Annotated in this window: 408 protein-coding genes, 8 tRNA genes, 3 rRNA genes, 1 other RNA gene, 3 pseudogenes and 4 riboswitches (2 of these 427 only partly in view); of the genes and pseudogenes, 193 read left to right on the top strand and 230 right to left on the bottom strand. The window is 65.6% G+C overall.

The features are described from left to right. The 6 genes from ACSQ12_RS04515 to ACSQ12_RS04490 form a co-directional block, all read right to left on the bottom strand. Positions 1–950 carry the 5' portion of an MFS transporter gene (locus ACSQ12_RS04515; protein ID WP_436066931.1) on the bottom strand. 1,090 nt of this gene lie to the left of the window's left edge, so the window shows 950 of its 2,040 coding nt (coding positions 1–950); the start codon lies at positions 948–950; the stop codon falls past the left edge of the window. Positions 951–1,055: 105 nt separating this feature from the next. Then, positions 1,056–1,535: a MarR family winged helix-turn-helix transcriptional regulator gene (locus tag ACSQ12_RS04510; RefSeq protein ID WP_209747097.1), complete on the bottom strand. Its 480-nt coding sequence runs from the start codon at positions 1,533–1,535 to the stop codon at positions 1,056–1,058. Positions 1,536–1,731: 196 nt separating this feature from the next. Next, positions 1,732–3,390, bottom strand: a complete 1,659-nt coding sequence (locus ACSQ12_RS04505) for a thiamine pyrophosphate-binding protein (protein ID WP_436064489.1) — start codon at positions 3,388–3,390, stop codon at positions 1,732–1,734. Then, positions 3,387–4,475: an agmatinase gene (gene speB / locus ACSQ12_RS04500; RefSeq protein WP_436064488.1), complete on the bottom strand. Its 1,089-nt coding sequence runs from the start codon at positions 4,473–4,475 to the stop codon at positions 3,387–3,389. The genes ACSQ12_RS04505 and speB overlap by 4 nt, the downstream gene beginning before the upstream one ends. A gap of 111 nt (positions 4,476–4,586) precedes the next feature. Further along, positions 4,587–4,928 (bottom strand): P-II family nitrogen regulator, encoded by a 342-nt coding sequence (locus ACSQ12_RS04495; RefSeq protein ID WP_209747104.1) that lies wholly within the window; start codon positions 4,926–4,928, stop codon positions 4,587–4,589. After that, positions 4,925–6,349 carry an ammonium transporter gene (locus tag ACSQ12_RS04490; protein WP_436064487.1) on the bottom strand — a complete coding sequence of 475 codons (1,425 nt, stop codon included), beginning with the start codon at positions 6,347–6,349 and terminating at the stop codon, positions 4,925–4,927. The genes ACSQ12_RS04495 and ACSQ12_RS04490 overlap by 4 nt, the downstream gene beginning before the upstream one ends. Before the next feature lie 352 nt (positions 6,350–6,701). Here ACSQ12_RS04490 and ACSQ12_RS04485 point away from each other — a divergent pair, with 352 nt between their 5' ends. Beyond that, entirely contained in the window at positions 6,702–8,678 is a 1,977-nt protein-coding gene (locus ACSQ12_RS04485; RefSeq protein WP_436064486.1) for an amino acid transporter, read from the top strand. A gap of 22 nt (positions 8,679–8,700) precedes the next feature. Here ACSQ12_RS04485 and ACSQ12_RS04480 read toward each other — a convergent pair whose 3' ends face one another. Further along, a complete protein-coding gene (locus ACSQ12_RS04480; protein WP_390248406.1) occupies positions 8,701–9,276 on the bottom strand; it encodes a helix-turn-helix domain-containing protein in 576 nt (191 codons plus the stop codon). A gap of 296 nt (positions 9,277–9,572) precedes the next feature. Between ACSQ12_RS04480 and ACSQ12_RS04475 the strand changes: the two genes are divergently transcribed. Continuing rightward, positions 9,573–11,096: a sodium:solute symporter gene (locus tag ACSQ12_RS04475; protein ID WP_209747109.1), complete on the top strand. Its 1,524-nt coding sequence runs from the start codon at positions 9,573–9,575 to the stop codon at positions 11,094–11,096. A gap of 111 nt (positions 11,097–11,207) precedes the next feature. Here the strand turns inward: ACSQ12_RS04475 and ACSQ12_RS04470 are convergent, their stop codons facing one another. Continuing rightward, positions 11,208–11,444, bottom strand: a complete 237-nt coding sequence (locus ACSQ12_RS04470) for a hypothetical protein (protein WP_436064485.1) — start codon at positions 11,442–11,444, stop codon at positions 11,208–11,210. 259 nt (positions 11,445–11,703) lie between these two features. Here ACSQ12_RS04470 and ACSQ12_RS04465 point away from each other — a divergent pair, with 259 nt between their 5' ends. Both ACSQ12_RS04465 and ACSQ12_RS04460 read left to right on the top strand, forming a co-directional pair. Next, positions 11,704–12,867 carry a VIT1/CCC1 transporter family protein gene (locus tag ACSQ12_RS04465; RefSeq protein WP_436064484.1) on the top strand — a complete coding sequence of 388 codons (1,164 nt, stop codon included), beginning with the start codon at positions 11,704–11,706 and terminating at the stop codon, positions 12,865–12,867. Further along, on the top strand, positions 12,867–13,775 hold the full coding sequence (locus tag ACSQ12_RS04460) for a matrixin family metalloprotease (protein ID WP_436064483.1): 909 nt from the start codon (positions 12,867–12,869) through the stop codon (positions 13,773–13,775). The genes ACSQ12_RS04465 and ACSQ12_RS04460 overlap by 1 nt, the downstream gene beginning before the upstream one ends. 8 nt (positions 13,776–13,783) lie before the next feature. Here ACSQ12_RS04460 and ACSQ12_RS04455 read toward each other — a convergent pair whose 3' ends face one another. The 5 genes from ACSQ12_RS04455 to ACSQ12_RS04435 all read right to left on the bottom strand — a co-directional run bounded on the left by ACSQ12_RS04455 (position 13,784) and on the right by ACSQ12_RS04435 (position 18,599). After that, entirely contained in the window at positions 13,784–14,917 is a 1,134-nt protein-coding gene (locus ACSQ12_RS04455) for an LOG family protein (RefSeq protein ID WP_436064482.1), read from the bottom strand. Positions 14,918–14,933: 16 nt separating this feature from the next. Then, complete coding sequence (locus ACSQ12_RS04450) at positions 14,934–15,707, bottom strand: SDR family NAD(P)-dependent oxidoreductase (protein ID WP_436064481.1); 774 nt, start codon at positions 15,705–15,707, stop codon at positions 14,934–14,936. A 38-nt stretch (positions 15,708–15,745) separates the two neighbouring features. Then, complete coding sequence (locus tag ACSQ12_RS04445) at positions 15,746–17,128, bottom strand: MFS transporter (protein WP_374100863.1); 1,383 nt, start codon at positions 17,126–17,128, stop codon at positions 15,746–15,748. Between the two features lie 226 nt (positions 17,129–17,354). Continuing rightward, complete coding sequence (locus tag ACSQ12_RS04440; RefSeq protein ID WP_209747121.1) at positions 17,355–18,062, bottom strand: FadR/GntR family transcriptional regulator; 708 nt, start codon at positions 18,060–18,062, stop codon at positions 17,355–17,357. Between the two features lie 48 nt (positions 18,063–18,110). After that, positions 18,111–18,599 (bottom strand): polyketide cyclase / dehydrase and lipid transport, encoded by a 489-nt coding sequence (locus ACSQ12_RS04435; protein WP_436064480.1) that lies wholly within the window; start codon positions 18,597–18,599, stop codon positions 18,111–18,113. A gap of 40 nt (positions 18,600–18,639) precedes the next feature. Here ACSQ12_RS04435 and ACSQ12_RS04430 point away from each other — a divergent pair, with 40 nt between their 5' ends. The 3 genes from ACSQ12_RS04430 (at position 18,640) to iolB (ending at position 21,373) form a co-directional block, all read left to right on the top strand. Continuing rightward, a complete protein-coding gene (locus ACSQ12_RS04430) occupies positions 18,640–19,473 on the top strand; it encodes a gamma-glutamyl-gamma-aminobutyrate hydrolase family protein (protein ID WP_436064479.1) in 834 nt (277 codons plus the stop codon). A gap of 159 nt (positions 19,474–19,632) precedes the next feature. Beyond that, the gene (locus ACSQ12_RS04425; RefSeq protein WP_209747127.1) at positions 19,633–20,373 is read left to right on the top strand and encodes a GntR family transcriptional regulator; all 741 of its coding nucleotides are present in this window, start codon (positions 19,633–19,635) and stop codon (positions 20,371–20,373) included. Positions 20,374–20,470: 97 nt separating this feature from the next. Then, positions 20,471–21,373: a 5-deoxy-glucuronate isomerase gene (iolB, locus tag ACSQ12_RS04420; RefSeq protein ID WP_209747129.1), complete on the top strand. Its 903-nt coding sequence runs from the start codon at positions 20,471–20,473 to the stop codon at positions 21,371–21,373. A 91-nt stretch (positions 21,374–21,464) separates the two neighbouring features. Here the strand turns inward: iolB and ACSQ12_RS04415 are convergent, their stop codons facing one another. The 6 genes from ACSQ12_RS04415 to ACSQ12_RS04390 form a co-directional block, all read right to left on the bottom strand. Continuing rightward, positions 21,465–22,499, bottom strand: coding sequence for a Gfo/Idh/MocA family oxidoreductase (locus tag ACSQ12_RS04415; protein WP_436064478.1), 1,035 nt, complete (start codon positions 22,497–22,499; stop codon positions 21,465–21,467). Continuing rightward, entirely contained in the window at positions 22,496–23,602 is a 1,107-nt protein-coding gene (locus ACSQ12_RS04410) for a Gfo/Idh/MocA family oxidoreductase (RefSeq protein ID WP_436064477.1), read from the bottom strand. The genes ACSQ12_RS04415 and ACSQ12_RS04410 overlap by 4 nt, the downstream gene beginning before the upstream one ends. Positions 23,603–23,721: 119 nt before the next feature. After that, positions 23,722–24,645 (bottom strand): ATP-binding cassette domain-containing protein, encoded by a 924-nt coding sequence (locus ACSQ12_RS04405; RefSeq protein WP_436064476.1) that lies wholly within the window; start codon positions 24,643–24,645, stop codon positions 23,722–23,724. Positions 24,646–24,658: 13 nt separating this feature from the next. After that, positions 24,659–25,708, bottom strand: a complete 1,050-nt coding sequence (locus ACSQ12_RS04400) for an ABC transporter permease (RefSeq protein WP_436064475.1) — start codon at positions 25,706–25,708, stop codon at positions 24,659–24,661. A gap of 52 nt (positions 25,709–25,760) precedes the next feature. Further along, positions 25,761–26,756, bottom strand: coding sequence for a substrate-binding domain-containing protein (locus tag ACSQ12_RS04395; protein ID WP_436064474.1), 996 nt, complete (start codon positions 26,754–26,756; stop codon positions 25,761–25,763). 248 nt (positions 26,757–27,004) lie between these two features. Then, positions 27,005–28,228, bottom strand: coding sequence for an MFS transporter (locus ACSQ12_RS04390; RefSeq protein ID WP_436064473.1), 1,224 nt, complete (start codon positions 28,226–28,228; stop codon positions 27,005–27,007). A 164-nt stretch (positions 28,229–28,392) separates the two neighbouring features. Between ACSQ12_RS04390 and ACSQ12_RS04385 the strand changes: the two genes are divergently transcribed. Then, the gene (locus ACSQ12_RS04385) at positions 28,393–28,842 is read left to right on the top strand and encodes a MarR family winged helix-turn-helix transcriptional regulator (protein ID WP_209747142.1); all 450 of its coding nucleotides are present in this window, start codon (positions 28,393–28,395) and stop codon (positions 28,840–28,842) included. Between the two features lie 98 nt (positions 28,843–28,940). Here the strand turns inward: ACSQ12_RS04385 and ACSQ12_RS04380 are convergent, their stop codons facing one another. The 9 genes from ACSQ12_RS04380 to ACSQ12_RS04340 all read right to left on the bottom strand — a co-directional run bounded on the left by ACSQ12_RS04380 (position 28,941) and on the right by ACSQ12_RS04340 (position 39,560). Beyond that, positions 28,941–30,407, bottom strand: coding sequence for a sugar porter family MFS transporter (locus ACSQ12_RS04380; RefSeq protein ID WP_436064472.1), 1,467 nt, complete (start codon positions 30,405–30,407; stop codon positions 28,941–28,943). Positions 30,408–30,417: 10 nt separating this feature from the next. After that, a complete protein-coding gene (locus tag ACSQ12_RS04375) occupies positions 30,418–31,290 on the bottom strand; it encodes a sugar phosphate isomerase/epimerase family protein (RefSeq protein WP_436064471.1) in 873 nt (290 codons plus the stop codon). 116 nt (positions 31,291–31,406) lie between these two features. Continuing rightward, complete coding sequence (locus ACSQ12_RS04370) at positions 31,407–32,420, bottom strand: Gfo/Idh/MocA family protein (protein WP_436064470.1); 1,014 nt, start codon at positions 32,418–32,420, stop codon at positions 31,407–31,409. A gap of 36 nt (positions 32,421–32,456) precedes the next feature. Then, on the bottom strand, positions 32,457–33,368 hold the full coding sequence (locus tag ACSQ12_RS04365; RefSeq protein WP_209747150.1) for a sugar phosphate isomerase/epimerase family protein: 912 nt from the start codon (positions 33,366–33,368) through the stop codon (positions 32,457–32,459). Positions 33,369–33,446: 78 nt separating this feature from the next. Then, positions 33,447–34,958, bottom strand: a complete 1,512-nt coding sequence (locus ACSQ12_RS04360; RefSeq protein WP_436064469.1) for a CoA-acylating methylmalonate-semialdehyde dehydrogenase — start codon at positions 34,956–34,958, stop codon at positions 33,447–33,449. Positions 34,959–35,006: 48 nt separating this feature from the next. Continuing rightward, positions 35,007–36,935: a 3D-(3,5/4)-trihydroxycyclohexane-1,2-dione acylhydrolase (decyclizing) gene (iolD, locus tag ACSQ12_RS04355; RefSeq protein WP_436066930.1), complete on the bottom strand. Its 1,929-nt coding sequence runs from the start codon at positions 36,933–36,935 to the stop codon at positions 35,007–35,009. 44 nt (positions 36,936–36,979) lie between these two features. Continuing rightward, on the bottom strand, positions 36,980–37,951 hold the full coding sequence (locus ACSQ12_RS04350) for a Cgl0159 family (beta/alpha)8-fold protein (RefSeq protein WP_436064468.1): 972 nt from the start codon (positions 37,949–37,951) through the stop codon (positions 36,980–36,982). Beyond that, positions 37,948–38,949: a 5-dehydro-2-deoxygluconokinase gene (gene iolC, locus ACSQ12_RS04345; protein ID WP_436064467.1), complete on the bottom strand. Its 1,002-nt coding sequence runs from the start codon at positions 38,947–38,949 to the stop codon at positions 37,948–37,950. The genes ACSQ12_RS04350 and iolC overlap by 4 nt, the downstream gene beginning before the upstream one ends. 206 nt (positions 38,950–39,155) lie before the next feature. Beyond that, a complete protein-coding gene (locus ACSQ12_RS04340; protein WP_436064466.1) occupies positions 39,156–39,560 on the bottom strand; it encodes a tautomerase family protein in 405 nt (134 codons plus the stop codon). Between the two features lie 179 nt (positions 39,561–39,739). Between ACSQ12_RS04340 and ACSQ12_RS04335 the strand changes: the two genes are divergently transcribed. Both ACSQ12_RS04335 and ACSQ12_RS04330 read left to right on the top strand, forming a co-directional pair. Then, complete coding sequence (locus tag ACSQ12_RS04335) at positions 39,740–40,102, top strand: ArsR/SmtB family transcription factor (RefSeq protein ID WP_209748612.1); 363 nt, start codon at positions 39,740–39,742, stop codon at positions 40,100–40,102. After that, entirely contained in the window at positions 40,099–40,581 is a 483-nt protein-coding gene (locus ACSQ12_RS04330) for an SRPBCC family protein (RefSeq protein WP_436064465.1), read from the top strand. The genes ACSQ12_RS04335 and ACSQ12_RS04330 overlap by 4 nt, the downstream gene beginning before the upstream one ends. 142 nt (positions 40,582–40,723) lie before the next feature. On the opposite strand, the gene sucD is transcribed toward ACSQ12_RS04330, so the two are convergent. The 6 genes from sucD to ACSQ12_RS04300 all read right to left on the bottom strand — a co-directional run bounded on the left by sucD (position 40,724) and on the right by ACSQ12_RS04300 (position 48,576). Then, positions 40,724–41,626 carry a succinate--CoA ligase subunit alpha gene (gene sucD / locus ACSQ12_RS04325; RefSeq protein WP_043478543.1) on the bottom strand — a complete coding sequence of 301 codons (903 nt, stop codon included), beginning with the start codon at positions 41,624–41,626 and terminating at the stop codon, positions 40,724–40,726. A gap of 11 nt (positions 41,627–41,637) precedes the next feature. Further along, entirely contained in the window at positions 41,638–42,807 is a 1,170-nt protein-coding gene (gene sucC, locus ACSQ12_RS04320) for an ADP-forming succinate--CoA ligase subunit beta (protein WP_209747160.1), read from the bottom strand. A 224-nt stretch (positions 42,808–43,031) separates the two neighbouring features. Then, positions 43,032–43,739: a hypothetical protein gene (locus ACSQ12_RS04315; RefSeq protein ID WP_436064464.1), complete on the bottom strand. Its 708-nt coding sequence runs from the start codon at positions 43,737–43,739 to the stop codon at positions 43,032–43,034. Between the two features lie 18 nt (positions 43,740–43,757). Further along, on the bottom strand, positions 43,758–45,056 hold the full coding sequence (locus ACSQ12_RS04310) for a glycosyltransferase (RefSeq protein WP_436064463.1): 1,299 nt from the start codon (positions 45,054–45,056) through the stop codon (positions 43,758–43,760). A gap of 134 nt (positions 45,057–45,190) precedes the next feature. Continuing rightward, positions 45,191–47,683, bottom strand: a complete 2,493-nt coding sequence (gene pcrA / locus ACSQ12_RS04305) for a DNA helicase PcrA (RefSeq protein ID WP_436064462.1) — start codon at positions 47,681–47,683, stop codon at positions 45,191–45,193. A 44-nt stretch (positions 47,684–47,727) separates the two neighbouring features. Further along, positions 47,728–48,576: an inositol monophosphatase family protein gene (locus tag ACSQ12_RS04300; protein ID WP_436064461.1), complete on the bottom strand. Its 849-nt coding sequence runs from the start codon at positions 48,574–48,576 to the stop codon at positions 47,728–47,730. A gap of 106 nt (positions 48,577–48,682) precedes the next feature. Here ACSQ12_RS04300 and ACSQ12_RS04295 point away from each other — a divergent pair, with 106 nt between their 5' ends. Beyond that, a complete protein-coding gene (locus ACSQ12_RS04295) occupies positions 48,683–49,306 on the top strand; it encodes a hypothetical protein (protein WP_436064460.1) in 624 nt (207 codons plus the stop codon). On the opposite strand, the gene ACSQ12_RS04290 is transcribed toward ACSQ12_RS04295, so the two are convergent. Further along, positions 49,278–50,078, bottom strand: coding sequence for a DUF998 domain-containing protein (locus tag ACSQ12_RS04290; protein WP_436064459.1), 801 nt, complete (start codon positions 50,076–50,078; stop codon positions 49,278–49,280). The two genes, ACSQ12_RS04295 and ACSQ12_RS04290, sit on opposite strands and share 29 nt — an antisense overlap. Before the next feature lie 85 nt (positions 50,079–50,163). On the opposite strand from ACSQ12_RS04290, the gene ACSQ12_RS04285 reads away from it, so the two are divergent. The 3 genes from ACSQ12_RS04285 to ACSQ12_RS04275 all read left to right on the top strand — a co-directional run bounded on the left by ACSQ12_RS04285 (position 50,164) and on the right by ACSQ12_RS04275 (position 51,232). Further along, positions 50,164–50,236: transfer RNA gene (locus ACSQ12_RS04285), tRNA-Arg, on the top strand. 1 nt (position 50,237) lies between these two features. Next, positions 50,238–50,795: a DUF6314 family protein gene (locus ACSQ12_RS04280; RefSeq protein ID WP_436064458.1), complete on the top strand. Its 558-nt coding sequence runs from the start codon at positions 50,238–50,240 to the stop codon at positions 50,793–50,795. Then, on the top strand, positions 50,792–51,232 hold the full coding sequence (locus ACSQ12_RS04275) for an NUDIX hydrolase (protein ID WP_436064457.1): 441 nt from the start codon (positions 50,792–50,794) through the stop codon (positions 51,230–51,232). Before ACSQ12_RS04280 ends, ACSQ12_RS04275 begins: the two co-directional genes overlap by 4 nt. On the opposite strand, the gene ACSQ12_RS04270 is transcribed toward ACSQ12_RS04275, so the two are convergent. Both ACSQ12_RS04270 and ACSQ12_RS04265 read right to left on the bottom strand, forming a co-directional pair. Next, on the bottom strand, positions 51,229–53,142 hold the full coding sequence (locus ACSQ12_RS04270) for an ABC transporter ATP-binding protein (RefSeq protein WP_436064456.1): 1,914 nt from the start codon (positions 53,140–53,142) through the stop codon (positions 51,229–51,231). The two genes, ACSQ12_RS04275 and ACSQ12_RS04270, sit on opposite strands and share 4 nt — an antisense overlap. After that, positions 53,139–54,848: an ABC-F family ATP-binding cassette domain-containing protein gene (locus tag ACSQ12_RS04265; protein ID WP_436064455.1), complete on the bottom strand. Its 1,710-nt coding sequence runs from the start codon at positions 54,846–54,848 to the stop codon at positions 53,139–53,141. Before ACSQ12_RS04265 ends, ACSQ12_RS04270 begins: the two co-directional genes overlap by 4 nt. A 182-nt stretch (positions 54,849–55,030) precedes the next feature. Between ACSQ12_RS04265 and ACSQ12_RS04260 the strand changes: the two genes are divergently transcribed. Both ACSQ12_RS04260 and ACSQ12_RS04255 read left to right on the top strand, forming a co-directional pair. Next, the gene (locus ACSQ12_RS04260; protein ID WP_209747181.1) at positions 55,031–55,774 is read left to right on the top strand and encodes a hypothetical protein; all 744 of its coding nucleotides are present in this window, start codon (positions 55,031–55,033) and stop codon (positions 55,772–55,774) included. Beyond that, a complete protein-coding gene (locus tag ACSQ12_RS04255) occupies positions 55,771–56,505 on the top strand; it encodes a hypothetical protein (RefSeq protein ID WP_436064454.1) in 735 nt (244 codons plus the stop codon). The genes ACSQ12_RS04260 and ACSQ12_RS04255 overlap by 4 nt, the downstream gene beginning before the upstream one ends. 202 nt (positions 56,506–56,707) lie before the next feature. On the opposite strand, the gene ACSQ12_RS04250 is transcribed toward ACSQ12_RS04255, so the two are convergent. The 10 genes from ACSQ12_RS04250 to ACSQ12_RS04205 all read right to left on the bottom strand — a co-directional run bounded on the left by ACSQ12_RS04250 (position 56,708) and on the right by ACSQ12_RS04205 (position 68,023). Then, positions 56,708–59,734, bottom strand: a complete 3,027-nt coding sequence (locus ACSQ12_RS04250) for an alpha-mannosidase (RefSeq protein WP_436064453.1) — start codon at positions 59,732–59,734, stop codon at positions 56,708–56,710. A gap of 175 nt (positions 59,735–59,909) precedes the next feature. Next, a complete protein-coding gene (fdhD, locus tag ACSQ12_RS04245; RefSeq protein WP_436064452.1) occupies positions 59,910–60,782 on the bottom strand; it encodes a formate dehydrogenase accessory sulfurtransferase FdhD in 873 nt (290 codons plus the stop codon). 71 nt (positions 60,783–60,853) lie between these two features. Further along, positions 60,854–62,374 carry a molybdopterin molybdotransferase MoeA gene (locus ACSQ12_RS04240; RefSeq protein WP_436064451.1) on the bottom strand — a complete coding sequence of 507 codons (1,521 nt, stop codon included), beginning with the start codon at positions 62,372–62,374 and terminating at the stop codon, positions 60,854–60,856. After that, positions 62,371–62,742 (bottom strand): DUF6457 domain-containing protein, encoded by a 372-nt coding sequence (locus ACSQ12_RS04235; RefSeq protein ID WP_436064450.1) that lies wholly within the window; start codon positions 62,740–62,742, stop codon positions 62,371–62,373. The genes ACSQ12_RS04240 and ACSQ12_RS04235 overlap by 4 nt, the downstream gene beginning before the upstream one ends. A gap of 60 nt (positions 62,743–62,802) precedes the next feature. Then, positions 62,803–63,420, bottom strand: coding sequence for a molybdenum cofactor guanylyltransferase (mobA, locus tag ACSQ12_RS04230; protein WP_436064449.1), 618 nt, complete (start codon positions 63,418–63,420; stop codon positions 62,803–62,805). Positions 63,421–63,466: 46 nt separating this feature from the next. Next, a complete protein-coding gene (locus ACSQ12_RS04225; protein WP_011690663.1) occupies positions 63,467–63,967 on the bottom strand; it encodes an HNH endonuclease in 501 nt (166 codons plus the stop codon). A gap of 225 nt (positions 63,968–64,192) precedes the next feature. After that, positions 64,193–64,957, bottom strand: coding sequence for an NlpC/P60 family protein (locus ACSQ12_RS04220; RefSeq protein ID WP_011690662.1), 765 nt, complete (start codon positions 64,955–64,957; stop codon positions 64,193–64,195). Between the two features lie 139 nt (positions 64,958–65,096). Continuing rightward, on the bottom strand, positions 65,097–65,681 hold the full coding sequence (locus ACSQ12_RS04215; RefSeq protein WP_245199264.1) for a C40 family peptidase: 585 nt from the start codon (positions 65,679–65,681) through the stop codon (positions 65,097–65,099). Between the two features lie 160 nt (positions 65,682–65,841). Beyond that, positions 65,842–66,019: riboswitch (cyclic di-AMP (ydaO/yuaA leader) on the bottom strand. Between the two features lie 129 nt (positions 66,020–66,148). Then, entirely contained in the window at positions 66,149–66,970 is an 822-nt protein-coding gene (locus ACSQ12_RS04210; protein ID WP_436064448.1) for a M23 family metallopeptidase, read from the bottom strand. Between the two features lie 3 nt (positions 66,971–66,973). Then, a riboswitch (cyclic di-AMP (ydaO/yuaA leader) is annotated at positions 66,974–67,187 on the bottom strand. A gap of 140 nt (positions 67,188–67,327) precedes the next feature. Beyond that, positions 67,328–68,023, bottom strand: coding sequence for a metal-dependent transcriptional regulator (locus tag ACSQ12_RS04205; RefSeq protein ID WP_436064447.1), 696 nt, complete (start codon positions 68,021–68,023; stop codon positions 67,328–67,330). Positions 68,024–68,403: 380 nt separating this feature from the next. Between ACSQ12_RS04205 and serC the strand changes: the two genes are divergently transcribed. Next, complete coding sequence (gene serC / locus ACSQ12_RS04200; protein ID WP_436064446.1) at positions 68,404–69,534, top strand: phosphoserine transaminase; 1,131 nt, start codon at positions 68,404–68,406, stop codon at positions 69,532–69,534. Positions 69,535–69,556: 22 nt separating this feature from the next. On the opposite strand, the gene ACSQ12_RS04195 is transcribed toward serC, so the two are convergent. From ACSQ12_RS04195 to ACSQ12_RS04185, 3 genes are read right to left on the bottom strand one after another with little or no spacing between them, the layout of a single operon-like run. Next, complete coding sequence (locus tag ACSQ12_RS04195) at positions 69,557–70,906, bottom strand: MFS transporter (protein WP_436066929.1); 1,350 nt, start codon at positions 70,904–70,906, stop codon at positions 69,557–69,559. Positions 70,907–70,951: 45 nt separating this feature from the next. Beyond that, positions 70,952–71,512, bottom strand: a complete 561-nt coding sequence (locus ACSQ12_RS04190) for a DUF3027 domain-containing protein (protein ID WP_436064445.1) — start codon at positions 71,510–71,512, stop codon at positions 70,952–70,954. 8 nt (positions 71,513–71,520) lie between these two features. Then, positions 71,521–71,904: a cold-shock protein gene (locus tag ACSQ12_RS04185; RefSeq protein WP_011690655.1), complete on the bottom strand. Its 384-nt coding sequence runs from the start codon at positions 71,902–71,904 to the stop codon at positions 71,521–71,523. Between the two features lie 184 nt (positions 71,905–72,088). Here ACSQ12_RS04185 and ACSQ12_RS04180 point away from each other — a divergent pair, with 184 nt between their 5' ends. From ACSQ12_RS04180 to ACSQ12_RS04170, 3 genes are read left to right on the top strand one after another with little or no spacing between them, the layout of a single operon-like run. Next, positions 72,089–72,322 carry a hypothetical protein gene (locus ACSQ12_RS04180; RefSeq protein WP_209747200.1) on the top strand — a complete coding sequence of 78 codons (234 nt, stop codon included), beginning with the start codon at positions 72,089–72,091 and terminating at the stop codon, positions 72,320–72,322. A 10-nt stretch (positions 72,323–72,332) separates the two neighbouring features. Further along, on the top strand, positions 72,333–74,837 hold the full coding sequence (locus ACSQ12_RS04175) for a helicase-associated domain-containing protein (protein ID WP_436064444.1): 2,505 nt from the start codon (positions 72,333–72,335) through the stop codon (positions 74,835–74,837). Positions 74,838–74,877: 40 nt separating this feature from the next. Further along, positions 74,878–76,533 carry a DNA repair helicase XPB gene (locus ACSQ12_RS04170; RefSeq protein WP_436064443.1) on the top strand — a complete coding sequence of 552 codons (1,656 nt, stop codon included), beginning with the start codon at positions 74,878–74,880 and terminating at the stop codon, positions 76,531–76,533. Positions 76,534–76,588: 55 nt separating this feature from the next. On the opposite strand, the gene ACSQ12_RS04165 is transcribed toward ACSQ12_RS04170, so the two are convergent. Both ACSQ12_RS04165 and ACSQ12_RS04160 read right to left on the bottom strand, forming a co-directional pair. Further along, positions 76,589–77,458: an FHA domain-containing protein gene (locus ACSQ12_RS04165; RefSeq protein WP_436064442.1), complete on the bottom strand. Its 870-nt coding sequence runs from the start codon at positions 77,456–77,458 to the stop codon at positions 76,589–76,591. Between the two features lie 7 nt (positions 77,459–77,465). Continuing rightward, positions 77,466–77,723, bottom strand: a complete 258-nt coding sequence (locus tag ACSQ12_RS04160; protein ID WP_209747208.1) for a hypothetical protein — start codon at positions 77,721–77,723, stop codon at positions 77,466–77,468. Positions 77,724–77,983: 260 nt separating this feature from the next. Between ACSQ12_RS04160 and ACSQ12_RS04155 the strand changes: the two genes are divergently transcribed. From ACSQ12_RS04155 to ACSQ12_RS04145, 3 genes are all read left to right on the top strand, one after another. Continuing rightward, positions 77,984–78,694: a response regulator transcription factor gene (locus tag ACSQ12_RS04155; RefSeq protein WP_028271318.1), complete on the top strand. Its 711-nt coding sequence runs from the start codon at positions 77,984–77,986 to the stop codon at positions 78,692–78,694. A gap of 2 nt (positions 78,695–78,696) precedes the next feature. After that, on the top strand, positions 78,697–80,187 hold the full coding sequence (locus ACSQ12_RS04150; protein ID WP_436064441.1) for a sensor histidine kinase: 1,491 nt from the start codon (positions 78,697–78,699) through the stop codon (positions 80,185–80,187). A 115-nt stretch (positions 80,188–80,302) separates the two neighbouring features. Next, positions 80,303–80,590 (top strand): WXG100 family type VII secretion target, encoded by a 288-nt coding sequence (locus ACSQ12_RS04145; protein ID WP_011690647.1) that lies wholly within the window; start codon positions 80,303–80,305, stop codon positions 80,588–80,590. Between the two features lie 6 nt (positions 80,591–80,596). On the opposite strand, the gene ACSQ12_RS04140 is transcribed toward ACSQ12_RS04145, so the two are convergent. After that, on the bottom strand, positions 80,597–81,556 hold the full coding sequence (locus tag ACSQ12_RS04140; RefSeq protein ID WP_436064440.1) for an RNase H family protein: 960 nt from the start codon (positions 81,554–81,556) through the stop codon (positions 80,597–80,599). A gap of 224 nt (positions 81,557–81,780) precedes the next feature. On the opposite strand from ACSQ12_RS04140, the gene ACSQ12_RS04135 reads away from it, so the two are divergent. Then, positions 81,781–83,091 carry an ABC transporter substrate-binding protein gene (locus ACSQ12_RS04135; protein ID WP_436064439.1) on the top strand — a complete coding sequence of 437 codons (1,311 nt, stop codon included), beginning with the start codon at positions 81,781–81,783 and terminating at the stop codon, positions 83,089–83,091. A gap of 98 nt (positions 83,092–83,189) precedes the next feature. Here the strand turns inward: ACSQ12_RS04135 and groL are convergent, their stop codons facing one another. The 5 genes from groL to ACSQ12_RS04110 all read right to left on the bottom strand — a co-directional run bounded on the left by groL (position 83,190) and on the right by ACSQ12_RS04110 (position 87,784). Then, complete coding sequence (gene groL / locus ACSQ12_RS04130; protein ID WP_011690644.1) at positions 83,190–84,827, bottom strand: chaperonin GroEL; 1,638 nt, start codon at positions 84,825–84,827, stop codon at positions 83,190–83,192. Positions 84,828–85,122: 295 nt separating this feature from the next. After that, positions 85,123–86,421, bottom strand: coding sequence for an ABC transporter substrate-binding protein (locus ACSQ12_RS04125; RefSeq protein WP_436064438.1), 1,299 nt, complete (start codon positions 86,419–86,421; stop codon positions 85,123–85,125). Next, a complete protein-coding gene (locus tag ACSQ12_RS04120) occupies positions 86,421–86,624 on the bottom strand; it encodes a cold-shock protein (protein WP_209747217.1) in 204 nt (67 codons plus the stop codon). The genes ACSQ12_RS04125 and ACSQ12_RS04120 overlap by 1 nt, the downstream gene beginning before the upstream one ends. Before the next feature lie 169 nt (positions 86,625–86,793). Next, on the bottom strand, positions 86,794–87,444 hold the full coding sequence (locus ACSQ12_RS04115) for a LytR C-terminal domain-containing protein (RefSeq protein ID WP_436064437.1): 651 nt from the start codon (positions 87,442–87,444) through the stop codon (positions 86,794–86,796). 49 nt (positions 87,445–87,493) lie between these two features. Then, positions 87,494–87,784: a DUF3263 domain-containing protein gene (locus ACSQ12_RS04110; protein ID WP_307864474.1), complete on the bottom strand. Its 291-nt coding sequence runs from the start codon at positions 87,782–87,784 to the stop codon at positions 87,494–87,496. Between the two features lie 240 nt (positions 87,785–88,024). On the opposite strand from ACSQ12_RS04110, the gene ACSQ12_RS04105 reads away from it, so the two are divergent. Both ACSQ12_RS04105 and ACSQ12_RS04100 read left to right on the top strand, forming a co-directional pair. Beyond that, positions 88,025–88,792, top strand: a complete 768-nt coding sequence (locus ACSQ12_RS04105) for a uracil-DNA glycosylase (RefSeq protein ID WP_436064436.1) — start codon at positions 88,025–88,027, stop codon at positions 88,790–88,792. Between the two features lie 15 nt (positions 88,793–88,807). After that, positions 88,808–89,647, top strand: coding sequence for a siderophore-interacting protein (locus ACSQ12_RS04100; RefSeq protein ID WP_436064435.1), 840 nt, complete (start codon positions 88,808–88,810; stop codon positions 89,645–89,647). 45 nt (positions 89,648–89,692) lie between these two features. On the opposite strand, the gene ACSQ12_RS04095 is transcribed toward ACSQ12_RS04100, so the two are convergent. The 3 genes from ACSQ12_RS04095 to ACSQ12_RS04085 form a co-directional block, all read right to left on the bottom strand. Next, entirely contained in the window at positions 89,693–91,189 is a 1,497-nt protein-coding gene (locus ACSQ12_RS04095) for a threonine/serine ThrE exporter family protein (protein ID WP_209747226.1), read from the bottom strand. A 31-nt stretch (positions 91,190–91,220) separates the two neighbouring features. Then, complete coding sequence (locus ACSQ12_RS04090; RefSeq protein ID WP_436064434.1) at positions 91,221–92,294, bottom strand: lipid II:glycine glycyltransferase FemX; 1,074 nt, start codon at positions 92,292–92,294, stop codon at positions 91,221–91,223. A gap of 120 nt (positions 92,295–92,414) precedes the next feature. Further along, positions 92,415–93,236 carry a DNA/RNA non-specific endonuclease gene (locus ACSQ12_RS04085; RefSeq protein WP_436064433.1) on the bottom strand — a complete coding sequence of 274 codons (822 nt, stop codon included), beginning with the start codon at positions 93,234–93,236 and terminating at the stop codon, positions 92,415–92,417. Positions 93,237–93,387: 151 nt separating this feature from the next. Between ACSQ12_RS04085 and ACSQ12_RS04080 the strand changes: the two genes are divergently transcribed. After that, on the top strand, positions 93,388–93,939 hold the full coding sequence (locus tag ACSQ12_RS04080) for a TspO/MBR family protein (protein WP_436064432.1): 552 nt from the start codon (positions 93,388–93,390) through the stop codon (positions 93,937–93,939). 32 nt (positions 93,940–93,971) lie between these two features. Here the strand turns inward: ACSQ12_RS04080 and ACSQ12_RS04075 are convergent, their stop codons facing one another. The 6 genes from ACSQ12_RS04075 to ACSQ12_RS04050 all read right to left on the bottom strand — a co-directional run bounded on the left by ACSQ12_RS04075 (position 93,972) and on the right by ACSQ12_RS04050 (position 102,482). Beyond that, positions 93,972–95,384 carry an L-serine ammonia-lyase gene (locus ACSQ12_RS04075; protein ID WP_436064431.1) on the bottom strand — a complete coding sequence of 471 codons (1,413 nt, stop codon included), beginning with the start codon at positions 95,382–95,384 and terminating at the stop codon, positions 93,972–93,974. A 158-nt stretch (positions 95,385–95,542) separates the two neighbouring features. After that, positions 95,543–96,880, bottom strand: a complete 1,338-nt coding sequence (gene glyA / locus ACSQ12_RS04070) for a serine hydroxymethyltransferase (protein ID WP_436064430.1) — start codon at positions 96,878–96,880, stop codon at positions 95,543–95,545. Beyond that, complete coding sequence (gene gcvH, locus ACSQ12_RS04065) at positions 96,877–97,260, bottom strand: glycine cleavage system protein GcvH (protein ID WP_011690632.1); 384 nt, start codon at positions 97,258–97,260, stop codon at positions 96,877–96,879. The genes glyA and gcvH overlap by 4 nt, the downstream gene beginning before the upstream one ends. Positions 97,261–97,469: 209 nt before the next feature. Further along, positions 97,470–98,627 (bottom strand): glycine cleavage system aminomethyltransferase GcvT, encoded by a 1,158-nt coding sequence (gcvT, locus tag ACSQ12_RS04060; RefSeq protein ID WP_436064429.1) that lies wholly within the window; start codon positions 98,625–98,627, stop codon positions 97,470–97,472. A gap of 11 nt (positions 98,628–98,638) precedes the next feature. Further along, positions 98,639–101,491, bottom strand: a complete 2,853-nt coding sequence (gene gcvP / locus ACSQ12_RS04055) for an aminomethyl-transferring glycine dehydrogenase (RefSeq protein WP_436064428.1) — start codon at positions 101,489–101,491, stop codon at positions 98,639–98,641. A gap of 204 nt (positions 101,492–101,695) precedes the next feature. Beyond that, positions 101,696–101,794, bottom strand: a riboswitch (glycine riboswitch). Positions 101,795–101,942: 148 nt separating this feature from the next. Then, the gene (locus ACSQ12_RS04050) at positions 101,943–102,482 is read right to left on the bottom strand and encodes a TetR/AcrR family transcriptional regulator (protein ID WP_209747240.1); all 540 of its coding nucleotides are present in this window, start codon (positions 102,480–102,482) and stop codon (positions 101,943–101,945) included. A gap of 69 nt (positions 102,483–102,551) precedes the next feature. Here ACSQ12_RS04050 and ACSQ12_RS04045 point away from each other — a divergent pair, with 69 nt between their 5' ends. Continuing rightward, on the top strand, positions 102,552–104,153 hold the full coding sequence (locus tag ACSQ12_RS04045) for an MFS transporter (RefSeq protein ID WP_436064427.1): 1,602 nt from the start codon (positions 102,552–102,554) through the stop codon (positions 104,151–104,153). Between the two features lie 91 nt (positions 104,154–104,244). Here ACSQ12_RS04045 and ACSQ12_RS04040 read toward each other — a convergent pair whose 3' ends face one another. After that, the gene (locus ACSQ12_RS04040) at positions 104,245–104,724 is read right to left on the bottom strand and encodes a Dps family protein (RefSeq protein WP_011690627.1); all 480 of its coding nucleotides are present in this window, start codon (positions 104,722–104,724) and stop codon (positions 104,245–104,247) included. A gap of 191 nt (positions 104,725–104,915) precedes the next feature. On the opposite strand from ACSQ12_RS04040, the gene ACSQ12_RS04035 reads away from it, so the two are divergent. From ACSQ12_RS04035 to ACSQ12_RS04025, 3 genes are read left to right on the top strand one after another with little or no spacing between them, the layout of a single operon-like run. Then, entirely contained in the window at positions 104,916–105,950 is a 1,035-nt protein-coding gene (locus ACSQ12_RS04035) for a nitrilase-related carbon-nitrogen hydrolase (protein ID WP_436064426.1), read from the top strand. Further along, entirely contained in the window at positions 105,947–106,972 is a 1,026-nt protein-coding gene (locus tag ACSQ12_RS04030) for an agmatine deiminase family protein (RefSeq protein ID WP_436064425.1), read from the top strand. Before ACSQ12_RS04035 ends, ACSQ12_RS04030 begins: the two co-directional genes overlap by 4 nt. Before the next feature lie 30 nt (positions 106,973–107,002). After that, positions 107,003–108,577, top strand: coding sequence for an APC family permease (locus ACSQ12_RS04025; protein WP_245199266.1), 1,575 nt, complete (start codon positions 107,003–107,005; stop codon positions 108,575–108,577). Between the two features lie 24 nt (positions 108,578–108,601). Here the strand turns inward: ACSQ12_RS04025 and ACSQ12_RS04020 are convergent, their stop codons facing one another. The 3 genes from ACSQ12_RS04020 to ACSQ12_RS04010 all read right to left on the bottom strand — a co-directional run bounded on the left by ACSQ12_RS04020 (position 108,602) and on the right by ACSQ12_RS04010 (position 110,033). After that, entirely contained in the window at positions 108,602–109,144 is a 543-nt protein-coding gene (locus ACSQ12_RS04020; protein WP_436064424.1) for an AMIN-like domain-containing (lipo)protein, read from the bottom strand. Positions 109,145–109,352: 208 nt separating this feature from the next. After that, entirely contained in the window at positions 109,353–109,655 is a 303-nt protein-coding gene (locus ACSQ12_RS04015; RefSeq protein ID WP_011690622.1) for a DUF4193 domain-containing protein, read from the bottom strand. A 156-nt stretch (positions 109,656–109,811) separates the two neighbouring features. Next, a complete protein-coding gene (locus ACSQ12_RS04010; RefSeq protein WP_436064423.1) occupies positions 109,812–110,033 on the bottom strand; it encodes a hypothetical protein in 222 nt (73 codons plus the stop codon). A gap of 148 nt (positions 110,034–110,181) precedes the next feature. Here ACSQ12_RS04010 and ACSQ12_RS04005 point away from each other — a divergent pair, with 148 nt between their 5' ends. Then, on the top strand, positions 110,182–110,532 hold the full coding sequence (locus tag ACSQ12_RS04005; RefSeq protein WP_436064422.1) for a hypothetical protein: 351 nt from the start codon (positions 110,182–110,184) through the stop codon (positions 110,530–110,532). Positions 110,533–110,541: 9 nt separating this feature from the next. On the opposite strand, the gene ACSQ12_RS04000 is transcribed toward ACSQ12_RS04005, so the two are convergent. The 3 genes from ACSQ12_RS04000 to ACSQ12_RS03990 all read right to left on the bottom strand — a co-directional run bounded on the left by ACSQ12_RS04000 (position 110,542) and on the right by ACSQ12_RS03990 (position 112,227). Next, positions 110,542–111,012 (bottom strand): GyrI-like domain-containing protein, encoded by a 471-nt coding sequence (locus tag ACSQ12_RS04000; protein WP_436064421.1) that lies wholly within the window; start codon positions 111,010–111,012, stop codon positions 110,542–110,544. A 94-nt stretch (positions 111,013–111,106) separates the two neighbouring features. Next, positions 111,107–111,183: transfer RNA gene (locus tag ACSQ12_RS03995), tRNA-Thr, on the bottom strand. Between the two features lie 153 nt (positions 111,184–111,336). Then, a complete protein-coding gene (locus tag ACSQ12_RS03990; protein ID WP_209747258.1) occupies positions 111,337–112,227 on the bottom strand; it encodes a DsbA family protein in 891 nt (296 codons plus the stop codon). Positions 112,228–112,407: 180 nt separating this feature from the next. Between ACSQ12_RS03990 and ACSQ12_RS03985 the strand changes: the two genes are divergently transcribed. The 4 genes from ACSQ12_RS03985 to ACSQ12_RS03970 all read left to right on the top strand — a co-directional run bounded on the left by ACSQ12_RS03985 (position 112,408) and on the right by ACSQ12_RS03970 (position 117,647). Further along, a complete protein-coding gene (locus ACSQ12_RS03985) occupies positions 112,408–113,910 on the top strand; it encodes an alpha,alpha-trehalose-phosphate synthase (UDP-forming) (protein ID WP_436064420.1) in 1,503 nt (500 codons plus the stop codon). Beyond that, positions 113,900–114,718: a trehalose-phosphatase gene (gene otsB / locus ACSQ12_RS03980; protein ID WP_436064419.1), complete on the top strand. Its 819-nt coding sequence runs from the start codon at positions 113,900–113,902 to the stop codon at positions 114,716–114,718. The genes ACSQ12_RS03985 and otsB overlap by 11 nt, the downstream gene beginning before the upstream one ends. Positions 114,719–114,974: 256 nt before the next feature. Next, positions 114,975–116,057: an ABC transporter ATP-binding protein gene (locus tag ACSQ12_RS03975; RefSeq protein WP_209747263.1), complete on the top strand. Its 1,083-nt coding sequence runs from the start codon at positions 114,975–114,977 to the stop codon at positions 116,055–116,057. 174 nt (positions 116,058–116,231) lie between these two features. Further along, complete coding sequence (locus ACSQ12_RS03970) at positions 116,232–117,647, top strand: DUF4032 domain-containing protein (protein ID WP_436064418.1); 1,416 nt, start codon at positions 116,232–116,234, stop codon at positions 117,645–117,647. Here the strand turns inward: ACSQ12_RS03970 and ACSQ12_RS03965 are convergent, their stop codons facing one another. The 5 genes from ACSQ12_RS03965 to ACSQ12_RS03945 all read right to left on the bottom strand — a co-directional run bounded on the left by ACSQ12_RS03965 (position 117,648) and on the right by ACSQ12_RS03945 (position 125,207). After that, positions 117,648–119,018, bottom strand: a complete 1,371-nt coding sequence (locus tag ACSQ12_RS03965) for an FAD-binding oxidoreductase (RefSeq protein WP_436064417.1) — start codon at positions 119,016–119,018, stop codon at positions 117,648–117,650. Between the two features lie 85 nt (positions 119,019–119,103). Then, positions 119,104–121,044 (bottom strand): glycoside hydrolase family 13 protein, encoded by a 1,941-nt coding sequence (locus ACSQ12_RS03960; protein WP_436064416.1) that lies wholly within the window; start codon positions 121,042–121,044, stop codon positions 119,104–119,106. Between the two features lie 2 nt (positions 121,045–121,046). Further along, a complete protein-coding gene (locus ACSQ12_RS03955) occupies positions 121,047–122,024 on the bottom strand; it encodes a sugar ABC transporter permease (protein ID WP_436064415.1) in 978 nt (325 codons plus the stop codon). Next, positions 122,021–123,712: an ABC transporter permease subunit gene (locus tag ACSQ12_RS03950; protein ID WP_436064414.1), complete on the bottom strand. Its 1,692-nt coding sequence runs from the start codon at positions 123,710–123,712 to the stop codon at positions 122,021–122,023. Before ACSQ12_RS03950 ends, ACSQ12_RS03955 begins: the two co-directional genes overlap by 4 nt. A gap of 196 nt (positions 123,713–123,908) precedes the next feature. Further along, a complete protein-coding gene (locus ACSQ12_RS03945; RefSeq protein ID WP_436066928.1) occupies positions 123,909–125,207 on the bottom strand; it encodes a sugar ABC transporter substrate-binding protein in 1,299 nt (432 codons plus the stop codon). Between the two features lie 305 nt (positions 125,208–125,512). Between ACSQ12_RS03945 and ACSQ12_RS03940 the strand changes: the two genes are divergently transcribed. Both ACSQ12_RS03940 and ACSQ12_RS03935 read left to right on the top strand, forming a co-directional pair. Beyond that, on the top strand, positions 125,513–127,249 hold the full coding sequence (locus tag ACSQ12_RS03940; protein WP_436064413.1) for a glycoside hydrolase family 13 protein: 1,737 nt from the start codon (positions 125,513–125,515) through the stop codon (positions 127,247–127,249). 46 nt (positions 127,250–127,295) lie between these two features. Continuing rightward, complete coding sequence (locus ACSQ12_RS03935) at positions 127,296–128,324, top strand: LacI family DNA-binding transcriptional regulator (protein ID WP_436064412.1); 1,029 nt, start codon at positions 127,296–127,298, stop codon at positions 128,322–128,324. A gap of 18 nt (positions 128,325–128,342) precedes the next feature. On the opposite strand, the gene ACSQ12_RS03930 is transcribed toward ACSQ12_RS03935, so the two are convergent. From ACSQ12_RS03930 to ACSQ12_RS03895, 8 genes are all read right to left on the bottom strand, one after another. Beyond that, complete coding sequence (locus tag ACSQ12_RS03930) at positions 128,343–128,864, bottom strand: N-acetyltransferase family protein (RefSeq protein WP_436064411.1); 522 nt, start codon at positions 128,862–128,864, stop codon at positions 128,343–128,345. 10 nt (positions 128,865–128,874) lie between these two features. Next, complete coding sequence (locus ACSQ12_RS03925; protein WP_436064410.1) at positions 128,875–129,366, bottom strand: SRPBCC domain-containing protein; 492 nt, start codon at positions 129,364–129,366, stop codon at positions 128,875–128,877. 583 nt (positions 129,367–129,949) lie between these two features. Continuing rightward, a 5S ribosomal RNA gene (gene rrf / locus ACSQ12_RS03920) occupies positions 129,950–130,066 on the bottom strand. A gap of 211 nt (positions 130,067–130,277) precedes the next feature. Next, a 23S ribosomal RNA gene (locus ACSQ12_RS03915) occupies positions 130,278–133,415 on the bottom strand. A gap of 480 nt (positions 133,416–133,895) precedes the next feature. After that, positions 133,896–135,419: ribosomal RNA gene (locus ACSQ12_RS03910) — 16S ribosomal RNA — on the bottom strand. Together the 16S, 23S and 5S rRNA genes form the textbook arrangement of a ribosomal RNA operon. A gap of 482 nt (positions 135,420–135,901) precedes the next feature. Then, complete coding sequence (locus tag ACSQ12_RS03905; RefSeq protein WP_436064409.1) at positions 135,902–139,576, bottom strand: 1,4-alpha-glucan branching enzyme; 3,675 nt, start codon at positions 139,574–139,576, stop codon at positions 135,902–135,904. A gap of 1 nt (position 139,577) precedes the next feature. Further along, positions 139,578–141,374: a maltose alpha-D-glucosyltransferase gene (treS, locus tag ACSQ12_RS03900; RefSeq protein ID WP_209747281.1), complete on the bottom strand. Its 1,797-nt coding sequence runs from the start codon at positions 141,372–141,374 to the stop codon at positions 139,578–139,580. A 5-nt stretch (positions 141,375–141,379) separates the two neighbouring features. Then, a complete protein-coding gene (locus ACSQ12_RS03895) occupies positions 141,380–143,452 on the bottom strand; it encodes an alpha-1,4-glucan--maltose-1-phosphate maltosyltransferase (protein WP_436064408.1) in 2,073 nt (690 codons plus the stop codon). Positions 143,453–143,583: 131 nt separating this feature from the next. Between ACSQ12_RS03895 and glgP the strand changes: the two genes are divergently transcribed. Next, on the top strand, positions 143,584–146,202 hold the full coding sequence (gene glgP, locus ACSQ12_RS03890; protein ID WP_436064407.1) for an alpha-glucan family phosphorylase: 2,619 nt from the start codon (positions 143,584–143,586) through the stop codon (positions 146,200–146,202). 107 nt (positions 146,203–146,309) lie between these two features. On the opposite strand, the gene ACSQ12_RS03885 is transcribed toward glgP, so the two are convergent. Genes ACSQ12_RS03885 through glgX form a run of 3 tightly spaced genes read right to left on the bottom strand, consistent with a single transcriptional unit; the run spans position 146,310 to position 149,280 of the window. Continuing rightward, on the bottom strand, positions 146,310–146,666 hold the full coding sequence (locus ACSQ12_RS03885) for a barstar family protein (protein ID WP_209747285.1): 357 nt from the start codon (positions 146,664–146,666) through the stop codon (positions 146,310–146,312). An 8-nt stretch (positions 146,667–146,674) separates the two neighbouring features. Beyond that, on the bottom strand, positions 146,675–147,145 hold the full coding sequence (locus ACSQ12_RS03880; protein ID WP_436064406.1) for a ribonuclease domain-containing protein: 471 nt from the start codon (positions 147,143–147,145) through the stop codon (positions 146,675–146,677). 20 nt (positions 147,146–147,165) lie between these two features. Beyond that, positions 147,166–149,280 carry a glycogen debranching protein GlgX gene (glgX, locus tag ACSQ12_RS03875; RefSeq protein ID WP_436064405.1) on the bottom strand — a complete coding sequence of 705 codons (2,115 nt, stop codon included), beginning with the start codon at positions 149,278–149,280 and terminating at the stop codon, positions 147,166–147,168. A gap of 117 nt (positions 149,281–149,397) precedes the next feature. Between glgX and ACSQ12_RS03870 the strand changes: the two genes are divergently transcribed. Beyond that, entirely contained in the window at positions 149,398–150,192 is a 795-nt protein-coding gene (locus tag ACSQ12_RS03870; protein ID WP_436064404.1) for a carbon-nitrogen hydrolase family protein, read from the top strand. Positions 150,193–150,296: 104 nt separating this feature from the next. Here ACSQ12_RS03870 and rlmB read toward each other — a convergent pair whose 3' ends face one another. The 6 genes from rlmB to ACSQ12_RS03840 form a co-directional block, all read right to left on the bottom strand. Then, positions 150,297–151,283, bottom strand: coding sequence for a 23S rRNA (guanosine(2251)-2'-O)-methyltransferase RlmB (gene rlmB, locus ACSQ12_RS03865; protein ID WP_436064403.1), 987 nt, complete (start codon positions 151,281–151,283; stop codon positions 150,297–150,299). A 101-nt stretch (positions 151,284–151,384) separates the two neighbouring features. Beyond that, positions 151,385–152,854: a cysteine--tRNA ligase gene (gene cysS, locus ACSQ12_RS03860; protein WP_436064402.1), complete on the bottom strand. Its 1,470-nt coding sequence runs from the start codon at positions 152,852–152,854 to the stop codon at positions 151,385–151,387. 63 nt (positions 152,855–152,917) lie between these two features. After that, positions 152,918–153,244: a hypothetical protein gene (locus ACSQ12_RS03855; RefSeq protein WP_209747295.1), complete on the bottom strand. Its 327-nt coding sequence runs from the start codon at positions 153,242–153,244 to the stop codon at positions 152,918–152,920. 68 nt (positions 153,245–153,312) lie between these two features. Then, positions 153,313–153,807, bottom strand: coding sequence for a 2-C-methyl-D-erythritol 2,4-cyclodiphosphate synthase (ispF, locus tag ACSQ12_RS03850; RefSeq protein ID WP_436064401.1), 495 nt, complete (start codon positions 153,805–153,807; stop codon positions 153,313–153,315). A 2-nt stretch (positions 153,808–153,809) separates the two neighbouring features. Next, positions 153,810–154,631, bottom strand: coding sequence for a 2-C-methyl-D-erythritol 4-phosphate cytidylyltransferase (ispD, locus tag ACSQ12_RS03845; RefSeq protein ID WP_436064400.1), 822 nt, complete (start codon positions 154,629–154,631; stop codon positions 153,810–153,812). A gap of 112 nt (positions 154,632–154,743) precedes the next feature. Continuing rightward, entirely contained in the window at positions 154,744–155,226 is a 483-nt protein-coding gene (locus ACSQ12_RS03840; protein WP_011690592.1) for a CarD family transcriptional regulator, read from the bottom strand. Positions 155,227–155,577: 351 nt separating this feature from the next. Here ACSQ12_RS03840 and ACSQ12_RS03835 point away from each other — a divergent pair, with 351 nt between their 5' ends. Beyond that, positions 155,578–156,114, top strand: a complete 537-nt coding sequence (locus ACSQ12_RS03835) for a hypothetical protein (protein ID WP_436066927.1) — start codon at positions 155,578–155,580, stop codon at positions 156,112–156,114. Positions 156,115–156,220: 106 nt separating this feature from the next. On the opposite strand, the gene ACSQ12_RS03830 is transcribed toward ACSQ12_RS03835, so the two are convergent. Together ACSQ12_RS03830 and ACSQ12_RS03825 are read right to left on the bottom strand one after the other, a co-directional pair. Next, positions 156,221–156,901 carry a response regulator transcription factor gene (locus ACSQ12_RS03830; protein WP_011690590.1) on the bottom strand — a complete coding sequence of 227 codons (681 nt, stop codon included), beginning with the start codon at positions 156,899–156,901 and terminating at the stop codon, positions 156,221–156,223. Then, positions 156,898–158,118, bottom strand: coding sequence for a sensor histidine kinase (locus ACSQ12_RS03825; RefSeq protein WP_436066926.1), 1,221 nt, complete (start codon positions 158,116–158,118; stop codon positions 156,898–156,900). The genes ACSQ12_RS03830 and ACSQ12_RS03825 overlap by 4 nt, the downstream gene beginning before the upstream one ends. Positions 158,119–158,324: 206 nt before the next feature. Between ACSQ12_RS03825 and phoU the strand changes: the two genes are divergently transcribed. Continuing rightward, a complete protein-coding gene (phoU, locus tag ACSQ12_RS03820) occupies positions 158,325–158,987 on the top strand; it encodes a phosphate signaling complex protein PhoU (protein ID WP_209747299.1) in 663 nt (220 codons plus the stop codon). A 75-nt stretch (positions 158,988–159,062) separates the two neighbouring features. On the opposite strand, the gene ACSQ12_RS03815 is transcribed toward phoU, so the two are convergent. Next, the gene (locus tag ACSQ12_RS03815; RefSeq protein ID WP_209752775.1) at positions 159,063–159,809 is read right to left on the bottom strand and encodes a phosphoglyceromutase; all 747 of its coding nucleotides are present in this window, start codon (positions 159,807–159,809) and stop codon (positions 159,063–159,065) included. Positions 159,810–159,910: 101 nt separating this feature from the next. Here ACSQ12_RS03815 and ACSQ12_RS03810 point away from each other — a divergent pair, with 101 nt between their 5' ends. Continuing rightward, a complete protein-coding gene (locus tag ACSQ12_RS03810) occupies positions 159,911–160,780 on the top strand; it encodes a class I SAM-dependent methyltransferase (RefSeq protein ID WP_436064399.1) in 870 nt (289 codons plus the stop codon). Positions 160,781–160,805: 25 nt separating this feature from the next. Here the strand turns inward: ACSQ12_RS03810 and ACSQ12_RS03805 are convergent, their stop codons facing one another. Both ACSQ12_RS03805 and ACSQ12_RS03800 read right to left on the bottom strand, forming a co-directional pair. Beyond that, positions 160,806–161,159, bottom strand: coding sequence for a DUF2516 family protein (locus ACSQ12_RS03805; protein ID WP_436064398.1), 354 nt, complete (start codon positions 161,157–161,159; stop codon positions 160,806–160,808). A 9-nt stretch (positions 161,160–161,168) separates the two neighbouring features. Next, positions 161,169–162,353, bottom strand: a complete 1,185-nt coding sequence (locus ACSQ12_RS03800) for a trans-sulfuration enzyme family protein (protein WP_436064397.1) — start codon at positions 162,351–162,353, stop codon at positions 161,169–161,171. An 89-nt stretch (positions 162,354–162,442) separates the two neighbouring features. Between ACSQ12_RS03800 and tmk the strand changes: the two genes are divergently transcribed. The 3 genes from tmk to ACSQ12_RS03785 are packed head-to-tail and all read left to right on the top strand — an operon-like array spanning position 162,443 to position 165,887. Next, on the top strand, positions 162,443–163,123 hold the full coding sequence (tmk, locus tag ACSQ12_RS03795) for a dTMP kinase (RefSeq protein WP_436064396.1): 681 nt from the start codon (positions 162,443–162,445) through the stop codon (positions 163,121–163,123). After that, positions 163,120–164,262 (top strand): DNA polymerase III subunit delta', encoded by a 1,143-nt coding sequence (locus ACSQ12_RS03790; protein WP_209747308.1) that lies wholly within the window; start codon positions 163,120–163,122, stop codon positions 164,260–164,262. Before tmk ends, ACSQ12_RS03790 begins: the two co-directional genes overlap by 4 nt. A 50-nt stretch (positions 164,263–164,312) precedes the next feature. Continuing rightward, positions 164,313–165,887 (top strand): alpha/beta hydrolase, encoded by a 1,575-nt coding sequence (locus tag ACSQ12_RS03785; RefSeq protein ID WP_436064395.1) that lies wholly within the window; start codon positions 164,313–164,315, stop codon positions 165,885–165,887. Between the two features lie 30 nt (positions 165,888–165,917). Here ACSQ12_RS03785 and ACSQ12_RS03780 read toward each other — a convergent pair whose 3' ends face one another. Continuing rightward, complete coding sequence (locus tag ACSQ12_RS03780) at positions 165,918–166,685, bottom strand: HAD family hydrolase (protein ID WP_436064394.1); 768 nt, start codon at positions 166,683–166,685, stop codon at positions 165,918–165,920. Between the two features lie 237 nt (positions 166,686–166,922). On the opposite strand from ACSQ12_RS03780, the gene ACSQ12_RS03775 reads away from it, so the two are divergent. The 3 genes and pseudogenes from ACSQ12_RS03775 to ACSQ12_RS03765 all read left to right on the top strand — a co-directional run bounded on the left by ACSQ12_RS03775 (position 166,923) and on the right by ACSQ12_RS03765 (position 168,260). Next, a tRNA-Thr gene (locus ACSQ12_RS03775) sits at positions 166,923–166,995 on the top strand. A 305-nt stretch (positions 166,996–167,300) separates the two neighbouring features. Beyond that, a pseudogene (locus ACSQ12_RS03770) lies at positions 167,301–167,531 on the top strand (helix-turn-helix domain-containing protein); the annotation flags it as partial. A gap of 261 nt (positions 167,532–167,792) precedes the next feature. After that, positions 167,793–168,260 (top strand): peptidase inhibitor family I36 protein, encoded by a 468-nt coding sequence (locus ACSQ12_RS03765; RefSeq protein WP_436064393.1) that lies wholly within the window; start codon positions 167,793–167,795, stop codon positions 168,258–168,260. Between the two features lie 222 nt (positions 168,261–168,482). On the opposite strand, the gene ACSQ12_RS03760 is transcribed toward ACSQ12_RS03765, so the two are convergent. The 9 genes from ACSQ12_RS03760 to ACSQ12_RS03720 all read right to left on the bottom strand — a co-directional run bounded on the left by ACSQ12_RS03760 (position 168,483) and on the right by ACSQ12_RS03720 (position 174,623). Further along, a complete protein-coding gene (locus tag ACSQ12_RS03760) occupies positions 168,483–168,674 on the bottom strand; it encodes a helix-turn-helix domain-containing protein (RefSeq protein ID WP_436064392.1) in 192 nt (63 codons plus the stop codon). A gap of 32 nt (positions 168,675–168,706) precedes the next feature. Further along, on the bottom strand, positions 168,707–169,435 hold the full coding sequence (locus ACSQ12_RS03755; protein ID WP_436064391.1) for a PspA/IM30 family protein: 729 nt from the start codon (positions 169,433–169,435) through the stop codon (positions 168,707–168,709). Between the two features lie 105 nt (positions 169,436–169,540). Further along, positions 169,541–170,176 carry a hypothetical protein gene (locus ACSQ12_RS03750; protein WP_011690565.1) on the bottom strand — a complete coding sequence of 212 codons (636 nt, stop codon included), beginning with the start codon at positions 170,174–170,176 and terminating at the stop codon, positions 169,541–169,543. Continuing rightward, positions 170,176–170,766 (bottom strand): hypothetical protein, encoded by a 591-nt coding sequence (locus ACSQ12_RS03745; RefSeq protein ID WP_436064390.1) that lies wholly within the window; start codon positions 170,764–170,766, stop codon positions 170,176–170,178. Before ACSQ12_RS03745 ends, ACSQ12_RS03750 begins: the two co-directional genes overlap by 1 nt. A gap of 261 nt (positions 170,767–171,027) precedes the next feature. Continuing rightward, positions 171,028–171,774 carry an NUDIX hydrolase gene (locus ACSQ12_RS03740; protein WP_011690562.1) on the bottom strand — a complete coding sequence of 249 codons (747 nt, stop codon included), beginning with the start codon at positions 171,772–171,774 and terminating at the stop codon, positions 171,028–171,030. Then, positions 171,771–172,880, bottom strand: coding sequence for an AAA family ATPase (locus ACSQ12_RS03735; RefSeq protein ID WP_436064389.1), 1,110 nt, complete (start codon positions 172,878–172,880; stop codon positions 171,771–171,773). The genes ACSQ12_RS03740 and ACSQ12_RS03735 overlap by 4 nt, the downstream gene beginning before the upstream one ends. A gap of 1 nt (position 172,881) precedes the next feature. After that, complete coding sequence (gene pnuC / locus ACSQ12_RS03730) at positions 172,882–173,550, bottom strand: nicotinamide riboside transporter PnuC (RefSeq protein ID WP_436064388.1); 669 nt, start codon at positions 173,548–173,550, stop codon at positions 172,882–172,884. An 87-nt stretch (positions 173,551–173,637) separates the two neighbouring features. Further along, entirely contained in the window at positions 173,638–174,111 is a 474-nt protein-coding gene (locus ACSQ12_RS03725; RefSeq protein ID WP_436064387.1) for a hypothetical protein, read from the bottom strand. Between the two features lie 104 nt (positions 174,112–174,215). Continuing rightward, the gene (locus ACSQ12_RS03720; RefSeq protein WP_436064386.1) at positions 174,216–174,623 is read right to left on the bottom strand and encodes a hypothetical protein; all 408 of its coding nucleotides are present in this window, start codon (positions 174,621–174,623) and stop codon (positions 174,216–174,218) included. 168 nt (positions 174,624–174,791) lie between these two features. Here ACSQ12_RS03720 and ACSQ12_RS03715 point away from each other — a divergent pair, with 168 nt between their 5' ends. Further along, a complete protein-coding gene (locus ACSQ12_RS03715; protein WP_436064385.1) occupies positions 174,792–176,027 on the top strand; it encodes an MFS transporter in 1,236 nt (411 codons plus the stop codon). On the opposite strand, the gene ACSQ12_RS03710 is transcribed toward ACSQ12_RS03715, so the two are convergent. Both ACSQ12_RS03710 and ACSQ12_RS03705 read right to left on the bottom strand, forming a co-directional pair. Next, on the bottom strand, positions 175,965–178,820 hold the full coding sequence (locus tag ACSQ12_RS03710) for a cation-translocating P-type ATPase (protein ID WP_436064384.1): 2,856 nt from the start codon (positions 178,818–178,820) through the stop codon (positions 175,965–175,967). The two genes, ACSQ12_RS03715 and ACSQ12_RS03710, sit on opposite strands and share 63 nt — an antisense overlap. 81 nt (positions 178,821–178,901) lie before the next feature. Continuing rightward, entirely contained in the window at positions 178,902–179,396 is a 495-nt protein-coding gene (locus ACSQ12_RS03705) for a hypothetical protein (protein WP_436064383.1), read from the bottom strand. Between the two features lie 85 nt (positions 179,397–179,481). Between ACSQ12_RS03705 and ACSQ12_RS03700 the strand changes: the two genes are divergently transcribed. Both ACSQ12_RS03700 and ACSQ12_RS03695 read left to right on the top strand, forming a co-directional pair. Further along, entirely contained in the window at positions 179,482–180,444 is a 963-nt protein-coding gene (locus ACSQ12_RS03700) for a hypothetical protein (protein ID WP_436064382.1), read from the top strand. 39 nt (positions 180,445–180,483) lie between these two features. Further along, positions 180,484–180,720, top strand: a complete 237-nt coding sequence (locus tag ACSQ12_RS03695; RefSeq protein ID WP_209748708.1) for a hypothetical protein — start codon at positions 180,484–180,486, stop codon at positions 180,718–180,720. Positions 180,721–180,839: 119 nt separating this feature from the next. On the opposite strand, the gene ACSQ12_RS03690 is transcribed toward ACSQ12_RS03695, so the two are convergent. From ACSQ12_RS03690 to ACSQ12_RS03660, 7 genes are all read right to left on the bottom strand, one after another. Next, positions 180,840–181,685 carry an aldo/keto reductase gene (locus tag ACSQ12_RS03690; protein WP_436064381.1) on the bottom strand — a complete coding sequence of 282 codons (846 nt, stop codon included), beginning with the start codon at positions 181,683–181,685 and terminating at the stop codon, positions 180,840–180,842. A gap of 118 nt (positions 181,686–181,803) precedes the next feature. Then, entirely contained in the window at positions 181,804–182,259 is a 456-nt protein-coding gene (locus ACSQ12_RS03685) for a hypothetical protein (RefSeq protein ID WP_436064380.1), read from the bottom strand. Between the two features lie 7 nt (positions 182,260–182,266). Beyond that, positions 182,267–182,890 carry a bacterial proteasome activator family protein gene (locus tag ACSQ12_RS03680; RefSeq protein ID WP_436064379.1) on the bottom strand — a complete coding sequence of 208 codons (624 nt, stop codon included), beginning with the start codon at positions 182,888–182,890 and terminating at the stop codon, positions 182,267–182,269. A 151-nt stretch (positions 182,891–183,041) separates the two neighbouring features. After that, on the bottom strand, positions 183,042–183,233 hold the full coding sequence (locus ACSQ12_RS03675; RefSeq protein WP_436064378.1) for a YbdD/YjiX family protein: 192 nt from the start codon (positions 183,231–183,233) through the stop codon (positions 183,042–183,044). Between the two features lie 13 nt (positions 183,234–183,246). Next, positions 183,247–185,547 carry a carbon starvation CstA family protein gene (locus tag ACSQ12_RS03670; RefSeq protein WP_436064377.1) on the bottom strand — a complete coding sequence of 767 codons (2,301 nt, stop codon included), beginning with the start codon at positions 185,545–185,547 and terminating at the stop codon, positions 183,247–183,249. A gap of 151 nt (positions 185,548–185,698) precedes the next feature. Further along, a complete protein-coding gene (locus ACSQ12_RS03665) occupies positions 185,699–186,238 on the bottom strand; it encodes a PadR family transcriptional regulator (protein ID WP_436064376.1) in 540 nt (179 codons plus the stop codon). Positions 186,239–186,373: 135 nt separating this feature from the next. Further along, complete coding sequence (locus ACSQ12_RS03660; RefSeq protein ID WP_436064375.1) at positions 186,374–187,357, bottom strand: NAD(P)H-quinone oxidoreductase; 984 nt, start codon at positions 187,355–187,357, stop codon at positions 186,374–186,376. Positions 187,358–187,480: 123 nt separating this feature from the next. On the opposite strand from ACSQ12_RS03660, the gene ACSQ12_RS03655 reads away from it, so the two are divergent. The 3 genes from ACSQ12_RS03655 to ACSQ12_RS03645 all read left to right on the top strand — a co-directional run bounded on the left by ACSQ12_RS03655 (position 187,481) and on the right by ACSQ12_RS03645 (position 193,502). Further along, positions 187,481–187,568, top strand: a tRNA-Ser gene (locus tag ACSQ12_RS03655). 171 nt (positions 187,569–187,739) lie between these two features. Further along, positions 187,740–188,561 carry a VOC family protein gene (locus ACSQ12_RS03650; RefSeq protein ID WP_436064374.1) on the top strand — a complete coding sequence of 274 codons (822 nt, stop codon included), beginning with the start codon at positions 187,740–187,742 and terminating at the stop codon, positions 188,559–188,561. Positions 188,562–188,924: 363 nt separating this feature from the next. Next, a complete protein-coding gene (locus ACSQ12_RS03645) occupies positions 188,925–193,502 on the top strand; it encodes an ExeM/NucH family extracellular endonuclease (protein ID WP_436064373.1) in 4,578 nt (1,525 codons plus the stop codon). A gap of 159 nt (positions 193,503–193,661) precedes the next feature. Here ACSQ12_RS03645 and ACSQ12_RS03640 read toward each other — a convergent pair whose 3' ends face one another. Next, complete coding sequence (locus ACSQ12_RS03640) at positions 193,662–194,858, bottom strand: IS30 family transposase (RefSeq protein WP_436064372.1); 1,197 nt, start codon at positions 194,856–194,858, stop codon at positions 193,662–193,664. Positions 194,859–195,029: 171 nt separating this feature from the next. Continuing rightward, positions 195,030–197,012 carry an FAD/NAD(P)-binding protein gene (locus ACSQ12_RS03635; RefSeq protein ID WP_436064371.1) on the bottom strand — a complete coding sequence of 661 codons (1,983 nt, stop codon included), beginning with the start codon at positions 197,010–197,012 and terminating at the stop codon, positions 195,030–195,032. Between the two features lie 61 nt (positions 197,013–197,073). Here ACSQ12_RS03635 and ACSQ12_RS03630 point away from each other — a divergent pair, with 61 nt between their 5' ends. The 3 genes from ACSQ12_RS03630 (at position 197,074) to ACSQ12_RS03620 (ending at position 201,258) form a co-directional block, all read left to right on the top strand. Further along, positions 197,074–199,383, top strand: coding sequence for a prolyl oligopeptidase family serine peptidase (locus tag ACSQ12_RS03630; RefSeq protein WP_436064370.1), 2,310 nt, complete (start codon positions 197,074–197,076; stop codon positions 199,381–199,383). 126 nt (positions 199,384–199,509) lie between these two features. Further along, a tRNA-Ser gene (locus tag ACSQ12_RS03625) sits at positions 199,510–199,597 on the top strand. A gap of 71 nt (positions 199,598–199,668) precedes the next feature. Further along, the gene (locus tag ACSQ12_RS03620; RefSeq protein WP_436064369.1) at positions 199,669–201,258 is read left to right on the top strand and encodes a phytoene desaturase family protein; all 1,590 of its coding nucleotides are present in this window, start codon (positions 199,669–199,671) and stop codon (positions 201,256–201,258) included. 64 nt (positions 201,259–201,322) lie between these two features. Here the strand turns inward: ACSQ12_RS03620 and ACSQ12_RS03615 are convergent, their stop codons facing one another. After that, a complete protein-coding gene (locus ACSQ12_RS03615) occupies positions 201,323–202,768 on the bottom strand; it encodes an MFS transporter (protein ID WP_436064368.1) in 1,446 nt (481 codons plus the stop codon). A 93-nt stretch (positions 202,769–202,861) separates the two neighbouring features. Next, on the bottom strand, positions 202,862–205,051 hold the full coding sequence (locus ACSQ12_RS03610; protein ID WP_436064367.1) for a RecQ family ATP-dependent DNA helicase: 2,190 nt from the start codon (positions 205,049–205,051) through the stop codon (positions 202,862–202,864). Positions 205,052–205,223: 172 nt separating this feature from the next. Between ACSQ12_RS03610 and ACSQ12_RS03605 the strand changes: the two genes are divergently transcribed. From ACSQ12_RS03605 to ACSQ12_RS03590, 4 genes are all read left to right on the top strand, one after another. Beyond that, on the top strand, positions 205,224–206,642 hold the full coding sequence (locus ACSQ12_RS03605) for a phosphomannomutase/phosphoglucomutase (protein ID WP_436064366.1): 1,419 nt from the start codon (positions 205,224–205,226) through the stop codon (positions 206,640–206,642). A gap of 9 nt (positions 206,643–206,651) precedes the next feature. Then, a complete protein-coding gene (locus tag ACSQ12_RS03600; RefSeq protein WP_436064365.1) occupies positions 206,652–207,122 on the top strand; it encodes a hypothetical protein in 471 nt (156 codons plus the stop codon). 20 nt (positions 207,123–207,142) lie between these two features. Further along, on the top strand, positions 207,143–207,592 hold the full coding sequence (locus ACSQ12_RS03595; RefSeq protein WP_436064364.1) for an RrF2 family transcriptional regulator: 450 nt from the start codon (positions 207,143–207,145) through the stop codon (positions 207,590–207,592). A 126-nt stretch (positions 207,593–207,718) separates the two neighbouring features. Then, positions 207,719–208,879, top strand: coding sequence for a globin domain-containing protein (locus ACSQ12_RS03590; protein WP_436064363.1), 1,161 nt, complete (start codon positions 207,719–207,721; stop codon positions 208,877–208,879). A gap of 168 nt (positions 208,880–209,047) precedes the next feature. Here the strand turns inward: ACSQ12_RS03590 and ACSQ12_RS03585 are convergent, their stop codons facing one another. After that, positions 209,048–210,883 carry a phosphoenolpyruvate carboxykinase (GTP) gene (locus ACSQ12_RS03585; protein WP_436064362.1) on the bottom strand — a complete coding sequence of 612 codons (1,836 nt, stop codon included), beginning with the start codon at positions 210,881–210,883 and terminating at the stop codon, positions 209,048–209,050. Between the two features lie 278 nt (positions 210,884–211,161). On the opposite strand from ACSQ12_RS03585, the gene ACSQ12_RS03580 reads away from it, so the two are divergent. Further along, positions 211,162–211,235 (top strand) — tRNA-Arg (locus tag ACSQ12_RS03580). 190 nt (positions 211,236–211,425) lie between these two features. Here the strand turns inward: ACSQ12_RS03580 and ACSQ12_RS03575 are convergent. Beyond that, entirely contained in the window at positions 211,426–212,154 is a 729-nt protein-coding gene (locus ACSQ12_RS03575; protein WP_436064361.1) for a FadR/GntR family transcriptional regulator, read from the bottom strand. A gap of 172 nt (positions 212,155–212,326) precedes the next feature. On the opposite strand from ACSQ12_RS03575, the gene ACSQ12_RS03570 reads away from it, so the two are divergent. From ACSQ12_RS03570 to ACSQ12_RS03555, 4 genes are all read left to right on the top strand, one after another. Then, positions 212,327–213,793, top strand: a complete 1,467-nt coding sequence (locus ACSQ12_RS03570; RefSeq protein ID WP_436064360.1) for a dihydrolipoyl dehydrogenase family protein — start codon at positions 212,327–212,329, stop codon at positions 213,791–213,793. Between the two features lie 86 nt (positions 213,794–213,879). Then, entirely contained in the window at positions 213,880–214,617 is a 738-nt protein-coding gene (locus ACSQ12_RS03565) for an ABC transporter ATP-binding protein (protein ID WP_436064359.1), read from the top strand. Continuing rightward, complete coding sequence (locus tag ACSQ12_RS03560; protein WP_436064358.1) at positions 214,614–216,650, top strand: YhgE/Pip family protein; 2,037 nt, start codon at positions 214,614–214,616, stop codon at positions 216,648–216,650. Before ACSQ12_RS03565 ends, ACSQ12_RS03560 begins: the two co-directional genes overlap by 4 nt. Continuing rightward, a complete protein-coding gene (locus ACSQ12_RS03555; RefSeq protein ID WP_209747396.1) occupies positions 216,647–217,264 on the top strand; it encodes a TetR/AcrR family transcriptional regulator in 618 nt (205 codons plus the stop codon). Before ACSQ12_RS03560 ends, ACSQ12_RS03555 begins: the two co-directional genes overlap by 4 nt. Positions 217,265–217,419: 155 nt before the next feature. On the opposite strand, the gene ACSQ12_RS03550 is transcribed toward ACSQ12_RS03555, so the two are convergent. From ACSQ12_RS03550 to ACSQ12_RS03520, 7 genes are all read right to left on the bottom strand, one after another. Further along, the gene (locus ACSQ12_RS03550; RefSeq protein WP_436064357.1) at positions 217,420–217,599 is read right to left on the bottom strand and encodes a hypothetical protein; all 180 of its coding nucleotides are present in this window, start codon (positions 217,597–217,599) and stop codon (positions 217,420–217,422) included. Between the two features lie 207 nt (positions 217,600–217,806). Then, complete coding sequence (locus ACSQ12_RS03545; protein WP_436064356.1) at positions 217,807–218,904, bottom strand: EamA family transporter; 1,098 nt, start codon at positions 218,902–218,904, stop codon at positions 217,807–217,809. Between the two features lie 45 nt (positions 218,905–218,949). Then, positions 218,950–219,606, bottom strand: a complete 657-nt coding sequence (locus tag ACSQ12_RS03540) for a hypothetical protein (protein WP_436064355.1) — start codon at positions 219,604–219,606, stop codon at positions 218,950–218,952. 133 nt (positions 219,607–219,739) lie between these two features. Next, complete coding sequence (locus ACSQ12_RS03535) at positions 219,740–220,267, bottom strand: SixA phosphatase family protein (RefSeq protein WP_209747399.1); 528 nt, start codon at positions 220,265–220,267, stop codon at positions 219,740–219,742. A gap of 57 nt (positions 220,268–220,324) precedes the next feature. Next, on the bottom strand, positions 220,325–220,528 hold the full coding sequence (locus ACSQ12_RS03530) for a dodecin family protein (RefSeq protein WP_011690525.1): 204 nt from the start codon (positions 220,526–220,528) through the stop codon (positions 220,325–220,327). Positions 220,529–220,806: 278 nt separating this feature from the next. Further along, positions 220,807–221,679, bottom strand: a complete 873-nt coding sequence (locus ACSQ12_RS03525; protein ID WP_011690524.1) for a winged helix-turn-helix domain-containing protein — start codon at positions 221,677–221,679, stop codon at positions 220,807–220,809. Between the two features lie 541 nt (positions 221,680–222,220). Further along, positions 222,221–223,087 carry a hypothetical protein gene (locus tag ACSQ12_RS03520; protein WP_436064354.1) on the bottom strand — a complete coding sequence of 289 codons (867 nt, stop codon included), beginning with the start codon at positions 223,085–223,087 and terminating at the stop codon, positions 222,221–222,223. Positions 223,088–223,333: 246 nt separating this feature from the next. Here ACSQ12_RS03520 and ACSQ12_RS03515 point away from each other — a divergent pair, with 246 nt between their 5' ends. From ACSQ12_RS03515 to ACSQ12_RS03495, 5 genes are all read left to right on the top strand, one after another. Then, the gene (locus ACSQ12_RS03515) at positions 223,334–224,074 is read left to right on the top strand and encodes a response regulator transcription factor (protein ID WP_436064353.1); all 741 of its coding nucleotides are present in this window, start codon (positions 223,334–223,336) and stop codon (positions 224,072–224,074) included. A 3-nt stretch (positions 224,075–224,077) separates the two neighbouring features. Continuing rightward, positions 224,078–225,610 (top strand): HAMP domain-containing sensor histidine kinase, encoded by a 1,533-nt coding sequence (locus ACSQ12_RS03510; protein WP_436064352.1) that lies wholly within the window; start codon positions 224,078–224,080, stop codon positions 225,608–225,610. A gap of 149 nt (positions 225,611–225,759) precedes the next feature. Further along, positions 225,760–225,934: riboswitch (cyclic di-AMP (ydaO/yuaA leader) on the top strand. Continuing rightward, positions 225,934–226,710, top strand: a complete 777-nt coding sequence (locus tag ACSQ12_RS03505) for a hypothetical protein (protein ID WP_209747407.1) — start codon at positions 225,934–225,936, stop codon at positions 226,708–226,710. Its footprint overlaps the riboswitch before it by 1 nt. Positions 226,711–226,944: 234 nt before the next feature. Continuing rightward, a complete protein-coding gene (locus ACSQ12_RS03500; protein ID WP_436064351.1) occupies positions 226,945–227,415 on the top strand; it encodes a hypothetical protein in 471 nt (156 codons plus the stop codon). A gap of 139 nt (positions 227,416–227,554) precedes the next feature. Continuing rightward, a complete protein-coding gene (locus ACSQ12_RS03495; RefSeq protein WP_436064350.1) occupies positions 227,555–228,481 on the top strand; it encodes a dolichyl-phosphate beta-glucosyltransferase in 927 nt (308 codons plus the stop codon). A gap of 16 nt (positions 228,482–228,497) precedes the next feature. Here ACSQ12_RS03495 and ACSQ12_RS03490 read toward each other — a convergent pair whose 3' ends face one another. The 5 genes from ACSQ12_RS03490 to ACSQ12_RS03470 form a co-directional block, all read right to left on the bottom strand. Continuing rightward, entirely contained in the window at positions 228,498–228,866 is a 369-nt protein-coding gene (locus ACSQ12_RS03490; protein WP_436064349.1) for a DUF7793 family protein, read from the bottom strand. Between the two features lie 66 nt (positions 228,867–228,932). After that, positions 228,933–229,637, bottom strand: coding sequence for an HAD-IA family hydrolase (locus tag ACSQ12_RS03485; protein ID WP_436064348.1), 705 nt, complete (start codon positions 229,635–229,637; stop codon positions 228,933–228,935). A 44-nt stretch (positions 229,638–229,681) separates the two neighbouring features. Beyond that, positions 229,682–230,059, bottom strand: coding sequence for a glyoxalase superfamily protein (locus ACSQ12_RS03480; protein WP_390251235.1), 378 nt, complete (start codon positions 230,057–230,059; stop codon positions 229,682–229,684). A 136-nt stretch (positions 230,060–230,195) separates the two neighbouring features. Then, entirely contained in the window at positions 230,196–230,831 is a 636-nt protein-coding gene (gene upp / locus ACSQ12_RS03475) for a uracil phosphoribosyltransferase (RefSeq protein ID WP_043478170.1), read from the bottom strand. A 12-nt stretch (positions 230,832–230,843) separates the two neighbouring features. After that, entirely contained in the window at positions 230,844–231,722 is an 879-nt protein-coding gene (locus ACSQ12_RS03470; RefSeq protein WP_436064347.1) for a phosphatase PAP2 family protein, read from the bottom strand. Positions 231,723–231,765: 43 nt separating this feature from the next. Here ACSQ12_RS03470 and tadA point away from each other — a divergent pair, with 43 nt between their 5' ends. After that, positions 231,766–232,284, top strand: coding sequence for a tRNA adenosine(34) deaminase TadA (gene tadA, locus ACSQ12_RS03465; RefSeq protein WP_436064346.1), 519 nt, complete (start codon positions 231,766–231,768; stop codon positions 232,282–232,284). Here tadA and ACSQ12_RS03460 read toward each other — a convergent pair. Genes ACSQ12_RS03460 through ACSQ12_RS03450 form a run of 3 tightly spaced genes read right to left on the bottom strand, consistent with a single transcriptional unit; the run spans position 232,265 to position 234,850 of the window. After that, complete coding sequence (locus ACSQ12_RS03460; RefSeq protein ID WP_436064345.1) at positions 232,265–233,410, bottom strand: glycosyltransferase; 1,146 nt, start codon at positions 233,408–233,410, stop codon at positions 232,265–232,267. The genes tadA and ACSQ12_RS03460 overlap by 20 nt on opposite strands. Positions 233,411–233,419: 9 nt before the next feature. Further along, positions 233,420–233,818, bottom strand: coding sequence for a 6-pyruvoyl trahydropterin synthase family protein (locus ACSQ12_RS03455; RefSeq protein WP_436064344.1), 399 nt, complete (start codon positions 233,816–233,818; stop codon positions 233,420–233,422). A gap of 3 nt (positions 233,819–233,821) precedes the next feature. Then, complete coding sequence (locus ACSQ12_RS03450) at positions 233,822–234,850, bottom strand: dehydrogenase (RefSeq protein ID WP_436064343.1); 1,029 nt, start codon at positions 234,848–234,850, stop codon at positions 233,822–233,824. A 105-nt stretch (positions 234,851–234,955) separates the two neighbouring features. Between ACSQ12_RS03450 and ACSQ12_RS03445 the strand changes: the two genes are divergently transcribed. Beyond that, positions 234,956–235,045: transfer RNA gene (locus ACSQ12_RS03445), tRNA-Ser, on the top strand. Positions 235,046–235,351: 306 nt separating this feature from the next. Further along, positions 235,352–235,897, top strand: a complete 546-nt coding sequence (locus ACSQ12_RS03440) for a hypothetical protein (protein WP_436064342.1) — start codon at positions 235,352–235,354, stop codon at positions 235,895–235,897. A 152-nt stretch (positions 235,898–236,049) separates the two neighbouring features. On the opposite strand, the gene ACSQ12_RS03435 is transcribed toward ACSQ12_RS03440, so the two are convergent. After that, positions 236,050–236,574 carry a hypothetical protein gene (locus ACSQ12_RS03435; RefSeq protein WP_436064341.1) on the bottom strand — a complete coding sequence of 175 codons (525 nt, stop codon included), beginning with the start codon at positions 236,572–236,574 and terminating at the stop codon, positions 236,050–236,052. Positions 236,575–236,702: 128 nt separating this feature from the next. Continuing rightward, on the bottom strand, positions 236,703–237,488 hold the full coding sequence (locus tag ACSQ12_RS03430; RefSeq protein ID WP_436064340.1) for an alpha/beta fold hydrolase: 786 nt from the start codon (positions 237,486–237,488) through the stop codon (positions 236,703–236,705). Between the two features lie 99 nt (positions 237,489–237,587). Between ACSQ12_RS03430 and ACSQ12_RS03425 the strand changes: the two genes are divergently transcribed. Then, entirely contained in the window at positions 237,588–238,193 is a 606-nt protein-coding gene (locus ACSQ12_RS03425; protein ID WP_436064339.1) for a dihydrofolate reductase family protein, read from the top strand. A gap of 21 nt (positions 238,194–238,214) precedes the next feature. Next, a complete protein-coding gene (locus tag ACSQ12_RS03420) occupies positions 238,215–238,700 on the top strand; it encodes a hypothetical protein (protein WP_436064338.1) in 486 nt (161 codons plus the stop codon). Positions 238,701–239,110: 410 nt separating this feature from the next. Here ACSQ12_RS03420 and ACSQ12_RS03415 read toward each other — a convergent pair whose 3' ends face one another. Beyond that, positions 239,111–239,887, bottom strand: coding sequence for a type 1 glutamine amidotransferase domain-containing protein (locus ACSQ12_RS03415; protein WP_436064337.1), 777 nt, complete (start codon positions 239,885–239,887; stop codon positions 239,111–239,113). A gap of 157 nt (positions 239,888–240,044) precedes the next feature. Here ACSQ12_RS03415 and ACSQ12_RS03410 point away from each other — a divergent pair, with 157 nt between their 5' ends. Together ACSQ12_RS03410 and ACSQ12_RS03405 are read left to right on the top strand one after the other, a co-directional pair. Continuing rightward, the gene (locus tag ACSQ12_RS03410) at positions 240,045–240,491 is read left to right on the top strand and encodes a hypothetical protein (protein ID WP_436064336.1); all 447 of its coding nucleotides are present in this window, start codon (positions 240,045–240,047) and stop codon (positions 240,489–240,491) included. A gap of 106 nt (positions 240,492–240,597) precedes the next feature. After that, complete coding sequence (locus ACSQ12_RS03405) at positions 240,598–241,185, top strand: adenylate kinase (RefSeq protein ID WP_436064335.1); 588 nt, start codon at positions 240,598–240,600, stop codon at positions 241,183–241,185. Positions 241,186–241,238: 53 nt separating this feature from the next. Here ACSQ12_RS03405 and ACSQ12_RS03400 read toward each other — a convergent pair whose 3' ends face one another. Next, positions 241,239–241,583: a hypothetical protein gene (locus ACSQ12_RS03400; RefSeq protein WP_209747437.1), complete on the bottom strand. Its 345-nt coding sequence runs from the start codon at positions 241,581–241,583 to the stop codon at positions 241,239–241,241. A gap of 227 nt (positions 241,584–241,810) precedes the next feature. Here ACSQ12_RS03400 and ACSQ12_RS03395 point away from each other — a divergent pair, with 227 nt between their 5' ends. The 4 genes from ACSQ12_RS03395 (at position 241,811) to ACSQ12_RS03380 (ending at position 244,538) form a co-directional block, all read left to right on the top strand. Beyond that, complete coding sequence (locus ACSQ12_RS03395) at positions 241,811–242,029, top strand: hypothetical protein (protein ID WP_436064334.1); 219 nt, start codon at positions 241,811–241,813, stop codon at positions 242,027–242,029. 212 nt (positions 242,030–242,241) lie between these two features. Further along, positions 242,242–242,877, top strand: a complete 636-nt coding sequence (locus tag ACSQ12_RS03390) for a hypothetical protein (RefSeq protein WP_436064333.1) — start codon at positions 242,242–242,244, stop codon at positions 242,875–242,877. Positions 242,878–243,001: 124 nt separating this feature from the next. Further along, on the top strand, positions 243,002–243,793 hold the full coding sequence (locus ACSQ12_RS03385) for a YcnI family copper-binding membrane protein (RefSeq protein WP_436064332.1): 792 nt from the start codon (positions 243,002–243,004) through the stop codon (positions 243,791–243,793). Between the two features lie 100 nt (positions 243,794–243,893). After that, positions 243,894–244,538 carry a DUF4232 domain-containing protein gene (locus ACSQ12_RS03380; protein WP_436064331.1) on the top strand — a complete coding sequence of 215 codons (645 nt, stop codon included), beginning with the start codon at positions 243,894–243,896 and terminating at the stop codon, positions 244,536–244,538. A 38-nt stretch (positions 244,539–244,576) separates the two neighbouring features. Here the strand turns inward: ACSQ12_RS03380 and ACSQ12_RS03375 are convergent, their stop codons facing one another. Continuing rightward, positions 244,577–245,047: a DUF4383 domain-containing protein gene (locus ACSQ12_RS03375; RefSeq protein ID WP_436064330.1), complete on the bottom strand. Its 471-nt coding sequence runs from the start codon at positions 245,045–245,047 to the stop codon at positions 244,577–244,579. A gap of 126 nt (positions 245,048–245,173) precedes the next feature. Between ACSQ12_RS03375 and ACSQ12_RS03370 the strand changes: the two genes are divergently transcribed. From ACSQ12_RS03370 to ACSQ12_RS03360, 3 genes are all read left to right on the top strand, one after another. Next, complete coding sequence (locus tag ACSQ12_RS03370; protein WP_436064329.1) at positions 245,174–246,685, top strand: FAD-dependent oxidoreductase; 1,512 nt, start codon at positions 245,174–245,176, stop codon at positions 246,683–246,685. A 184-nt stretch (positions 246,686–246,869) separates the two neighbouring features. Continuing rightward, positions 246,870–251,870 (top strand): DNA glycosylase AlkZ-like family protein, encoded by a 5,001-nt coding sequence (locus ACSQ12_RS03365; RefSeq protein WP_436066925.1) that lies wholly within the window; start codon positions 246,870–246,872, stop codon positions 251,868–251,870. Beyond that, positions 251,863–252,702, top strand: a complete 840-nt coding sequence (locus tag ACSQ12_RS03360) for a DNA-formamidopyrimidine glycosylase family protein (RefSeq protein ID WP_436064328.1) — start codon at positions 251,863–251,865, stop codon at positions 252,700–252,702. The genes ACSQ12_RS03365 and ACSQ12_RS03360 overlap by 8 nt, the downstream gene beginning before the upstream one ends. Here ACSQ12_RS03360 and ACSQ12_RS03355 read toward each other — a convergent pair. Continuing rightward, positions 252,657–253,319 (bottom strand): YczE/YyaS/YitT family protein, encoded by a 663-nt coding sequence (locus ACSQ12_RS03355; RefSeq protein ID WP_436064327.1) that lies wholly within the window; start codon positions 253,317–253,319, stop codon positions 252,657–252,659. The two genes, ACSQ12_RS03360 and ACSQ12_RS03355, sit on opposite strands and share 46 nt — an antisense overlap. 61 nt (positions 253,320–253,380) lie before the next feature. Here ACSQ12_RS03355 and ACSQ12_RS03350 point away from each other — a divergent pair, with 61 nt between their 5' ends. Further along, entirely contained in the window at positions 253,381–254,871 is a 1,491-nt protein-coding gene (locus ACSQ12_RS03350; RefSeq protein ID WP_436064326.1) for a PLP-dependent aminotransferase family protein, read from the top strand. A 198-nt stretch (positions 254,872–255,069) separates the two neighbouring features. On the opposite strand, the gene ACSQ12_RS03345 is transcribed toward ACSQ12_RS03350, so the two are convergent. Next, on the bottom strand, positions 255,070–255,762 hold the full coding sequence (locus ACSQ12_RS03345) for an SRPBCC family protein (RefSeq protein WP_436064325.1): 693 nt from the start codon (positions 255,760–255,762) through the stop codon (positions 255,070–255,072). Further along, positions 255,755–256,411: a helix-turn-helix domain-containing protein gene (locus tag ACSQ12_RS03340; RefSeq protein WP_436064324.1), complete on the bottom strand. Its 657-nt coding sequence runs from the start codon at positions 256,409–256,411 to the stop codon at positions 255,755–255,757. Before ACSQ12_RS03340 ends, ACSQ12_RS03345 begins: the two co-directional genes overlap by 8 nt. Positions 256,412–256,539: 128 nt before the next feature. On the opposite strand from ACSQ12_RS03340, the gene ACSQ12_RS03335 reads away from it, so the two are divergent. Then, positions 256,540–257,484 (top strand): RluA family pseudouridine synthase, encoded by a 945-nt coding sequence (locus ACSQ12_RS03335; RefSeq protein WP_436066924.1) that lies wholly within the window; start codon positions 256,540–256,542, stop codon positions 257,482–257,484. Between the two features lie 63 nt (positions 257,485–257,547). Further along, the gene (locus ACSQ12_RS03330; RefSeq protein ID WP_436064323.1) at positions 257,548–258,165 is read left to right on the top strand and encodes a DedA family protein; all 618 of its coding nucleotides are present in this window, start codon (positions 257,548–257,550) and stop codon (positions 258,163–258,165) included. On the opposite strand, the gene ACSQ12_RS03325 is transcribed toward ACSQ12_RS03330, so the two are convergent. The 3 genes from ACSQ12_RS03325 to ACSQ12_RS03315 all read right to left on the bottom strand — a co-directional run bounded on the left by ACSQ12_RS03325 (position 258,162) and on the right by ACSQ12_RS03315 (position 262,360). Further along, a complete protein-coding gene (locus ACSQ12_RS03325; RefSeq protein ID WP_011690482.1) occupies positions 258,162–258,467 on the bottom strand; it encodes a hypothetical protein in 306 nt (101 codons plus the stop codon). The two genes, ACSQ12_RS03330 and ACSQ12_RS03325, sit on opposite strands and share 4 nt — an antisense overlap. A gap of 146 nt (positions 258,468–258,613) precedes the next feature. Next, positions 258,614–261,478, bottom strand: a complete 2,865-nt coding sequence (gene ppc, locus ACSQ12_RS03320; protein WP_436064322.1) for a phosphoenolpyruvate carboxylase — start codon at positions 261,476–261,478, stop codon at positions 258,614–258,616. Positions 261,479–261,679: 201 nt separating this feature from the next. Continuing rightward, entirely contained in the window at positions 261,680–262,360 is a 681-nt protein-coding gene (locus ACSQ12_RS03315; protein ID WP_436064321.1) for an NADPH-dependent F420 reductase, read from the bottom strand. 215 nt (positions 262,361–262,575) lie between these two features. Here ACSQ12_RS03315 and ACSQ12_RS03310 point away from each other — a divergent pair, with 215 nt between their 5' ends. Together ACSQ12_RS03310 and ACSQ12_RS03305 are read left to right on the top strand one after the other, a co-directional pair. Next, entirely contained in the window at positions 262,576–263,202 is a 627-nt protein-coding gene (locus ACSQ12_RS03310; protein WP_436064320.1) for a TetR/AcrR family transcriptional regulator, read from the top strand. 29 nt (positions 263,203–263,231) lie between these two features. Further along, on the top strand, positions 263,232–264,056 hold the full coding sequence (locus ACSQ12_RS03305) for a DUF1684 domain-containing protein (protein WP_436064319.1): 825 nt from the start codon (positions 263,232–263,234) through the stop codon (positions 264,054–264,056). Between the two features lie 24 nt (positions 264,057–264,080). On the opposite strand, the gene ACSQ12_RS03300 is transcribed toward ACSQ12_RS03305, so the two are convergent. Together ACSQ12_RS03300 and ACSQ12_RS03295 are read right to left on the bottom strand one after the other, a co-directional pair. Further along, the gene (locus ACSQ12_RS03300) at positions 264,081–265,310 is read right to left on the bottom strand and encodes an acyl-CoA dehydrogenase family protein (RefSeq protein ID WP_436064318.1); all 1,230 of its coding nucleotides are present in this window, start codon (positions 265,308–265,310) and stop codon (positions 264,081–264,083) included. Next, positions 265,307–266,137, bottom strand: coding sequence for an SDR family NAD(P)-dependent oxidoreductase (locus tag ACSQ12_RS03295; protein WP_436064317.1), 831 nt, complete (start codon positions 266,135–266,137; stop codon positions 265,307–265,309). Before ACSQ12_RS03295 ends, ACSQ12_RS03300 begins: the two co-directional genes overlap by 4 nt. Positions 266,138–266,268: 131 nt before the next feature. Between ACSQ12_RS03295 and ACSQ12_RS03290 the strand changes: the two genes are divergently transcribed. The 4 genes from ACSQ12_RS03290 (at position 266,269) to ACSQ12_RS03275 (ending at position 271,531) form a co-directional block, all read left to right on the top strand. Then, positions 266,269–267,471, top strand: coding sequence for a glycoside hydrolase family 76 protein (locus ACSQ12_RS03290; RefSeq protein ID WP_436064316.1), 1,203 nt, complete (start codon positions 266,269–266,271; stop codon positions 267,469–267,471). Between the two features lie 202 nt (positions 267,472–267,673). Then, positions 267,674–268,729 carry an iron ABC transporter substrate-binding protein gene (locus tag ACSQ12_RS03285; RefSeq protein WP_436064315.1) on the top strand — a complete coding sequence of 352 codons (1,056 nt, stop codon included), beginning with the start codon at positions 267,674–267,676 and terminating at the stop codon, positions 268,727–268,729. Positions 268,730–268,751: 22 nt separating this feature from the next. Next, positions 268,752–270,344 carry an ABC transporter permease gene (locus ACSQ12_RS03280; protein WP_436064314.1) on the top strand — a complete coding sequence of 531 codons (1,593 nt, stop codon included), beginning with the start codon at positions 268,752–268,754 and terminating at the stop codon, positions 270,342–270,344. Beyond that, on the top strand, positions 270,341–271,531 hold the full coding sequence (locus ACSQ12_RS03275) for an ABC transporter ATP-binding protein (protein WP_436064313.1): 1,191 nt from the start codon (positions 270,341–270,343) through the stop codon (positions 271,529–271,531). The genes ACSQ12_RS03280 and ACSQ12_RS03275 overlap by 4 nt, the downstream gene beginning before the upstream one ends. A gap of 18 nt (positions 271,532–271,549) precedes the next feature. On the opposite strand, the gene ACSQ12_RS03270 is transcribed toward ACSQ12_RS03275, so the two are convergent. Next, on the bottom strand, positions 271,550–272,161 hold the full coding sequence (locus tag ACSQ12_RS03270) for a YdeI/OmpD-associated family protein (protein WP_436064312.1): 612 nt from the start codon (positions 272,159–272,161) through the stop codon (positions 271,550–271,552). Between the two features lie 83 nt (positions 272,162–272,244). Between ACSQ12_RS03270 and ACSQ12_RS03265 the strand changes: the two genes are divergently transcribed. The 6 genes from ACSQ12_RS03265 to ACSQ12_RS03240 all read left to right on the top strand — a co-directional run bounded on the left by ACSQ12_RS03265 (position 272,245) and on the right by ACSQ12_RS03240 (position 277,732). After that, the gene (locus tag ACSQ12_RS03265) at positions 272,245–272,961 is read left to right on the top strand and encodes a VOC family protein (RefSeq protein ID WP_436064311.1); all 717 of its coding nucleotides are present in this window, start codon (positions 272,245–272,247) and stop codon (positions 272,959–272,961) included. A 48-nt stretch (positions 272,962–273,009) separates the two neighbouring features. Then, positions 273,010–273,549, top strand: a complete 540-nt coding sequence (locus ACSQ12_RS03260) for an NUDIX hydrolase family protein (protein ID WP_364126480.1) — start codon at positions 273,010–273,012, stop codon at positions 273,547–273,549. Between the two features lie 108 nt (positions 273,550–273,657). Then, positions 273,658–274,719 (top strand): DUF6707 family protein, encoded by a 1,062-nt coding sequence (locus ACSQ12_RS03255; RefSeq protein WP_436064310.1) that lies wholly within the window; start codon positions 273,658–273,660, stop codon positions 274,717–274,719. Between the two features lie 112 nt (positions 274,720–274,831). Continuing rightward, positions 274,832–275,557: an SRPBCC domain-containing protein gene (locus tag ACSQ12_RS03250; protein ID WP_436064309.1), complete on the top strand. Its 726-nt coding sequence runs from the start codon at positions 274,832–274,834 to the stop codon at positions 275,555–275,557. A gap of 43 nt (positions 275,558–275,600) precedes the next feature. Continuing rightward, entirely contained in the window at positions 275,601–276,908 is a 1,308-nt protein-coding gene (gene tgt, locus ACSQ12_RS03245) for a tRNA guanosine(34) transglycosylase Tgt (protein ID WP_436064308.1), read from the top strand. A gap of 74 nt (positions 276,909–276,982) precedes the next feature. Further along, positions 276,983–277,732 (top strand): dienelactone hydrolase family protein, encoded by a 750-nt coding sequence (locus tag ACSQ12_RS03240; protein ID WP_436064307.1) that lies wholly within the window; start codon positions 276,983–276,985, stop codon positions 277,730–277,732. A 50-nt stretch (positions 277,733–277,782) separates the two neighbouring features. Here ACSQ12_RS03240 and ACSQ12_RS03235 read toward each other — a convergent pair whose 3' ends face one another. Next, positions 277,783–278,478 (bottom strand): queuosine precursor transporter, encoded by a 696-nt coding sequence (locus ACSQ12_RS03235; protein ID WP_436064306.1) that lies wholly within the window; start codon positions 278,476–278,478, stop codon positions 277,783–277,785. A gap of 246 nt (positions 278,479–278,724) precedes the next feature. On the opposite strand from ACSQ12_RS03235, the gene ACSQ12_RS03230 reads away from it, so the two are divergent. From ACSQ12_RS03230 to ACSQ12_RS03215, 4 genes are all read left to right on the top strand, one after another. After that, on the top strand, positions 278,725–279,381 hold the full coding sequence (locus ACSQ12_RS03230) for a TetR/AcrR family transcriptional regulator (RefSeq protein WP_436064305.1): 657 nt from the start codon (positions 278,725–278,727) through the stop codon (positions 279,379–279,381). Positions 279,382–279,435: 54 nt separating this feature from the next. After that, positions 279,436–280,341 carry a TIGR01777 family oxidoreductase gene (locus ACSQ12_RS03225; protein WP_436064304.1) on the top strand — a complete coding sequence of 302 codons (906 nt, stop codon included), beginning with the start codon at positions 279,436–279,438 and terminating at the stop codon, positions 280,339–280,341. Further along, the gene (locus ACSQ12_RS03220) at positions 280,338–280,769 is read left to right on the top strand and encodes a hypothetical protein (RefSeq protein ID WP_436064303.1); all 432 of its coding nucleotides are present in this window, start codon (positions 280,338–280,340) and stop codon (positions 280,767–280,769) included. The genes ACSQ12_RS03225 and ACSQ12_RS03220 overlap by 4 nt, the downstream gene beginning before the upstream one ends. A 68-nt stretch (positions 280,770–280,837) precedes the next feature. Continuing rightward, positions 280,838–281,680, top strand: coding sequence for a hydroxymethylpyrimidine/phosphomethylpyrimidine kinase (locus ACSQ12_RS03215; RefSeq protein WP_436064302.1), 843 nt, complete (start codon positions 280,838–280,840; stop codon positions 281,678–281,680). A gap of 154 nt (positions 281,681–281,834) precedes the next feature. Here the strand turns inward: ACSQ12_RS03215 and ACSQ12_RS03210 are convergent, their stop codons facing one another. Then, complete coding sequence (locus ACSQ12_RS03210; protein WP_436064301.1) at positions 281,835–283,106, bottom strand: serpin family protein; 1,272 nt, start codon at positions 283,104–283,106, stop codon at positions 281,835–281,837. A gap of 245 nt (positions 283,107–283,351) precedes the next feature. Here ACSQ12_RS03210 and ACSQ12_RS03205 point away from each other — a divergent pair, with 245 nt between their 5' ends. Beyond that, complete coding sequence (locus ACSQ12_RS03205) at positions 283,352–283,741, top strand: iron chaperone (RefSeq protein WP_436064300.1); 390 nt, start codon at positions 283,352–283,354, stop codon at positions 283,739–283,741. A gap of 53 nt (positions 283,742–283,794) precedes the next feature. Here the strand turns inward: ACSQ12_RS03205 and ACSQ12_RS03200 are convergent, their stop codons facing one another. After that, on the bottom strand, positions 283,795–285,543 hold the full coding sequence (locus ACSQ12_RS03200) for a pyruvate dehydrogenase (RefSeq protein ID WP_436064299.1): 1,749 nt from the start codon (positions 285,541–285,543) through the stop codon (positions 283,795–283,797). Positions 285,544–285,838: 295 nt separating this feature from the next. Continuing rightward, positions 285,839–287,233: an MFS transporter gene (locus tag ACSQ12_RS03195; RefSeq protein ID WP_436064298.1), complete on the bottom strand. Its 1,395-nt coding sequence runs from the start codon at positions 287,231–287,233 to the stop codon at positions 285,839–285,841. A 257-nt stretch (positions 287,234–287,490) separates the two neighbouring features. Between ACSQ12_RS03195 and ACSQ12_RS03190 the strand changes: the two genes are divergently transcribed. The 3 genes from ACSQ12_RS03190 to ACSQ12_RS03180 are packed head-to-tail and all read left to right on the top strand — an operon-like array spanning position 287,491 to position 290,611. Next, on the top strand, positions 287,491–288,159 hold the full coding sequence (locus tag ACSQ12_RS03190; protein WP_436064297.1) for a response regulator transcription factor: 669 nt from the start codon (positions 287,491–287,493) through the stop codon (positions 288,157–288,159). Then, positions 288,156–289,589 (top strand): sensor histidine kinase, encoded by a 1,434-nt coding sequence (locus ACSQ12_RS03185; RefSeq protein ID WP_436064296.1) that lies wholly within the window; start codon positions 288,156–288,158, stop codon positions 289,587–289,589. Before ACSQ12_RS03190 ends, ACSQ12_RS03185 begins: the two co-directional genes overlap by 4 nt. After that, positions 289,586–290,611, top strand: a complete 1,026-nt coding sequence (locus ACSQ12_RS03180) for a TAXI family TRAP transporter solute-binding subunit (RefSeq protein WP_436064295.1) — start codon at positions 289,586–289,588, stop codon at positions 290,609–290,611. Before ACSQ12_RS03185 ends, ACSQ12_RS03180 begins: the two co-directional genes overlap by 4 nt. A gap of 139 nt (positions 290,612–290,750) precedes the next feature. Here ACSQ12_RS03180 and ACSQ12_RS03175 read toward each other — a convergent pair whose 3' ends face one another. Continuing rightward, positions 290,751–292,238 carry a helix-turn-helix domain-containing protein gene (locus tag ACSQ12_RS03175; RefSeq protein ID WP_436064294.1) on the bottom strand — a complete coding sequence of 496 codons (1,488 nt, stop codon included), beginning with the start codon at positions 292,236–292,238 and terminating at the stop codon, positions 290,751–290,753. Between the two features lie 180 nt (positions 292,239–292,418). On the opposite strand from ACSQ12_RS03175, the gene aceA reads away from it, so the two are divergent. Both aceA and aceB read left to right on the top strand, forming a co-directional pair. Next, a complete protein-coding gene (gene aceA / locus ACSQ12_RS03170; protein WP_209747512.1) occupies positions 292,419–293,750 on the top strand; it encodes an isocitrate lyase in 1,332 nt (443 codons plus the stop codon). 254 nt (positions 293,751–294,004) lie between these two features. Continuing rightward, positions 294,005–295,669, top strand: a complete 1,665-nt coding sequence (gene aceB, locus ACSQ12_RS03165; protein WP_436064293.1) for a malate synthase A — start codon at positions 294,005–294,007, stop codon at positions 295,667–295,669. Positions 295,670–295,889: 220 nt separating this feature from the next. Here the strand turns inward: aceB and ACSQ12_RS03160 are convergent, their stop codons facing one another. Then, a complete protein-coding gene (locus ACSQ12_RS03160) occupies positions 295,890–297,083 on the bottom strand; it encodes an MFS transporter (RefSeq protein WP_436064292.1) in 1,194 nt (397 codons plus the stop codon). An 83-nt stretch (positions 297,084–297,166) separates the two neighbouring features. Next, complete coding sequence (locus ACSQ12_RS03155) at positions 297,167–298,399, bottom strand: ROK family protein (protein WP_436064291.1); 1,233 nt, start codon at positions 298,397–298,399, stop codon at positions 297,167–297,169. A gap of 182 nt (positions 298,400–298,581) precedes the next feature. Between ACSQ12_RS03155 and ACSQ12_RS03150 the strand changes: the two genes are divergently transcribed. The 13 genes from ACSQ12_RS03150 to ACSQ12_RS03090 all read left to right on the top strand — a co-directional run bounded on the left by ACSQ12_RS03150 (position 298,582) and on the right by ACSQ12_RS03090 (position 311,037). After that, on the top strand, positions 298,582–299,637 hold the full coding sequence (locus ACSQ12_RS03150; RefSeq protein ID WP_436064290.1) for a Gfo/Idh/MocA family protein: 1,056 nt from the start codon (positions 298,582–298,584) through the stop codon (positions 299,635–299,637). Then, positions 299,634–300,443, top strand: coding sequence for a hypothetical protein (locus ACSQ12_RS03145; RefSeq protein WP_436064289.1), 810 nt, complete (start codon positions 299,634–299,636; stop codon positions 300,441–300,443). The genes ACSQ12_RS03150 and ACSQ12_RS03145 overlap by 4 nt, the downstream gene beginning before the upstream one ends. 107 nt (positions 300,444–300,550) lie before the next feature. Then, on the top strand, positions 300,551–301,873 hold the full coding sequence (locus ACSQ12_RS03140) for an ABC transporter substrate-binding protein (RefSeq protein ID WP_209747523.1): 1,323 nt from the start codon (positions 300,551–300,553) through the stop codon (positions 301,871–301,873). 12 nt (positions 301,874–301,885) lie between these two features. After that, complete coding sequence (locus tag ACSQ12_RS03135) at positions 301,886–302,845, top strand: carbohydrate ABC transporter permease (RefSeq protein ID WP_436064288.1); 960 nt, start codon at positions 301,886–301,888, stop codon at positions 302,843–302,845. Then, the gene (locus ACSQ12_RS03130) at positions 302,845–303,738 is read left to right on the top strand and encodes a carbohydrate ABC transporter permease (protein ID WP_209747526.1); all 894 of its coding nucleotides are present in this window, start codon (positions 302,845–302,847) and stop codon (positions 303,736–303,738) included. Before ACSQ12_RS03135 ends, ACSQ12_RS03130 begins: the two co-directional genes overlap by 1 nt. 43 nt (positions 303,739–303,781) lie before the next feature. Further along, entirely contained in the window at positions 303,782–304,531 is a 750-nt protein-coding gene (locus ACSQ12_RS03125) for a sugar phosphate isomerase/epimerase family protein (protein WP_436064287.1), read from the top strand. Then, the gene (locus tag ACSQ12_RS03120; RefSeq protein ID WP_436064286.1) at positions 304,528–305,643 is read left to right on the top strand and encodes a Gfo/Idh/MocA family protein; all 1,116 of its coding nucleotides are present in this window, start codon (positions 304,528–304,530) and stop codon (positions 305,641–305,643) included. Before ACSQ12_RS03125 ends, ACSQ12_RS03120 begins: the two co-directional genes overlap by 4 nt. Before the next feature lie 10 nt (positions 305,644–305,653). Then, positions 305,654–306,850, top strand: coding sequence for a Gfo/Idh/MocA family protein (locus ACSQ12_RS03115; protein WP_436064285.1), 1,197 nt, complete (start codon positions 305,654–305,656; stop codon positions 306,848–306,850). A 1-nt stretch (position 306,851) separates the two neighbouring features. Beyond that, positions 306,852–307,853 (top strand): sugar phosphate isomerase/epimerase family protein, encoded by a 1,002-nt coding sequence (locus ACSQ12_RS03110; protein ID WP_436064284.1) that lies wholly within the window; start codon positions 306,852–306,854, stop codon positions 307,851–307,853. Positions 307,854–308,035: 182 nt separating this feature from the next. Continuing rightward, complete coding sequence (locus ACSQ12_RS03105) at positions 308,036–308,905, top strand: TolB family protein (protein WP_436064283.1); 870 nt, start codon at positions 308,036–308,038, stop codon at positions 308,903–308,905. A 28-nt stretch (positions 308,906–308,933) separates the two neighbouring features. Continuing rightward, positions 308,934–309,491 carry an N-acetyltransferase family protein gene (locus ACSQ12_RS03100; protein ID WP_436064282.1) on the top strand — a complete coding sequence of 186 codons (558 nt, stop codon included), beginning with the start codon at positions 308,934–308,936 and terminating at the stop codon, positions 309,489–309,491. Positions 309,492–309,569: 78 nt separating this feature from the next. After that, positions 309,570–310,295 carry a DsbA family oxidoreductase gene (locus ACSQ12_RS03095; protein WP_436064281.1) on the top strand — a complete coding sequence of 242 codons (726 nt, stop codon included), beginning with the start codon at positions 309,570–309,572 and terminating at the stop codon, positions 310,293–310,295. Positions 310,296–310,413: 118 nt separating this feature from the next. After that, on the top strand, positions 310,414–311,037 hold the full coding sequence (locus ACSQ12_RS03090) for a TetR/AcrR family transcriptional regulator (RefSeq protein WP_209747542.1): 624 nt from the start codon (positions 310,414–310,416) through the stop codon (positions 311,035–311,037). Between the two features lie 39 nt (positions 311,038–311,076). Here the strand turns inward: ACSQ12_RS03090 and ACSQ12_RS03085 are convergent, their stop codons facing one another. Continuing rightward, complete coding sequence (locus ACSQ12_RS03085) at positions 311,077–311,742, bottom strand: LytR C-terminal domain-containing protein (protein WP_436064280.1); 666 nt, start codon at positions 311,740–311,742, stop codon at positions 311,077–311,079. Then, on the bottom strand, positions 311,735–312,034 hold the full coding sequence (locus tag ACSQ12_RS03080) for a type II toxin-antitoxin system VapB family antitoxin (RefSeq protein WP_028272925.1): 300 nt from the start codon (positions 312,032–312,034) through the stop codon (positions 311,735–311,737). The genes ACSQ12_RS03085 and ACSQ12_RS03080 overlap by 8 nt, the downstream gene beginning before the upstream one ends. Positions 312,035–312,180: 146 nt before the next feature. Between ACSQ12_RS03080 and ACSQ12_RS03075 the strand changes: the two genes are divergently transcribed. After that, on the top strand, positions 312,181–313,095 hold the full coding sequence (locus ACSQ12_RS03075; RefSeq protein WP_436064279.1) for a hypothetical protein: 915 nt from the start codon (positions 312,181–312,183) through the stop codon (positions 313,093–313,095). 197 nt (positions 313,096–313,292) lie between these two features. After that, the gene (locus ACSQ12_RS03070) at positions 313,293–314,768 is read left to right on the top strand and encodes a stealth family protein (protein WP_436064278.1); all 1,476 of its coding nucleotides are present in this window, start codon (positions 313,293–313,295) and stop codon (positions 314,766–314,768) included. Positions 314,769–314,831: 63 nt separating this feature from the next. On the opposite strand, the gene ACSQ12_RS03065 is transcribed toward ACSQ12_RS03070, so the two are convergent. From ACSQ12_RS03065 to ACSQ12_RS03050, 4 genes are all read right to left on the bottom strand, one after another. Next, positions 314,832–315,773 (bottom strand): phosphodiesterase, encoded by a 942-nt coding sequence (locus ACSQ12_RS03065; RefSeq protein WP_209747548.1) that lies wholly within the window; start codon positions 315,771–315,773, stop codon positions 314,832–314,834. A gap of 195 nt (positions 315,774–315,968) precedes the next feature. Then, positions 315,969–317,180 (bottom strand): formaldehyde dehydrogenase, glutathione-independent, encoded by a 1,212-nt coding sequence (gene fdhA, locus ACSQ12_RS03060; RefSeq protein ID WP_209747550.1) that lies wholly within the window; start codon positions 317,178–317,180, stop codon positions 315,969–315,971. Between the two features lie 236 nt (positions 317,181–317,416). After that, positions 317,417–317,902, bottom strand: coding sequence for a glutathione peroxidase (locus ACSQ12_RS03055; protein ID WP_307864455.1), 486 nt, complete (start codon positions 317,900–317,902; stop codon positions 317,417–317,419). Between the two features lie 97 nt (positions 317,903–317,999). Continuing rightward, entirely contained in the window at positions 318,000–319,241 is a 1,242-nt protein-coding gene (locus ACSQ12_RS03050; protein ID WP_436064277.1) for a peptidoglycan DD-metalloendopeptidase family protein, read from the bottom strand. A gap of 343 nt (positions 319,242–319,584) precedes the next feature. Here ACSQ12_RS03050 and ACSQ12_RS03045 point away from each other — a divergent pair, with 343 nt between their 5' ends. Further along, positions 319,585–320,514: an oxygenase MpaB family protein gene (locus tag ACSQ12_RS03045; protein ID WP_436064276.1), complete on the top strand. Its 930-nt coding sequence runs from the start codon at positions 319,585–319,587 to the stop codon at positions 320,512–320,514. 47 nt (positions 320,515–320,561) lie between these two features. On the opposite strand, the gene ACSQ12_RS03040 is transcribed toward ACSQ12_RS03045, so the two are convergent. Further along, a tRNA-Ser gene (locus tag ACSQ12_RS03040) sits at positions 320,562–320,646 on the bottom strand. A 404-nt stretch (positions 320,647–321,050) separates the two neighbouring features. Between ACSQ12_RS03040 and ACSQ12_RS03035 the strand changes: the two genes are divergently transcribed. The 6 genes from ACSQ12_RS03035 to ACSQ12_RS03010 all read left to right on the top strand — a co-directional run bounded on the left by ACSQ12_RS03035 (position 321,051) and on the right by ACSQ12_RS03010 (position 327,731). Further along, a complete protein-coding gene (locus tag ACSQ12_RS03035; protein ID WP_436064275.1) occupies positions 321,051–321,407 on the top strand; it encodes a hypothetical protein in 357 nt (118 codons plus the stop codon). A 68-nt stretch (positions 321,408–321,475) separates the two neighbouring features. After that, an RNA gene (ffs, locus tag ACSQ12_RS03030) (signal recognition particle sRNA small type) lies at positions 321,476–321,572 on the top strand. Positions 321,573–321,623: 51 nt separating this feature from the next. Further along, a complete protein-coding gene (locus ACSQ12_RS03025; protein WP_436064274.1) occupies positions 321,624–324,857 on the top strand; it encodes a DNA polymerase III subunit gamma and tau in 3,234 nt (1,077 codons plus the stop codon). 160 nt (positions 324,858–325,017) lie between these two features. Continuing rightward, a complete protein-coding gene (gene recR, locus ACSQ12_RS03020) occupies positions 325,018–325,617 on the top strand; it encodes a recombination mediator RecR (RefSeq protein ID WP_028272227.1) in 600 nt (199 codons plus the stop codon). Positions 325,618–325,637: 20 nt separating this feature from the next. Then, a complete protein-coding gene (locus ACSQ12_RS03015) occupies positions 325,638–326,225 on the top strand; it encodes a GNAT family N-acetyltransferase (RefSeq protein WP_436064273.1) in 588 nt (195 codons plus the stop codon). Between the two features lie 147 nt (positions 326,226–326,372). Further along, positions 326,373–327,731, top strand: a complete 1,359-nt coding sequence (locus ACSQ12_RS03010) for an aspartate kinase (protein WP_436064272.1) — start codon at positions 326,373–326,375, stop codon at positions 327,729–327,731. 112 nt (positions 327,732–327,843) lie between these two features. Here the strand turns inward: ACSQ12_RS03010 and ACSQ12_RS03005 are convergent, their stop codons facing one another. Both ACSQ12_RS03005 and ACSQ12_RS03000 read right to left on the bottom strand, forming a co-directional pair. Further along, the gene (locus tag ACSQ12_RS03005; RefSeq protein ID WP_209747562.1) at positions 327,844–328,026 is read right to left on the bottom strand and encodes a hypothetical protein; all 183 of its coding nucleotides are present in this window, start codon (positions 328,024–328,026) and stop codon (positions 327,844–327,846) included. 145 nt (positions 328,027–328,171) lie between these two features. Further along, on the bottom strand, positions 328,172–328,399 hold the full coding sequence (locus ACSQ12_RS03000; RefSeq protein WP_209747564.1) for a hypothetical protein: 228 nt from the start codon (positions 328,397–328,399) through the stop codon (positions 328,172–328,174). A 78-nt stretch (positions 328,400–328,477) separates the two neighbouring features. Between ACSQ12_RS03000 and ACSQ12_RS02995 the strand changes: the two genes are divergently transcribed. After that, on the top strand, positions 328,478–328,981 hold the full coding sequence (locus ACSQ12_RS02995; protein ID WP_209747566.1) for a MarR family winged helix-turn-helix transcriptional regulator: 504 nt from the start codon (positions 328,478–328,480) through the stop codon (positions 328,979–328,981). Positions 328,982–329,012: 31 nt separating this feature from the next. On the opposite strand, the gene ACSQ12_RS02990 is transcribed toward ACSQ12_RS02995, so the two are convergent. Further along, a complete protein-coding gene (locus ACSQ12_RS02990) occupies positions 329,013–332,033 on the bottom strand; it encodes a S8 family serine peptidase (protein ID WP_436064271.1) in 3,021 nt (1,006 codons plus the stop codon). Between the two features lie 283 nt (positions 332,034–332,316). Here ACSQ12_RS02990 and ACSQ12_RS02985 point away from each other — a divergent pair, with 283 nt between their 5' ends. The 3 genes from ACSQ12_RS02985 to ACSQ12_RS02975 are packed head-to-tail and all read left to right on the top strand — an operon-like array spanning position 332,317 to position 334,188. Further along, positions 332,317–332,871, top strand: coding sequence for a serine protease inhibitor (locus tag ACSQ12_RS02985; protein ID WP_436064270.1), 555 nt, complete (start codon positions 332,317–332,319; stop codon positions 332,869–332,871). Between the two features lie 4 nt (positions 332,872–332,875). Beyond that, the gene (locus ACSQ12_RS02980; RefSeq protein WP_436064269.1) at positions 332,876–333,817 is read left to right on the top strand and encodes a 3-methyladenine DNA glycosylase; all 942 of its coding nucleotides are present in this window, start codon (positions 332,876–332,878) and stop codon (positions 333,815–333,817) included. Continuing rightward, on the top strand, positions 333,817–334,188 hold the full coding sequence (locus ACSQ12_RS02975; protein ID WP_209747573.1) for a serine protease inhibitor: 372 nt from the start codon (positions 333,817–333,819) through the stop codon (positions 334,186–334,188). The genes ACSQ12_RS02980 and ACSQ12_RS02975 overlap by 1 nt, the downstream gene beginning before the upstream one ends. Before the next feature lie 71 nt (positions 334,189–334,259). On the opposite strand, the gene ACSQ12_RS02970 is transcribed toward ACSQ12_RS02975, so the two are convergent. The 3 genes from ACSQ12_RS02970 to ACSQ12_RS02960 form a co-directional block, all read right to left on the bottom strand. Further along, the gene (locus tag ACSQ12_RS02970) at positions 334,260–337,394 is read right to left on the bottom strand and encodes a S8 family serine peptidase (RefSeq protein WP_436064268.1); all 3,135 of its coding nucleotides are present in this window, start codon (positions 337,392–337,394) and stop codon (positions 334,260–334,262) included. Between the two features lie 295 nt (positions 337,395–337,689). Next, entirely contained in the window at positions 337,690–340,587 is a 2,898-nt protein-coding gene (locus ACSQ12_RS02965; RefSeq protein ID WP_436066923.1) for an exo-alpha-sialidase, read from the bottom strand. A gap of 247 nt (positions 340,588–340,834) precedes the next feature. Continuing rightward, positions 340,835–341,020 (bottom strand): hypothetical protein, encoded by a 186-nt coding sequence (locus ACSQ12_RS02960; protein ID WP_209747577.1) that lies wholly within the window; start codon positions 341,018–341,020, stop codon positions 340,835–340,837. 264 nt (positions 341,021–341,284) lie between these two features. Here ACSQ12_RS02960 and purS point away from each other — a divergent pair, with 264 nt between their 5' ends. Genes purS through purL form a run of 3 tightly spaced genes read left to right on the top strand, consistent with a single transcriptional unit; the run spans position 341,285 to position 344,626 of the window. Beyond that, on the top strand, positions 341,285–341,536 hold the full coding sequence (gene purS / locus ACSQ12_RS02955; RefSeq protein ID WP_011690410.1) for a phosphoribosylformylglycinamidine synthase subunit PurS: 252 nt from the start codon (positions 341,285–341,287) through the stop codon (positions 341,534–341,536). Between the two features lies 1 nt (position 341,537). Next, positions 341,538–342,311: a phosphoribosylformylglycinamidine synthase subunit PurQ gene (purQ, locus tag ACSQ12_RS02950; RefSeq protein ID WP_436064267.1), complete on the top strand. Its 774-nt coding sequence runs from the start codon at positions 341,538–341,540 to the stop codon at positions 342,309–342,311. After that, on the top strand, positions 342,308–344,626 hold the full coding sequence (gene purL, locus ACSQ12_RS02945; protein WP_436064266.1) for a phosphoribosylformylglycinamidine synthase subunit PurL: 2,319 nt from the start codon (positions 342,308–342,310) through the stop codon (positions 344,624–344,626). Before purQ ends, purL begins: the two co-directional genes overlap by 4 nt. Positions 344,627–344,696: 70 nt before the next feature. Here the strand turns inward: purL and ACSQ12_RS02940 are convergent, their stop codons facing one another. From ACSQ12_RS02940 to ACSQ12_RS02910, 7 genes are all read right to left on the bottom strand, one after another. Continuing rightward, a complete protein-coding gene (locus ACSQ12_RS02940) occupies positions 344,697–345,638 on the bottom strand; it encodes a hypothetical protein (RefSeq protein WP_436064265.1) in 942 nt (313 codons plus the stop codon). Between the two features lie 116 nt (positions 345,639–345,754). Further along, complete coding sequence (locus ACSQ12_RS02935; RefSeq protein ID WP_011690407.1) at positions 345,755–346,048, bottom strand: DUF503 domain-containing protein; 294 nt, start codon at positions 346,046–346,048, stop codon at positions 345,755–345,757. Positions 346,049–346,069: 21 nt separating this feature from the next. After that, a complete protein-coding gene (locus tag ACSQ12_RS02930) occupies positions 346,070–346,390 on the bottom strand; it encodes a putative quinol monooxygenase (RefSeq protein WP_436064264.1) in 321 nt (106 codons plus the stop codon). Positions 346,391–346,432: 42 nt separating this feature from the next. Then, the gene (locus ACSQ12_RS02925; protein WP_209747585.1) at positions 346,433–347,062 is read right to left on the bottom strand and encodes a hypothetical protein; all 630 of its coding nucleotides are present in this window, start codon (positions 347,060–347,062) and stop codon (positions 346,433–346,435) included. 14 nt (positions 347,063–347,076) lie between these two features. Further along, entirely contained in the window at positions 347,077–347,646 is a 570-nt protein-coding gene (locus ACSQ12_RS02920) for a DUF1990 family protein (protein ID WP_436064263.1), read from the bottom strand. Beyond that, complete coding sequence (locus ACSQ12_RS02915; protein ID WP_436064262.1) at positions 347,643–348,053, bottom strand: MmcQ/YjbR family DNA-binding protein; 411 nt, start codon at positions 348,051–348,053, stop codon at positions 347,643–347,645. Before ACSQ12_RS02915 ends, ACSQ12_RS02920 begins: the two co-directional genes overlap by 4 nt. Positions 348,054–348,092: 39 nt before the next feature. Then, on the bottom strand, positions 348,093–348,518 hold the full coding sequence (locus ACSQ12_RS02910) for a CoA-binding protein (RefSeq protein WP_436064261.1): 426 nt from the start codon (positions 348,516–348,518) through the stop codon (positions 348,093–348,095). Positions 348,519–348,815: 297 nt separating this feature from the next. Between ACSQ12_RS02910 and acs the strand changes: the two genes are divergently transcribed. The 4 genes from acs to ACSQ12_RS02890 are packed head-to-tail and all read left to right on the top strand — an operon-like array spanning position 348,816 to position 354,082. Further along, entirely contained in the window at positions 348,816–350,996 is a 2,181-nt protein-coding gene (gene acs / locus ACSQ12_RS02905) for an acetate--CoA ligase (protein ID WP_436064260.1), read from the top strand. Positions 350,997–351,006: 10 nt separating this feature from the next. Next, a complete protein-coding gene (gene sfnG, locus ACSQ12_RS02900; RefSeq protein ID WP_436064259.1) occupies positions 351,007–352,242 on the top strand; it encodes a dimethylsulfone monooxygenase SfnG in 1,236 nt (411 codons plus the stop codon). Continuing rightward, complete coding sequence (locus tag ACSQ12_RS02895; protein ID WP_436064258.1) at positions 352,242–353,588, top strand: O-acetylhomoserine aminocarboxypropyltransferase/cysteine synthase family protein; 1,347 nt, start codon at positions 352,242–352,244, stop codon at positions 353,586–353,588. Before sfnG ends, ACSQ12_RS02895 begins: the two co-directional genes overlap by 1 nt. Beyond that, positions 353,585–354,082 carry a CoA-binding protein gene (locus tag ACSQ12_RS02890; RefSeq protein WP_436064257.1) on the top strand — a complete coding sequence of 166 codons (498 nt, stop codon included), beginning with the start codon at positions 353,585–353,587 and terminating at the stop codon, positions 354,080–354,082. The genes ACSQ12_RS02895 and ACSQ12_RS02890 overlap by 4 nt, the downstream gene beginning before the upstream one ends. A gap of 83 nt (positions 354,083–354,165) precedes the next feature. Here ACSQ12_RS02890 and ACSQ12_RS02885 read toward each other — a convergent pair whose 3' ends face one another. Both ACSQ12_RS02885 and ACSQ12_RS02880 read right to left on the bottom strand, forming a co-directional pair. Then, positions 354,166–355,008 (bottom strand): hypothetical protein, encoded by an 843-nt coding sequence (locus ACSQ12_RS02885; protein ID WP_436064256.1) that lies wholly within the window; start codon positions 355,006–355,008, stop codon positions 354,166–354,168. Beyond that, positions 355,005–355,559, bottom strand: a complete 555-nt coding sequence (locus ACSQ12_RS02880; protein ID WP_436066922.1) for an RNA polymerase sigma factor — start codon at positions 355,557–355,559, stop codon at positions 355,005–355,007. The genes ACSQ12_RS02885 and ACSQ12_RS02880 overlap by 4 nt, the downstream gene beginning before the upstream one ends. Before the next feature lie 441 nt (positions 355,560–356,000). Here ACSQ12_RS02880 and ACSQ12_RS02875 point away from each other — a divergent pair, with 441 nt between their 5' ends. The 3 genes from ACSQ12_RS02875 to ACSQ12_RS02865 are packed head-to-tail and all read left to right on the top strand — an operon-like array spanning position 356,001 to position 359,472. After that, the gene (locus tag ACSQ12_RS02875; protein ID WP_436064255.1) at positions 356,001–356,528 is read left to right on the top strand and encodes a PadR family transcriptional regulator; all 528 of its coding nucleotides are present in this window, start codon (positions 356,001–356,003) and stop codon (positions 356,526–356,528) included. Beyond that, on the top strand, positions 356,525–357,241 hold the full coding sequence (locus ACSQ12_RS02870) for an ABC transporter ATP-binding protein (RefSeq protein WP_436064254.1): 717 nt from the start codon (positions 356,525–356,527) through the stop codon (positions 357,239–357,241). The genes ACSQ12_RS02875 and ACSQ12_RS02870 overlap by 4 nt, the downstream gene beginning before the upstream one ends. 8 nt (positions 357,242–357,249) lie before the next feature. Further along, on the top strand, positions 357,250–359,472 hold the full coding sequence (locus ACSQ12_RS02865; protein WP_436064253.1) for an FtsX-like permease family protein: 2,223 nt from the start codon (positions 357,250–357,252) through the stop codon (positions 359,470–359,472). Positions 359,473–359,489: 17 nt separating this feature from the next. Here the strand turns inward: ACSQ12_RS02865 and ACSQ12_RS02860 are convergent, their stop codons facing one another. Next, entirely contained in the window at positions 359,490–359,939 is a 450-nt protein-coding gene (locus ACSQ12_RS02860; protein ID WP_436064252.1) for an Hpt domain-containing protein, read from the bottom strand. Positions 359,940–360,205: 266 nt separating this feature from the next. On the opposite strand from ACSQ12_RS02860, the gene ACSQ12_RS02855 reads away from it, so the two are divergent. Continuing rightward, on the top strand, positions 360,206–360,397 hold the full coding sequence (locus tag ACSQ12_RS02855) for a hypothetical protein (RefSeq protein ID WP_436064251.1): 192 nt from the start codon (positions 360,206–360,208) through the stop codon (positions 360,395–360,397). Between the two features lie 84 nt (positions 360,398–360,481). Here ACSQ12_RS02855 and ACSQ12_RS02850 read toward each other — a convergent pair whose 3' ends face one another. Continuing rightward, positions 360,482–361,771: an adenylosuccinate synthase gene (locus tag ACSQ12_RS02850; protein ID WP_436064250.1), complete on the bottom strand. Its 1,290-nt coding sequence runs from the start codon at positions 361,769–361,771 to the stop codon at positions 360,482–360,484. Between the two features lie 457 nt (positions 361,772–362,228). Between ACSQ12_RS02850 and ACSQ12_RS02845 the strand changes: the two genes are divergently transcribed. Then, positions 362,229–362,861: a uracil-DNA glycosylase gene (locus tag ACSQ12_RS02845; protein WP_011690388.1), complete on the top strand. Its 633-nt coding sequence runs from the start codon at positions 362,229–362,231 to the stop codon at positions 362,859–362,861. A 66-nt stretch (positions 362,862–362,927) separates the two neighbouring features. Here ACSQ12_RS02845 and ACSQ12_RS02840 read toward each other — a convergent pair whose 3' ends face one another. From ACSQ12_RS02840 to ACSQ12_RS02825, 4 genes are all read right to left on the bottom strand, one after another. Next, positions 362,928–363,350 (bottom strand): DUF3151 domain-containing protein, encoded by a 423-nt coding sequence (locus ACSQ12_RS02840; RefSeq protein ID WP_209747612.1) that lies wholly within the window; start codon positions 363,348–363,350, stop codon positions 362,928–362,930. Further along, positions 363,350–364,369, bottom strand: coding sequence for a class II fructose-bisphosphate aldolase (fbaA, locus tag ACSQ12_RS02835; protein WP_436064249.1), 1,020 nt, complete (start codon positions 364,367–364,369; stop codon positions 363,350–363,352). Before fbaA ends, ACSQ12_RS02840 begins: the two co-directional genes overlap by 1 nt. 163 nt (positions 364,370–364,532) lie before the next feature. Beyond that, positions 364,533–365,216, bottom strand: coding sequence for a TrmH family RNA methyltransferase (locus ACSQ12_RS02830; RefSeq protein WP_436064248.1), 684 nt, complete (start codon positions 365,214–365,216; stop codon positions 364,533–364,535). A gap of 20 nt (positions 365,217–365,236) precedes the next feature. After that, entirely contained in the window at positions 365,237–366,268 is a 1,032-nt protein-coding gene (locus ACSQ12_RS02825) for a hypothetical protein (protein ID WP_436064247.1), read from the bottom strand. A gap of 279 nt (positions 366,269–366,547) precedes the next feature. Here ACSQ12_RS02825 and ACSQ12_RS02820 point away from each other — a divergent pair, with 279 nt between their 5' ends. Next, complete coding sequence (locus ACSQ12_RS02820) at positions 366,548–367,378, top strand: HAD-IIA family hydrolase (RefSeq protein WP_209747618.1); 831 nt, start codon at positions 366,548–366,550, stop codon at positions 367,376–367,378. 21 nt (positions 367,379–367,399) lie between these two features. Here ACSQ12_RS02820 and ACSQ12_RS02815 read toward each other — a convergent pair whose 3' ends face one another. From ACSQ12_RS02815 to pyrE, 4 genes are all read right to left on the bottom strand, one after another. Further along, positions 367,400–368,443, bottom strand: coding sequence for a thioesterase domain-containing protein (locus ACSQ12_RS02815; protein ID WP_436064246.1), 1,044 nt, complete (start codon positions 368,441–368,443; stop codon positions 367,400–367,402). 50 nt (positions 368,444–368,493) lie between these two features. Continuing rightward, positions 368,494–369,087 (bottom strand): hypothetical protein, encoded by a 594-nt coding sequence (locus tag ACSQ12_RS02810; protein WP_209747622.1) that lies wholly within the window; start codon positions 369,085–369,087, stop codon positions 368,494–368,496. 139 nt (positions 369,088–369,226) lie between these two features. Then, positions 369,227–370,045, bottom strand: coding sequence for a GAF and ANTAR domain-containing protein (locus tag ACSQ12_RS02805; RefSeq protein WP_436064245.1), 819 nt, complete (start codon positions 370,043–370,045; stop codon positions 369,227–369,229). 123 nt (positions 370,046–370,168) lie between these two features. Then, a complete protein-coding gene (gene pyrE, locus ACSQ12_RS02800; protein ID WP_209747626.1) occupies positions 370,169–370,753 on the bottom strand; it encodes an orotate phosphoribosyltransferase in 585 nt (194 codons plus the stop codon). A 149-nt stretch (positions 370,754–370,902) separates the two neighbouring features. Here pyrE and acsA point away from each other — a divergent pair, with 149 nt between their 5' ends. The 5 genes from acsA to ACSQ12_RS02775 are packed head-to-tail and all read left to right on the top strand — an operon-like array spanning position 370,903 to position 376,402. After that, entirely contained in the window at positions 370,903–372,726 is a 1,824-nt protein-coding gene (gene acsA / locus ACSQ12_RS02795) for an acetate--CoA ligase (protein ID WP_436064244.1), read from the top strand. 20 nt (positions 372,727–372,746) lie between these two features. Next, positions 372,747–373,724: a pyruvate dehydrogenase (acetyl-transferring) E1 component subunit alpha gene (gene pdhA / locus ACSQ12_RS02790; RefSeq protein ID WP_436066921.1), complete on the top strand. Its 978-nt coding sequence runs from the start codon at positions 372,747–372,749 to the stop codon at positions 373,722–373,724. Beyond that, positions 373,721–374,701 (top strand): alpha-ketoacid dehydrogenase subunit beta, encoded by a 981-nt coding sequence (locus ACSQ12_RS02785; protein WP_209747630.1) that lies wholly within the window; start codon positions 373,721–373,723, stop codon positions 374,699–374,701. The genes pdhA and ACSQ12_RS02785 overlap by 4 nt, the downstream gene beginning before the upstream one ends. Then, complete coding sequence (locus ACSQ12_RS02780) at positions 374,694–376,163, top strand: 2-oxo acid dehydrogenase subunit E2 (protein ID WP_436064243.1); 1,470 nt, start codon at positions 374,694–374,696, stop codon at positions 376,161–376,163. Before ACSQ12_RS02785 ends, ACSQ12_RS02780 begins: the two co-directional genes overlap by 8 nt. Continuing rightward, positions 376,160–376,402 carry an acyl carrier protein gene (locus ACSQ12_RS02775; RefSeq protein ID WP_436064242.1) on the top strand — a complete coding sequence of 81 codons (243 nt, stop codon included), beginning with the start codon at positions 376,160–376,162 and terminating at the stop codon, positions 376,400–376,402. Before ACSQ12_RS02780 ends, ACSQ12_RS02775 begins: the two co-directional genes overlap by 4 nt. Here the strand turns inward: ACSQ12_RS02775 and ACSQ12_RS02770 are convergent. The 11 genes from ACSQ12_RS02770 to ACSQ12_RS02720 all read right to left on the bottom strand — a co-directional run bounded on the left by ACSQ12_RS02770 (position 376,381) and on the right by ACSQ12_RS02720 (position 390,355). Beyond that, a complete protein-coding gene (locus ACSQ12_RS02770; protein ID WP_436064241.1) occupies positions 376,381–377,643 on the bottom strand; it encodes an FAD-dependent oxidoreductase in 1,263 nt (420 codons plus the stop codon). The two genes, ACSQ12_RS02775 and ACSQ12_RS02770, sit on opposite strands and share 22 nt — an antisense overlap. An 81-nt stretch (positions 377,644–377,724) precedes the next feature. Continuing rightward, positions 377,725–380,052, bottom strand: a complete 2,328-nt coding sequence (locus ACSQ12_RS02765) for a gluconokinase, GntK/IdnK-type (RefSeq protein WP_436064240.1) — start codon at positions 380,050–380,052, stop codon at positions 377,725–377,727. Continuing rightward, positions 380,042–381,271 carry a D-mannonate dehydratase ManD gene (gene manD / locus ACSQ12_RS02760; RefSeq protein ID WP_436064239.1) on the bottom strand — a complete coding sequence of 410 codons (1,230 nt, stop codon included), beginning with the start codon at positions 381,269–381,271 and terminating at the stop codon, positions 380,042–380,044. The genes ACSQ12_RS02765 and manD overlap by 11 nt, the downstream gene beginning before the upstream one ends. A gap of 5 nt (positions 381,272–381,276) precedes the next feature. Then, positions 381,277–382,677 carry a mannitol dehydrogenase family protein gene (locus ACSQ12_RS02755; protein ID WP_436066920.1) on the bottom strand — a complete coding sequence of 467 codons (1,401 nt, stop codon included), beginning with the start codon at positions 382,675–382,677 and terminating at the stop codon, positions 381,277–381,279. Between the two features lie 35 nt (positions 382,678–382,712). Next, positions 382,713–384,116, bottom strand: a complete 1,404-nt coding sequence (uxaC, locus tag ACSQ12_RS02750) for a glucuronate isomerase (protein ID WP_209747640.1) — start codon at positions 384,114–384,116, stop codon at positions 382,713–382,715. A 4-nt stretch (positions 384,117–384,120) separates the two neighbouring features. Continuing rightward, entirely contained in the window at positions 384,121–385,026 is a 906-nt protein-coding gene (locus tag ACSQ12_RS02745; RefSeq protein ID WP_436064238.1) for a sugar phosphate isomerase/epimerase family protein, read from the bottom strand. A 4-nt stretch (positions 385,027–385,030) separates the two neighbouring features. Next, positions 385,031–386,197 carry a Gfo/Idh/MocA family protein gene (locus ACSQ12_RS02740; protein ID WP_436064237.1) on the bottom strand — a complete coding sequence of 389 codons (1,167 nt, stop codon included), beginning with the start codon at positions 386,195–386,197 and terminating at the stop codon, positions 385,031–385,033. Then, positions 386,194–387,042, bottom strand: a complete 849-nt coding sequence (locus ACSQ12_RS02735; RefSeq protein ID WP_436064236.1) for a sugar phosphate isomerase/epimerase family protein — start codon at positions 387,040–387,042, stop codon at positions 386,194–386,196. Before ACSQ12_RS02735 ends, ACSQ12_RS02740 begins: the two co-directional genes overlap by 4 nt. Positions 387,043–387,044: 2 nt before the next feature. After that, the gene (locus ACSQ12_RS02730) at positions 387,045–387,977 is read right to left on the bottom strand and encodes a carbohydrate ABC transporter permease (protein ID WP_436064235.1); all 933 of its coding nucleotides are present in this window, start codon (positions 387,975–387,977) and stop codon (positions 387,045–387,047) included. Next, on the bottom strand, positions 387,974–388,987 hold the full coding sequence (locus ACSQ12_RS02725) for a carbohydrate ABC transporter permease (protein ID WP_436064234.1): 1,014 nt from the start codon (positions 388,985–388,987) through the stop codon (positions 387,974–387,976). Before ACSQ12_RS02725 ends, ACSQ12_RS02730 begins: the two co-directional genes overlap by 4 nt. Before the next feature lie 6 nt (positions 388,988–388,993). After that, positions 388,994–390,355: an ABC transporter substrate-binding protein gene (locus ACSQ12_RS02720; protein ID WP_436064233.1), complete on the bottom strand. Its 1,362-nt coding sequence runs from the start codon at positions 390,353–390,355 to the stop codon at positions 388,994–388,996. Between the two features lie 214 nt (positions 390,356–390,569). On the opposite strand from ACSQ12_RS02720, the gene ACSQ12_RS02715 reads away from it, so the two are divergent. Together ACSQ12_RS02715 and nadE are read left to right on the top strand one after the other, a co-directional pair. After that, a complete protein-coding gene (locus ACSQ12_RS02715) occupies positions 390,570–391,634 on the top strand; it encodes a LacI family DNA-binding transcriptional regulator (RefSeq protein WP_209747653.1) in 1,065 nt (354 codons plus the stop codon). Between the two features lie 64 nt (positions 391,635–391,698). Further along, a complete protein-coding gene (gene nadE / locus ACSQ12_RS02710; RefSeq protein WP_436064232.1) occupies positions 391,699–392,520 on the top strand; it encodes an ammonia-dependent NAD(+) synthetase in 822 nt (273 codons plus the stop codon). A 179-nt stretch (positions 392,521–392,699) separates the two neighbouring features. On the opposite strand, the gene ACSQ12_RS02705 is transcribed toward nadE, so the two are convergent. Continuing rightward, positions 392,700–393,656: a plastocyanin/azurin family copper-binding protein gene (locus ACSQ12_RS02705; RefSeq protein ID WP_436064231.1), complete on the bottom strand. Its 957-nt coding sequence runs from the start codon at positions 393,654–393,656 to the stop codon at positions 392,700–392,702. A 317-nt stretch (positions 393,657–393,973) separates the two neighbouring features. Beyond that, positions 393,974–394,759: an IclR family transcriptional regulator gene (locus ACSQ12_RS02700; protein ID WP_436064230.1), complete on the bottom strand. Its 786-nt coding sequence runs from the start codon at positions 394,757–394,759 to the stop codon at positions 393,974–393,976. 217 nt (positions 394,760–394,976) lie between these two features. Between ACSQ12_RS02700 and ACSQ12_RS02695 the strand changes: the two genes are divergently transcribed. The 3 genes from ACSQ12_RS02695 to ACSQ12_RS02685 all read left to right on the top strand — a co-directional run bounded on the left by ACSQ12_RS02695 (position 394,977) and on the right by ACSQ12_RS02685 (position 397,677). After that, complete coding sequence (locus ACSQ12_RS02695) at positions 394,977–395,696, top strand: CoA transferase subunit A (protein WP_436064229.1); 720 nt, start codon at positions 394,977–394,979, stop codon at positions 395,694–395,696. A 71-nt stretch (positions 395,697–395,767) separates the two neighbouring features. Further along, on the top strand, positions 395,768–396,484 hold the full coding sequence (locus ACSQ12_RS02690; protein WP_436064228.1) for a CoA transferase subunit B: 717 nt from the start codon (positions 395,768–395,770) through the stop codon (positions 396,482–396,484). Then, positions 396,481–397,677, top strand: a complete 1,197-nt coding sequence (locus ACSQ12_RS02685; protein ID WP_436064227.1) for an acetyl-CoA acetyltransferase — start codon at positions 396,481–396,483, stop codon at positions 397,675–397,677. The genes ACSQ12_RS02690 and ACSQ12_RS02685 overlap by 4 nt, the downstream gene beginning before the upstream one ends. 138 nt (positions 397,678–397,815) lie before the next feature. On the opposite strand, the gene ACSQ12_RS02680 is transcribed toward ACSQ12_RS02685, so the two are convergent. Together ACSQ12_RS02680 and ACSQ12_RS02675 are read right to left on the bottom strand one after the other, a co-directional pair. Further along, positions 397,816–398,505: an ankyrin repeat domain-containing protein gene (locus ACSQ12_RS02680; protein ID WP_436064226.1), complete on the bottom strand. Its 690-nt coding sequence runs from the start codon at positions 398,503–398,505 to the stop codon at positions 397,816–397,818. Between the two features lie 10 nt (positions 398,506–398,515). Then, complete coding sequence (locus tag ACSQ12_RS02675; RefSeq protein ID WP_436064225.1) at positions 398,516–399,100, bottom strand: GlcG/HbpS family heme-binding protein; 585 nt, start codon at positions 399,098–399,100, stop codon at positions 398,516–398,518. A gap of 214 nt (positions 399,101–399,314) precedes the next feature. Between ACSQ12_RS02675 and ACSQ12_RS02670 the strand changes: the two genes are divergently transcribed. Both ACSQ12_RS02670 and ACSQ12_RS02665 read left to right on the top strand, forming a co-directional pair. Beyond that, positions 399,315–400,475 carry a sensor histidine kinase gene (locus ACSQ12_RS02670; protein ID WP_436064224.1) on the top strand — a complete coding sequence of 387 codons (1,161 nt, stop codon included), beginning with the start codon at positions 399,315–399,317 and terminating at the stop codon, positions 400,473–400,475. Then, positions 400,472–401,098, top strand: coding sequence for a response regulator (locus ACSQ12_RS02665; RefSeq protein WP_436064223.1), 627 nt, complete (start codon positions 400,472–400,474; stop codon positions 401,096–401,098). Before ACSQ12_RS02670 ends, ACSQ12_RS02665 begins: the two co-directional genes overlap by 4 nt. Here ACSQ12_RS02665 and ACSQ12_RS02660 read toward each other — a convergent pair. Together ACSQ12_RS02660 and ACSQ12_RS02655 are read right to left on the bottom strand one after the other, a co-directional pair. After that, the gene (locus ACSQ12_RS02660) at positions 401,095–401,907 is read right to left on the bottom strand and encodes an IclR family transcriptional regulator (protein ID WP_436066919.1); all 813 of its coding nucleotides are present in this window, start codon (positions 401,905–401,907) and stop codon (positions 401,095–401,097) included. The two genes, ACSQ12_RS02665 and ACSQ12_RS02660, sit on opposite strands and share 4 nt — an antisense overlap. 27 nt (positions 401,908–401,934) lie before the next feature. Continuing rightward, positions 401,935–402,771 carry an NAD-dependent epimerase/dehydratase family protein gene (locus tag ACSQ12_RS02655; protein WP_436064222.1) on the bottom strand — a complete coding sequence of 279 codons (837 nt, stop codon included), beginning with the start codon at positions 402,769–402,771 and terminating at the stop codon, positions 401,935–401,937. Between the two features lie 102 nt (positions 402,772–402,873). Here ACSQ12_RS02655 and ACSQ12_RS02650 point away from each other — a divergent pair, with 102 nt between their 5' ends. The 11 genes from ACSQ12_RS02650 (at position 402,874) to ACSQ12_RS02600 (ending at position 415,367) form a co-directional block, all read left to right on the top strand. Beyond that, positions 402,874–404,205, top strand: coding sequence for a sugar ABC transporter substrate-binding protein (locus tag ACSQ12_RS02650; RefSeq protein WP_436064221.1), 1,332 nt, complete (start codon positions 402,874–402,876; stop codon positions 404,203–404,205). Further along, positions 404,202–405,152, top strand: coding sequence for a carbohydrate ABC transporter permease (locus tag ACSQ12_RS02645; protein ID WP_436064220.1), 951 nt, complete (start codon positions 404,202–404,204; stop codon positions 405,150–405,152). Before ACSQ12_RS02650 ends, ACSQ12_RS02645 begins: the two co-directional genes overlap by 4 nt. Then, positions 405,149–406,057 (top strand): carbohydrate ABC transporter permease, encoded by a 909-nt coding sequence (locus ACSQ12_RS02640; protein ID WP_436064219.1) that lies wholly within the window; start codon positions 405,149–405,151, stop codon positions 406,055–406,057. The genes ACSQ12_RS02645 and ACSQ12_RS02640 overlap by 4 nt, the downstream gene beginning before the upstream one ends. A 50-nt stretch (positions 406,058–406,107) precedes the next feature. Next, positions 406,108–407,397 carry a glucarate dehydratase family protein gene (locus tag ACSQ12_RS02635; protein ID WP_436064218.1) on the top strand — a complete coding sequence of 430 codons (1,290 nt, stop codon included), beginning with the start codon at positions 406,108–406,110 and terminating at the stop codon, positions 407,395–407,397. Then, positions 407,394–408,620, top strand: coding sequence for a hypothetical protein (locus tag ACSQ12_RS02630; RefSeq protein WP_436064217.1), 1,227 nt, complete (start codon positions 407,394–407,396; stop codon positions 408,618–408,620). Before ACSQ12_RS02635 ends, ACSQ12_RS02630 begins: the two co-directional genes overlap by 4 nt. Positions 408,621–408,687: 67 nt before the next feature. Continuing rightward, complete coding sequence (locus tag ACSQ12_RS02625; protein ID WP_209747687.1) at positions 408,688–409,743, top strand: zinc-dependent alcohol dehydrogenase family protein; 1,056 nt, start codon at positions 408,688–408,690, stop codon at positions 409,741–409,743. A 93-nt stretch (positions 409,744–409,836) separates the two neighbouring features. Further along, on the top strand, positions 409,837–410,988 hold the full coding sequence (locus ACSQ12_RS02620) for a diguanylate cyclase domain-containing protein (protein WP_436064216.1): 1,152 nt from the start codon (positions 409,837–409,839) through the stop codon (positions 410,986–410,988). A 108-nt stretch (positions 410,989–411,096) separates the two neighbouring features. After that, positions 411,097–411,414: a hypothetical protein gene (locus ACSQ12_RS02615; protein ID WP_436064215.1), complete on the top strand. Its 318-nt coding sequence runs from the start codon at positions 411,097–411,099 to the stop codon at positions 411,412–411,414. A 9-nt stretch (positions 411,415–411,423) separates the two neighbouring features. Continuing rightward, positions 411,424–414,141 (top strand): PEP/pyruvate-binding domain-containing protein, encoded by a 2,718-nt coding sequence (locus ACSQ12_RS02610; RefSeq protein WP_436064214.1) that lies wholly within the window; start codon positions 411,424–411,426, stop codon positions 414,139–414,141. Further along, on the top strand, positions 414,141–415,019 hold the full coding sequence (locus ACSQ12_RS02605) for an alpha/beta fold hydrolase (protein WP_436066918.1): 879 nt from the start codon (positions 414,141–414,143) through the stop codon (positions 415,017–415,019). Before ACSQ12_RS02610 ends, ACSQ12_RS02605 begins: the two co-directional genes overlap by 1 nt. A gap of 144 nt (positions 415,020–415,163) precedes the next feature. After that, complete coding sequence (locus tag ACSQ12_RS02600) at positions 415,164–415,367, top strand: cold-shock protein (protein WP_013599688.1); 204 nt, start codon at positions 415,164–415,166, stop codon at positions 415,365–415,367. A 112-nt stretch (positions 415,368–415,479) separates the two neighbouring features. Here ACSQ12_RS02600 and ACSQ12_RS02595 read toward each other — a convergent pair whose 3' ends face one another. Next, positions 415,480–416,073: a recombinase family protein gene (locus ACSQ12_RS02595; RefSeq protein ID WP_436064213.1), complete on the bottom strand. Its 594-nt coding sequence runs from the start codon at positions 416,071–416,073 to the stop codon at positions 415,480–415,482. A gap of 328 nt (positions 416,074–416,401) precedes the next feature. On the opposite strand from ACSQ12_RS02595, the gene ACSQ12_RS02590 reads away from it, so the two are divergent. Further along, the gene (locus ACSQ12_RS02590; protein ID WP_436064212.1) at positions 416,402–418,966 is read left to right on the top strand and encodes an AAA family ATPase; all 2,565 of its coding nucleotides are present in this window, start codon (positions 416,402–416,404) and stop codon (positions 418,964–418,966) included. A 117-nt stretch (positions 418,967–419,083) separates the two neighbouring features. On the opposite strand, the gene ACSQ12_RS02585 is transcribed toward ACSQ12_RS02590, so the two are convergent. The 6 genes and pseudogenes from ACSQ12_RS02585 to ACSQ12_RS02560 all read right to left on the bottom strand — a co-directional run bounded on the left by ACSQ12_RS02585 (position 419,084) and on the right by ACSQ12_RS02560 (position 423,480). Beyond that, the gene (locus tag ACSQ12_RS02585; protein WP_436064211.1) at positions 419,084–419,335 is read right to left on the bottom strand and encodes a hypothetical protein; all 252 of its coding nucleotides are present in this window, start codon (positions 419,333–419,335) and stop codon (positions 419,084–419,086) included. A gap of 93 nt (positions 419,336–419,428) precedes the next feature. After that, positions 419,429–420,091, bottom strand: coding sequence for a hypothetical protein (locus tag ACSQ12_RS02580; RefSeq protein ID WP_436064210.1), 663 nt, complete (start codon positions 420,089–420,091; stop codon positions 419,429–419,431). 111 nt (positions 420,092–420,202) lie between these two features. Beyond that, a complete protein-coding gene (locus ACSQ12_RS02575; protein WP_436064209.1) occupies positions 420,203–420,535 on the bottom strand; it encodes a hypothetical protein in 333 nt (110 codons plus the stop codon). A 149-nt stretch (positions 420,536–420,684) separates the two neighbouring features. Beyond that, positions 420,685–421,492 (bottom strand): annotated as a pseudogene (locus ACSQ12_RS02570) (AAA family ATPase). 2 nt (positions 421,493–421,494) lie between these two features. Next, complete coding sequence (locus ACSQ12_RS02565; RefSeq protein WP_436066917.1) at positions 421,495–422,877, bottom strand: Mu transposase C-terminal domain-containing protein; 1,383 nt, start codon at positions 422,875–422,877, stop codon at positions 421,495–421,497. 6 nt (positions 422,878–422,883) lie between these two features. Beyond that, positions 422,884–423,480, bottom strand: a complete 597-nt coding sequence (locus tag ACSQ12_RS02560) for a recombinase family protein (protein ID WP_436064208.1) — start codon at positions 423,478–423,480, stop codon at positions 422,884–422,886. A 247-nt stretch (positions 423,481–423,727) separates the two neighbouring features. Between ACSQ12_RS02560 and ACSQ12_RS02555 the strand changes: the two genes are divergently transcribed. The 5 genes from ACSQ12_RS02555 to ACSQ12_RS02535 all read left to right on the top strand — a co-directional run bounded on the left by ACSQ12_RS02555 (position 423,728) and on the right by ACSQ12_RS02535 (position 430,003). Continuing rightward, positions 423,728–424,957: a hypothetical protein gene (locus tag ACSQ12_RS02555; RefSeq protein ID WP_436064207.1), complete on the top strand. Its 1,230-nt coding sequence runs from the start codon at positions 423,728–423,730 to the stop codon at positions 424,955–424,957. A gap of 67 nt (positions 424,958–425,024) precedes the next feature. Further along, positions 425,025–426,230 carry a hypothetical protein gene (locus ACSQ12_RS02550; protein ID WP_436064206.1) on the top strand — a complete coding sequence of 402 codons (1,206 nt, stop codon included), beginning with the start codon at positions 425,025–425,027 and terminating at the stop codon, positions 426,228–426,230. Positions 426,231–428,259: 2,029 nt separating this feature from the next. Further along, a complete protein-coding gene (locus ACSQ12_RS02545) occupies positions 428,260–428,982 on the top strand; it encodes an AAA family ATPase (protein WP_436064205.1) in 723 nt (240 codons plus the stop codon). A gap of 467 nt (positions 428,983–429,449) precedes the next feature. Further along, a complete protein-coding gene (locus tag ACSQ12_RS02540) occupies positions 429,450–429,662 on the top strand; it encodes a hypothetical protein (RefSeq protein ID WP_436064204.1) in 213 nt (70 codons plus the stop codon). A gap of 107 nt (positions 429,663–429,769) precedes the next feature. Further along, the gene (locus tag ACSQ12_RS02535; protein WP_436064203.1) at positions 429,770–430,003 is read left to right on the top strand and encodes a hypothetical protein; all 234 of its coding nucleotides are present in this window, start codon (positions 429,770–429,772) and stop codon (positions 430,001–430,003) included. 97 nt (positions 430,004–430,100) lie between these two features. Here ACSQ12_RS02535 and ACSQ12_RS02530 read toward each other — a convergent pair whose 3' ends face one another. Then, positions 430,101–430,349 (bottom strand): hypothetical protein, encoded by a 249-nt coding sequence (locus tag ACSQ12_RS02530; protein ID WP_436064202.1) that lies wholly within the window; start codon positions 430,347–430,349, stop codon positions 430,101–430,103. A 911-nt stretch (positions 430,350–431,260) separates the two neighbouring features. On the opposite strand from ACSQ12_RS02530, the gene ACSQ12_RS02525 reads away from it, so the two are divergent. From ACSQ12_RS02525 to ACSQ12_RS02515, 3 genes are read left to right on the top strand one after another with little or no spacing between them, the layout of a single operon-like run. Next, on the top strand, positions 431,261–431,602 hold the full coding sequence (locus ACSQ12_RS02525) for a hypothetical protein (protein ID WP_436064201.1): 342 nt from the start codon (positions 431,261–431,263) through the stop codon (positions 431,600–431,602). Positions 431,603–431,632: 30 nt separating this feature from the next. Further along, positions 431,633–432,034, top strand: a complete 402-nt coding sequence (locus ACSQ12_RS02520; protein ID WP_436064200.1) for a hypothetical protein — start codon at positions 431,633–431,635, stop codon at positions 432,032–432,034. Then, the gene (locus ACSQ12_RS02515; RefSeq protein WP_436064199.1) at positions 432,015–432,488 is read left to right on the top strand and encodes a DUF1990 family protein; all 474 of its coding nucleotides are present in this window, start codon (positions 432,015–432,017) and stop codon (positions 432,486–432,488) included. The genes ACSQ12_RS02520 and ACSQ12_RS02515 overlap by 20 nt, the downstream gene beginning before the upstream one ends. A gap of 254 nt (positions 432,489–432,742) precedes the next feature. Here the strand turns inward: ACSQ12_RS02515 and ACSQ12_RS02510 are convergent, their stop codons facing one another. Next, positions 432,743–433,222 carry a hypothetical protein gene (locus tag ACSQ12_RS02510; protein WP_436064198.1) on the bottom strand — a complete coding sequence of 160 codons (480 nt, stop codon included), beginning with the start codon at positions 433,220–433,222 and terminating at the stop codon, positions 432,743–432,745. A 331-nt stretch (positions 433,223–433,553) separates the two neighbouring features. Between ACSQ12_RS02510 and ACSQ12_RS02505 the strand changes: the two genes are divergently transcribed. The 3 genes from ACSQ12_RS02505 (at position 433,554) to ACSQ12_RS02495 (ending at position 435,041) form a co-directional block, all read left to right on the top strand. Further along, positions 433,554–433,991 carry a VOC family protein gene (locus ACSQ12_RS02505; RefSeq protein ID WP_436064197.1) on the top strand — a complete coding sequence of 146 codons (438 nt, stop codon included), beginning with the start codon at positions 433,554–433,556 and terminating at the stop codon, positions 433,989–433,991. Between the two features lie 125 nt (positions 433,992–434,116). After that, positions 434,117–434,455, top strand: a complete 339-nt coding sequence (locus tag ACSQ12_RS02500) for a YciI family protein (protein ID WP_436064196.1) — start codon at positions 434,117–434,119, stop codon at positions 434,453–434,455. A 196-nt stretch (positions 434,456–434,651) separates the two neighbouring features. Then, the gene (locus ACSQ12_RS02495) at positions 434,652–435,041 is read left to right on the top strand and encodes a hypothetical protein (protein WP_436064195.1); all 390 of its coding nucleotides are present in this window, start codon (positions 434,652–434,654) and stop codon (positions 435,039–435,041) included. A gap of 13 nt (positions 435,042–435,054) precedes the next feature. On the opposite strand, the gene ACSQ12_RS02490 is transcribed toward ACSQ12_RS02495, so the two are convergent. Further along, the gene (locus ACSQ12_RS02490) at positions 435,055–435,414 is read right to left on the bottom strand and encodes a hypothetical protein (RefSeq protein WP_436064194.1); all 360 of its coding nucleotides are present in this window, start codon (positions 435,412–435,414) and stop codon (positions 435,055–435,057) included. Between the two features lie 194 nt (positions 435,415–435,608). Here ACSQ12_RS02490 and ACSQ12_RS02485 point away from each other — a divergent pair. Further along, a pseudogene (locus tag ACSQ12_RS02485) lies at positions 435,609–435,824 on the top strand (MmyB family transcriptional regulator); the annotation flags it as partial. Between the two features lie 143 nt (positions 435,825–435,967). Here the strand turns inward: ACSQ12_RS02485 and ACSQ12_RS02480 are convergent. The 4 genes from ACSQ12_RS02480 to ACSQ12_RS02465 all read right to left on the bottom strand — a co-directional run bounded on the left by ACSQ12_RS02480 (position 435,968) and on the right by ACSQ12_RS02465 (position 441,551). Further along, on the bottom strand, positions 435,968–436,552 hold the full coding sequence (locus ACSQ12_RS02480) for a hypothetical protein (protein WP_436064193.1): 585 nt from the start codon (positions 436,550–436,552) through the stop codon (positions 435,968–435,970). Between the two features lie 120 nt (positions 436,553–436,672). After that, a complete protein-coding gene (helR, locus tag ACSQ12_RS02475) occupies positions 436,673–438,868 on the bottom strand; it encodes an RNA polymerase recycling motor ATPase HelR (RefSeq protein ID WP_436064192.1) in 2,196 nt (731 codons plus the stop codon). 292 nt (positions 438,869–439,160) lie between these two features. Continuing rightward, positions 439,161–440,933 (bottom strand): alpha/beta fold hydrolase, encoded by a 1,773-nt coding sequence (locus ACSQ12_RS02470; RefSeq protein WP_436064191.1) that lies wholly within the window; start codon positions 440,931–440,933, stop codon positions 439,161–439,163. Between the two features lie 219 nt (positions 440,934–441,152). Continuing rightward, positions 441,153–441,551: a DUF1304 domain-containing protein gene (locus ACSQ12_RS02465; protein ID WP_209747747.1), complete on the bottom strand. Its 399-nt coding sequence runs from the start codon at positions 441,549–441,551 to the stop codon at positions 441,153–441,155. A gap of 122 nt (positions 441,552–441,673) precedes the next feature. On the opposite strand from ACSQ12_RS02465, the gene ACSQ12_RS02460 reads away from it, so the two are divergent. Next, on the top strand, positions 441,674–442,711 hold the full coding sequence (locus ACSQ12_RS02460; protein ID WP_436064190.1) for a helix-turn-helix transcriptional regulator: 1,038 nt from the start codon (positions 441,674–441,676) through the stop codon (positions 442,709–442,711). Between the two features lie 27 nt (positions 442,712–442,738). Here ACSQ12_RS02460 and ACSQ12_RS02455 read toward each other — a convergent pair whose 3' ends face one another. From ACSQ12_RS02455 to ACSQ12_RS02440, 4 genes are all read right to left on the bottom strand, one after another. After that, positions 442,739–443,005, bottom strand: a complete 267-nt coding sequence (locus tag ACSQ12_RS02455; RefSeq protein ID WP_436064189.1) for a hypothetical protein — start codon at positions 443,003–443,005, stop codon at positions 442,739–442,741. A 226-nt stretch (positions 443,006–443,231) separates the two neighbouring features. Further along, positions 443,232–444,167, bottom strand: coding sequence for a hypothetical protein (locus tag ACSQ12_RS02450; RefSeq protein WP_436064188.1), 936 nt, complete (start codon positions 444,165–444,167; stop codon positions 443,232–443,234). Positions 444,168–444,191: 24 nt separating this feature from the next. Continuing rightward, entirely contained in the window at positions 444,192–444,911 is a 720-nt protein-coding gene (locus ACSQ12_RS02445; RefSeq protein ID WP_436064187.1) for a TetR/AcrR family transcriptional regulator, read from the bottom strand. A 76-nt stretch (positions 444,912–444,987) separates the two neighbouring features. Beyond that, positions 444,988–445,389 (bottom strand): cytochrome c oxidase subunit 4, encoded by a 402-nt coding sequence (locus ACSQ12_RS02440; RefSeq protein ID WP_436064186.1) that lies wholly within the window; start codon positions 445,387–445,389, stop codon positions 444,988–444,990. Positions 445,390–445,543: 154 nt separating this feature from the next. On the opposite strand from ACSQ12_RS02440, the gene ACSQ12_RS02435 reads away from it, so the two are divergent. Together ACSQ12_RS02435 and ACSQ12_RS02430 are read left to right on the top strand one after the other, a co-directional pair. Then, positions 445,544–446,086: a GNAT family N-acetyltransferase gene (locus ACSQ12_RS02435; protein WP_436064185.1), complete on the top strand. Its 543-nt coding sequence runs from the start codon at positions 445,544–445,546 to the stop codon at positions 446,084–446,086. Between the two features lie 61 nt (positions 446,087–446,147). Then, positions 446,148–446,720 carry a dihydrofolate reductase family protein gene (locus tag ACSQ12_RS02430; RefSeq protein WP_436064184.1) on the top strand — a complete coding sequence of 191 codons (573 nt, stop codon included), beginning with the start codon at positions 446,148–446,150 and terminating at the stop codon, positions 446,718–446,720. Positions 446,721–446,729: 9 nt separating this feature from the next. On the opposite strand, the gene ACSQ12_RS02425 is transcribed toward ACSQ12_RS02430, so the two are convergent. Further along, positions 446,730–447,863 carry an acyl-CoA dehydrogenase family protein gene (locus tag ACSQ12_RS02425; RefSeq protein ID WP_436066916.1) on the bottom strand — a complete coding sequence of 378 codons (1,134 nt, stop codon included), beginning with the start codon at positions 447,861–447,863 and terminating at the stop codon, positions 446,730–446,732. 161 nt (positions 447,864–448,024) lie between these two features. Between ACSQ12_RS02425 and ACSQ12_RS02420 the strand changes: the two genes are divergently transcribed. The 4 genes from ACSQ12_RS02420 to ACSQ12_RS02405 form a co-directional block, all read left to right on the top strand. Then, complete coding sequence (locus ACSQ12_RS02420) at positions 448,025–449,767, top strand: AMP-binding protein (protein WP_436064183.1); 1,743 nt, start codon at positions 448,025–448,027, stop codon at positions 449,765–449,767. Positions 449,768–449,797: 30 nt separating this feature from the next. After that, a complete protein-coding gene (locus tag ACSQ12_RS02415; protein WP_209747764.1) occupies positions 449,798–450,304 on the top strand; it encodes a MarR family winged helix-turn-helix transcriptional regulator in 507 nt (168 codons plus the stop codon). Positions 450,305–450,314: 10 nt separating this feature from the next. Beyond that, entirely contained in the window at positions 450,315–450,743 is a 429-nt protein-coding gene (locus ACSQ12_RS02410) for a DUF1761 domain-containing protein (protein ID WP_436064182.1), read from the top strand. Between the two features lie 143 nt (positions 450,744–450,886). Further along, a protein-coding gene (locus tag ACSQ12_RS02405; RefSeq protein WP_436064181.1) for a class I SAM-dependent methyltransferase crosses the window boundary here: on the top strand, positions 450,887–451,411 show its 5' portion. The gene runs 108 nt beyond the window's last position; only the first 525 of its 633 coding nucleotides appear in the window; the start codon lies at positions 450,887–450,889; the stop codon falls past the right edge of the window.

The following is a 451,411-nucleotide window of genomic DNA, read 5'->3' as shown; positions in this document are numbered from 1 at the left end:
GACCCGATGAGGTTGCCGGCGATCATGGGCAGCGTCAGCAGGCCTGCTTCGGTGGGTGTGGCCCCGCGGGCCACCTGGAAGTACTGGCCCAGGAAGGCGGAGGACCCGAACATGCCGACGCCTACTGCGACGGAAGCGAGGATGGCCAGGGCGGTAGTGCGTTCGCTGATGATCTTGAGCGGGATGATGGGCTGCTCCACCCTGGATTCCACGACGACGAGGAGGGCCAGGAGCAGCACGCCGCCGCCCACCATGGCGGCCGTCTGCCAGGACCACCAGTCGTAGTACTCCGGGTTGCCGGCGAAGGACACCCAGATCAGCAGCAGGCTGACGCCTGAAGTGAGCAGGATGGAACCGAGCCAGTCGATCTTCGCGTGGCGCTTGACGTGGGGAAGCTTCAGGGTGATCTGCAGCAGGATGAGTGCGATGACCGCCAGCGGAACACAGACAAAGAAGGTCCAGCGCCAGCCGAGCGGGCTGTCCACGATGAAGCCGCCCAGCAGCGGGCCGCCGGCGGTGCCCACGGCCATCACGCCGCCCATGTAGCCGGAGTACTTGCCGCGGTCCCGGGGCGGGATGATGGAACCGATGATGGCCTGCGCCAGCGCCGTGAGTCCGCCCATGGCGACACCCTGGATGACGCGGGCGGTCAGCAGCAGCGGGATCGTTTCGGACAGGCCCGCCATGACGGAGCCGGCCACGAAGATCACAATGCTCAGCTGGACGAGAAGCTTCTTATCGAAGAGGTCGGCGAGCTTGCCCCAGATCGGCGTGGTGGCGGCGTTGGCCAGGAGGGCAGCCGTGATGACCCATGCGAAGTCCGTCTGGGTGCCCTTGAGCTCGGACATGATGGTCGGCAGTGCGTTGGCCACGATGGTGCTGCTGATGATCGCGGTGAAGAAGGCGGCCAGCAGGCCGGTGAGGGCCTCCATGATCTGGCGGTGGCTCATCGCTGCCTGGGGCGCCGGTGCGTGCGGCTGCGGGGATGGCGGTGGTGTCGTAGACAAGGCCCGGGACGGACCGGTGGCTGTAGCGTGGCTGGCCATGTGCAGCTCCTAAACGATTGGAATGATTTCGGTGGATCCGGCCGTCTTTGCCCGGGCTGAGTCCCTGAGGGATTCAGCAAGTTTTTTCAGGGTTTTCGCGGTTTCTTCGGCGTCGATCTCGCTCCAGTCCTGCAGGTAGCCCTGGAGTGTTGCCGTGCGCTGCTGTTCGATTTCGCGCAGCTTGGCCGCCCCGGCCTCCGACAACGCCACCAGCTGCGCACGCCCGTCCTCCGGATCGGGCCGGCGGACAACGAGGCCGTGCTCTTCAAGATCGGCGATGTGCCGGCTCAGTACGGGAGCGCTGACCCCGAGCCTCGCGGCGAGGTGCGTGGCCCTGGACTCGCCCTCCCCCACGAAGCGGAGGACGCCCTGGAGCGCCACCCCGGTTTCCTGCCCGCGCATGTTTGAGACGGCGACGCAGCGGACCGCCCGTTGGAGGTCGAAAATCTGGTAGACGAGATCGGCCGCGGTTTCTGGTGCAACTGCCATGCTGAATAACCCCTTTGCTTGCCTTAGGCAACCATATCTCAAAATGGTTGCTTTGGGAAACTAAGGAAGAGGCTCGCAGGGTGGTCCGGCCCTTAAACACCAAGCGCGAACGGACACTTGAGGCCCCAATTCCGGGTGGAAATGGGGCCTCAAATGCCCGTTCGCGCTGTGCGGCGGGGGTGTGCTGACGGAACTGCTAGACGTCCAGGTGGGTGGGACCGAACATCTTGAGCAGGGTTTCGACGACGACGACGTTCGGTCCGTCCGCGGCGAAGCCCGCCTTCAGCGCATCCCCCACGTTCTCCGGGGCAACCCGGACGGCCGGGACGCCGAAGGCCTCGGCGAGCTTGACGAAGTCGGGCCGGGCCAGTTCGGTGGCGGTGGCCTTGCCGAACGCGCCCACCATGTACTCGCGCAGGATGCCATAGCCGCCGTCGTCCACGATCAGCCAGGTGACCGGCACGTTGTGCTGCCTGGCGGTGGCCAGTTCGGAGATGGAATACATGGCCGAACCGTCACCGGACACTGCGAGAACACGTCCCGGCTTGCCCGTCGTTTCCAGCCCCACGGCCCCGCCGATGGCGGCGGGGAAGCCGAAGCCGAGGCCGCCGGCGCCCTGGGCGGAGTGGAACTGGCCCTCGCGGGCGTCCCAGCAGCTCCAGCCCCAGTATGCGGAAATGGTCATGTCCCAGAAGGTCTGCATGTCCGCGGGTACGGCCTCGCGGATGTCTGCCATGAACTTCAGTTCCTTGCCGAGATCCTGGGACTCCAGCCGGGCTTTGACCTTGGCCAGGGATTCCTTGACGAGCTCTTCCGGTGATGCACCGTGCCAGTCGGGGCTGGTTTCGACAGGCTCGACCACCAGGGCAGCGTCCAGCGCAGCGAGCGCCTGGCCGGCGTCGGCGCGGATGCCAAGGCCGGGCCGGTTGGATTCCAGGACCCGGGGTTCGGCGTCGATCTGGATGATCCGGCCTCGCGGTTCGAAGGTGAAGTAGTTGGACGTGACCTCCCCGAGCGAGGATCCCACGACGATCAGCACGTCCGCGTCCTCGAGAAGGTCCGTCATGTACCGGTCCTCGATCCAGGACTGAAGCGAGAGTTCATGGTTCCACGGGAACGCGCCGTTGCCGCCGGGAGTGCAGATCACCGGAGCCCTGAGCTTTTCCGCGATCGAGAGAAGCGATTTCTCGGCCCGGCCGCGGCGCGTGCCGCCGCCTGCGATGATGGCCGGACGTTCCGCCGTCGACAGCCATTTCACTGCCTCGCGGACAAGCTCCACCCGTGGCGGGTTGTCCGCCGCATCGGCGAGGGCATCCTCCACCGGCGGGACCATGATGGGATCCAGCAGCACATTCTGCGGGATCTCCAGCCAGACGGGGCCCTGCGGCGAGGAAATCGCTTCGGTCCAGGCGTCCTGGATGGCCGAGGGGATCCCGGAGGCGTGCTGGATCAGCCGCTGGCTCTTGGTGACATTCGCGGCCGAGGCCTTCTGGTCATCAAGCTGGTGCAGCATGCCCTTGCGGCGGGCACCGAGTCCGTCCAGCGGAATCTGGCTGGCCACCACCACCATGGGCACACCCGTGGCGTAGGCTTCCTGCAGCCCGGCCAGGGACGTCAGCGCGCCCGGGCCGGTGGACAGGAACAGCACGCCCACCTCACCGGTGGCACGGGAGTAGCCGTCCGCGGCGAAGGCCGAGTTGTTTTCCACCCGCGAGGACACGAAGTGCAGGTTTCCCCGGCCCATCGCATCGAACAGGCCCAGCGCGTGCTGGCCCGGAATGCCGAAGACGGTCTTCGCCCCCAGCGCTTCAAGGGTTTCGACGACGAGGTCCCCGCCGTTGCGGACGCCGGTCACGGGGAGACGCCGGTTTCGACGCGCTGGGGAGTGCTCGCTGCGAAGCCTGCCTGGCGCCGTTCTTCCTGCCCGAGGGCCTGCGCGGCGTAGCCGTTAGGGGCGCCGAACCTGTTGCCCTCGACGGCGGAGTCCGCCATCAGGGTGACGAGTTCGTAGGCTACGTGGCTGGCCGCGACACCGGTGATTTCCGCGTGGTCATAGGCCGGTGCGACCTCAACGATGTCCGCACCCACGAGGTTCATGCCGCGGAAGCCGCGGATGATCTCCAGCAGTTCACGGCTGGTGATGCCGCCGGCTTCCGGTGTGCCGGTACCCGGCGCGTGCGCCGGGTCCAGGACGTCGATGTCAACGGAGATGTACAGCGGCCTGTTGCCGATGCGGTCGCGGACCTTGGCCACGGTTTCCAGGACGCCCTGGTAGTAAACATCCGCGGAGGTGACGATGCCGAAGCCGAAGCGGTGGTCGTCGTCGAGATCCTTCTTGCCGTACAGCGGGCCGCGGGTGCCGATGTGGCTGATGGCCTCGGTGTCCAGGATGCCTTCCTCGACGGCGCGGCGGAACGGCGTGCCGTGGGTATATTCGGCGCCGAAATAGGTGTCCCAGGTGTCCAGGTGGGCATCGAAGTGCAGCATGGCCACCGGTTCGCCGGCGCGCTCGGCGGCGGCCCGCAGCAGCGGCAGCGCAATGGTGTGGTCCCCGCCGAGGGTGACCAGCTTGCTGCCGCCCGCCGTCAGGTCGAGGGCATTCTGCTGGATGGTTTCGATGGCCTCGTTGATGTTGAACGGGTTGACGGCCATGTCTCCGGCGTCCGCGACCTGGACGTTTTCGAAGGGGCTGACGTCCCACGCGGGGTTGTAGGGGCGCAGCAGCCGGCTGGCCTCGCGCACATGGTTGGCGCCGAAGCGGGCACCCGGGCGGTAGGAGACGCCGGAGTCGAAGGGGACTCCCACCACCGTGATGTCCGCCTTGGCCACCTGGTCCAGCCGGGGCAGGCGGGCGTAGGTTGCGGCCCCTGCATAGCGGGGAATACGGGATGAATCGATGGGGCCAAGGTTGCCGTTGGCCTCGATGCGCAGCTCTTCCAAAGGAACGCCTCTCCTTCGAGGATGGATCGGTTGTGTGACACCCATCATACACTCTAGTTTCCTGTTGTGCATCAAGTGTTTACCAAACCCACCCGCTGCTTACCCGCTGCTTTAGTCGATGGCGGAGGAGCCCCTCTCCCCCGTCCGCACCCGCACGGCGTCGGAAACGGAAATGGTCCAGATTTTTCCGTCACCGAAGCGGCCGGTGCTGGCTCCGGCTTCGATGGCCGCCATCACGCCGTCCATGGCCTCCTCCGTCACCAGCACCTCCACCCGGACCTTCGGCAGGAGGTCCGAGCTGTATTCGGTTCCGCGGTAGACCTCCACATGGCCGCGCTGCTGGCCATAGCCGCTTGCCGGACTCACCGTCATGCCGTTGACCCCGAACCCCTCAAGGGCGGCTCTGACCGTCTCAATCTTTTCCGGCCGGACGATGGCCGTGATGAGTTTCATGTCCGCACCCTGCCCCGTTCATGCTGGCTCTGCTCGGTGCCGGCCGCGACAGTATCCGCGCCAGGATCGGCCGCTTCTGCCGCAACGGACTTGCCGTGCTGTTCGCCGGGATGAAAGGCCCCGCCCACCATGAGCAGCTCGTAGGCGGTTTCGGCATGCTCGGTGACGTCGATGCCGGAGCGTTCGTTGGCTTCGGACACCCGCATGCCCATCGTCTTGTGGATGGCGTATCCGATCAGGGTGGTCATAATGGCGCTCCAGGCTGTGACGATCAGCGCCGTGAGGACCTGCGGCCAGAACTGCGTCAGGCCCCCGCCGTAGAAGAGCCCGCCCTCGGTCTTGGTGGACGGCACGGCGAAGAATCCCAGCGAGAGGGTGCCCCACAGTCCGCCAACGAAGTGCACTGCCACCACGTCAAGGGAGTCGTCGAGGCCGATCCGGAACTTGAGGCCCACTGCGAGGGCGCAAACCGCACCGGCCACGGCCCCGATCAGGATGGCACCGACAGGATCGACGAAGCCGCAGGCCGGAGTGACCGCAACCAGGCCCGCCACGGCCCCCGAGGCGGCACCGAGCGATGTGGCGTGACCGTCCCGGAGACGCTCGATGAGCAGCCAGCCCAGCAGGGCCGCGCTGGTGGCCAGCAGGGTGTTGGTCCAGGCCAGCCCTGCAATGGCATCGGCGGCGAGCTCAGAGCCGGCATTGAAGCCGAACCAGCCGAACCACAGAAGCCCTGCGCCGAGCATCACGAACGGCAGGTTGTGCGGGCGGATATTGGGGTCCTTCATGAAGCCCAGGCGTTTCCCGAGCACGACGGCGAGCATCAACCCCGCGATGCCCGCGTTCATGTGCACTACGGTTCCGCCGGCGAAGTCGAGTGCGGAGATCTTGCTGCCCACGATGCCCGTGGCGCCGAAGAGTCCGCCACCCCACACCCAGTGCGCGATCGGGGCGTAGACGAGGGTCACCCACAAAGCGGCGAAAAGCAGCCACGGTCCGAACCTGACCCGCTCAGCCACGGCACCGCTGATCAGCGCGACAGTGATGATGGCGAACGTGGCCTGGAACCCGATGAAGACCATGTCCGGGAGCCCGGGCGCCTTGCCGCCGATGCTGCTGGTCAGTCCGCTCAGCCCGGGGTTGGCGAACGGATCCCCGACGAGCCCGGCCATGGTGTCGGGTCCGAAGGCCAGCCCGTAGCCCCACAGCGCCCAGACGACGGCAACAACACCCATGGCGCCGAAGCTCATCATCATGATGTTCAGGACGGATTTCATCCGCACGAGGCCCCCGTAGAAGAATGCCAGGCCGGGCGTCATCAGCAGGACCAGGGCGGAAGCCGCCAGCATCCAGGCCGTGGCGCCGGGATCGAGCGCCGTGGGATCCACTGCCATTCCCACATTGAGTAAAGAGATGTTCATTTTGGGAGCCTTCCTTAAGAAGAAGTGGCGCTCCTGGGCGCCGACTAAGGCGAGACCATTCAAAACAATGAGACAAGCGGATCGTTCCCCGAATCCGACGCTACAACGGCAGTGTTTCCGCCATGGCCGAGATGTTTTTCGGGGAGGTTAAACAGCGGCTCCGGGCATGAATCCTGCGTTTCCGGCAGGTTTCCGTTATGTGACGTACATCTCACCACGGCGTGACCGCAATCACAGGGGCCGTAAAGGTTTCGTTAAAGCCGGCATCCCCCGCGCTTTCCCGGGCCTACGCTCCAATCAGGAGCAGCGCCCCTGACCGCCGACGGCCGAAGGCGCTGCGTGAAAGGATACCGTGACCACGCTCACCAGGCCGCCGGCCGACCCCTCGGACAGGTTCACCCGCAAGCCCCACCGCCTCCGGAGATGGCTGCTGGAGGGCATGCCCGAAGGATCCGGCAAACGCCAGGGGCCGCACGGCCAGCCGCAGGCGAACCACACGCCCCAGCCCTGGTGGAAAGTCATGTGCCTGACCGGCGTCGACTACTTCTCCACCCTCGGCTATCAGCCGGCCATCGCCGCCCTCGCCGCTGGAATGGTCTCCCCGCTGGCCACCGTGGTCCTGGTGGCAGTGACGCTCCTGGGCGCCCTCCCGGTGTACCGCAGGGTGGCCTCGGAAAGTCCGCGCGGCGAAGGCTCCATCGCCATGCTGGAACGGCTCCTGCCACGATGGGGCGGCAAGCTGTTCGTCCTGGCGCTGCTGGGTTTCGCCGCCACGGACTTCATGATCACCATCACCCTCTCGGCCGCGGATGCCAGCGCCCACGCCATCGAAAACCCGTTCGCCCCGGACTTCCTGCACGGTCAGGAAGTGGCCATCACGCTGGCATTGATTGCCGGGCTGGGCATCGTGTTCCTCCGCGGTTTCAAGGAAGCAATCAACGTGGCCGTCGTCCTGGTGGCAGTATTCCTGCTGCTCAATGCGGTCGTGGTGCTGGTGGGCATCGCCCATGTGTTCAGCGAAGCCCACGTGGTCACCGACTGGTGGGCTGCCCTCAACCAGCAGCACGGCAACCCGCTGGTGATGGTCGGCATCGCCCTGCTGGTCTTCCCCAAACTCGCACTGGGCCTGTCCGGCTTCGAAACAGGTGTTGCCGTCATGCCCCAGATCCAGGGCAGCCCGGACGACACCGAAGCAAGGCCCGAGGGCCGTATCCGTGGCGCGCACAAGCTCCTGACCACTGCCGCAGTGATCATGAGCGCGTTCCTCATCGCGTCCAGCTTCATCACCACGTTCCTGATCCCGGCAGCCGAGTTCCAGCCGGGAGGCAAGGCCAACGGCCGCGCCCTTGCTTTCCTGGCCCACCAGTACCTGGGCGACGGTTTCGGGACCGTGTACGACCTCAGCACCATTGCCATCCTCTGGTTCGCCGGGGCGTCTGCGATGGCGGGGCTCCTCAACCTGGTGCCGCGCTACCTTCCGCGCTTTGGCATGGCGCCGGCCTGGACCCGGGCCGTGCGGCCGCTGGTACTGGTGTTCACCGCCGTCGCCTTCCTCATCACGGTGGTGTTCGAGGCCGACGTCGAAGCACAGGGCGGCGCGTACGCCACCGGCGTGCTGGTGCTGATGACTTCCGCGTCCATCGCCGTCACATTGTCCGCCCGGCGCCGGCACCAACGCGGCCAGACGGTCGCCTTCGGCGCGATCGCCGTCGTCTTCCTCTACACGACAGTGGCGAACGTGGTGGAGCGCCCCGACGGCCTGAAGATCGCGGCGATGTTCATCCTCGGCATTGTGGTGGTCAGCTTCGCTTCCCGCGTCCGGCGGTCATTCGAACTTCGCGCCACCCACATCCGGCTGGACGAACGGGCCCTGGAGTTCATGGCGGCCAGCGAAGAGGGGCCCATCCGGCTCATTGCGCACGAACCCAAACACCTCAGCGCAGCAAGGTACCGGGCCAAGCTGGAGCATGCCCAGCTGGCCAACCACCTGCCCGTGGACAGCGATGCCATCTTCATCGAGATCCTGGTGGACGACAGTTCAGACTTCGAACAGGAGCTCGTGGTCACCGGTAAGGTCCGGCACGGCTTCCGCATCCTTGAGATCCACAGCAACAACGTGCCCAACACGCTGGCGGCCGTCCTGCTCCACCTTCGTGACGTCACGGGCCTGATGCCGCACATCTACTTCCGCTGGACCGAGGGCAATCCCCTGACCAACCTGACCCGGTTCCTCTTGTTCGGCGAAGGTGAGATCGCCCCTGTGACCCGGGAAGTGCTGCGCGAGGCCGAGCCGGACGTCACGCGCCGACCCTGGGTCCACGTGGGCTAGCTGACGGAACAGCCTTGGCGGATCAGCGGCTGGCTGCGGGGACCAGCACCCAGAGAACCTCGACGGCGTCGTCCGTAGGGTTGACCCAGGTGTGGGGCTCCCGGCCGGGGAACGTCACGGTGTCGCCGGTGCTGAGCTCGTATTCCTCGTTGGTCAGGATCAGCCGGATGCGGCCCCTGACCACGTGCAGGACATCGACATCGCAGTCCACTGCGTAGAGCTCGGATTCACCGCGGCCGCGCGGTTCGATCACGGCCTGGATGATCTGGACGCGCCGTTCGGAGCGGGCGGTGAGGAGTCGCTCGATGATGCCCTCGCCGCCCAGCGAAATCCGGGGGCCCTCGTCCTTCTTGGTCAGGTGCGTTTCCGGTGCCGCGAAGAGGTCGCCGATGGAGATCGAGAGCACCTGGCAGAGGGTCACGAGGGAAGCCACCGACGGCGAGGTCAGGTCGCGTTCCACCCGGCTAAGGAATCCCTTGGTGAGGCCCGTGGCGTCTGCCACCTGCTCGATCGTGAGCCGCTGGGACTGGCGGGCAGCGCGGATGCGCGAACCGATGGCAACTGGAATGTTGCTCGGTTCAACTGGTAGAGCCTTCATTTACGAACCTTTCGCAGCCGGCCGCACGGCCCCATCGCTGGAGCCATACTAGCGGGATACCTACCTTGTGACGCCGGAACGGGACATGGTGTCAATCCGCCTTGACTGTTGCGCGGATCACAACATACCCTTTGGGCAACAAGAGTTGCCTCCTAGGCAATAATCACGAACCCCGGCATCACCAACAGGGATTACCCCCTGCATCCCCGTCTCTCCAGCAGGCGCATCCGGCCCGGCCCAGGCGCCGCCCGCGGATTCCTGCCCTGCTGCCACTACGCTCCAAGGAGCCCATCAACATGGACGCAAACTTCGTCAACATCGCCATAGTGGTGGTGTACCTGATCGCCATGCTGGCCTTCGGCTGGTGGGGCAAGTCCCGCACCAAGAACAACAGCGACTTCCTGGTGGCCGGCCGCAGGCTTGGCCCCTTCCTCTATACCGGGACCATGGCGGCCGTCGTCCTCGGCGGCGCCTCAACCGTGGGCGGTGTGGGCCTCGGCTACAAGTTCGGCATCTCCGGCATGTGGCTCGTGGTGGCCATCGGCGCCGGCGTGCTCCTGCTGAGCCTGCTCTTCGCCGGCACCATCCAGAAGCTGAAGATCTACACGGTGTCCCAGATGCTGACGCTCCGCTACGGCAGCCGCGCCACCCAGACTTCAGGAATCGTCATGCTGGCCTACACGCTGATGCTGTGCGCCACCTCCACCGGGGCCTACGCCACCATCTTTGTGGTGCTGTTCGGCTGGGACCGCGCCCTGGCCATCGCCATCGGCGGGGCAATCGTCCTGGTGTACTCCACCATTGGCGGCATGTGGTCCATCACCCTTGCGGACCAGGTCCAGTTCGTGATCAAGACAGTGGGAATCTTCCTCCTGATGCTGCCCTTCACGCTTAATGCGGCGGGCGGCCTGGACGGCATCCGCAGCCGCGTCGAGGACAGCTTCTTCCAGATCGACGGCATCGGGATCCAGACCATCATCACCTACTTCGTGGTCTACACCCTCGGCCTCCTGATCGGCCAGGACATCTGGCAGCGCGTCTTCACCGCCAAGACGCCCACCGTGGCACGCTGGGGCGGCGCAACAGCCGGCATCTACTGCATCCTCTACGGTGCGGCCGGCGCCCTGATCGGCCTGGGCGCGCGAGTGGCCCTCCCGGAGATCGACGTGGCAAACCTTGGCAAGGATGTCGTCTACGCCGAGGTGGCCCAGAACCTGCTGCCCGTCGGCATCGGCGGCCTGGTGCTCGCAGCAGCCGTAGCGGCCATGATGTCCACCGCCTCCGGCGCCCTGATCGCGGCGGCAACCGTGGCCCGCGCCGACGTCCTCCCATTCGTAGCCAGCTGGTTCGGCAAGGACATCAACACCGATGACACCGACAACCCCGAGCACGACGTCAAGGCGAACCGCATGTGGGTCCTTGGCCTGGGCATCGTGGCCATCCTCATCGCCATCATCACCAAGGACGTCGTGGCGGCCCTGACCATCGCCTACGACATCCTGGTGGGCGGACTCCTGGTCGCGATCCTTGGCGGACTCGTCTGGAAACGAGGCACCGGCGTGGCCGCGGCGACATCCATGGCGGTGGGCACGGTGGTCACGCTCGGCACCATGATCTACCTGGAGATCAACGCCGCGGCACCGCTGGACGGCATCTACGCCAATGAGCCGATCTATTACGGCCTGCTGGCGTCAGGCATCGTCTACGTGGTGGTGTCCCTGGCAACCAAGCCGACCGACCCCAGGGTCATGCGGAACTGGCAGGAGCGCGTGGCCGGCAACGTCGGCGAAGAAGAGCCGGCTCCGGCCCTGGTCAACTAACACCGGTCAACTAATACCTGCCAAACAATGCACGACGCCGGCGCCTCCCCTTCGCGGGGAGGCACCGGCGTCGTTCGTTTAAAGGGCCGTTCGTTTAAAGGATGGCAGCGCTCACTCGTTTTCCTCAGGCTCAAGGAATTCTTCCCCGCCCAGGGGCACCACGGGTTTTTCATCGCCGAGGAAATCCTCCTCGCCCAGCGGAACAGGACGGCCGGCCTCTTCGAGCAGCTCCTCTTCCTCCGTCTCTGCTGCGTCGTCAATGGGAGCGTCATCGGCAAAATCGTAGGCGGGATCGGATTCGAGGGTGTCCCGTTCAGGCTGGGTGGGGTGTGATCCGTTCGTGTCCATGGTGCTAACCTCCGTGTCTGGTTATGCGGCCAGGGGTGGGGCTGCGGAAGCGCCTGCCCTGGCAATCATCACAGCACCGGCATCCGGCCCGGTCAATAGCCGGCCAAAACACCTTCGCCGAAGCCATCCGTTCGAGGCCGCATTTGAGGGCTGCCTAAACTTCCGGGTGAGGAATACCGGCCGAAAATCCGCGTAAATCCGGGGTACGCTGGATCTGCAATGGGGCCGAAACCATGCCCCATCTAGCCCAGGAGTGTTCGTGTCTCAGCACGCTAAATCTGACCATCATCATGCCCTTCCCGCCCACCGTACGGCAGCAGGCGCACCCGAAACACCCGCAGGCAGCGCAAGCCCGACCGACATTAAGCGGTGGCGCCAATACCTCGCCGATGAACGGGCCGAGGCCCGCGTTTACCGCGAACTGGCCCAGAACCGCAGCGGCGAGGAGCGGGACATCCTCCTGGCCCTGGCCGAGGCCGAGGGCCGCCACGAAGCCCACTGGCTCCGGCTCCTCGGGGATCACGCAGGGAAGCCGCGTCAAGCGTCCCTCCGCAGCCAGCTGCTGGGATTCCTGGCCCGCCATTTCGGTTCCGTGTTCGTCCTGGCCCTGGCACAGCGCGCCGAGGGCCGCTCCCCCTACGGTTCAGATCCCTCAGCCACACCCGCCATGGTGGCCGACGAACAGATCCACGAGGAAGTAGTCCGCGGACTGGCCACCCGTGGCCGGAACCGGCTGGCGGGCTCCTTCAGGGCCGCCGTTTTCGGCGCGAATGACGGCCTGGTCAGCAACCTCTCCCTTGTCATGGGAATGGCCGCGTCCGGAGTCGGCAGCCAGGTGGTGCTCCTGAGCGGCGTGGCCGGTCTCCTTGCCGGAGCACTGTCGATGGGCGCCGGCGAGTTCATCTCAGTCCGTTCCCAGCGGGAGCTGCTTGCCGCAACCCGTCCCACCCAGATCACCCTCTCCGCGGCCCCGCGGCTGGACCTCGAACACAATGAGCTGCTGCTGGTGTACCTGGCCCGCGGCATGTCCCGGGAAGCCGCCGAACACCGCGTGGCGGAACGGACGGGCCTGCTGGATTGCGACTGCGACCCCAGCCTGTCGCTCCAACCTGAACTCCCCGACGCCGAGGACCAGCACGAAGCCGTAGGCACCGCGTGGAGTGCGGCGGCATCGAGCTTCTGCTTCTTCGCCTCCGGCGCCATCATTCCGATCATCCCCTTCGTCCTTGGCATGACGGGCGTGGCAGCGCTTGCCGTTTCCGCCGTTCTGGTGGGGATGGCCCTCCTGCTGACCGGCGGCGTCGTCGGCCTGCTGTCCGGGACCTCCCCGACCAGCCGCGGTTTCCGGCAGCTGGCCATCGGCATGGGCGCGGCCGCCGTCACCTACCTCCTCGGAACGGCGTTCGGCGCGGTGGTGGCCTAGTGGAAGGTCCGCAACCGCGGCAACGCCGGCCGCGGCATGCGGGCCGGCTGGGCACGCCGCTCCGGATCCTGCGCACAGCGGCACTCACCGCCTTGATCGCAGCGGCAGCTTTCACGGCGGCCGGCCTGTTTTACGGAGACCCCCGTTTCGTGGGGCTCTTCCAGTTCCGCAACAGCACCGCCCCCGACGGACAGGCCGCCGAGCAGCAGCCGGGCGTCGTCGCGGAGAGTGTCAACGCGGACGCCCCTCCCCCGGGACTCGAGGAAGCGGACTCACCGCTGGGAACGGCGGAGGAACCGCCCTCAGCCAGTGATTCCTTCAAGTTCCTGGCCACGAACGACGACGGGACGCCCGTGGGCTATTCTCCCTGCCGTCCGCTGCACTACGTCGTCAATGCCGGGCTGGCGCCCGCGGGGGCGGAAGACCTGGTGGAAAACGCCATTGGCACGATTTCGCGTGCCACGGGTATCCGGTTCATCAACGACGGACCCTCCACCGAAGCGCCTGCCGAGGAACGCGACCCCTATCAGCCTGAAACGTACGGCGAGCGCTGGGCACCGCTCCTCATCGCGTGGACCACCCCGGAGGCCGCGCCGAAGCTGAAGGGGCAGGTGATCGGCACCGGCGGCAGCACCCACTACAGCTTCGACGGCGGCCCGAAGACCTTCGTGACCGGCAGCCTGGACCTCGACGCCCCGCAGATCGCCGGCGAACTCGAGCGGCCGCAAGGCTCCGCCTACGCCACCGCCGTGATCCTGCACGAGCTCTCCCATGTGATGGGGCTGGAGCACGTTGATGACCCCCTGCAGCTGATGTACCCGGAAATCGGTACTCCGGACGGCCTTGCCGCCGGCGACCTCAACGGCCTCTACCAGCTGGGCAGGACCGCCTGCCGCAAGGACCTCTAAGCCCGCTGCTAACCCGCCACAATGCCGAGGGCTTCCTCCACTGTGTCCACCAGGAAGATCCTGTCCGCCATCGCGCTGCCCGAGGCCAGGCTCTGCAGCAACGGCCAGGCGGGATAGCGGCGCTGCCAGTGTTCGCGGCCCACGAGGACCATGGGCGTGACGGTTTCAGAGGCACCATAGTAGTTCTCGCAGGCGTCCTGGAAGATTTCCTGCAGGGTGCCGGCGGACCCTGGGAGGAAGATCACTCCGCCGTCGCACAGCTCCAGCAGGATCGCCTCCCGGATCGCGTTGGCGAAATACTTTGCGATGTGGGTGGCGAAATAGTTGGGCGGCTCATGGCCGTAGAACCAGGTGGGAACGCCCAGCGACGGGCTGCCGTCCGGATAGCGTTCGACGACGGCGGCAGCCGACCGCGCCCACGCGGACACTGAGGGCCGGAACCCCGGCACGGCTTCCAGCTGCGCCAACGCTGCATGGAAGTCCGCGTCCGGCAGTTCGCTGAGGTAGGCGCCCATGTTGGCGGCCTCCATGGCGCCGGGTCCGCCGCCGGTGGCCACCACCCGTCCGCTCCTGGCGAGAAGCCGCCCGGCGAGGGCGGCTTCCTCGAAGACCGGCGTTCCGCGCCCCGCCGTGTGGCCGCCCATCACCCCCACCATCGGACGGCCCCGGCACACTTCGGAGCGTGTCAGCTCGTCAAGGGCGTCACCGATCGAGTGGTCATGCAGTGCCGCGGCGAGCGTGGCGTCCAGCCGTTGCCGCTGGCCCGGCCGGATGCTCCACTGGTAGATCCGGGCGTCCAACGTTGACTCGTAGCGGCCGCCCGGCGGACCGAAGTAGAGCTCCTGCGGTGAGTAGAGCTGCCCGCGGTAGGGATTGAAGGGAACGGTTTCCAACTTGGGGAAGATGAGCGCACCCCGGCTCCGGAGCGAATCCTCTACGCCGTCCTCGAAAGTGCAGCCAAGGAAGATGGCGCCTTGCGCGTCCATGGCTTCCAGCGGAGCGGTGCGGCCGCGGAGGTCCAGGGACTGGGCATGCCAGCCCCGCATGCTGCGGACCCCCGCGTTCACCAGCCGGTCGAAGTTTTCCAGGCTTTCGACCTCAAGGGTTCTGGGGCTGGGTCTCAGGCTGCGGGCAGCGTTCATGGAGCCAGCCTAGTTGTCAGCTGACCTGCAGTCCTCCGTTGATGTCATACGTGGCGGCGGTGATGTAGCCCGAATCCTGCCCAAGCAGGAAGGAGATCAGTGCGGCCACTTCCTCACGGGTTCCCACCCGTCCCATCATGATGCCCTCTGACATCTGGGCCTTGCGCTCGTCGGTCAGGGTGCCGCCCATGATGTCGGTGTCAATGGGGCCCGGTGCGATCGCGTTGACGGTGACGCCGAACTCGCCAACCTCCCGGGCAAGGGCACGGGTGAAGCCGATGATTCCGGCCTTTGAAGCGCTGTAGGCAACCTTGGAGTAGGTGCCGCCGCCGCGCTGGGCGGAAATCGAGGAAATGCTCACAATGCGGCCAAGCTTGCGCTCGATCATTCCCTTGAGCACCCGCTGCGACACGATGAAGGTGCCGCGCATGTTGATGGCGAAAACCTTGTCCCATTCCTCCACGGTGGTTTCCATGAAGGTGGTCGGCGAGCTGATGCCCGCCAGGTTTGCGAGTGCGACGATGGGCGGAAGCGATTCTTCGATTTCGCTGATCGCGCGGTCCACCGAGGCGGCATCGGAAACGTCGGCGCCCACTCCGACGGCTTTCACGGCGCGGTTGGATCCGATCTCGGCAGCCGCGGCCTTGGCGTCCTCGGCATTGATGTCCAGGATGGCGATTGACCAGCCCTCGCTGGCCATCCGGTCCGCAGCTGCGCGGCCGATACCGCGGGCGGAAGCTGCCCCGGTCAGGACAACGGTGCGTTCGGCGGGAAATGAGGTGGTTGTCATGGTGTGTCTTTCGTCGGGATTCGTTGGTGTTCGGTCGATCAGGAGCGGGTTTTGGCCGGGTTTACATTCACGGCTGCTGCGGCGGCAACTGCGGGATCCAGGGCGGCATCGCCTTCCGGCCGCTTCCGGGCGTAGAGGTAGGTGGCCACTGCGGTGACGCACAGGCAGAAGGACAGGAAGAGCAGGCCGCTCTGGTTGTTGCCTGTGGCGTCCTTGAGCATGCCGACGGCGTACGGTGCCACGAAGCCGCCAAGGTTTCCCAGGGAGTTGACCAGGGCCAGCCCGGACGCGGCGGCTGCACCGGTGAGCGCCGCGGACGGCATGGACAGGAACGGCGCGATGGCTCCGTAGATCCCCATGGCGGAGACTGTGAGGGCAATCAGGGCCAGGATGGGGTTGACCGGGAGCAGGTACCCGGCCGCAAGGAGGCCCATGCCGGCGAGAACCATGCTGACGGCAGTGTGCCAGGCGCGCTTTCCGGTCCGGTCCGCCCGCTTGCTCCAGAAGTACACAAAGACTGCGGCGACGGCATAGGGAACGAACACGATGAATCCCACTTCGGCGGTGGAGAACTTGCCCAGTGCGGCAACAATGGTGGGCATCCAGAGACCAAGGCCGTAGATGCCGCAGACCAGGCCGAAGTACAGGGCCGAGTAGACCAGCGTGCGCTTGTCCTTCAGGCCGGCGAGGAAGTTGTGCTTTCCGCCCTTGGACTTGGCGGCCAGTTCGGCCTCCATGGTGGTGGCCAGCCATTCGCGCTCGTCAGTGTTGAGCCACTTGGCGTCCCGCGGACGGTCCGTCATCAGGATCGGGGTCAGCAGGCCCAGGAGGATGGCAGGGATGCCTTCGATGATGTACAGCCACTGCCAGCCCTGGAGGCCCAGGATGCCGTCCATCTGGAGCAGCAGCCCGGACACGGGGGCACCGAGTGCATTGGAAACGGGCTGGGCCAGGATGAAGATGCCCAGCACGGTGACACGCTGCGCGGCCGGGAACCACAGTGTCAGGTAGAAGAGGATCGCGGGGAAGAATCCTGCCTCTGCAGCACCCAGCAGGAAGCGGATGATGTAGTAGGTGCTTTCCCCGTTGACCAGGGCCATGGCGGTGGCGAAGATGCCCCAGGTGATGAGGATCCGGGCTAGCCACTTGCGTGCGCCGAAGCGGTACATGCCGGCGTTGCTCGGCACTTCCAGCAGGGCGTAGCCGAGGAAGAAGATGCCGGCACCAAGGCCGTAGGCAGCAGCGCTGAGGCCGATGTCCTCGCTCATGGTGAGTTTGGCGAAGCCCACGTTGTTGCGGTCAAGGTAGGCGACGAAGTAGAGCAGGACGATCAGCGGCATAACGCGGCGGCGGACCTTGCGGAGTGTGCGGTCACCGAGCTCGCCGAGCCCAGCGGACCGCATGGAAAGTGAAGTCATCATCGACCTTCTGTCTGACGGAGGCGGCACTTGGACAGTGGCGCGATCCGAGGGAGATGTGGGGGATTTCCGTCGGGTGACTAGCTAAGTCTGATGTCTGACATCTGACGGAAGAACATGAGAAAGATCATAGAAGCGTGATCTGGGTTACGTCAAGCCCGGGCGGGTGAGCCTGCGGTGGCGGGGGTTGCCCGGAGGAGGGATGCCGTCGTCCAGGGGATAAGCAGTGTCAGGGCTCGGAACGGTGGACGTAGCGTTCGTAATCGCGGTAGGTCTGGTCCATATGTTCGTCCATGGTTCGCCGGGACAGCTCGGCGTCGCCGCTGAGGATGCTGTCCATGACCTTCTGGTGGTACTCGATGGCATGAACCTGGATTTCGGGCACCGCCGAGGTCTCCCGCCTGGTCATGTAGAGCAGCTGGCCCAGCTGAGCGAACAGGGCCCGGACAAACGGATTGCCCGAGGCCTTCAGCACTGCATCATGGAATGCGATGTCCGCCGCGACAAAGCGGTCCAGGTCACCGGACTCATGGAAGCGCTTCATGTCCGTGATGCACTCCCGCATCTGTTCGGCGTGCTCGGAGGTGTGCCGCTTGGCAGCCAGGGAGGCCGCACCCGTTTCCACCATGCGCCGCATCTCGATCAGCCCCACGGACACCTGGTCAGCACCGTTTCCGTGCGAGGCAGCCTTGAAGATCGCATCCAGTCCGGTCCAGTTGTCCGAGGGGTTGACGAACGTTCCCCGGCCGGCCTTGACGTAGAGGATATTCTGCGCCCGCAGCGCCTTGAGCGCCTCGCGTACGGTGAGCCTGCTGACATCGTAGGCCTTCGCGATGTCCGCCTCGGGAGGGATGGCATCGTGCGGCTTCAGCTTGCCGTCTAGGATGTCGTCGAGCAGGCCGTCGACGAGATCGTCAACGAGTGTCCTGCGGCCCATCCTGGCTCCTGCCTTCAGTCGTGCCCGCCGCTGCGGGTGCCTTCAACATTACTGTCGAACGCGGCCGGGATCAGCATCATGGCCCGAACCCGCGACATACTGGTCCAGCTTCGCCAGGGTGGCGTCCAGGTTGGCGGGGTGGCGGCGCAGGTAGCCGGCCAGCCGAAGGAAGAACTTCCCCCGGACCTGCCGGGCATCCCATTGCTCGGTAACCAGCGTGCCCGGGACTCCGCGGGCGTCCGTGGAGGGCTCCAGCACGTAGCGCCACACGTGGCCAAAGAAGTGCCGCCAGGCGATGCGCCGGCCTTCTTCGAACTCACAGACCGTGTTGAGGATCTTATAGTCCACCAGCATGTTCATTTCCATGCCGAACCTGGCGCCGGCCGACAACCGCTCCGGACCGTGCGGCTGCGCTGCTTTTACGGTCTCAGACCCGTCGATCACGCTGTGCAGGGCGGGCGTGGCCAGGACCTCGAAAATGGCCTCGGGCCCGGCCTGGATGAAGCGGTGGCGGGACACAAGGTATCTGTTGCTCATCCGGCAAGCCTAACCGTTTCGGCCTGTTGCAGAATGAGTCATGCGCACTCCTCCCCTGCACCCGCCCGCCCGGCCGCGGATCGGAATCCCGGTCCGGCTCAGCAGCTCCCGGGACCCCGACCCTCGGGTCGGGGAAGCCAATGAGCTGTTTGAGTACATCGTGGAGCTGGTCCGCGGCGGCGGCGGGGAGCCGGTGCTGCTGACCGCACATTGCGACGGCGGCGGGCTGGCCGAAACACTCAAGGGGCTTGACGGCGTCGTACTCCCCGGCGGCGGAGACCTCGACCCGCGGCACTACGGAGAAGAGCAGACCGCCGAGTGTTACGACGTGAACCCCGCACAGGATGAACTGGACCTGGCGGTCGCGCGCGGGAGCATGGACGAAGGCCTGCCGCTGCTGGGAATCTGCCGCGGACACCAGGTCCTCAATGTCCTCTATGGCGGAACACTGGTGCAGGACATGGCGGACGGCCCCCTGACGCACCACGAACCCGCGGCGGGTGGCGCTGAGCCGGCCGGCGTCGAGGGAACGGCACCGGGACCTTGGGCCTGGCACGACGTGGACATTCTCCCCGGCTCCAAGGTAGGACAGCTTTACGGCAGGGACGGCGCGGCGGACTGCCTGACAGTGAAGATCGCTTCGGGACACCACCAGGCGGTGGCCCGCGTCGCGGACGGGCTGATAGTAACGGCCGTCGCCGGCGACGGCACCGTGGAGGCGCTGGAGGATCCCGCTCGCTGGGTTGCCTCCGTTCAATGGCACCCTGAAGTCGTGGAGCTCCCGGCCGAGGAACGCATCGCACCCTTCCGGGCGTTCGTGGAAGTGTGCCGCAACCGGCCGCGGCCCGGACAGGCAGCGGAGCCTGACGACTAGCCCCCAACCTCAGGCGGCACCCCACCGGCGGTCCTTGGCCCCCGGAAAACGGCCTGCTATTATCGTCAAAAAGGCAGTATGTCCTATCAAGAGAACATATGCTGACATGCGCGGGCCCTCCGGCACCCTCGGAGCTCGCGGAGCACAAGGGAGCGCTCAGTGGCGAATCAACTTAATCTCAGCATCGACCGCTCTTCACCGGTGCCCCTCTACCACCAGGTGGTCCAAGGCATCGAGTCCGCCATCCACACCGGGCTGCTTCCCCCGGGCAGCCGGCTGGACAACGAGATTGACCTTGCTGCGCAGCTCAACCTGTCCCGGCCAACCATGCGCAAAGCCATGGACGAGCTGGTGCGTTCCGGGCTCCTGGTGCGCAAGCGCGGTGTGGGGACACAGGTTGTGTCCAGCCAGGTCCGGAGGCCGCTGGAACTTTCGAGCCTCTACGATGACCTCACCAATAACGGGAGCAAGCCCACCACCGAGGTGCTCAGTTTCTCCCATATCGAAGCCGACGCTCCCACGCGTGAGGCCCTCCAGCTTCCGGCCGGTGCCAAGGTCTACCACTTCACCAGGTTGCGCAAGGTGGGCGGCAAACCGCTTGCCCTGATGGAAAACTGGGTCCGCGACGACATCACCCCCATCGACGAAGCCCAGCTGGAAGCCCAGGGCCTGTACGCGATCCTGCGCAATGGCGGTGTGAACTTCCGGCTGGCCTCGCAGCGCATCGGTGCCATGGTGGCCAATGACTACCAGGCGCCGCTGCTGGATACGGAGCCCGGCCTGGCACTGGTGACCATGGAACGCACTGCGGTGGATGACACGGGTCGCATGGTGGAGACCGGCCACCACGTCTACCGCGGCGACTCCTACAGCTTCGAAATGACCCTTGTCCAGCGCTAGGCGCCTGCCCCAGCGCTAGGCGCCTGCCCCAGCGCTAGGCACCAGCTTCCTGCCCCAGCGCCGGGCTGGACTCCCCCACTAACGAAAGTGCACATCTATGGCCAACTGGGTATATCCGCTGGGTTCCGCCGCCGACGGCAGCTGGGACATTTCGCTGGGAACGTCCGATTCCGTCCTTGACGTGGACGGCTGGGCCCACACCGGGCTCAAAGTCGCGACACTGCCGGCGGGCGCCGCCGTCGAACTCCCTGCTGCAGGCGAGGAACGCATCGTGGTTCCGCTCAGCGGTTCCTTCACCGCCACGGTGGACGGCGAAGACTTCCGGCTGGCCGGCAGGGCCAGTGTTTTCCACGGGCCCAGCGATGTGCTGTACACAGGCACAGAGAAGGCTGTCACCATCAGTTCTGCCGATGGCGGCCGGGTGGCGGTCGCAACGGCTCCCGCGAAGGCGTCCTATCCGACCCGGCTCGTGACCGCCGCCGAGACACCCGTGGAACTGCGGGGTGCCGGCAACTGCTCACGGCAGGTTCACAACTTCGGCACTCCGGCCGCGCTGGAGGCCGATCGCTTCATCGTGTGCGAAGTCATCACCCCGGCCGGCAACTGGTCCTCGTATCCCCCGCACAAGCATGACGAAGAAAAAGACGGCGAAACCAGCCTCGAGGAAATCTACTACTTCGAGACCCGCGTCGCGCCGGACGGTCCCGCCGCCGGCTCAGGCGTGAAAGGCGACGCCATCGGCTACCAGCGCGTCTATGCCTCCGACGATCGGCCCATCGACGTGTCGGCTGAGGTCCGCACCGGCGACGTCGTCCTGGTTCCGTACGGATGGCACGGTCCCGCGATGGCTGCCCCGGGGTACGACCTGTACTACCTGAACGTGATGGCCGGCCCCGGCCCCGTCCGTGACTGGCTCATCAGCGACGACCCCCACCACGGCTGGATCCGCCAGACCTGGGAGGGCAAGGACGTGGACCCGCGGCTGCCTTTCACCGCGTAGACCTTCACCGCCTAAAGACGAGAAGAAGCCCCTGACCGGTTCAGCCGGTCAGGGGCTTCTTCCATTACCGGTGGCGCGTTATCCGCCGGCCCTAGCGGGCCACCTTCTGGGCCACGCGGACCGGAACGCCGGTTGCCAGCGATTCCTGGGCGGCGTCCGCAACGCGGGAAGCAGCCACGGCGTCCTCCGGGGTGCACGGGTTCTCCCTGCGGCCCAGGATCAGCTCCACGAAGGCCGCCATCTCGGAGCGGTACGCCTGGTCGAAGCGTTCGGCGAAGGTCTTGTGCGGCTCCCCCTCGGGGAAGTGGATGCCTGCTTCGGCCGATGCCATCGCCGCCTTGTCATCCAGCCCCACCATCAGCGAACGGCGGGAACCCTGGATTTCGAGCCGGACATCGTGGCCCGCCCCGTTGTACCGGGTGGCGGAGACTGTCCCGACCGTGCCGTCGTCGAACGTCACCAGCGCGAGCGCGGTGTCCACGTCCCCCACCCCGCCGATGGCAGGGTCGCCGTTATTGGAGCCCTTGGCGTACACCTCGACGATTTCCCGGCCGGTCAGCCAGCGCAGGATGTCGAAGTCATGGACGGAACAGTCCCGGAACAGGCCGCCGGAGCTCGCCAGGAACTCCACCGGAGGGGGTGCCATGTCGCATGTGACGGCCCGCAGCGAGTGGATCCAGCCCAGCTCGCCGGCCTGGTAGGCGCGCCGGGCTTCCAGGTAGCCGACGTCGAAGCGGCGCTGGTGCCCGATCTGCACCACACCCTTTCGGTCCCGGATGTAGTCCAGCACCGGCAGGGCGTCCGCCACGTTCAAGGCGACCGGTTTCTCACAGAACACCGGGATGCCGGCATCCACACCTGCCTTGATCAGTTCCGGGTGGGTAGCCGTTCCGGTGGCAATGACCAGGCCGTCCAGCCCGGAGGACAGGAGTGCCTCCACCGAGGGAAGGAATTCGGCGCCGAGCCCGGCCGCGACGGTCCGCGCGTGCTCTTCCGCGACGTCGGTGAGCCTGAGCCTGACGTTGACGCCCTCCGGGTTCAGGCCCCCGTTCAGCGCGGCGATGTTGTTGGCGTGCATGACGCCGATCCGGCCTACTCCGACCAGGCCAAGAATGACGTCCTTCATGCTTTCTCCTCCGCATAATCGACCGGTGATGCTGCCACCGCCGCCGGGGCGCCCTGCTTGACTGATTCGATGCAGGCCAGCGCCATCGCGAGCGCACGCCTGGCGTCGGCGGCTCCCGGCGTGAGGGTAAAGGCGGACGACGACGGCGGCACGCCGTCGCGCTGTGCGCGCACCACGTCGGCGAAGTCGGCCAGTTCGTCCGTGTAGGCCTGCCGGAACAGTTCGACGTTGAGCCGCGGAGTGTCGGCGGACAGTCCCTCGGCGGTGTAGCGGCGGGCAGTGGTTTCCGTGGCACGGCCGGCCTGGACCATACCCTTGGAGCCGAAGACCTCCCCGCGAATGTCGTACCCGTACAGTGCGCTGAAGTTTGCTTCCGCCACTGCAATGGCACCGTTGCTGTAGCGGATGGTCACCACTGCCGTGTCCAGGAAACCCTGGTCACGCAGTGCCGGCTCCACAAGGGCGTCGGCCAATGCGTAGACTTCCACGGGTTCGGCACCTTCGTTGAACCAGTTGAGGGTGTCGAAGTCGTGGATCAGGGTTTCGAGGAAGATGGTCCATGCCGGAACCCTGGCCGCGTTCGGAATGCTTCCGTTCCCGGGGTCCCGGGTCAGCGAGCGCATGAGCTGCGGCGTCCCGATCGTGCCGGCCGCAAGGTCCTTCTTGGCAGCCCGGAAATCGTCCGCGTACCGGCGGTTGAACCCGATCTGGAAGTGCACGCCGGCGGTGTCGACGGCCGCGAGTGCGGCGTCAAGCTCTTCGATCCCCAGGCCGGCGGGCTTCTCGCAGAAAACGTGCTTTCCGGCCGCCGCCGCCTGTGCGATAAGGGAAGAATGGAAGCGGGCCGGGCTTGCGATGATGACTGCGTCAATTGCCGGGTCAGCCAGGATGTCCTCGGCGTTCGGAGACACTTTGGCTGTGCCCAGGGACCGGGCCAGCGCCTGGGCGGATTCAAGGTTCGGGTCGGCGATGGCCGCAAGGACGGCGCCCGGCACGCGGCGGGCGATGCTCTCGGCATGGAACGCTCCCATCCAGCCGGAGCCGATGAGTCCGATCCGCACCGGGGCCGGGACTTCGTCGGGGTTTTGGGTGATGTAGGCCAAGGGGCCGGTCCTTTCGATGGATGTCACGGCTCGCGGAGCCGCCCGGGTCTTCACGGTGCCAACAGCACGGCGGAGCAGGGCCGGGCCCGGCACGGGCTGACCCTGCTCCTTCTGCGGCGTTAGCTGCTGTAGGCCTTGCCGGTGGTGGTCTGCGCCACGTCTGCTACTTCGCTCTTGACTTCCTTGACGACGTCGCCGTGGCCGCCGATCTGTTCGAGTTCGTGGGCGAGTTCGGCAAGCTCAGCACCGCCGGCCATCTGGGCGGTGAGCTCGTCGAGGGTGATGTCCTTCTTTTCGTAGTAGCCGATCGACTTGCCGCGCTTGAGCAGCAGGAACCGGTCACCGACGGGGAAGGCGTGGTGCGGGTTGTGGGTGATGAAGATGACGCCCAGGCCGCGGTCGCGGGCCTGCAGGATGTAGCGCAGCACCACGCCGGACTGCTTCACGCCGAGGGCCGCCGTCGGCTCGTCAAGGATCAGCACCTTCGCGCCGAAGTACACGGCCCGTGCGATCGCCACGCACTGGCGTTCACCGCCGGAGAGCTGGCCGATGGGTTGCTCCACGTCGCGGAGGTCGATGCCCATCTCGGCGAGTTCGTGCTTGGTGATGTCCTTCATTTTCTCGACGTCCAGGCTCTTGAACGGGCCAAAGCCGGAGGTCAACTCCGAGCCGAGGAAGAAGTTCCGCCAGATCGGCATCAGCGGCACCACGGCGAGGTCCTGGTAGACGGTGGCGATGCCGACGTCGAGGGCGTCTCGAGGGGAGGTGAACTTCCGTTCCTCGCCCATGACCTTCAGGACGCCCTCGTCGTGCTGGTGCAGGCCGGCGATGATCTTGATCAAGGTGGACTTGCCGGCGCCGTTGTCGCCCAGGACGCAGGTGACGCGGCCGTTGTCCACGGCCATCGTGACGTCGGTCAGGGCGACGATGTTGCCATAGTGCTTGCCGACCTTTTCCAGCGAGAGCAGGTGCACCGGAGTGTGCGTCAGCGGATCGGTTTCGTTCTGGAGCAGGGTCTGCTGGTCAATCTGTTTGGCATTCATTTCTCCGGCTCCTTTACTTGAGCTCTGCGCGGCGCTTGACGATGAGATTGACGATGGTGGCCAGCAGCAGCATCAGGCCCAGGAAGAACTTGAACCAGTCCGGGTTCCACTGCGCGTAGACGATGCCCTTGTTGGCCATGCCGAAAATGAACGCGCCGATCGCGCCGCCGATCGCCGAGCCGTAGCCGCCGGTGAGGAGGCAACCACCGATCACCGCGGCAATGATGTAGAGGAACTCGTTGCCCACGCCTTCACCGGACTGTACGGTGTCGAAGGCGAAGAGGTTGTGCATACCCAGGATCCAGCCGCAGAAGCCCACGGCCATGAACAGGCCGATCTTGGTGGCTTTGACCGGCACACCCACGGCGCGGGCCGCGTTCGCGTCGCCGCCGACGGCGAAGATCCAGTTCCCGACCCGCGTCCGCATCAGCACCCAGGTCGCCACCGCGACGAGGGCGAACCAGATGAACACGGTGATTTTGACGTCGACCCCGCCGATGGTCACCGAGGATGCGAACACCGCCCGGGCCGCGGCGAAGCCGTCCATGTTTGAGATGGAGGGTGAGGAGACCGAGCCGCCGATCAGGCGGGTCAGGCCCAGGTTCAGGCCGGTCAGCATCAGGAACGTGGCCAGGGTGACGATAAAGGAGGGCAGCTTGGTCTTCATCAGGATCCAGCCGTTGATGAAGCCGATGCCCAGGGACACCACCAAAGCCAGGACGACTCCGACCCAGACGTTCGTGCTGAAGTACCAGCTGAACAGCGATGCCGTCAGTGCCGAGGAGATCACGGCGACGCCGGTGGAGAGGTCGAACTCCCCGCCAATCATCAGCAAGGACACCCCCACGGCCATGATCCCGATCGTGGAGGAGCCGTACAGGATGGTCGCCAACGCATTGGGCTGGGTAAACGTCGGGGAGACCAGTGCGAAGAAGACGAACAGGACGATGGCGCCCACGAGGGCACCGACCTCGGGGCGTCCGAGGAGCTTCTGGAACGGACTGCGTTTGGCGACGCGCTCGTCGGGCGCCGCGGGCTTTGGCTTGGTCTGGGTGGCGGTCATGATAATTCTCCTTGCTGCCGGGCCGGCGTGAACCGGCCCGGCCAGCGGGCTGTTAACGGATGCCCTGCTGGGCGAACTTCAGGACATCGGCAGCATTTGATTTGTCGACGATAGCCGGGCCCGTCAGGACGGGCTGGCCTCCGCCGAGCTTGAATCCACCGCGCTTGTTCTGCCACAGCGCATCAATCGCTCCGTAGCCCTGCAGCCACGGCTGCTGATCCACGGTGAACAGCACTGCTCCGTCGACGATCTTCTGGGCGAGATCCGCGTTCAGGTCGAAGCTTGCAACCTTGGCTGAGCTGCCGGCGTCCGTGACGGACTTCAGGAGCGTGAGGGTGATAGGGGCCCCAAGCCCGATGATGACGTCGGCGTCCTTGGTAGCCTGGAGCTTGGCGGTGGCGGTGGACTGGACGGAGGTCATGTCCTTGCCGTCAACGTAGAGGATTTCCGTTCCGGGCACCTTGGCCTTGACGCCGGCGCAGCGCGCTTCAAGTCCGACGTGGCCCTGTTCCTGGATCACGCAGACCGGGTGCTTGAATCCGTCCCCGGCCAGCTTGGTGCCCACGGCCTGACCGGCGAGCTGCTCGTTGGAGCCGAAGTGCGTGAACGCTCCCAGCTGCGCCGAGACACCCTCGCCGGCGTTGAGGCTCACAATCGGGATGCCAGCGTCGGCGGCCTTCTTCAGGACATCTTTGAGCGCTTCCGGCTTGGCGAGCGTGACCGCGATGCCGTCGACCTTCTGATCTATTGCCTGCTGGATGAGCTGAGCCTGACGCCCGGCTTCAGGGTCGGACGTGTAGAGGAGTTCAACGTTGTCCTTCGCCGACGCTTCCTCGGCACCCTTGCGGACGATGTCCCAGAAGGTATCACCCGCGGCCGCGTGGGTGATGAGAGCCACCTTGATGCGGTCCGTGCTTGCGGCCTGGCCACCACCTGCGCCGCCGCCCGTCTCGGCGGGCTTTCCGCCGGTGCTTGAACACGCGCTCAACGCCATCATCGGCACTACCGCCGCAACAAGGGCTGCCTTGCGCCAGGAAAAATTAGCCACCTGAATCTCCTTTGATCTCAGTTCCCGGGCTGCCACTCTGCAGCCGCCGGAGCACTGTCTACCTCGATCATGGTGATTGGGCTCACTAATGTCAATAGTTTGTCCTGACATTAGGATGTTTTAACCTGAAATCACATTTGATGACATGGAAAAGCCGGGGGTGTCGGGCAATGCCGTCACCCCCGGCAGTCCAATGTGAGAGCCCCAGACCGCGCCGGTCAGGCGGCGGCGGGGGTCACCGTGGATGCCTACACGCCGACGGGCGCCCCGGCAGCAGCAGGCGCGGCGGCCGCCGTCGTACGATTTTGATCCCGCCGCCGGGCCTTCGCGGCGGCGAATGCCATCACGCCGAGACCCAGAAGGGTAATCCCGGCACCGGCCCAGATCGGCGAGGTGTAGCCGAGGCCCGCTGTGATGGTGACGCCGCCCAGCCAGGCGCCAAGGGCGTTGCCGACGTTGAAGGCGCCGATGTTGGCGCCGGAGGCCAGGGTGGGGGCGCTATCGGCGTACTTCATGACGCGCATCTGGAGCCCCGGGACAGTGGCGAAGCCGAAGCCGCCCATGAGCACAATGGAGGCGATGGTGAGGGGCTGGTTGCCGGCGGTCAGGGCGAAGGCCACCAGAATCACCACCAGCGCGGCGAGGACTACCAGCAGAGTGCGGTCCACGTTGCGATCCGCGGCCTTCCCGCCCACGGTGTTCCCGATGAACAGTCCGATGCCGAAGAGGATCAGGAGCCACGGCACGGCGGACGCCGCGAAGCCGGTGACCTCGGTGAGGGTATAGGCGATGTACGTGAAGGCGCCGAACATACCGCCGTAACCCAGGATGGTGACGAGGATGGACAGCCACACCTGGCCGGACCGGAAGGCGCGCAGCTCGCCGCGGAGCCCGCCGGAGGCAGCCTGGGCCGCGGCGCGCCCCTGGCCGGTCCGGGGCACCAGCGTCAGGATGCCCGCCAGGGCGAGGACACCAATCCCCGTGATGGCCCAGAAGGTGGAGCGCCAGCCGGCGGCCTGGCCGAGCATGGTGCCGAACGGGACACCAAGGACGTTCGCGGCCGTGAGGCCGGTGAACATGATGGCGATGGCACCGGCCTTCTTGGTGGGCGCCACCATGTCCGCGGCCACCACCGCCCCAATGCCGAAGAACGCGCCGTGGGCCAGGGCGGCCACAATCCGGCCGATCATCATCATGGAGTAGTCGGGGGCGATGGCGGAGACCAGGTTGCCGGCAATGAACAGCACCAGCAGGACGGCCAGGACCGGCTTGCGTTCGAAGCGTGTCACGGCCGCCGTGAGCAGCAGGGCGCCGACGACGACGGCGAGCGCATAGCCGGAGATCAGCCAGCCGGCCGTGGCCTCGCTGACGCTGAAGTCTGCGGCGACCTCGGGCAGCAGGCCCATGATCACGAACTCGGTGAGTCCGATACCGAACCCGCCGAGGGCTAGGGCTAATAGGCCAATGGGCATGGCGGAGCTCCTTCAAAACTGTACGGAATGGGGTAGGGCGCGTAAGCTTATAGTTGCAGACGCGTTATTTATTGTTGCACAAGCAGATACCACGCGCAAGCAACTATTATTTGTTGTGCCCCGTTTCATATCCGTGGGGTACGCGATTCGAAGGGAAGTACACGATGGGCATCAAGGACGACGCCGTTGAAGTCCGCGCGCAGGGGTGGCGCACCCTCGCGGCCCTGCACGGCCTGATCGAGTCGGAGCTGGAACGCTCGCTCCAGGCCGAGGCCCAGCTGTCCGTGGTCGAGTACACAGTGCTCGACGCCCTGAGCCGGCAGGACGGCTGGCACATGCGCATGCAGCAGCTGGCCCGCGCCACCGCGCTGAGCGCCAGCGCCACCACGCGGCTGGTCAACAGGCTCGAGGACCGCGGCCTGCTCACGCGCATCCTCTGTGCGGATGACCGCCGCGGCATCTACACCGAACTGACAGAGAGCGGCATCAAGCTGCTGGACGAGGCGCGGCCCACCCACGACGCCACGCTGGAGCGGGCCCTTGCCGAGGCGCAGGAAATCCCCGAGCTTGCCCCGCTGGTTGACGCGCTGCCCAGGCTGCACGCGCACGCCTAGACCCGCCGTAGCTCCTCTTAAAGAGTTTTTGTCCAGATAATGCCCCTTTGAATCGTTCAAAGAGGCATTATCTGGACAAAAACTCGATTTGGCTGCGGTTACTTGGCGACTCCGGCCAGGTCCTTGGCTGCGGCGTTCTTGAAGTAGTGCTCCAGGTCCTCAAGGCTCTTGTCCTTGGTCTCCGGAACCACCCGCTTCACCCACACGATGGCTGCCAGCTGGATGGCCACGAAGATGAAGAACGTCGTTGAAACGCCGATCGAGGCCACCATCTGCGGGAAGAAGAATCCGATCAGGAAGTTGATCATCCACAGCACGAACACACAGATGCCCATGCCGATGCCGCGGACATGCAGCGGGAAGATCTCGGACATGGTCAGCCACGTCACCGTGCCGATGCAGGACTGCATGGACGCCAGGAACGTCACCATAAACAGCAGCACCAGATAGCCGCGGGCGATGCCTTCCGGGACCAGCATGGATATCAGGCCAATGGCCAGCAGCGAAGATGCCGTGCCGACCAGGCCCACGATCAGCATGGCCTTCCTGCGCACTTTCGTCATCAGGGACATACCGACAATGACGGCGAGCACGGAGGTGATGCCGTTGACCACGTTGGCGAGGAGGGCGCCCTGATCCCCGAAACCGGAGCTGGAGAGGATCGAGGTGCCGTAGTACATGATCGCGTTGACGCCGCTGATCTGGTTGATGACCGCCATGCCCAGGCCCACCACGAAGATCCTGCGGATCCATGGCACGGTGAGGTCCCGGTACGTTCCGAGCTTGGATTGGTAGTCTTCCCGGGCCGCCTGCCGCACCTCATCAAATTCCGAAGAGACATCGGCCGGTGCACGGGTCTTGCGCAGCACCTCGAGAACGTCGCCGAAGCGTCCGGCCGAGGCCAGCCAGCGGGGGCTTTCGGGCAGCACGAGCATTCCGAACCAGAGCACGACGGCGGGCAGCGTGGCAATGACCAGCATCCAGCGCCACACGTGGGACGCCTCGGGGAAGGCGTTTCCCAGGACAGCATTGAACGTGAACGCCAGGAACTGTCCCGTGACGATCATGAGCTCATTCTGCGTGACGATCCGCCCGCGCTGGGCAGCCGGCGACATTTCCGCAAGGTACACGGGCACGATCACCGATGCCCCGCCCACCGCAAGGCCCAGGACTGTACGGGCTGCAACCAGCAGCTCGGTGGTGGGCGCCATGGAACAGGCGATCGTTGAGACGGCGAAGATGAGCGCCAACGCCATGATGGTCCTGCGGCGGCCGAAACGGTCGGACAGCCGGCCGGCAGTGATTGCGCCGAAGGCCGCGCCGAACAGCAGGGTGGACGTCACCAGGCCTTCAGTCAGCGGCGTCAGCGCCAGATCGCGCTGCATGAACGGCAGGGCACCGTTGATGACGCCTGTGTCGTAGCCGAAGAGCAGGCCGCCGAACGTCGAGAACAGGGCGACCCGCCGCATGAACCCCTTGGGATTGGCGGCGCCACTGCCGGGGCCGTCGGCTCCGGCCGGGGGTCGGGTGGACGTACCGGTGAGCGTATTTTCCGTTTGCTTCATAGGGCGGCCGCTAGCTGGCCTTGGCGATGTAGTTGTTCATCGTGTCCAGCTGGTAGCGGGAAACCTCCGCGGCGTTCTCGTCTTCGGCGAAGACGCTGGATACCATCACGGTGTCTTCGCGGTCCAGGAAGCCGATCTCCTGCAGGCCGCCGAAGAATTCCTCCCAGTTGACGTCGCCGTCGCCGATTTTCAGGTGCTGATGCACGCGGACCGGATTTCCGGACGGGTTGGTGATGTAGCGCAGGCCGTGCGAGGCGTGGTGGTTCATGGTGTCTGCCACGTGGACCAGCCGGAGCCTGTCCCCCGCGGCGCGCATGATGTCCAGCGGCGCGTTCTTCATGTGGAAGCTGTGCGAGGCCACGTACACCAGGCCCACATTCTTGGAGTTCAGGCCACGGATGACACGGATGGCGGCCAGGCCTTCCTCCACGAAGTCGTCCGGGTGCGGATCGATCAGCAGGTCCAGGCCCTCGCGTTCGATGATGGGCAGCAGCTCCTCCATGGAGCGGTAGAAGGCGCGCTCTGATTCCTCGGCCTTCTCCGGGCGTCCGCTGAACTCGGTGTTGATGGTGCTGACGCCGAGGTCCACGGTGATCTGGATGACGCGCTTCCAGTAGCGGACGGCAGCTTCGCGGGCATCCTCGTCCGGCCCGGACCAGCGCAGGACGGGAAGCACTGAGGCGATCTCGACCCCCACATCCTGGCAGGCCTTGCTGAGCTTGCCCACCAGTTCGTCGTCGGCCTTGGGGTGGTTGTAGAACGGGATGAAGTCGGCGTGCGGGGTCATCTGCATGTACTTGTAGCCGAGGTCCGCCACCACCCGGGGAAATTCGAGCAAGGTGTGCGAATGGTGGAACGGCGTTGGATCAAGTGCGATTTTCACGGGGAACACTCCCTTGTGGGTGAGTCAGTTGTCGAACCGGGTTTTTGTCCAGATAACGCGCCCAAAAGGGCCTCGATGTCGCGTTATCTGGACAAAAACTCCTGGGGCGAACGGGCTTAGCTGTAGAGGGCGGGCTTGGCGTTCAGCTTCACGGCCACCTTCTCGCCGTTCTTCTGAGCTTCCACGCCGGCTTCGCAGCATGCCGCAGTGGCGTAGCCGTCCCAGGCGGTGGGGCCGCCGATTTCGCCGCGGAGTGCCGCGTCGACCCAGGACTGGATCTCGACGTCGTACGCCGCGCCGAAGCGCTCTTCGAAACCTGGAGTGACATGGCCGCCCCAGTGGCCGGCGCTGCGGGTGTACGGTCCCTTGTCGCCGCCAATGTTGACGATGCCGTCTTCGAAGGCGGCCTGCGTCGCCACTTCGTAGCCGAACTTCGCGTTGACGTAGATTTCGACGTCGGCGAGCACGCCTGACTCGGTTTCCACCAGGACGTGCTGGGGATCGTGCTGGCCGGCCGGGGCGTTCTTCGTGGCCTTGCCAAGACGGACCTGGACGCTGGTGATTTCCTCGCCGGTGAAGAACCGGATGGCGTCGAACTCGTGCACCACAGAATCGTTGATGAGCATCTCGTTGGTGAAGCCCGGCGGCGTGGTGGGGTTGCGGTGCTGGTGGTGCAGCATCAGCAGTTCACCCAGCTCGTGGTCCCGGATGACCTGTCCCAGGGCAGCGTATTCGGCGTCGAAGCGGCGCATGAAGCCCACCTGGATGCGCTTGTGGCCCAGCTCCTCCTCGGCCCGGACGATCTTCCATGCTGATTCGGCGTCCGGGGTGAGCGGCTTCTCGCAGAGGATCGGGATGTCCTTGGCAAGGGCCTTCAGCAGGATGTCCTCGTGCAGGAAGCCCGGCGTGGCAATCAGGACGGCGTTGACGTTCCCGTTGTTCAGCGCCTCTTCGGCATCGGCCAGGGCCACTGCGCCCGGGATGCCTTCGATGGCTGCCTGTGCACGGGCAAGGTCGACGTCGACGACGGCGGCGACTTCAGCGCCGTGGATGCGCTTGCTGAGGCGCTGGATGTGGTCCGCGCCCATGCGGCCGGCGCCGATGACGGCGACGCGAAGGGTTTCAGTCATTGTTCTTTCCTTACGTTTCGGGTGCCTGGGCGGTTGTTAGTTGACTGCCGTGCGGGAACCGCAGGACAGCAGGTAGTTGCGGGTGCGCTTGGCGATCGGCATGGGGACGTCGAAGGCCACCGGGTACATATCCTGCTCCACGATGCCGAAGATGGGGCGGTTCAGCGCTTCCACCGCTTCGATGACGGCGCGCAGGTCCGGCAGCCCGTTCGGCGGCTCGGTCATGACGCCGGCAAGGTTGGCTGCGGCCCAGGTCATGTTTTCCTCGTTGACTTGCCTGAGGATGTCCGGGTTGATCTGCTTCAGGTGCAGGTACCCGATGCGGTCCGGGTAGTTCTTGATGAGCTCAAGGCTGGATGCTCCGCAGTATTCGGCGTGGCCGGTGTCCAGGCACAGGTTCAGGTACTTGGAGTCCGTGGCAGCCAGGAGGGTTTCGATGTCCTCCTGGGCTCCGACGTGGGAATCCGCGTGGGAGTGGAACTGCTGCTTCAGCCCGAAGTCCTCCAGCAGGGTCTTGCCCAGCCGGTTGTGGCCGGCGAACAGATCGCTCCAGGCCTTCTCGGTCAGCTGGCCGCTTTCCACTGCTTCGCCGGTGACGTCGTCGCGCCACATGGCCGGGATGACCACGATGTGCTCGCCGCCCATGGCCGCCGTCAGCTCGGCGACCCTGCGTGCCGGCTCCCAGGCAGCCTCCCACTGGTCCAGTCCGCGGTGGAACGCGGTGAAAACTGTTCCGGCCGTGACCTTCAGGTCGCGCTGCTTGAGCTCGTCGGCCAGCCGGGCGGGATCGTTCGGCAGGTAGCCGTAGGGGCCGAGTTCGATCCACTTGTAGCCGGACTCGGCCACTTCGTCGAGGAACCGCTCCCACGGGGTCTGCTTGGGGTCATCCGCGAACCAGACGCCCCAGGAGTCCGGTGCGGTGCCGATGATCAGTTTGTTCTCAGTCATGACAGCAATGTCTTTCTGCTGGGCCCACGCCGCCAGGGTTACCTGGCCGAGCTTGCGGGGCGAGGGCGGCGGTGGGGACTAGTTGGACGGGAAGTTGTACGAGGCACCCGAGGCGTGGGTGGGCTCGGGCCAGCGTGAGGTAACTACTTTGCCACGGGTGTAGAAGGAGACGCCTTCCGGGCCGTAGATGTGCTTGTCGCCGAACAAGGAGGCCTTCCAGCCGCCGAAGGAGTGGTAGGCAACCGGAACCGGAAGGGGCACGTTGATGCCGATCATGCCCACGGTCACGGAGCGCTGCAACTTGCGGGCGTTGGCGCCGGAGGAGGTGAAGATCGCGGTGCCGTTGCCGTAGGGGTTGGCGTTGATCAGGCTGATGCCGGCGTCGAGGTCCTCGACCCGGACGACGACGAGGACGGGTCCGAAGATTTCCTCGGTGTAGGCGGTCATTTCGGTCTTGACGTGGTCCAGGACGGTGGGGCCAACCCAGAAGCCTTCTTCGTGGCCCGGGACCACGAGGTCACGGCCGTCCACCACCATCGCGGCACCGGCTGCTTCGGCTTCGGTGACGATCTTTACGATGCGTTCCTTGGAAGCCGGAGTGATGACCGGGCCCATTTCGGCGTCGGGCGCGGTGCCGTTGTTGACCTTGACGGCGAGGGCGCGCTCTTCGACCTTCTTGACCAGCAGTTCGGCGGCGTCGCCGACGGCGACGCCGACGGAGATGGCCATGCAGCGTTCCCCGGCGGAGCCGAAAGCGGCGGCGGCGAGGTGGTCGGCGGCGTTGTCCAGGTCGGCGTCGGGCATCACGATGGCGTGGTTCTTCGCGCCGCCCAGGGCCTGGACGCGCTTGCCGTGCTTGGTGGCGGTCTCGTGGACGTACTGGGCGATCGGGGTGGAGCCTACGAAGGAAATGCCGTCCACGTCGGGGTGGGTCAGGAGCCCGTCAACGGTCTCCTTGTCGCCGTGCAGGACCTGGAACACGCCGTCGGGCAGGCCCGCGTCCTTCCACAGCTTGGCCAGCAGCATCGAGGCGGAGGGATCACGTTCGGAGGGCTTGAGGATGAAGGCGTTGCCGGTGGCGATCGCCATCGGTGCCATCCACAGCGGCACCATGACGGGGAAGTTGAACGGGGTGATGCCGGCGACGACGCCGAGGGGCTCGCGGAAGGAGAAGACGTCGATGCCGGTGGAGACCTGGTCCGAGTAGTCACCCTTGAGCAGGGTCGGGATGCCGCAGGCGAACTCGATGACCTCCAGGCCGCGGCCGATCTCGCCCTTGGCGTCGGACAGGACCTTGCCGTGCTCTGCGGTGATCAGGTCGGCGAGGTCGTCCACGTGGGCGGCGACGAGTTCGCGGAACTTGAACAGCACCGCGGTGCGCTTGGCCAGGGAGATGTCGCCCCAGCTGTCGGCGGCTTTGCGGGCGGCGGCAACGGTGACGTCCAGGTCCGCCCGGTTGGCCAGCCGCAGCTCTGCGGTGACGGCGCCGGTGGCGGGGTTGTAGACGGGCTGGGTGCGGTCGCCCTCGCCTGCAGTTTCGGCGCCGTTGATGAAGTGGTGGATGGTCTTGGTGGTGGTGAGGGTGCTCATCATAATGTCCTTGGGGGTTGGGATGCCGGGTGGCCCAGGGGGCCGGGGTCAGCCGAGCAGCTTGCGCTGGCGGTTCTTGTGGTCGGTGTAGGTCTGGAAGGCCTGCTTCGTGGAGTCAAGCTCGGAAACCTGGGAGACGGGAACGTCCCACCATGATTCGGAGCTCGGGGCATCCAGCAGCGGGTCGGATTCGATGTGGATCAGGATGGGCCCGCCGCGCTCGGGGGCGGCCTTGGCGTCGCGGATGGCCTGCTCGAGTTCGGCGATGACCTTCTCCCCCGGTTCGATCCGGATCACCTCCACGCCGAGGCTTTCGGCGTTCAGGGCCAGGTCCACCGGAAGGGTTTCGCCTTCGTCGAAGCTGTGCTGTTCCTCGTTCAGGGCACGGTACTGCGTGCCGAAGCGCTGCGAGCCGAGCGAATCGGAGAGGGATCCGATGGACGCGTAGCCGTGGTTCTGGATCAGGACCACGATCAGTTTGATCCGTTCGGCGACGGCGGTGACCAGCTCGGTGTGCATCATCAGATAGGAGCCGTCCCCCACCATCACGACGACGTCGCGCTGGGCTCCGCCCCGCGCGGCTTCGGCCAGGGCCGCGCGCTTGACGCCGAGCCCGCCGGGGATTTCGTAGCCCATGCAGGAGTAGGCGTACTCGACGTGGTAGCCGAAGGGGTCGCGGACGCGCCACATCTTGTGCAGGTCACCGGGGAGGGACCCGGCAGCGCAGATGACGACGTCCTGGGCGTTCATGGCCCGGGACGTGGCGCCGATGATTTCGTTCTGGGCCGGCAGCGGGGTGAAGCGGGTGTCGAATGCTTCGTCCACGGTGGCGTCCCAGCGCTTCTTCTCGGCGGCAACCTGCTGTTCCAGGTCCGCGCCCACGCGGTAGCCGCCGAGGGCCTGGTTCAGCTTGACCAGGGCCTTGCGGGCGTCGGCCACGATCGGCAGCGTGGTGCCGTGCTTGTACGCGTCGATGGCGGCGACGTTGATGTTGATGAACTTCACGTCCGGGTTCTGGAACGCGGTCCGCGAGGCGGTGGTGAAATCCTCGTAGCGGGTGCCGATGCCGATGATCAGGTCCGCTTCGGCTGCGATGGCGTTGGCCGCCGTCGTGCCGGTGGAACCGATCGCGCCGAGGGAGGACTTGTGGTCCCAGGGCAGGACTCCGACGCCAGCCTGGGTGTTGCCCACCGGGATGCCGGTGAGTTCCACGAACCTGGCGAGCTCGTCGTTGGCGAAGGCGTAGACGACGCCGCCGCCGGCGATGATCAGCGGGCGTTTCGCGGCGCGGATGGCTTCGGCGGCACGGCGGATGTCCTCGTCGTCCGCGTCCGGGCGGCGGATCCGCCACTCCCGTTCGGCCAGGAACTCCTCGGGCACGTCGAAAGCTTCGGCCTGGACGTCCTGCGGCAGGGAGATGGTGACGGCGCCGGTTTCGGCCGGATCCGTCAGCACGCGCAGCCCGTGGTGGAACGCGGAGAACAGCTGCTCGGGCCGGGAAACGCGGTCGAAAAACTTGGACAGCGGCCGGAACGCGTCGTTGACCGTGATGTCGTAGGCGTACGGCTGCTCGAGCTGTTGCAGCACCGGGTCAGCGGCCCGGGTGGCGAAGGTGTCGCTGGGCAGCAGCAGAACCGGAAGGCGGTTGGTGGTGGCGAGCGCCGCCCCCGTGAGCAGGTTGGAGGAACCAGGCCCGATCGAGGTGCTGACGGCGAAGGTCTGCCTGCGGCGGGTGTGGCGTGCGTACCCCACGGCCTGGTGGGACTGTGCCTGCTCGTTGCGGCCCTGGTAGTACGGCATGATCGCCGGATCCAGCTGCTGGTACTGCTTGAGCGCCTGGCCCACGCCGGCAACGTTGCCGTGCCCGAAGATGCCGAACGTGCCGGGGATCAGGCGTTCGCGGTAGTCCAGTCCGCCAACGGAATCAACGGTGTACTGCTTGGAAAGGTATTCGACGACGGCCTGGGCGACCGTCATGCGGCGGGTTCCGGCTGCGTTGCCAGTTCTGATCCCCATGGGAATTACTCCGATACTTCTGCGGTGTGGGCTGATGCGGTGTGGTGAAGGAGGGAGGCTGCGGTGGCCACTGCGCCGGCTACGTCGCCGTCCTTCGGGTACAGGAGGGTCCGGCCGACGGTGAGGCCCTGCACGCCGGGAAGGGCCAGGGCGGCTTCCCAACTGGCAAACACTTCGTCCTGGGTACCTTCCGGGTCTCCGCCCAGCAGCACCGTGGGCATGGTGGTGGCGGCCATGACGCGTTCCATCTCTGCCACCACCGGCAGCTTCATCCAGGTGTAGGCGCTGGTGGAGCCAAGGCCCTCGGCAATAGCCACGGACTTGATGACCGCGTCGGTGGACAGATCGTTGCGGACCCTGCCGTTGTGCCACGCGGACAGGAACGGCTCCACCATGGCGATCAGTTTGCGTTCGGCCAGGGAATCGATGGCCCTGGCCGTCGCTTCCAGCAGGGACACCGTGTCCGGGTCGCCCAGGCAGATACGGGTGAGCATCTTGCCGCCGTCGGCCCCCAATGCCTTCAGCGCAGCGGCGGTGTGGCCGGTGAAGCGGTCGTCAAATTCGTTGACCAGGCCCGTGAGCCCGCCGCGGTTCATGGATCCGAACACCAGTTTGCCGTCGAGGGCGCCCAGCAGCAGGAGATCATCCATGATGTCCGGGGAAGCGAGTACGCCGTCCACGTCCGGGTTCGCCAGGGCGATCTGCAGCCGGTCCAGCAACTGCCGGCGGTCGGCCATGGCCACCGGGTCATTGCCCACCGCGAGGGCGCCGCGGGCCGGGTGGTCAGCTGCCACGATGAAGTTCTGCCGGCCGTACTTGAGGCCGGGGTGCCGGCGCCGTGCCTTCGCGGCGCGGGCAACAGCGTCCGGGTCCTCCAGGCGGATGGTACTCAGGTGGGCGTAACGGCGGGGATCATCGTCCACACCAGCAGCGGCCGGGACGGTATCCGGAGTGGTCCGGGAAGAGTTGAGGGTCACAGTGCTGCTCCTTCGGTGGCAAATTGCCCGGGAACCAGGCGGCCGCGCTCGGCCAGCAGCGAGGTGACCTCGTCCGGCGTCGGCATGGCGTCGGCACAGGACAGGCGGGACGCGACGATCGCGCCGGCGGCATTCGCGTAATCGAGGACCTCGGCGAGGCTCCAGCCGGAGAGCAGTCCGTGGCAGAAAGCTCCGCCGAAGGAGTCCCCGGCGCCCAGGCCGTTGACGGTCTCCACCGGAACGGGGGCCGACACCACACGCTCGGTGCGGGTCTTGGCCATCACGCCTTCAGGGCCGAGCTTGACGACGGCGATTTCGACGCCAGCGGCCAGGAGCCGGTCCGCCTGCTCGTCAGGGGTCCCCTCACCCACGGCTACGGAGCATTCCTTGTCGTTGCCGATGGCCACTGTGACATGCGGCAGGATCTTGGCCACCTGGGCCCGGGCTTCCTCCTCCGAGGCCCAGAACATGGGGCGGTAGTCCAGGTCAAGGATGGTGTACTGGCCTTCCTTGAGCCCTTCGCGCGGGCGGGCTTCGTGGGCCTTGATGTGCGCTTCACGGCTGGGTTCCTGGCACAGTCCGGTGACCGTGGACCAGAAGATGCGTGCGTCCCGGATGGCGTCAAGGTCCAGTTCGTCCGCTTTGATCTGCAGGTCAGGGGCCGTGGGGAAACGCCCGTAGAAGTACAGCGGGAAATCCTCCGGCGGCTTGATCGCGCAGAACGTGACCGCGGTGGGCCATTCCTTCACCGGCGTCACGAAGGTGTCGTCCACGTTGAACTTGCGGAGTTCGCGGTGCAGGTATTTCCCGAAGGCGTCGTCGCCGGTGCGGGTGATCACTCCGGTCCGGCGGCCATGCCGGGCGGCAGCAACAGCGACGTTGGACGGTGATCCACCGAGGTACTTTCCGAAGGACGTGACGTCCTCCAGATCCACCCCGATGTCGTTCGGGTAGATATCAACGCTGATGCGCCCGATCGTGAGCAGTTCGTGGGTCACGGTAATCGCGGACCTTTCTGGTTTGAACTCTGTACCTCTGAACAGATAGAGCTCCGGTTCCTGGCGACCCCCGTGAGCGGGGCCACAACCACTACTTTGCCCTAGAATTATTGTCCTGTCAAAGGTTTGTACTGACATATTTACAACTTGGCATAGCCGGGTAAATTGGCCGGCCTGGACCTCACAATGCGCGCCCAAACCGGAGACTATTTGCGCGGGACCGCCAACTCCCCGGTGACGTACTGCGCCCGCCCGAAACCGAACGACCAGTCGCCGGCGGCATTCTCCACATAGCCGATGAACACATCCTCACCGGCCACCCCCAGCTCCGCCAGCCTGGCTGCGATCGCGGCGAAAAGGGATTGCTTGGCTTCCTGGCTGCGCCCACCCTGGGTAAAGATTTGGATCATCACCACATCCGGCGTCCGCTCAAAACCCAGCCCCGCATCCTGGGCGAAGATCTGCCCGCCGGGATGTTCGGTGAGGATGTGGAAGTAGTCACGCTCCGGAACCCCGTACTCAGCCAGGATCGCATCATGGATCCCCAGGCTGAGCCGGCGCAGATCCTCGGGGCTGCGACCCTCATTGACGTCAATTCGCACCAGCGGCATTTTGGCTCCTTCAGCAATTTGTCCTGACATACTAACAAATTGAAGCACCTTCGAACAATACGGGCCCGGAGGAGCCCTTGCTGGCAGTCCATCGCGGGAGTAGCATTAAACAACCGAAAGGTTGATAAACGAATTAATTGATTACCTGGCGAATGACTGAACGGGGTGATGGGCAGGCTATGGACACCGGCGACGACGAGCTGCTCGACGCGGCCTTTATGGCCCTCGCCGACCCGGTCCGCCGCCGCATCATCGCCCGGCTCAGCCGGGGCCCGGCAACCGTAAACGAACTGGCGGAACCCTTCGCGATCACCAAACAGGCGGTCTCGAAGCACATCCAGGTCCTCGAGCAGGCGCGGCTCGTCACCCGCACGCGTGACGCCCAGCGCCGGCCCGTCCACCTGAACCCTGCACGGCTGGAGGCACTCACCGCGTGGATCGACCAGTACCGGCTGGTCCGCGAGAGGCAGTTCCGCAGCCTTGACGCCGTGCTCCAATCAAACGCCGCCTCACGCGGCGCAGAGGCAAAGGACCCATCATGACCAACGCCCTGAAAGTCACCGTTCCGGAAGGACTGCCCTTCATAGACTTCGAGCGGGAGTTCGATTTTCCCGTGGCGGATGTCTTCCGCGCCCACAAGGAGCCCGAACTCGTTGCCCAGTGGCTGGGACCGCGGCGGCTGAAAATGGACGTGGACCACTACGACTTCCGGACCGGCGGGAGCTACCGCTACACGCACACCGCGCCCGGCGGCGAAAGCTATGGCTTCAACGGCGTCTTCCACACTGTCCGGGAGAACGACTTCGCCATCCAGACTTTCGAGTTCGACGGCTACCCGGATGTGGTCAGCATCGAGTTCCTGACCTTCGTGGACCTCGGCGGCGGCCGGTGCCGGCTGACCGGCCACTCCGTCTACCCGAGCCAGGAAGCCCGTGACGGCATGGCGCAGTCCGGCATGGAAGGCGGCATGACGGAGGGCTACGAGCGGTTGGATGAGCTGCTCAGCAGCGCCAAAGTCTAAGACACAAAAGTACGACGTCGGACGGTCCCCCTCCCGGGGCACGCGACCGTCCGACGTCGTACTTTAACCAGAAACGCGGGGCCAACCGGCCGTCCCGAAGGACGGCGGGGTGACCCCGCGTTGTAGTGCTCTGTTGCTTAGCCTAGAGGGCTGCGTAAACTTCGCGCAGCAGCTTGGCAGTCTCGGACGGCGTCTTGCCGACCTTCACGCCGGCAGCTTCGAGGGCTTCCTTCTTGGCCTGCGCGGTACCCGCGGAACCGGAGACGATGGCGCCTGCGTGGCCCATGGTCTTGCCTTCCGGAGCGGTGAAGCCTGCCACGTAGCCGACAACCGGCTTCGTGACGTGGGCCTTGATGTAGTCCGCCGCGCGCTCTTCAGCGTCGCCACCGATTTCACCGATCATCACGATCGCCTTGGTCTCCGGGTCAGCTTCGAAGGCTTCGAGGGCATCGATGTGCGTGGTGCCGATGACGGGGTCGCCGCCGATGCCGATGGCGGTGGAGAAGCCCAGGTCGCGCAGTTCGTACATCATCTGGTAAGTCAGGGTGCCCGACTTGGAGACGAGGCCGATGGGGCCCTTGCCCGTGATGTTGGCCGGGGTGATGCCTACCAGGGCCTCGCCCGGGGTGATGATGCCGGGGCAGTTCGGTCCGATGATGCGGGTGACCTGCTTGCCGTTCGCGTCAACCTTGGACTGGGCCAGTGCCCAGAACTCGGCGGAGTCCTGGACCGGCACGCCTTCGGTGATGACGACGACCAGGCCGATGCCGGCCTCGATGGCTTCAACGACGGCATCCTTGGTGAAGGCCGGCGGCACGAAGACGATGGAGACGTCGGCGCCGGTCTCGGCCATGGCTTCCTTGACGGTGCCGAAAACGGTGATTTCGTTATCGCCGTGCAGGACCGTGGTGCCGGCCTTGCGGGCGTTGACGCCGCCCACAATGTTGGTGCCGGCCTTGAGCATCAGGGCGGTGTGCTTGGTGCCTTCGCCGCCGGTGATGCCCTGGACGATGACCTTGGAGTCCTTGTTCAGATAGATAGACATGGTGCGTCCCTTTACTTAGCTGCGTTGGCGAGCTCGGCGGCCTTGTCGGCGCCCTCGTCCATGGTGGCGGCCAGGGTAACCAGCGGGTGGTTGGCCTCGGCCAGGATGCGGCGGCCTTCCTCGACATTGTTGCCGTCGAGGCGGACGACCAGCGGCTTGTTCGCGGAGTGGCCCAGCTCGGCCAGTGCTCCCACGATGCCCTTGGCCACGGCGTCGCATGCGGTGATTCCGCCGAAGACGTTGACGAACACGGACTTGACCTGCTCGTCGCCCAGGATGACGTCCAGGCCGGCTGCCATGACCTCGGCGGAGGCTCCGCCGCCGATGTCCAGGAAGTTGGCCGGCTTGACGTTGCCGTGGTTTTCACCGGCGTAGGCAACGACGTCCAGGGTGGACATGACCAGACCGGCGCCGTTGCCGATGATGCCGACTTCGCCGTCCAGCTTGACGTAGTTCAGGTCCTGCGCCTTGGCCTTGGCCTCGAGCGGATCAGCAGCGTCCTTGTCTTCCAGGAGTGCGTGCTTGGCGTGCCGGAAGTCGGCGTTCTCGTCCAGGGTCACCTTGCCGTCAAGGGCGACGATGTCGCCGGCGCCGGTCTTGACCAGCGGGTTGACCTCCACCAAGGTGGCGTCTTCCTTCTTGAAAACGTCCCAGAGCTTCAGGATGACGTCGGCGACTTTGCCGCGCAGTTCCTCAGCGAAGCCGGCAGCGGCAACGATTTCGTCGGCCTTGGCCTGGTCGATTCCCACTGCGGGATCGATGGCGATCTTGGCCAGTGCGTCGGGGCGTTCGACGGCGAGCTGTTCGATTTCCATGCCGCCTTCAACCGAGCACATGGCCAGGTAGTTGCGGTTGGCCCGGTCCAGCAGAACGGAGAAGTAGTATTCCTCGGCGATGTCCGCGCCCTGGGCGATCATGACTTTGTTGACCGTGTGGCCCTTGATGTCCATGCCCAGGATGTTGGTGGAGTGTTCCAGCGCCTCATCGGCGGTCTTTGCGACCTTAACGCCGCCGGCCTTTCCGCGGCCACCGACCTTAACCTGTGCCTTGACGACAGTTACGCCGCCGATCTTCTCGGCAGCTGCCTTTGCTTCTTCAGGGGTGTGCGCCACGATGCCAGCAAGCACGGGTACACCGTGCGCCTCGAACATATCGCGCGCCTGATATTCAAACAGGTCCACGGTTTAGTGTCCTTCTACGTCGAAGTAGTTTCTGTACAGCCGGACCCCACGTAATCGTGGTTACCGGGCTGCGGAATAAACGCACCCTGCGACTGGTTCGGAAACGAGCCACACGGCGCAATGCTCCTCTCGGAACTCTAGTCCTTTCTGCGGACCGGCCCGTTCCAGAGTACCTGTTATGTGAGTAAGGACACTATTCTATGGAGCGTAGAAAAACCGCTAGATTACGGGGTTTTTGGCGCCTCTGACGGCGTCGCGGAGGGGTCTGCACTGTCCGCGGAAATTAGTTCGTAACGGTCCCGCGAAACGAAGAAGGCAACGCCGGCCGAGACGTTTCCGCAGGCCACGCCGCCGTTATAGGCCGAGCATCGCAGGCCGTTGCGCTCGAGGTTCTGTCCGTCCTCCAGTACAGGCAGCTGGGATACCGGCCCGTTTTTGCTCCCCTTGGGCCCGAATTCGGCCTCCATCTGGGTGACGCCGGAGCGGCATTCGCCGTAGCTCGCCTTATCCGGCGTGAGCAACGCGGTGCCGCCGAGGTAGCCCAGGCCCGTGCCGGCACAATCATCCTTGACGTCCGCAGCTTCGGGTTTGGGGTAAACGGCAAGTTCGCAGTGCGCTACCGGGACGATTGCCAGCTTGTTGTTGGCGCCGTCGCTGTACGCATTCTGCTCATAGGGCAGGCTGACGTGCTCGCCGCGTGCCGAGGTCAGCGAGCAGACAACGCTATGGTCGGCGGTGACGAAACTGAGCACGTCGCTGCCCGCAGAGAACCGGGTACCGTCAGCCACAGGTGCCTGCTCGAGCTGTTCCAGCGCCGGTAGCGGCGGCGGCGGAACATAGTTCGGGTCCTTCTGCGTAATAGTGCAGGAAGTGCAGGCCAGCAGGATGAGGGCGGCCAGGATCCCCGGTACAGTCCGTCGCATGCGCTCCATTATGCCCCGGTGGCAGCCTCAGCCCAGTGTGCGACTGCCCGCGCCCTCCACTACTGCGGCAGCAGCTTCAGCGGGATCCTCACCCTCGAACTGCTCTTGCATCTTCCGTGCGCGGCTCTTCCAGCCGGGATCCGTCAGGACCTGTCGCACTGCAGCGGCGATGTCGGCGGGCTTGGGTGATTCCGTTCTGAGGTTAATGCCGACGCCGGAGTATTCCACCCGGGCATTAACATCACTCTTGCCCTCGTTGATGCCCGACACCACCAACGGAACACCCTTGGACAGGCTCAGCTGCACGCCGCCAAATCCGCCGTTGGTGATAAATACATCCGTGAAGTCAAAGACCTCCGCAAAGTCCACGTAGTCCCGCACCACCACGTTGGGCTGCGCGTAGCGGGCTTTCAACGCCTCGGTGCCGTGCCCGCCGGTTGCGACGATGACCAACGCATCCATGTCCTTGACCGCTTCAAGCGCCGGAACGATGAGTTTGTCCTGGTCGAGGTTGTCCACAGTTCCCTGGGTTACAACGAGTGTTGCTGGATAGGACCGGGGAAACTCGCCGTCCCCGCTGGACCCGGTGCCGGCCTGGCCAGCCGCCCGGTACGGCAGGAGCGCACCGACGTAGTGCACTTTGGGGTTGACCCGGCGCCGCGGGAAATCGAGGGATTCCGGGCCGGTCTGGATAATGGCGTCCGAGCACCGGTAAGGCTCGTCCGTCAGCCGGCCCCTCGGAACAGCCTGGCCGTAGGCGGCATGCTGCCGGCGGTAGCTTTGGCTGGCCGCCCGAAGGATGACCTTGTCTGACAGCAGCCCGGCCAGGCCCTGGACCGCCTTCTCAACGGGAGTGCGGGGCGGCCGGAACCCGAAGAAGAGCGGGGGTACCTGCGAGTCGCTTTCCATGTTGGGGATCGCGACAAAATTCACCACCGGCATGCCCATCAAATGGGAGACGAGACGGTGAATGAACATGGAGCTGTCGACCACGGCAACATCGAACGGATACTCCTGCGCGACTTCGCGGATGTCCTCGAAGAAGTGGCTGACGTTGCTGGCGAATATTTTCTCTCCGTCGAAGCCGATGGCCCGTGGGCCTTTCAGCTTGGCCCGCTCCGGATAGAGCTCATTGAGGTTGTCCGCGCGGTGCTCGATGGCCCTGCGGAAGGGGAACTGCTGGATTCCCATTCCGCTGAGCCTGTCTGCATAGACGGGACCCGTGTACCAGGCCACCTCGTGGCCACGGTCATTGAGCCGCATCGCCACGCCCGTCATGGGGTTGAAATGGCCGTCAATGGCCTGGCTGGCGAACAGGATCTTCACGGTGGCGCCCCCGAATCTGCTGTGCTCAAGTGGCCTGCGCTTCACCGGATTCCCGGCTACCCGGCGGTTTGCCGGCTACTGGCGCGTTCCTGAACTGTAAGTCAGCCGGCGTGCCCGGACAAGGGTAAGCGTGGCTAGGCGTCGAGCTTCGTCAGCGGCGCGTACCTCAGCAGCAGGCGCTTTTCGCCGACGCTGAACTTCACCTTGGCCACGGTCTTGTCCCCGGCGCCTTCAACGGCCAGGACCGTGCCGTTGCCGAAGCTCGTGTGGTTGACCTTGTCTCCGACGCTGACGGCCACCACTTCCTTTTGCGGCTGGACGCGGTTCTTCGCGACGGCGGCCGGAACATCGGCATTGAAGCCGGCGGAAGGGCTGGCGGCCTGGCCGCGGGCCGTGCCGGCGCCCCAGAATGAACCGCTGTAGCGGCTGGACCCGATGGCGGCTCCGCTCCCCCAGCCGCCGACCTGGCGGCTGGTGCCTTCACGACGCCACTCCACCAGCTCGGCCGGGATCTCCTCGATGAACTGGCTGGCCGGGTTGTATTGGCTCTGGCCCCACATGCTGCGGACTTCCGACCTCGTCACATAGAGGCGCTTCCGGGCACGGGTCAGGCCCACGTAGGCCAGTCGGCGCTCCTCCGCGAGTTCCTTGGGATCCGTGGCGGAGCGCTGGTGCGGGAAGAGGCCGTGCTCCATGCCGGTGAGGAAGACCACGGGGAACTCCAGCCCCTTGGCCGTGTGGAGGGTCATGAGTGTGACGACGCCCAGCCGTTTGGCTTCCGCCACGGCGGCGTCGATGTCCGCGCCCGGGGCGTCCGGTATCTGGTCCGCGTCCGCCACGAGGGACACCTGCTCCAGGAAGGCGCCCAGGGAACCTTCGGGGTTTTCCTGTTCGTATTCACGCACGACGGCGACCAGTTCGGCGAGGTTCTCCACCCGGGATTCATCCTGGGGATCGGTGCTGGACCGCAGCCCGGCCAGGTAGCCGGTCTGCTCCAGGACCGCTTCCAGGGCGGCCGCCGCACCCGAGCCGCTGGCCACCTCGGCAAGATCGTCCAGGAGTTTCACGAAACCCAGCACGGCGTTGACCGAGCGGGTAGCCATGCCGGGCGCCTGGTCCGCCCGGCGGGCGGCGGCCATAAAGGATGTCCGTTCGCGTTCGGCCAAGGCTGCCACGGCGCCCTCGGCGCGGTCTCCGATGCCGCGCTTGGGTTCGTTGAGCACCCGGCGCAGGTTGACGTCGTCGTCGGGGTTCACCAGCACGCGCAGGTAGGCAAGGGCGTCCTTGATTTCCTTGCGCTCGTAGAACCGCGTGCCGCCCACCACCTTGTACGGCAGTCCCACGCGCACCAGGACGTCTTCAATGGAACGTGACTGGGCGTTGGTGCGGTAGAAGATGGCGACGTCGCCGGGACGGAGGTTGTCCTCGTCCTGCAGCCTGTCGATTTCCTTGGCGATGAACTGGGCTTCGTCGTGCTCGTTCTCGCCCACGTAGCCGATGATTTTGTGGCCTTCGCCCTCGGCGGTCCAGAGCCGTTTCTCCGGCCTGTTGGGGTTGCGGGAGATCACCGAGTTCGCGGCGGTCAGGATGTTCTGGGTGGAGCGGTAGTTCTGTTCCAGCTTGATGGTGCGGGCGTTCGGGTAGTCCTTTTCGAACTCGACGATGTTGCGGATGTCCGCGCCGCGGAACGCGTAGATGGACTGGTCCGAGTCACCCACCACGGTGAGCTCGGAGGCCCCGGGACCTTCGCCCACTATTTCACGGACCAGTGCGTACTGGGCGTGGTTGGTGTCCTGGTACTCGTCCACCAATACGTGCCGGAAGCGCCGGCGGTACGATTCGGCGAGCGCCGGGAAGGCACGGAACATGTACACGGTTTCGGCGATGAGGTCGTCAAAGTCCATGGCGTTCGCCTGGCGCAGCCGCTGGGTATAGCCCTTGAACACATCGGCCACAGCGGACTCGAAGGGATCGTTGTGGTTGGCGGACGAGGAATAGGAATCCGCGTCGATGAGCTCGTTCTTCAGCGCCGAGATCTTGTGCTGGATGGCCTTGGGCGCGAATTTCTTGGGATCCAGGTCAAGGCTCTTGGACACCTGCGTGACCAGGCGGAGCGAGTCCGCGGAGTCATAGATGGAGAAATTGGACTTCAGCCCGACATTTGCGGCTTCCTGCCGGAGGATGCGCACGCAGGACGAGTGGAAGGTGGAAATCCACATGATCTTGGCGCGGCGGCCCACCAGCGCCTCGATGCGTTCCCGCATTTCCGCGGCTGCCTTGTTGGTGAAGGTGATGGCCAGGATCTCGCCGTGATGCGCCCTCCGCGTGGCGATGAGGTAGGCGATCCGGTTGCTGAGCACGCGTGTCTTGCCGGATCCGGCTCCTGCAACGATGAGCAGCGCACCGCCGGTGTGCTTGACCGCTTCTTCCTGCTGGGGGTTCAGTCCCTGGAGGAGTTCGTCCACGCCGGGCAGCTTCGGACGTGCCCGTTCCCCCTCGGATTCCGGCCCGCCGTTCCCGTAGCGCGCCGGATCTTCGCCGGCCCCGGGGCGCGACTTGGTGAGCGCTGCCCCTTGCGGGGCAGCCTTGAACGGTCCGTCAGCATACGGGTCAAACAACATATCCATGGTGCTATAAGTCTAGGCGGTGGGGCCGACACTAACTTCCGTGGCTACTCCACCGAGCCCGATTCCAGGGCAGCGCGGAGCTGCCGGACCGCCGTCGTGCCTCCCGCGACGAACCACTCGAGTCCGTTGATCCGGACGACGTCGGCGGTGCCGCCTGCCGCGATCACGATTGCCTTCCCGGGCAGCCAGTCCCACTCGGGGCAGCTGTGCTGGAACCAGCAGTCCAGTTCGCCGTCGGCCACCCGGCCCAGGTCACAGGACCCTGATCCGAACATCCGCAGCGCCGCTGCGGCGGTGGCCGCTGCATGCCAGGGCATGGCGCACAGCGGGTCAGCGAGCCACGTGGGGTGGATATACGTCGCTGCCCCCTGCTCTGCCAGCGGCTTCAGCGGCCTGGCCCCGCCGTCGTCGTGGAAAGAGGTGAGCCGTTCACCGTTCAGGGTTGCGGGGCGGGTGGTTCCGCCGAGCCAGAGCTTGTCCTCTTCGGGCTGGAAAATGGCGCCCAGGACCGTGCCGGCGGCGTCCTTGAGGGCGAGCGCGGAGCACCAATATGTGGAGCCGTGCAGGAAGTTGTAGGTGCCGTCCACGGGGTCGATCACCCAGGTCCGGCCGCTGTTCCCCTTCACGGAGGCGCCTTCCTCCCCCAGGATGCCGTCGTCCGGCCGGCAGCGGCGCAGCTGTTCGAGCACATAGTCTTCGGCGGCATGGTCGGCGGCCGTGACAACATCGGATACCGAGGTCTTTTGTTGCCCTTCCAGGCCGCCCTGGCGCATCATGAGGGCCAGCATTCCTGCTTCCCTGACCAGCGCTTCGGCCAGCTCGTAGTCGTCCAGGCCCGCGTTGAGTTCCGCCGCGCTGTGCCTGCCAAGTTTGTGTCTTCCGAGTTCCGTCACGCGTCCAGCCTATAGGTGGCCTTCGGCCAAGGACAGGATCCAAGGACAGGAGTCAAGGACAGGCTTAGGGAACAGCAGCGTGCACGGGACCAGCGATAATGAACGCATGGCCAAGACACCAGCACAGCGGATCAAGAAGCACGGCGCCAAGGCGTCCGTTCCCCAGCACCATCTGCCGCCGGTGATCAACCCCACCACGCAGCGGACCCCGGAGAAGGCGCAGAACAACAGCAGCCTGATCCTCATTGCCGGCGTCGTGGCCAGCCTCTTCCTGTTCTGGTACCTGCATTTGCTGACGCTGAACCAGCTCACCCAGCTCTCCGGGGGCCTGCCCATGCCGGATTCGCTGATCGGGGGCTTTGACCAGGGGTTCGTGGACCAGCTGAGGTCGGCCATGAACGAGGACGCGCGCGGCCAGCTCAACTACCTCCATAAGACGGCGGGCACCCTGTTCCCGCTGATTTTCAGCTTCACCTGGCTGCTGCTGATCGGGACCAACGTTGCCCGCAAGCCGCTCCGCTGGGCGCTCTGGGCGCTCCCGCTCCTCTTCGCCGCCGTGAGGTTGTGGGGGAACGCCGCCATTGATTCGATGATGTCCGCGTCAGCGGTCGACGCCGGCCAAGTGGCCCTCGCGTCCGCCCTCACCGTTGCCGGCTGGGTACTGCTCGTGCTGAGCCTGCTGGCTGGCGGCGCTGCCGTATTTATTGGCCGGAAGCCGCGGAAGCCGTAGCCCGGGCTGCGGCCCGCGCAGCCTTCCGCACCTTCAGTTCCCGGCGCACGCGCTGGGCAATCACCAGCCCCGCAGTGGCCAGGCCCACGGTCACGGGGTAGCCCATGAAGCGTTCCAGGGTGCCCGGTTCCGGGACATCCATGCCGGTCAGGCCGCCGATCACCAGCGCCACGAAGGAAACCGCTCCGCAGGCGAGGATGAACCAGGCCAGGGGTGATTGCCTCAGCCACAGCACTCCCAACAGCAGCAGCGCCAGCGCTCCTCCCAGGAAGAACATCACGGCGCCGGTCAGATGCACGGCAAACCATCCGGCGTCTTCGGGCACCACTCCCACGATGATTGTCCCGGTTCCCGCGGTGAGGGTAAGGACCTTGGCCGCGAGGGCGGTAAACCACGGCATGCGGTGGCCGGGCCCGAAAGCGAGCCGGACTCCGGGCCGGGCCGCCACGCACAAAAGTGCCGAGCTGAGCAGCAGCGCCCCCACCAGCATGCCCACGCCCTGCACCACGAACGAGGCATTCATCACCGCGTGCAAGGGTGAGCACACGTCCCGGCCCTCGTAGACGGCGCACTGGGTGGCGCCCAGATCGCTGATGTAGCCGGTCCGCCGGTCGTAGGGTTCCGGCCCTGCCCACGCCGCGATCACAGCCGACTCAGCCACGAAATACTGCAGCACGCTCAGCTTGGCCCACGCCCCGAAATACTCGCGGCTTGAGGCGATATCCGGCAGGAAACCGGCCCGGTAGGAAGTTGCTGGTGTTGCTGCAGTCATGCCAAGAGCGTAGTACGGGCCGGCACCTTGTATGCTTGTATCCGTGCCCGAACAGGACGGCCTGTGCCAACCGCTTCGGACGCCCGCCCTCGTAGCTCAGTGGATAGAGCACGGCTCTCCTAAAGCCGGTGTCGTTGGTTCGATTCCAATCGAGGGCACTTGAACTTCCAGCCGCAGGATGCAGCTAAGAATGCAGCGCAGAGTGAGGCGCAGGAATTCGATCTGCGTGCCTACCTGCTCGGCAGCTGGTCCGTGGAACGCGCGCTGCGGGACCGCAGCACCGGCGCACGGGGCACTTTCACCGGCGTCGCCCGGTTTTCCGTAAAGGACGACGACGGCGGCCTTGACTTCCATGAAGAGGGCACCATGCGCTGGCCTGCTCCGGCCGGCGGCACCTTCACCGGCACGGCAAGCCGTGACTACATCCTGCAGCCTGCCGATGCCCCTGCTGCGATGGATATGACGTTCCCCGACGGGCGGCCTTTCCACCGAATGAGCTTCCGGGAAACGGCCAGACAGGACAACCACTGGTGTGATCCGGACACCTACCGCGTGACGTACGCCCACCGCGGACCCAACGAATTCAGCTATACGTGGGATGTCCAGGGGCCGAGGAAGGACCTGCTCCTGGAATCGGTGCTGCGCAGGCTCGGTCCGGGCGAAGACCGGCCCGCCGCGGATGGGCCATGGCCGGATGGGCTAGGGTCGGAGCCGTGAAAGACCGCATTGTTGTGTCCGCCGTCTGCGTCTATGACCAAACCGGCCGCCTGCTGACCGTCCGCAAGCGCGGCACGGACAAGTTCATGCACCCCGGCGGTAAGCCAGAACCCGGCGAAACCGCGGCCCAGGCCGCCTCGCGTGAACTACTGGAAGAGGTGGGCATCGCTGTGGCGCCGGAAGACCTCCGCCTCATGGGCGTGTGGCTTGCCGACGCCGCCAACGAGGCAGCCACGGACATCGAGGCCACGGTTTTCGCCGCTCCGGGCACGTGGAGTGCGCACCCTTCAGCGGAGATAGCCGAAATCCGCTGGCTCGACCTGGCCGGCGAGCTGCCGCCCGACCTTGCACCGCTGCTGACGGACCATATCCTGCCCGCCCTCGCCGCAGGCCAGGCCCGGGGCAGCGCCCAGGGCCAGGTGCAGGGCCGGGCCTAGAACTCCGGAACGGCCTCTTCCACGACGGCGCTGGCTTCGGCGAACTGCGTGCGGTAGAGCTCCGAATAGCGGCCTTCCGCGGCGAGCAGCTCGGTGTGGGTGCCGCGCTCCACGATGGTGCCGTCCTCCACCACCAGGATCATGTCCGCGGCGCGCACGGTGGACAGCCGGTGGGCGATGACGACGGCGGTGCGGCCCTCGAGCGCCGCCCCCAGGGCAGCCTGCACGGCCGCCTCATTGGTGGAATCCAGGGCTGCCGTGGCCTCGTCCAGGATCACTACCCGCGGCTGCGCGATCAGGAGCCGGGCAATCGTGAGGCGCTGGCGTTCGCCGCCGGAGAGCCGGTAGCCGCGCTCCCCCACCACCGTATCGAGGCCGTCCGGCAGGGATCGGATCATGTACTCGAGCCGGGCCCGGCGCAGCACATCCCACATGTCTTCTTCGGTGGCGTCCGGACGGGCCAACCGCAGGTTGGACGCGATGGATTCGTGGAACAGGTGGCCGTCCTGGGTCACCATGCCCAGCGTTGCCCGCATCGAATCAAAGGTGGCGTCACGGACGTCCAGCCCGCTTCCGGGCTTGGTGCCGCCAAGGCGCACGGCGCCGGAGTCGACGTCGTACAGGCGTGACAGCAACTGGGCGATGGTGGACTTGCCGGCGCCGGAGGATCCCACGAGGGCCACGGTCTGGCCGGGTTCCACCCGGAAGCTGATGCCGTGCAGCACTTCTTCGCCGCCGCGGGTGTCCAGGGTGGACACGTCCTCAAGGGACGCCAGTGACACCTTGTCAGCGGAGGGGTAGGCGAAGCGGACGTCGTCGAACTCCACGGACACCGGTCCCGGCGGCACCACCACGGCGTCGGGCTTCTGCTGGATGAGGGGCTTGAGGTCCAGGATCTCGAAGACCCGCTCGAAACTGACCAGTGCGCTCATGATCTCCACCCGTGCATTGGATAGGGCGGTGAGCGGCGCATAGAGGCGCGTGAGCAGCAGCGCCAGCACCACGACGTCGCCCGCGGCCAACTGCCCCTGCAGGGCGAGGAAGCCGCCCAGCCCGTACACGAGGGCGAGCGCCAGCGCCGAGACCAGGGTCAGTGCGGTGACAAACGTGAACTGGAGCATGGCGGTCCGTACGCCGATGTCCCGGACGCGGCCGGCACGGACGGCGAACTCGCGGGATTCCTCGTCGGGGCGGCCGAAGAGCTTGACCAACGTCGCTCCGGGCGCAGAGAAGCGTTCGGTCATCTGCGTGCCCATGGCGGCGTTGTGTTCGGCGGCCTCGCGCCGAAGGTCGGCCAGTTTGGACCCCATCCGGCGTGCCGGGATGAGGAAGATCGGCAGCAGGATCATGGCCAGCACGGTCACGAGCCAGGACTTGCCCAGCATCACCACGAGGGTCAGTGCCAAAGCCACCACGTTGCTGACCACGCCGGACAGCGTGCCGGCGAAAGCGGACTGCGCGCCGATGACGTCGTTGTTCAGCCGGCTGACCAGGGCTCCGGTCCGGGTGCGGGTGAAGAAGGCGATCGGCATCTTCTGGACGTGGTCGAACACCTTGGTGCGCAGGTCCACGATCACGCCCTCGCCGATGGTGGAGGACAGCCAGCGCGTCACGAGCCCAAGCCCGGCTTCGGCGACGGCCACGACGGCGATCAGCACGGCCAGCCGAATCACCACGTCGACGCCCACGCCGGCGATGATGGCGTCCACCACCTGGCCGGCAAGGACGGGTGTGGCCACCGCAAGGACTGCCGTGGCGATGGACAGCAGCACGAAGGCGATCAGCTTGCCACGATGCGGCCGGGCGAAGCCGAACACGCGCTTCAGGGTGGCCTTGGAGAACGGCTTGGAACCGCTGGAGGCCCGTGTGATGTTGTAAAGGGAGCTCCAGGCTACCCGGTCCATGCTCATCTTGGCTGGCCTTTCGTGGCGCGTTCATTGGCTCGGTCCGTGCCGCCGTGCGGCGATCCTGCGTCGGCGTGCTGTTCGGTCACCACGCCGTCCTCGACATTCCACCGGACGTCCAGGCGCACGTTTTCCAGCAGCCGCCGGTCGTGGGTCACCAGGAGCAGCGCGCCGTCGTAGCTTTCCAATGCTTCCTCGAGCTGTTCGATCGCGGGCAGGTCCAGGTGGTTGGTGGGCTCATCGAGGACCAGCAGGTTCACCCCGCGGGCCTGCAGCAGCGCCAGCGCGGCCCGGGTCCGCTCGCCCGGAGAGAGCGAGTCGACCGGGCGGGAGGTGTGGTCGGCCTTGAGGCCGAATTTGGCGAGCAGGGTGCGGACCTCCGCCGGGGTCAGCCCGGTCAGGACAGCTTCGACGGCGTCACCCAGCATGAGATGCCCGGCCAGCAGGCCGCGGGCCTGGTCGATCTCGCCGACAGCTACCGAAGCGCCCATCGCGGCGTTGCCGGAATCGGGCTCCCGGATCCCCAGCAGGAGCCGCAGGAGCGTGGACTTGCCGGCTCCGTTGGGCCCCGTGATGCCGATCCGCTCCCCCGCGTTGAGCTGCAGGTTAACGGGCCCGAGGGTGAAGTCGCCCTGGCGGACGACGGCGTCGCGCAGCGTTGCCACCACTGCGCTGGACCGCGGCGCCTGGCCAATGCTGAACTGCAGCTGCCACTCCTTGCGGGGTTCCTCGACTTCGTCGAGGCGGGCGATCCTGGATTCCATCTGCCGCACCTTCTGGGCCTGCTTCTCCGATGATTCGGTGGAAGCCGCACGGCGGATCTTGTCATTGTCCGGACTTTTCTTCATGGCGTTGCGCACGCCCTGGGAGCTCCACTCGCGCTGCGTCCTGGCACGGGAGACCAGATCCGCCTTGGTGGAGGCGAACTCTTCGTAGCGCTCCCGGGCATGACGGCGCGCCACGGCGCGTTCCTCCAGGAATGCCTCATATCCGCCGTCGTACACCGCCACGGAGTTCTGTGCCAGGTCCAGCTCCACGATGGTGGTGACGCAGCGGGCCAGGAATTCACGGTCATGGGACACCAGCACCACGCCGCCGCGGAGGCCCTGCACGAAGGATTCAAGCTTGGCCAGTCCGTTGAGGTCCAGGTCGTTCGTGGGCTCATCGAGCAGGACAACGTCGAAGCGGCTCAGCAGCAGGGCAGCCAGCGCCACACGGGCAGCCTGCCCGCCGGAAAGTCCCGTCATGAGGGCCTCCGGCCCCACCTCCAGCCCCAGGTCGGCAAGGACCGGTGCGATCCGCTCGTCAAGGTCCGCCGCGCCGGAGGCCATCCAGCGGTCGAATGCCAGGGAATAGGCGTCGTCGGAGCCGGGGGCGCCCGAACCGAGGGCCTCCGCCGTGGACTCCATGTCCGCCGTCGCCTGGGCGCAGCCGGTACGGCGCGCCACGTAGTCCGCCACGGTTTCGCCCGGAATGCGTTCGTGTTCCTGCGGCAGCCAGCCAACGAAGGCGTCCGACGGAGCCAGGCTGACCGATCCCGCCAGGGGCTGGTCCACACCGGCCAGCAGCCGGAGCAGGGTGGATTTGCCGGCGCCGTTCGCACCCACAACGCCCACAACGTCGCCCGGCGCCACCGTGAGGGAAAGTTTTGAGAAGAGTGTGCGGTGGTCGTGACCGCCCGAAAGGTCTTTGGCAACAAGGGTTGCAGTCATTAGTCCATCCTCTCACTGCGGCCCAAAACGGCCTGAAATGCCGCCGGGCATGGAAGAACCCGCTGGTCCGGACTTGGGGGGTGTACGGACCAACGGGTTCGACCATTTAGCATAGTTCATATACCCCCCGCCGTAAAATCGACCGACCACAACCGCCCGAGCCACCCTGCAGGAAGCCATACATGCCACTCCCCGCCAAGGCGTTCCAACGCTGGCTTCACGGAATCGCGCCCCAGGCGAGCACTGCCGACATCTGCAGGATCTCCGGGGTCAAGCGGACCACCCTGGCGCAGCAGCTGGTCCGCGGGAAGGTGGCCGAAAGCACCGTTGTCAGCATCAGCCGGGCCTTCAACATCAATCCCGTATCGGCACTGGCCACATTCCAGAACTACAGCGAGCTGACCGGAAGCCCCTTACCTCCCACTGCCGCGGAGCTGGTCAGCCAGATCGCCACCATGGATCTGCTGAAGGCGGTCATTGCCCGCTCCGCCGGGGCGGGAGGGGACGGAGCGGACCAGCCGCAGCCGGCCCCGCCCCTGACCACCGTCCCGCATGCAACGTCCGTCAAGAACTGGGTTGACGCGATCGACGACGGCGAGCTGCGGCACCGGGTTTCCTCGGCCACCGGAATCGCCCCGCAGAACTACTCCGCCCAGCTGACTGCCAACCGGTTGACTCCGGAGCTGGCCATCGCCACGTCCAAGGCAGCAGGGGTGGGACTGACCGGGGGCCTGGTAGCCACCGGAATGATCACCGAGGCGGAGGCCGGGTGGCCACCGGGGGCGAGGCAGGCAGCCTTGGATGCTTTGTCCGACGGCGAGCTGGCGACCCTGGCCGGCGACAGGCTGCAGGCACTCGGGAAGACACTCAAGCGCCAGGAACAAGACCACGAACAAACCAAAACGATCTGGGAGAACCTCGGATGATCGAGATCCTGCAATGGTCCACCCTGGCCGTATGCTGCGCCGCTGCAGTGGCGCGCATTCCGAGTGCGGTCAGGGGTGAGAACAGGTCGCTCTTCTATATTTTCGTGCTGGCCACCCTCGCGATTCTGCTCAGTATCGATGGCCCCTACATCGCCATCGACCAACTGCTCGGCGGCACCAACGTCACCAACCTCGTCCTTCGGTTCGTGATCTTCGCCGTCATCTTCTTCATCGGGCTGCGTTTCATCAGGGGTTTCGGCGCCGACGGTTCACGGCGCTGGCTCCTGGGACTGCGGGGAGGGCTGGTATTCGGCGTCATCGCTGCCGTCATGGTCGTCTTCTTCGTGATGATGGATTCGTCCGGGTCCTCGGCGGGGCTTGTGGCTGTGTCCGGGCGCAGTGCCCGGAATGCCGAGCTGGTCGAGTACTACGGCGCCGCGGGACGAGCCTATCCGGCCTACGTATCCCTGGTCCTGCTCCCGGCCATGGTAAAGGCTGTGGCCAGCAGGCTGCCGGTCCTGGTCCGCGTCGGAGCCCTGCTGCTGGCCATCGGCGGCGTTTCTTTGACCCTGAGCCTGCTCTTCCCCTTCATCCCGGTGCAGTGGCACTCCCTGAGATTCATCATCAATTACGGGGCCGCCCTGTGCTTCGTCCTTGGCCTTGCCGCCTTCTGGATGGCGCGGGTCCGGGCACTGCAGCCGGGCGTGCGAAGGTCATCTACTGCAAAGTAGGCTTAGGGCTTTCACAAAATCATTAGAACGTGAGAGAATCATGAAAGTGTGAAAGTGACTGCCGGCTGGCGTCGAGAACGGGGACAATCCGTTCGACTCCGGGCGGCCACTGAGCGCTATTGGGGGGATGAGTGGTGGCGGGCCGTTGGGGACCGCCCCCACTCAGCCTGTTTAACGGCCGGACCACCTCAGCCGCGGGGCCTCAGCGGGCAAACCGCAGCGTGAGCAGCTGGAACGGACGCAACGTCAGCTTGGCGGAATCCCGGCCGGTTTCGACACCCGGGCCCGCTACCGGTCGCTCCAGCAGGTCCACTGCCTGCACTTCCCTGGTATCAAAATTGGCCGTCACGATCCCCTCGGACCGCTCCCCCAGGGACTCATAGAGACGCACAATGACGTCACCGGACCCGTCCTCCGCCAGCTTCACCGACTCCACCACGATTCCCTGGTTGAATACCGTGAACAGCGGACGGACAGCGTTGGCGCCCCTCACGATCCGCGGGGCCAGGTTGGTCCGGTAGCCCTCCTCCACGGCGTCGGCAATGGCCGCCCCGGGCCTGATGGTCACCAGCAGCTCGTGCCGCCCGCGGTCGGCGTCGGGATCCGGATACTTGGGTGCGCGCAGCAGCGAGGTGCGGACGGTGGTGGTGGTCCCGCCGTCGTCCCTCACAGAGCGGGTGACATCGTGTCCGTAGCTGGAGGCGTTGGTAACCGCCACACCGTAACCCGGCTCCGCCACGTGGATCCAGCGGTGGGCACAGATTTCGAACTTGGCCGCCTCCCAGGATGTGTTGGTGTGGGTGGGCCGGAAGACATGCCCGAACTGCGTCTCCGATGCTGAGCGGTCCGCCCGTACGTCCAGGGGGAAGCCGATCTTGAGCAACTTTTCGCGTTCCTGCCAATCCACGGAGGTCAGGATGCCCAGCGAGCCGGACCCCGCCTCCAGCGAAATCCGCTGGGTGATCGCGGACGCGCCCGCCAGCCGCTCCACCACGACGACGGCGTCCCAGCCGCCCCGCTCGAGCGTCACCGAATGCGCGTCCGTCAGTGAGGTGACGTTGCGGCGGTAGAACTCGTCGATGTCCCATGCGTCCCACTCGTTGGGCGTATCGCGGTGGAGTTCCAGATGGTTCCCGTATTGGCCGGGAGCGATAGCATCGCGGCCGCTTGCGTGGTCGATGAGGGAGGTCACGAGTCCGTTCGAGTCCAGCACGGCCCTGATCACGCCGTTGTCCAGGATGTATCCCCCGGCGTGCTCGGTGACCGTCACCGGGTGATCGCTCCGGACAGGTTCGGCGGCTGCAAGAGCGGGTACGCCGCTGCGTTCATGCGGCGCGGCGTTCAGCAGGAACTCGCGGCTGCCCTCACCGAGCATGGCGCGCGCGGCGTCGGCAATAATGGCCTCAAGGGCCTCCGAGATGGCCGCGTAGTTCCGCTCTGCGTCCTGATGGACCCAGGCAATGGAACTGCCGGGCAGGATGTCGTGGAACTGCTGCAGCAGGACCAGCCGCCACAGTCGCTTCAGCTCGGCCGCCGGATAAGGGAACCCGCCGGCGGTGCGCACGGACGCCGTGGCACACCACAGTTCGGCCTCGCGGAGCAGGTGTTCACTGCGCCGGTTGCCCCGCTTGGTCTTGGCTTGGCTGGTGTAGGTCCCGCGGTGCAGCTCCAGGTACATCTCCCCCACCCACACGGGCAGGGACGTGTATTCAGCCTGCGCCTGGGTGAAGAAATTCGCAGCCGTTCCGATCCGGACCCTCGGCGATCCTTCCAGGTCGGCGGTGCGGTGGGCTGCGGCGATCATCTCCCGCGTCGGTCCGCCGCCGCCATCGCCGTAGCCGAACGGGACCAGGGAGACAGTACCGCGGCCGTGATCGCGGTAGTTCCGTTCCGCGTGCGCCAGTTCCCGGCCGCTCAGCTCCGAATTGTAGGTGTCAACGGGCGGGAAGTGGGTGAACAGCCGCGTGCCGTCGATTCCTTCCCAGTTGAAGGTGTGGTGCGGCATCCTGTTGACCTGGTTCCAGGAGATCTTCTGGGTCAGGAACCACTTGCTGCCGGCAGCCTTGACGATCTGCGGCAGTGCAGCCGAGTAGCCGAAGGAATCGGGCAGCCATGCCTCCCGGCACTCCACGCCAAACTCGTCGAGGAAGAACTTCTTGCCTTCGATGAACTGCCGGGCCATGGCCTCACCGCCCGGCATGTTGGTGTCGGATTCCACCCACATGCCGCCGACCGGCACGAATTGGCCCGCTTTGACCTTCTCGCGGATCCGCCCGAACAGCTCGGGATAGAACTCCTTCATCCAGGCGAGCTGCTGCGCCGACGAGCAGGAGAAAACGAAGTCAGGAGACTCGTCCATCAGGGCCACGACGTTGGAGAACGTGCGCGCGCACTTGCGGATGGTCTCCCGGACCGGCCACAGCCACGCCGAATCGATGTGCGCGTGGCCTGTGGCGACCAGCTGATGGGCCGAGGCGTACGCCGGGCGGGAGAGAACCTCAGCCAGGGCTGCACGGCCTGCAGCCGCGGTGCCGGGAACGTCGTCCGGATCCATGACGTCCAGCATCCGCTCCAGGGCGCGCAGGATCTCGTGGCGGCGCGGCAGTTCCATCGGGAGCTCATGCATGAGTCCGCTGAGCGTCCATACGTCCTGCTGCAGTTCCCACACAGTCTGGTTGAGCTCGGCGATGGCCATGGCGCCCAGCCGGTATTTGGGGTCGCTCCCCGCCGTTGCCTTGTCGCCGTAGGGCATTGCCGCGAAAGTCCACCCCTGGGCAACATCCGGGTTGGCGGCCGCTTCCACGTAGAAGTCCACTGCCATCCCGCTGCCGAGGAGCTTCAGTGGAATGTACTGGTTCCGCGGCGAGATGGCCTTGATGATGGTGCCGTCCGGCCGCCAGGCGATCCCTTCGCACTGAAAGCCCGGGAGCTCCCGGGTGAACCCGAGGTCCACCACTATTTCCACCGCGGTATCGGGAGCGGTGCCCCAGGAATCGGGCACTTCACCCTGCAGCCTCAGCCATTTGGTGCTCCAGGGGCGACCCCACGCCGATCCGTGCTCCAGCGGCACGAAGTCGTGGCGGAGGGCCTCCAGAACGGAGACAGGCTCGTCCGGAACGTCCCAGGCGCTGAGGTTCAGCGGAACGCTGCGGGAGTACACCGCGGGGTCCACGCGTTCGCGCATGAAGCGGTCAAGACGGACTTCCGTGATGCGGCGGTCGTCGTGCAATGTAGTCCTCTTTAATGCCTGTTGTATGGAAGCTGACAGCTGGTTCGCGGTATGCGCCCAGGCGTTGGCTTCAGCTTATGTGCAAGCCCGTGGACTCAGCCGAAGGAGCGGATCGGCGCGTCCATTCGATGGATAAAATCTACTGCGCCGGGCCCAATAATCCAAGCATTTTGCCCTAGCCCGGCACGGGGGCCGGAGCCGTGACACGGTGGTCTCCGGCATAAACGTTGAGGGTTGAACCCCTGCTGAAGCCCGCCAGGGTCATGCCGCTGGCGGCGGCAAGTTCAACGGCCAGGCTGGAAGGGGCGCTGACGGCGGCGAGCACCGGAATACCGGCGAGTGCCGCTTTCTGAACGAGTTCGAAGGATGCCCGGCCGGAGACCTGCAACACCGTCCCAGTCAGCGGCAGCAGCCGTTCGCGCAGCGCCCAGCCCACCACCTTGTCCACGGCGTTGTGGCGTCCAACGTCCTCGCGCAGGCACAGCAACTCCGTACCGCCGTCGTCGTTGATCCTGAAGAGACCCGCTGCGTGGACACCCCCGGTGGCGTCGAAGACGGCCTGCGCCGCACGGAGCTTGTCCGGGAGCCCGGACAGCGTCTCCACGGGCACGGTCAACGGATCAGCCGCCGGGCTGAAATGCGACGACTTGCGGACGGCGTCGATGGAATCGGTCCCGCAGATGCCGCACGAGCTTGACGTAAAGATGTTGCGTCCCCTGTCAGGGCGCACGACGTCCGGCCTGAGCTGCGCTTCCACGACGTTGAAGGTCTGCACGCCGTTCTCATCCTCGCCCGCGCAGAACCGCAGGGAGATGAGCTGATCGGGGTCCCAGATGATGCCCTCGGAGACCAGGAAACCGGCCACGAGGTCGAAATCGTCGCCGGGCGTGCGCATGGTGACGGTAAACGGAAGGGAATCCAGCCGTATTTCCAGCGGTTCCTCCACAGCCAGGACATCCTCCCGGTGCCGCACGGGAAATTCGAGTGACTGGGGTGAACCGTCCAGGACGAACCTGTGGATCTTGCGGCGTTGCGTCATGCGGGCCACGATGCGCTCCTTATAGTGCGGGATATGACCATCATTGCAAGCCCCGACCGCCTTCACCAGCCGGGACCGTTCTAGCCGAGCAGCGCGCTCCAGTCCACCGGCCCGTCCGAAGCTGATGGCTTTCGCGGGGCCTTGCGGGGAGCGGTCTTGGGCTTCGCGGCGGCGGGTTCCGCCGCCTGGATCGGAGCGCCCCAGGGCAACGCGAAGGCGGGCACCGGCTCGCCCAGCTGAACGCCGTGCGGCGGAACAACAAGGACGCCGTCGGCAGCAGCCAGACCGCGCATCATCCCGGGCCCCGTGTGCCGGGCAGGGGACGCCATGCCGTACAGCAGCCTGAAGGGCATCAGCCGGGTCCGCCCCGGATCAGGCTCAATCATCGCTCCGCAGGGCACCTCGTGGACCGGAGCGAGGGTTCCGTGGCCCAGGGCGGCCAGGAGGGGCGCGCCCACCGTGCAGAGGGCCATCATCGCGGCAAGGGGATTGCCGGGCAGGCCAAGGATGAACCGGCCGTCGGGCAGCTCAGCAAGGACGGCCGGGTGTCCCGGGCGCATGGCGATGCCGTCTATCAGCAGGCGCCCGCCCAGTTCCGCGACTGCGCGGCGGAGGTGATCGGTCCCGGACCCGCCGGTTCCGCCGGTGGTGATGACGACGTCGGCAGGCGCCTCTTCCGCCGCCGGCCCTTCCGGCAGCACGGAACCGCCCGCCACGGCCTGTTCCCCCGGACCGTCGGGTTCCGGCCCGTCGTCTTCCAAGGCAGCCAGCCATTCGTCGTAGCCGTCGCCGATTTTCTCCTGCCCGGCGCAGATGCCACCGAGCATCTCAACCACGGCCCCAAGCTGCGGGCCGAAGGTGTCGCGGACCTTGCCGGGCGCAGGCAGGCCCGCGGTGACCACTTCGGAGCCTGTCAGCAGGATCCTGACCAGCGGTTTCCCCTGGACCCGGAGGGAGTCGTGGCCGGCCAGTGCCGCGAGTGCCAGATGGGCCGGGTTGAGGACTACACCGCTCTTGACCAGGACGTCACCGGCTGACGCTTCCTCGCCCGCCTTCCGGATGTGCTGGCCGTTCTTCGGTTCACCGGGCCTTGCAGCGCCGCCAAGGGCCAGGACGGGGAGCCCGTCCTCGTCCTTGGTCATCATGCCGCTTTCGCTGCGGAGCACGGCCTTGGCCCCCGGTGGTATGAGGCCGCCGGTAACAATGGGACTGGCCTGATGCGGCGCAAGCCTTTGACCGGGTTCAGCCAAAATCCATGGGCCCGTCCCGTTCACTGCCCAGCCGTCCATGGCGGATGAAGCGTAGTGGGGCATGTCCTGGAGCGCCGTAATATCCGCCGCGAGCGTCCGGCCCAGCGCATTCCTGAGCGCCACCGGTCCCGGCGGGATGGGTGTGGCGCAATCGAATGACTTCTGCCGGGCCTCCTGCCAGGTGTGCGCCAAATGGGTGTGCCCGGCCCCCGGGGTTTCCGCCTCCGGGGATTCGGCCTCGGCCGCGACGGAACCGGCCTCGGCCTCGACGGTTGCAGTGAGGCGGGAGGCGCCCCCGCGGTCAGGAACGTCGCTGGCGGCGTCACCGCCGCCCGGCGGCGCAGCCGTCATGCGCCGGTGGTCCCGCTGTTGGTGGACGGGCCGGAGCCATGATCGGTCCTAACCGGGCCTGAACCTGCCACGGTGGGCTGTCCGGGCACCGCCGGATCCACTGCTGCATAGTCCATGGCAAGCGCCCGCGCCACGCCCAAGGCAGCCTGCATGGACACCGCGTCCGGGGCCTGCCCGGAACCCGTCGCCATTCCCGCCGCGAAGCCTGCGATGAAGGTGGTCAGCGGCGCCGCCGGCCGCACGACGGAGTGGGCCGCGACACCGGCCAGCGCGAGCACTTCATTGACATCGACCTCGACGTCCTCCAGCTCGAAGGCTTGCAGCAGCGCCCGGCACCAGTCCTCCAGCGTTTCGTCCTGGCTTTTCACTGTTGCCTCCAAACTCAAAATTCGGTTGCGGTGCCACCGCACGGTCCCACCGACGGTGGCTCAAGACCCTTGGCGGGACACCCCTAGCGCGGTGGCATCGTCCCAGGTGTCCACGTCGTCCGTGGCACCGGCGGGGACGGTAACAGTCCGCACGTCAAGCCTAGCAAGGAGGGCGAACACTGATGCCCCGGCAAGCCCCCCGCTCGTCTCCATTTCGTCAATGGAACGTTGTAGCGCAGCTGTGCTATAAAGGCCTGCGAGCGGTTGGCTGCGGCCGTCGAGGGAAGCAGACATGACACCATCCGGCCCTGCAGGGGCCGGGCCGTGGTCTGCGAGGGCGGCCCGAAGGGCGGCAACTGCCTGGTCCGCTTTGGGCATGTCGCAGGCCAGAATCAGCGTCATCGCGGCCCGGAGCGGACCGCGCGCCCGTTCCAGTGCCGCCATACCGGCAGCAATGGCCGCTGCGGGACCCGTAAAGGCAGGCTCCTCGCGGCACGTCAGGACACCGGCAGGCAGTTCGCCGGGATCCGGTCCCACCACCACTGTGGCGCGAGCTCCGGCAGCCGCCGAGAGCGACCGCGACAGGAGGGTGGCGCCGTCGTACATCAGCTGGGACTTGGGCACGCCGCCCAGGCGCGATGACCGGCCGCCCGCCAGGATTAAGGCATCAAACTCCACAGGGCCAGCCTAGCCATTGAGACGGGTCCTGCGCAGGATCGACGCCTCAGGCGGCGGATTCAGGCAGAAGGAAAGGGTCCCACGCAGGGGTGGGCTTTTCCAGCTCCTTGATCTGCCAGATGGTGCCGTGCGGAGGCGCGGGCACAAACCTGAGCTTCCAGCCCATCTCGGCAGGTGTGTGGTCGCCCTTCACGTTATTGCATCGAAGGCAGGCGGCCACAAGGTTTTCCCAGGAGTCCGCACCACCCCTCGATTTCGGATGGACGTGGTCAATGGTGTGTGCTGCCTTACCGCAATAGGCGCAGCGGTGTGCGTCACGGCGCAAAACGCCCCGGCGGCTCACCGCGGTGGTTGTGTTGTACCGCGGCCGGATGTAACGGTTCAGGAGAATCACGGACGGACGGCCCAGGATCTCCTGCGGCCCGACGACAGGATCGTCGCCCTCGGCCACTACGCTAGCTTTTCCGGTCAGCACAAGAACCAGCGCCCGGCGGAAGGTTACAACCGCCAGCGGTTCATATCCAGCATTAAGAACGAGAGTGCGCATGCACATACCTCTTCACGGCCGCGCCCGTCAGGGGCTCGAGGGCCGGCTGCCCTCTGCTTGTCCGGGCGCTATGGATCGACAACACAAGAGTAAACACTCAAGTGGCCGATCACCGAATCGGGCCCTTACCATACACTCCGTGTCGGCAAAAATTCACCTGCCGGAAACGCAGAAGAACCCCCGCCCGGAGGCAGGGGTTCTTCCGGCAAACGTTAGCTGGAGGCTTTAGCCGCCAACGCGGATGAAGACCGGGCCGGAGCCGACGTTGACGCTGAACAGGGAAGTGGTTCCGCCGTTCCAGCCACCGTGCACGGCCTGGCCGTTGCCGACGTATACAGCGATGTGGGCCATGCCCATGCCGCCGTTCTCGTAGTAGGCGAGGTCGCCCGGCTGTGCCTCGGCTGCACTCACGGTACGGCCCAAGGAAAGGTAACCGGCCGGCCAGCCGTGGTAGTTGATGCCTACGGCCGCAAGCGCGTTGGTGGCAAGGGCGGTGCAGTCCTGGGCAACGCCGAGCTGGGCGTACGCCGCAGCTGCGATCGAAGCGCCGTTTCCGCTGGCAGCGGCGGGGGCCGCAGGGGCAGCCGGAGCCGCCGGGGCGGACACAGTCTCTGCAACGGCAGCCGGAGCGGCCGCGGGAGCAGCTTCCTGAACCTCAACAACCGGCTTGGGAGCCTCAACGACCGGAGCCGGGGAGGTGGAAACAGCCGGCTTCTCGAAGGAGATGGCGATGCTGGATGCAGCCGAGATGTTGGCCGGAGCGGAAGACTGGACTTCCAGGGTGGAAGCAGAGGTTGCTTCGCGCTGAACATTGGTGTCGGCAGCGTTGGCTGCGATACCGCTCGTCAGGACCAGACCGGAGGCAGCAGCGATAACCGCAGCCTGACGGCCCATGCCACCGGCGTTGTCGCCGACGGCCTTGGCAATGACAGCAAGCGAGTTGGTCTTTGTAACCTCGGCGCGATGCCGTGCGATGGCACGAGTAGTCATTAGTTCTCTCTTTCGTTTTCCTCAGACTGCATGGCAGGCCGCGGTTTTTGGACGCTCCGGCATCTTGGGGGTAAGCCGGAACGGCCCGAACAGGGTTTTTAGCGAAGAACGCGCGCTTCAGCGATGGGAAGCGCGTGTGTTAGCGAAGCGTGTAGAACGCAGAGGTGCCCGTGGCGGACACAGCGTGCAGGAGAGTGCCCTGCGAGGGGTTGAGCGCGCTGATCATCATGCCGTTGCCGACGTAGATGCCAACGTGGGCGCCGCCGTTTTGCATGACAAGATCGCCCGGCGCCGGGGTGGCGGTAGGCGTCATGGCTGTCCATGCGTTGGTGCGGGGGATGCTGATGCCGGCCTGTGCGTATACCCACTGCGTGAAGCCTGAGCAGTCCCAACCGCTGGGAGTGGTACCGCCCCAGACGTATGGGCTGCCGATACCGGTGTAAGCGATGGCAGCGAGGCCCGATGCTGCTGCGGAAGATGCGGCGTCAGCAAGCTTGCTTGCCTTGGCCTCTCCGTCAGCCTCAGTGGAGGTCTCGCTGGCGTCCGTACCGGTGGACTGTGCCCGAACGGTTTCAACCTTGGGCGCTGCCTTCGTGGTCACTGCCGGACGCTCGAAGGAAACAGTCGCTGTCGGTTCTGCAGTTACGGTCAGCTGGGCCGACTGTGAGCCGGACTCCGTCGAAGCGGAAACGCCCAGGTTGGTATCGGCGGCATTTGCCGGCATCCCAACACTAAGGATCAGTCCGGAAGCAGCTGCGATAACAGCCGCCTGGCGACCTACGGTCCCGGCGTTGGCAGTAACAGCCCTGGACACGGAGTTCAACGGGTTCGTACGAACCGTTTGCGCGCGGTGGCGCGCAGAATTGTGACGTGTAGACACGAAGGTAGCCTCTCCCAATGCCTACGAGGTGAGCTGTCGGATTCGGATGGGAGTCACCCGGCCGCTCGGCTTCCTGGGAAGCGTTGCGACTTAACCCCAAGGTCTTCTTGCGAAGACCAAAATTGGTTCCCCCGCCTCTGCCAGACGATGTAATGCGAACGGACCTTGAGCGGTGGCAGAGTTAGGCAATCCACTCAAGAGCGCCAACTTCGGAAAACTTGGCGTGCTCTAAACGGTACAGGAATTCCGAACGAATGTCACATTCAGGTCACGGCATGTCACAGGAATGCGAGAGCGGGCGATCGTTTGGATCAGAGCCAGCCGAGCGGATCGACGACTTCGCCGTTGACCATCACTTCAAAGTGCAGGTGGCAGCCGGTGGAGGCACCGGTGGTCCCGCTGAGCGCCACCACGTCGCCGCGGTTGACCTTCTGGCCAACCTGGACACTGGACGACGAGAGGTGGTTGTACGTGGTTTCCAGGCCGTTGCCGTGGTCAATCACCACACGGTTGCCACCGCCGTAGGGGTGCCAGCCGGAGAAGGTTACGGTTCCGCTGGCGGCGGCGAATACGCTTGTGCCGCACTGGGCCGCGTAGTCCTGGCCACGGTGGAACTCGCCGGCTCCGCCCGTGATCGGGCTAACCCGGAAACCGAAAGGTGATGCGGTGACCATCTGTTCCAGCGGCGCACCCAGGCTGCCGGTGGATGCCGCGCGGGTGATGGTTCCGGCTGACTGCGCGCTCAGCAACTGCTTGAGCTTGCCGTCCGGATCCCCCTTGGTGGCTACGGCGGTCCGGTTGAAGTCGATCTTGGCGCTGGCGGCAGCGGAGACCTCCGGCTGCGCCGCGACTGATGCGGCGGCGGTGGATCCCGTGTCTGACGTGGCGACCATGGGGCCGGTTGACGGTACGGTCACGGTAAGGACCAGTCCGGTGGCGGCCAGCGCGATGCCCGCCTTCTGACCCACGCCGCTCGCCGAGGCGAAGTCCGTAACCTGGCTGAACAGGCCCCGGCGCCGGCGCGCATCACGGTGTGCGTCGCGCGGCCTGACCGTCATTACGGCTTCGGCCACGGGGTACTCCGAAGCGGGACCTGTCGCCCTGCGGCGGCCCCTGACGGTCTGCGTGGTCAAGAATTATCCTCTCTGGAAAGCCTGCGGAGTTAGCTGTCGGATTCGGGTCAGAGAGATCAAAGACCCGGTCCGCCAATGCAAGGCATCCGACACAGGGGTATCCCAAAGGAATCCTTCGTCGGAGGTGCTTTGCCGCTGACGGACTTCACCCCAAGGCCGTCTTTCAACGGCCGGTTGTGGTTCCCCCGCCTCTGCCAGGAGGTGATTCGTACCTTGATCCGCTGGCAGAGCTCGGCTTCGGATCAGGTAACGCTTTAGTATCGGCGCTAGTCCTCAACTATAGGTGATTAATCAGCACGGTAATAATTCCGTTATCTGCGTCTCAACGTGTTGTAGGTGGTCCTACGAGGTGCACGGTTAGCGGACCGTAACAAATACGTGGGCCGCAACTTCGGGCGGCAGTTCCAGGGCGCCTTCGATCTCGGGTACGCGCACCGAGATGTACTCCCCCACGCGCTCCAGGGCGACGGACGCCCCCGGCCGGATGCCGCCTTCATCGAGCTGGACCAGCAGCTCCGGCTCAACCTGGATGGGCTCGGCCAGGCGGCTCACGGTAATGCGGGAGTCGGCCCCGTATCCGGCCATGGCGTCAAGAAGGTTCACCACTCCGTCGGTGAACGCGGGAGTGGGCTGGCCACCAAGTGCCGCCAGGCCGGGAATGGGATTGCCGTAAGGGGAAACCGTGGGATGGTCCAGGAGCTCGAAGATGCGCCGCTCGACCCGCTCGCTCATGACGTGTTCCCAGCGGCAGGCTTCGTCATGGACATACGCCCAGTCGAGGCCGATGACGTCGGCGAGGAGCCGCTCCGCAAGGCGGTGCTTGCGCATAACCTCGGTAGCCCGTTTCCGGCCTGTTTCGGTGAGCTCAAGGTGCCGGTCGCCCGAAACAACCACCAGTCCGTCGCGCTCCATCCGGCCGATGGTCTGCGAAACAGTGGGGCCGGAGTGGCGCAGCCGTTCGGCAATCCGCGCACGGAGAGCAACGATGTTCTCTTCCTCAAGCTCCAAGATTGTCCGAAGATACATCTCCGTGGTGTCGATCAGATCCGTCATCCAGCTCAGCTCCTCGAGCACAGTCCTTGCGTCAGTCCCACCGTACCGCGCGGAGGCGTTTCCCGTTGGCCGCGGCGAAGTGGACCTGCATCCACCGATCAGCCTTGGGGAACGGCCTCACGGGATCAGCCCGGCCGGCATCGCGGCCCGCTATACGTCAGGGACCAGCTTAGCCTATTTTGAATTACTCCGGATAATTCGGCGCCGAGCTTCACAGGGACGTGACCGCCTGCGCCTCAGGTATGTCTCAGTGACTGGACTATGACGGATATCGTTCCGTTCCCCACCGGCGCGTCAGGCAGAATATAGGGGATTCCCCCGGCAGGAACCCGTGCACTGCCAGGCCTCCCCCACGTCCACGCCGAAAAATTGGAGCCATTGTGAGCGACACCAGCATCACTATCCCCGCCAACCTCCTGCCCAAGGACGGACGGTTCGGCGCCGGGCCTTCAAAGGTCCGCCCCGAGCAGATCGAGGCCCTGTCTGCCGCCTCCGCCACGCTTCTTGGCACCTCGCACCGCCAGGCTCCGGTCAAGAACCTCGTAGGGTCCGTCCGCAACGGCCTGAGCGAGTTCTTCCGCGCCCCGGACGGCTACGAAGTCATCCTCGGAGTGGGCGGCTCCACCGCGTTCTGGGATGTCGCGGCGTTCGGGCTGGTGGACAGCAAGGCCCAGCACCTCTCCTTTGGCGAGTTCGGTTCCAAGTTCGCCTCCGCCACCAACAAGGCTCCGTTCCTGGACGCATCCTCCATCATCAAGGCCGAGCCCGGTACCCGGCCCGTAGCGCAGGCGGAAGCCGGCATTGACGTGTACGCCTGGCCCCAGAATGAGACCTCCACGGGTGTCGCTGCCCCGGTCACGCGGGTTGCCGGGGCGGATGAAGGATCGCTGGTCCTGATCGATGCCACCTCCGCTGCCGGCGGGCTGGACGTCGATGTGTCGGAGGCTGACGTGTACTACTTTGCGCCGCAGAAGAACTTCGCGTCCGACGGCGGCCTGTGGCTGGGCCTCTTCTCCCCCGCCGCCCTTGAGCGTGCTGCGCGGATCAAGGCAAGCGGCCGGTGGATCCCCGATTTCCTGGACCTGCAGACTGCCATCGACAATTCCCGGCTCAACCAGACTTACAACACCCCGGCGCTGGCCACCCTGGTCACCCTGGACGCTCAGGTGCAGTGGCTGAACGCCAGCGGCGGGCTCGATTTCGCCGCGGCCCGTACCGCCGACTCGGCCGGACGCATCTACTCCTGGGCAGAGGCCTCCGAATACGCCACGCCGTTCGTTGCCAAGGCCGAAGACCGTTCAAACGTGATCGCCACGATCGACTTCGACGATTCGATCGACGCTGCGGCCATCGCGAAGGTCCTCCGTTCCAACGGGATTGTGGACACTGAGCCGTACCGCAAGCTGGGACGCAACCAGCTGCGCATCGCCACCTTCGTGGCGATCGACCCTGACGACGTCTCCGCTCTCCTGTCCAGCATCGACTACGTCGTGGGAGAACTGCGCAAGTAAGGAACCAGCCAACGCAGACGCGTTAGCGTTCGACGGCGTCGTCCGGGTTTTGCTCCCGGACGGCGCCTTCGTCTTTGCGCACTCTGCTTTCAGCTTTGCCATCGTGGTTGGGCCCGGCGGATACCAACCGGAAGTAGCGCAGTCCCCGGGCTCGGCGGTTGAATCCGAGCCTCAGCTGCTTGGCCCGGATAATCCACACCATGCCTATCAGCGCGGCCAGCAACCCGGATGCCGCCGCCACGGACATGGACCAGCGGGGACCGGCAACATTGGCCACCCATCCCACCAGCGGAGCGCCGACGGGTGTGCCGCCCATGAAGATCGCCATATAGAGGGCCATCACCCGGCCGCGCATCACAGGGTCCGTCGTGGTCTGCACATAGCCGTTGGCGCTGGTCATCATCGTGATGGCAAAAAGGCCTACCGGCACCAGGGCCACGCCGAACCAGAAGTAGTTGGGCGCCAGGGCCGCCAGCCCGGACGTGACCCCGAACGCGCCGGCTGCCCCGAAAATGATCCGGAGCCTGGGCTTGGACCGCCCGGCGGACAGCAGCGCGCCCGCCACGGAGCCGATGGCCATGATGGAGTTCATCAAACCGAAAGCACTGGCATCCAGCCCGAATTCCGTGCCCACCATGGCCGCGATGAACAGGACGAAGTTGAGCCCGAGGGTTCCCACGATGAAGACGGCCACAAGCACCACCACGATATCCGGGCGGAACCGCACATAGCGCAGCCCCTCACGGATCCGGCCCTTGCCGGGAGCCGCCCGGGGAAGGACCCGCAGGGATGAAGCGGGTATCTTCCACAGGCTGAACAGGAGGGCCAGGAACGTCACAGTGTTGATCAGGAACACCCACCCCGGCCCCACGGCCACCGTCAGCACGCCGGCCACCGCGGGTCCGATCATCCTGGCCACGTTGAAGGATGCACTGTTGAGTGCCACCGCATTGGGCAGGTAATCGTCCCGCACCAGTTCCGAGACGAACGTCTGCCTGACGGGAGCATCGAGGGCGGAGACAAGGCCCAGCAGTAGGGCAAAGGCGTAGACATGCCACAGTTGGCCGGCACCCGTGACCACAAGGAGCCCCAGGCCCGTGCTCAGCAGCGCCATGGCGGACTGTGTCATCACCAGGAGGTGGCGGCGGTTAAAGCGGTCGGCCACCAGCCCGGCCACGGGTGCGAGGAACAGCTGCGGACCCAGTTGCAGGGCCATGGTGATACCCACGGCCCCGGCGTCGTGGTCTGTCAGGTGGTCAAAGACCAGCCAGTCCTGGGCTGTGCGCTGCATCCAGGTCCCGATGTTGGAAATCAGGGCGCCCACAAACCAAAGGCGGTAATTGAGGACATGCAAGGACTTGAAGGTGGACATCATCGCCGGCCTCCGAGATCCTCAGTCCCCCATGGTTCCAACTGGCTAGTCGACCTCGCGGGCGGAGCCGGGTTCTTCCTCCGGTGCCTCGCTGACGGCGCCGTCCGAATCGGTAACCTCACCGGCGTCGAAATCGGTAACCCCGTCGGCGTCCGAAACGGAAACCTCACCGGCGTCCGAAACGGCCGGGACGGCGTCCACGGTGTCAGCGTCCAGTTCATCGTCCTGGGCGTCCTCCGGGCGCACCCGTTCAGCCCATGGCACCCACTCGGGCGCCAGGATCGAATCCCCCGAAGGCAGCAGGCCAAGTTCGTTCACCGTGATGACCTTGGACCGGGAATTGCGCGTGATCACGGCGTACCACTGCCACCCCTGATACCCGGCCAGTCTGGACTCGAAGAGATGCGTGACAATACGGTCCCCTTCGCTCTTCGCGCCCAGATGCTGTCCGATCTGCTCAGCCGGGGCGATGCCCTCTACCGCAGCCCGGGCAAAGTCCACGGCCGCAGCGAGCACCGCATCCGGTTTCCCGGTGCGCCACACGGGAACGCCGGCACGGGGCTTTGAAGCCGGTTTGGGGGTGCTCTGGTCAGGTTGGGAAGTCATGTGGGTGCCTAAGCGTCCAGCTCGTCGGCAACCTTACGGAGGGCGGCGGCGATCGCCTTGGCCTTGTTGCCTTCCGGGTACTTTCCGGCGGACAGCGTTCCGGACAAATTGTCCAGCACGGTCACCAGATCCTGGACGAGCGGCGCCAGGTCCTTGGCGCTGGGACGCTTAGCCTTGGCAATGGACGGTGTCTTGTCCAGCACGCGCAGGCCTAGGGCCTGGGCTCCCTTGCGGCCGTCAGCCACACCGAACTCCACGCGGGTGCCGGCCTTGAGTTCCGTTACGCCCTCGGGCAGGGCGGATTTGGGCAGGAATACTTCCTGGCCGTCCTCACCTGCGAGGAATCCGAAGCCTTTTTCCTTGTCATACCACTTGACCTTGCCGGTAGGCACGTAATCAACCTTCTTCGTTCTGGACTTCCTGTGACACGGCCGGCGGCCACCGCATCCGCATTGATATGCGGGTTCAGGGTATGACTGCCTGGACCATGTTGGTCTGTATCTTCAAGGTTATCCTGCCGGGGCCCGGTTTCCCGCTTTGCGGCACGGGCACAGCCGGGCTGTTAGCGTTACTTCCATGACACCCTCCCGCTACCGGCGGCCCCTGATGATAGTTGCGGCGGTTATGGCCATCCTCTCGCTGGCTGCCGTGGGCGCCGTCATGGCCATTGCCTTTGCCGGCAGCGCCGCCCCGGTGTGGGTGACTTCCCTGGCCCTGTATGGCCTGCCGCTGGCTTTCCTCCTCATGATCGTCCTGGTGATCGACGGCGTCGCCGCCCGCCGCCGGGCAGGAAAGTCCGGCGGGCGGTAACGTTGGACTGATGTCCTTTATTCGCGCGCTCAGCAAGGAACTGGAGGCACGCAGCGACGACTCGTTGCGGGCCTTGTTCTCCGCGCGGCCGGATCTGGTCTCACCAAACGTTCCGGACTTTGCGGCCCTGGCGGCCCGGGCCAGCGCGAGGGTCAGCGTCCAACGGGCCCTGGAGCGGCTGAACCGGCCGCAGATGCAGGTATTGGAGACCCTCCACCTCTGCACGAATACGGACACGGCCCACAGTGCCTCGGCCGCGGGACTCAAGAAAGTCATCCACGGCGCCTCGCTGTCCGCCATCGAACGAATCCTGCAGTCCCTTGAAGAACTGGCCCTTGTGCACCGTGCAGAGCCCCCGCACGGCGCCGCCGTGCCAGCCGGTCCCCGCCAGCGGTTCTACCTTCCGGTGGGCAGCCTCCGTGATGTCGTGGGGATCTACCCGGCCGGACTGGGCCGGAGTTATACGGAACTGGTCCGGCTGCAGCCGGCCTTCGCCCAGCGGGTGGTGCAACTTGTGGCTGAACTGCACCACAGCGGGGCCGCCATCCATCCCGCCACGACCCCCATGGAAGCAGCGCTGTCGCTGCAGCATTGGACGGCCACCCCCGATGCCCTGCAACAGATCCTCGCCACCGCCCCGGACCGCACCACCGCTCTCCTTGCCCGTTTCGGGAACTGGGCCATGGGGGCCGTACCCCAAGCGCAACGGCGGGCGTCGGTGCTCAACGAAGGTTCCGACGTCGGCCCCGTGGACTGGCTCCTGGCAAGGGGCCTGCTGGTGCCGCTGGATGCCGCCCACGTGGAATTGCCGCACAGCGTGGGGATCGCCCTCCGCGGCGGCGCGGTGATCGAGGACTTCACGCTGACTCCCCCGGCACCCAGGCTTGGACAGACCACCGCGGCGCTGCGGCGCAATGCCGCCCTGGGTGCCATCGCGGAAACCCTCCGCCTGACAGGCGAACTCCTGTACGCCGTGCGCGAGCAGCCCCTCGTGACGTTGCGGAGCGGCGGCGTCGGCGTCCGTGAGATGAAGAGGCTGGCCGACTCGCTCCGGATCGATCTGCACCGCGCCGGACTGCTGGTTGAGCTCTGCGCCCTGGCCGGACTGCTCCGGCTGGACGTTGACAGCTCCGCCTGGGTGCAGCCGGAACAGCTGGAGTGGCTGACACTGCCACGGCAGGAACAGTGGCTCTGGCTCGTGAACGCCTGGCTGGCCAGCGAGCGCGCCCCGTCGCTGGTGGGCCAGCCCGCCACGGGTCCGGGTGCGGGGCCGGCTCCGCATCGTGCAGCGGCCGGTACCACGATCAACGCACTATCCGCCGAAGCGCAGCGGCCGGACGCGCCCGTGGTGCGGAAGCGGATCCTGGAGATCCTCAATGAACTGACCCTTGAGGCCGAGGAAGCGGACGGCAAGGCGCCGGTTCTGGACGCCGCGGCGGTGCTTCAACGGGCCGAATGGACACAGCCCCGGATGGCCAGGCGCTTCAGTTCCCTGATCCGGGGTGTCCTGGCCGAAGCGGAAATGCTGGGCCTCATCGGCTCGGGCGCGCTCAGCCAGCTGGGTTCGGCCATTGCCGCGGAACGGCCTGATGACGCGCTGGACATCCTCGGAGAGCATCTGCCGGCCGCCCTTAACCACGTCCTGCTGCAGGCTGACCTCACCGCCGTGGCGCCGGGCTACTTGGCGCCGGAGTTGAGCGAAAAGCTCCTGGTGATGGCCGATGCCGAAGGCCAGGGCCCTGCCACGATCTACCGGTTCTCGGTGGCATCCGTCCGCCGCGCCCTTGACGCCGGCCATGACGCCGCCAGCCTGTTGGGTTTCCTGCGCGAACACTCGGCCACTGCCGTACCGCAGCCGCTCGAATACCTGGTGGAGGACACCGCGGCACGGCACGGCAGGCTGCGGGTGGGGGCGGCCTCCAGCTTCATCCAGAGCGACGACGAAGATGCCCTGCTGGAGCTGGTCAAGGAATCCAGCGCGTCAGGGCTGGGTCTTGTCCGCATTGCCCCCACGGTCCTCATCTCCCACGCGGCCCCGAAGGAAACCGCGCAGGTATTGCGTGCGCTGGGATTGTCGCCGGCAGTCGAGGAACCGCAGTCAACGCTGATCCGGCTGCGCCGGACCACAGCCGTACCGGGCAGCGGACGTCCCGTGTACAGCGCGCCGCGCACGGCGCCGGCAGAGGCCGACGTCGACGCCCAGCTGGCGATCCTCCGCAGCCAGCGGTCCCCGCACGGTTCCGACGGCAATGGAAGCCACCGCCCGCCGTCGGCCACAACCGGCGAGGAAGCTACGCAGCTCGGGCTCGAAACCCTGCAGAAGGCCATCCGTCTCCGGCAGGCAGTGGTAATGAACGTTGTGGACAGCCAGGGGAATTCCAGCAGGGAAACGGTTGTTCCGGTTTCTGTGAGCGGCGGACGGGTAAGGGTCTTCGACCCGGCCCGCGAAACCGAACGCGTGCTCTCCATCCACCGGATCATCGATATTGAGGCGGAAGAGGAATTCCAGCAGTGACCAGCACCCCACAGACCTGCGGCACGAAGGCTTGGACGCCGTGAACGACGGGCCCCTGATCGTCCAGAGCGACAAGACAATCCTGCTCGAAGTGGACCATGAGCAGGCAACGGAAGCCAGGCACGCCATCGCCGCTTTCGCGGAACTGGAGCGGGCGCCCGAGCACGTGCACAGCTACCGGCTTACTCCGCTGGGCCTGTGGAACGCCCGCGCGGCAGGCCTGGACGCGGAACGCGTACTGGACACGCTGTTGAAGTATTCGCGCTTCCCTGTGCCGCATTCCCTGCTGATCGACATCGAAGAGACGATGTCCCGGTACGGCAGGCTCCGGCTGGAAAAGGACCCGCAGCACGGGCTGGTGATGCGGACCAGCGACTACCCGGTGCTTGAGGAAGTGTCCCGCGCCAAGAAAATCCAGCCGTTGCTGGGGCCGCGGATCGACGGTGAAACCGTGGTGGTCCATTCCTCCCAGCGGGGGCAGCTGAAGCAGCTCCTCCTGAAGATCGGCTGGCCCGCCGAAGACCTGGCCGGCTACGTGGACGGGACGCCGCACCCCATCATGCTCAACGAATCCGGCTGGAAGCTCCGGCCGTACCAGAAACTGGCCACGGAGAACTTCTGGGCCGGCGGCAGCGGCGTCGTCGTGCTCCCCTGCGGCGCAGGCAAAACGCTGGTGGGCGCAGCGGCCATGGCCACGAGCTCCACCACAACGCTGATCCTGGTGACCAATACCGTGTCCGCCCGGCAGTGGAAGGACGAACTGGTCAAACGGACCTCGCTGACGGCCGACGAAATCGGCGAGTACTCGGGATCGGTCAAGGAAGTCCGCCCGGTCACCATCGCGACGTACCAGGTCCTGACAACGAAGCGCGGCGGGCTCTACCCCCACCTTGAACTGGTGGACGGCCACGACTGGGGCCTGATCATCTACGACGAGGTCCATCTTCTGCCGGCACCCATCTTCCGGATGACGGCGGACCTGCAGGCCCGGAGACGGCTTGGGCTGACGGCAACGCTGGTGCGCGAGGACGGCCGCGAAGGCGAAGTCTTCAGCCTGATCGGTCCGAAGCGCTACGACGCGCCCTGGAAGGACATCGAGGCCCAGGGCTACATCGCGCCCGCGGACTGCGTGGAAGTGAGGGTGGACCTCCCGCACGACGAACGTGTTGCCTACGCGATGGCCGAGGACGCCGACAAGTACCGGCTGTGCGCCACCTCCGAAACGAAGACCGCCGTGGTAGAACAACTCGTAGAGCAACACCGGGGTGAGCAGCTCCTGGTCATCGGCCAGTACATTGACCAGCTGGACGAGCTGGGTGAACGGCTCCAGGCCCCCGTAATCAAGGGTGACACGTCCGTGAAGGAACGCCAGAAGCTGTTCGAAGCCTTCCGTGCGGGCGAGGTGCAGACCCTGGTGGTTTCCAAGGTGGCCAACTTCTCCATCGACCTTCCGGAGGCTTCGGTAGCCATCCAGGTGTCCGGCTCGTTCGGTTCCCGGCAGGAGGAGGCCCAGCGCCTGGGCCGCCTGCTGCGCCCCAAGCAGGACGGCCGCGCGGCACGGTTCTACTCACTGGTGGCGCGGGACACTCTCGACCAGGACTTCGCGGCAAAGCGCCAGCGGTTCCTGGCGGAACAGGGATACGCCTACCGGATCATGGACGCCAAAGACGTGGGACGGAATCCCACGGCCACCTGATCCCACGGCAGACCCATGTGACGCCGTCCCCGCACTTGCTGCATACGTCCTTCCGTCAGATAACCCCCCACGAGCCGTCCCGTTCCGTGGTTCCGGTCCGCGGATCAAGCTGCGGTGCCTGGTAGGCCAGCTCCCCGCCGCTGCGCCCGCCGAAGGGACGCCCGTGATCAGCGAATTCCTCGCGGAAATACGCCAGGCACCACTGCCCCATCTGGATCCGCGCGCCCGTGCGAAGGACCGACTCACCGGTTGACGCGACGCTTCCTGTGACCTTCCCGTGCGGCACCAGTACGTACTCGTCGTCAGCGTTATGGACAATTTCAGCGTGGAGCCCGTCCAGCCCGGCAAGTTGGACGTCCGAGGACGCGTCGCTGCCTATCCTCACGATCTCCCGGCTCAGCGTGAATTCGCGCGGCACCTGGCCGTTCCACGTGGCCGAGTCCTGCACAAAGATGAGCCGTGGCCTGCCACTCCCCCGTGTGTGGTGGGTGGTGGTGGCGCGGCGGACGATGCTCCGCCTGACAGTCGGCATCAACGGCAGCGGTGTCTGCGGGGGCAGCAGCGAGAATCCCCGTGCCGAGCGCCGTCCACGCTTCATGAGCGGCGCCAAGGCACCGAGCTTTCCCAGTTTGATATGGGGCGAGCGGGTGATGAGCCGCTGCGATGCCGGGCTGGTGACCGCGCCGAGGCTCACGATATGTCCGTCCGGACCGTCAACCACCACGGTGAGCCCCCGGTCCGCCAGGGTCTGGGCCAGCGGGCGGATGTCATCGAGCGTCGGCATGCCGCTGGAACTGAACGATTCCAGGCCGTCAACGGCGATTCGTACTTCGCTGCCGCCCGCCCGGGCCGTTCCCCGCGTTACCGTTCCGGACTCATCGGTGAACGAGAAGTCCAGATCCATGTCGAGGCGGAAGCCGTTCACGTCCGGCTCAGCTCCGGTTCTCGTCTGACCCCGCGGCGTCTTTGTCGCTGGTGGTTACCCGGAGGCTGCCGTTGAGCTTCCAGGTAGCCCGCGGGGCATCCGGGCCGATGTCACGCGGAACCTCCACCGTCATGTCGATGAAGTTGTAGTTGATCGCAGCACCCTTACCCGTCAGGTAGGACCACATCTCCTCAGCCAGGTCTGCCCAGTCGCGGATGCTGCGGTCCGCTGTACGGGTACTCTCAGGCGCGTTTATTTCCGTCATGGTGGAAAATCCCCTTCATTGGGTGCCGCATGAACGTTTCGTGCCGAGTCCTGGTGGACTCAGTGGCCTCACTCTAGTACTGGCTGGTAGCGGTGGAAACCCTTCGCGGCACGAACGAATTTCCCGCGTAAAGGGTTCCCGCTTCAGCGTCAATCGGTGGCTGCCAGCAGGTCCACGGCGCACCTGGCAGGGGGATACACCCATGAGGCATTCAACATTCATTCAGAAAACTCCCAGATTCTGGGAGCATCATAGGAGGTATGAAAAAGAACGGTCCCGAAGCCAAGCTGCTCGTCGTAGATGATGAACCAAACATCCGCGAGCTGCTCTCCACCTCCTTGAGGTTCGCAGGCTTCGAGGTTGTCTCGGCCGGCAACGGACGCGACGCCCTCGCCGCCGCCGAACTCCACGCCCCCGACCTTGCCGTGCTGGACGTCATGCTGCCGGACATGGACGGGTTTACGGTGACCCGTCGGCTGCGTGCGTCCGGCAAGCATTTCCCGGTCCTCTTCCTCACCGCGAAGGACGATACCGAGGACAAGGTCACCGGACTCACCGTGGGCGGCGACGACTATGTCACGAAGCCCTTCAGCCTGGACGAGGTGGTGGCCCGGATCCGCGCCGTCCTGCGCCGCACCCAGCCCCTGCTTGACGACGACGCCGTGATCCGCGTGGACGACCTCGAGCTCGACGACGACGCCCACGAGGTGCGCCGGGGCGGCACCGTGATTGAGCTCTCGCCGACCGAATTCAAGCTCCTCCGCTACCTGATGCTGAACCCGAACCGGGTGCTGTCCAAGTCCCAGATCCTGGATCATGTCTGGGAGTACGATTTCAACGGCGACGCGTCCATCGTGGAGTCCTACATCTCGTACCTGCGGCGCAAGGTGGACATCGACCCCGACGCGCCGGCCCTGATCCAGACCAAGCGCGGGGTGGGCTACGTACTGCGGACAGCCGAGAAGCGCTGACCTTGCTGCACCGTTGGAAATCGGCCTCACTGCGTTCCCAGCTGGTGGCCATCATGATGGCGCTGATGCTGGTGGCGCTCGCCGTGACCGGTTCCGGCACCCTGACACTCCTGCACAGCTATCTGCAGGGGCAGGTCGACGATAAGCTCAAGGTCGCCGTCAATTCCGTGAAGCAGCAGCAGTCCTTCAGCCAGTTGCTCCAGCAGAATCCGAACATCCCCACGGACTACTCCCTGATGCTCCTGCGCCAGGACCAGGACGCATTTCCCTTCGGCGGCAGCAAGGACTCGCACCCGGCCATCGACAGCCTGTCCCCCGCCGAAGCGAACAGGCTGGACCTGGCCCCGTTCCAGGTCAGGGGTACGGACGGACGCAACTGGCGCGTCGTGGCGCTGCCCGTCCTGGACGGCAACCAGCGTAATGCCGTCGTCATCATCGGCCTGCCCCTGGCTCCCGTGGACTCGGTCATGGAGCATGCCTCACTTGTGGTGATCGGGGTGGGCTTCCTGACCCTGGTGCTGGCCTTCTTCATTGCCACCTGGACGGTCTCCAGGTCCTTCCGGCCGCTTGCGCGTGTGGAACGGACCGCCGCCGCCATCGCGGCGGGTGACCTCTCCCGCCGAGTGGATGTGGAGAATCCTGCCACGGAAGTGGGCCGGCTGGGTGGCTCCCTCAACGCGATGCTGAGCCATATCGAGTCCGCCTTCGCGGCCAGGATGGCATCGGAAGAGCGGATGCGCCGCTTTGCCGCTGACGCTTCACATGAACTCCGCACCCCGTTGGTAACAATCCGCGGTTTCTCGGAGCTCTACCGCCAGGGTGCGTTGACCAAGGAAGAAGACGTGGCCACCGCAATGGGTCGGATTGAAAGTGAGGCCAAGCGGATGGGCTCCATGGTTGAGGATCTCCTGCTCCTCGCAAGGCTGGATGAACAGCGTCCGCTCCAGCAGAAGCCTGTGGATCTGCTGCTCCTCGCCAATGACGCCGTGGTGGACACCCAGGCCAGCGACCGGGACCGGACCATTTCGCTGACAGGCCTCGACGGCGGGTCGCCGTCTCCTGCGCCGGTGCTGGGCGATGAGGCAAAGCTGCGCCAGGTGGTGGGCAACCTGATGGGCAACGCCCTCCGCTACACCCCGGCGGGGACACCCGTTGAGCTCGCGGTAGGGGTCCGGACTGACGATGCCGGCCTGCGGTCTTCCGTCATCGAGGTGCGGGACCATGGTGCCGGGATCCCGGAGGACGAAGCATCCCGGATCTTTGAGCGTTTCTACCGCGCGGACACCTCGCGGACCCGCGAAACCGGCGGCAGCGGCCTCGGCCTGGCCATCGTTGCCGCCATTGTCGGGTCACATTCAGGCTCTGTCCGGGTGGTTCCGACCGACGGCGGGGGCGCCACCATGGTGGTGAGCCTCCCGTTCCAGGACGAGGCGGCCGGCTACGCCGACAGTGAGCCCGACGGCGGCGACAGCGGCGAAGTTGTCCACATATAGCCAGCAGCTGTAGCGCGGCTTTCCACGCGCTTCCTAGGCTCGACGTAGCGGCCCGAATACCCCGGCCGCCCGCAAGCTTGAAAAAGCTTTCGAACAGCGTCGAAGGGCAATACCAATGAGCATCATCTCCGTTGATACCGAACTGCTCCAGCTCAAATCTGCCAACGTCAAAGCTACGGTTGACCGTATCAGCACGGACGTCCAGGCGATGAAGAGGGGTCTGGATGAGCTGCAGGGAACGTGGCGCGGATCGGCGGCCACCAACTTCCAAGGACTGATCACCGAGTGGACCATCACGCAGGGCAAAGTGGAGGCCGCCCTCGCGTCCATCAACACAGCCCTCGCTTCGGCGGCCGCCACGTATGCCCAGGCAGAGCAGGGCAACACGCAGCGGTTCAGCTGACCGGCACTAGGCTTCCGGTGTTCCCTGGTGGAAGCGCAGGCGCCAGCGTTTTCCGTCGAGAACCCAGAGCGAACTCCGGAGCGAGGATCCCTCCCGGCCCTTGCTGCGGTAGGTCAGAAGGACCGCTTCAGCGCCGATCCGCTCGGCGCCGATTATCTCCAGCTCAGCTGCACCGCCAGGATTCTCCTCGAGCGACATCATCATTGAATCCCGCGTCCACAGCCTGCCGGAACTGCCGATTTCCGTAAACTCCGGGTGGAGCAGCACACCGGTCCGTCCGATGTCGGCGCGGGTATCGGGGCTTAGCAGCTCCCGTTCCAGTGCTTCAACAACGGCCTCGGGCGCTGCTTCCCGCCCGGCTGGCGCCGCGAACGGATCTGTCTCCAGCTCACTGAAAAGGTCCGGCTCGGTAAAGAGATCCGGCTGGTTGCTGCCGCCCGGTGTCAGGGACTCCCGCGCCGCCGGCACGCTGGCTGAGGGCGCTGCAGAGGCGCCGTCGCCGCGGACGAAACCCGGCCCGGACCGCACGGCAATGCCCTGCTGATAGGCGGTCGCAGCAGCCCGCGCACGGTCGTCGGCGGCCTCATTCAGGTCGTGTCCGGCGTGGCCGCGGACCCACTCGAAGCGGTATTTGCGTCCGCTCAGCGCCTGGTCGATTTCCCGCAGGATCTCCACGTTCAAGACCGGCTTGCCATCGGCTTTGCGCCAGCCCTTGCGTTTCCATCCGGGCATCCACTTGGTGACCGAGTTGATGACGTATTGGCTGTCGCAGAGAATATGCAGCTCCTCCCCGGGAAGGTGCGCCGTGCAACGGAAGAGATCCAGCACAGCCATCAGCTCGCCCTGGTTATTGGTGCCGTGCGGCCAGCCGCCGGCCCGCCAGCAGTCGTCATTCACGTACCAGGCCCATCCGGCCGGACCGGGATTTCCTAAAGCCGAACCGTCGGCCGCTGCAGTAATCGTCACCGCACTATCCTGCCAGATCGGCCCGACATTGTGGCTTCCAGCCGTCCGCCACCCTCTCGGAAAACGCTTGCCCCGTATCGTTGACAGGCTGAGATTGCGCGTGCAAGAATCAAAACTCCCGTTCAGAAAACGTTTTCTCAGCGGCTGTTCGGCATTCATGCGCCTTTGCGGCGCGCCACCTCAGTTTCACACCATTCCACGGCTGTACACAGGAAGGCGTATCAATGAAGATCTCGTCCGGAAGCAGGTTTCGACTCAAGATTGGAGCCACCGCTGCTGCCCTCGCGATGCTGGTCACGGGCTGCGGCGCATCAGCAGGTTCCGGCGCCGACAAGGAAGTCACACTGCGCTTTGCCTGGTGGGGCAACGAGTACCTCAACGCCCAGACCCAAAAGGTGATCGATGCGTTCCAGGCCGAACACCCAAACATCAAGATCAAAGCGGCCCCCGGGGAATGGAGCGGATACTGGGACAAGCTGGCCACCACCACCGCAGCCAATGATGCACCGGACGTGATCCAGATGGATCAGAAATACATTGCCGAGTACGGTGGCCGCGGAGCTCTCCTTGACCTGGCCAAGCAAGACGGCATCGACCTGTCGAAAATGGACAAGGAACAGCTCGCCTCCGGCCAGTACGACAATGCCCAGTACGGCCTCAGCACCGGCAAGAACGCCTACGTGGTAATGGCGAACACCAAGGTGTTCGAGGCGGCCAACGTCCCGCTTCCCGACGACGCCACCTGGACCTGGGATGACTTCAACGACATCGCCACGAAGCTCACAAAGGCGGGAGGGGATACAAACTACGGGGCTGCATACGGCAGCAACGAAGCCGACCTCATCATCTGGCTTCGGCAGCACGGCGAAAACCTGTATTCACAGGACGGCAAGCTGGCCTTCACCGCCGGGACTGCGGCGTCGTTTTGGGAACGCCTGAAAAATCAGCGGGATTCCCAGGCAAGCCCGCCCGCCACCGTCGCCACGGAGGACGCAGGCGCCGGCCTGGAAGAGAGCCTGTTCGGGACCAACAGGATCGGCATGGCGTGGTGGTGGACCAATCAGCTCGGATCCCTGGAGACCACCACGGGAAGCAGCATCAAGATGCTCCGCGCACCGAGCGTGGACGGAAAAGCGGCAGACAACGGCATGTACTACAAGCCATCAATGTTCTGGTCCGCCTCTTCGAGGTCCAAGAATCCGGAAGCGGCGGCAACGTTCATCAACTACCTGGCAAACAGCCCGGAGGCTGGATCGATCCTGATGACCGACCGCGGGGTCCCTGCCAATTCCGAAGTTCTGACGGCAATTACACCGAAACTGAAGACTGCGGACTCAACGGTGGTCAGTTTCCTCCAGGACATCAAACCGGAGATGGCCGAGGCGCCCCCCGTACCGCCGGTCGGGTCGGGAAGTGTGCAGAATGTCATCAAGCGTTACACCGACGAAGTCCTCTATGACCGCAAATCGCCTTCGGCGGCCGCGGAGGAGTTCAAGAAGGAAGCCGAAGGGATGCTGGCGTCAGCCCGCAAATAATCCAGTACCGGCCCTTCACATCCCAGTCAAAAGCAAAGTGCGGCTCCCTCGAAGCGAGGGAGCCGCACTTTGTTTATGCGTCAGGTGCGCAGGGCAGGTTAGAAACCGCCCATGCCGCCCATACCGCCCATGTCGTCGCCGCCGCCCATGGCCGGAGCGTTCTTCTCCGGCTTGTCGGCCACAACAGCCTCGGTGGTGAGGAAGAGGCCCGCGATGGAAGCAGCGTTCTGCAGGGCAGAGCGCGTTACCTTGACGGGGTCGTTGATGCCGGCAGCCAGCAGGTCAACGTACTGTCCGGTTGCGGCGTTCAGGCCGTGACCTGCGGGCAGGCCGCGGACCTTGTCCACAACAACGCCCGGCTCGAGGCCGGCGTTGAATGCAATCTGCTTCAGCGGCGCGTCAATGGCAACGCGGACGATGTTGGCGCCCGTTGCTTCGTCGCCTTCGAGCTGCAGGTTGGCGAATGCCTTGGCGCCGGCCTGGATCAGGGCAACGCCACCACCGGCAACGATGCCTTCTTCAACGGCAGCCTTCGCGTTGCGGACAGCGTCCTCAATGCGGTGCTTGCGTTCCTTGAGCTCAACTTCGGTTGCGGCACCGGCCTTGATGACTGCAACGCCGCCGGCCAGCTTGGCCAGGCGCTCCTGCAGCTTCTCGCGGTCGTAGTCGGAATCGGAGTTTTCGATCTCGGAACGGATCTGGGAAACGCGGCCGGCGATCTGGTCGGCGTCGCCTGCACCTTCGACGATGGTGGTCTCATCCTTGGTGACAACAACCTTGCGTGCCTTGCCCAGGAGTTCGAGGCCGGCGGTCTCAAGCTTGAGGCCGACTTCCTCGGAGATGACCTGGCCACCGGTGAGGATGGCGATGTCAGCGAGCTGAGCCTTGCGGCGGTCGCCGAAGCCCGGAGCCTTGACGGCGACGGACTTGAAAGTGCCACGGATCTTGTTGACGATCAGGGTGGCCAGGGCTTCGCCCTCGATGTCTTCGGCGATGATCAGCAGCGGCTTGTTGGACTGCATGACCTTTTCGAGGACAGCAACCAGTTCCTTGACGTTGGAGATCTTGGAGTTGACGATCAGGATGTACGGGTCTTCGAGGACCGTTTCCTGGCGCTCAGCGTCGGTGACGAAGTAAGCGGAGATGTAGCCCTTGTCGAACCGCATGCCCTCGGTCAGCTCAAGCTCGAGTCCGAAGGTGTTGGACTCCTCGACGGTGATAACACCTTCCTTGCCGACCTTGTCCAGCGCCTCTGCGATCAGCGCGCCGATTTCATCGTCGCCGGCGGAAATCGATGCCGTAGCGGCGATCTCTTCCTTGGTTTCGATTTCCTTGGCGGACGCCAGCAGTTCGGCGGTGACGGCTTCAACAGCCTTCTCGATGCCGCGCTTCAGGGACAACGGATCAGCGCCGGCCGCGACGTTGCGCAGGCCTTCCTTGACCAGGGCCTGTGCGAGCACGGTCGCCGTGGTGGTGCCGTCGCCAGCGACGTCATCCGTCTTCTTGGCAACTTCCTTGACCAGCTCGGCGCCGATCTTCTCGTAGGGATCGTCCAGCTCGATCTCCTTGGCGATGGAAACACCATCGTTGGTGATCGTGGGGGCGCCCCACTTCTTTTCGAGGACGACGTTGCGTCCACGCGGGCCGAGGGTGACCTTGACGGCGTCGGCGAGGATGTTCAGGCCCCGCTCAAGACCGCGGCGTGCCTCTTCATCAAATGCAATGATCTTGGCCATAACGGCAGTAGTCCTTTCGGGACAGTCGTTAAGAATGAACCTTCACTGCGGTGCCCGCGACGGACGATCCTTCACCGACGGCCTCTGTATGCCGCGCGGATGGGATCTCACCCCAGCAAGGTGTTTCTTTCGCTCCTTGTCCTTCCCGCTCTCTCCGCAGCCGGCCGGAACCGGGCGTTGATTTAGCAGTCAGTCCGTGGGAGTGCTAAATCAATAATTAGCACTCCCCCGGGGAGAGTGCAAGCAGGGATTGCGCCGAAAGGCCCTCCTGCGGCCCGCACTACGCTAGGAGCGATCAGCTGCCCGCCCGGGCGGCAGTTTCGCTTCCACTCATCCGGGCGGTGTTATCCGCGGCGTAAGTGAACACCATGTAGTTGGCGGTGGTGACGTCTCCGTTGGAATCAAAGCCGATGGGCCCCGATTCGCCGTCGTAATCCACCGGCCTACCGGCCTTGATGGCATCCCCGCATTCTTTGTAGCTCCTGCAGGGTTGAACCGCTTCCGCGCCTTGCTGCCCGGAAACCGACATCAGCTTCGCCGCGATGGATGATCCGGCGTCGTCCTGGGCAGCGGCCGCGGCGATGGCGGCCAGGTTCACGGCGTCGTAAGTTTCCGCTGCGAACGTCATGTCCTTGAGCCCGGGATCAACGGCTACCAGTTCCCCTTGGAAGTGCGCCGAAGGGAAGATACCGGGCAGGATCCCGCGCGCGCCCTCGAGTGCTTTGGACCCGAGGGCGGAGCCGTACTGGTTGATGGCGCCGTCGCTGAGAATCAGCTTGCTGCCTGCCATCCCCGCGTTGTTGAGCTCCGCGATTGCGCCCTGGGCGCCGGCCCGGGCCACCAGAATGACTGAATCCGGACCCGCTGCCTTGGCGGAAGCTGCCGCCTGTTGCGCTTGGCCGGCAGTGAAGGCGGCCTCAGCCACCGTTCCAAGGCCGGCAGCTTTCGCTGCCGCGGCAACGGCCACAGAGACATCCTTGCCGTACATCCCGTCCTCGTGGAGGATCGCTATTGTCCGGGCGCCGCTGTCCTTGGCCAATTTCACCAGCACGGGCGCTTGGGCCGTGTCTGCCGCTGACGTACGGAAGTAATATCCGCCGCTCCTGTAACGCGTGAGGCCGTGCGCGGCATTCGCCGGAGAGATGATGGCCACCTTGGCCCGCGACAGGACATCAATTGCCCCCGGGGCGCGGCTCGAATCCGTGGGACCGATGACGACATCCGCCCCTGCGGCCACCAGTTCCTTGGCCTGTGAGGCGGTGTCCTCGCTGTTTTTTTCAGGCAGCAGTTGTACCGGCCGGCCTTTGTGGCCCCCCGCGGCATTGACCTCCTGAACCGCCAGCTTGGCCGCGGCGAGTTGCGAGGCGTTGAGGAAGGACTGCTTCCCCGTGTTGTCCAGCAGCAGGCCTATCCGCAAGGTGCCATCGCCGCCGGCGTCGACTGCATCAACACGGGCGTTGCCGGCCTGGCCGGAGCAACCGGCCAGCAGGAGCGCCGTTCCCGCCGCAAGAACCGCTGCTGCGGTGAACCGCGGCCGCGCGGGTCCGAACCGGGCGGGGCTGCCTGTGCCATGCATTGCCGCGGCGGATGGCATCAGGCCGTCCGGACGTTCTCTGCCTGGGGACCCTTCTCGCCTTCTCCTACCTCGAACTGCACCCGTTGCCCTTCGTCCAGAGCCCGGTAGCCTTCCCCCTCGATGGCCGACCAGTGGACGAAGACATCGTCTCCGGAGTCGTCAACAGTGATGAAGCCATAGCCTTTTTCGGCGTTGAACCATTTAACGGTTCCCAATGCCATGTTGCCCACACTTTCCGGTTGCTCTGTGTCCGGCCCACCTCACTGTGCGCCGTCGGGACGGTCCGCATTGCGACGCGGCACCCGGAATCACTTTAGCCATTGCCATTTGCCGGGGGCAGGACCAGGCCCTGCGAGCCCCCAATAGTTATTCAGGCGTAACCGAAATTCCTTACTGGAAGCCGGGCCCGAGAACCACAACCACCGGCAACTGGAACTCGGCAGAGTCCACCAGCGACGTGATATTCAGGAGTTCCCCCAGAGCCTCCGCGTTCGCTTTCTGCGAGGCCCCGCTGTAGTAGATGACGGAGGACTGCTGCGGCATTCCGCCCCAGTTCCCCACGGGTCCCAGCGTCCAGCCGTCACCGGCGACGATACTGCTCACGCGGCCGGCAAGTCCCGCGGTGGTGGTCCCGTTGTAGACCGCCACGGCCTGGGTTTTATCAACAGCCGGCGCATCGGCGGAAGGAACCGCGGAGGGTGAGCTGCTGGCAGCGGGCGTCTCGCTGGCGGAAGGAGCCGCGCTCGGCTCGGAACCGGCCTCAGCGCCAGGAGACGCGGTGCCTTGCGGCGCCTCGGCGGAAGGGGATGCGGAGGGGCTGACCAGGGCGGACCCCGCCGCCATCAGCGGGCTGCCGGCAGGAGCAAATCCGAGCTTGGGAAGGAACAGGAAGGCCACCAGTCCAATGGCCAGCGCCGCCACGCCGACGGTCAGGATTGGTCCCAGCCGGCGCCTGGGAGCCCCGGAGGCGACCCTATGGACACCCTGTCGCGAGGAGGCCTCAGGGACCCTGTCGAATTCATCCCGAGCATATTTGGTCATGGTAAAACGATGTCCTTGTTGGTTCTTGCTGATTGCCCGGCCCCGACGTCTAAGCGTCAGAGCCCAATCGGCGCGCCGTGCGTGCCCGTTGGCGTGACGTACGTAGTCTACGCAATCTCTTCACGAGCATGGGGTCGTGCGCCAGGGCGTCCTCGGTGTCAATCAGCGTGTTGAGGATCTGGTAGTAGTGCGTGGCGGAGAGGTCGAACAGCTCTCGAATGGCTTGTTCCTTGGCCCCTGCGTACTTCCACCACTGCCGTTCGAGGGCCAGCATCTGTTGGTCCCGCTCACTCAGCCGTGAGCCCGGCTGCGGAGCCGGCGTAAGGTCTGCACCGGACACGGTTTCGCTGCCGGTGTCCGCAAGTGACAGGTCATCGCGCACTGGTTCGGCCACGGCAAAATCCTCCACTTGATCCGGTCAAAGTCTCTTTCCATGGTACGGGCGAATAACACGCCTGTCATTTACGCAGTATGACGCGGCGGAGGGGAGGCAGGTAACAGCAAGGTACGCCCGCACAAAAGCCAGTGGCGCCCGGCCGCCCGCCGGCCTCTTGGAGCCCAGCACTGCGAGAATGGACTCGTGTTTGATTCTGAAGCCTTGTTCGAGTTGGAGCCTGCCGTGGAGGGGGCTGACTTTGCCGAGATGGCACACATGCCGCTGGACCGCCTCATGGCTGCAGACTGGGCTGCGGCGCTGGCTCCCGTGGATGCGGAGCTGCGGAGCGTCCTGGAGTACCTTGCTCGTGAAGTGGGCGCCGGGCACCAGGTGCTGCCGTCGCCGTCGAACGTTTTGCGCGCATTCCAACAGCCGCTGGCCGGCGTCAAGGTCCTCATCGTCGGCCAGGACCCTTACCCGACGCCGGGCCATCCGATCGGGTTGTCCTTCGCAGTGGAAGGGCACACCAGGCCCATTCCCCGCAGCCTCGCGAACATCTACAAGGAACTCGAATCCGATCTCGGCCTTCCGGCCCGTGTCCACGGGGACCTCACGCGCTGGGCGGACCAGGGCGTCCTGCTGTTGAATCGCGTCCTTACGGTCCGGGCCGGGGCGGCGGGTTCCCACCGGGGCAAAGGCTGGGAACCGATCACGACGGCGGCAATCGCCGCCGTCGCCGGCCGCCGCGCTGCAGACGGGACGGCAGCGCCGCTCGTGGCGGTGCTGTGGGGCAAGGATGCCGAGGGCGTCCGCCCGCTGCTTGGAGACACTCCGGTGCTCGCCAGCGCCCATCCCAGCCCGTTGTCGGCCGCGCGCGGATTCTTTGGGTCCAGGCCGTTCAGCAGGGCAAACGAACTCCTTCGGGCCCAGGGTTCGGAGCCCGTTGACTGGGAACTTCCCCCCGTTGCTTAGCCTAGGCTTACTTCCATGACTTCCCTTCCCGCTGCTACGTCAGCCAGCCGAAAATCGCGCCCCCAGACGAACCTCACGGTCCTCCGGCGCGAGGAACTCTCTCCGCACATGGTGCGGATCGTGGCCGGCGGCGAAGGCTTCGCCAGCTATGTGAACAACGAATACATAGACAGGTACGTGAAGATCGCCTTCCCGCAGCCCGGCGTCGAGTACCCGCTCCCCCTCGACCTTTGGGCCATCCGGGAAACCCTGCCACGCGAGCAGTGGCCGTACACCCGGACGTACACCGTCCGCTGGGTGGATGAAGCGGCGCGCGAGCTGGCCATCGATTTCGTGATTCACGGTGACGAGGGCCTGGCTGGCCCCTGGGCGGCCAACGCCCGGCCCGGCGACAGCCTGGTGTTCACCGGCCCGGGCGGCGGTTACAACCCCGATCCCGCGGCCGACTGGCACCTGTTCGCCGGCGATGAGGCCGCCCTGCCTGCCATTGCCGCAGCCATCGAGTCACTGCCGCCAGAAGCCAGGGGACTTGCGTTCCTGGAAGTGGACAGCGATGCCGAGGTCCAGCCCATCCAGGCCCCCGCCGGACTCCAGGTCCACTGGCTGCCGCGGAACGGCGTTCCTGCGGGCAGCAGCGAACTCCTGGTCAGCGCCGTACGGAATGCCGAGTGGCCCGGCGGCCGGGTGCAGGTCTTCGCCCACGGCGAGCGGGGCTACATGAAGTCCCTCCGCGAGGTCCTCTACCGTGAGCGCGGCCTGGAGCGCGCGCAGGTATCGTTGTCCGGCTACTGGGCCAAGGGCCGGGTGGAGGACGACTTCCAGGCCGAAAAGAAGCTCCCCATCGGCCAGATCTAGGACATCCGCACCCGGCCGATCAGGCTGCGGCGGCGCCGGGCGCGGCTAGCGGCGCCGGGCGCGGCGGCGTTCGTTGCTGGCCAGGCTTCGGGTCAGCGGACGGGCAAGGGTGTCACCGAGGACGATTCCGGCCGCCACCCCGAGGACGATCGCACCGGCATTGAGCATGCCTCCGGCACCCATCAGGATCTCCGACTCTTCAATGGTCAAGACATACATCGAGCGGAATATAGTCAGGCCGGGTAGAAGGATCAGGGCCGCAGGAACGGCCACCACGAGCTGGGGGGCGCCCATCTTCAAGGCGACCACCCTGGCCAGAAGGCCGATGACCACCGCGGCGACGGCCGGGGAAAACCGCGCACCCATGCCGATCAGGTCCGCGCCGAGCAGCACAAGATGGCCCACGACGCCCACCGCCGCGGTGGGAAGGAGCAGCTTCCAGGCGGTCTGTTCCGTGATGCCAATTGCTACGACCGCTATTGCCACCAGGATGATGAGCGCCCACAGCGGATACGCCGGCGGGAATGTTTCCGTGACGTCGATTTCCTCCATACCCATCTTCGAACCCAGCACGAAGGCGACGGAGATGCCGGACACCAGTGCACCGAAGGTCAGCATGGTGGACAGGAACCGGCCCGCCGCCGTGACGGGGAATCCGTTGATGGCGTCCTGCACCGACGAGACAAGCCGGCCGGTGGGCAGGAGCAGCAGGATGCCGCCCACCACGACGATCGCGGGCGCGATTTGGATGCCCACGGGGCTGCCGAACCGCCAGAGCAGCAGGGCGATGAACGTCACCAGGAATGCACATGATGCCGTGGCGAAGAAGTCCGGAACCCGCCATCGGCTCAACTGCCGGGCGAGCAGGCTCACCAGGATGTTCGAACCGAACGCGACGGCCGAAGCGCCGGGGCCCCCGCCCAGTACGCCCACGAAAACCGCGGCGAACACCGCGAAGGCCACGGTGACCATCCAGCGCGGAAAAGGCTTGGAGCTGCGGATGATTTCGTCCAGGCGGCGCACTGCCTCGTCCCGGCCAACTCCGCCGGCCACAATGTCCGTAACCAGCTGGTGCACCTGTGCGAGGCCCGCATAGTTGTTAGTCCAGGACCGCACCACCCTGAGCAGGGAAATGGGGGTCTGGTCCTTGGGTGCGTAGTTGATGGCCACCGACTGGTTGGTGATGTCCACTTCGATGTGTTTCAGGCCAAGGGCAGCGGTGATCGCAATAATGCTCGTTTCCACTTCCAGGGCGCCGGCGCCGTATCGGAACATGGACTCGGCCAGGTGGAGCGCAAAGTCGATGGTTTTCCGCGCGGAGGTATCCACTCCCCCCACTTGGATCATGGGGTTGGCATAGGGGCTGCCTGCCAGCCGGTCCACAATGCTCATGGGGGCGGTGGGCGGGTTTTCGCCCTGCACCAGCCTGCGAAGCATGCGCTTGGCTGCGGCGTTCTGCCGTACCTGGGACGCGGTGAGCGGTTGGGTCGGGGGCAGCGCCGCCGTGGGCGGCCTGCGGCGACCGTCGGGTGCTTTGGTCATTGCGGCCTCCTCAAGGGCTTCACAAGGGGATTTAGTAGAACTGCTGGCCTGTTCGCCTGGTGTACAGCTGGCGTGCCACACGTTCGCCGGCGGCCATCCAGGCCTTGTATTTCAGCGGGTTGAGCACCTGGTCGTAGCAGCCTACGAAGTCGGTGACCGTCTTGCTGAAGCTGGTCTTGAACAAGCCCAGCCCGTGGAACGGGTTCGAAGCGTCCTTGAGTTTGCCGCTCGGAGGGGTGCCGCAGAAGTCATATTCCGTGCAGCCGAGTTCCTTGACCTGGTTGATGGCCGTCCACTGGACCAGGTGGGAGTCGCCGTACTGGCTGCGCTTCTGGAGCGAGCCGCCGTCCTTGTACGTCCCCTTCCGGCCGTAGTTGATCACAAACGCGCCCACGGAGGGAACGCCGTTCTCATAGACGAACAGCAGCCGGCCCTGCCCGCGGTTAATGAAGTTGGTCCAGAACTGCCGGTAGTAGTCGTACTCACGGACACTGACCTGCGACTTCGCTTCCACCGTGGTGGTCATGAGCGCGTACATGGACCGGAAGTTCTCCTCCGTGGGATCGACGTTGTGGACTTCCACGCCCTCCCGGATGGCCCGGCGGACAGCGTTGCGTCCCCTGGAGTGCAGGTTCCGCAGCAGCTGGTTCTCCTCCGGCGCGATGTCCAACAACGCGGTGGAGTCATTGGGCTGCAGGTTGTGCGTCTTCACCAGGCCCGCGCCCTCGAGCACCCGCTTTGCGTCCTCGGAAAGGATGATGTCCGGCTCGATCTTGATGGCAAAGACGCCCAGCTTCGCGCGCTTCACGAACTCCGCGTTCGCGGCGGCGATGCCCGGGATATCCTCGACGGCCGCCACGTCCGGCCCCTTGATGAGGTACCACAGCTTGCCCAGCACAGGAAAGGACTTCTGCAGCACCAGGTTGTAGCTCGTGTAGTCCGCGGTTTCGTAGACCAGGTGGAGGGGCTTCCAGCCAAAGTGTTGTTTGACCTCGGCGAAGGCCTCGGACTGAAGCAGGTTTCCGCCGTTCGGGTTCGCGATGACGTGGTTGTCCCAGTTGGCGACCTCCTCGGCGGAGGCAAAGCGGGCGGTGAATTCTCGCAAGTGCGCGGTGTCCAATCTTTGCGGTCGGTGCTTCGGCTGCATGCCGGGCATGCAAGCCACAAGTCTATCGGCCCTCCCTAGGAGGGCGCTGACCGGTTGGCTCCCCCGCGGTGTCCGGGTTCAGAGCCGGATCTGCTCCATGGACTTGAGTCGCACGGCCAGGGGTTCCTTGCCCAGGGCTCGTTGGCTCTTGGCCAGCCGGTCCGCATTTTCGAGCCGGGACAGGCTCAGCCCGGTCAATTCGGCGATCCGGGCCACCGGAACCTGAAAGGTGCGGAAGGGGCCCAGCGGCGGCGGTTCATCGGCCAGGAGCCGTTCCCGGATAGCCTTCTTGAGCTCCACTTTCCCCAGCAGCGGGGACTGGTCCAGCAGGAATCCGGCAGCAGCGAGTTTTCCGTCCATGGTCCAGGCCGCGATCTTCCAGAACATCCGGGGAATCTGCACTCCACGGTAGGGCAGGTCGTCGTCCTCCAAGACCGGCCCCGTGAACACGCTGAGCTTGGCATCGTTGAGGTCTGCGTGGCTGAGCACATGGTCTTCCAGGCCCACCCACAGTTCTTTGCCCTGATTGAAGTCGTCAACCTGTGGCGCGGCATTGGTAAACGCGAAGGTGTCCTGGTTGGCTGCCCTGGCCGTCGCCTCATCGCCCCACACCGGATCCAGCCGCCGCACCAGGTGTCCACGGTCAAAGGCGTTGTTCCTGTAAACCTCCGGACCCGCCTGCTGCTCCTTCGGGACACGGGCATCGAAGTGCCAGGTCCCCTCGCGGGCCAGCGGGACCAGCTCGCGTCCATGAATGTTGACGCCGACGACGGCGGCCAGCTTCCGCGCCGTGCGCAGCCGGACGGAAAAATGAATGTAGTCAAGCAAAACCGTTGCTGCCGCCGGACTGGGCAGCTCAAGGCGTGCCCGCAAAAAGTCCCGGTCATATCCCCCAGTCATAGCTCCATAGTGGCACTCCAGCCTCAGGGTGAACAGAGCAGGCGAACGGTGCAGAGGGCCGCGATCGCAATCAGCCTTGAACGGCGCAAGTGCCGGCGGCTGAGTACGGGATCGACTTGACTCAACATGCCGTACTGGCAAGGGTTGAACTATGAAGGCACCACACGAACAGGCCATGGCGGGCCCCGCTGACGGCGCCCGTCCTGGCAGCCGCAGCACGGGTGCGCAACTGCTCGGGCTGGCTGCATTCCTGGGAGCCTCCGCGCTGGTCGCCTGGCTGGGTGCTTTCGCCACGCTGGGCAACGTGGACGGCTGGTACGCCACAGCGGACAAGGCCCCGTGGTCCCCGCCGAACTGGGTTTTCGGTCCGGTCTGGACGCTGCTGTACGCAGCCATGGCAGTTGCTGCGTGGCTCGTCTGGCAGCGCCGCGGACAGCGCACCGTCCCCGCCTTGAGGGCATATGGGATCCAGCTGGGCTTGAACCTGCTGTGGACGCCGGTGTTCTTCGGCCTCTACCCGGTGATGGGCACGGCGTCACTCTGGCTGGGGCTTGCGATCATCATTGCCCTGATCATCGCAGTGACCGTCACCGTCCTGTATTTCGGCCCGATCAACCGGGCAGCCGGCCTGCTGCTGTTGCCCTACATTTCCTGGCTGGTTTTCGCTAGCAGCCTGAACTGGTGGGCGGCTTTGCACAACTAGGCCTCAACGGGCCCGGCCACCGGCCTACGGAGTCAGCATTCGACGACGTTGACGGCGAGGCCGCCCATGGCGGTTTCCTTGTACTTGGAGGACATGTCCCTGCCCGTTTCGCGCATGGTCACGATCACCTCGTCCAGGGACACCCGGTGCGTGCCGTCGCCCCAGAGCGCCATCTTCGCGGCGTTGATCGCCTTCGCGGCCGCGATCGCGTTCCGCTCGATGCAGGGGATCTGCACCAGCCCGCCGATCGGATCACACGTCAGCCCCAGGTTGTGCTCCATCGCGATCTCCGCGGCGTTCTCCACCTGCGCCGGCGTCCCGCCCATCACCTCGGCCAAGCCCGCGGCGGCCATCGAGGACGCCGAACCCACCTCGCCCTGACAACCCACTTCCGCCCCCGAGATCGAGGCCTGCTCCTTATAGAGCACCCCCACCGCACCGGCAGCGAGCAGGAACTTCACCACCACATCATCCCGGTCCCCCTGGCTGGCCCGGTCCATGCCCGGCGCGAAATGCAGCGCGTAATACAGCACCGCCGGGATGATCCCGGCCGCCCCGTTCGTCGGCGCCGTAACCACCCGCCCACCGGAGGCGTTCTCCTCGTTCACCGCCAGCGCGATCAGGTTCACCCACTCCTGCCAGTACTTCGGATCCCGGTACTCCGGGTCCTGGCCCCGGTTCTCCTTCACCAAACGCTCATGCCAGTCCGGGGCCCGACGGCGGACCTTCAACCCCCCGGGCAGCAACCCCTCACGCTTCAACGACACCGCCACACACTCCTCCATCACGGAATAAATGTGCAGCAACCCCTCACGGATCTCCGCCTCGGACCGGGAAGCGCGTTCATTGACGAACATGACCTCCCCGATGGACAAGCCCTTGGACTGGCACCGGCCCAGCAGCTCCGCCGCGGTCCGGAACGGCAGCGGCAGCTCCTTCTTCGACTCCTCCAGCTCCAGCTGCGCCGCGCCCTCCTCGCCCTCACGGACAATAAACCCGCCGCCCACAGAAAAGAACGTCGCCGCATGCAGAACCTCCCCGGCAGCATCCGTGACCGTGAACGTCATCCCGTTCGTATGCCGCGGCAGGATCGTCAACGGCCGCAGCACCATGTCCTTCACCCCGTACGGCAGCGAAACCGCACCGGCCAGCTCCAGGGTCCCGGTCTCCGCGATCGCCGCGAGCCGCTCCTCCACCTCGGCCGGGAGGATCTTCTCCGGGTGGTACCCCTCCAACCCCAGCAGGATCGCCGTCATGGTCCCGTGACCATGCCCCGTCGCAGCGAGGGAACCATACAAATCCACCCGCAGCCCGGCCACCTTCTCAAGGTCCCCGGAAGCCCGAAGCTCCCCGGCGAACACCGCGGCAGCCCGCATCGGACCCACCGTATGCGAACTCGAAGGCCCAATCCCGATGGAAAAAAGATCAAAGACACCAACGGCCATGGTCGGTTCCTAACTAGGTGTAGCTGTGGCCCGGCAGATGGTCCTGCCGGAGGGCGGTGCAACCGCCGGTGGGCGGTCGTCCTGCCGGATGCACAACGACGGGCGGCAGCTTGTGGCGGCCGCCCGGCGTCGTGATCTGTACTTCTGTAATACGTGCTCTAGCCGAGGTTCGCAACCGACGGGTAGAGCGGGTGGGCGGCGGCCAGCGCCTCCACCCGGGTGCGCAGGCCGGACAGGTCCGCCCCGGCGTCGGCAATCAAGGCCTCAGCGATGATATCGGCAACCTCGGCGAAGGCGGCTTCGCCGAAACCGCGGGTCGCGAGGGCCGGGGTTCCGATACGCAGACCCGAGGTGACCATCGGCGGCCTCGGGTCAAAGGGCACGGCGTTGCGGTTGACGGTGATGTCGATTTCCGCGAGGCGGTCCTCTGCCTGCTGGCCATCCAACTCACAGTTGCGCAGGTCCACCAGGACCAGGTGGACGTCGGTGCCGCCGGAGATCACGTTGATCCCCTTGGCGGTGACGTCCGGCTGGACCAGGCGGTCCGCCAGGATCCGGGCACCGGCGAGGACGCGTTCCTGGCGTTCCTTGAATTCCGGGGACGCGGCGATCTTGAACGCCACGGCCTTGCCGGCGATGACGTGCTCCAGCGGACCGCCCTGCTGACCGGGGAACACTGCCGAGTTGATCTTTTTGGCGATGTCGGCGTCGTTCGAGAGGATGATGCCGCCGCGGGGACCGGCGAGGGTCTTGTGCGTGGTGGACGTGGTGACGTGCGCATGCGGCACGGGTGAGGGGTGCAGCCCGGCTGCAACCAGACCGGCGAAGTGCGCCATGTCCACCATCAGGTAAGCGCCCACGGAGTCGGCGATGCGGCGGAACTCGGCGAAGTCAAGCTGGCGGGCGTAGGCGGACCAGCCGGCGACGATCAGCTGCGGCTTGTGCTCCTGGGCCAGGCGCTCCACCTCGGCCATGTCGATCCGGTGGTCCTCTTCGCGGACCTGGTACGGGATCACGTTGTACAGCCGGCCGGAGAAGTTGATCCGCATACCGTGGGTCAGGTGGCCGCCGTGGGCCAGGTTCAGGCCCATGATGGTGTCGCCCGGCTTGATCAGCGCGTGCATCACCGAGGCGTTGGCCTGCGCGCCGGAGTGCGGCTGCACGTTGGCGTATTCCGCTCCAAACAGGGCCTTCACCCGGTCGATAGCCAGCTGCTCGATCACGTCAACGTGTTCGCAGCCGCCGTAGTAGCGCTTGCCCGGGTAGCCCTCGGCGTACTTGTTCGTCAGCACGGAGCCCTGTGCCTGCATGACAGCCTTGGCGGTGTGGTTCTCCGAGGCGATCATTTCCAGCCCGGTGCGCTGGCGGGCCAGTTCGTCGTCGATCTTCGCCGCGATCTCAGGGTCCAGTGCGGACAGGTCCGCATCCAGGGACGGGGAGACTACCTGTTCGAAGGCGACAGTTCCGGTGCCTGCGCCCGCGGTTGCGCCGCTCACAGTTCGCCGCCGTTCTTGGAAGCGTATTCCTCGGCGGAGAGCAGCGGGCCGTCGGAATCCGCGGCCACCTTGAAGAGCCAGCCGGCACCGTACGGATCGCTGTTGATCAGTGCGGGGTCGTCGACGACGGCGGAATTGGTTTCCGTGACCTCGCCAGTGACCGGGGAGTACAGGTCCGAAACGGACTTGGTGGACTCGACCTCGCCGCAGGTCTCCCCTGCCGTCACGGTGGAGCCGACCTCGGGCAGGTCAACGTACACGATGTCGCCGAGGGCGTCCGTCGCCACGGCGGAAATGCCGATCGACACCAGGTTGCCGGCCTCGCGGGCCACCCACTCGTGCTCGTCGGAGTACTGCAGTTCAGCGGCTACTTTTGCCATGTGTTTTTCCTTCAGATTGGTTTGCGAAAAGTGAGAGAGCGTTGGCCCAAACACTGCAGGAAGTGAGAGAGCGTCGGGGCTGGGGTCCGGCAGCGTGCGTCAGAGCCACGTGGGCCCACACCGGCAGGGTTCCCTTGCCGAGCTTGCGAGGCTAGGGAGCCGGTGGGGAGCAGCACGCAGAGGATCTCAGCCCCAACGCAACCCGAAAGCTACTTTTGGCGCTTGTAGAAAGGCAGTGCCACAACTTCGAACGGCTCCGCCTTGCCGCGCAGGTCGATGTCCAGGGCAGTGCCCACCTCGGAGAATTCGACGTCGACATAGGCCAGGGCCACGGGGTAGCCCAGCGTGGGGCTCGGCTGGCCGGAGGTCACTTCGCCAACAACTGCGCCGTCCTTGAGCACCGGGTAGTGGCCGCGCCCCGCGCGCCGGCCCAGGCCCTTGAGGCCCACCAGCTTGCGTCCGCTCGTGGCACCGGCGCCGCCGGCCTTGAGTGCTTCGAGCGCCGCACGCCCCACGAAGTCGCTTTCCTTGGCGAGTGAGACTACCGGGCCGAGTCCTGCTGCATAGGGGTTGCCGTCGCGGGAGAGCTCATTGCCGTAGAGCGGCATTCCGGCTTCCAGGCGCAGCGAGTCGCGGCATGCCAGGCCGGCGGGGACGAGCTCGCCCTCCTCGGCGACGGCCGCTATGGCCTGCCACAGGGCTGCGGCGTCGTCGTTGTCCACGAAGATCTCGAAGCCGTCCTCACCCGTATAGCCGGTCCGGGCCAGCAGGAGGTCCTTGGGGGCGCCGGCCACCAGGAAGGGAACTTCGACGGCGGCGTAGTACTTCAGTCCGGTGACCAGCTCGTGCTGTGCCGCCGGAACCAGACGAAGCAGGATGGCTTCGGCCTTGGGACCCTGGACGGCGATCAGCGAGGTCGTTGCGGAAGCGTCCTCCACAACGACGTCGAACTTTGCAGCCCGTTCGGCGAGGGCGGCGGCGACCACAGCGGCGTTGCCGGCGTTGGGCACCACCAGGAACTTGTCCGTGCTGTTTCCTGCGGCGTCCGCCGCCGGGCGACGGTAAACGATGAGGTCGTCGATGATGCCGCCGTCTTCCTGGCAGATCAGCGAGTACTTGGCCTTGCCCACGGACATGGCGGAAATTTTGCCGACCAGAGCGTAGTCCAGGAAGGCTGCGGCGTCCGGGCCGGTGACCCAGACTTCGCCCATATGGGAGAGATCGAACAGTCCGGCAGACTTGCGGACGGCGTGGTGCTCGGCCAGCTCGGAGGAGTACTTCAGGGGCATCTGCCAGCCACCGAAATCGGTGAAGGACGCGCCGAGCTTCTTGTGCTCTTCATAGAGCGCGGTGTAGTTCTCAGTCATCGCGGGAATCCTTAGTTTTCGAAGTCTTCGATGGGCGGGCAGGAGCAGATCAGGTTGCGGTCCCCTGCTGCGCCGTCGATGCGGCCCACGGGCGGGAAGTACTTGTCCTGCTTGAGGTGGTGGACGGGGAAGGCGGCCTGCTCGCGCGGGTATTCGCGGCTCCAGTCGGAGGAGACGACGGCGGCCGCGGTGTGCGGTGCGTTGCGCAGCGGGGAGTTCTCCACCGTGAAGTCGCCGTTGGCCACCTGCTCGATTTCCTGGCGGATGGTGATCATGGCATCGATGAAGCGGTCAATCTCCACGAGGTCCTCGGACTCGGTGGGCTCCACCATGAGCGTGCCGGCAACCGGGAATGCCAGTGTGGGGGCGTGGAAGCCGAAGTCGATGAGGCGCTTGGCCACGTCTTCCGCCGTGACTCCCGTCTTGGCCGTCAGGGCACGCAGGTCCAGGATGCACTCGTGCGCCACGAGTCCGCCTTCGCCGGTATACAGGACCGGGAAGAACTCGTTCAGGCGGGAAGCGATGTAGTTCGCCGCCAGCAGCGCGGACTTGGTGGCCTCGGTCAGGCCGGTACCGCCCATCAGCTTCACGTAGGCCCAGGAGATCGGCAGCACCCCGGCGGAACCGAAGCGCGAGGCCGAGATTGCCACGCCGTGGCCGTCTTCGTGGGCAGCCTTGTTGGCATCACCCGGCATGAACGGCGCAAGGTGGGCCTTGGCTGCTACCGGGCCGACGCCCGGCCCGCCGCCGCCGTGCGGGATGCAGAAGGTCTTGTGGAGGTTCAGGTGGGACACGTCGCCGCCGAACTTGCCCGGCTGCGCCAGGCCCACCAGGGCGTTCAGGTTGGCGCCGTCAACGTAGACCTGCCCGCCGGCCGCGTGCACCGAGTCGCAGATTTCGCGGACGTCGGCGTCGTACACACCGTGCGTGGACGGGTAGGTGATCATGATCGCGGACAGGACGTCCTTGTGGGTTTCGATCTTCGCCTGGAAGTCGGCGTGGTCGATGGTGCCGTCGGCTGCGGTGGCCACGACGACCACCTTCATGCCGGCCAGGACGGCGGACGCGGCGTTGGTGCCGTGCGCCGAGGCCGGGATCAGGCAGACGTTGCGCTGGTCATCGCCGCGGGACAGGTGGTAGCCGCGGATCGCCAGCAGGCCCGCAAGCTCGCCCTGCGAGCCGGCGTTCGGCTGGATGGAAACCTGGTCGTAGCCGGTGATCTCCGCGAGGTCCGCTTCCAGGCCCTCGATCAGTTCACGCCAGCCTTCGGTCTGGGAGTCCGGGGCGAAGGGGTGGATGGAGGCAAACTCCGGCCAGGAGATGGCTTCCATCTCGGCGGTGGCGTTCAGCTTCATGGTGCATGAACCCAGCGGGATCATGGTGCGGTCCAGCGCGAGGTCGCGGTCCGAGAGCTTGCGGATGTAGCGCAGCAACTGGGTTTCCGAGCGGTGTGTGTTGAAGACCGGGTGCTGCAGGTAGTCCGACGAACGCTCGACGGCGGCCTCGAGGGCGAAGCCTGCGTCGTCCGAGGCAACCTCGGCGCCGAAGACGGCGGCAACGGCGGCGACGGTATCCGGCGTCGTGGTTTCGTCAGCGGAGATGCCGACGGTGTCGGCGTCGATGCCGCGCAGGTTGATGCCCCTGGCTTCGGCGGCGGCGACGATGTCGGCGGCCTTGCCCGGCACGCGGACGGTGATGGTGTCGAAGAAGCTGCCGTGCAGGATCTCGAGGCCTGCGCCCTGCAGGGACGCCGCCAGGCTGCGCGCGTTCTGGTGGACGGTCTCGGCGATCGACTTCAGTCCGTCAGGGCCGTGGTAGACGGCGTACATCGACGAAACGATGGCCAGCAGTGCCTGTGCGGTGCAGATGTTGGATGTGGCCTTTTCGCGGCGGATGTGCTGCTCGCGGGTCTGCAGGGCAAGGCGGTAGGCCGGGGTGCCGGCGTTGTCCTTGGACACACCCACCAGGCGGCCGGGCATGGAACGCTCAAGACCCTTCTGGACGGCCATGTAGGCGGCGTGCGGGCCGCCGAAGAACAGCGGCACACCCAGGCGCTGGGTGGAGCCGACGGCGATGTCCGCGCCCTGCTCACCCGGAGGGGTAATCAGGGTCAGCGAGAGGAGGTCGGCCGCGACGGTGACCAGCGCGCCGCGTTCCTTCGCGGCGGCGATAACGGCGGCGTGGTCGAAGACCCGGCCGGAAACGCCCGGCTGCTGCAGCACGATGCCGTTGATGACGCCGTCGGGAAGCCCCTTGGAGAGGTCCGCCACCTCAACCTCGAAGCCGAGCGCCTCGGCACGGCCCTTGACGATGGCGATGGTCTGCGGCAGGACATCGGCGTCCAGGACCGTCTTGCCGTCATGGGCGGCCTTGTTCTTGTTGGCACGCCGCATCATCAGGACTGCTTCAGCCACGGCGGTGGCTTCGTCCAGCAGGGAGGCGTTGGCGATGGGCAGGCCCACGAGGTCCTGGACCATGGTCTGGAAGTTCAGGAGTGCCTCAAGGCGGCCTTGGGAGATTTCCGGCTGGTAGGGCGTATAGGCGGTGTACCAGGCCGGGGATTCGAGGATGTTGCGGCGGATCACTGCCGGGGTCACCGTGTCGTAGTAGCCCTGGCCGATCATCTGTACTGCCGTCTTGTTCTTGGCAGCCAGCTTGCGCAGCTCGGCCAGTACCTCGACCTCGCTCAGGGCGTCCTGCAACGTCAGGGCGACTTCCTGGCGGATGTCCTTGGGGACCGCGGTGTCTACCAGCGAGTCCACGGTGTCGTAGCCGACGGACTTGAGCATGGTGTCGATGTCGGCCTGGCGGCGGGCGCCAATATGCCGGTCGACGAAGGTGGTGGAGGCTGAACTAACCGTCACGAAGGAACTCCATTACTAATGGCGGCGCAGGGTACGCCGCAGTGGTCCGGGTTCCTCCCCGCTCTGTATTGGACCTGAGAGTTTCCGCAGGACCGTGCTCTCGCACAGCTCCGCTTGCACCGTCGGTGAGCATCGCGTGTCCTGGCTTGTTGCCCCCAACATGGTTGGGACACAAACGGACAGCATGCTGCTTTCCAGAGTTGCCTTGCCGCGGCGGTACATGGGCCTGAGAGATTCCTGGGGAGGGTTTGCTCCTACGGCGCCTGCTTGTACCTACTTGCAGAACTCTCCCGCCGCAGATCAAAGGCATATTTAGTTAGCGGTGACAACAGTCACAGCGTCAATTGTCCTACGTGCAGGTCCAGTCTGCAAACTCCGCACCCAGGCCGACGCCGCGTTACGGCCCGGGTCGCGGCGGTACCGGAAGGCAGGCCCCGCCCTCGTGGCACTGTCAGCCGCGAAGGCGTTCGACGGCGGCCAGCAGGCTGTCGACGTCGCCGCCCATTTCGGACGGGGCGGCGCCGGGTCCGCTGGCCAGCATGGCATTGAAGTAGAGGCCGTCACCCATGTACAGCACGGCCTTGGCCATGGCCGGGCCGACGTCTCCGGCCAGAAGTTCCAGCCAGCTCCCCTGGACGGCCGCGAAACGATGCAGCGTTTCCTGGTGCGCGACTTCGGCGAGCCGGGTGGCAGCCACAAAGACCCGGTCCAGCGGAGTGTCCGCCCAGAGCGAGGACCTGATGAAATAGACCGCGGCCCCCTCCGGAGCTTTGGCCATGGCGTCCAAATCCCCCGCAACGAGCCGGTCCATGCGCTCGAGCAGGGCGGAAATCATGGCTTCCTTGTTCGGGAAGTGATACAGGAGCCCGCCCTTGGAAACCCCTGCCCGCCGGGCCACAGCATCCAGCGTGGCGGCGCGTTCACCCACCTCGATCAGCAGGGATTCAAAGGCGTCGAGCACAGCCTCGCGGGCAACGGGTTTTCTGGCCATGGTTCCTATCATGCCCGGTGGCCCGGGCTCATTTCTTAACTATACCGTCCAGACGGTACAGTTATATTCATGGGAAACTCGCAGTCACCTTCGACGCCGGCCATGCAGCGCCTCACTTCCGCAGCGCCCGCGGCTGTCGGCAGCCGCTCCCCGATTCCGAAGCGGGGGCGCGACTGGCTGGCCCTGGCGCTTTTGATGTTCCCGGTACTTCTGGTCGCCGTGGACAACACCGCGCTGACGTTCGCGCTGCCCGCCATCGCCGGCAGCCTCGAGCCCACCGGCGTACAGCTGCTGTGGATTGTTGACGCCTACCCCCTGGTCCTTGCCGGCCTCCTGGTTGCCATGGGAAGTTTCGGCGACAGAATCGGCCGCCGGCGGCTCCTGCTGATCGGAAGCAGCGGTTTTGCCGCGGTGTCGGCGGCCACTGCTTTCGCCCCCAGCGCAGAATGGCTGATCGCCGGCCGCGCAGCACTCGGATTCTTCGGTGCGATGCTCATGCCGTCCACCCTGTCCCTGATCCGCAACATCTTTCCGGACCCCAACCGGCGCAGGCTGGCTATCGCCATCTGGGCGGCGGGGTTCTCGGGCGGCGCCGCACTGGGGCCGATTTTTGGCGGCTGGCTCGTGGAGCACTACTGGTGGGGCGCAATCCTGCTGGTGGCCGTGCCCATCATGCTGCCCATCCTGCTGCTTGGCCCGGCCTTGATTCCCGAGTCCAGGGACCCCCGGCCAGGAGCGGTGGATGGTGCCAGCATCACCCTTTCGCTGCTGACAATGGTTCCGCTGGTCTACGGCATCAAATCGCTGGCAACGGAGGGCTTCCATCCCATGCCGGCAGCGGCCATCGGCTTCGGGCTGCTCATGGGCTACGTCTTCGTCCGGCGCCAGAGGAGGCTGTCCAGTCCGCTGCTGGACATGAGCCTCTTCGGAAACAGGATCTTCAGCACGGCCATCACGGCCAACGTCCTGGCACTCTTTTCCTTCAACGGCTTCATCCTGTTCCTGGCCCAGCACCTCCAGCTACTGGAGGGCCAGCGGCCCACGGAGGCCGGAATCGCCATGATCCCGGCCCTGGTTGCCACCGTGGTTGCCGGCCTGTTCGTGGTCCCGCTGGTGCGGAAAGTCCGGCCGGGATTTGTGGTGGCCGGAGGCCTTTCCCTCAGCGCCACCGGCTACTTCATGGTGGCCTTCGGGGACCACTCGGGCGGTCCGGCCGTCCTGCTGGGCGCCCTACTGGTCCTGGCCCTCGGCGTGGGAGCAGCCGAAACGATTTCCAACGACCTGATCCTGGGGTCGGTCCCGCCGGAAAAGTCGGGGGCGGCAGCTGCCATTTCGGAGACCGGCTATGAGATCGGCTCACTCCTCGGCACGGCCGTCCTCGGCTCAATCCTGACGGCGTCCTACCAGCGGAACCTGGTCCTGCCGGAGGGCATTGCAGGCCCAGGCCCCGGCAGCGCCGCGGAGGGGATCACGCAGGCCCGCGAAACCCTGGCGGGGGCCATGGAACTCGCCCATTCGCTCCCCGCACCACTGGCGGACGCCCTGACGTCCGCCGCCCGGGTTGCGTTTGAATCGGGCGTCCACGTGACGGCCTCCATCGGGCTGGTACTGATGGCGGGGGCGGCAGCCCTCGTCGCCGTCGTACTCCGCGGAGTACCCAAGGCCACATAGCGCCGGCAGGCCACCAACCTTCGCCCGCACCCCGCCAAACAGAAAGCCCGGCACCGGAGTCATCCGATGCCGGGCTCACGTACTGCCGGCCCTACTTGCTGTCGGGAGTGGTCACGCTGGCCGAGGCCTTCATGTTCTCCGCGCCCACCATCCAGGCGTACTGTTCGAGCTTGGCGATGAACTCATGGAGAAGGTCCGCCGTCGTGGGGTCTTCCTCGTCGACTTCATCGTGGACCTTGCGCATGGTGCCCACAGCCGCTTCGAGCGCCGCCACAATGCGGTCCACGGCGTCCTTGGTGCTGATCAGCCCCTGCGGAAACTGCGCAAGGCTCGTGGTCTCGGCAACCGTGGCACTACGGCCGTCCGGCAGGGCATGGAGTGCACGCATGCGCTCCGCCATGTCATCGGCGAAGTTCCGGGCGGCGTCGATGATTTCATCCAGCTGCAGGTGGAGGTCGCGGAAGTTCGTTCCCACGATATTCCAGTGGGCCTGCTTGCCCTGGATATGCAGTTCAATCAGGTCCGCGAGCACAGCCTGCAGATTATTCGTCAGCGTCGGTGATGCCTTCATTGATCCTCCTGGTGTCAGCGGTTTCTCGGGTAATCCGAAACTATCCCAGCCGCCACAGCGGCGCCACCGAATCTCGCGGGCGGCTTAACAAAATGAATATTCCTCATTTTCCCTTGCCATGAGGCACCTCCGCGTGAATACTAAATGAACGTCATTCATTTAGTGACGACCGTCTCACTGGAGTATTCACCATGATTGAAATCACCTGCCTCGAACCGCCCGTTTCCCTGGCGCGGACCCAGCCCTCTGCCCGTCCCGCCCTGAGGATCGCCGTGGTCCAGCACCGCTGGCACGCCGACCCCGCGGAACTCCGCCTCGAACTTGATGAGGGCATCGGTCGGGCCGCCCGGCTGGGAGCCACTGTCGTCTTCCTGCCGGAACTCACGCTGTCCCGCTACCCGGCGGATACGCTCCCTGACAACGACACGTCCCGTTCGTGGGCCGCCCGTCCCCGCCCGTCGGACCTCGCCGAGGACCTGCTGACCGGCCCCACGTTCCGGTTCGCCGCCGGGGCCGCACGCCGGCACGGGATCACCGTCCACGCCTCCCTGTACCAGCGCGCGGAGAACCCCGACGGTTCGGACGACGGCCTGGGACTGAACACGTCCATCCTGGTGTCCCCCGAGGGCGAACTGCTGGCGCGCACGCATAAGCTTCACATCCCGGTGACCGCAGGCTACTACGAGGACAAGTTCTTCCGCCCGGGCCCGGCCGTGGAGGACGCCTACGAGGTCCACTCCCCCGCCGAACTGGGCGGCGCCCGGCTGGGCATGCCCACCTGCTGGGACGAATGGTTCCCGGAACTCGCGCGCCTGTATTCCCTGGGTGGCGCGGAAATCCTGGTCTATCCCACGGCCATCGGCTCGGAACCCGACCACCCGGACTTCGACACCCGGCCGCTCTGGCAGCAGGTGATCGTCGGCAACGGCATCGCCAACGGCCTGTTCATGGTGGCGCCGAACCGCTGGGGAAGTGAGGGGACGCTGAACTTCTACGGTTCCTCCTTCATCTCGGACCCCTACGGCCGGATCCTGGCGCAGGCTCCACGCGACGAATCCGCCGTCCTCGTCGCCGACCTGGACCTGGACCAGCGCAAGGACTGGCTCACGCTGTTCCCGTTCCTTGCCACCCGCCGCCCGGACACCTACGCCCGGCTCACCGAACCGGTGCGGCCCGATCAACCGCTCGGCGGTCCTGCCCCCGTCTACTTGGAGGTGACCGCGTGAGCCGCTGGCGCATGCCCGCCGAGACGGCTCCGCAGGAGCGCATCTGGATGGCCTTCCCCACAGGGGGCTATACCCTCGGCGATACCCCCCAAGAGGCACACGCCGCGCGGACCGTGTGGTCCGCCGTCGCCAACGCCGCCGTCGAGTTCGAGCCGGTCACCATGGTGGTGACCCCCGACGACGTCGGCACAGCCGCGCGCTACCTGGATCCCGCCGTCGAGGTGCTCACCGCGGACCTGAACGATGCGTGGATGCGGGACATCGGCCCCACCTTTGTCCTCGACGACGCCGGTCGCCTTGGCGCCGTCGACTGGGTCTTCAACGGCTGGGGCGGGCAGGACTGGGCCCGCTGGGACAAGGACTCGCTGATCGGCGCGGAAGTCGCCGGCCGGTCCGGCGCCCGGCACATCGCCTCCGCCCTCGTTAATGAAGGCGGCGGCATCCAGGTGGATGGCGAAGGCACCGTGCTGGTGACCGAGACCGTGCAGCTGGATCCGGGACGCAACCCCGGGCTGTCCAGGGCCGACGTGGAAGCAGAGCTCGCCCGCACCATCGGCGCCACCCATGTCATCTGGCTTCCCCGCGGCCTGACCAGGGACTCAGAGCGGTTCGGCACCCGGGGCCACGTGGACATAGTGGCCGCCATCCCGTCTCCCGGCACGCTACTGGTGCACTCCCAGCAGGACCCGGAACATCCCGATTTCGAGGTCAGCCGCGAAATCATCAGTTTCCTCTCGGCCACGCGGGACGCAGCCGGCCGCGAGTGGAACATCATCGAAGTCCCCGCTCCCGTGGCGCTCAGTGACCCGGAGGGCTTTGTGGACTACAGCTACATCAACCACCTCGTGGTCAACGGCGGCGTGATTGCCTGCACCTTCGGCGACTCCAACGACGAAAAGGCCCTCCGGATCCTCGCCGATGCCTACCCCGGCCGCCGCATCGTGGGCATCGACGCCCGCGAACTGTTCGCCAGGGGCGGCGGCATCCACTGCATCACCCAGCAGCAGCCCGCTGCCTCCTAAAACGTACGGACCACCCAGAAAGGGCCTGACATGACCCAAACCATCCGCCACAGCTCCGCGGCCGGTGCTGCCGGCACGGCATTAGCAGGCACTGACGCACCCGGCACCCCGCACGGCATTACCGGAAAGGGACTGAAGGGCGGGCAACTGGGCCTCCTCGCCGTCGTCGTCCTCGGCATTTCCACCATTGCACCGGCCTACACGCTCACCAGCGCCCTTGGCCCCACCGTGAACGAGGCCGGGCTGCAGTTGCCCGTCATCTTCCTCATCGGCTTCATCCCCATGATCCTGGTGTCCCTGGCCTACCGGGAACTCAACGCAGATTCGCCGGACAGCGGCACCACCTTCACCTGGGTCACCAAGGCCTTCGGCCCGTGGGTGGGATGGATGGGAGGCTGGGGGCTCCTCGCCGCGAACATCATCGTGCTATCCAACCTGGCCGCAGTGGCGGTGGACTTCTTCTATTTGTTCCTCGCCCAGCTCACGGGCGTGCCGGAGCTGGCGGACCTCGCCGCCGACAAGGTGCTGAACGTCGCCACCTGCGTCGTGTTTGTGGCGCTGGCCGTCTGGATCAGCTACCGCGGCCTGCACACCACCAAGATTGTGCAGTACGGCCTGGTGGGTTTCCAGCTGCTGGTGCTCGGACTGTTCGTGGCCATGGCCTTTGCCAACTGGTCTTCCTCGGAAACCTCCATCCCGTTCAGCTGGGAATGGTTTGACGTCACCAAAATCGAGACTTTCGGCCAGATTGCCGCCGGCATTTCGCTGTCCATCTTCGTGTACTGGGGCTGGGACGTCTGCCTCACCGTGAACGAGGAAACGGCCAATGGCAAAAAGACGGCGGGCATCGCCGGCACCCTTACCGCCGTCGTGGTCCTGGGCATCTACCTCCTGGTCAGCATCGCCACCATGATGTTCGCCGGTGTGGGCACCGAGGGCGTCGGACTGAACAACGAAGAGAACCACGCAAACATCTTCACCGCGCTGGCGTCCCCCGTCATGGGCCCGTTCGCCATCCTCATGTCGCTGGCGGTCCTGTCCAGCTCGGCGGCTTCGCTGCAGTCCACGTTTACCTCGCCGTCCCGGAGCCTGCTGGCCATGGCCCACTACGGGGCCCTGCCAAAGCCTTTTAGCCACATGAGCAAGAAGTTTGCGACGCCGGGCTTCGCAACGATCGCAGCGGGCGTCCTCTCCGCAGGGTTCTACGCAGTGATGCATGTGGTCAGCGAAAACGTCCTGAACGACACCATCCTGGCCCTCGGGCTGATGATCTGCTTCTACTACGGGCTGACGGCGTTCGCTTGCGCGTGGTACTTCCGCAACACCGTCTTCAGCAGCGTCCGGAACTTCATCCTGCGGTTGCTCTGCCCACTGCTGGGCGGGCTGGGTCTGCTGGTGGTGTTCCTGCAGACTGCCGCGGACAGCCTGGCACCGGAGTTCGGCAGCGGATCGGAGATCTTCGGCGTGGGACTGGTCTTCGTCCTTGGGGTGGGAATCCTCGCGCTGGGGGCGGTATTCATGCTGCTCATGGCCAGGCTGAATCCCGGTTTCTTCCGCGGCGAAACCATCCGCAAGGACACCCCTGCCCTGGTGGTTCCGGAGTAGGACCGGTCAGGTTGTTCCGGCGGGTCACCAATAATGGGCCACGTCAATGACCAGGCGGGATCCTGTCCCGGGCCCGTCCAGGCTAAACACCCGGAAGGGAAGGCGTCCGCGGACGCCAAGGCCCATGGTCGAATAACCTTCGAAGCTCCCGGCCCAGGCCACCTGGCGGAAGGTCTGGTAGCCGCCAACGTTGGACAGTTCATTCCGGTCGGCCGGATTGTAGGTGGAGTTTCCGCTGTCGTCATAGGCGGGGGCATTGACGGTGATCTGGAGGAACGCCCGGCCCCTGAGCGGAACCGGCAAGCCCGAACCGTCCTGCACCACCGTGGGGACATACCTGACCGTGTAGCCCTCCACCGGACCGTTGAGGTCTACCACCAGGCGGTCGAAGCAGTAGTGCTGCCCGGTGCGCACGTTGGTGACCTTCGCGGTGCTCATGGCCGCCTCGGATTTCGACAGCGATCCCCACACCAGTCCGCAATAGGAGGCGGACGCCGGCGCAGGCGCCACCAGGCCCAGTCCCGCTGCCATCAGGATTGCCGCCAGCCACACTTGGAACTTCTTCATTTCAGCCACCCTTGGAAGTGATGAGATATCTCAAGCGTAGGAGGCCTGACAGGCCAAAACGAGGGCCGAAATGCCCTCGGCGCCCAACCGTTAGCCTGCCCCCGGGCAGGTCACGGGACGGCATACAGCGAGGCGCCGGCAGCCCCTGCGGGCCGCCGGCGCCTCGTGCTGCCGTGCTTGTGAAATTGTGGTGCGCGCCGGGAGCTTCTTAGCCTTCGCAGTCGCGGCAGTACTTCATGCCATTCTTTTCGCGCGCAACCTGGGACCGGTGGCGGACCAGGAAGCAGGAGGAGCAAGTGAATTCATCGGACTGTTCGGGAACAACAGTCACCGTAAGTTCCTCGCCGGAAAGATCCGCTCCGGGGAGGTCGATGCCCTCGGCCGTATCGTTCTCATCAACATCGATAACGGCGGTCTGGGCTCCGCCACCGCGGGACGCCTGAAGGGCCTCCAGGGATTCAGCCGGAGACTCTTCTTCTGTCTTGCGTGGGGCGTCGTAATCGGTAGCCATTTGGGGGTTCACTTTCGTTGCTGCTCAGCGCCATTTCAGGCACCTCAGTGAAGCAGTTTAGGTCATTATGCCGGTAGTTGAAGAAAAGTGTGTTCAACCCGACAAATTACTTCGCCGGACGGCAGAGACCAGGCTTCCCGAGCAGCAGTCCGGCGGTTATCCCTTGCTGGCCGCGGCAGCCGTTTCCCGGTGCACCGTCGCCGCGTGGTCGGCAGCAATCGACACTCCGCTCAGCGCCGGCAGCCAGCCCCATCTGCTGACATCGGCGATGGCGGCGTTCCCTTGTTCCCAGGTGCCGCGGCCCGCGGAGGATGCAGCGGCCGGCGTGGGACTGGCCTCGAACCACGAGGCGATTCTGGTGAGCAGGCGTGTAGTCATAGGCCCAAAGTAGGCGCCCCATGTTGTGGGCAGGTTTCGCCGCAGTCTCCACGGCGTTACTTTTTCGGGAGCGGCCGGCCACTGGCGGTCCGCGCACCGTGGATCTAGCCTTGACGCACACAACATCCGCGACCCCCGGAGGTATGTCATGGCCACGAAACTGAACAAGAAGGCGCTCGAACACGCGCGCAGCCTCGTGAAGGACGGAAAGGTTGTCCGTGACACCCGGGACGACTGGAGCGAGCACGCACCGTCGACGGACCAGGAAAATGCCTATATCGACAAGCACGGCTTTTCGGAATTCTCCCAGTGGCACCTCGGCGTGGACCCTGACGAGACGGAGGGAACCAAGGGCAGTGTGAGTTTCCCTTTTGGCGATTTTAAGAAGGTCCACCGTTGCGCTGTTGTTTCCCTGGAAAGCCGGGCTGCGCAATATGACCACGATGACATCGCCAAGGCCGCCAAGGACCTGCTCGAAAAGATTGACGCAGAGGACTAGGCAAAGCCCCTAGGTAACGGGCCACACCACCAGGGTCTTCCAAGTGGCGGGATCCGGCTCCTTGGCGGGGTCGCTGAGGTAGTACTCCCACATTGAATCAGCCGGCGTGAACCCCTCTTCCGTCATCCGTTCCTGGATGGCGTCGTAAGTGGTGACCAGTGTGTCGTAAGGACCGGTGTGGGTGGCTTCGAATGCCCGGCACGCAGGGAGGGTTCCCGCTTCCACCCCCGCCGACGCGGTGACTCGCGCCGTCACGGGAAAGCCCGCCTCGACGTCAACAGTGTCAGTGGGCATGCCCCGGTACAGGCCAAAAGGGGGCCCGGATATCTGAACGCCCTGGTCCCGGGCTGCCGCCATGACGGCGCCAAAGGCACGGCCAAAGAATCCCTGCAGCTCGTTCATGGGCACTTTTTCGCGGACAACGGCAGTGGGCTGTTCGGGACGCTGGACCAGTCGGATTCCGGTTTTGTCTTGGCTCATAGGCCAAGGTTCCGTCCTGCGAACGCTGCGGCCTAGAGGCAAACGGCCCGGAGCCCGGAAGCGAAAGGCTGGGCCTTCCCGGCACTCCTGCGGGTGGAGCCCCCTGTCGGATTCGAACCGACGACCCCCGCTTTACAAGAGCGGTGCTCTGGCCAACTGAGCTAAGGAGGCGTACTTGTCTGCCTGAAGGATCAGGCAACGAGCGGCACTGGGTGCAGTGCTAGATAAGGTTAGCCCAAGGACGCCCCGCTGGTAAAAACGGCAGTGGCCAGGTTCCGGGGTTCCGGAACCTGGCCACTGGAATGCCGCACGGGTCAGGCGGTGCTAGCCCTTGGCGTCGATGGCGGCCTGGATGAACGGGATCAGGTCAGTGTTGGCGGAGTCGCCCTTGCCCCACTGCTTGCCGTCCACAAAAGCAGTCGGAGTGCCGGTCACACCGATGGCCGCTGCTTCCTGGGTGGCCACCTTGACATAAGGCCTGAATTTCTTCTCTTCCACACATGAATCGATGCTCTTGGCTCCGACGTCCGTGGCCAGCTTCTTCAGGTCGTTGTCCGAGAGGCCAGCACTGCCTTCTGCAGGCTGCTTCTCGAAGAGTGCATTGAGGAAGTCAGAGTACTTTTCCGGGGATTCATTGACCACGCAGGCGGCTGCGTTGGCGGCGCGGGAAGAGTAGTTGGTGGTGGACTGCTGGTCCAGGAAGCCGAGCGGACGGTACTCCAGCGAGATCTTGCCTTCGTTGCGGAGGCTGGTCAGCTGCTCGTTATAGGTGGTTTCGAACCGTTTGCAGACTGGGCAGATGAAATCGATGTAGACGACCACCTTCACGGGCTTGCCGGCTTCCGCCTCGGCGCCGGGAGCCTTAACTTCCGCGGGAGCCGTTTCCGGCTTGGTCGGGACGTCCTTCACGTTGACAGTGGCGGGGTCCGACTTCACGACCTCAGAGTTGGCCAGCAGTGTCACACCGCCGTGGATGTTGCCGTTGGCCGGGGTGGGGCCTTCGTCCGCCACCGGTGCGTTGTTCCTGATGTTGGAACTGACTACCAGGGCGACGATCGCGAGGATGGCAACGACTGCCACCACAATGCCCCAACCGATCAGGAGCTTGTTGCGCTTGTCCTTCTTCAGCTGCACCTCACGGATCTCACGGGCTTTCTCGCGGGCCTCGGCAGTGCGTTCTGCTTTGGACTTGCGGGGTTCGTTTGCGGCGCTCATCAGTTCCTCGGGTCGATCGGCCAGGTGCGGACCACATCAGTGGCAACTTTGTCAGTTTAGGGGAGAAACCTGAGAGCTTGCGCCTTCAAGTTTCTGTCCGTTTGCCCAACGGATGAATGGCCCGGAAGATTCCGGCCGACTAGGGTTGACTTCGAGCCATTAGCTACCCAAGGGGCACCAATGCAGACTACGCACCGTGAAAAATCCGAAGCAAGCGCCGAAGGAAAACCCGCGCGCGGCAGCAGCCACGCGGCTGACGCGCTCTATGACTTCATGGTGGTGTCCAACCGTCTTCCGGTTGACCGCTGCGCCCCGGAAGACAGTGGGTGCGAGGACGGTTGGCGGCGGTCGCCCGGCGGCCTGGTGACCGCGTTGGCCCCGATGATGACCAAAACCGACGGCGCTTGGGTGGGCTGGCACGGCGCCCCGGATGAAACCGTCAAGCCCTTCAGCCACGGCGGAATGGATCTGGTCCCGGTGCAGCTGAGCACAGACGACGTCGAACTTTTTTATGAGGGCTTTTCCAACGCCACCCTCTGGCCGCTCTACCACGACGTCATCGCGCCGCCGGAATTCCACCGCACGTGGTGGGATTCATATCGGAAGGTCAACCGGCGGTTCGCCGACGCCGTCGTGCGCCACGCCGACCACGGAGCCACCGTCTGGGTGCAGGACTACCAGCTGCAGCTGGTTCCCAAGATGCTCCGCGAAGCACGCCCGGACCTCAAGATCGGGTTCTTCAACCACATCCCCTTCCCCCCGCCGGAAATCTTCGCCCAGCTCCCGTGGCGCCGGGCCATCATTGACGGACTCCTTGGCGCCGACCTGGTGGGTTTCCAGCGCCCCAGCGATGCCGGCAACTTCATGCGCTCCGCCCGGCGTTTCCTGGGTGCCAGCGTCAAGCAGCAGCAGGTCCACGTCAAGGGCCCTGACGGCCAAACCACCCACATTGCCCGCGCGCAGGCATTCCCCATCTCCATCGACGTCAAGCAGATCAGCGAGCTGGCCCGCAAGCCCGAAATCATCGAACGCGCCCGGCAGATCCGCCGGGACCTTGGCAACCCCAAGACCATCCTCCTGGGCGTCGACCGCCTCGACTACACCAAGGGCATCCGCCACCGGCTCAAGGCCTACGAGGAACTGTTGGCGGACGGAAAGGTCACCGTGGAAGACGCGGCACTGATCCAAGTGGCGAGCCCGAGCCGGGAGCGGGTGGAGCAATACCGCCTCCTCCGCGAAGAGGTTGAGGGCACCGTGGGCCACATCAACGGCACCTACGACACCATGCAGAACACCGCCGTCCGCTACCTGCACCACAGCTACCCCATCGACGAAATGGTGGCGCTGTACCTGGCGGCCGACGTCATGCTGGTGACGGCACTGCGGGACGGCATGAACCTGGTTGCCAAGGAATACGTGACCGCACGCACCAACAACGACGGCGCACTGGTACTGAGTGAATTCGCCGGCGCCGCGGACCAACTCAAGCAGGCGTTGCTGATGAACCCGCACGACATCGACGGACTCAAGGACACCATCATGAGGGCCGTCAACATGCAGCCGGCCGAGGCAGCCCGCCGGATGCGGTCCATGCGAAAGCAGATCCTGGACCACGACGTCGACCACTGGTCGGCGGACTTCCTTGCAGCGCTTAAAGAGAAAGTGGTCCGCGATGACACCTGATGCAGCCCCGGGCAAGGCCCCCCTCACCCTCCAGCCGGAACTCCTGGCGGCACTCAAGAAGGTTGCCGCCACCGAGCACCTCCTGGTGGCCATGGATTTTGACGGAACAATCTCGCCGCTGGTTGACCACGCTGCTGACGCCCGCCCGCTCCCCCGGTCCGCCGCAGCCTTCGCCGCCCTCGCGGCGCTCCCGCGGACGACGACGGCACTCATCTCGGGCCGGGCCCTGAAAAGCCTCCGGGCGGTCGCTTCGCCGCCCCCGGAGACCCTTCTCATCGGCAGCCACGGGGCCGAAGCCTGGCTGGGACCGGGTTCGTCGGAACTGACGCTTGACCCTGACCAGCTGACCCTGCTGGCAGACGTCCGGCGGATCCTTGAGGAAATCGTGGAGCAGGCGCCGGGCACGTTGCTGGAAGACAAACCGGCAGGCGTGGTGCTGCACACCCGCCTGGCCGCCGACGACGTGGCCGAGGACGCCGTCGCTGCTGCGCGCGCGGCACTGCAGGGCCGGCCCGACGTGCATCTGAAGAACGGCAACCGGGTACTCGAGACGTCCGTGGTCCACGCTTCCAAGGGCGAGGGCATGGCATTCCTCCGCCAGGCGACCGACGCCACCGCGGTGGTGTTCGCCGGCGACGACACCACGGATGAGGACGCGTTGGGACGCCTGTATCCCGGCGACGTGGGCGTGAAAGTGGGGCTGGACTTCACTCAGGCTCAGTTCCGCGTCGAAGCGCCCGTGCACATCGCCGAACTGCTGGAGACGTTGCTCCGGGAGCGGACCCTCGCTATTGGGGAAGCCCCGTAAATCCGCCTCAATTGGCGGGCCTGCCGGACCCCGGTTACGAATCTCACATGTGACGCCCGTAACATTTGCACCCAAATGCATAAAATCTGACATACTCTGTTTGTGATGTGGCGCACAGACACCGTGCGGCGTCACGCGATACTCCTCGGCTTCGGCCGGGGAGTACACGGCTGGAAAACCGTGAACAACTGAATAAACATGAACCATTCACAACGGATCGTCCGGCACGTACCTGCCGGTGAAGGGATTGATAACTGTGGCAACAGTTACTTTTGATAACGCAACACGTCTGTACCCGGGCACCGAAAAGCCCGCCGTCGATAAGCTCAACATCGACATCGCCGATGGCGAATTCCTGGTCCTCGTTGGACCCTCCGGCTGCGGTAAGTCGACCTCCCTGCGCATGCTCGCAGGCCTTGAGGACGTCAACGCAGGCCGTATCCTCATTGGCGACCGCGACGTCACCGATGTTCCCCCGAAGGACCGCGACATCGCGATGGTCTTCCAGAACTACGCCCTGTACCCGCACATGACCGTGGCGGACAACATGGGCTTCGCGCTGAAGATCGCCGGCGTCAGCAAGGAAGAGCGCGCCGAGCGTGTCCGCGAAGCAGCCAAGCTCCTTGACCTCGAACCGTACCTGGACCGCAAGCCGAAGGCACTCTCCGGCGGTCAGCGCCAGCGTGTTGCCATGGGCCGCGCCATCGTGCGTAACCCGCAGGTCTTCCTCATGGACGAGCCGCTTTCAAACCTTGACGCCAAGCTCCGCGTCCAGACCCGTACGCAGATCGCGTCCCTGACCCGTCGCCTGGGCGTCACCACCGTCTACGTGACCCACGACCAGGTCGAGGCCATGACCATGGGTGACCGTGTGGCTGTGCTGAAGGACGGCCTGCTGATGCAGGTTGACACCCCGCGCAACCTCTACGACAAGCCCAAGAACGTCTTCGTCGCCGGCTTCATCGGCTCCCCGGCCATGAACCTGCTGGAACTCCCCGTCGTCGACGGCGGCGTCCAGTTCGGCGGAACCGTGTACCCGGTTCCCCGCGATGTCCTCGAAGAAGCACACGGCCGCACCGTCACGCTGGGTTCACGCCCGGAGGACCTCGAGCAGGTCGCCGCAGGCGAAGGCCTCCAGGTAGAGGTTGACGTCGTCGAAGAACTCGGCGCCGACGCCTACGTCTACGGCCACACCACGCTGGACGGCAAGAGCCACGACATCGTGGCCCGCGTCGACGGCCGTCGCCCCCCGATGAAGGGCGAGTCCATCTACGTTCGCCCGCAGTCCGGACATGTGCACCTGTTCGACACCAAGACCGGCCTGCGCCTCGGCGACTAGTTTCCGGTTGCGGAGCTGAATCGGGTGGTTGCAGCAGCAGCCAGCACCTGACCGGCACCTTGCAGCACTGACCGACGGCGGCCCCTCCTCACAGGACGGGCCGCCGTCGCGATTTAAGCGCGGTTCCCTGACTTTGTTTAGACGGCCTGCCCCTACGTACGGAAGAATTGGCACATGACCGAGGAAAGCAATGCCCAATGGCACGACGAACCCACCGACTACGGCCAGATCGGCAAACTGCCTCGGTTTGAAGCGGCCAGCGCCAACGACGACAAGAATTCCAGCGTCTCCAGCAACCTGAGCATCACCGCCGCCTCGGCTGATCCCGAACTTCTGGACCTGCCGTGGCACGTTGCGCTGGAGGACTGGCCGGCTGAATACCTCGCTGCCCTCCCCCGCGGCATTTCCCGGCACATCGTGCGGTTCGCCCACCTGGGCGGCTCCGTGATCGCCATCAAGGAAACGTCCGAACACGTGGCCCGGCACGAGTACCACATGCTCCGCAAGCTGGCGCGCCTCGACGTGCCCTGCGTCGAGCCGGTGGCCGTGATCACCGGCCGCACCACACCGGACGGCAGGCCGCTGAACCCGGTGCTGGTCACGCGTCACCTGAAATTCTCCATGCCCTACCGGGCGCTTTTCTCCCAGATGCTGCGCAAGGACACCCTGACGCGCCTGATCGACGCCCAGGCCCTGCTGATGGTGCGGTTGCACCTCATCGGTTTCTACTGGGGCGACGTCTCACTGTCCAACACCCTCTTCCGCCGCGACGCCGGCGCCTTCGCCGCCTACCTGGTGGATGCCGAGACCGGCGAGTTGTATCCGGACCTGTCCACCGGCCAGCGCGAGTACGATCTCGAGATCGCCCGGGTCAACATCGCCGGTGAGCTGATGGATCTGCTGGACGGCGGCCTGATCGAGGAGAAGGTGGACCCGGTGGCCACCAGCGAACTCATCATGGACAGCTACAGGCGGCTCTGGACCGAGCTGACGGAGAAGGAATCCTTCGAGATCGGCGAACGCTGGCGCGTGGCCGCCCGTATCCGGAAACTCAACGAACTGGGGTTCGATGTTGAGGAATACGCGATCAAGACCACCCAGAACGGCTCCACCATCCAGCTCCAGCCCAAGGTGGTGGACGCAGGCCACCACCAGCGCCGGCTGCTGCGGCTGACCGGACTGGACGCCCAGGAGAACCAGGCCCGCCGCCTGCTCAACGACATGGACTCGTTCCGTGCGGACAACAACCCCGCCATGGATGAGGAATACAGCGCCCACCTGTGGGTCAGCCAGATCTTCGAGCCCATTGTCCGTTCGATTCCGCGCGACCTCTCCGGCAAACTCGAACCGGCGGAGGCCGTCCACGAAGTGCTGGAACACCGCTGGTACATGTCAGAGAAGCAGGAACGGCACATTCCGCTGGCCGAGGCCGTGCAGTCCTACATCGATTCCATCCTCCGGCACCGCCGCGACGAGGCAGCGATCATGCTCAACCCGGACACGGAACTGCTCAAGATCCTGGAGGTGGAAACCGAGCAGTCCCGGTACGGCGAGGAAGACATCGACGAGTACCCTGACTCCGATGACTAGCTAGATCGCTTTTCCGGGGTTCAGGATGCCGGCCGGATCAAAGAGGTGCTTGATCCGGCGCTGCAGCTCCCGTACGGGTTCGGGCTGTTCCAGGCCCAGCCACCGCAGTTTGTACTGCCCGATCCCGTGCTCGCCGGTGATGGTCCCACCCATGGCCAGAGCCACGGTGATTGACCTGTCCAGGGCCTCGCCCAGCCGCTGCATTGCATCCGCGTCCACCTGGTTGTCCAGGCGGTCCACCCAGAAGGTGGGGTGCAGGTTGCCGTCGCCGGCGTGGGCCACGACTTTGAGCTGAACGCCGTGGGCCACAGCCATGGCTTCAAGTTCGCCGATGTAGTCCACCAGCCGCGAGCGCGGCACGGCCACGTCCTCCCCCACCCTGTATTCGTCATCCACTTCAACGCCGCGGCTGTTGCGCCGCAGTTCCACCAGCTGTTCGGCTTCTGCGCTGGCCTCGGTGGTCACTGTTGCTCCGCCGGCGGCAAGGACTTCGCGGACCACCTCAGCCTCCGCGGCTGCCCCGAAGCCGTCCGTCTGGATCAGCAGGAGGGAGGCTCCCCGCGAGCTCAGGTCCGAACCATGGATTTCGTCGAGCTGATGCAGCGAGCCGCCGTCGAGCAGTTCCATGATGGCGGGCTGGACGCGGGCCTTGCCCACGGCCAGGACGCCCGCCGCGGCGCTGCGGAAGTCCGGGTAGAACGCGGCGATGGTGTGGACTTCGCGGGGCAGGTACTTCAGCCGAACTGTCGCCCCCACCACGATTCCGAGTGTTCCCTCCGATCCGACGAACAGCCCGGTCAGGTCATAGCCGGCAACGCCCTTGAACGTCTGGTGACCGGTGTGGATCAGGGAACCGTCCGCCAGCACCACGTCGAGGGCCAGGACCGAATCGCGGGTGACGCCGTATTTTGCGCACCGCAGGCCGCCGGCGTTGGTGGCCACGTTGCCGCCGATGGTGGACATCCGGAAGCTCGCGGGGTCCGGCGCGTACATCAGCCCGTGGACGGCGGCGGCGTCGTTGAGGTCGGCATTGATGACGCCGGGTTCGACCACGGCGGTCTCGTCATCCGGACTCAGGTCCAGGATACGGTTCATCCGTTCGAGGCTCAGCACGATGCACCCTTGGCTGGCGTGGGCGCCGCCGGACACACCGGTGCCGGCGCCACGGGCAACGATGGGCACGCTGTGCTTGGCGCACGCACTGACTACGGCCTGGACGTCCGCCACCGTTTCGGCCCTCACCACAGCCAGCGGCAGCTGGTAGTCGAGCACGGGTGCCTGGTCCACGGCGTAGGCCGCCAGGGTCATGTCGTCCACGGCCAGCTTGCCGGGCTCCAGGATGGTTTTGAGCTCGTCAACAATGCTGCTCATGCGGCCTCCAGGTCCGTCGAATCCGGCCTTCAGTCTAGACGGCGGATACCGGCGTCCCGACAGCACTGCCGGGACCTGCTGCGACTTACGGTGTCCGGGTTCCGGGAAGCACCCACACAGCGGCCGCCGCTTCGCCCGCGCTGATCCGGATGCCGGCACTCCGGTCCGCCGCGTCGGTTCGTAGGTCACCCGTGCAGAACGCGGGATCTGCGGCCAGGGCGGCGTTCTGCGCCGGAGACAGTGCACCGGCTGGGAGGTCGGCCCGGGCGGAGGCGCGGGCCACGAACACCAGGACGGCGCTCTCTGCTGTCTCGCGGATATAGGCGAGTGCGTCGCCGTCGGCATGCAGCCAGCGGATTCCGCCCTCGGTGAGCGCAGGCTGCTGCCGCCGCAGGGCTGCCAGGACCGAATAACCGGGACGAAGGTCCGATTCGATCCGGGCGGGGTCGTTCCAGGGCATCGGCGTCCTGGAGTCTTCGCCGTTGTACCCCTTGAGGCCGAACTCGTCCCCGGCGAAGACCACCGGGACACCGGGCATCGTGAACATCATGACGGCCCCGAGCAACTGCCCGCCGTCGATCATCACGGTGGCTGCACGGGCGGTGTCGTGACTGTTCAAGGCGTTCATGTTCTGGAGCCGAAGGTCCCAGCTAAAGGCCGACGCAAGGTCCAGGTGGGTGGCGAGGAAATCCTCGGCTCCCATCCGATTGGGGCCGGCCAGGGGGGTACCGAAAAAATTGACGTGCGCGGCGTCGCCTGCCAGCCAGGACCACAGTGGGCGGGTGAAGTTGGCGTAGGTCATGGCCCCGTGCCAGTGTTCGCCGGTGAAGTCCGGCGCGGCATCGTTGGTGGCTTCGGCCAGCAATGCTGCTTCGGGGTTGATGTCCCTGACCCGGTCCGCGATCAGGCAGGCCACCTCGCGGTTGAGGTCAGTGGCGCCCAGCCGGCCGGTCATGTTGCCGACGTCGATCCGCCAGCCGTCCAGGTTGAACGGGGGCCTGAGCCAGCGCGCCACCGGCGAGTCATCGTCCAAAACGAACTTGACCCTCAGGTCCTCGGAAGACCAGTTGAGCTTGGGCAGCGAGGCCACGCCGTACCAGGCTTCGTACTCCGTGTGCTCCGCATTGAAATAGTAGTAGCCGGCTTCGGCGGATGCGGGATCCGCCAGCGCCTGTCTGAACCACTCATGGGCATCGCCGGAATGGTTGGCCGTGAGGTCGCCCATCACTTTGATCCCGCGCGCATGGGCCGCTTCCACCAGCTTCACGAGGGCATCATCCCCGCCCAGGAGCGGATCCACTTCGTTGAAGGTGGAGGCATCGTAGCGGTGGTTGGAACGGGCCGGGAAGAAGGGCGTCAGGTAGATGACGTCGGCGCCGAGTTGCTGGATATGGTCCAGTCTTTCGGCCACCCCGGTGAGGTTGCCCCCATAGAACTGGAAGGGTGTGGCAGGTCCGGTTCCCTGCACGGGCGTGTGGTCCCATCCGGACGGGATGGCCCAGTCAGGGACCGGAAGCGGCCCGGCGTCGGCAGAGCGCGCGAAGCGGTCCGGAAACACCTGGTACATCGTTCCCCGGCGCAGCCACTGCGGCGCAGCCGGGAAGGCGGTCAGCCGGAAGTCCGCGTAGTCGGAGACATCGTGCCGGAACAGCCCCTGGGCGTTGAGGCTCCAGTACCCCGGAGTGCTGCCCGCCTGCCCGCTGCCCGCCTGTCCGCTGTCTGGAGTACCGTCGTCGTGCTCACTTTCCGCGACTTCCAGGAGGAAGCGGTACCGGGCCACCGGGTTGGTGACGGTCATCTCCGCTTCCCACCAAACCCAGCCGTCAAACTCCCCCAGGCTGTGCGCGGCGTCGTACCGGGGCTCACCGTCCTGGACCGACCGCACCCAGACCCGGGCGGCACGGCCCCAGGCCGCGGGTATCCGCACGCGGAGCCCGGCGGCATCGCCAAGCCCGGCGCGCCGCGGGACGTGCAGCGGCGAACCGTCGTGGTGCGGGAGGGGGCAGCGCGGGAGGAATGCCGGCATGCTTAGCCCTTGACCGAGCCCTGGGTGAGGCCGCTGACGATGTAGCGCTGAAGGAACAGGAACAGCGCCATTACCGGGACGGCCGCGAGCACGGCGCCGGCGGCGAAGACCCCCCAGTTCTCCGAACGCTGCTGGGCGACGAAGGAGTAGAGCCCGACGGCGAGTGTCTGGCTGTCCGGGTCGGTCAGCACCACGCTGGCTATGACGAATTCGCTGGAGATTCCGATGAAGGCGAGCAGCCCCACCACTGCGAGGATCGGGGTGACCAGGCGCAGGATGATGCCGAAGAAGATCTGCACGTGGCTGGCGCCGTCGATCTTGGCCGCCTCGTCCAGGGACTGCGGGACGGTGTTGAAGAAGCCGTACATGAGGTACGTGTTCACTCCCAGGGCACCGCCAAGGTACACCATGATCAGGCCGAGCTGGCTGCCCAGGCCCAGGGCCGGAATGACCTCGGAGATCCCGCTGAGCAGCAGGAAGATGGCCACCACGGCCAGCAGTTGCGGGAACATCTGGAGCAGGAGAAGGCTCAGCAGCCCGATCCGGCGCCCCTTGAACCGCATGCGGGAAAATGCGTAAGCGGCCATGGCTCCCAGGAACACCGTCGCTGCGGAGGTCACCACGCCCACCACCATGGTGTTGACGAACCAGCGGCCGAAGGGCCGTGACGGGTCGTTGAACAAGGCGGTGAAATTGCCCAGGTCCAGCTTGCTGAAGAGTGCGTTCGAGCCCACGAGCGTGCCCGTGGAGTTGAACGCGGCGGACAGTACATAGAGAAGCGGAAAGATCGCGAAGATGGTCACGGCGACTCCCACGAGGTGCCGCCAGCCCTTGTCCTTGAACCAGACACCGAACGTGCGCCGCCGGTGCAGCTTCTTCAGCTGCTCGACGGTAGTGCCTGCTGCGGTGCCTGCTCCGGTGACGGCGGAGCCTGTGGCGGGTGCCGCCGTCGTACCGGTGCGTGCCGTTGACCCGTTCATGAGTTCACGTCCTCGAGTGCTTTGGTCTGCTTGAAGCTGATGGCCGACACGGTGGCCACGATGATGAAAATGATGATGGCCAGGGCGCTGGCCAGGCCGTAGTCGCGGCCGGTACCCTGCCCGAACGCCACCTTGTACACCAGCGTGATCAGGATGTCCGTGGCTCCAATGTCACGGTCGGTGTCCGCGAAGCGCGGCCCGCCGCCGGTGAGCATGTAGATCACATTGAAGTTGTTGAAGTTGAAAGCGAAGGAGGAAATCAGCAGCGGGGCAATCGAGACCAGCAGCAGGGGAAGCTTGATGGACCGGAAGACGCGCCACGGGCCGGCGCCGTCCATCCGCGCAGCCTCGTCGAGCTCGGTGGGCAGCGACTGGAGGGCGCCGGTGCAGACCAGGAACATGTACGGGAAGCCGAGCCACAGGTTGACCACCAGGACGCTGATCTTGGCCAGGACCGGGTCCGTGAGCCAGCCGATGGTGGCGCCGCCCAGCAGCGTTTGGTTGAGCCAGCCGAACTGCGGGTTGAGGATGCCGGACCAGACCAGTCCGGACAGGAACGCCGGGAAGGCGTAGGGCAGGATCATCAGGATCCGGTAGACCTTCTTGCCACGCAGGTCCTCGCGGTTGAAGGTGATGGCCAGGAACAGGCCAAGCGCGAAGGTCAGCGCAACAGAGGCTACGGCGAAGGTGAAGGTCCAGAGGATGACACCCAGCAGCGGCCCTCGCAGGCTGGGATCGGTGAAGGCGCGGGCGAAGTTCTCCATGCCGACGTCGATTTTCCAGCCCGTGGTGAGGGTCTGGCCGTTGCTGTCCGCGAAGGCCCCCTTGCCGTTGTCCCGGTAGACGGCTCCCGTGTCGGTGTCGGTGAACGTGTCGGCCGCCGCGTCATAGGTCAGGGCCGGCTTGAACTCGTAGGCGCTGCTGCCGTCCGCCGTGCGCAGGGTGCCGTCCGCCGGGTCCTCCGAGACGGGCACGGTGATGGCCAGGATCTCCTGCTGGTTTGCCACGATTTCCTGGAAGTTCAGCGTCCGGTAGCCGTCAACGGAGTTGGCCTTGCCGGTGGAGTCGGTGCCCGCGCCGGGCACTTCCTGCAAAGGCGAACCGGTGCTGCCGATGGAAGCCTTGCCATCCGGATCGGTAAACAGCAGGTAGAAGTCGTTGCCCTTGGTGAGGACCGCTGCCTTGTAGGCCGGTGAGTCAGGGACACGCTTCTGGGCCGTGAGCTGGATGGCCGCGATTGCGTCGTCCTTGGTGCTGTTGTGCCCGTCTCCATAGTTGGTAAAAGCGATGTAACCGCTGAAGAGCACCACGAAGACCTGGAACACAAGCAGGAACAGCACGCCCGGCGCCAGGTATTTTGCGGGCAGTCCCCCCTTGCGGAGGTAGATCCAGTTAATGGCCAGTACGACGGCGGACGAGACCGCGAGGGCACCCCAGGACTGGCTCAGGAAGAGCATCATCAGGACATAGACGGCCACGGCGTCAACGAGGCCCAGGAGCACGATCTTGGCCACGGTCCCCTTGAGGGAATCCTGCCGGGAGCGACGGTTTGGCAACCCCGGCCGGCGGCCCGAGGTGCGGCCACCCTGTGATGGCGAGGTACCCGGCGTCGGCTCGGCTCCCGACGTTGGTCCGGCTCCCGACGTCGGGGGCGGCGGGGAATCCTGGAAAAGATCTGTTTTGGGCATGGCTGTCTATGGTCCTTGGGAGAAGCGGGGCCGTGGAAAGTGCGGGGCGCTGCAGTGACTGGCGCTGCAGCAACGGGCCGGGCAGCGGCAAAGCTGCCCGGCCCGTGCCGGCCGGAGTGAACCGGCGGGCGGCGTCAGCCGGCCGGAGTGAACCGGCGGGCGGCGTCAGCCGGCCGGAGTGAACCGGCGGGCGGCGTCAGCCGGCGATCTTCGCCTTGATGCTGGCAGCCATCTTGGCCCACTCTGCGGCGGGATCGCCCTGGCCCTTGATCAGCGCGAGTTCAGTGGCTCCCCAGTCGGCCCAGACTGCGCTCATTTCCGGAATGGCGGGCATGGGCACGCCGGTGGCACCGATCTTGCCGAATGCTTCCACCACGGGATCGCTGGCTGCCTTCTCGAAGGAGGCCTTCAGCGCCGGCGGGCGGCCGCCGGCCTTGTACATGGAATCCTGCGCCGCTTCGGAGGTGAGGTAGTTGGTGACGAATTCATTGGTGGCAAGGGCGTTGGCGCTCTTGGCGCTGATGAAGAAGCCGTTGACGCCGATAAACGGCTGGGCGGGCTTGTCACCGGCCGTCGGCAGGGCGTCCACAGCAAACTTGATGCCCTTCTTCTGGACATCCGGAACGTTCCAGGGGCCCGTCAGGAAGTAGGGGGATTCGCCTGCCAGGAACTTCTCCTTGGCGATGTCTCCGGTGATGTTGGAGTTGATGATTTTTTCACCTGCATCGCCCCAGGCCACGAGCTTCTTGGCGAACTCGACGCCGGCGGCGTCACCGATGAGGAGCTGTTTGGGATCGTAACCACCGTCGGCAGACTGGCCGAAGACCTGCGAACCCATGGAGGCCTGCAGCGGGTAGAGGTGGTAGGGGTCGCCCTGTTTGGGATCCATGCCCACCAGGAACGGGAACTTGGCCTTGCCGTCCTCCACTGCCTTCTTGCCGTTGGCCACTACTTCGTCCAGCGTTGCCGCGCTCTCGGCCACCAGATCGGTGTTGCGCAGCAGCGCGATGTTTTCGATGGCGTACGGGACACCATAGACGGAGCCGTTGAAGGTCATGGCCTTGATGGAGGAATCCTGGAAGGCCGACGACTTGTCCCCGAGTTCGATCGGAGCAATGACGCCGTTCTGGACGAACTTGCCGACCCAGTCGTGCGGTCCGACGATCAGGTCCGGGCCCTTGCCCGTGGGGACCTGGGTGATGAAGTCATCGCGGACGGCGGCGAAGTCCTTGACGACAAGTTTGACCTCGATGCCGGTATCGGCCTGGAACTTGGCGGTGATGTCTTTCAGCGCCGGTGACCGTTCGGCGTCGACCCACATGGTGATGGTGCCTGCACCGGCAGACTTCAGGTCCGGCTTAGCGGTAGCGGTTGCCGGTGCGGTGGCCGATGCGCCGCCGCAGGCGCTGAGCGCCAAGGCTGCCACGACGGAGAGCGCGCCCGCCGTGAAGACGCGGCGGCTGGTCCCGCTCGCGAGGGTGTTCTGCACCTTCATTGGTGTCCCTTTCATAAAAAATCCTGCATCCACGCGTCGGCCCCCTGGGCCCTGTGGCATCGTCGGTGATGTGGCTCACAGCTGCAAGCGCTTCCAAAGTACACGGGATGACTCATGATGGAAAGTCACCCTACTCGGCAGTAGCCTGGCGCGCAAAGCGGGACGCCGGCCTCACCTTTGGGGCCTATCGCTCATTGCAGCCTGTATTGCAGGGCCAAACAGGAGGTCACCTCACGCGCAATGAGTCCTACGTCACAATTGGAAGCGTTTTCAATTCTGGCTTGTTCCGTTCTACGATTACCGGCATGTCCGTTGACTCAATGCTCAAAGCCCCCGCCGTCGCGGCGGGGCCACTGACCCAGGTCCACACTGCTGATGAAGCTTCCGGCTGGTGGCGGTCCGCCGTCATCTACCAGGTCTATCCGCGGTCCTTTCGGGACCTGAACGGAGACGGCATCGGCGATCTTGCCGGCATCACTGCAGAGCTGCCCCAGTTGGCCCAACTCGATGTCGATGCCGTCTGGCTGTCGCCGTTCTACCGCTCACCGCAAAAGGACGCCGGCTACGACGTCAGCGACTACTGCGACGTCGATCCGCTGTTCGGCACCCTGGCCGACTTCGACGCCATGATGGTGGAGGCAACCCGCCTGAACCTGCGGGTGATCGTGGATCTTGTTCCGAATCACTGCTCGGACCAGCACGCCGCTTTCCAGGCTGCCCTTGCCGCCCCCGCCGGCAGTGCGGAACGTGACATGTTCATCTTCCGGGACGGCCTGGGAACCTATGGTGAAGAGCCTCCCAACAACTGGCAGTCGCACTTTGGCGGACCCGCCTGGACACGCATCACGGAGCCGGACGGCCGGCCCGGGCAGTGGTACCTGCACCTTTTCGACGCCTCCCAGCCCGACTTCAACTGGGACAACCAGGCAGTCCACGATGAATTCGAGCGGGTGCTGCGTTTCTGGCTGGACCGGGGCGTGTCCGGATTCCGCGTGGACGTGGCCCACGCGCTGGTGAAGGCTCCCGGCCTGCCGGAGTGGGGCGGCAGGGCCGACGGCAACAGCTGCGACGGCTACCCCGGCCATGACGCACCGATGTTCGGCCAGCCCGCCCTGCATGACATCTACCGGGCGTGGCGCCGGATTCTGGCCGAGTACGGTCCGGACCGCATCCTCTGTGCCGAAGCCAACGTGGACCCGTTGCCACGTTTGGCCGACTGGGTCCGCCCGGACGAAATGCACCAGGCGTTCAATTTTCCCTACCTCCATGCGGGCCTGGACGTACACCGCCTACGCGGCGTCATCACGGACTCCCTGGTGGCGCTGGACGCCGTCGGCGCGCCAAGCACATGGGTACTGTCCAACCATGACGTCGTCCGCCACGCCACCCGCTTCGGCTACGACGGACCCGCACCGCGCGACGGCGACGGGATCGGCACCTTTGACCGGCAGCCCGACTTTGCCTTGGGCAGGAGCCGGGCCGCGGCTGCCTCCATGTTCATGCTGGGACTTCCCGGCGGGGCGTATCTCTACCAGGGCGAAGAACTGGGCCTTCCGGACGGAATCGACATACCGGACAGCCAGCGCCAGGACCCCACGTTCGCGCGCACCGGAGGAGAACGGCTGGGCCGCGACGGCTGCCGGGTGCCCCTTCCCTGGCGTGCCGCCGAACTGCACGCCGGCTTCGGCTCGGGACAGGCTCCCTGGCTGCCGCAGCCGGCGAGCTTCAGCGAACTGGCGCGTGATGCGCAGGCTGAACAGCCGACGTCGCATTTGAACCTCTACCGCCGGATGCTGGCAATGCGGAGGGAGCTGGACCTCGGCCGGGGCTCGCTGGCATGGCTGGAAAGCTGGTGCAGCGATACGTCCCTGGCCTACGTCAACGGCACCACCCTTGTGGTCATGAACACGGGACCTGGACCGTTGGAACTCCCGGCCGGCCGGGTGCTGCTGCGCAGCTCCCCGGAGTCAGCTGAGACGAACTCTGGCGGTCATCAGCTAGGCTCGGGTGAGACGGTCTGGCTGAACCTTGAGGTTGGATGACCCGGCGGTCGTTGGAATTGGCGGTTAAGAACACGGAGAACTGAATATGCCCGGCATCAAGGACGTAGCTGAGCGTGCGGGCCTGTCCATCGCCACCGTTTCTCGGGCCCTCAGCGGCAAAGGCAATGTGTCCGCCCGCAGCCGCGAACGCGCGCAGGCGGCAGCAGCCGAGCTCGGTTTCGTCTTGTCGTACCACGCCTCTAGCCTGGCCTCAGGCCGGAACCACAATGTGGGTGTTGTTGTCCCTTCCGTCCACCGCTGGTTTTTCTCGTCGGTGGTGGAAGGGGTTTCGGCCACATTGCTCGACGCCGGGTACGACCTGACGCTATACAACGTCAGTGAAGGGCCTGACCGCCGGCACAGCGTCTTGAACGACTTCCTGCTGCGGAAACGTGTTGATGCGGTCATCGCGGTGTCACTCGAACTCAGTGAAGCCGAAATACAGCAACTGCTCGCCATTCACCGCCCGATCGTGGGAATCGGCGGCCCCTTGCCCGGCGCCTCCACGATCAGGATTAACGACCCGGGAATCGCCGAAGCAGCAACCAGCCACCTCATCAGGCTGGGGCACACCCAGATCGCCCACATGACCGGCGACGCCTCCTACCAACAGGATTTCCGGCTCCCCGGAACGCGTCAAGGCGGCTTCGAGAAAGCCATGGCGGCTGCCGGGGTTGCCGTCCGTCCGGAATGGCAGGCCTCCGCCGACTTCACCATCCAGGGCGCCTACGCGAGTGCCCGGCAATTGCTCGGGGGCACGTCCGAACGCCCCACGGCGGTGTTCGCGGCTTCAGACGAGATGGCCATCGGAACCATCCTGGCCGCACGGGACTTCGGTCTGCGGATCCCCTATGACTTGTCCGTCATCGGAATCGACGGCCACGAACTTGGTGAAGTATTTGGCCTCACCACTTTCGATCAGGACGCCCGTGGACAGGGGGCCCTGGCGGTCCGGCTCCTGCTGGCGGGCCTTGAGGACGCAGCCGACGGCGGTGCAACCGATACGGAGTTCCCCACGAACTTCGTGGTCAGGTCCAGCACCTCCGTGCCACCGGCAGACGCTGCGCAGCGCTGACTTTCTCCGATGGTATCGCTAGGCGGCCGGCGCGCGCGAGTGCAGCTCCCGCTCCATGATGATCTCCTTCTTCCCGGGATCGAGCGCATAGGCTTCCCGCCGCCCCGTGTCACCGAAGCCGTGGCGCGCGTAGAAAGCCAGGGCACGGGTATTGTCTTCGTGGACGCCGAGCTGCAGCAGTCCGCACTCCAGCTCACCTGCTGCGGCCTCGACCGACCTGCCGAGCATCTCGTCGGCGAGGCCGCTTCCCCGATACGGTACGGCCACATAAACACTAATGAGCATGGCTTGGCGCGGCCGATTAGGCTCCTGGGGATGCTTCACCACCACACGCATCAGGCCACAGAACACATTGGTCCTCGAACCGTCCTCAGCAACGAACGTCACACTTCCGGGAGCGGTCATCGCAGCGGCGCGGCTCCGCCATTGGCCCTCGGTCTGCGCCTGGGCGGACGCCAGGGATTCAACGTAAGCCGCTGGGGTATCGGCCAGCATTTCCAGCCTCACGGCGCGCAAGGATGCCCACTCCCCCTCAGCCATGCGCCGTACCCTAGCCAACTACACCACCCATGAACCGGGCAAAGCGGGCCAGTACGTCCGGCCAGCCGGCATCGTATTCAGCGCGTGTTACGGCAGGGTTTTCGGCACCCTCCCAGCCGTCGTGGACGAGGCGAAGCTCTGTGCCGCCTTCCACTGCCCTAAAAGCCACGCGGAGCTCGGTAGACCACAACGCAGTGGTCCCCGGGTGCCAGCTGGCATGAAAAGACAACGGCGGCTGCCAGTCGTCGATCGTTCCCCACACCGCGGTCCGGCCATCATCCGCGGTTTCCATAACCAGGTTCTCTTCGAACTCCACGTAAGAACCCGTACCGAAGACACTGTGGTCCTCGAGCGGCCACCAGAGGTGAGTGTGTTCGGTGAACCCAATGAACGCCTTGGAGACCGGACCGGGCACCACCACAGTGTGCACCACGGCGTCGAGGCCATCCACGGGATCGGGTGCTTCGTCCGCAGGGAACGCGTGGCTGAAGAGGTTATCCATGCTGAACAACTTTACCCGGACGCTCTCTCAGTTGTGGCGGGTTGTTTCCGGATGCTCTCCCGGTTGTGGCGGGTTGTTTCCGGATGCTCTCCCGGTTGTGGCGGGTTGTTTCCGGACGCTCTCTCAGTTGTGGCGGGTTGTTTCCGGACGCTCTCTCAGTTGTGGCCGGTTGTTTCCGGACGCTCTCTCAGTTGTGGCCGGTTGTTTCCGGACGCTCTCCCGGTTGTGGCGGGTGGTTTCCGGACGCTCTCCCGGTTGTGGCGGGGGTTCGAGGGGTGCCTGGTCCGGCGGCCGTCGGATGTGCGGGAGGGTCCGGCAAAAAGGGGTGCCGGATGTGAGAGAGCGTGGGCCAAACCAGGTGCCGGATCTGAGAGAGCGTGTGTCGAAAGGGGTGCCGGATCTGAGAGAGCGTGTGTCGAAAGGGGTGCCGGATGTGAGAGAGGGTCCGGTAAAAGGGGTGCCGGATGTGAGAGAGGGTGTGTCGGGAGGGGCGCCGGGCCTGGGTGTGGGGTGTGGGGTTTTGGTGGTTAACGTGGGAGAGCCCCAACCAGTTGCCTGGTTGGGGCTCTCGACCTGAATGATGTTCCGGCGGTGACCTACTCTCCCACACCCTCCCGGGTGCAGTACCATCGGCGCTGTGGGTCTTAGCTTCCGGGTTCGGAATGGGACCGGGCGTTTCCCCCACGCTATGACCGCCGTAACCCTTCTACCCGGACCCCCGGCACGTGCGCCAGGGGTTGGGAAATCTTGTGGTTACAACATTAGTGGTGTTGTTATTTTGTTGTGTTTTGTTCCTGCAACGCAACGGGTTTGTTGGTTGGGAACCACATAGTGGACGCAAGCAGTCTTGTTTTCTTTTTACCCCTTTTCATGGTGTGAACGTCTTTTGAATCCGTTCACGAAAGGGGTGTGTGGTGTAAGTTATCGGCCTATTAGTACCGGTCAGCTTCACGAGTCGTTAGTCCTCGCTTCCACATCCGGCCTATCAACCCAGTGGTCTGGCTGGGGGCCTCTCACACACAAGGTGTATGGAAATCTCATCTCGAAGCGAGCTTCCCGCTTAGATGCTTTCAGCGGTTATCCCATCCGAACGTAGCTAATCAGCGGTGCACTTGGCAGTACAACTGACACACCAGAGGTTCGTCCGTCCCGGTCCTCTCGTACTAAGGACAGCCCTTCTCAAATTTCCTGCGCGCGCAGCGGATAGGGACCGAACTGTCTCACGACGTTCTAAACCCAGCTCGCGTACCGCTTTAATGGGCGAACAGCCCAACCCTTGGGACCTACTCCAGCCCCAGGATGCGACGAGCCGACATCGAGGTGCCAAACCATGCCGTCGATATGGACTCTTGGGCAAGATCAGCCTGTTATCCCCGAGGTACCTTTTATCCGTTGAGCGACGGCCATTCCACAATGTACCGCCGGATCACTAGTCCCGACTTTCGTCCCTGCTCGAGATGTCTCTCTCACAGTCAAGCTCCCTTGTGCACTTACACTCGACACCTGATTGCCAACCAGGCTGAGGGAACCTTTGGGCGCCTCCGTTACTTTTTAGGAGGCAACCGCCCCAGTTAAACTACCCATCAGGCACTGTCCCTGACCCGGATTACGGGCCGAAGTTAGATGTCCAAAGTGACCAGAGTGGTATTTCAACGATGACTCCACCCGAACTGGCGTCCGGGCTTCAACGTCTCCCACCTATCCTACACAAGCCACTCCGAACACCAATACCAAACTATAGTAAAGGTCTCGGGGTCTTTCCGTCCTGCTGCGCGTAACGAGCATCTTTACTCGTACTGCAATTTCGCCGAGTTTATGGTTGAGACAGCGGGGAAGTCGTTACTCCATTCGTGCAGGTCGGAACTTACCCGACAAGGAATTTCGCTACCTTAGGATGGTTATAGTTACCACCGCCGTTTACTGGGGCTTAAATTCTCAGCTTCGCCTTGCGGCTAACCGGTCCTCTTAACCTTCCAGCACCGGGCAGGAGTCAGTCCGTATACATCGTCTTGCGACTTCGCACGGACCTGTGTTTTTAGTAAACAGTCGCTTCCCCCTGGTCTCTGCGGCCCCGATCCCCTCCGGACAGCACGTGTCCATCAAGGTTGGGGCCCCCCTTCTCCCGAAGTTACGGGGGCATTTTGCCGAGTTCCTTAACCATAATTCTCTCGATCGCCTTAGTATTCTCTACCTGATCACCTGTGTCGGTTTGGGGTACGGGCGGCTAAAACCTCGCGTCGATGCTTTTCTAGGCAGCATAGGATCACCGAATCCCCCCCTAAAGGGGTCCCGTCAGGTCTCAGGCATCATGAACGGCGGATTTGCCTACCGTTCGCCCTACATCCTTGGACCGGGACAACCATCGCCCGGCTCGGCTACCTTCCTGCGTCACACCTGTTAATACGCTTACCTCCCAGGATCAGGTCCCGCGCTCCACCAAAACCCTCACACCACAAGGGTGATCGGGCAGGTCTCGGGCGGTTAGTATCCCCTGTTCAGCATGGGCGGTTTTTCGCCGGTACGGGAATATCAACCCGTTGTCCATCGACTACGCCTGTCGGCCTCGCCTTAGGTCCCGACTTACCCAGGGCAGATTAGCTTGACCCTGGAACCCTTGATCATTCGGCGGACGGGTTTCTCACCCGTCTTTCGCTACTCATGCCTGCATTCTCACTCGTGTAGGCTCCACCGCTGGTTTACACCGCGACTTCACTGCCCACACGACGCTCCCCTACCCATCCACACTCCTGAACCAACCCCACAAAGGAGGCGGCTTGGATAAAATGTGAATGCCACAACTTCGGCGGTGTACTTGAGCCCCGCTACATTGTCGGCGCGGAATCACTTGACCAGTGAGCTATTACGCACTCTTTTAAGGATGGCTGCTTCTAAGCCAACCTCCTGGTTGTCTTCGCAACTCCACATCCTTTCCCACTTAGCACACGCTTAGGGGCCTTAGTTGGTGGTCTGGGCTGTTTCCCTCTCGACTATGAAGCTTATCCCCCACAGTCTCACTGCTGCGCTCTCACTTACCGGCATTCGGAGTTTGGCTGACGTCAGTAACCTTGTAGGGCCCATTAGCCATCCAGTAGCTCTACCTCCGGTAAGAAACACGCAACGCTGCACCTAAATGCATTTCGGGGAGAACCAGCTATCACGAAGTTTGATTGGCCTTTCACCCCTACCCACAGCTCATCCCCTCCATTTTCAACTGAAGTGGGTTCGGTCCTCCACGACGTCTTACCGTCGCTTCAACCTGGCCATGGGTAGATCACTTCGCTTCGGGTCTAGATCACGCCACTGCAACGCCCTATTCAGACTCGCTTTCGCTACGGCTGCCCCACACGGGTTAACCTCGCGACGTAACACTAACTCGCAGGCTCATTCTTCAAAAGGCACGCCGTCACCAGAATCAGACTGGCTCCGACGGATTGTAAGCACACGGTTTCAGGTACTGTTTCACTCCCCTCCCGGGGTACTTTTCACCTTTCCCTCACGGTACTGGTCCGCTATCGGTCATTAGGGAGTATTTAGGCTTATCAGGTGGTCCTGACAGATTCGCACGGGATTTCTCGGGCCCCGTGCTACTTGGGATACTTCCCAGGCGGTACACAACATTACGGTTACGGGGCTCACACCCTCTCTGGCCGGCCTTTCAAGACCGTTCACCTATGCCTGCACATCACACCTCGCTGTCCCGGCAGAGACAGCACGGAAAGTCCCGCAACCCCGACCATGCAACGCCCGCCGGCTATCACACATGGAACGGTTTAGCCTGATCCGCGTTCGCTCGCCACTACTAACGGAATCACTATTGTTTTCTCTTCCTGCGGGTACTGAGATGTTTCACTTCCCCGCGTTCCCTCCACGCACCCTATGTGTTCAGATGCGGGTCACCAGGTAACTCGCGTCCCTGGCGGGGTTTCCCCATTCGGACACCCTGGGATCACAGTCCGGTTATCGACTCCCCCAGGCTTATCGCAGATTCCTACGTCCTTCTTCGGCTCCTAATGCCAAGGCATCCACCGTGTGCTCTTAAAAACTTGACCACAAAAGATCAAAAACGCTAATTTTCGAGAGAACCATGAAAACCACCACCACCGCCCCGAAGGACAACAGCGACAGATCCAGGTTCATATTCTTGGAAATTGCTTCTTATAAAAGATGCTCGCGTCCACTATGTAGTTCTCAAACAACAACCCCGTACCACACACCCCACACACACAAACATGCATGATCGATGCAGCCAGGAAACCAGAAACAAACAAACCCGGAAAGAAACCCTCCCGGTCCTGTTGCCTCAGGACCCAACAGTGTGCCAAACACTAAACCGCCTGCGCCCCGCCCCCGCCGTTCCAGGACACTCAAGAGCATCCGTACTGGGCAAGGACAAAACCATGCGGCCGCTATTTGCTGATATTCCACCCGTGAGCACCCGCCGCAGAACTATCGTCTGCGCAACGGGCGTACTCCTGACAACACCACCACACCCGCATACACGGGGCAGGGTTGCTGTAGGTGCTCCTTAGAAAGGAGGTGATCCAGCCGCACCTTCCGGTACGGCTACCTTGTTACGACTTAGTCCCAATCGCCAGTCCCACCTTCGACAGCTCCCTCCCACAAGGGGTTAGGCCACCGGCTTCGGGTGTTACCAACTTTCGTGACTTGACGGGCGGTGTGTACAAGGCCCGGGAACGTATTCACCGCAGCGTTGCTGATCTGCGATTACTAGCGACTCCGACTTCATGGGGTCGAGTTGCAGACCCCAATCCGAACTGAGACCGGCTTTTTGGGATTAGCTCCACCTCACAGTATCGCAACCCTTTGTACCGGCCATTGTAGCATGCGTGAAGCCCAAGACATAAGGGGCATGATGATTTGACGTCGTCCCCACCTTCCTCCGAGTTGACCCCGGCAGTCTCCCATGAGTCCCCGCCATTACGCGCTGGCAACATGGAACGAGGGTTGCGCTCGTTGCGGGACTTAACCCAACATCTCACGACACGAGCTGACGACAACCATGCACCACCTGTGAACCGGCCCCAAAGGGGAAGGACTGTTTCCAGCCCGGTCCGGCCCATGTCAAGCCTTGGTAAGGTTCTTCGCGTTGCATCGAATTAATCCGCATGCTCCGCCGCTTGTGCGGGCCCCCGTCAATTCCTTTGAGTTTTAGCCTTGCGGCCGTACTCCCCAGGCGGGGCACTTAATGCGTTAGCTACGGCGCGGAAAACGTGGAATGTCCCCCACACCTAGTGCCCAACGTTTACGGCATGGACTACCAGGGTATCTAATCCTGTTCGCTCCCCATGCTTTCGCTCCTCAGCGTCAGTTAATGCCCAGAGACCTGCCTTCGCCATCGGTGTTCCTCCTGATATCTGCGCATTTCACCGCTACACCAGGAATTCCAGTCTCCCCTACATCACTCTAGTCTGCCCGTACCCACCGCAGATCCGGAGTTGAGCCCCGGACTTTCACGGCAGACGCGACAAACCGCCTACGAGCTCTTTACGCCCAATAATTCCGGATAACGCTTGCGCCCTACGTATTACCGCGGCTGCTGGCACGTAGTTAGCCGGCGCTTCTTCTGCAGGTACCGTCACTTTCGCTTCTTCCCTACTGAAAGAGGTTTACAACCCGAAGGCCGTCATCCCTCACGCGGCGTCGCTGCATCAGGCTTTCGCCCATTGTGCAATATTCCCCACTGCTGCCTCCCGTAGGAGTCTGGGCCGTGTCTCAGTCCCAGTGTGGCCGGTCACCCTCTCAGGCCGGCTACCCGTCGTCGCCTTGGTGAGCCATTACCTCACCAACAAGCTGATAGGCCGCGAGTCCATCCAAAACCACAAAAAGCTTTCCACCCCCCACCATGCGATGAGGAGTCATATCCGGTATTAGACCCAGTTTCCCAGGCTTATCCCAGAGTTAAGGGCAGGTTACTCACGTGTTACTCACCCGTTCGCCACTAATCCCCCCACAAGTGAGGTTCATCGTTCGACTTGCATGTGTTAAGCACGCCGCCAGCGTTCATCCTGAGCCAGGATCAAACTCTCCGTTGAAGTAAAACAAAAACAGACACAACCAGGAACCACGGGAAAACGCGGAACCAGACTGCACAAAATTTGAAACCAGCTGTAAAAACCAGACCACACCACGGGGTGGCGGATCCAGTCAATTCAACCAATCCATAAAATAAATTGGTATCAACAAACTTGGCACACTATTGAGTTCTCAAACAACAGACACACCCGGCACCACCACAACATCTCAGCCGTGGATCGCTCCGGAGCAACTTGTCTAACTTACCCGCTCGCTTCACCCGAGTCAATTCGGCCATCCCGACTCACAGTGCTTGTGGCATTCCGTGTTGTCTTGGCTGGCCAACTCCGGGGAGCAGCGCGGAAATAAACTGTACCACCACTTCGGCGAGGATACAAAGCCGCCTCCCACGAGCATGGGAAAAGCCCGGAATCACAAGGATTCCGGGCTTTCCCAGCGACTCAACGCCGCCGGATCAGCTGACAGACTGCCGTCAGGGAGGTCAGCTGGCCGGCTTGAAGAACGCGGCGCCGAGCGGAGGCAGCGTAACGGTCAGCGTCGCCGGCTGGCCGTCCTGCCCCTCGGTGCTAGCCGTGAGCGCGCCTTGGTTCAGCACGCCCGAACCGCCGTAGCTGGAGTGGTCCGTGTTGAGGACTTCCTGCCAGGCCCCCGCCGCAGGTACGCCCAGGGTATAGCCCTGGTGCGGGCCGCCGGAGAAGTTGATCGCGCACACCAGCGGATTGCCATCGGTGTCCCACCGGATAAACGACAGGACGTTGCGGTCGGCGTCCCCACCGTTGATCCACTGGAATCCGCCCGGTTCGTTGTCCCGTTCGTAAAGTGCCGGAGTCGATGAGTAGAGCTCGTTCAGGTCCTTGGTGAGCAACTGGACGCCGCGGTGCGCGGGGATGTCCGCCAAGTACCAGTCCAGGCCGTGCTGTTCGGACCATTCCGCTTCCTGGCCGAATTCAGTGCCCATGAAGATCAGCTGCTTGCCGGGATGAGCCCACTGGTACGCCAGGAACGCACGGAGGTTGGCCAGCTGCTGCCAGCGGTCACCGGGCATTTTCCGGAGCATGGAGCCTTTGCCGTGCACAACTTCGTCGTGACTGATGGGCAGCAGGAAGTTTTCCGTGAATGCGTAGACCAGCGAGAAGGTCACCGTTCCGTGGTGCCACTTGCGGTTGATCGGGTCTTCGGATGCGTACTTGAGCGAGTCGTGCATCCAGCCCATGTTCCATTTGAGGCCGAAGCCCAGGCCGCCGACGCTGGTCGGGGCGGTCACACCGGGGAATGCGGTGGACTCCTCCGCGATCATCACAGCGCCCGGGTGGGTCTTGTAGACCGTAGCGTTCGCTTCCTGCAGGAAGGAGATGGCCTCAAGGTTCTCGCGGCCGCCGTACCTGTTGGGCTGCCACTGGCCTTCCTCGCGTGAGTAGTCGAGGTACAGCATCGATGCCACGGCATCCACCCGGAGGCCGTCGATGTGGAACTCGTCCAGCCAGTAGAGCGCATTGGATACCAGGAAGTTGCGGACTTCCGTCCGGCCGAAGTCGAAGATCAGCGTGCCCCAGTCGGGGTGCTCGCCAAGGTTGGGGTCGGCGTGCTCGTACAGTGGCTCGCCGTCGAACTGGGCCAGGGCCCAGGCGTCCTTGGGGAAGTGGGCCGGCACCCAGTCAAGAAGGACGCCGATTCCTTCCTGGTGCAGGGCATCCACGAGGAACCTGAATTCGTCGGGGTGGCCGAACCTGGACGTGGGAGCGAAGTAGGACGTGACCTGGTAGCCCCACGAGCCGCCGAAGGGGTGCTCCGCCACCGGCATAAACTCCACGTGGGTGAAGCCGAGCCACTTGACGTACTCCACGAGTTCCTTGGCCAGCTCCCGGTACCCCAGCCCGAGCCGCCAGGATCCAAGGTGGACCTCGTACACGCTCATCGGCGAATTGTGCGGGTCCCGCTCGGCGCGGGCCGCCATCCATTCCTCGTCCTTGAAGGCGTATGCGGACTCAACGACACGCGACGCCGTGAGCGGCGGGACCTCGGTTCCGAATGCCAGGGGGTCGGCTTTTTCCACCCAGTGGCCGGCTTTGGTCTTGATTTCAAACTTGTAGCACGCCCCTGCTAAAACGCCCGGGATGAAGAGTTCCCAGACGCCGGATGAGCCCAGGGAGCGCATCGAGTTTTCCCGGCCGTCCCAGGCGTTGAAGTCACCCTTGACCCTGACAGCCTGTGCATTCGGCGCCCACACGGCGAACGAAACGCCGTCCACGTCGCCGAGCGAAGACTTGTAGTGCTGGACGTGCGCGCCCAGGACTTCCCACAGCTTCTCGTGGCGGCCTTCACCGATCAGGTGCAGGTCCACTTCACCGACCGTGGGCAGGTAGTGGTATGGATCGTCCGTAGCCTGCGGAGGCACACCCTCGTAGGTTACTTCCAGCCGGTAGTCGGGAACGTGGCCCGGCTGGAGGGGTTCGAGCACGGCAGTCCAGACGCCGTCCGCCTCGTGCGTCATGGGTACCGAACCGGCGGCGGTCACCACGGACACGGCGGCCGCAAGGTGCTTCACGGTGCGGACTGTGACATGACCGTGGTCGTCAAGGTGCGCGCCCAGCACGGAGTGCGGGGCGTGGTATTCGCCGGACGCCACCTTTGCAAGCGTCTCCGGGTCCACCTGGAGGGGCGCACCGGGCCGGTCTGTACGTGCTGAGCCTGTCATTTTGTTACCTTCCGCTGCGGCTCCGGCTGAAGCGCCGGAACCTGTACTGCTGAGGAGACGTCGTGAGGCATTCACTGGAATGTCCAGCCATCCGGGCCTGTTCCGCAACTCATAAACAACTTCATACAACGCCTTGTCCAGCCACAATGCCACAAACAGGGGCGAGCCGCGGTCAATGGTCCCGGGCGTAATTTCGCCATACCCCGCAAGGAACGCTTCGGCGCAGTCGTCCACCCACGAACCGGGTACATGCACGCCTTCCCGCTCGCGTTCGGCGGCACCGGCGGCATAGTCGAAGGACCGCAACATGCCGACGACGTCGCGCAGCGGCACGTCAGGGAAGTTGCGTTCCGCGATGGGCCTCAGCGGCTCGCCTTCGAAGTCCAGGATGGCCCAGCGTTCCGGCTCCCCCGGGTGCCCCGGCACCTGCAGGATCTGCCCCAGGTGGAGGTCACCGTGGATCCGCTGCAGCGCCCCGGCGTTGCTCCCTTCCAGCTGAGTGAGCAGGCCGGCAAGCGCGTCGTCGTACTGCCCGACGGCGGGACCGGCTTCCGCCCACGACTGGCGTACGCGCTGGGCTACTCCGGGAGCTATGTCCTTTCCCGGCGCCGATTCCGCAGCCAGGCCCAGCGCCTCGGCCAGGCGGCGGTGCACTGTCGCGGTTGCTACGCCCAGGGCATGGGCTTCGGAAGTGAAGTCAGTGCCGGAACTTGCGGCATCGACGGCCAGCCGCCAGGCGTCCCGGCCGCCAGCCAGGAACTCATGGGCGACAGCCAGTTCGCCTTCAACGGTCCTCGGATTGTCCCCGGCGGCGTCCAGCGGAGCTTGCCACTCGCCCGTGACCCAGCCGAGAGTGGCGGGCACTTCGGAGGTCCTGGCCTGGGTGAGGGCAGCACCGATTTCCACTTCCGGATTCCGTCCTTCGGACAGCACACGGAAGAATTTGACGATCGCCGCGGAGCCGCCGTCGTCCACTATCACCGAACTGTTTGACTGCTCACCGGAGAGGACCTTCACAGTCCCGGTGGCGGTGGGCAGCCGGTAGTCGGAGGGCACGAGGTGGCCAACGGCCTTTCCTTCCGGCGAGGTCCCGCCGCTTCGCATCAGTTCCAGCCACGCCGAGACAAACACGGGGTCATGGACGGCGTCGTAGATCCAGCGCCGTTCATGGGCGGCGTCGCCGCCCTCGCCGACCAGCGCCGCCTCCTTGCCGGTCAGGGGTTCAACGCGATAGCTGAGCGGGACCTGTACAACATCGGTGCGGCTGCCGCCGTCGGCCGTGGAATACGTGACCGCAGCGAGGAACACCTCAAGGCCCACCTCGCCGCTGCCGTCGTCCAGGCGCACCCCGCCGACGGGTGACAACGTGAAGTCACCTGTCTTGACGGGGAACCAGCGCTGGCGCGGCAGCCAGCCGCGGAGCAGTTCGGCGAGAGAGGGGTGGAGCGTGGATTGGGTCATTTCAGCCTTCGATGGACAGGACCGGCATGGCCTGAGTAAACGGCGAGGCCGGGTTGGAAGCAGCGGAACGGATCCGGAGCCAGAAGAAATCGTGGCTGCCGAGCGTCAGCGTAAGACGTCCGTCGTCGCCGATGGCCGGGAACGGCTGGCCGCCGAAAACGTCCCGGAGGCCGCGGCCGGCATACTGCGGAATCCGCAGCGTGGTGGCCACGGGATGCTGCGAGAGGTTGAAGGCGCACAGGATCGATTCGGCGTCTTCACCCGCCGCATTGTCCGGGCCCAGTTCCCGCAGGTAGGCAAGCACGACGTCGTGGTCCGCCTCGACGTGCTTGAACGTGCCAAGCCCGAAGGCAGGGTGGTTCTTCCGGACGCTAAGGATCTGCCGGGTCCACCGGAGCAGCGAGCCGGAGTGCGCGGCCTCGGCCTCCACGTTGGCCATGCCGTAGTTGTACACCAGCGACTGGATGACCGGCAGGTAGAGCTTGCCCGGATCCGCGTGCGAGAAGCCCGCGTTGCGGTCCGGGTTCCACTGCATGGGGGTGCGGACGGCGTCGCGGTCCTCAAGCCAGATGTTGTCGCCCATGCCGATTTCATCGCCGTAATACAGGAACGGGCTCCCCGGCAGCGAAAGCAGCAGGGCATTGATGAGCTCAATCTCGGATCGGGAATTATCCAGCAGTGGTGCCAGCCTGCGGCGGATGCCGATGTTGGCTCGCATGCGGGGGTCCGGTGCGTACCAGCCGAGCATGGCCGCGCGTTCGTCGGCAGTGACCATTTCCAGAGTGAGTTCGTCGTGGTTGCGCAGGAAGGTTCCCCACTGGGCGCCTTCGGGAATGTCAGGGGTGTCCTTCATCGTCTCGATGATGGGCGCCGCTTTCTGGTCCCGCAGCGCGTAGTAGAGGCGCGGCATGATCGGGAAGTGGAAGGCCATGTGGCACTCGGGTTCTTCCTCGGTGCCGAAGTACTCCACTACCTCGACCGGCGGCTGGTTGGCCTCGGCAATGATGACCCTGCCCGGGTAGTTCTCGTCCACCATCTTCCGCAGCTTGCGCAGGAAATCGTGCGTGGCGGGCAGGTTCTCGCAGTTGGTGCCCTCTTCCTCGAACAGGTACGGGATGGCGTCTGCGCGGAAACCGTCGATCCCCTGATCCAGCCAGAACCGGACGACGTCGAAAAGAGCGTCGATGACCTTCGGGTTCTCAAAGTTCAGGTCGGGCTGGTGGCTGAAGAACCGGTGCCAGAAGAACTGCCGCCGGATGGGGTCGAAGGTCCAGTTGGATTCTTCGGTGTCCACAAAAATGATGCGGGCATCCTGGTACTTCTCGTCGGTATCGCTCCAAACGTAGAAGTCGCCGAACGGTCCGTCAGGGTCCTTGCGGGACTCCTGGAACCACGGGTGCTGGTCCGAGGTGTGGTTCAGCGGCAGGTCGATGATCACGCGCACGCCGCGGGCGTGGGCTTCGGCCACGAGCCGCTTGAAGTCGCTGATGGTGCCGAACTCGTCCAGGACAGAGTTGTAGTCCGAGATGTCGTAGCCACCGTCACGGAGCGGCGACTGGAAGAACGGCGGCAGCCAGAGGCAGTCGACGCCCAGCCACTGCAGGTAGTCCAGTTTTTCGATGAGCCCGTGGAAATCGCCCGACCCGTCGCCGTTTCCGTCTGCAAAGCCTCGGACCAGGACTTCGTAAAACACTGCTTTGCGGTACCACAGGGGATCGTGTTGCAGGCCGGGGGCGTTGAGTTCGAACGTGCCCTTGGGGGTGAAATGCTGGCTCGGGTTCTGCGGACTAAAACTCACGTATGCTACCTCCGGATGTTCAGGATGTGTGCCGGCTCCACGTGGGCGTCAAGCCGCACGTAGTTGTATTCGCCCCATTCCCAGCTCTCGCCGGTCAGCAAATCATCCACCCTGAAGCCGCCGTTATGCGTGAGGTCGGCCGGGTCGAGGTCAAGTGCGGCCAGATCCAGGGAAACGGTGCTCTCCCGGGTGCTGTGCGGGTCGACGTTCACCACGATGATCAGGGTGTCCTTGGTGCCATCCGGAAGCGTCTTGTGCTTCGAGTAGACGATCGTGGCGTCATCGGTGCTGTGGTGCAGCGTCAGGTTCTGCAGGTCCCCCAGCGCCGCGTGGGTGTGGCGGATTTCGTTGAGCCGAGTGAGGTACGGAGCCAACGTCCGGCCGGATTCCGCCGCAGCGTCCCAGTCGCGGGCCTTGTATTCGAACTTCTCGTTGTCGATGTATTCCTCGGCGCCGGGCCGGGCCACATGCTCGTAGAGTTCGTAACCGGCGTAGACGCCCCAGAGCGGGCTGGCCGTTGCTGCCAAGGCGGCACGGATCTTGAACGCGGCCGGACCGCCGTACTGCAGGTACTCGGTCAGGATGTCCGGTGTGTTCACGAAGAAGTTCGGTCGGAAATATGCCGGGGACTTCTGGCTGACTTCGGTGAAGTACTCCTCAAGCTCCGTCTTGGTGTTCCGCCAGGTGAAGTACGTGTACGACTGCTGGAAACCGGCACGTCCCAGCGCGTGCATCATGGCCGGCCGGGTGAAGGCCTCCGCGAGGAAGACAACCTCGGGGTGCTTCTTGTTGACCTTGGCAATCAGCCATTCCCAGAACCACACCGGCTTGGTGTGCGGGTTGTCCACCCGGAAGATCTTGACGCCGTGGCTCACCCAGAGCAGCACGATCCGAAAAATCTCCTTGGACAGGCCCTCGGGATCGTTGTCGAAGTTCAGCGGGAAAATGTCCTGGTACTTCTTCGGCGGGTTCTCGGCGTAGGCGATGCTGCCGTCAACGCGGGTGGTGAACCATTCCGGGTGCGACTCCACCCACGGGTGGTCCGGGGCCGCCTGCAGGGCAAGGTCCAGGGCAACCTCGAGGCCGAGTTCCCGGGCGCGGGCCACGAAGGCGTCAAAGTCCTCGAAAGTGCCGAGGTCCGGGTGGATGGCGTCGTGGCCGCCTTCCTTGGCACCGATGGCCCAGGGCGAACCGGGATCGTGCGGTCCGGCAATCAGTGTGTTGTTGGGTCCCTTGCGGTGCTGGATGCCGATCGGGTGGATGGGCGGCATGTAGATGACGTCGAAACCCATTTCCGCGACTGCGTCGAGCCGTTTCGCAGCAGTCTGGAACGTGCCTGACTGCCACTCCCCGGTGGTGTGGTTGCGGACGGCACCCTCGGACCGGGGGAAGAACTCGTACCAGGCGCCGCGGCCGGCCAGATCGCGTTCCACGAGAAGGGGGAAGCGTTCCGAGACTGTGACCAGTTCGCGGATGGGCTGGCGTTCGACGACGTCAGTCACCTCGGATCCGAATCCGGCAGCGAGCCGCTCCTCCGGGGACAGCGACGTGTTCGACAGGACCACGACGGCGGTTCGCAGGGTCCGCCTGTCGGCGGACGGACGGGCGGGGTCTTCGGCCGCCTGGGACAGCAGTGCGGCACCTTCGGCCAGCATCAGTTCGACGTCGATGCCCGCCTCGACCTTGACCTCGGCGTTGTGGTGCCAGGTCCCGTACCGGTCATGCCAGGCCTCGATGGCGAACGACCAGTTGCCGGTACCGGTCGGCGTGATGATGCCTTCCCACCTGTCGGTCCCCTTGCCGCGGTCGCCGCGGGGCGGCGCCAGCCGGACGCGCTGACGCTCCTTGCCTTTGGGATCAAACAGCACCGCGCTGACTCCGAGCTGATCGTGCCCTTCGCGGAATGCCGTCGCGCCGACTACGAGCCCTTCACCGGGCAGCGCCTTCGCCGGAAACCTACCTCCGTCCACTACTGGCTGTACGGCGGTGATCGGGAACCTGCCAAACTGCAGGCCTTCCGTGATCAGGGCCTTAGGCTTTTTGCTGGATCCGGCACTGGTTCGCGTATTAGTCGTCACAAACTCGACGTTATCGAGAAATCCCCCATTTTGCTAAGGGAACTTTCGTTTTTCCCCAAGCAATCCGTCATTTACCTAAAAGAAACCTAAACCTGTTCCGGCGGCCCATCTTGTCCGTTAGTGTGACGCAGGTGAAGGCTATCCGCAGATTTACCGTCCGAACCGTTCTTCCGGAATCTATCCGGCCGCTGGCCCGGTTGGCCACCAACCTGCGGTGGTCATGGCACCGGCCCACCCGGGAACTTTTTGAAGGACTGAACCCCGCTATTTGGGATGAGAGCGCACACGACCCCGTCACTTTCCTGGGCCTCGTGAGCCGCGAGGAACTGCAGCGGCTGGCCGCGGACCAGGACGTTGTCCGCCGCGTGCACGCCGCCGCCGAAGACCTGGACCGCTACCTGGACCAGCCCCGCTGGTACCAGAGCCTGGGCGACGACGCTCCGTCCTGCATCGCGTATTTCTCACCGGAATTCGGAATCACCGAAGTCTTGCCGCAGTATTCCGGCGGCCTGGGAATTCTGGCCGGCGACCACCTTAAGGCGGCATCGGACCTCGGTGTGCCGCTCATCGGCGTCGGCCTGCTCTACCAGGCCGGCTATTTCAAGCAGTCCCTGTCCAGGGACGCCTGGCAGCAGGAAACGTACCCCGTCCTTGACCCGGACGGGCTCCCGTTGACCCTCCTGCGCGAGGAGACCCCCGACGGCAACGGCAAGCCCATCCAGATCTCACTGCCGCTCCCCCACGGGCGCCGGCTGCTGGCACACATCTGGCGTGCCGACGTCGGGCGTGTTCCCCTGCTGCTGCTCGATTCGAATGTGCCGGGCAACGACGATGCCGCCCGCGGCATTACGGACCGTTTGTACGGCGGCGGCGGCGACCACCGCCTCCAGCAGGAGCTGCTGCTGGGAATGGGCGGCGTGAAGGCGCTACGCGTCTACCAGCGCCTTACGGGTTGCGCAGCGCCGGAGGTGTTCCACACCAACGAGGGCCACGCCGGTTTCCTGGGTATCGAGCGCATCCAGGAGCTGATGTCGTCGGACAGTCCGCTGAGCTGGGAGGAAGCCCTCGCGGCGGGGCGTGCCTCCACCGTCTTCACCACGCACACCCCGGTACCCGCGGGCATCGACCGTTTCGAGGTTTCCCAGATCCAGCACTTCTTCGAGGGCGGACTGGCTCCCGACGTTCCGGTGTCCCGGATCCTGGACCTGGGCCGCGAAAACTTTGCGGACGGCAACCCCTCGGTGTTCAACATGGCCGTGATGGGATTGCGCCTGGCACAGCGCGCCAACGGCGTGGCCAAGCTCCACGGGGTGGTGTCCCGCGGGATGTTCTCGGCCCTTTGGCCGGGATTCGACCACTCTGAAGTTCCCATCACCTCCGTGACCAACGGAGTCCACGTCCCCACATGGGTGGACAGCCGCGTCTCCAAGCTGGCCCGCGAGCAGTTCGGTGCCGAGGCGGAAGCCATGGGCCGCTGGGACCTTGCCTACAACGTCAGCGACGAGGACGTCTGGGCTCTCCGCCGCGAGATGCGTGTCTCGCTCGTGGAGGACGTCCGCAAGCGGCTGCGCGCGGCCTGGAAAAAGCGCGGGGCGGCAGACGCGGAGCTCGGCTGGACCGATTCCGTGCTGGACCCGGACGTGCTCACCATCGGTTTTGCCCGCCGCGTGCCCACGTATAAGCGGCTTACCCTGATGCTCCGGGAACCCGCCCGGCTCAAGGCCCTGCTGCTGCACGAGACACACCCCATCCAGCTGGTGATCGCGGGTAAGTCCCACCCGGCGGATGATGCCGGTAAGAAGATGATCCAGGACCTCGTCCGGTTCACCGACGATCCTGAAGTGCGCCACCGGATCGCGTTCCTGCCCAACTACGACATCGCCATGGCGCGTACGCTCTTCCCCGGTTGCGATGTATGGCTGAACAACCCGCTGCGCCCGCTCGAAGCCTGCGGTACGTCCGGAATGAAAGCGGCCATCAACGGTTCGCTGAACCTCTCGGTGCTGGACGGCTGGTGGGATGAGATGTACGACGGCGAAAACGGCTGGGCCATCCCCACCGCCAACAACAACGCCTCGCCCGAGGAACGGGACGACATCGAAGCAGCGGCGCTGTACGAGCTCCTCGAGACGCAGGTGGCACCCCGCTTCTACGGACTCACCGTGTCCGACGGCGCCGGAGCCGCAGGACCGTCGGAGCCCGGACCGCAGAAGGTGCCCACCCACTGGGTATCGATGATCAAACACACGATGGCGCACCTGGGTCCGGCCGTGTCCGCTGAGCGGATGCTGCAGGACTATGTGAACATCCTCTACCGCCCCGCTGCGATCGCCGGACGGAGCGCCGTCGCGGACAACTTCGCCCAGTCGAAGTCCCTGGCGGCCTGGACGTCACAGATCCGTGCTGCGTGGCCGCAGATCCAGGTGGAGCACGTCGATTCGGTTGGCGTGTCCGAGGACCCGCAGATCGGCGACACGCTCCAGGTGAACGCCTACATCGCGCTGCACGACCTCGATCCGGACGACGTCGCCGTGGAAGTGGCGTATGGCCGGGCCGAGGAAAGCGACGAACTGGCCGACGTCACGGTGGCGGACCTGGTGCCAAAGGAGGACCTCGGCAAGGGACGCTACCTCTTCAGCGGCTCGCTGCTGATCGATCGTTCCGGGTCCTTCGGCTACACGGTGCGTGTACTGCCCAAACATTCGGCCCTCGCCTCGCGGGCGGAACTCGGGCTTATCGTCAACGCCTGATCCGCCGTCGAACGAAACGCTCCCTCGCTGAGGGAGCGTTTCGTCTTTAACGGCGAAAAGTGAGGGAGGGTTTGGGTTTAGGCGGCAGGAAATGAGAGAGCGTCCGGCTAGAGGCAGACGGTGATCACCGACAGGCTCTTGCCCGCATAGCTCTCCGCGTCCTGCAGGATCTCGCAGATGATGCCGAAGGACCGGTCCGAACGGAAGGCAGCCGGGACCTGCCAGATGAACGTCAGAGGTTCCTTGCCGTCGTCCGTGACGGTATCCGCGAAGTCGTGCAGCGAGTCGTTGAGCGCGTCGAGGTTCACTCCGTAGTGTTCGGGGAAATCCAGCACTTCCCCGAACGTCTGGAGCACTGCTCTTTTCGTGTCGGCAGCGGGAATCACCAGCACTCTGCGGCCAGCATCAGACGCCTGCTCGCGGAGCTCCTCGACGGTCCAGGTATCAGCGGAGTAAATCTTCATGCGTGCCTCTATTTGCCTTCCAGAATATGCAGAAACGATTCGTAGTGATCGGGCGTGTAATACTTCTCGGCGGCCCCCCCGACGACGATCCGGCGGGCGCCCCGGTCCGATTCGCCGGGGGTCCTGACCGTGAATTCCTTGTAGTAGCCGGCCGGCTTCCGCGGCAGCAGTCGCTCAAAATTGCTGAAGACAGCGCCGTCACGCGCATACGGATACGGCCCGCCGCGGGCAATCAGGGCCAGGGTCGAGCGTGCCTCCGGCGGAAGGGCGGACGCGGCGACGGCTTCCAGGCCCGAGGTGTTTTGCACGTCGGGACCGGCAGGGGCGGTGCCCTCGACGGCCGGGGCGGGCGCCGCCGTCGAACCCGCCGTGATATCCGGACTGACCGGGCTCCCCGGTGTATTGGACAGGACCAGGCCCAGGACGGCCACGAGCACCAGGACCCCGGCCAGGACCAGGAGCCTCGCGATCCCCCTCATGCATTCCCCATGTGCCGGGCCTACGTGCGGTAGATGCTGATGGTGTTGGACTGCACCACGTCACGTTCGCCGGCGGCAACCCTGACTCCTTGGCGGCGGTCGTGGAGTTCCGACGTGGTCAACCGGAGTTCGAAGAGCCGCTTGCCCGTGCCGTCGTCATTGCTGACGTCCGGCAGCGTGATCTTGATGTCATGGGCGCTGCCGTTCACCACCACGAGTCCGTCCACCTGGCCGTCGTCCGAGCCCAGCAGCAGCTGGACCACCCGGTGCTGCGGATCGTTCCAGCGGTCCATGGACATGGGCTTGCCGTGTTCGTCGAACCAGTGCAGGTAGGCCTGTTTGTCCCGCGTGGGGTAGTGGTGCGGCTGCCCGGCCAGGAACTCCTTCCGGAGCCGGATGACGCGCTTGGTGCTCCGAAGCATGGCATGGGATTCAGGCGTGCTGGTCCAGTCAAGCCAGGTGATGTGGTTGTCCTGGCAGTAGGCGTTGTTGTTGCCCTGCTGGGTGCGGCCGATCTCGTCGCCGGCGGTGATCATGGGGATGCCCATGGACACCATCAGGGTGGCCATCAGGTTGCGGCTGGTCTGGGCCCGGAGCGCCAGGATCTCTTCGTCTTCGGTCGGTCCCTCGAAACCGTGGTTGTAGCTGCGGTTGTCCCCGTGGCCGTCGCGGTTCTGCTCACCGTTGGCCTCGTTGTGCTTGCGGTCGTAGGACACGAGGTCGGCCAGCGTGAAGCCATCGTGGGCGGTGACGAGGTTGACGGAGGCCATCCGGGAACGTCCGGATTCCGCGAAAAGGCTTGCCGAGCCGGAGATGGAGTCGGCCAGACGGGCAACGGAACCACCCTGGCCGCCGGCCTCGATCGCAGCCCGGTCGGCGAGCCAGAACGAGCGCAGGGCGTCACGGTAGTGGTCGTTCCAGTCCACCCAGCCGGGCGGAAAACGTCCGGTCTGCCAGCCGCCGTAGCCCACGTCCCACGGCTCGGCGATCAGCTTGACGGAAGACAGCACCGGGTCCGCGGCAACGGCCACGAGGAAGGGATGGTGCGGGTCGAAGTCATTCGCGGCGTTGCGGCACAGTGTTACCGCGAGATCGAAGCGGAAGCCGTCGATGTGGAACTCGTCCACCCAGTACCTCAGCGAATCAAGGACCAGCTGGACCACGCGGGGGTGGCCGAAGTTCAGGCTGTTGCCGCACCCGGTAGTATCCACGTACCTGCCGTGGCCGTCATTGCGGTAATACTGCATCTCCCCCAGACCGCGGAAGCTGAGCGTCTGCCCGTCTCGGCCTCCCTCGGCCGTGTGGTTGTACACAACGTCCAGGATCACTTCCAGGCCCGCCGCATGCAGGAGCTTGACCATGCCCTTGAATTCGTCCTGCACCGCCTGCGGTCCTGCCGCCTGGGCGGCTTGCGTGGCGTAGGCCGGATGGGGCGCAAAGAACGCCGCCGTGTTGTAGCCCCAGTAATTGGTCATGCCCAGATTCTGGAGATGCGGCTCGTCCAGATGGAAATGGACAGGCAACAGCTGGACCGAGGTGATGCCCAGGCCGGTGAGGTGCTCAATCATTGCCGGGTGCGCCATGCCGGCGTACGTGCCCCGGAGCTCCTCGGGGATGTCCGGATGGAGCATGCTCTGGCCGCGGACGTGGGCTTCGTAAATGATGGTGTTGCGCCACGAGACGTGCGGATTGCGGTCGCCGCCCCAGTCGAATCCGCCGGACATGCGGACATTCGTGAGGAACCCGTCGCGTTGATCCACGGCCCGGCCGTAAGGGTCCAGCAGCAGCGGCTGCTGGCCATCGTCGTCGAACGCCACGGTGGGCACTGACACCGGCAGGGCATCATCCTCCGGCGAGGAGCGGAAGCCGTACCGCGATCCCACGGGGAAGCCGTCCACGATGCCGTGGTGGACGTCGTTGGTGATGTTCGGCAGGGTCTTCAGCTGCCACGTTCCGCCGGGCGCGCAGTAGGCGATTTCCAGCGTGTCCACGCCGGGGGCGTAGACCGCGACGTTGGCGCAGGCACTCTGAGGATCGTCCGTTGCCGGTGACCCCGTGCGCGGAACGCTGATACCCAGTGGAAACGGCCGGGAGGCGTCCACGGTGGAGGCTGTGTCTAGGAGTGGCATGACCATTGCTTAAATATTAGCTGTGCCACACAAATGTCCGATATTCGGCGCTATGTGTCGGGAAATGGGCTGGCCTTGTTCAGCGTTGCCATACTGAAAGGACACGCCAAGTTGGAGGTAATTGTGCGAGTTGCACTTGCTCAGGTAGTTACGGGCCGAGACATTTCCGGGAATCTGGACATCGTGGAAAAGTATGCCCGCAAAGCGAAAGAAGGGGGCGCCGAATTGGTGGTCTTCCCGGAAGCCACCATGCGCGCCTTCGGGAATTCGCTCCTCGACATCGCCGAACCGCTGGACGGTCCGTGGGCGACCCGGGTGCGCCGCATAGCCCGGGCAGCGGACATCGTGATCGTGGCGGGGATGTTCACCCCCGGTGATGGCAGGAAGGTACGCAACACCCTCCTGGTCACCGGTCCCGGAGTGGAGGCCAGCTACGACAAGATCCACCTGTTCGACGCTTTCGGCTTCGCCGAATCGGACACAGTGGATGCCGGAACGCGGGCATCCACCTTCGAGCTCGGCGGCATCAGATTCGGGCTGGCCACCTGCTACGACATCCGGTTCCCGGCGCTGTTCACAGCCAACGCCGATCTGGGCGCCGAGGCCAACATCGTGTGTGCATCCTGGGGATCCGGTCCGGGGAAGGTCGATCAGTGGCGTCTGCTGGCCCGCGCCCGCGCCGTGGATACCACCACCTACGTGCTGGCGTGCGGACAGGCCGACCCAGCCACCGAAGGCATCGAAACCAAGGGATCCGCGCCCACCGGTGTGGGGCACTCCGCCGTCGTCTCGCCGCTCGGCGAGGTCCTGGAAGAGCTCGACGCCGGGACCGGACTGATGTTCGCCGACCTGGACGCCGCCGTCGTCAAGGAAGCCCGGGCGAAACTCCCGGTCCTGGCCAACCGCCACAAATTCTGAAAAAACGGAAACGCTCCCCCACCGAATGAACTGGTTCAAGGTGAGAGAGCGTTTCGTAAAAAACCGCCAAAAGAGAGAGAGAGCGTCGCCTGTGGGCCCCGCCTCTACTTGGCGGCGCGCTGCCTGGAAATCTCGTACAGGGAGATGCCGACGGCCATGGACGCGTTGAGCGATTCCATCGCGGAGTCGATCGGGATGGAAACGATCTGGTCGCAGTTCTCGCGGACCAGGCGGCTCAGGCCCTTGCCCTCGGAACCGACCACGATGCACACGGGTTCCTTGGCCAGGCTGAGGTCCGGGAGCGAAACGTCGCCGTCGCCGTCGAGGCCAAGCACGTAGATGCCCATGTTCTTGAAGGCCTTGAGTGTGTTGTTCAGGTTGGCGGCTCGTGCCACGGGAACCCGGACTGCCGCGCCGGCGCTGGTCTTCCAGGCCGAGGCAGTCACGCCGACGGAGCGCCGCTCCGGGACGATCACGCCGTGGCCGCTGAAGGCCGAGACGGAGCGGATGATCGCACCGAGGTTGCGCGGGTCCGTGATGCCGTCCAAGGCGACGAAGAGGGGCGCGTTGGCAACGTGGCCCTTCTTCCAGCTCTCCAGGGTTTCCTCGGCGAGCTCGTACGCGTCCTGGTATTCGTAGGGCGGAATCTGCAGCACGAGACCCTGGTGGATGGCGTCGTCCGTCATCCGGTCCAGTTCCGGCTTGCCGGTTTCCATCAGCGGAATGCCGCGTTCGGCCGCGAGCTTGAGTGACTCCTTGACGCGGTCATCCATTTCAATGCGGATGGCGACATGGAGCGCCTTGGCCGGGATTCCGGCGCGGAGCGCTTCGACGACGGAGTTGCGGCCGGTGACGACTTCCTCCGTGGCGCGGCCCTTGGGGCCGGAGCGGGCGCCGGCACTGCGGGCTGCGCCCGGACGCTTGGCGGCCGACCGCTCGGCGAGCTGCTTGTTCTTGTGCGCCTTGTGGTAGGGGCGGTCCTCCGCCTTGGGAGTGGGGCCCTTGCCTTCGAGGGCCTTGCGGCCGTGGCCACCCGTTCCGATGGTGGGGCCCTTCTTTGCTTTGACCGACCGGCGACCGTTGTTGGCCATGAGTTTCACCCTTGCTTTGTTGAGTAAGTCTGACCTCCAGTCTACTTACTCAGGGTAAATCGCCGGCCCAAGCTCCCGCCTCGCCTTCGGACTGCAGCAGCTCAGCCGCGCTTGAGGCTCCAGCTGGCACCATCCGGACCATCCTCGACAACGACGCCCGCCGCCGCCAGGGTATCCCGGATGGCATCCGAAGCGGCCCAGTCCTTGGTGGCCCGCGCCTGTGCCCGCGCACCCAGCTGGGCTTCGACAAGGACTCCCAGGGCTGTGTCAGCCTGCTCATCCCGGGCGGGCGCCGCGACGTCATTCAGGCCGAGGACGCGCAGCATGTCGGTGACGGAGTGCAGCGCTGTCCGGGCCGCGGAGTTATCGCCGGCAGTCAGGGCGGTGTTCCCGGCCCGCACGGTGTCGTGCAGGGCAGCCAGCGCCTGCGGAACATTGAGGTCGTCATCCATGGCCGCAGCGAAGGCGTCCGGAACCTCGCCGTAGCTGGCGAAGCCGTAGCTTGCCGTGGTGCCGCCGTCAGCACCGACAAGGGTCCGTACGGCGCGGGCGATGAACCCGTCAATCCGTTCCACTGCGGCGGCCGCTTCCTGCAGCGAAGTGGGCTGGTAGTCCAGCACCGAGCGGTACTGCGCCTGGCCGAGGTAGTACCGAACCACGCGCGGTGAAGCGAGCTCCAGCATTTCCGCAGGGCTGACAGTATTGCCGATGGACTTGGACATCTTTTCGCCCTGGTATGTCACCATGCCGTTGTGCATCCAGAAGTTGGCGAAGGCGTGGCCCGCCGCCTGCGACTGGGCCATTTCGTTCTCATGGTGCGGGAACCGGAGGTCCAGGCCGCCGCCATGGATGTCGAACTCGGTGCCGAGGTATTTGGTGACCATGGCCGAGCACTCCAGGTGCCAGCCCGGACGGCCGGCGCCCCAGGGCGAAAGCCAGCTGGCCGACGTCGGCTCCCCGTCCTTGTGTCCCTTCCATAGCGCAAAATCCCTCGGGTCCTTCTTTCCCCGGGGGTCGGCGTCGGGCGCTCCCTGCATGTCCTCGATCTTCTGACGGGTGAGCGAGCCGTAGCGGTCCCAGGAACGGACGTCGAAGTACACATCGCCGGAGTCGTCGAGGGCGGGGTAGGCATGGCCGCGGTCGATCAGGCGCTGGATCAGCGCGTGCATCTCGGGGATGTGGCCGGTGGCGCGCGGCTCGTAGGTGGGGCGGGAAACGCCGAGCGTGTCGTAGGCCTTGAGGAACGCCTGCTCGTAGCGGTAGGCCAGTGCCCACCACTCCTCTTCGCGGATGTCGTCCGGGCCTTCCTCGAAGTCCCGTTCAAAGGAGAGAGCGGACTTGGCGAGGATCTTGTCGTCGATGTCGGTGACGTTGCGGACCACGGTGACGCGAAATCCGCGGTATTCCAGCCAGCGGGTGAGCTGGTCGAAGGCAATGGCCGACCTGATGTGCCCCACGTGCGGCAGGCCCTGCACCGTCGCGCCGCAGTAATACAGGCTCACCTTGCCCGGTATCAGAGGGACGAAGTCGCGGACTTCGGCGGATGCTGTGTCGTAAAAGCGCAGGGTCACCGCTCCAGATTAGCCGATGGCCTTGCCACGGGGCCCACCGGCTGCGGCGGTGCCCGTCAAGCGCTATTTGCAGACTTCGCCGATCTTGTTGTTCTGCTCGCTCAGCTGCGCAGTCTGTTCGGAGCTTTTGGTGCCCAGTGAGGTTTCGGCGACCTTCTTCATGATGTCCGCCATTTTCTGGATGGGCTCGGCGACCTCGGGAGCTACCTTGTCCGCCACTTCCTGGTAATGCTTGGCGATCTGGTCAGCCTGCTGCTGCTGGTTTCCGTTGGGGACAAAGGTGTCCCCGTTAAGGAACCTGCAGCTTTCCTCAACGCTCATCTTCGGAGTGCCGCAGCCGCTCAGCAGCATCCCGGCAACGAGTACGACGGCGGCAAGCGGCTTCTTCACGAGGGGTCTCCTGGAATGTTCGGCAGAGGAATGGCTCCCTTAAGCCTAGGCGAAACGCGGGACCCGGCTCAGCCCGCCCGGTACACCAGTGCGGTGGCCAGGGCGGAAATGCCCTCCCCGCGGCCGGTGAAGCCAAGGCCGTCGCTGGTGGTGGCGCTGACGCTGACGGCGGCACCCGCCGCTGCGCTCAGGACCGCCTGGGACTCCTCCCGGCGTGGGCCGAATTTGGGTCTGTTGCCGACGAACTGCACCGCAATGTTGCCGATCTCGAACCCTTCCGCCCGGACAATACGGGCCGCCTCGGCAAGGAGGGTGACGCCGGAGGCACCCGCGAACTCCGGACGGTCCGTGCCGAAATGCGTGCCCAGGTCCCCGATCCCCGCGGCCGAAAACAGTGCATCTGCCGCGGCGTGGGCCACGGGATCCCCGTCGGAGTGTCCGGCCAGGCCCTGCTCGCCTTCCCACAGGAGCCCGCCCAGCCAGAGCGCCCGCGGGTTGTCCGGCGAGGCAAAAGCATGAACGTCGATGCCGATGCCGGTCCTCGGAATGATGGGAGGTGCCATGTTCAGCCCTCCACCCATCGTGCGCCCAGCGGGCCTTCCAGCAGGCCTTCGGCAATGATGAGGTCCAAGGGAGTGGTGATCTTCAGCGACTGGCTGGCGCCGCGGACAGCATGGACGGGGACACCCAGGCGTTCCACCAGCATGGCGTCATCCGTTATGGCGGCGGCCTGGGCTTCGTCGAAACCGGCTGCCTCCCGGTGCGCCTTCATCAACGTGCCAAGGTCGAATCCCTGCGGGGTCTGCACTGCGCGCAGTTTCTCCCGCGGCGCCGTGCCCACCACCACCTCCGGCGCAATGCGGGCGTCCTCATCACTCGTTGCTTCGACGGTCTTGACGGTATCCACTACGGGGATCACGGGAATGACTGCCAACGCGCCGGCCGCCAGGGAGTCGACCACGCGGTGGAAGACGGACTCCGGCGTCAGGGCACGAGCGGCGTCGTGGACCAGCACCGCTTGGGTCCCCTCTTCCAATGCCGCCAAGGCCGAACGGACCGATTCAGTGCGCGTCGCACCGCCGTCCACGATCGTCAGCAACGGGCCGCCGTCGGCAAGTTCGCCCTTGAAGTCATCGCACATCTTCCGGAGGGTGCCGTCGCCCGGCGGCAGCGCAATGCACACCTGCTGCGCGACGCCAGAGGTAACTATCCCGCGCAGGGCATGCATCAGGATGGGCTCCCCGCCGAGGGGGACCCTCGCCTTGGGCATGCCGTAACCCAGCCGCTGGCCCGATCCGGCCGCGACCAGCACAACTGCTACGACGGGGCGGGGACCGTGGTCCCCGGATTCCGGCCCGGATCCGGCGGAAGGTTCTCGTGCACTCATGGGCACAACACTACGTGGCCAAACCCTCCCCGGGCGGGGCAAAATTCCGGGATTCGCCCAAAAAAGGGCAAAAAGAAACCCCGGCGGCTGGTGAGCCACCGGGGTTCAATTCTTAGGAAGCCAAGACTTCGTCGAGAACGCTTGCAGCCTTCTCTTCATCCGTCTTTTCAGCCAGCGCCAGTTCTGAAATCAGAATCTGGCGGGCCTTGGCCAGCATACGCTTCTCACCTGCGGAAAGGCCGCGGTCGTGATCACGGCGCCACAGGTCGCGAACGACCTCTGCCACCTTGATGACGTCCCCGGAAGCAAGCTTCTCCAGATTTGCCTTGTAACGACGCGACCAGTTGGTAGGCTCTTCAGTGAACTCGGCCCGCAGCACGTCAAAGACATGCTCCAAACCTTCTTTGCCCACTACATCGCGAACCCCAACAAGGTCAACGTTCTCTGCTGGAACTTCAATGGTCAGATCACCCTGGGCCACCTTGAGCTTGAGATACATTTTCTCTTCGCCCTTGATGGTGCGCATCTTGATTTCTTCAATTTTTGCTGCACCGTGGTGAGGGTAAACTACTGTCTCGCCGACCTCAAAAACCATGTGGACTTTCCCCTTTCCCGCAGACCAGTTTATCACGATTCAGGCATACAACTGGCACGGATCGGGGCCTCGAACCCAGTAAATACAAGGAAAATGGGGCCAATCAACCCCCTCCAACCCCTTGACGGATGCAGATATTAGTGCATCGAGAGGGGTGTGCCAAGGGCAGCGGGGGTCAGCCGACGGCCAGGGTTGCGGCACAGTCGACGGGGTGCCGAGCGGTCAGGCGGGACGGGTTTCCGGTCGCTAATGTGTACGGCCCGAATCCTTGTTTGAGACCGTTTGAGGATAGGCTATGGCTGAATAATGTTTCAAGACTCTCAAGGAGTGCGTGACGTGCGTTTCACTGCGATGAACCGGGGCCAGCGCGGCAAGCTGGCAATGGCAACGGCAGCACTTGCCATCGGCCTGCTGACCGTGACCGGCTGCGGCTACATCAACCCGCAGCAAACTTCTGAGCAGTACTCGGCGTCGGACGGCACCAGGGAAGATCTCGGCCCCCTCCAGCTCCGTAACTTCATGATCGTTTCCACCGGCGAGGACAAGCCGGGACGCGTGGTCGGTGCCGTTTACAACTCCTCGTCCAGCGACGTGAAGCTGACTATCAACGGTGCACGCGGTTCACAGACGCAGGTGTCTGTGAAGCAGAACTCCTACACCCTGCTCAACGAATCCACGGATCCGGCGATCCTCAGTACCACGGGGGCCATCCCGGGTTCCCTGTCCGAGGTCACGATCTCCGAGGACGGCACCAACCAGACCGCCAAGGTCAAGGTGCCCGTCCTGGACGCCACGCTGCCCGAGTACAAGGAGTACCTGCCGGAAGGCAGCGAGCCCACCCCCTCGGAAACCGCTACGCCGACGCCCACGAGCAGCGAAAGCCACTAGCCCGCAACGACAAAAAGGAGGGCTCCCGCCGCGCGGGAGCCCTCCTTTTTGTTGTCCGGTTTTGCCGTGCCGGTTTCGCCGACCGGCACACCCTGGGCCGCTGCGCCTAGGGCTCGAACTTGTAGCCGAGGCCGCGGACCGTCACGAGGTACCTCGGGGCTGACGGATCCGGCTCGATCTTGCTGCGCAGCCTTTTGACGTGGACGTCCAGGGTCTTGGTGTCGCCGACATAGTCGGATCCCCAGACCCTGTCGATCAGCTGGCCGCGGGTCAGCACGCGGCCTGAATTGCGAAGCAGCATCTCCAGCAGTTCGAATTCCTTCAGCGGCAGCGATACCTGTTCGCCGTCCACGCTCACCACGTGGCGTTCGACGTCCATCCTGACGGGGCCCGCCTGGACCGTATTGGTGATGAGCTCTTCCGGCTCGCCCTGCCGGCGGAGGACCGCCCTGACGCGGGCAACGAGTTCCCGGGATGAATACGGTTTCGTGACGTAGTCGTCAGCCCCGAGTTCCAGCCCCACAACCTTGTCGATTTCAGCGTCTTTGGCGGTCAGCATGATGACAGGGACCGAGGAGCGCTGGCGCAGCTGCCGGCACACTTCCGTGCCGGACTGGCCGGGCAGCTGGAGGTCCAGGAGCACCAGGTCAGCGCCGTTGCGGTCGAACTCCGTGATGGCGTCCAGGCCGTTGTCCACGACCTCCACCTCGAATCCTTCCTTGCCCAAAAGGTAGGACAGCGGGTCGCTGAACGACTCCTCGTCCTCGACTATGAGAATCCTGCTCAAGCGCTGGCTCCTTGCTCATGGACGCCGGTGGCGTCGTTACTGTGGGGTGAGGTGCTGCGGGCGGCCGGTGCCGGCGCCGCGGAGGCGTCGCCGTCGTCCTGCCCCTCCATCTCTGGAAGCCTGATGGTGAAAGTGGACCCCTGGCCGGGCTGCGACCACAGTGTCACTTCGCCGCCGTGGTTGGAAATAACGTGCTTCACGATGCTCAGGCCCAGGCCGGTACCGCCGGTCTGCCGCGACCTCGCGGCGTCCACGCGGTAGAAGCGCTCAAAGACCCGCTCCTGGTCCTCCGGGCTCAGGCCGTCACCCTGGTCGGTAACGGAGATGGAGATCAGGCCTTCCTTGGCTCGCACGCCGATCCCCACCCGTGTGTTCTCCGGCGAATAGCGGATGGCGTTGTCGATCAGGTTTCGCAGCGCCGTGACGAGCAGGTCCTGGTCTCCATAAACCATGGCGTTCACATGGCCGCCGACCACGATGGAAATATTCTTGCTCTCGGCCGGCAGCTGCGAACGGTCCACAGCCTCGGTGATGACGGAATTGATGTCCACGGGGTGCCCCTGCTGCGCCACATTGGCGCCCTGCAGCCGGGAAAGCTCAATGATGTCCTGCACCAGCGCAGCAAGCCGTGTCGATTCCTTCTGCATGCGCTTGGCAAAGCGGCGGACGGCTTCTTCGTCGTCCGCTGAGGACTCGAGGGCCTCTGCCAGCAGTGAAATGGCGCCGACCGGAGTTTTGAGCTCGTGGGAGACGTTGGCCACGAAGTCGTTGCGGATCTCCTCGGTGCGGGTGATCTCGGTCCGGTCGTCCGCCAGCAGCAGGATGTATTCCTCACCGAGCATGGCCGCCCGGAGCTGGACGATGATGGTCCCCTGCCCCAACGGACCGCGAGGCAGTTCGAACTGCTTCTCGAGGATCACACCGTCTCGCCGCACCCTCGCCGTCATATCGAGGAGCTGCTTGTGGACCACCGTGTGTCCGCGGACGAGGCCAAAGGCGTATGCCGCCGGACTTGCCCGCACCACACCGTCGATCGCGTCCACCACCACAAAGGCACGGCCGACGACGGCGAGCACCTCCGCGGCGCCGGGCGGCAGCGCCGGTTCGTCGAATTCAACATCCACCAGTTTGCGCTGCTGTTCGCTGACCCGGAAGGCGAGCACGCCAAAGATGCCGAATGACAGACCGATGAGGCCTGCGATGACACCGATGAGCATAGGATCCACGGCTCCAGCTTATGCTCTGCCCCGGGCGCCGGAAGCGAATCTGATGGGTTTCGCCTCCGGGTTCAGCTAACGTTCACCTATAGGTGCGTAACAGTTCACCGGACGCTGGCAGAGTTATTAGTTGGACTGCAGAGCGGTGACACGAAATCCGGCTGCCACTGCGGTGGGGGCACGGATTTCCAAGGAAAGGACGCGTAGTGCGCAAGGTTTTTCAGGAGGAGCTCACACAGGTGGGCGAGCAGCTCGTTGAGATTTCAAAGCTGGTCAGTGAGGCCATCGCCAAGGCCACGACTGCCTTCGAGGGGGCTGACGTCGACCTCGCCCAGGATGTCATCGCCGCTGATGCCAGGATCGACTTCCTGCAGAACAGCCTGGACGAGCGGGCCATCGACATCCTGGCTCTCCAGGGACCCGTTGCCAGCGACCTTCGGATGATCGTGGGTTCCCTGCGGATGAGTGCCTCGCTGGAGCGCATGGGAGACCTCGCCCGGCACATCGCCCAGCTCGCGCGGCTCCGCTACCCGGCCAACGTGATTCCGCCGCAGCTCGCCGATACCTTCAAGAGCTTCGCCGAGCAGGACCAGCTGATCGCGGACAAGCTCACACAACTCCTGGAAACACGCGACCTCGAAGTTGCCCGCGATATCCTCAAGGCAAACGCGACCGTCAACGACCTCCACCTGAGCGTCTTCAAGGCCATCGCCCGCAGCGACTGGAACGAGTCGCCGGCCACCACGGTGGACGTTGCCCTTGCCAGCCGTTACTTTGAACGCTTCGCGGACCACGGCGTCTCCGTCGCCCAGAAAGTCACCTATCTGGTCACGGGCGCGTGGCACCCGCACAGCACCGAAATCAGCTGACTTTTTTCCGGGTCTTGATCCGGGCTTAACGACGGCGGGCCGGTCACCTCAGGTGACCGGCCCGCCGTCGTTCGCTTACTTCTTACCCTGGTTCGCGACTGCCTTGATGGACTCGGCAGCGGCCTCGGGGTCGAGGTAGGTGCCGCCGGGGTTCAGCGGCTTGAAGTCCTCGTCGAGGTCGTAGACCAGCGGGATTCCGGTGGGGATGTTCAGGCCGGCGATAGCTTCGTCACTGATGCCGTCGAGGTGCTTGACGAGGGCGCGCAGGGAGTTGCCGTGCGCGGTGACCAGGACGGTCTTCCCGGCCTTGAGGTCTTCCTTGATGTCCGATTCCCAGTAGGGCATCAGGCGGATGAGGACGTCCTTCAGGCATTCGGTGCGCGGGAGGGCGTCGCCGAGGTCTGCGTAGCGGGGGTCGTGCGCCTGGGAGAACTCGCTGTCGTCGTCCAGGGGCGGCGGCGGGGTGTCGTAGGAACGGCGCCACTCCATGAACTGCTCTTCACCGTATTCGGCCAGCGTCTGGGCCTTGTCCTTGCCCTGCAGGGCGCCGTAGTGGCGTTCGTTCAGGCGCCAGTCGCGCTTGACCGGAATCCAGCCGCGGTCGGCCTTGTCCAGGGCGATGTTTGCCGTGTTGATGGCCCGCTTCAGGAGGGAGGTGTAGAGGACGTCCGGGAGAACATTGTTCTCGACCAGGAGCTCACCGCCGCGAGCCGCTTCCTCGCGGCCCTGGTCGTTGAGGTCAACATCCACCCAGCCGGTGAACAGGTTCTTAGCGTTCCATTCGCTGTGGCCGTGGCGCAGCAGAATCAGCTTGTAAGTCATGGTTTTCATCCTAGCCGAGCAGACTGCGGCACCGCCGAGCGTTACATCGGGTGGGCGTAACCGGGGCGGGACGCCGGGGGCGGGACCGTTAGGCTTGTCCGGTGGTGCAGAAAGCTGAACGGGTGGCCGCCGCCCGGACCGGGAGCGGAACCAGGGGCGGAGGCGGTGGCGCCGGCAGCGCCGTCGGCAGGAGCAGCAGGCCGGTTGGAAATGTAACCCGCGGCACCACCAACCCCAACCGGATGCGGCGCCTGGACCGGTGGCTCACGGGGACGCAGGCCTGGCGGCTGCGGCGGGCAGCGGACCCGCTGGTCGTCGACCTCGGGTACGGCGCCTCGCCGGCTACCGCCGTCGAACTGTTCGAGCGTTTGTCCACCGTGCGCACTGATGTCCGTTTGGCCGGGATAGAAATCGAGCCGGCGCGGGTCCGGGCGGCCAAAGCCCTGGAACGGGACGGGCTGAGCTTCCACGTGGGCGGATTCGAGATTCCCGTGCCCGGGCGCCCGGTGATAGTCCGGGCGTTCAACGTCCTCCGGCAGTACGAGGAAGCGGACGTTGAGGCCATCTGGGCACTGGTCCGGGGCCGGCTCGGCCCCGGCGGGCTGTTCATCGACGGCACCTGCGACGAGATTGGACGGCGTGTGACGTGGGTGGCGCTGGACGCCGGCGGGCCGCTGAGCCTGAGCATCTCCATGCGCTTCGGCGGCTTCGCACTGCCCTCGGAGATTGCCGAGCGGCTGCCGAAGGCCCTGATCCACCGGAACGTGCCCGGGGAGAAAATACATGCTTTCCTGCAGGCGCTGGACAAGGCATGGCTGGACGCAGCGCCGCTGGCCGCTTTCGGGAACAGGCAACGGTGGACCGCCATGTGCCGTTCAATGCTCGACGGCGGCTGGCCGGTCCAGGATGGACCGGCCCGTTGGCGGCTTGGCGAGCTAACGGTGGGTTGGGACGCTGTGGCGCCCGCCTAGGGTTGTCTCGTTACACGGCCGTTTGCTACCAGGGGCCGTAGGGGCCCATGTTGCGGCTGCCGCCGCGGCCGGCGTCCTTCACTGCGGGTCGCACGTCAGCGAGGTACACGGAGGCTGCGGTGACCGCCGCGAGCCCGAACAGGCCCAGGGTGCCGAAACCGCCGCCTCCGCCGCCGAAGAGTGAAAGGCCGCCAATGGCCACAGCACCGCCGGTCAATGCCAGCCAGAACGTCTTGGTCCGCTTGGAAACAGCCTCAAAGGCGTTCGCCTTGTGGCGCAGGCAATCAAAGAACGCCCATGCTTCAAGACCAAAAGCCACGAGCGCAAGGATGAAATACACCCAGGTCTCGACGAAGAGAATCAACAGTTTTCCGTCCACGTCCCCAGCCTAGCCGCCCAACGTGTCCAAGGCCTGCTCCAAATCGGCCCAGAGGTCTTCAACGTTTTCAATCCCGACGCTCAGGCGGACCAGGTTGTCCGGCACGCTGACCGGCTCGGCCGCATGGCGGCGTCGTCGTTCAATCAGGGATTCAACCCCGCCCAGCGAGGTGGCGGGCAGCCACAGGTGCAGGGCGCGGACCAGCTTGTCCGCAGCATCGGCCCCGTTGAGGCCGCCGGCAGGGGCGATCTGCACGCACAGGATGGAACCGAAGCCCTTCATCTGCGACTTGGCGCGTTCGTGGCCGGGATCCGTTTCCAGCCCCGGGAACCGGATGCTCTCGATCCGGGGATGGTTGCTCAGCCGCCCGGCAAGGACGGCCGCCGACGCCTGCGAACGCTCGATGCGCAGCGCCAGGGTCCGTAGTCCGCGCAGTGCAAGCCAGGCCTCGAACGGTCCGGCGATGCCGCCGTGGATGATGCGGTGGTGCAGCAGCGTCGCACGGATCGCAGCGTCGGAGGTCACCAGGGCGCCGAGGACGACGTCGGAATGCCCGGCCAGGTATTTGGTCACGGAGTGGAGGACGACGTCGGACCCCAGGCTCAGCGGCTGCTGGACCAGGGGCGTGGAAAAGGTGTTGTCGGTGACAACAATGGCACCTGCCGCGTGGGCTGCGGCGGTCAGGGCCCGGATGTCCGCGATGCCGAGCATCGGGTTGGTGGGGCTTTCCAGCCACAGCATGCTGGCGGGCTTGCCCTCCGCCGGAGCCAGCAGTGCCTTCACGGCGTCGGTGTCCGCAATGTCCACGGTGCGAAGTTCGAACAATCCCTTCTCCGCGAGTTCCGTTGCCATCACCAATGAACCGGCGTAGCTGTGCGAGGGCATCACCAGCACTCCCCCGGCGGGGATCAGGGACAGTGCCGAGCTGACGGCGGCCAGTCCGGAGGCGTACAGCAGCCCCGGAAGGGACGCCCCCTCCAGCTGGCCCAGTGCTTCTTCCAACGGGTCCCAGGTGGGGTTGGAATAACGCCCGTAGCCGCGGTCACCGTCTGCGAGCGGTCCGGTACCGAAATAAGTGGAGGACAGGACGATGGGCGGGTTGACTGGCGCATCGCGTTTGCGGGGCGGGCGGCCGGCGGCCACAACCACCGTTTCAGCCGACAGCGCGGCAGCCTGCTGTTCGGAAAGACTCATGGTCACAGAGTACGTGGGAGGCCCACAACGCAGGAAAGGCGTTACGGTCCGGCACCTACGGTGTCGGTGATTGTCGGTAGGCTGGTCATGTGACTACCCAGAACCCCGGACTGTTCATTGCCTTCGAAGGCGGCGACGGCGCAGGCAAGTCCACGCAGGCCGCAGCACTGGCCGGGGCCCTTCACTCGCGGGGATTCCGGGTGCTGCGCACGCGCGAACCGGGCGGCACGCCGATCGGCGAAAAGCTGCGGTCCCTGGTGCTGGACCACGGCCACGGCCACATCGACGCCCGCACCGAAGCCCTGATCTTTGCCGCGTCCCGCGCGGCCCACGCGGACCAGGTCATCCTCCCCGCCCTCGAGCGCGGCGAGATCGTCCTCACCGACCGTTACATCGATTCCTCGGTGGCCTATCAGGGCGCAGGACGGGACCTCGGAACCGCGGCGGTGCGGGACCTGAACGAATGGGCCACCTCCGGCCTGCAGCCGGACCTCACCGTGCTGCTCGACGTCGACCCCGATCTCGGCCGCCTCCGCCGGACCGCGGGCGACGCCGCCGAAGACCGGATGGAATCAGAAGCCGACGAATTCCACGCCAAGATCCGCACCGCTTTCCTGGACCTCGCCGCTGACCGCCCCGAGCACTACCTGGTGCTTCCGGCCCACCTGCCGGTCGCCGAGCTTGCCGGGCTCATCCTGGCACGGGTGGACTCGCTGATAGGGTCCCGGCAGCTTTCCAGGCAGGTCAGCACAGAAGGCGTGGCCCCGTGACCGTCTGGGATGACCTGCAGGGCCAACCCGCCGTCGTCGCCCAGCTCCGCCAGGCCGCGCAGGGCGAAGGCCTGACCCACGCCTGGCTGTTCACCGGCCCGCCCGGATCCGGCAGGTCCAACGCCGCCAAGGCCTTTGCCGCCGCCCTTAACTGCGACCAGGAGGACGTGACCAGGCGCGGCTGCGGCGAATGCGCGGCCTGCCTGACCATCCTTGGGGAAACACATTCGGATGTGGCATTCGTCCGCACCGAAAAAGTCACCATCACCATTGACGAAGCCCGGGAACTGGTCTCGACCGCCGGAAACCGGCCCTCATCCGGACGGTGGCGGATCATCGTGGTGGAAGACGCCGACCGCATGGCGGAACGAACCACGAATGTGCTGCTCAAGGCCATCGAAGAGCCCACTCCCCGCACCGTATGGATGCTGTGTGCGCCGTCCCCGGCGGACGTCCTGGTCACCATCCGTTCCCGCTGCCGGCCGGTGGCGCTGCGGCTCCCCCCGGCCGCCGACGTCGCGGCTCTGCTGGTGAGGCGCGACGGCGTGGATCCGGCTCTCGCCGAGCGCGCCGCCCGCGCGGCGCAAAGCCACGTCGGCATTGCCCGCCGCCTCGCCCGCGACGCCGACGCCCGCGAACGGCGCATGGAAACCGTCCGTTTCCCGCTGGGACTGCGGGGCATCACCGCAGCGGTCCTGATGGCCGAAAAGCTGGTGAAAATCGCCACCGAGGAAGCCAACAGCTCCAACGAAGTGCGCGACGCCGAAGAAAAGGCAGCGCTCCTGGCCACGCTCGGCGCTCCGGAGAGCGGCACCCTGCCGCCGGCCATGAGAAGCCAGATCAAACAGCTGGAGGATGACCAGAAGCGGCGCGCGAAGCGCTCCATCACCGATTCACTTGACCGGACGCTCACGGACCTGCTCTCGTTCTACCGTGACGTGCTGATCATCCAGATGGGGAACGCCGTGGAACTGGTGAACGTTGAACTCAAGAGCGAGCTGGCTGAGTTTGCCGCCCGTTCAGGTCCGGAGGCAACACTGGCCCGCATGGATGCGATCAACAAGGCCCGCCAGCGGATCACCACCACCAACGTTGCGCCCCTGCTGGCCATTGAATCCATGGCCGCGAGCCTGATCTAGTGCCGCCGCATGTCCCCCGAGCCCACGCCAAGTCCCTCAAGGAGCCCTGCATGAAGCCTGCCCGACGTCTGCCCCTACGGTCCCGGTCCGGATCGGCCGCGGCCAAGGCAGCTGCTGGCACCCTGGCCGTGTTGCTCGCGTTGACGGGCTGCACCCTGCTGGGCCAGTCCGACGGCGGATCAGCCGGCGGGAGCACAGGCAAAGCCGACCCTTCCATCGCGGAGGCGGCTCCCGAAGAGCTCCGGAGCTTCTACTCCCAGGAGGTCTCCTGGACGTCCTGCGAGGACAAGCTCGAGTGCGCCAAAATCAAGGTGCCCGTGGACTACAGCAAGCCCGAGGGCGACAGCATCGAGATCGCGGCCCTCAAAATGAAGGCAACGGGCAAAAAGACCGGCAGCCTGCTGGTCAACCCCGGCGGCCCGGGCGGCTCCGGCTACGACTTCGTCAAGGATGCCGGCGCGACGAACATTTCCAGTGAAGTGCGCGCCAAGTACGACCTGGTGGGCTTCGACCCCCGCGGCGTGAAGCGGTCATCCCCCGTCACCTGCCTCACTGACCAGGAACGCGACGAATCCCGCGCAAAGAACTACGACCTCAGCTCGGACGCCGGCCTGGCGGCCGCCCTCGCCGACAACAAGGCAACTGCGGCCAAGTGCGCCGAAAAGACCGGCCCGGTGCTGGCGCACGTGGACACCGTCAGCGCCGCCAAGGACCTGGACATCCTGCGGGCCGTGGTCAACGACACCAAACTGAACTACCTGGGCTACTCCTACGGCACCTTCCTGGGTTCCACCTACGCTTCCCTGTTCCCGGACAACGTGGGCCGCATGGTGCTTGACGGAGCCCTGGACCCTTCGCTCAGCAACGAGGAGCTCACCAGCGGCCAGGCCCGAGCCTTTGAGAAGGCAATCCGCGCCTACGTGCAGAAGTGCCTCGGGGACAAAGACTGCCCCCTGAGCGGCACCGTGGACAGCGGTGTCCAGCAGATCCGTGACGTGGTGCAGGCCGTGGACGCCAACCCGCAGCGCGCCCAGGACGGCAGGCTGGTCACCGGGTCCGCCTTCGTCAGCGGCCTGATCCTCCCGCTCTACAACGACGACAACTGGCCCCTGCTCACCCAGGCGCTGGACGCGGCCCTCAAGGGCGATCCCTCACCGATGCTGCGGCTCGCCGACTTCGGTGCCGACCGCGATCCGAGCGGCAAGTACACGTCCAACAGCGCCTTCGCCTTCAACGCCATCAACTGCCTTGACTACCCCATGGTGACGGACCCCGCCGCCATGCGGGCCGAAGAGCAGAAGCTCCGGCAGGAATCCCCCACCCTGGGCTACTTCTTCGCCTACGGCGGCACCAACTGCCAGGACTGGCCCTATAAGAGCATCCGCACGCCGGCACCCGTGGAGTACCCGGGCTCGGCACCCATTGTGGTGGTGGGCACCACAGGTGATCCCGCGACCCCGGTGGAATGGGCCGGCGCCCTCCGCAAGCAGCTGGGCAACGCTTCCCTGGTGACATGGAAGGGCGAAGGGCACACCGCTTACGGCCGCTCGAACAGCTGCGTCACCGATGCCGTGGACGGCTACTTCCTGACCGGCGAGGCACCCGCGGACAACACGCAGTGCTAGGCCGGGTGCCTGCCGCCCTGGCGTAACGGGCTACGCGGAACGTCGCGCCAGCAGCTGCGGCACGTCACAGATGGACTGCACGACGGCGGTGGCACCCGCCGCGCGCAGCGCCGGCTCCCGGTGCGCCCCGGTAAGGACCCCGGCCACAGTGGTGGCGCCGGCGCGCAGTCCCGATTCGATGTCCGCGCAGCTGTCACCCACGACGGCAACGCTCCGGACGTCGTCCAGGTCCAGCGCCAGGACGGCCGTCAGGATCATGTCCGGATAGGGCCTGCCCCGCCCAGCGTCGGCGGGGCAGAGGCTCAGGTCTGCCAGTCCCATCCAGCCCAGGCTCTCCAGCACCATGTTCTGCGTGTGGCGGCCGAACCCGGTGGCAAGGCAGACCATGATGCCTGCTTCGCGCAGCCAGCCAATGGCGTCCTCGGCGCCGGGAACCGCCCGGATGATGCCGTCGGCTATCAGTTCATCGCAGCTGCGCTCAAAGAAGGTGTTCGCTGCCGCGGCCCTCGACCGCTCCTCGAACAGGTGGTTGAACACGGCGAGTTTTGACATCCCCGAGGTGTCCCTGGCGTACCGAAGCATGCGCTCAAACTGCACAGATCCTTCCGCTACGCCCTGGTCGGTAAGGGTGCGGGTCATGGCACGCTCCAACAGGCCGCCGTCGAAAACTGTTGTTCCCACCATCGCCAGCACAGCCAGCCGGACTCCCTGCCGGCCATCCCGGGCGGCCCACGGCAGCGTGGGGTCCAGCGCGGAGGCTGCGTGCCGTGCGGATGTGTCTGCTGTGTCCGGAGTCATGGCCCAAGCCCCTTCGCTGAGAAGCGCCCGCCGACGCGGCCGCATTTGGTCGTTCCACAGTGCGGGCCCTTCGGGACCCGTTGCTGAACCCGCCCCGACCGCCGGGTGAACATCCAGACAACGTCCGCCACGGCCATTCTGCGGGCGCCTGATCCGCTCATTTTGACCCGGGCAAGGGACTCTATTACAGTTGTCTCTTGCATGATCCGCCCGGTTCTTCCGGGAATTTCATGCGGTGCTTCCTTAGCTCAGTCGGTAGAGCGTTTCACTCGTAATGAAAAGGTCATCAGTTCGATTCTGATAGGAAGCTCGGGATAAACCCCGGACAGCCCCTAAATCTAGGGGTTTCCGGGGTTTTTCGCTGGTTAAGCCGAAGTCCTCGCGAAGGTCCAGGGCACACTTATGGCACACTTTGGTCTCCCTCCATCCGATTTCCATCTTCAAATGTGGGGCGATTCTAGCCGCGCATCAAGGACATGCTGCCGGATCCGGCGCTACTGTGAGCCGATGATTAGGGACACGACGCCAGCCGAATGGGCAGAGGGCCCTGCTTGAAAACTCAGGCACCTCCCGGAGCAGATTACGTTGGCTTCGGCTGCGGACGAAGCGGGTTCAATGCGCACCCTGGAGGGGCTCGATTCACGCCGCCTGACCCCGACCGGAAGGCGGATCCTCGTCGAACGCGTTTTGGGCGGCCGTCCGATTGCGCATGTGGCCAAAGAACTGGGCATCTCCCGGACCTGCGCCCACCGCTGGATCAGCCGGTACCGGGCCCATGGTTGGGACGGTCTTCAAGATCGCAGCTCCAGGCCAAAATCATGCCCGCACGCCACCCCGGCGAACATCGTTGACTACACCCGGCTCGCTTACGCCGAGGTCCTGCCCGACGAGAAAGGCCCGACCTGCGCCGGGTTCCTCACCAGGCCCGCGGCCGTCATGGCAGCCAACGGACGCAGAAAGGCTGAACGTGGCGTCGCGGACCAGCCACGCGGGGTTAGGGCAGATGTCCCCATGGCTGCAAGAGACAGGGACGCCAGAGAATGATGGAGGCGCCTCCGTTGGGCACCCGGATGACAAGTCCGCTAGCAAAAGTGACTGGGGAACATCATGAAACTCACGAAGCATAAAACAGCTACTGCCGGAGCCGTTCTGGCTCTGGGGGCCAGCGCATTTCTTGCGGGCGCGCCCGCTGCCAACGCTTCAGGTACAGGTACAGCATGCCCATCAGAACGGGTGTGCTTCTACTTCAATTCCGATTTCCAAGGGGCACGGGCCGACTACGCCTACAGCGACGCAGGCCTGGGCAACGAACTGTTCACAGATGGCCCGGCTGGCCGGAACGGATGGGGCGTCCAAGTCAACAACAACGCCGCATCAGTGATCAATAACACCGGCAAACACCTCTACTGGTACAAAGACGCCAACTGCGATTACAGAGGCGGGTCTGGCGTGCTGCCCCCCGGCTCGCGTGTGAACCTGTCCGCCATCAACGCTAAAAACGACATTTCTTCGATCTTTTTATGGGGGTCTGATGGCGGGGCGGAATGCATCCAACGGGACCAGTCCTGGGCTTAGCCCAACACTGCACCGAGGCAGCAATGCCGCCTCCTCCCAAGGCAATGCCAAAACCTGCGCACCAACCGCAACACCTGGGTTCACTAGAAATTGAGTGACCAGAAAAACACACGGAAGGCCGGCACCCGTCATGTGAGTGCCGGCCTTCATGTTGACTGGGGGAACGTACCGAAGCCAGCCCGACGATCCTCACGAACCGCACAGAAACGAATAACGACACCCCTATTGCCGCGTAGTCGCAGGCACGACCGGCCTTAACCCAGCGGGTCGCCCAAAAGAACCTCGGCCGCCGACCTGGATGGCGCGCAGCTCCCCGGTCTTTATCAGGCCCCGGATGAGGCTCGTCTTCACGTTCAGCTCTTCGGCTGCCTGCTTGATCGTCAGAAAGCGGCGCTTTACGGGCTCGTCGGTCACCCGGCACCCCTATGCGCGGACATGGGCGCCCCCTAGTAGTCGATGGCTTTCCGGTCGATGGACTTCAGCGCGGCGAGGCGGGCTTCCACTTCGGTCTGCTCGCCGAGGTCTTCCAAAGAGGCGAACTGGGCCTCCAAGGATGAGGCGGCGAGTTCCTGCCGGCCACGGACCGTGGCCTCCTGGCGGCGGATATTCTCTTCGTACCGGCCGATGGCCGACGTCGGGTCGCCGGCGTCCAGGGCCTTGAGGGCGTCGTTGACCTGGGATTGCGCGGCGGCGACCCTGGCCCGGTTGACCAGCTGGTTTCGTTTGGCGGTCAGCTCCCCGAGCTTGCCCCTCATCTGGTCCAGACCGTGCTTGAGCTGGTCGACGACCTGGTTCTGCGCGGCCAGGCCGGGCGCATGGGACTTGGCGGTGGATTCGGCGGACATCTGCCGCTGAAGAGCGAGCCTGGCGAGGGCGTCGAACTTGTCGGCGTCAACGCCGTTTCCGGCGGCCCGGAACTCGTCAGCTTTGCGGGAGGCGGCGACCGCCTTGTGACCCCAGGTGTTGGCGTCGTTGACGGCGCGGGCGTGGTCGTCCTCGGCCATCCGGAGATTGCCGATGGTCTGGGCGACGGCAGCCTCAGCCTCCCGGATGTTCGCCGAGTAGTCCCGGACCATTTGGTCCAGCATCTTCTGCGGATCTTCCGCGGAATCCAGGAGGGCGTTGATGTTGGCCTTCGCGAGCTGGCCGACGCGGGCGAAAATACTCTGCTTCACGGTGTCTTTCTATCGGTGTGGCAATTCGGATTCTATGTGTACGGCAGGGCCAGAGACCAGACGCGGGGATCCGGCACTGGCTGCCTATCCCAGCTGCCCGGCTCCTTAGAGCGGACCGTAGCCGGCGTTGCCGTACGGGTCCCGCCAGGTGGCCAGGTCGCCTTCCACAGCCCTCCGGAGGTGCGGGTCCGTGTGGAGCCGCCGGCGGAAGGACTGGCGGGCCCGGCCCATCACCGCCGAGGGGACCAGAATGCAGGCCGTCAGGAGGGCCACGAGGAGCAGGTACGCACCGACCAGCGCAACAACGGTGCCGCGCTCTTCGGCCGAAGGAAGGGTTGCTGCCATGCCTGCGCCCGTGAGGCCGGCCAGGACGGCCACCATGGTGATGCCGCCGCGGGCGCTGCCGGGGCCTCGGGTGATGAGGGCCGTATCGGTGCTGGGGACGGTGGCGCGGACCCGTTTCCAGGCCAGCAGCCCGGCGACGGTGAGAGCGGCGCCGATCAGGCCCAAAACCAGCACCCAGACGGGATTCCCGGTCAGGACTGAGACGAAACCGCCCGTGAGGACAAGGACGGGTCCGCCGCTGATCGCGCTGCTCCAGGCGGCCGCCAGGGTTCCCTGGGCATCGGCCAGTTGCCGGAGCCGGGACGGGGCGTTCGGCGGGCTGACCCTGGCCAGGTCCGGGGAGAGCCAGTAATCCAAGGGATGGGCCGGCTGCATCCTTGCAGGTGTGTGAGTCATCAACTTCTGCCTTCTGAGTGGATGGTTACTGTCCTAACTCCGCATCTCAACTGCAGCACGTTCGCGGCGGATTCGAGCTGGCAGTCCTGGTCTTTGATCCGCGGCCAGCCCGAAAGCTCAGGAGCGCTATTGGCCCGCTTGTAGTGGAACTCGTCGTGCTCGGTGTAGACGACGACGCTGTCGCCGTCGAACCCGTCCTGTTTGATGAGTACGGACTGCCCGTCCGCGGCTGTAACCTTTACGGTGTCCCCGATGCCGAATGCGCCCAGGGCCGTGAAGATGAAGATCAGGCCGACGCACGGCACGGCAGCCGCGGCCGCGGTCACTATGGTCCAGCCGATGATGCGCCGTGGTGCCCTTTTGGTGATGCGGCCGGTCATTGCCGGGAGCAGGAGAGACAATCCAACGGCGCCAGACAGGAGCGCCATGATCAGGAACCAGGACGCGACGGAGTCCGCAGGGATGCCGACGTAGAGGAACAGGTCCTTCCGGGCGGCGGCCCCGTACGCCTCACTGATGGCAAGGTCTGCCCAGGTACACAGAGCCGCTGTGACGATAAGGGCGCTCCCCCAGACTTCTCTGCGTTTCATGGGTTGGACTGGTCCGAGCGCTGACCGGTAGCCAAAGCCAGAGCATCCTCTATCGTCTGTGTCGGCGCCACGACCGGCGCAGGAGCGGGGGCTGGCGGCGGCAGCTCACGAAGGATTGCAAGGCAGAGCCCTCCCCAAAACTCGATTCGCACTGATTCACCCAATATCTCGCTGGACGCGTCCGGCTAGTGCCAGCCTAGCGGACACTGGCTGCGTCATGGTGGCGCCGGTCAGGATGGCAAAGATACGTTACCGTCTGCATCATCCCGCCCTGGGTTTGGTCAGCGGTGGGTGGATGTGCCGGTCGGTGGCGGTGAACAAGGCTGCCGGGGCGCCTGTGGCCGCTTGTGACTTCCTGCCGGTGTCTTCGAGCTGGGGCATCATCTTGCGGGTGAAGTTCCCCGCTGTCAGAGTGGTGTTCCACACAGCGTCGTAGACGGTGCGGAGCTGGGTCATGGTGAACTCGGCGGGCAGCAGCCGGGCGGCCACGGTGGTGTATTCCATTTTTCCGGCGAGCCGGTTCAGTCCGTCGCGCAGGATGGCGGCGTGGTCGAACGCGAGGTTCCCGCTATCGAGCACGTCGTGGACCGGGTGCCAGGCTGCGGATGAGGCGTCAGTTCCGGCGGAGATCTCCGGCAGGGCCTGGCCGTCGGTGGCCAGTAATGCCAGATGTGCCACGGAGACCACCCGCATTCTGGGGTCCCGGTCCGGATTGGTGTAGGTGGCCAGCTGCTCGACGTGCACCGGCAGCTGCCCCAAATCCAGGCTGGTTTCTTCGGCGAGCTCCCGGTATGCGGCCTGTTCAGCGGATTCCTGGGGGCCGACGAATCCGCCGGGAAGCGCCAGCGCGCCTTTGAACGGGTGGCCGCCGCGGCGGACGAGGGCGGTGTGCAGCACTCCCCCGGATACCGCGAAGACCACCAGGTCGGCCGTCAGTGCGATCGAGGGGTAGTCCTTGGGCTTGTAGCTGTCCAGGAACTCCTTCTCGGCCTTTGAGTTGCGGCTCATACCGCCGCTCCTTCCAGGACGGTGCGGGTAGCCCAGGGAGGCGAAGTGAATTTGCTCCGTTGCATGAGGATGAGCTCGATGATCTCGACGGCGGTCTGCTTGCGGCGTTCGTGGTCGCCGCTGACCAGGATCCAGGAGTGGCCTTCTGCGGTCAGGGCCTCCTTGAACCATTCGGTCATTTCGGCCCGGCGGTGTTCGCCTTCGCGCCACCCGTCGTCTTCGAATTCCACACCTTCGTGATCGGTGATCAGGTACAGGTCCCGGGGCGGCAGGTTGCTGGCGGCGAGGTAGGAACCGTAGCTGCGTTCGCCGATGTAGAACCGTTCCCAGAGGGTGGTGGCCAGTGAGTCGGTGTCGGCGATAACCAGCGGACAGGCATCAGCCGCGGCGTTCTCCATCTCATTCTGCCGGGTCGCGATGCGGCCAAAGTCCTGCTCATTCCAGACCATGTCCTCAAGGACGGCTTCCGGCATCTTTGCGCGCAGGGCGTCGAACTTTTCGTACGTGTAGTCGCGGCCGTATTCGGGGACATCTGTGATCCCGGGAAACCGTGGCCGGTAGTGCTCGGTGAGCGCCTCGGCCAAGGTGCTGGTACCGCTGGATTCGGCGCCGACGAGGATGATCCGGGTGGCCAGGCCCTGCCGGGCAGTGCCGATAATGAAGGGCCAGGCGGACCCGAGGTCATCCCGGCAGAGTGTCCCGCTGATCGGGAACGTGGTCCGTGACTGGTCCACGAGGACGTGCTCGGCACCGAACGCCTGGGCGAGCTGGGCCCCGTATTCTTCGGAGCTGAACACCGCCTCGACTTCTGTCACCCCGCGGGTCTTCAGGGCCAGGCGCATCAGTTCGCTCTGCGCCTTCCAGATCTCCTCGGAGTCATAGTCTTCCGGGCAGTCGTTGGGCATCCCGATAACGTGCACTCCGGCGATGTCCTCGAACTCTGCCGCCAGCCATATGGTCCGGTCGGCGACGGTGATGGACTCGAAGCGGTTGCCCAGGACCAGGACCGAGACGTTCTCGGACTGTGCGGCGGCGGTGTTGATCAGGTGGGCGTGGCCGGCGTGCGGCGGGTAGAACTTGCCGATGACCATGGAGTTCTTGTACATCTCAGGCTCCTGCCGTGACGGGCTCGGGAGAGGCGGCCGGGGCTTGCAGGGTGCGTGTGCGCTTCCAGTCGATGAGTCCGTAGATGCACAGGGCGAGGAAGCCGATGTAGAGGATTGCAGTGAGCGTCAGGCCGCGGCTGAAGTACAGCGGGATGGAGACAACGTCGATGAGGATCCACACGTACCAGTGCTGAAAGATCTTCTTCGCCTGCCCGTACGTGGCGACCAGGGAGGCGGTCAAGGCGAATGCGTCCGGCCAGGGCACTACAGAGTCGGTGCCGTGGGTGAGGATCATGGCGACCCCGGCCGTACCTGCCACGGTGGCGCCCAGTCCGAGGATCATCTCCTTGGGGTTGGCATCCCGGATGGGAAGGTCGTTCGTGCCGTCGGTGGCGGCGTTGCCACGGATCCAGTTGTACCAGCCGTAGATGGCGACGGCGGCGAAGATGATCTGCAGGACGGTTTCGCCGTAGAGGCCGGCGCCCAAGAACAGGACGATGAACGCCAGGTTGTTCAGGATGCCTATGGGCCAGTTCCACAGTTTCTGCCGGGCGACCCCGTAGACGCAGGCGGCGCCGGTGACGAAACCGATGATCTCGATCCAGCTCACGGGGTTGCCGAGGAGGTTGGGGATGGCTGCGGAGTTCATCCAGTCGAGCAGGGCATTCATGTCGCTCCCATCATTGTTATCAAGCTGACAATAATCACCTTAACAGCATTATTGTCATTGTGATAACAATCCTCGGGGTAACTTCCGTCACGTCGAACTAGAGGCCGGGGCCGACCGCACTCTCCGGCGGTACCTGATGTTGTTGACAAGCGAGACTGCGCTGGCCAACAGAAGAATCCAGCCGGGCAGGGAGATGACGATCACTTGCCGTGTTGCCTTGTCATCGTACGGAATCTGAAGGGTTCCGCTGATGTCGTCGGGGTGGTACGCGACCTCGATCGGATCACCGATTTCGTGTGCACAGGGCTCGGCTCCGAGGCCGGGACGAGTCCGGTAGGCAACTCCGTCGACGATCAGCTCGGCGATCGGTGAGCAGATGCCCTTGGAGGCAATCTCCTGGTCGACGACGGTTCCGTTAGTGAACACGCTGCCTTCCTGGGGAGTGTGGCTGTTGAAAGTGATCACCCAGAGGATGCCGATGATGATCCCTGCGATGGATAAGCGGGGCCCGAAGTGCGGCTCCTTGATGGGTGGCCGCGTTGGTGCTGATTCGGTGTCCATCACGCTCCAGGGGTCTTCCGAGGTCGGTGCTCTCCATAAGGAGACATGCGTAGATCAGTATTCCCCATAGACGAGGGTGGATCACGTGCGCTGCAGGCGCTTCGTCACCGAGGTTTGAAGGTGACCCCTCCGATGAGCCCTGCCAGTGCTGCCGGGAGGGCGAACAGGCCAAAGATCTGCGGCATCAACGACGGCGGCGTGGTGATCATCGTGGCCAGGCCCACCAGCGCCACCGGTGCCGCAACGCAGAGCGTTACCCAGAGCGGATACTGCCGGATCTGGGACCAGACGGCCGCGGCAATGGAGGCGGCCGATCCTGCGAGCATGAACAGCCTGCCGACTCGCAGCCGCTCTACAAACTCGGGTACCGGCTCGTAGGCGAACAACATTGTCCGTTCCAGGGAAATGCCCGTCATGATGATGGAGACTCCGACCAACGCCGCCCACGGCAACGCCCGGCTCCTCCACCACCGGCGGACAACGTAGCGTTCGCCACTCGGTGAGTTCGTCACCCTGTGATCTTATCCGCTGGTCGGTCCACGGCGGCCGGCAAAAGCGACCGGCGAAAAGCAGGAGCTATTGTGTTCCTGCCGGCCGTCCGAAACCCTTGAGCTGTGAAACCGCATCCTTCTGGCCAGGCTGCTCCAGGCCGCCGGGCGCTGCCGGGCTCGCCGTGGAGAATGGTGCTTGGATTCGGTCTGGTCAGCCTGGCCGTCGATGCAGTGTCCGACGGCGCACGTCCCCTCGCCGGTCCCCTGCTGGCCCAGCTCGGTGCCTCCGCTTTAGTGGTTGGACTGGTCACCGGCGCCGCCGAAGCCGCAGCCCAGGGGCTCCGGCTGATCTTCGGCCCATGGGCGGACCGCACCGGCAAATATTGGACTTTCACGATTGCGGGTTATGCGCTGACCGTCCTGTGTGTTCCCTTGCTCGCTGTTACCCCCGTTGCGGGTGCAGCGGGGCTGGTGTTGGCATCCGTCCTGATCATTGGCGACCGCGTCGGCAAGGCCGTGCGCAGCCCTGCGAAGACTGTCCTGCTTGCCTCCGTTGCCGTGCCGATCGGGCGTGGGCGAGGTTTCGCCGTCCACAAGTCACTGGACCTTGCCGGCGCGTTTGCAGGGCCCCTGATCGCCTCCGCGGTCATCGCTGCCACCGGATCTCTGTGGCCGGCCTTTGCGGTCCTGGCTGTTCCCGGGGCCTTTGCCATGGCCCTCCTGTTCCGGCTGCGGAGCCGTGTATCAGAACCGCAGCGAGCGGCGGAGCACGAAGTACCGGAGGCGCCTGACACCCCGGGCGCCCGGGGACATGCTGACAAACCGGCGGAACGCCTTTCCAGCGTGTTCCTCCTCTTCGCCCTCTCCGCCTTCTTCTGGAGTGCGGGCCTGGTGGCCTTCGGTGTCATCGCATTCCATCTGACGGCTGCGGTTGATGTCCCTGTTTCCGCGGTCCCGCTGGTTTACGCGGCTGCCATGGCGGCGGCGGCGCTGGGAGCCCTCGCCAGCGGATACGGCTACGACCGCGCCGGGGGTGCCGTGCTCCTGGTCCTGCCGGCCCTGGTCGCTGTGATCCCGGCGCTGGCGTTCTCCGCCACCATGGGGCCGGTGCTGGCCGGGATCCTCGTGTGGGGCGTCGCCACGGGCATCCAGGACTCAACCGTCAAGGCGCTGGTGGCCGATCTGGTGGCGCCTGCCAGGCAAGGGACGGCCTATGGAATCTTCGCCGCCTTCGAAGGAGGCGGCGCACTCGCCGGCGGAGCCTTGTACGGCGCGCTGTACGGCTCCCGTCCTGCGCTCATTGCCGCCGTGGCGGCCCTGCAGGCAGTGGCGATGGTTCTGCTGGTAGCCACAGTCGTCCGGTCACGCCGCCGCCCCGGTGCGGAGCCGGGCCCCGGTGCGCAGCCGGGCCCGGAGCCTGAATGACAGCTTCCGGAGTTCACCAAAAGCCAGCACCGCGGACGCCAGCAGAACGCACATTCCCCATTGGCGGGCATCCATGGACTCCGTCCCGAAGGCCCTCTGCAGAAACGGCACCTGAACCACGGCGACCTGGAGAACAACGGCCACTGCGACCGCACCCCACAGCCACTTGTTGACGAACAGGCGGTGAAAGGCGCTGGAGGTCTCGGAACGGGAATTGAACGCATTGAACAGCTGGGCGAACACCAGGGTGGTGAACCCGGCGGTACGCGCCACCTGCAGGGAATCATCGCCTTCCACCAGTCCGCCCGGCAGGAAGATGTCAATGCTGAGCAGGGACGCAAGCCCCATGACTAGGCCCACCGACAGGATTCCGGACCACATCCGACGCCCGATGATGCGCTCCGTGCCCTGACGGGGTCTTCGGGCCATGACGTCGTCGATCTCAGGGTCCACACCCATGGCGAGCGCCGGCCCGGAGTCCGTCACCAGGTTGATCCAGAGGATCTGGGTGGCGAGCAGGGGCAGCGCAAGGGCTTCTCCGGGGGCGCCGGCCAGCCCCAGCGCCCCGGCAAAAACGACGCCGAGGAACACTGTGAACACCTCGCCCATGTTGGAGGACAGGAGGTAGCGCAGGAATTTTTCGATGTTCTCGAATATGATGCGGCCCTGGCGGACGGCCGAGACAATGGTGGCGAAGTTGTCATCGGCCAGGATCATCTTGGACGCTTCCTTGGTCACCTCGGTCCCGGCGATGCCCATCGCAATGCCAATGTCCGCAGACTTCAGCGCCGGCGCATCGTTGACCCCGTCCCCCGTCATGGCCACAACGTTGCCCTGCGCCTGGAGGGCATCAATGATCTGCAGTTTGTTCTGCGGGGCCACCCGCGCGTAAACCGAGGCGGAAGCCGTGACGGCGCGCAGCCCTTCCTCGTCCAGCCCATCAAGCTCCGCCCCGGTGACAGCCCGCTCGCCCGCATGCGCTATCCCCAGGTCACCGGCAATCCGCGCCGCACTGAGCGGGTGGTCTCCGGTGATCATCAGCACCCGGATCCCGGCGTGCTGGGCGGCGGCCACCGCAGCGGCGGCCTCAGCCCGGGGAGGGTCGATGATGCCCACCACTCCGAGGTAGACGAGGGTGCTCTCATCAGCTTCGTCCAGCACCTCGAGTTCGTGCCTGTCCTCGTCCCCATACCGGCGATAGGCCACGCCGAGCGTCCGGAAGGCCTGTGCGGACAAGGCATCCACCGCCGCGAGCGCCTGTTCCCGGCGCCTGTCGTCCAGCGGGACAATGCGCTCCCCCACCTGCAGCCCGGTGCAGCGTCCGAGCAGCACGTCAGGGGCACCTTTGGTGATGAGGGACAGGGTGCCCAGCTCCTTGTGGTGGGCTACCGCGGACATCAGCTTCCGCTCCGAGGTAAACGGCACCTCGCCGTGGCGTTCGTATTCGCCGACGCGCTCGGTAACCCCTTCCAGCTTGCGGGCCGCAACGAGGAAGGCAGCTTCGGTGGGGTCCCCCTGGATCTCCCACTCGCCGTCGTGCTCCCTCAGCTGTGCGTTGTTCGCGAAGGTGCCCCCGGCAAGGACCAGCCCCGCTTCAAGGAGCACAGCCGGATCAATTTCGTCGCGGCCGTCCTGGCGGGCACCGCCTTCGGGCCGGTACCCGACCCCCGTCAGTTCCACCTCGCCCGAGGCCGTGACAATCCGGCCCACCGTCATCTCGTTCCTGGTCAGTGTGCCCGTCTTGTCCGAGGCGATCACCGTCGCAGAGCCGAGAGTCTCCACCGAGTGCAGTTGCTTGACGACGGCGTTGTGGCGGGCCATGCGCTGGACGCCCAACGCCAGCACTACGGAAAGGATGGCGGGCAGCCCCTCCGGGACAGCCGCAACGGCCAGCGATACGCCGAGGAGCAGGACGGTCACCAGATCGCCCAGTGAGGCAATTCCGTTAACCGCGACCACGGTGGCCATGACGACGACGGCGATGACGATCACCGTAATGCCCAGCAGCCGGCTCACTCCCGCAATTTCCTTTTGGAGCGGCGTGGGCTCGGCGACCGTCCGTTCCAGCATGCCGGCGATGGCGCCGACCTCTGAATCCATGCCCGTTCCGGTCACCACTGCGCGGCCTACACCCTGGGCGACGGCCGTGCCTTTGAAGACCATGTTCAACCGGTCCCCCAGCGGGACACTGCCGGTCAAGGTGGCCGGGTCCTTGAAGACCGGTTCGCTTTCTCCCGTCAGCGAGGCTTCGCTGACACGTAACGACGTGGCGGTGAGCAGGCGGGCATCCGCGCCCACGGCGTCGCCTTCACTCAGTGCAAGGATGTCGCCGTGGACGAGTCCGGCTGAGGGCACCGTCTTCAGCTCACCGTCGCGCAGGACGGTGGAGTTGGCCGCGGTCATGACCTTCAGGGCAGCCACGGCGTTCTCGGCTTTGTTCTCCTGGACGTAGCCCAGTACCGCATTGAAAAGGACCACTGCACTGATCACGAGGGCATCGACCGGAACGCCGCGGGCGCCTTCCACTGCCCAGGCCACGACTGAAATTGCGATGGCTGCCAGCAACAGGTAGATCAGCGGATCCTGGAACTGGGACAGGACCCGTCGCCACCACGGTTGCGGCGGCGCGGACTCGAGTTCGTTGGGACCGTCGCGCGCCAGCCGGCGTGCGGCTTCGTCAGAGGCGAGGCCGGTACCAGGGTCAACGCCATAAGCGGCCACCGCCTCGACGGCATCGCGGATGTGCCAGGGGCCGGCATCGTGGGATACCGCCTGGCGGGGAGCATCCGTCATGCCGCTGTCACCCACATGCCCCCACACTTGCCCACCGTCCGGGGCGGCGCAAGGGGCCAAGGGCCCCCACCCTAATTCGACTTAGCGGCCTGCCCACACCGATGCGGCCCCGGAGTGGCCGGTGATGATGCTCTGGTAGATCAACACCGCTCCCGCAACCGCTCCGGCGGCCAGCAGGGCAATCCGCACTGCGCGGTTGCTCCGCAGCCGGCCCATGAAACCCCGGGCCCCCAGGAGGTCAAGCCGCCGGGCAAAAGGTTCGTAGGTGACCGCCAGCGTCATCGCGACCACCACAAAGAAGGCCACGGCAAGATACTTCAGGAGGTCGCCTTGTTCAACGTGTTCGTGGAGGAGGCGCGAGGCCGGCCTGGTCTTTTCCAACTGCTCACCTGCCTGCGCGGTGAGCAGCGTCAACGGGACCAGTCCCAGGGACAGCACCCCCAGCGGCCACGCCAGATGCCGGCGCGCGGCGCGCCACGCGGCGTACACGATGGCCGCCAGCCCGGCGAGCGGAGCCAGGACCACGACGCCGTGGATGAGTAGGATATGGGCGGGCAGCCCGGCAATTTCGATCATTCGAGTTCCTCCACGACGACGTTGATACCCGGTGGTTCGATGGGCTGACACGCTGACGCCAGCACCGGACCCCTATGATGCTCGCATGGGAGAGCAACAATTCGTGGAAATTGCCTCCGCACTCTACCGGCTTCCCCTCGAGGGATTCGTGGCGGCCCGGACAGCGGCGGCGAAGACTGCTGCTGCGGACGGCGGGCGTGACCTTGCCGAGGCTGTCCGCGCACTGCCCAAGCCGTCCGCGGCCGCCTGGGCGGTGAACATGCTCGCTGTGCACCGCCCGGACTCGCTGCGCGAGCTCGCAGAGCTGGGAGCCGCCATGCGCAGGGCCCAGGAAGACCTCGACGCCGGCGCACTCCGCACGCTCTCGCAGGAGCGTCGCCAGCTCCTCAGCCGCGTGATGGGAACGCTGCGTGAGGTGGCGGAACAGCAGGGCCGCAAAGTGAGCGCCGCCGTCGCAGCGGAGGCCGAAGCGACGTTGCGGGCTGCCACTGTTGACGAGGGTGCCGCGGCAGCCGTGCGGAGCGGCCGCCTGCTCAGGGTGCTGTCGGCGGACGGCGTGGACCGGGTGGATCTCCGGGAGGCAATGGCGGCCCCGGGCGGCCCCGCGCTGCCCGCAGAGCCGCCGTCGGATGCCGGCCTGTCCGTGGAGGCCGCTCCGCCGGACAGCATCCCGGCGGCAGCTTCCGCTGAAAAACCGCGGTTGAAGGCGGTGGGGACGAAGCGCCCGGCTCCCACGCCGTCGGCGGTCGAACGCGCCGCGGCGCGCCTGGCCGAAGCTGAAGAGGCTGCCCGGTCGGCGGCAGAGGAAGCCCGGGACCGCACATCGGAATTCGAGGAGGCCGCCCAGGCAATGACACGTCTCGGCGAAGAAGCGCGCAGCCTTCGCGAGCGCCTCAAGAAGGTGGACGAGCAATTCGACCTTGCAAGGAAACAGCAGGCTGCCGCTGCCGCCCGGATGCAACTGGCAGTCCGCGCCGCGGAAAAGGAGCAGCGCGCGGAGGTTCTCGCCCGGGAGAGGGTGCTCCGGCTTCGCAACACGCCGGACTGAGTGGCCTTTTCTGTCAGAGGCCGGTTGCACACTGGATTCATGGACAAGAACCTCAGCACCAGCCAGGCAGCCACTCCGGGGCACCTCGGCGGCGACGCCGCGGGGCACCGCGAATTCCACGTCACCTACTTTGATGCCGACTGCGGCTTGATCCGTACGGAAGCGTTCGACACCCTGCCGGAAGCAGAGCGGTTTGCCAGCCGGAACGTCTCCGACGAGGACGGCTGGGCAGTGATCGATGCCGTTCCGGCGGAGCAGGGACGGCTGGCAGCCTAAGTCAACGCAGGAGGCCCCGCACTGTGTGAGTGCGGGGCCTCCTGATCAGGAACCCTTGCTGCTTGTGCGCCTGCGCTAAGCTATCTGGCGCTGCAGCTGCTTAGGCGAAGCGCAGCTGCCTAGGCGAAGTCGGAAACGGCGGGGTCCGGGCCGATGCGACCTGCGCCTTCAGCAGTCCGGTCCAGCCCGTTGATGGCCTGGATGTCTGCCTCGTCCAAAGTGACGTCCAGGGCAGCATAGTTCTCGCGGATCCGGGACTCCGTGACGGACTTCGGAATCACCACGTTGCCGATGGCCAGGTGCCAGGCAATGACCACCTGGGCCGGCGTGGCATTGTGCTTGGCCGCGATCTCGGCGATGGCCGGGTGCTCCAAGAGCTCGCCGCCCTGGCCCAGCGGCGACCATGCCTGGGTGAGGATGCCCTTGGACGCGTTGAATTCGCGCAGTTCGGCCTGGTTGAAGAACGGGTGCAGCTCAACCTGGTTGATGGCCGGGACAACGCCGGTCTCATCGATGATCCGCTGGAGTCCCTCGGTGGTGAAGTTGGAAACGCCGATGGACTTCACTCGGCCGCGCTTCTGCAGCTCGATCAGCGCCTTCCAGGTGTCCACGTACTTGTCCTGCTGCGGCTGCTGCCAGTGGATCAGGTACAGGTCCAGGGTTTCGAGGCCCAGGCGTTCCATGGACGCCTCAAAGGCAGCAAGGGTGGACTCATACCCCTGGTCGGCATTCCACAGCTTGGTGGTGATGAAAATGTCCTCCGGCTTCAGCCCGGAGCGCTCAATGGCGCGCCCCACGCCCGCTTCGTTGCCGTAGATCTTGGCGGTGTCGATGTGGCGGAACCCGGCTTCGAAAGCCTGGACCACTACCTTTTCCGCTACGTCGTCTTCGACCTGCCACACTCCGTAGCCAAGCTGGGGAATGGTGTTGCCGTCGTTGAAAGTCAGTTCAGGAGAAAAAGTCATTAGTTCATACTGCCAACCGCAGCACCGTCCGGCCAGCAAAAACGGCTGGCTAAGCTAGGCGCTTAAACGGGAATAGCCGGTCCGACTGCAGCTCGCGGAACTGATCTTCCCTTGTCCCCTACGATTCCGGCCGCTGCTCGGCGAGGCGCCGCTCGGCGTCGGCGATCTGTTCAAAGACCGACTCTGCCCGGCGGCGGACCGAGGCTGCACCTACCGGGACGGGACCGACGGCGAGGCGGAGCATCGCCGCGGCCTCAGCCGTGGTGGCGAGCGAGTTGCCTGCTTTGGAGAGCGATCGGTGCACGCCCGCCAAAGCCCCCGGTATGTCCAGCCCCTCGCTGGGCGAACGCCGCTGGGCTTCGACGCAGACCTGCCGGACCCGGACCGAGAGGGCGGAAAGGTCGTTGGCGATCTCCACCAGCTCGGCATACAGCTGGTCGTCCTCGACGCCTTCCAGGACCTGATGGAACCGGTCAAGCCCGCGAAGGAAACGGTCGTGGGCGCGGCGCCACAGCCCTTTGCCGAGCTCGGCGTCGTCTTTGCGCCCCTGGCGGGCGGCTGCGAAAAATGCCACGCGGAACCTAGAGGTACTGGCCGGGACCGTGGTCCGGGTCCTCCGGCGCTCCTGCCCGTTCCCCGGCGGGATGAGGTGCCCGGGCACGCTGCGGCTCGCCGTCCTCGCCGATCACGACGCCGGGAGCGATCACCGTGCCCGGCGGCAGCTGGCGCAGCTGCCTCTGCGCCACAGCGTGTTCGCGGGCGGCGTGCTGGGCGGCGATGGCGGTCTGGATGCCGTGGAACAGCCCCTCCAACCAGCCGACGAGCTGGGCCTGGGCGATGCGCAGTTCGGCATCGGACGGCGTGGCCTGTTCCGGAAACGGCAGGCTGATCCGTTCCAGCTCTGCGACGAGTTCCGGGGCCAGCCCGTCCTCGAGTTCCTTGATGGAGCGTTCGTGGATCGCTGCGAGGCGCCCGCGCGCGGCCTCGTCCAAGGGCGCCGACTTCACTTCATCCAGCAGCTGCTTGATCATGGTGCCGATCCGCATCACCTTGGCGGGCTCGTCCACCAGGTCCTGGAGGTTGCTCCCCTGGGGCCGGGCTCCGGTTTCAAGGTTCGACGCCGGACCGGACGCGGCCGCGTCGTCGAGAGTGGTGCCCTCTACGGGGTCCTCAACAGCAGGCTGAGTGTCGTTCGGATCGCTCATGGGTTCATACTCTCACGAGCCGCCAGTGCAGGCGCCAGTCAATGAACCCAGTTGACCCGAACGGAACCGGGAGTGCCCCGGAAAGGCCGGGGGCGCCGTCGGACCTTAACGGTCCGGCGGCGCCCCCGGCGCACGTGTGCTTAGCGGCCCTTCAACAGCAGCGGCCCTGGGGATTGCTGTCCTGGCGGTCCGTGCGGTCCCGCCAGAACTCCCGCTCGGTCATGGGCGCTTCGCCATGTCCCGAGTCCGCGTGGTGCTCAAGGTACTTCGCATAGGCGTCCGCACCCATCACTCCGCCGAAGTACCGGGCGAAGCCCCGGAACCCTTCGAGGATCGCGTTCATGACCGGCTTCCCATCAGTGGTGTGCGGACTTTTCGAGACGCAGCTCGGCGGGAAGTTTGTTCCATTCGCCCACGAGCTCCCGCTCGGCCGCCGTGGGTATGAATCCCGCTGGAGCATACGTCCGGGAAGGCACGGCCGGGTCCTCGTGGTCCGTGTGGGCGACGCCGTCCCGTGCGTTGCGGAACGCCTTTGCGGTTGCCACGACCGCCGTAACGATGACGATGATGCTCAGCACCACGAAGATCACCGACAGCCAGCCCTGGATCATGGTGTTGCGCACCACGGCTTCCATGGCTGCGACGGTCTTGGCCGTGCCGAATTCCTTCTTGCCGTCAGCCAGTGCCTTGGCGAACGCCGCGTTGTTGGCGAAGTAACCCACGGCCGGAACAGTAGAGAAGATCTTCTGGAAGCTGGCGGTGATGGTGACGACCGCTGCAAAAGCAAGCGGAAGTGCCACGATCCAGAGGTACTTGAACGAGGCCCGCCTGGCGGCGATGGCCATGCAGACACTCAGTGCGATGGCCGCGAGCAGCTGGTTGGCGATGCCGAACAGCGGGAACAGCGTATTGATGCCGCCCAGCGGGTCAGTGACGCCCATCAGCAGCACCGCACCCCAGGCGCCCACCATGATGGCCGTGCAGAGCCAGGCTCCCGGCCGCCACGAGTGTTCCTTGAACTTGGGAATGAAGTTGCCGATGGAGTCCTGCAGCATAAAGCGGGCCACGCGGGTGCCGGCGTCCACGGCGGTCAGGATGAACAGCGCCTCGAACATGATGGCGAAGTGGTACCAGAACGCCATCATCGCCGTGCCGCCGATGAACTGCTGCATGATGTGGGCCAGGCCCACAGCAAGCGTTGGTGCACCGCCCGTGCGCGACACGATGCTTTCCTCGCCGACGTTCCTGGCGGTCTCGGCCAGGAGGTCCGGGGTGAGGTTCACACCGGCAAGGCCCAGGCTGTTGACCCAGGTGGCGGCCGTTTGCACCGTGCCCCCGGTTAGGGCCGCCGGGGAGTTCATGGCGAAGTACAGCCCGCGGTCGATGGAGATGGCTGCGACGAGGGCCATGATGGCCACGAAGGACTCCATCAGCATGCCGCCGTAGCCGATCATGCGCGCCTGGCGTTCTTTTTCGATCAGCTTCGGGGTGGTGCCGGAGGCGATCAGGGCGTGGAACCCGGATAGCGCGCCGCAGGCGATCGTGACGAACAGGAACGGGAAGAGCGCCCCGGGGAACACGGGCCCGTTCTCCCGGCTCGCGAATTCGCTGAACGCCGGAACAGTGATTTCGGGGCGGACCACGATGATGGCCAGCGCCAGCATGACGATCACGCCGATCTTCATGAACGTGGAGAGGTAATCCCGGGGGGCCAGCAGGAGCCACACCGGGAGGATGGCGGCGATGAAGCCGTAAACAACCAGGCCCCACGCGATGGTGACCTTGTCCAGAGTGAAGAACGCTGCGCCCCACTCGGTTCCGGCCACGGCGCCGCCGCCGATGATGGCAGCCATCAGCAGCACGAAGCCGATCAGCGACACTTCCAGGACCTTGCCGGGCCGAAGAAAGCGAAGGTAAACGCCCATAAAGAGGGCGATGGGGATTGTCATGCCGACGGAGAAGACACCCCAGGGGCTTTCGGCCAGTGCATTCACGACGACGAGGGCCAGGATGGCCACGATGATCACCATGATCAGCAGGGTGGCGATGAGGGCTGCCGTGCCCCCAATCACCCCAAGTTCCTCGCGGGCCATCTGGCCCAGCGAGCGGCCTCCGCGGCGCATGGAGAAGAACAGCACGAGGTAGTCCTGCACCGCTCCGGCCAGTACGACGCCGATGATGATCCAGAGGGTGCCCGGCAGGTAGCCCATCTGGGCCGCAAGTACAGGGCCAACCAGCGGCCCGGCGCCGGCGATGGCGGCAAAGTGGTGGCCGAACAGGACGTTGCGGTCCGTGCGGACGTAGTCCTTGCCGTCAGCTTTGTACTCCGCGGGTGTGGCCCGGCGGTCATTGGGCTTGGTGATGTACCGTTCAATCACCTTGGAGTAGAAGCGGTATCCGATCAGGTACGTACAGACAGACGCGAACACAAACCAGATTGCGTTGACTGTTTCGCCGCGGATGATGGCCAGCATGAACCAGGCAACGCCGCCAAGCAGCGCGATGGCGGCCCAGATCGCGATCTTCGCGGGTGTCCACTTGCGCTCTTCCGCCTCGAGGACCGCCTCGTCCACCGATGTTGGCGGAAGCTTTGGATCAGGCACCAGCGCGTCCTCCGATAATGCTGTCCGCGCCTTGCCATCCGGCATTTTGCCCATGTCTCCTCCTCGAGAACCCCAGCTGATTAGATATCCCCTTCGCACCATACCAATGCCGGGGACGCACGGATACTGCTTTAGGACGGAGTGCACTGCGCGCCTCGCCGAACGGTCGGACGGCAGCGTTGAGTGGCACGAAAGGGCGGTCCAGCTACGGGTTGGACGGGGAATTGAGTTGCGCCATCCGCGCTTCGCAAAGGTCCAGCCACCGGACTTCGGCTTCGGTCTGGAAGATCAGCGAATCCAGGACGAGCAGCCAGGCGGTGTCCGCCCGGCGCTGGTTGGCTGAAGCGTCCCGACGGGACTTGGTGTAGTCCTGCAGGGCCTTCATGGACGCGCCGCGCTGGGCCTGGATGACAGCTGCGACGTCCACGCCGGGAATGGTCACGGCGAGGGCGAGCTTGATGGCGAGTTCGTTCCTGGGAGGGTTGCCGCGGCCAACGGGAGCCTGGAACCAGCCCGTGACTTCGGTCCGGCCTGCGTCCGTGATGCTGTAGATGACATGGCCCTCGCCGTCGCCGCCATCGTTCCTGACCAGCCCGTCCCGTTCCAGACGGTCCAGCGTGGTGTAGACCTGCCCGATGTTCAGCGGCCAGGCGGAGCCGGTGCGGTCCTCGAACTCAACCCTCAACTGGTACCCGTAACGGGGTTTGTCCTGGAGCAGGGCGAGGAGACTATGGCGAATGGACATGCTGCCCCCTGATGTCGCAAAGACGACGGCATACACGCGCCCCCAAGACGCGTGCATACCGCGTATGGAATTACATTAGCGTTATTTAGCCGCCAAGGCAATACCGGGTATCCATTCGCGGGCCCGAATGTCCGGCTACATGACCAGCAGAACCTTCCCCACGTGGTCGCCGGAGTCGAAGTATTCGTGGGCTGCGCGCACCTGGTCCAGCGGGAAGGTCTTGGCAACCAGAGGCCGGATGCGCCCGTCGGCAAGGAGCGGCCACACGGCTTCCCGGACGGCATTCATAATCACGCCCTTCTCCGCCACCGGACGCGGACGCAGGGCCGTGCCGATGATGGCGGCCCGCTTGGTCAGGAGCTTCCCGAGGTCCAGTTCCGCTTTGGTGCCGCCCTGGAGCCCGATCACGATCAGCCGGCCGTAGTCCGCCAGCGCATCAACGTTCTGCCGGAGATACTTGGCACCCACCACGTCCAGGATGACGTCGGCACCGTGTCCGCCGTTTTGTGCGCGGAGGGCCTCGGGAAAGTCCTCTTCGGTGTAATTGATGGCGATGTCCGCCCCGAGGAAGGCCTTGGCGGTGCCAACCTTCTCCGCAGTTCCGGCCGTGGTGGCTACTGTGGCGCCAAAGGCTTTGGCGAGCTGGATGGCCATGGTGCCGATGCCTCCGGTGGCGCCGTGGATCAGCACCGTCTCACCCGGCTGCAGCTGCGCCGTCATGATCAGATTCGAGTAGACGGTGGCCGCCACTTCGGGGAGGGAGGCCGCGGTGACCAGATCCACGCCGTCGGGAATTCTCAGTACCTGCTCGGCAGGGACTGCCACGCGCTGGGCGTAGCCCCCGCCTGCCAGCAGCGCCACCACCCTGTCCCCAACGGAAAACGGCTTGGTCACGTCGGGGCCGAAGCCCGCTATCCGGCCGGATACCTCCAGGCCAAGGATCTCCGACGCCCCGGGCGGCGGCGGGTAGAAACCCCGGCGCTGCTGGACATCGGCGCGGTTGAGGCCTGCGGCGACGACGTCGATCAGCACTTCGCCGGGACCGGGAACCGGCGCCGGGACTTCGCGCACTTCGAGCACCTCTGGCCCGCCGGCCTCTCTAACGTAGACGGCCTTCATGGTGAACTCCCGATTCCTAGCTGCTTCCTGCCACAAAAAATAGTGTGCAGCGGCAGCGCCTGCCCGCAAACACTCCGGACGGTTTTTGTCGCAGCCAACTGCCTATGAAACACTACTCGGTAAGGAAGGTTGTCCGAGCGGCCGAAGGAGCTGGTCTTGAAAACCAGTGTGCGGTAACCCCGTACCAAGAGTTCGAATCTCTTACCTTCCGCGAAGAATGCCCCGGATCCTGAAGCATCAGGACCCGGGGCATTTTCCGTTAAGGGAAAGTTCGGGCCGGGACCATTGAAACTGTCGGCGCTCCGGAATAGTGTCTGCTTTGTCTTCACTGACCAAGCCTTCTCCGCGGCCACGTCTGCCGCGGAAACCGACAGGAGCCACTATGCCCAGCCCTGACATCACTCCCGGCGCACCCTGCTGGATCGACCTTATGACGTCTGACACCGAGAAGGCCCGGCAGTTCTACGGCGGACTGTTCGGCTGGGACTTCGAGGCCGGCGACCAGGAGAAGTATGGCGGCTACATCACCGCCACGAAGAACGGCAAGTCGGTGGCGGGCATCATGCAGAAGGACGAAAGCCAGGCCGGGATGCCCGATGCCTGGTCCACCTACCTGCGTTCGGACGACGCAGCCGCCACGGCTGCTGCCGTCACCGAGCACGGCGGCCAGGTCTTCATGCCCCCGATGGACGTTCCCGAACAGGGGGTCATGGCAATTTTCGGCGATTCCACCGGCGCCGCCATCGGCATCTGGCAGCCGCGCGAAATGACAGGCTACGAGCTTGTCGCCGAACCAGGCGCACCGGCGTGGCACGAGCTTCACACCAAGGACTACCCCGTTGCCGTCAAGTTCTACGAGGACGTTTTCGGCTGGGACACCGACGTCATGAGCGACACTCCCGAGTTCCGTTACACCACCCTCGGGGCGGGCAACGCGGCGAAGGCGGGCATCATGGACGCCTCCTCGTACCTTCCGGCCGAAGTCCCGTCCAACTGGCAGGTCTACTTCGCCGTCGAGGACGCCGACGCCTCGATCGACAAAGCCCTCAGCCTCGGTGCTCAGGTGATCGACGGGCCGGACGACACCCCGTTCGGCCGGCTGGCAACCCTTGCCGACCCCACCGGGGCGATGTTCAAGATCGTGGCTGACACCGGGCAGGGAGCGGGCGATCCGGCCGAATCAGGAGATACCACCGGGGCCTGAAACGTCACCGCATTTCATTTAAGTAAATTGATCTAAAAAATACCGGCCAGCGGCTTCCATCGGAGCTACTGGCCGGTATTCTTTTGGCATGTCCGGCACATGGGGTGGGCCGGCATACGCACAAAACCAAAAACACTGTTGCCGGCACCGGGCCCATGCCGCCCCGTGGCCGGCAGTGAACGTTTCGCTGGGGGACGTCTCGCAGAATGCACGCTGAATCTACTGCACGTTCATTCGACTCTGTTTTGCTGTGCCGGAAACTACTTGACCAGGAGTAAAGTCCGGGCCCTTTGTCCGCGCCACAACGCCGGACACATTCCACCGAGCCCTTTACCCGGGGCACCCTAATGAGAGTTAGAGCGGATGAAACGCACACCATGGAAAATTGCGCTGGGCACGGCGTTGTCAGCGGGGCTCATCGCAGCTCCTCTGGCTTCCGTCCCGGCGTTTGCAGTGGAGGTCTCACCGGCCGCTGCAGGCACCTCCCCCGTCGTCATCAACGAGGCTTACCTCAGCGGCGGAAGCGCCGGAGCAGCCTACAAGAACAAATTCGTAGAGCTGTACAACGCCTCTGACGCGCCGGTAACCCTGGACGGCTGGTCCCTGCAGTACCGCTCCGGCACGGGCACGGCCGCGCCGAGCAGCACGGCGCCCCTCGCCGGCACCATTGCGGCCAAGGGGTACTACCTGCTCAAGGGCGGCAGCAACGGCACCGTCGGCCTGGATCTTCCCGCCGCAGACGTGACCGCCACCGGATTCAACCCGGCGGGCGCGGGCGGCACAATCGTCCTGGCCAAGCAGTCCACCACCCTGAACCCGCTGGCCGTCGGCTCGGTAATCGAGCCTGCCAACGTCGCGGACCTGCTGGGCTACGGCACCTCCAACACGTTCGAGACCAAGGCCGCTACCGCACCCGGAAGCAACACTGACGTCAAGAGCCTGAACCGCAGCGCCGGCCTGGACACCAACAACAACTCCGCCGACTTCACGCTCAGCGCCGCCATCACCCCGACCCCAGCCGGGGGCAGCGCGGATCCGGTTGATCCCGATCCGGTGGATCCCCCGCCGGCACCCGCCGCCAGGACCATCGCGGAAATCCAAGGATCCGGCGCGGCCAGCCCGTTCGTCGGCACCTCCGTCACCACCCGCGGCAAGGTCACTGCGGCCTTCCCCACCGGCGGCTTCGCTGGTTTCTACCTCCAGACCCCCGGAACCGGCGGCGACCTGACGCCGGCCAATCACACGGCGTCGGACGCCATCTTCGTCTACTCGCCCGCAACGGTAGGCTCCGTCGCGATCGGCGACTACGTCGAAATCACCGGGGCCGTGGCCGAGTTCTACGGGATGACCCAGGTGAACGTGGCGGATGCCGCCGGCCTGAAGAAGCTCGACGAGGCCGCTCCGGAGGTGAAGTCCACCGGTTTCGCCCTCCCGGCGGCCGAGGCCTTCCGCGAGTCCCTCGAAGGCATGCTGCTGACACCGCAGGGACCTGTGACGGTCACCGACAACTACTCCCTGAACCAGTACGGCGAAATCGGCCTGGCCGGCGGGACCACTCCGCTGGAGCAGCCCACCGCCGTCGCCCCTTACGGTTCCGCCGAATACACGGCAACCGTGGCGGCCAACGCCGCCCGCGGCATCAAGCTCGACGACGGCGCCACCACCAATTTCCTAAAGGATGCCGCCACCAAGGCGCAGGTCCTGCCGTACCTCACCACCGCGGATCCCGTCCGCGTCGGGTCTCCCGTGACGTTCCAGACCGACGTGGTGCTCAGCTACGCCAACAACTCCTGGAAGTTCCAGCCGCTGACCCACCTGACGCCGGAAAACGCAGGCATCATCCAGCCGGCAACCTTCGGCGCCACCCGTGCCGAAGCTCCCGCCGCCGTCGGAGGCACCCTGAAGATTGCCTCCTTCAACGTGCTGAACTACTTCCCCACCACCGGTGACATGCTGGCCGGCTGCACGTTCTACACCGACCGCGACGGCAACCCCATCACCGTCCGCGGCGGCTGCGACGCCCGCGGTGCAGCCAACGCCGAGAACCTCAAGCGCCAGCAGGACAAGATCGTGGCGGCCATCGGCAAGTCCGGCGCCGACGTCGTATCCCTGATGGAGGTTGAGAATTCGGCCCAGTTCGGCAAGGACCGGGACGACGCCCTGGCCAAGCTGGTGGACGCCCTGAACATTCCCGCCCCGGGGATCTGGGACTACGTCCGCACGCCCGCCAACGCTCCCCCGCTGGCTGACGAGGACATGATCCGCACCGCATTCATCTACAAAAAGCCAGCCGCGGAACCGGTGGGCGAATCCATCATCCACAACGACACCGTGGCTTTCGCCAGTGCCCGCAAGCCGCTGGCCCAGGTGTTCAAGCCGGTCGGCGCGTCCGATGACAAGAAGTTCATCGCCATTGCCAGCCACTTCAAGTCCAAGGGCTCGGCCGCAACTCCTGAAGACACCGACAAGGGCCAGGGCGCCTCGAACCTTGCCCGCACCGAACAGGCCAAGTCGCTCCTTGCTTTCTCCAACGACCTCCAGGCTTCGAAGGGCACGGACAAGGTCTTCCTGATGGGCGACTTCAACGCCTACGCCAAGGAAGACCCCATCAACGTCCTCACGGCCGCCGGCTACATCAACCAGGACGAAAAAGCCCGGAATGCCGACGGGTCAGCCAAGCACTCCTACCTGTTCGGCGGCCTGGTGGGTTCCCTGGACCACGTCCTCGCCACGCCGGGTGCGAACTCGGTGGTCACCGGTGCCGACATCTGGAACATCAACTCCGTGGAGTCCGTGGCGCTGGAGTACAGCCGGTATAACAACAATGTGACCAACTACTATGCGCCGGACCAGTTCCGGGCCAGCGACCACGATCCCGTGGTGGTGGGCCTTGATCTGCCGGCCGCACCGGTCCTGCCGCCGAGCGTTGACCTGAACTTCCTGGGCATCAACGACTTCCACGGACGCATCGACTCCAACACGGTCCTGTTTGCCGCCACCATCGAAAAGCTCCGCGAGGCCGCCGCTCCCGGCGCCACGGCCTTCCTGTCCGCAGGCGACAACATCGGTGCCTCGCTGTTTGCGTCCGCCGTCGCCAAGGACCAGCCCACCATCGACGTGCTGAACGCCTTGGAGCTGCGGACGTCCGCCGTGGGCAACCACGAGTTCGACGGCGGCTGGGCGGACCTCCGCGACCGCGTCATCGCCGGCGGGACAAACGCGAAGTTCCCCTACCTCGGTGCCAACGTATACAAGAAGGGCACCACGGAGCCGGCACTGCCTGAATACACGGTGTTGGAGTTGAACGGCGTCAAGGTGGCGGTGATCGGCACTGTCACCCAGGAAGTTCCTTCGCTGGTCACCCCGGTGGGCATCACCGACCTTGAGTTCGGCGATCCGGTGGACGCGATCAACCGCGTTGCCGCCAAGATCACCGCCGAAAAGCTCGCTGACGTCATCATCGTGGAAGATCACGACGGCGCCGGATCCGGCACCCCTGACGGCTCCACTGTGGAGCAGGAAGTCGCTGCCGGCGGTCCTTTCGCCAAGCTGGTCAACGAAACGTCTCCCGAGGTGGACGCCATCTTCACCGGCCACACCCACAAGCAGTACGCCTGGGACGCTCCGGTGCTCGATGCCAACGGACAGCCGACCGGTAAGACACGCCCCATCGTCCAGACCGGCAGCTACGGCGAGTTCATCGGCCAGATCCAGCTGACAGTCGACACCGCCACCATGCAGGTGACCGGATACCAGGCCGGCAACGTCAAGCGCACTGTTCCCACCACCACCGAGACGGCCGCTGACCTCGTGGCCAAGTACCCGCGGGTGGCAGCCGTCAAGGCGATCGTTGACAAGGCAATCACCGATGCCGCCGTGATCGGCAACCAGCCGGTCGGCAAGGTCACCGCTGATATCACCACCGCCTTCACGCCCGCCACGGCCACCAGCCCGGCGTCCCGCGACGACCGCGCCAGCGAATCCACCCTCGGCAACCTGGTGGCGGACTCGCTCGTGGACGCCCTCAAGGCACCGGACCTCGGCGCCGCCGAAATCGGCGTCGTAAACCCCGGCGGCCTGCGCAACGAGCTGTACTACGCGCCGGACGGAACCATCACCTACGCGGAGGCGAACGCCGTCCTGCCGTTCGTGAACAACCTCTGGACCACGTCCCTGACCGGGGCACAGTTCAAGACGCTCCTGGAACAGCAGTGGCAGACCAACCCGGACGGCACCGTCCCGAGCCGCGCCTACCAGCAGCTCGGGCTGTCCAAGAATGTCAACTACACCTACGACGCTGCACGCGCCGCAGGGGACCGCGTCACGTCCATCCGGGTTGACGGCTCGCTGATCGACCCGGCCAAGTCCTACCGGATCGGCACCTTCAGCTTCCTGGCAACCGGCGGCGACAACTTCCGGATCTTCAAGGAAGGTGCCGGCACCAAGGACTCGGGCCTGGTGGACCGGGATGCCTGGATCAAATACCTGCAGGAGCACAACCCGGTATCGCCGGACTTTGCCCGCCGTACCGTGGCTGTCGTGAACACCACGGCCGCCGAGGTCAAGGCCGGGGACTCCATCACGCTGGCGGTTTCCAAGCTGGACCTCACCTCCCTGGGCAGCCCGGTCAACACGTCGCTGACGGCCTCCTTTACGGACGCCGCCGGCACCGTGACACAGCTCGGCACCATCCCGGTGTCCGGCGGAGCCGCGGCAGTGGACGTGAAGGTCCCGGCCGGCGCGGCTGCCGGCACCGGCACCCTGCTGCTCACCGCTGCTGAGTCCGGGACCGTGGTCAAGGCCTCAGTCCAAGTCGCCGACAGCGGCCCGGTACCGCCGGTCTGCACGGCACCTGTAGCACCCACCAAGTGGTACGACTTTGCGGGCTGGATCAAGTACGGCCTGGCCTGGCTCCAGTACCAGAACTGCCTGAAGGGCTAGTTTCGCAGCCTGACACAGAATGAACATGCCCCGTCGCCGGGCCTGGGAACCCTTGCGGTTCCCGGCTCCGGAGGCGGGGCATGTTTCGTTTCCCTGCGACCCTCTCTCACTTCCTGCCGGTCCTCCCGCGGCGGATTCAAGTGGTCGTTGCAACACGTCCTAGGCTGCTGATTCTTCCATTATTTGCTCGAGGGCTTGTGCGGGTGTTTTCCAGCCGAGGGTTTTGCGCAGGCGCCCGTTGAGTCCTGCCGCGGCGTAGTCGAGGTCTGCGCGGGTGACGGTGGTGAGGTCCATTCCTTTGGGGAAGTACTGTCGCAGGAGTCCGTTGGTGTTCTCGTTCGTGCCGCGTTGCCAGGGTGAATGGGGGTCGCAGAAATAGACATCTGCACCGGTGGCGATCCTGACGCGGTCGTGGATGCCGACCATCTCAGCGCCTTGGTCCCAGGTCAGGGACCGGCGTAACTGGGCCGGAAGGGTGGGCAGGTTTTCCTCAATGGCGGCCAACACCTGCTCGCCGGTGTGTCCGTTCGGCAGGTGCAGGAGCATCACGAAGCGGCTCCGGCGTTCCACGAGCGTTCCGATCGCCCCGGTGCCGGGAGTTCCGATGATCAAATCGCCCTCCCAGTGCCCGGGCACTGCCCGGTCATCGGCTTCCGCGGGGCGTTCGCTGATCAGCAGCTCCTTCGGGACCCGAGGCCTTCGTGTCCCCGCGCGCCGGTTCGGTTGCCGAACCGCACGGCCGGTGCGCAGGGCCGTGGCAAGCTCGGCTCTCAGCCCGCCGCGGCCCTGGATGTAGATGCACTGATAGATCGTCTCGTGGCTGATGCGCATGCTTTCATCATCGGGGAAATCGATCGGCAGCCGGGCACTGATCTGTTCCGGGGACAACCGTTCCCGGCAGGTCAGCATCCCGCCAACGTAGAGCGCCAGCGCCTCATTGACGGCCAGTTTCCGGGCCTTTGGCCGGCGGGCCAGCTTCTGAGCCCGGTTCTGAGCCGAGGACGCAAGATACGGGCGCTTGCCCTCGTTACGGATGTTCCTGCCCAACTCCCGGCTGACCGTGGACGGGTTCCGGCCCAAACGCCGGCCGATTTCCCGCACACCGCACCCTGCCGCCCGCCACACAGCGATCAACTCGCGCTCATCGAAGGACAAGTACCGCCCGCAAGGGGGCTTCTTCGAAGGATCCACCCCACCATGCTGACGGACGATCTTGCCGGCCGCCGTCGCCGAAAGCCCCGCAACACCTGCCGCCACCTCATCAGACAAACCGGACGACCGTGCGGTCCAGAACGCCCGCACCACCTCACACAACACCTCAGGCCGACCAAAACGTCCCACAACAACACCAATCACTCAGGTGTTGCAACGACCCCTTGAGCCTGCCCGCGACCCTCTCTCACTTCCTGCCGGTCCTCCCGCGACCCTCTCTCACTGCGTTGAAGGAAGTGAGAGAGCGTCGGGAGTTCAGCGGCAGGAAGTGAGAGAGCGTCCCGGGGCGGGGCGGGGCGTTGGTCCGAGGACGGTTCAGAGGCCGAGGATGTGGCGGGCTATTTCGTCGGCGTCGCGGAGCGTCCGCTGGCCGCTGCGATACACCGGCCCCGTCTGAGGCCGCGCCTCCGCACCGATGGCCGTGCCCCACTGCGCTGCGGACAGCTGCAGGCCCAGGACATACAGCCCTTCGGTGACGGATCCGTTGGCGCCCACGGGCCGGTAGGGGTGGGGGCTGACGTCCAGGCCTGAAGTCTCCACCGGAGCCCCCTCCGCCGTCATCATCAGCCGGGGCCGCACCAGGCCGTCGGCCAGGAGCTGCTCCAGCACCGGCGACACATTGACCGAAACCCTGTTGGAGGGAGCAAGGGCCTCGATCATGGCGCGGGCGCGGACCTTTCCGTCCTTGACCCACGGCGAGGCAGCACTGAACGTGCCGGCGGCGCGGTCCAGCGAAAACTTTGGGTCCGGTCCCACGAAACTCACCACTCCGGCCCGGGCAAGCGCCGCAAGCTGCTCCGCCCGGATGGCCGGGGGGCCGCTGGCCAGTCCCTCGACGAACGACTCAAACCAGCCCCGCAGCCCGGCGACCCAGGACTCGTCGGTGATGCCGCCGTCGGCCACCGCCGTTTTCAGCACCGCCCTACCGTGGTGCAGCGCCCCGATGGCCATCTTCACGGGGTCGTCCTCCCCCAGCGCCGAGCGTCGGGCGTCGTCGAGCAGGTAGTCGACGACGGCGGCATCCACTTCCGCTTGAGAGGCGAAGCTGCGGCCGGCCAGGGGCGCCGCCAGGCCCGGCAGGTTCAGGCGCTGGTCCGGCGCCACGTGCTTGGCGACCAGGGCGTCCGCTTCGGCTTCCCAGTGGGAAACGCTGTGGGCGTGGGGACGCATCGTCTCCTGGAGCAGGGCCAGGAACGCGTCCGGCTCGGTGACGGCGTCCGGACGGGTCCGCACCAGCGTGGAGTAATAGGCCCAGAGCGCGTCGCGCTGCAGGAGGGGCCAGAGGTCGTGGTCGAAGCCGGGGGTGATTCCGGCTGCAGCGAACCGTCCGACGGCGGCTTCGGTGCAGTACCGCAGCGTCACTCCGGACGGGTAATACCCCGCCAGATTGGCCTTGGCGCGGTACGGGGTCCCGCGCCGGGACGCCGCAATGATCAGCGGCTCGTCACCGGACGGGATGTACTCCAGCCCGGCCCTCCCCTGCCCCGGTAACGCAGTGCCGTCGCCCTCCGTTGCCACGAACTTCCCGCCGCGGCCCTCGGTCAGCTGGCCCATGACGTCAAAAAAGTTCAGGCCCATGCCCCGGACCAGCACCGGTTCGCCGGCCGGCACCACGGACCAGTCGACGTCGGCGGGCACCGCCGGCGGCAAGTACAGGAGTCCCAGCTGGCCGGCACCCGCCTGCAGTTCGCGCTGTTCGGCGTTGAGCCGGGACTCCAGGTGACCCAGGGCAAGCACCACGGAACCGGCGGTGAGCGGCCCGCCGTCCCCAAGTTCGACGTCGAACATTCCGTTCCCGGCATGCCGGACGGAAGTGGCGGTAGTGCGGTGGAACTGCACGGTGACGCCCTGCGGCAGGTGCGAGAGCAGCTCGTCCAACGTGGAGCTGAGGTAACGCCCGTAGAGCGCACGGCTCGGGAAATCCCGGGACCCAAGGGCGGAAAGTTCTGCCTGCTCGTCCTCGGTCAGCGATGCGTCCGGACTGTCCTGCCGGGCTTCCCGCCACTGGTCGAAGGTGCAGCCGGCCACCGGTGCAGCCAGTTCAGGGTCTTCGGGAATGACCGTGGGATAGAACGACTGGGTGTTCATCAGGTACAGCCGGGACTGGCCGGGCTGCCACACGTGGCCCGGCCCAGCCGGGTAGGGATCCACTACGTCAATGTGGAGGCCCGCAACGCCGTCGGGTCCGGAAGCGGAGGGGTTCCCGAGCCGCCAGTTGGCCAGGAGCCGCTCCAGGACACTGGTGCCGCGGGGTCCGGCCCCTATTAGTACCGTCCGGATGATTTGCGATGTGCCCACGCCCTCCAGAGTATCCGCATGTGACTTGCTAGCTGCGCCCCGATGCTGTTTCGTAGGGCGCATGACCACCACAGCAGCTGATCACCCGCCCGTCTCCGGCGCCCCTTCCGCCGCCGGGAAAGCACCCGAACCGACCGACGAAAACATCTGGCTTGAGGAGATCTACGGCGAGGAACCGCTGGCCTGGGTCCGCGAACAGAACGCCCGCACCGAGGACCTGCTCGAAGACGCCGACTACGCGAGGCTCGAAAGCCGCATCCTGGAGGTGCTGGACTCAACGGACAAGATCGCCATGGTGGGCAAGCACGGCGACTGGTATTACAACTTCTGGCGGGACGGGCAGAACCCCAAGGGGCTGTGGCGCAGGACGTCCTGGGAGAGCTACAAGAGCGGGCAGCCCGAATGGGACGTTCTCCTGGACGTCGACGCGCTGGCGGCTGCCGAAGGCGAGGAGTGGGTTTTCCACGGCGCCAACTTCCTCCGTCCGGCTCCCGGCGAACCGCACCGGCTGGCTCTGCTGGCGCTCTCCCCCGACGGCGGGGACGCCAACCGCTACCGGGAGTTCGACGTCGAGAGCCGGACGTTCGTGGACCCCGCGTCGGGTGGGTTCGACCTGCCCACAGCGAAGGGCAATGCTTCCTGGCTGGACCGGGACACGCTGCTGGTGTCCACCACCGCGGAAGGCATGCCCAAGACCTCCTCGTCCTACGCCCGCACCGCCGTGAAGCTGGCCCGCGGCGGGTCGCTCCCGGCAGCCGAGCGGATGTTCGACATCCCCGAAGACCACATGATGGCCCTGGTGGCCCATGACTCCACCCCGGGGTACGAGCGGACCTTCGCGATGGACTGGATCAGCTTCTTCAACAAGAGCACGTCCGTGCTGCGCGACGGGCAGTGGGTCGTGATCGACGCCCCCACCGACGTGAACCTGAGCGTGCACCGCGAGTGGCTGCTGTTCCGGCCGCAGGGCGACTGGGCCATCGGGGACACGACGTACCCCGCCGGCTCGCTGCTCGCCGCGAAGTTCGAGGACTACCTTGCCGGCAGCCGCGAACTCGTTGTCCTGTTCACACCGGATGCGCACACCTCGCTGCAGTCCTGGAGCTGGACCCGCAACTTCCTCCTCCTGAACCTCCTGCGGGACGTGTCCTCGGAGATCCGCGTTCTCGATCCGGAGCGGCCGGGGACTGATTCCGCCTGGGCATCCAGCCTCCTGGACGCGTGCCCTCCGCTGCACGACGTCAACGCCTTCGCCGTTGACGACGAGGACGACAGCGTCGAGGTTGAGGAGCACGACGACGGTACCGGCGGCAACGTGCCCGTGCCGGAAGGCGAGGCGCCCGGCGCTGGAAACGACTTCTGGCTCGTTGCCACCGGCTTCACCACACCGAGCACGCTCACACGGGGAACCCTTCGCCGCAGCGGCGACGGGGACGTGGTGAGCACCCACGAGGTGGTCCGCACCTCGCCGTCCTACTTTGACGAGGCGGCGTACGAGGTCCAGCAGCACTTCGCCGTATCGGAAGACGGTACCCGGGTCCCGTACTTCCAGGTGGCGTCCAGGGACCTGGTGCTCGACGGCCAGAACCCCACGCAGCTGTCCGGCTACGGCGGCTTCGAAGTCTCCCGCACTCCCGCTTACAGCGGCGCGATCGGCCGGGCCTGGCTGGAACGCAGGACGGACGCACCGGACGCAGGCCAGGGCGCCGCTGGATCCGCCGGCGATGGCGCCGGCAGCCCGACGCATACCCGCGGCGGGGTGTACGTGGTGGCAAATATCCGCGGCGGCGGCGAATACGGCCCCTCCTGGCACCGGGCAGCGCTGCAGGAAAACCGCCACCGCGCCTTCGAGGACTTCGCGGCCGTGGCCCGGGACCTGATCTCCCGGGGAGTCACTTCCAGGGAACGCCTTGGCTGCGTGGGCGGCTCCAACGGCGGGCTGCTGGTGGGCAACATGCTGACCCGGTACCCGGAACTGTTCGGTGCCGTGTCCTGCGGCGTGCCGCTACTCGACATGCGCCGCTACACCAAGTTGTCCGCTGGCCACTCCTGGATCGCCGAATACGGGGACCCGGACGTGGCCGAGGACTGGGAGTTCATCCGGACTTTCTCGCCCTACCACCTCCTCCGCGACGGCGTGGACTACCCCGAAACCTTCATCTGGACTGCGACCTCCGATGACCGGGTGGGTCCCGTGCAGGCACGCAAGATGGCTGCGCGCATGCAGGCCATGGGCATCCCCAATGTGTGGTTCCACGAGGCCCTGGAGGGCGGACACGCCGGCGCTTCCGATAACCGCCAGGCGGCCGCACTGCAGAGCCGGAGCCAGCATTTCCTGTGGCGTTCCCTGGCCGGCCGCTCCGGCAGCTAGCTCCCCGGCTTTCGCCGGCGGCGGTCCCCTGCCAGCCCTGTTCAGGGCGGCTATCCTCACGGTGTGCGGCCGTTTTGCACTGAATGGCCCGTTCTGCGTATCCTTGGTGGGCTAGGAATAGCAATTGGAGACGTGCCAGAGCGGCCGAATGGGCTTCACTGCTAATGAAGTGTGGGGCACAACTCCACCGGGGGTTCAAATCCCCCCGTCTCCGCGTTTGGCCCCGGTCCCTGGACCGGGGCCTTTTGCGTTCCCGGCGTGTTTCCGGGGTGACAGGATGGGCCCATGGCGAACAGCAGCAACTTTGACGCGGTCATTGTCGGTGGCGGACACAACGGGCTGGCGGCGGCGGCCTATCTGGCCCGGGCCGGACGTGACGTCCTCCTGCTGGAAAAGCTTGACCACGCCGGCGGCGCGGCCGTATCCGCCCAGCCGTTCGACGGCGTCGATGCCCGGCTTTCGCGGTACTCCTACCTGGTGAGCCTGCTGCCGCAGGAGATCATTGATGACCTGGGGCTGCGCATCAGGCTGGCCCGGCGCCGCTATTCCTCCTACACGCCGGACCCGGCCAGCCCCGGCCGCGGCCTCCTGATCGACAACGGGGACGCGGCGGCCACGACGGCGTCATTTGCTTCAGTTGGTGCCCCCGCCACTGAGGCAGCGGCCTTTGAACGCTTCTATGCAGAGTGCCGAAAGCTCACCGGTGCGCTATGGCCCACGATGACGTCGCCGTTGCCCACCCGTTCGGCGGCCAGGCAACTCGCTGAGGCCGCCGGCGCCGGTGACGCGTGGGAATCGGTGGTCGAACGGCCCGTCGGCGAAGCCATCACCCGCGGGCTGCACAGCGACCTGGTGCGCGGCGTGGTGCTGACGGATGCCCTGATCGGCACGTTTGCCCGGGCCGGCAGCGCGGACCTGCAGCAGAACATCTGTTTCCTGTACCACCTCCTGGGTGGCGGAACCGGCGACTGGGATGTCCCCATCGGCGGCATGGGGGCCGTTTCCGGCGAACTGGAGCGGGCAGCCCGCGAGGCCGGCGCCACCATCCTGACGTCCGCCGAGGTCACAGGCATCCGTCCCGGCGGCTCGGTGGGCTACCGCCACGAAGGCAGGGAAAGCTCGGCGGCCGCTGATTGGGTGCTGTCCAACGTCGCTCCCGCGGTGTTACACAGCCTGCGGAACGGCGGCGCCGGGGATCCTTCGAACCCGAACCACCGGCGCGAGGGCTCACAGGTCAAGGTGAACATCCTGCTAAAACGCCTGCCGCGGTTACTGGACCGCAGCGTCAGGCCGGAGGCGGCCTTCGGCGGCACTTTCCACATCAACGAGACCTGGACACAGCTGGACGACGCCTACCTGGCCGCCGAACGGGGAATGGTTCCGGACCCGCTGCCCTGCGAAATCTACTGCCATTCGTTGACTGATCCCAGCATCCTCTCGCCGGAACTGCAGGCTTCCGGCGCCCACACCCTGACCGTTTTCGGACTGCATGTGCCGGACAGGCTTATCACCGCGGAGAACAACGAGGCAATGCGGGAACGGCTGCAGGCCGCCGTCGTGAAGTCCCTCAACTCGGTGCTGGCGGAGCCGATCGAGGACCTGCTGCTGACCGGCCCCGGCGGAACCCCGTGTATCGAAACCAAGACCACGCTGGATATCCAGCGCGCCGTGGGCATGCCCCGCGGCAACATCTTCCACGGCGGACTCGACTGGCCTTTCGCGGAGGACGAGGACCCGCTGGACACTCCCGCCCGGCGCTGGGGTGTGGCCACCGACGATCCCCGGATCCTGCTGTGCGGCTCCGGAGCGCGGCGCGGCGGAGCGGTGAGCGCCTTAGGCGGCCACAATGCTGCCATGGCGGTGCTGGAGTCCTAGGCGCCGACGGGGTCCCGGGCACCTTAGTGGCCGCGGGCGCCTTAGTGGCCCCGGGCCGGGCGCCCTAGGGGTTGGCGGCCTTCGGCGCTGCCGAACGCCCGCGGCTGACTTCGGCGCCCGCCTGCCGGTGCAGCGCCAGGCTGTCGGCGGCGCTGAGCAGCATCAGCACTGTGATGGCCAGGAATGCCCCGCGGTAGGGCGCAACGGGGTCGGCACCGAAAGCGCCGGGGGCGGCGAAGAGCCTGAGGAACAGGGCGCCGACGGCGATGCCCGCCCCGGCCGCCAACTGGACGAGGGTGGCCGAGATGGCGTTGGCGGATGGCAGCTGTCCCGGGACGATGTCGGCGTACTGGATCGAAGCGTAGGCCGAGAATCCGATGGAGCGGAACGCTCCGCTGCAGACCAGCAGGGCGAAGATCAGCGGTTCCGGGGTTCCGGCGTCGATCAGGGAGCACAGGGCAAAAGTGGCAGCCGAGGCGAGCGAAGCGAAGACGAGGACAGGTTTGAAGCCGAACCTGCGGATGAGCGGGGTGGTTGCCGGTTTGATGCCGATGTTGCCGATGAAGACCGCTGCCACCATGGCGCCGGCATGGAGCGGATCCCAGCCAAAACCGTCCTGGAACATCAGCGGCAGCAGGAACGGAACCGCGCTGATGGTCAGTCGGTACACGAACCCGCCGGTGGAGGTTGCGCGGAACGTACGGGTGCCAAAGACATTCAGCTGGAAGAGCGGGTTGCTGGTGCGCCGCAGCCACAGAACCGCAGCGGCGATGGATACGAAGCCGGCGGCCACGCTGATTGCCCCGAAGGGTCCGGAGGGGTGAGCCGTGGCAAGTTCGAGCCCCACCACCAAGGCGCCCACGCCGGCCGTTGTCAGCAGCAGCCCCACCCAGTCAAGGCGCCGGGACTGGTCTCCGGCGCCCTGGGGAACAAGGCGAAGGGCTGCTATGAACGCGGCCAGGCCCAATGGAACGTTGATCAGGAAGATCCAGTGCCACGACAGGAACGTGGTCAGCGCGCCGCCCACCAGCGGCGCAAGGACCGGTGCCAGCAGTCCGGGCCACACAAGATACGCCGTTGCCCGGAGCAGGTCCTCCTTGGGTGTCCGGCGAAGCACTACCAGGGTCCCCACCGGCACCATCATCGCGCCGCCGGCGCCCTGCAGGACGCGGCTGACCGTGAGCATGGTCAGGTCCTGGCTCAGTGCGCACAGCAGCGAGGCAATGGTGAACACGGCGATGGCGGCGCAGAATACGCGGCGGGCACCCACGCGCTCCGCCAGCCAGCCGCTGACCGGAATGCCCATGGCCACCGTCATGAGGTAGGCCGTCATGGTGATGTTGACGTCCGCCGGAGCCACGGCGAAATCTCCCGCGATGCTGGGGATGGCCGTGGTCAGCACCGTGCCGTCCAGGAATTCCATAAAGAAGGTCGCAGCCACCAGCAGGGCCAGCCGGGGCTGCCACTCCTGGCGGACCGCCGAAGCGGCGCTGCTCTGGGGTTCGCTCATGGCTCCTGGCCTGGACTCATTCGCCGATCCTATAGGCGTGCCAGGCGCGGTGCCAGAATAAGTCCGCCCCTTACGCGGCGCACCCGGAGGCCCCTACCCGGCCTGTCCCAGCACGAGGGGAAGGACGGCTCCCGCACCGGCACGGCGCAGGGCCCGGCCGGCAACTGTGACCGTCCAGCGGCTGTCCGTGAGGTCGTCAATCAGCATGACGCTCTGCCCCTGGATGCCGGCCAAAGCAGCTTCCAGCTCAGGTCCCACAACGAGACGGTCCCAGACTCCGGCCAGCCGGTAGGCGCTGTTGCCGCCGCGCCCGCCGGTGGGTCCGCCGTGTTCCAGCTGTAGCTGGCCCAGGTACGGTATGCGGCCAATGCCGGAAATGCCGCGCGCCAGGGAGTCGACCAGGGCGGGCTTGCTGCGTGACGGGATACTGACGATGGCTGCGGGCCGTCCTGCCCCGCTCCAGCCGGCGTCGCGTCCGTTCCCGGCGCCCCATTCCCGGAGCACCTGCACGCAGGCCTGGAGCATGGCCGGGTCCACCTCACGGTCCGCTGCACCGGAGGCGAAGATTTCCCGCAGGGCCCCGCCCCAGCCGAGGTCCGTCAGGCGGGCCAGCGCCCGACCTTCGGCGAGGCTCTCATCCGGCTTGATCTTGCCCTTGACGGTCACGCCGAGCCTGTCCATGCCGCTGGGCCACTGCAGCCGCGGTTCCAGTGCCACGCCGGCGCGGCTGAGCGTCTGCCCGGCTGCTTCCGTGGCCGACGCTGAGATGTCTTCCGGGAACCAGCGCCCGGCGCAGTTGTCGCAGCGGCCGCAGGCACGGGCCGTTTCATCGTCCAGGACCGAGGTGATGTACTCCATCCGGCACCCTGCCGTGTCCTGGTAGATCACCATGGAATCCTGCTCGTCCACCCGGGCCTCGGCAATGCGGCTGTACCGTTCGGCGTCGTAAGTCCAGGGCTGGCCGGTGGAGCGCCACCCGCCGCCCACCCGCTCCACGGCTCCGTCCACCGACAGGACCTTGAGCAGCAGTTCCAGCGGTGTGCGGCGGAGGTCCACGCGGGCTTCGAGTGCCACAGTGGACACGGCGGCGCCGGCCTCGGCCAGTGCGGTCAGGACTGCCGCAGCCTTTTCCTCCGATGGCATGGACGCCGTGGCGAAGTACTGCCAGATGTCCCGGTCCTCCGAGCCGGGCAGCAGCAGGACATCGGCGTTTGCAGCGCCACGCCCGGCACGGCCCACCTGCTGGTAGTAGGCCACCGGCGAGGCAGGAGCCCCGAGGTGCACCACAAAGCCCAGATCAGGTTTGTCGAAGCCCATGCCCAGGGCCGACGTGGCCACCAGTGCCTTGACCTGGTTGTCCTTGAGTAACTGTTCCGCCCGTTCCCGGTCTGCGGGATCAGTCCGGCCTGTGTAGGCCAGGACCTCATGGCCGGCTTCGGCGAGCAGCCGCGCGGTGTCCTCGGCAGCGGACACTGTCAGGGTGTAGATGATGCCGCTGCCGGGCAGGTCCGCCAGGTGGGTCAGGAGCCAGCCCAGCCGGTCGCGGGAGTCCTGCAGGCGCAGTACGCCAAGCCGGAGTGATTCACGGCCCAGGGCTCCGCGGATGGTCAGCACGCCGTCGCCCAGCTGCTCCTCGATGTCGTGGACCACCCGGGAGTTGGCGGTGGCAGTGGTCGCAAGCACGGGCACGGTGTCCGGCAGTTGGGTGATGAGGTCCGCGATGCGCCGGTAGTCCGGGCGGAAGTCATGGCCCCAGTCGGAGATGCAGTGTGCCTCGTCAATCACCAGGAGACCGGTGCGGCGGATCAGTTCCGGAAGCTGGTTTTCCCGGAAGGACGGATTGGTAAGCCGCTCCGGGGACACGAGCAGCACGTCCACCTCGTCCGCGGCCAGCTGCTCGCGGACAGTGTCCCATTCGAGCTGGTTGGCGGAGTTGATGGCAACAGCGCGGACTCCTGCCCTGGCTGCCGCTGCCACCTGGTCCCGCATCAGCGCCAGCAACGGCGACACGATGAGCGTGGGGCCGGCACCGCGGCGCCGGAGCAGCAGGGATGCCACAAAGTAGACAGCCGACTTTCCCCAGCCTGTCCGCTGGACCACCAAGGCGCGGCGGCCGCCGTCGACCAGTGCCTCGATAGCCTCGAACTGGCCGTCATGGAAGCTGGCTTCCGGGTGCCCCACCAGCCCCCGCAGCACTTCCAGGGCCTGGTCACGGGTCCCCATTCCACCGGCGGGGAGGTCAGCGGTAGCGGGAAGGACAGCAGCATTCTGGTTATTGGCCATTGATTCAGTATCCCAGCCCCCTCCGACAGCGGCGAAGCCAGGTGCCCGGCCATGTGGACAGACGCGCCCCGCGTCCCGGCCGGCACCGCCCTGACGGCACGCTGCCCGGCGCGCCTACGTAACGCAACCACTCCTCCACAGCCGCTTGGCGCTTCCACGTAAGATGGAACGCGTGACTAGCGACCAGACAAAGACTTTTGACCTTTCGGCATCGTTCAAGGCCTACGACGTGCGTGGCATTGTGGGCGACTCCATTACCGCCGAAATCGTCGAAGCCGTAGGCGCCGCGTTCGTGGACGTCCTGAAGCTCGAGGGCCAGACGGTCCTGGTGGGCGGCGACATGCGTCCCTCCTCCCCTGAGTTCAGCAAGGCATTCGCCAACGGCGCCGCCATCCGCGGGGCCAACGTCCAGCTGCTGGACCTCATTTCCACCGACGAGCTCTACTACGCCTGTGGTGCGCTCAACGCGGCAGGTGCCACGTTCACCGCCAGCCACAATCCGGCCGAGTACAACGGCATCAAGATGTCCAAGGCCGGAGCCCAGCCCATCTCCTCGGAGTCAGGACTGAAGGAAATCCAGGCCCGCGCGGAGGACTACCTCCACGCCGGATCCATCCCGGCCGCTGCCAAGCGCGGCCTCATCGGAGTCCACGATGTCCTGAAGGACTACTCCGAATACCTCCGCAAGCTCGTTGACCTCCGGGGATCCCGCCCCCTGAAAGTGGTTGTCGACGCCGGCAACGGCATGGCCGGCCTGACCACCCCTGCGGTACTCGGCGATGCGATCCTGCCCAAGCTGCCGTTCGACATCATTCCCCTGTACTTCGAGCTCGACGGTTCCTTCCCGAACCACCCTGCCAACCCGCTCGAGCCGGAGAACCTGCTCGACCTGCAGGCGGCCGTGGTGGAACACGGCGCGGACATCGGGCTCGCGTTCGACGGTGACGCCGACCGCTGCTTCGTCATCGACGAGAAGGGCAACCCCGTGTCGCCGTCGGCCATCACCGGAATGGTGGCCCGCCGCGAAATCGCGCGCGCCAAGGCGCAGGGCGAAGAAACCCCCACCATCATCCACAACCTGCTGACCTCCAGGGCCGTCCCGGAGCTTGTGGCGCACGACGGCGGCCGCGCAGTGCGCACGCGCGTGGGCCACTCGTTCATCAAGGCCGAGATGGCCGAGGAAGGCGCCGTCTTCGGCGGCGAGCACTCGGCGCACTTCTACTTCCGCGATTTCTGGAATGCAGACACCGGCATGCTGGCCGCAATGCATGTCCTGGCCGCCCTCGGCGAACAGGACCTCCCGTTGTCCGAGCTCGGCCACGAGTACGAGCCATACGTCTCCTCCGGGGAAATCAACTCCGAAATCGAAGACAAAGCGGGCGCCGTGGAGCGGGTCCGCGCCGCTTTTGCCGGCGAAGACGTCGAGATCGACACGCTGGACGGCAGCACGTTCACGGCACGCGACGGCAGCTGGTGGTTCAACCTGCGTCCGTCCAACACCGAACCGTTCCTCCGCCTGAACACCGAGGCCACGGACCGGGCCACCATGGAACGCATCCGCGACCGCGTGCTGGCCCTGGTCAACGGCTAGGCGGCCCGCATGACGGAACTTCCCGGAACGTCCTGGCGGGACTCGGTGCCCGAAGCCACGGCCACCGACCTGGAAAACCTGTTGGGCACCGGCGTCGGGGCGGCGCAGGAGCAGCTGGGACGCAACGGCGGCTTCCTCCCGTTCGCGCTGGTGGTGGAGAACGACGGCGAGGTGCGCCTCGTCGCCGTTACTCCGGCTGACGCCGAGGACGGCTCGGAGGACGGCTTCGATGCCGACGCGATGATCAGCGACCTCACCGAGCTGCTCCGGCAGCACCGGGACGACTTCCGTGCCGCCGCGGTGGTCTGCGACATCACCCTGCTGGAAGAGGATACCGACGCCATCCATGTCGCGGCCGAGCACCGTGACGGTTCCGTTTTCGCCGCGGTCCTGCCTTACGAACCCAATGCCGAGTCCCACGAATGGGAGTTCGGGCAGCTCGCAGCTGATGCCAACGAGCCCTCCATCTGGGTGGACTAGACCTCCAGTGGGTTGCTGACATGAAAATCAACGCTTTCGCGGACGTAAGCCTGCGCGCCATGATGGTGCTCGCGGCCGCCCCCGACGGCATTCTGCTCACCACGCAGAGCATCGCCGACGCCGTAGGCACTCCCTACAACCATGTCAGCAAGGCCATGGCCAAGCTCCGCGAACTCGGCGTGATCGACGTCGAGCGGGGCCGCAACGGCGGTTCCCGGCTCAATGCGGCCGGGCGCCGGGCCACCGTGGGGCAGCTCCTGCGGCAGCTGAACACCCGCGCAGATCCGGCTGACTGCCACTCACTGAATGGCGACTGCCCGCTCATCAATGAATGCCGGCTTCGCGGCGCCCTCGCGCGGGCGCGGGAGGCTTTTTACCGCGAGCTTGACGACATTGTGGTGTCCACGCTTCCGGGCACGCGCCAGATGGCGCCGGTCTTCCAGGCGATCGGCCTCCGCCCCGGGCTCTGAGGCCCCTACCGATTTGGATATCTTTTCTACGACGTGTAGAACTTAGGTGTAAATACTCGCATTTCAAATACAGGTATTTCTTATCGGTCCGGTTGAAGACCCCGGGCCACTATCTCAGGAGTCAACATGCTCTCGGACAAGTCCTTCCCCGTCATCGAGGCCACCCTCCCGCTGGTCGGTTCCCGGATCGGTGAAATCACCCCCAAGTTTTACGCCCGACTCTTCGCAGCACACCCGGAGCTGCTGGACGGGCTCTTCAGCCGCTCCAACCAGCGCAACGGCAACCAGCAGCAGGCCCTGGCCGGAAGCATCGCCGCTTTCGCCACCCACCTGGTGAACAACCCCGGCACTCTCCCGGAGACTGTGCTCGCGCGCATCGCCCACCGCCACGCCTCCCTCGGCATCACCGAACCGCAGTACCAGGTGGTCTACGAGCACCTCTTCGCCGCCATCGCCGAGGACCTTGCCGAGGTCATCACCCCGGAAATCGCCGAAGCCTGGACCGAGGTCTACTGGCTCATGGCGGATGCGCTGATCAAGCTCGAAAAGGGCCTCTACGCCGCACAGGCCAACGGCGTGATGTGGAGCCCGTGGCGGGTTGCCGCCAAGACTGCCGCCGGCACCGGCTCCATGACGTTCACCCTGGAACCCGCCGACGACACCCCCATCACTCCGGCTCTCGCGGGACAGTACGTGAGCGTGAAGGTCCAGCTCCCGGACGGACTGCGCCAGGTCCGCCAGTACTCGCTGTCCGGCGAGGCAGGCACGAGCCGGATTTTCACCACCAAGAAGGACGACGGCGGCGAAGTCTCCCCCGTCCTGCACAACAACGTCCAGGTGGGCGACATCCTGGAAATCTCCAACCCCTACGGTGAAATCACCCTCAAGGAAGGTGACGGCCCCGTCGTACTGGCCTCCGCCGGCATTGGCTGCACGCCCACCGCCTCCATCCTGCGCTCCCTCGCCGACTCCGGCTCGGACCGCCAGGTCCTGGTCCTGCACGCGGAAAGCGACCTCGACAGCTGGGCCCTGCGCGGCCAGATGACGGACGACGTCGAACGCCTCGACGGCGCCGACCTCCAGGTCTGGCTCGAACGGCCGGTCGCCGGAACCAAGGAGGGCTTCATGTCGCTGCGCGAAGTGGACCTGCCGGCCAACGCCTCGCTGTACCTGTGCGGTCCGCTGCCGTTCATGAAGCACATCCGCAACGAGGCCATCAACGCCGGGATCCCCGCCACGAAGATCCACTACGAAGTCTTCGGCCCGGACATCTGGCTCGCTTCCTAGTCCGTTCCTCCCCTGAGTTTTTGTCCAGATAGAGCGACTTGAGGGGCTATTTGCTCCCGTTATCTGGACAAAAACTCGCAACATGGCAGGGCGTTAATGCACGACGGCGGCGCCGCACCTTCTCTGGGAAGGTGCGGCGCCGCCGTCGTTATGTTTTTGTCCAGCTGGCTAGCTGTGGTCCGCCATGCGTTCCTTCAGTGCTTCCAGCTCGGAGCGCAGCGCCTCGGGCAGGGAGTCACCGAACTTCGCGTACCACTCCTCGATGGAGGCCAGCTCGGCGTCCCATTCCTCGCGGTCGACGCGGACGGCGTCTTCCACGTGGGCGTGGGTCAGGTCCAGGCCGGTGAGGTCCAGCGAGTGTCCCGCCGGCACGAAGCCGATCGGGGTCTCAATGGCGTCAGCCTTGCCTTCGAGGCGCTCGATGGCCCACTTGAGGACACGGGCGTTGTCGCCGAAACCGGGCCACGCGAAGCCGCCATCGGCAGTGCGGCGGAACCAGTTGACCAGGAAGATGTGCGGCAGGCGCTCCGGGTTGGCCTTGCCTGAGACGCTGATCCAGTGCTTCAGGTAGTCCCCTGCGTCGTAGCCGATGAACGGCAGCATGGCCATCGGGTCGCGGCGAAGGACGCCGACCTGACCGGCGGCGGCCGCCGTAGTCTCGGAGGAAAGCGTGGAGCCCATGAAGATGCCGTTGGTCCAGCTCCGGGCCTGGGTCACCAGCGGAACCGTGGTCTTGCGGCGGCCGCCGAAGAGGATGGCTGAAAGCTCCACGCCTTCGGGGCTGTAGTACTCCTCGGCCAGCATGTCGATCTGCGAGATCGGGGTGCAGAAGCGGGAATTCGGGTGGGCAGCCGGCTTGTCCGAATCCGGCGTCCAGGAGTTGCCCTGCCAGTCGGTCAGGTGCGCCGGGGTTTCCTCGGTCATACCCTCCCACCAGACGCCGCCGTCGTCCGTGAGGGCGACGTTGGTGAAGATGCTGTGACCCTTGGCAATGGCGCGCATGGCATTGGGGTTGGTGCCCCAGCCGGTGCCCGGGGCGACGCCGAACAGGCCGGCCTCCGGGTTGGTGGCGCGCAGCTCGCCTTCCTTGCCGATCCGCATCCAGGTGATGTCGTCACCAAGGGTTTCAACCTCCCAGCCCTCGATGGTGGGGTCAAGCAGGGCGAGGTTGGTCTTGCCGCAGGCCGAGGGGAAGGCGGCGGACATGTAGTACGACTTCTTCTCCGGCGAGGTGAGCTTGAGGATAAGCATGTGCTCCGCAAGCCAGCCCTCGTCCCGGGCCATCACGGAGGCGATGCGCAGGGCGTAGCACTTCTTGCCAAGGAGTGCGTTTCCGCCGTAGCCGGAGCCGAACGACCAGATGGAACGCTCCTCCGGGAAGTGGACAATCCACTTGTCCGGGTTGCACGGCCATGCGACGTCGGCCTGGCCGGGGGCCAAGGGGGCGCCCAGGGAGTGCAGGGCGGGAACGAAGAATGCGTTCGTGGCGGTGATCTTGTCCAGCACTTCGGTGCCGATGTTGGCCATGATTCGCATGGAGGCAACCACGTAGGCGCTGTCTGTGATCTCCACGCCGAACTTGGGATCCTCCGCGTCAAGGTGGCCCATGACGAACGGGATGACGTACATGGTGCGGCCGCGCATGGAACCGGCGAACAGGCCGCGAAGCTTCTGCTTCATCTCGGCCGGCGCCATCCAGTTATTGGTGAAGCCGGCATCCCGCTCGTCCTCGGAGCAGATGAAGGTCTGCTCTTCAACGCGCGCCACGTCCGCGGGATCGGAGAATGCGGCGAAGGAGTTCGGGAACAGCTCCGGGTTCAGCCTGGTCAGCGTTCCGGCTTCGACCAGCTCGCCCGTAAGGCGGGTGTATTCCTCTTCCGTACCGTCGACCCAGTGGATGCGGTCCGGCTGGGTAAGTTCTGCAACCTCTTCGACCCATGCCAGCAGGCCAGCATGTGTTGTGGGTGCTTTCTCAAGCAGCGGCAGTCGTGCGAGATCGCCCATTGCGGTTCCCTTCCTCGGGTTCAGTGGTGTGTCCTAAATGCTAGGGCTCTAGACCACTGCACTTTTTGGGTCAGACGTGGGATGTCCGGGCGGCGAAAAAGCAAAAACCGCGGAAAATCAAGGAAGTGGATGAAGCAAATCAGGTCTTTTTGTGAGTAAGGTCACATAGACCGGTCTAGTCATGCACATTACACGCCTTTCGATTTGGAACTCGGCGGCAACTCGCGTAAAGTAATTCGAGGTTCGGGGGTGAACGAAAAACTCCCGGAGCCGAGAATGCGCCCATAGCTCAGCTGGATAGAGCGTCTGTCTACGGAACAGAAGGTCAGGGGTTCGAATCCCTTTGGGCGCACAAAGAAGAAAAGATCCGCACCGGTTCGCCGGTGCGGATCTTTTTTGTTTCAATTTGGTACGCGTGCGCCCGTCTCCGGCCGGGTCCGCCTTCGGCCCGGCCTCGGCGGGCGGCCCCGGTGCAAGCGACCCCGGGGCGCGCTGCCCCCGGGCGGGCTGCCCCGGGGCGGGCTGCCAGCCCTCAGGCGGGCCTACTCGTTTATTGCGTCGTAGATGCGGCGGCGGATGCCGTCGAAATGGCGGTTGAGCCGTTCAGCAGCCAGCGCCTTGTCCCCGTCCGCCACGGCTTCGTAGATGCGGCGGTGGACAGCGGCCGTCTCCGTGAGGTCCTCGGTGCCTGCACCGACTTCCAGGTGGATCTGCCGGTACACCTTCCAGAAAACGGCAAGCAGGCTGATCAGCAGGGCGTTGTTGAGCGGTTCGAACAAGCGCCGGTGAAACTCTGCATCCGCTTCCACGAACGTCTCCCCCGCGGCTGCCAGTTCCTCCATCCGGACCACGGATTCCTCAACGGCGGCCAGTTGGCCGGACGTCATGGTGTCCATGGCGCTCCCGATCAGGCCTGATTCGAGCGCCTGCCTGACATCCACCAGTTCCAGCGCTTCCCCTCCCTTGTGGCGCAGCGAGAGCCTGCCGCGGAAGGTCAGGCCGTCGGCCAGGGCATCAAAGTTGCTGGGCGCCACAAACATGCCGAACCCGTGCCGGATCTCGACAACACCGAGCGCTTGGAGGACTTTGAGCGATTCACGGAGGGTATTGCGTCCCACGCCCAGGGCCAGAGCCAGTTCGTTTTCCGTGGGGAGCGGATCGCCCGCTTCAAGTTCACGCTCCAGGATGAGCTCCATGATGTCCGCCTGGAGAGCGCGGAGCCGCGCCTGGGCGCTGAAGCGCGCCTGCGAAGCGACGCCTGGTGTTGTCATGGGTTCCCCTAACCGAGAGTCCTGAACCACCGTACGGAGTGGGTCACAGCAAACAATATTGGATGTCCCACCTTCTGTTAAGCGCCCGCGCCAAACACGGCCCCGATTCCCTGGGCCGCCTCCTGTGGTTTCTTGCCGCAGGCCGTGCCGCCGCCGGGCGTAGTCTGGTGCCATGACGGCCAGAGTTGAACGCGAATTCGATGTCATTGTGATCGGTGCCGGAGCCGTGGGGGAAAACGTCGCGGACCGGGTGGTCCAGGGCGGGCTCACCGCGGTCCTGATCGAGGCGGAGCTGGTGGGCGGCGAGTGCTCCTACTGGGCCTGCATGCCGTCCAAGGCCCTGCTCCGACCCGGGACCGCCCTCCACGGCGCGCAAACGGTCCCCGGGGCCGAGGAGGCGGTCACGCGCACCCTGGATGCCGCGGCGGTCCTAAAACGCCGGGACTACTTCACGTCCAACTGGCAGGATGACAGCCAGGTCAAATGGGTGAAGGACACCGGAATCGAACTGATCCGCGGCCGCGGCCGTCTCACCGGCCCGCGGGCCGTCGAAGTAGCCGGGCGGGACGGCGTCAGCTACCTGCTCTCGGCGAGGCACGCCGTCGTGCTTTCCACTGGTTCGGCACCCACGGCGCCGCCGGTTGCAGGCCTGGCGGGGCTGGACTACTGGACCACCCGCGAGGCCACGTCCGCACGAAGCGTCCCGCAGAGCCTGGCGGTCCTCGGCGGCGGGGTGGCCGGCACCGAACTGGCGCAGGCCTTTGCCCGTCTGGGTTCCACGGTGACGCTGATAGCCCGCGGCGGGCTACTCAGTATGTACCCCAAGGACGCCACAAATCTGGTGCTGGCCGGCCTCCGGGCCGACGGCGTGGACGTCCGCCTCAACACCGGCACGGAGCGGGTCAGCAGGAACGGGGACGGCTCCTTCACTGTGGCCCTGGCCGACGGTGACAGCATCCGGGCTGAGCGGCTCCTCGTCGCCACCGGCCGCCATCCCGCACTGGACGGGCTGGGGCTGGAAACCGTGGGACTTGGCGCCGCGGACGGCAAAGTGCCGCCGCTCCGCACGGATACCACCGGCCTGGTTGAGGGCATGGACGGCGCCGGCCAGGGCGACGACGGGAACTGGCTCTACGCGGTGGGGGACGCCGCAGGCAAAGTCATGCTGACGCATCAGGGCAAGTACTCAGCCCGCGCCACCGGGGATGCCATCGCAGCGCGGGCCAAAGGAGAGCTGCAGGGTTCACCGAAGCCGTGGAGCCGCTTCGCCCAGACGGCCAACGATCACGCCGTGCCCAACGCGGTGTTCACGGATCCTGAGCTGGCCAGCGTGGGCCGGTCGGCGGAGCAGGCACGGAAGGACGGCTATAACGTGTCCTCGGTGGAGCTTCCCATCAGCGTGGCCGGGTCCTCGCTGCATTCCGAACATTACGAGGGCTGGGCCCAGCTGGTGGTGGACGAGGACAGGAAGGTGCTTCTCGGTGCCACCTTCGCGGGGCCGGACGTTGCCGAGCTCCTCCACGCCGCCACCATCGCAGTGGTGGGCGAGGTGCCCCTGGACCGGCTGTGGCACGCGGTGCCGTCCTACCCCACCGTCAGCGAGGTGTGGCTGCGGCTGCTTGAGGAGTACGGCCTCTGACTGGTTGATCACACTCGACCCGGCCTATTTGAACTGACCGGTCAGTTTAGTTAGCCTTGATGCAGACACCACTGCGAAAGGCTTCCATGCTCTCGGTTCGACAGCTTCATGTGAAAGGCCGGCGGGATGATTTGCTCCCGCCCACTTCACTCCAGGCACGGCGCGGCGAGCTGGTACTGGTTTCCGGGGCCCGCCAGGACCAGAGGACCGCTCTGGCACTGACCCTGAGCGGGCGGATGAAACCGTCTTCCGGTGAGCTTCTCTGGGACGGCGAGGCTAAAACGAAGCGCCTTCGCTCTGCCAGCTCGCTCGTGGACTCCCCCGGGGTCAATGAGCCCGAACAACACCTGAGCGTGCGGGACCTCGTCACGGAGGACCTCGCCCTGATCCCGCGGCGCTACCGTGGCGCCCTGCTCAGCACACCGTGGCTCAAAGTCAACCGTTTTGAGGACATCGCCGGCCTGTGGGCGGAACAGCTGGCCCCGGCCAGGCGCATTGAACTGCTCACCGCCCTATCGCTCGCCAACCCGCACACCGACCTTCTCGTGGTCGACTCCCCCGACCGCCACAGCGCGGCTCCCGCGGACTGGCTGCCGCGGCTCCAGGAGCTGGCGTACGACGGCGGCCGGCCCCTCGCCGTCGTCGCCACCGTCGCTGCCCTCCCGGACCACTGGACGGGCCCGGCCGCCGAGATCGGCAACGCCGTCCCCCGCCCTCCCCTCGACAAGAGTTTTTGTCCAGATAACGCGGGCAAAACGGCCCAGAAGTCCCTTGATGTGGACAAAAACTCCAGTCCCGAAACCGAAACAGAGGACGCAAAGTGACTGTGCTGCGGCTGGCCCGCTCCGAACTCAAGCGCATGACCGGCGGGCTGCTGCCCAAGCTGACCATTCTTGCCCTGACCATGGTGCCCCTGCTGTACGGGGCGGTGTACCTGTACGCCAACTGGGATCCGTACAGCAACCTGGACCAGATCGACGCCGCGCTGGTGGTGGAAGACACCGGTGCAACCTCCAGCGACGGAACGCAGCTGCAGGCGGGCCGGAAGGTGGCGGACAGCCTCATCGACGGTCACGTGTTCAACTGGCAGTCCGTGGATTCCGCCGAACAGGCCGACCAGGGAGTCAGCAGCGGCAAATACGCCTTCGCCCTGAAGATCCCGAAGGATTTCTCCGCCAACCTGGTGTCACCCGGCAGCTTCGACGCCGCCAACCAGGCCATGCTGAACGTGACCACCAACGACGCCAATAACTACTTGCTAAGCACCATCGTGGACAAGCTGACCACTGCCGTCCACTCGAGCGTGGCCAAGGAAGTGGGCGAGGAAACCGCCAACCAGCTGCTCACCGGCTTCGGCACCATCCACACGCAGATGGTCAAGGCGGCTGACGGCGCCGGCCAGCTTTCCGACGGCGTGAGCGAGCTCCACGACGGCACCGTGGCCCTGCACGAGGGCACCTCGCAGCTCAGCAGCGGTGCCGGCGAACTCTACAGCGGCCAGCTCAAGCTGCGCGACGGCGCCAACCAGCTGAACAACGGCGCGGCACAGCTCAGCGACGGACTCGGCCAGCTCACGGACAAGACGGCCTCCCTGCCCGCCGATTCCCGGAAACTGGCCGACGGCGCTGCACAGGTTGCGGCCGGAAACGCCACGCTGAACACCAAGGTGCAGGACGTCGTCGGGCAATTGGACGCCGCGGACCAGGGATTGCGGAACCGCGTGGTGGAGTCCAACGGCAGGCTGATGGCCGCGGGCATCATTACCCAGGCCCAGGCGGACAGCATCCTCAAGGACTTTGACGCAGCTGCGGCATCCGGGCCGGTGGCGGACGCCAAGGCAAAAATCCAGTCCGACGCCGCACAAATCCAGCAGCTGGCGGACGGTTCGGCCGCGGTGAGCGCCGGCGCCGCCAGGCTCGCTGCGGCCACGCCCGCCCTGACCGGCGCCATCGCCCAGGCGTCTGCGGGCGCGGACCAGCTGCACACCGGGACTTCCGCTTTGGCCGCCGGCGAGCAAAGCGCCGTGGACGGCACCGCGAAGCTCGCCGAAGGTGCCAGGACGCTCGACGGCGGCGCGGCGCAGCTTGAGGACGGCGCCGCCACGGCCGCGGGCGGAGCCGGCACTCTGGCCTCGGAACTCGGCAAGGGCGCCGGCCAGGTGCCCAATCCCGATGACGCCCAGAAGAACAGCCTGTCGAAGGTCATGGCCGATCCCGTGGCTGTCAGCAACGTCTCACAGGCCAAGGCAGGGTCCTACGGAGCCGGCCTGGCACCGTTCTTCCTGACTCTGGCGCTCTGGATCGGCATCTTCATGCTGATCCAGGCCATGCGTCCCGTCACCCAGCGGGCGCTGGCTTCCAACGCGCCGTCGTGGAAGATCGCCCTGGGCGGCTGGCTGCCGTTCCTGGCCGTCTCCGTTGTCCAGGCCAGCCTGCTCACCCTGGTGGTGGATGTGGCCCTGGGCCTCAACCCCGCGCATCCGGTGCTGATGTGGCTGTTCATGCTGGCGGCCGCAATGGCCTTCAGTTCCATCATCCAGGGCATCGTTGCCTTGCTTGGCTCCCCCGGAAAGCTGGTGGTGCTGATCCTGCTGGTGCTCCAGCTGGTGTCCTCAGGCGGCACGTTCCCCTGGCAGACGACACCCCAGCCCCTGCACGTGGTGCACGAAATCCTCCCCATGGGCTACGTGGTGACCGGCATGCGGCACCTGATCTACGGCGCGGACCTGTCCATGATCCTGCCTATCGTGGCGGGCCTGCTTGGCTACACTGTGCTGGGGGCCGCGCTGTCAACGCTGGCCGTCCGCAAGCACAAGTTCTGGACCCTGAAGTCCCTGAAACCGGAGATCGCCGTATGAGCATGCAGGAAGCCGGCGAAAAGAAGCTCCGCCCGGCACGTACCAATGCCACCAAGCAGAAGCTGTTCGACGCTTCCATGGAGCTGATCGGCGAGCGCGGCGCGGCCGGCGTCACCGTGGATGAGATCGCCGCTGCGGCCGGCGTCTCCAAGGGGACTGTGTATTACAACTTCGGCAGCAAGTCCGACCTGATTGCCCAGCTCCTGCGCCACGGGGTGGACATCCTGCACGCCCGGCTGTTGAGCGTGCAGGACTCCTCCGCCGATCCGCTGGCCGCCATGGACGAGATGATCGGCCAGGCGATGGACTTCATGGCGGAGTACCCGTCCTTCGCCAGGCTCTGGGTCAGCGAAAACTGGCGGACCCCCAGCGAATGGCAGGACACCTTTGCGGAGCTCCGGGGCCGCCTGCTCGCCGTGATCGGCGGCGCGATCGAGGGCGTCGCCGCACGGTACCCCGTCGACGAGTCCATCTCCCGGGGCAGCCTGGAGACTGCCATCTTCGGCGCGTGCTTCGTGGTGGGACTGGACCGCCAGACCTACAACCCTGAACGCACCCGCGAACAAAGCGTCGCGGCCATTATGGCAATCATGCGTGGCTACGTCCGGAAGTAGCCCGCATCGGGGAAGATAAGTCACATGCGCCACATGGGTAACAGCGGACGGATAGCCATCGCAGCGGCCTGTGCCGCCGCGGGGCTCCTGGTGCTGACCGCGATAACGCTCGAAGAGGCCGTGCTGTTCACGTTCCTCGGGGCGGTGGCCGTGGGCTACCTTGCCTGCGTCATCCAGGTGGTGGCACGGGGACGCCACCTTGCCCTGCTGACGGGCGGCATCGGCACCAGCCTGTTCATCGGGTTCACCATCGCGTTCCTGCGCATGTGGGGCCTGGCGTTCACCGCGGAGGCGGATTCACTGGGTGCGGCGGTGACAACCCGGGACTCCGACATCTACTTCTACCTCGCTGCAGTGTCCGGCGCGGGGACGCTCCTGGTTCTGTTCGCCGGGGCGGTATGGCCGGCCGGAAAGCGCCTCCGGTCCGGACGCAGCCAGTCCGGACGCAGTCAATCCGGACGCAGTCAATCCGGACGGCGCAAGCCCGCGGCAGCCAGGCGGCCGGCGGCCAGACCGGCGCCCCGCCCTTCCGCAGGGACCACCTACGGGCGTGTTCCGGCGTCGCGATCCGGAGCGGTCCGTACCCCCGCGGCCAAGCGGCCGGCGTCGTCTTCGGCCAAGTCCGCGGTCCCTCGTGCGGCCCGGCCGGCACCCAAGTCCGCCGCACCCAAATCCGCGCCCAAGCCGGCGGCCAAACCCTCACCCACGTCCCCGGCGAAGGCTACATCGCGTCGCTGAGCATGCCATCGCCTTTGGCCGGGTGTGGCGCCCTGCCGGCCCGGCAGGAGGACGGCGATTGCCACCCCGCCCAGCAGCAGGAGTCCGCCTGCCATTTCGGCCGGTGAAGGCACCTCGCCCAGGACCAGCCACGCCGTCGTCATGCCCACCACAGGGACAAGCAGCGTAAACGGAACCACGGCGGACGAAGGATAGATTCCCAGGAGCCAGTTCCAGATTCCATAGCCCACCAGGGACCCCAGGACGGCCGTGTAGATCGCACTCAGAATGGTGACCGCCTGCAAGCCTGCGAGGGTGCCGCCCACGGCGGCCGGCCCGTCGATCAACAGGGACAGGCCGATCAGCGGTAGCGGAACCACTGCACCGGACCACACCACAAGGCCCAGGCCGGACGACGCTTTGGCCTGCCGGGCGACGATATTGCCGGCCGCCCAGGACAGTGCAGCAGCCAGGACGATGAGCAGGGGAAGGACCGGGGCGACCATGCTGCGGCCGACCGCCACCACCGCGAGTCCGACCACTCCGAGGACGACGCCGGCAAACTGCCTCACGCTGGGACGCTCACCCAGGATTCCCGCCGCAAGGAGAACAGTCAGCAGCACCTGGGCTTGCAGGACAAGCGAGGCGAGCCCTGCGGGCATGCCTAGCGCCATGGCCAGGTAGAGGAGGCCGAATTGTCCGGCGCTCATGAAGAGGCCGACGCCGACGATGGCCCGCCAACTGACGTCCGGCCTGCGGATGAAGAAGATCCACGGAAAGACGACCAGAACGAAGCGCATGGCAACAAAAAGCAGCGGCGGCACCTCCGTGCCGTTGGCGTGCAGGCCAAGGTCGATCGCAACGAAGTTGGCGCCCCACAGGACTGCCACAAGGACCGCGAGGGCGGAATGGCGAAGGTTCATGCTCCGTGCTGCCGGTTCAGTGCTGGGACGTCAAAGGATGAGGTTTCAAAGATTCCGCGGGCGCTCTCCCGGCGTCCCGTCCGCGCCGCGATCAGGCACGGCGTCCTGCTCGGCAGCGTCGCGGTCGGTGACGTCACGCTGGGCAGCGTCGCGGTCGGTGACGTCACGCTGCCGTGGTGCGCCCGGTTCAGTCGCGGCTGGTCCGGTATGGCCGGGTTCTGCGGTGTTTGGAACTGCCGTGCCCGGGGCTGCGGTGCCAGGGGCTGTCGCCGGCACGTTGTCCCCGCGACCGCGGGTTCCAGCTTCTGCACGCGTCTGCGGCTGCGCAGGAACGGTTTCGTCGTGCCGGTCGGCGTCATGGCGGTCGGCTGTGACGACGTCCGGATCAACCTCATCGGCCTTGCGGAGCTGCTCCTGCGACGCGGCCCGCACGCGCTCGGCTTCCGCCTGCTTTTCGCGGGCGTCGCGGCGCAGGCGCTCTGCCTCGACCTCGGCCTGCTTGGCATCGGCTTCGGCGCGGGCCGCTTTGGCCTCGCGATCCCGCGCTCCGAGCTCGTCGGCTTTGGCTTTTTCACGCATTTCGGCGGCCCGGTTCCTGTCCGCTTCCACCTTGCGCCGCCGGTTGAAGAAGAGCACCGCTGCGATGATCGCAATCACCACAACGACGCCGATAATGATCCCCACAAGCTGTCCTGAGTCCACGATGATCTCCTTCTAACCGGGGCCGCTGACGAATATCTCCAGTAAACATCACAAACCCCGTGCTGACCATGAACACGGCGGCAGATGGGGCAGGAGTCAGGTGCAAGGGGCCGCCGCGGTCCCCCCAGCGCCCTTAGTGCGCCCGGGGCACCTTGAAGTGCGTGAGCCGGGCATCCTGGCCGTCCAGTTCTGCCCAGGTTTTGTCGGTTTCCAGCACAGTCAGGCCGCTGGTGGGAAACCGGGTGGCGGCGTCCATGTAGGCGTCATGGTTGGAATCGCGCGACGCCAGGTGCATGGCAAGATCCTGGACGCCGGGCATATGGGAGATCACCATCAGCGTCGTCACGGTATCCGGGACGTGGTTGATGACCTTCAGCATGCGCAGCGCGGACGCGCCGTAGAGGCCGTCTTCAAGTTTCGGCGTCGGGGCTTTGTCGCCTAATTCCGCGCACACCCAGGTGCACGTCTGCCGCGTACGCAGCGAACTGGAGCAGAGGATGAAATCGGGAACCACCCCGTGTTTGAGCAGCCATTTCCCGGCCAGGGGAGCCTCACGGTGCCCGCGTTCCTCCAGCGGGCGCTCATGATCGGGCACTCCTCCGGGCCAGTCTGCCTTGGAGTGCCGCATGAGGATCAAACGCCTGATGTGATGCTCGCTCATGCCCCAATCCTAGTGCGGCGGCCCTGCCCCTCAGGTCACGGCCGCCCTGCACAGGGTTCAGTCCTCAAGTACGAAGGTCACTTCAAGCACAACGTGCCACGCGACGACGGCCCCGTCCGCAATTTCGACTTTCTGCTCCTTCACCCACGCCCCCGTGACGCCCCGAAGCGTCTTGTTGGCGCGCTCGATGCCTTCTTTGATGGCTGCATCGAACGAGGTTTTGGAATTAGAGCTCAGGGTTGTAATGCGTGCAACAGACATAGTTCCTCCTGATGGTCGGATGGACGATCAGAGACTACGCCGCACCACCCAGCACCAACAGGGCCATAGGAACTAAGCCGCGGAGGCACAATGCTCCGCGAGCCCGCCCGCGGGAAGGCGGCCCTTTCAGCTGGGTCAAGGGCGCTGAAGCGTAGCGGCACATCCCGAAAGCGTCGTTGTTGCGTGAGGAACGAGCGCAGGCGCCGAGGGATTGTGCCGCGAAAGTGAAAGCGCCCGTCCCCTAGGCAGGGAACGGGCGCTTTCGAACAGGTCTAAGACTAGATGGAGTATTCCGGAGCGGCCCAGACCACAACCTCCGGGTGCTCGTAGAACCGGTAGCCCTGGCCGCGTACCGTGCGGACGGTGTTGGCGAGGCGGCCCAGCTTGGAGCGGAGGCGGCGGATGTGGACGTCGATGGTGCGCTCGTTGGGGACCTCTTCGGCGTTGCGCCACAGGCCCTCGAGCAGTTCGTCGCGGCCCACGGTGCGGGTGCCGTTTTCGACGAGGTAGTTGAGGAGTTCGAACTCCTTGAACGTGAGGTTCAGGGAGTCGCCGTCGAGGTGGACTTCGCGGCGGGCCAGGTCGATGAGGACGCCGGACGGCCGGGGATCCTGCGGCTGCGGAAGCCGGGTGGTCTCGGTGCGCTGCCGGGAGTTGACGGTGGGGTCGCCGAAGGTTGACCGTACGACGTCGAGCGCGGAACCCGGGGCGCTGGCGGGGGCTACAGCCACCGCGGCGTAGCTCTCCGCACCGGAGACGAGCGACTGGGCGTAGGCGCGGATTTCCTGGGCAAGTTTCGCGATGGAGGTTCCGGCTGCTGCCGCGGTCTCCTCGTCGATGCCCATGTAGAGGACAAATCCACGGGCTACGTTTTCGTTTGCGACGGGGCGGACGGCGCTGCCGTTGGCCGGTGCAATCACAGGGGTGGGGGCCGTCTGCGGGGCGGCCTCGGCGGCGGGAACAGCGCGAAGCTGGCCGTAGGAGTTCGGGTTGTAGCCCTGGGGCGCGTAGCCGGGGGCCGGGAAGCTGTTGCCGGGGGCTGCCGGGGCGAACGCCGGACGGGCGCCGAATCCTTGGCGGAGGCCTGAGGGCTGGCCGCCCTTGTTGGCGTTTCGGACGGAGATGTGGACGTATCCAGATGCAACTGACATGGAATGCTTACCTCAATGTGAATGGCCGTCATCGCGGCTCGAATGCTGTCTTTCCCCGCAATGAGATCTGGGGAGGGGCGCCCGACGCTGGGCTAGGGGCGAATGCCTAAAAACTTCTCGGGGTGGGGAAGTTAGGCGTGCATTCGACAACAGCGCATGTCTTCGCCAGCGGGTGGGCTGGTCCAGGATTCTGCGGCTGCAGGTGCTGTTGAGTTCTTGTTCACAATTGAAGTGTGCAACGTAACAATGAAAACTTGCAAGTAACAATGGACACTATGGTCCGCATCGTGAGACAAAATCCCGCATTGTGGTCCAAATCACGATTCTGAAATGCCAATAATATAACAGGTGTTTTTCAGAACGATCGATCGGATTCTCTCTATAGCCGAATTTTCTTCTCCGGAACCCGTATTTTCGGCGCGAAAATTCAGTCAGCTTGGAATTGCTGAAATACGGAGGACGCGCTTTGCACATGTCCAGCCCCCGGCCGGGCTACACAGAAAAATTCCGTCCCCCGCAGCCCGCTGTCCCGCCGGCCGGCTCAGTTGGACTGTCCGGTGAGCGTGGCTGCTACCAGCTGGACGGACTCCGCCGGGAAGCTGTCACCCTCCTTTCCCGCAACGACCCGTACCATCGCCCCGGACACGATGTCAGCCACAGTGAGCTGGCTGGTGCCCGTAGCGCCGGACTGTTGACGCCTTCGTTGCTGATTGCTCACCGACACGTCCGAACCGAGTGAATAGGTGCGGCTGAAGCCGTCCGTGCTCTTGACTGTCACGGAGCCCGAGTTCACCTCGGTGACCGTTCCCTGCTGCTCCACCCTGGTCACGTAGGCGCCGTCCTCGAGGGCCACGTACTCGGCGTGAACTGCGGCGGACACTCCGGCGCCCATTCCGCCCAATCCATCCGGGGCGAAGTTGCCGGGGCCGCCCTGGAGCGGCATCCCGCCGTCGGCAAAACCGCCCTGCGCGCCGCCGCGGCCGCCCGGCGATGTTTCCTGCAGTCCACCTGCACCTGCACCTGCGTCGGCCGTGCCGTCAGCCGCCGCAGAGCTGGAGGTCAGCGCATAGATGCCCACGCCGGCCCCGCCTGCGAGAACAGCCGCCGCTCCGGCGGCGGCAACCCCCCGCTTCACAGTCCACGGCTTCGAACGGCCGGCCGGCCCGCCCGGGAAGCCGCCAGGCGGCGGGGTACCCCAGCTACCGGACGGCCGGGATGATCCCCATCCCGTCTCCGGCAGCGAACCGGAAGCAGCGGCCGACGGCGGCACTCCCCACCCGGCAGCCTGCCCGCCGTTGGCGGGGCTGCTCAGAGGGATGTTCACTCGACCGCCTGCAGGGACCGGCCGGCCTTCCGGGGTCCCGTCGGAATCGTTGTCCGGAACCGGCGTGTTGTGGTGGTTGTTCATGGTGTACTCCTTGGGCCTAGGGCTTTGTCCACCCAGGCTCCGAAGCGTTCCTGTGCGGGGCCTGTGCGGGGCAAGAGGTCAAGCTGTGACCTTTCCGAAGCTGGTTTCATCCCGGGAATGCAGCCGATCCTCTCCAGGCAGCCCCGGAGGGCCGCGGCGTTGCGTTCAGCTCGCTAGGCTGGGATTCACAGCTGGCCCACAGGATCCCCATAGGGCCGGCTAAACCGCAGATCGGAGAGTTGTCCCATGGCCACTTCGCACTCCATGACTAACAACCTTCCCCAGCTCACCCACCCGGACGGCTCCCCCATCCGTGCCCTGGTGGTTGACGACGAACCCAGCCTCTCCGAGCTCATGAGCATGGGCCTGCGGATGGCAGGCTGGTCCGTTGCCGTCGCCGGAGACGGCCCGGAAGCCGTAAAACTCGCCAAGGAGTTCCGCCCGGACGTGCTGGTGCTGGACGTGATGCTTCCCGGGTTCGACGGCGTCGAGCTGCTCACCAGGATCCGCGCCTTCGCGCCGGAAGTGCCCGCGCTCTTCCTGACGGCCAAGGACGCGGTCCAGGACCGCATCCTCGGCCTGGCGGCCGGCGGGGACGATTACGTCACCAAGCCCTTCAGCATGGAAGAAGTGCTCCTCCGCCTGCACCGGCTGGTCCAGCGATCCGGAGTGGCCGCCATGGACACCGCCGAACTGGTGGTCGGCGACCTCGTCCTCAACATTGACACGCGCGAAGTGACCCGGGCCGGGAAGGAACTGCAGCTGACCGCCACCCAGTTCGAACTCCTGCGCTACCTCATGGAAAACCCCAAACGGGTGGTCAGCAAGGCACAGATCCTGGACCGCGTGTGGGATTACGACTTCGGCGGCCAGGCAAACATCGTGGAACTCTACATCTCCTACCTGCGCAAGAAGGTGGATGCCATCCACCCGCCCATGATCCACACCGTCCGCGGCGCGGGATACGTCATCAAACCGGCGGATTGAGCGGTGCCCACACTCTCCGGCGAAACCCGCAAAGACCGCCGACGCTGGCTTGATCCGTCGACCTGGCACCTGCGCACCCGGCTGGTACTCGTGGCCATGGCACTCCTTGTGGCCATCTGCGGCGCGATCGGCCTGTTCAGCTATGCCTCCATGGATTCCTTCCTGACCAGGCAGCTTGATGAACGCTTGGGGCAGGCCTCACGGCTATCGAACGAGGCGGGACGGCCACGCCCCAGCAACCCGTCCGGCAGGCAGGACGGGTTCGACGGCCCGGGCCAAGGTGTCGGCACGCTCATCGCGCGCATAGATAACGGGAATGTCAGCAGCGCCGGGTTCCTCGCCAAAGACGCCACCGTGGCGTCCCTCTCCCCCGAGGACAACCAGGTTCTTTTGGCACTCCAGCACGACGGAACGCCCGTCGATCGGGCACTGTCCACCGGCTCCTACCGCCTGGTAGCGGTGGAGGCGCCATACGGGGACGTGATTGTCACCGGGCTCCCCCTCAACGAGAAACAGAACACGCTCAACTCTTTGGTATGGACGATGGTGATCGTGTCGATGGGCGGCCTGGTCCTGATCGGCCTTGCCGGAACGGTGCTGATCCGACGCACCATGAAACCCCTCGAGCAACTGTCCGAGGTCGCCACGCAGGTTTCGAAACTGCCGCTCGACGCCGGCGAGGTGGCCCTCGCAGTCCGCGTGCCGCCGTCGAACGCGCATCCCGGAACCGAAGTGGGCAGTGTGGGGCACGCCCTCAACCTCATGCTGGATAACGTCTCCAAGGCGCTTGAGGCCCGGCAGCAGAGCGAAACCAAAGTGCGCCAGTTCGTGGCCGATGCCTCGCACGAGCTGCGCACGCCGCTCACCGCTATCCGCGGCTACACGGAACTCATGCGGATGACCGAGGACTTCACCCCGGACGGCCAGAAGTCCCTGGCCAGGGTGCAGAGCCAGTCCGAACGGATGACCACCCTGGTGGAGGACCTCCTGCTGTTGGCCCGGTTGGACGAAGGCCAGCCGCTCAAGATCAGCGATGTGGACCTGACGCAGCTTGCGGTGGAAACCGTCAGCGACGAGAAGGTCATGGCACCGGACCGCGCCTGGCAGCTGGAGCTCCCGGAAGAGCCCGTGGTGGTCCGCGGGGATGCCAAGCAGCTGCACCAGGTGATGGCCAACCTGCTCTCCAATGCCCGCAAGCACACGGAACCGGGCACCACCGTGGTCACCGGAGTGATGCGGTCGGCCGACGGCAGCGCTGTGGTGACCGTAACGGACAACGGTGCCGGGATCCCGCCGGAATTTGTGGACCGGGTTTTCGCCCGCTTTGCCCGGGCGGATGCCGCGCGAACCAGTCCTGCAGGTTCCGCGTCGGTTTCCGGCGGCGCGGGCGCTGCGGCTGCCGAGGGCACGAGCGGGCTGGGGCTGTCGATCGTGCAGTCGATTGTGGAGGCGCACGGTGGAACCGTGGAGGTCACTTCCCGCCCGGGGCGCACAGAGTTTGCGCTGCGCCTCCCGGGAGAATCACCGGAAGCGTAGCTGCTCCGTAAGCCCGGCGTGCGGTGCGGGCGGTTACGCAAGCCAACGCGCCGCCGTCGTGATCCTCGTTACCGAAATGTGACTTAAGCGCGAGACTCCTGTACCGTTTTTGGAGTGCGGCCACCGTTCCGGCCGCATATCCGGATGGACGCCAAACTCTGCCGCTACCCGGATTTCCTCATGATCAGGCAGAGGCGGGGGACCCAGGTCTCCGGGCATTCTGCATTGCCGCCCTTGGGGTGAAGCCGACACGTGAAGTTCCGTGCGGCCGGATGACCTCATCCGAACCCGACAGCTAACTCCGCCGGCATCGAGAGGCAACCATGACTAAATCCACGCCAGAAGTACGTCCTGAGCCCGCTTCCCGCACGTCCGCAGCGCCTGCGCACCGCTCACGCCACCGCGCCGAACCAGCCGCCAAGACGTCCCCGCTGTCCCGGTTCGCGGCCAGTCTGCAGGGCTCCGGCCGCCGGGCCGCAGTAGTAACCACCGCCTGCGCGGTGCTGATTGGCGTCGGCGCCGCCGGCCAGGCTTCCGAACCCGCCGCCCCGGCAACATCGGCAACGGGCGCTGGGAGTGCCGCAACCACTGCCGACGCCGAATCGAAGCTCGCGTTCGAAAAAATCCTCGTTTCCGCCATGCCCGCTCCGTCCTCTGTCAGCGTGAACGCGCAGTCGTCCGGGGAGAAGCCGTCGGAGGAGAAGGCACCGGAAGCGCCTGCAGCCGCCGCCGCTCCCGCACCCGCTGCGGCCCCCGAACCGGCTCCTGCCCCGGCGCCGCCCGTAGCTGTTGACGATCCCGCAGCTGCCCAGGCGTATGCCGCCTCGCAGCTCGGAACGTACGGCTGGGCGGCTGACCAGATGCAGTGCCTCACCACGCTCTGGACCAAGGAATCGGATTGGAAGACCACTGCCACGAACGCCAGCAGTGGCGCGTACGGCATTGTCCAGTCGCTGCCGGCGGAAAAGATGGCCAGCGCCGGGTCCGACTATCTGACCAACTTCCGCACCCAGATCAACTGGGGCCTGAATTACGTGAAGGAACGGTACGGCTCCCCTTGCGGCGCCCTGGACTTCCACTACGCCAACAACTGGTACTAAACCGGCACCCGCAGCCATCGTGGTTCGCAACACCGGAGGCCCCGAATCCATGTTTGGATTCGGGGCCTCCGGCCGTGTTGGCGTGTTGCTTCTTCTTGGACGGGACCTTCTCTCCGTTACGGGGCCACAAGGTTTTCACAAGGTCGAGGAGTGACTCTGGGTCGCCGCCGCTTTCAATCGTCTTCCCAGCGGCTGCCGGCCCAGCGCCGTCATCAAGATGCAGGGAGCACAACAATGAAAAAATGGTTAGTTTCGACGGCCGTCCTGGCCTCAATCTTCGCGGCCGCCGCCCCGGCCTCCGCCGCCCCTTCGGGCCCGCCGATCACCGTGGACGGACCCGCCACCTTCACGAGCTGTGGATTTCCTGTCACCGGTGAAGTCACCGGCAAGGCCAAGAACATCACGACTCCCTCCGGGGACATCATCAGCACTTCCCCGGGGCTGAAGATAACGCTGACGGGGCCAGACGGAAAGACCGCCAGTTACGTCATCACGGGCGTCCTATTCTTTTCGTTCCCGAGCGAGAACGTGGTCGAGGTGAAGGCTACGGGCAATAACCTCCTTCAGCTCCCGTCTCCTGACGGACTATTCCTCACACGGGGTAATGTCAACTTCTCTGTGGATTCCAAAGGCAACGAATTGCGGAGATTCTCAGGATCCGGCACTGCCACGAACATCTGTTCGCTGCTCGCCCCTGACTCATAAACCGCGGCGGCGGTGCTCCCACCAATGACGGCGGGAGCACCGCTGCCGCTTCCGTTCCTGTTCCGGTCCTGACAGAGCCCACAGCAGCTGCACAGCTTTGGCCTAAATCCTTCATATGCTGCGGCGCCATAGTTGAACCATGACGCCCACAGACCTGGCCACGGGAACCCTGCTGCACCCGCAACCGCGGGCCGCCGTCGACGCCCGGCCGGGTCCTCCCGCCCCGACGTTCCCCCGGCAGGGTCGCGTCCGTCGGGCGCCCGTTGATACGCACATGACCGGCACCACAGGAGCCGCTGCGCCGGTGCTGGATGTAGTCATCCCGGTCTATAACGAGGAACAGGGTCTGGAGCAATCCCTGCGGCAGCTCCACTTGTACCTGGCCGATACGTTTCCCTACCCGTTCCGGATTACCGTGGCGGACAATTCCAGCACCGACGGCACGCTCAAGACCGCCGAGCGTGTAGCCCGGGAACTACGCGAGGTCACCGTGGTCCGACTCACCTCCAAAGGCCGCGGCAACGCGCTCCGCACCGTGTGGCTGGCCTCGCCGTCACCCGTGCTGGCCTACATGGACGTGAGTCTTTCCACCGACCTCGCTGCGCTCGCCCCCTTGGTCGCCCCGCTTCTTTCCGGGCATTCGGACCTGGCGATCGGATCGCGGCTGGCACGAACTTCCCGCGTTGTCTGCGGACCGTGGCGGGGGTTCATCTCCCGTGGGTACAACGTTCTGCTGCATGCGCTGATGGGTGCGCGTTTCAGCGACGCGCAGTGCGGCTTCAAGGCTATCCGCGCAGATGTTGCCCGGCACATCCTGCCGCATACGGCTGACACCGCATGGTTCTTTGACACCGAGCTGCTGGTCCTGGCCGAAAGATGCGGACTCCGCGTACACGAGGTCCCGGTGGACTGGACCGACGGTGGCGAGGCCGGTGTGGACCTTTTCCAGACCGCGCTCGCCGATCTTCGCGGCATGGTCCGCCTCAGCCGCGACCTGGCGGCCGGCCGTATTCCGGTTCCGGAACTGCGGGCCCAACTCGCGCCGGGCGTTCCACCGCCGCGATAAACCGCCGCGATGACGGTTAAAGTGCCCGGAGCCACCGCATGGCTTCCTCCGGGCAGGTGAAATACCGCGTCGGAGCGGCAGGAGAATGAATGCTGAGGAAGAAATTGGCCAATGCCCGGTCCACCGGGGACGCCCCTAGGAGCGCCACCCTGGCCACCGTGCTGGGACGGGCAAAAACGCGCCGGGCGCCGCGGCTCATGGACTCCGTCGCAGCCATGTCCACCAGCATCGGAAACGGACGCCCGCGGCTCAGCTCATTGACCGCGGACATCACGGCCACCGCGGCTTCCTCGCAAATGGCCAGGCCTGGAATCCAACGCACATGCAAGACGCCGTTTCGCAGCTCGACAGTGCCCCTGGCGCCGTCAATCGGAATCTCGGTCATACTATCCCCCCAAGATAGAGTCAGCCGTCCCGAACGACACTACTGGACCGGGAACCGGGCTGGGGGTCAGAACCGGAAGGAAATCGTCCTGATGCCGGCGTCGTCCACGTCCGTGGTGACGGACACGGCGGAGTAGTCGGTGATGTGCATAACGCCGTCCGGCAGCGGACCGGTGTTGGGCCCGATGGCAACAGTCCGGATCCCGGCGGCGACTCCGGCCGCAATGCCTGCCGGGGCATCCTCAAAGACCAGGGCATCGGCCGGCTCCACGCCAAGCAGTTCGGCGGCGCGGAGGTAACCTTCCGGGTGCGGCTTGCCCCGGGTAACGACGTCGGCCGTGACGGCTGTGGCCGGCATGGCAAGTTTCGCGGCGCCCATCCGGATATCGGCCAGGATCCGGTCGGCGGAAGTCACCAGCGCCACGGCATCCGCCGGGAGGCTGCGCAGCAGTTCGGCCGCCCCGGGCAACGCCACAATGCCCTCGGTCCGCACCCGCTCCATGGCGCCCAGTTCCGCGGTCAGGGCCGCAACGTCAGTGCCGGCGGGCGCAAACCGCCGCACCGTGTCCCCCGCCTGGACGCCGTGTGAGGTGCGGAGGATCTCTGCAATGTCCAGGCCGTAACGGGCGGCAAATTCGCCCCACACCTGCTCCACAACAGCCGTGGAATCGACCAAGGTGCCGTCCACGTCGAAAAGGACGGCACGGGTGATGATGGTGCTGGCGGATAGTCCCGCGGAAACCGGGGCGGAGGCATCGGGGCGAAAGCTCATCCTTCCATCCTGCCCCACCCGGGGCAGCGGCGGGATTCCGTGACCTAGCCGTTCGGGCGGTGGGGGATGTACTGGACGGCCCATTTGTTGCCATCGGGGTCGGCGAAGTGGACGAAGTGGCCCCAGTCCTGGACGTCGACGTCGCTGACGTCAACGCCGTTGTCCTTCAGCTGCTTGTGCGCGGCCTGGATGTCGCTCACCACAAGTTGCAGGCCGGGAGCGGTACCCGGCGGAGCGTCGTTGAGGCCCTCGCCGATGGCGATCGAACAGCCGGAGCCCGGCGGGGTCAGCTGGACGAAACGGATGCCCTCCATGGGACGTTCATCGTAGTCCGCGTTGAAGCCCACCTTGTTGACGTAAAAATCCTTGGCACGGTCCACGTCGGACACAGGCACAAACACCAGTTCAAGTTTCCAGTCCATGGGCCACAGGCTAGCCGCGGCCACCGGAATCCGGAAGAGGGCAACCGCTTCCCGAGAACGCGGGTGCGGGCCGGGGACTGCGTTCCGGAACGCAGTCCCCGGCCCGCAGCCACGGCTTGAAGATTCAGCCCGGCAGCTAGCCTGCGATGCCGTAGAGGCGGTCCCCGGCGTCGCCGAGTCCGGGAACGATGTAGGACTTCTCGTTGAGCTTCTCGTCAATGGAGGCCAGGACAATGGTCACGTTGGCGTCCGAGAGTTCTTCCTCCAGCTTCGCCAGGCCCTCGGGGGCAGCCAGGAGGCAAATGCATGTCACATCCGAGGCACCGCGCTTGAACAGGAACTTGATGGCTTCGCGCAGCGTGCCGCCGGTAGCAAGCATGGGATCCAGGACGAAGATCTGCCGGTCCGTCAGGTCCTCGGGGAGGCGTTCAGCATAGGTGATGATGTCCAGGGTTTCCTCGTCCCGGGCCATTCCCAGGAAGCCGACCTCGGCCGTGGGTACAAGCTTGGTCATGCCTTCGAGCATGCCCAGCCCGGCACGGAGAATGGGAACCACCAGCGGCGTGGGCTTGGTGAACGCGGTACCGATGGTGGTGCTGACCGGTGTTTCGATGGTGACGGGCTCGGTGCGGACGTCCCGCGTGGCCTCATAGGCGAGGAGTGTGACGAGCTCCTCGGTGAGCTGCCGGAAGACCGGGGAAGGAGTGTTCTTGTCCCGCAGAACGGTGAGCTTGTGAGCGACCAGCGGGTGGTCCACGACGAGTGTGCGCATGGGTCAAAACTATCACCCGGAGGTGGTGTCCCCGCCCCGAGGGCCGCGGGCCTGCCCGGGGCTGTCCGTGCCCTCCGGGTGGTCCTCGGCACGGTGTGCGGCATGGTGGGCCGCAAGTTCTTCCCGGAGCACGGGGTGGTCGAACGTCGGGGCAGGACCGGCGTGCTCACGGTGCCGCATCACGTGGAAGAGCCTGTGGGCCAGGATCACGATTCCCACCCAGGCGAGGCCAAGGAGCCACCCGGCGATGACGTCCGTCAGCCAGTGGTGGCCGAGGAACACCCTGCTCAGGCCCATGGCGATGATGAAGAGCGAACCGGCCGTGATCATGGACACCCGCGCAACGGTCCGCTGGATCTGCAGGCAGGCCAGATAGACCACGAGCCCGATGACGACGGTCGTGTTGAGCGTGTGCCCGCTGGGGAACGACGGCGAATCCTCGTAGGGCGGAACAGCGTCCGCATGGTCCGGACGGGTGCGGCCAAAGAGCTTCTTGCCGAAGGTGGTTGCAGTGACCGAAGCAGCAGCGGCGCCGCCCACCAGGATGAGGGGCCGCCAGGTGCGCCCCGCCCATGTCAGCCAGGCCGTCAGTATGCTGCCGACGATGGGCATCCCGATCCCGCCGCCAACGTTGGTGAAGGCGGTGACGGCGGAATTGAGCCAGGGGGTCCGAAGGTCTTCGGACAGCGCCAGCGCGGGCTTGTCGAGGTTGGCGAGGCCGGCTTCGTCCACCACGTTGTCGTAGACTTCGGCGCCGAGGAACGCCAGTGTCACGACGACCACACCGCCAATCAGCATGGTGATCCAGAGGGCGGCGTAAGGCACCACCCACCGCCCCCACCGGTCGGTAATGCGGTCAGTCAAGGTCTTCACGTCGTCTCCCGGGCTCATCCGTCGCCTGCGCCTTCCGTATCTTCGAAACTATCATTGAGCCATGACTTCCCCGGAGCCCCGCCATGCCGAATGGATGGGCCTTGCCCTCGCCGAGGCGCGGCGCGCCTTGGACACCGGGGACGTGCCCATCGGCGCCGTCGTCATCGGGCCCGACGGCGACGTCCTCGGTACCGGGAGGAACGAACGGGAGGCGCACGGTGATCCCACCGCGCACGCCGAGATGGTGGCAATCCGTGAAGCGGCCGCCCGGCTGCAGTCGCTGGGACATGCGAATGGCTGCCCAGGTGACGGCTGGAGGCTGGCGGACTGCACCCTGGTGGTGACGTTGGAGCCCTGTGCCATGTGCGCAGGCGCCGTTGTCCTGGCCCGGATTCCCCGTGTGGTGTTCGGGGCATGGGACGAGAAGGCGGGGGCGGCCGGTTCGGTGTTCGACATTCTCCGCGAACGCCGCCTCAACCACTGGGTGGAGGTCTACGCCGGAGTCCGCGAGCAGGAGTGCGCCGCGCTGCTCAGGGAGTTCTTCGCCGGTCATCGGCAGGTCAGCCAGCCGCTGCAATGAAGTCCAGCACGGTGCCGGCCGTGACGTCCCAGCCCGGCAGCCGGTTCCGCGCGGCCAATGCCGCTTCGCGCCAGCGCAGGCGCAGCTCCGGCGTGCTGAGCCAGCGGCGCAGTGCCCTTTCCAGCGGGGCAGGGTCCGTGCCGAGCACGACGGCGGCGCCCGGCAGTGCGGATGCCCCGCCGCCGCCGTCGGGAGCTTCCGCCGCACCCCGTGACCCGGCCGCGAGCGCCTCGACGGCGCCGGTACCGTCCCGCACCACCACCGGGATGCCGCGGGCGAGTGACTCAGTGACCACCATCCCGTAGGTTTCGGCCTGCGAGATCAGCAGGCTGAGATCCGCACGGTCCCATTCCGTCTCAAGGGCCGGCCCCCTGAGCTCGCCCTCGACTGAGACCCGGTCCCGCAGCCCCAGCGCGGTGACTGCGCTCCTGACGGCCTCCGCGTAGGCCGGGTCTGCGGCGTCGGAGCCCACCAGTGACGCGGTCCAGGGCAGGTCCCTGAGCCCGGCGAGCGCCTTGAGCAGCAGGAGCTGGTCCTTGTTCGGAAGCAGGGCTGCCACGGCCAGGAAGTGCGGCGGGTTGGATCCGGCGGCCGTTGGCGCGGCAGAGGTGCCCGGCAGCGCCACGTGGATCGGCGTTGTGCTGCGCCCGGCCGAATTGAGCCGTAGTAAAGAGTGCCGGGCCTGGAGCTCGGAGGCCGCCGTCGAACTGGCGCAGATGACGCCGGCCGCGGCAGCCAGGGCCCGCCCTTCCAGGTCCGGGTGCTCCGCCAACTGCATGTGAACCAGGATCCAGGCGGGCCGCCCCGCGGCCGCGGCCTCTTCCAGAGCGCTCGGCGCACCCAGCGCCACCAGCCCGTCCACGATGGTCACCGGCGGTACGGTCGCCTCACGGCCGGCGGAACCGACGTCGTCAGCGCCGTCGAGCAGCAACCCTGCCAGCCTCCGTCGTTCTTCCTCGCTGCCCACCGGCCAGGTGCCGTCAATACGGCAGATGTCCACGTCCGCCCCGAGGGCGGTGAGCCCGCGGGCCAGTGCGGCGTTGTAGGCGTTGCCGCCTGAGTTGTGCAGCACATTGCCCGGAACGATCAGCCGGACCGCCGGGCTGCCCGCGCCGGACCCAGTCACGGGTCTGCGCTACGTGGCGTCGAAGTCGAGTGAGAACGATGCCCAGGCGTCCGGGTTCTCCCGCAGGGTGACAGCCAGTCCGGCAAGCTCACGCCCGTCGTCGCTGACACGGACCTTGGCGGCAACGGCCTCGGCGATGTACTGCGCCAAGGCTTCGGTGGTGCTCAGCTTCCCGGCAAAATCGGGGTGCTCGTCCAGGTTCTTGTAGTTCAGGCCCGCCAGCACTTCTTCAATGAGCCCGCCGGCGGCGCCGATGTCCAGGACGATGGCGTCGTCGTTCAAAGCACGACGCCGGAAGGTCACCTCCGCCACGAAGGTGGCCCCGTGCAGGCCCTGGGCCGGCCCGAAGGCCTCCCGGGGAAGGCTGTGGGCAATCATGAAGTGGCGGCGGACGGTCAGGCTGAACAAGGGCTACCTCTTGTCTTCGGCGGGGTGTTCGGAAGGGTATTCGATGACGTGGCAAAGGGCGTCCAAGCGCCCCTCGGCCAGCGCGTGCACGACGGCGGGCAGGTCCGCAAACGGCGACTCCCCCGTCAGGAACGTGTCGTAGACGGGATCGCTGAGCAGGGACACGGCGAGCGCCAGACGGTCGGCGTTGGTCCGGCGGTGGCGGCGGGCACGTGCCACAATTCCCACCTGGCTGGCGCGGATGGACAGCCGGCGTGCGTGGAAGTCCTCCCCCAGCGGGATGGTGACCTTGCGGTCGGCGTACCAGGACATTTCGATGACGTCCCCTTCGTCGCCCACCAGCTGGAGGCTGCGTTCGAGGCCCTCCTGGGAAGCCGAACAGTGGAACACGATGTCGCAGTCGGCCAGGGCGTCCTCTGGATGGCTGAATTCGACGCCGAGGGCATCGGCGAAGGCGCGCTTCGCCGGATCGACGTCCACCAGCTGGAGCCGTTGCAGCGGGAACGTCCGAAGGAGGGTGGCCACCATGCCGCCCACCAGGCCCGCGCCGACGACCGCGACGCGGTCACCCAGCCGTGGGCCGGCTTCCCACAGGGCGTTGACGGCCGTTTCGACGGTTCCGGTGAGGACCGCCCTCCGGGCCGGGACGTTCTCCGGGACAACGGTCAGGGACTCGACCGGAACGATGTAGCGGTCCTGGTGCGGGTGCAGGCAGAACACGGTGCGGCCCTCCCAGCCCTCCGGACCGTTCTCCACGATTCCCACGGAGAGGTAACCGAACTTTACCGGCGACGGGAAGGACCCCTCCTGCAGGGGCGCCCGCATTTGTTCGGCAACCCGTGGCGGTACTTTGCCGCAGTGGACCACGGTTTCGGTGCCTTTGCTGATGCCTGAATACAGGGCGCGGACCAGAGCCTCGCCGGGGCCTGGTGCGGGCAGCTCTTCCGTGCGGAGCTCGCCTTTTTCGTGGCCGACAGTCCAATAGGCCCGGGCTTGGGGACGGTGTTCGGAGTGCTGCTGGGAGTTGATCATCTTGCTTACGAATCTAGTCCCCGCACCGGGTGCGGGGAAGACTTCCGCCCTCGGCGCGCCCTCGTTTTGGGGAAGCGAGCCATGCTCCGGTAACCTATTCAGGTTGGTGACGTGTCCGAGCGGCCGAAGGTGCAACACTCGAAATGTTGTTTGGTGTCAAAGCCAACGTGGGTTCAAATCCCACCGTCACCGCCAAGTAGCGAGGCCCCGGGTTTCCTTTCGTTTGAAAGGACCCGGGGCCTTTGCTTTGCCCGGACCGTACTCGTTGGCAAAATTACCGCATCTGAAACATTGAGACTTGTCCCCACCAGCCCGTGCCCAGGCGAGGCGCCCGGAAGATGTGCTTCAAATCCGAGGACGAATTTGCGTTTAGACTTTGCCGGATAGGGCCGCACAGCCGATCACATACTGGGGGAAATATGCTTCGTTGTACCATCAGCGCGTCTTTGCTCATACTCACAGCCACGTTGGCATTTCGCGCCAAGGGCATGTAGCCGAAGAATGTCGACAGCGCAGATCATAAACATCTCCATCACGGTATTCACGACCGTGTCCATTGCCGCGGTTGCCTGGTGGGCGCGGAAGCACCCCAACCGGTCCAAGGAGTATCCGGAACAGGTCCGTATGCCGAAGGTGCTGTTGATCTTCGGCTGGATCTGCGTGTCCGTGGGGCTCCTCATGGGCCTGTTCGCGTTCACCACAGCCCGCGCACCTCTTGGTGCCCGTATTGCTTCGGTAGCGATTCTCTTGGGCGGGCTGGCATTTGTCGCGATGTATCGCAACTTCTATGTGGCTCCGCGCGCCTATGAGGTGGCCTTCCGCAGCGTGCTCGGCAAGGAACACCTGATTGCCTACAGCGACATCGCACACTACAACGTGGGGACGTTGAAAGGTCAGCAGTTCCTGACCGTGAGATCCATTCACGGCGTCAAGCTCAGCCTGAACATGAGTGCTTACGACATGACGCCATTACTGCGGGCCATTGATTTCCGCGAAGTCACAGGCCGCTGGCCTGTCAGACCCGAGGCCGCCGTGCACGACATGTAGCGCAGCGGCTTCGTTGGGAAGCAAAGAAGCTGAGGATGTTCCTCTAGGAAATGGCGGGCCTTGTTCCTTCGAGAAGAAGTGCCCGCCATTTCTCTTTTCACTGCGTTGCAGACTGGCAGGCGCTTCTCGGCGAACTCAGCGCCCGGCTGAATTCAAGCGGGCAGCGGCGGAAGCTGAAAGATGAACCGGTCGTCGGGCGACCAAGTGTGCTCGTCATCGCATCGGTAACCACGCAGCCACGCCTGACCGTCTACGACGCGAAGATAGAAGCCCTTCGGATAGTCGTCGTCTCTGCTAAGCGCTTCGGAGGCCACTGTCAGGGCGCCGTCGGGTGCCCGCCCTGAAGACATCACCGAGTCGGAAGACGTCACCTGCTCGTTCAGAGCCATGCGCAGATAGGGACCGGTATCCATTGGGCACAGCAGCAGGCCCTGTTGCCGTGCAACCTCGAAGATCTGCGGAAGGGTCGCCCCACAGTCAAGCCCTAGTTCGGCGACCGTACGCTCGGTGACCACCACGGGACGAGCGGCCTGGTCGTCGAAGTCGACGTCCTTGAGCAGGGTTTCTGCGTGACCGTTGACAAGGATGCCGCGCGAATTCAGCTTGCTCAACAGCTGAGAGCGGGAAAGCCCCCCGACGCGTACTTCAAGTCGTTCGACACGAGCTATGTCTGGCATGAGTCTCCTCGAGGTGATCGCCCGCTACAGGTCGGTGCCTCACTCTACGAGCGGCAACATCGTCACGCGCAACTACGCACATCAAAGGACCGGTCAGAGACTTGCCGCCTGGCCCGCGCGTCGGTCCCTCACAGGGCAGATGCGCTGGTCCGGATGAGCCAATCTTTTACTAGCGCGGCAGTAAGATCCGGGCGCTCGAGATGAGGATTATGGCCAGCGGCGTCGAGCACCGCGTAGGTGCCCCGGACATAGTGGTTGCGGAGTTTCCACCCGTCTTCGTAGCCAGTTACGTGGTCCTGACGCCCGAAAAGGTGCAACGACGGCGCCTCGAAGGGAGCCGGGTGCGCGACCTCCGGTTCTACAGAGAGCGCGTACTCCGCGGCCACCTGATCGAGAATGGTTTGGTCCGCTGTGCGAAGACCAGGAAGTGCATACCGGATGAATGCATTCAGTGTGGCCTCGGTCTGAACGACGGTCATCTCCTCGTAGTCGTCCCTCATCTCGCCGGCCATGGCCAGGATGGACGGATCGTCCCGGACAACCTGCCGACGGGGAAGGCTACGCGCCTCATGGGCCGGCTCGAACACGCCGGCAAGAGTAGCCAGCCCCAGGACTCGATCTCGAAGCTCATGAGCGACATGCCGGGCAATCATGCCTCCGAACGAGTTGCCGATCACCGCGAAGGACAGGTCTCCAAGATACTCATGGATGTCGTCCAGGACCCCTTGGGCGACCTGGTCTGCGCTGCTGACATCGACGTCAGCATTCCCCGCGGCCCACGGTAGGTCGATATAGATGCGCTGCCATCCGGACTCATCAAGGGCGTCCTCCAAAGGGAGCATGATCCGATGATCGACGCCGAATCCGTGGATGACGACGAGCGGTTGGCCTTCTCCCAGGATCTGAGCAATCACGAACCAGAGCCTACAGGGGTGCCTGACCTCTGCACGTGCTACGATCCCCAGAACCCACACGCGACCGGATGCAGGTCGCATTCACTCAGGAGGTTCGCTGTGCCGGACACCACCTGCCACATGTCGATCTCGTTGGACGGCTTCGTCGCCGGGCCGGGCCAGAGCCGCGAGGACCCGCTGGGCAAGCGGGGGCTGGAGCTGCACCGCTGGCATATCGGCGACCCGCGAGCCAACGATGCCGACAAGGTCGCGAACGAGTGGCTCATGCGCCCGCGGGGCGCGTATGTGATGGGTCGGAACATGTTCGGCCCGATCCGCGGGGACTGGGATGAGGAATGGACCGGCTGGTGGGGAGCTGAACCGCCGTATCATGCGCCGGTGTTCGTGCTGACCCATCATGCACATGACCCGATCCAGATGGAAGGCGGGACGACCTTCCACTTCGTCACCGAGGGCTTCGACGCGGCCTACTCCGCAGCCTGCCAGGCCGCCGGGGACAAAGGCGTGGACATCGCCGGTGGGGCATCGACCGTCCGACAGGCACTGATGGCCGGGGTGATCGACGAGCTCACCCTCGACATCGCACCGGTCCTGCTCGGTTCGGGCGAGCGCATCTTCGACGGCGTTGAATCCTTCGGCTTCGAACCGGCCGAGGTGCTTCACTCACCGCTGGCCACCCACATCCGCTATCGCCGCGTCAGCTAATTCCGCCGGCGTAGGTGCGCCGTGCAGTGCAGCAAGAGAATGAGCAGGGGCCGCAAAATATCGCTCGGGTTGCTGGCAGTGACGGTTGCCTTTGTAACTGTCTTCTTCCTTTGGGCATCATGGACGAGCGATCAGATCGTCGCTGAGCTCAAGTCGATTGCCGACCGCCTCCACGCGGAGTCGGGATGGGAGGACCTCGAGACCCAGCCTCCGGTGGGCTCTGCATTGTGCATCCCGCTAGACGGACCTTGCTCCCAGTACGCCTACCGTTGGGACACTCACCGGAAGTACGCGGAGGGTGACCTGGAGCGGTACGTTCAGCAAGTGGGTTTGATTCCACAGGAGTTTGAGGCGTGCGGGCGGAACCCCCGGTTCAACGCAGGCGGACTGGACTGCCGGGCCATAGGGGTCATTGACGGCTGGAACGTACGCATCACGATCCGCGACTACGGTCAGGACGACGACAGCCACGTCGTGCAGATCGTGGTCAACAAGTATGGCTACTGATACTGGGGTGCTGGTCGCCTTCTAGAGGGGGCCGTAAGCCGCGTTGCCGTGGGGGTCGCGCCAGGTGGCCAGATCGTCTTCCACAGCCGTACGGAGGGTTGGGTCCGACTGGACCAACCCTCCGGAAGGACTCCCGTGCCCGGCCCATGACCACCGAAGGGACAAGAATGCAGGAGTCTGTTGGTATTGGGCAGTGAAGCGCGTACCCGCTTCCAGGAATACCGGCCAAGCACCATCAGGGCAGCACCCGTCAAGCCCAGGACCAGCACCCAAGCAGGGTTCCCTGACATGGCAGTGATGATCACGCCGGCCAGGATCAGGACGGGGCCGGAGCCGATTGCGCTGCCCCGGGCCGCCGCCAGGGCTGCGAAGCTCGTAGGCACTTGCTCTCACGTCAGGGGCTGCAGGCGTTAGTGCTCTGCTTCTGCAGCAGCCTTCTTGGCGTTCTTCTCGGCGTCCTTCTCGGCGCGCAGAGTTTCCGTCTCGTGCTGTTCCTCGGCTTTTTCCTGGTGGATGACCTGCGCGAAGAGCTTCTCCATTTCCTTGGCCACGCCAGCGGCTGAGGCCGGGTTCTGGCCGGTCACCAGGCGTTCGTCAACCACGACCTTCTCCTCAAAGACATCCGCAAAGATGTGGGTGGCGCCCTGTTCCTCAAGGCGGTCTGCCAAGAAGAACGGGATGACCTTGTCCTTCCCTGCGGCAACCTCCTCGTCGTTGGTGAAGGCGGCCACCTTCCGGCCCTCGACGAGGCGGAACCCGTTCTCCAATTCCACGTTCAGCAGGCCGGCCGGTCCATGGCAGACCGCGCCCACCAAACCGCCGGCGTTGTAGACGCTGGCCACCAGGTTCTGCAAGCCTTCACTGTCCGGGAAGTCCCACATGGTGCCGTGGCCGCCCACGAGGAAGACGGCGTCGTACTGGTCGGGATCAACGACGTCGACGCGGGCTGTGTTGTAGAGACCGGCGCGCGTGGTCTCGTCCTCCGTGAAGGCGACCTGGATGGGATCTTTCGGGTCCACCTCGTCGCGCGGGGGCTGTCCGCCTTTGATGGACGCAAAGTCGACGAAATGCCCGGAATCCTTGAAGACCTTCCAGGGATGTGCGGCCTCGGCCACGTTGTAGCCGGTCTTCTCGCCGGTATCGCCGATCTCGGAAACGCTGGTCAGTACCATGAGGATTTTCTTCATGAAGTGCTCCTTTCGTCTGACTTCCACCCTACGCCCAGCCCAGATCGGGCCCTCCCTACTGTCAGCTTTTCCTTTGCCGGACATGCTGTTGCCTCATTTTTCGTTAGTCTGAGGGCTATGTGTCCAGAACCATTCATTGCACCGGAAAGGACCACCCATGGTTTACGACCGTGAGCGGGAGCGGCGCAACGATACCGTGTACGCAGAACACAAGAGAGCCGTCGCAGCCGGTGAGAAGCGGGTTCTCCGCAAGACCAGCACCGGGGAGCTGCACAGCTATCCCGGCGATGAGATCGGCTTCACGCCCGGCCGTGGCCACGCCCAGGTCCGCACCTGGTGGGGCATGGGGATTCTTGCCGTCTTTGCCGGACTGTTGACCGCCTTCTCCGTAGTGCTTTTCCTGGGTCCACTCGGACGTGGAGAGAGCCCGTTCTGGGGCGGGCTGTTCCTCACTGCCCTGTCGGGAGCCTTCACCTACTACGCCTACGCGCTGTCCCGGGACGAGTATCGAGCCACCCAGCTCCGGAAGCGCCGCGGCTCCCCGAAACCTGGAGCCGGCAACGTCGACATTGATCTCCTGGAGCTGGGTCAGAAGACTGACTGATGCCCCGGAAGCGCGGCGCCCCCGCCCCCTTGTGCTGCCGTCTCCGGGCGGACACCATGGAGGGACACCTTTCAACGGCACCCGGGGAGCGGTCTCAACGATGCGAATGCTGATCATGGGCCCTCCGGGGTGCGGCAAAGGAACCCAGGCCGAACGGTTGTCGAAGCGCCTCGGCATTAACGGAGTGTCCACCGGCGAGGTCTTCCGCGATCTTGTGAAAGACCTGACGCCGCTGGGCCGGGACGTCAAGGCTCACCTGGACGCGGGGAACTTCGTCCCCGACGACCTCACGAACCGCATGGTCCGTGACCGCCTTGCCCAGGCCGACGTCGCGGGCGGCTTCCTCCTGGACGGCTATCCGCGCACCACCTCGCAACTGGCAGAACTCGACATCATGCTTGCCGCGGACGGACGTGCTTTGGACGCCGCACTCCAACTAACGGTTGACGACGCCGAACTTGCCCGCCGCCTGCTTCACCGCGCCACCGTGACAGGACGCACCGACGATACCGAGGAGGTCATCCGGCACCGCCTCAAGCTCTACTACCGCGAGACCGAGCCGGTGGCCGCGGCCTACTCAGAGCGCGGGATCCTCCTGAGCGTGGAAGGCACTGGACGCGAGGATGAGGTCTTCGACAGGCTGCTTGCGGCAATCCGCACCTCGTTCCCCGATGCCATGGACGGTCCTCTATAACGCGTTAACGCGCGGCTGCCCATACGGAGCGCCCGGGCCTGACGGAGCGGACCTTACGGCACGTCCGGGCGCTGGTCGCCCTTGTGGCCGCCACCCCGCAGGTTCTCCTGGACCTTGCCGAAGAGATCCTTGATGGTGGATTCCGTGTTGGTCAGCATGTCCGGCTGGACGTACACATCCTGTGTCGGGGGCAGGCTGTAGTGCGACTGCAGCCCGCCGGCCCCGTCAACCCCGTCCAGTGCGATGGTTACTCCGCCCTCCTTGCGCGCAATGGCACCGATCCTGCCGAACACCAGCGTGAACTCGTCCGGCTGGAAGCTGACCGTGTGCCCGATGTGCGTTCGGTTAAGCTCACCCGCCGCAACGGCTTTCTCGTTGCCCGTACCTGCGTAGTCCATGGTTGTCTCCTTGGATTGGTGGCTGCTGATGCCAGCAGTCTAGGCCGGGCTCCGGACGCGGTATAGGGACTGCTGGGCGCCTGCACAGTTCCCTCCGGCCAGCATCGGCACTTCATCCATTGAACGCGCCCCCGCCCGACGGCTTAGATGGATCGTGTCGGCGCTGACCACCAGCTGCCGGCACCGGGAATCAAGCAGGCTTCAGGGAACGGCAACGGGGACGACACGTGACTTCGCAGAACAAATCGGTGATCAGCAGTACGGGCTGGGACGACGTCCAGGTGGGCGACAGCGTCCAGCTGAGCCGCAACGGCCGGATCGAGTACACCGGGCAAGTGGACGAGCGCACTGCGGACGGTGCCGTTGTGTGGATCAAGACCAGCCTTGGCCGCAGGCGGCTTTTCCATGTGGGCGACGGCTACCAGCTGGCCGGGACCAGCCTGTGACCGCCACAGCCGACGCAGCGCAGCAGGCCACCTCCGGCACAACCCTCTGTGAGGATGACTGCCACTACTGCTCAGGGCCCGAAACGGACTAACCGGACCGGCTCCGTATCCCGGCTAGAATGACAGGGATCCCGAGTCCTGTCCCGCGCCAGCGTTACGGCCAGGGCGCGCGGAACGAAGCCGGCAACGAACCGACCCCAAGGGAGGACTCCGTGCGCACTCACCATGCCCGGACTCCTTTCCATTCCCTCCGCGCGGCCATGGTCGCCGCGATGATCGTGACCCTTGCAGCAGCAGCGCACGTGGTTGGCGGCGGTGCCCTGCCGGCGCCCGGCATCATGGCGGCGTTCCTCGCCCTCACCGGCATGGCGGCCACTGCGGCCACCCGGCGCAAACTGAATTTCCCGGCGATGGCTGCGCTCCTGGGTGCCGGACAACTGGTCCTCCACGAGGCTTTCAGCGCGTTAAGCTCTCCGGCCGGAGCAGGACCGGCAGAACCGACGGGGCACCACCCCGCCTCAGCAGCGTTCTCCGGCCTTCCGCTGGACGCCGCCAGCGCCGCCAGCCACCTGCACCATTACGAATCAGGCTGGGCTGCCGGACTGATGCTGGGCGGACACGCACTGGCCACCCTCGCGTGCGCGCTGCTGCTGGCCAAGGGCGAAGCTGCGCTCTGGTCCCTCGCGGCGTGGCTCCGGCCGCTCGTCCGACTCCCCCGGGCGGCAATGCCCGACGTCGCCGCGGCGCCCGCCGCCGCCGGCTGGCCTGAGGATGCAGCTCCCCTCCCCTGGCGCAACCTCAGGGCCGACTGCCCGCGGGGCCCGCCCGCCGCCGTCGTACTTTCCTGACACCGTCCCGGCCCCGCCCGTCTGCTGATCTGCCGTTCCCGGCGGTCCCCGCCCGGCGCCGGACACCACTCCATGTTCTTGTGCACCGCCTTGGCGCGTCGTGCACCCTTGAAAGGCCCTTGCTTTGAAAAAGTCCTCACCCCTGTCCTTCCGTCGTACCCTCTCCGCAACGGCAGTGGCCGGCGGCACCGCAGCCCTCATGCTGGCCGGCGTCACGGCTGCCTCCGCGCACGTAGGTGTCACGCCGGATAAGACCGACGCCAACTCCTACGCACTGCTCACCTTCGGCATCCCGCACGGCTGCGACGACTCCGGCACCACCAAGGTGACCATCACGCTGCCCGAGGAACTCAACGACGCCCAGCCCACGGTGAACCCGAACTGGACCGTGGAGAAGGTCGTGGAGCAGCTCCCGGAACCGAAGAAGCTGGCGGACGGTGCCACCATCACCAAGCGGACCAGCCAGATCGTTTACACCGCCAAGGCACCCCTGAACCCGGAGCTCCGGGACGCCCTGGTCCTCTCCGTCAAGCTTCCCGACGCCGCCGGCACGACCCTCCATTTCCCCACCCTGCAGAACTGCGAACAGGGCCAGACGGACTGGTCCGAGATCGCCAAGGACGGTCAGGACCCGCACTCACTCAAAGCACCCGCACCTTCCCTCACCGTCACGGCCGCGGCCTCGGCGGACGGACACGGCAGCCATGCATCGGCGTCCAACGAAACAGGGACGGACGCTGCCCAGGCCTCCTCCGTCTCGGCCACCACGGACGACGGCGCACAGGCGCGGAGCTGGGCAGGCCTCGTGGCCGGCTTCGGCGGACTCGCCCTGGGCGGAGTGGCGCTGATGCGCAGCCGGACCCGGAAACCCGCAGAAGCCCCCGTTCCTGGAGCCGCTTCGGTACCGAAGAAGTAACGCGCGGGATTGATGCCCGGAAATCACAATCCGGGCATCAATCCGCGGCAGCGGTCGTGGCATCGTTGACTCAGGCAACCGCAGGCATAAAGTTTGAGCCATGAGGTCTCAGCCAATCAAAAACGGGTTTGCCATCACGACGGCGGTTGCAGCCGCCGCCTTCCTGCTCACCGCCTGCGGGCCCAGCCAGCCGCAGCCCCAGGGAACTTCCGGGGCTGCTTCCACATCCAGCACCCCCGCCGCCTCGTCGGCCCCGTCCGCGAGCCAGCCGCCCAGCACTCCGGCGGCGTCGTCGCCGTCGCCGTCGTCTCCGGCGTCCGCGCAGCAAGGGCTGTGCAAGGCCGCCAACCTGACCGTATCCTCGGATTCCACCGGCGGCGGCGCCGCCGGCAGCATCTATTCCAAACTGATCCTCACGAACTCAGGCACCGAGCCCTGCCTCCTGCGGGGTTTCCCCGGGGTGTCCCTCACCGCGGACGCCAACGGTGCCCCTATCGGTGCCCCGGCCCGGCAGGACGGGTCCTCGCCCGTTGCCGACGTACTCCTTGCCCCGGGACAGGCGGGAGCCGCGGACATGCGCTACACGCAGGCGGGGAATTACACCGACTGCAACGCTACGCAGGCTGCCGGCTACCGGATCTATCCGCCGGAGGAGACTGCTTCGCTTTTCCTCGCGGAACCCCGGACCGCCTGCAGCAACGAAGCTATCGAGCTGCTGACTATCGGGGCCTTCCACGCCCGGTAGGCACTTAGCCTCGGCAGGAATCTGGGCGCGGCAGGAACTTATGCGCGGGATTCGCGTAACCTTGCGGGCGCGTCGCGGGAGAACGCCACCCCGCACCCGATCAGTGCCATGCCCAGAATCAGGTGCAACCAGTTGTCGGCGCCGTTAACGGGGAGGATGTTCACAGGCGAATCCTGTGCCAGGAACTGTCCGAGGGTCCACAGAACCATGTACGACACCCCTGCGCCGATCAGGAAGTTCCGGGCAGGCAGCGGACGCCGCGACATCAGCACCCCCGCGATTCCGGACAGCAGGTGGATGAGGTTGTGCACCACGGACACCTGGAAGACGCCAAGGAGCATCGCCTCCGAGCCGTGCCCGGCAAAGGCCAGCGCGCCATAGTTCTCAGTGACGCCCGGAATGAATCCCAGCACTCCCACAATAAAAAGGGCCGCCCCGGCAATGAGGGACGACTTCTGGACGTTCTTCCGAAAGCCAAATCGGGCACTGGCGGCTTCGGTTGTTTTCATGGTGCCGCTCCTGTTCCCCGGTCACGCTGCTCATGACATGATAAGTCTACTTATGAAGTCCGTCGGAGTCCCGCCGATGACGTTCCGGAAACGGCATTCGCGGCACCGGGAAAGGCAGGCAGGATCATGACCTCCCTCTGGTTGGACCGCGACCACGCCTTCCGCAGCGACCAGTTCCACCCCCGCAGCACCTTTGACACCGTGGTGGCAGGGGCCGGACTGACCGGACTCGTGGCCGCGCTGCTCCTGGCCCGCGCCGGCAAGAAGGTGCTGGTTGTCGAAGCCCGGAGCCCGGGAGCCGTGACCACCGGCAACACCACCGCGAAGGTTTCACTCCTTCAGGGAACCGTGCTTTCAGCGCTGCGCCAGCAGTATTCAGAGAAAGTAGTGGGTGCCTACGTCGAGATGAACCGCGAGGGTCAGGCCTGGCTGCTGCGGTACCTGGCAGACCGGGGAGTGCCTTTCCAGCACCGCGACGCCTACACCTACGCCACCTCCGCGGACGGGACCGAAACCGTCCGACGGGAGCTGGCCGCAGCCCGGGCCGCCGGGCTCGAGGCGGAGTCCGTGAACGACCCCGGGCTGCCCTTTCCCGTCAGCGGTGCCATCCGCCTCGCCGGGCAGGCCCAGATCAACCCGATGGAAGTCATCGATTCCCTCGTGGAGGATGTCCGCTCGCACGGCGGGCAGATCGTCTCAGGCGTACGGCTGAACGGGCTCCGTGGGCTGCGCCCGGGCCGCGGGCTGGACCCCATGGAAATCCAGACCGACCACGGGCCGGCCCGCGCACGGGACGTGGTGCTGGCAACCGGGACACCGGTCCTGGACCGCGGTCTGTACTTTGCCAAACTCAAGCCGCTCCGTTCCTACGCGGCGGCGTTCGAAGTACCCGGGACGACTGCCGTGCCGGACGGCATCTTCCTTTCCGTTGAGCGGCCGATCCGGTCCCTTCGCGATTACCCCGGCGACGGCCGGCGGCTCCTCCTGGTGGGAGGCAACGGGCACCCCGTGGGCCATGCCAGGTCAGCGCAGGCCTACCTCGACACCCTGGTCGCGTGGACAACGGCCCAGTTCCCGGGCGCCAGCCTCACCCATTCGTGGTCGGCACAGGACTACCAGGCCACAAATCTGATGCCGTTCTTCGGCAAACTGCCTCGGGGGCGGGGCCGCGTCTATTTCGCCACCGGCTACAACAAATGGGGCATGACCAACTCCGTCGCCGCCGCCCTGGACATCACGGCGGACATCCTCGGCACCCGGCTCCCCTGGGCCAGCATCATCCACCACAGGGTCACGTCCCCTCCCGGGGCACTGTCCGCCGTCTCCCTCAACGCAGCCGTCGCGGCTACGGCGGCCAAGGACTGGGGTCAGGTGGGACTCAAGCGCCTCGACGAGTCCCGGGAGCAACCGCCGGAAGGGACAGGGATGGTGTCCCGCCGCGGCCGGAAGCCCGTAACGGTGTCCACTGTGGACGGCACCCGCTGCACGCTGTCCGCCGTCTGCACCCACCTGGGTGGCATTGTGCGCTGGAACGACAGCGAAAAATCATGGGACTGCCCGCTGCACGGCTCCCGCTTCAGCAGCGACGGCACCGTGCTGGAAGGACCTGCCGTCCGCAATCTGCGACAGCTTGACTGAGCCGTCAGGGGCGGCCCGGCCGCCCGCGGGCGGCCGGGCTGCCAGACCCGTCAGGGGTGCCGCCAAGAGTGTCGGTGCCGTAGGGCATGATGGAGGAATGCAGGGGAAGGAGTCCGCCAGCGGCATGCCGCCAGGCGACACACCAACAGGAACGCCAGCCGGCGGGCGTTCTTCCGCGCGGACCATGGACCGGTTCAGCCAGGCCACCAGGGAGTGGTTCCTCGGTGCGTTCTCCGCGCCCACGCCCGCACAAAACGGCGCCTGGAACGCTATTTCGTCCGGGTCCCATGCACTGGTGGTCGCACCGACCGGCTCCGGCAAAACGCTCGCGGCGTTCCTCTGGGCGCTGGACCGACTCCAGTCATCGGCTCCCGCCGAGCCGGAAGCATTGCCGGGCCTGGACCCGGCCGCCAAAGGCAGAAAGCCTAAGACGCCCAAGCGGAAAACCCGCGTCCTGTACATCTCGCCGCTCAAGGCGCTGGGCGTCGACGTCGAACGCAACCTCCGCGCGCCGCTCATCGGCATCACCCAGACAGCAAAGCGGCTGGGACTGCCCGCGCCGCTGATCACAGTGGGCGTCCGATCGGGAGATACGACGACGGCGGACCGCCGCGCCCTGCTCAGCCACCCGCCGGACATTCTTATCACCACGCCCGAATCCCTCTTCCTGATGCTCACGTCCAAAGCCCGCGAAACGCTGGCGGAGGTGGACACCATCATCGTGGACGAGGTCCACGCCGTCGCCGGCACGAAGCGCGGCGCGCATCTGGCCGTATCACTGGAACGCTTGGACGCCCTCCTGCCCAAGCCGGCGCAGCGGATCGGCCTCTCGGCCACTGTGGAGCCCCGCGAACTCGTGGCCCAGTTCCTGGCCGGCTCCGCGCCGGTGGAAATTGTAGCCCCGCCGTCAAAGAAGAACTGGGACCTGACAGTTTCCGTGCCGGTGGAGGACATGTCCGACCTCCAAGGGGCTGCCGGCGCCTTCGACTCCGGGCCTGCCTCAGGGCTCCAGCCGCAGGCCTCCATTTGGCCGCATGTGGAAGAGAAGATCGTCGACTTGGTGATGGCCAACCAGTCCACCATCGTGTTCGCCAACTCGCGCCGGCTCGCAGAACGGCTGACCGCACGCCTCAATGAAATATATGCCGAACGCCAACTGGTGGCCGCGGGCGGCGGCTGGGGAGAGTTCGGCGCCGGCGCGCCGGACTTCGGAGCGCCGCCTGCCGGAGGAACGGCGGCGTCCCCGGGCGCCGGGACCCTGACGTCCACGGCAACCCCGGCGCACATGATGGCACAGGCCGGCAGCACCGCAGGTGCCGACCCGGTGCTGGCCCGGGCACACCATGGCTCCGTCTCGAAGGACCAGCGGGCGCTGATCGAGGACGACCTCAAGTCGGGCCGGCTGCGGTGCGTTGTTGCCACGTCCTCCCTTGAGCTTGGCATCGATATGGGCGCCGTGGACCTGGTGGTCCAGGTGGAGTCGCCGCCGTCCGTTGCCAGCGGCCTGCAGCGGGTGGGCCGGGCCGGGCACCAGGTGGGGGAAGTGTCGCAGGGTGTCCTGTTCCCCAAGCACCGTGCCGACCTCGTGCATACGGCCATCACTGTGGAGCGCATGCTGGGCGGCAAGATCGAACGGCTCAGCGTTCCCGCCAACCCGCTGGACATCCTGGCGCAGCAGACCGTGGCCGCCACCGCGCTGGGCGCTATCGATGTGGAGGAATGGTTCACCACGGTCCGCCGGTCCGCCCCGTTTGCGTCCCTCCCCCGCTCTGCGTTCGAGGCCACACTGGACCTGCTGGCCGGCCGCTACCCGTCGGACGAATTCGCCGAGCTCCGGCCCAGGATCATCTGGGACCGCAATGCCGGCACCATCGAAGGGCGCCCCGGCGCGCAGCGGCTGGCCGTGACGTCCGGCGGCACCATCCCGGACCGCGGGCTTTTCGGCGTCTACATCATCGGCACCGAGGTGGAAGGCTCGGCATCACCGTCCGGCGACGGCAAGGCCGCCAGTCCCGCCGCCTCCGCAGCCAAGGGTGGCCGGCGCGTGGGTGAACTGGACGAGGAAATGGTCTACGAATCCCGGGTGGGGGACGTCTTCGCCCTGGGTGCCACCAGCTGGAAGATCGAGGACATCACGCACGACCGCGTGCTCGTTTCCCCGGCGTTCGGCCAGCCCGGCAAACTCCCCTTCTGGAAGGGCGATTCGCTGGGCCGGCCCGTGGACCTGGGCCGCGCGCTGGGCGCTTTTGTGCGTGAACTCTCAGCGTCCGACGTCGGACCCGCCACGGAACGGTGCAAGGCCAGCGGACTCGATGATTTCGCCGCGAACAACCTGATCCAATACCTCGCCGAACAGAAGCTGGCCACCGAAGTCGTCCCCAGCGACACCACCCTGGTGGTGGAGCGGTTCCATGACGAACTGGGCGACTGGCGCGTGGTCCTGCACAGCCCGTTCGGCATGCCCGTGCACGCACCCTGGGCCCTCGCGGTGGGGCAGCGGCTGCACCAGCGTTACGGGATGGACGGCTCCGCCATGGCCGCGGACGACGGCATTGTGCTGCGGGTGCCCATGATGGAGGACGAGCCGCCCGGAGCCGAACTGTTCCTCTTCGATCCGGAGGAACTCGAACAGATCGTGACGGCCGAGGTGGGCGGGAGCGCCCTCTTCGCCTCGCGCTTCCGCGAGTGCGCCGCCCGCGCCCTGCTGCTGCCCCGGCAGAACCCTGGGAAGCGCCAGCCCCTGTGGCAACAGCGCCAGCGGTCCGCGCAGTTGCTGGACGTGGCCCGGAAATATCCCACGTTCCCCATCGTGCTGGAAACGGTGCGCGAGTGCTTGCAGGACGTCTACGACCTCCCGGCGCTGAAGGACATCGCGGCGTCCATCGAGCGGCGTGAACTGCGGATCCTACAGACCACCACGCAGCAGCCTTCGCCGTTCGCAAAGTCCCTGCTCTTCGGCTACGTGGCCCAGTTCCTCTACGAGGGTGACTCGCCGCTGGCCGAGCGGCGGGCCGCCGCACTGGCCCTGGATTCAACCCTGCTCAATGAGCTCCTGGGCCGTGTTGAGCTGCGCGAGCTTCTGGACGCCAAGGTCATTGAAGCCACCGAGCGGGAACTGCAGCGCCTCGCCCCGGACCGACGGGTGCGCGGCATGGAAGGCGTCGCGGACCTGCTCCGGCTGCTCGGTCCGCTGACCCCGGGGGAAGTGGCCGAACGCCTGGAAGCCGCCCCGGCGGTTGAGCCAGCGCCTTTGGTCGAGCCTGCGCCGGGCGATGAGTCCGCCCCGGCGGTTGAGCCTGTCGAAACGCTCCTGGCCGACGCGGCCACCCACCTCGCCGCCCTGCAGCGCGCCAACCGCGCACTCCGGGTGAACATCGGCGGCGTCGAGCGTTTTGCGGCCGTTGAGGACGCGGCCCGCCTGCGGGACGCCATCGGGGTCCCCCTGCCCATGGGCGTACCGCTCGCGTTCATCGAACCAGTCGCCGACCCCCTCGGTGACCTTGTCTCCCGCTACGCCCGCACCCACGGGCCCTTCACCGCGGCGGAAGCCGCGGCCCGGCTGGGACTCGGCGTCGCCGTCGTCAGCACCGCGCTGAAACGGCTCGCCGCGGATGGCCGCGTGGTGGAAGGCGAGTTCCGCCCGCACGCCACGCCGCCCCACCAGGTGCCCGGGATACCGGAACCCGGCGAGGACGATGTGCCGGCGTTGCCGGCCGCCTCCACCATCACCTTGGCCGGCACCAGTGAATGGTGCGACGCCGAGGTGCTGCGAAAGCTGCGACGCCGGTCGCTGGCGGCACTGCGGGCCGAAGTGGAACCCGTGGATGCCGGCGCCTACGGACGGTTCCTCCCGGCCTGGCAGAACGTCCGGACTCCCGGGCGCGGCCGGGGCCAGTCCGCCCTGCGCGGGCTGGACGGCATCATCACCGCCGTCGACCAGCTTTCCGGCGTACCGGTTCCAGCTTCCGCATGGGAACCGCTGGTCCTCGCCAGCCGCGTCAGCGACTACCAGCCGGCCATGCTGGACGAACTGATGGCCGCAGGCGAGGTCCTCTGGTCCGGCGCCGGTGCGCTGCCCGGCAATGACGGTTGGGTGAGCCTGCACCTCGCGGACTCGGCCGAACTCACGCTGAACCCCGCGCCGGACTACCAGCCCGGGGACGCGCAGCAGCGGCTGCTGGAGCACCTGCAGAACAACGGCGGCGGGTACTTCTTCCGCCAGCTGACAGACATTGCCGGCGGCATGGACTCCGTGCTGAGCGACCAGGATGTGGTGTCCGCTTTGTGGGACCTGGCGTGGGCCGGCCGCATCACCGGCGACACCTTCGCTCCGGTCCGGGCCATGATCGCCGGCGGCCACACGGCGCACCGGCAGGTTGCCCGGGCCCCGCGGGCACGCGCACCCCGCATGAGCAGGCTGGGACGGGCGCACGGAACGGGCCTGATGGGATCTGCCGGGCTGACCGGCGGACGCTACGGCTCGGTGACCGGCGCCGCCCCTACCCCGCCGCTGGCGGCCGGCCGGTGGTCCGCGCTGCCGCTGCCGGAACTGGACCCCACCATCCATGCCCGCGCCACGGCGGAGCTTCTGCTGGACCGCTACGGTGTGGTGACCCGCGGCTCGGTCATGGCGGAGAACATCCTGGGCGGATTCGGCCTGATGTACAAAGTCCTCGCCAGGCTGGAAGAGGCCGGGCGTTGCCGCCGGGGTTACTTCATTGAACACCTCGGCGCCGCGCAGTTTGCGGTTCCGGCCACGGTGGACCGGCTGCGGTCGTACTCGGAAGACGCCCAGCTGGCGAAGCCGGAGCCCGTTGCCCTGGCGCTTGCCGCGACGGACCCCGCCAGCCCGTACGGCGCGGCCCTGCCCTGGCCCGCGCTGAGTGTTGAAGCCGGCAGCGGCCACCGTCCGGGCAGGAAGGCCGGAGCCCTGGTGGTGATGGTCGACGGCGCGTTGACCCTTTATGTGGAGCGCGGCGGCAAGACGCTGCTCGCCTTCGATGAAGATCCGGAGGTGCTGGCCGCCGCGGCGGAAGCCCTGGTCGGCGTGGTCAAGCGCGGCGCCGTGGACAAGCTCATCATGGAAAAGGTCAACGGCCACGGCATCCTGGACACTCCCGCTGCCGCCGCCCTGACCCACGCCGGCGCCTATTCGACTCCGAAGGGACTGAGAATCCGTGCCTGAAGGCGATTCCGTCTGGCGGGCGGCCGCCCAGTTGCATGCCGCCCTGGCCGGGCACCAGCTCACAGCCTCCGACTTCCGGGTGCCCCGGTTCGCCACCCTGAAGCTGGCGGGCTGGACCGTGGACGAGGTGGTGCCCCGCGGCAAGCACCTCCTCATGCGGCTTCGTGGTCCGGCGGAGGAACGGCTGACCATCCACTCCCACTTGAAGATGGAAGGCGCCTGGCAGGTCTATCCGCCCGGCGGCCGCTGGCGGAAACCGGGGTTCACCGCCCGGTGCGTGCTGCGCACCGCCACGGCAGACGCCGTCGGGTTTTCCCTCGGCATCCTGGAAGTGGTCCGCACCGCTGACGAGGATTCCGTTGTCGGCCACCTCGGGCCTGACCTGCTGGGTCCGGACTGGGACATGGCCGAGGCCGAACGGCGGCTGCTCGCTGCCCCTGACGTTCCCATCGGCGTGGCGCTGCTGGACCAGCGCAACCTGGCCGGCATCGGCAACATCTACCGCTGCGAGGCCTGCTTCCTGTCCGGCATCCATCCCGCAGCACCGGTCGCCGACGTGACGGACCTGCCCGCCATGATGGCCACGGCCAAGCAGCTACTGGAGGCCAACCTCGGGCCGGGCCGCCGGACCACCGTCCTGAACCCGCGCGGAATGCCGGTCGGACGGATGGCCGGAAGACCTGGATACTGGGTATACCGCCGCGAGCACCAGCCGTGCCTTAAATGCGGTACGCCCATCCGCCACGGTGTCCTCGCCAAGGGTGCGGGCGCCGAGGAGCGGGATATCTACTTCTGTCCGAGCTGCCAGCCGCCGCCGGCAGGAACTGCATGATCGGCGCCTGACTCCAGCGGAAGCGCGACCGGGCGCGGCGCCTCCGGCACCGTGAACCGCGGCAACAACAACTGCACCAGCGGGCCGATAGCCAGGGCATACACCACTGTGCCCACACCCACGGATCCGCCCAGCAGCCATCCGGTAGCCAGGACCACGATTTCGATGCCCGTTCGGGACGTCCGCACCGACCACCCCGTCCGCCGCGCCAGGCCGGTCATCAGCCCGTCGCGGGCGCCGGGGCCGAAGCGGGCGCCAATGTAGCAGGCCGACGCGATACCGTTCAGCAGCACAGCCCCCGCCAGCATGCCGATCTGGCCGCCCAGGTGCGAGAACTCCGGAATCAGCGCAAGCCCCACATCGGCGAACACACCCACCAGCACGGCGTTGCACAAGGTGCCGAAGCCGGGCCACTGCCGCAACGGAATCCAGAGAAGCAGGACGAGGAAGCTCACGATCACCACCACCGCTCCGATGGAAAGGCCTGTCTTCCCGGCCAGGCCCTGATGGAAAACATCCCAGGGGTCAAGGCCAAGGCCGGCACGGATGAACATGGCCAGCGAAATGCCGTACATGGCCAGGCCGGTGAACAGTTGAAGGAGTCTTCGGGTCATCATGGGAATCATCCTCCGCCAGAACTGGCCTTGTAATCCATATCCAGTTTGAGATACTGGCTACATGTCCGGCTCCCTTAACCCCACTGCCTTGGTGCGCCTCCTGGGCGGATGGCACCGCGGCGCGGGCCCCGCCTACCGAGAGCTGGCCGACGTCGTACACCTCCTCATCCTGGACGGACGCGTCCCGCTGGACATGGCCCTGCCCAGCGAGCGCGCCCTGGCCGAAACCCTGGGTGTCAGCCGGACCACGGTAACGGCTGCCTATGCCAGCCTCCGCGAGCAGGGTTTCCTGACCAGCCGGCAGGGCAGCCGCGGCAGGACCTGCATTCCCCGCCAGCTGCCCGCGGGCGCAGGAGGCCCGGCAGCCGCCGAGCTCATCAGCCCTAACGCGCTGGCCGGCGCGCCGGGACTGGCAGCGCCGCCGGGCCTGCTCGACCTCGCCTACGCATCCCTGCCGGCCAGCGGCGAAGTGGTGCACCGGGCCTTTGCCGCCGCGCTGACGGAGCTCCCTGCACTGCTTCCGGGGTTCGGCTATGACGCCGTCGGCATCGCACCGCTGAGGGAGGCGATTGCCGCGCGGTACACGGCGGCCGGAGCCCCCACCACGGCGGACCAGATCCTTGTGACATCAGGCGCGCAGCACGCACTGAACATCGTGCTCCGCACCCTTGCCGGCCGGCAGGACAAAGTGCTCGTGGACCACCCCACGTACCCGCACGCGCTTGATGCCATCCGCGCCAGCGGTTGCCGGCCCGTGCCGGTCGCCCTCCCGCACGGGCGCGGCTGGGACGTGGCCGGCATGGAATCCGCCATGATGCAGCAGCGGCCCAAGATGGCTTACGTGGTGCCGGACTTCCACAACCCGACGGGCCGGCTGATGTCCGATCCCCAGCGCCGCCGGCTCGTACGGGCGGCGGCCGCCGCGGGAACAGTGCTGGTGGTGGACGAGACACTGCGGGAATTGAACCTCGACGCCGTGGACGCGGCCCCGCTGGCGGCCTTCAGTCCGGCGGTGGTCACCATCGGCTCCCTCAGCAAGTCGCATTGGGCCGGCCTGCGGACCGGCTGGATAAGGGCCGGCAGTTCACTGATTCAGCGCTTCGCAGCTGCCCGGACCACCATGGACCTGGGCGGACCGGTGGTGGAACAGTTGGCGGCGGCACACCTGGTCCGGTCGCTCGACGAGCCGCTTCCAGCCCGGCTGGCAGCCCTCCGCGAGAACCGGGCAGCACTGCTTGAGCTGCTCGGCGGGATCCTACCCGGCTGGGAGCCGGAGCGGCCCGACGGCGGGCTGAGCGTCTGGTGCCGGCTCCCCGCACCGATCAGCACCGCGCTGACGGTCCTCGGCCCCGACTTCGGCGTGAGGCTGGCAGCAGGCCCAAGGTTCGGCCTGGGCGGGGCTTTCGAGCACTACCTGCGCATCCCCTACACGCTTCCGCCCGGGCAATTGGAGACGGCGGTGCGTGCCCTGCGGTCAGCTCAGGACAAACTCGACGGCGCACCCCGGCTCCGCCGCAGCCTCCGGCACACACCTGCCGTCGCCATCGCCTGACCGCGGCCGCGCCCTGGACCAGGGTCGGCGCTGGACGAGGTTCGGCAGCCGCCAACCCGGAGCGCTGCGGACAGCCATTTATGACGCGCAAAATACCTGACGCGCCGGTATTCCGGTAGCGCCAGGCATTTTGCGTAGCGCCAGGTATGTTGCGCGTCGCTGAGCAGGGCGGCCGGACCCGGCCAGGCCCGCGGAATCCTAGGCGTAGACCTTCCCGAGGTAGTCGCCCCAGGCCTTAGCCGTGGCTTCGGAAACCCCGCCGCCGCTGAAGTCGTGGACGGTCATGCCCACCGGCGCACCGAAGGCGTTGCGGCCAAAGAAGCGGTACATGGTGTCCGCTGTCCGCAGGCCCAGGAAGTTCTCGTTGGAGAAGTCCACCTGCCCCGTCAGCCGCCCCACGCCGTCGAGCTCCACATCAAAGGTGTCGCCCTGCGATGCGGCGTCGACGCCGAGGGCCTTCTTCAGCCGCACGAAGCCGTCCGGCACCTGCGAGGCCGCGGGGCCCTGGATGTCTGTGAAGACCACCGGGCGGCCGTCGAAGTACTGCAGGTACTGGCCCAGGGTGTGGAGGTAGAACTCCGTGTGCTTGCTGGCGCCGTCGTACTGCTCGTCCCAGTTGTCCGCGAAGATGCCGCTGTGCACGTAATGCAGCCTGGCCCGGCCGCCGTCGAGCGGTTCCAGGACGTGCTCGAGCTGGTTGAACCAGCCGTCCGGACCGTCCATGCGGGACACCAGGTGCCGCGGATACTCCTCAACCGTCTTCACATCCGGCCACTGGTCCGTGGGGAACATCCAGCCCGGCGTGCCCTTGGTGACGGCTTCCCAGACCCGCTCCGGGGTGCCCGGCAGGTCGGTGTCGTAAACGATCTCGAATTTCCGGTTGTCAGTCATTGCCCTGCTCCTGTTCCTTTTCCCCGATCGGGGTGGTGGTTTTGTGTGGTTCCTTGAGTGCCGGTTCCTTGAGTGCCGGATGAAGCGCGACGACCAGCCGGTGCTTCCGCCCGCCCGCGCCGCCGTCGTCGTCGTCGTGGTATTTGTCCACCAGACGGGTAACCGCAATGCCGAGCTCTTCGGCAAAGGCGGCACGGTCCGCGGCGGTGCGGAAGGTGATCTCGCCGTCGATCGCGAATGTGGCGAGTTTCTGCCGCGCCGCGGCTGCCCCTGCGATGAGCTTGCCGACTTCCTGGACCATGCGCCCGGCGAGCGCCAGCAGCCAGAAAGCGGAGAACCGGTCCGCGAAACGGTGCGGATCCGGCGCCACGGAGGCAAGGGCCACGGGTGAAATGAGGTAGGACGCCGCGGTGGCCTGCAGCACGCGCTCGGTGACGTTGCCCTTGCGCCGTTCCTCCACAAGCTCCACCAGGCCATGACGCTCCAGGGCCTTGAGGTGGTAGTTCACCTTCTGCCGCGGCAGCCCCACCTTGGCAGCGAGCTGCGTGGCGGACCCGGGCTCCGCCAGCTCCCGGAGGATGCGGGTGCGGATGGGGTCCAGCGAGGCTTCCGCCGCGGCCGGGTCCTCGATCACTTCGATGTCCAACATGGTTTAAGTATCAGTACCGACAATTTTATTTGTCAAGAACTTTTTTACCGTCGGTAACTGATCCGGCGGAATCATGTCGGCTTCGCGGGAAAGGGCGCGGCACCCGCACAAAGTAGAATGGACCGGTGATGCAATCCCCCCTCCCCGTGCGCGACGGCGTGAACGCGACCCGCCTGCGCCTCCCGGACGAGGGGCCGTGGGACACCGCGATGGACTACATGATGCACCGCTGGGGCCACATCGACCCGCAGGGCATCGAGGACCGTTTCGACGCCGGCGAGATCGTGGGCGAGGGCGGCGTTCCGCTGGACAGGCGCACCAGGCTCAAGGACCACACGTTCATCTGGTACTACCGCACCCTCCCGCCGGAGACGCGGCTTCCCGTTGAACTCAGCATCCTGCACCAGGACGACCACATCCTCGTGGTGGACAAGCCCCACTTCCTGCCCACCACTCCGGGCGGCACTTATATCCAGGAGTCGGCCTTGGTGCGGCTTCGGAACCAGCTGGACCTCCCGGACTTGATCCCCATGCACCGCCTGGACCGGATGACGGCCGGCATCCTCCTGCTCTCCACCAACCCCGAGACCCGCGGCAAGTACCAGGTGCTCTTCGAGAAGCGCCAGGTCCAGAAGGAGTACGAGTGCGTGTCCGCCGCGGAACCGGCCGCCGGGTACCCCGCCGTCGACTTCCCCATGGTGGTCCGGAACCGCATGACCAAGTCCCGCAGCTACCTGCTGGCCGAGGTGGTGGACGGCGAACCCAATGCGGAAACCCGCATTGAACTGATGAAAACGTTCGACGCCGGCACTCACGCAAGTGAACCGGCGCGCCGGGGCCTGTACCGCCTTGAGCCGCACTCCGGAAAGACCCACCAGCTCAGGGTGCACATGGCGTCGCTGGGACTGGGGATCGTCAATGATGCCTTCTACCCCGAGCTGCTGGACAAGGCACCGGACGACTACACCAGGCCCCTGCAGCTCCTGGCCCGCGGAATCCGGTTTGTCGACCCCATCACCGGGCAGCCCGTGGAGTATCGCAGCCGGCTTCAGCTCAGCGAGGCCCCGGCCTAGGACCAGCCCGGGACCGGACCATGCCCGCCGTCCCGCGTCACGAAAATGCGGTACCTTGTGCCCATGGACCTCGCCAACGCTGACACCTGGGGCGCCGCGATCTATTTCTGGATCATCCCCATCGTCCTTGGCGACGCCATTTTCCCGCCCGTCCCCTCCGAAATGGTGGTGATCACGGGCGGGGCGCTCGCCGCGGAAGGTCGCGCCAACTTCCTGCTGGTGGGATTCCTTGCCGCGTTTGCGTCGTGGGTCGGCGATGTTGTGGTGTTCCAGCTGTTCAAGCGCCGCCTCAGCCATGTCCTGGACCGGTGGAGCTGGGGCCGCAAGTTTCACAGCGGCATCCACGCCGCCATCGCCAAAGCGGGCCGTTCCACTACGTACGGCGCCATCATCGGTGTGCGGTTCATTCCGGGCGGACGGCTGGCGACGTCGGCGGCCGCCGGGATCGCCGACGTCACCACCCGCGCATTCAGCTTCTGCGCCGCGCTGGGCGGAGTTCTCTGGGGTACCTGGCTCACGGGACTCGGCTATTTCACCGGATCCGCCACCAAGCTGCCGTTCTGGGCGAGCTCGCTGATCGGCGTCGCCGTCGGGCTGGTGATCGGCGCCGTGGTGGGCATGATTGTCACCCGCCGCCGCGGCAGCCGGTCCCCCGTGGACGAACCCGGCGATCCGGCTTAGACGGGAGCCCAGCGGCCGCGGCTACGGCGGAGCACCAAAAGTGCGCCCGTCACCGCAACGCGTTCGACGGCGTCGCGCATCATCGCTGCCGACTCCCGCGCCTGGTTGTTCTCACCGGTGTACTCCGTCGGTTCCACCAGGAAGCGGAGGTTCAGTTCAGGAACACCGGCGGCAATCTGCAGCTGGTTCGACTCCACGTGGTGCCTCGTGCCGAGCGCTTCGACTGCGGCGGCCATCACGGCCTCGGGCGGATTGCCGGGCTTCAGCCCGGTGATCTTGAGTCTGGTCTGGAACGAAGGCATGAAATCAACCCTAGCGTCAGGACGCTCTCTCACTTTTCGCCGCTTTTATTCAAACGCTCTCTCATTTTTGGCCGCCAAACACCAAACGCTCTCTCACAGGTGAGAGAGCGTTTGGAGATTTCCCGCCGGAGGTGAGAGAGCGTTGGTTATCCGGTGTTGCGGAGGCCCGCTGCTACGCCGTTGACCGTGATGAGCATGGCCCGCTGGAGGCGTTCATCAATCTCGGCCCCGGAAATGCTCTCGCCCTCGGAATCTTCGGCCCGCATACGACGCATCAGTTCCACCTGGAGGTAGCTGATGGGGTCGAGGTACTGGTCGCGGATCTCCAGGGAGCGCTTGAGGGTGGGCTGCGCGTCGAGGAGCACGTGCTCGCCGGTGAGCTTCTGGATCTCGGCGACGGTGAGGTCGTATTCCTCCCGGATGGCCCGGAACAAATGGTGCAGCTCTTCAGGTACCAGCGTCGAGACGTAGTAGCCGGCAATGTCCATATCCGTTTTGGCCAGCGTCATTTCCACATTGGACAGGACCGAGCGGAAGAAGTGCCAGCGGTCCATCATTTCCGTGAGCTGTTCCGTGTTGCCGGCTTCGCGGGCAGCCTTCAGTCCGGAGCCCACGCCGAACCAGCCCGGCACGATCTGACGCGACTGGGTCCAGCCGAAGACCCACGGGATGGCGCGCAGCCCGCCCAGGCCGGCGCCGGAGTCCGGACGCTTGGACGGACGGGAGCCGATGTTGAGGGAGCCGAGCTGTTCCACGGGAGTGGATGCCATGAAGTACGCCGGCAGGTCCGGATCGTCGATGAGCGAGCGGTACCGTGCGAACGCGGCATCGGAAATGGTCTCCATGACGTGGCCGTAGCGCTCGCGCTGGTCCTCGGACGTACGCGGGGTGCGGTGCAGGGCGGAACCCTGCATTACGGCAGCGAGGGAAAGCTCCAGGTTCTCGCGCGCCAGCTCCGGCAGGGAGTACTTGTCCGAGATGACTTCACCCTGCTCGGTGAACTTGATTTCGCCTTCGAGGACGCCGTTGGGCTGCGCCATGATCGCGTCGTACGTGGGTCCGCCGCCACGGCCCACGGAGCCGCCGCGGCCGTGGAAGAGCCTGACCCGGACGCCGTGCTTGGCCGCGACGTCGCGCAGCTTCCGCTGGGTCTTGTGGATTTCCCACTGGCTGGTCATCACGCCGGATTCCTTGTTGGAGTCCGAGTAGCCAAGCATGATTTCCTGTACGTCACCGCGCAGCCGGACGAGTTCCCGGTAGGACGGATCGGACAGCAGCTGGTCCACGATCTCGGCCGAGGCCCGCAGCTCCTCCACCGTTTCCAGCAACGGAGCAAATCCGATCTTGGCGTACGGCGCGTCACCAAAGAGGCTGACGAGCCCTGCTTCGCGGGCCAGTACGGCAGCGGCAAGGACGTCGTCGGCGCCGCGGGTCATGGAAATGATGTACGTCTCGATGACGTCCGGGCCGTACGTCTTGAGGGCGCGCCGGATTTCACGGAAGACGTCGTACGTGCCGTCAGCCACGCCGTCGAGCTTGATCGGGTGGCCGGACAGCGGACGGCGGGACCCGAGTTCCGCCCCCAGCACCTCCAGCCGCTCGGCGCGGCTGAGTTCGGAATACCGCACGCCGGGACCGCCCAGGCGGTCCATGAGCTGCCCGACGGCGTCGTGGTGGTGGTCGGCGTGCTCGCGGATGTCCAGGGTGGCCAGGTGCAGCCCGAAGGAGGCGATGGCGCGGCGGACCCGTGCAAGCGCACCGTCGGCGGCCAGGCCGGCGTGGTGGTTGCGGAGTGATTTCTCCAGCAGCCCGAGCTCGGCGAGGACGCCTGCGGTTGAGGTGTAGTCCCGGCCGGGCTCGTGGGAGGAGCCGGCCGCCACGCGCTTGGCCGTGTTGAGGAGCTTTGCCTTGATGCAGGTGAGCTTAAGCCGGTAGGGCTCCTGGGCGTTGAGTTCCAGGACCCGGCGGTCCAGGCCCGGAAGGTTTTTGAGGTCCGTGTCGATCGAGTCCAGCAGCTCCTGGTCCGCCCCGGCCAGCGCCGTGGAGTTGGACAGGATGGCGATGAGTTCGTCGATCATGGCAATGCTGATCCGGACGGCATGCTGGTTCTGGATCTGCAGGATCTCGCGGGTGACGCCGGCAGTGACGTTCGGGTTGCCGTCGCGGTCGCCGCCGATCCACGAGCCGAAGCGGATGGGGGCCTTCTGCGACGGCAGCGTGACGCCGTGCTCGCCCAACAGCTCGGAGAGGTCCGAAAGCATTTCAGGCATGGCATCGGTGAGGATGCTGTTCAGGTAATAGATGGCGTTGCGGGCCTCGTCCACGGGGGTGGGCCTGACCTGGCGGAGCTCGTCCGTCTGCCACATCTGGTCGATTACTTCGGCGAGCTGGCGGTCCTGGCGGCGGCGGGCCGAGGTGCCTTCCTCCGTGGAAACTGCCAGGACGTCGGAAAGCCGGCGGATCTTATCCAGGACGGAGCGACGGGAGGCTTCCGTGGGGTGGGCTGTGAAGATGGGGCGGACATCCAGCTCGTTGACCACTTCCTGGAGGACTGCCGGTCCAGCCTGGCCGGAGATTTCCTCCACGGCCTTGGCCAGCCAGCCGTCCTTTTCCTGCCGGGTCCGCAGGCCCCGGACCCGGTGGACCTGTTCGGCAGCGTTGGCCAGGTGGAAGTAGAACGCAAAAGCACGAACCAGGTCGGTGGCCTGGTCGATGGGCAGGGAGCCGAGCAGTTCGCGGACCTGGGCGACGACGTCGTGCGAGCTCCAGGGGCCGGTGGCGTCCGCGCCTCCGCGGGCGGCCTCCTTGGATTCCTTGGTCAGGAGGCGGACCTGCTCGACGAGGTCGAGGAGCTCGGGGCCGTGCTGGCGGACCAGCGATTCGCCCAGCAGGGTGGAGACGCGCCGGACATCCGCCCGGAGCTCGGACGCGAGATCAGCGCTGGAATCGGAGCCGGCAGGATCAGTTCCTGCCGCGAGATGAGCGCCTGGATTTACTGCAGTGTTAGCCATGGAAACTATCTTTCGAGGGTTCGGACTTGGCTCGTACACTGCGCTGGATACTGTGAGCCGGGTTACGTGTTCCTATGGGATGTTACCCGGCACTCTTGCGGCGTGGGAATTTGTCTCAGATAGTGTTCGTGCCCTTGACGTCCGCGGCGGCCCCCTGTTTTAGTAGGGGCCGCCGTCGGCCTTATCGGGAGGAACGGCGGCCTAGCGGGCGATCTTGAAGTTGAAGTTTGCCGTTCCCAGTGCGCCCCAGAGCCGCAGCCAGATCGGCAAGAGCATCTCCGAGCCGCGTGCCGTGGTGATATCGCCCAAGTCAATGACGTCCTGGTGTCCGAGGCTCTTGAGGAGCGTGGTCACCTCGGCTTTTGCCGCAGCGTCGTCGCCTGAGACGAACACGGAGTGGTCACCTCCCGCGGCACGCCCGGGGTCGACCATCAGGCTCGCGTTCATGGTGTTGAGGGTCTTGACAACCTTCGTTTCCGGGAACGTCCGCTGGATCTGCTCTCCCAGGCTGTCCGTGTTGACGGGGTTGAGCGTAGGGGGCATGCCGTGCGAGAAGTCGAGCGGATTGGCGATATCCACCAGGATCTTCCCGGCAAGATTTTCCGTTCCGGCCGCGGTGAGGGCGGAGAGGGAACTCGTCCCTTCGGTGGCATTGACCACCAACTCTGCGCCCGCTGCCGCATCTGCGAACGCAGCCAGGCGCACGCGGGGGTGCTCCGGAAGCCACTGGCTGAAGGGCGGTGCACCCATGGCGTCCGGCTCCGTGCGAGCCAACGTGGCCTTCGGATCGCGGGTCCCGATGGCTACTTCATGGCCGAGATCTGCCAACGCCCCGGCCATGGCCCTGCCGACCGTGCCGGTTCCCAGTACAGCAATTTTCATGGCGTCCTCATTCTGGTCTCATTAGTGCGTCTCAAAGGGTTGCGTAGCAGTAGTTGAGGCGCTCGGGTAGACAGGTCCGTCTACTGGTGAAAATGACGCTATCAGACAGATCTGTCTACGGCAAGGCTCACCCTGAGTTGATACATCGGCTGACAATAATGCCGAGAAGTAAGCCAGCGCAGGCGCAGACAGACTTGTCTGTGTACCATGGAGTCATGACGACGCCAGCACCCGCACAGCAGGCTGTCCGAACGCCGGCCGGACCCGCCAGGGAGAAGATCCTGGCCACCGCCTTCAGGCTCTTCTACGCCCACGGCCTGCGCGCTGCCGGCATCGACACCATCATCGCCGAATCCGAAATCTCCAAGGCCACGTTCTACAAGTACTTTCCCGCCAAGGACGAACTGATCCTCGCCTACCTGGACAAGGTGGATGCCATCTGGACGGGACAGCTCCACGCTGCAGCGGAGGCCGCGGGCCCGGACCCTGCTGCGCAGCTTGCAGGGCTGTTCGATGCCCTCGCTTCCGCGTGCCGCCGCGACGGCTACCGGGGCTGCGCCTTCATCAACGCCGCCGCCGAGTCAGCGTCCGGGACGAGGGTTCATGCGCGCACCGTTGCCCATAAGAAGGCCGTGCTGGCGTGGATGGAGGGGCTGGCTGCCGAGGCCGGCGCCGCACGGCCGGACCGTCTGGCACGAAGCCTCTCGCTAATTCTGGACGGTGGCCTGGCCAGCGGCGTCCTGGACGGGGACCCGGAAGCCGCCGTCACCGCCCGGGAGGCTGCCTCCCTGCTGATAGCCGCCAGCCTGGGCACCCGGAGTAACCAGACCCCGCCTCAGTAATCAGGACCAGGAACAACGAACGAGGAACCATGAACACTTCCACTGACGCACAACTGGAACGCTGGAACCGGTTCCGCTCCAACCGCAACAAGGCGCTGGCCAGCGAGCATGGCTGGCTGACCCTCACATCGTTCCAGTGGCTGGAAAGCCGGCCCGCCGCCGTCGACCTCGCCCCTGGGCTCTGGTCAACGGACGGGACGACGGCGTTCCTCACCGCATCGGCGGCCGATGGACTGACCCTGGTGGATTCCGGGCAGCCTGTCGACGGCACCATTTCCGCCGTGCTGGCGGACGAGGAGTCGCTGATGTGGGTGCAGTTCGGCGGCGACGACGGCAGGCAGGTGGTGGTGGAACTGGCCATGCGCGCGGAAAAGTACGCCATCCGAACCCGCGATTCCCGCTCGCCGGTGTTTACGGAGTTCGACGGCGTGCCCTCCTTTGAATACCGCCCCGACTTGGTGGTCGACGCCGAGTTCCGCCCGTATCCGGAGCCCGTGGATGTTCCCATCGGCACCGCGAACCCGCTGGTGGACGGCGTGCACCGCACCGTCGGCGAGCTGGTGTTCCGGCTTCCCGGCAAGGACCATGACTTCCACCTGCAGGCCGAAGAGGAGAAGCTCGGAGCCCTGACCGTCACGTTCCACGACGAAACCAACGGTGACTCGACGGATGAGTGGCGCAAGGTGTCCACGGCCAGGCCACGGCCGGACGGCTCGGTGGTCCTGGACTTCAACCGCGCCATCAACTACCCAAGCGCGTTCACCCCGTACGGGACCTGCCCCATGCCGGTGAAGAACAACAGCCTGGACTACCGGATCGAAGCCGGCGAGAAGGACCCGATGATCGCCGGCTGAGCGCGTTCGCGCTCCTCCTGGGCCCTAGACGATCGCGGACACCCCGGTGACGGCGCGGCCCACGATCAGCGTGTTGATCTCGAACGAGCCCTCATAGGTGTAGATGGCCTCGGCGTCGGCGAAGATCTTGGCCATCCGGAAATCCGATACGATCCCGTTTCCGCCCAGGATGGACCGCCCCATGGCCACGGTTTCGCGCATCCGTGCACTCGTGTACGACTTCGCCAGGGCCACCTGGGCCATATCTGCCGCCCCGTCCTGCTGCAGCTGGGCGATCCGGACCATCATGCCCATGCTGGCCACGGCATTGCCGAGCATGTTTACCAGCTGCTGCTGGATGAGCTGGAATTTGGCCAGCGGACGGCCAAACTGCTGGCGTTCGACAGCGTGCTGCCGGGCGACGTCGAACGCCGCCAACTGCTGGCCCACAGCCTGCCACGCCACCATGATCCGGGACCCGCGGAGCAGTTCGTTGGTGTCCTCGAAACTGCTGATGCCGGCGAAGCGGTCCGTCTCCGCCACCCGCACGTCCCGGAAGACAATGTCCGCGTTCTGCACTGTGCGCAGGGCGATCTTGTTTTCGATCCGGCTCCGGCTGACACCCGGGAGGGCCGCGTCCACGATGAATCCCCGGATGGCGCCGTCGGCCTCGTCCCGGGCCCACACAAGCATGTAGTCGCAGAACGTCCCGTTGCCGATCCAGCGTTTGGCTCCGTTGAGGATCCAGCAGTCGCCGCCGTCGTCCGCTCCCCCGGGAACCCGCCGCGCCCGTGTTTCCATTCCGCCGGCTACATCGGAGCCGTGCTCCGGCTCGGTCAGCGCGAAGGCGCCGGTGGTGCGGAGGCTGGCGGCGTCCTCGAGCAGGCGGGCTTTCTGCTCATCGGAGCCGAACCCGTACAGGGATTCCACGAAGAGGTCATGGTGCACGAGGAAGAAGGTGGCGATGGACGTGTCCACCCTGGTGATTTCGGCAATCACCAGGCCCGCGAACAGGTGGCTGTAGCCGCGCTGGGCGGGGGCGCTCAGCTCCAGGGCGGCCAGTTTGGGCAGGATATGTGCGGGAAATTCGGCGTTGTTCCACCACTCCGTGGCGAACGGCGCGATCTCGGCCGCCAGGAATTCGCGCAGCTCCTCCAGCTTCCGGCGCTCCCTGTCGCTGAGCAGAGACTCGAACCCGAAGAAGTCGGCTGTGGGCAGCGAATCCACAGAGCTCGCGGACGTCGCCGGTGGCCCCGGGATCGGCGCCGGGGTCACTTCGGCCCCATCCGGATGGCGCCGTCGAGGCGGATGGTTTCGCCATTGAGCATGGCGTTGTCCACGATGTGCGCGGCCAGGTTGGCGTATTCAGCGGGCCGGCCCAGCCGGGACGGATGCGGGACTTGCCGCCCCAGCGAATCCTGGGCTTCCTGCGGCAGCCCGGCCATCATGGGGGTCTCGAAAATGCCCGGCGCGATGGTGACCACGCGGATCAGGGAGCGGGCCAGCTCACGGGCGATCGGCAGGGTCATGGCCGCCACGGCCCCCTTGGAGGCGGCGTAGGCGGGCTGGCCGATCTGCCCGTCGAACGCGGCCACGGATGCGGTGTTGATGATGACGCCGCGCTCGGGGCCGCCAAGTTCGGTCACGGCGGGCTCGGTGGCGGCCATAGCGGCGGCCGCGAGGCGGATTACGTTGAAGGTGCCCACGAGGTTGATCTGGATGACGCGGCTGAAGGTGTCCAGCGGCAGCACGCCTTCGCGGCCAAGGACCTTTCCCGGCGTGGCGATGCCGGCACAGTTCACCACGATGCGCAGCGGCCCCAGGGCGACGGCGGCGTCGACGGCGGCCTGTACCTGGTCCTCACTGGTCACGTCGGCAGGGACAAACACGGCGGACGCGCCCGCCTCGCCGGTGGCAGCCCCGGCCCCGCCGGGGCCGGCCGCGCCGGCAGCGTTCAGCTCCGCCGCGTACGCTTCGCCGGGCGACGACGGCAGGTCCACCAGCACCACCGATGCCCCGGCGTCGAACAGGCGCCGTGCCGTTGCGGCGCCCAGCCCGGAGGCCCCGCCTGTAATGAGCGCGACAGTACCTTTGATGTCCATGCATCCTCCTTGATGTGGAACCGAACCCGGCGTAACGCTAGTTAATGAATGTTAACTGGAATGGGCGCAAACCGCACGTTCGGCGGCAGCCCTCGAGGCGCGGTCGCCGGACTCCCCGCTAGGCTGGCTCCATGACCTCTCCAGATGCCGCCGCACCCGCGGACTGGTCTGCCAGGGCCGACGAGGCCGCCCGTTCCGTGACCAGGATGTTCGGGCAGCGGCTGTTCTTCCTGCCCGGAACGCATATCGCGGCGATCGAACGTCCGTCCAGCCGGCTGAAGAACCTGAGTCGGCCCTGGCACTACTGGTGGCAGGCGCACTATGTGGACTGCCTCGTGGACGCCGGCCGCCGTGAGCTGGCGCGGGGGGCAAGGTTCGACGGCGGGAGCCGGCCCAGCGCCGGAAGGCTGGCTTCGCAGCTGGTCACCGGCATCCGGCTGCGCAACTTCCTCACCTTCGTCAACAACTACTACGACGACATGGCCTGGCTCGCACTGTCCACCCTCCGGCTGGAGAAACTCGCCGAAGAGACGCGAAGGCCGGGCAGCCGGCGCCACGCCCGGATCCGGCAAAGCCTCACGCTGCAGTTCGATTCCGCCTCCACGGACGACCTGGGCGGCGGCACCTTCTGGAGCAAGAAAAGGGACTTCAAGAACACGCCCGCCACGGCTCCGGTGGCGCTCTACTATGCCCGCACCGGGAATCCGGCCAAGGCCCAGGCCCTGGCGGACTGGCTGCACGCCAAGCTGTTCGACCCCGCCCAAGGCATGTACCAGGACGGACTGCGGATCGGCGCCGGCGGCGAAGTGGTACTGGAAGCCGCCATCTACACCTACAACCAGGGCCCGGTCCTGGGAGCGCTGCTGGAGCTCGGCGGCCAGGGGAACCTTGACCGGGCCGCCTCCCTGGTGGACGCCGTGTCCCGCAACCTGACCCGCCCCGCTACCCTCAAGTCCGGCAGGACAGCCGCCGTGCTCCGCTGCGACGGAACGGGCGACGGCGGCCTGTTCACCGGGATCCTGGCACGCTACCTTGCGCTCGCGGCAGTGGACGGACGGCTGCCCGACCGGACCCGCGCCATTGCGGCCGCCCTGGTTGCGGAGACCGCGCAGGCACTGTGGGAAGGCCGCCGCGCCGTGGATCCGGAGGAACCGCTGGCGCGCCATGACGCGCACCTGGTGTTCCCGGTGTTCCCCGAGACACCGGCGGGCGGCTCATATCCGGCGGGTGCCGCCGTCGAACTTTCCACCCAGCTGCAGGCCTGGATGGTGCTGGAAGCCGCCGCAGCAGTCCAGGCCGCCGGCCAGGCAACCCGGCCCGGCGCGCCAAACTGACTCCCGGGCGCCCCCTCCTTGCTGACGGCGGCTAATTAAGTCACGTAAAAGTACCGTAATTGATGTGATCCTGATCACTTAAGGCCGCCTCGGCTTGGTTCCTTAGGTTTGGCTAACCTACAGTTTTTTGCAGTGAGCATGCCCTAACTTCCCCTCACGCGGACTCCGGTCCACCGAGAGTTTTCCCAGAAAGAAGCCCCCAATGAAGATCCGCACCAACGCGCTGGCAGGAATCGCACTCGCCGCCACCGCAGCCCTCGGCCTCGCCGCCTGCGGCTCCGGAAGCTCCACCCCCGCTGCAAGCTCCGCCGCGGCCGACGGCAAGGTGTCCGGCGAAATCACCGTCTACAACGCCCAGCACGAAAGCCTGACCAAGGAATGGGTTGACGCTTTCACTGCGGAAACCGGCGTCAAGGTCACCCTTCGCCAGGGCTCGGACACCGAGATGTCCAACCAGATCATCCAGGAAGGCGCAGCCTCCCCGGCCGACGTTTTCCTGACCGAAAACTCCCCCGCAATGGCGCAGGTTGAGAACGCCGGACTGTTCGCGGACGTGGACAAAGCCACCATCGACCAGGTGCCCGCCGAGTTCCGTCCCTCCACCGGCAAGTGGACCGGCATCGCCGCGCGCTCCACGGTCCTGGTTTACGACAAGACCAAGCTGAGCGAAGACCAGCTGCCCAAGTCCATGCTGGACCTGGCCAAGCCGGAGTGGAAGGGCAAGTGGGCCGCTTCACCGTCCGGCGCTGACTTCCAGGCGATCGTTTCGGCCCTCCTTGAGCTCAAGGGCGAAGCTGCAGCCGAGGAATGGCTCAAGGGCATGAAGGAAAACTTCAAGGCCTACAAGGGCAACAGCACGGCCATGAAGGCCGTCAACGCCGGCGAAGTCGACGCCGCGCTGATCTACCACTACTACTACTACGGCGACCAGGCCAAGACCGGCGAGAACTCCAAGAACGTCACGCCGTACTACTTCAAGAACCAGGACCCGGGCGCATTCGTCTCCGTCTCCGGCGGCGGCGTGCTGAACTCCTCCAAGAACGCGGCTGCAGCCCAGGCCTTCCTGAAGTTCGTCACCGGCAAGAAGGGCCAGGAAGTCCTCCAGAAGGGCACCTCCTTCGAGTACGCCATCGCCTCCGACGTGCCGGCCAACGACAAGCTGGTTCCGCTGACGGAACTCCAGGCACCCACCGTTGACCCGGCCAAGCTCAACTCCGAAAAGGTCACCGAGCTGATGACCAAGGCAGGACTCCTGTAAATCAGTGCCAAATGGTAAATCAGTGCCAACTGACCTAGCGGCTCCGGACACTTCCGGAAGCACGACGACGGCGGGCAGGGGCAAGCGCCCCCGCCCGCCTTTCGGCGTTTCCGCGATATCCGTCATTGCCGTCCTCATTGCCCTGTTCTCCTTGGTCCCGCTGGGGTACGTCATCGTGATGACGGCCGCCACGGGGTGGGACACCGCCGTCGGACTGATCTTCCGCGAGCGCGTCGGGGAGCTTCTCCTCAACACGGTTCTGCTGATGGCCGTCACCGTGCCGCTCTGCGTGGTTCTGGGCGTGGGCGGGGCCTGGCTGGTGGAACGGACCACACTGCGGGGTCACAAATGGTGGGCCGTCCTGCTGGCCGCGCCGCTGGCCATCCCGGCCTTCGTCAACAGCTACGCCTGGGTTTCGGCCGTGCCGTCCCTGGGCGGGCTCTGGTCCGGTGTCCTGATCGCCACGCTGTCCTACTTCCCGCTGGTCTACATCCCCGCCGCAGCCACCCTCAGCCGGCTTGACCCGGCGATCGAACAGTCCGCGGCGTCGCTGGGCCTGGGCGCGTGGCGCACGTTCTTCCGGGTGGTCCTCCCGCAGCTCCGCATCGCCATGACCGGCGGGGCGCTCCTGGTCTCGCTGCACCTGCTTGCCGAATACGGCGCGTTCGCGATGATCCGCTTCGACACGTTCACCACCGCGATCATGGTGCAGTACCAGTCCACCTTCAACGGCACCGCCGGGAACATGCTGGCCAGCGTGCTGGTGTTCTTCTGCCTCATCCTGCTCCTGGTGGAGGTGCGGAGCCGCGGCACCGCACGTTACGCCCGGGTGGGCGCCGGCGCGCAGGCCAGGGCGCTCCGGCTGCCGCTCCACGCCTACCAGGGGCCGGCACAGCTCTTCCTGGCCAGCCTCACGGCCCTGGCCTTTGGCCTTCCGCTGACATTTGTTCTGCGGTGGATCGTCGCAGGCGGAGCCGATATCTGGGTGGCCGACGAATTCCTTCCCGCCCTGATGCAGACCATGGGCTACGGCCTGGCCGGTGCGCTGGCCACCACCGTGGTGGCGTTCCCCATGGCGTACCTCGCCGTGCGGTACCCCAGCTGGTTCAGCAAGGCGCTGGAGCTGTCCAACTACGTCACCAGCTCCATGCCGGGCATCGTGGTGGGCCTGGCCTTCGTGACCGTGAGTATCAGGGTTGCCCCCGGCTTCTACCAGACCACCGTGCTGCTTATCGCGGCCTATGTGCTGCTGTTCCTGCCCCGCGCGCTGGTGAACATCCGGGCAGGGCTGGCCCAGGCGCCCAAGGAACTCGACGAGGCCGCGCAGGCGCTGGGCAAGCCGCCGCTGGTGTCCTTCATCCGCGTCACGCTGCGGCTCACGGCGCCCGCCGCGGCAGGCGGGGCCGCCCTCGTATTCCTTGCCATCGTCAACGAGCTCACGGCCACCCTGCTGCTCTCCCCCAACGGCACCCGCACCCTTGCCACAGAATTCTGGAGCAAGAGCAGCGAGATCGACTACGCCGGCGCGGCACCGTACGCGCTGCTGATGATCCTGATCTCCGCCCCCATGACCTACCTCCTCTTCCAGCAGTCCAAGAAAGTGGCCGGACAGTGACCGATTCCTACACTTCCCCTGATGCCCCCTCCAGGCTTCCGGAGCCGCGGATCGCGCCGTCCGTGGCGACCAGCACCAACAGCCACCTGGAGATTGAGTCCGTCACCAAGAACTTCGGTTCGCAGGCGGTCCTCAAGGGCGTCAACCTATCCGTGGCCAAGGGCGGGACCACCGCGATCGTTGGGCCCTCCGGCTCCGGCAAAACCACCCTGCTGCGCCTGATCGCGGGCTTCGAGCATCCCGATACCGGCAGCATTTCGCTCAACGGCGCCAAGGTGGCCGGTGAGGGCTTCTGGGTGCCGGCGCACAAACGCCACGTCGGCTACGTCGCCCAGGACGGCGCCCTGTTCCCGCACCTCACGGTGGGCCAGAACGTCTCCTTCGGCCTCAGCGCCAGCCGCCTCTCCGGCGGCCGGCGCGAGGTCGCGGCCCGCGTCGCTGAACTTCTGGAGATGGTGTCCCTCGATCCGTCCATGGCTAAACGCCGGCCACATCAGCTCTCCGGCGGGCAGCAGCAGCGCGTGGCACTGGCCCGGGCCCTGGCCCGCGAGCCGGAGCTGATGCTGCTGGACGAGCCCTTCTCAGCGCTGGACGCAGGCCTGCGCGTGGCCACCCGCCGCGCGGTGGCCAAGGTGCTCAACGAAGCCGGCGTGACCACGATCCTGGTCACGCACGACCAGGCCGAGGCGCTCTCCTTCGCCGACCAGGTGGCCGTGATGCGCGGCGGCAGGCTGGCCCAGATCGGCAACCCCTTCGTGGTCTACACCCGCCCGGCGGACAGGGCCACGGCGGAGTTCCTGGGCGACGCCGTCATCCTGGACGCCTGGATGGAGGGATCGCTGGCCACGTGTTCGCTGGGCGGCATTCCCGTGCGCAGGCCCCCGGCCCAGGGCCGCGTGCAGCTCATGCTGCGGCCCGAGCAGATCCGCATCGCCGAAGACGGCCCCATCCGCGGCGTGGTGGTGGACACGGACTACTTCGGCCCGGAAACTACCGTTCGACTGAAGCTGGCCGTGCCCCCGGAACTGGCAGCCGGCGCCATCCCGGACCACCGTTTCCCGGGCGGCGGCGAAGTGATCACCATCCGGCACTGGAACGCCTCCATCGCGCGGCCAGGCATGGAGCTCTGCCTGCGCGTAGTGGGCGAGGCCGTGGCCTTCCCCGTTGACGAGGACGCCACCACCTGACCCTCGCGGGGTTTCAGGCTACCCCGCGGGACTCCAGTCGGCGGGGCGTTTCTTCTGCGGATAGGGCGCCTCACCGCGGGCGAGCATGTCCACGAAACCGGCAATCTTCCGTTCCCGGGTGGCGGCCTGCTTAACGGAGTTTGTGCGGTAGATCAGGGCGTAGCGGTTCACCGACGTCAGGACATCGAACATGGCCTGTGCCGGCGGTTCGTCGGCGATGGCGGCCGCCAGGTCCGCCGGCACTTCCGCGGACGCCTGCCCCGAATACGCAGCTTCCCAGCGTCCGTCCGCTTTGGCGGCCTCGACGGCGGCCCGGCCGGCCGCGGTCATCCTGCCCGCCGCTTCAAGCTTTTCGATGCGGTCCACGTTCCGTGCCGACCACACGCTCTTCGGTCCGCGACGCGTCATCCGCTGGAAGGAGCTGTCGTCGTCGCGCCTTTTTCCCTGGCCGTCGATCCACCCGAAGCACAGGGCCTCCTGCAGTGCCGCCTCATAGTCCAGCTCGGTGGTGTTGCCGCCCTTCTTGTGCAACACCAGCCAAACGCCCGGGCTCGTGTCGTGGTGCTGCTCCAGCCAGGTGCGCCATTCGGCGGCGTCCTTCACCAGCAGTTCCTCGAGTTCGATGGCCATGGCACCATTCTGCCCTCAGCCTTTCCTAAATCAAGGCGTGGCATCATGGCATTGTCACCGTCATTCCTACTCCGGGAGATCCAATGCTGCGTGTCCGACCCGTCCATTTCACCTCCCGCCCGGACCAGTGGGAGCAGCTTCTCACGGCGCTGGGAATGGTGAAGACGGTCAATGACGGCCCGTGGAAGGAGTACGACGCCGGTTCGGGCCGCCTGGCGCTGCACGCCGCCGAGTCCGGTTCCGCCGAAGACGGCACGACGGCGTTCGGCGTCGAAGTGGGCGACCTCGCCGAATTCGCCCGGCGCACCAACGAGGCCGGTGTGGAGTCCGGGACGTCGCCGGCCGAGCTGGTCGACGCCGACCACGGGGCCGCCTGCCGCATCACCGGCGAGGACGGCTTCAGCTTCTTGGCGGACAAAGCCGCCCACGGCGCCCAGTGCGCGGACGCCGATCCGGGACTCGCCGTCGTCGAGGTCTGGTTCACGCCGGACGCCGCTGCCGCCGCACAGACCCTGCGGAACATGGGCGCGCGGCTCCGGCCGGTGCCGGATGACGACGAAACCGCGGATTTCACCGCCAAGAACGGCGGCGTCCTGATGGTGCGCCCCGTGGACGGCGCCGCCCGGCCCGGGCTGGGTTTTGAGTACGCGGGCGAGCTGTCGGTCCTGCGGGACCGTCTGGCCGCAGCGGGCATCAACGTGACCATGACGGAAGAGGCATTCGGACGGACCCTGCATGTGGCCAGCCCCGATGCGGCGGGCGGGGACGTCCCGGCCCTTTGGGTTTCTTCCCGGCACTGACGGGCGGTCCGGCGCGGGGTTCGGGCAGGGATGGGGTAGAACTTAAGCATGAACGTGCGCACTCCTGACCCGAATCCCGGCTGGCTGTCCGATGAGGACCTCTTCGAAGCCAGGGGCCGGCTTCCCATGGTTTACGTGGAAGCCGTACCCGTCCGCCTTGATCCGCTGGGGTTCGTGAACGAAGTGGGCACGCTGCTGCAGGCCGACGAGGACGGCACCATGGTCCGCTCCCTCGTGTCCGGCCGCGTCCTCTACCGCGAAACCATCCGCGCGGCCCTGCTGCGTCACATGGAGAAGGACCTCGGCCCGCTGGCGTTCCCGCAGCTGCCCATCAGCCCGGTGCCGTTCACGGTGGCCGAGTACTTCCCGGCACCGTCCCACACGGGGTTCACGGACGACCGCCAGCATGCCGTCTCGCTCGCTTACATCATTCCGGTCACCGGTGAATGCGAGCCCCGGCAGGACGCACTCGAGCTCACCTGGATGACCCCCGAAGAGGTCCTGAGCCCGGACGTGCAGCTGGAATTCAGCGGCGGCCGCGGGGTACTGGTCCGGCAGGCACTCGCGTTCGCGGGCGTCGGCAGCTAAGCTCCGCGGCTAGAGCGGGGACGCTCGAAGGAACCCGGGCGTCCCCGGATTCGGGCGGGCTCCTTTGTAGACTGTAGGGCGGACCGCAAGAGAACTTAAGGACTCCCGATGACCCACCGCCCAGCCGCCCAGCACTACAACGAGCTCCAGGCTGGCTCTCTGCAGACCGGCCACCTGCTGCTCCTGCCCGACGGCGAACGGTCCGCCGAAGTCCAGAGCGTACTCGTTGAGGACGACGACTTCGGCACCCCGGCCGTAGTCCTCGCAACGCTCACGGGAGGCGGGATCCTGCGCATCGCGGCCGGCTCCACAGTCCTGGTGGCGGGCGCCGGCACGGGCATGGAAGCTACCGCCCCCGGCGACGCCGCAGCCAACGCCGGCGGCGAAGAGACGGCAGTTTCCGAAGAGCCCGACGCCGACACCCCTCTTCAGCTGGTTGAGTCCCCCGCCGCCCGGGCAGAGGCTGCCGCCCCGGCGGCTCCCGCCGTCGTCGTACCTCCCCTTCCCGCCACCACACCGGCTGCAGCCGCCGCGGCGGCCGGCCCGAGCGAGGAAGAGCTGGCGCTGATCCCGGAGCCCGCGGGAACGCCCGAGTCGGTGGTGGAGGCGGTTGCCTCCGCCCACCCCGATGCGATGGGCGTGATGCTGCTAAGCGACCGCCTGGCCAAGGGCATCAACACCAAGTCCGGAAGCTGCCTCAAGGACCTCAACGACCTCGCCCACGAACTTTTCGTCGCACTCAAGGATGCCGACGGCGCCCTTGCCGTCGCAGACCTACTCAACGTGCTGCCCTTTGACGGCAACCCGGGCCGCTGGACGTCCGTGGAGGCGGCACTGGCCCTCTCCAGCTACATCTGCCGGCAGACCGGGCAGGAGGAACGCGCTGAGGTGTATGAGAAGCTCCTCCGCGCCCCGGACGCGATGGAAACCGACCCGTTCAAGGCCCGGATGAATGCAAAGGTCCGCCAGCGCTCCCTGAACGAACCGAATCTGTATGACAAGGAAATCTTCCGGGCCATCGACAACTCGAACCCGGACGCCGAACGCGAATGGCGGCTGCTGCGCCTGGAGGCCCTGATGTTCCTGCGGGCGCACGGGGGCTCCGAAACCATCGGGCTGAAGGAACTGGAACGCCGGATTGGCAACGAGCTGGAGTCCGTGCGGGCCTGAGGCCCGTTGGCCCTGGCCGTTGGCCAGTTCCCGTTCCCATTCCCGTTCCCGTTCCCGTTCCCGTTCCCGTTAGGCCCTACCCGGGCGGCGCCGGGAGTTGTAGATTCGCCCCATGACGAACAATCTGAGCGTTGTGATCAACTCCGATGCGCAGCAGGTTTGGACAATGCTGCGTGAACCGGCCAAAGTTGCCCAGTGGCACGGCTGGGAGGCCGACGACCTGGCCGCCGAGATCAACGAGATCTACTTCAAGGACACCGTGGTGGAAGCCCCGGACCACACCAGCCTGACCGTGGACGGCGGGGACGAGTTCACCCTGAAACCCGTCCCCGCCGGCACCGAAGTGAGCGTGACCCGGGCCGCCCTGGACCACAATTCCGAGTGGGCCGCCTGGGACGAGGACATCACCCAAAGTTGGCTGACGTTCCTCCAGCAGCTCCGTTTCGCACTGGAACACCACCCGCACGGCAAACGCCGCACGGCATTCTTCTCGGTTCCGGGCGGGGACGGTTCGGCCATCGACAAGCTGGGACTGGGGGACGTCCCCAGGCCGGGTGAGCCGTACTCGCTGACCCTTGCGACCGGGGAGGAGGTCTCCGGCAAGGTCTGGTACCGGACCAACCACCAGGTGGGGCTCACCGTGCACAGTTACGCCGAGCACGGCGACGGCCTGCTGGTCGTGGCCGACCAGCCGCCCATTGCCGAAATAAGGCCCGACGGCGGGTCCATGGTGATCGTGTCCACCTACGACCTCGGCGCCCACCGGCTGGAGGAAATCCGCAACAGCTGGGACAGCTGGCGGGCTGAGAACTATCCCACATCGGACCCCGTGCACTGACCGCCGGCTAAGTTTCCCGGTGCCAAGCTGGCACACTTGAACCGTGCCAGCCAATACTGAACCATCACTCCCGCCTCTCGAGCCGGGTGCCGCAGCCCTGCAGTCCGAGTTTTCCTTCACCGTGGGCAAACGGCTGAGCGAGACGTGCTCACCGACACCGGAGCAGGTGGCGGCCAACGGCGGAGAGTTCCTGGGCCGAACCGGCACCATCAGCACCCCGCACGGCGAGATCCAGACGCCGGCGTTCATCGCCGTCGGCACCAAGGCCACGGTGAAATCAGTGTTGCCGGAGTCCGTCGCCGAACTCGGCGCGCAGGCCGTGCTGGCCAACGCCTACCACCTGTACCTGCAGCCCGGCGCGGACATCCTGGATGAAGCCGGCGGCCTGGGAGCCTTCATGAACTGGCACGGGCCCACGTTCACGGACTCCGGCGGCTTCCAGGTGATGAGCCTGGGCTCGGGGTTCAAGAAGGTCATCGACATGAAGTCTGTTGACTCCTCTGGTCCCGACGATGCCGTCGCGCCGGGTAAGGAACGCCTGGCGCACGTGGATGAGGAAGGCGTGTGGTTCAAGAGCCACCTCAACGGCGACCGGCACCGCTTCAGCCCCGAGATCTCCATGAACGTCCAGCACCAGATCGGCGCGGACATCATGTTCGCCTTCGATGAGCTCACCACGCTGCAGAATTCCCGCGGCTACCAGGAGGAGTCGCTGGAACGCACCCGGCGCTGGGCCGAACGCTGCATCACCGAGCACTTCCGGCTGACCTCCGAGCGGGTAGGGAAGCCGTACCAGGCGCTGTTCGGTGTGATCCAGGGCGCCCAGTACGAGGACCTGCGCCGCAAGGCCTGCCGCGACCTCGGCGCGATGAACTTCGACGGCTTCGGCATCGGCGGGGCTCTGGAGAAGGAAAACCTGGGCACGATCGTGCGCTGGTGCAACGAGGAGCTGCCGGAAAACAAGCCCCGGCACCTGCTCGGCATTTCCGAGCCGGACGACATCTTCACCGCGATCGAGAACGGCGCGGACACCTTCGACTGTGTCTCCCCCACACGCGTGGCCCGGAACTCGGCGTTCTACCACCCGGAGGGACGGTTCAACCTCTCCGGCGCCAAGTACAAGCGCGACTTCGGCCCGCTGCAGGAAGGCTGCGACTGCTACGCCTGCCTGAACTACTCCCGGGCCTACATCCACCACCTGTTCAAGGCCAAGGAAATGGTCTCCGCCACGCTGATCTCGATCCACAACGAACGCTTCGTGGTGAAGATGGTGGACGACGCCCGGCTCGCCATCGAGGCCGGCAACTTCTTCGACTTCAAGGCCGAGACCCTGGGGCGCTACTACTCCTAGGCGGGACGCAGGACGCAGGGGGCGGGGCGCCCCAAAGGCGCCCTGCCGCCGTCGCCCTCCGATATCCTGACCGAATGCTCATCGAGATCCCAGCCGCAGACGGAACTGCAGAGGCCCTTGTCGCCCGCCCCTCCAACGGCACGGGCCCCTGGCCGGGTGTCATCCTTTACATGGACGCCTTCGGCCTGCGTCCCCGCATCCAGGAGATGGCTCAGCGCATCGCCGACTGGGGCTACGTGGTCCTGGCGCCGAACACCTTCTACCGCGAAGGGACGGCCGCAGATATCGAACCGCACACGGACATGACCACCCCGGAAGGCCGGGCTGCTGCCGGCAAGGCAGCGTTCCCGCGGGTCGGACGCCTCACCACCGACAAGGCGCAGCCGGACATTGACGCGTGGGTTGCTGCGCTGCGCACCCTCGACGGCGTCGAACCGGGCCCGATCGGCACGTTCGGCTACTGCATGGGCGCCCGGCTCGCGGTGCGCACAGCCACTGCCCATCCTGAGGTGGTCGCAGCATGCGCGGGCTTCCACGGCGGCGGACTTGCCACCGATGCCCCCGACAGTCCCCACCTGGGACTCGGCAACGCCACGGCCCGGTTCGTGTTCGGCCACGCCGACCATGATCAGAGCATGGATGCCGACGCCGTCGCGCGCCTGGGCGGGGCGCTCGACGCCGCGGGCCTCGAGGCTACGAACGAGATCTACCCCGGGGCATCCCACGGCTATTCGATGGCCGACACCTCTGCATTCCACGCCGAGGCCACGGAACGGCACTTCCGCGAACTGGAGGCCCTCCTCGGCTCAACGCTCAAGGGCTGAGCCGCTGGCGCTAGCGGGGCTGGCGGCTTCGGGGCTGGCGGCTTCGGGGCCTACGCGCCGTAGCTCGGTTCGCGCTTCTTGATCCAGCCGATGGCTGACGCGGTCACGGGCACAAAGAGGAACTCCACCAGGGTCTTGTAGAGGAAGCCCACCAGCACGTAGTTCACGAAGCTTCCGGCGTCGGTGATGCCGATGACGGACGCCGCAATGCTGCAGAAGATGAGCGTGTCCACGAACTCGCCGGCCACTGAGGAGCCCATGATCCGCGCCCACAGGGATTTCTCGCCCGTGCGGGCCTTCATCTTCACCAGGATCCAGGAGTTGATGGTCTGGCCGGCCAGGAACGCCAGCAGCGAAGCCAGGACGATCTGCGGAACCGGCCCCAGCGCGCCCTCAAGTGCGGCCTGCTTGGAGGCACCGAACTCGTCGTCGAAGCCGGGCAGCGCAATGATCACCCAGTAACAGGCGGAGGCGAACACCGACAGGGCAAACGTGGTGACGATTGCCTTGCGCGCCACCTTGAACCCGTAGACCTCGCTGATGACGTCGCCCAGGATGTAGGCCAGCGGAAAGAGGAAGAAGCCGCCGTCGGTGATGATCGGGCCGATCGCCACGCCCTTTGATGCCCCGATGTTGGACAGGAGCAGCACCACCGCCATGACGGCCAGCAGGATGCCGAAATAGGGGGAACCGATCGAGGCGAATTTCGGCGCCGCGGAGGCGGGGAAAGTCTTGGCGGAAGTCATGGGTGATCCGTTCGGAGTGGTTCGCGCGGCTGCCCGGGAAAGTTGCGGAGGAGATCCGCCGCGGCGGCCGGCTGTATTAGCACTGGGAGGGGTTCCCGCAGCGCCCTGCCGCCGGAACCGTGTTCCATTGTCGCACCACCGGGTGGGCGAGGTGCGACTTTTGCGCATTCGGCAGCGCATTTGAACACGTTCAGTTTTCGTGTCACACTTCTTGAACACGTTCAAAAAATGAAAGACGGTTAACCCATGGCAAGCAAGAGCGAGCAGACCCGGCAGTTGGTGGCGGACGTGGCCCTGCGCATGTTCCGCGAGGACGGCTTCGAGAAGACCACCATGCGCGCCATCGCCACCGAGGCCGGAGTGTCCGTGGGGAACGCCTATTACTACTTCGCATCCAAGGACGAACTGGTCCAGGAGCTCTACGTCCAGGTCCAGGCCGAGCACGCGGCGAAGGCTGCCGAAGCCGTCGAGGGAATCAAGGACCTCAGCGGCAGGCTCAAGGCGACGCTGCACGCCGGACTCGACGTGATGGAGCCGTACCACCGCTTCGGCGCCGAATTCATTGCCACGGCCATCCGGCCGACGTCGCCCGTTAACCCGTTCTCCGGCGAGTCCACGGCCGCCCGTGACGCCTCGCTGGCCATCTTCCGGGACATCGTGGAGGGTGCAAGCCCGGCGGTTCCGAGGAAATTCCGCGCGGACCTTCCGGAACTGCTGTGGCTCGGCTACATGGGTGTGGCGCTCTTCTGGGTCTACGACACGTCGGCGGACCGGCGCCGCACCCGGAAGCTGGTCGACGGCGTGGCGCCGCTGATTGCACGCGGGCTTTCCCTCGCGAGGATCCCCGGCGTCAGCAAGGTCCTGGACGATGTCCTCAGCCTGAGCCGCAGCGTCCGGGACTAGCCGGGCACCAACAACGGCGGCAACCAGAGCCAGCAACGATCATTGGGGGGAATCATGAACAACAGAAAGACCGTGGTCCTGGCCGGCGCATCCGGCTTCATCGGCGGCTATTTCCGGACGCGCTTCGAACAGGACGGCTGGCAGGTGCGCACCGTCGGCCGCACCGGCGCTGACACAGTCCGCTGGGGCGACGACGACGGACTCACCCGGGCACTTGACGGTGCCGAACTGCTGGTGAACCTCGCCGGACGTTCGGTGGACTGCCGCTACAGCCAACGGAACAAGGCGCAAATCCTGGACTCCCGGGTGTCCACGACGGCGGAACTTGGCCGCGCGGTGGCCCGCTGTTCCGCTCCCCCGGCGACCTGGCTCAACGCCAGCACCGGCACGATCTACCGCCACGCGGAAGACTCACCCCAGTCGGAGCACGACGGCGAGCTGGGTCACGGGTTCTCCGTTGAGGTCGCCCGGGCCTGGGAGTCCGCCCTGGCCGCCGCCGAAACGCCCCTCACGCGCAGGGTCCCGCTCCGGATCTCCATCGTGCTCGGTCCGGGAGGCGGGGTGATGCGGCCTTTCGCGGCTCTCGCCAGGGTCGGCCTCGGCGGGCACATGGGCGGCGGCAGCCAGAAGTTCAGCTGGGTCCATGTGGAGGACCTCTACCGCAGCGCGTTGTTTGTACACCAGCGGACCGACCTCACGGGGCCGGTGAATGTGGCTTCGCCCGACGTCGTGGACAACCGGGAGCTGATGCGCCTGGTACGCCGGGCCCATGGCGTCCCGTTCGGCCTGCCCACGCCCGGCTGGCTGCTGGAGCTCGGCGCCGTGATGATCCGCACCGAGACCGAACTGGTCCTCAAAAGCCGCTGGGTCCAGCCGCGGAAACTGCTGGACGCCGGCTTCATCTTCCGGCACGCCGAGCTGGGCAGGGCACTGCAGGACATCACCGGGCGCCGGGCATGAGCCGGCCGCGGCGTGTGGGGCTTGGCGCCGGCGCGGTGTGGCTCGGCATCCTCGTGACGCATGTGACGTTCTGCCTGGTTCTCGGCGCACGTGTGCATCTGCTCAATTCCGGTGCGGTGTCCGGCGTCTGGTTCGCGGTAATGGCCCTGTTCGTCGGTGCCATCCCCGCGGTAGTCGTCGGCTGGGGCCTGGCCCTGCCCCTGGGCCTGCTGATGCGGCCGGTCGCAAGGCAGTGGCTGCATGTCGCTGCCTTCGGCATCCTGGGCCTTGCCCTGGGCATGCCTTTTGGAGGGTTCAACTCTCCGCCGGACTTGTTCACAGCCGCTGCGATGGGAACGTCGGCTGCGGTGGGCCGCCTTGCTGTTTGGAAGCTTGCCCGGCAGTCCGACGACGGCGGGTCGCCGGCACACGCACCCGACGTCCCGTAGCCAGCCGTTCAGTCATATTGGTCATACGCACAATGCGGTGTTTTTAGGCGCGGTGGCAGTATGGGTGGATGACTTCTGTTGCTGTTGACACGTATCCCGCCGTCGCCCTGACCATTGCCGGTTCCGAGGCGACGGGCGGTGCCGGTGCACAGGCTGACCTGAAGACGTTCCAGGAACTGGGTGTCTTTGGCATCGCCAACCTGACCTGCATCGTTTCCTTCAACCCGAACGACAACTGGAACCACCGTTTTGTACCGGTGGACCAGCAGGTTATCGCGGACCAGCTGGAGGCGACGACGTCGGCGTACGGCGCCGCGTCCGGCGCACCTTCCGTGCTGGACACCGTAAAGATCGGCATGCTGGGCAGCCCCGCCACGATTTCGACCGTGGCGTCCGCGCTGGCTGCCGGCGGGTTTGCCAACGTGGTGCTGGACCCGGTGCTGATCTGCAAGGGCCAGGAACCGGGCCACGCGCTGGACACGGACGAGGCACTGAAGGCACAGATCCTGCCGCTGGCCACCTTTGTCACGCCCAACCATTTCGAAGCCGAGTCGCTGTCCGGCCTGGAAATCACCGACGTCGAATCCCTCAAAGCGGCAGCCATCCGCATCCATGAGCTGAGCGGAGCCGCAGTGCTGGCCAAGGGCGGCGTGCGCCTGGCCGGGCCCGACGCCGTCGACGTCTTTTACGACGGCGACATCCTGGAAATCCTCTCCGCCCCCAAGGTGGGCGAAGTAGCCGTGTCCGGTGCCGGCTGTTCCCTTGCCGCCGCAGTGACCGCCGAGCTGGCCAAGGGCGCCACCCCGCTTGAGGCTGCCCGCACGGCGAAGGCTTTTGTGACGGCCGGGATCCACAACCGCGTGGCCTCGGGCGCCCCGTTCGACGCCCTCTGGCAGGGCGGCCCGCGCTAACCCCGCCCGCGCTCACGACGCTCTCTCACTTCTGGCGCGAAAATCCAGGACGCTCTCTCACTTCTGCCGCGAAAATCCACGACGCTCTCTCACTTTCCTCAAGAAAGTGAGAGAGCGTCCTGTTGTAAGCGGCAGGATCTGAGAGAGCGTCCGCCTAGGAACGGGGGTCGGCCACCGTCCCCATGAAGAGCGGCAGCCCGGTTTCGACGTGCACAATCTCATAGTGGAACGGCCGGTCGAACGTGATGGCCCGTTCAGGCTGCGGCGGCGCACTGGTGACAGCACCGTTGATTTGCGTGACAGCCGCGGCAACCGTGCCCTTTTCCGCGACCGTGATGTTGGCAGCCTGGGCGGCCTGGGTGATCATCATCCTGGGCTGAATGTTGTTGAAATCCTCCGTGGTGGTGAGGGTCTTCCGTAGCCCGAGTGATTCGAAGACCTTCACCAGGTCGAAACTGCATTTGTGGTCCCAGCGGGGCAGCTGGATCTGCACGGTCTCCAGCGGTGCGCTGTCCAGCGTGTCCGCGATGTCCGTGAGCTCCTCAGCACCGAATGCGGTGTCCGCGCCTGCGTCCGGAAGGACCAGCCGCATGACGAAACCGTCGGCGTAAGGCAGGTCCACGCCCTGCCAGCCAGCCCCTTGCGCGTATTTCATCTCCAGCTCGTTGTGCATTGCCAGGGCGTCGATCTTCTCGCCGGCGGCCGTCGTGAAGGGCAGGTCCGAGGTGTCGTTCGGATCAAACGGCACGCTCCAGGCGGACGCGAAGTACAGGGAGTTGAGCAGGCTGAACGTATTGTCGCGATCGTACTTTGCGGGGGCCTCCTTGATCCGGCCACCCGTGTTCCTGTTCACCCAGGCATCGATGGCCGGCTTCGTTGCACCTTCGTTGCTGAAATCCACGGGATAGACGCCGGTTCCATAGTGCCGGGCCAGTGTGTCCAGGAAGGGCTTCCCTGTGGGGACCCCCTTGTCCACAAACAGGCCGTTGGCGGCGTGCATCACGGGCTTCCGCGGCGGGTTGTCCTCATCCACGGAGCCGGGGTCGCCGTCGAACTTCCCGAGTGAGCTGAGCAGCGCGTTCATGGCTTCGTCGCGATGTTCCGCGGGAAGCATCAAGACGCTGTCCATCTCAGCGGCCGTCTCGCCGGATGCCCCGGCGCGGAGCATGGCGAGGGCAATCAGCAGGCTCCCGGGCGAGGACACCACGTTGCCTTTGGAGCCGTCGCCGCCGTCGGCCAGCAGGGCTCCGCCGAGCCCGAAAGCGGAGGCCCGGAAGGAGCGCAGTTCAGCGGCATACGCTGCGCCGTCCACCGAAACCCGATCCACGCCGTCGGCCTTCAGGAGCTCCGGAGAGGACGCCGAACATGCGGTGAGCGCCACCAGGGCACCTGCCGTCGCCAGCCGGGCCACGCGGTACGTTTTCATGTTTCCCCCTTGGACTGCCCCTTGGACGGGCCGTGCAGGCCCCTTGGCAAGCCGGCTTCTGCCGAACTCGTCCTGCCTCTTTCAGTCAACCAGCCTGCCCGCCGCAGAACGATGCCCGCAGGGTTACGGTTTGCCGTCGTTTTGGTCTCGCACGGCGACGCTCTCCCACTTTTCGCAACGTTTTCAGCAACGCTCTCTCACTGCGGGCACCGGCGTACCCTCGTGAGATGACGAAGGAGCGGTGAATGGCACAGCATTTCGACAACGTTGACGAGTACATTGCGTCGTTTCCGGCCGAGGTACAGGGCGCACTTCAGGAAATCCGGCGCAGGTGCCATGAGGCCGTCCCGGAGTCCGGCGAGACGATCAGCTACGGCATCCCCAGCATCACTTTGAACGGCAAATACGTGGTCTACTTCGCGGGCTGGGCACACCATATTTCCGTGTACCCCGTCCCGGCCGGCGACGAGGCCTTCGAAGCTGCGATAGCGCCGTACCGGGCAGCCCGGGGAACACTGAAATTCCCCCTGGGCAAGCCGGTCCCGTACGAACTCATCGAAAAGACAGCGGCCCTGCTTGCCGCCGGGCGCCACGGCTCCCAGCCGCCGTCGGACACGCACGACGGCGGGCGGTAGCCGTCGCCGGAAGCGACGGAAACCGCCTGGCCCGGTGAACCGTCGTCGGGCACCTACCGCCGCGGGATGTTGCGCAGGTTGCTCCGGGCCATGCTCACGGCCTCGCCGGCGCCGCGGTTCAGCACCACCTTCGACATGGCGGTCGCGAAGCCAAGGACCTGCGAGCCGGTGATTTTCGGCGGGATCGACAGCGCCTTCGGATCCGTGATGAGCTCCACCAAGGACGGTCCGGGGTGGGCGAAGGCCTCCCGGTAGGCGTCCTCGATCCGGGCAGGATCGGTCACGCGAACAGCGTGGAAGCCAAGCGCGCGGGCGACGGCGGCGTAATCGGCGTCGGGAACGTCAACGCCGAAATCGGGAAGCCCGTCCACGAGCATCTCAAGTTTGACCATGCCCAGCGTGGAGTTGTTGAAGACCACCACGTTCACCGGCAGCCGGTGTGCCGCAACGGTGACGAGTTCGCCCAGCAGCATGGACAGGCCGCCGTCACCGGACACCGAAATGACCTGTCGGCCGGGATAGGCCAGCTGCGCGCCGATCGCCTGCGGCAGGGCGTTGGCCATGGAGCCGTGCAGGTAGGATCCGATCAGCCTGCGCGTACCCAGCGGGTTGATGTAGCGCGCCGTCCAGACATTGCACATGCCCGTGTCCGCGGTGAAAATGGCGTTCTCCGCGGCCACCTGGTCCAGGATCGAGGCCGCGTACTCCGGGTGGATGGGCTGTTTCTTTTCCACCTTGCGGGTGTAGGCGCCCACGGCCTTGTTCATGAGCCGGTCGTGCTTCTTGAGCATCTGGTTGAGGAACCGGCGGCTCTTCTTCCGCGCAAGCAAGGGCATGAGCGCCGAGAGCGTGGGCAGCACGTCGCCATGGACGGCGATGTCGACGTCGGTCCTTCTCCCCAGCTTGTGCGCGGCGCTGTCCACCTGGGCGGTCCGGGTGCCGGGAAGGAACTGGTCGTACGGAAAGTCGGTGCCGAGCAGGATCAGCAGGTCTGCGTCCTCGATGCCCTCCGCCGCGGCGCCGTAACCGAGCAGGCCCGTCATGCCGATGTCGTACGGGTTGTCGTACTGCATGAAGTCCTTACCCCGCAGCGAGTGGCCGATCGGGGCGCCGATGAGTTCCGCGAGGGCCACCACTTCATCGTGGGCGCCCTGCGTTCCCGCGCCGGCAAAGATGGCGACCTTCTCCGCCGCGTTGATGGCATCGGCAAGCTCCCGGACGCTGGCGGCATCCGGAGTGAGCGTGGCGCGCCGGAACGTCGCGGGCAGCGGCGTTCCGCCGGTCGCCTCCAGGCCGGCGATATCGCCGGGAAGGGTCACGACGGCGACTCCCCCGAGCCCGACGGCGTGCTGGATGGCGCTGTGCATCACGCGCGGTGCCTGCTCTGCCGTGCTGACGAGTTCCGAGTACACCGAGCATTCATTGAAGAGCCGGTCCGGATGGGTTTCCTGGAAGTAGCCGCTGCCGATCTGCTTGCTCGGAATGTGCGAGGCGATGGCCAGCACCGGCGCGCCCGAGCGGTTGGCATCGTACAGGCCGTTGATCAGGTGCAGGTTGCCGGGTCCGCACGAGCCGGCACAAACGGCGAGCTTTCCGGTCAGCTGTGCTTCCGCTGCAGCGGCGAAGGCGGCTGCTTCCTCGTGCCGGACGTGGATCCAGTCGATGCCGCCTTGCCCGGAGCCGCCCGTCTTGCGGACGGCGTCGACAATCGGGTTGAGGCTGTCGCCCACGATGCCGTAGATTCGCTGCACACCGGCAGCCTGGAGTTGTTCAATGAGCTGGCTGGCGAGTTCCTTGGCCATGAGTGCACACTCCCGCGATCAGGTTTGATGAGCTGACAGGGCCAATATAGTCGGCCCGCCTTGGGGCGCCTCCCAGGTTTTGGACGAGGACGACGACGGCGGCCCGCCCGCCCCGGGCCTCTCCCGGCCGAACGCTCTCTCACTAAATGCAAGAAATCCCGGCACGCTCTCTCACTTTCCCGAAGAAAGTGAGAGAGCGTCCCGGGATTTGCCACAGGATCTGAGAGAGCGTCCTGGGGCGGTGAGGGGGCGACGGCGGGTGGGCACCCGCCGTCGTACTTTCACTCCAAGCGGATCAGACGTTGAGGAGGTCCTTGTCCTTGCTGTCATCCGCGCGGTTCTGGGACCAGGCGTGGCCCTGTTCGCGGTCCAGGTGCGTGGCCTTCTTGTTCCTGAGCGCGAAGATGTACACCACGAGCGAGATGGCGATGGCCACGGTGACGTAGGTGAAGAACAGGTCCACCCGCTCGGCCTTCTGAAACGCGGCGCCGATCAGCGGGACGGTTCCGCCGAAGAGCGAGTTGGCGATCGCGTAGCCCAGCCCGACGCCGAGCGCGCGGATGGACGCGGGGAACAGCTCCGCCTTCACCAGGGCGTTGATCGAGGTGTAGCCGCCGACGATCAGCAGGCCGCCCATCATGAGCAGGAACGCGGTGAACGGGTCCTTGGTGCCGGCCAGGGTGGAGAGCAGCGGCCAGGTGAACAGGACACCGGTGATGCCGAACCACAGCAGCAGCGGCTTGCGGCCCACCTTGTCCGAGATGATGCCGTAGACGGGCTGCAGCAGCATGAAGATGAACAATGCCCAGAAGTTGATGACCGAGGTGTCGGTCTTCGCGATACCGGACGTATCGTTCATGAACTTCAGGATGAAGTTGGTGTAGGTGTAGAACGCCACCGTGCCGCCGAGGGTGACGCCGATGCAGATGAGCAGCGGCTTCCAGTACTGCGTGAACAGCAGCTTCATGGTGCCAGGCTGTGCCACACCCGCAACAGCCGGAATCTTGGCAGCTTCGACTTGCTCCGCCGAGACGGTTTCCTCCATCGAGCGCCGCAGCCACAGGACCACCAGGGCAGCTACGCCCCCGATGGCGAACGGGATACGCCAGCCCCACTCCGTCAGGTCGCCCTTGGGCATGACGTTCTGCAGGATGACGAGGACCAGCAGGGCCATCATCTGGCCGCCGATCAGGGTGACGTACTGGAAGCTGGAGAAGAAACCGCGGCGCTTGGACGTGGCGGCCTCGGACATGTACGTGGCGCTGGTGCCGTATTCGCCGCCCACGGAGAAGCCCTGGACCAGGCGGATGAGGATCAGCAGCACGAGTGCCCAGACGCCGACCTGCTGCGTTGTGGGCAGAAGCGCGATCGCGAAGGAGCCCGCGGACATCAGCGTGACGCTGAGCGTCAGCGCGGCCTTGCGGCCCTTGCGGTCCGCGTAACGGCCGAAGAACCAGGCGCCAATGGGGCGCATCAGGAACGACGTCGAGAACACCGCCATCGCTTCCAGGCCGGCCTGCAGCTCGTCCTTGGAGTTGAAGAAGTGGGACTGGAAGTAGGCGGCAAAGACTGTGTAGACGTAGAGGTCGTACCACTCCACCAGGTTGCCGGCCGAGCCTTTGAGGATGTTGCTCACGGCGCGGCGGGTCTGGGCTGACTCACTCCGGATTTCGGCTTGCTGGGTGCTCATCGCTGAACCTCGCTTGACTGTGCTCCCGGGAACCGTTCCGGGCCTACTTCTGTGCTGTCCATGGCAACATTGCTCATGGTTCCTCCTCGACATTGACGGTCCTCCGAAAGCCGAGGACCCATCCAAGCTATTGGTGATCCAACCCACAACCAACGTGGAGGGGGAATTCCTAACACTTCCTTAGGTTTCGCTGGTACAAGGGATAATCTCCACAGCGGGCAGATCGAAGATGCCCCGTCAACGAACAGGACCAGGCAATGGATGTGCTCATCGTCGAGGACGACGACGCGATGGCGTCCGCCCTCGATGCGGCGGTGGTTTCCGCCGGACACACGGCCTTCCGGGTTGCCCGCGGGGCTGACGCGCTCCTTGAGCACCGCCGGTTCGAGGTCATCCTCCTGGACCTGGGACTTCCGGACATGGACGGCCTCGACGTGCTCCGGAAGCTCCGCCAGGTCACCCCGGTCCCCATCCTGATCCTCACCGCCCGCGACGACGAGCGCAGCGTGGTCCTTGGCCTGCGGTCGGGAGCCGATGACTACCTCGTCAAGCCGGTGAAACTGGTTGAACTGCTGGCCCGCATCGAAGCCGTGACAAGGCGTGCAGGCCGCGCAAAGGACAGCAGGCAGCGGAGCATCGTGCTGGGGGAACTTGAGGTGGACCTCGAACGCCGCGTCGCCGCGGTCGGTCCCAGGGTCCTGCCTCTGACCGCCACTGAATTCGACCTGCTCGCACTCCTGGCCGGCCACGCAGGATCGGTGGTCACCCGGGAGCAGATCCTGGATGCACTGTGGGGGGACGCCTTCCTGGCGTCCTCGCGTTCCCTCGACGTGCATCTGACGGGTCTCCGGGCAAAGCTCCAGCTCCCCGGTTTCATCATCAACGTGCGCGGAGTGGGCTATCGGGTTGAGGCGAATCCCGCGTGAAGCTGCGTGTCCTCGGAATCCTGAGTGTGCTGTCCGTCCTCATCGTCATCTTCGCCTCCACCGCCCTCCTGACTTCGGCCAGCCGGGAGCTCACCCAGGAGCTCCAGATCAACCGGGCGGCTGCGCTCAACAGGCTCGCGCAGGTGGCGTTCGACGCCGCGAACGACGGTGAATCCATCCAACTGCAGGCAGAGATGGACAGGTACTCGGAACTGTACGGTGAGGGGGTACTGATCCGCCTCCAGCAGGGCACCCTGCACTCAGGCGGCCTGACCGAGGACAGGGCGGACGTCCGCGATGCTGTTGCCCGGGCAAAGCTGAACCTTAGCGACACCACCCTCAGTCCGATTCAGCCGTTTGGAGCCGGTTCCGAGCTGATCTCACGCTCCTTCGGCAGCGCAAGCCAGGTTCTTGGCGAGGCGGTCCTGGAGGTCAATCTGGATGCGGCCCGGCAGAAACTCCGGGAACGGTGGCTCCTCGTCGGAGTGGCGGCGGCCGCCCTCGCCGCAGTGCTCCTCCTCGGCGCGGCGCGGGTGACACGATGGGTGCTGCGCCCGGTGCACCGCCTGAATTCGGCGGTGACGGAGCTCGAGGCAACAGGCCGGGCAGGGCAGCTCCCGGAGGACGGGCCACCGGAGCTTCGGGAACTGAGCCGTTCCTTTACCAGGATGGCCCGGACGGTCAGCGACAGCATCGATTCCCAGCGCCAGTTGATTGCCGACACCTCCCACCAGCTGCGCAATCCCGTGGGCGCCCTGCGCCTGAGGATCGACCTGCTGCAGCTTGAACTGCAGACAGCCCGGGAACACAACGCGGCAGCCGGAGTCCTGGCGGAACTCGAACGTGTGGAAGAGATCCTTGACGGGGTGTTGAAGCTGGCGACGGCCGAGCACAGGGCCTTCGAAGACTCTGCCGGAGGTCCGCCCGGGACTCCTTCGCGCGGGTTCCGTGCCGTCATTGATCCGTACCCCGTCCTGCAGGAAGAAACCGAACGGGCAGAACCGGCGGCGCGGCGCAGCAGCTCATCGATCCTGCTGGAGGATCCGCCGGACCCGGCGGTGCACATCGCCTGCAATGCCGCAGAACTGGCACAGATGGTGGGGGAACTGATCAACAACGCCATCAAATACGCCGCCGGCGCCCGGATATCCGTGGCCGTCCGTGTACGGCCGCACGCGGTTGCCGTAGAGGTCTCCGACGCCGGCCCAGGGCTTTCCGCTGAGGAACGGGCCGCCGCCACCAGCCGGTTTTGGCGCTCCCCGCAGCACCGGGAGATCCGCGGCAACGGCCTGGGCATGACCATTGTGGACAAACTGGCGGGAGCCAACGGGGGCCGCCTGCTGCTGACGGAAACCTCGCCGCACGGCCTGACCGCGCGCATCGAGTTTCCGCGCGCCATGGCCCTGCCGGGGCCGGAGGGCTTGTCATGACCGGCGTGGCTGACCTGGCCGGAACCCTTCCGCCGCGGAGGGCGGCCCTCAAGGCCGGGCTGGCCGCCGGCCTAGCCGGACTGCTCATCCCGGCCCTCAACGCCTGCACTGCCGATGATAAGCCAGGCACCGTGACCGTGGCCGGGGGTGAGCCGGGAGGCTTCTATCTTGAATTTGCAACGCTGCTGGCGGACGCCATCCAGCGCCATGGCGTGGCCGGCAGTGCTTCAGCCCTGACAACCGGTGGCAGCCTCGACAACCTGGAACAGCTTCTGAGCGGTCGGGCCACGTTCGCCGTCGCGCTGGCGGATGCCGCAGCCCGGAAAATGCCGGCGGGCAGCCCGTCGAACGTGGGAATCGCGGCCATCGGAAGAGTGTACGAAAACTACGTCCACTGCGTGGTCCGGAAGGACGGCGGCATCAGTAACCTCACGGAACTGGCCGGCAGGACCGTGGCTGTGGGCGAGCCCGGTTCAGGAACGTCACTCACTACCCCGCGCCTGCTTGAGGCCGCCGGGCTGGCTTCCGTGGCTGTGGGCGATGCTCCCGCCGCCGGGGTCGAAAAGACGGTCACGGTAATGAACCTCGGTCTCAATGCGGGGCTTGCGGCGCTGCAGAACGGGTCAGTGGACGCGCTGTTCTGGTCCGGCGGCGTGCCCACGTCCGCCATTGCCGCCACCCACCATGAGGTCGGACTCGGACTCCTGGACCTCTCCCCGCTGCTGCCGGCGCTGCGGAGCAAGTACGGCGCTTTCTACGACCGGGTGCTGATCCCGGCAGGCGCCTACGAGGGCATCCCTGCTGTCTGGGCCGTGGGCGTGGCGAATCTGCTCCTGTGCCGCAGCGACCTGGATGAGCGAACGGTGAAGAGAACCGTCGAACTGCTGGTGGACCATGCCGAGGAACTGATCCCCCGTTCCAGCCTGGGGGTCCAGTTCCTGAGCCCGGAATCGCTGATCAACACGGCCGGCCTGCCGCTGCACCCGGCAGCCGCTGCCGCCTACCGGGAACTGCACGGGTAACGGAGGACGCTCTCTCACTTCCGGCAGCACATGCCGAATCGCTCTCTCACTATCGCCAAGGAAGTGAGAGAGCGTTTCGGAAAAACCCGCAGGAAGTGAGAGAGCGTTTCAGAAAAACCCGCAGGAAGTGAGAGAGCGTTCAGCTCCCCGAGTGCGCCTGCAGGAACGAGTAGACCTCGGTCTCGTCCACGCCGGGGAAGGCGCCCGGCGGCATCGCGGCGAGCAGGTGCGAGTGCGCCCGCGCCGACGGCCAGGCGTTGCCCGCCCACTCGGACGTCAGCGACACCGGCGGGCGGCGGCAGCAATTCTCGTCCGGGCAGGTGGACTTGGACCGTTCCGTCGTATCCCGGCCGCGGAACCACTTCACCTGCGCGTAGGGGACGCCTACGGAGAGTGAAAATTCGCCGTTGGCCGAGCGTTCGGTCCGTGCCGTGCACCAGTAGGTTCCCGCCGGTGTATCCGTGTACTGGTTGTACGCGCTGAACTTGTCCGGCACATCGAACACCACCCGCGACGTCCAGTTCTTGCACGACGGCTGGCCCTCAATGGCGCCGGTATGATCCTGCGGGAACGTCACGCCGTCGTTCTCGTACGCCTTGTAGATGATGCCGCTCTTGTGCGTCTTCTGGAAGTGCGTGCGGATGTCCAGGTGCTGCGTGGCCAGGTTGGTGAACCGGTGCGCAGCGGTCTCGTAGGACACCGCAAAGGCGTCGCGGATGTCCTCCACGGCGATTTCCTTGGCCTGCTTGGCTTTCTGCAGGAACTCCACGGTGGCCTGCTCGGGCAGCATCAGCGCGGCGGCGAAGTAGTTCGTGGCCACGCGCTGCATCAGGAAGTCCCCGTAGTTCGACGGCGTCTGATGGCCGAGGACATAGTGGCCCAGTGCCTGCAGCAGCACCGAACGGGGGTCATGATCCGAGCGCTGGTTTTGCGTGAGGTAAATTCGGCGGTTCTTAAGATCCGTCACGGAGCGGGTGGAATGCGGCAGATCGCCCACATGGTGGAGGCTGAAACCGAGGTGCCCGGCGATGTCGGCAATGACGTGATGGGACAGCGGGCCGTTCTTGTGCCCCACCGATGCCAGGACCTTCTGCGCCTCCGCCTCATATTCAGGGAAGTAGTTGTTGCGTTCGCGCATCATGGCCCGCAGCTCTGCGTTGGCGCGGCGGGCCTCCTCCGGCGTCGCCACCTGTTCGTTAAGCCTGCGCTCCAGCTCATGCTGCAGGCCCACCATTGACTCCAGAACATCCAGGGGAAGCCGCGAGCTGATGCGGATTTTGGGCAGGTTCAGGGACTCGTAGAGGGGGCTGCGCTGGTAACGCTCCAGCTCGATCTCCAGGGCCGCCCGCCGGTTGGGCGGCTCTGCCCCGAGCAGCTGGTCGATGCTGACATTCAGCGCGGCTGCCAGTTGCTGCAGCAGCCCCAGTTTGGGCTCCCGCTTCCCGTTCTCGATCAGGCTCAGCTGGCTCGGTGCGGTCCCGACGGCGGCACTGAGGTCATCGAGTGTCATGGCCGCCGCTTTGCGCAGGTGGCGGACGCGGCGGCCCAGGCTGATGACGTCCAGTTCGGGGGTGGCAGGGGACGACGGCGGGGTGGCGGCTTTGCGGTTCCAGCTCGTAGGCGACATTTATTGAGCATACGCGAAGAAACGCATTTCTTTCCATGGATTTCATCTAGTAACCCTCTTGAAAGTGCAGAAAAGTAGATCTCACGGAAAGAAACACCGCACCGGTCCAGCCGGTCCCCCACTGCAAAGGCGCAGGGCGGGGCCGGCCAGGACACCCGGAGCACAAACAAGGAGACAACGATGACTGCAGCATTTGAGCCCACCCAGCAGACGCCCGAGCAGCAGGCCGCAGCACTGGAGCTCGAGTGGGCCGCCAACCCCCGCTGGGAAGGTGTGACCCGTGACTACAAGGCAACGGACGTCGTCCGACTCCGCGGCCGCGTCTCCGAAGAGCACACCCTGGCCCGCCGCGGTTCCGAAAAGCTGTGGAAGCAGCTGACCGAAGAGCACAAGACCGGCGGCTACACCAACGCCCTCGGCGCCCTCACCGGCAACCAGGCCGTGCAGCAGGTCAAGGCCGGGCTCCGCGCCATCTACCTCTCCGGCTGGCAGGTTGCCGCGGACGCCAACAACTCCGGCCACACGTACCCGGACCAGTCGCTGTACCCGGCCAACTCCGTTCCCACGGTGGTCCGCCGCATCAACAACGCCCTCCTCCGCGCCGATCAGATCGAGTTCTCCGAAGGCATCCAGACCGTCGAGGACTGGATGGTGCCGATCGTCGCTGACGCCGAGGCCGGCTTCGGCGGCCCGCTGAACGCCTACGAACTCATGAAATCCATGATCCAGGCCGGCGCCTCAGGCGTTCACTGGGAGGACCAGCTCGCTTCCGAGAAGAAGTGCGGCCACCTCGGCGGCAAGGTGCTCATCCCCACCCAGCAGCACGTCCGCACCCTGAACGCGGCCCGCCTGGCCGCCGACGTCGCCGGCACGCCGTCCGTGGTCATCGCCCGCACCGACGCTGAGGCAGCAACCCTGATCACCTCCGACGTCGACGAGCGCGACCAGGAATTCATCCTCCGCGAAGGCGGACAGCCGGTCCGCACCCCGGAAGGCTTCTACAAGGTCCGCAACGGCATCGAACCCTGCATCGCCCGCGCCAAGGCCTATGCCCCGTACTCCGACCTCATCTGGATGGAGACGGGCACCCCGGACCTCGAACTTGCCCGCAAGTTCGCCGAAGCCGTCAAGGCCGAGTTCCCGGACCAGATGCTCTCCTACAACTGCTCGCCGTCGTTCAACTGGCGCAAGCACCTGGACGACGCCACCATCGCCAAGTTCCAGCGTGAACTTGGCGCCATGGGCTTCACGTTCCAGTTCATCACACTGGCCGGATTCCACGCCCTGAACTACTCGATGTTCGATCTTGCCCACGGCTACGCCCGTGAAGGCATGAGCGCCTACGTCGAGCTGCAGGAAAAAGAATTCGCCTCCGAGTCCCGCGGCTACACCGCGACCAAGCACCAGCGCGAAGTCGGCACCGGCTACTTCGACGACATCGCCACTGCGCTCAACCCGAACGCATCCACCCTCGCCCTGGTCGGATCGACCGAAGAGGGCCAGTTCCACTAACCATTTCACCGCCCAAGGTGAGCTGATCATGACGCTCACCGGAAGGCACGACGGCGGCCGGCACCCCTGGCGCCCATGCCACCAGGGGTCGAAAAAGGTGATCCGGAAGCGTGCGTAAAAGGGGCCCTGACCCCGCCCGGCCGAGCTCTGCGAGGCCCGGGCGGGGTCGGGGAATAGCACGCGGAGGATTGCCTTTTTCGACCCCAACCCGTACACCGCCGTCGAACTCCCTTTTCGTCTTTAAGGAGACAGAAATGAACAGCTTCACTGACAACTTCACCATCAACGGGATCACTTTGACCGCGCAGCCTATTTGCCGGCAGGGCGAGGTTCTTACTCCGGATGCTTTGGCGTTTGTGGCCAGGCTGCACCGGGCCACCACGGAACGGCGACAGGAGCTGCTCCAGGGCCGCCGCAACCGTCGGGCCGAGATCGCCAAGGGCCAGGATCCGCGGTTCCTCCGCGAGACCGAGTCCGTGCGCAATGATCCGAACTGGCGCGTTGCTCCGCCCGCTCCGGGACTGGAGGACCGCCGTGTCGAAATCACCGGCCCGGTGGACAAGAAGATGACCATCAACGCACTGAACTCCGGCGCCAAGGTGTGGCTGGCGGACATGGAAGACTCCTCCACGCCGTCGTGGCGCAACGTCATCCAGGGCCAGCTCAACCTGACGGACGCACTGGAACGCCGGATCGACTTCACCTCCCCCGAGGGCAAGGACTACAAGCTCCGCCCGGCCGGCGAACTGCCCACCATCGTGGTCCGCCCCCGCGGCTGGCACCTGCCGGAAAAGCACATGCTCATCGACGGCGAACCGATCGCCGGCGGCATCGTGGACTTCGGCCTGTACTTCTTCCACAATGCCCGCCGCCTGCTGGCCCAGGGCAAAGGCCCGTACTTCTACCTGCCGAAGATCGAGAACCACCTCGAAGCACGCCTGTGGAACGACATCTTCATCCTCGCCCAGGACCTGCTGGGCATCCCGCAGGGCACCATCCGCGCCACCGTGCTGATCGAGACCATCACGGCCTCCTTCGAAATGGAAGAGATCCTCTACGAGCTGCGCGACCACGCGGCGGGCCTGAACGCCGGCCGCTGGGACTACATCTTCTCCATGATCAAGAACTTCCGCACCCGCGGCCCCCGCTTTGTCCTGCCCGACCGGGTGCAGGTGACCATGACGGCCCCCTTCATGCGCGCCTACACGGAGCAGCTGGTCCGCGCCTGCCACAAGCGCGGCGCCATGGCGATCGGCGGCATGGCCGCGGCCGTTCCCAACCGCAAGGACGAGGAAGCCAACGCCATCGCCTTCGAAAAGGTCCGCGCGGACAAGACCCGCGAGGCCAACGACGGCTTTGACGGCTCCTGGGTGGCGCACCCGGACCTGGTGCCCGTCTGCCGCGAAGTGTTCGACGCCGTTCTCGGCGAAAAGCCCAACCAGCTGGACCGCCTCCGCGAAGACGTCATCCCGGACGACCGCGCGCTGCTGGACATTGCCTCCACAAAGGGCACCATCACCGAGCAGGGCATCCGGAACAACATCGAGGTGGGCATCCGCTACATCGAATCCTGGCTGCGCGGCAACGGTGCCGTGGCCATCCACAACCTGATGGAGGATGCCGCCACCGCGGAAATCTCCCGTTCGCAGCTGTGGCAGTGGATCTTCTCCCGCGCCATCACCGACCACGGCGAAATCATTACCCGCGAGTGGGTGGAGGACCTCCTGGACGAGGAATTCGCCCGGCTGGAACGCTTCGAAGGCGACCGCTTTGCCGACGCACGGGACATCTTCGAGGAAGTCACCCTGGCCGAGGCATTCCCCACGTTCCTGACGCTGCCGGCCTACGCCCGCTTCCTGCACGAGGCCCGGGACCGTTCCGAGGAACCGGTCGAGGATGCGGAGCTCGTCGCCGCCTGACCCGCGGTAGTCGAGCCTTACCTCCGGTATCCGGGAAGATTTCCGTTCGCCGGGCTGCCACGCCCTCCGCAACAGGCACCCCGAAATCCGGGGCGGCGGCCCGGCAACGGAAGAACCATCGAGCGCGAACTGGCAGCTAATGACTTTGCCCCAAGGTTGAGGGCGTTAGCTGCCAGTCCGCGCTTTTTTGTGCGTGAAAGTACGACGACGGCGGGACGCGTCAGCGGGTCTTCGGCACCTTCCGCACGGAAAGCGTCGTGCCCAGGAAGAACGCCGCCACCGAAGCGAGGATCAGCAGCAGCGGGTTGGTCCAGGACCCGGACAGCCCGTGGACGTAGCCCAGGAGTGTCGGGGCCACCGCGCCTACCGAGTAGCCCACGCCCTGGACGACGGCGGACATCCGGCCCGCCGATGCCTGGTCGCGGGCCAGCTTGATGATGGCAATGAAGATGACCGTGATGCCGCCGCCCTGCGCCGCGCCGCCCACGGAGGACCAGAGCCACCACAGTTCCGGGGCCAGCAGCAGGCCAAGGGGAACGGTCAGCCACAGCAGGCCCAGGGTGACCGCCACCGCCGTCGTACTGGCAAACCTGGCCACCATCGGCACCCCGAGGCCGCCCACAATGGCGAGGATCTGGAAGAGCGAGGACCCGGCGCCGGCAGCGGAGGGCGCCATGCCCAGTTCGTCGATCAGGAAGGTGGGCAGCCACGCGGTGACGCCGTAGTAGGAGAAAGCCTGCCCGGCAAAGCCCGCGGTCAGCCCGGCCGTGATCCAGCGGGACGCCGGCCGAACCCCGGAGGGGCGGGGATCGGACTCTTCGACGGGGGAGGGAACGAAGGCATGCCGGCCCACTGCCATGACCCAGAAGACTGTGGCAGCCACGGCGAAGACCCCGCTGGCCGCAAGCGCGAGCCGCCAGCCGGCCACCTCGGCCAGGGGCGCGGTGACCACCGAAGTGAGGAAGGACCCGATGTTAAGGGCCGCGGTGTAAATACCCATGGCGGTCCCCTGCCGCTGCGGCGAAAAGTCCCGCCGGATGATCAGCGGCACGGCGATGTTGCCGATGGTGATGGCCACGCCGATGATCGCGGTGCCGAACAGCACCAGGCCGCCGTTTCCGGCCGAGCGGACAATCACGCCGGCCAGCACGCCCAGAAGCGTAAGCATGATGGCAAATTCCGCCCCGAATTTTCGGCCTGCAAACGACGCGAGCGGAGCCGCCAGCGAAAAGCACAGCACCGGGATACCGGTCAGCAGCCCCAGTTCCACAGGGGAGAACCCGAGGTCCTGCTGCATCGGCCCCACTACCGGGGCCACCGCCACGAACGGGCCGCGCATGTTCAGCGCGATGAGTCCGATGCTCGCCAGCAGGATCCAGCCGCGCGGAATCCTGGCGAGGATGTTCGCCGTCATGAGGCGGGCTGCGGCTTGGTGCGGGAGCTGGAAATCCGTGTCATCAAGTCATTGCTATCATGCCCGCGGCAACATAACGGACGTTACCCCGTTGCCTGCAGGGTGGCTTCTATCACGGCAGGAGACAGCACATGTTGCGTGACCATCTGGCTGGCGCCAAGGATGGCGGCCTGGTCCCCGGCCATCGAAAGGGCTATCCGAAGATGTGACGTAGCCAGCGGCAGCGACCGCCGGTAAACCACTTCGCGCACTCCCGCCATCAGGTGCTCGCCCGCCTGGCCGAGGCTGCCGCCGATCACGATCACCGACGGATTCAGCAGGTTGACCACCGTGGCCAGCACATCCCCGACGTCACGGCCGGCCTGGCGGAGCGCCTGGATCGCCTGCAGATTCCCCTCGGCGACGAGGCGCAGCACATCGCTTCCCTTCTCCGCCGGAAGCCCGTGGCGGGCCAGTTCGCGGGCGACGGCGGGGCCCGAAGCCAGTGCCTCGAGGCAGCCGTAGTTGCCGCAGCGGCAAAGGACTTCGTCGCCGCGCGGGACCCGCACGTGGCCAAGGTCCCCGGCCGTTCCGTTGGCGCCGCGCTGGAGTTCGCCGCTGCTGATGATGCCTGCGCCGATGCCGGTGGCCACCTTGATGAAAAGGAAGTTGTCGTGCTCGGGCCAGTACGCCGTGCGTTCGCCGAGCGCCATGATGTTGACGTCGTTGTCCACCAGCACGGGAACCGGCAGCGAGCGCCGGACGTAACGCACCACGTCGAACCCGTCCCAGCCGGGCATGATCGGCGGCTTCACCGGCATGCCGGTGGCATGCTCCACCGGCCCGGGCAGTCCGATGCCGATGCCGGCGAGGTCCGCGGCAGTCCGGCCTGCCTCACCGAGGAGTGTTTTGCCCTCTTCGACCACACGGCCCAGGACCGCTTCCGGACCGTCGGCAACGTCCTGGACGAGGCGCTGCTCGGCGAGGACCTTGCCGCCCAGGTCGGTGACGGCAACGATCACGTGCGTGGCGCCGACGTCGACTGCCAGGACTGCGCGGGCGGCCGGGTTGAAGGCAAAGCGCGACGGCGGCCTGCCGCCGCTGGAACTGGCCTCACCGGCCGGGCCCACCAGTCCGGAGGAGATGAGCGCGTCTATGCGGGCGGCCACCGTGGACCGCGCCAGGCCTGTGGTCAGGGCCAGTTCGGCCCGGGTGCGGGCCTTCCCGTCGCGGAGGAGCTGGAAGAGGTCGCCGGCCCGGGAAAGGCTCCCGGCACCGTCGGCAGCAGTGTCGGTTCCGGGCTCGGTTCCGGGCTCTTTTCCAGACGTTGGACTCATGAGTCAGTGATAGCACGAAGCTCTTATGCATGTCACGCCATCGAAAGATTGTCGATAAGTCTTCAACTTTTGCTTGACGATCGACAAAAGTAGTTCTAGCTTGATGTGTGAGCGGTGTCACTGAGACGCCGAGAAATTTCAGATACTGCAAACGCTCCAGCTACTACAAAGAGGTAAGCAACGTGTCGAGCCAAGCACAGGCATCACCGGCCCTCCTCGGCGTCGGCATTCTGGGCGCGGGGCCTGTTACCCAGGCAATCCACCTGCCGTCCCTGGCACGGTTGGGCAATATTCTCGAAGTCCGCCACATCATGGACGTCGACCCGGCCGTGGCGGAAGCCGTGGCCGGCAGGGTTGGCGCGAAGTTCAGCACCAGTACGGAAGAGCTCCTCGCGGACCCGGCAGTGGATATTGTGGCCATCTGCAGCCCGCACCAGTTCCACGCAGCCCAGGTCATCGCGGCCTGCCGTGCCGGAAAGAAGGCTGTGCTGTGCGAAAAGCCGTTCGCCATGAACGGCGAGGAGGCCGCCGCAATCTCCGCTGTGTCAGCCGAAACCGGCGTGCCCATCATCGTGGGCGCCATGCACACCTTCGATCCGGGATGGCTCGCGGCGGAGGAAGCCTGGGGCAACCTTCCGGAGCAGGTGCACACCGTCCGGTCCTCCATCATCCTTCCGCCGAACCCGCGCTTCGAGGACTTCGCCACCGAGATCGTGGGCCGCGTTCCCCTACCGTCCAGTGACCCGACCGACCCGAAGGTCATCATGGCCATGCTCACGGGCGGGGTGATGGGCCTGGCCATCCACGACCTTCCGCTGGTCCGCCGCTTCACCCCGGACTTCGCGGCAGTGGAGGTCCTGCATGCTCAAATCGTCCGACCTTTCGGTTACGTCATCTCCCTCCGGGCAGGAAACGTCACCATCGAACTCCGCGCCGCGATGAACGGGACCTGGGAACCGTGCTGGAAATTTGAGGCCATCGGCGACGACGCCGCCCTGGAAATCGACTTCACGCCGTCCTACGTCCACGCCGGTTCGGCAACCGCCCGGATCCGGACGGCCCGGCGTACCACCGTCCTGGGCCCTTTCGGCCATAACGGCTACGAGGGCGAGTGGCGCGAACTGGCCGAGCTGGCCGCCGGCGCAGGCCAGCCGCCGTCGGCCGAAACGCTGATCCATGACCTTGAGTTCGCGCTGGCGATCGCCGAAGCGGCCGCAGGCCAGGGGGTCAACGCATGACCACGCAGTTGTCCGTGTACGCGGATCCGCAGGCCGAGGCTGCAGGTGCAGTGTCCGCCGTCGTTGCTTCCCTTCCCCTCTCCTTTGGTTCCGCTGTGTCCGCGCCGGATGTCACCGCCATCGCCGGCCATGCCGGCTGGACCGACCGGGCATCCGCGGCGATCCGCAACGGAGCCAAAGGCGTTGTGGTGTCCGCGCCGGTGGCCGAAGACCCTGCCCGGCTCACCGCCGTCGCAGACGACGTCGGCGCAGTGGTGGTGCTTGACCTCCAGTGGGCCGGAAATTTGGCCGTCGACTCCACGAGTGAAAACGTGCATGGCGCCATCGCCGCGGCCCTTGAGGACGCCGTCCTGCTGGACTCGGTGGCCATCGCCGCTCCGGGCACGGATCCGCTGCACCTGCTGACGGATCAGTTGGCCGTCCTGGTGCAGTGCGGGATCGAGGTCCGCAACGTGCGGATGGTCCAGCGCAACGGCAACGGCTACACGGTTTCAGGCGTCATCGCGGACGGCGTTCCCGTCGCCCTGCAGGGCATCCTCACCTCGGCGCTGCCGGGCACCGCAAGCCTCACGATTCTGACGTCAACCGGCCGTGCCGACGTCGTACTGCCCGACCCCGCAGCAGCCTGGCCGGCCGAAGTCCGTGCGGTAACCACAGAAGGAGCGACGACGCTCCCCACGTTGTACGAATCGTCCCACCGGACCAGCTGGTCGCGGGTCCACTCGCATATCTCTTCCGGGACTCCTGCCCACGACCTGGCGAAGTTCACCGCCGTTATGTCACTCCTCAGCCAACTCACCAGCTAGACAGCCCCACCGAACCACCAGCAGTTCCAGTTCCTCAAGCCAGTATCCACTCATTGTCGAGAAGGGCCCGGGCATTCAGTCACTCCGGGCCCTGAAAGGAAACAACCGTGTCTACCAAACCCTCCATCGCCTCTTCCGCCTTCTCCCGGCGGGGGTTCCTGGGCTTCGCAGCCGCCGCGGCCTCCGCTCCCCTCCTGGCCGCCTGCGGCGGCGGTTCCGCTTCGCAGGGCGGTGGCGGCGCGGGCGGTACGATCAAGTTCTGGGACATGCCGTGGGCCACCCCTGCCTACAACGACGCGGCCAAGAAGCTGGCAGAAGGGTTCTCCGGATCCGGCAGCAAAGCCAGCTACCAGATCATCCAGTGGAACAACTTCTACCAGACGTTCTCCTCGGCCATCGCGTCGAAGACCGGCCCCGCGGTGTCCACCGGCGGCGGCTTCCAGGCCTTCCAGTTCGAGCAGCAGGGCCAGATCGCGTACGCGGACAAGGTGATCGACAAGCTGAAGGAGAACGGCCAGTTCGATGACTTCCTTCCGGGCGTCCTCGACCCCTTCAAGTCCGACAAGGGCTATGTCGCTGTCCCGTGGCAGCTGGACATGCGCGTCTTCTGGTACCGCAAGTCGCTGTTCGAGAAGGCGGGGGTAGGACTTCCCACCGACTGGCCGTCCCTTCTGGAGGCCGGCAAGGCGCTGAAGAAGGTCGGAGCCTTCGGCTTCACCACCGGTGCGGGTGCCGGCAACAACTACGGCAACCACTCCATGATCATGATGATGGTCAACAACGGCGGCGGCGTCTGGAACAAGGACGGCGAACTGGACCTGATGAACGACCGCAACGTGGAAGCCATGGAATTCGTCCTTGAGCTGGTGTCCAACGGAATCGTCGATCCGGCCGCCGTCAGCTACACCACGGACAACATGTCCGCGCAGTGGAAAGACGGCAAGGCCGGGTACGGCCTGTTCCAGGTCAACGTCCCGCAGCGCGTGGGCGACACGTCCGGAGATTTGCTCGTTGCGGACCCCATCACCGGACCGCACGGCGACAAGGCCACCATCGTCTTCCCGAACAACATCATGATGTACACCAACACCCCGTCTCAGGAAGCATCCGAGGCGTTCCTGGTGTACTACCTGGGCCAGCTCAAGGAACTGTGGCGCCAGAAGCTGATGTCTGCCCTCCCGGTCTTCAAGTCGATTACGGAAATGCCCGAATTTGCCAATGACCCCAACAACGTCAAGATCGTCAAGGACTGGCAGCCGATCGCCAAGACCTTTGCTGCCCAGGGTAAAACCCTGAACGCGAACCTCGCGGCGCTGGACGGCGGCCAGGCCCTGAACCAGTTCAGCCAGACGATCCTGACCGGCAAGGCGGACGCCAAGACTGCCCTGCAGACCTTCCAGTCCGGCCTCGAATCGGTCCTGAAGAAGTAAACGGACCTTTCCATGGCACTGACTACAGCCCAATCCGGCCTCAGCCGGGCCCGCCGGGGAGTTGCCCCCGGCGGGGCCGGGGGCCCCGCCAACCGCAAGAGCAAGCTCAGCGCGCAGACCAGCCGGACTTTCTTCTGGCTCCTGCTGCCCTCAGTTGTCCTGCTCCTCCTGATCCACGGCTATCCCCTCATTCACGCCGGTGTGCAGGCCACGCACGACGGTTCCCTGATCCAGACCGGCAACTTCGTGGGCGGGGAGAACTTCGCCACCGTCCTGTCCTCACCCGCGTTCTGGAAAGCGGCACAGTTCACCCTGATGTTCACCATCGTGGGCGTGTTCGGCTCGTGGCTCGTCGGCCTGGGACTCGCCCTGCTGCTCCGCACCAAGATCCCCGCGGGCGGGACCTTCAAAGTCCTGCTGCTCCTGCCCTGGGTCGTCCCGATCGTGGTCTCCTCCACCGCGTGGAACTGGCTGGTGGCCACCCCGGACAGCCTGATCCCGTCCCTGTTCCGGAACCTCGGCCTGGGAACGCCGCTGTTCCTGGCCGACCCGAACCTCGCTGCCGTCACCGTCATGGTCTTCAAGGTCTGGGTCAGCTTCCCGTTCATGATGATGATGATTTCCGCCGCCCTGGCCTCCGTGGACACCACCGTCTACGAAGCCGCCAGCATGGACGGCGCCACCCGCTGGCAGCAGTTCAGCCAGATCACCCTCCCGCTGATCGCCCGCTCCACCTACATCAGCTGGATCCTGATGACCATCTTCTGCGTCAACGACTTCCCCACCATCTACCTGCTCACCGGCGGCGGGCCGGTCAGCGCCACCACCTCCCTGGTGGTCCTTGCCTACCGCACGGTCTTCCAGGACTTCGCCACCGGGCCCGGCGTGGCCATCGCCTTCCTGATGACCATGACCCTGGTGGTCATCTCCGTCCTCCTATACCGCCAGATCCGAAAGTCGAGCGTCGAATAATGAGCGCAGCAGTCCACGCCCATCCCGAGTCCGGCCCGGTCCTCGGCGTCGCCGGCCCGGCCAAAAACCTACGCGTCCTCTCCGAAGCCGGCCACCGCGGCCAATGGTGGAGGTTCGTCGCGATCCTGGCCATCACCGCAATCGTCCTCGTCCCCATCATGGTCACCGTGGTGCTCGCCTTCACCCCCGGACCGACCAGCACCGCCACGGGCCTGACCTTCGAAAACCTCGCCAACGTGTTCTCCGGAACCCTCGCCGCCACCTGGCTGCAGAACAGCCTCATCACCACCCTCTCCACCGTGCTGGTCTCCGTGGCCGTCGCCGCCCCCGCCGGCTACGTCCTCTCCCGCGGCCGCAGCAAGGCCGTCTCCGGATACTCCCTGCTGCTGTTCGTCATGCAGTCCCTGCCCATCATTACCTCAGTGGTCCCCCTGTTCATCCTCTTCGCGGGCATGGGACTGGTAGACAACCTGCTGGGCATCACCATCATCTACGTCGGCTCCACCATGACCGTAGCCACCTGGATGATGGCCGCCTACTTCGACTCCATCCCCATCAGCCTCGAGGAAGCCTCCTGGATCGACGGCTGCTCCGTCTTCGGATCCTTCACCAAAGTAGTGCTCCGCAACAGCCTCCCCGGAATCCTCTCCACAGCGATCTTCGCCTTCCTGCTGGCCTGGAACGACTACCTCGTGGCCATCGTCTTCCTGCGCTCCAACGAGATCTTCACCCTCCCCATGGGCGTCCAGTCCTTCTTCCAGCAAAACGCCACGGACTGGACCTCCGTCATGGCCCTCGCCGTGGTCATGATGCTCCCGCCCGTCATCGTCTTCGCCACCCTGAACAAATACTTCAGCGTCGGCGGCATCGGCGGATCCCTCGCCGGCCGCTAACCAGCGCCGCAGCCCTCTTTTAGAACAACCGCAAAGGAACGAAATGTCTTACTCACTCCAGCTCTATACCCTGCGCAATGCCATCCAGGAGGACCTGCCCGGCACCATCCGGAAGGTAGCTGAGATCGGCTTCACCCAGGTTGAGCCCTACAACTTTGTGGCCACGGCCAAGGAGCTCGGCGCCGCCCTGAAGGAGAACGGCCTCACCGCGCCGTCCGGCCACGCTCCCCTGCTCAGCCAGGACCAGGACGAGATCTTTGCCGCTGCCAAGGAACTGGGCATCAGCACCGTCATCGACCCGTTCCTGCCGGCCGAGCACTGGCAGAAGGCCGAGGACATCCAGGCCACCGCCGAGAAACTCAACGCGGCAGCGAAGAAGGGCGCCGAATACGGCATCCGCGTCGGATACCACAACCACGCCTGGGAACTGGAGTCCAGCATCGAGGGCCGCACGGCGCTCGAATACTTCGCCGACCTCCTCGACCCCGAACTGGTCCTGGAAGTGGACACCTACTGGGTTGCCGTCGGCGGCCAGGACCCCGTGGACATCCTGACAAAACTCGGGGATCGGGTGAAGTTCATCCACATCAAGGACGGCCCCCTCAACACGGACACCAAGGCGCAGCAGCCCGCCGGCCAGGGCAAAATCGCCGTGTGGGATGTCATCGGCGCGGCAAAGTCCCTGGAAGTGGGCGTGGTGGAGTTTGACGACTACTCCGGCGACATCTTCGACGGCATCGCCCAGAGCCTGGCGTTCCTGAACACCGAGGCAAGCGAAGGAGCGCGGGCATGAGCACCTCCACGAAGAGAGGCCCGGTGGGCGTCGCCGTCATCGGCGCCGGCAACATCAGCAAGCAGTACCTGGACAACCTGACGGTGTTCCCGGACCTGAAGGTCCATGTCATCGCCGACCTGTTCGAGGACGCCGCGGCCGCACGGGCAAAGGAATACGGGATCGCCGAGTACGGCGGGGTGGACGCGGCCCTGAACCATCCCGACGTCGAAATCATCGTCAACCTGACCATCCCGGCCGCGCACGTGGAGGTAGCCACCGCGGCCGTCAACGCCGGCAAGCACGTCTGGACCGAGAAGCCGTTCTCGCTGGACCGCGAATCCGGGCTGGGGCTGCTCAAGGCCGCCGACGCCGCGGGGCTGCGGCTCGGCTGCGCCCCGGACACGTTCCTCGGCGCGGGGCTGCAGACCGCCCGGCGGATCATCGAACGCGGCGACATCGGCACCCCGCTGACCGCCATGACCACATTCCAGACCCCCGGCCCGGAGTCCTGGCACCCGAACCCGGCGTTCCTCTTCCAGTACGGCGCCGGTCCCCTGTTCGACATGGGCCCGTATTACCTCACCGCTCTGGTCCAGACCTTCGGGTCCGTCCGCAAGGTGGCGGCGATCGGTTCCAAGTCCAAGGAAGTCCGGGTCATCGGTTCCGGCCCCAAACTGGGCGAGGAATTCACGGTCGAGGTCCCCACCCATGTGTCCGCGATGGCCCAGTTCGAGGGCGGCCAGTCCTCGCACAGCGTCTTCTCCTTCGAGTCGCCGCGGCAGCGGATGGGCTTCGTGGAGATCACCGGCACGGAAGCCACCATCTCCCTCCCGGACCCCAACTATTTCGACGGCGACGTGCGGCTCTGGCGCGCCGGGGATGAAGAGTGGACCGTCATTCCCGCCACCGGCCCGTCCAACGGCCGCGGCATGGGTGTGCTGGACATGGCCCGGTCCATCCGGGCCGGGGTTCCGCACCGCGCCACCGGCAACCTCGCCTACCACGTGCTGGACACCATGGTCTCGATTTCCGAATCCGTGGAATCCGGCACGTTTGTCAACGTCGAAAGCTCCGCGCCCGCGTCCCCGGCCCTCCCCGAGGACTGGAACCCCACCGCTTCCACTCTCTAGGAATCACGCAATGAACTCCCCCGAAAGCACGGACGGCACCAACCCGGACAACCCGCCGCTGGGTGTCGCGATGATCGGCTACGCGTTCATGGGCAAGGCCCACTCGAACGCCTGGCGCAACGTGGCCTCCTACTTCGACGTCCCGGCTTTCGAGCAAAAAGTGCTCGTGGGCCGGGACGCCGGGCAGGTCGCGGCGGCCGCGCAGAAGTACGGCTGGGCCGAGTCCGCTACGGACTGGCGTTCGGTCCTTGACCGGGACGACATCCACATCGTGGATATCTGCGCGCCGGGCTGGATGCATGCCGAGATTGCCATCGCGGCACTCGAGGCCGGCAAGCACGTCCTGGTCGAGAAGCCGCTGGCCAACACCCTCGCCGAAGCCGAAACCATGGCGGACGCTGCCCGGTCCGCCCGGGATCGCGGCGTGCAGTCGATGATCGGTTTCAACTACCGGCGGGTCCCGGCCCTGGCCCTCGCGAAGGAACTCATCACCGAAGGCCGGCTCGGGACGGTCCGGCACGTCCGCGCCGCCTACCTGCAGGACTGGCTGGTGGACGCCGACTCCCCCATGACGTGGCGGCTGAACAAGGAAACCGCCGGGTCCGGGGCGCTGGGCGACATCGCCTCCCACGCGATCGACCAGGTCATGTTCCTGCTCGGCGGCACGGTCACCGAGGTGTCCGGCCGGCTGCACACCTTCGTCTCCCACCGCCCCGGAGCGGACGGGCCGGAAGAGGTAACGGTCGACGACGCCGCCTGGGCCACGCTGACCCTGGACACCGGGACCATCGCCTCGGTGGAGGTCTCCCGCATGGCCACCGGGCAAAAGAACTCGCTCAAACTGGAGATCTACGGGGACAAGGGCTCCCTGCTTTTCGACCTTGAAGCCATCAACGAACTAGGCTTCCTCGACGCCACCGTTCCCGTCCGGGAGCAGGGGTTCCGGCGCATCCTGGTCAATGAACCCGAGCACCCGTACATGGCCGCCTGGTGGCCGCAAGGCCACGTGATCGGCTGGGAACACACCTTCACGCACGAGATCCGGGACTTCCTGGCCGCAATCGACGGCGGCACCCCGCCGTCGCCGTCGTTCGAGGACGGACTGGCCGTCCAGCGCGTGCTGGCCGCCATCGAAGAATCCGCCAACGCCAAATCCTCCATCATCCAGCTCGCCACTTCCCCTGTCCCCGTTACCGAAGGAGCCTGACATGCCCCGCCCGTACACCCTGTTCACCGGCCAGTGGGCCGACCTCCCCTTCGAGGAAGTCGCGAAGCTGGCCTCCGGCTGGGGCTACGACGGCCTCGAAATCGCCGTCTCCGGGGACCACCTCGACGCCTGGCGCTGGGACGAACCCGGCTACGTCGAGTCCAAGCTCGCCGTCCTTCAGAAGTACAACCTGAAGGTCTGGGCCATCTCCAACCACCTCAAGGGCCAAGCCGTTTGCGATGACCCCATCGACTTCCGCCACGAAGCGATCGTCGGATCCAAGGTCTGGGGCGACGGCGACCCCGAAGGCGTCCGCACCCGCGCCGCCGAAGAAATGAAACACACCGCCCGGCTCGCCAAAGCCCTCGGTGTGGACACCGTCGTCGGATTCACCGGCTCCTCCATCTGGCAGTACGTCGCGATGTTCCCGCCCGTCCCCGAAAAGGTCATCGAGGCCGGCTACCAGGACTTCGCGGACAGGTGGAACCCCATCCTGGACGTCTTCGACGAATGCGGCGTCCGCTTCGCCCACGAAGTCCACCCCTCCGAGATCGCCTACGACTACTGGACCACCGTCCGCACCCTCGAAGCGATCGGCCACCGGCCCGCGTTCGGGCTGAACTGGGATCCGTCCCACTTCATGTGGCAGGGCATCGATCCCGTCTCCTTCATCTGGGACTTCAAGGACCGGATCTACCACGTGGACTGCAAGGACACCAAGCTCCGCCCCACCGGCCGGAACACCGTCATGGGCTCCCACCTGCCCTGGGGCGACCCGCGCCGCGGCTGGGACTTCGTCTCCGCAGGCCGCGGCGATGTGCCCTGGGAATCGTCCTTCCGCGCCCTCACCGCGATCGGCTATGACGGCCCCATCTCCGTCGAATGGGAAGACGCCGGCATGGACCGCCTCCACGGCGCCCCCGAAGCCCTCGCCGCGCTCAAGAAATTCGACTTCCCGCCGTCGAACACCTCCTTCGACGCCGCCTTCAGCAGCAAGGACTGACCCACCCCGAGGAGTTTTTGTCCAGATAACGCGAGCAAAAGTGCCTTTTGGGGACGTTATCTGGACAAAAACTCCAAGGAACAGCAAAGGAATCGACAGATGCACGAGCCACTGAACAGCACTGACGGCAAGAACGGTTTTGTCCGCTGTTCGACGGCGCGAGCCTGGCCGGAGCTCTGAGCATGCTGCGAACCTTCCGGCCCGGCCAGCGCTGCGAGGTCTGGATTGCGTCCGTCACCGGCGAGCGCGAGCTGGTGTTCACATCCAACGATGTGCTCCTGGAAGCGCCCAACTGGACCCTCGACGGCCGTTCACTGGTCCTCAACGGGGACGGGGCACTGTGGCGGGTCGACCTGGGCAGCCGGACACTCAGCCAAGTCCCGCTCACCGGCATCCCGGACCTCAACAACGATCACGTCCTTGCCCCGGACGGAAACAACATCTTCCTCTCGGCCAACGACGGCCACATCTATCGTGCCGCTCTTTCCGGAGGCCGGGCCACCCGCCTCACCGAGGACGACGGCTCCTTCCACTTCCTCCACGGCGTCAGCCCGGACGGTAAGGAGCTGGCCTACGTCGGCATCGAGTCAGGCGACTTTACGCAGCCCGGCCGGCTCATGACAATACCGTCCGACGGCGGCGCTTCCTCCAGGGTCGACGTTGGCGGCGGCCACTGCGACGGGCCGGAATATTCGCCGGACGGACAGTGGCTGTACCTCAACACGGAGTCCTTCACGTCGCGTCCCGGCCATGCCCAGCTTGCCCGGGTGCGCGTTGACGGAAGCGGCTTCGAACGGCTCCTCGAGTCCGCCACCGTCGACTGGTTCCCGCACCTCTCCCCCGATGGAGAGCTGGCGAGCTACATCCGTTTCCCCGGCGGAACAGAAGGCCATCCCGCCGACCTGCCGGTCGACGTCGTGCTGGTCTCCACCGGAGACTGGACAGCACCGCTGCACGCGTGGCCACTCTTCGGAGGCCAGGGAACTCTGAACGTCAACAGCTGGTCACCGGACTCCACCCGTTTCGCGTACGTCGCGTACCCCGTCAGCTGACGGCGGCCGGGGAACTAGAGTTTTGGGCATGACGCACACCATCCGCAAAGCGACAGCGGACGACGCCGGGCAGCTGGCCGCGCTCGCCGCTGTCACCTTCCCGCTGGCCTGCCCGCCGGAATCCTCCCCGGACGATATCGCCGCGCACGTGGCGAACACCCTCAGCGAGGCAAAGTTCCACGGCTACCTGGCCGACCCGGACATTTCGGTCCTCGTAATCGATTCCGACGGCGACCTCCGCGGCTACAGCATGCTCGTGGACCGCCCGGCCGCCGACCGGGACGTTGCGGCCGCACTGACCATCCTGCCGTCGGCCGAGCTGAGCAAATGCTACGTGCACCCGGACCACCACGGGCTGGGTGCCGCAGCCGAGCTGATGCACGCCAGTCTGGACGTGGCCGCAGCTTCCGGAGCCCGCGGGATGTGGCTGGGAGTCAACAGTCAGAACGCCAAAGCCATCCGCTTCTACGAGAAGTCAGGTTTCCGGAAAGTCGGCACCAAGTCGTTCACCCTGGGAACCACGGTGGAACACGACTTCGTCATGGAGAGGGCAGTCCCCCGCTCCGAAACGCGAACGGACAGTTGAGGCCCCGCCCGCCACAGGGTGAGCCACATGACATGCCGCAAGGGGAATGGAACCGGCGGGAGCAGGGTTGTTGCCAGCATGAAGATTGAGATCTGGTCCGACGTCGCCTGCCCCTGGTGCTACATCGGCAAGCGCCGTTTCGAAGCAGCCCTGGCCGAATTCCCGCACCGCGATTCCGTGGAGGTGCAGTGGCGCAGCTACCAGCTCGATCCCGGCCTGCCCGAGCACTACGACGGCACGGAACTGGACTACCTCAGCACCCGCAAGGGCATGGCCCCGGCGCAGGTCTCACAGATGTTCGAACATGTGGCGGAGCAGGCCAGGGGCGAGGGCCTCAACTACCGGTTCGACACCGTGGTGGTCGCCAACAGCTTCACGGCACACCGGCTGATCCACCTGGCCGGCGCGCACGGCAAGCAGGACGCCGCCAAGGAGCGCCTCCTCAGCGACCACTTTGAGCACGGCAAGGACATCGGCAGCCGGGAGTATCTCACCTCCCTGGGCCAGGACCTGGGAATCGACGCCGGGGAGCTGGCTGAGCTCTTCACCACGGACAAGTACGCCGAGGACGTCCGGTTCGACTTCGAAGAAGGCCGCGCCCTCGGCATCAGCGGCGTGCCGTTCTTCGTGATCGACCGGAAGTTCGGGCTCTCCGGCGCCCAGCCGTCGGCGATGTTCAGCCAGGCGCTCAACCAGGCGTGGCAGGAGAAACAGCCCCTCGTCATGGCCGGCACCGGCGCCCCGGGCAGCGAAGGAAGCGAAGGCACCGCGGGAGCGTGCGGCCCGGACGGCTGCTCGGTCTGACGCGCCCCTGAGTAACCCCGGGTTTTTGTCCAGATAATGTGGCCAACCCACATCTGGCTCGCGTTATCTGGACAAAAACTCGAATAGGTTTGCTGACAGATCACTGTAAAGTGTCTGTATGCCTAGGATTTCGGCCGCCACGAATGCTGCCCAACGAGCCGAGACCCAACGCCGCATCCTGACCGGCTTCGGCGAACTCCTCTTCACCCACGGCCTGCCCGGGCTGACCATGACGGATGTCGCCCGCCATGCCGGCATCGGCCGCACCGCCGTGTACAACTACTACGCGGACATCGAAGAGCTGCTGATCGCCTATGCGCTGGATGAAACCGAGCGCTTCCTCGACGGTCTGCGGGAGTCCCTGCAGTCATTGGAGAACCCGGTGGAACGCCTGGCGCTCTACGTCCGCGCGCAGGTGGAGGACCTCAGCCGCCGCCACCTGCCGCCGGGTCCGGCCATGGCCGCCGTGCTCTCGCCGTCGTCCTTTTCCAAGCTCGCGGACCACGTGGGCGAACTGAGCCTCCTCCTGCAGGACATCCTGCGCGATGCGATGGCAGAGGGCTACCTGCCCCCGGCTGACATTGCGCAATTGGCCCAGCTCATCCATGGCACGCTGTCCTCCAGTGCCGCGCGCGGCGACGGGACGCCCGAAGCGGTGCTCCGCACCGTCCGTTTCATCCAGCTGGGCGCGGGCGCACGGTTTGACGACGACGGCCGTCCTGTCAGGCTCAGCCAGCCGTAGGCGGCCCATCCGGATCCAGCCACCAGGCCGCGGCCCGGCTCAGCCTGCTTTGGGGATCACCGGCCACTTGGCGCTGTCCACGATCCGGCGGCTCTCGCGGGGGCAGCTGAGCTGGCCGGGCGTCTGGTCCACGAGGCCCGGAGCGACTAATTCCTTGAATTCACTGGTCAGGACCACATCCACGCTGCCGTCCGAACGGCCGTCCTGGAAGTAGTCCGATTTGGGAAGGTTCCGCTGGACACTGAAAGCGGCCGACTGGCCCGCCGCCCCGGACACCACCGCGGCCACGCCCCTGTAACCGGACTGGGTGTTGTCCACGGCGGCCACCGCAAATTTCCTGGCCAGGAACTCGTCGGCCACGGAACGGGCCAGGCCCGGCCGGTTGGTGGCGTTGTAGACGTTGAGGCTGACCTTCTCGTTCGGGGTGTAATCGAACGTGGTTGCGGGACACGCGGAAGCGGCAGACTGGCTACGCTCCGCCGTCGGGATCTTGATCTGTCCGTTCATGATGGCCAGCGCCACGATGATCGCGGAGATGATCAGCCCCACCAGCAGAACCAGCACCACGCCGTGCAGGATTCGCCGGCGCAGCCGGACGGGGTCTTCCGCGGTGTCGTCCGGCTCCACGAACGTGGCCCTGAGCTCCGATCCGGAGACGACGCGGTGCCCGTGCAGGACCGTGATGTCCTTGGGTTTCCTAGCCATCTATCACCAGCACACGGGCGTGGATGGCGGTGCGCTGATGCAGTGCGGTCCGGACGGCACGGTGCAGCCCGTCCTCGAGGTACAGGGTCCCGCGGTACTGCACCACGTGGGGAAAGAGATCGCCGAAGAACGTGGAGTCCTCCGCCAGGAGAGCCTCGAGGTCGAGGGTGCGCTTGGTGGTCACGAGCTCGTCGAGCCGGACGGGACGCGGAGGAAGCGCAGCCCATTCCTTCGGGGTGTTGTAACCATGGTCGGGGTAAGGGCGTCCCTCGCCCACAGCTTTGAATATCACCCTGCAAGCCTAAGGATGTTGCCCGCCCAAGGGAACGAATGACCCCACACAGTTCCAAGGTTGTAGCCAAACAGTGACCATTGGTTGCCGGCGGGACGCAAGGCAACATTCTGCGCCGGACCTGCCCGGACTGAGAGAATGGAGCCATGATTGCATCCGAGAACCAGGCCGCCGCGTCGCCGTCGGCTCCTCCCCTTGCCCTCCTGCTCGACGTCGACGGCCCGGTGGCGAGCCCCGTCACCCGGAACGTCAAGCCGGAGATCATCGCGGACATGGTGGCCCTTGCCACCGCCGGGATTCCCGTCATCTTCAACACCGGCCGCTCGGACGCGTTCATCCGCGAACAGGTGATGGAGCCCATGATCGCCGCCGGCATGCCCGCGGGAACCATCATCCATGCCATCTGCGAGAAGGGTGCCGTCTGGTTCAGCTACACGGCTGCCGGGCCCGGACCGGTGCATGTGGACCACGATCTCGCCGTCCCCCGCGCCTACGGCGATGACGTCCGCCGGCTGGTGTCCGAGGACTACGCCCAACACATGTTCTACGACGAGACCAAGCGCGCCATGGTGTCCGTGGAGCAGCATATCGACGTGCCCAGCGGGGACTACCTCGACGAACAAAAACTGTTCGACGCCGACGCCATGGTGCTTATGGCCCGCCATGGCCTGGGCGTGGTCCGGTTGGACCACCATGCTCCCGATTCGGACGACCAGATCGACTACCGGGTGGATCCCACCATCATTTCCACGGACATCGAGTCAGTGCGCCTCGGCAAGGATCTGGGTGCCAGCAGGGCCGTGGAACTGCTCGCGGCGCAGGGTGTCCGCCCCCTGGCCTGGCGTACGGTGGGTGATTCACGCACCGACTACGCCATGGCCGACTGGCTGCACCACAACGACCACGAGGTGAAGCACGTGGATGTCCGCCCCGCGGACGGGGTTCCCGTCAAGCCCTATGCAGTCCTGACGGCCGCAGACCTGGGGCTCGCTGAAGACGTGATCCACGACGACGCCGGCGGCGCGTTCCTGCGCAGCTGGCGGGAGGCTCTGGCCGGCTAACTCCGGATTAGTCGAGTTTTTTTACGCGGGTTATCATGCAGGTAGGACCTCTATAGACAACAGCTCGGAGAAACACCATTACAGACGCACTCGTTCAGGATGAGATCTACTACGGCGGTCAGGCTTCCGACGACGGCAGGAGCCACGCCGAAGTAACGTCGCCGGCGGCTGTCGCACGGCTGAAAAACCGCCCCGATGTGGTCCGCCACCGAGGGCGCTACGCGCTGATCAACGACACCCGCACGCCCTACCAGGCCATGGTGGAGGACCTGCTGTTCATCCGCAATGTCCTCGCCAACGCGGGCCTCGACTACCTCCTGGTGCGCGGCAACAACCACCGACCGGTCATTGCCCTGGACTGGGAGAACCGGAAGAAGCTCCGGTCCGCGCTGGTGGAAGCCTGCCGTGACGAGCCCGTCTACTCCATGACCGTTGATGCCAAGAAGAAGTCCTCTGTCCTGGTGGCCGACGGCGAGCTCTCCCCGAACCGCCAGGCCCGGATCTTCCGGCTCTACCGGCCGCGTGTTGAGCCCAACGGCGGTTTCGAATTCGGTTCCTCCGCCGGCGTGCAGATCGAGCTGTGGAGCTTCGAAGGCAACCAGCTGATCCTGCCGATTGAAAACTCCCTTACCCGCCGGACCATGCTCACCACCGACGCCGTGCGCGGCACCGTGGAGCGTTACGGCCACACCTGGCCCACCATCGAGAACATGTTCGCGGACCACGCCAGCGACATCAGCTTCGACATCGACATGGTGTTTTCCTGGGTTGACGGCAGTTCCCCGGAGTACATCGCGGCGCGGCGGGCCAGGATGACCGGCATCGTTGTGGGCGAAGGCGATGACCACGAGGCCCGCTACCGCCAGATCGACGAACTTAAATACGCCCTGCGCTCGGTGTACATGTTCGCGCCCTGGGTGCGGCGGATCTTCATTGCCACGGACTCCCCTGCGCCCGCCTGGCTGGCCGACCACCCCTCGGTGACCATCGTGCGCAGTGAGGAATTCTTCGCGGACCCCTCCGTGCTTCCCACTCACAACTCCCAGGCGGTCGAGTGCCAGCTGCACCACATCGAAGGGCTCTCTGAGCATTTCCTGTATTCCAACGACGACATGTTCTTCGGCCGCGCGGTGGGACCGGACATGTTCTTCACACCCGGCGGGGTCACCAAGTTCATTGAGGCGGAAACCCGCATCGGGCTGGGCGACAACGACGCGGAACGCAGCGGTTTCGAGAATGCCGCAAGGGTGAACCGGAAGCTCCTGTGGGACCGCTTCGGCCGGATCACCACCCGCCACCTGGAGCACACCGCCGCCCCGTTGCGGCGGAGCGTTGCAGCCACCATGGAGCAGGAGTTCCCGCAGGAGTTCGCCAAGACCGCGGCCAGCCGTTTCCGGGCAGCGGACAACATCTCAGTGACGAATTCCTTCTACCACTACTACGCACTGCTGACCGGGCGGGCGGTGACCCAGACGGCAGCAAAGGTGAGGTACATAGACACCACGATGCGGTCCGGCCTCAATTACCTGCCCAAGCTGCTGTCCAAGAGAAACATGGACTTCTTCTGCCTGAATGACGGGAGCTTCCCCGAAGTGGAAGCCGAGGAACGCGCCCAGTTGGTCACTGACTTCCTGGAGAAGTACTACCCGATCAAGGCACCCTGGGAAAAGTAGGGCTCCCCCGCCAAGGGAAGGGTTCACCCACCAGCGCCGGTCAGCGTCCGGAGCCCTGGCTGATCATCGGGACGCGCTGATCATCGGGATGCTCTGGGTGGGCGGGTGTCCCTGCGTCTTTGCCTGCCGCGGAATTCGGATGCCTGCGGCCGCCAGTCGCCGTTGTGTCTCGGCCGCGCTCACAACCTCGCCCACCGCAGCTGCGCTGCCGATAGGAACCACGGAATGCACAATTGTGTGTTCATAAACGTGCACGAGGTTGAACGCCTGGCCGCCGTCGATGGGCCGGGTACCGCCGACTGGCACGTTCAGGTCCTGGGTGTAACAGGTGGCTGAGGCCACCGATACCGGGATGCCGGCGAAGCTGGCGGTGGTGGAGTAATGCAGGTGCCCGGCAAGGATGGTGCGGACATCCGAGTTACGGAGCACCGCAGCCAGCGCCTGCTGGCCGCGCAACTCCACGAGGACCGCAAGGTCCAGGATGGAGGGTACCGGCGGATGGTGCAGCGCCAGGATGGTGCCGTCCGGTGCAGGTGTGGCGAGTTCGGCGGCGAGCCATTCCAGCTGCGACTCGCTCAGTTCACCATGATGGAAACCCGGCACCGAAGTATCCAGGGTGATCACCCTTAGGCCGTTGATGAAGTAGCTGTGGTCCACCGGCGCGTCGTTTCCGGGCTGGTCGAGCAGGCCGGAACGGAAGTTGTTACGGTCATCATGGTTTCCCATGGCCCAGATGACCTGCGCGTTCATCGATTTGCAGGCGGGTTCGACGATGGCCCGGAGCTTTGCGTAGGCCTCCTTTTCACCGCGGTCGGCCAGGTCGCCGGTGAAAATCACGGCTTCCGGACGGGCCCCTGAGGCCTTGACTTCCTCAAACAATTGTTTAAGGCGGGCTTCGCTGTCCACTGCGCCATAGAGATGATCCGGACCTCCCAACAGGTGGGGGTCGCTCAGGTGGAGTAGAAAATGACGTGGCCGCGGATGTTCGGCCTCGATGAGCTCCATTACTGCCTTCCTGGTTGGGTGGAGACTGTAGCCCCCAACTTCCCTCTCAGTAATGTCTATCCAACCAGACATTCGGCAAATAGTGTGCAAACTCCAGTATTCATATTTGGAAAAACGGCAAGAACAAGTAGTTCGGCGGCCACATACCCGACTATGGAAGTGACCGCCGAACCTGACTACTCAAGTACTTTGCAGCTAGCTCAGGTAGCCGTTGGGGTTGAGGACGTACTTCGTGGCGGCGCCGGCGTCGAACTCGGCGTAGCCCTTGGGCGCGTCTTCCAGGCTGATGGCCTTGGCATTGACGTTCTTGGCGATGTGCACCTTGTCGTGCAGGATCGCCATCATCAGCCCGCGGTTGTACTTCATCACCGGGCACTGCCCCGTGGTGAAGCTCAGCGACTTCGCCCAGCCGGTGCCCAGGCTGAGCGAGAGGGCGCCCTTCTTGGCCGCCTCATCAATGCCGCCCGGGTCGCCGGTGACGTAGAGCCCGGGAATGCCGAGCGCCCCGCCGGCCGCCGTGAGTTCCATCAGCGAATTCAGCACCGTGGCCGGAGCCTCCTTGGCATCGTGGCCATGCCCCTTGGCCTCGAAGCCGACGGCGTCCACGGCACAGTCCACCTCGGGGACCCCGAGGATCTGCTCGATCTGCTCTGCCGGGCCGCCCTGGGACAGGTCGACGGTCTCGCAGCCGAAGCTGCGCGCCTGCCTCAGCCGGTCCTCGTTCATGTCGCCCACGATCACTGCAGCGGCGCCAAGCAAGTGGGCACTCGTGGCCGCAGCCAGGCCCACAGGGCCGGCCCCCGCGATGTAGACGGTGGAGCCAACGCCGACGCCGGCGGTGACGGCGCCGTGGAATCCCGTCGGGAAGATGTCCGACAGCATGGCCAGGTCCAGGATTTTTTCCATGGCCTGGTCCTTGTCCGGGAACTTCAGCAGGTTCCAGTCCGCGTACGGCACCAGGACGTAGTTGGCCTGGCCACCCACCCAGCCGCCCATGTCGACGTAGCCGTAAGCGCTTCCCGGCCTGTCGGGATTGACGTTGAGGCAGATGCCGGTCTTGCGTTCCTTGCAGTTCCGGCAGCGGCCGCAGGCAATGTTGAACGGAACGGAGCAGACGTCCCCCACCTTGATGAATTCGACGTCGGGCCCGACTTCCACCACCTCACCGGTGATTTCGTGGCCCAGGACGAGGTCCGGCGGCGCTGTGGTGCGGCCGCGGACCATGTGCTGGTCCGAACCGCAGATGTTGGTGGCCACGGTCTTAAGGATTACGCCATGGCGGACCGAACGGCCCACGTTGGCGGGGTTGACGCCCGGGCCGTCCTTGAGCTCGAAGGTGGGGTAGTCGATGTCTATCAGTTCGACTTTTCCCGGCCCCTTGTAGGCAACGGCTTTGTTCCCTGTCATCTCTTTCCTCCTGGTTTCACGGGCACCGAGACGGGCGCCCAGTGTGATTCACGAAGTTCTGATGCGCCCTCCGAGGCAGGCATGGACCGGCCCGTATCGTCCGGCGATGCTGCAGCTGGAAACGCCACGGCTGTGCAGGACAGATTGGAGGGTTCGGCCAGTCTAGGCGGTAAGCATACTTAGGGATAGGGGCCGTTGGGCCCTAGCTGCCGCCGTCGTAATCATCCGCGCGCGCGTCAGGCGAGGGCTTCCTCAATGGCAGCGATGACCTCCGGCGAGTCCGGTTCCACGGTGGGAGCAAAACGGGCCACCACAACGCCGTCGCGGTTTACCAGGAACTTTTCAAAGTTCCACTTAACGAGACCCGGGAGCAATCCGTTCTTGAAGCGGGTGAGCTCCGCGTACAGCGGGTGCTGGTTCTTGCCGCGAACATCGGCCTTCGCGGTCAGGGGGAATGTCACGCCGAAATTGCGCTCGCAGAATTCGGCGATTTCGTCGTCACTGCCCGGTTCCTGCCCGGCGAACTGGTTGCACGGAACCCCCAGGATTTCGAACCCCTGGTCCTTGAACTTCCCGTAGAGCAACTCAAGGCCGCCGTACTGCGGAGTGAAGCCGCATTGGGAAGCTACGTTGACTACCATCACCACGCGCCCCTTGAAGCGGCCAAAATCGGTTTCGGTGCCGTCGTTGAGGGTCAGCGGAATGGAGTGGATCGAATTCACGGTGGGCTTCCTTAAGAAACTGGTCATGGCTGCTATTCGTTGACAACGGCCAAGTGTATGGGTTGGTGCCCGGGTGAATTCGGGTGGCGGGATCCTGTCAGGGCGTTGGCGTCGGGGTGGAGGTCCCGGTCGGAGCCGGTTCCGCTGTCATTGTCGATTCGGGGGCGGTCGTCGGTTCCGCTGTGGCCGTGGGTTCCGGCGAAGGGTTCCCGGTGGCCGTGAACGTGGGTTCCGGCGTGTCAGTGACCGTGGGCCCGGCCGCAGGCTCTGTTATGGGCATGCCGGTGACGGTTTCCGTCGGCGACGCTGCCGCAGTGGACTGCCCGGTCGTGGTCGGCGACGGCGTTGGCGTCTCGGTCAGAGATGGTGAGGGTGTCGGCGTGGCAGTTGAGGTGCCGGTGGGCGGCGGCGCGCTCGTCGTCGAACTCCCCGGCGCCGTGGCGGTAGCGGAAGTACTCGGCGTCGGAGACGGAGTGGTGGCCGTCGCCGGGGCCGACGGTGTTCCGGTCGCGGTGGCGGAAGGCGTTCCCTGCACGGGCCCCTCGGTCTCCCCGCCCGCCACCGTATGCGAGTTGTCGGCGGCGACAGGGATTGCCCAGGTGGGGTCGCCCTTGGGGGCGTCCACTCCAGGGACGTAACTGATCATGTCAATGGTCCCGAGCTCGTCCACCTGCTTGGTGGGCAGGAGCTTCCATTGCAGCGGGTTGACATGGACGCCGTCGAGGATGGTTTCAAAATGCAGATGGCATCCTGTGGACGAACCCGTGGTGCCGACTTTCGCGATGACCTCGCCCACCTGGACGGAGTCCCCCTTCTTGACGGCGATCCCTTCCAGGTGGTTGTACGTGGTGATCAGCCCGTTGCCGTGATCGATCTCCACCCGGTTGCCGCCGCCCCAGGGGTGCCAGCCGACGGCCCTGACCACTCCGGCGTCGGCCGCGTAGACCCGGGTGCCACACGCGGCTGCGAAGTCCTGGCCCCAGTGGAATTCCCCGGCGGTGCCGGTCAAGGGGCTGACCCTGAGCCCGAAGCCGGAAGTTTCGGTCAGCATTTCGAGGGGCGCCATGAGCGATCCCGCAGGCGGCCGCCTCAGTTCTTCGGACGCAACGTTCAGTTCACGCTTGCCGCTTTTGGAAATGGTCCGGATATCGCTGCGGCTGAAGGAAACGAGGGCATTGGCGTTGGCGGCAACAGCCCCCGGTGCAATGCCCAGCGGTTTCATGAAGGCGCCCGGCCACGAGGGTGCGGTGCCCGGACCGCCCGTCCCGGCCTGCTGCGAGGTGGCGGCAACCACAGCCGCCGGCGGTGAGGCTGGTGCCTGGAGACTAAGTGCAATCACGCCAAGCGTTGAAACAGCGCAAACGCCAAGTATGCGCGCAGCGGTTAGGCAGGGCCTGCCTGGATGTTTGTCGCGTCCGTATCCCCAGTGATTTCCCACGTGCTGACTCCTGCGATAGGCCCGCCAGACCCCAATCTCGACGGACTTACGATTCCTATGGGACCACAGCCCACCGCCTCTGTGAACCCCCATCACGGAGCACCTGGATAGACTCCCGCGGGATTCCGCCCTTTCACGCCAAAATTCCCAGCTGGCTCACAGCCACCGGGTCCCGGAACTGGAAACTCCCCCGGCCGGATGTTCCTCCGGCGGCGGCCCGCGGCAGAGTGCGCGACAATGGACCATGCGCAATGTCCTCAGGGAGTGGCGGGCCGAGCTTAGGCAAACATTCACAGGATCACGGGGGGCCGTGCCGGGCTGGGTTCCCCTGCTCGAAGAGGGTGACGACGCCGGTTATCACCTCCCGGGGTCCGCGGTCTGGGCGGTACACGGGTCAATGACCACTATTGTGGCGGGAATCCGTGCGCTCTTGATGCAGGCACTCCACCCCGGCGCCCTTGCCGGCGTGCACGACCATTCACGGTTCCGGGAGGATCCGCTGGGGCGGCTTGCCGGAACCATCCGCTGGATCTTCACCGTGTCCTACGGTTCCACGTCCGCGGCGCGTGCAGCATCCGGCTGGGTCCTGCGGCTGCATGAATCAGTGCGGGGCGAGTACGTGGACGCTCACGGTGTCAAAAGAAGCTACGCAGCCAACGATCCCGAGCTGCTCCGTTGGGTGCACATCGCGTTCACCGACGCATTCCTCTCCGCCCACAAGATCTGGGGGCGCCCCATCCCGGGCGGCCCGGATGCCTACGTCCGCGAGTGGGCGCACGCCGGACTGCTGATGGGCGTGGACTCACCGCCGCTGAGCGAGGCGGAAATGCGGCAACAGCTGGACAAGTGGTACGACGACGGCGACCTGCGCTCCGACGAAAGGGTGGCCGAAATTGTGGCCTTCATCCGCAACCCGCCGCTTCATCCCTCACTGCGCCCCGGCTACCGGATGCTGTTTGCCGCAGCTGTTTCCAGCCTCGAACCGAAATACCGGGACATGCTGGGACTCCGTCCGCCACGGCTGGGGCCTTTGCCGCTGCCGGTGCGGTTTGGCACCAAAGTGACTCTCGGCGTCGTCCAATTGGCGCTTGGCGGTGCCGGTCGCGGCCGCAGGGTTGGCCCGAGTGAGCAGGCTGCACGGCGACGCCTGCGGCGCCTTGGATTTGCGGCCTAGGTCCCTAGGACGCAAAAAGGCCCCGGTCCGAGGACCGGGGCCAAACGCGGAGAATGGGGGATTTGAACCCCCGAGGGCGTTAACCCAACACGCGTTCCAGGCGTGCGCCATAGGCCGCTAGGCGAATTCTCCAGTAGCTTCTGAATCAAAAGCAGATACTAGAATACCTGAACTTTTCGGCATCACCCAATTGGGCCTGACCGAGCGTTGCGGCAGCACATTCAGGGGCCGTCCCCGGGCCGCGCATTTGCGGCCAGATCCGGCGGCCGAAAGTGTCCTTAACGTAAAAATGGACGCCCCCAATGCGCCCACTCTTCCGGAACACCGTTGAGCTGCCGGGTCCGGCCCTCGCGCCAGGCCCTGCAGCTCACAACCTTGAGTTCAACTTGAGATTGCCCCAATCGGTGTACATATCCATGGTCCGCTTTGTACCGGTGATAAGCAAGGGTTCCTCGCCGTTATCGGCGGACCGTTACCGTCTTGTGCCGCTAATCGCCTGCCTGACCCGCTTGCCGAAGTACTGCCAAAATGGGCACATGACGCAACTTCACGCCCTGGTGACCTATGTTCCCGCGGACCACGCGGAGGCTGTACTGGCCGCTGTGGGTGACGCGGGCGCCGGACGGATCGGCAACTATTCGCACTGCGCCTTCACAGCCCCAGGCACCGGCCGGTTCACGCCCATCGCCGGATCCCGGCCGTTCATCGGTTCGGAAGGCCGCAGCGAACAGGTGCCGGAGGTAAGGATCGAATGCGTCGTTGAGGAAGAAGTGCTCGAGTCCGTGGTGGCCGCGCTTCGCGCCGCCCACCCTTACGAGGAGCCCGCTCTGATGAGCTGGGCAGTCGACGGACACCGCCTGTCCCCGCCGCCATTGGACGGCCGCGAAGCGTAGTCGAGCGTGCCCTAAACGGGCCGCCGGCTGCCGATTCGGGGCACACGAAATCATCGGGTAAACTCATTGACGGCCCCTCATGTGGCGTCATCCTGTTGAACTCCCCCAGGACCGGAAGGTAGCAAGGGTAAATGGGCTCTGGCGGGTGCATGGGGGGTCTTTACTATTCCCCCACAGGGCGGCAAACTGTCAGCCCGGATTGGTAGGGTTTTCTCTGTGAGTGTTACAACCGCCCTTTACCGCAGATACCGTCCAGATTCCTTTGCTGACGTTATCGGGCAGGAACACGTCACGGAGCCGCTGATGACGGCGCTGCGAAAGAACCGCGTCAACCACGCCTACCTGTTTTCCGGTCCCCGCGGTTGCGGAAAGACCACTTCGGCCCGCATCCTGGCCCGCTGCCTCAACTGTGCCGAGGGCCCCACCGACACTCCCTGCGGCAAGTGCCCCAGCTGCGTCGAGCTTGCGCGCGGCGGCTCCGGCTCCCTCGATGTGATCGAGATCGACGCCGCGAGCCACGGCGGCGTGGATGACGCCCGGGACCTCCGCGAACGCGCCACGTACGCTCCCGTCCGGGACCGGTACAAGATCTTCATCATCGACGAAGCCCACATGGTCACCTCGGCGGGCTTCAACGCCCTGCTCAAGATCGTGGAAGAGCCGCCGGAACACATCAAGTTCATCTTCGCCACCACGGAGCCGGACAAGGTGATCGGCACCATCCGTTCCCGGACCCATCACTACCCGTTCCGGCTTGTCCCGCCCGAGCCCCTCATGGCCTACCTTGAGCTGCTCTGCAACCAGGAAAACGTTCCGGTGGCACCTGGAGTGCTGTCCCTGGTCATCCGGGCCGGCGGCGGTTCCGTCCGGGACTCGCTCTCGGTCCTGGACCAGCTCATGGCGGGCGCCGGTCCCACCGGACTGGACTACGAGCTCGCCGTCGCACTGCTGGGCTACACCCACGCGTCCCTGCTGGACGACGTCGTTGAAGCCGTGGCGGCGTCGGATGCCGCCACAGTCTTCCGGGCGGTGGACCGGGTGATCCAGACGGGCCACGATCCGCGACGCTTCGTGGAGGATCTCCTGGAGCGCTTCCGCGACCTCATCATCGTCCAGGCGATGCCGGAGAGCGCCCAGTCCATCCTGCGCGGGATGCCGGCCGACCAGATAGCCCGCCTGCAAAACCAGGCCCACAACCTTGGCGCAGCCGAGCTGAGCCGGGCGGCGGACGTGACTAACACGGCCCTCACCGAGATGACGGGGGCAACGTCGCCGAGGCTCCACCTTGAGCTGCTCTGCGCCCGTATCCTCCTTCCCACGTCCGAACAGACCGAACGCGGCATCGCCGCCCGGATCGACCGCGTGGAGCGGCGCCTGAATTACGGCGGGAACGACGTCGGAACTCCCGCCGCTGCTGCAGCGGCACCTTCCGCACCGGCAGCGGCTCCGGCTCCGGCGGCGTCCCCGGCAGCGGCTCCGGTTCCCGCAGCACCCGCGCAGCAGCCATCCGCAACACAACCCACCGCGCCACAGCAGCCCGCGGCTCCCGCTCCCGAGGCTCCCGCCCGCGAATCCCTCACTCCGCCGCGCGTCTCCACCACCGATTGGCCGGTCGACGAGGCACAGCCGGCGAACCGGGGTGCCTCCGGCTCCGCCCCGTCGCGTCCGGCCGGCCAGCAGACTGCCGCCCCGCAGCCTGCCGGTCCGCAGGCTCCGGCGGCACCTGCCGCCGCATCGGAACCCGCATCGCCGGCTCCCGTCGAACCCGTAGCGGCAGCGCGGACAGCCCAGCGGCCCGAAGCGGGCCAGCCGGCGTCGGAGCGCAACGTTCCGGCGCCGAATGCCGGCGGTGACGTCGAAGTGCTCCGCCGTGCCTGGCCCGAAGTCCTGCAAACGCTAAGCAAGATCAAGCGCAGCACGTGGGCGCTCGTGGAACCGAATGCCCAGGTGGGCCAGTTCGACGGCCAGGTGCTCACCCTGGCGTTCACCACCTCCGGACTGGCCGGTGCTTTCGGCCGGGCCGACCACTCGGAAAATCTTCGCCAGGCAATCCACAAGACCGTGGGTATTGACTGCCAGATCCATGCAGTGTCCGGCGGCGCCAGCAGCTCAGCGAGCTCTGAGCCAAACCCAAAAGCACCGGCTAGCCCGGCGTCGCCGGAGACGCCCGCTGGCCCGCCAGCGCCGGCGAAGGCCGCTGGCCCGGAAACCCCGGCGACGGCCGCTGACGTTGCCTGGGGCCTTGCCCCTGCGTCCGCCGCAACGGTCGCAGATCCCGACGTGAGCCCGGCGGGTGCACACCCGGCCGCTACCACGGCAGCCGGCGCCGCCACCGTGGCCACCCCGGCCGAGCGTCCAGACACGGACGCCATGCCTGTCCAGGCCGCCGACGCTGCACACACGGCCACCGCTGCCGCCGCCGGTGCTGACGCTGAGCGGAAGGCCGTGCAAGCTGAGCCCGCGCAAGCCCCGCAAGCGCCGCCGGCGCCGCGGCAGCACGACGACGCGTCCGGTTCCTACAGCTACCCGGACGACGACTGGGGCCCGCCGCTGGACGAAGACGCTCCCCCGCTGGATGAAGAGCCTCCCATGGACTGGACTCCGTCCGTTCCTGCGCAGTCACGGCCGATCCAGGCAGCCGCAGCCTCTTCCGGCGCACCGGCTCGTCCGGCACCCGACCGTCCGGCACCGGCAAGCCGTGTCGCGGCCGACCAGCCGGCCGGCATCCCTGCTTCCGCCGGCTCTTCGCGGACCGCCGGCGTTACCGCCAACGACGATCCATGGTCCCGCGCCACGGAAGAGGCGCCGGGTGTCTGGACCGTGGGTGCGGAGTCGAACGTTGGCAAGTCCGTGGAAGATCCGGACCGAGCAGGCCTGTCTGTGGTTCCCGAGCCCCAGGCGCCGCACTACGAGCCGGCGGCGGCACAGCTCCCCCGGTCCGTGGAGACGCGGGAAGCCCGCGCCCTCCACACCGGTGATACCCCGCACCCGGCCGAAGTCCGGCAGCCAGTGGGTGCACTGTCCGGTGCCGGCAGTTCCGCTGGCGCAGGCTGGGCAACGTCCGCGCAGTATGGTCCTGCCACGGCAGCGGACCCGTCGCCGGCCATGTCCGGCCCCGACGTCAGGAGCATTGCGTCACCTGCACCTGCGGCTTACGCATCACCGCAGGCCCAGCCCGCCGCTGCCCCGGCAGCCGCTCCCGGCGGGACAGTGAAGCAGAGCCTGTACCAGCGGCTGTCCAACAGCCCGGAGGCCGAAGCCGGCCGGGCCAAGGCCCCCGCGCGACAGGCCGAGGCCGTCAAGACCTACGTCCAGGACACACCCAGTCCGGACGACGAAACGATTGAGGAATCGAACGTCTTTGGACGCGCCGCCGTCGAGCGTATTCTGGGCGGAAAGCTGGTGGAGGAACGGTCCTTGGACGGGAGCCCGATCGCACCCCGCTTCTAGCCTGCCCCGCCGGAAAAGCACCCTTGACCCGGACAGCCACTAACGGGACTCCGTCGCAGCGGGCTGACCCTCCCGGGTTCCCGGCAGGGAACGGCGCGCCTGCGTCCGCCGGCCCATCGATCCACGAACCCAACAAACGATTCAAACGAACGAGGACATTGTGTACGAAGGTGCAGTTCAAGAGCTGATCGACGAGCTTGGCCGCCTTCCCGGCGTGGGGCCCAAGTCCGCCCAGCGGCTGGCATTCCATATCCTCGAGGCGGACCCGCAGGACATGAAGCGGCTTGTCGAGGCCATCACCACCGTGAAGGAGCGCGTGAAGTTCTGCACGGTGTGCGGCAACGTCACGGAGCAGGAACTGTGCAACATCTGCCGCGACCCGCGCCGTGACCCCTCAGTCATTTGCGTTGTGGAGGAATCCAAGGACGTCCTGGCAGTGGAGCGCACCCGTTCCTTCCGTGGCCGCTACCACGTCCTGGGCGGGGCGATTAACCCCATCGCCGGCGTGGGCCCCGAGCAGCTGCGGATCAGGGAGCTCCTTACCCGGCTGAACGACGGTGCCATCCAGGAAATCATCATCGCCACGGACCCCAACCTCGAGGGTGAAGCCACGGCCACTTATCTGGCCAGGATGCTTAAGTCCATCGGCATCACGGTCACCAGGCTTGCCTCGGGCTTGCCGGTGGGCGGCGACCTGGAATACGCGGACGAGGTCACCCTGGGGCGCGCGTTCGAGGGCCGCCGCAACGCCCTGAGCTGACCGGGCACCGACGGCAATCCATGGAACCGCCCGCCTCCATCATCACGCAACGCTTGGAACTGCGCCTCCTGGCGCAGGCCGACGCCGCCGCACTGCGGGGATTCCGTGGAGACGCAGATGCCGTCCGCTACCTCTCGCACCAGCCACTGACCGCGGGACAAACGGACCTGCTCCTCGCTGATCTACTGAGCCGCGCGGAACGCTCAACAGCCGAGTGGTTCCACTTTGGCTGGGCAGTGGTTCTCCGCTCAACGGGCGTGGTAGTCGGTGACGGCCGCACGTGGAACACAGCCGAACCACCGCTGCCGGGCAGCCTGCCGGCCCGCTGCGCCAGCCTCGGCTACCTGCTCCACCCCGACTATCACGGCAAAGGATACGGCCGCGAGGCCGCCGGAGCTCTTGTCCGCTGGCTCTTTACTGAACGCGGAACCCACACCGTCTACGCGGGCGTCTACGAACCCAACACTGCCTCACGGCGCCTCCTCGAAGGTCTGGGGTTCGCACGGGATCACTACTTCACGGCCAGCCAGGACACACACGGCAAAGCGCTGGCATCCTGGCGGTACCGCCTGGACCGGACGGCATGGACCCTTGCCGGCAGTGACTAGCCCGAGATGACTAACGTGAGGCCACCATGCGGTCACAATTCAGCGCCGCGGGGTTCCCGGCGATAAACTGGGCACATCAGTTACGCCGTCGCGCCGTTTTGGTTGCTTGGCCCCGGAACCCCGATTTGATGCAGTGAGGGTGCGCGCATGAGTATGCCCACTACCGAAGTGAAGACAGAGAACCAGCCCTACGTGCTGCCCGTCGCTACTGCCCGCACCAAGCAGCTCATCGTGCAGAAGTTCGGCGGCTCCTCCGTTTCCGACGCGGACGGCATCAAACGGGTCGCCAAGCGCGTCGTCGACGCCCAAAGGGCGGGAAACGAAGTGGTTGTGGTGGTCTCCGCAATGGGCGACACCACCGACGAACTGCTGGACCTCGCCGCCCAGGTCACCGACTCTGCCCCCGCGCGTGAGATGGATATGCTCCTGTCCTCGGGTGAGCGGATCTCCATGGCCCTGGTAGCCATGGCCATCAACAAGCTCGGCGCTTCAGCCCAGTCCTTCACGGGCTCCCAGGCCGGCATGATCACCGACGGCATTCACGGCAAGGCGCGCATTATCGACGTCGATCCCCACCGGATCCGCACCGCACTCGACAAGGGACACATCGCCATCGTTGCCGGCTTCCAGGGCATGAGCCGCACCACCAACGAGATCACCACCCTGGGCCGTGGCGGATCCGATACCACTGCGGTGGCCCTGGCCGCCGCCCTGGACGCCGACGTCTGCGAGATCTACACGGATGTGGACGGTATTTACACGGCGGATCCCCGCGTAGTGCCCTCCGCCCAGAAGATCGACCGCATCTCCAGCGAAGAAATGCTGGAACTGGCTGCGTCCGGCGCCAAGATCCTGCACCTGCGCTGCGTGGAATACGCGCGGCGCTTCGGCGTGCCGCTGCACGTGCGTTCATCATTCAGCCAGAACGAAGGCACCTGGGTCATGCCCGGAGCCGACGACAAGATCACGACTCAAGAGGGAGTTGCCTTGGAGCAGCCAATCATCTCCGGCGTTGCGCACGACCGTTCCGAAGCCAAGGTCACGGTTGTGGGTGTGCCAGACATTCCGGGCAAGGCCGCAGCGATCTTCCAGGTCATCGCCGACGCACACTCCAACATCGACATGATCGTGCAGAACGTTTCCACCCACGGCACGGGCCGGACGGACATCTCCTTCACGCTCCCCATCGTGGAAGGTGCTGACGCCCTCGCTGCCCTCCGTGCGGCCCAGCCCGAAATCGGTTTTGAAAGCATCGAGTACAACGAGCAGATCGGCAAGCTCTCGCTGATCGGGGCGGGCATGCGCTCGCATCCGGGCGTCTCGGCCACCTTCTTCAAGGCACTGTCCGACGCCGGCATCAACATCAACATGATCTCGACCTCCGAAATCCGCATCTCGGTCGTAACGCACGCCGACCTGCTCGATGACGCAGTCCGGGCAATCCACAAGGCCTTCGACCTGGACAGCGAAGACGAAGCAACGGTTTACGGCGGCACCGGCCGCTAAGGCCGGCCCACCCGGGACGTCGCTGCAGGAACGGCACAGCTTCATAGAGAAAGGCACAGTGGCCTAAGCCGCTGTGCCTTTCCTGTGTTGCCGTTCCTTCAACTGCAACGGGCTATTTAATGTCTTCCTTGCGGACCGCGTAATGGTGTCCCTCGGAATCCGTCTCCACTTCGAAGTGGGCCAGGTCCTCTTCGGAAGCGGCCTCAAAGTCGTCGTGCCTGTGAACAACGGGCACGGTCGGATCACCCCGCGTGGCGGGCCCGAAGAAGAACCGCAGCTTGTCGGTCTTGCTCATGAAGCGCTGTATCGCCTTTGCCACAATTCCCACCCCCTTTCCCATTTTTCGGGTCAAGCAGTGATGCATTGGCCGGTTGGTACCTGTGCCCATATTTTACGCCCGGGAAGTGAAAAAGGCCCAGGGCGGCAGGGCCGTCGGCGGCCTAGCGCAGGGACTTGTCGTCCGGGTTCCTGGGCACCACGTAAGTGCTTCCATCCGGCCTGCGCATGGTTTCCCACTGCTGGGTCTCCGCTTCGCGCCGGGCAAGGAGGGCCTTATTCTCGTCGGTCATCTCATGGCCCAAGGAACTGCGGTTGGCCGGCCCGAAGATGGCCCGGAGCTTGCCTGTTGCGCGCATGAACCTTTGGGCGGCGTTTTCCTTGTTGGCCATTGTGGATTCCCTTCAGAACGGTCTCGTCCAATCCAGTGTACGCTAATCATTAGCCCACTAACGATTGAGGAGAAGACGATGAATCAGCGCTCGGCTGCGGCCATCGAAGCGTCTGACGAAGACCTCCTGCTGGAACACCAGCTCTGCTTCGCCCTGACGGTTGCGTCCCGCAGCGTCGTGGGCGCCTACAAGCCGGTGCTGGACACCCTCGGGCTGACGCACCCGCAGTACCTTGTGATGCTCTGCCTTTGGGAGTCCAGCCCGCGCTCTGTCCGGGACATCAGCGATGCACTGGCCCAGGAGCCGGCCACCATCTCGCCGCTGTTGCGCCGCCTCGAAGCGGCCGGCTACATCACCCGCGGCCGCGCTGCCGGAAACGAGCGGGCCCTTGCCGTCGGGCTCACCCCGAGCGGCGCAGCGCTCCGGCAGCGGGCCACGGCGGTTCCGGGCACCATGATGGAGCGCCTTGGCCTGACCCGCGACCAGGTGGGCGCACTCCACCAGGCAATGACTGACCTGATCGCTGCCACCAAGGCCGCGGCCGAACGCGATGCCGCCGGACGGGACGCCGCCGGCGCCTAGCCCGGACCCCCAGTGACCCCATGGCAGGGACTCACTGCGCTGTCACGGACACGTTCAGTTGGGTAGACGGTCCCGTACCGTATTTGATCAGGCCCACCCAGTTGCCCGCCGCTAGTCCGGTCCAGCTGGCAGTGAGCTCGCCGGTGGCGCCGTTTTCAATAGAGAGCGGGTTGGGACTGACCGTGAGGTTACCGGCATCGCCGGCGAGAATCATCGCTTCAACCGAAGCTGCCGTTGCTGCGCCGCCGGGGCTGGCGAACAGGTTGGTGGTCACCTTCCAGTCGCCCGCCACCGGATCGGGGATGGAGACTGCCTCGTTGGCTGCAGGCGTAGCCCCCGGATAGAGCAGGCCGGCAGGCGAAATCACGTAAAGGTCGAAGTCCGCTGCCGGGTTGGCGGAGGTGACCGCAAACCTCGCCAGGGAAGAACCTGCCGGCACGTTCACGATCTGCACGTCGTTCGCGGCGTCCTTGACACCGGTATACGGCCCGGGAACCAGGCTGATCGCCGTCGAATTCGCCTTGGCAAGGCCCTTCACGGTCACATCGATGGGCTCCGGACTTCCGGACGTTACCGGAATGACGATGCTGCCGCTTCCGCCGGCGGACGAGGCGTTGACGACGGCCGGTGCAACCGCCGTCACCGAACGGACCGCAACCGGTGAGCGGACGGTGGCCGCATCCGAGCTCCAGGTAAGTGAGCCGCCAACAAAGGCGTCGAGCGCGGCACCGGAGTTCGTGAACTGCACCGTGAACGTGGCTTTCTCCCCTTCTGCCAGGGTCAGCACGTCCGGCGTCACCTCAGCCGTGATCCCGGAAACATCGACTTCCGCACGGTAGCTTCCTGCCGTCAACGCCGTCACCGTCCGGGTGACCGTTTGGGTGCCGGTGAGGCCGCCGAGGGCGATGGACGGCAAGTTGACGTCCTTGGCGGCCAGCGGGGCAACTCCCAGCTGATAGCCCAGCCCCTGCAGGAAGCCGAGCCAGTCGCTGGGGCCGGCGTCATACACCAGTCCGGGCGTTGCAATCCTGGCCGGATCGATCTGTCCGGCGCCCTGGGCAAAGACGTCGTGCACGGGGGATCCTTCGGCGTCCACCAGGTCGTAGGCCGTGGTCATCATCGCTGACTTCACGGTCGCGGCGGACCACAACGGGTTCTTGCCCAGCAATAGTGCCCCGAATCCCGCAACATGCGGCGCTGCCATGGACGTTCCGGACAGGAACCCGAAGTTCTGGCCGTTGGACCCGGCAGGCGAGACAGCCGCCAGCACCCCTACCCCCGGAGCAGCAATGTCCGGTTTCAGGAGGTCACCGTTGGCGGCGAGGGTGGGCCCGCGGGAGGAGAATCCCGCGATCTGCGGGACCGGCGGCGGGTCCAGGCCAGTGGTGTCAGTGGCCACCAGGCTCGCAGTCAATGCCGTATCGGCCCCTACTGCCTCCTTAATTGCGGGGTCGTCGAGGTGGACCGTGGGAACGCTGTGCAGGTCCACGTCCAATGAATTGGGCGTCAGGTTGACCAGGACCATGCCTACGCCGCCCGCCTGGGCCACGGTCATGCTCTTCGCCGTCCGGTCCACCACACCGCGGTCGCAGACCACGATCTTGCCGGCGGTTTTGGCCGGGTCCAAGGTGCCGGGCGCGCACAGGGCTGCGTTGGCTTCGACGGCGTCTGCCGTCTTGAGAGCCGCGGCGAGCGCGATGGGCGCGTTCGCGACTTCGGTGGACATGATGCTGGCACCGGCGAACTTCTCGCCGCTGGACAACTCCACCGTGCCGCGGAGGCTGCTGCTGTGGGTGGAGGCCGCCACGCTGGTCATCCAGGGAGCGGCATGGTTCACGGTACTGGCCGCCGGGCCGGAGTTGCCGGCCGACGCGGCCACGAAGATTCCTGCCGCCGCGGCATTCAAGAAGGCGATGGACACCGGGTCCACCGTCGAGTTGTTGGTGCCGGAGATGGAGTAGCTCAGGACGTCGACGCCGTCCCTGATGGCATCCTCGATGGCCTCCACGCCACTGGAAGCGAAACAGCCGGTGGTTGCCGGGCTGACGCCCTCCCAGCAGACCTTGTAGATGGCGAGCTTCGCCGCGGGAGCAACACCCGATCCCTTGCCGAAATCCCTGCCGCCCACTGCCTGGCTGACATCGCTGTTGCCCGCTGCGGTGCTGGCGGTATGGGAGCCGTGGTTGTTGATGTCCACGGGCGAGTACGTTTCCTTCGGCGAGCGCAGGCCCGGAGGGACGGCGGCCTTGAACGCTGCGTCGTAGTAGCGGGCACCAATGACCTTGCTGTTGCATTCAGTTCCGGCGAATTGGTCGCCCGCCTGACAGACGCCGGCGAATGTGCTTCCGTCCGCCTTCAGCATGGTGATCTGGTTTCCGGCCGACAGGTACGGTTCGCCCACGTGGGGGGCTCCGGACAGCGGCTTCACCTGTTCTCCGGCAAAGAAGGGATTGCCCGGCGTGTAGCCCGTATCGAGTACGCCCACCACCGTGCCCTTGCCCGCGTTGGCGTCGCCGCCAAACTGTTCGGCCCAGACTCCCCCGGGACCCGGCAGGCCCAGGAATTCGGTGCTCGAGTAGTCGATCTTGTACTGGCTGTCCTTAACGACAGCAAGGACGCTTCCGTCCTTGGTTAATGCGTTTGCCTGCTCCGCGGTCAGCTCCGCGCTGAAGCCGTTCACCGCCAGCGTGTAACTGTCGTCGATGGCCACGCCTTCTGCCGCGGCCAGCCTGCTCTGCTCTGACTCCAGGTGAGCCGAGTAGCGCCGGGACTCAGCACTGTCGGCGTCGAGCTTCCTGCCGTTGGACGCCGCGGTCCCCGGAATGCCCTCGACGCCGCCGGTGTAGGCCGCCAGGGGCCTGTCCTTCAGCATGACGATGTAGCGGCCGGCGTCCAAGGATGGCGTTTCTTCCGCCGCCGGATCGGCGGCCGCCCAGGCGGGAGCCGCCAGTCCCTGGCCGATCATCAGGGAAACACCCAAAGCGACGACGGCTGCGAGGCGGATGGCAGGATTCCTGCTGTGAACGCGGGAGCCGACAGGCGGGTAAGTCATGACAAACTGCCTCCTAGGTTGCCGGACCGGTGGCGTAAACCGGTCCCACCTCCCGGATGTATCCGTCCACATCGGCGCAACGTGGGCGTGAGGCCATACATCCAGTGATGGGAGAAACATACCGGAGTGGGGCTGCGGAATCGAGGTCTTCCGGACAGATTTAATCTCCGCGCCCGCCAGTCCCGGGTTCCTCAGACGGCCGCAGCCCGGGACCCCGGGCCGAACGGCAGGGTTCATCGTGGGCCTCCGGCGATAGAATGGACCAAAATGAGGAGGACCGGCAATGCGTAAGGCATGGATTCACGCACTCGTTCTGCTATCCGTTGCCGGTCTCGCCGCATGTTCCCCTGGCGGCGGGGGCGGCCCGACTCCTTCGCCCTCGGCCACTTCGAGCACCGCCGGTCCCACGGCCGAGCCGTCGCCTGACGCTGAAACAACTGTCCCGGCCCCCTCGCCGCCGCCGACCGCGGCGCCAGCAACGTCCGGTCCGGGCAAGGGAAACGCCGAGCTCGCCATCATGGTCAAGCCGTCGGAATCGGAAGCGGCCCTGAACTACACCCTGGTATGCAAGGACGGCGTTCCGACGGCTGAAAGCAGCCATCCCTCGGCCGCGGCGGCCTGCACCGCGCTGAAGGAGAACCCTGCCGTGCTGAGCCCTGCACCCCGGGGCACGGACCAGGCCTGCACCCAGCAGTACGGCGGCCCGCAGGAGGCCACCGTCACCGGGATCGTGGATGATTCCCCGGTGGATTCGTCCTTTGCCCGCAGGGATGGCTGCGAGATCGGCCTGTGGAATGCGGCCAAGGACATCCTGGGGTCCGCGGGCGGAGCTTCCTAGGCTGATGCAGATTTTGAAGCACGGGCGGCAAACGGTGCTGCCGGCGGACACCTGGAAACACCACGAAGCGGACCACCAGGCCCGGGTCAGGCGCTATGCCGACCCCTACCTTGCCCGCCGCTCCGCGGGCAGGAAACACCCCGTTGAGGATTTCCTCTTCACTTACTACACGCAAAAGCCGGGCCAGCTCCTGCGCTGGCACCCGGGTGCCGGAGTGGTCCTTGTGGGGGCCGGGGCCGCCGCCCGCGCCGATTGGAAGTACTACCGGATGCTCGACGACGGCGACCTCGCCGCCGCCGGCCTGTCTCCCGGGACCACCGCGGCAACCGTTGACCTCACAGCCTTTCTGGCCGAACGCAAGGAGGCACTGCAGTTCGCCGAAATCATCCTGCGCGGCACGGCATCGCGGCCTGCCCAGTTTGGCTGCTTCGGCCTGCACGAGTGGGCGATGGTGTACCACCAGGACAAGTTTGAGCTGCGCCACGAATACCTGCAGCTGCGCCTCGGGTCACAGGGCACTGACCGTGTAGTGGAGGACAACCGGATCCGGTGCTCGCACTTCGACGCCTTCCGCTTCTACACGCCGGATGCCACGCCCCTGAACGAACTCACTCCGAGCCGGGACAATCAGCGCGCCATGGAGCAGCCGGGGTGCCTGCACGCCAACATGGACCTCTATAAATGGGCGTACAAGCTGGCGCCGGCCCTGCCCAGTGAACTTGTTATGGATTGCTTCGAACTGTCCTGGCGGGTCCGCGCCATGGACATGCAGGCCTCACCGTACGACCTCGAGGAGTGGGGTTACCCGCCCATCCCGATCGAAACGGCCGCCGGCAAGGCGGAGTACGTTGAACACCAGCGGGCGTTCTCCATGGAGGCGCAGGTGCTGCGGGGGCGGTTGCTCGAGGCCTTGGCACCACTGATCGCCCAGGTCCGGGGCAGCTGATGACCGCCGACGTGGATCTGACCGTCCGGTTGACCGAGGCGCCGGGGGCCCCGGAGCACGAGTTCCGCCTTGTTGTGCGCCACGGAGTAGTGCCGCAGGCCGCCGCAATGAAAGGGTCAACCCTGCCGGACCCTGCTGCGGCGCTGGCCGCCGTCGAGCGTTTCGGCGACGAAGTGTTCTTCGTGCCCCGGCGGCGGGACATGATGTGCACCCAGCAGTACGGAGGCCCGCAGGTGGCCATAGTTACGGGAACGTTCCACGGCCGTCCGGTCCACAGCCGGTTCAGCCTGACCGACGGCTGTGAGATTGCGCGTTGGCGATCGCTCGCCCCGCTGTTCGGCGGCACGCCTGGATCCACCGGCCAGACCTGACAGGAACGTCCCGGGAGCCTTGCGGCTGCCGGGACGTTCCTGGTGACGCTGTTTACTGATGGTGTTCCGGACTAGGTTCCCGGTACCGCGTCAACGGCCGTGACCGCCGGGGCACCGGCCGGGGCGGGCGCCGTTTCGGTGCCCACCTTGACGTTGATCCACGTCCTGATCCCGTTTTCCCCCAGGCTCAGCCGGCCCAGGTAGGATCCCGATGCCAGGCCGGTCCAGTTGGCTGTGGCCGTGGTGGCCGTGCCGTTGGGGGCAACGATCGGGTTCGGGGTGACAGTCAGGTTCCCGGAATTGCCGAGGAACGAGGCAGCCTGGACATGCGCGGAGGCGGGCCCGTTGTCCGGGGTGGAGTACAGGTTCGCCACGAGGTAGTAAGTGCCTGCGCGGGGCGCTTCCAGGTCCAGGAACTCGCTGGCCGACGCCGTTGCCACCTGGGTTGCCACGAGGCCTCCGTTTCCGTTGGGTGCGTAAACCACCATGTCCCAGTCGACGTCGTCCGTTTCGGCCTGGATGCCCAGACGCGCGAAGGTCGCGCCCGCCGGCACCTCCACTTTAACGACGGCGTTGTGTTCGTCATTCTTTGCGGCGTAGGCGCCGGGTGTCTTGGTGATGGCCGTCTCGGACAGCGGCGCAAGCCCTTCAACACCCACCGCTATGGGCGAATCCGAGCCGGAGACGAGGTCCATGGTTCCGCTGCCCGTGCCGGTAGCGGAACTGAAGGAGAACGACGGCGCAATCTGGGCGTCCACCGGGCGGACCGCAATGGGCGAGCTGACGGTGCGCGGCCCCTTCCACGTCAGCGTGCCCGTGGTGAACTTGCCCACCGGAGCGCTGACATTCTTGATGGTGATGGTCACCTCACGGGTCTGCCCCGCCTTGGCGAAGTTAAGCACCTGCGGCTCCACATGGACACTGACACCGGGCATGTCCACTGCGGGCCGGTAGCTGCCCGGGACCAGCGCGGTGAGCTGGCGCTTGACCTGGATCTCGCCCACGAGGCTGCCCAGGGCAATGGAGGGCAGGTTGAGGTCGCGAGCGGCAATGCTGCCGGCCTGGGGTGCTCCGGTCGCCACGCCCTGGCCGTTCAGGAAGGCCAGCCACTGCTTGATGTTCGAGTTGTAGACAAGCCCCGGATCCAGCACGCGCGTGGCGTCAATGTGCCCTGCGCCGCCCTCGAACGGGTTCCGGTTCGGAGTGCCGTCCGCGTTGACCAGCGGGTAGGCGGTGGTCATCATGGCGGACTTGACCATGGCAGGCGACCACGTGGGCTGCTTGCTGAGCACCAGGGCTCCGAATCCCGCAATGTGCGGGGCAGCCATGGAGGTTCCGGACATGAAGCCGAACTGTGCGCCGTTGTTGCCGATGGTGGAAACGCCCGCGAGGACGTTCACGCCGGGAGCGGAGATGTCCGGCTTCAGGAGGTCCCCGCCGGAGGCCAGGCTCGGGCCTCGGGAGGAGAAGCCGGCCACCTGGGGTGCCGGCGGCAATGGCTCGCCGGTGAGGTCCCCCTTGACGAGGCTCACCGTAAGCGCCGGGTTGGCAGAAAGCTTGGACTTCAGTTCCAGGCTCTTGGGGGCATTGACGTGCACGGTGGGCACGACGTGGTTGTCCGCGTCCTCGGAGCTGGAGGCCAGGTTGACCAGGACCATGCCAACGCCGCCCTTCGCCTGGACCTCAAGGCTCTTCGCCGTCCGGTCCACAACACCGCGGTCACAGACCACCACCTTGCCGGTGACCTTGGCGGCGTCCAGCGTTCCCGGGCCGCAAAGGTTCGCGGCAGAAGGCGCATCCGGGGCAGCTGCGTCGGCGGCCACTACCACGGCTGCGTCCTTGACTTCAGACTTCATGATGGACGCGCCCCGGAACATGCTGCCGTCGGATACCTTCACCGTGCCGAGCAGGTCGCTGGGGAAAGTCGATGCCGCGACGGTGGTCAGCCACGGCGAGGCGTGGTTCACGGTGGACACGGCGGGGCCGGAGTTGCCTGCCGATGCCGAAACGAACACGCCTGCGGCAGCCGCGTTCAGGAACGCCAGGGCCACGGGATCCGTCGTGCTGTTGGTGTTGCCGGAAATTGAGTAGTTCAGGACATCCACGCCGTCCTTGATGGCTGCGTCAACGGCTTCGACCGAGGCGGAGGAGTAGCAGCCGCCGGTGTTGGGATTATCGTCTTCCCAGCAGACCTTGTAGACGGAGACCTTGGCGGCGGGGGCAACGCCGGAGCTCGTGCCGAAGCTGGCGCCGTCGATCACCTGTTCCACGTTGGCGTTGCCGGCGGCGGTGGTGGCCGTGTGTGTGCCGTGGCTGCCCACGTCCACCGGGGAGATCAGTTCCTCCGGGGCGCGGTGTTCGGGTGCCACGTACTGACGGAAGGAGTCGGCGAAGTAGCGGGCGCTGACCACCTTGGAGTTGCAGAGGGTTCCGTCGAAGGAGGCCCCTGATTCGATGCCCTTCTGGCATTCGCCCTGGAAGGTCGTGCCGTCCGACTTGAGCATGGCGATCTTGCCGTCCGCGGTGAGATACGGAACGCCCACCTGTGCCTTGCCCTTGAGCGGCTGCACTGGATCCCCCCGCAGGAAGGGGTTGTCCGGGGCGTAGCCGGAGTCGATCACGCCGACCACCACACCCTTGCCGGCGCCGGATTCGCCGCCGAACTGCTTTGCCCAGGCGCCGTCGCTGCCTGTGAGCTTCAGGAAGTCGGTGGTGGTGTAATCCGGTGCGTTCTCCACGTCCGGTGCCACCACCAGCACGTTGCTGTCCTTGGCAAGCTCGGCAGCCTGCACCGCGGTGAGCTCGGCCACGAAGCCGTTGAGCGCGCCCGTGAACTGCTTGGACGGGGCGACGCCCTGCCTGGCCGCGACGTCCCGCTGGGCCTTGCGGAGGTGCGCGTCGTAGGCCTTGTAGTTCTGGCTGCCGGAATCAAGTTTGCGGCCCTGTTGCGGCTTGGTTGCCGCGATGCCGGCCGTTCCGCCGTCGTACGCCGCCGCAGCCTTCTCGGCGAGGACCACGATGTAGCGGCCGTCTTTGTAGTCTGTCGGGTTGACGTTTTTGGCCTGTTCGACTCCGCCGGTTTCGGTGGGCGCCGCGGTAGCGGGACCCACTGCGACGGAGGAGAGAAGCAGCGGGAGGCCAACAGCCAGCGCTGCCGCCTTCCGGAGTCCCCCGACCCGGACAAGGCTTGTTCCTTTTGATTTCACGAGCGACTGAAACCTTTCATGAGGTACGGGTCCGGCGGTGCGGCCGGTCTCGGTCAGCTGGGAAAGAGGCAGCCGGACTGACAGTTCCTGTCATCCGGCGAGACCAGCCGTGTCAAACAGTACAGAGTGAGAGCCGAATATGACATAGGACACAACAGTCGTTGTACTTTTGTCATTCGAGGCTCGGGCCGGGCACAGCCAGAAGCCCTGGAAGGGAAAACCGCGACGGCGGGCGGGCGGTTCCCCGCCGGCCCGCCGCCACGGTTCACTACGCGGTCACCATGCTTGCTCCACGTCAGCCGATGGACCCTTTCGGCGTGACCTGAAGTCGGTCAAAGGAAACCTGCTGCCCCTCGGAATCCAGGACCACCACGTCGTCCCGCCCGTTCTGCACGGTGGAGGGCAGGAGGAACTCCACAGTGTCCGCCGTAGTGGGAAAGATCCAGCCGAGGCGGAAGCCGTGCTTGTTCAGGTAGACGTAATACCACTGGCCGTAGGGAAGGCCGCGGAGCGTCACCTTCTCGCCGTTACGGTATTTTTCGTTGGTGCCCAGGTCGACGGGCGGAACCTGACCGTCGAAATCCTGGACCGTCAACGCCGGAACGGCCACCGGTTTGGCCGGCTGGAGCCGCAAAGCCACCGCTTCGGCCTGCACGTCAACGCGCACCTTCCGCGACCCGTTGGATGCAGAGGCGGCAAACGGAGAGGCAGGCAACTGGCCGGCCGCGATATCTGCGGGGGTCAGGATGTGCACCCGGGTTGCTGTTGCTGTTTCCCCGATGCCCAGCCTGTCCACTGAAATGCCGGCATCCGGAGCCGTGACGTTGGTCAGCGCGACGTTGCCGGCGTTTCCCACGCCATAGGTGTAGGTGACGGAATCCCCGGCACTCGCGTAGCGGTCGCCGTCGGCATCGGTCCATTCAGCCGAGACCGTGCCGTCCAGCTTCGGGGTCCGGACCGCGAGGTCCACTTCGCCGCCGTCCACACGGTATTCCCGGCTGCTCTGCCCGGACGCAGCAACTGTCCAGGTGGAGTCGGCACGGAAGAATCCTTCCTCCGCCTCTTCCCGGGTCACGGCGTGCCGCGGTGTGGAGCATGCGTAGGATCCTGCCGCGGCAAGGTTGAGCCATCGGCAGTTTCCCGAACCCGGGGGTACGAGGGGTGAGAAATTGCCGGCAGTCGGCACAAAGTCCGCGGCCAGGGGGCCGGTGTTGCTGACGGTAAACGTGTAGGGCACCTGCTCGCCGGCGGCGTACGGCTGCGCGGCGAGGTCACGTCCGGCATCATTCCGGGCACCGGTGATCGATCCGGCCAGCAGGCCATCCCGCAACGGTACGGCCGCTCCCTTGAAGGACACTGCCTTCGTCAGTGCCGTATTGCCGGAGGCCGTGACGGTGAACTCAGCCACAGGGACGAGGTAGCCGCGCGCTATGTCTTGAGGAGTGAGCGTGTGCTTCGGTGTGGTGCAGTTGTAGCTGGCACCGGCGGCAAGGTTGTTGTACCGGCAATTAGGGGCCGACGGCGGCAGGAACCCGGTCTCGAAGGTCCCGGAAACGGGGACTGCATTGGACGTGACGTTCGACGTGCTCTTGACCGCGAAGGTGTAAGACAGCACCTCGCCTTCCTTATACGGGTTCGCCGCCACGTCCCGTGCCGGCGCTGAGCCGGCGACGGTCAGGCCAACCTGGGGGGCTACCGGGCTGTTGGCAACGAACGTGTACTGGGACACCTTTCCGTCGGCCGTGGTGAAAGCCGCATTGAGGGATGTTGGACCCGAAGCTCCGGCCGGCGGCGTGAGCTGGACGTTCACCGTGGCAGAGCTACCCGGTGCGAGGTCAGGAACGTCCACCGTGGCGGCGGACCATCCCGTTGGCGTATAGATACTGGCACGGGCGCCGGACAGGACATGGGCTTCCTGGTTGGTAACCGTCACCGGGACCTGCTGCGCAACACCGGGCGCAATGGTTTGTGCGGGCACGTTCACAGGAGCGCAGACATAGTTCAGCCATGCGTCGTCGAAACTGGCGAACTGCATGTTGTCCGTGTAGTTCGCCTCGTACAGGACGCCGAACTTGCCGTCGGCCAGGCGGGTAATGGTTGAATACGCGGAGAAGCCTGGACGGATGGTGCGGACACCGGGCCACGTTGCTCCGTCGTCACAGGACACGCGCGCCGAGACGTTTTCCCTGGCGGTCTTGGAGTTGGAATTGGTGAAGATCAGCTTCCTTGCCTCGGCAGAGCCCTCCGGTGCGGCCGGGTACATCCGGGAGATTGACCCGTTGTTGGCAGGGTCCGGCAGTTCAGTGTCCTGCGTGACCGGTCCGTAGCTGGCGCCGCCGTCGGTTGACACGGCCACTTTGCGGTAGCCGCCGTTCGCGCTGTCCCTCGAATTCAGCAGCACCCTGCCGTCGGAGAGTTCCACGGTCTTGTTCTCGTCCATGCGGTCGCCGATCGGGGCCCCTTTGTGCCACGTTGCGCCATGGTCATCCGAGTAGACGCTGTAGGCCTGGAAGAGTTCCGAACCGTTGGCTTGACGCACGTAACCCGAGTACTGCTGAATCAACCGGCCTTTGTGTGCGCCATATTTGAGCTGGATCCCCTCACCGGACGCCGCGAAGTTGGTGCGTACGTCACCCGGCTGCGGGTTGGTCTTACTGCTTCCGGGTTTCGTGACGTTTGTGATGAACCGGGGCTGGCTCCAGGTGCGGCCTTCGTCGGCGGACTCCACCACGGCAGAGGAAATGACATTCCTGTCGGCGTCGTCGTTGCCGTAAGTGCTGGCAGAGAAGCCGGCGTCCTTTGAGTAGACGAACAGGGCGAACACTTTGCCCGCCTCTGCGTCGTAGATGTACGACGGATCACTGAACCCGTATTTGGGGCCGCTGGCGTCAGCCACATGGCCGGCAGCGATGACGGTCAAAGGACCCCACGTTGCGCCGCCGTCGATGCTGCGGCGCTGCACGATCGAGTTCGGGTTCGGCGCGTCGGCCGAGCTCCCGGGCCTGCCGTCCCACGCTGCAAGTACAACGTCGTTCCCGAGGTAGGTGAGCGCGGGAATACGGTAGAAGAAATTGTCGGCCGTCCGGTCTGCGGCAATGTTCGCTTCGGCGAAGGTGCCCGGGGCGGCTGCCGGATTGGAGGGCGGAGCCGGCTCGGCCCTGGCCGGCAACCCGGGCCCCGCGATCAGCGCCATCCCAAGGATCCCTGCGGCGGCCACCCGGCCCACGGAGCCGGCTTTGCCGGCCGGCTGCCTCTTTTTGAGTTTCAAATCCACTGTCCTTTCAGGTCGCCGCCCTGGGGCAGCAGTGCGAACACGTGCGGGTCATGCGGTTTATCCCACATGCCACATACAACGTCCTACAACCTTAGGGTGCAGTGAATCACATTGACCAGAGGTGTCAGGCGACTATTTTGCGGCCCTCATGCCGCCGGGCGTGCGGCTACTGGCGGGGCGTGCGGACCACTTCGCTGATCCAGGCACGGGTCTTCTCGTCAATGGGGCCGGCCACATTTGTTTCCCTGGCGGCGCGATCGGCTTTGATCTTCTGCATCACCATTCGACCCAGCCCAGCAAACACTGCGGCGGCCATGACCGGAAGTAGTACGGATTTGGGTTTCTGAGCCATGCCGCAATCCTACTGAGCGTGCCAGCGCGCCACCAGAGCCGCCGTCGTGCTTCACCCTCCGGTGAGTGCCCCATTTCACAGTCAGCCCGCGAATGCGGCCTGACGCATTCCGCCCGGTAGAATGGGCAAGCAAGCTCGCGGAGCGCTCGTTCCCGCTGTCTTATGTTTGGAGTCCGCAGTGGCTGTAAATACAGCAGCAGACCAGCGTGAGACGGCACCACTCCGCTGCGCCCTTACCCAACGCTCACGCACAGGAGTTGCCGGATGCCCCGGATCGTTGTCGACGTCATGCCCAAGCCCGAGATTCTGGACCCGCAGGGGAAGGCCATCGTGGGTGCACTCCCCCGGCTGGGCTTCACTGCCTTTAGCTCTGTCCGCCAGGGCAAGCGCTTTGAACTCACTGTCGACGGCGAGGTGACCGAGGAGATCCTGGCCCAGGCCCGGAACGCCGCAGAAACCCTGCTGTCCAACCCCGTCATCGAGGATGTCGTCAACGTCGAGGTCGTCGAGGCCTGAAATGACTGAACTCCCCCTGATTGGCGAGGCGGTAGCCGTTGCGGCCAACCCCCGGCTCGCTGGCGCCCGAATCGGCGTCGTCACCTTCCCCGGAACCCTGGACGACCGCGACGCCGCCCGCGCGGTCCGACTGGCAGGCGCCACCCCGGTGGAACTCTGGCACGCAGACACCACCCTTGGCGACGTTGACGCCGTCGTGATTCCCGGCGGTTTCTCCTACGGCGACTACCTCCGCGCCGGCGCCATTGCACGCTTCGCGCCGCTGATGGCAAAAATCATCGACGCCGCAAACTCGGACGCCAAGCTGCCGGTCCTGGGCATCTGCAACGGCTTCCAGATCCTCACCGAGTCGCACCTGCTGCCCGGCTCGATGATCAAGAACGACCACCTGAAGTTCATGTGCCGCGACCAGGTCCTGCGCGTGGAAAACAACACCACCGCCTGGACCAGCGACTACGCCGCCGGCCAGGAAATCACCGTTCCGTTGAAGAACCAGGACGGGCAGTACATCGCCGATGAGAAGGTCCTGGACGCCCTTGAGGCCGAAGGCCGCGTGGTGTTCCGTTACGTGGGCTTCAACCCGAACGGCTCCCGCCGCGACATCGCCGGTATCTCCAACACCGCCGGCAACGTGGTGGGCCTCATGCCGCACCCCGAGCACGCCGTAGAGGCCGGCTTCGGCCCGGCATCCCTCGACGGCATCGGCGGCTCGGACACCGACGGCCTCGGTTTCTTCACCTCCGTATTGAACAAGATTGTGGGAGGCGCAAAGTGAGTACCTCAGCTGAAACCGTCAGCAAGAAGTTCAACATCGACACCGTGGAGAACGCGGCCAAGACCCCCGACGTCGAACTCCCCTGGGCCGAACTGGGCCTGAAGCAGAACGAGTTCGACGAGGTCGTCAAGGTCCTGGGCCGCCGCCCGACCGGCGCCGAGCTCGCCATGTACTCCGTGATGTGGAGCGAACACTGCTCCTACAAGTCCTCGAAGAACCACCTGCGCCAGTTCGGCGACAAGGTGACGGACGAGATGAAGAAGGACATGCTGGTGGGCATCGGCGAAAACGCCGGTGTCACCAACCTGGGCGACGGCTGGGCCGTGACGTTCAAGATCGAGTCCCACAACTCGCCGTCGTTCGTTGAGCCCTACCAGGGCGCCGCAACGGGCATCGGCGGCATCGTCCGCGACATCATCTCCATGGGTGCCCGCCCGGTGGCCGTGATGGATCCGCTGCGGTTCGGCGCCATTGACCACCCGGACACCGCACGCGTCATGCACGGTGCCGTGGCCGGTATCGGCGGCTACGGCAACTCCCTGGGCCTGCCCAACATCGGCGGCGAAATGGTCTTCGACTCCGTGTACCAGGGCAACCCGCTGGTGAACGCGCTGGCCGTCGGCGTTATGCGCCACGAGGACATCCGCCTGGCCAACGCCTCCGGCAAGGGCAACAAGGTAGTGCTGTTCGGTGCACGCACCGGCGGCGACGGCATCGGCGGCGCCTCCGTGCTGGCCTCCGAGTCCTTCGACGACACCAAGCCGTCCAAGCGTCCCGCCGTCCAGGTGGGCGACCCGTTCGCCGAGAAGGTCCTGATCGAGTGCTGCCTCGAGCTGTTCAAGGGTTCCCTCGTTGAGGGCATCCAGGACCTCGGCGCCGCGGGCATTTCCTGCGCCACCTCCGAGCTCGCCTCCAACGGCGACGGCGGCATGGAAGTCGAGCTGACCTCCGTGCTGCTGCGCGATCCCACGCTGACCCCGGGCGAGATCCTGATGTCCGAGTCGCAGGAACGCATGATGGCGGTGGTGACCCCCGAGAACGTCGCCGCCTTCGAAGCCGTCATGGACAAGTGGGCCGTGGAGTACTCCTGGCTGGGCGAGGTGACCGACACCGGCCGCCTGATCATCACGTGGGAAGGCGAGGTCATTGTCGACGTCGACCCGCGCACCGTGGCGCACGACGGTCCGGTCTATGACCGCCCGTTTGCCCGCCCGGAATGGCAGGACGCCGTTCAGGCCGACGCTTTCACCGGGTCCGTGCAGGATGCCGGCCGCCCTTCCGCTCCCAAGGAACTGGCCGCCGCCGTCACCGAGCTCATTTCTTCGCCGAACATGTGCGACAAATCCTGGATCACCAACCAGTACGACCGTTACGTCGGCGGCAACACCGCCATGGCGTTCCCGGACGACGCCGGCGTGGTTCGCGTTGACGAGGAAACCGGCCTGGGCGTGGCCCTGGCCACTGACGCCAACGGCCGCTACACCTACCTCGACCCGTACCACGGCGCACAGCTCGCGCTGGCCGAGGCGTACCGCAACGTCGCCACCTCCGGCGCGGTGCCGATGGCCGTCAGCGACTGCCTGAACTTCGGTTCCCCCGAGGACCCGGACGTCATGTGGCAGCTCGCCGAGGCCATCCGCGGCCTGTCCGACGCCTGCATGGTGCTGGGCGTCCCGGTCACCGGCGGCAACGTCTCGCTGTACAACCAGACCGGGACCACGCCCATTCACCCCTCCCCCGTGGTGGCCGTGCTGGGCAAGCTCGACGACGTCGCCCGCCGCACGCCGTCGGGCTGGAAGGAAGACGGCCAGGCCATCTACCTCCTGGGCACCACGGCGGCAGAACTGGACGGCTCCGAGTGGGCCAACCTGCGCGGCCACCTTGGCGGGCAGCCGCCGAAGGTTGACCTCGCTGCCGAACGCGCGCTGGGTGAAATCCTGATCAACGCCTCCCGCGACGGCATGGTGGACTCCGCGCACGACCTCTCCGAGGGCGGCCTCGCGGCAGCCCTGGTTGAGTCCGCGCTGCGCTACGGCGTGGGTGCACGGATTGCCCTGCAGGACGTCATGGACCGTGACGGCGTGGACCTCTTCACGGCGCTGTTCTCCGAGACCCAGGGCCGCGCCATTGTTGGCGTGCCGCGCTCCGAGGAAGTCCGCTTCACGGACATGTGCACCGCCCGCGGCTTCGCCCACGCCCGCATCGGCGTGGTGGACGCAGCAAGCGGCCAGCTGGAGATCAACGGCGTGGAGACCATGAACCTCGACGCCCTCCGCGAAGCCCACGAAGCCACCCTGCCGAAGTACTTCGGCTAGGCACTCTCATCGATTGCTCCGTACCCGCCGTTTTGAACCCTCAGAACGGCAGTTACGGAGCAATCGTTGCTTAACGCCCGGGCCGCCAACCCGCTTGGATCAGCGCGGTGCGAACCTTGGACACCGCCGGCCTGGCGCCGTCCAGCATATGCCGTTTGGAAATTCGAACCTCCGCCCATCCCAGCATCTCGTAGGATTCAGAACGGGCAATGTCCCGGACGATTTGCACCTCGTCGCCATGATGCTCTCCTTCGTACTCGATCCCGATCCGGTACTTGCGGTATGACAAGTCAGGCTCGTGATGGCGGCGGCCATCGTCGCCGATGATCGGTACGTTCAGCTCCGGCTCCGGCAGCCCGGCCCGCACCAGGGCCAGCCGAAGGACCGTTTCCTGCGGTGAGTCGGCGCCCACCCTGATGAGCTTGATCGCTTCCTTTGCCTTGCGTAATCCGCGCTTTCCCTTGTGCCTGTCAATCATCCGCTGGAGGTCGGCCAAAGTGCAGAGCGGCATGTCCCTGTCCTCAAAGTCTGCCCGCGGCACCCGAACACAGCTGTCGCCCATGGCCACGAGCTCGTCCACTGACAGCATCTCCGCCATGTCCAGCCAGGTCCGCTCCGGAGTGGTCACGGATATCCCCTCAACTGTGGTGACCTCGTCGCTGTAGAGCTTCATCCGGTGCACGATGACATGCGGCCGATTGAGATGAGCTTCGCCCTCAGGCCTGATGACATGAAACATGTCCTGCGATCCCTTCTGCTGACGCCGCGGCAGCACGAAGAGTTCCGCCGCTGTGAGGTGCGATGCGGCGCATCGCTCGTTGACCTCAATGAAGGGCCGCACCCTGATACTCAACGGGAGGTCCGCCGTCGCGCTTTCCGCGCGTATTCCCTTCCCGAGGCGATGCAGGGAGCTGTGCCGCAGCCGTTTGGGTGACACTCCGGCCCGCGCCGCGTCCGTCACGGTGAAGGGTCGATCCTGAAAATCATCCGGCAACGGACGTGCAGTCTTCATGGGTTCATGAGAGCAGAATGCCGCCGCGCCCGCAGAAGTTATCCACACGGCCCATCGATTGCTCCGTAGCGGCCGTTTTGGGGTGTCAAAAGGGCCCGTGCGGAGCAATCGATGAGTCAGTCGTCGCTGCGGAGCTCGCGTTGCCTGGCGCTGAGGAGTTCTAGTTCGGGGCGGTTGGCAACGAAGCGTTCGACGGCGGTGAGCACCTCCACGAGGTGCGCCCGGTCTGCTGCAACCAGCCCGGCGCCAAGCTGCGTGCGCCGGTACTGTTCGTGGTCCCCCACCTCGGCCACGGAAACCTCAAAGCGGCGCTTCAGCTCCGCCAGCAGCGGCCGCACCACGGAACGCTTCTCCTTGAGGCTGTGAACGTCGCCCAGGAGAATGTCGAACTCAATCCATCCGATCCACATGGGGCGGTCCTTCCCGGGCGGCTAGGCGATGGTGAGTTCGCCCATGCGGTCCCAGCCGTCGCCGTCGAGCTGGCGGCTGATGATGCGGGGCGTCTCAGCGAGGGCCTGGGGCATGTCCGCCATCGCTTTCTGGAAGTGTGCGCTATTGACGTGGTCGCCGGCGGCATCGTCCTTGAAGGCTTCCACGAGGACAAACTCGTTGGGGTCCTCCACGCTGCGGGACCAGTCGAACCACAGGTTGCCGGGCTCCTGACGCGTCGCCTGGGTGAAGTCCTTCACCAGGCCCAGCCACTTATCCGACCAGTCCGGCTTGACCTTGAACTTGACGACAATGAAGATCACGGGGTTATGCCTTTCGTTGTTTTTCTAGGGCTCGTTGTCTTTCTACGGCCGGCCGGCGGCGAGGGAATGCTGGCACTCCTCGATCGCCTCACGGGCCCATTCCTGCTGCTGGGGTGTGCCGACACGTTCCGCCCACTGTTCGGCAAGCTGGAACTCGACCAGGGCCTCGGTGAAGCGGCCGCCCTGGTGCAGCGTCCAGCCCAGGTTGTTGTGCAGCGAGACCATCCACCGCCTGGTCCGAGGGTCGTGCACCGTGGAAGCATACTCGAGGGCACTGCGGGTCCAGGACTCGGCGTGCTCAGGGTCCGCGATCGCCAGCATGTGCAGCGCGTCGACGGCCAGGAATTCCTCACTGAGGTGGTCCGCCAGTTCGGCGGCCTGTTCAAACAGCGGCACGGCCATCGCGGCATGCCCGCTGGAGTTCAGCAGGCGGCCCCGCTCCAGGAGCACGCGGACGGCCACGGTGGGCTCGTCGGCGTCGATCGCGTCCAGGAGTGCGTCGGCTTCCTCGTAGCGGCCCTGCAGTCCGATGGCCCGCCCCACCTGGGTGGCGAGCTCGGCCCGTTCATCGGCGTCGTAATTTTCGTCTGTGGCAGCCGTCCGGAAACGGGCTTCCGATCCTGCGGGGTCGTCGAAGTTCCACAATTGGTCAAGGGTTTTCTGTTCCAGCATCCACCTGCTCCTGATCAGCTTTCACCTGCGGCCAGTTCGTGCGCACTCCCAATGTATCGGGAAGTGACGTGTCTTTGTGCGCGTGCCGTGACGGCGCTGCCGGCCGCGTAAAACCAGTTGGAGGGCCGGCTGAAGGCAGTGATCTTCAGGAACACACGCCCCTGACCGTCCAGTTCCACTTCAAAGGCTTCCTCGCCCCGCACCGGATGGCCGGACAGCGTGCCGTACCCGAAACCGGCGCTTTGCGGGCCGTCGCCGGGCACCGGCCGGCGCACCCACACCACCTCGCAGGGCGCGTTGATCCGGAAAGGCCCGACGCCGAATCCGCTCACTACGCGGGCGCCGGGCACCACGACGTCGGAGTCGGCGCGGACCCGCAGCCCGGACCGTTTCTGCAGCTGCCAGGCCAGGATCCCGTGGGCCACCCGCCGGTAGAGTGCCGCACCCTCGCCGAGGTACGCCTGGGTCACCAGCCAGGGGATGCCGTCCGGCGGCCGTCCGTGTTCGGTGGAACCAACGCCAGGGTAATCCAGGCTGCCCCGGGCGACGCGGCTGACGCGGCCGGCACCGCGACGGCTCTTCATGTGCCCTCACCCCGGGCGAGCCCGGCCCATCCCAGCTGTTCGCGCTGCTTCCGGCTCATTGTTGCCACCACCAGATCGTAGGAGTCCTCCACCATGTCCCGGATCATGTCATCCGGCAGCGATCCGTCCAGCCGGACCCCGTTCCAGTGCGTCTTGTTCATGTGCCAGGCGCCGGTAATTCCCGGATGGATGGCCCGGAGCTGTTCTGCCAGCGCAGGCTCGCACTTGAGGCTCACGGACCAATCTTCAGAATCCATCGCGGATGCGGCGAACATCTTGGCCTCCTGCCGTGAACCGCCCGCCACGGCTGCCCGCACCTTGAAAACGGAGGTTTCCGGGCCGAACGGAAAGTCTTCGAAGGCGCCGGGGAAGCTCAGGCAGATCTTCCGGAGGGTGTCAACGTCCATGGCACGAGCCTATCCGGCGGCAGGGATAAACCGCAGGTGCTAGATGCCCACGCGCCAGCCTTCGCGGGCCGGGCACGAGTTGACCACCACGTCCAGTCCGGCGGCCTTGGCACGCTCAACGGCAGCGTCGTCGAAGACACCGAGCTGCAGCCACACCGCCTTGGCGCCCACCGCGATGGCCTGGTCGATGACAGCACCCACATTGTGGGAGTTCACAAAACAGTCCACGACGTCGATCGGGTGCTTTTCCGCGGGGATGTCCGCCAGGGACCGGTAACCCTTCTCCCCGTGAACGTCATCGCCGGGGAGGTTGACCGGAATGATTTCCATGCCCATCCGGTCACGGATGTACAGGGAGACGTCGTACGCCGAGCGCCACTCATTGGTGCTCAGGCCGACGATTGCCCAGGTGCCTTTGGTTCGCATGAGTCGGGCAATGACTGCCGGATCGTTAACGTGGGACATGCATCAACCTTACTCCTGCGGACTTTGCGGACAATTCTCGAATATGTGAATGAAATAGGGTCGGTGCACGTGGGATGACCGAATATGACAGCGCTGAACGCCCGGATTTTGTGAAATCGTGCATCTCGGTTCTAGTAGGTAATGACCATCCCGAGCGGCCGAGAGACCTGGATCGATGAAGCCGCAGCAACCCCGGTGACGTGAGACGACCATTCCCACGAAACCGTTCCTCCTCTTTCTCTTTCGAGGAATTCTTGGAACGAGGGGTGCTACTGCCAGGACCGATGGAGTGCTGTAATGACCCCTGATAGTTCTTCTGCCCTGCCCACCCTTGCCCGGATTCCGTCCGAGGCAACTCCACAAACCACTTCGGACGCGACGGCGATCGAAGCAGGGCTGCGTGACGCGCCCGGCTCCTCTCGCGGCTCTTCGGGATGGTCCCTGACCGAGCCCACGGACGGCGCAGTGCACGGCGTCCCCACTGACGGACCGGCGCGTCACCGCAGTACCACCAACGTAGCGTTCTGGGAAGAACAGGCCCTCCGCCTCGACTGGGCGGCACCGTCCGGCGGAGCCCTCAGCGGAGATGCCAGCGGCAAGCCCTGGCATACCGCGCACCGGCGCGTTCCGGCAGACCTGGAAGCCGGCACCGGACCGGACATCACCTGGTTCGAGGGCGGCAGGCTCAACGTCGCTTACAACTGCGTGGACCGCCACGTTGCCGCGGGCCACGGCACCAAGGTGGCGCTGCACTTCGAAGGCGAGCCGGGCGACCGCCGTGCCGTCACGTACGCCGAGCTTCAGCGCGAAGTGTCCAAGGCCGCGAACGCGCTCCTCGCACTCGGCATCACCAAAGGCGACCGCGTGGTCATCTACCTCCCGGTCATCCCCGAAACCGTCATCATCACCCTTGCCGTGGCGCGTATCGGCGCCATCCATTCCCTGGTGTTCGGCGGGTTCTCCGCGGAGGCGCTGAAGTTCCGGGTGGAGGACACCGGCGCCAAGCTCCTGGTCACCACGGACGGCCAGTTCCGCCGCGGGGTGGCAGTGCCGGTCAAGGACAATGCGGATGCCGCAGTTGCCGGGGACAACGCCATCGAACACGTGCTGGTGGTCAACCGCACCACCCCGGCGGACCAGCTGGCGACGGTCCCCATGACTGAAGGCCGGGACGTCTGGTGGCACGACGCCGTCGGGCAGGCCTCCGAGCTGCACGAAGCGGAGGCGTTCGACGCCGAGACTCCCCTCTTCATCATGTACACCTCCGGAACCACGGGTAAGCCCAAGGGCCTGGTGCACACCTCCGGCGGCTACCTGACGCAGGCGTCCTGGAGCTTCGAGCACCTCTTCAGCAACCCGGACCCGGCGCTCCGCGACCAGGATGTGCACTGGTGCACCGCGGACCTCGCCTGGGTCACTGCCCACACCTACGAGATCTACGGCCCGCTCTCCAACGGCGTCACCCAGGTGATCTTCGAGGGTACGCCGAACACGCCGCATCCGGGCCGGCACTTCGAGATCATCGAACGCTACGGCGTGACGCAGTACTACACAGCGCCCACCCTGGTGCGCTCGCTCATGGGCTGGTTCCCCGACGGCGTCCCGGACAGCTACGATTTGTCCTCCATCCGGATGCTCGGCACCGTGGGCGAAGCCGTCAACCCTGAGGCCTGGCGCTGGCTCCGCCAGAACGTCGGTGCCGGCACCGCACCGGTGGTGGACACCTGGTGGCAGTCCGAGACCGGCGCCACCATCCTCTCTCCCGCACCGACGGACACCGGGTTCAAGCCGGGCTGCGCGGCCCGCCCGCTTCCCGGGGTCAGCACCCGGATCGTGGACGACGCCGGCAACACCGTTCCGCCGGGCGTCCAGGGATTCATTGTGGTGGACTCGCCCGGACCCGCGATTGCCCGTACCGTCTGGGGCAATCCGCAGCGCTACTTCGATTCGTACTGGCGCAAGTATGCGGAGCAGGGCTGGTTCCTCGCCGGTGACGGCGCCAGATACGACGACGACGGCGACATCTGGATCCTGGGGCGGGTGGATGACACCCTCAACGTCTCAGGCCACCTGCTGTCCACGATCGAAATCGAATCGGCCCTCGTCGCCCACCCGGACGTAGTGGAAGCCGGCGTCTGCCCGGTGACTGACCCCAAGACCGGGCACGCCATCGTCGCGTTCGTGGTGCTGAAGGGCGGGGTTCCGACGGAAGTGGCCGCCGAACTCCGGAACCACGTGGCGAAGGAGATCGGACCGATCGCGAAGCCGCGCGACGTCGTCGTGGTTCCCGACGTGCCCAAGACCCGCAGCGGCAAGATCATGCGCAGGCTCCTCACCCAGCTTTTCGAGGGGACCACCCTCGGCGACACCACATCACTCCAGAACGAACCGGCAATCGCCGGCATCCAGGAAGCCCTGGCCGGCTACGCCGCCTCCCTCATTGGGCAGAAGCAGTCTCCCCTCAACGGACAGAAGTAAAGGAACAATCATGAACGACATCAGCAGCGTTGCCCGTCTTTCCGAACCGCTCAAGTTCGCCTACTGGGTGCCGAACGTTTCCGGAGGCCTGGTGGTCTCCACCATCGAACAGCGCACCGGCTGGGACTTCGACTACAACAAAAAGCTGGCCCGGATCGCCGAGGACTCCGGCTTCGAGTACGCCCTGACCCAGACCCGCTACGCCGCCTCCTACGGCGCGGACAAGCAGCATGAAGCCACGTCCTTCAGCCTGGCCCTGCTGGCCGCCACCGAGCGCCTCAAGGTGATCTCCGCCGTCCACCCCGGCATGTGGCACCCCGGCGTGCTGGCCAAGTTCATCATCACCGCGGACCACATCTCCAACGGCCGCGCCGCCGTCAACATCGTCTCCGGCTGGCTCAAGAACGAGTTCACCAACTTCGGCCTGGAGTGGCTGGAACACGACGAACGCTACGTGCGCACCGAGGAATTCATCAAGGTCCTGCGGGGCCTGTGGACCGAGCAGGAGTACAGCCAGTCCGGCAAGTACTACAACATCACCGACTTCACCCTGAACCCTGCCCCGGTGGACGTTCCGGGCCGCGCGCACCCTGAAATCTTCTTCGGCGGCAACTCCACCGCGGCCCAGGCCACCGCCGGCCGCGTGGCGGACTGGTACTTCTCCAACGGCAAGGACCTGGAAGGCTTCAAGGAGAACATCGCGGGCGTGGTTGCTGCCGCAGGAGAAAGCGGCCGCGGCACGGACGGCTCGCTCCCGGCCGCTTTGCCCTCCGCTTTGTCCGCTCCGCGGTTTGGCCTCAACGGCTTCGTCATTGCCCGCGACTCCGAAAAGGAAGCCCGCGACACCCTCCGCGAAATCGTGGAGAAGGCGCACAAGCCCGCCGTCGAGGGGTTCCGGGCCGCGGTCCAGGAAGCCGGTCCTTCCACCAAGGACGGCAAGGGCATGTGGGCCGACTCAAGCTTCGAGGACCTGGTCCAGTACAACGACGGCTTCAAGACCCAGCTGATCGGCACCCCGGAACAGATCGCCGAGCGGATCGTGGAGTACAAGAAGATCGGCGTAAACCTATTCCTCACCGGATACCTGCACTTCCAGGAGGAAGTCGCCGCGTTCGGCCAGGACATCCTGCCGATCGTCCGCGAACTCGAGGCTGACCTCGCCCGCAGGAACGGCACCGAACTGGACCTGTCCGGCACGCCCGTGGCCGCCGACGCGTCAAAAACCACCGGGCTGGTGAACGCGTAATGGCGGACCGCAAGTTCGGCTTCCGCACCCGCGCCCTGCACGCCGGCGGCACACCCGACGCCGAGCACGGCGCGCGGGCCGTCCCGATCTACCAGACCACGTCCTTCGTCTTCAAGGACACCCAGGACGCCGCCAACCTCTTCGCCCTGCAGAAGTACGGCAACATCTACTCCCGGATCGGCAACCCCACGGTGGCGGCGTTCGAAGAGCGCATTGCCTCCTTGGAGGGCGGCATCGGCGCCGTTGCGACGTCGTCGGGCATGGCCGCGGAATTCATTACGTTCGCCGCGCTCACCCAGGCGGGCGACCACATCGTGGCGGCCTCCCAGCTCTACGGCGGCACCGTCACCCAGCTGGACGTCACGCTGCGCCGCTTCGGGGTGGACACCACGTTCGTCCCCGGTACCGATCCGGCGGACTACGCCGCCGCGGTCCGGGAGAACACTAAGGCGATCTTCGTCGAGGTGGTGGCCAACCCGTCGTCCGAAGTCCAGGACCTTGAGGGGCTGGCAAAGGTGGCGCGCGACGCCGGCATCCCCCTGGTCGTCGACGCCACCTTGAGCACGCCGTACCTGGTGCGGCCGATCGAGCACGGGGCGGACATCGTGATCCACTCCGCCACCAAGTTCCTCGGCGGACACGGCACCACCCTGGGCGGCGTGATCGTGGAGAGCGGCCGGTTCAACTGGGGCAACGGCAAGTTCCCCAGCATGACCGAGCCCGTGGCCTCCTACGGCAACGTCTCCTGGTGGGGCAACTTCGGCGAGTACGGCTTCCTGACCAAGCTCCGCTGCGAGCAGTTGCGGGATATCGGCCCCGCGCTCTCTCCGCAGTCCGCGTTCCAGCTGCTGCAGGGCGTGGAAACCCTTCCGCAGCGCCTGGACGAGCACCTGAAGAACGCCCAGGCCGTGGCCGAGTGGCTTGAAGCGGACGAGCGCGTCGCCTACGTGAACTTCTCCGGCCTGCCCTCCCACCCGCACTTTGAGCGGGCGAAGAAGTACCTGCCCCTGGGGCCGGGTTCGGTGTTCTCGTTCGGCGTCAAGGGCGGCCGCGCTGCCGGGCAGAAATTCATCGAGTCACTCCAGCTGGCCTCACACCTGGCCAACGTTGGCGACTCCCGGACCCTTGTGATCCACCCCGGCTCCACGACCCACCAGCAGCTGAGTCCGGTCCAGCTGGAATCCGCGGGCGTCCCCGAGGACCTGGTCCGGATCTCGATCGGGCTCGAGGACATCGAGGACATCCTGTGGGACCTGGACCAGGCGCTGGACGCCGCCTCCTCGTCGGTGGTTGAACCTGTCGAAACCGTCGCCGCCGATGCCTGCACGATCGGAGCAATCGCATGAGCGCAGCAGAATCCAGGACCTGGGAAGGCCCGTCAGCGCCCGACCGCCTGAACCTGCTCCGGCAGGCTAAGTCCATCGCCATTGTGGGCGCCTCGGACAAGCCCTCGCGGGCAAGTTACTTCGTGGCAACCTACCTGCAGTCCTCCACCCGCTACAAGGTGTACTTCGTGAACCCGGTAGTCAAGGAAATCCTGGGACAGCCCACCTACGCGTCGCTTGCCGACCTCCCCGGGAGCCCCGACATCGTGGATGTGTTCCGCAAGCATGATGACCTGCCCGGCGTTCTGGACGAGGCAATCGCAGCCGGTGCCAAGACGCTGTGGCTGCAGCTTGGTTCCTGGCATGAGGACGTGGCGAAGGAAGCGGAAGCCGCCGGGCTCGACGTCGTGATGGACCGGTGCGTCAAGATCGAGCACGCCCGCTTCCACGGCGGACTCCACCTTGCCGGCTTCGACACCGGGGTCATCTCCTCCAAACGGCAGGTCCTGGCCTAACCGGGCCGTTTCAGCGCGAACGGACGCTTGAGGCCCGCCGCGGGTCTTCTAGCGTCCGTTCGAGCATTGCGGGGAGGCCGCCGCTACGGCCGGAACTTCTTCAGCCAGCTGCTGACGGGATCGATGGCGGACTCAACGGCGGAACCGAGCAGGCCCGTACCGGATTTGTCCTTCTTCGGGTTGTTTCCGCGGAGCTCCGAGCTGTTTGCTTCCGGCGCCGGGGTAGCCCTGTCGGAAGGCTCGCCGGCGTTTTCCGGGGAGCCTGGTGCGGACTGTTCCTCCACGGCGGAATCCGCCTCGCTTACGCCGGAGTCCTCAGCGCCCCGCTTCCCTGCGTGGCTGTTGCCGGAGGCCGCCCCGTTTGCCCGGTCGGATACCTTGGCAGGCTGCTGCACCGGCGCACCCGGCTGTGTTTCCGGCGCCTGATCGTTGGCGCGGCCCGCGGCGGCGCTCTGTATGTCCGGGCCTGCCGGCTCGTCTGCATCTGCAAGGCCCACCTGGTCAAGCTGCAGGAAGAGCGGCGAGACCGACGCTCTCGGTCCGCCCGGGTCAGTTGCGGCCGGCTTGAGGGGAAGCATCCAGTCCGGGGTCCAGCCTGTCGTCAGCTCCTGTATGGACCAGGGCCCCGAGCCCGTTGTCGATACTTCGCTGGTGGCGGCAACCGCGCTGACCCCGAGACTCATGCCGGCCAGGACTGCAAGGCCCGCCACCGTGGGGCGGTGCCGGCGCAGCCAGCGTTTCTTCGTCAGTTCATCCCGAGACCCTGCCAGCATGGCCGCAAGCTCGGCGCCCGGGGCGGGAACCTGCATGTGCCCCAGCGAAGCTATGGACAGAAGTGCGGCCCTCAGCTCAGGCACGTCCGTGTGGCCGGCGTCGAGCAGAAGCCGGTCAACGGTCCCACCAGAAACGTCATCCCTGGTTGTCATGGCGCTACGTAGTCCTTTACGGCCGAATGTTCACGGAGTCTGTCCAAAGCACGGCGCTGAAGCTGTTTGACGGCTCCGGCGCTTTTCCCCATAATTTCGGCCACTTGCTCCACCGTGAGATCTGCGATGATCCGCAGCGTCAGGACCTCTTTGTGGTCCTCTCCCAAGATGTCAAGCAGCTGCAGCACTTCCCCGGGTGCCATCAGCAGCATGGCCGCCGCTTCAGCCGAGGCGGCTTCCCGCCGGTCAAGCCCGGGTTCGAACGGTTGCTTCGCGGGCGTCCGGCTTTGCCTTCGGTGATCGTCGACCATTCGCGCATGGGCCACCGAGAACAGGAAGGTCCGAAGCCCGCTGGCACCCCCGCTGATGGTTTCTATCCGGGGAAGGACGGCCAGGAAGACATCCTGCATGGTGGCCTCCGGGTCCTCGACGCCACGGGCGGTCAGGTATCCCAGCACCTGCGACGCATAGCTCCGATAGACCAGATTGAACAGCTCGCCATCGCGGCCCTTGAGGGCCTGGAATGAGGCGTCGGTCAGTGCGTCGGTCACGGACGGATGGCTTTCGTTCAAGGGAGATGGCTACATCATTGTATGGCCATCATGTGGCGGCCGGGCTGTATCCCGCTCCGCAACTTTACCCCGGGTAACCAGGGAAAACCGTCGGAGACCGCGCACTCCTCGGCCGGCTTCCTGCTGAACCGGCTTCGGACAAAAAAGGGCCGGGCCGGAACATGATGGGGGACAGTTCCAGCCCGGCTCTCTTTTTGCAGTCAAGCGCCGGGTTCGAACCTGATGGGGGACAACTTCGAACCCGGCGCTTTCATAGTGGTAATCGTCACGGGGGCGGCCAGGGTTACGCGGAATCAAAAAAAGTGCAAAAAAGTTTTCGTGGCCCGTCTCCGCCGCTTCTGCCGCCGCTCCGACGACACAGTCAGATGCGTCGTACGCAATGCCGGCATCCCGCTATTCACTCAGTGTATAGATGGAGGCGTGAACAACTCACTTACCCTGTTGGGCCTTCTGAGCCGCCAGCCAAGCTATGGCTACGACCTCAAGCACTCATACGACCGCTACTTCGGGACCCAGAAGGCCTTGGCCTTCGGCCAGGTCTATTCCACACTGGCCCGCCTGGTCCGGGACGACTTGATCCGCGCCCTGGGCGAGGAAACCGGCGGCGGCCCGGACCGCAAAAAGTACGAGATCACCGCTGCCGGCCACGGCAAGGTCCGTGAGTGGCTATTCACCCCGGATGTTCCGTCAGAGACGCTGCAAAGCAACCTCTTCGCCAAGACCGTGATCGCTTTGCTCGTCGATGACGACGCCGACCGCCTGCTCGACATCCAGCGCGCGGAGCACATGGCCCGAATGCGGGAGCTCACCCGCCTCAAGCAGGATTCGGACTTGCTGCACGTGCTGATGTGCGACCACGGACTGTTCCACATCGAAGCCGATCTTCGCTGGATCGAACTCACCAGCGCCCGCCTGACCCGACTCAAGAAGGAGCTCCTGAGCGCATGAGTACGATCGATACCCCGTCACCCATCCTCAGTGCCCGCGGGCTGCACCACTCCTTCGGACAGACACGGGCCCTGCGCGGAATCGACCTCGACGTCCAACGCGGCGAAGTGCTCGCCATCATGGGCCCCTCCGGATCGGGCAAGTCAACGCTGCTCCACTGCCTGGCCGGGGTGCTCGTGCCGACTAGCGGCACGGTGGCCTACACTCCGCCACAAAGGCAGACACCGGTGGTGGTCAGCGCCCTCGCAGAACCGAAACGGGCCCGGCTTCGGCTGACCGATTTCGGATTCGTCTTCCAGTTCGGCCAGCTCCTGCCTGAGCTCACCGCAGTGGATAACGTCAGCCTTCCCCTCCTCCTGGGCGGAGCCAAACGCCTGGAGGCCACGCGGCGGTCCGCTGACCTGCTGGACCGACTGGGACTCGACGGGCTCGGCGGCAAGCTGCCCGGCGACTTGTCGGGCGGCCAGGCCCAGCGTGTCGCCGTAGCCAGGGCACTGGTGAGCTCCCCTGCCGTGTTGTTCGCCGACGAGCCCACGGGGTCCCTGGATTCGCTCGCGTCCGAGAACGTCCTCACTCTCATGCTCGAGCTTGTCCGGGAGGTAGGAACGACCGTGGTAATCATCACCCACGACGCACGCACCGCCGCGTACGCTGACCGGGAAGTCATCGTTCGCGACGGTGCAATCGGCGCCGGCTACCGGGTATCGCAGTGAATCCGGGGTTGCTCAAACTGGCAGTCGCCGGCAGCCGGTCCGCCTACGGGCGGCTGGCAGGCATCGCCGGAGGGGTCGCCGTCGGAGTGTGCCTGCTGCTGTTGCTCTGGGGTGGCGCCAACGGCCTTGGCGCCCGCGATGACCGCGGCGCCTGGTTGCGCGAAACCGGCCAAGCTTCCGTGGCCGTTCCCGTGACGACGGACGATCCGGCCGCGTCAGGACCGGCAACACCCGTACCTTTGACCGCGGACACGATCCTCATGACGGCCAACCCGGTGGAAGTCTTCCGCAACCAGCTGATCAACCGCCGGGATGTCGCGGCCCTGATCCCGACCACCGTAAGAATTCCGGGAATCGGCAGCCCTCCGGAGCCGGGCCGGTATTACGCATCGCCGGCCCTCCAGCATCTGATCGAGTCGACACCCCGGGACCAGCTTGGCGATCGTTTCGGGGAATTCGCCGGCACGATCGACGAGGCTGCCCTGCCCGGTCCGGATTCCCTGATCGTTGTCACCGGCGCCACGGAAGCCGAACTCCGCCAGAGCGGAAGGGCGTCCCTCGTTTCCGGGTTCACTGCCACCCCTTACGGAGGCAGCGCGGCCGCCTACAGCACCGTGCTGCTCATCGGTGCCATTGCGGTCTTCTTCCCGGTTCTGCTGCTCATCAGCATCGTCACCGGCCTCGGTGCGGCCCGGCGCCGGGAACGCTTCGCGACCCTGCGGCTCATCGGCGCATCGCCGAACGTGGTCTCGCGGATAGCCGCCGTCGAAACCGCGGTGCCCAGCCTGGTCGGTGCGGTGCTGGGCATCGTATTGGCCGCTCTGTTGAGACCTGCTGCCGCGCTCATCCCGGTTAATGGCACCCGGATGTTCGAAGCTGATCTGGCCACCGGGTGGGGGGCTTCCGCCGCCGTCGTCGCCGCGGTGGTTGCGGCATCGGCCGGGGTGGCCGGCGTCCGCACGGCCAAGGCGGACGTTGGTCCCCTGGGGGTGACGCGCGCCGTCCACGAAAAGACACCCACGGCATGGCGGACGGTGCCCCTGCTGACCGGATTGGGCGCCATGATCACGGCAGTCGTCATTATCCGGGTCGTGAAAATCAGACTGCCATGGATTGAATCACCGCTCCTCATCGGCGGCTTTGTCCTGATCCTTGCGGGCATCGTGGTGATCGGCCCCTGGCTGACCTTGCTGGTCAGCAGGATGGGGCTGCGCCGGGCGCGAAGCGCGGCGGCAGTCATTGCCGCCAGCCGGATCCAAAGAACCCCCGTGGCGACCTTCCGTTCCGTGTCAGGGCTCGTAGTCGCGGTGTTCGTCGTTTCCGTCTTCGCCGGAGCATCCAGCATCGTCGAATCAACGGAGGCGCCCGCGGCCGCGCCAGGTCTGCTGCAGCCCGCCAGCCTGTACGCCACGGTGGGAACGGTGGCCACACCGGCCCGGGTCTCGGACGCCGCACGCCAAGCCAGGAAACTGCCCGGAATCCGGAGCGCCACCGTCGGCTACGGCCCGGCAGCCCTCTCCGAAACGGATGCAGGCCCTGACATCTATCTTCGGTCCTCGGACGCCCCCGGACTGGGCTTTGAAGACATCCCGGCAACCGAGACCGTCAGCGTCGATGCGTCGTTCCTCCACTACGGGACAACCCGGCCCCTGGCACTGACGCCTGCGCCCGGGGCAACCCTGGACGGACTGGTACCGGTGGTGATGGTGCTCGGCACCGACGGGACCCCCGCGGCCATGGACCGAGCCCGGACGGCGCTGAACGGCTCAGGCATCACCGCGATCCCGGCCACCTCACCAATGGACATCGGGTTACAGTCCACCACCCGCCTGGTTCAGGGCCTGGCCGTGCTCGCCTACCTGGGCATGTTCGCCGCTATCGCAATCGCAGGGCTTTCATTGGCCGTCGCCACCGCTTCCGCTGTCCTGGACCGGAAGAGGGTACTCGGCCTCATGCGATTAATGGGAATGCCGGTGTCCGTCCTGCGCCGGATTATCACCCGCGAATCCGCCGTCCCGCTCCTCACCGTGTTGCTGCTCTCGATCGGACTGGGGTTTCTCGTGGCCTGGTTGATGGTGACGTTCATCGACGACACCTACCGGGTGAGGTGGCCGGCGCCCGGCTACTTCCTGGCCCTGGGCCTCAGCCTGCTGCTGGCCCTCGGTGCGGTCACCGCAACTTTCGGCCTCATCCGGGGCCACACCGCGATCACGGCGGCACGCTTCGAATAGGCAATGCTCGTTGGCTCTCAGCGGCCCGTCAGCAGACGGGAAAGGGCTGCGCCCAGTTCGGCGGCGTCCGGCACCAGTCGTCGCCCCGTCTCACGCGCCCGGTCCATCCGGCCGGTACGGAGATCGGTATCGACCAGCAACGCCACGAGCTCCAGCCGGGAGGCCCCCGCCATGGCGGCAGACGACGCAAGGCTTTGCGCGGCCGCACTCGCAGCTTCAAGGTCCCCGCTGTCCAGGGCCCCGATAACGTTGTTGACCCTGGACGGGAGAAGCACCAGGAAGAGGTTCAGGAATTCAACAAGCCGGCTTTGGGCATGAATGTTCCCGGCGAGTTCCTGCACGCGCATGCGGTCGAGGACCGGGGCCCGGTTGATCCGGGCACGGTACCGGCGCGGCCCCTGTTCGAGGGCTGCGGACCGCTCCGGCAGCCCAGGCTCCGGACCGGTCTTCTTCTTACCTGACTTCAAGCTGAGACCCATGACGCCCATCCCCTCCCGTTAGCGGTCCGGCGACTTGCCTGTAGGAGCCGTACTCCCAGCGCAGTGCCGGTGGATCCAACATAGGGAGGGCTGACCGGCCGGTCACGAGTGGCCGGTACCCGAATCACACCCGCTATCACCTGAATCATGCGCATCACTACGTACCGGCGCCACGGCCGCCGTGCAGATCCCGATCCTGTAACGCTCCGCCCGCGGGGGTTACGTGCGGCAGGCGGGAATGTCAGGATACGGGCATGAGTGAGGAAGTGATGGCCGTCCCTGCCGCCGGTCCGGCAGCGACCCCCAAACATGTGACCGGACTGATCAACTCCCGGGGTTCGGCCGCAACACGGGCCATGCGCGAACAGGCACGCCGCCGCCGCGATGCCGAGGCGAAACTGCAGCAGCACCTGCTGCAGACCCGCAGCAGGCAGTCCCCCGCCTAGGCGGTATCCATCCGGCATTAACCACGACGGCGGCGGGCCACCTTGCCAGGTGACCCGCCGCCGTCGGACGTCAGTTAGTCGGTATCAGTCGTTGATGAGGTCGTTGACCACGATGGTCTGGTCGCGGTCCGGACCGACGCCGATCGCCGAGAAACGCGTGCCGGAGAGCTTCTCTAGGGCCAGTACGTAGTTCCTGGCGTTCTCCGGGAGGTCCTCCAGGGTGCGCGCACCGGTGATGTCCTCGGTCCAGCCTTCGAAGTACTCGAAGATCGGCTTGGCGTGGTGGAACTCAGTCTGCGTCATGGGCATTTCATCGTGCCGGACGCCGTCAACGTCGTAGGCCACGCAGACCGGGATCTGCTCGATGCCCGTCAGCACGTCCAGCTTGGTGACGAAGTAGTCCGTGAAGCCGTTGACGCGTGAAGCGTGGCGGGCCAGGACGGCGTCATACCAGCCGCAGCGGCGCGGCCGGCCCGTGTTGACGCCGAACTCGCCGCCGGTCTTCTGCAGGTACATGCCCATCTCGTCGAACAGTTCAGTGGGGAACGGTCCGGCACCCACACGCGTGGTGTAGGCCTTGATGATGCCGATGGAGCGCGAGATCCGGGTGGGGCCGATGCCGGAACCCACCGAAGCGCCGCCGGCGGTCGGGTTGGAGGAGGTCACGAACGGGTAGGTGCCGTGGTCCACGTCCAGGAAGGTGGCCTGGCCGCCCTCCATGAGGACCACCTTGCCCTCGTCCAGTGCCGTGTTCAGGACATAGGTGCTGTCGATGACCAGCGGGCGCAGGCGTTCGGCGAAGGAGAGGAAGTAGCTGACGATCTCCTCCACTTCGATGTCACGGCGGTTGTAGACCTTGACCAGGAGTTCGTTCTTCTGGCGCAGCGAGCCTTCCACCTTCTGGCGGAGGATGGACTCGTCAAAGACGTCCTGGACGCGGATCCCCAGGCGGGCCACCTTGTCCATGTACGCCGGGCCGATGCCGCGGCCGGTGGTGCCGATGGCCCGGCTGCCCAGGAACCGCTCGGTGACCTTGTCCAGCACCTGGTGGTAGGGCGCCACAAGGTGGGCGTTGGCGGAGACGCGGAGCTTGGAGGTGTCCGCGCCGCGGGCCTCCAGGCCGTCGATTTCCTGGAACAGGGCCTCGAGGTTCACCACGCAGCCGTTGCCGATGATCGGAACCGCGTTCGGGCTCAGGATGCCGGCAGGAAGGAGCTTGAGCTCATACTTCTCACCGCCCACGACGACGGTGTGCCCGGCGTTGTTGCCGCCGTTCGGCTTGACCACGTAGTCGACGCGGCCGCCAAGCAGGTCAGTGGCTTTACCTTTGCCTTCGTCGCCCCACTGGGCTCCGACGATCACGATTGCTGGCATGGGATCCTCCCCCATTCGTTCGGGCCGGACCGCAGCCGGTTCACCGAAGTGACCAGCCAGGTACAGCGCCGTTCATGAGAATGCCCCGAATTCCACTGCCGTACCTGTCCGGCCAACTGACCGTCACGCACAACGCAAGAGTTCCGGGGCTCTTACCACCCAAGTTTAGCCGATATGAGTGGCAAGCACCGCTTTCGCCCCTCAAGGGGCACGCCGCGCCACCAAGCGGCTGTGGTGACGGCCGAGGGTAATTTCCCTCACCTTGCGGACCGGAGTGCCGGGTCTGCCGATGACGGCCGGCCCGGCATTTCGCTGGGCTTGATAGACTGATAAGGATCGATCAGGAATCGGTCCACTCACCACATTTTCACACCACACCGTATCTGGCGTGCCGGTAATTGGCATGCCCGCATCCGGTATGGCAGCGTCACCGATCCCGCAGGAGACACAGCAATACATGACAGCCCTGGCTACTGAATCTTTCCGCGAGCAGCTTCTGAGCCGCCGTTACGAACCCAACGTCGCAGTTGTCAATGAGCTGTGCGACACCTTCCAGAGCCTCAAGCCGGACACCGTGGTCCCCTACGTGGACCCGATGCACGACGTCGACGAGTGCCGCATCATCAGCCTGTACTCCAACATCGGCACCGCCGATGAATCCGGTTTCATCACCGCCGGCGACAGCGAAGCCGCCACCCGCATGCTCGGCGTGCAGTGGAAGCTGGGCCTCCGCCCCGAGTTCGTCATGCCCTGGAACGTCCACCCGTGGCACATCCCCGGCGAGCCGAACGGCAAGTTCACGCCGGACCAGATTTCCGCCGGCCTCAAGCCGCTGCTGAAGTTCCTCGCGCTGGTTCCCCGCGCCTCCGTGATCGTGGCCCACGGCACCGAAGCCAACCGCCTGGCCCAGCTGCTCCTGAAGACCGAAGTGCCGCTGCTGTGGCGCCGCGGCCTGAAGACCTACAAGGTCCGCTCGCTCAGCGGCCGCGCCTTCGCCGGAACCGAAGCCCGCCAGCAGCAGTACCTCGACGAAATGCACGTTGTGTACGCTGACGCCATGGCCCGCACGGGCCTCACGAAGGCTAACTAACAGCCTGAAGCACATACGACGGCGGCTCCCCACCGGGAAGGTGGGGAGCCGCCGTCGTTATTTCAGTTACTTGCCTTCGAGGGCCGCTTTGGCGGTGGGGTCGGAGTCATTGAGGAACTTCTCAATGCGCTCCGGTTCCTCTGCCTCGCCGATAGCCGACGATGCACGGCCCAGCGCGTACAGGGCGCGCAGGAAGCCGCGGTTGGGCTCGTGCTCCCACGGGATGGGTCCCACGCCGCGCCAGCCGTTGCGCCGCAGCGAGTCCAGGCCCCGGTGGTAGCCAACGCGGGCGTACGCGTACGAATCGACAATCCGGCCCTCGTTCCAGGCTTCCTCGGCCAGGATGGCCCACAGAAGCGAGGACGTGGGGTGCTTCGCCACAAGATCCAGCGCCTCCTGGCCGAGGGCCAGGTGCTGGTAGATCTCGGACTCCGCGGGCAGGAGCGTGGGCTCCGGGCCCATCAGGTTCCTGCGGAACTCGTCGGACATTAGAACGTCTTTCCGGCCGAGCCGAGCTGCTTGGTAGCCTCAACCACGCGGGCGGCCAGCCCGGCTTCAGCGGAGGCACCCCAGACGCGCGGGTCGTAGGTCTTCTTGTTGCCGACCTCGCCGTCAACCTTCAGCACGCCGTCGTAGTTCTTGAACATGTGGTCTGCCACCGGACGCGTGTAGGCGTACTGGGTGTCGGTGTCGATGTTCATCTTGATGGTGCCGTAGGAAACGGCGTCCGCGATTTCCTGGTCCGAGGAACCGGAACCGCCGTGGAAGACGAGGTCGAACGGGCTGTCCTTGCCGATCTTCGCGCCGACCTGGGCCTGGATGTCCTTGAGGATCTCCGGGCGCAGCTTCACGCCGCCGGGCTTGTACACGCCGTGCACGTTGCCGAAGGTCAGGGCGGTGATGTAGCGGCCGTTCTCGCCGGCGCCGAGGGCTTCGATGGTGGCCAGAGCGTCTTCCACCGTGGTGTAGAGCTTCTCGTTGATCTCGTTTTCGACGCCGTCTTCCTCGCCGCCGACCGTGCCGATCTCGACCTCGAGGATCATCTTGGCAGCGGCGGTGCGCTCCAGCAGTTCACGGGCGATGCGCAGGTTTTCCTGCAGGGTCTCGGCGGAGCCGTCCCACATGTGCGAGTTGAAGATCGGGTGGCGTCCGGCCTTGACCTCGGCCTCGGATGCGGCCAGCAGCGGCAGGACAAAGCCGTCCAGCTTGTCCTTGGGGCAGTGGTCGGTGTGCAGCGCGATGTTGACGCCATAGTTCTTGGCTACTTCGCGGGCGAATGCGGCGAAGCCCAGGGAGCCGGCAACCATGTCCTTGGTGGAGGCACCGGACCAGTACGCTGCGCCGCCGGTGGAAACCTGGACGATGCCGTCGGACTCTGCCTCGGCGAAGCCGCGCAGGGCCGCGTTCAGCGTCTGCGAGGACGTCACGTTGACTGCCGGGAAAGCGAAGCCGCCCGCCTTTGCGCGGTCGATCATCTCGGAGTAGATCTCTGGGGTTGCAATGGGCATGCTGACTCCTAAAGTGAATTTCGTCTACGGGTTGTGTTGACCCTGGAGTGAACCTCGTCGGCTAGCACCCATCCTAGCCATTTCTGCGCGGGGGCAGTGTTTCGGGTCACTGGCCGGGTAACACTTTGCGCTCCGCCCGCCCGGCGTGCCATCCCGGCGGGAGCTAGACGTGCTGGCTGAACACGTGCCGGCGGATCCAGGCGTGCATGGCGATGGCTGCCGCGGACGCGGCGTTGATGGACCGGGTGGAGCCGAACTGTTCAATCGACAGGGTGTCCAGGGCGGCCTCGTGGACCTCGGGGGTGAGGCCCGGGCCTTCCTGGCCGAACACCAGGACGCAGTTTTTCGGGAGGTCGTAGGTTTCCAGGGGCACGGAATCAGGGAAGATGTCGATGCCGATGATCGCTAGCCCCTCCCCCTGCGCCCACGCCACGAAGTCCTCCACAGTGGGGTGGTGGCGGACGTGCTGGTAACGGTCGGTGACCATGGCTCCGCGGCGGTTCCACCGGCGTCGTCCGATGATGTGCACTTCCTTGGCGAGGAAGGCGTTGGCAGTGCGCACCACGGTGCCGATGTTGAGGTCGTGCTGCCAGTTTTCGATCGCGATGTGGAAGTCGTGGCGCTTGGAGTCGAGGTCCGCCACGATGGCCTCGTGCTTCCAGTAGCGGTACTTGTCCACCACATTGCGGCGGTCGCCGTCGGCCAGGAGGTCCGGGTCCCAGTGCTCCCCCTCGGGAAGCTCGCCTTCCCAGGGCCCGACGCCGACCTCCGCCTTGGGTTCCGGTTCCTCGCCAGAGGGGGAATCAGGCGGGGAGGCGGGCGCTGCTGGGGTCTGGGGGTCAGTCACGCTTCAACTTTAGCGGCGGCTTAGCCGTCCAGCTTCCAGCGGTTGGCCCGGTACGAGTTGCCGATCTTCTCGAGCGCCTCCGGGTTGGCGGTCCAATAGCTCTCGTGCCCGCTGACGCCCATCATCTGCGGTGTGCCCCACGGAGTAACGGTGAACAGGTTGACCGCGCGGATGGCGTCTCCTCCGGCGTTGGTGCAGGTGAAGCCGACCACAACGGCGGCCGCGCGGCGGAACTCCCGGATTTGCGGCGTCGACGCCTCAAAGTCGCTGGCGCATTTGTGGCCGACCAGGTGCTGCGGCAGTTCGGCGGCGGGGATGGCCTTGAGCTTTGCCTCGACCTCCTTGATGGCTGCCTGGACCTTTTCAGGCTCCTTGCCGTACTTGCCTTCCTCCGCTTCGGCGAAGAACGAGAAGGCCGTGGAGATGCCGTCACCATCGCGCTCTTCGGTGCCCTTGGCGACCTGCTGCATGGGGGCGCCGGTGGACGGATCCTTGGTGATCCCGAACGTGTCGTCGCTGCTCCAGGCGGACAGGTAGGAGAACGAGGATTCCCCGGTGACAAACCGGTTGTACAGCGGGTCGTCGCTGGCCGGAATGTTGGCGGGGCCCTGCAGGTCATCCCACCCGGCCGGAAGCGGAAAGGCCCCGGCCGGCATCTCATCCGCGCCCGTGTCTTCGGACGGCGCCACGGATTCTTCGGGGGCTGCGCTGTCCTCGGCCGCTTCCGGGGACGCGGATTCGGCGGACGTGGCCACGGGCGCGGGATTCTCCTCCGCCTGCGGCTTGCTGAACGCCGGAATGACCCAGACGAAAACGGCGACCAGCGCAACGATCACGGCGGCGGCAACGGCGGCCAGCACAATGATCAGGTTCTTGTTGTTCCGCTGGGGCTCCGCTGCGTAGGGCGGGGGCGCGTAAGGGTGCTGCTGGAACTGCTGCGGCGGGTATGGAGGAGCCTGCTGGCCCTGCGGCGGGCGGAGCACCTCGGGGTATCTCTCGGTATCTCCGGTCCGGTTGTCTCCGGGCGGCGGTGCACTGTAGTTGTTGCTCATGGCGGGCCCTTTCAGGTGCTTGCGGGCATCCTGCGGTTCCCGGGATGCCTGCTGATGTCCGGCGGCGGGGGTCTGCCGGCGCATGCCGGCACAACAAACCGCCGCGGATATCCCCCGATCCGTGGCCGCTGGCACCTGGTGCCAGCTACGAGCCTAACGGAGTGGCACCGTCCCGGAACGCCGCGGCTCGTCCGTCATTCTTGAGCCCCCGGATGTTCCGCCGTCCGAAAAATGACAGACTGGGAGCCGGAACCGGCACATCAGCGTTGGAGGATCAGCATGGCAGAGTCAGACGAAGTACGTTCATCGGCAGCGGTTTACCGAAGCGGCCAGGAAATCGAGTGCTGGCTGACTGACATGGACGGCGTCCTGGTCCACGAAAACCAGCCGATCCCGGGAGCAGCAGAACTGATCCAGCGCTGGGTGGACACCTCCAAGCGCTTCCTGGTGCTCACCAACAACTCCATCTTCACGCCCCGCGACCTGGCCGCGCGGCTGCGCTCCTCCGGCCTGGAGATCCCCGAGGAGAACATCTGGACGTCGGCCCTGGCCACCGCCCAGTTCCTCAAGGACCAGGTGCGCGGCTCGGAATCCGGGAATCGCGCCTACACCATCGGCGAAGCAGGACTTACGACGGCGCTGCACGAGGCCGGCTTCATCCTCACCGACCAGAACCCGGACTTTGTGGTGCTTGGCGAGACACGCACCTACTCCTTCGAGGCCATTACGATGGCCATCCGGTTGATCCTGGCAGGCGCCCGCTTCATCGCCACCAACCCGGATGCCACCGGCCCGTCCAAGGACGGGCCCATGCCGGCCACCGGAGCCATCGCGGCACTGATTACCAAGGCCACCGGCCGCGAGCCCTACATCGTGGGCAAGCCGAACCCCATGATGTTCCGCTCGGCCATGAACCAGATCGATGCCCACTCCGAGACCACCGCCATGATCGGCGACCGGATGGACACGGACATCATCGCCGGCATGGAGGCCGGGCTACACACGGTGCTGGTCCTCAGCGGAATCACCCACAAGGACGACATTGCCGCCTACCCGTTCCGTCCCAACCAGATCCTGAACTCGGTGGCAGACCTCAAGAGCCAGATCTAGGCCCGGATCCGGCGGGCCGGCTCAGAACGCGGTCATCCTGTGCCCGCCGGAAGGCAGCGGGAAGATCTCATCCTGCAGTTCCTCGATGATGGGCCGGTAGACGAACGGGTTCCACTGCGGGCTGGCATGCGCCGGCAATGCATCTTCGGTGCGGCGGTCATTGGACACCATGTTGGCGGCAAATGTCTGTGCCCACGATTGGCGGGCCGTCTCGTAGTTCACGGTGCCGTCACGGGGGTTGCCGATGAAGGCCATCCGGGTCCCGCCCAGCATGCCGGCGAAGCGTGTGGCGTCGAAGTGGTAGATGTAGGCGGATTCGGACTGGATCAGCACGCTGGACGGGGCAATCGGTGACAACTGCTCCAGGCTCTGGTCCAGCACCTGCCGCCAGGACCGTTCGTCCTTGTGCACGATGCGCTCGCCCAGCTCATACCCGCCGCGGAGCACGGTGGGAACCCGGAAGCCGCCCTCGTAGAGCACCACCACGCCTTCGAACCAACTCTGGTCCAGGACATTGAACTTGCTGTACGGGCTGGAGTCCAAGAGGATGAATTCAACCTCCACCCCGTGCAGTTCGCGCAGCCGGGCAGCGACCTGGGTGGCCACCATGCCGCCGAAGCTGTGACCGTAGAAGTACAGGCTTGTCAGCTGTTTGGCCCGGACGTGTTCAATGACCGCGATCACGATCTGGTCAATGTCCAGCCCTTCGTTGGAATAGCCGACGGCGGCCAGCTGGCCGCGCTGGCGCAGGGCGCCGCGCAGGGAGTTGAGGATCCACTGCGCCTCCTCCCAGCTGGTTTTATAACCGGGAAACAGGATCCAGCTGGAGTGTGGGTAGTAGCTCTCCGCGAAATCATCGCCCACAGTCAGGATTCTGTTGGTGCGGCGTTCCGCCTGGACGTAGCGGGTGAAGAACATATCCGCAGCCAGCAGCGACGCCGCGCCCGTCCCCAACAGGAAATTGCGCCGGGAAAACCGCTTGAGCTCGGCGGCATGCCTGAGGAGGCGGCCCTCGGCTGATCCGGGGCCGCCCTCCGGCTGTAATGGCTCCTGGACACGCGGCACACCTCTACCGTAGCCACAGCGGAACCCGGAAATGAAACCCGCTAAACCAGCTAGATCACGGGCTCGGCCGGACGCGCCGGCAGTTCGCCTGTTGAGATCTTCCGGCCCGCTACGGCGCTTTCCCGCCGTGAAATTTCCATCCCGATCGCGTCGTACTGCGCCAGCAGCTCCGTACCGGCAATCGCGGCGGGATCATCCAGGAGACCGAAGACGGAATCGCTGGCCGCCAGGAGTTCGTCGTCGGAGTATTGCGTCAGCGGGCCGTATCCCGAAGGGTCGATGGAAGCGGCGAATTCGCCGGTGATTTCCAGGGTTTTCGAACCGGGTCCGGCGTCAACGGCCAGGGCGTCCGGGCGTGGCATGAACTCGAGTGAAACACCGGAAGCGGTGGGGGTGTCGCCGTCGGAGGCACCGCTGTCGATCGAGTTGAGGTCGTTGCGGAGCCCCACCAAAGCGGGTGATTCCACACACGCCGCCTGGGAGAAATCCACGCGGATGTGGGCAGTAATGCCCATCCGGCGGATACGCCGGATGACGTGCACCAGGGCGGGTCGGGATTCCTGGTTGAGGCTGCCCCGGACTTCGATCCGAACAACGTCGGCGGCGACGTCCAGCTTAACGAGGGCGTGAAGTTTGCGGTCCATAGGTACTCCAAAAAAGGGTGTCTATGGCCGACGGCTCAACCTTGGACAGCGTATCCTCCGTCGGGCGGCACCACAAGCCCGAGGTTCGGGGCAGGGGCGCCGGCCTCGCGGCCGTGGGCGGCCCTGCCGCCTGGCCCTGCTACCCGGCCTGGCTGCGGTCTTCGCGGCGGTCCTGGTTGCGGTCCTGGCTTCGGCCCTGTCCGCGGTCCTGGCCCTGTCCGGGCTCCTCGAAGTGGGTCCGCGTGCCCGCCCCGCCGACGGAATCCACCAGTGACTTGGCGATGTCCCGCAGCTTGACGTTGCTGTTACTGGACGCATCAGTCAGGATCTGCACCGCCGCCTCCTGGCTGCAGCGGTTCTGCGCCATGACGATGCCTATGGCGATGTCGATGGTGGTCCGTGATTCCAGCGTGGCACGGAGGTTCGTGGCACTGTCCGTGTGCAGCGAGAACCTGACGGCCAGGCGGAGGGCCTGCGAGATTTCCCGGGTGTATTCCCGGGCACGTGCCGCCGCCGTCCCATCAAACTTGTGCGGAACATCCGAGTAGAGGTTCAGCGCCGCTTTGGCGTCTCCCTGCAGGCTGAAAGGCAGCGACAGCACCGACCGCAGCCCGTGGGAGGCGACGGCGTTGGCGTAGTCGGGACCCCACCGGTCCTCCTCGAAGAGATCCGGGACGTGGACCTCGCGTTCCTCCTGCGCTGCGGTCAGGCAGGGACCCTGGGAGAGCCTGTACTGGATCTCGTCCACCTCGCGCGCCGAATCGCTGCTCCAGCCGATGGTGGCAGCCTTGCGGTCCCGGAGCAGTGTGATGCCGCAGAGTGCGTCATCACCGTCGCCCGCCATCTGGTGCGCAGAAAAGCGCGCCAGTTCGTTGAGGAAGTCCTCGAAATCGGCACTCTCCAGGATGAGGTTCTGGATCTGGTCCACAGTGGTGGGTGCTGGCTTGGACGGGAGCATGGCGCGTTGTCTCCAGGTGCGTAACTTGTAATTGAGCTACACAAATTGTAGGGTCACGCCTTGCGGCCATCCAAGCGGAGTTAGCTTCCGGCTGAATCGTGCCGTTACGCTGCCGCCATACCCCTAGTTCAGGCCGAGTTCATCCTTGCCGAAGGCAAACAGGTAGGGAACACCGGTCTCGGCTTCGATCTTTTCCTTGGCGCCGGTGTCGCGGTCCACGATCACGGCGACAGCCACCACGTTGCCGCCGGCCTTGCGGACACCCTCCACGGCGGTCAGCGCGGAACCGCCCGTGGTGGACGTGTCCTCGAGCACCAGGACCTTGCGGCCCTCCACCGAGGGCCCTTCCACCTGGCGGCCCATGCCGTAGGACTTCTGCGCCTTGCGGACAACGAACGCGTCGACAGTGCGGCCGGCGTCCCCGGCGGCGTGCATCACGGCGGTGCCCACGGGGTCGGCTCCCATGGTGAGCCCGCCGGCACATTCAAAGTCGATGCCGGCGTCGTCGATCAGCGACAGCATGACCTGGCCTACCAGCTTGGACGCCTCGTGGTGCAGCGTGATGCGGCGGAGGTCGATGTAGTAGTCGGCCTCGGCTCCGCTGGACAGGATCACCTTGCCGCGGACCACGGCGAGTTCTTTGATGAGTTCGAGCAGGCGGGCACGGGCGGCGGCAGCATCTGCTGCAGGGGCACTGGAGGCAGTCATGGGGTCCAGTTTAGTGGCTCCGCGGTTTGTGACGGCCCGTGCCCGCGGTGCCGGGGAACGGGCCGCGGAACGGGACGAAGACCGCCCGGAGAGGGGCCACAGGACTTTCTACTCTATGCAGCTTTCCCGGCGAGGAGTCCGATTGAATCATGACGGCCGGAACCGCTCCATCGACCCGCTGGCCCGCAATCCCCAAGGACATCAGCGGCCTCGCCGTCCGCCCGAATATGGTGGACTACGATGCCAGCCGCGCCGGGTTCTCGTGGGATCGGGAGCGGCAGGCGCTGGCCGGACTTCCCGGCGGCGGCGTCAACATTGCGTACGAGGCGGTGGACCGCCACGCCGCGGGCGAACGGGCAACCCACGAGGCCCTGCGCTTCATCCGCGCCGACGGCAGCGCCCGCTCCTTGACGTACGCAGAGCTGGCGGAGCAGACAGGACGGTTTGCCGGCGTCCTGCACGGGCTGGGTATCGGCCGCGGGGAACGGGTCTTTTCTCTTATGGGCCGCAGCCCCGAGCTGTATGTCGCGGTGTTGGGAACGCTCAAGAATGCCAGTGTGTTCTGCCCCCTGTTTTCCGCCTTCGGCCCGGAGCCCGTCCGTCAGCGGCTTCATTTGGGGTCCGGCCGCGCCCTGGTCACCACACGGGCGCTGTACCGGCGGAAGGTTGCCCAGATGCGCGACCAGTTGCCGGAGCTGGAGCACGTGCTCCTGATCGATGCCGAGGGACGTCCGGACCCCGGAACCCTGGATCTGGCCGAACTGATGCGGGACGCGCAGCCGCTGGACACCGTCCCGACCCGCGCCGAGGAAATGGCCCTGCTGCACTTCACCAGCGGCACCACCGGCACCCCCAAAGGCGCCATCCACGTTCACGACGCCGTCACGGCGCACCACGCCACCGGCTTCTTCGCGCTGGACCTGCACCCGGACGACGTCTACTGGTGCACGGCCGATCCCGGCTGGGTCACCGGCACCTCCTACGGCGTGATCGCTCCCCTCACCCACGGCGTGACCACCATTGTGGACGAAGAGGAGATGGACGCGGACAGGTGGTACCGGATCCTCGCCGAGCAGCACGTCACCGTCTGGTACACCGCCCCCACCGCACTGCGCATGCTGATGAAGGCCGGTGTCGGGCACGCGGTAGGGCACGATCTGTCCGCACTCCGGTTTGTGGCCAGCGTGGGGGAACCGCTCAACCCCGAAGTGGTGGTGTGGGGCCGGGAAGCCTTCGGCCAGCCTGTCCACGACAACTGGTGGCAGACCGAAACCGGGGGCATCATGATTTCGAACTATCCCGCCATGGAGATCCGGCCCGGCTCCATGGGCCGGCCGCTCCCCGGCGTTGAAGCTGCGATCGTTGCCCGGGACCAGGACGGCAAAGCGGTGGTCCGGAACGGCGAAGCCGTCCTCGTGACCGAACCGGAGGGGGTGGGCGAACTGGCCCTCCGTCCGGGCTGGCCTTCGATGTTCCGCGGCTACCTCCACGAAGACGAACGGTACCGGCGATGCTTTGCCGGCGGCTGGTACCTCACCGGGGACCTGGCGAAGATGGACGCCGACGGGTACTTCTGGTTCGTCGGCCGGGGCGATGACGTCATCAAGTCCTCGGGCCACCTGATCGGCCCGTTCGAGGTGGAGAGCTCGCTGATGGAGCACGAAGCAGTGGCTGAGGCAGGCGTGATCGGCGTCCCTGATCCCGTTGCCGGCGAAGTGGTCAAGGCCTTCGTGGAACTCCGCACCGGGTGGCAGCCCTCGGAGGCACTCAAGCTGGACATCATCGGCTTCGCCCGCAAACGGCTGGGCCCCGCGGTGGCTCCCCGGCTGCTGGACTTCACCGAGGCGCTGCCCAAGACTCGCAGCGGCAAGATCCTCCGGCGGCTCCTCAGGGCCCGCGAACTCGGCCTCCCCGAGGGGGACACCTCAACCATCGAGTCACCTCCCGGCCGCTTTCCCGGAGCGCCTTCGTGACCGGGACATCAGCGCGCGGCATGGGAAAAGCGGACTTCGACCATGCACGCCACCTGCTCCATCAGATGCTGCGGGTGCGGCGGCTCGAGGAACAATGCGTGGAGCTCTACAGCGCCGCCAAGATCCGCGGATTCCTGCACGTCTACATCGGCGAGGAAGCGGTGGCCGCGGGTGTGATGAGCACCCTCGCTCCGGACGACGCCGTGGTGGCAACGTACCGGGAACACGGCCACGCGTTGCTGCGCGGCGTGCCCGCAGGAGCCATCCTGGCCGAAATGTACGGCCATGTGGAGGGCTGCTGCCGCGGCCGCGGCGGCTCCATGCACCTCTTCGACGCCGGCACCCGCTTCTTCGGCGGCAACGCCATCGTGGCGGGCGGGCTGCCGCTGGCCGTGGGCCTGGCGCTCGCCGACAAGATGTCCGGACGCTCCCGGGTGACCGTCTGCTTCTTCGGCGAAGGCGCCGTCGCCGAGGGCGCATTCCACGAGAGCCTGAACCTCGCCGCACTCTGGCAGCTGCCCGTGCTGTTCTGCTGCGAAAACAACCTCTACGCCATGGGCACCGCGCTTGCCCGTTCCGAATCACAGACCGATATTGCCCTGAAGGCCGCCGGCTACGAGATCGCCTCGTGGTCCGCGGACGGGATGGATGTGCTCGCCGTCGAAGAGGCGGCCCGGCGCGCCGTGGACGCCGTCCGGGCCGGCGGCGGACCGCACTTCCTCGAGTTGCGGACCTACCGCTTCAGGGCCCACTCCATGTTCGATCCGGAACGGTACCGGGACAAGAAGGAGGTCTCCCGCTGGATGGAGCGCGATCCCATCGACACGCTGCGAAAGGCCTTGGAAACGGCCGGGAAACTGTCGGAGAAGGACTGGAAATCCATCCAGCGCGAGGTGGAGGACGAAGTGAAAGCCGCGGTGGAATTCGCCGAGGCCGGGACTCCGGAGCCGCTTGAAGACCTGACCCGGTTTGTCTACAGCGAGCGGAGCCCGGAATGAAGACCACCTACCGCGAGGCCATGCGGGCAGCCATCCGGGATGCCATCCAGCGCGACGAACGGGTGTTCCTCATGGGTGAGGATGTTGGTGCGTACGGCGGCTGCTTCGCCGTGAGCCTGGGCCTGTTCGAGGAGTTCGGTCCGGAACGGATCCGGGACACTCCGTTATCCGAAGCCGGCTTCGTGGGCGCAGGCATCGGGGCGGCCCTCGGCGGGATGCGGCCCATAGTTGAGATCATGACCGTGAACTTCAGCCTGCTGGCGCTGGACCAGCTGGTGAACAATGCCGCCACCCTGCTGCACATGTCCGGCGGGCAGTTCAACGTGCCGCTGGTGGTCCGGATGACCACGGGTGCCGGCCGGCAGCTGGGTGCCCAGCACTCGCACAGCCTGGAGGGCTGGCTGGCGCACATCCCGGGCCTGCGGATCCTCACCCCGGCAACCCTTGAGGATGCCCGCGGGATGCTGTGGACCGCATTGGAGGACCCGGATCCGGTGTTGATCTTCGAGCACGGCACCCTGTACAACGTCGCCGGGGAACTCGCCGACGACGCCGGCCCCGTGGACATCAGCACAGCGGCCGTCCGCCGGCCAGGCCAGGACATTTCGCTCATCACCTATGGCGGAACCTTGCCGGCAGTGCTCGACGCCGCCGCCCGGCTGGCAGCTGAGGGCATCGACGCCGAGGTGCTCGATTTGCGCGTACTGCGCCCGCTCGACGACGCCGCCATCCTGGGGAGCGTGGCCAAGACCCACCGTGCCGTGGTGGTGGACGAGGGCTGGCGGAGCGGCAGCATCTCGGCCGAACTGAGCGCACGGATCACCGAAAATGCCTTCTTCGACCTGGATGCGCCCGTGGGCCGGGTCTGCAGCGCGGAAGTGCCGCTGCCCTATGCCAAACACCTGGAACTGGCGGCGCTGCCCACGGTGGAACGCATCGTCGCCGCTGCCCGGGAGGCGGTTGGGGCGCGTGGGTGATTTCAGGATGCCGTCCCTTGGCGCGGACATGGAGCACGGCAAGATGGTGGAGTGGCTTATCAAGCCTGGCGACTACGTGCACCGCGGCGATGTGGTGGCCGTTGTGGACACGGACAAGACCGTGATGGACGTGGAGTCCTTCGAAGAGGGCGTGGTGGCAGAACTGCTGGTGGATGTGGGCACCACCGTTCCCATCGGCACTCCGCTGGCCCGGATCACCCAGACTCCCGACGACGGCGCCGGCCAGGCAGGCGGGCGGCCTGCGGGTCCGCTCGCGAAGCCGGCTTCAGGAACGGCAGAGGCAGCAGTCACGGCAGGTGCCGTGGAGCCGGCAGGCGCGGCCGCTGCCGCGGCGCAGGTCCCGCCCCCGGTCCGGCACCTGGCGCACCAGCTTGGCGTGGATACGGCAGGGATCCGCGGCACGGGCCGGCACGGCGCCGTCACCCGCGCCGATGTGGAACACGCCGCAGCTGCCCGGCCCCGTCCGGCGGCTCCGGCAGTCCCGGCGGCTGCGGCAGTCCCGGCAGCTGCGGCGGTCCACGCTGCGCCTGTGCCCCACGGGGCCAGGGTGCGGTCCTCGCCGCGGGCCCGGCGGCTCGCGGACCAGCTCGGCGTCGACATCGGGAGTGTGCCCGGCACGGGGCCCGACGGCGCCGTCACCGAAGCTGATATCCAGCGGGCCGTAAGCGGGCACAGGGCGGCGGTTCCGGCAGAAGAGGCGCCAGCGGAAGAAGCCGCCCTTCCCGGGGCGGAGGCGCTGCCCCCGAAGGAGGCGCCGCCGTCGGAAGCGCAGGACCGCTTGTCCAGCCTGCGGCGCGCCATCGGCGCGCTCATGAGCCGGTCCAAGAAATCCATCCCGCACTACTACGTCAGCACCACACTGGACCTGCGCGCCGCCATCGCGTGGATGCAGCAGGTCAACGAACAGCGCCCGGTGGCCTCGCGGCTGGTTCCGTCTGCCCTGCTGCTGAAGGCGACAGCCCTTGCCGCCCGTGAGGTCCCGGAAGTCAACGGCTTCTTCACCGACGGAGTGTTCCGGCCCAGCAGATCCGTGCACCTGGGCGTTGCGGTGGCGCTGCGGCACGGCGGCCTGGTGGCGCCTGCCATCCACGACGCCGACACCTTGGCCCTGGACGTGCTGATGCAGCAATTGCGGGACCTCGTCAGCCGGGCGCGTGCCGGGCGGCTGCAGCGCGCGGAAATGGCCGATCCCACCCTCACGGTGACGAATCTGGGCGACCTGGGCGTGGAGGCCGTTTACGGTGTCATCTATCCGCCGCAGGTGGCCATGGTGGGCCTGGGCAAGCTGGTGGAGCAGCCCTGGGCACACGACGGCATGCTCGGTGTGCGACCCGCCGTCACCGCCACCCTGTCCGCCGACCACCGGGTCAGCGACGGGCTCCGGGGCGGCCGCTTCCTGGCCCGCATCGACGAACTGCTGCAAAAACCGGAGGAGCTATGAACGAGCAGGATGCACGGCAGGCCGTGCACACGGCCATCGGCCAGGTAGCGCCGGACGTGGACTTTGACGGCCTCGACGAGGGCTCGCGGCTGCGGCAGGACCTTGAACTTGATTCGCTGGATTTCCTCAGGCTTGTGGAAACCATCAACGAGGCCACCGGCGTGGACATTCCGGAACGTGACTACACTGCAGTGGCCACCGTCAAGGGCATGATCGATTACCTCGCCGCCCGCGGCTGAGCACGGCGGGCAAAAGCGGGCGCATGTTCCGGCCTGGGTCCGAAGGCGATGAGCCGCGGCAAGAGCCGCCGCACCACCGGGGCGTGCCGGACAAAAAACAGCAGGACCGGCGGAGCACCCGGCCTCCGTCCGGCGAACAGCGGAACGAAAACCGCCCGGTGCATGACCCTTTGGACGGTCTGGACAATGACGGTGGGCATCCGGCGCCGCCGTTCCACCGCCGCGAGGTCCTTGATCGACACGTTGCCCCGGACCAGGGCCGGTGCCAGCAGTGCCGCTGCCGCCACGGCATCCTGGATGGCCAGGTTGATGCCCACCCCGCCCGCTGGGGACATGGCATGGGCGGCGTCGCCGACGCACAGCAGCCCGTCCACGTACCAGCGCCGCAGCCGGTCCAGCCGCACATCCAGCCAGTGAAGGTCCTCGAGCGAACGGATGGAGTCCACCCGGTCCGCCAGGTCCGGACGCAGGGCGGCGACGCGTTCCCTGAACCGTTCAACGCCCTCGGAGCGTATCCGCGCGTCCGCTCCCTTGGGGCCGAGGTACCCCATCTGGTAGTAGTCGTCGCGGAACAGCGCGATCATGGCTTCGCGGTCCCGGAACGCCGGGACGATGCCCGCCACTGCGCCTTTCTCCGAAGCATGGCGCGGGAGCTTGAACCACCAGGTGTCGAAGGGAACCGGATAGTCCTTCGGCTGCAGGCCGGCGGCCCGGCGCAGCACGGAATGGCGGCCGTCGGTGGCCACCACGAGGTCCGCATGCAGCGCCCCCTCAGTACCCTGCCCTTTAGTACCTCCCCGCGTCCGGTAGCGGACGCCGGTGACGCGGCCGCCGTCGAACATTAGCGACGTGGCTTCATGCTCCATCAGGAGCGTGAACGTGGGTTCGCTCGCGGCCTCGGTGGCCAGGAAGTTCAGGAAGTCCCACTGCGGCATCATGGCGATGTAGTTGTACGGGGGCTTCAGGGTCGCGAAATCGCCCAGCGTGACCAGTCCGACGCCCGGGATGGGGAAGGCGACGTTGTTCAGTTTGCTCTGCGGGAGCTTGCGGAATCCGTCGCCCAGCCCGAGCTCGTCGATCAGCCTGATGGTGGAGGCGTGCACGGTGTCGCCGCGGAAGTCCCGGAGGAAGTCGCCGTGTTTTTCGAGGACCGTGACCTCCACCCCGGCCCGGGCCAGCAGCAGTCCCAGCATCATGCCCGCCGGGCCTCCCCCGACAACAGCGCACCCCGTTCGCTCCATGCACCCACGCTACGCCGGACGCACAAAAGCCGCACGCACAATTGCGGCGCGTGCGGCTTTTAGCGTGCTGCCGGAGCAGGATCAGAGCCGGGTGTCGAAGGACTCGCAGAAGACGTTCTCGTTGAACGTCCCCTGGAATTCCGACCTGCCCATGATCTTTTCGATGGTCGCCCGAATGGCCTCGCGCGATCCGGCGTGCGCGTTGATGGCTGTCTTCACCATCGGCACGTCAATCAGGTGGTTGGGCTGGTTGAGCGAGACGAACACGGTGGGGACCTCGGTGACGTACCACGGGATCTCGGCGGCCATCGGTGAGGACCACTTGATCCGGATGGCTGCCTCCTGGGCGAAGCCCTTTACATTGGCGAACACAAAGGCGGCATCGTACTTGTCCGCGTAGTCCCCGGTGGCTTCCTCGGAGATGACCGACATGAAATTCACGCCGGTCTCCCCCTCCGCTTCCCGCTGGTCCGCCGTCTTGAACAGGTGCACCTCGAAACCGGCGTGTTCCAGCTCCTCCTTGACGGTGTCCAGGTAGGCCAGCGGGTCCGCGCGGGTGAAGTCCGAACCGCCGGAGATGCCGTAGAGACGGATCCGCTGGTGCGTGTCCGGGGTGATGGGCAGGTTGTGGGCGGTGTCCTTGACCAGGGTGACGGTCTTGTCCGCAATCTCCGCAGCGATGGCCCGGTGCGCGTCGCTTCCGATCACGCCGAGTGCTTCCGCCGGCGGCACCAGCCCGTTGCGGGCCTTCCGGTGCAGCCCAAGGCTTGCCTTGAGCCCCAGGATCCGGCGCAGTGCGTCGTGCAGGCGCTGCTCGGTGATGACGCCGGACTTGTAGCCGTCCAGCATGTAGCCGAAGTCTTCCGCGGGGTTGCGGAAGAACAGGAACATGTCGCAGCCGGCGGCAATGGTGGCCGGGACCAGGTCCTTGCGTTTCATGGCCTGGGTGAGGCCCACCATCTGCGAGGCGTCGGTAAGGATCAGCCCGTTGAAGCCGAGCTCGCCGCGGAGCAGGTCCTGGAGCAGTTCGGGCGCCAGCGTGGCCGGCCGGATGTCCTTGTCCGCCAGGCCGGGACGGAAGTGGCGGGAAAGTTCCGGCGCACCGATGTGCCCGATCATGATGGACTGCACGCCGTGGCCGATCATTTCCCGGTACACGTGCCCGTAGCTCCGGTTCCACTCCTCGTAACCGAGGGTGTTGTAGGACGTGACCACGTGCTGGTCGCGTTCGTCCACGCCGTCGCCCGGAAAGTGCTTCATGGCGCAGGCGGTGGGCGACTCGCTGATGCCGTCGAAGTACTCCTTGGCGCGCTCCACCACGATCTCCGGTGTGTTGCCGAAGGCCCGGGTGGAGATCACCGTGTTCCGCCAGTTGTAGTGGATGTCCACGATCGGCGCGAACGCCCAGTTACAGCCCAGCGCCGCGGTTTCCACGCCGGCAACCTGCCCCATCTGCCGGGCGATGGACTTGTCCGGATGCGAGCCGGCCTGCAGGTGCGTGGACACAAACGTGCCGTCGTCGCAGCTTCCGGCTCCCCCCATTTCCGGGTTCGAGGCCACCAGCAATGGGATGCGGGTCCTGGACTGCGCGTAGCGGATATGTTCCTGCACCGCGGCCGAGGTGCCCGGCCGGTAGCGCATGCCGCCCACGTGGTAGTTCTCCAGGACGCCGTCCAGGTACTCCGGGGAGTAGTCGTTGTTGTGGTTGATGAACAGCTGCCCGATCTTTTCCTCGAGGCTCATCCCGGTGATCGTGGAATCCACCCACGCCACGGCGTCGTCGTCGAGGTTGAACGGCGCGGCATGGAGGTCGACGTCGAACCGGCGCGGCTGGGTGCCCGCCGCGCCTTCGCTGCTCCGGGCGGGAGTTACGACGGCGGCGGCAATGCCTGCGAGCGCTTCGGTCACCACCTGGCTGACAGGGGCTGCGATGTCGACGACGATGCCGGCTTCGTCGGCGTCGAGCGGTTCCAGCGTTGCGAGCTGCGAATCAAGGAGGGCAGGCGGCATGAAGTGGCCGGTGCGCCCTTCAGTGCGTGCCCGGAGCACTTCTTTGCTGCCGTGAAGGTGCAGGAACACGGTGTCCGGTGCCTGCTCCCGGATGGCGTCGCGGTAGCTGCGCCGCAGGGCAGAGCACGCGAGCACCAGTCCGCCGTCGCCGGCGTTGGCCAGCTCCGCGCCCACGGTGGCCAGCCAGGGCCACCGGTCCTCGTCGGTCAGCGGCGTGCCGGCCGCCATCTTGGCCACGTTTTCCACGGGGTGGAGGGAGTCGCCGTCGAGGAACGGTACGCCCAGTTCGCGGGCCACGAGGTCGCCGATGGTGGTCTTGCCGCAGCCGGAGACCCCCATGACGATGATGCGGTGCTTTGCTGCGCCGTGCGGTGACACAGCCCGGGCCTCACCAGTCATGGACGGTGCCGTCAACAAGGCGGTTGTACGGGAGGTAGGCCTGCTGGTACGGGAACGCGGCCGCGGCTTCCTCGTTGAATTCGACGCCGATGCCGGGCTTGTCCCCCGGGTGCAGGTAGCCGTCCACGAACGTCATGGACTGCTCGAAGACCTCGTTGGTCTTGTCCGAGTGCTGCATGTATTCCTGGATGCCGTAGTTGTGGATGGCCAGGCCTACATGAAGCTGCGCGGCGAAGCCCACCGGGGAGATGTCGGTGGGGCCGTGGAAGCCGGACTTGATCTGGTACTGCGCGGCGAAGTCCATGACCTTCTTCAGCGGGGAGATACCGCCGAAGTGCGTGGAGGCTGCCCGGACGTAGTCGATCAGCTGTTCCTTGATGATGGTCTGGTAGTCGTACACGGTGTTGAAGATTTCCCCGATGGCCAGCGGGGTGGTGGTGTGCTGGCGGACCAGGCGCAGCGCCTCCTGGTTCTCGGCCGGGGTGCAGTCCTCGAGCCAGAACAAGTCATAGGGTTCCAGCGCCTTGCCCAGCTTGGCGGCCTGGATCGGGGTCATGCGGTGGTGGCCGTCGTGCAGCAGCGGCAGTTCCGGGCCGAACTCGTTCCGGACGGCTTCAAACACGCTGGGCAGGTGGCGCAGGTACGCGCGGGTGTCCCAGTCCTCTTCCACCGGGAACGCGCCGCGGCCGGCGGGCTCGTAGTCGTAGCGCTCACCGGAGGCCTGGGCCTGGGCGGCCACACCGTAGACGGCCTTGATGCCGGGAACGGCGGTCTGGATGCGGACCGACTTGTAGCCGAGTTCCAGGTGCTCACGGACGGAGTCGAACAGAGAGGGAATGTCCGCGCCGGAGGCGTGTCCGTACGCCCGCAGGCCGTTGCGGGAAGCCCCGCCGAGGAGCTGGTAGACCGGCATGCCGGCCATTTTGCCCTTGATGTCCCAGAGCGCCATGTCCACGGCTGCGATCGCGGCCATGGTCACCGGGCCGCGGCGCCAGTAGGAGCTGCGGTACAGGAACTGCCAGGTGTCCTCGATCCGGTGCGGGTCCTTGCCGACCAGCAGCTGCGCAACGTGTTCCTTGAGGTAGGCGGCCACTGCGAGCTCGCGTCCGTTCAGGGTGGCGTCACCGATGCCGGTCACGCCGTCCTCCGTGGTGATCCGGAGGGTCACGAAGTTGCGGGACGGGCTGGTGACGAAAACTTCTGCTGCAACGATCTTCATGAACTTCAGCTGTTCCTTCCAGGAATCAGGTGGGCAGGTGTGACGGTCTTGGACGACGTGTCCGTGGTGAAAGTTCCGCTCAGGCCGGCTACCAAGGCAACGACCTGCGGGTCTTCGCCCAGTTGCGGGCTGATGAGGTTGAGGAGGGCGGCCACCCTCTCAGTGCCGCGGGCCCTGTTTGCCGCGCCGATTGCCGCGGAGAACGGGTCCTGAATCTCGTTGCGAACGGCCACGAAGTCGATCCAGGCGGCCAGCATAAGGGCGCTGCCGGCACCGGAGCGGCCCTCGGATCTCTCGGCCGCGAGGACCGGGAGTGCCCGCATGCGGAGTTTCGTGGTGCCGTCGGCGGCAATTTGCGACAGATGATGCGCGATGCGGCCGTTGCTGAACCTGCCGCGGAGTGCATCCCGATATTCCGGGATGTGAAGATCGTCGCCCTGAAGATGCGCCGCCGCCTCGTCCCAAAAGGCTTCCACAGCCTTCCGGCACCCTGGATCTTCGAGTGCCTGGGCCACCGTGGTGTGCCCCCGGAGAAGACCGGCATATGCCAGGAGCGAATGGGCACCGTTCAGGAGCCACAGCTTGCGGTTCTCGTAGGGTTCAATATCGTCCACCAAAACGGCGCCGGCGTCCTCCCAGCGGGGCCTGCCCTTCGGGAAATCCCCGCTGATGACCCAGTCCCGGAATGGTTCCGCGACCACAGGCGAGCTGTCCAGGTAGCCGCACGCCTGCTCCACCTCGGCGATGTCCGCATCGGTGGTTCGCGGAGTGATCCGGTCCACGGACGTGCTGACAAAACTGACGTTCTCCACGATCCAGCGTGCAAGCTCGCCGTCCCAGGCCTCCGCCATTCCCGTGACGGCGCGGCGGGCAACGTCTCCGTTGCCTGAGAGGTTATCGCAACTGACGACGGCGATCGGCCCCGCCCCGGCGTCCCTGCGGCCGGCGAGGGCCGAGACCAGCCGGCCCAGCGGCGTCATGGGTTTCCCCCCTTCACCGGCAGCATCAGCCAGCAGGGCCAGATCGCCGGCAACACCGGCAACACCTGCGTCGAAGCTGCCGTCCGAAGCCAGGCCGTACGCCGCCTCCGTGATGGTCAGCGTAACTATGGCGGTCGCCGGCTCGGAGACGAGTTCGCGGAGGCGCCCGACGTCGGCTCCGTCCACGGCTTCGGCAATGCTTCCGATGACTTCGAAACTGTCCCCGCTGCCGGAACGCTCGATCAGCGTGAACAGCCCGTCCTGCGCGGCCAGCGCCACGGCTGCATCGGGCCGCCGGCCGGTGAACGCCGCGATGCCCCATTCGGCACCGTCGCCGGCATGTTGCGTGTACCAGGCCTCGTGCGAACGGTGGAATGCTCCGAGGCCCAGATGTACGATCCGCACCGGGGCCTTGGGCAGCGGCATCAGCGCACGGTTCAGCACCGGCACTTTGTTGGCGCTCACAGCTTGAACACCCTGCGCGGAGAGGCATCCACGATGTCCACGATCAGCTCGCGGGCGCGTTCTTCGCTGATCCGGTGCTCGGCCACAAGCCGCGCCAAAAATGAGGACTCGATCCTGCGCGAGGTGTCGTGGCGGGCCGGGATGGAGCAGAACGCGCGGGTATCGTCGATGAACCCGGAGGACCGGGAGAAGCCGGCCGTTTCCGTCACCGCCGCCCGGAAGCGCAGCATCGCATCCGGCGCGTCCAGGAACCACCACGGAGCGCCTATGTACACGGACGGATAGAAACCCGCCAAAGGCGCCAGTTCCCGCGAGAACACGGTCTCGTCCAAGGTGAATAGCACAAGGTGGAAGTCCTTGGCGGTGCCGAAGTCCTGTAGCAGGGGCCGGATAGCCTCGGTGTAGTTCACGGCGAACGGAATGTCGTGACCCGTATCCGCGCCAAAGGCCTCGAAGGTGGGGCCGTGATGGTTGCGGTACGAGCCGGGGTGGATTGTCATGACCAGTCCGTCTTCCACGGACATCCTGGCCATCTGGTACATCATGTGGGCCTCGAATGCCTCGCGGTCCTCCGGGCTGGCTTTGCCCGCCCGGGCGCGCTCAAACAGCCGCTCCGCGTCGGCGGCGTCCAGCTTCAGGGTTGCGGGCGTGCGGACGCCGTGGTCAGCGGACACCGCACCGTTTTCCACGAAGTGGCGCCGTCTTGATTCCAGTGCACTGATGTAGCCCGCATATCCGGACGCACCCGAACCGCCGACGCCGATGAGGCGTTCCACGTTGTCCTGCCATTCCGGATGGGCGATGTTCACGTAAGGGTCCGGACGGAAGGTTGGCAGGACGCGGCCGGCGAAGGCGGGGTCCGCGGCCAGAGCTGCATGGCTGTCCAGGGAGTCCAGCGGATCGTCCGTGGTGGCCAGCACCTCAATGTTGAACTCTTTGAACAGCTGCCGTGGCCGGAATCCCGGTTCGGAAAGTTTGGCCGAAATAGCGTCGAAGATCCTGTCGGCGTTCTCCGCGGTCGGTTCGTCGTGCAGGCCGAAGACGTGCTCGAATTCCTGCCGGATCCAATAGCCGGAGGCCGTGCCCTCAAAGTCAGGCCACGCGGCACAGAAGTTGCGCCAGACCTGGCGCGAGCCCGCGGCGGATTCGCCGAGGCCCAGCTGGTCCATCGGGACACCCCCTGCGTGGATCAACCTGGTCACGTAGTGGTCCGGTGTGACCAGCAGGGCCGCGGGATCGGGGAAGGGCAGGTTCTGTTCAATCACCGCAGCGTCTACGTGTCCGTGCGGGGAGATGATCGGAAGACCCTCCACCAGGTTGTACAGCGAGCGGGCTATGTCCCGGACGCCGGGCTCCGCAGGAAGGAGCCGGTCCGGGTGGGCTGCCATAGAGTGCACCATGGTCTCAGCGTGCCCCTGCCCCTGCGGTAAGCCCGGCGAGAGCCGCCGTGCGCCGCAGATAGTCAAGGTTCCCGGCAGTACGTTCGGCCAGGGGAAGCTCCGTGGAGAAGTCTTCCACCGTGACCCAGCCGTCGTAGCCATGGGCTGCCAACGCCTTGAAGTATTCAAGGACGCTGCCCTGTCCGGACTGCAGCGGTGCCCATTCGTTCTGGAACACTGCGGCACCGGAGGCATCCCTCTCATCCCGGCGGACCCAGACGGCGTTCTTGACGTGGATATGCGCAAGGTACTCCCCCAGCAGTTCGAAAGCCGGCAGGTAGTCTTCCTGCCCCTCGATCAGCAGGTTGCCCAGGTCGTGGATTACTCCCACGTGCCGGGGATCCAGGCCTTCCAGCAGACGCCGGGCCGATGAAGCTGACGCCGTAATGGTGCGGTGGTGCAGTTCAACCAGCGCCTTCACCCCGTGGTGGGCAGCACGTTGCGCTACCCATTCGAAATCCCGGCGGGCCGCGTCAAACAGGACAGGATAGGGGATGCCGCTCGGCTCTTCGTTCCCCCAACCGGCAGACCCCAGCGGCAGGGTTGTCACACGAACCTGGCCCGCACCCAACGCGGCGGTGGCCGCCAGCATGCGTTCGACGTCGTCGTGGTTGTCACACCGCGCGTAGCCACCGATACCGGAGAACTCCAGGCCGGCATCGCGGGTGATGGAGGCGATCCGCTCCAGGTTGCCTTCAAGGCCGGTCATGGGGATGGTGGCTTTGTTGCCGGCCCAGAAACCGGGCTCGGGCGCCTCTGCCTGGTCCGTGATCCGCCATTCGATCCCGTCCCAACCCTGCGCGGCCAGGTTGGTGACGGCTTCCTCCGGAGTCCAGTCAGGCGTGGAGGCAGTGAATACTGAGAATTTCATCGCGTCAGGCGCTTTCTGTCGAAGTGGATCCTGCACGGACTTCAAGGTCGTTGTACTTGCCCGCCAGGACGTCTTCGAAGAGGACCGCCTGGTTCAGGGTGGCCGACACATAGACGGCGCGCACGGTGGCCAGGGCATTGACTGCATCGCTCACGGTCACGCCAGGCTGGCGGCCCTCGGCGATGGCTCCCAGGATGTCGCGGTACTGACGGACATGCCCGGCCGGATACACCGTGGGATCCTTGGCCTCATAGTCCTCCGCCGGGTACTTGGACAGTTCCTCCCGGGCCTGGTTCCCGCCGCCCTGCAGCCCCATGTCGGCCGAAGCGCCGCCGGCGTCCCTGGCGTGGAAATACTGCAACTGGTCATTGTCCACCACCGCGGAGCCTTCCGAGCCCATCAGCTGCACTCGGACCGTCAGGCCCGGGTAAGCGGCTGTTGTGGCATGCAGTACTGCCAGGCCGCCATTTTCGAAGGTCACGGTGGCAACGGCCGTGTCCTCCACCTCGATGCGTTCATGTGCCAGGCGGGCTGTGTGCGCATGGATTTCCACCGGCCGGCCCATGAACCACAGCAGCAGGTCAACCGTGTGGACGCCTTGGTTCATCAGGGCTCCCCCGCCGTCCATGGACCACGTACCGCGCCAGTCGCCGGAATCGTAGTAGCCCTGCCCGCGCCACCACGCAACGGAAGCGATGGCCGAGGTCAGCCGGCCAAAACGGCCCTTTGCGACTGCGTCCGCAACGGCCACGCTGGCCTGGTCAAAGCGGTGCTGGCTGATCACCGAAGCAACGACGCCCTGCCGCGCTGCTTCGGTGGCCGCCGCCTCGATCTCCTGGGCGCGGCTCAGATCGACGTCCAGCGGCTTTTCGATGACCACATGCTTGCCGGCCGCAAGGACTTCGAGGCCCTGCTGGATGTGCAGTCCGCTGGGAGTTGCAAGGGCCACCAGGTCAATGTCGGCCGCTGCGAAGGCGCCCTCCAGGGAGGTGTGCACGGAGGGCCTTGGCCTTCCGCTCGACTCGATGAAGTCCGCCAGCGACTCGGCCGCATCGGGGATGGCGTCAACCAGCGCCACGATGCTGGTTCCGGGGAATTCCTGCAGGGCAACCGCGTGGGTGCGGCCGATGACGCCGCACCCGGTGATGGCCACCTTCAATGTCTGACTCATACCGTCTGGACTCCTGCTTCTGCTGTGACTTTGGCAAACGCCCGGGCGGCAATGCCGAACGCCGTGGGGCCGGAAAATCCGCCGAGGCCGTGAGCGCCGGCAAGATGCGGTTCAAGGGAAGCGAAGCCGTTGAACCCGTCAGCTTTAAGAGCCTCCACGGTGCGCAGCACGTCGCCATCACCCTCGCCTGCGGGAACAACATGCCCGTTTGAAAAGAGTGCGTCCTTGACCTGCAGGTACTCCAGATGCGGGCGCAACTTCTCGTAAGCCTCGTCAAAGGGCTTCACACCTACCTGCACGAAGTTGGCCGCATCCCAGGCCACCTTCAACGCCGGCGAGTTCACGGATTCGATGATGTCGAGCACACGGTCCGGAACATCCCCGAAGATGTCCTTCTCGTTCTCATGCAGGAGGATCACCCCTTCTTTCTCGGCCACGTCGGCCAGCGCACGCATCCGCTCCAGGACGGCATCGCGGATGCTGTCCACCGGCACGGATTCGCCGTAGTAGAAGGAGAAGATGCGGATGTACTTCGCGTCCAGGACCTTGGCTGCGTTGGCAGCCCGGCGCAGGCGCTCCACTTCGTGCTCCACCGGAAGGCTGACATCGACCTTGCCGATCGGCGAGGCAATCGCCGACACCTTCATTCCCTTTGCCGTCAGCAGGTCGGCAAGTGAACGGAGCTGGTCATCGGACAGGTCCACGATGTTCGTGCCCCAAGCGCTGCGCACTTCGATGTGGTTGGCGCCCAGCGCCTGCAGCACGGCGATCTGGACGGCGGGGTCGTCGTCGATCTCATCCCCGAAACCCGACAGGGGCCACGAGGCCTGAGTGGTTGAAACCATGGTTACTTAACTCCTCCGGCGGTCAGGCCGCCAACTAGATAACGCTGGAAAATCAGGTACAGAATGACCACGGGTGCCGCGCAGACAAGTGCGGCGGCCATCATCTGGCCGTAGTACGGGATAGCGCCTCCTTCTTGGGAGGCCCCGAAAATCTGCAAGGCAACGGCGGCCGTCTGGCTTTCCGGCCGGGTCATCACGGATGCAAACAGGACGTCGTTCCACCCCAGCAGGAACGCGAAGATGCCCGAAACTACGATGCCTGGCCAGCTCAGGGGCAGGATGATCCTGAACAGGACGCCGAGGTTGCTGGCGCCGTCGATCCGGGCCGCTTCCTCGAGTTCGCGGGGAAGCCCGCGAAGGTAGGTGACCATGACCCAGGTGGAGAACGGCATGGCGAACGTCAGGTACGTGACGAACAACCCCCACTGCGTTCCGATCACTTGGATGCCGAGGTACGTTGCAGCCGAGGAGAACAGCACAAACACGGGGAGCACCATCAGGGTTCCGGGCACCGACTGCAGGGCAAGGAGCCCGCGGAGGATCGTGAGACGGCCCCGGAAGGTGTAGCGCACCAGGACGAATGCCGTTGACACGGACATGGCGGCCGAGACAACCGCCGTTGCGCCGGCCACGAGGACACTGTTCGCCAGTCCCGTCGCCAGGCCCACGCTGGTCCAGATCTTCGAGTAGTTCTCAAGGGTGAAGCTTGAGGGCCAGAACTCACCGTTGGCTACACCGATGTCCGAGTTCACCGAGGCAAGGAAGATGTACAGCACAGGGATCAGGACAAGGGCACCAAGGAACACCAGAATAAATGCGAGGAGCGGACGGGGCAGCAAGCGTGTCACTTCATGCTGCCGGGACGACCCGGGCCGGAGAACGGCGGCACTGGTGTTACCGGCTTTACGGACCCTGCCGGCGGTGGAGGTGCTCATTTCTTGGCTCCAGGTGACTCGGCGTCGTCGAGCTTGACGGCGCGAAGATAAACAAACAGCGGAATGGCGATCAGCACCAGGGAGACGAAAGCCATGGCGGCGCTCAGGCCGAAGCGGAAGCTTTGGAAGCTGGTGACGTAGGTAAGGATGGGGAGCACTTCGACGTCCGCTGGAGCCGGGACTCCGAACAGCACGAAGGGAAGAGTGAAGTTGTTGATGTGGTGCAGCATGCCGATCAGGAAGGCGAGGGCAAGCGGTCCCTTAAGGTACGGGAAGATGACGAATCGAAGCTTGTTCCACCACAGGGCTCCGTCCAGTGCTGATGCCTCATGGACCTCGTGGTCCACGGACTGCAGTCCGGACAGCGCAAGCAAGTAGATAAACGGCCAGGAGGCCCAGATCTGGACCAGAACCAGCGTCCAGAAGGTCTGGGGCCCGTTGAGCCACAGCCCTGTTTCGATGCCCACGGTTCCCAGGGCCTTGTCCACGATGCCGTCCGGCTGGAACATGGTGCGCCAGATCGTCGCGACCACAAAGGACGGGAGCACGTACGGGATCAGGAAGATGGACCGGACCACGGCGCGTCCCCTGAAAGCATTCTGGGTTGCCACGGCAGCCGCGATTCCGAGCGGAAGTGTGACCACCATGGCCAGCAGGGAATAGCTGACGCTCAGCCAGGTCGCGTGGAGGAGCGGCGACGAAGTGAGCGCTTCGACGAAGTTCTCCACGCCGATGAACGGTGAACTGATCCAGCGGCGCAGCGTGTACTGGTCCAGGTTGAGGGTGGACATGTAGATGCCCAGCACAAGCGGCACCACGATGATGATGAACATCAGTGCCCCGCCCGGGATGAGCATCCACAGCGGGCGGTTGCGTTCACTCAGGCCCTTGCGGCGGCCCTTGCTCTCGCCGGCAGGCGGCGGACCAGCCACGGAAGAGGCGGTCCGGGAGGCCCGGGTTGCGGCGGAGTCCGCCGCAACCCGGACTTCATTGGAAGCGTCTGTAGACATCAGAACTTATCCCTTGGCAGCCCGGTCAAGGGACGCCTGGCCCTTGGTCTGGGCGTCCTTGATCCGAGCCTCGAGGGCTGAGTCGTCGAGCCTGCCGCTGGAAAGATCCGGAATCGACTGAACAGTGACGTTGAGCAGGCCGAGCTGGATGTCGCCCCAGGCACCTGTAAACGGGGTGGCCTTGGACTTTGCGGCGGCATCGGCGATTGGCTTCAGCTTGGGATCAGTGAGGCTGGCCAACGCCTCGGCGTTTGCCGGCAGGTCGCCGAAGGTCTTTTGATAGTTCAGCTGCTCCTCTTTCGAGGTGATCAGCTTGATGTAGGCGAAGGCGAGATCCTTCTCCTTCGAGTAGTCAGCCACCACGAGGTTATCCCCGGAGAGGATGCTTGCGGCTTCCCCGCCGTCACTCTTGGGGCTGGATTCACCCGGAGCGGTGGTGGGCATCAGTGCGTATTCGTACTTCCCTGCCACGGCCGACTTGTCCAGCGTCGGGATGGAGCTCGACGTCGTCATCATCAGATATCCGGCTTTTCCGCTGGCAAAGGCAGCAACGGCGTTGCTGTTGCTCCACCCGACGGAGGCAGGGTCCACGACTTTGTCGTCGGTCAGCCAGCCGAAGTAAGTCTCGTAAGCCTTCTTGACGGTGGGATCATCCATCTTGAGGTTATTGCCGTCCACCAGCGGATTGCCGGCCTGAACTGACATGGCCCAGATGAACTTCCACGGGTCATAGGAGTCCTTGTAACCGGTGGCGATGCCGAACGTGCCGCCCTTGGTCATTTTCTTCGCCTGTTCAGCAAGCTCGTCCCAGCTGGTGGCAGGCTTCTCAATGCCTGCAGCCGCCAACAGCTCCTTGTTGTAAGCCATCACGAAGGGGCGGCTGACGAAGGGGATGCCGGCCTGGTGCCCCTCGTCCGGGCCGGAGATGCCCAGGGCTGCGGGGTTGAAGCGGTCCTTGCCGCCGACCTTCTTCCAGTCGTCGTCGGACAAGGTCACAAAGGCTTTGGTGGCGAAGGCGGTCGGCGTGAACGTGGTGCCGAGCCCGTAGACGTCCGGGCCCTGCCCTGAAACCACGGAGGTCTGGATGCGCGTCAGCTCGTCGTTGGCCGAGGCGAAGGTTTCAAACTTCACGTCGGCCCCGGTCTCTGCTTTGAACTTGGCCGCGATATCGCTTTGCCACTTCTTCTGCTGCTCCGGGTACTGGCTCAGGACGCCGACCAGGACATTGAGGGTCTTACCCGTGCCATCCACCTTTCCGTCGGCGTTTGTTGAACTGCCAGTAGTGCCTGAGCCCGCGCCGCAGCCGGTCATTGCCAAGGCCGCAGCCGTAACGATTGCCGCAAGCCCGGAAGACGATCTAAACCTCATTGTTTTCTCCTCTAGGACACCCACATGGCCACAACGTCATGTGGCGCACATCACTGCAGGCGATTCGGAACCCAGTCTAGAGACGGGGCAACATTGCGGCAAGCGATTGCCAAAAGTTGCCAAAAGTGTTGAGATGATAGCCATAGGCACTGCACCCAAGCCCGCCGCGCACACTGCCCGGGGCGATGCGTCGGCCCCATGAAAGGACTTATCCATGAGCTCTGCGGTGGTGGATGCAGGGGAGAACGGGTCGGCGGACCGCAGGCCCCCCGCCGAAAGAATGCCAACAATCAAGGACGTAGCCGAGCTGGCCGGAGTGGCCACCTCCACGGTTTCGCGCGCATTGTCCAAGCCGGACCGCGTAAACCGGCACACCCGGGAACGGATCGAAGAGGCCGCGGCCCGGCTCAACTACGTGCCCAGCTCGCAGGCGAGGGGACTCAGTTCGGGTCGCACCGACACCGTAGCGGTCCTGGTGCCGGACATCACCAACCCCTTCTATTTCGACATCATCCGGGGGACGCAGCACCAGCTCAAGGCCGCCGGTCTCACCCAGCTCCTGGTAGACACTGAAGAGTCCAGCGAGATGGAGCTTGAGGCCCTTCACAAAATGCGGCGGTCAGCGGACGGATTTATCCTGGCGGCATCGCGCCTGACGGACGCGCAGCTTGCCGAGGTGTCCGGTTCGCAGCCGCTGGTTACCATCAATCGCGCCTCAGCGAACGCGCCCACCGTGGTGATCGATACGCCGTCCGCCATGATCCAGGCACTGGAACACCTCGTCTCCCTCGGCCATCACCGGATCTGCTACGTGAGCGGCCCGCCGACGTCGTGGTCCAACTTGCGGCGCTGGAAAATCTTCGAGGAGGACTCCGCCCAAAGAGGACTCGAAACGCACAGGATCGGCCCCTTCACGCCGAAAACCACGTCCGGGGCGGCAGCCGCTGACGCCGCCGTGCGCACCGGGGCCACGGCATGCATCGTCTTCAATGACCTGCTGGCCATAGGCATGCTGCAGCGATTGCGCGAGAGGGGCATCCGCGTGCCCGAAGACATGAGCATTGTGGGATGCGACGATATTTTCGGCGCTGATTTCTGCAACCCTCCGCTGACAACCATTTCTTCACCGATCGAGCAGGCTGGCCGCGTTGCCGTTTCGATGCTCCTTTCACAGTTGAATCCGCTCCACGGCGGAACCACCCGGCGCCTGGCCGTGATGCCCACCCACCTCACGGTCCGCGGCTCCACGGGGCCTGCGCCGGAGCCCGGCGCGCGGTAGTGCCCGGCCGGATTGAGGCGGACACAGTTGAGCATGGTTGACACTGCTGGCTAGTCTGGATCACATGCGCGAACTCCAGGCCAGGATCATTGAAGAAATGGGCGTCCAGCCCCGGATCGACCCCGCCGGGGAGGTGCGCAGGCGCGTCACGTTCCTGAAGGAATACCTCAAGGCAACGCACACTAAGGGCTTCGTCCTGGGCATCTCCGGAGGCCTTGATTCCTCGCTCGCGGGCCGGCTTGCCCAGCTTGCCGTCGAAGAGCTGACCGCGGAAGGGACGGAAGCCAACTTCGTGGCGGTCCGTCTTCCGTACGGCGTGCAGCACGATGAGGACGACGCCCAGGCGGCCCTGGACTTCATCCAAGCCAAGACCGAGTGGACGTTCAACATCTCCGCCGCGGTGGACGGTTTCGAGGACGAGTTCGAGAAGACCGTGGGTAACGGCATCTCCGATTTCCACAAGGGCAACACCAAGGCCCGCACCCGCATGATCGCACAGTACGCCCTCGCGGGCGAGCACAACTACCTGGTCATCGGCACGGACCACGGCGCCGAATCCGTCACCGGCTTCTTCACGAAATACGGCGACGGCGGCGCGGACATCCTGCCGCTGTTCGGGTTGAACAAACGCCAGAACAGGGCACTCCTCGCGGAACTCGGCGCCCCGGCGCGGATCTGGGAGAAGGTCCCCACAGCCGATCTCCTTGACGGCAAGCCCGGCCGCACGGACGAGGAAGAACTGGGCCTGAGCTACGACCAGATCGACGACTACCTCGAAGGCCGCGACGTCCCGGACGCCGTCGCCGAATCGATCGAGCAGAAATACCTCCGCACCCGCCACAAGCGCACCGTCCCGGTCACCATCTTCGACACCTGGTGGAAGTAGCCTGACCCTGGGAGCCCGGGTCGGACTGTAGGCCGGTAGGCCGGACCGGGGCACTTTGAGCCTTGGTTGGCCTGTTTCGGCCTCAATTGCTGGCGTGTCCGTGTCGAAGTGCCCCGCGGAGGCCGGGCCGGACCAACTCCCGGCCGCCGGATTCATCCATTAGCGTCCGCCGGTCCCGGTCAGTCCCGGACTTCCACGGTGCCCTTCATCCCCATGAAGTCGTGGAGGGCACAGATGTAATCGAACTCCCCTGCCTTGTTGAACTTCACGGTGAAGGTGCTCTTCGGCAGCATCAGGCCGGAACTGAGGTCACCGCCGGTGAAGTCGGCAGGATCGCCCACGGATGCAAACTCGTCGGCCGGTTCCTCGCCGAAGGTTACGGTGTGCGGGGCTCCCATGCCGTCATTTACGAAGGTCACTTCGTCGCCAACATGGACCACGATGTGGGAGCGGACGAACCGCATCAGCATGGCCGTCTCATTGTCGGTGCCTGCGATGACGGTATGGTCATCGGCTTTGGCCCGCGCTGCGTCCCACTGCTCGTAGCCGTCGCGCAGGATCTTCCGCTCCTGTTTGTTCGACTGACGGTCGTACTGCGACTGGGTGTAGGGGTAGTCAGTGCCGGCATCCCGCACGTGCACGGTCCCCTTCATGGCCATGCCGTGGACCAGGCAGTAGTACGTGAACTCCCCCGTGTCCGGGAATTTCAGCGTGTAGCGTCCCACTTCATTGAAGCCGCTGTCTGACACGTTCGTCATGACACCTGAGTTGTAGTACGACTTTCCGTCGTAGGACTTGCCGCCCTGCGCTTCAACGTACTGGGGATTGCCCGGGTTGAACGGCTGCGTGGACTCCAGCGACTGGCCTTCGGCAAGGAACGTCACGGTATGGATTTCTGCGGCGTTCGCTTCCCAGGTGATCTTGTCGCCGGCATTGATGTAGATATTTTCCGGGAGGAAGGACATCCCCTGGATCGCCTGGTCCGATGACTCGGAACCGACCTGGACAGTCCAGGTCCTGGGTGATTTTCCGCCATCCGCGGCGGCGGTGCCGCTAAGTGCCACCGGCATAAGCAGCGAGATCAACGCCGCCAGGAGCGCGCGCACCATTCGGCGGCTTTCTTTTTGGAGAGCCATAAGACTCATTCCTTCTATGTGTTTCCCTGTGTTCTCGTTTGAGGCCGGGAGACCGGTCTGACGGTTCCGGCTGTCGTCAACGACGTCGGCCCGGTGCCCGCCCGGCATACGCCGGCCACGTGCCTCCTCCCCCGCGGCTACCCAGGCTCAAGGCGGGAAAGAAGTGATGAGGATCCGACGCGCCACCCGTTATGAGGCGTGACGCGGTTCCTGTGAATTTCAGAGGTCCTGCTAGTTCGCAGCTACCGCACTCGGAGCTGACGATACAGTCCAATCGTGCTCCGGGCCCTGGGATTTGTCGATACTCCAGCGCAACGTCAGGCGCCAGCCGGCGAACGGGTCAGCAGCGTGGAGATCCGGTGCGCTTCTTCCAGCAGGAGGCGGCCCAGCATCTCCTGCCGCTCCCCCTTGAATCGGGGTTCAATCCCGGTCAGCGACAAGGCCCAGGCGGGGCGTCCGCGCTGGTCGAAAACCGCTGCACCCATGCCCCAGCTGCCTTCCAGCACCAGCCCGGGGTTGACTGAGTAGCCGGCCTGCCGGGTCCTGGCCAGGTTCTCCCGGACCAGCGCCTCGGTGTGCGCGGCTGCAAAACCGCCCGCGTGCTTGGGCCAGTCCGCCAGAAGCTCCTCCTGCTCCGCCTCGGGAAGGAACGCCATGATCGCGGTTCCGGCGGACGCTACCCCCAGCGGGAACCGGACGCCTTCGTGCAGCACAAAGGAGCGCACCGGGAAGCTGCCTTCCTCACGGAGCAGGCACACCGTCTCCGATCCGCGGCGGACGGAGAAGAAGGCGCTCTCCCCGCTCTCCTCGGCCAGCCGGCGGAGGCTGGGCCGGGCGATATCCTCCAGCGGGAAACGGGCGGAGGCCACCGAACCCATCAGCAGGATCTCCGGGCCAAGCACCCAGTTGCCGCTCTGGGGGTCCTGATCCAGCAGGCCCTCTGAGGCCAGCGAGCTCAGCAGCCGGTGAACCGTAGGCCGGGTAAGGCCCGATTCCCGGACCAGTTCAACGAGCGGACTGCCTTCGGGCTGCCGTCCCACGATCCGCAGCAGGGCGGCAACCCTGCTGACCACCTGGGCGCCCTGGACCGGCACGGAATTCATCTTTTCCCTTCGAAACGCTGTTAATCATCCACAATATGGACACATCCAAGCTTACCGTCCACACTGTAAATACGCCCTATATTCCGGCAAAATACCGCCTTGACAGCCCCTTTGAGCGCCCCGTACGCTCCTTTTCCAGAACAACAGTCCACAAAGTGGATTGCCGGCGTCGCAGCCCACTGTCCGCGCCGGACTGCCAGCTCAATGAGGAGATGCAATGTCAAAGGTGAAATCCGGTGCGGCCGCCGCGCTGCAGGACGTGTTGCGGGACGGCATGACCCTCGCCGTCGGAGGTTTTGGCCTCAGCGGCATCCCGGCGGACCTGATCGAGGCCGTCCGCGATTCCGGCGTCAAAGACCTCACCGTCGTATCCAACAACATGGGCGTGGACGGCAAAGGCCTCGGCATCCTGATCGAAGCCGGCCAGGTCCGCAAGGTCATCGCCTCCTATGTGGGCGAGAACAAACTTTTCGCCGAGCAGTACCTTGCCGGCAAGCTGGAGGTGGAGTTCACCCCGCAGGGCACCCTCGCCGAACGCCTCCGCGCCGGCGGCGCCGGCATCCCCGCGTTCTACACCAAAACCGGCGTCGGGACCCTTGTTGCCGAAGGCAAGCCGCTCGCGGAGTTCGACGGCGAGACATACGTCCAGGAACGCGCCATCAAGGCCGACGTCGCGCTGGTGCACGCGCACACGGCCGATACCGACGGCAACCTGATCTACCGCTACACCGCCCAGAACTTCAACCCGGTGGTGGCCACGGCCGGAGCCGTCACGGTGGCCGAGGCCGAGGTGATTGTGGAGCCCGGCCGGCTGGACCCGAACCACATCATCACCCCCGGCGTTTTCGTCCAACGCCTGGTGCAGGCCAGCGGCAGGGTCAAGGACATCGAGCAGCGCACGGTGCGCTCCCGCACCATCGAACCTGTCCCCGCCTGACGCCCCCGCCCGGCGCCACAGCGCGAACGAACACTTAAGCCCCAGAGACTTCAAGACCCAAGGAGAACCCCATGGCCTGGACCAGGGATGAAATGGCTGCCATCGCGGCCGAAGAACTGCACGACGGCGACTATGTGAACCTCGGGATCGGCATTCCCACGCTGGTGGCCAACAACTTGCCCGACGGCGTCCGCGTTGTCCTGCAGAGCGAGAACGGCCTTCTCGGCATGGGCCCCTTCCCCTTCGAGGGCGAGGAGGACGCCGACCTCATCAACGCCGGCAAGCAGACAGTCACGGTCCTCCCCGGCGGCAGCATCTTCGATTCCGCCACGTCCTTCGGCATGATCCGCGGCGGGCACGTGAAAGTCGCCATCCTCGGCGCCATGCAGGTCTCCGGCGGCGGCGACCTCGCCAACTGGACCATCCCCGGCAAGATGGTCAAGGGCATGGGCGGCGCCATGGACCTCGTGGCCGGGACTCCGCGCGTCGTGGTCCTCACCGAACACAACGCCAAGGACGGCACCGCCAAGATCGTGAAGGAATGCACCCTGCCCCTCACCGGTTTGAGCTGCGTGGACCGGATCATCAGCGACCTCGCGGTTTTTGACCTCGTGAAGCATGAACACAAAACAGGCGGCGGCAGCCGGCAGCTCACGCTGACCCGCCTCGCCCCCGGCGTCACCGTTGACGAGATTCGCGGGAAGACCGAAGCCGCCTTCGACGTCGCCCCCTCCCTCGACTCGACCCCCACACTTGAAGCCAGCACCCTTGAAGGAGCCACGGCATGAGCCTCAAAGACCAGTTCGGCAAGGACGTCCTGCTCACCGGCTGGGGCCACAGCCGCTTCGGAAAACTGACCGACGAGACCCTCGAGTCCCTGATCGTGCAGGTGGCCACGGAGGCGATCGGCAACGCGGGCATTGAGCCCGGCCAGATCGACGAAATCTACCTCGGCCAGTTCAACTCCGGCATGATGCCACTGGCCTTCCCGTCCTCGCTGGCCCTGCAGGTCTCCGAGCAGCTGGCCAACGTCCCGTCCACCCGTGTGGAGAACGCCTGCGCATCCGGCTCGGCCGCGTTCCAGCAGGGCACCAAGTCGCTGCTGGCCGGAACCGCGAAGACCGTCCTTGTGATCGGGGCCGAGAAGATGACCCAGGCCGGCGCCGACGTCGTCGGGGCCGCCCTGCTGGGCGCGGACTACGACATGGCCGGCAAGGCCTCCAGCACCGGATTCACCGGGCTCTTCGCCGAGGTGGCCAAGCACTACGAGAAGCGCTATGGCGCTGGCGCAGGGAACCTCTCCGATGTCCTCGGCAGCATCGCGGCGAAGAACCACCGCAACGGCGTGGACAACCCCTACGCCCAGCTCCGCAAGGACCTCGGCGAGGAGTTCTGCCGCACCGTCTCGGACAAGAACCCGATGGTGGCGGACCCGCTGCGCCGCACCGACTGCTCCCCCGTGTCCGACGGCGCCGCCGCCGTCGTGCTTTCCGTCTCGCCCACCGGCGGGGCCACCGCCCCGGTACGGCTCGCCGGCTTCGGCCAGGCGAACGACTTCTTCCCCACCGAACGCCGCGACCCCACCGCCTTCGCGGCGACGCGGATGTCCTGGCAGCGGGCGCTGGGGATGGCCGGCGTCGGGCTTGACGACCTGGACTTTGCCGAAGTGCACGACTGCTTCACCATTGCCGAGCTGCTCATGTACGAGGCCATGGGACTGACCGAACCGGGCCAGGGATCCCGCGCCATCGAGGAAGGCTGGGTGTTCAAGGACGGCAGGCTGCCAGTCAACGTCTCCGGCGGACTCAAGGCCAAGGGCCACCCGGTCGGCGCCACCGGGGTATCCCAGCACGTCATCGCCGCGATGCAGCTCACCGGCACAGCTGGCGACATGCAGCTCGCCAGTCCGCGCCGCGCAGCCGTCCAGAACATGGGCGGAGTGGGCATCGCCAACTACGTCAGTGTGCTCGAGGCCGTCTAACCGGGAAGCCGCCCGTCCTGACCTTCTTTTGTCCTCCGACACGCGCGACACGCGAAGGTGCCGGCGTGTCGGCTCGTGAGGGCCGCGAATGAAGGTCAAGACGGCGGCACGGCCAAGCGGGCCAGTTCAGCTGCCCCGTCAGCCGTTAGCCCGGATCAGGGCCGCGATCCCGCTGAACCCCAGCCGATCCGCGTTCTCCAGGGCGGTGCGGCCCTGCGGATCGCGGATGCCGGGTTCGGCGCCGGCTTCGAGCAGCAACCGGACCACGTCCTGCTGCCTTGGCCCGCCGTCGTTGAGCAGGATGGCTTCCTGCAGGGCGGTCCAGCCCAGGTTGTTGACATGGTTCACCGGCACGCCGGCGGCGATGAGGATCCGCACAGTGTCCACGTGGCCGTGTTCGCTGGCAGGGATGAGCGCCGTGCCGCCGAAGCGGTTGGTGCTTCGCACGTCCGCGCCGGCAGACAGCGTCAGCTGAAGGACCTCGTTGAACCCCTCGGCCCCGGCATAGAGGAATGCCGAGTCCTGGATGGCGTCCTTGGCATTGACGTCGCCGCCGGCGCTGATCTGTTCCGCCACCGCGCCGGCATCATTGGCTTTCGCGGCAAGGATCAGCCGCTGGTCGAGCTCAGCCTGGGCCTCGGGGGATAACGCCGGACGTGTCGCGGTGGCCGTTTCCGTCACCGGTGCGGTACTGACGTGAACGGTCGACGGCGGGGAGTCCAGCGGCTCCGGCTGCCCCGGGCTCGCCTGGCAGGCAGACAGGCAACCAGCCACGCAGACGGCCGCCGGAAGCAGCCCCCACCTGTGCCACGTTCTGAACCGCACCATAAACCTGAGCCTACTTCGCAGTCCCGGCAGCGATGGCCTCGGCACCGGCGGTGGCGCAGGCCTCGTCCAGGGCGCCGTCCGGGGCGCCGCCCACGCCGATGCCCGCGACGGACACCCCGTTGACCTTGAGCGGGACGCCGCCGGCGAGGAAGAGGGTGCCGGGGAGGTCCGCGATGCTGGGGCCGTTGCCATTGATGCGCTTGGCCAGCTCGCCGGTGGGCGTACCGAAGGCGGCGGCGGTGTAGGCCTTCTGCTGCGCCGCTTCAATGGTGTGCTCGGCTGCGTTGTCGCCGCGGAGCAGCGCCTGCACCGTGCCGAACCTGTCCACCAGGGCCACCGTCACGAACGGCAGCTTGTCCGCCTGACACTTGGCGAGGGCAGCCTTGACTGCGTCTGCTGAGGCACCGGCACTGATCCGGTTCTGTGCCACTACGGTCTCCGGCGCCGGCTGGATATCGACGGCGGGCACGGCGGCGGCCCCGGCCGCGGGAACAGCCACAGGTGCAGGCACGGCGTTGGCGGCAGCCGTCAGCCCTCCGGTCAGGAGCAGTGCTCCGGCGGCGGCAACGGCGGCGATCTTGTTGGACTTCTTCACGGGTTCTCCTTGGACTTGAACTTTCCGGACTTCCCGGAATCACTTACCGGGGCTGCAAACCATCCTTGCCGCGCCGGACCCCGCCGGCATCGGGCATTGGTCTGCTGCAGCCTCCCCCATCGGGCTGGAGGTATCAGCCAAAAGGCTGAGAGACCAGCAACGGCGCGGGCCCTAGCATGGTGAGGAGAACTCCTCCACAGGAACCGGACCCCCCATGCCCTCCTCCCCGCCAGCCCCGCCAACGCCACTCGGCCGCATCGACGCCGTCGTCCATCTTGGTTTTGCCGTGCTGCTGGTGGCGTCGGCTGTCCGGTACGTAATGCGGCACAGCCCCGCGGACAACCTGTGGGTGCTGGCCCTGGCGGCTGCCGTGTGTTCGCTCTACGCCGTGATCGCCGTGCTGTCCCAGCGGCGCCGGCCGTGGGCTGTATGGATGTTCGTCCTGGTGGCCCTTTGGGCAGTGCTGGTGATCGCCGCGCCCAGCTTTGCGTGGTGCTCGTTCGCGCTGTTCTTCCTGTGCCGCACCGCCTTCAGCGGCTGGGTGGGGTACCTGGCGGGAGGTGCGACGGCGGCGGCCACCGCCGTCGGGCTGTTCCGGCTGAGCGGCGGCAGCGATGTTGCCATGCTCCTGGGGCCGTTGGCGGTGGGCGTCATGCTGACGCTGATTTACGACCGGATTGAGCAGGACGCCGCGGAGCAGCGCCGCCTCCACGCCGAGGTGTCGCTCGCGCAGGGGCGGCTGGCGGCCAGCGAGCGCCGGGCCGGCACCATTGAGGAGCGCGAGCGGGTGTCCCGGGAAATCCACGACACCGTAACGCAGGGACTGGCCAGCAGCCTCCTCCTGCTGGAAGCCGCGAACCGGTCCTGGCCCGCCGAGGCCGCGCGGGAAGACGTGCTCAACGCCAGCGGGATGCTGCGCCGCAACCTTGCGGACACCCGCAGCCTGGTCCACGAACTCGCCTCCCCCGGGCTGGACACCGCGCCCCTGCCGGATGCGGTGCTGCAGGCAGCGTCCCAGCACGTTCCGGGAGTGCGCCTGCTGGTCACCGGCGAACCGCGGCCCGTCCCGGCCGATGTCCGGCATGCGCTGCTGCGCGTGGTCCAGAGCGCCGCCGCGAACACGCAGCTGCATGCGGGGGCGGCGAACGCCACGGTGACGCTGGGTTTCCTGCCGGGAGCCGTCACCCTGGATGTGTACGACGACGGCGCCGGCTTCGACCCGCAGTCGCTGGCACCGCCGTCGGACGCGGGAGGCTACGGGCTCCGGGCCATGCGCCAGCGGGTGGAACAGCTGGGCGGCGTATTCTCAGTGGAAAGCAGGCCCGGCGAGGGGACGATCGTGGCCGCGCAACTGCCCACAGGGGAGGAACAGTGAGGCCCATTACCGTGCTGCTGGTGGATGATCATCTGGTGGTCCGCAGCGGGCTCAAAGCGCTGCTGGGAACGCAGCCGGACATTGAGGTGGTGGCGGAGGCGGCATCCGGGGAGGACGCGCTGGCCCTGTCGGAGCAGCTCAGCCCGGACGTGGTGGTGATGGACCTGGCCATGGGCGCGGGGATGGACGGCATCGAGGCCATCAAGCGGCTGCGGCGCCAAAACAGCAGGCAGGCTGTGCTGGTGTTCACCACCTACGATTCGGACGCCGACATTGTCCGGGCCGTCGACGCGGGGGCCATGGGCTACCTGCTCAAGGACGCGGCGCCGGAGGAGATTTTCGCCGCGATCCGCGGCGCGGTGCAGGGCAGGAGCGTGATGAGCGCACCGGTGGCCTCGCGGCTCTTCCAGCAGCTGCGGAACCCGGACGAGATCCTGACTCCGCGTGAGGCGGAGCTGCTGAGCCTGCTGACAGAAGGCCTCAGCAACCGGGAGCTCGGCCAGCGGCTGTTCATCTCCGAGGCCACCGTAAAGACCCATCTGGCGCACATCTACGCCAAGCTCGGCGTGGAAACCCGGGCCGCCGCGATCGCCACGGCAATCCGGCGCGAGGGGATGCGCTAGCGGATTCCGGCCGCCCGGAGCGTCGCCGCCAGTTCGGCCGCGGCACCCTTCAGGGTGTCGACGACGTCGCTGAGCACTTGCTCGGTTGCCAGCTCCGTGGGTATCGAGCAACTAATCGCATCCGTTCCGGGGATCCGATACGGAACGACGATTCCAACGCAGCAGAGTCCCACCGTGTTTTGCTCGCGCTCGAGTGAATAGCCCGCCTTGCGGAAGTCTGCGAGCTCGGTTTGGAGCGCGGCGAAATCCGGCACCGAGTTCGGGGTGAGCAGAGGATAGGGTCCCTCACCGAGCCTGTCGCGCACTTCAGCGTCCGTCAGTTCGGCCAGGATGGCCTTGCCCAGGGCTGTCACCTGCGCTGGCAGCTTGCGTCCCACACGGGACGAAAGGCGCCGGCGGTCCACGGCTTGCCGTGTGGCCAGGTAGATGACGTCCGAACGGTCCAGCCGCGCATAGTGCGTTGTGAACGTGGTGGCGTTCCGAACCTTTTCGAGCACGCCGGAGACGTGTTCCATGACCGGGTCCCTGTCCAGGTACGCCGTTCCGCACAGCAGGGCGTGCGTGCCGATCCGGTACCCGCCTTCGGGACTCTGCTCGATCCAGTTCAGTTCAAGCAAGGTCAGCAGCAGCCAGTGCAGGCTCGACCTCGGATAGCCGGTCTCCTTGTAGATTTCGGCTGTGGTCAGCGGTTTCGGTGCCGACGCGAGCATTTCCAAAATGGCGATCGTTCTTTCGGCCGATTTGACCAGCTTCACGTCTCCTGCCGGCCCGGCTGGCGCGGCCTGTGCCGGATTCATCACTGCGTTCATGTCCCCCACTCCGCTAACCTGGTCCGTTCACTTCGGCTCAAGCTCAGGATAATTGTCCACACCGAGACGGTGGCTTGAACTGGCCCAGAAGCCGCCCAGCAGGCCGTCCCAGTCTGCTGACACCGAAGCCTCGGGAATCTGGTCAGCATAGTCCTCCGCATCGTCAAGGGGCTCGAAGCCGATGCGTTTTCCCGCAGACAGGTCCGCCCAGCCCCTCGTGTTGTTTGAAACCGCCCAGACAACATGGTGGCCCGGCGCCCCTTTTTCGCTGAGGGTGGCCTCCACGAGGCGGAACGAGTCCCCGGGCGAAAGCCACGAGGACAGGCTCCTGATATTGCCCGGCCGCTCGCCCCCGGTTCCGATGCGCGCACTGACCACCTTCATGCCGAACTTGTCCGCATAGAGGCCCCCCAAGGCTTCCATGGCCGCCTTGCTCACGCCGTAATACGTGTCCGGCCGCGGCGGCAGCGCATGGTCCCGCGCGGCCTCGGCCGTCGGAGTGAACCCTACGGCGTGGGTGGAACTTGCGAGCAGGACTCTGCCGACGCCGTTGCTCCGCGCCGCTTCCAGTGTCACCTGGGTCCCGGTGATGTTCGTCCGGACAATATCGCCCCAAGGCTTTTCCCGGTGGATTCCGCCGAGATGAATCACAGCATCCACATCCGCCAGGGCCGCTGTCATGAAGGCGCTGTCATCCACGGAGCCAATCAGCACGGATTCGTTAGGGGCCGGGCTGGCGGGCTCGGCAATGTCGATCAGCCGCACCGCGTAGCCGGCGTCCATCAGGTGCGGGCGCAGCAGGGTGGCCATCATTCCGGCGCCACCGGTCACGGCAATGGTGACCGGCTTCGACTCTGCTGACATTTTTTCCTCCCGATATTGACACCCTGTGATCCCGATCATACTCTCATGAAGTACGTTTCACATAGTAACAGTCATTTACATATGTAAAAAGGGAGAATCAAAGTGGATTCCAAGATCAGGTTCCGAGCACGGGTTGCCGTGGCCCTGTCCATTGCCTCAGCGGCCGCACTTACCGGCTGCGGGGGCGGGTCGTCCGCCCCGTCCGCCACGGACGACGGCCAGCCCATCGAAGTGTGGGCACGCGCCGGCACCGACGCCGCCACCACCTACGCCGCCATGTTCAAGGAATTCACGGCAAAGACCGGCGTGCAGGTCAATTTCCAGGGGGTTCCGGACCTGGACCAGCAACTGCAGACCCGCGCGGCATCCAAGAAGCTGCCGGACATTGTCATCAACGACTCCGCCGCACTGGGCAACTACACGGCGCAGGGCTACCTCCAAAAAATCGACAAGTCCTCGGTGACCGGCAATGACCGGATTTCCGATTCCCTGTGGAAGGAGACTGAAGGCCTGGACGGAGCGAGCTACGGAGTTCCGTTCTCCCGCCAGACCATGGTCACCATGATCCGCAAGGACTGGCGCGAAAAGCTGGGGCTTCCCGTCCCCAAGACGCTTGAGGACCTGGCCAAGCTCGCCACGGCCTTCGCCACCCAGGACCCGGACGGCAACGGCCAGGCAGACACCTACGGCATGGCCGTTCCCGGCTCCACCGAACGCGGATACCTGGGCTGGTGGGCTTCCTCGTACATCTGGCAGGACGGCGGCAGCTACCTGAAGGATGAGGGCAACGGAAAGTACTCGTCCAACGCCTCCTCCCCGGAAACCCAGGCAGGCGTCAACTGGGTCAAGCAGCAGTTCTGCACTCCGGGAAATACGCAGCCGGGTGCCCTGACCGCAGCCACCAGCGTGGCCTCCCCGTTCTTCCAGACCGGCAAGGCCGGCATCATCCTCACCGGCCCGTACAACTTCTCGTCGTTCGACAAGACCCCGGGCAAGGACGTCTACGAGGTCATTGAAGCGCCCAAGGGCTCCAAGGACAACACCGTGCTGGCCGAGGGCGAGAACATCTACGTCACGGCAAGCAACGGCAAGAAGGACCAGACCAAGCAGGTCATCGACTACCTGGTGTCCGAGGACGGCCAAAAGGCCGGCATGACCGCCGGCAAGCAGCCGATCGTCCGCGTACCGGTGAATTCCGACGTCGATGCTGCCGCCGTCTACAAGGATCCACGCTGGTCTGTGGTGCAGGAGGCACTGAAGTCGTCGTCCAAGGCCTTCCCGTCCGCCATCAACTTCGTTCCATTCCGGCAGGCCGCGGCTGAGGCGCTGAACAAGATCGTGGCCGACTGCCCTGCGGACAACGTGGCCTCCGGCCTGCAGGCCCTGGACACGGCGATCAATGACGAACTGAACAGCCAGAACGCCAAGTCATGACAGCAACTCCAACGAAAACCACGGTCTCGCGGCCGGCGCCTCCCGCCCCCAAACCGGCGGGAGGCGCCCGGAAACGCAGGGGCAGCAAACAGTCGCTCGCCGTCTGGCTGTTCCTGCTCCCGGCGGCAGTGCTAGGCCTGTATTTCAAGTTCATCCCCATGTTCGAGGGCGTCCGGCTGAGCCTCTTCAAGGTCCAGCCGTTCCTCGGGGACGTCTTCGTGGGCTTCGAGAACTATGCCAAGGTCATCGGCGACCAGCGGTTCATGGAGGCGCTGGGACACACCGTATTCCTCGGCGTCACCCAGACCCTGGGCGCATTGCTGGTGGGGTTCGTCCTGGCACTGCTGCTGGAGGGCCAGGCGCGTTCACTCTGGTTCCTCCGGACGGCCATCTTCCTTCCCGTCGTCACCGCCCTGGCCGTGGTGGGCGAGATCTGGCGGATCTTGTACTTTCCCACGGCCGACGGGCCGCTGAACTCCATCCTCGGCTGGCTGGGCCTGGGCCCGCTGCAGTTCCTCAACGGCACCGACACTGCACTGTGGTCCATCGCCGTTGTGGGAATCTGGAGCGGCGCGCCGTACAACATGGTGATCATCCTGGCAGGGCTGACCGGGGTGGACCGGTCCCTCTACGAATCAGCAGGGGTTGACGGAGCCACTGTCTGGCAGAGGCTGCGTTACATCACCCTGCCTGCGCTGCGTCCCTCGCTGGTCATCGTCCTCACCCTGGCCGCGATCCGGAGCCTGCGCAGCTTCACGGAAGTGTACGTGCTCACCGGCGGCGGACCGGCCGGCTCCACCGAAGTCTGGATGACCCGGATGTACTCGCTCGGGTTCCAGCGCAACGACATCGGCGTCGCATCAGCGGCCGCCGTGCTTCTGCTGGTTGTCACTCTGCTGCTGACAGTCGGAACCCAGTACCTTGCCAAACGGAAGGCCGACCGATGACCCCGACCCGCACAACAGCTTCTCCCCGGCGCCGTCCCTCCCCGTCAGCCCGGTTTGATACGGCACTTGGCTGGTCGCCGCAGTTCGGCGCCAACATGGCCCTGCGGATCGCCCTCTGCGTTCTGGTGTTCTGCATCTTCGCGCTGCCGTTCGTGGCAATCATCTCGGCGGCGTTCGACCGGAACTCCAGCCCCACGGAAATTTCACTGCTGCCGAAGACCTTCACCTTGCAGAACTTCGAGGTGGCGCAGCAGCAGGGCCTCTGGGGCTATTTGCTGAACTCGCTGGTCATCGCAGGCGGCGGACTGCTGCTTCAGATGACGGTCTCGGTGTTCGCGGCCTACAGCCTGAGCCGGAAGAAGTTCCGCGGCCAGGCGCTCGTGCTGCTGCTGGTCCTCATGACCATGATGCTGCCGGAAGAAGTGATCGGCATTCCGCTGTCCCTCATTCTTGGCGACCTGCCGCTGCTCGGCATCAGCCTGAAGGGCAGCGTCCTGGCCGTCATCCTGCCGGTGGGCATCTGGGGATTCTCCATCTTCATCATGAGCGAGTTCATGAAGGAGATCCCCGGTGAAATCGAGGAGGCCGCCAGGCTGGACGGGGTGGGCGAATTCCGGATGCTTTTCACCATCATCCTGCCGCTCTGCAAGCCCGCACTGGGCGTGATCGGAATCTTCGGCTTCATGATGGTGTGGGACCAGTACCTGCTCCCCCTGATCGCGGCCAACGATCCCAGCGATTACACACTCACTGTGGCACTTTCCGTGCTCCGCAACGACACAACGGTTGGTCCCGGAGTCCTGGTTGCCGGCGCAGTGATGGCCATGATCCCCAGCCTGCTGGTGTACCTCTTCCTGCAACGTTCCATGATCCGCGGCATCACCTCCGGCGCCACCAAGGGATAAGGCACGCCGGCGCGGCAGCCCCCTCCCCTACCTTCCCCGAAAGAAGCTCAATGAACACCAGCACCACCTTCCAGGCCATCAGCACTCCCACTGCCGCGGACCTCAAGATCACTGACATCACCATCACCCCCATCGCCTTCTCCGACCCCCCGCTGCTCAACGCCGTCGGCGTCCATGAACCGCTGGTCCACCGGGTGGTGATCGAGGTCCGCACCGCAAACGGCCTGCTCGGCCTGGGCGAATGCGCCGGTGGGCAAAGCCGGCTGGCGAACCTGGCCGTCGGGGCCCGGGCCGTCACGGGCGTGAGCGTCTTCGACACCACCCTGATGGAGCTGCTCATCAATGAAGCGCTCGCTGGCGAGCCCTCAGTATTCGAGCGGGCCGCCGTGTTCTCCGCCTTCGAAGTGGCAGCGCTGGACATCCAGGGCCATGCAACGGGCCGGAGCGTCAGCGAACTACTGGGCGGAACGGTCCGGGACGAGGTTCCGTTCAGCGCCTACCTTTTCTACAAGTGGGCGGAACACCCGGCTTGGGACGGAAAGCCCGCCATTTCCGATGAATGGGGTGAAGCCCTGGACCCGGAGGGCATCGTCCGGCAGGCCCGCAAGATGATTTCCGAGTACGGCTTCAAATCAATCAAGCTCAAGGGCGGTGTATTTCCGCCAGCCCAGGAGATTGAAGCAATCAAGGCGCTCCGCCGGGCCTTCCCCGGCCTGCCGCTGCGGCTCGACCCCAACACCGCCTGGACCGTGGAAACCTCGCGCTGGGTAGCCCAGGAAACGTCAGGGCTGCTTGAATACCTCGAGGACCCCACTCCGGGCCTTGACGGCATGGCGGAGGTGGCTGCGACCGCCGGCATGCCGCTGGCCACCAACATGTGCGTGGTGGCTTTCGACCACATCAAGCGCAGCGTGGAACTTGGCTCGGTGCAGGTGATCCTCGGCGACCATCACTACTGGGGAGGGCTGCGGCACACCCGTGAACTCGGAGCGATCTGCCAGACGTTCGGGATCGGCCTGTCGATGCATTCCAACTCGCACCTGGGAATCAGCCTGGCAGCGATGGTTCATGTCGCCGCCTCGACCCCGGCGCTCACCTACGCCTGCGACACCCACTATCCGTGGAACGGCCACAACGACGTCGTGAAACCGGGCGCCCTGCGGTTTGTTGACGGCAGCGTCAAGGTCCCGGCCGGTCCCGGACTGGGCGTTCAGCTGGACCGGGAGAAGCTGGCAGAACTCCACCAGCAATACCTTGACGCCAGCATGACGGCGAGGGACGACACCGGCTACATGCAGAGGTTCGTCCCGGACTACACCGCGGACCTTCCGCGCTGGTGAACGATGCGAGAGCCAGCGTCACCGGCTACCTCTACCCCTGGGACGTTTTGGGTGATCCCGGCGCCGCAGCGGATGTCGCGGCACTGGGCGTGGACCGGGTTGCATTGGCTGCTTCCTACCATTCGGTGCGGGCGGCAACACCCCGCCACCCCCGACGCCGCGTTGTAGACGCCCGCACGGCGGCCCTGTACGTCCCGGTGACCGACGCATGGTCGGGCCAGGACCTGGTACCCACGGAGGGCACAGGCTGGACCGGAACCAGTGATGCCTTTGGCGAAGCTGCCCGGGAGCTTCGGTCCGCAGGTGTTCCGGTGGATGCCTGGACTGTGCTGACCCACTCCAGCTTCCTGGGTGCGAGGCATCCGCAGTTGTGCGTCCGCAACGCCTTTGGGGAAACATACCTCCATGCCTTGTGCCCCTCGAACGAGACGGTCCGGAATTACTCGCGCATGGTCGTGGGCCAGGTACTGCGGCACGGACATCCGGACGGCCTGGTGCTTGAGGCTGCCGGGCCCCTGGGCTTCAGCCACCAGAACCAGCACGAAAAGACCGAGGGTGCGGATTACTCGCCATGGGTCCAGGCCCTGCTTTCCCTTTGCTTCTGCGATGCCTGCCGCAGCGGGTACGGACGCCGGGGCATGGATGCCGGCGGCATGGCGGCGAAAGTCAGGTCCGCGGTGCTGTCAGATTCCCTGGAGACCGGCGGGGATCACCGTCTGGAGATGGGAGCGGGCGGTGAGTCAGACGAGTTCGTCCCGCTCCTGGAATGCCGGTGGGATGCCACCGCCAGGCTGCTGGACGGTGTCCTGGCGGTGGCAGCAGCACAGCCGGAGGTCCGGCTTTCGATCCATGCCTCCCCGGACCCTTGGTCCACCGGGCCGTTCGTGGCCCTGCGCGCGCTGGAGCGCAGCAAACTGTGGGACAGCTTTCCGGGCGCGACGGCGGTGCTCCCGTGCTGGGGTGCCGCAACGGACAGCGCCGCAGCGCTGAGGTCCTTCCGGAGCGATGCGCCGGCGGCTGCAACCGGCGCCTACGTGCTCGCGCTGCCGCCGAAGTCCGCAGACAGCCGTGCCCTCTGGCAGGAATGGAAGGCACTACTGGACGAGGGCTGCACCGAGCTTCACCTTTATCACCTGGGGCTCGCCTCGACCCGACGGAGGGAGGCAGTCGCAGGTGCCCTGGGGCTGCTTCGCGGCCGGGAAGGGACGGAGCCGAAGGAATGACCGGCCGCCCGGAGCCGGGTTTAGACTCAGTCCTAGCCCAGCACTCGTTCGAAGGAGCCCCCCCCCCATGCGTGCCACCATCATCCACGGCCCTGGAGACATCCGGGTTGAAGACCGGGACTACCCCACCATCCAGCTGCCCACGGACGTGGTGGTCAAGGTGACGGCATCCTGCGTCTGCGGCTCGGACCTGTGGCCCTACCGCGGCGTCAGGCCCACCCGCAGGCCCACAGCCATCGGCCACGAATTCGTCGGCGTGGTGGAGAGCGTCGGCGAAGGCGTGACTGAGCTGGCGGTAGGTGATTTCGTCATCGCACCGTTCGTGGTCAGCTGCGGCGAGTGCCCGCAGTGCCTCAACGGCGTCACCGTTGCCTGCGACCACCTGGCCGGCTGGGGCGGCCGGGACGACACCGGCCACAAGATCGACGGCGGCCAGGGCCAGGCTGTCCGGGTTCCGATGGCCGAGAGCACCCTGGTCAAGGTTCCGGGCGTCACCGAACCGGACGCCGAACTGACCGCCAACCTGCTGACGCTGTCCGACGTCATGGCCACCGGCCACCACGCGGCGCTGGCCGCTAAGGTGGCGCCCGGCCGCACCGTCGTAGTGGTGGGCGACGGCGCCGTCGGGCTTTGCGGTGTCCTTGCGGCCAAGCGGCTCGGGGCCGAGCGGATCATTGCCATGTCCCGCCACGCGGACCGGCAGGCGCTGGCCCGGGAGTTCGGCGCCACGGACATCGTGGAGGAACGGGGCGACGACGGCGTGGCCAAGGTCCGCGCGTTGCTGGGCGGCGTGCTGGCCGACTCGGTCCTGGAATGCGTGGGCACCAAGGAATCCATGGAGCAGGCTTTGCACTGCGTCCGTCCGGGCGGCGCGCTTGGTTTTGTGGGCGTCCCCACCGGCGGGGGCGAGGTCCCGCTGCGGTACCTTTTCGACTCCAACGTTTCCATCGCCGGGGGCATGGCGCCCGCGCGGACCTATATCCCCGAACTGCTGGAAGATGTGCTGGCAGGTACCATCCACCCCGGCCGCGTTTTCGACTCCGTCATGCCGCTGGAGGAAGCGCCGGAAGCCTACAAGGCCATGGATGAACGCCGCGCCATCAAGGTGCTGCTCACGCCCTGACCCGGCCGGCGCCTCCGGGTGCGATACTAAGTCTGCGGGAGCCGGTCCGCGAACGGTCCGGGTTTTCGCTTGGTTGCGAAGTGGGGGAACTGAATGCAACTTGACACCTTGACCCTCCGGGTTGCCTTCGCCATTGTGGCGTTCACGTTGGCGCTCCTGTTCTATTTCGCTGCGTACCGGAGCACGCGGTCCCCTTACAGCGCCTGGTGGTGCGTGGCCCTGACGTTATTCCTTGCCGGGTCAGCGGCCTACCTCTTCAACGGAACACCGCACCAGGTGTGGGCCAATCCGCTGGGGAACTGCCTGCTGGTTGCCGGCGGAGCATGCGTCTGGGCCGGTGCCCGGTCCCTGCGGGCAGCACGGCCGCGTTCCTGGCAACTGGCGGCCGGTCCCGCCGTGGTGACGGTGTCATCAGCCCTTGAAAACCCGGGGGTAAACATCTGGGCCGGAGGTGCCGTCTTCCTTGCCCTCATGAGCCTGATGCTGGGCCTGGCGTCCCGCGAACTCTGGCGGTTGGAGCCCGGTTACTCCAGGGTCCGGATTCCGCTGGCCATCGCGGCGGCTTTCTTCTCGGCGTTCTACTTCTGCCGCCTGACCGTTTACCTGGGAGAAGGCCCGGACGGCCTCGTCTTCGTCACCTACTTCGGCTCTGCGGTGACCACCCTGGTGACCATGGTGCTGCTGGTGGTGGTGTCCTTCAGCATGGCGGCGCTCAGCAGCGAACAGCAAACACGAGCTCTCCGGGCGGTGGCCACCCAGGACGGCCTCACGGGGCTTCTCAACCGGGCGGCATTCCTGGACCTCGCCGCCGAGGAGCTGCTGCGGCTGCGGCACACCCGGGCGCACGGCACCCTGGTCCTGGCCGACCTGGACCACTTCAAGGCCGTTAACGATACCTACGGCCACGCGGCCGGCGACGCTGCGCTGCAGTCGTTCGCCTCCGCCTGCAACGAGACGGTCCGCTCAACCGACCTCGTGGGACGCTACGGCGGAGAGGAATTCATCTTCCTGCTGCCCGGCGTGAGCCCGGACCGGGCAGAGGCCATCACTGCGGAGATCAACAAGCAGCTCCAAGCGGTTCGGGGCCCGGACGGTTCCCGGATGCCCACGGTCAGTTACGGCATCGCACCTATCGGCAAAGGAACGTCCGGCCTTGATGAGCTGATCGCAACGGCGGACGCCGCCTTGTACCGGGCCAAATCGCTGGGCCGCAACCGCACGGTCCGAGGGATCCATACTCCGTAGTCCGCACAGGAACTAGTCCGCAAAGTAGGGCATTTCTCCCCTTTGCGCTCACCCGCTGCCGGGTCTAGCGTGATCCGCATCAGCATCCACCGCCGTCGAGGAGCCGTCATGGCCGGTTTTGTGCAGATCATCGAATTCCAGACCTCCCGCATCGAGGAGATAGAACAGCTGGGCCGGCCGTCACGGACCGAGGGAGGCACCCCGTCCACGTTCCGCCGCATCGTGGCCACGGCGGACAGGGACCGCCCCGGGACCTACTTCACCATCGTCGACTTCGATTCCTATGAATCGGCGATGGAGAATTCCAACCGGCCGGAGACGTCGGAATTCGCCGCGAAAATGGCGGCACTGTGCGACGGGCCGCTGATCTTCCGCAACCTGGACGTCATGTGGGAAGACACCGGAGAGGGCGCGGAAGACGGCTAGGAGCCGGACATGGCCCTCGTAAGCCCCGCCCCGGAGCCAGCTGGCGGCGCGGGGAACAGCCTGGTGGTTGATCTTGGCCGGCTGGCATCAGGATCGCTGGCGCTGGTGGGCGGCAAGGCCCTGAACCTCGGAAAGCTCGCCGCCGCGGGCTTCCCGGTGCCGGCGGGATTCTGCCTGACCACAACGGGCTACCGGATGGCTGCGCCTGCGGAACTGGACTCCATCGCCGCCCGCCTGGACGGGGTGAACCGTCCGGACGGCGCGAAAAAGTACGACGGCGCGCCCGGGCTGCCGGACGACCAGCGGGACGGGCTCGCGCGGCAGGCCCGCGAGGCGATGGCCGCAGCGCCGGTTCCGCCCGACGTCGAGGCCGCCGTCCGCGGCGCCTATGCCTCGATGGGCAACGCTCCTGTGGCGGTGCGGTCTTCCGCCACCGCGGAGGACCTGCCCTTTGCCAGCTTCGCTGGGCAGCAGGACTCCTTCATGGACGTCGTCGGTGCCGACGCCGTCGTCGAGGCCGTCAGGCGCTGCTGGGCGTCGCTGTGGACGGACCGCGCGGTGGCCTACCGCACAGCGAACGGGATCAGCAACCGGGACGCGGGCCTCGCCGTCGTCGTTCAACACATGGTCGACGCCGGCACGGCGGGAGTGCTGTTCACCGCCAACCCGGTGACGGGCACGCGGACCGAGAGCGTCATCGACGCCAGCCCCGGGCCGGGACAGGCGGTGGTGTCCGGTGCGGTTAATCCGGACCACTTCGTTGTGCACACGGCCACTGCCCGGGTCCTGAAGGGGCCGCAGGGCAGCGGGACCAGTTTGGACCCGGCCCGGGTGCGCGAACTGACTTCCCTCGGTGATGCCGTGCAGCGGCTGTTTGGTGCACCCCAGGACGTGGAATGGGTGATCGACGCCGGCGGCAAGGCCTGGCTGACCCAGTCGCGGCCCATCACCACGCTGTATCCGCTGCCGGAGGACGCATCACCGGGCCCCGGCGGCGCGGACCGCGCAGCGGGCGGGGACACACGCGTCTACCTGTGCGGCACGCTGCTCCAGGGGCTTACCCGCCCCCTCACGCCGATGGGCCTCTCCGTGCTGGGCCTCATGCGGAACAGCAAGGGGTTGTGGAACTACGTGAACCCGGGGTTGCGGATGTACGTGGACCTGACTCCTATCGTCCGCAGCAAATCCGGCCGCAAGGCGCTGTTGAGGTTGCTGCCGCTGGCTGACGGGAGGTCGGCCGCGGTCTTCCCCGCGCTCTTGGAGGACCCGCGGTTCAGCATTGTCCGGCCGGCCCGGAGGAAGCCGGGCCGGAAACGCACGCAGCGCCGCGCCGGGACAGAAGCGAAGGGCACTGAGGGAACCCAGAGCCTGGTTCTGATGGCGGGGCTCCTTCCGGCCATGGTCAGGACGCTGTTGTGGCCGGACGTGGAACTGCGCCGGGCGCGGCGCTACCAGGACCGCCTCGAAGCCCAGCTGGCGCTGCCCCTGCCTGCGACCCCGGCGCGGCGGCTGCAGCACGCGGAGGACGTCCTGGGAAGCACGGTCAACGGGATCATCCAGGCAACCATGCCCGCTCCATCCGCGGGATACCTCATGCTGGCCGCGGCCCGCAGGCTGTTGCGCGGTATTGCCAAACCGCGCGAGCTTGAGGCGGTCCTGCGGGGGCTTCCCCACAACGTGACCACCATTATGGACCTGGAACTGTGGCAGCTGGCGGTGTCGTTTGGCCGGGACCCGGAGGCCCGCAGGGTGTTCACGGAGCTGGGGCCGGATGAGCTTGCGGCGCTCTACAAGGCGGCCACTTTGCCGGGCGTTGCACAGGCCGGCCTGCGGAAGTTCCTGTCCAAGTACGGCCACCGTGCTGTGGCGGAGATCGATCTGGGGATGCCGCGGTGGGCCGAGGAACCGGACCACCTGCTGGGGATGATCTCGAACTATCTCCGGGTCGAGGATGCGGAGCAGGCCCCGGACCGCCAGTTTGCCCGCGCCGCCGATCATGCGGAAGCGCGGGTCAGCGAGCTCGTGGAACGGGCGGCAGCCAGGAGCCGGCTGCGGGGGCGGCTGGTGGCGCTGTGCCTGCGCCGGGCACGGCAGCTGTCCGGACTGCGGGAACTGCCCAAGTTCTACATCGTGATGGTGCTGGCGGAGATGCACCGGCAGCTCACCGCCGTCGGCGAGGAACTGACGCGGACGGGCACCATCGCGGCAGCCGGCGACGTTTTCTTCCTGGACTTTGAAGAGCTGCGTGTTGCCCTCCGCGGTGCGGACCTGAAGGAAGTGGTCGCCGTCCGCCGTCGGATGTACGACGTCGAACTGCGGCGGCGGCGCGTTCCGCGCCTTTTGCTCTCGGACGGCACCGACGTCGAGGCCGCCATGATGGCGGCGGCCGCCGCGCTGCCCAAGTCGGCTGCCGCGGACCGCCTCACGGGAACTCCGGCCTCGGCCGGCACCGCCACCGGGAAGGTCAGGGTGGTCATGGATCCGGTGGGTGCCCACGTGGAACCAGGCGAAATTCTGGTGGCCCCCTCCACTGATCCCGGCTGGACGCCGCTCTTCCTCACCGCGGGTGCCCTGGTGATGGAGATGGGCGGCGTCATTTCCCATGGCGCGGTGGTGGCCCGGGAGTACGGCATCCCCGCCGTCGTGGGTGTTGCTGACGCCACCGTGCGGCTGCGCGACGGGCAAACCGTCACTGTGGACGGCGCGGCCGGAACCGTGACGTGGTGATGGATGACGCGACGCTTAAGGATGCGGAGATCCGCGACTGGAACTGGGCCGTCCTTCCCAAAGGCTCGGTGAGCACCCGTTTTGCGGCGCCGAGCGGGAGCCTTGCGATGGTGGCCATGGGAAAGCCTCAGAACCCGCGGGTGGTGCTGGTTCCCGGCGCCACGGGCTCCAAAGAGGACTTCGCCGTGATGATGCCTGAGCTTGCCGAAGCAGGGTTCTATGTGCTGAGTTACGACCTGGCCGGCCAGTACGAATCGGCAGGCGCGGGGCCGGAGAACCTCATCCCGCCCCGCACGCATTATGACTACGAGCTCTTCGTGAACGATTTCATCGCCGTCCTTGAGTCGGGCGAAGTTCCGGCCCATGTGGTGGGGTACTCCTTTGCCGCCATCGTGGCGCAGATTGCCTATTCGAAGCGCCCGGAGCTGTTCCGCAGCTTTACCCTCCTCAGCTGCCCGCCCCTGACTGGGCAGTGCTTCCGGGGAATCAGCGGGTTCGGGCGATTCACCGGTTTGGCCAACGGCCGGGTGGGCGCTGCGCTGATGATCTGGGGCATCCGCCGGAACGTCAACAAGGTCTCCCCCAACCGGCTGCGGTTTGTCCGGAACCGGTTCCGGTTTACGCGGCGCCAGTCCGTGCGGGACATCTACGTGCTGATGAAGAATGTCCCGGACCTGCGGGAGGACCTCGCCGCCGCACCCGTGCCGAAATTCGTGGCGGTGGGCGAACACGATTTGTGGCCGCTGCGCTTGCATCGCCAGTTCGCGCAGTCCATCGGAGCCCGGATTTCGGTGTACCGCGGCGGCCACAGCCCGTCCGAAACGTCACCGCATCAGTTCGGCCGGGACCTGCTTGCCATGTACGCCGAGGGCAGCTGAAACGGACATATAGTGTCGCAAGGGCACTTATACCCTTGCAAGCAAGGCGTCAGCCCCGTACGTTGGGGACAGCGGGGGACGTTCTCCGCTCTGCGGGCCGCGGTGTCTGCAGAGAGAATCAGAGTCACATAAAGGAATGCAGCCATGGCAACAGGCACAGTTAAATGGTTCAACGCCGAAAAGGGTTTTGGCTTCATTGCCCCCGATGACGGATCAGCTGACGTTTTCGCCCACTATTCGGCGATCGCTAGCAGCGGTTACCGTTCACTGGACGAGAACCAGAAGGTCGAATTCGATGTGACCCAGGGTCCGAAGGGCCCTCAGGCAGAGAACATCCGCCCTCTCTAAAGGCTTAGGGTAACGGTTACGGCGCTTAGCCGGGCCACCCTGCACCAACAACAGCCCCTCCGAACCAGTCCGGTCCGGAGGGGCTGTTGCGTTGGCTTCGCCCATCTTCCGGTTAGCGGGCAGGCCCTGTCTTGTGGCGGGCGCGTTGCACCGCCCGGTACACCGTGGACCTGGCCACGGAAAAGAGTTCTGCGAGTTCCCCGGTGGTATGCTCCCCGGCGTCGTGCAGCTTGACCAGGTGGGCTTCCTGCGCCGGAGACAGCTTGGGTTTCTTGCCTTTCAGGCGGCCCTTGGCCTTGGCGATTTTCATGCCTTCGCGGGTTCGGGCGCGGATCAGGTCGCTCTCGAATTCGGCCACCATGGCCAGGACGTTGAACAGCAGCTTTCCAACGGGGTCCGTGGGATCGTGCACCGATCCGCCGATGCTGAGTTTCACGTTCCGCTGGGCGAGCTCGTCGACGATTTCGTGGGCATCCCGAACGGACCTGGCGAGGCGGTCCAGCTTGGTAACCACGAACGTGTCACCGTCCCGGCAGGCCGCCATCGCTTCCCGGAGGCCCGGACGGTTCCGGTCAGTGCCCGTCAGCCCGTGATCCACGTAGATCCGGTCCGCGGTGATCCCCATAGCTGACAATGCGTCGCGCTGCGCCGCTAGGTCCTGCTGCTCCGTGGACACCCGCGCGTAGCCGACCAGCAAAGCGGTCATGCGCAACAGTGTGCCACGCGTCCTTTTGGTGGACCAGATATGCCACCATCACCGGGCAGTTCAGCGGACGGGTCTTACGGTGGGGGTGCCCTGTCGAAGCTGCGTTTGTGCTGGTGAGGGGCGGGCTCGTCCGGAGGAGGACCGGCTTACGGACACCGTTGGATGGCAGTGAGCTGTTGAAAAGTTGCGGCGAAGCGGCTTTGACCCGGTGCATCCATCGCTTCCGGTTTGCATGTCGTATGTACGTTCTGATGAATAGTGCCCCTAAAGTCAGTCGTGAGTAGTAGGCACTCGAACAAAGATGCCACGCTCACGCCGAGAGGAAAACGTGACGGTACCAGTGGTTTCGCAGACGCGACCGGATCCCCGCGGCATGCTAAGAGAATGGGCAAACGCGTCTGACGAATGGGTGCGTCACATTGTTCGGCATGTACTGGACGGAGGCGGGCCGTTGGGGGATGAGGAAGAACTGACTTCCTATGAGCTGTTTCGTCAGGAGAAGGCATTTGATGACCGTGTTCTCCCCAGCGAGGAACCGCTGGCGACCATGGAGAGTCAAGAGGAAGCTGTCGAGCCTCTGACCCTCACATCGCTCTCCGCCGTAACCGGCGTCAACGCCCTGGTTGAAGGTAGCGTCATTGAGCCCCATGAGGGCCTGACAATCTTGTTCGGAGAAAACGGCACAGGAAAGACGGGCTACTCTCGCATATTCAAGGGGCTCGCGGCCAGCCGAACGGCGGACGTGATTCTCGGAAACATCACATCACCTACCCCGCAAGAGCAGTCTGCACTCGTCAGTTACATGCTTGGTGGACAGTCAAAGACGTATCAGTGGGCGGGAAAGCAAGGAGTGGCCCCGTTTACGAGAATGTCTATCTTCGACAGCCCTTCTGTGAGCTTCCATGTAGACGACGACCTTGAGTACGTCTATACCCCCGCGGCGCTGGCACTGTTCAACCACGTAATTGCCGGTATCAAGTCTGTACAAAAACAGGTCGATCAGGCCGTCCAGAACTTGAAATCAGGATCCACGGGCATTCTTTCTCGTTTTCCACGTGGTTCGAGCGTTTACCCGTTGATCGAAACACTAGGCGCGGCCACAGACCTAGAGCATCTCCGGGCGGTTGCGGATCCAGACAAGGACGTCGATATTCGCCTCGCCGATTTGCGACGCACGGTCGCAGCTCTGGAAGCAGACACAATCAGCGCCGACATAAAGGTCCAACAACGCATAGAACGCATACTCACTCAGATAGTGGATGCGGCCAAAGTCGTCTCTAGTTTCAACCTAATTGCCTATGAACAAGAACTAGAAATACTGGCCGGCCTTGAACAGGACTACCGAACCTTCCGCACTGCGCTATTCGAGGCGGCAGATCTTCCCGCAGAGCCGGACGAGACTTGGAGCGAGTTCGTTGAGGCTGGGGAGAATTATAAAGAGCACCTCACCGAACTCGGCGCCCACGATGCAGATCGTTGCCTCTACTGCCGGCAAGAGCTGAATGAATCTGCCCTTGCCCTCGTCGGGAAATACTCTGAATATCTCGAAGACAAGATAACTGCGGACATATCCGCCTCAAAAGCGCGTTTCACTGCTCTCGCCGCGCCGCTTGTCTCAGCCAAAACCAATGACGTGGCAGCCTTTGCCAATGAACACTCCGATACGAACGACAAGCCTCCGTTCCAAGCCCAGCTGGAACGCACCCTTGCCGCGCTTTCAACCCTTAACGACGTCGTTCAGTCCAGGGCGAAAGCAGAACAAGCGCTGATCGAGATCGCCGCAGAGGACCTGGTGAAACTCGAGGTCGCTCTGTCGACCACGACACAGCTCTTGGGCGAACTTAAAGAAAAAGCGGATACCCGATCGGAAACCCTGGCTGCCAACAAGAAGTCCCTCATCGAGCTGGAGGCGGCTGCCGAGCTGACCAAGTCCTGGACGCTCATCGAGTCACACGTGCGTAATGCTAAGCAAGCCGATCGGTTGATTCTGCTGGCTAAACCCATGCCCGCCTTGCTAAGGGGTGTAACGAGCATGGCCAAGACCGCCAGCGACCAGATGATCAACGAAAGCTTTGACACACTCTTCGGTGAAGAATGTGCTGCGCTTCGTGCACCTTCACTGAATGTTGAGTTCGTTGGTCGTCAAGGACGCGCGCAACGCCGCAAAGTCCTTAATGGGAAGCACAAGCCTTCCAAAGTTCTTTCGGAAGGCGAGCAGAAAGTAATCGCGATGGCGGACTTCCTAGCCGAGGCGAGGCTTTCTGGTATCAACGCCCCGGTCATCTTCGATGACCCAGTCTCCAGTCTCGATCATCGTCGGATTAGAGAGGTCGCCCAGCGCGTTACTTCACTCGCCGAGACCACGCAAGTCATTGTCTTCACTCATGACATATTTTTTGCCAGCACCTTGCTCACACTTATGGAAGCGACTAAACGGTGCTCGTATTTCCACATCACCGATGAAGACGGCAAAGGCCAAATCAATCGTGCCACAGGTCCTCGCTGGGACAGCTTGAGTAATATCAGGACGAAGATCAATGAGACTATACAAACTGCTCGATCACAGCAGGGTGATTCTCGGGCAGCGCTCGTCCGAACTGGATACGACTGGATTCGCGCCTGGTGTGAGGTATTCACGGAGACTGAACTCCTCCAGGGTGTAACTCAGCGCTATCAGCCCAACGTACGGATGACTAACCTCCCGAAGATAAAGACGGAGGCCCTGCCTGCAGCGGTGGAGACTGTCAATCGCATTTTCGAGGAAGCCTGCCGGTACATCGATGGTCACTCTCAGCCTTTAGCTAGCCTCAGCGTGAGCCCGACTTTTACTGGTCTTGAAGCCCATTGGGCCGAACTCTCTCAGGCAAGGTCGACCTACCTGAGCGCAAACTAACCGTTAGCTGCGTGCCTGATGACAGATCCTGATTCGTGGTTGGGAGCGCCCGGTGAGGGATCCCTGAACGGACATCGGGGATTTTGGTCGGGCAGAGTTTTCGACGCAGCGTGTCAGCTATCGGTGTTGGCCGAATCTGCGATCCAGCTTGTCCTTCTGCAGTACCAGGGCAAACCATGAGACGAATGCGAAGAGGCCCACCGGAACCGCGAGGTAAGTGACTGTGAAGGGCCAATGGGGGCCGGCCTCACTGAAGCTGGACCAGACTTGGCCTAATGCGCGGCCGATGGCCAGATAAACTTGGATGCCGACGACGGTCGCGCCGGACAGGATTGCGACCACTGCGCTGATGCGAATCCATGTACGCATTCACTCCCCCAAGTGATTAGCAGGTTGGCCCGGCGGGAGCCGGGACGTCCACTAGTACATCCAGTGTTCCAGACTCCATCCTTTACCTGGCGGCTACTTCGACGGACTCTCGTGCAGCCATATTGCTCGGTCCAAGTCCCGGGGTTCAACATTGAGCTTCGCGGCAGCGAGCTGGAGGAGCTGCCGTGTTCGGGCGCGAGTAAGTCTGTTGTCGTCGCCGAGAACTCGGGCGAGGTAGCGCTGCACCATCACATCTGGTTTTGTTTCGGTGCCGACTCCTGCATTCATGATCAGATATGACCAGGCAAGCGAGCCAAAACCTTTGACTGAAAGCCATGCTGTCTTTGCGGAGGTACTTCCGTTGGTCGCGGCGGTTCGGAGGTGTTCTGCACTCGTTACTGCTGTGTCTAGGGCTGCGAGCCGGGAGAGGCCCTCGTAAATGCCCTCAGGCCGCAAACGGTTTGTACCCGGCAGCTTGCTTTCGTTGCGCAGGATGTCACGGGCAAAGCCTGCGGGGCCACCTGCGCTATCCATCGCCATTATCAGGTCTGCACCGCTGTCGGTGTCCGCCGTTGGGCGAAGCACACGGTACCGGGCAAGCACATTCGTCGCTGCGGCCGAACTACCGCGCAGGGAGTAGGCGGAGTTCAGAGCGCAAAGGGCAAGAGAGTCGGGGAACTCCACGGGGGCGCTCCAACCGGAGGGATCGCCGAGATCCTCAGCGACGGCCTTCAGGAGGAGATCCAATTGAGTCATGCCCGGATCATATCTGGCACTTTCTGCCGCCGGCGGGCCTCTCGCCCAAAAAGAAGCCGATTATGGCAAGGGCTGGCAAACTGCCCGCCCCTTGCCATCGCCTGTTTACGATCAGCTCTGGTGGTAAGAGATAGGGTTCTGGGACTTGCTCAGCTCGACCTGGCCTCCAACCCGGGGATCGCCTTCCAAAAGGTCACCCACTACCTCAAGCCGATTACCGTGCTTGATCAGACCCCGCATGGTCGCTACGGCAAGGATGGTGCCAGCGGGATCGACGATGCGCACCTCGTCCTCCTCAATAGCCCTGCTGGCCTTCATCACCCAACACCCGCGACCGGCTTCCCACGCGTCACGTTCACTCATGTTCGGCTTGGCCCCTACCCAACTCCGTCCAAGGGGGTCGTTCTGTACGTCTTGCTTGTGGCCCAACTTGATCTGCAGCACGAAAACTCCTAAAGAGTTAGATACTCGATAACTTGTTAACAAGTATACATGTACCTAAGTATCTTTCAAGTCCCGAGGGATTGTCCTCCTGGACCCATATTTGTGGACTTGTTCGTTAGGTGGCGGCGTTATGTTTTCGCTCTGTGTCGCTAGTTGCCGATGACGAGGATGCTTGCTGCTGCTTCGACGACGTCGTCGGTGATGGTTTCGAGTTGGTTGATTTTGAGGATGCGGGTGATCTGGGGGAATAGCCGTTCGAGTAGCCGGAAGTTGCCTCGGGTGATGCGTTCTACTGCGGCAATTGCCTGGGCGTCGGTGAAGTCGTCTGGGTCGAGGGTGCGGCCGAGGCGTTTCCAGTGTCGGTCCAGAACGAAGAGGAGCTCCTCTCTGCCGAGGGCGCGGTATCGGTGGGAGAAGCCGAGCCGGCTGTAGAGCTGGGGGTAGTGCCGGAATCGTTGGTCTATGCCGGGCATGCCGATGAGGATCATCGGCAGGTGGGTTCGATCGTGGTTGTCACGGAGGAGTTCAAGGGCTGTCGCCTTGAGGCGTTCGGCTTCGTCGATAATGAGCAGCTCCACTAGTGTGGTGACTCTGTTCATCGAGCGTGGTGCGGCATCGAGCTTGTGCAGGTGTTCGTCAAATGCACGAGCCGATTCTCACCTGGTACCGGTGTATGTCCTCCATGAGGGTTTTGGGACGGCAGAGAACGTCCGGGGTGTAGAAGACGGTCCGGGAGCGGTTGGCCAGTGCGTAGTGCTTCTCGTCCTGGTCGCCGCGTGGTCCCCACTCGGTGATGTAGGGCTCAAGGTCATCCCAGTTTGCGTAGCGGCGCGCGGACAGTGTTTTACCCACACCGGCGTCCCCGTGGCAGATCCCTATTGTTCGTTCTTTTCGGACTGCGTTGGCGAACTCGTTGAAGCGTCGGTGTTCCTTGGTGACGATGAAGGTGGGGGTCATCTTTAGTCCTCTTCGTAGGTGCGCAGTCGGCGCCGGCGCCGTGCTGGTTCAGTGATGTGCGGTTCTTCACGGCTGATGACTGATGGAATGCGATCGTTGATGGTGCGGCGCAGTTCTCTCCGGCGCGCCCTGCGTGCGGCCTCGATGTCACGCAGGCTCAGGCGAAGGTTGGGGTGATCTTCGTCAATGGCGACGCAAACGAAGGTGTCGTGGTCGTAGACGCGGATCTCGGATACATCCCGCGGGTCGTAGCGGATGGTGACGGTTTGCCCCACGAAGGGCGCCAGCGTGGGTGAGAGGTAGCGCTGGCCTTGAAAGTGGATGCCGTCGCGTTGCACGGTCCGGTTCTTTGGAACTGTCAGGAGGAGTCCGTCGAGGTCCTCCAGGGATTCGGGCATCCGAGGTAGCCAACCGTCGGCGACCCAAGCATCCCGTGGTGAGACACCGATCTCGCGGTGGGGCCGGTCATTGTAGGCGGCGACGAAACCGCCGATGGTGCGGTCCAGTCCTGGGAGATCGAGTATGGGCTGTGGCTTCCTGTTCCCGGGTTTTAGATGCCCGGGGAGGGCGTGAAGAACTTCGGTGTTGATGGTCCCGAAGAACCGTTCGATCTTGCCTCTGCCCTGGGGCCGGGCGATGGTCGAGTGGATGATGCGGATGTGCAGCTCGACGGCGGTGCGTTCGAGATGATGGCTCGTGAAGTCGGAGCCGTGGTCCACGTGCAGGATGTCGGGCAGCCCGCACATTGCCCAGCTCGGGTCGCTCTTGCGCCAGATGGCCTGCCGGAGGGCGAGGGCGGTGTTGAGCGCTGAGGGCGCACCGGTGAAGACGGTGTAGCCGCAGAGCGCGCGGGAGTAATCGTCCATCACTGTCGTCAGCCACGGCCGGTCTGGCTTGCCGTTGGTGCCGTTGATGAGAATGTCGAGTTGGGTGTGGTCCGCTTGCCAGATTTGGTTTGGTCGGTCGGCGCGGCGGCGAAGGACAAGTTCATGGCGGTCCCGGTAGGACGCGGGACCTTCAATCGCCATGGTCACCAGGGCGGGGTCCAGTGCCTGAATAACATCGCGGACGAGGGAGTAGCTTGGCGCCGGGGCGCCTCGTCTGCCCGCTTCGGCCGCCGTAAGTCGGTGCAACGTTGCGATAGTTGGGCGCGGTCTGGTCAGCGCGAGGCCCTCGATGAATCGAACCACTCCTGGGTCTGTGCGCCGCGTGCCGGCATCGGCGCGTGGATGCAGGTCAAGAGCACTCGCGCCACCAGCCCGGTAGAGCGGGAGCCAGCGTTGAAGAGTGCGGGTGCTGAGCCCGGTTTCACGGGCGAGGGCGGCAAGCGGGATCTGGTCCTCGACGTAGAGTCGAAGGACTTTCCAGCGCTCATCGCCGTTCAGGGATACCTACGTTCTGGTGCTCTCGCGGGCGGCGAGGGCTTGCTGGTGGCGGTAAAGAGTCGCACGGCTCCAGCCCACGAGGCGGGCCGCGTCTTCCGCTGTGCGTCCCTTCGCCCGGGCATCCTGCGCGATCGCCAGCTTGTCCGCAATGACAACCGGATCCGTCAGCGGGCGGCCAAAGCGCGTTCCGTTCTGCCTGGCAGCGGCAATGCCGGCATTGACGCGCTCGACGATCAGCTCGCGCTCATATTCGGCCAGGGTGGCGAGCATGTTCAGCATCAGCCGGCCCGTTGATGTCGCCGGGTCGATGCCGTCTGAGATGGATCGGACCTGGACGCCGCGTTCGCGCAGCAGGTTCACGGTGTTCAGGACATCGATCAGGGACCGGCCCAGCCGGTCTACCCGCCACACAACGACGGTGTCGCCCTCCTCCACGTACTCGAGGAGCCTCTTCATCCCGGGCCGTTCGATCGCTGTCTTACTTCCGGAGGTTACGTCAGCGAAAACGTCGCGCTTCTGCACGCCGGCAGCTAGCAGTGCGTCGAGCTGCAGTTGGGCATCCTGGTTCGACGTACTCACCCGCGTGTAGCCCAAATGCCTCATTAAGCCATTCTGACTCAAAAAGTCCACCGCGGGCCTGTGTTGAGACGATTTACGGTGAGACGTGTTCCCGGGACATCGGCGAGCCCGGTTTTCTCAGTCTGCCGCTGGCTGCTCCCGAAGCCTGGAATCGTGTCTTGAAAAGCTTTTGGTTTATGAGACATCCCACGAACCCGTGCCGGTTAGGCCCTTTGCTGGACGCGCCGTCTCGTTTGTTTGTTGAGGGCGCGAAGGCCTCTAGCCTGTGTTCATGTCTTATGACCTTGCAGTGTATGTGCCGGAAGCCTTTGACCTCGAAGTCATCTCTGGTGTCGTGAATGCTTTGCCGGGACTGCAGTTGGAGGAAAGCAGCAGCGGCAGCGCTGATGGCCCGCAGAATTGGCACATCCTTCGCGGCAAGAAGGCCGCGTCCTGCTTTACGCTTGAAGGCCCGTACCTGGTCGAGCCGGAGGATGTTCCTCATGAAGTGACGGCTGCCGTCCTGGGTGCTGGTGTCATGTACAGCATTCTGGTTGAAGGCTCCGATCCGGTGTCGATCCCGCATGCTGTCAGGTTCAGCAAACGAATGGCCAAGGTGGGAACCGGTGCTGTTGTGGACGACCAGACCGAGGAGGTCTGGCCCAAGACGAGCTCGCGAAAGGCAGTCAAACCGGGGCCCAGCACCATCATCGACATGGTTGATGTCCGCTGGTACCACCTCATAAATGAGGTCCAAGACGACTTCCCGCAGCGCTACCTGGATCTCGCGCGGCAGTATTTGCCGGAGGCAGTGCCGAAGCGCTTTGGCAGCTATGAGCCCCTTCAGGGCAACCTGGCCCGTGACGGCGACCAGGCATTCGTGCGGGCCTTCGCTGAGAGTGAGGGAGTATCCACCGTCGGGACCTTCCCTGTCACCGGCGCATACTTCAATGGCGTCTTCGGCGGCAACTGGAACCAAGACCGCCCTATCCGCCAGGGCGACGTACAGTCTGCATCACTCTCGATCCACCGCGACGTTCTCGAGGATCCGCAGTGGCGAGCCGGATTTCAGCGGTTTTTTGTCGCTGTGGCCGTCGAGCTTCGCAGCTTCTACGCAACGGCCGAGGTCGATCCCGGACGCTGGGAATGGACAGGGCGTACGTTATGGTCACTTCCCTCGCCGATCACTCTCTACTACCAAAAGACAGCCTGGGGCCGCTGGCAAGGCCTCACCGCCCATCCGACATGGATGGCCTGGTTCTCCCCGTTGTACGCCGACCTGGTTCGCTCGCACCTGCCGGGCACCGTTGAGGAGTATCCCGCAGGTCTGCTGCACCGCTTCGGAGACGGACCTCAAGACCGCGAGAGAATCATCGAACGCTGGCCAGAGGCCGCCCAATGGGTGCCAGCCGAGCTCACGGCCGTGCCGAACCCACACGAAGAAGACCAGTTCGCGGAGATCATGCCCGAACGGCTCACCCAAATGCTCGTTCCTCCCCCTCCGCAGCCCGACTGTACGTAGGAACATGCAGAAAAATCTGCCCGCGGCCACCTACGGCTTGCCCTCCCCACCGACCCAAGGACCTCATTTGTCTTACGACCTGACGCTCTACTGTCCGGGAAACCCCACCATTGAACAGGTGCTGCTTTTGGTGGGAAACACCCGCGGCCTGCACGCCGACCCATCCAACACAAACGACACCGGTGTGGTGGTGCTTCGCGGAGTCAAACGCAGATACAGCTTCACCGTGGACGGCCCCTTCCCAGTCGAAGCCGAGGACCTCCCCGACGAGATCACCGCGCTCTTACCTGACGCCACCACGATGTTCCAGGTCTTGGTCGAAGGAACCCAAGAGGCTGAGATCCCGTACGGTGTTCGCTTTGCCCGGAAGCTGGCTAAAGCGTGCCACGGCATGGTTATGGACGAACAAACGGCCGAGGCATGGCCACAGCCCAGAACGGCCAAAGAACAACCACCACAGACGGAAGAACAGAGGGAACGCCTGGACGTCTGGCTGAGCTGGTTGCTCCTGGAAGATGACCTCCCAGCAGACTTCCTCGAACGCTACCTTCAGATAGCCCAAGAAGTCCTTCCTGAAGCCGTTCCGGTGCGCTTTGGTAAGTACGAACCCCTCTATAGGCGGTTCGATACGGACGGCGTTTCGGGATTCGTCAACGAGTACTACGACAGCGAAGCCAATGATTGGGACGTTTACTACAAGAACCCCGGCCCAGTCACTTTCGGAAAAATCGAAGGTCCCCAACGGGCCAGAGGCGTTCCGTTCACCCAAATCACACTGGTCGCTGATGGCAGTTCTCTTGCCGATGACAGGTTAAGTACCGACCTTCGACGGTTCTTTCTCAGGGTTGCAACCGAGCTCGGTGCTGTCTACGGCTCAGCTGAAGTGGAAAGAGGCCAGGATATGCAGCGTCGTTCCCTCTTTTATTTACCTCCGTTGCAATGGGTGGGATTTCCGCCGTACCCGCTGTGGTGGGTTTGGGCCGGCCCTAGGCTCACGCCGGAGATTGGGCGGTTCCTTGGGCCCGCGGCATCCGAGCACTCCGGAGGGCTGTTCCGTGCATTCAGCGACCAACCACTCGACCGCCGCCAACTCGCCGATGCACTCGGTCCCGAAAACCTGCCATGGATCCCGGCCCAATACTCTGCAACCTACTCCGATGAGTACATGAAGGTGGCACCGCTCGCTGTCGCGCCGGTGATCCCTGAGGTCCTCCGCAACCGCGAACCAATCGACCTTCCCCCAGGCATCTACAACCCACCAAGGAAGGCCTAAGTTACTGTGGATCGGCAGTAGCCGGCCAAAGGTGACACTTAGCACCGCGAAAACACCGCCATATAACGCTGTGATTCACAATTGGGGCGAGACGTGCTGAACGGCCAATTTTCGGCCCGGTCAGGGTTAGTCCCTGCGGGCTCTAACTGCATGCACGAGGCGCCCCGCGAAGTAGACGACGGCGACCACGCTCACCGTCGCCAAAATCCACGTGCCATCCATGCTGAGCGCGGGGCCGCTAGTACACATGCTCGTAGCGCCAGACTCGATTGTGTAGTCAACGCACTCGCCCCGTTTATACCCCAGAAGCGTTATGTTCACGGTGATCAAGAGGAGGATCGCGACGGCCCAAGGCCACCATCGCGGTGAACGGAATCGCAGCGTTTCACCCATACGGTCACCCTACTGATCGGGCCATCAAATTTCTGCCCCCTTCAACGTTCGGCTCAAGGGAAGACCAGCGCAGAAGCATCAGCCCCATCTTTCCCCCCTCGAGCAAAGCTAAAAGGTGATCAGATCGAAATAGAGGTTCCGACGGAACCCCTATTTTTGTGATTCGCATATGGGGACAATCAGGGAATGGCACGTTCCAGAATAGGAGGTCGTGAGATGCCTCAACAGGATTCGCCGCGTCCGACAACTGCGGCCAAAACCCCCGCCTCGTGCGTCGAGTGATCGTTAGCTTTGGATGCGCACTTGTAGCCGGTCTCCTGACGGTCCCCGCAGGATCAGCCGGTCACTGCGGCTCTGCCAACGCAGACTGCACCATCTACCCAGTCAACGCCGTGGGTGTACCAACTGTTGACTCGATTTGGATTCCTTTCGCCCTCGTTGTGGGGGTCCTCGCCTTTACCATCATTGGATGGTGGAGAGAGTTTTCCAACGGTCCAGACTGATTTTCAGATGGCGCTGCACGCGGCCGTTTACGAGACTCTAGGCCAAGCCGAACGGCCCGGTCAGGGTAGCTTTCCCTTGCACGGTGCATACGTGGCCATATTGGGGCCAGACGTGCTGAACAGCCAGTTTTTGGCCCGGTCAGGGTTGACGATAAAGTCATGGAAAGTTTGCACATATCCCAATAAGAAGAGGTGCCAATGATCCCCTGGCCGGCCATTGTTGTCGCTACGATCACCGTCGGCGCCGCATTCTGGTGCCTTATTCTCCACTCCGTCGCGAACCAGCGTGGCGATCGGACTAAAGCCAGGAAATACCTACTGTTCACTGGAGTGTGGCTAGCGGGAACAGTCGTCGTGTTCGCCGTCGGGTTCTTTCCGTATTTGGCGTAGCTGAACCGTGAGAGAAGTCGTAAGGGTTTGACGGACGAGCGTCTCCTCAAAAGCAGCGGTTTCACTCCGAGGTGCTCGTTGCGCGCGGTAGCAACCTCTTCCACGGGCCGGTGACTCGGACCCGCTGCCCGGTCAGGGTAGCTTTCCACTGGGCTGCTCATTTCTTGCCACTTCCGGTCGCCCGCGCAAACCAGCCACTTTTTCGTCCCGCTCAGGGTTCGTCAGAAGGAGCCGGATAGCTTTGGCTTTACGTAGATCGAGGCAACTAATCCGAAGAGTGGCCGAAAGCTATCACGAGCACCCAATCGATTCTGAAAGCTGGGTCCAATCGCGTTGGACAATGGTTCCATGAGTGATCAGCCTTTCGAGTCCAAGTTCTCTTCCGAGGACCGCCCGTGGAAGGCTCCTGATGCCGAATTGATTGCGATTGCTAGAGAAAACGGCGTTACTCTGCAAGCCCTCCTCCTGGCCGTGCAAGACCATGCCCGCAGACTAGATGAGGCTCTGCGAGCCATGGGTGACTCAGGCATCTCTCCACTCGCAATCGCGGCTGACGCCGGCTTAGGTGAGGCGCATGTTTCGGCCGTACTCGCTGGCCGGACTACCCTGGACTTCCTTCTGGAGCTCTCAGGAACCGACTAGCCGACGCGACAGGGGCGAAGAGCGTGAATATCTTCTGTTTCGCTGAAGGTTCGGCCCCTGGGTTGGGGGAAGACAGCGAGACGTGCCTGTAAGAATGGGGCATGCCCGCGCGTAACTTTCCGATCAGACGGCTGGCCGAAGACGCGGCCCACGTTCTCGACCGCGGTCGGTGGCCTGGTGTCCTGCCTCCTGTCGCCCAGGTTCTAGACCAGGGGCTCGACCTGACTCCTGCCACTATCTTCGTAGGCGAAAATGGGTCGGGAAAATCCACTCTCGTGGAAGCCATCGCGCTGGCTTATGGTTTGTCTCCTGAAGGCGGATCTACAGGGGCCCGCCACAGCACCAGGTCTACCGAATCCGTACTCGCCGATCACCTGCAGCTTGTCCGAAACGCCGGCGCCACAAGACGCGGCTACTTCCTGCGGGCTGAAACCATGCACGGCTTCTTCACCTACCTCGAGAAAAACCCGAGCACCTCGGGTCCGGACATCTCGTTCCACGACATGTCACACGGAGAATCGTTCTTGGAACTGGCAGTGGATCGCTTCCGGGGACGCGGATTGTGGGTGCTCGATGAACCGGAATCCGCCCTGTCCTTCGCGGGATGCCTCAGCCTCCTGGCGGTGCTAAAAGATCTTCTTGCCGAAGGCTCCTCGCAAGTCATCATGTCCACACACTCCCCAGTTCTTGCAGCACTTCCCGGCGCGCAGATACTGGAAGTCGGCCCATGGGGACTTCGGCAGCAGGAATGGTCGGACCTCGATTTGGTTTCCAACTGGCGATCATTCCTAGACTCACCTGAAAGGTACCTGCGGCACCTTTAGGGCAGGTCCGTTCAGGCTTGGGCTTCCTGGACGAAGAGATCTCAACGAGATACCGGCGAGCGAGGGTCAGCCGATCGCTACGGTTTCACCTGGGTCAGAGTGCCCGCCCCCGTCGGTCCCAATCAGCTCTCCTAGCCTCTTCCTCTTCCCAGAAATGGCCGTCATGCTGGCGAACGTACAGATCGCTGTCTGCTCCGTCGACGGGTGCACATGAAGAAGAGCAGCGGTGAAATGGCGGTTTGGGAGCCCTTGTGCAATGGCAGAACGCCATGCAAGAGTGCACCATCAGTTGGCGGCGGTTTACACGGAAACCCCGTCCGGACGCTCAAGGGGGAAGCATTGAAAACTCGAAAACTCGGCGCGATCGGCGTCGTTGCTGCATTGGCATTGCCCGCCAAGTGAATGAATCCATCCAGGCTGGGGTCGCGCGCACCCTCAGCACAATTCCAGTCGGTGTGTCTCGGCAAATGACCGCCACCGAGTATCAGGTGCGCGTGGCCGAGGTCCTCAACCTTTTCGACATCGAAGCGGTGGGCGACGAAACGGGAATTCGTTACGGGGGCGAGGGCGTTGAGCTGGAAGATCAGCCCCTAGAAGCGGCCATCCGCATACTCATTGGGAAGCGATTCGGCATCCCGGAATTCACAAATGTGAGCGAGCCAGGCATGAGGCCCGCGTAGCGGGGCGTCGCTGACGTGGAAGCTGCGCTCGTTAACCGGCGTCTAGCCCGGAGCTCGTCCCACGGCGGAATCTGTACGCACGACTTTTTCGGTGCAACACTGCGTTGATGAAGATCCTCGAGTGGTGGCCTCTGGTCGATGCGGAAACACGCGGCTGGCTCATTGAGCACAACGGCGAGCCGCTGCCGCCGAATGTAGTCGCCGACATCATGGCGGTTACCGGCGGAACGACCGATTCTAAGTGGTGGGCTGGCGAATCAGCAGGCGGTCCCCAGCTTTCCGACGAGGCTGTGGATTGGATCGAGGCTGTCGCCAATGATGAGGAGCCGACTACCGGCTGAAATCTTTCGCCACGTCCCGCAGAGCGTCCCAAGACCGGCGTCGCACTGGCCGCTGGCGGAACCGACTTACGCAACGTTCTGAACCAGAGATTGGGACTCAGGCGCCGGCTTGCCTGTTCGCGGCCCGAGCGCCCTGGTGAGGGTGGACATGCTCACGCTGAGAGTCTCCGCGATCTCCTGCAGTTTCTTTCCCTGACGCCGCAGGTCCCTGGCTGCCGCAAGTTTCGTCGCCGTTCACCGCCGGCGGACGTCCGCCGAGTCGTCCCATGGCTTTCGCGGCCGCTAACCCTGCCCTCGTGCGTTCGGACAATCGGGAGCGTTCGTACTCTGCCAGAGACGGGAACATGTCGAAGATCAGCTTCCCGTGCGCGCTGGTCGTGTCCAGCCAGGGTTTCGGCTCACGATTCCCTTACGGGACAGCTCCATCCCGGGGTCTCACAACCTCAGTGCCGCGTATCCCCAGGGTTTTGCGATGCCGTCGCGGGCACCGCAATCGCGAGGCTTCCGGCGACGACAGCGATCACCGCTCTAGTACGGTCAATGGTCTTGCGACACTTCGGGGATTCTCTGGAAAGAGGGTGGAACTAAAATGACCAAACTATCAGCGCGGACAAGGGGCTTGACTGGGCAGGGATGTCCATAGCATCAATGAATTCAAAAGGATATTCAAGCGCCCGTTTCATTAGGTGTGGGGCACGACTGACCGGCTCGGTTCCGGTGGGCCCCAGCTCGCTGCAGCAAGCCTTTCGGACTTATCTCTTGTCTGCGTTTTCCATGGCAGCCCGTCGAGACCTGGTGACTGCTAGTCCGGTAGCGCTTCCTGCTGCGGCCAGGAAGAAGAGCAGCACCAGCAACGGACCGGACATCCCTGGGAAGAGCGGGTTGCGGCCGGTAAGGAAGATTGAAGCCAGTAAGCCCACGATCGAGATGCAAAATATCAGACCTAGTGCTCTCTGGATGCGGCGCTGGCGAGTCGGCAATGACTTGTTAGAAGTAGTCATGGACTTATTCTATCCGGTTGACTGTTAGCAAAATTGACAAGCTTGTAAATAATGGGGGAGTTTGCATTAAAATACGAAAGTTTGTTGGAATTCTGTCTGCTGGATTTCTCGTCGTCGCTGGCGCCACTGCTACTTCGCTGATGGAGGCGAAAGAGGCCTAAGCCTCGATTTGTGGGTACTCACAAGAGGTCCGCACCTACAACTCCATGCTCGCCTGGCTGGGTGTCGCATCCATACTCGTTCCTTGGGGGGGAACATGAAAATGATCAAAACAATGCTGACTGCCACCCTTGTCGCAGGCCTCACCGGATGTTCCTACACCGGTGCACCGGAGGACTCGGCAACCGACAGTCCTGTCGACCCCACCTCAACCTCCACTCCCGCACCGGAGAGCGGCCAGCCGCAGGTATTTGAGGGAAAATTCGTGTCACGGGCAGCCATGACGCGCGGCACTGTCACCCTGACGGTAACTCCCTCGAAGGTGGAACTGGAACTGGCTGAGTTCTCGACCGGAGACGCCGAGGATCTGTACGTGCATCTCAACCCTGGCACGCTGGAGCCTTCGGCCATCGGAGAACTCGGACTAAATACCCCGTAGACATTTGTCGTGGCACCCCTGAAGTCCCGAATGGGCACCCAGTACTACGATCTGACGGCCGAGTGGCCGTCTCCCGGTGGTCGCGGCTTCCCCATTGGCATTTCAATCCTCCGACCGCCCATTCTTGGCCGCTATGAGCGATATGTGCTGAAGGGCGCATTTTTCGGTCGGTCAGGGTTCTCGGGCCATGACTCGCTGAAGGTGAGCATTTGCACCTGCAGTAGGCTTGCGATGTCCTCGGACAAGCGAATCTTTGGGGGAAGAACTATGGATATTGTCGTGGCTGCCGTATTTATGGCCATTTTCTTTTATGTCCTCTATGGGGTTATCCGTGCGGCGACGCGCGACGGAATCATTGCTGCCCGGCAAAGCTGGAAGGCTGATGCTACTCAGGATGGCCAAGAGGTGACGCATGACGAGCCCGCATCTTGACCAGTGGACTCTCAGCGACCACAATTACCGCCGTTCAGAAGTGACGGCTTTCGTCGGGAGCGGCGACGTGGTTTGGCAGCGTGTCGCTCAGGAAGTGCTCCTCTGGAAGATAAAAACCGCGAGTGGGTTTCTCGTAGACCCCCCGGGCCCTGTATCGCCGGGCGACCGGGTCGTCGTAACTGCGCGCCTGGGTGGCCTCACCGTCGTCGAACCAGTCCAAGTCATCGACGTGGTCCAAGAACCCGCGAGATCCGGGTTTTCGTACCGCACCATGCCTGGGCACCCCGTCGATGGAGAGGAAGCGTTTTTCGTTCACCGTCGTGGCGAGGAAGTGCACCTCACCGTTCGCTCGCTCACGCGAGCGGCATCACGACAGCCATGGCGGCGACTCTTCCCGCTCCTCCTGATTGCACAGCGGCTTGTTCGGAGGCGGTACCTACGCGCGCTGCGGTGACGGACGGAACGGCTGCAACCCGGGCCCCGGCCTGTGCACTGGGTTGATTGACGCTGTTCCACAAAGGGTTCCGTTCCCTCGAACCGCTCGTTCTTGGCCGCTGTGGGCTCGTTGAAGCGGAAGGCACCGCGAGTCATCGTGGGCTGTCATCGCTGATGGGCTTCAGGATCCGCCATGTGCCGAGGCTACAAGCGGCCTCGAGATTTGCGAAGCAATCCCCTGGATTGGTGGCTCCTGTGACTCGCAGCGTCTTTTTATCCGTCGGTAATTCTCACTCCGGCGACGGCCCCTGTCCAAGGACCCGTCGGGTCGTGTCGCATCAGCATTGCGGCGACGTATCCCTCCTGCAACTCAACAACCTGCGACAAGGCGCCTGAGCAATCAAGATCGAGCGACAACAGCTCCTTTGACCCGGGGCGGGAGAGGAACACTTGCGCGTCCGGAATACCCACGCAAGCCGCCGTGACGGTGTACCGGCCGGCGGTCTGCACTTTTACGGTCTTGCTGAAACCAACCCCTGGTCCGTCGGCAGGGCCGGAGTCTTCAAGGAGCACGGAGCCTTGGGCCACTGCGAGGCTCTTCTCCAGTTCGGCGTAGTTGCGCGTTTCGGCTTCCAGTATCTCCGGACCCTTCGTTGGGACGGAAGGAGCGGGGCGACTGCTGCGCTCCGCGGTTGCCGTCGGATCGCCGACATCCTCATAGGTGCAGGCTGCCAGGACACCGGCCAGCAGCATGCTCAGGACTGTCGCCGCAGCACTACGGACTAGTCTCGTTCCCCCACCACCTGACATGGGCTGAGTCTACGGTCCGTTCGCCGAAAGACAAGTCACACGCGTTCCCATAGCGTTGTGAGCCCAAAGCTGCCAAGAGCGTGCGGAATGGGTGGCATCAAAAGAACGTCAACTGCCGATTTCCTCTAAATCAGGGTGGCAATAATCGTCCAGAGGACGGTGGCGATTCCAGTGGCTATCGCGGGCCTGTTCCACTTGGAAATGATGCTTCCTTGTTCAGTCGAGTCCAGGCTCGCCTCTGGAGCTAATCAGTCCGCTTTGGTAGCTTCAACGCATGGCCATCAAACTTGAGAACGTCGGTATCGCCGTTCGCGACCTCGAAGCAACAATCGCCTTTTTCACCGACCTTGGGCTCACGGTCGTCGGGCGCGACACGGTCAGCGGAGAGTGGACCGATACTGCCGTCGGGCTGGATGGCAACCACTCCAAGATTGCAATGCTGCAGACCCCCGACGGTCATGGTCAACTTGAGCTCTTCGAATACATCCACCCCAAAGCGATCGAGTCGAACCCAACTCGTCCCAACGACATCGGCATGCACCGCGTGGCCTTCTCGGTCGACGACATAGACAAAGCCCTTGAGATAGCTGCGAAGCACGGATGCCGTCCGCTACGCGGCGTGGCGACCTACCGCGACGAATATAAACTCACGTACCTCCGCGGTCCCAGCGGAATCCTCGTGATGCTCGCCGAGAAACTGAAGAAGGACTGACACCCGGACCGGTCCGCTCTCCCCGATCCTTCCAGTTTTCTGGGCGGAGGTGGACGGGGCGGAAGTTTGCCATTAACAATCCAAAACCGTTGCTGTCCGGGCCTCCCGCAGGGCACCATCGAGACATGACCAAATACCTCATCTCCTTCCCGAGCGAAGCCATGGTGATCACCGCCGACGAGTTCCCGATCGTCTCCGCAGAAGCCCACGCTGTGATCGAGGAGGCGAAGGCTGCGGGCGTCTACGTATTCGGCGGTGGGATCGACGAAGAAGTCGATCCCGTGCTGGTTTCCGCTGACGGGTCGGTGAGCCCCGAGATCTATCCGGAATCCGAACTCAAGGGCGGGTTCACCGTGTTGGAGCTCCCGACGCGCCAGGACGCGGTCGAGTGGGCAAGGAAGATCGCGGTGGCCTGCCGTTGCTCGCAAGAACTCCGCGAATTCATGTATGACCCGGAGAGCTAGCTGTAGCCGCCTTCGGCAACCGGCACGATGCCCGTTGCGCACCGCGTCGGCTGCCTGATAGCTTTCCGGTCAATCGGCAGGAGGTGAGACCCATGAACGCAGTATCCAAGTGGGCGCTCCCCTGCATTCCACCACCGCGCGACTGAGGTAGTCGTCGCCGGGAGCGCCGCCAGGCAATCCCCGAAAGGCGACTCCCATGGACACAACCGCAAGACGGATGAGCGCCGTGCGTGAGCGAGCGCTGGTCCTGGGTGGTGGCGGATCGACAGGCAATGCGTGGCTGATCGGCGTCATCGCCGGCCTGTTCAACACCGGGCTGGACGTCACCACAGCCGACCTCACCATTGGGACGTCAGCAGGCCCGACGGCGGCGGCCCAGATAGCTGGCGCGACCCCGGCCGAGCTACTCGCCGCCGTTCTTGCTGCTGTGCTCCCGCAACGGACTGGTCCGGCCAGGTCCGACGGTGGACGCGTTCCCATTGGGCCGGTGGCCGACCACATGCGGAGACACCCGCTATATCGACGGCGAGCTGGTTACGGCCAAGGCAGAGCCGTTGCCGAGCATCTCACCGAATTCTGGCGCTGAGGCCCTGCCATGGTTAGTCACCGCGTTCTTCTATGCCCGCGCTTGGCTGGTCCTGCTGAACTTCATCCGGGGACATTGCGGCGTGCCTTCCGGACGGCGCTCTCCTGACAACGGGCACAGCTGCTGTGTCGAAGAACTGATATTCCGTCGCGGGGACGCGGATTGTTCCGGCGGCTTCTGCCTTCCCCCGGATGAAATCGTGGTCGTCTCGCGAAAGTACAATCTGCCCGTGTTGATCGTGCTCGATGGCTTCGTGGGCGCCTTTGCTGATCTTGGCCGACACAGTACGGGGCACAACCAGGCATCCGGGATTTTCCAGAAGCCAGGTCCGGGTCTCGGAATCGAGACGGTCCCACTCGTCCTTAAGGCTCATACCCGTGCGCGCCCTTCCATTCCGGCTTGTCTTGAGGTGAATTCCGTCCAGAGTACGCCTCCAGTCAATCGGTTGACAGTTCTTTCACCGTTCCGGGTAACGCCAGTCCCTCCCTCGCCCCGGGGCGAAGGCGTAGCGTGAGGGGAGGTTCCTTGCCTCCCGCCGCGCAAGGATTAGGCCAGACGAGGCCGAAACGGCCCACCTTCCTGAACCCGAAGGCGCGGGACTTCTCCGCCGACTGGGAACGCGCGGCGGATGACATCGTCGCTGTCCTGCGGTCCACCGCCGGGAAAAACCCGTACGACAAGGACCTCACGGACCTGATCGGTGAACTCTTAACCCGAAGCGAAGAGTTCCGCACCCGGTGGGCACGGCACGATGTGAAGTACCACCGCGCCGGCCGGAAGCGTCGGCCCGGCCGTCGACGGAATCGACGCGATCGTGTTCACCACGGCACCACCACCAGCGAACGGACGTGCGGGACAACGACTACACCGGCGTCGCCAACACGCTCAAAGACTTGGACGGCCGCCGGACGGATGACCGGGCTGCCCTAATCAACCCGGCGTAGGAGGCTCGCGGCAGCGAGCTGTTCTGAAACGTAGAACACGAAGGGCGGGATGTCACCGGTCCTTGCCAGGACGGCGCCGGAGCCGAGTGCGGCGAGGCCTACGGCGGTGGCTTCCTTCCCCCTGCCGGGCAGGGAAGCCAGGGCACCGGAAAGTGAACCCAGGGCGGCCACGTGCAGCCACGAGTAGGCAAGGAACGGCCACCCGGGAAGGCCGTGCGCGGCGAAGCGCTCAAGATCCGAAGCGCGCATGGCGAGCTGGGACACGAACAACGGCGCCCCCGCGGCGAGCGCGACGGCGGCGGCGGCCGCAAAGACCCTTGACCTTCCGGGGGGAAGGGCAAGAGCCACCCGCGCGAAGGCGGCAGGCACGGCCGCGGTGCCTGCCGCGGCGATGTGCTGCCCGAGGACCCATGAACGCTTCCCTCTGCGGAGCATCTCGAGCCGTCGAACGGAGTCCTGCTCGAGGTACACGCCCGGCACCGGGCTGATGCCGACCAGCCACACGCCAGCCGAGACGAGGGCCGCAGCCGCAGGCCGCCTGACGCGTTCCAAGTCGATGCTGGACATTCCGTTCCCCTTCCGCGGCTCCCCGTTTAGGCCAAGGATGGGGCATGGAACTATCCAAGACAAGGGCCAGACCTCCGCAGGCGCGCGGACGTCCGGAGCACATCGGTCGCAGGGCGACGATCATCCTCCCGGGCCTACGTCGGAGGTTGTGAGGATGACGAGTTGCCGGGTCGCGCGGGTCATCGCGACGTAGCGGTCCACGGCTCCTTCGATGCCCGCGCCAAACGCCTCCGGGTCGATGAGGACCACCAGGTCAAACTCCAGTCCCTTCGACAGCTCCGGGGTCAGCGACCGGACGCGTGCGGTCGCCCGGAAAGAACTGCGCCCGGTGTCGCTCGGGCCGATGACACAGGCAACCCCGTCGGCATGCGCGGCGACCCAGCTGTCGAGGATCGAGCCCAGCTCCGACGCGAATCCGTGGACCACCGGGATGCCGCTGCTGCGGATGGACAGGGGCACGCTGGCGTCAGGGATCACGGCCCGGATGACTGGTTCGGCTTCCGTCATGACCTCCTCCGGCGTCCGGTAGTTGATGCTGAGGGTGGCCAGGTTCACGTCAGTCATTCCGACCCGGCGGAGCCGTTCCTGCCAGGATTCCGTGAAGCCGTGCCTGGCCTGGGCGCGGTCTCCGACGACGGTGAAACTCCGGGACGGGCAGCGGAGCAGCAGCATCTGCCACTCCGCGTCGGTCAGCTCCTGCGCTTCGTCGATGACGATGTGGGCGAACGGGCCGGCGAGCAGGTCGGGGTCGGTGCCCGGCAGCGCGTCCACATCGGCCAGTTTGTCCTGCATATCCTGCCCGCGCAGCATCGACATCACCAGCAGTTCGGAATCGTCCGCGGCGACCAGATCGTCAACCACCCGGTCCATGAGCTCACGCTCTGCGGCCAGGGCGGCGTCCTGCTGACGCTTGCGCCGTGACGCCCCGGGGTCGCCGAGCCGTTGCCGGGCCGCGTCCAGGAGCGGCACATCGGACACAGTCCAGGCCTTGGGGTCCTGGCGCCGCAACATCCTGACCTCGTCCGGGCTCAGCCAGGGTGCGCACAGGCGCAGGTAGGCGGGTACCGTCCAGAGGTCGCCAACAAGGTCGGTGTACCGGAGCAGCGGCCATGCCCTGCTGAAGGCTTGGACCAACTCCGCGTTCTGCGCAAGCGCCCTGCGGAGCACGTCCTCCGGGACGTCGTCTCCGTCGTCGTGCTTGTCTGAGAGGATCTTGAGTATCTCCTCCCAGACTTCGTCGCGTGCCTCGTTGTGCGGTGTGCCCGGGGCGGGCGACTCGAACGCCTCGGCCCATTCCTCAGCACTGAGCCAGACGTCGGCCCACGGCGTTTCAACCTCCATTCCCTGCGCGGGCGGCTCCTCATAGAACCTGACGGCACGCTCGATCGCTTTCACCATGTCCGCCGACGACTTGAGGCGGGCAACGTTCGGGTCGGTCTCGATCCCTGCTGCGGCGCCCTCGGGGATGAGGTCCCGCAGGGTGCAGGTCTGCACGCCCTCCTCGCCAAGGCTGGGAAGAACATCGGCGACATAAGCCAAGTAGGGCCGGTGCGGACCGATAAACAGGACGCTGCTCTGCCGGTGGCTCCCCCGGCGGCCAATGCGCGGGTCGGAGTACAGGAGGTAGGCGGAGCGGTGCAGGGCAACGACGGTTTTGCCCGTGCCCGGACCGCCCTCGACAACCAGGGCGCCGCGGGACGATGCCCGGATGATGGCGTCCTGGTCTGCCTGGATCGTGCCGAGAACGTCTTGCATCCGGGCAGACCGGCTGCTCCCCAGACTGGCGATGAAGGCGGACAGGTCCTCGAGGGCTGCGTGTCCTTCGAGCCCGTCCGGCGTGAACGCTTCGTCCCAGTAGTCGCTGATCCGGCCCCGGGTCCACCGATATCGGCGTCGGCCCGCCAGGCCCATCGGGTTGGCGTAGGTCGCGCCAAAGAACGGCTCAGCGGCAGGCGAACGCCAGTCGACAAGCAGCCTGCGGCCCCCGCTGTCCGTCAGGCCGAGCCGCCCGATGTACACGGGCTCGTGGTTATCCGCGGTGACGATGCGGCCAAGGCACAGGTCCAGACCGAAGCGGCGCAGGGCGCGCAGGCGCGAGGTCAGCCGACGGACTTCCACGTCCCGCTCCATCGCCTCCTGGCCCAGGCGGCCGGGCGCCTTCCGCGCTGCGTCCAGACGGCCGGCCAGGTCGGCGATGGACTGTTCCAGGCTCTCGGCGATAGCCGCGAACTGCCGCTCATCGCCGGCGATCAGCGCAGGGTCCGACTTTGGCGCCAGATGGCTGGGGAGGTTGAATGCACTGGTGGTCAGGGGCATGTCATCAGCTCCTTTCCGGGCTGGGCACGTGGGGGACGAAACGCAGGTCCCCCACTTTGGCTCTCAATTCTGCGCCACCTCCCGGGCCTTGCGGCAAGCCCCCTGGTGTGCCATAGATTGAAAGTAGGGAGGAGAGTGTGTCGGCTTACTGTCTGGGCTGAATACTCCGGCGGGACGATACTCCGCGGCTATCTGGTGGGAAGGCGCACGGCAGACACGCTTAATTTCCGCTACTCACGTGTCAGTACGGACAGGCTGACGGCCAACGGCTGGCGGTAGCTGCCGGCGAAGGTCAGGGCCTGCGGAGGAACTCCCGCACTGCCCCGACGTACTCCGCGGTCCGCGTTGCCATGACCCCGTGGCCCGCGCCCGCGAAAAGCCGGACCTCGGCCGCTGGATAGAGCGCGCGGAGGGCCGCACGCGCCCGGGGTGAGAATGCTTCGTCCCGCTCGGATTCGATCAGCAGCACCGGCGCCGGCGGTGTGCCGGAGGCGGGCACCCGCTGCACCGCCTCGGCCGGCAGATGCGCGAAGTCGTTCATCTCCCGCAGCGCGGACAGCAGGTCCTCCTTGCCCAGCCGGCTGAGGATGTCCCGCAGCAGTGCGTCCCAGAACTTCGAGTCGTCATTCGCGCCCGGGACAAACCAGCGGTGCCAGTTCCAGCCGGTCAGGAAACGCACGGCGTCTTCAGGAAGCACGGCGAGGAAGCGGATAAGGAGCGGGAGCACCGGGAGCGGGGCCGCGGCCGGGCCCCCGGTGTTCGCCAGCACGAGGCGGCGCACGCGTTCGGGATGCCGGCGGGCGAAGACCTGCGCCACAAACCCGCCGAACGACGAGCCCAGCACATCCGCCTGTTTGACCCCCTCGGCGTCGAGGATGGCTGCCAGTCCGTCCGCCAGCCCGGCGATCCCGGCGCCGGCGGGATATGCCGGCGCAAGGACACGAAAGTCCCGTTCCAGCGCCTCGATCAGCAGCAGGTACATGTCAGGCATCCTGGTCCCGCCGGGGGGCAGAAGCAGCACCTGCTCCCCCGAGCCGCCGGCGAGGTAGCGCCAACGCACGCCGCCGACGTCGAGCGTGCGGTACCGGTGGCCGGCACGGAAAGCGGCAAGTTTGGCCTCCAGAGCCGAAGCGGTGGGCCTTTCTTCCCCGCGGCGGCGGTGGGATGCGCGGCGGGGCGCCGGCGCGGGGACGCTTTCGCTCTTTCCCGGGGGCGGAGGACGGCCTTCGATGAAGCGGCCGACGACGGCGTCGTATTCGGTCGGGTGGGTGACCGCCGCCCAGTGGCCGCCCTGTCCGAAAATGTGGGCCCTGGCGCCGGGATAGGTGGCCAGCAAGGCTTCGCGTTCGCGTGGTGTGAACCCGCGGTCGTCGGACGAAGCAATCAGCAGCACGTCATCCGGTCGCTCGAAGACCGAGGCGGCGGCATAAGTGTCCGGGTGCGCCGCCAGATCCAGGAGCACTGCCAGCCGCGCCAGGGCCGATGGTCTGGTGTGTGCTGCGAAGAGGTCTTCCGTATAAGCGCTGAGGAAAGCACGCTCATCCTCCTCGGCCCCTTCGAGAAGCCGCGCAATCCTGGGACGGTAGAAAGCGGCGAGGGCGGGCCTGGGCAACACCGAGAACAGGCGGACGAAGGCGCTCACCAAACGCGTGTGGCCACGGGTGTAGAGGCCGAACCCGGAAAGGACGAGCTTGTCCACCCGCTGCGGATAGCGGCGGGCAAAGGCATGGGCGACGCCGGCACCAAGGGAGTGGCCGAAAACGTTCGCGGACGGGATGCCTTCGGCGTCGAGAATGGCCGCGATTCCGGTCAGGAGGTCGGCCATAGTCCGCACCGCGGGATACGAGGGGGCGATTACCCGGAAGCGGGGTTCGAAATTCGTGATCGTGCGGAACGCAGACTCGCCGAATGAGAAGCCCCCGCCCAGGACGAGAAGTGCAGGCCCGGCTTCCTCCGCGCCCGGCGGTACCGGTCCAGAGATGTACTTCCATTCGACGCCGCCGACACTCAGCGATCGGTACGGGTGGGTGGTCCGGAACGCCCGTAGCTCGGCATAGCCGTCCATGGATCCTCCCGCCGGATGGCCTGATAGCAGGGAGCCTACGCCGCCGATTCCGGGCGCCGCAAGGGACGATGCGCGCCCGCCAAGGACCCAGGGCTCGTCCACTCGATAGCTATTTTAGAAAGTTGTAGCGTTTGAGTTGCGAAGGTCCGTCTGTCCCCCATAGGCGGACCTTCGTTATGCGCCGAAGCCCTCACCAGATTCTGTTCAGAACGATTCTGTTCAGAACGCCGAGGCGACCAGCGCGATCAGGGCGGGCACAGTAGCCGCGAGCGTCCCGGGAATGCTGTCCCCCTTCTTCGGGTAGTGCCCCAAGGCATCGGCCAGTGCCATGGTGGCCCCGCCCAGGACCATGTAGGCGCAGCAGTAAGTGACCAGCGTCCGGCCGACCACTTCGCTCCCGGTATTCAGGAACACCAGGCCCGCAATGACCCCCAAGGCTATGAGAAGGTTCCGGAAGCCCACAGGAATAGCCCACATCATGACGGCGGGGACGTTTTCGGCCGGGGTGCTCAGGAACTTTTGCACTGCTGGGCGGCGCAGGAAGAAGGCCTCGAGCGGAAACACCGCGATATAGATCAGGGCCTCAAGCAGGGCGAACAGCTGGGCAACTGCGTTCATGCTCGAAGCGTACGTCTCGGGTGGAGGCCCTTCCCATCCCCGGCTGAGGGGGTTCCGCCAGGGTGCGGAAGATCCCCGGATCAGGGGATTGCAGTCCGCCGCCGGCGGCGGATACTGGAAGCATGTGGGCAGATCGCGCAGAGCGGGCCCGGCAGGAGATCGCCGCGATGGCGGCCACCGGCATGGGCGTGGCTGAACTGCACGCCGCAGCGCTCGCCGTCGTGCATGAAACCGTACCTTTTCAGCAGGCCTGCTGGGCCGGCGTCGACCCCGCAACCCTGATCATGACCTCAATCACCAACTGGCCGCCCTGGCCGACGCCCGATGAATACGGCGTGCGCTTCGCCGAGACTGAGTACGCCGGCACGGAGCCGAACCCCTTCGCGCAGCTCACCCGGCGGACGATGCCGGCCGCCCGGCTGTCCGATGTACCGCACCGCGATGTGGTCAGGAGCGTGCGACTCAACGACCTACTCCGCCCGCAGGGCCTGGAGCACGAACTGCGTGCGGTATTCCGGACCGATGACGTGTGCTGGGCCGTGGGCGGACTGTTCCGTGAGACGGGTCCGGACTTCACTGACCGGGAAGTGGAATTCCTGAGTTCCATCGCAGCGACCCTGTCCGCCGCCACCCGAATCGCGGTGCGCGTGGAGCGCCACGTGATGCGCGGCCCGGCCGGTCCCATAATCGTCCTGGTGGGACCGCGCGGAGAGGTGCGTGCCGCCACGCCTGCCGCGGCAACCTGGCTGGCGGAACTGGATGACCGGGCTCCCGGCCGTTTCGGCATGACCCTGTATTCCGTGGTGGGCGCCGCAAAGGCTGCTGCGTCCGGGACGGCCCGCATGAGGATGCGCGACGCCGGGGACCACTGGGTGGTGCTGCAGGCCAGCCGGCTCATCACCGGAGACGACCCTGGCCAGATGGTGGTCACGGTGGAACCCGCCACCACGCACGAAATGGTCACCCTCCTGCTCGCCGCCTACGGCGTCACGCCCCGGGAGCGGGACGTCTGCCTCGAGGTGGTCGCCGGCTCGGCGACGGCGGACATCGCCGAGCACCTGTACATCTCGCCGCATACGGTGCACGACCACCTGAAGTCCCTCTTTGAAAAGGTGGGAGTCGGGAGCCGCGGGGAACTGGTGGCCAGGCTGCTCACCTGAGCCTGGGCCGGCGCGGTCGGGTGGCGTCTACGTCAGTGATTCAACCGACGTACCCCGGCCTTGCAGGAGCATCTTCCGGCCGTTGCCGCCATCAGCCCAGACCCAGAGGACCGATCCGTCCTTGGTGGAGTCATCCACAACGCCGGTGCCGGTCATGTGCCCGTCGGCGAAGCGGACGTGTTCGCCGGTCCGGAACCGCTCGTGCTTGGTCCGCTTCCGGGACGTCCGGACCGGCGGGAGGCTTGCAGTCCCGGGCTCTCCGCGGGTATCCGGGATGTCCTGGTCATTGCTCATCGCTGCTCTCCTGGGATCGAAACCGGGTGTCTCCCGGCGGCCTGCGCCGACCCACTGAAGATGAGCCGGCATCAACTAATGCCAGCCCATTACGACCCTGCCTGCTGCTCTCAGGTCACGTGACGCGCACGTAGTGGTTGCCAGCGTAGCCGTGCCCCGGGTATCCGGAACAAACTCCAGCCGAAGAACCGGATTGTGACCGGCACCGGCGGGCGCGGCTGAACGGCTACTGCCCGTCGTACCAGTCGAGCACCCGCAGTGCCCTGAGGGTGTTCCAGCGGCTCGGGCGTCCGTCACCGTCCTCCATGGCGAAGTGGATCCGGCCGGGGTGCGTATTTTCCAGCAGCCAGGTGCTATCGCGCTGCCGTTTTGAGCGGAGCACCTCCACTGCTTCAGAGACGCGTTCGTCCGGACGGTTGCCGACGGCGCGGAAGTAGTCGAGCCCGCGCAGGGCGTCGTAGAACCAGCGGGTCGGGTAGGAGAACTCCAGCCAGTCACGGTCGATCAGCTCACCGGTGGTCTTGCGCCGGAGGAGTCCGCGTTCCAGCAGGTATTCCTCGCCGCGCTGCCTGGCCGCAGCTGAGCCCGGCGATCCGCCGGTGGCGCGCTCGTACTCCAGCAGGCCCTCCAGAACGTTGATCGTCGTCCCGAACGACGAGCGCACCGAGCCCCGTTCCGCCTCACAGTTCCACCCGCCGTCGGCGAGCTGCTCACGCAGCAGGCGCTCCACCACGCCGTCGACGTTTTCGCCGAAGTACGCGCCGAGTGCCACGGCCATGCCGTTGATGCACGGCTCCACTTCACCGTCGAAGAACGGCTGGCCCCCTTCCTCCCAACGGCTGTTTTCGCGCACGAGCTCCACGGCGCGGCCGGCCTGGCCGCTGCGCGGGTCCAGCCCGAAATCCCGCAGCAGCAACAGGCTGTATGTGGTCGCCGTCCAGGGCTGGCCTTTGTCCGACTCGTCGAACTGTGCCGGGAAGTACGTGCCGCCGTCCCACTGGCCGTTTTCCTCCTGCAGCTCCAGCAGGCGGGCGCCCCAGCCCTGGGTGGCTACGCGGTCACGTTCGGCCTGCACCTCCTCGGGCGGTGCGCCCGTGAGGTCACGGAGGACCTGCCAGCGGATCGCGGGGTCGGAGTCAAGCAGCCAGTCGAGCGCCTCCATCCCCACAAGCTAGCACCCTGTGGGCTACCGCTCCAGCTTCGCCTGCTCCGATGTCCAGCCCTGCTGGTGGAAGCGCTCGAACCCGTCCAGGAGGAGGTCGAGCGCGAACTCGAACTCGAACTGGTCGTCGCAGCCCTGCGAAACCACTGACCCGTCGTCGTGATTCGCAGCCATGGCCACCTGCAGGATGTTCGGATACCGCTTTGCCATCTCCTGGAGCATGGCCGCCTGCACTTCAGGCGCCGGGTCGGCCGGCACCGCGTTGGCTGAATCGTCGAACAACTCCTGGGTAAACCCCCACATGCGGCTGCCGAGTGCATGCATCACGTGATGCGTGAGATCGACGGAAAAACCGCCGGCCAGAAACATGCCGATGAACGAATCCATGTAGCCAAGGACCGCCGGTGTCCTGGTGGTGCGGGATTCAAGCACCTGGCGGGCCCACGGATGCCGCAGCAAGGACCTCCTCGCCGACAGGACTCTCAGCCGCGCCGCGTTCTTCCAGCCGGCGTCGCTGACGGGAGGATCGATTTCGGCAACAAGCACGTCCACCATGCCGTCAAGGAGCTCCTCCTTGTTGGCGACGTGTTTGTACAGCGCCATCGGCACAACGCCTAGCTCCTGCGCCAGCCTTCTCATGCTGAGTGACTCGATACCCGCCTCATCGGCCAGTACGACGGCGGCAGTCAGGACGCGGTCCCGGTTCAGCGGGATCCGGCGCGTGGCTTCCGCCTGCTGAGTCATGTGGGCACCTTACCTAGCCGATTCTTGTCAACGAGTGTACTACGTACACCCGTGGCGGCTTGAAGGGACCCGGCGGTTAGTGGGCGTGGTCCCCGCGGCTGTATTCAAATACCCAGCCAATCAGTGCAACCAGCGCAAATCCTGCACCGATGAAGAGGATCCAAAATCCAATGGCCAGGCCCAGGAACCCGGTTGCCGCGGAGATGCCCAAGGCAACCGGCCACCAGCTCCAGGGGCTGAACTGGCCCTGTTCGCCTGCGCCTTCGTGGATCTCCGCGTCATGACGGTCCTCGGGACGCATCCCTACCCGCCGGCCTGTGTAGCCGAGGTAGCCCCCGATCAGTCCCGCCAGGCCGCCCACCAGCCATAAGGCCAGGAAGCCAACCGGCTCGGTCCAGCCTGTGACAAAGCCATAAACCACCCCCACGGGGACGAAGAATAAGGCCAGGCCTCCGAAAATCCACGATTCGATCTTCATGGCTCCTCCTTCTACGGCGCATTCAAGTCGGGGCTGCCCACACGCGGTTCCCCTGAAACCAACTGTGGCCCTCAGTACGGTCCGGCGTAAGGGACGAAGGACCCCCCTGCGTCAATGCAACGGCAGGACAACCGCGCGCAGCTAGAGTCGGACAATGACTGTGGACGCCACCACGCTGACTGGTTCTGTTCAAATACGGCTGCTTCGGGACTCTGACGCCGGGCGGCTGAGTGCCGCGTACCAGCTGAACCGGGACCACCTCGCCCCTTGGGAGCCGGCCCGGAGCGACGAGTTCTTCACGGCCGCCGGCCAGCGCGCCGTCATCGACTCGAAACTCGCCATGCATGCTGAAGGGCAGGAACTTCCGTTGGTTCTTCTGGCCGGCAGCCGCATTGTCGGCGCGATCACCCTGACGGGCATCGTGCGCGGTCCGTTCCTCAGCGCCAACATGGGCTACTGGGTGGATGAGGAATTCAACGGCCGCGGCATCGGCAGCGCCGCGATTGCCCGTGTCCTGGCTGCCGCAAGGGACGACCTGGGGCTGCACCGGGTCCAGGCGGCCACGCTCAAGCACAACTCCGCGTCCCGGAAAATACTGGGCCGTGCCGGCTTTAGGGAGATCGGCGTGGCACCCTCATACCTTAAGATTGCCGGCGCCTGGCAGGACCATGTCCTGTTCCAACGCCTCCTTGAGTGATTCACTGGAAGATACGACGGCGGTCGCGGCCGGGTGCCCGCCACTCCACGGAGGAATCCACATGCGGAAGATCATCCTGATGGCGTCAGTGTCGGTGGACGGATACTTCGAAGGGCTGGACCGCGACATCAGCTGGAACCTGGTGGACGAGGAACTGCATCAACACTTCAACGATGAGTGCAAGGCGCTGGGCGGGTTCCTGGACGGAAGGATCACCTACGAGTTGATGGCCGGCTACTGGCCCACGGCGGACCAGGATCCAAACAGCACGGCGGTCGAGGTCGAGTTCGCCAGTATCTGGCGCGACATGCCAAAGTTCGTCTTCTCCCGGACCCTCACCGACGCCGGCTGGAACACCACGGTGATGCACGACGTCGTGCCTGAAGAAATCGCGGAACTAAAAGCGCAGCCCGGCGGCGACCTGGCCGTCAGCGGCGCCAATCTGGCCGCCACGTTCATGCGCCTCGGCCTGATCGACGAATACCGGATCTACGTGCACCCCGTAGTCCTGGGCCAAGGCAAGGGCCGGCCGCTGTTCGAGTCTCCGGACGTCCGGCTGAACCTGAAGCTGTTAGGCACGCACACGTTCGGCAACGGAGTGGTTCTCCTCCACTATGAGCGTGGCCAGGACTGAGGAGCACCCTCAGACGAACGCCGACTTCCCTGTCACGCCGCGCGCCACGATCAGTGAGTTGATCTCGTAGCTGCCCTCGTAGGTGTAGAGAATTTCCGCGTCGCCGAAGAGCTTGCCCATCTCGTAGTCGCTGCTGATGCCGTTTCCGCCCATTAGCGACCTGCCCATCGCCACGGAAGCCCGCGCCAACCGGGTGGTGGTGGACTTGGCCATGGCCGCCTGCACCATTTCCAGCTTGCCGTCCTGCTGGACCCGGGCCAACTGCGCCATCAGCGCCAGCGATGCACTGGCGTTGCCCAGTATTTCGGCCAGCTGCTGCTGAATCAGCTGAAAGCGCGCCAGTTCCTTTCCGAACTGTTTCCGTTCCAGGGCATACGCGCGAGCGACGTCAAACGCGGCCAACTGGATCCCCGCGCCTTGCCAGCCCACCCAGGCCCGCGAATCCCGCAGAAGGTCGTTGGCCTTCGAAAAATCCGTGGCGCCCGGCAGGAGGTTCGACTCCGGAATGCGGACCTCGTCGAGAACGATGTCCGCGTTCTGCATGATCCGCAGGCCGATCTTGTTGGAAATCTTCGTGGCGGAGTAGCCGGGGCGGTCCGTCTCCACAATGAAGCCCTTGATCTGCCGGTCCGCCTCGTCCCGCGCCCACACCAGCGCGAAGTCGGCAATAGTCCCGGCGCCGATCCAGCGCTTGGCGCCGTTGATCACCCATTCGCCGCGCTCCAGCCGGGCTGACGTTTCGAGGCCGCCGGCAATGTCCGAACCGTGATCCGGCTCAGTCAGCGCGAAGGCCCCCAGCTGCGTCAAGGCTTTCAGCCCGGGAAGCCAGCGCTGCTTCTGCGCTTCAGAACCGAGCTCGTCGATCATCCCGACGATCAGTTCGTTGTGGATCCCCACCAAGGCGGACAGTGACACGTCGGCACGGGCAACTTCCACATACATCAGGCCCTTGAAGAGCGCCGACGTTCCGTCTGTCTGCAGCCCGCCGAGCCCGTACTTCCCCATCTCAGCCAGCAGGCCAAACGGAAATTCCTCACGGTTCCAGTACTCAATGGAGGCCGCCCGGATGCGGGACTGCAGGAACTCCCGCACTTCCAGGTACCGCGACCGTTCCCCCGCGGGCAGCAAATCCACGATGTACATCAGGTCCGCATCCGGGAACGGCGGCTGCTCCGGAACTGTGGTGGTTTCCCCGCTATCACGTCGTTGTGGCTGCACCGGCACGCATCCCTTCGCTCTTTCCAAACCCTTGGATGTCCTAGTATATTGCACAGTGACATGGATCACTAGGCGAAAGGGCCCCCATGACAGTCACCGACGACTTCCGGGCCGTGAGGGACAGGCTTCTGGCCCTCCACGAGGACTACGACCAGGCACGGGATGAGTTCCAGTGGCCACGTTTCGAAGAATTCAACTTCGCCCTCGACTGGTTCGACCAGATCGCAGCAGACCCCGCCAAAGGCGCAAATCCCGCCCTGGTGATTGTGGAGCAGGACGGCAGCGCCACCCGAAGGAGCTTCGCGGAGCTGGCCGTGCGCTCCAACCAGGTGGCCAACTGGCTCAGGAGCCAGGGCGTCCGCCGCGGCGACCGGATGATCATCATGCTGGGCAATCAGGTGGAACTGTGGGAACTCATGCTGGCCGGCATCAAGCTGGGCATCGTGCTGATTCCCACCACCACCCTGATGGGCCCGGCGGACCTGGCGGACCGGGTGGAACGCGGCGAGGCGGGCTGGGCCGCCGTCGGAAGTTCCAACATCGGCAAGTTTGCCGGCGTTCCCGGCGACTACAAACTGATCGAAGTCGCCGACGGCGGCAACGCCGCCGAAGCTGCCCCCGAAACGACGGCAGGCGCTGCCCGGTACGCGGACGCTGACGGTGCCCCGACAGACTTCACCCCGGACGCACCCACCAAAGCGGACGAAACCTTGCTCCTCTACTTCACGTCCGGGACCACATCCAAAGCCAAGCTCGTGGAGCACACGCACACGTCCTACCCCGTGGGCCACCTGTCCACCATGTTCTGGATCGGGATGGGACCCGGAGATGTCCACCTCAACGTCGCTTCCCCCGGCTGGGCCAAGCACGCCTGGTCCAACGTCTTCACGCCCTGGATCGCCGAGGCCTGCGTGTTCATCTACAACTACAGCCGGTTCGATGCCAAGGCCCTCATGGAACAGATGGACCGCGAGAAGGTGACCAGCTTCTGCGCCCCGCCCACGGTGTGGCGCATGCTGATCCAGGCCGACCTCACCCTGCTCAAGAACCCGCCCACCAAGGTGGTGTCCGCCGGCGAGCCGCTGAACGCCGAGGTGATCGACCAGGTGCACCGCGCCTGGGGCCAGACCATCCGGGACGGCTTTGGCCAGACCGAATCCACCGTGCAGATCGCCAACACGCCCGGCCAGCCGATCAAGATCGGTGCCATGGGCCGGCCCCTGCCCGGTTACGACGTGGTCCTGGTGGACCCGGCAACGGGAGAAGAGGCCGACGACGGCGAGCTGTGCCTCCGCCTCGACCCGCGCCCCGTGGGGCTGATGAAGGCCTACTACGGCGACCCGGAGAAGACCGCCGACGCTTTTCGCGACGGCTACTACCACACGGGCGACATGGCCAGCCGGGACGAACGCGGCATCATCACCTACGTGGGCCGCGGCGACGACGTGTTCAAGTCCTCCGATTACCGGTTGTCCCCGTTCGAGCTGGAAAGCGTCCTGATCGAACACCCGGCGGTGGCCGAGGCCGCCGTCGTTCCCTCCCCCGATGCGCTGAAGCTGTCAGTGCCGAAAGCGTTTGTGGTCCTGGCCGCCGGCCACCAGCCCGGCCCCGAACTTGCCGAAGACATCCTGCGCTACTGCCGCGACCATCTGGCCCCGTTCAAGCGCATCAGGCGGCTGGAATTCGCGGAACTGCCCAAGACCATCTCGGGCAAGATCCGGCGTGTGGAGCTCCGGCACAGCGAGGAGCTGCGGCACGGCGGCGGACCGCTCCCCGAGGGCCTGGGCGTCGAGTACTCGGAGTCGGATTTCCCGGGCTTGAAAAGCTAGGCTGGAGCAACCCACTTGTCAGGAGGTGCCATGGGAAACCCGCTCCCGCGCGATCCCATCGCCGATGCCCAGCGCAACTGGGAAAGGCACGGCTGGGGCGACGTTGCCGCGCCCATGGCTGCCATCACGGCCATCATGCGCACCCAGCAGATTCTGCTGGCCCGGATCGAGGGAGTGCTCAAGCCCTTCGGCCTGACGTTCGCCCGCTACGAACTCCTGGCGCTCCTGAGTTTCGCCCGCAGCGGCGCGCTGCCCATGAACAAGGCAAGCGCGCTCCTGCAGGTCCACCCCACCTCGGTGACAAACGCCGTCGACCGCCTCCAGGACGCAGGCCTGGTGGTCCGCTCCCCGCATCCGACGGACGGCCGTACCACCCTGATCGAGCTCACCGCCGAGGGACGCACCCTGGCCAAAAGTGCGACGGCGGCGCTCAACACTGAGGTGTTCGGCCAGTCCGGCTTCGCCGGCCAGGACGTGGACCAGCTGATCAGGATCCTGGGAAATTTCCGCCGGAACGCCGGCGACTTCGCCGATTGAGGAGAACGCAATGATTCCGGAAATCAACATCTGGGCCGTAGTGCTGGCCACCCTGTCCAGCATGGTGGTGGGCTCGGTCTGGTACACCCCCAGGGTCTTCGGCAACTACTGGATGAGGCTCGCGAAAGTCACGCCCAGCGGGGATGCCAGGGACGCCGTCAAGCCCATCCTGATCACGCTGGTGGTCAGCTTCGTCAGCGCCCTGGTCCTTGCCGGATCGGCGGCCATTTCCCAGCACTTCTACGGCGGAAACTTCCTAGCCAACACCCTGATCACGGCCGTCATCCTGTGGGCCGGCTTCACCGCCGCACGCTTCATCACGCATGACGCTTTCGACGGCCGCCCCGCCGGCCTGACCGTCCTGAACTGTGCGCACGAACTGGTCACGCTGGTGGTCATGGGCCTGATCATCGGGCTCTTCGGCATCAGCGCAGCCTAGCCGGACCGTCGGCGCCCGTTGTGGAGCCCCAAGGAACTGGAGGACGCCGCGACGGCGTATCGTGGCAGTGTCACGGCGTAGCGCGGGCCGTCCCTGGGGGCACGCAGCCGGGACCTGAGTGACGGCCAGCAAGGAGACCACGGATGAAGTTCGACGAGTCGTTCTGGGATGAACGCTACCGCCAGCACGGCTCGGTCTGGAGCCCCAATCCGAACCCGAACCTGCTGGCCGAGGCTGCCGGGCTGCGTCCCGGCTCCGTGCTGGACGTGGGCAGCGGCGAAGGAGCCGATTCGCTGTGGCTGGCACGCCAGGGCTGGCGCGTCACGGCGGTGGACATCTCCTCCGTGGCCCTGGCACGGGCAGCCGAGCGGGCAGCCGAGGACGCTGAAGCTGCCGCGCGAATCACCTGGGTCCATCACGACCTGACCAGTTCCCCGCCGCCATCGGGCACCTTCGACCTGGTGTCCGCGCAATTCATGCACCTGCCCCTGGCCGAGCGGACCGAGCTGTACCACCGGCTGGCAGCGTCCGTGGCACCCGGCGGGACGCTCCTGGTTGTTGGCCACCACCCCTCGGACCTGGAAGTGGGAATCCGAGGCCCCAGCGAGCCCGGCCTGCTCTTCACCCCGGAGGAAATCGCGGGCGGCCTGGATCCGGACGAGTGGGAA

Source organism: Arthrobacter sp. LjRoot14 (assembly GCF_964253905.1).
In the GTDB taxonomy this organism is placed as follows: Bacteria; Actinomycetota; Actinomycetes; order Actinomycetales; family Micrococcaceae; genus Arthrobacter.
The sequence above is the reverse complement of the archived record's forward strand: the minus strand, read 5'-3'. Positions and strand labels throughout refer to the sequence as shown.

Excerpts from the sequence above, each read along its gene's own strand:
- ACSQ12_RS02540 (WP_436064204.1), top strand. The coding sequence starts at position 429,450 with ATGACCGCCACCGAGTATCAGGTGCGCGTGGCCGAGGTCCTCAACCTT.
- ACSQ12_RS03250 (WP_436064309.1), top strand. The coding sequence starts at position 274,832 with ATGACGAACAATCTGAGCGTTGTGATCAACTCCGATGCGCAGCAGGTT.
- ACSQ12_RS03690 (WP_436064381.1), bottom strand. The coding sequence starts at position 181,685 with ATGACTTTTTCTCCTGAACTGACTTTCAACGACGGCAACACCATTCCC.
- ACSQ12_RS04005 (WP_436064422.1), top strand. The coding sequence starts at position 110,182 with ATGGCCACGAAACTGAACAAGAAGGCGCTCGAACACGCGCGCAGCCTC.
- ACSQ12_RS03110 (WP_436064284.1), top strand. The coding sequence starts at position 306,852 with ATGCCCCGCCCGTACACCCTGTTCACCGGCCAGTGGGCCGACCTCCCC.
- ACSQ12_RS04415 (WP_436064478.1), bottom strand. The coding sequence starts at position 22,499 with ATGAAGGACGTCATTCTTGGCCTGGTCGGAGTAGGCCGGATCGGCGTC.
- ACSQ12_RS03615 (WP_436064368.1), bottom strand. The coding sequence starts at position 202,768 with ATGAGCGAACCCCAGAGCAGCGCCGCTTCGGCGGTCCGCCAGGAGTGG.
- ACSQ12_RS03665 (WP_436064376.1), bottom strand. The coding sequence starts at position 186,238 with ATGTCCATTCGCCATAGTCTCCTCGCCCTGCTCCAGGACAAACCCCGT.
- ACSQ12_RS02745 (WP_436064238.1), bottom strand. The coding sequence starts at position 385,026 with ATGAAATTCTCAGTATTCACTGCCTCCACGCCTGACTGGACTCCGGAG.
- ACSQ12_RS02480 (WP_436064193.1), bottom strand. The coding sequence starts at position 436,552 with ATGTCCAGCATCGACTTGGAACGCGTCAGGCGGCCTGCGGCTGCGGCC.
- ACSQ12_RS03225 (WP_436064304.1), top strand. The coding sequence starts at position 279,436 with ATGAACAACAGAAAGACCGTGGTCCTGGCCGGCGCATCCGGCTTCATC.
- ACSQ12_RS03955 (WP_436064415.1), bottom strand. The coding sequence starts at position 122,024 with ATGAACGGGTCAACGGCACGCACCGGTACGACGGCGGCACCCGCCACA.
- ACSQ12_RS03705 (WP_436064383.1), bottom strand. The coding sequence starts at position 179,396 with ATGATCGAAATTGCCGGGCTGCCCGCCCATATCCTACTCATCCACGGC.
- uxaC (WP_209747640.1), bottom strand. The coding sequence starts at position 384,116 with ATGGTGCACTCTATGGCAGCCCACCCGGACCGGCTCCTTCCTGCGGAG.
- ACSQ12_RS03065 (WP_209747548.1), bottom strand. The coding sequence starts at position 315,773 with ATGGAGCTCATCGAGGCCGAACATCCGCGGCCACGTCATTTTCTACTC.
- ACSQ12_RS03350 (WP_436064326.1), top strand. The coding sequence starts at position 253,381 with ATGTCCGGCTCCCTTAACCCCACTGCCTTGGTGCGCCTCCTGGGCGGA.
- ACSQ12_RS02640 (WP_436064219.1), top strand. The coding sequence starts at position 405,149 with ATGACCCCGACCCGCACAACAGCTTCTCCCCGGCGCCGTCCCTCCCCG.
- ACSQ12_RS03740 (WP_011690562.1), bottom strand. The coding sequence starts at position 171,774 with ATGAGCCGCAACTCAAAGGCCGAGAAGGAGTTCCTGGACAGCTACAAG.
- ACSQ12_RS03660 (WP_436064375.1), bottom strand. The coding sequence starts at position 187,357 with ATGAAGGCCGTCTACGTTAGAGAGGCCGGCGGGCCAGAGGTGCTCGAA.
- ACSQ12_RS02595 (WP_436064213.1), bottom strand. The coding sequence starts at position 416,073 with ATGACCGCTTTGCTGGTCGGCTACGCGCGGGTGTCCACGGAGCAGCAG.
- ACSQ12_RS03440 (WP_436064342.1), top strand. The coding sequence starts at position 235,352 with ATGTCGACAGCGCAGATCATAAACATCTCCATCACGGTATTCACGACC.
- ACSQ12_RS03015 (WP_436064273.1), top strand. The coding sequence starts at position 325,638 with ATGGAACCGCCCGCCTCCATCATCACGCAACGCTTGGAACTGCGCCTC.
- ACSQ12_RS03950 (WP_436064414.1), bottom strand. The coding sequence starts at position 123,712 with ATGCCCAAAACAGATCTTTTCCAGGATTCCCCGCCGCCCCCGACGTCG.
- ACSQ12_RS03965 (WP_436064417.1), bottom strand. The coding sequence starts at position 119,018 with ATGAGCAGCATTGTTGACGAGCTCAAAACCATCCTGGAGCCCGGCAAG.
- ACSQ12_RS03310 (WP_436064320.1), top strand. The coding sequence starts at position 262,576 with ATGACGACGCCAGCACCCGCACAGCAGGCTGTCCGAACGCCGGCCGGA.
- ACSQ12_RS04100 (WP_436064435.1), top strand. The coding sequence starts at position 88,808 with ATGACTTCCCTTCCCGCTGCTACGTCAGCCAGCCGAAAATCGCGCCCC.
- ACSQ12_RS04330 (WP_436064465.1), top strand. The coding sequence starts at position 40,099 with ATGACCAACGCCCTGAAAGTCACCGTTCCGGAAGGACTGCCCTTCATA.
- ACSQ12_RS03645 (WP_436064373.1), top strand. The coding sequence starts at position 188,925 with ATGAAACGCACACCATGGAAAATTGCGCTGGGCACGGCGTTGTCAGCG.
- ACSQ12_RS02455 (WP_436064189.1), bottom strand. The coding sequence starts at position 443,005 with ATGAGCAATGACCAGGACATCCCGGATACCCGCGGAGAGCCCGGGACT.
- ACSQ12_RS03835 (WP_436066927.1), top strand. The coding sequence starts at position 155,578 with ATGAACCGGGGCCAGCGCGGCAAGCTGGCAATGGCAACGGCAGCACTT.
- ACSQ12_RS03485 (WP_436064348.1), bottom strand. The coding sequence starts at position 229,637 with ATGAGCTTTCGCCCCGATGCCTCCGCCCCGGTTTCCGCGGGACTATCC.
- ACSQ12_RS03545 (WP_436064356.1), bottom strand. The coding sequence starts at position 218,904 with ATGAACCTTCGCCATTCCGCCCTCGCGGTCCTTGTGGCAGTCCTGTGG.
- ACSQ12_RS03190 (WP_436064297.1), top strand. The coding sequence starts at position 287,491 with ATGGATGTGCTCATCGTCGAGGACGACGACGCGATGGCGTCCGCCCTC.
- rlmB (WP_436064403.1), bottom strand. The coding sequence starts at position 151,283 with ATGGCCAACAACGGTCGCCGGTCGGTCAAAGCAAAGAAGGGCCCCACC.
- ACSQ12_RS03880 (WP_436064406.1), bottom strand. The coding sequence starts at position 147,145 with ATGAGGGGGATCGCGAGGCTCCTGGTCCTGGCCGGGGTCCTGGTGCTC.
- ACSQ12_RS03405 (WP_436064335.1), top strand. The coding sequence starts at position 240,598 with ATGCTGATCATGGGCCCTCCGGGGTGCGGCAAAGGAACCCAGGCCGAA.
- ACSQ12_RS04315 (WP_436064464.1), bottom strand. The coding sequence starts at position 43,739 with ATGGAGCGCATGCGACGGACTGTACCGGGGATCCTGGCCGCCCTCATC.
- purS (WP_011690410.1), top strand. The coding sequence starts at position 341,285 with ATGCCCCGGATCGTTGTCGACGTCATGCCCAAGCCCGAGATTCTGGAC.
- ACSQ12_RS03340 (WP_436064324.1), bottom strand. The coding sequence starts at position 256,411 with ATGTTGGACATCGAAGTGATCGAGGACCCGGCCGCGGCGGAAGCCTCG.
- ACSQ12_RS04260 (WP_209747181.1), top strand. The coding sequence starts at position 55,031 with ATGCCACTCCCCGCCAAGGCGTTCCAACGCTGGCTTCACGGAATCGCG.
- ACSQ12_RS03765 (WP_436064393.1), top strand. The coding sequence starts at position 167,793 with ATGAAACTCACGAAGCATAAAACAGCTACTGCCGGAGCCGTTCTGGCT.
- ACSQ12_RS02515 (WP_436064199.1), top strand. The coding sequence starts at position 432,015 with ATGACGAGCCCGCATCTTGACCAGTGGACTCTCAGCGACCACAATTAC.
- ACSQ12_RS02585 (WP_436064211.1), bottom strand. The coding sequence starts at position 419,335 with ATGCGTACATGGATTCGCATCAGCGCAGTGGTCGCAATCCTGTCCGGC.
- ACSQ12_RS03115 (WP_436064285.1), top strand. The coding sequence starts at position 305,654 with ATGAACTCCCCCGAAAGCACGGACGGCACCAACCCGGACAACCCGCCG.
- ACSQ12_RS04215 (WP_245199264.1), bottom strand. The coding sequence starts at position 65,681 with ATGCCGGCAAATGCCGCCGATACCAACCTGGGCGTTTCCGCTTCGACG.
- ACSQ12_RS03260 (WP_364126480.1), top strand. The coding sequence starts at position 273,010 with ATGAACGTGCGCACTCCTGACCCGAATCCCGGCTGGCTGTCCGATGAG.
- upp (WP_043478170.1), bottom strand. The coding sequence starts at position 230,831 with ATGCGCACACTCGTCGTGGACCACCCGCTGGTCGCTCACAAGCTCACC.
- ACSQ12_RS04380 (WP_436064472.1), bottom strand. The coding sequence starts at position 30,407 with ATGAAGCAAACGGAAAATACGCTCACCGGTACGTCCACCCGACCCCCG.
- ACSQ12_RS04025 (WP_245199266.1), top strand. The coding sequence starts at position 107,003 with ATGACCCAAACCATCCGCCACAGCTCCGCGGCCGGTGCTGCCGGCACG.
- ACSQ12_RS04435 (WP_436064480.1), bottom strand. The coding sequence starts at position 18,599 with ATGAGCAACAGATACCTTGTGTCCCGCCACCGCTTCATCCAGGCCGGG.
- ACSQ12_RS03535 (WP_209747399.1), bottom strand. The coding sequence starts at position 220,267 with ATGAGCGAGCATCACATCAGGCGTTTGATCCTCATGCGGCACTCCAAG.
- gcvH (WP_011690632.1), bottom strand. The coding sequence starts at position 97,260 with ATGGCAAAAGTAGCCGCTGAACTGCAGTACTCCGACGAGCACGAGTGG.
- acsA (WP_436064244.1), top strand. The coding sequence starts at position 370,903 with ATGACGGCCGGAACCGCTCCATCGACCCGCTGGCCCGCAATCCCCAAG.
- ACSQ12_RS04390 (WP_436064473.1), bottom strand. The coding sequence starts at position 28,228 with ATGCCCATTGGCCTATTAGCCCTAGCCCTCGGCGGGTTCGGTATCGGA.
- fdhA (WP_209747550.1), bottom strand. The coding sequence starts at position 317,180 with ATGACAGGGAACAAAGCCGTTGCCTACAAGGGGCCGGGAAAAGTCGAA.
- ACSQ12_RS03105 (WP_436064283.1), top strand. The coding sequence starts at position 308,036 with ATGCTGCGAACCTTCCGGCCCGGCCAGCGCTGCGAGGTCTGGATTGCG.
- ACSQ12_RS02825 (WP_436064247.1), bottom strand. The coding sequence starts at position 366,268 with ATGAGCAACAACTACAGTGCACCGCCGCCCGGAGACAACCGGACCGGA.
- ACSQ12_RS02490 (WP_436064194.1), bottom strand. The coding sequence starts at position 435,414 with ATGAGCCTTAAGGACGAGTGGGACCGTCTCGATTCCGAGACCCGGACC.
- ACSQ12_RS04115 (WP_436064437.1), bottom strand. The coding sequence starts at position 87,444 with ATGACCAAATATGCTCGGGATGAATTCGACAGGGTCCCTGAGGCCTCC.
- ACSQ12_RS03500 (WP_436064351.1), top strand. The coding sequence starts at position 226,945 with ATGAAAAAATGGTTAGTTTCGACGGCCGTCCTGGCCTCAATCTTCGCG.
- ACSQ12_RS03670 (WP_436064377.1), bottom strand. The coding sequence starts at position 185,547 with ATGGGCAAAATGCCGGATGGCAAGGCGCGGACAGCATTATCGGAGGAC.
- ACSQ12_RS04445 (WP_374100863.1), bottom strand. The coding sequence starts at position 17,128 with ATGATGACTTCACTTTCCATGCGGTCCGCTGGGCTCGGCGAGCTCGGT.
- ACSQ12_RS04470 (WP_436064485.1), bottom strand. The coding sequence starts at position 11,444 with ATGGACACGAACGGATCACACCCCACCCAGCCTGAACGGGACACCCTC.
- ACSQ12_RS03750 (WP_011690565.1), bottom strand. The coding sequence starts at position 170,176 with ATGACTCACACACCTGCAAGGATGCAGCCGGCCCATCCCTTGGATTAC.
- ACSQ12_RS02610 (WP_436064214.1), top strand. The coding sequence starts at position 411,424 with ATGGCCCTCGTAAGCCCCGCCCCGGAGCCAGCTGGCGGCGCGGGGAAC.
- ACSQ12_RS03610 (WP_436064367.1), bottom strand. The coding sequence starts at position 205,051 with ATGGCCAATAACCAGAATGCTGCTGTCCTTCCCGCTACCGCTGACCTC.
- ACSQ12_RS02820 (WP_209747618.1), top strand. The coding sequence starts at position 366,548 with ATGGCAGAGTCAGACGAAGTACGTTCATCGGCAGCGGTTTACCGAAGC.
- ACSQ12_RS03675 (WP_436064378.1), bottom strand. The coding sequence starts at position 183,233 with ATGAACGCGATCCTCGAAGGGTTCCGGGGCTTCGCCCGGTACTTCGGC.
- pcrA (WP_436064462.1), bottom strand. The coding sequence starts at position 47,683 with ATGGATATGTTGTTTGACCCGTATGCTGACGGACCGTTCAAGGCTGCC.
- ACSQ12_RS02765 (WP_436064240.1), bottom strand. The coding sequence starts at position 380,052 with ATGACTGGTGAGGCCCGGGCTGTGTCACCGCACGGCGCAGCAAAGCAC.
- ACSQ12_RS02465 (WP_209747747.1), bottom strand. The coding sequence starts at position 441,551 with ATGAACGCAGTTGCCCAGCTGTTCGCCCTGCTTGAGGCCCTGATCTAT.
- ACSQ12_RS02450 (WP_436064188.1), bottom strand. The coding sequence starts at position 444,167 with ATGGAGGCGCTCGACTGGCTGCTTGACTCCGACCCCGCGATCCGCTGG.
- ACSQ12_RS02445 (WP_436064187.1), bottom strand. The coding sequence starts at position 444,911 with ATGACTCAGCAGGCGGAAGCCACGCGCCGGATCCCGCTGAACCGGGAC.
- ACSQ12_RS02935 (WP_011690407.1), bottom strand. The coding sequence starts at position 346,048 with ATGTGGATCGGATGGATTGAGTTCGACATTCTCCTGGGCGACGTTCAC.
- ACSQ12_RS04295 (WP_436064460.1), top strand. The coding sequence starts at position 48,683 with ATGGCCAAGACACCAGCACAGCGGATCAAGAAGCACGGCGCCAAGGCG.
- ACSQ12_RS03745 (WP_436064390.1), bottom strand. The coding sequence starts at position 170,766 with ATGAAACGCAGAGAAGTCTGGGGGAGCGCCCTTATCGTCACAGCGGCT.
- ACSQ12_RS03035 (WP_436064275.1), top strand. The coding sequence starts at position 321,051 with ATGACGCAACTTCACGCCCTGGTGACCTATGTTCCCGCGGACCACGCG.
- ACSQ12_RS02605 (WP_436066918.1), top strand. The coding sequence starts at position 414,141 with ATGGATGACGCGACGCTTAAGGATGCGGAGATCCGCGACTGGAACTGG.
- ACSQ12_RS03400 (WP_209747437.1), bottom strand. The coding sequence starts at position 241,583 with ATGGACTACGCAGGTACGGGCAACGAGAAAGCCGTTGCGGCGGGTGAG.
- ispD (WP_436064400.1), bottom strand. The coding sequence starts at position 154,631 with ATGAGTGCACGAGAACCTTCCGCCGGATCCGGGCCGGAATCCGGGGAC.
- ACSQ12_RS04220 (WP_011690662.1), bottom strand. The coding sequence starts at position 64,957 with ATGACTACTCGTGCCATCGCACGGCATCGCGCCGAGGTTACAAAGACC.
- ACSQ12_RS02410 (WP_436064182.1), top strand. The coding sequence starts at position 450,315 with ATGATTCCGGAAATCAACATCTGGGCCGTAGTGCTGGCCACCCTGTCC.
- fbaA (WP_436064249.1), bottom strand. The coding sequence starts at position 364,369 with ATGCCCATTGCAACCCCAGAGATCTACTCCGAGATGATCGACCGCGCA.
- ACSQ12_RS04385 (WP_209747142.1), top strand. The coding sequence starts at position 28,393 with ATGGGCATCAAGGACGACGCCGTTGAAGTCCGCGCGCAGGGGTGGCGC.
- ACSQ12_RS03470 (WP_436064347.1), bottom strand. The coding sequence starts at position 231,722 with ATGAGCCCGGGAGACGACGTGAAGACCTTGACTGACCGCATTACCGAC.
- ACSQ12_RS02840 (WP_209747612.1), bottom strand. The coding sequence starts at position 363,350 with ATGTCCGACGAGTTCCGCAGGAACCTGATGGGCCCGGAGCCCACGCTC.
- ACSQ12_RS04205 (WP_436064447.1), bottom strand. The coding sequence starts at position 68,023 with ATGACGGATCTGATCGACACCACGGAGATGTATCTTCGGACAATCTTG.
- ACSQ12_RS03515 (WP_436064353.1), top strand. The coding sequence starts at position 223,334 with ATGGCCACTTCGCACTCCATGACTAACAACCTTCCCCAGCTCACCCAC.
- ACSQ12_RS03130 (WP_209747526.1), top strand. The coding sequence starts at position 302,845 with ATGAGCGCAGCAGTCCACGCCCATCCCGAGTCCGGCCCGGTCCTCGGC.
- ACSQ12_RS02415 (WP_209747764.1), top strand. The coding sequence starts at position 449,798 with ATGGGAAACCCGCTCCCGCGCGATCCCATCGCCGATGCCCAGCGCAAC.
- ACSQ12_RS04085 (WP_436064433.1), bottom strand. The coding sequence starts at position 93,236 with ATGACTGGGGGATATGACCGGGACTTTTTGCGGGCACGCCTTGAGCTG.
- ACSQ12_RS03800 (WP_436064397.1), bottom strand. The coding sequence starts at position 162,353 with ATGAGTCTTTCCGAACAGCAGGCTGCCGCGCTGTCGGCTGAAACGGTG.
- ACSQ12_RS02895 (WP_436064258.1), top strand. The coding sequence starts at position 352,242 with ATGGCGGACCGCAAGTTCGGCTTCCGCACCCGCGCCCTGCACGCCGGC.
- ACSQ12_RS02975 (WP_209747573.1), top strand. The coding sequence starts at position 333,817 with ATGACCGCCGACGTGGATCTGACCGTCCGGTTGACCGAGGCGCCGGGG.
- ACSQ12_RS03355 (WP_436064327.1), bottom strand. The coding sequence starts at position 253,319 with ATGATGACCCGAAGACTCCTTCAACTGTTCACCGGCCTGGCCATGTAC.
- ACSQ12_RS03095 (WP_436064281.1), top strand. The coding sequence starts at position 309,570 with ATGAAGATTGAGATCTGGTCCGACGTCGCCTGCCCCTGGTGCTACATC.
- ACSQ12_RS03270 (WP_436064312.1), bottom strand. The coding sequence starts at position 272,161 with ATGGCCATCGAACTCGAGGAACTGCTGGTGAAGGACGCCGCCGAATGG.
- ACSQ12_RS03230 (WP_436064305.1), top strand. The coding sequence starts at position 278,725 with ATGGCAAGCAAGAGCGAGCAGACCCGGCAGTTGGTGGCGGACGTGGCC.
- ACSQ12_RS04120 (WP_209747217.1), bottom strand. The coding sequence starts at position 86,624 with ATGGCATTGGGAACCGTTAAATGGTTCAACGCCGAAAAAGGCTATGGC.
- ACSQ12_RS04255 (WP_436064454.1), top strand. The coding sequence starts at position 55,771 with ATGATCGAGATCCTGCAATGGTCCACCCTGGCCGTATGCTGCGCCGCT.
- ACSQ12_RS03285 (WP_436064315.1), top strand. The coding sequence starts at position 267,674 with ATGAAGATCCGCACCAACGCGCTGGCAGGAATCGCACTCGCCGCCACC.
- ACSQ12_RS02965 (WP_436066923.1), bottom strand. The coding sequence starts at position 340,587 with ATGGCGCTGATCGCGGGGCCCGGGTTGCCGGCCAGGGCCGAGCCGGCT.
- ACSQ12_RS03885 (WP_209747285.1), bottom strand. The coding sequence starts at position 146,666 with ATGAAGATTTACTCCGCTGATACCTGGACCGTCGAGGAGCTCCGCGAG.
- ACSQ12_RS02885 (WP_436064256.1), bottom strand. The coding sequence starts at position 355,008 with ATGACAACCAGGGATGACGTTTCTGGTGGGACCGTTGACCGGCTTCTG.
- ACSQ12_RS04430 (WP_436064479.1), top strand. The coding sequence starts at position 18,640 with ATGCGCACTCCTCCCCTGCACCCGCCCGCCCGGCCGCGGATCGGAATC.
- ACSQ12_RS03295 (WP_436064317.1), bottom strand. The coding sequence starts at position 266,137 with ATGGACATCAAAGGTACTGTCGCGCTCATTACAGGCGGGGCCTCCGGG.
- ACSQ12_RS03710 (WP_436064384.1), bottom strand. The coding sequence starts at position 178,820 with ATGACGGATGCTCCCCGCCAGGCGGTATCCCACGATGCCGGCCCCTGG.
- ACSQ12_RS02670 (WP_436064224.1), top strand. The coding sequence starts at position 399,315 with ATGCCCTCCTCCCCGCCAGCCCCGCCAACGCCACTCGGCCGCATCGAC.
- helR (WP_436064192.1), bottom strand. The coding sequence starts at position 438,868 with ATGCCCCTGACCACCAGTGCATTCAACCTCCCCAGCCATCTGGCGCCA.
- ACSQ12_RS02470 (WP_436064191.1), bottom strand. The coding sequence starts at position 440,933 with ATGGACGGCTATGCCGAGCTACGGGCGTTCCGGACCACCCACCCGTAC.
- ACSQ12_RS02580 (WP_436064210.1), bottom strand. The coding sequence starts at position 420,091 with ATGACTCAATTGGATCTCCTCCTGAAGGCCGTCGCTGAGGATCTCGGC.
- acs (WP_436064260.1), top strand. The coding sequence starts at position 348,816 with ATGACCCCTGATAGTTCTTCTGCCCTGCCCACCCTTGCCCGGATTCCG.
- ACSQ12_RS04480 (WP_390248406.1), bottom strand. The coding sequence starts at position 9,276 with ATGAAGGCTCTACCAGTTGAACCGAGCAACATTCCAGTTGCCATCGGT.
- ACSQ12_RS02980 (WP_436064269.1), top strand. The coding sequence starts at position 332,876 with ATGCAGATTTTGAAGCACGGGCGGCAAACGGTGCTGCCGGCGGACACC.
- ACSQ12_RS03305 (WP_436064319.1), top strand. The coding sequence starts at position 263,232 with ATGAACACTTCCACTGACGCACAACTGGAACGCTGGAACCGGTTCCGC.
- ACSQ12_RS03575 (WP_436064361.1), bottom strand. The coding sequence starts at position 212,154 with ATGACAACACCAGGCGTCGCTTCGCAGGCGCGCTTCAGCGCCCAGGCG.
- ACSQ12_RS04225 (WP_011690663.1), bottom strand. The coding sequence starts at position 63,967 with ATGCGCACTCTCGTTCTTAATGCTGGATATGAACCGCTGGCGGTTGTA.
- ACSQ12_RS02620 (WP_436064216.1), top strand. The coding sequence starts at position 409,837 with ATGCAACTTGACACCTTGACCCTCCGGGTTGCCTTCGCCATTGTGGCG.
- ACSQ12_RS03555 (WP_209747396.1), top strand. The coding sequence starts at position 216,647 with ATGAGCATGCAGGAAGCCGGCGAAAAGAAGCTCCGCCCGGCACGTACC.
- ACSQ12_RS04045 (WP_436064427.1), top strand. The coding sequence starts at position 102,552 with ATGGGAAACTCGCAGTCACCTTCGACGCCGGCCATGCAGCGCCTCACT.
- ACSQ12_RS04175 (WP_436064444.1), top strand. The coding sequence starts at position 72,333 with ATGTCCTTTATTCGCGCGCTCAGCAAGGAACTGGAGGCACGCAGCGAC.
- ACSQ12_RS03680 (WP_436064379.1), bottom strand. The coding sequence starts at position 182,890 with ATGAGCGATCCGAACGACACTCAGCCTGCTGTTGAGGACCCCGTAGAG.
- ACSQ12_RS03125 (WP_436064287.1), top strand. The coding sequence starts at position 303,782 with ATGTCTTACTCACTCCAGCTCTATACCCTGCGCAATGCCATCCAGGAG.
- ACSQ12_RS03000 (WP_209747564.1), bottom strand. The coding sequence starts at position 328,399 with ATGGCCAACAAGGAAAACGCCGCCCAAAGGTTCATGCGCGCAACAGGC.
- ACSQ12_RS03325 (WP_011690482.1), bottom strand. The coding sequence starts at position 258,467 with ATGCCTTCGTTCCAGACCAGACTCAAGATCACCGGGCTGAAGCCCGGC.
- ACSQ12_RS02915 (WP_436064262.1), bottom strand. The coding sequence starts at position 348,053 with ATGGACGTTGACACCCTCCGGAAGATCTGCCTGAGCTTCCCCGGCGCC.
- ACSQ12_RS03415 (WP_436064337.1), bottom strand. The coding sequence starts at position 239,887 with ATGAAGAAAATCCTCATGGTACTGACCAGCGTTTCCGAGATCGGCGAT.
- ACSQ12_RS03220 (WP_436064303.1), top strand. The coding sequence starts at position 280,338 with ATGAGCCGGCCGCGGCGTGTGGGGCTTGGCGCCGGCGCGGTGTGGCTC.
- ACSQ12_RS04335 (WP_209748612.1), top strand. The coding sequence starts at position 39,740 with ATGGACACCGGCGACGACGAGCTGCTCGACGCGGCCTTTATGGCCCTC.
- ACSQ12_RS03290 (WP_436064316.1), top strand. The coding sequence starts at position 266,269 with ATGACCTCTCCAGATGCCGCCGCACCCGCGGACTGGTCTGCCAGGGCC.
- ACSQ12_RS02560 (WP_436064208.1), bottom strand. The coding sequence starts at position 423,480 with ATGAGGCATTTGGGCTACACGCGGGTGAGTACGTCGAACCAGGATGCC.
- ACSQ12_RS02520 (WP_436064200.1), top strand. The coding sequence starts at position 431,633 with ATGGGCACCCAGTACTACGATCTGACGGCCGAGTGGCCGTCTCCCGGT.
- ACSQ12_RS04495 (WP_209747104.1), bottom strand. The coding sequence starts at position 4,928 with ATGAAACTCATCACGGCCATCGTCCGGCCGGAAAAGATTGAGACGGTC.
- ACSQ12_RS03235 (WP_436064306.1), bottom strand. The coding sequence starts at position 278,478 with ATGACTTCCGCCAAGACTTTCCCCGCCTCCGCGGCGCCGAAATTCGCC.
- ACSQ12_RS04075 (WP_436064431.1), bottom strand. The coding sequence starts at position 95,384 with ATGGCCGTTGGTGTCTTTGATCTTTTTTCCATCGGGATTGGGCCTTCG.
- ACSQ12_RS02735 (WP_436064236.1), bottom strand. The coding sequence starts at position 387,042 with ATGGTTTCAACCACTCAGGCCTCGTGGCCCCTGTCGGGTTTCGGGGAT.
- pdhA (WP_436066921.1), top strand. The coding sequence starts at position 372,747 with ATGGGAAAAGCGGACTTCGACCATGCACGCCACCTGCTCCATCAGATG.
- ACSQ12_RS02770 (WP_436064241.1), bottom strand. The coding sequence starts at position 377,643 with ATGGAGCGAACGGGGTGCGCTGTTGTCGGGGGAGGCCCGGCGGGCATG.
- ACSQ12_RS03525 (WP_011690524.1), bottom strand. The coding sequence starts at position 221,679 with ATGTCAGTTGCATCTGGATACGTCCACATCTCCGTCCGAAACGCCAAC.
- ACSQ12_RS02530 (WP_436064202.1), bottom strand. The coding sequence starts at position 430,349 with ATGTTCCCGTCTCTGGCAGAGTACGAACGCTCCCGATTGTCCGAACGC.
- sucD (WP_043478543.1), bottom strand. The coding sequence starts at position 41,626 with ATGTCTATCTATCTGAACAAGGACTCCAAGGTCATCGTCCAGGGCATC.
- ACSQ12_RS02870 (WP_436064254.1), top strand. The coding sequence starts at position 356,525 with ATGAGTACGATCGATACCCCGTCACCCATCCTCAGTGCCCGCGGGCTG.
- ACSQ12_RS04475 (WP_209747109.1), top strand. The coding sequence starts at position 9,573 with ATGGACGCAAACTTCGTCAACATCGCCATAGTGGTGGTGTACCTGATC.
- ACSQ12_RS04450 (WP_436064481.1), bottom strand. The coding sequence starts at position 15,707 with ATGACAACCACCTCATTTCCCGCCGAACGCACCGTTGTCCTGACCGGG.
- ACSQ12_RS04365 (WP_209747150.1), bottom strand. The coding sequence starts at position 33,368 with ATGACTGAGAACAAACTGATCATCGGCACCGCACCGGACTCCTGGGGC.
- ACSQ12_RS02985 (WP_436064270.1), top strand. The coding sequence starts at position 332,317 with ATGCGTAAGGCATGGATTCACGCACTCGTTCTGCTATCCGTTGCCGGT.
- ACSQ12_RS03240 (WP_436064307.1), top strand. The coding sequence starts at position 276,983 with ATGCTCATCGAGATCCCAGCCGCAGACGGAACTGCAGAGGCCCTTGTC.
- ACSQ12_RS04370 (WP_436064470.1), bottom strand. The coding sequence starts at position 32,420 with ATGACTGAAACCCTTCGCGTCGCCGTCATCGGCGCCGGCCGCATGGGC.
- ACSQ12_RS04015 (WP_011690622.1), bottom strand. The coding sequence starts at position 109,655 with ATGGCTACCGATTACGACGCCCCACGCAAGACAGAAGAAGAGTCTCCG.
- ACSQ12_RS04490 (WP_436064487.1), bottom strand. The coding sequence starts at position 6,349 with ATGAACATCTCTTTACTCAATGTGGGAATGGCAGTGGATCCCACGGCG.
- ACSQ12_RS02755 (WP_436066920.1), bottom strand. The coding sequence starts at position 382,677 with ATGCCGCTGCCCAAGGCCCCGGTGCGGATCGTACATCTGGGCCTCGGA.
- ACSQ12_RS03100 (WP_436064282.1), top strand. The coding sequence starts at position 308,934 with ATGACGCACACCATCCGCAAAGCGACAGCGGACGACGCCGGGCAGCTG.
- ACSQ12_RS03255 (WP_436064310.1), top strand. The coding sequence starts at position 273,658 with ATGACCCACCGCCCAGCCGCCCAGCACTACAACGAGCTCCAGGCTGGC.
- ACSQ12_RS04440 (WP_209747121.1), bottom strand. The coding sequence starts at position 18,062 with ATGGGCCGCAGGACACTCGTTGACGATCTCGTCGACGGCCTGCTCGAC.
- ACSQ12_RS03650 (WP_436064374.1), top strand. The coding sequence starts at position 187,740 with ATGCCCAGCCCTGACATCACTCCCGGCGCACCCTGCTGGATCGACCTT.
- ACSQ12_RS04270 (WP_436064456.1), bottom strand. The coding sequence starts at position 53,142 with ATGAGCATGGACCGGGTAGCCTGGAGCTCCCTTTACAACATCACACGG.
- ACSQ12_RS03940 (WP_436064413.1), top strand. The coding sequence starts at position 125,513 with ATGTCCGTTGACTCAATGCTCAAAGCCCCCGCCGTCGCGGCGGGGCCA.
- ACSQ12_RS03495 (WP_436064350.1), top strand. The coding sequence starts at position 227,555 with ATGACGCCCACAGACCTGGCCACGGGAACCCTGCTGCACCCGCAACCG.
- ACSQ12_RS03630 (WP_436064370.1), top strand. The coding sequence starts at position 197,074 with ATGACCACCACAGCAGCTGATCACCCGCCCGTCTCCGGCGCCCCTTCC.
- ACSQ12_RS03990 (WP_209747258.1), bottom strand. The coding sequence starts at position 112,227 with ATGAGCGCCGCAAACGAACCCCGCAAGTCCAAAGCAGAACGCACTGCC.
- ACSQ12_RS03985 (WP_436064420.1), top strand. The coding sequence starts at position 112,408 with ATGCAGACTACGCACCGTGAAAAATCCGAAGCAAGCGCCGAAGGAAAA.
- manD (WP_436064239.1), bottom strand. The coding sequence starts at position 381,271 with ATGAAGATCGTTGCAGCAGAAGTTTTCGTCACCAGCCCGTCCCGCAAC.
- ppc (WP_436064322.1), bottom strand. The coding sequence starts at position 261,478 with ATGGCTAACACTGCAGTAAATCCAGGCGCTCATCTCGCGGCAGGAACT.
- ACSQ12_RS03195 (WP_436064298.1), bottom strand. The coding sequence starts at position 287,233 with ATGAGCACCCAGCAAGCCGAAATCCGGAGTGAGTCAGCCCAGACCCGC.
- ACSQ12_RS02460 (WP_436064190.1), top strand. The coding sequence starts at position 441,674 with ATGTGGGCAGATCGCGCAGAGCGGGCCCGGCAGGAGATCGCCGCGATG.
- ACSQ12_RS04405 (WP_436064476.1), bottom strand. The coding sequence starts at position 24,645 with ATGAATGCCAAACAGATTGACCAGCAGACCCTGCTCCAGAACGAAACC.
- ACSQ12_RS03905 (WP_436064409.1), bottom strand. The coding sequence starts at position 139,576 with ATGACCCAATCCACGCTCCACCCCTCTCTCGCCGAACTGCTCCGCGGC.
- ACSQ12_RS04290 (WP_436064459.1), bottom strand. The coding sequence starts at position 50,078 with ATGACTGCAGCAACACCAGCAACTTCCTACCGGGCCGGTTTCCTGCCG.
- ACSQ12_RS03005 (WP_209747562.1), bottom strand. The coding sequence starts at position 328,026 with ATGAGCAAGACCGACAAGCTGCGGTTCTTCTTCGGGCCCGCCACGCGG.
- ACSQ12_RS03045 (WP_436064276.1), top strand. The coding sequence starts at position 319,585 with ATGCGCAATGTCCTCAGGGAGTGGCGGGCCGAGCTTAGGCAAACATTC.
- ACSQ12_RS04400 (WP_436064475.1), bottom strand. The coding sequence starts at position 25,708 with ATGACCGCCACCCAGACCAAGCCAAAGCCCGCGGCGCCCGACGAGCGC.
- ACSQ12_RS02700 (WP_436064230.1), bottom strand. The coding sequence starts at position 394,759 with ATGAATTCCGTGCCGGTCCAGGGCGCCCAGGTGGTCAGCAGGGTTGCC.
- ACSQ12_RS02635 (WP_436064218.1), top strand. The coding sequence starts at position 406,108 with ATGAACACCAGCACCACCTTCCAGGCCATCAGCACTCCCACTGCCGCG.
- ACSQ12_RS03550 (WP_436064357.1), bottom strand. The coding sequence starts at position 217,599 with ATGTCGGAGTCCCGGGTTGTCACCGCCGCACCCAGTGAATCCGCCTCC.
- ACSQ12_RS02680 (WP_436064226.1), bottom strand. The coding sequence starts at position 398,505 with ATGGTGCGGTTCAGAACGTGGCACAGGTGGGGGCTGCTTCCGGCGGCC.
- ACSQ12_RS04510 (WP_209747097.1), bottom strand. The coding sequence starts at position 1,535 with ATGGCAGTTGCACCAGAAACCGCGGCCGATCTCGTCTACCAGATTTTC.
- ACSQ12_RS02810 (WP_209747622.1), bottom strand. The coding sequence starts at position 369,087 with ATGGACCGCAAACTTCACGCCCTCGTTAAGCTGGACGTCGCCGCCGAC.
- ACSQ12_RS03435 (WP_436064341.1), bottom strand. The coding sequence starts at position 236,574 with ATGCCAGACATAGCTCGTGTCGAACGACTTGAAGTACGCGTCGGGGGG.
- ACSQ12_RS02535 (WP_436064203.1), top strand. The coding sequence starts at position 429,770 with ATGAAGATCCTCGAGTGGTGGCCTCTGGTCGATGCGGAAACACGCGGC.
- ACSQ12_RS04455 (WP_436064482.1), bottom strand. The coding sequence starts at position 14,917 with ATGAACGCTGCCCGCAGCCTGAGACCCAGCCCCAGAACCCTTGAGGTC.
- ACSQ12_RS03945 (WP_436066928.1), bottom strand. The coding sequence starts at position 125,207 with ATGAAGGTGCAGAACACCCTCGCGAGCGGGACCAGCCGCCGCGTCTTC.
- iolB (WP_209747129.1), top strand. The coding sequence starts at position 20,471 with ATGGCCAACTGGGTATATCCGCTGGGTTCCGCCGCCGACGGCAGCTGG.
- ACSQ12_RS02615 (WP_436064215.1), top strand. The coding sequence starts at position 411,097 with ATGGCCGGTTTTGTGCAGATCATCGAATTCCAGACCTCCCGCATCGAG.
- ACSQ12_RS02510 (WP_436064198.1), bottom strand. The coding sequence starts at position 433,222 with ATGCTGCTGGCCGGTGTCCTGGCAGCCTGCACCTATGAGGATGTCGGC.
- ACSQ12_RS02420 (WP_436064183.1), top strand. The coding sequence starts at position 448,025 with ATGACAGTCACCGACGACTTCCGGGCCGTGAGGGACAGGCTTCTGGCC.
- ACSQ12_RS03135 (WP_436064288.1), top strand. The coding sequence starts at position 301,886 with ATGGCACTGACTACAGCCCAATCCGGCCTCAGCCGGGCCCGCCGGGGA.
- ACSQ12_RS02660 (WP_436066919.1), bottom strand. The coding sequence starts at position 401,907 with ATGAACGCAGTGATGAATCCGGCACAGGCCGCGCCAGCCGGGCCGGCA.
- ACSQ12_RS02505 (WP_436064197.1), top strand. The coding sequence starts at position 433,554 with ATGGCCATCAAACTTGAGAACGTCGGTATCGCCGTTCGCGACCTCGAA.
- gcvT (WP_436064429.1), bottom strand. The coding sequence starts at position 98,627 with ATGACTGAGAACTACACCGCGCTCTATGAAGAGCACAAGAAGCTCGGC.
- ACSQ12_RS03175 (WP_436064294.1), bottom strand. The coding sequence starts at position 292,238 with ATGTCGCCTACGAGCTGGAACCGCAAAGCCGCCACCCCGCCGTCGTCC.
- ACSQ12_RS03930 (WP_436064411.1), bottom strand. The coding sequence starts at position 128,864 with ATGGCTGAGGGGGAGTGGGCATCCTTGCGCGCCGTGAGGCTGGAAATG.
- ACSQ12_RS03370 (WP_436064329.1), top strand. The coding sequence starts at position 245,174 with ATGACCTCCCTCTGGTTGGACCGCGACCACGCCTTCCGCAGCGACCAG.
- ACSQ12_RS02940 (WP_436064265.1), bottom strand. The coding sequence starts at position 345,638 with ATGAAGACTGCACGTCCGTTGCCGGATGATTTTCAGGATCGACCCTTC.
- ACSQ12_RS04160 (WP_209747208.1), bottom strand. The coding sequence starts at position 77,723 with ATGACGGAAATAAACGCGCCTGAGAGTACCCGTACAGCGGACCGCAGC.
- pnuC (WP_436064388.1), bottom strand. The coding sequence starts at position 173,550 with ATGAATGCCCTGCTCGACTGGATGAACTCCGCAGCCATCCCCAACCTC.
- ACSQ12_RS04265 (WP_436064455.1), bottom strand. The coding sequence starts at position 54,848 with ATGACTGCAACCCTTGTTGCCAAAGACCTTTCGGGCGGTCACGACCAC.
- ACSQ12_RS02740 (WP_436064237.1), bottom strand. The coding sequence starts at position 386,197 with ATGAGTCAGACATTGAAGGTGGCCATCACCGGGTGCGGCGTCATCGGC.
- ACSQ12_RS03505 (WP_209747407.1), top strand. The coding sequence starts at position 225,934 with ATGACTAAATCCACGCCAGAAGTACGTCCTGAGCCCGCTTCCCGCACG.
- ACSQ12_RS02685 (WP_436064227.1), top strand. The coding sequence starts at position 396,481 with ATGAGCCTCAAAGACCAGTTCGGCAAGGACGTCCTGCTCACCGGCTGG.
- groL (WP_011690644.1), bottom strand. The coding sequence starts at position 84,827 with ATGGCCAAGATCATTGCATTTGATGAAGAGGCACGCCGCGGTCTTGAG.
- sfnG (WP_436064259.1), top strand. The coding sequence starts at position 351,007 with ATGAACGACATCAGCAGCGTTGCCCGTCTTTCCGAACCGCTCAAGTTC.
- ACSQ12_RS03530 (WP_011690525.1), bottom strand. The coding sequence starts at position 220,528 with ATGTCTGTTGCACGCATTACAACCCTGAGCTCTAATTCCAAAACCTCG.
- ACSQ12_RS04190 (WP_436064445.1), bottom strand. The coding sequence starts at position 71,512 with ATGACTTCCCAACCTGACCAGAGCACCCCCAAACCGGCTTCAAAGCCC.
- ACSQ12_RS02775 (WP_436064242.1), top strand. The coding sequence starts at position 376,160 with ATGAACGAGCAGGATGCACGGCAGGCCGTGCACACGGCCATCGGCCAG.
- ACSQ12_RS02625 (WP_209747687.1), top strand. The coding sequence starts at position 408,688 with ATGCGTGCCACCATCATCCACGGCCCTGGAGACATCCGGGTTGAAGAC.
- aceA (WP_209747512.1), top strand. The coding sequence starts at position 292,419 with ATGACTGCAGCATTTGAGCCCACCCAGCAGACGCCCGAGCAGCAGGCC.
- ACSQ12_RS02920 (WP_436064263.1), bottom strand. The coding sequence starts at position 347,646 with ATGAAGAGCCGTCGCGGTGCCGGCCGCGTCAGCCGCGTCGCCCGGGGC.
- pyrE (WP_209747626.1), bottom strand. The coding sequence starts at position 370,753 with ATGACTGCCTCCAGTGCCCCTGCAGCAGATGCTGCCGCCGCCCGTGCC.
- ACSQ12_RS03010 (WP_436064272.1), top strand. The coding sequence starts at position 326,373 with ATGAGTATGCCCACTACCGAAGTGAAGACAGAGAACCAGCCCTACGTG.
- ACSQ12_RS02995 (WP_209747566.1), top strand. The coding sequence starts at position 328,478 with ATGAATCAGCGCTCGGCTGCGGCCATCGAAGCGTCTGACGAAGACCTC.
- ACSQ12_RS02910 (WP_436064261.1), bottom strand. The coding sequence starts at position 348,518 with ATGTCCCACGTTAACGATCCGGCAGTCATTGCCCGACTCATGCGAACC.
- ACSQ12_RS02525 (WP_436064201.1), top strand. The coding sequence starts at position 431,261 with ATGAAAATGATCAAAACAATGCTGACTGCCACCCTTGTCGCAGGCCTC.
- ACSQ12_RS04155 (WP_028271318.1), top strand. The coding sequence starts at position 77,984 with ATGAAAAAGAACGGTCCCGAAGCCAAGCTGCTCGTCGTAGATGATGAA.
- ACSQ12_RS02695 (WP_436064229.1), top strand. The coding sequence starts at position 394,977 with ATGTCAAAGGTGAAATCCGGTGCGGCCGCCGCGCTGCAGGACGTGTTG.
- tadA (WP_436064346.1), top strand. The coding sequence starts at position 231,766 with ATGACTTCCCCGGAGCCCCGCCATGCCGAATGGATGGGCCTTGCCCTC.
- ACSQ12_RS03490 (WP_436064349.1), bottom strand. The coding sequence starts at position 228,866 with ATGACCGAGATTCCGATTGACGGCGCCAGGGGCACTGTCGAGCTGCGA.
- ACSQ12_RS03380 (WP_436064331.1), top strand. The coding sequence starts at position 243,894 with ATGAGGTCTCAGCCAATCAAAAACGGGTTTGCCATCACGACGGCGGTT.
- ACSQ12_RS03520 (WP_436064354.1), bottom strand. The coding sequence starts at position 223,087 with ATGAACAACCACCACAACACGCCGGTTCCGGACAACGATTCCGACGGG.
- ACSQ12_RS03480 (WP_390251235.1), bottom strand. The coding sequence starts at position 230,059 with ATGGACTGGAAACTTGAACTGGTGTTTGTGCCTGTGTCCGACGTGGAC.
- ACSQ12_RS03700 (WP_436064382.1), top strand. The coding sequence starts at position 179,482 with ATGGGAGAGCAACAATTCGTGGAAATTGCCTCCGCACTCTACCGGCTT.
- ACSQ12_RS02690 (WP_436064228.1), top strand. The coding sequence starts at position 395,768 with ATGGCCTGGACCAGGGATGAAATGGCTGCCATCGCGGCCGAAGAACTG.
- nadE (WP_436064232.1), top strand. The coding sequence starts at position 391,699 with ATGCGCGAACTCCAGGCCAGGATCATTGAAGAAATGGGCGTCCAGCCC.
- ACSQ12_RS03935 (WP_436064412.1), top strand. The coding sequence starts at position 127,296 with ATGCCCGGCATCAAGGACGTAGCTGAGCGTGCGGGCCTGTCCATCGCC.
- ACSQ12_RS04095 (WP_209747226.1), bottom strand. The coding sequence starts at position 91,189 with ATGACCAAAGCACCCGACGGTCGCCGCAGGCCGCCCACGGCGGCGCTG.
- ACSQ12_RS03315 (WP_436064321.1), bottom strand. The coding sequence starts at position 262,360 with ATGAAAATTGCTGTACTGGGAACCGGCACGGTCGGCAGGGCCATGGCC.
- ACSQ12_RS02845 (WP_011690388.1), top strand. The coding sequence starts at position 362,229 with ATGACAGCCCTGGCTACTGAATCTTTCCGCGAGCAGCTTCTGAGCCGC.
- ACSQ12_RS03590 (WP_436064363.1), top strand. The coding sequence starts at position 207,719 with ATGCTCTCGGACAAGTCCTTCCCCGTCATCGAGGCCACCCTCCCGCTG.
- ACSQ12_RS03410 (WP_436064336.1), top strand. The coding sequence starts at position 240,045 with ATGGTTTACGACCGTGAGCGGGAGCGGCGCAACGATACCGTGTACGCA.
- ACSQ12_RS02495 (WP_436064195.1), top strand. The coding sequence starts at position 434,652 with ATGGACACAACCGCAAGACGGATGAGCGCCGTGCGTGAGCGAGCGCTG.
- ACSQ12_RS03695 (WP_209748708.1), top strand. The coding sequence starts at position 180,484 with ATGGACAAGAACCTCAGCACCAGCCAGGCAGCCACTCCGGGGCACCTC.
- ACSQ12_RS03600 (WP_436064365.1), top strand. The coding sequence starts at position 206,652 with ATGACGGAACTTCCCGGAACGTCCTGGCGGGACTCGGTGCCCGAAGCC.
- ACSQ12_RS03780 (WP_436064394.1), bottom strand. The coding sequence starts at position 166,685 with ATGACTCCGGACACAGCAGACACATCCGCACGGCACGCAGCCTCCGCG.
- ACSQ12_RS02600 (WP_013599688.1), top strand. The coding sequence starts at position 415,164 with ATGGCAACAGGCACAGTTAAATGGTTCAACGCCGAAAAGGGTTTTGGC.
- purQ (WP_436064267.1), top strand. The coding sequence starts at position 341,538 with ATGACTGAACTCCCCCTGATTGGCGAGGCGGTAGCCGTTGCGGCCAAC.
- ACSQ12_RS04180 (WP_209747200.1), top strand. The coding sequence starts at position 72,089 with ATGACACCCTCCCGCTACCGGCGGCCCCTGATGATAGTTGCGGCGGTT.
- iolD (WP_436066930.1), bottom strand. The coding sequence starts at position 36,935 with ATGACGGTCGCCCAGGCCGTCGTCGAATACCTTTCCAAGCAGTACACC.
- ACSQ12_RS03085 (WP_436064280.1), bottom strand. The coding sequence starts at position 311,742 with ATGGCTAGGAAACCCAAGGACATCACGGTCCTGCACGGGCACCGCGTC.
- ACSQ12_RS04050 (WP_209747240.1), bottom strand. The coding sequence starts at position 102,482 with ATGGCCAGAAAACCCGTTGCCCGCGAGGCTGTGCTCGACGCCTTTGAA.
- ACSQ12_RS02850 (WP_436064250.1), bottom strand. The coding sequence starts at position 361,771 with ATGCCAGCAATCGTGATCGTCGGAGCCCAGTGGGGCGACGAAGGCAAA.
- ACSQ12_RS02960 (WP_209747577.1), bottom strand. The coding sequence starts at position 341,020 with ATGGCTCAGAAACCCAAATCCGTACTACTTCCGGTCATGGCCGCCGCA.
- ACSQ12_RS02645 (WP_436064220.1), top strand. The coding sequence starts at position 404,202 with ATGACAGCAACTCCAACGAAAACCACGGTCTCGCGGCCGGCGCCTCCC.
- aceB (WP_436064293.1), top strand. The coding sequence starts at position 294,005 with ATGAACAGCTTCACTGACAACTTCACCATCAACGGGATCACTTTGACC.
- ACSQ12_RS04010 (WP_436064423.1), bottom strand. The coding sequence starts at position 110,033 with ATGACTACACGCCTGCTCACCAGAATCGCCTCGTGGTTCGAGGCCAGT.
- ACSQ12_RS02545 (WP_436064205.1), top strand. The coding sequence starts at position 428,260 with ATGCCCGCGCGTAACTTTCCGATCAGACGGCTGGCCGAAGACGCGGCC.
- ACSQ12_RS02425 (WP_436066916.1), bottom strand. The coding sequence starts at position 447,863 with ATGTACATCGTGGATTTGCTGCCCGCGGGGGAACGGTCGCGGTACCTG.
- ACSQ12_RS03335 (WP_436066924.1), top strand. The coding sequence starts at position 256,540 with ATGCAATCCCCCCTCCCCGTGCGCGACGGCGTGAACGCGACCCGCCTG.
- ACSQ12_RS04195 (WP_436066929.1), bottom strand. The coding sequence starts at position 70,906 with ATGTCCACCTTCAAGTCCTTGCATGTCCTCAATTACCGCCTTTGGTTT.
- ACSQ12_RS03570 (WP_436064360.1), top strand. The coding sequence starts at position 212,327 with ATGACGGCCAGAGTTGAACGCGAATTCGATGTCATTGTGATCGGTGCC.
- ACSQ12_RS03155 (WP_436064291.1), bottom strand. The coding sequence starts at position 298,399 with ATGAGTCCAACGTCTGGAAAAGAGCCCGGAACCGAGCCCGGAACCGAC.
- ACSQ12_RS03075 (WP_436064279.1), top strand. The coding sequence starts at position 312,181 with ATGATTGCATCCGAGAACCAGGCCGCCGCGTCGCCGTCGGCTCCTCCC.
- ACSQ12_RS04040 (WP_011690627.1), bottom strand. The coding sequence starts at position 104,724 with ATGAAGGCATCACCGACGCTGACGAATAATCTGCAGGCTGTGCTCGCG.
- ACSQ12_RS03450 (WP_436064343.1), bottom strand. The coding sequence starts at position 234,850 with ATGATCAACTCCCAGCAGCACTCCGAACACCGTCCCCAAGCCCGGGCC.
- ACSQ12_RS04135 (WP_436064439.1), top strand. The coding sequence starts at position 81,781 with ATGAAGATCTCGTCCGGAAGCAGGTTTCGACTCAAGATTGGAGCCACC.
- ACSQ12_RS03200 (WP_436064299.1), bottom strand. The coding sequence starts at position 285,543 with ATGGCCAAGGAACTCGCCAGCCAGCTCATTGAACAACTCCAGGCTGCC.
- ACSQ12_RS03585 (WP_436064362.1), bottom strand. The coding sequence starts at position 210,883 with ATGGGCGATCTCGCACGACTGCCGCTGCTTGAGAAAGCACCCACAACA.
- ACSQ12_RS04035 (WP_436064426.1), top strand. The coding sequence starts at position 104,916 with ATGATTGAAATCACCTGCCTCGAACCGCCCGTTTCCCTGGCGCGGACC.
- ACSQ12_RS03345 (WP_436064325.1), bottom strand. The coding sequence starts at position 255,762 with ATGACTGACAACCGGAAATTCGAGATCGTTTACGACACCGACCTGCCG.
- ACSQ12_RS03145 (WP_436064289.1), top strand. The coding sequence starts at position 299,634 with ATGACCACGCAGTTGTCCGTGTACGCGGATCCGCAGGCCGAGGCTGCA.
- ACSQ12_RS03785 (WP_436064395.1), top strand. The coding sequence starts at position 164,313 with ATGAAGCCTGCCCGACGTCTGCCCCTACGGTCCCGGTCCGGATCGGCC.
- ACSQ12_RS03970 (WP_436064418.1), top strand. The coding sequence starts at position 116,232 with ATGACCGAGGAAAGCAATGCCCAATGGCACGACGAACCCACCGACTAC.
- ACSQ12_RS03960 (WP_436064416.1), bottom strand. The coding sequence starts at position 121,044 with ATGCCGGCATTCCTCCCGCGCTGCCCCCTCCCGCACCACGACGGTTCG.
- ACSQ12_RS04125 (WP_436064438.1), bottom strand. The coding sequence starts at position 86,421 with ATGCCATCCGCCGCGGCAATGCATGGCACAGGCAGCCCCGCCCGGTTC.
- ACSQ12_RS02890 (WP_436064257.1), top strand. The coding sequence starts at position 353,585 with ATGAGCGCAGCAGAATCCAGGACCTGGGAAGGCCCGTCAGCGCCCGAC.
- ACSQ12_RS03715 (WP_436064385.1), top strand. The coding sequence starts at position 174,792 with ATGGTGCTTGGATTCGGTCTGGTCAGCCTGGCCGTCGATGCAGTGTCC.
- ACSQ12_RS04360 (WP_436064469.1), bottom strand. The coding sequence starts at position 34,958 with ATGAGCACCCTCACCACCACCAAGACCATCCACCACTTCATCAACGGC.
- ACSQ12_RS03330 (WP_436064323.1), top strand. The coding sequence starts at position 257,548 with ATGGACCTCGCCAACGCTGACACCTGGGGCGCCGCGATCTATTTCTGG.
- ACSQ12_RS03815 (WP_209752775.1), bottom strand. The coding sequence starts at position 159,809 with ATGACTTACAAGCTGATTCTGCTGCGCCACGGCCACAGCGAATGGAAC.
- ACSQ12_RS03825 (WP_436066926.1), bottom strand. The coding sequence starts at position 158,118 with ATGCTCATCGGTGTCATCGCAGGCCTCATCGGTCTGTCATTCGGCATC.
- ACSQ12_RS03840 (WP_011690592.1), bottom strand. The coding sequence starts at position 155,226 with ATGGTTTTTGAGGTCGGCGAGACAGTAGTTTACCCTCACCACGGTGCA.
- ACSQ12_RS02430 (WP_436064184.1), top strand. The coding sequence starts at position 446,148 with ATGCGGAAGATCATCCTGATGGCGTCAGTGTCGGTGGACGGATACTTC.
- glgX (WP_436064405.1), bottom strand. The coding sequence starts at position 149,280 with ATGGTCATGCCACTCCTAGACACAGCCTCCACCGTGGACGCCTCCCGG.
- ACSQ12_RS02715 (WP_209747653.1), top strand. The coding sequence starts at position 390,570 with ATGAGCTCTGCGGTGGTGGATGCAGGGGAGAACGGGTCGGCGGACCGC.
- ACSQ12_RS02725 (WP_436064234.1), bottom strand. The coding sequence starts at position 388,987 with ATGTCTACAGACGCTTCCAATGAAGTCCGGGTTGCGGCGGACTCCGCC.
- ACSQ12_RS03265 (WP_436064311.1), top strand. The coding sequence starts at position 272,245 with ATGCTGCGTGTCCGACCCGTCCATTTCACCTCCCGCCCGGACCAGTGG.
- ACSQ12_RS02730 (WP_436064235.1), bottom strand. The coding sequence starts at position 387,977 with ATGAGCACCTCCACCGCCGGCAGGGTCCGTAAAGCCGGTAACACCAGT.
- ACSQ12_RS04145 (WP_011690647.1), top strand. The coding sequence starts at position 80,303 with ATGAGCATCATCTCCGTTGATACCGAACTGCTCCAGCTCAAATCTGCC.
- ACSQ12_RS03210 (WP_436064301.1), bottom strand. The coding sequence starts at position 283,106 with ATGAAAACGTACCGCGTGGCCCGGCTGGCGACGGCAGGTGCCCTGGTG.
- ACSQ12_RS04020 (WP_436064424.1), bottom strand. The coding sequence starts at position 109,144 with ATGAAGAAGTTCCAAGTGTGGCTGGCGGCAATCCTGATGGCAGCGGGA.
- ACSQ12_RS02805 (WP_436064245.1), bottom strand. The coding sequence starts at position 370,045 with ATGCTCCCGTCCAAGCCAGCACCCACCACTGTGGACCAGATCCAGAAC.
- ACSQ12_RS02720 (WP_436064233.1), bottom strand. The coding sequence starts at position 390,355 with ATGAGGTTTAGATCGTCTTCCGGGCTTGCGGCAATCGTTACGGCTGCG.
- ACSQ12_RS04340 (WP_436064466.1), bottom strand. The coding sequence starts at position 39,560 with ATGCCGCTGGTGCGAATTGACGTCAATGAGGGTCGCAGCCCCGAGGAT.
- ACSQ12_RS04240 (WP_436064451.1), bottom strand. The coding sequence starts at position 62,374 with ATGACGGCTGCGCCGCCGGGCGGCGGTGACGCCGCCAGCGACGTTCCT.
- ACSQ12_RS03090 (WP_209747542.1), top strand. The coding sequence starts at position 310,414 with ATGCCTAGGATTTCGGCCGCCACGAATGCTGCCCAACGAGCCGAGACC.
- ACSQ12_RS03180 (WP_436064295.1), top strand. The coding sequence starts at position 289,586 with ATGACCGGCGTGGCTGACCTGGCCGGAACCCTTCCGCCGCGGAGGGCG.
- ACSQ12_RS02435 (WP_436064185.1), top strand. The coding sequence starts at position 445,544 with ATGACTGTGGACGCCACCACGCTGACTGGTTCTGTTCAAATACGGCTG.
- ACSQ12_RS03725 (WP_436064387.1), bottom strand. The coding sequence starts at position 174,111 with ATGGACACCGAATCAGCACCAACGCGGCCACCCATCAAGGAGCCGCAC.
- ACSQ12_RS02785 (WP_209747630.1), top strand. The coding sequence starts at position 373,721 with ATGAAGACCACCTACCGCGAGGCCATGCGGGCAGCCATCCGGGATGCC.
- ACSQ12_RS03120 (WP_436064286.1), top strand. The coding sequence starts at position 304,528 with ATGAGCACCTCCACGAAGAGAGGCCCGGTGGGCGTCGCCGTCATCGGC.
- ACSQ12_RS02500 (WP_436064196.1), top strand. The coding sequence starts at position 434,117 with ATGACCAAATACCTCATCTCCTTCCCGAGCGAAGCCATGGTGATCACC.
- ACSQ12_RS04000 (WP_436064421.1), bottom strand. The coding sequence starts at position 111,012 with ATGAGCCAAGACAAAACCGGAATCCGACTGGTCCAGCGTCCCGAACAG.
- ACSQ12_RS02705 (WP_436064231.1), bottom strand. The coding sequence starts at position 393,656 with ATGGCTCTCCAAAAAGAAAGCCGCCGAATGGTGCGCGCGCTCCTGGCG.
- ACSQ12_RS02990 (WP_436064271.1), bottom strand. The coding sequence starts at position 332,033 with ATGACTTACCCGCCTGTCGGCTCCCGCGTTCACAGCAGGAATCCTGCC.
- ACSQ12_RS03925 (WP_436064410.1), bottom strand. The coding sequence starts at position 129,366 with ATGGATAACCTCTTCAGCCACGCGTTCCCTGCGGACGAAGCACCCGAT.
- ACSQ12_RS03375 (WP_436064330.1), bottom strand. The coding sequence starts at position 245,047 with ATGAAAACAACCGAAGCCGCCAGTGCCCGATTTGGCTTTCGGAAGAAC.
- ACSQ12_RS03205 (WP_436064300.1), top strand. The coding sequence starts at position 283,352 with ATGGCACAGCATTTCGACAACGTTGACGAGTACATTGCGTCGTTTCCG.
- ispF (WP_436064401.1), bottom strand. The coding sequence starts at position 153,807 with ATGGCACCTCCCATCATTCCGAGGACCGGCATCGGCATCGACGTTCAT.
- ACSQ12_RS03160 (WP_436064292.1), bottom strand. The coding sequence starts at position 297,083 with ATGACGGCGAACATCCTCGCCAGGATTCCGCGCGGCTGGATCCTGCTG.
- ACSQ12_RS04080 (WP_436064432.1), top strand. The coding sequence starts at position 93,388 with ATGAAGGCACCACACGAACAGGCCATGGCGGGCCCCGCTGACGGCGCC.
- ACSQ12_RS03735 (WP_436064389.1), bottom strand. The coding sequence starts at position 172,880 with ATGTACAAGAACTCCATGGTCATCGGCAAGTTCTACCCGCCGCACGCC.
- ACSQ12_RS03365 (WP_436066925.1), top strand. The coding sequence starts at position 246,870 with ATGGACCGGTTCAGCCAGGCCACCAGGGAGTGGTTCCTCGGTGCGTTC.
- otsB (WP_436064419.1), top strand. The coding sequence starts at position 113,900 with ATGACACCTGATGCAGCCCCGGGCAAGGCCCCCCTCACCCTCCAGCCG.
- ACSQ12_RS03215 (WP_436064302.1), top strand. The coding sequence starts at position 280,838 with ATGACTTCTGTTGCTGTTGACACGTATCCCGCCGTCGCCCTGACCATT.
- ACSQ12_RS02555 (WP_436064207.1), top strand. The coding sequence starts at position 423,728 with ATGTCTTATGACCTTGCAGTGTATGTGCCGGAAGCCTTTGACCTCGAA.
- ACSQ12_RS03620 (WP_436064369.1), top strand. The coding sequence starts at position 199,669 with ATGGCGAACAGCAGCAACTTTGACGCGGTCATTGTCGGTGGCGGACAC.
- ACSQ12_RS03565 (WP_436064359.1), top strand. The coding sequence starts at position 213,880 with ATGCTCTCGGTTCGACAGCTTCATGTGAAAGGCCGGCGGGATGATTTG.
- ACSQ12_RS03595 (WP_436064364.1), top strand. The coding sequence starts at position 207,143 with ATGAAAATCAACGCTTTCGCGGACGTAAGCCTGCGCGCCATGATGGTG.
- ACSQ12_RS02440 (WP_436064186.1), bottom strand. The coding sequence starts at position 445,389 with ATGAAGATCGAATCGTGGATTTTCGGAGGCCTGGCCTTATTCTTCGTC.
- ACSQ12_RS02655 (WP_436064222.1), bottom strand. The coding sequence starts at position 402,771 with ATGTCAGCAGAGTCGAAGCCGGTCACCATTGCCGTGACCGGTGGCGCC.
- ACSQ12_RS02925 (WP_209747585.1), bottom strand. The coding sequence starts at position 347,062 with ATGCTGGAACAGAAAACCCTTGACCAATTGTGGAACTTCGACGACCCC.
- ACSQ12_RS02855 (WP_436064251.1), top strand. The coding sequence starts at position 360,206 with ATGAGTGAGGAAGTGATGGCCGTCCCTGCCGCCGGTCCGGCAGCGACC.